Source organism: Streptomyces sp. NPDC096013, assembly GCF_044763565.1.
GTDB lineage: Bacteria > Actinomycetota > Actinomycetes > Streptomycetales > Streptomycetaceae > Streptomyces.
This window is the reverse complement of sequence record NZ_JBIWGK010000009.1, coordinates 1-437,134: the sequence shown is the minus strand read 5'-3', so window position 1 is coordinate 437,134 and position 437,134 is coordinate 1. Positions and strand designations below refer to the sequence as shown.

Genomic DNA, 437,134 nt, shown 5'->3' with positions numbered 1-437,134 from the left:
TACGGGGGCTTCCGGGCGGCACACCGAGCGCACGCACCGGACGCCGCGAGGCCCGCCCTCCGGGCGGACGACGGGACTTTGCGGACACGACCTAGTACCCGAATAGGCCGACAGCGAACGGCCCGCCGGAAGTGCAGCTTCCGGCGGGCCGTCCGTGTTTCCGTGACTCCATGACAGCCGAGAGCGTCGAATACATCCGGTACCGCGTCCCCGAGGAGCGGTCGGCGGAGTTCCTGGCCGCCTACACCCGTGCCGCCCGACAGCTGGCCGCCGCCCCGCAGTGCGTGGCGTACGAACTGGCCCGCTGCGAGGAGGCCGCCGAGCACTTCGTCCTGCGCATCACCTGGACGTCGACCGAGGCACACCTGGAGGGCTTCCGCGGATCGGAGCTGTTCCCGCCGTTCCTCGCCGAGATCGGCCCGTACGTCGAGCACATCGAGGAGATGCGCCACTACCGCCCGACACCGGTACGCGGCGACGGCTCGGCCGTCCCCACCCCGTACGACTGGGCGGGCGGCGCCGAGACCTTCTCCCGGCTGACCGAGGTCTTCTACGACAAGGTGCTCAAGGACGACCTCCTCGCCCCCCTCTTCGCAGATCTGGCCCCCGAGCACGCCGAGCACGTCGCCCTCTGGCTCGGCGAGGTCTTCGGCGGCCCGGCGACGTACTCCGAGACCCAGGGCGGCCACGGCCACATGGTCGCCAAACACTTCGGCAAGAACATCAGCGAGCGACAACGGCGCCGCTGGGTCGACCTCATCCAGGACGCGGCGGACGACGCGGGCCTGCCGACGGACGCGGAGTTCCGGTCGGCGTTCCTCGCGTACGTGGAGTGGGGGACGCGGCTGGCGGTGTACTTCTCCGGCCCGGACGCACAGCCGCCCGCCGACCAGCCGGTGCCGCGCTGGGGCTGGGGGTCGATGCCGCCCTACCAGGGGTGACATCGGCGTGCCGGGGTCCCATAGGGTCACCCCCATGACCGCCGCCGTCACCGCCATGATCACCGCCGTCGTCGGTGTGCTCGGCACCCTCTTCGCCCCCGTCCTCAGTCAGCGGCTCACCGCGCGGCAGCGTGCCGACGAGGCTCAACTCGCCGAGCGCAGGCGGCGGTTCGAGGAGCGGCGGGGGGCCTACACGGCGATGAACAGGGCCTCGCGGCAGTTCCACACGCTGCTCAAGGACGCCCTGCACCGGCTCCGCGACGGCGTCTACACCGAGCTGGAGCGCGACCAGCTGGAGGAGGCCCGCCGCGACTACCGGGACCGGTACGCCGAGGCGCAGATGGTCGTACCCGAGCGGATCCTCGACGCGTCCCGCGCGGTGAACCAGGTCCTCGCCGAGGCCGACGCCGCCGTGAAGCGGCTCGACCGGGGCCTGGCCCGCGATGGCGAGAGCGCCGGGGCGTCGCTGCTCCGACTCAAGGACGCAGAACCGCGGTTGGCGGCCATGCGGCAGCTGATGCGGGCGGACCTCGGCGTCACGGAGTGAGGTCGGGGCGCTGGGTCGACGCGCCCGCGCGGGTCGCGTCCGTGCCCCAACTGGCCAGCAGGCGCAGGGCGTCGGCCGACGGCGAGTCCGGCTCCGCGTGGTAGGTGATCAGGCTCGTCTCACAGCCGTCGTCCAGGCGGAACCCATGGAAGTGCAGCGTGAGATCGCCGACCAGCGGGTGGTGCAGGCGCTTGACGCCGTACGTCTTCTCCTTGACGTCATGGGTCGCCCACAGCCGCCTGAACTCCTCGCTCTTCACGGAGAGTTCGCCCACCAGACCGGACAGCCGGGGGTCGTCCGGATGGCAGCCCGCGTCCATGCGGAGCATGCTCACGATGTCCGAGGCCTTCTGCTCCCACTCCACGAACAGCTCGCGGTACTCGGGCCGCAGGAACACCAGCCGCGCCCAGTTCCGGTCCTGCGGCGCCAGCTCCGACCAGTCGCCGAAGACGGCCGCGGCCATCCGGTTCCACGCCAGGATGTCCGAGCGGCGGCCCGTGACATAAGCCGGGACCGACTCGAACGCGTCGAGCAGCTGCCGTAGCGGGGCCCGGACCTGCTGGGCGGGGGCCGACGGCTTCTTCTTGAGCTGCTTCGGCTTCGCGAGGTGGGTCAGATGCGAGGACTCCGCGTCGGACAGGCGCAGCGCGCGGGCGATCGCCTCCAGGACCTCCGCCGACACGTTCCGTCCGTTGCCCTGTTCCAGGCGGGTGTAGTACGCCACCGACACCCCGGCCAGCTGCGCCAGCTCCTCGCGGCGCAGCCCGGGCACCCTGCGGTGCCGCCCGAAGTCCGGCAGGCCCACGTCCTCGGGCTTCAGCCGGGCCCGCCGGGTACGCAGGAACTCGCTCAGCTCGGCCCGCCGGTCCAGCGGCGGACCGGCGTCGGCGGGCCCGGGGGCGGATTCGGGGTGTTCGTCCATACGGTCCAGTATTCCCGGTCGTACGACCGGGAGCCTGACCTCGCTGGTGGTAGGCACAGCGGACGTACGCAGAAGCGTGGCCTGGGTAGCCCAGGGACTTTCGGGCAGGCTTTTCATCGTGCCCGGTCAGAAGGCGGCCGGGCGCACAAACCCCCCGCTAGGAGAGTGTTCCGGCATGACCACAGTCGCCGCATACGCAGCCCCCGCCGCCAAGGCTCCCCTGGAGCGCACCACCATCGAGCGCCGGGCCGTACGTGAGTTCGACGTCCTGATCGACATCAAGTTCGCCGGTATCTGCCACTCGGACATCCACCAGGCCCGCGAGGGCTGGGGCGAGGCCATCTTCCCCATGGTCCCCGGCCACGAGATAGCCGGGATCGTCTCCGAGGTGGGCCCCGGGGTCACGAAGTTCCAGGTCGGAGACCGTGTGGGCGTCGGCTGCATGGTCGACTCCTGCCGTGAGTGCGACAACTGCAAGGCCGGTCTGGAGCAGTACTGCACCGGCGGCAACGTCGGCACGTACAACTCCGTCGGCAAGGACGGCGAGCCCACCTACGGCGGCTACTCCGAGAAGGTCGTCGTCGACGAGAACTTCGTCGTCGGCATCCCCGAGGGCATCTCCCTCGACGTGGCGGCGCCGCTGCTCTGCGCCGGCATCACCACGTACTCGCCGCTGAAGCACTGGAACGCCGGCCCCGGCAAGAAGGTCGCGATCATCGGCATGGGCGGCCTCGGCCACATGGGCGTCAAGATCGCGCACGCCCTGGGCGCGGAGGTCACCGTCCTCTCGCAGTCCCTGCGCAAGCAGGAGGACGGCCTGAAGCTGGGCGCCGACCACTACTACGCGACCAGCGACCCGAAGACCTTCGAGGAACTGCGCGGCACCCTCGACCTGATCATCTCCACCGTCTCGGCCCCGCTCGACCTCGGCGCGTACCTCTCGCTGCTGAAGACGGACGGCGCGCTGGTCAACGTGGGCGCCCCCGAGGAGCCCGTCTCCCTCAACCTGTTCTCCGTGATCGGCGGCCGCAAGACCCTGGCCGGTTCCGGCATCGGCGGCATCCGGGAGACCCAGGAGATGCTGGACTTCTGCGCCGAGCACGGCTTCGGCGCCGAGATCGAGGTCATCTCCGCGGACCAGATCAACGAGGCGTACGAGCGGGTGCTGGCGAGTGACGTCCGGTACCGGTTCGTGATCGACACGGCGACCATCTGACGCCGTCCCTTCACCCCGGGCCCCGGAGCCGCACTGCTCCGGGGCCCGGTGCGGGGGCGGGGCCCGGAGCGCGGTTGGGGTGCGGGTGCGTGGGCGGGGCCCGGAGCGCGCTAGGGATGCCGGTGCGTGGTCGAGTGCGGGTGCGTCGTGGTTGCTCGCGCAGTTCCCCGCGCCCCTGAAAAGCGCCTGGCGACTCCCCACCCAGGGGCGCGGGGAACTGCGCGACCGGCCCCCACGGGCCGGCAGCCGCCGACGAACGTCGGCTCCCCGCCGTTGAAGGCGCCCGGTGGGCTCACACCCAGGGGCGCGGGGAACTGCGCGACCGGCCCCCACCGGCCCGCGGCCGCAGACGAACCTCAGCTCCCCGCCCGGTTCCGCCCCAGCAGCCACAACAGGTACGGCCCCCCGACCAACGAGGTCAGCGCCCCCACCGGAACCTCCAGCGGAGGCAGCACCGTGCGAGCGGCGAGGTCGGCGGCCACCAGGATCACCGCCCCGGTCAACGCCGAGCACACCAACGGCAGTTGAGGCGTACGGGTGAGCCGCCTGGCCAACTGCGGCGCGGTCAGCGCCACGAACCCGATCGGCCCGGCCGCCCCCGTCGCCGTCGCGGCCAGCACCACCCCGAGCACGGTCACCGCCAGCCGCGTCCGGTCCACCCGCACGCCCAGCGAGGCCGCCGTGTCGGCATCCAGCCCGAGCGGCCGCACGGCCCGGCTCGCCCACACCAGCGCGGGCAGACACACCAGCAGGACGACGGCCAAGGGCGCCGCCTGCTCCCAGCCCCGCCCGTTGAGGGAACCGGTCAGCCACAGCTTGACCGTCTCGGCGGCCTCCAGCTCGCTGTCCGAGAGATACAGCTGTACGACGGCCGACAGCGCGACCCCGATCCCCACCCCGGTCAGCACGAACCGACTCGGCTGCATCCCGTGCCGCCACGCCAGCACGTAGACGAGCGCGGCGGCGGCGAGTCCGCCCACGACGGAGACGGCGGGCATCGCGCCCGGGGAGTTCACGACTCCGGCGGACAGCGCGAGCACGGTCGCTGCGGCGGCGCCGTGCCCGACACCGATCACGTCCGGACTGGCGAGCGGATTCCGGGTGACGGTCTGCACGAGCGCTCCGGCGAGGCCGAGGGCGACACCGACCAGCGCGCCGAGCACGATCCTGGGAACCCGCAACTCGTTGACGACCAGGTCGTATTGACCGGAACCGGTCCGCAGGGTGTGCCAGACCGCGCCGGGCGCGATGTAGGTCTGGCCGAGGCAGGCGGCGGCGAGCATCGCAACGGCCAGCAGCAGTACGAGAGTTGCGGCGACGGCGGCCGAACGCCGGTGCAGGAGGAGGGAGACGGAGGGGTGAGGGCGGAGGACGGTGACGCCGACGGGCCGGAAAGCGCCGGGAGCGGGAGCGGGAGGGGGAGCGGGAGCGGGAGGGGTCGCGGTCGCGGTCGCGGTCGCGGGCTCGGGCTCGGTGAGGCGGGAGGCGCTTTTCATACGGCCGTCGCCTTCCGCCGTACCAGTATCACCAGCACCGGCACTCCCACCAACGCCGTCATCACCCCGGCCGGCACCTCGGCGGGAGAGCGCACGACCCGCCCCGCCACATCCGCCCCGACCAGCAGCGCGGCACCGAGCAGTGCGGACAGCGGGAGCAGGCCGCGGTGGCCGCCGGAGGTGAGGCGCCGGGCGAGGTGCGGAACGGCGAGGCCGACGAACGCGATCGGACCGGCGGCGGCCACCGCGGACGCCACCAGCAGGGTCGCGCCGAGCGCCGCACACACCCGTACGACCCCCACCCGGTGCCCCAGCGCCCGCGCCGTCTCGTCCCCGAGGGCCAGCGCGTCCAGCCCCCGCGCACAGGCGAGCACCAGCACCGCCCCGGCCAGCAGGAACGGCAGCATCTCCACGACGGTGTCCGCGTCCCGGCCGCTCAGCGAGCCGACCTGCCAGAACCGGAACTGGTCCAGCGTCGCCGAACTCGACGTCAGGACGACGGTCGTACCACCGGCGGTCATCGCCGACAACGCCGTACCGGCGAGGGCGAGTTTGACCGGGGAGGCCCCGCCCCGGCCGCGCGCGGCGATGCCGTAGACGAGACAGGCGGCGAGGACGGCGCCGGCGAAGGCGTACCAGACGTAGCCGCTGAAACCGTTCGCGAGGCCGGTCGCGATGGCGAGGACGACACCGGCCGCCGCGCCCTGGCTGAGGCCGAGGATGCCGGGGTCGGCGAGCGGGTTGCGGGTGACGGCCTGGAGCGCGGCGCCCGCGACACCGAGCGCCGCGCCCGCCGTCAGCCCGATCTCGGTGCGGGGCAGCCGCAGCGACCGTACGACCAACGCGTCCGGTGAACTGCCGCCGTGCACAAGGGCGTCGAGGACGGCGGACGGGGGGACCTGGCGGGTGCCGACGGCGAGGCTGAGCAGCACGGCGGCGGCCACCGCGAGGACGGCCGCCGGCCAGGCGAGGCGCTTGACGCTCACTGCGTACTCTCTGCTGTCCTTTGTCCTTCGGGTCGCTCTACTTGCTGATGTGCTCGGCGAGTTGGAGGACGACCAGCCGGGCGGCGGTGGGGCCCGCGTTGAGGTACCAGGGGTCGTCGTCGACCTTCACGGCGTGCTGGGTCTTGACCGCGCTCATCGACTTCCAGAGCGGTCCGGCGAGCACGCTCGCGGCGTCGGTCTTGGAGGCGTCGCCCTGCACCGAGTAGAAGATCCAGTCACCGTCGGCCCGGTCGATGCTCTCGGCGCCTATGTCCTCCGAAATGGCCTTGAACTGCTGGGACTTGGGCCGGTCCAGGCCCATGTCGACGGCGATCGAACCGGTGAAGGAGGAGACGCCGAACATCCGGGTCCTGCCCGGTGTGAAGCGCAGCATCGACACGGAGGTCTTCGACAGCGCCTCGCCCTTCTCGCCCGCGTCCTCGACGATCCCGTCGAGCAGCTTCTGCGCCTGCCGACCCTTGCCGATCGCGTCGCCGACGAGGAGGAGGTCGCGCTTCCAGTTGATGCCGTTGCCCGCGGTGATGACGGTCGGCGCGATCTTCGACAGCTTGGGGTAGAGGTCGCCGAGCGAGTCGTTGGCGAGGATCAGGTCGGGCTTCGCGGCGGCGAGGGTCTCCAGGTTGGGCGCCTGGCGCGTGCCCGCGTCCGTCATCGCGGCGAGCTTCGACTTGTCGGCAGGGAAGGCGTTCGCGAGGTAGTCGGGGACGAGTCCGGCGTTGTCGGCGCGGGTGGTGGCCGTCGGGACCGTACCGAGGGAGAGCAGGTCGTCGAGCTGACCGGTGCTCAGCACGGCGATCCTCGTGGGCTGCGCCGCGATCGTGGTCCTGCCCTCGAAGTGCGTGACCGTACGGGGGAAGGTGCCGTCGGTGTCGGTGTCCGAGCCCATGCCGGTCTCCAGCGTGCTCGGCGCGGCGGACGGCCCCTCGGAGGCGCCGATCACCGTGTTCTGCCGGCTGTCAGCCGTGTTCTCGGCATCGTTGTCGGCGGACGACGAGCAACCGGCCAGCAACCCCCCGACGGCGGACACGGCGACCATCGCCGTGACAGCCTTCCTCTTGAACGCACGCACTGTCACTGTCTCTCCGATCAGACCGGTCAGGTAAGGCTTACCTTATCTTGCCGTCGGAGTAGCGTGGCATGAGGAGGCCCACACGATGACCGTGCAGCTGAACCACACCATCGTCGCCGCGCACGACAAACACACCTCGGCCCGATTCCTCGCCGACCTGCTGGGGCTCCAAGTGAGCCCGCAGTACGGCCCGTTCATCCCCGTCGCGATCCCGAACGGCGTGACCCTCGACTACATGGACCAACCCGGTTCAGGCTTCGCCGAGATCGCTCCGCAGCACTACGCGTTCCTGGTCTCGGAGGACGACTTCGACGCGATTTTCGGTCGCATCCAGGCGGCGGGGCTCACGTACTGGGCGGACCCGGCGCATCGCCGCGAGGGCGAGATCAACACGAACGACGGTGGCCGCGGGGTCTATTTCGACGACCCGAACGGACACGTCCTGGAGATCCTGACGCGGCCGTACGGAAGCGGGACCACCCGGTGAGGAACGACTCACCGGCCCCGTAGGACCGGACGACCACGAGCACCGGTACGGGGGTGCGGTCCCCGCACTCCTCAACGCCTCGTCGTAGCGGGCGAATTGACGCTCCCCGTCAGGTGGCCGCGCGGAGGAAGGGTTCGTAGACGCCGGGGCCGGTGGCCTGAAGTCCCTTGTACGGAACGGTATTTCGTGGCTTATCGGCGGGGTCGTTACGGTCGTTTCCATGGATGCTGAGAACTTCCCGACGGCCGAGCAACTCATGGCCGCGCTGCGCGCCGGTGACGTGTCCTCGGTGGAACTGACCGACGAGGCGATCACCCGTATCGAGCGGGACGACAAGGCCATCAACGCGATCTGCGTACCGGACTTCGACCGGGCCCGGACCGCCGCACGCGCCGCCGACGAGGCACGCGCCCGAGGCGAGGACCGGCCGCTGCTCGGGCTGCCGGTCACGGTCACGGAGTCGTACGACATCGCCGGGCTGCCCACCACCTGGGGCATCCCGGCGCACCGGGACCACGTCCCCGCCGAGGACGCGGTGCAGGTGGCGCGGCTCAAGGAAGCGGGCGCGGTGATCCTCGGCAAGACCAACGTGCCGCTCGCCCTCCAGGACGTGCAGAGCTTCAACGACATCTACGGCACCACCAACAACCCCTGGGACCACACCCGTACGTCGGGCGGTTCCTCCGGCGGATCGGCGGCTGCCCTGGCCGCCGGGTTCGGCGCGCTGTCCATCGGGTCGGACATCGCCGGTTCGCTGCGCACCCCCGCGCACTTCTGCGGCGTCTACGCCCACAAGCCGACCCTCGGCCTGGCCCCGAGCCGCGGCATGGTCCCGCCGACCGCACCGCCCTACCCGGCCGAGCCCGACCTCGCCGTCGTCGGCCCGATGGCACGCACCGCCCGCGACCTCACCCTCCTGCTCGACGTCATGGCAGGCCCGGACCCGCTCACCCTCGGCATGGCCTACGACCTGGCCCTGCCGCCCGCCCGCCACGAGCGGCTCGGCGACTTCCGCTTCCTCGTCCTCGACGACCACCCGCTCATCCCGACCGGTGCCGCCGTACGGGCGGGCGTGGACCGGGTCGCCGCCGCACTGGCCGACGCCGGCGCCCGCGTCGAACGGCACAGCCCGCTCCTGCCCGACCCGACCGAGGCGGCACTGCTCTACACCCAGCTGCTGTTCGCGGGCTTCTCCGCGCGCTTCCCTGTCGAGTTCTACGAGGAGTGGCGGACCCGCGCCGCCGCGCTGGGGTCGGACGCGCAGGGTCTCGACGCGGCGCGGGTGCGCGGCCTGGTGTTCAGCCACCGCGACTGGATCGAGGCGAACGGCCGCCGCGAGCGGCACCGGCAGGGCTGGCGGCGGCTCTTCGCGGAGTTCGACGCCGTGGTGTGCCCCGTCACGCCCACGCCCGCGTTCCCGCACGACCACCACCCCGACGGGGAGCAGCGCCGCCTCGACATCGACGGCGTCGAGTACCCGTACTTCGACCAGCTGGTCTGGGCGGGCGTCGCGACCATGCCGGGACTGCCCGCCACTGCGGTACCGGCGGGCCGCTCACCCGAGGGGCTGCCGGTGGGTGTACAGGTCATCGGGCCGATGTACGAGGACCGGACGCCGCTGCGGCTGGCGGAGCTGTTGGAGGAGCGGATCGGGGGGTTCGGGGTGGTGGGGTAGGGCGAAGTGGGGGCGGGGGAGTGGGGTGGTTTTGGGGAGCGGGTCGGTTGTGAGGGTGAGGCGGAGGCCGGGCCGTCGGGTGTGAGGCGGAAGGCCGGGCGGTCGTAGGGGCGGGGCGGTACGGTCGTGGGGCGGGGCGCGGCGCCCCCAGGCCCGGGGGACGCAGGCGCGCGGCGGCCATACGGGCGAGGCGGGTCGGTCGTGGAATCGCCGGAGGCCCTCGTGTGTTGAGCACACTGGGTAAAGGGCGCCGGTGAGGTATGTGCCGAGCAGCCCCTAGGACCGAGTGACGGAAATTGGAGGGTCGCAATGGCTGCGCAGACGCAGAGGGCCGTGCTGGCGGGCGGATGCTTCTGGGGGATGGAGGAGCTGGTCCGCCGGCTCCCGGGCGTGACGGCGACCCGGGTCGGTTACACCGGCGGGGACGTGCCGAACGCTACGTACCGTAACCACGGCACGCACGCGGAGGCCATCGAGATCCTCTTCGACCCGGAGCAGACCGACTACCGCGCGCTCCTGGAGTTCTTCTTCCAGATCCACGACCCGAGCACCAAGAACCGCCAGGGCAACGACATCGGCCTCAGCTACCGCTCGGCGATCTACTACGTCGACGACGAGCAGAAGCGCATCGCCGAGGACACGATCGCCGACGTCGACGCGTCTGGCCTCTGGCCGGGCAAGGTCGTCACCGAGGTGGAGCCGGTCGGCCCGTTCTGGGAGGCGGAGCCCGAGCACCAGGACTACCTCCAGCGGTACCCGGACGGGTACACCTGCCACTTCCCTCGTCCGGGCTGGCGGCTGCCGGCTCGTACGGAGGGCTGAGCGGGAGGGGTGGGTTCGGTCGGGTTCGGCCGTCGGGTTCGGCGGGGCTGAACGCTGACGGGGTCCGGCGGCCTGGCTCCTAGGGGCTGGGCCGCACGGCTTCTACGGGCTGGGCGGCCGGGCTTCGCCGGGGCGGGCGGTGAGGCTTTGCCGAGCCGATCCGGGCCGGGGCGTGGGCTCCGGTTGGGCTGGACCCTGAGTGCTGAGCGCTGGGCTTTGGTGGGTTCGGGCGTCGGGGCTGTCGTCATGGCCGGTTGGCGGTGTCCCCGGCGACCCACCGCCGATAGGCATCCGCATCGACATTGCTGCCGCACACGACGGTGACCACATGCCGGCCCGCGAAACGGTCCCGGTCCTCCAGGACCGCCGCGATGCCGAGCGCGGCCGACGGTTCGACGACGAGGCCCGCGTGGTCGTGGAGCATCCGCATACCGGCGACGATCGACGCCTCCCGGACGAGGACCGCATCGTCGGCGACCAGCAGAAGATCGTCCAGGACGGCCGGGATGGGGTACCGCCCGGCGACACCGTCGGCGATGGTGTCGGTCGAGTCCGTCGTGACGACACGGCGCGCGTGCCACGACCGCGTCATCGCCGGCGCGCCCGACGGCTGGACACAGATCACCTCGACACCGGGCGCCAGGGCCTTCATCACATGCCCCACGCCGGTGGCCAGCGCCCCACCGCCGAGCGCGACCAGCACGGTGTCGAACGGCCGCGCGGTGTCCGCCAGTTCAACGGGTTCCGTCCATTCCGCCCATTCCACCTGCCCCAGCGCCTCCACCAGTTCCAGACCGATGGTCGCCGCGCCCTCGCAGGTCTCAAGGTCGAGACTGTCCTCGACCAGCCGGACGCCCTCGTACCGCGCGACGGCCGCCGCCCGCTCGCGGGCCAACTCATGGTCCCCGTCCACCAGTTCCAGCCGAGCACCCAACGCGCGAATACGATCCAGCTTGGCCGCCGTCGCGAAACGGGACGCCACGACGGTCACATCGAGCCCCCGACCACGACCGGACCAGGCGAGGGCCTGCCCGAGATTGCCGGCACTGGCACACACCACGGCCCGCGGACCCCGCTCGGCGAGCAGACTCGCGACCACCTCGGTACCGCGCCCCTTGAAACTGCGCACCGGGTTGGCCGTCTCGAGTTTGACGCTCACCGCACACCCGAGACCTGGTTCCAGCGCCTCGCAGCGATACAGCGGAGTACCGAGAAACACCGGGTCGATCACCCGCCGGGCCGCCCGTATCCGATCGATGTCGAGACGTGTCTTCGTCACGACGTGGCAGCGTAGTGGTGCCGGTCCTGTTCCAGCCGGGCGGAGGTCTGGCGCTCGCAGCAAGTCATGTTCGGCATCCAGCAGTTGGCCTGTCAGAGGCCCGATGCCTGGCCGGACAGCCAGTCGGTGTGCCGTGCGCGGAGGTGGTCCCGTTCCGCGGGGGTGGTGAGGATGACGTCCGCCCCACCGTCGTAAGGATGGTGGATGCGCCGGAGGCCGGTGTCGGTGACGAACACGTCATGGAGTAGGTCGTCCGCTACGGCGCGCAGCAGCTCGTCGACGCAACCGTGTCGCCATGCGCGCCAGTCGGCGTAGAAGCGAGTGTGGGTGCGAAGCTCCGGGTCGTCCTCGTCCGACTCGGTCCACCAGTGGATGCCGTCGGGGTGCAGTGTCCGGCGCGGCCCCGACCAGGGGTTGGGCCTGGCGGATGGCCCCGACCAGTACCAGTCGACGGACACCACGAAGACCTCCGCGCCCGCGAACAACTCGTCGAGGACGGTGTTGTACCGGTGCAGCACGACGGCGTACTCGTCTTCGGACTCCGGATACCGCTTCGAACCAGGCAGACTGTGAAACCTCACCCAGCGATCCGTGTAGGTACTGCGGAACGCATGGGCGACGGGCGGGCCGGACGGCCACCGCTCCCGCCACAGTGCCGCGAGCAGTGTCGATACGTCGTCGTCCGTGCTCATCCGTCAACCCCGAAGGTGGGCAAGGAGTTTGTCGCCCGCGGGATACGGGCGCTCCCGAGGCAGCAATCGCGCCGCCGAGTCGAGGTCGCCGCCGTTCACGAGTGCGTGTATCTCGCGGGCCAGCGGCGTCACATCGCGGATGCCGACCGTCCACTCGTCCGCGTAACTCCGCACCGCCTCACCGGAGAGACCGAGTTGCAGCGAGCGATACGGCAGCGGCCGCAGGCGCAGATCCCGCTCCGGGTCCCACTGCACCCGGGCCGGCGCACTCCTCAACTCCCGTTTCCAGCCCGCGAGATCGGGGTGCACCCCACGGACGTAACTCGACAGACACGCATGCCGCAGCGCCCACTCGAAACCCTCGCGGGTGATGTCGACAGCGAGAACGGTCTCCTGGCCCGCCTTGGTGCCCCAGCCGCAGCGGTACATCATCCACAGGAACGACGGCTTGATCCACGCCATCCGGTCCCGCCTCCACGCCCCGCCGAACCGCCCGTCACGCGCGGCCGGCAGGCCGATCTCCGGGGGATACGCCTGGTACACGGTGATCGTGGACTCCGAGTGGACCGCTCGGATGCCGCGCTGCGGTTGTTCTTCCATGGCGTACAGGGTGGGGGCGCGGCGGATCACGAAGCCACCGGTTTTCGGTGGCTGCCGTCGCCTGTCACCTGTGGTGCCCCGCGGTTCCCGACCGCCCCTTCAGTTCTCCACCGTTCCCGCGGCCCGCTACCGCTCCCCGCTACGCGACCCGCCCTCACGCAAGCCGCCGCTCCCGGATCGCGGGCAACGCGTACTCCGTCACCGCACTGATGACCCCTCGGGCAACCGGCTCGGGGTCGGTCGTGGCCGAGATCGTCCACCAGGTGTCGCGGTTCGCGGGGAGGAGCCTGCCTATACGGCTGTGCCAGGCTGCCGCGCCGTACACCGTGTTCGGGCTGGGGCGGGCCGGCAGGTGTGGTTCGCGCCGGCGCGCCTGGGCCCAGCCGCGCTTGTCGGCCACGGTCACGTTGACCGTGAACTCGATGTGCTCCGCCGTACCGCGCGACGCCTTCTGGAAACCGATCAGCGCCCACGTCTCCAGATGGGGCAGCTCGTATGTCCACCCCGACCCCTTGAAGCCGAGCGCCCGCAGCCCCGGTGCGATCCGCGCCCGCATCAACGAGGCGAACGCCTGCTGCGCGGTCGGCGCGGAGCCCTCAGCCATCGGCCGGCGCCACACCTATCGGGCAGGACACCCCGGTCCCTACGAGGGTGTACCTATGTGACCCATGACGAACTCCACGGGTACGAAGGGCACTTCGGGTACGAGGCGAGCAGCGATCTACTGCCGGATCAGCCAGGACCGGGGTGGCGCCGGACTCGGGGTAGCGCGTCAGGAAGAGGACTGCCGGGCACTGTGCGACCGCGTGGGGTGGGACGTTGTGGCCGTCCACACGGACAACGACGTCAGCGCGTATTCGGGAGCGCCCCGGCCGGCGTGGCAGGAACTGTTGGCGGCGGTGAGTCGGGGTGAGGTCGAGGCGATAGCGGTATGGCACGTCGACAGGATGACCCGATCGCCGCGTGAATTGGAAGACGTCATCGATCTCGCGGACCGCCAAGGCGTTGAACTCGCCACCGTGAGCGGAGAGATCGATCTTGCAACACCGACTGGCCGGATGGTCGCTCGCATGCTGGGAGCCGCCGCCCGCCACGAGGCGGAGCACAAGGCCGAGCGCCAGACACGCCAGCGTCGCCAAGCCGCCGAAGCGGGGCGGGTGGCCGGGGGCGGGAAGCGTCCGTTCGGGTACGAGGACGACCGCGTGACCATCCACGAGAGCGAAGCGGAGATGCTTCGTGAGGGCGTTCGGCGTGTGCTTGCGAACGAGAGCCTGGCGAGCATCTGCCGTGACTGGCAGGCACGGGGGATCGTCAGTCCAGCGGGCAAGCCCTGGAAGCCGAGCGGACTGCGCCGATTACTCGCGTCGGCCCGGATCAGTGGACGTCGTGAGCACACCCCGCGCGGTTCGTGGGAGGGGACGCGCCCGCTGCTCGGGGAGATCGTTGCCGATGCTGTCTGGCCCGGAATCGTCAGCCACGAGGATTCGGACCGCGTACGAAGAATTCTCAGCGACCCGGCACGGCGACGCCGCGTGGAGGGCACGACAAGGCGTAGCTATCTGCTCTCCGGCGTCCTGCGCTGCGGGAAGCCGAGGGAGGACGGGAAAGCGTGCGGGTGGGGAATGAGCGGCCGTCCCCGGAGCGGTGTAGCCCGGTACGTCTGCCCCAACACCCCAGGCACGGACGCGTGCGCCGGTACGGCCACCAACGCCGAGCGGACCGACCAACACGTGCGGGACATGGTGTTGGCCGCACTGGAGTCGCCCGCCTTCATGAGGCGCCTGCGGGATCAGGACGACGCAGGGCAGGAGCTGTACGACGAGATCCGGGAAGACGAGGAGGACCTTGAAGCCCTCGCCCTAGACGTCGGGGAGCGAAGGATCAGCCGCAAGGAATGGATGATCGCCCGCCAGCCCATCGAGGACCGGTTGATCCAGAACCGGGCCAAACTCGCGAAGGTCTCGCGGATCGCGGTTCTCAGGGATTTCGTCGGCAGCTTCGAGGACATGCAGGCACGTTGGAAGAAGATGAACAACTCCCAGCGCCGGGCGATCGTCACGGCGTGCGTGCGGTCGATCGAGGTACGTCCGGCGAACCCGAGGAAGCGATGGGACGAAGATCGCTTTGTATTCGACTGGATTGCCTAGCCAGCGATCAACCGCTGTGCTCTATTGAAGCGTTGGGCGGTTGTACTACTCTGGAATTCAATGACCTGGGCGCCCAGAGGCGCAGCAGATCGGGGGATGCACATGAACAGCGTCCTACCACGTGTGTTCTGCCACGTGGTGGCTCCAGGGCGCCCCATGCGTCGCTTGGCAACGTTCTCGCTGCGTTGACATTGGCCGTCTGGATTCATGTGTGTTTCCCGTCGACATGTCCGGCTGCCGATGTCCGCATGGAACTCGGAAGGACCGTCGTGTCTGCTCCTTCTCAGGTGTGTAACCACCGGCTTTATGAAGTTCTGATCGCTCTTGAGGCGTCCGTAATCTTCGGGCTCCTGGCTGGCCTTCTCGTGGCTGTGCTCGGTGCATCGCCGCTAACAGCAGTGGGTGCAGGAGGCGCGACCATTGCAGGCTGCTTTGGTATCGCCATGGGTGCAGTCACCTACATCACGAAACAGGACAACTAGCGTTACGCGTGGGGCGGCTGTGCTCTCAGCCGCCCCAATAGCGCAGAGTCTCTGTCGGGAGGCCCGGATTCGGACGGATCCGGCTCGACGAGGCGGAAGGCGAGCGCAACGCGTTCGATCACTGCCAAGTCTTCGATGACCGGGGGGAGTCCTTGCCGGGCCCGAGACTCGGCAACCCGTCTCCGTAACTCATCCGGTACCAAGGGCGCCTCCGGACGTGGCGGAGACGGCGTCATGAGCCGCTTCCCGATTGGCCTTCAGATCTTCGGCGATTCCAGTGGCGATGAGTGCGGCGCCGGGGGTGTGGCCGGAGCCGACGTAGCGCCAGTGCCGATCGGTGACCGCGTCGGGGAGGTCGGTATGGCCTACGTGGTGGGCGCGTTCGGCGCGGAGGACTGCGTAAGTGGTGGAGTAGGCGCGGGACTTGGTGAGGATGTGCCCCCGGTAGCCGAGGGTGTGGGTCCAGGTGCGCAGGTTCAGAGGCTCGTACTCGGGCAGTGCGCCGAGGCGCCAGCAGGTGCGCATGAGGGTGCGGACGTGTTCGCTGACGGGTGCCATTTCGATGTCGTCCCGGGTGGTGACCCTGTGGTCGATGCCGGCGCCGGTTTCGCTGGCGCCTTTGGTGACGTACTTCGCGACGTACGCGGCCACGGCGTCATCGTCGGGCCCATCACTTTTGGAGTGCAGCGGACGGGCATCGAGCTGGCCGCCCCAGCGCAAGGCCAGTTCACCCACGGCCGGGCTGTAGGGGGTGTGGACCTGGACCCGCCGGGCGGAGGCGCGTACAGCATCGATCAGCCGCTCGGCCGTTCCCCACGCCGGGGGGTCGTCGTCGGGGCCGTTCGGGCCGTCGAGGCGGACGACGGCGTGGACGTGGACGGCTGCCCGTTTCTGGTACTCGGCGACGCGGGCGAAGGACAGCCGGGCATGGGCCGAGAAGTGGGACTGAACGATGCCGGCCGAGGACGCCAGGCGCCGACGAACGTCGATGACGAACCGGTCCCACAGCTTGGACGCGTGCGCGTGCCACAGCACGTGGCCCGGGTAGTGGTAGCAGTCAGGGCACAGGGGTTGACCGACAACGGGCGCGTCCGGGGCGTGGACAGTGCCGCAGCCGAGGGGGCGTCCGTGTTCGCAAGTTCCGCCGTCGCGGCGGGGGCGGCACCGGTCATCTCCGGCGCGGTGGACCGGGCCGAAGGACGGGGCGGTCAGGGTGATGAAGAGGCGGGGTCGGTTGCGGATGCTGGCGGGGATGTTCTTGCCGCCGAGGAGGCCCGCGCGGACGAGGTGGAAGGTGTCGCCTGCGTGGAGGCGGGAGCAGGGGGCGCAGACGGTGGCGCGTCGGTTGCGGCAGCGGACGAGGAGGCGTTCGCCGGGCTCGGTGCGGGTCTCGTAGTGGTGGAGGATCTCGCCGGTCGTGCCGTCCAGGGTGGTGGTGGAGCCGGAGAGGTGGACGGGGTGGGCGCAGCCGCCGGTTGCGGTGATCTGCTCCAGCCAGCGCGGGAATTGAGGGTCCTGGGCAATACGGAGTGCGTCGCGGTCTGCTTCGGGGAGCTGACGCAGGCGCGCCGCGCGGTCGAGGGCGGCGCGCCTGTCAGCCGGGGTGAACTCCGGGGTGATGGTGGGGACCTTCCGGGGTGGGCCGCCGAAGCGGCTCGGTGGGTGGGTGGTGGTGCGCCGTTGTCCATGGGGTGTCCTCTCGGTGGTGCGGGTTATGGGGTGTCGGTCAGCGGATGGTTCCGGTGCCCCGGCAGACGCGGCAGCGCCGCAGCCGTCCGGTCCAGGTCCTGCGGGCGCCGTCGCCCTTGCAGAACGGGCACCTCACGCGAGACATGGGCATGGTGGTGGATCCCTTCAGCTCAGGTGTGGGAGAAACCGCTGATGAACCAGATGACGAGGCCGTGGATGGTGAAGACCACGGGGGTCTGGCCGAGGTAGACCCCGAACAGGCCGACGCAGACCGCTTCCCAGGCCCGCACGTCACGGGATCGGACGAGGAGGACGGTGATGATCCCGAAGATCACCGCGAACGTGAACGCCGTACCCTCACTGATCACATCCGGGCTGTTCACTTGTCATCTCCTTCCAGCGCCGCAAGGGCACGGCCGATGGCGGGCAGTTCGGGGGTCATGCCGGAGTACTTGCGGGCCGTGGACATCGCCTCTTGCGTGGGGGTGAGGTGGGAGCGGGCGCGGCTCCATCCGCCGTCCGGGCCCGTGCACACGGCCACGCCCCGTTCCTCCGCAGTGATCGTCTGAGCGACGGCCACGGCGTCCTTGTTGAGGTCGCCGAGGGTCATTTCGGCGGTGGCGGGGTCGTTGACGCGGTGGCAGATCCGGCCGCCGAGTTGGGCGCGCAGGGCGGTGACGCCGGGGCCGAGGTCGGAGCCGACGCGTTGGCCGGCGACGACCAGGTGCAGGCCGAGCGCGGCCCCGAGCTGGCCCAGGCGCAGCAGCAGGGTCGAGCACTGCTCGGCTTCCGCCTTGCTGTCACGGGTGCCGTCGGACAGGTACAACTCCGCGATCTCGTCGACGATCACGACGACGGGTATCGGGCGGAGCTTGTCGGGCAGTTCCCAGATCGAGCGGACACCCGCCGTCCGGCAGGCACTCATGCGGTCCTGCATGTCGACCACGAGGGCGGACAGGATGGCGACCGCTTCGCGTCGGCAGGTCGCCAGCGCGCTCAACCGCGCGGTGAACAGGCCGAGTTCCATGCCGCCCTTGCAGTCGATGCCGACCAGGGCGACGGGTTGTGTGGCGAGTTGGGTGATGAGCCGGGCCAGCAGGGTTGACTTGCCGGAGCGGGTGGCCCCGGTGATGAGCCAGTGCGGCACGAGGCGCAGGTTCATGACCCAGGCGCCGCCGGACTCCAGCGCCCCGATGAGCGCGGACAGCAACTCGGCCGGAGCGGTGGCTAAGCCGGGCCGCTCCAGTGGATCGCTGGCCATCGCGGTCAGCAGCACCACACCGCGTTCGGGCGAGGTGACGCGTACCGCGTGGACTCTCCACGCATGCACGAGCGCTTCGGCCGCCTTCATGTACGTCATCGGGGTCTGGCCCGCGTGCAGCCGCACCGTCACGCTCAGCCCCATGCGGGTGGCGCGCGGGAACGAGGCCCGGGGTGCCACTGGCCGTACCGGATCGCCCTTGACGATCAGGTGCCCGACCAGCGTCCGTGCCGGGAGTTTGGACACGGACAGGTCGTTGAGCAGGGCGACCCGCCGCCAGGTGAACAGCACCCGCCACGCGGTGAGCGGATACCCGACGACGTACCAGTGCCAGGCCGGGCGGTGCCGGCGCACCAGGTCGCCGACGACCAGCAGCCACGCCAGTACGGCCAGGGCGAGGGCGAGCAGGACGGGTCCCATCACGCGTCACCGCCCTTGCCGTGCGCCGCCGGGGTGCCGTGCACGGGGGTGATGGCGTCGGCGCGGAAGCTGACGCCGTGCCGGTCGCCCATCGACCACATGAACGCGGTCAGCCCGGTGACGCGGACGACCTGTCCTTCCTGGATGCCCTTGGGTTCGCCGCTCACCGCGATCTCGATGACGGAGATACGGCGTCCGTCCTGCCGCACGGTGACGGCCACGGTCCAGACCGGGTTGCCGTCCCGGTCCTTCTTCACCTCCTGTGTCTCGAAGTTGCTGATCTTCGTTTCCGGGGCGATGGCGCACCGCAGTACGCCCAGTCGCGCCGTGTCCACGGGAATGGACTGCATTTCGTTGGCCTCCTAGGCCGGTCGGACGCCTGACATATTCAGACGTCACTTGTCCTTACGAGTTATGACTATGAGGCTCTGTACGGCGAGAGCGCAAGTACTTATGCTGACGAGTGATGTCGCACGTGCGACGTGACTACGACCTCAACCCGGAGATACCGCCATGTCGGAGATCCAGCGCCCCGGAGCCCTCTACCAGCAGGTCGCCGCCGCCATCCGCGAAGCGATCCTGTCCGGCGAGTTCGCCCCGGACTCGATGCTGCCGTCCGAGACCCAGCTCATGACCCGCTACGAGGTCTCGCGTCCCACCGTCCGCAACGCGATTGCCGCCCTGCGCGCGGAAGGCCTGATCGATGTCCGGCACGGCAAGGGCAGCTTCGTGCGGACGGACGGACAGCCCGCGCTCACCCTGGAGCGCCGCATCAGCCACAGCAGCGAGGGCAGGTTCGTGATGCCCAACGGGGACATCTGGCAGGAGGCTGAGGAGCCGAGCACCTACCGCACTCACACGACGAAGGACACCGGCCGACTCCTCCAACTCGACCAGGAGGAAGCCCTGTTCGGCTGTGACCGGCTGCTCACCGACCCCGCCACCGGAACGCGTGCCATCCACCGCACCCTGATCCCCTTCGAGGTCGCCGAAGCCGTCCCGCTGCTCGGCAAGGAACCGTGCAAGCCCCCGGCAGCGATCTACTGGGTCCTCACCCAGGCCGGACACAAACTCACCTGGACCGAGACCGTCCGCGCGCACATGCCGACGCCCGACGAACGCACCACGCTCCGCCTCCCGGACGCGACGCCGATCCTGCACGTGACCCGCACCGCGCACGGCAGCGACGACCGCCCGCTGTTGCTCGAAGAGCTGCGCGTGGGGGCGGACCGTGCCGAACTCGCCTACCGGATCACCGCCGACAAACAGCCCGCCCGACGCACCCGCACCTGAGCGGCAATGGGCATCGGTCGAAACAGTCTTCACTTCCTCAAGGGCGCGCCTGCGGCGCGCCGGGGCGCCCTGCCGCCCCGGCCGGGCGTGCGGCGTGGCCGCCGGTCCCGCCCGGTCGGCAAGCGCCCCGCACCACCACAGCGCGCCGGCGGAGGCGAAGCGTCGAACGGCCGTCGTAGGCAGGGGTGTTGGGGGCTGGGGGTCGCCGAGTGTCGAGACTTTAGGCAGCTCCCATGGGGCGAGCCTCGAAGAACAGGGGGCCGATCGGGCTGAACACGGGCAGGCTCCAAGAGACTGCCCGATCCGCCGGCGAGCGTAAGGCCCCCTGTTCACTCGCCCCATGGCAGCTACCGCCCAAAGTCTCGACACCCGGCGACGTGCCCACGTACCGCACTCACCAGCAAGACGACGCCTCACCGCGCACCGCCGTCGCCATCCGCGAGCGCCTCCAGGAGACCGGCGAGCCGGTTCACAGCACCCGGCCAGCCCGACACCCGCACGACCCCGCGCCCCTCCTCATTGGTCGAGGCGACCGCCCGCAGTTCGGACAGCTCGAACCCGACACCGAGGAACGCCCGGTTCAATCGGTCAGCGACTCCCCGAGCCTCACGCCACCCCTGCATATAGTCGACGCCGGACACCCACAGACCGGAGTCCATGCCGTCGACGCCCAGACCATCTCTCAGCCAGTCCTCACCCGCGCCAGTCACCGCGTCCACCTCAACCCTTCTTGGTTGACGGTTCGTCAACTCGCTTGATTTCAGGGCCAGAAGCGACGCAGCGCAGCGGCCCCGGTACCATCAGGCACCGGGGACCGCTGCGTCCCCTGCCGGGCCACCCTTCGCTTTCCACGGCTGACGGGGTGGCCCGGTTTCGGTCTTAAGTTGTGAAGCGCGGCCCCTCAATCGGGAGGGGAGCTCCCGGGGTTCCGAGGAGCCGCGCTCCGTGGCCGAAGGGGTCAGACTCCGGCCGGAGTCCGGGCCGCCACCCACTCCCGATCGCGAGGGAGTGAAACAAGAGGCGGTAGCCCGGCATCTTTCAGGCCGAGTTCTCAGCCCGCACCCGGTCGAGATCCAGACGGCACCAAACGGTCTTGCCGCCTCTGTCTTGCGGGGACCACCACACCGCGTCGGCCAGCCGCTGAACGATCAGCAGCCCGCGTCCCCGGTCCGGCAACAGGGCTTCGGAGAAGTCGCCTGCGAGATCCGGCGAGACGAACTCACCCGCCGCAAGCTCAGGAGGAGTTGAGTCCTCATCGGCGACGCCGATCACGAGCACCTCGGGCCACGTCATCAGCGAGACGTCGATTCGCCGTGCGGCACCAGGGATCGCCCTGGAGTCATCCGGCACCGCGTGATGTACGACGTTGCCGACCAGCTCCGACACGATGAGCTGGGAGTCCTCGACCGCGTGCCCCAACTCCCAGGTCCGGAGATAGGACCCCACCATGTCGCGGGCTGCTTTGCTGCAATCCGGCGATTCAGCGAAGAGCGTCAACGCCCGGAAATGTCCGGTGGTCGGGTCGTACGGCGAACGGCGTGGAGCGCCTGTCGTCGAGGCGTTCGCCGAGTCTTTGCTGTGCTGCACGTCCACCGCGTTCCCTCCCGAGCACTGAAGGGCCCCTTGGCCCTCCGATCTGTGCCGACCAGTGAACGACGCGGACCACGCCACCGGGAGCGTCCACAAGGGGGTTCACGTGAACACCGGCAAAGGCAAAGGGGGTTCGCCAATGAACCCCCCACGGAGTTACTCCTGTGACACGATGAACACTCGCCGTCATTCTCGGGTTGGCAGGGGAGCATGAACCGAGAACCAAACGCGCAGTTGATCGCGGTCATGGACGAAGCGAAGGTCTCGAACAAGGGCCTTGCGAAGCGCATGACAGACGAGGGCGCCCAGCGCGGCATGACCCTGGGAACGACGCACGTCGCCGTGAAACGCTGGCGAGAAGGCGCAGGCATCAGGCCGCAGACAGCCGCCCTCATGGCAGATGTTCTCTCGAACAAGCTCCGTCGCCGCATCACGCCGGGCGAACTCGGCTTCTTCGGCCACACCAAGTCGACGGCCCCCGAGCCTGTTGGCTACCCGAGCACCGTTCCCGACGTTCTGTCCATGCTCGACGGACTCACTCACGAGCACGCCGACGCCCCCGCTTCGGACACACTGACCGTCGCGGACGCCGACCTCAACTCCGCCGTCCTGTCATGGATGATCGCCCGTCCCGACGGCATCCAGGCCGACAGACCCGATCACCGACGCATCGGCATGCGCGACGTCCGCGCGATCAAAGAAGCCGCCGGCCTGTTTATGCAACTCGACTTCAAGTACGGCGGAGGCCACGGCCACAAGGCACTTCGCCACTACTTCCGCGAAGACGTCTTGCCGCTGCTGAACGCGAGCTACAGCGAGAAGGTCGGCATCTCGTTATTCGGCGCCGCGGCCGAGATCTCCCAGTTGCTCGCCTGGACCGCGTACGACGTCGGCAACCACCGACTTGCCCACCGCTATCTGACCTCAACGCTGCGCCTGTCCCAGGTCATCGACGACCGCATGTTCGGCGCCCGCATCCTCGGCAACCTCAGCCACCAGGCCAACTACCTGGGCAACCACACCCAAGCCATACAGCTTGCCCGCGCCGCAGTCGAGAGCGCCAAGGGCCGGGCCACCCCACGCGCCATGTCGAACTACTCGGCCATGGAAGCCCGCGCCCTGTCCAACGCGAACGACGGAATCGCGGCAGCCCGCGCGATGAAAGAGGCCGAGCGCCACTTCGAACGCGCCCACACAGCCGAAGACCCAACATGGCTCGGCTACTTCGACGAAGCAGAACTCATGGGCGAACTCTGCCACTGCTTCCGCGACCTCAAGATGCGCCGAGACTCCGTCACCCAAGCCCAACGCGCCGTGGACAGCACCGACCCCAAGTACGCCCGAACCCTTGGTTTCTGCCGCATGGTGCTCGCCCAAAGCCAGCTACTCAACGGAGAGTTGGAAGCCGCCGTAACCACCGCGAGCCTCGCAGTCGACGGCGGCGACTCCCTCCAATCCAACCGCTTCCAGCGCTACGTCACCGACTTCCAGAACGAAGTCAGCGTGCACGCGACGAACCCCACCGTGGCCGCCTTCAACGAGAAGGTACGTGACGCGCTCAACCGCCTGGACGAGGACGACGAGTAGCCGCTACCAGGGCCGCCAGTCGCGAGGCCCGTCGTCATCGCGCAGACCAGCAATACGCCGGCGGTACTCAGCCGCCGTCGCTTCGTCCTCCTGCACGTTCTGCATCAACCACGTCGTCATACCGAACTCTTGAATGCCCCGCAGCGTCTCGTACCCGTCCCAGTCGTGCAGGTCCCGCCCGTAGGCCGCCACGAACTCGGCGTACTGTTCGTCGGTCTGCCAACCAAGGCTGTGGTGCTCAACGGCCGTGACCATGAGATCCCACTCAGGGTGGTCGTAGCAGAACATTTCGAAGTCGATCAGGATGACGCTTCCCTGTTCGTCGACCATGAGGTTCTGTACGTGGGCGTCCCCGTGTACCGGTCCCTTGGGCGTCTCGAATCGCAACTCGGCGTACTTGTCGCGCAGTTCGCGCCAGCGTTTCCGCAAAAAGTGCTTGTCATCGTCCGGGATCACCGCCCGGTCGAGCCGCAGCGCCTGCTTGTCGAAGGGATCGTAGGACGGCAGCACGAGACCGTCAGGCACGCTGAGCGAGTGCAGATCCCGCAGGATCCCGCCCAGCTCTCCGTATGTTGCCTTACGGTCCCCCTCCACGATCAGATGCCAGACCGTCACCGGGTGACCATCGACCAAAAGAGGCTGTTCAAGGTCCTCAACGATCCGCGCCGACGCAAACCCTTCCTCAGCCAGCCACCGAGACACGTCCACTTCCGTCCGGGCTTTGGGTAGCCACTCCTCGCCCCGCGCCACACGCACAATCACCGGCACGGAAGTCAACCGAAACAGCGCGTTCTCCCCGAGGCGAATCAGTTCTGCGCCTCTATCGTCGAGCCCCGCAGCCCGGCACGCGGCGACCATCACCCGCGTAGCCCTCGCCGACGTGAACCCCTCTTCCGATCGAGCAGCGTCAACCGCCATGCCCGTACCAGCTCCCTAGTCGCGCGCGATCAACCAGCGCACGCCTGCGGGTGACCAACCCGACGTGCACCAGACACGAACATGACGGTACCCAGGAGGAGACCATCTCAGAGAGAACAAGGACTCTCGGCTTGAGAAGCTGCGGATATTTGTGCCTGGCTCAGTTGCTGGACCTGGGTGAACGGCCGATCCACGGCCTCGTCGTTCTGGCTGCTTTCACCGTGGTTCCGTGGTCCCCGCTCCACCTGGTGCCCTTGCGGGCCAGGTCCTGCGGACGCCCGCGATTCTTCAACCCTACAAGGATTCAAAACCGGCCGTTTGGCCAGAATGCGACTTCGACTCACCTATGCAAGGTGATCCATGATGGCCTTACAGCGGTTGTGCTGGGGCTTCCCCCAGTAGACTGTGTCGCCAGCATGGCTGCAGGTTGAGCGGATTGGGGGCGGTGCTGTGGCAAATCCAGGTCAGCGCATGTTGAGTACATTGAGTGAGGTAGAGGCGGCTTCGAGGGGCGGGGGTTCGGATGCTCCAGGAGCAATCCTCACCACAAGCGACCTAGATCTGTTGTCGTGTCTTGCGGCTGAGCCTTTCGATATTGAGACGGCTCTCGAAAGGCTGATGTCTGATGCAAATCAAGATTGAATCTGAGCGCCGTAGAGGCCTGCGCATCATAGATGAAATCCCAGATATAGCCCTTTGTAGAATTCAGGGGCATAACGGCATCGGCAAGACGAACGCAATCAAACTATTGTCCCTCTGTGCAGGAGGGACTCCCTTTCGGGGCGACGCGGCATCTTGGGCCTCGTTCAAAAGTCAACTGCTTTCCGCTCGCATTGAGGTTTCAGGTCTTCGAGACGGTGAAATCCTGGAATGGGATCTCGTACCGGCTCAGTGGCCCGACAATCCAGGAGAGCCACTAGGTGACCTCCTGGGTACAGTTCGCATCAACGGCCGTAATGCGAACATGGCTGACATCCATGAACTCTTTCGCGTCTATCACATCGTCGCCGCAGAGACGCCGCAGAATGTGCTCGCAAGCAGAGTACTCGAAGCTCAGAAAGATATTCAAGGCTGGGATGCTCAGCGACAGCTGAGAGTGAATGCACTAGATGAGCGGCTGGCGGATATTCGCGCCCTAATAACTCAGCTATCTCCTGAAAAGATTGCTACAGAAACCCTTGCGGCCAAGGAAACTCGGCAACGAGCCTTCGTCCTCACAGATAAGCGCGAAACTGCTAATGAGCGCATGACTCTTCTACAGAGGGCCAGGCAGGTATCCGATCACCTCATCGAGGTGCGAGGGCAAGGCCCAGAAATGGATGCCAAGCTGGAGGATCTAAAGAATCAGCTTGAGGTTATTGATCGCCAGAAAGAGGAGCTCAATACAAAAATCGCCGAGGCCAGCGCCAGGCAACATCAAGATGCTGAGGCTGAACGAAAATTTGTCAACGCCCAAAAGTATCTCGATCGGCACGATATTGCTGCGAGGAATGCAAGAACTGCGCTCGATATGCTCGCGGCCAGTGCCGAGGTCGACCCTCACCGCGATGTGATCGATGCTGCCATTCAAGAAGCCAGTGCAACACTGACGCGGCTGACTGAGCTCTTGCCGCAGGTTCATGCAGCTCCGCTAGTCCTGGAGGTGCTCGACGACCTAGTCCGCCGGCTCAGCGAGGCGGAGAATGAAAACCTGGCTGATGCCACGCTGCTGGAAGGCGACGGAGATTCAGCTGCATGGACAGTATCGAGCCTCCGAGAAGCGCTGTTCACCGAGCGAGAAATGCTTGGACAGCGAACTCCCTCCGCGGATGCGGCACGGCTGAGCGAGGAGATCGATCGAACTCGGAGCCGTCTTTACAGTCTTGCTCAAGCGAGAGAAACCCTGACCGAGTTTGAAGGAGCGGAAACTGCTCTACATAGAGCGCAGGAACGTCTGCGACAGGCAGCGGAAGGGCTACCTGAGCAGACGGCACGCACCCTCGATGACCTCATGGCAGCTCGAAATGAGTTGGATCAAGAAGCGGCAACGGTACAGACTCGGCATGCTCGGCTGACGCATACGAGGGAGCTGCTGGGCGGCGGCCTTGACGAGAAAACTCTGTCCGCGGAACTTGCTCAGTTGTGTAAACAGCTCGCAGTGAAGGTATCTCGAATCCACAGTCAAGCCGCGAACGAAGCAAACAAGTTCGAAGACATCGTGCGCGCCGAAACCCAGGCAGTCCAACAGGCTGAACGAGCTCAGCAGGCGTTGGAGAGGCGCGAAGCGGAGATTGAGCAAATAATTCTACAACTGCGGACTACAGAAGAGCTGCGGTGGGTGAGGGAGACAGCTGACATTGCCGAAGTTACCAGCATGGACTTGGAGCAAAAGGCTGCCATGCTCTGTAGGATTGTCGATCAGCTGGATAGGGCCCGCAATAAATTGCACCTAATCGATAAGGCCGTCAGCGGCACCGGCACTGCGCTGAGCAAGCTCCAGATCGGACTTCAGACCGCAACCGGGCAGGACGATGAAGAGCCGCCTTATGACCCAGCAGTCCGGCATTGGTTGGGCCGAGAGGTGCGCCGCTGGTTCGAGGATGATCTTGTTAGAAGAGCACTCTTCGATGGCGGCACTGACATCCGCCTCGACCCGCGTGACATGTCGGTCTGTTGGATCAGTAAAGATGGAGAGGAAGAGCGACGCCCGCTGACTGGATTTTCCAGTGGACAGCAGGTACTTGCTTACACGCAAGCTCAGATTGCGAAGATTGACGTAGAGGAGCTGCCTGCAGCCAACCGATTGATTGCACTGGACGAGTTCGGCTCTTTCCTGGACTGGAAGAACATGTCGAGTTTGGTGCATCTTCTCAAGATTCGCAAGCATGGTATCTCGAAAGACCAAGTTGTCGTCATCCTGCCACTCGAAGCAGACCGGCAAGATCAACGAGAGGGAAATCTGATCGTAGATGGACAGATGCGGAGCCTTGAAGCTCGTGGGTATTTCGCGGAGGAATTGAGCACGTGAGCCCGAGCGATAGTAATCGTGCAGCGTTTGGCGTCCCCCTAGTCCTCACCAAGACAGAGGCCCTCACCCTCCTGCGTGACCTGACCCGCATTTGGACTTTGTGCTACGGAAGGCCACCTGGCGACCTGGATGCCGATCTTGATTTGTGTCGGCACTTTTTCGACCCTCTGGCCAGGGGTAAAACCCTACGAGATCGACTTGCTCAACTGCCCGAAATGCCGAAGGACCTACTTCGCGCAGCATACGGTGAACCCCTCGTAACCGTTGTAGGCGACGGGGCTGTACTAGTTGGTGTGGAAGCCAGGGTTCTTCTGTCGTTGCTTAAGGAAAAGGATCTGGAAGAGGGGCACGTCTTTCTCTTGCCGTCGGAGGTCTCCGACATGGAGAGAAGGGCTCTTTCGAAATATCGAGCGTGGGCAACCGCGCGGTTGAACCAAGTCGTTGCGCTTAGATCCGGTAAGGCTATCGAGGTCATGCAAGCTGTGTCGGTAGGCTTGGTTATTGCCTTGCTAATAAACCGATCGGATGATCCGGACCGGGCCATTCCCAAGCTGTCCAAGGAGACTCCCGCAGGCAAGCAAGTCAATGAGGCCATCTATGCCGGCGCTGAACGCTTCGCGTCAACTCTCGTTCCCACACGCAGTGAGCGTTCAGCTGAAGAAAAGCGGCTCAAAGGAGGATACGGCCTTAGCGAAGCGGGTCGTCGTTTGGCGCATCGGCTTGTCACCATTAAGAGGCCTGGCGGTGAGGATCTGATTCACATTGCTCAAAGCAACAGAGACGAGGTAGTCAGGTTTTTGGGGTTTGATCTAGCCCGCAGGCCAGGACTGACTTCGAAGGTGCTGTCGGAGGCGTTTGACGAACTGGTCCTTGCTTTCCGCGCTGAGGCGGGGAAGCTGGCCCACCGGTCCATGGTGTTCGAGAGAGCTGCTGACACCCGCAATTTGAAAACAGATTTGGTAGCAGCTTTCGATGAGGCTCGGGCTAATGCGCTTCCGCCCAGTGGGTGATGTGAGGCGAGGTCGCGATTTGTGCGGAGCGTACCTAATGTACTTTCTTGAGTACAATCATCCTTTCTGACAGCTCCACGTCGTGGCGAGTAGCGTTGCTTGCCCAACGCTGCCCCCTGCGCCGAAGTACGACGTCTTTCTCAGATGAAAATCCCAAACCTTGAGCAAGTTCGCTTATGAGCCGAGGCGTATCGATGTAGACACCGTATGGTGCACTGTCACCCACCAGCCAAATAGCCGATGCTCCTGGTTGCATCGCCTTGGCTAGCTGACTCAGCACTTGAGCGATAGCTAGGAAATAATCAGGAACCACGCGGTCGTATTCTTTTCCCCTGCGACGAGAGACGCGCTCACCGGAGAGTTTCTCTACGACATCCTCTATTGCCTTATAGACGGATCCGTACCCACGCAGCTCCGATAGTGCGTTTTTCGCCGCTCCCACGCTGCTTTGCTGCGTTGTCGCAGTGATCATTTCCGCGCGGACTGTGTTACACATCTCCGACCAGCTAGAAACGTCCCCCCAGAAATACAGTTCTAGCCGCGTAGCGTCAGCATAGTCGAAGTTATTGAGATACGGAGGTGAAGACACGCATCCCTGAGCACTCGCCTCCGGAATATTTACCCAAGAAGAGGACGACCGTGAGTCGCCGTTGACTACCTCAAGACTTAGATCGGTGGCAAATGTCGCTGCCTGCTGAATGTCTTCTTCAATCCAACTGGCGCGTTGTAGGTACCGAGCCATCGAGTCGCCATATACAGGCTTACGCTCCGAACCAGGCCGCTGGTACGGCCAGCCAACGCGTACTGATGCGACATCGCGAAGAGTTGCTAGCAATGCCCATTTAGCGTGCAAGTGCCACTCCTCGGCTGCACCGCACTGGATGAGGTCACGGATTGAGCATAGGCGCGCCAACACAGGCTTGGTAAAACACCGCTTGACCAGATCGGATTCTCCGTCAAGACGATCCTCCGCAACAACTGCTTGCGACTCTGCTGCTGCGATAAGGTTCTTTACCACGTCCGTAAATGGTCGTGCGTGCGGTGGAGCGGCTCGCAGCTTTAGCTGCCCCAATTCTGCAATCACGGGATGGGCCTCCACCCCGAAGAAGGAATGCCCCGCTTGCCGGGCAGCCGTTCCGGTGACTGCTGAGCCGGCGAACGGATCGACCACCAGGCTGCCCGATGACAGCTCCAAATGAGCCAAGAGCGAAGTTACATAATCTGAGGCAAAACCAGCCGGGTAGCGGAACCATCGATCGAAGGGCTTGGTATTACTGGTTCCGTGCTTCCGACCGCGTCCCGATGCTGGGGTCGGGGGCATGCTTGAGGGTATTACGTCCGGGTGTGAGGGCAGGGACGTTGAACTGGCCTGGTGCGGTACGTCTGGAACGAGCATGGCGCTATTCCACCACGGTATCGGCTGCTGTCGCCACGGTGTCTGCACAAGACCCGCCTTAAGGACCGAGAAGCGCTGCTAGGCCGGCGCTCCTCGGCGTCCACGGGAAGGCTCGGTAGTAGGCCATAACGCTTGCGCCAGCACCCGTCAGGGCACGTGACAGGGCTCGCTCAGCGGTCCCGGTGAGTTCGTCCAACCACTCAGTTGTTCGACGTGTCTGGTCATGGTGCCCGCAGTGCGCGTCTGCCCTGAAGAACTCGGTTGCCAGGTCTTGAGCTAGACCGATTTGCCCGGTTTCCACCAATGCACGCAATGTCATGTGTATAAAGGCCAATGGCGTGCCTTTATACTTCTCGTCCCTGTCACCCCATGGTGTCTGGGTGAGCAAAAAAGCCATGGTCGTTGCAATTTCAGCGATGCGGTCTGGAGTGTTTTTCGCCGACTCGGTGAGGATCGGCGACGTGAGCATCGCGAGGCTATCTAGGTAAATATCTGCATTATTTGGATAGGCCTCTGCGAGTGTAAATAGAGCCTCTGTACTCGCATGTTCGCCTAGCAGGATCTGCTCAGTTAGGCGTTCGGCTGTATCTTCCACGGGCTCATTTCGGTGCTCAAGTACGTTTTGCAGCTTTTCGCGGAGTTCCGTCATGGAGCCTGTGCGCTGCTTTACCTCCTCTTTGGTGCATTCCACAATAAAGGGGCGCCAATGCATCAGGTTGTGGTCGTCTGGGAGGTGGCGTCTCCCCGCCTTAGGGTGTTTTCTCGTCAGAAACCAAGCCGCGACGCGTCCGAGGCTGTAAACATCAGCTGCCCGCGTAGCTGTTCGAGGGTCATCGCTCAATTCCGGGGCGGCATACCCATCGGTTCCGATCTCCTGGCCTGTCCGGGTTAAGGGGTTCTTCGTGGAACCGGGAGGGCGTCTCACCATCCCCCAGTCTGCGACTACCCAGCGCTTCGTTCGGGAGGTCAAACTTGGTAGCGCGAGAATATTGTTTGGTGAGATGTCACGGTGCACGAGGTCTTCCTGATGTGCAATATCTAGCGCATCCGCAATATTCAGAAGGATCGACATCAAGTCTTCTTCGTCGAGCCCTTCCCGCAACTTCTCAAGGGTGTTGATGGCGACTGGCATTGTATACCAGCTATACCCGGGGTCATGCTCGATGATGGGCATTATGTTTGGGTGATGTAGGCGCTTCTGCGCCTCAATCTCTACGCGAATGCGCTCAAGGGCCTGCGGCTTTTCGAGGGGGCGTTTAAGGGCAACCTCGTCACCTGTTCCGCGATGCCAAGCGCGCCGTACCTCTGCGTAACCACCCCGGCCTAGTGTCTTGCCGTCGAGACGATAGACCGTCTTCGGATCGATGCTGGTGTCGTCAACCCCCATAGGGTTGAGGGTACTTGGACAAGTAATCAGTTGACGACCCGTCGGCTGTGGGTTCTGATCGCAGCTCGGGATGTATCGGTGAGGGTGCTTCAGGTCGGCAATGCGGGTTCAGCCGGTGGCTGTCCGGTCTGGGGTCGAGCAGGAACAGCGGTCCGTACGCCAGTTGGCAACTCGGGCAGGCTTTGGACCTGGCCGCGATGAGTTGAGTGGCCACTGGTCTCGCTCAGCGCGGGACCGGAAGGAGTCCAGGACCACCAACGCCTGAGACCGAGTGACCTCCGCGACTGTCCCGCAGCAGAGCTCACCGACACGGATCGTTGCCAGGAAATGGCGACGGTCGAGGCAGTCGGCGCTTCCCCCGTGGCACTCAGGCAGTTACGAGAGCCTCCACCTCGGAATGGACGCCCTCACGGCTCCCAGGCCCCGACGGTGGCGTTCTCGGGGTGTCCTGGGCAACCCGCCGCGACTTCACGCTCCCGAGCGAGCCGAGCGCTGCGGCAACCTCATCCTCCGTGGCGTCAGCCACAGCCTCAGCGATCCGTCGCAGCGCCCCAATCATCTCAGTGCTCGTGCCCGCTGGTCAGAGCGTCCTTCTTCACTGTCAGCGGCAGCAACTTCTTCCGGCTGTCGCTCAGTTGTGGATGTATCGAGCTGCGGGCACACGCCGCAGTCGAGGTCAGATCAGGTGCCTGAAACGCGGCCGTCTGTCTAGTCCTCGCTCGGTGCCGGAGCGATGCCCGTCGGGCAGGACGCCCCCCAGTTCGTCTCGAACAGGGTACTTAGCTTGACCCCGGCCCCGCCGATCCCGCAGTACCCCGCCGGGTTCTTCTCGAGGTACTGCTGGTGGTATCCCTCCGCCGGATAGAACTCCCGCCCCTCGGCCGGGAGTATCTCCGTGCTGATCGTGCCGTAGCGCGAGCGCGTGAGGACCTGCTGATAGGCCGTGCGTGACGCCTCCGCCGCGGCTGCCTGGGCCGGGGTGTGGGTGTAGATCGCTGAACGGTACTGCGTGCCCACGTCGTTGCCCTGGCGGAAGCCCTGGGTCGGGTTGTGCGATTCCCAGAACGTCTTCAGGAGCCTGTCGTACGAGATCAGTTGCGGGTCGTAGACCACACGGACCACCTCCGTGTGACCGGTCAGGCCCGAACAGACCTCCTCGTACATGGGATTCTCGGTGTAACCGCCCTGGTAGCCGACCAGAGTCGTCCACACACCCACCGGGAGCTGCCAGAACTTCCGCTCCGCACCCCAGAAGCAGCCCATACCGAAATCGGCGACCTCCAGATGCCCGGGGTAGGGGCCGAGCAGTGGCGCCCCGAGGACGGCGTGCCGATCGGGGACCGTGAACACCCGCTGCGGACGGCCCTGCAAAGCCTGTTCGCGGGACGGCAGTTGGGGCGTACGACTGTGCAGGAACATACGGTCTCCAATCGGGCCTCACCACGGGTCCGTATGTCCTGAACGGGCGAGAGCCGCCGAGAATTCCGCCACGTTTGCGAAGTTACGACCGCCTCGGGTGCGGCCGCCGTGAGTGCCGCCGCTTCGGGTACGTCCCCTGACGGCAAGGCCGCCTCACCGCACGCCCCCTCACCGCACGACCCCCTCAGGGCAAGACCGCCTCGCCGCACGCCCCCTCGCCGCGCAGCCCCTCACCGCACGACCCCGTCGCGACGCCCCCGGCCGCCCGCCCCTGCCCCGCCCCCCGAACACGTCAGTGCGGCAGACTCGCCGGACTCCCCCCGTTCGCCTCGTACCCCGCCACCGCCAGTGCCCGGTACACCGCGAACTCCGCCGCCGGGTCAGGCGACAGGGTCCAGGGCAGGGCACCGACATGGCCGTCGATGTGTATGAGCTGGTTCATCGCCTCGGACCAGCGCTCCGCGCGGACCAGGAAGAAGACCAGGAGATGGCGGACGTGCGCCAGCATCGGGTCGTCCGGGCGGGCCGCGTGGACGGCGAAGAGCGCGCCGTGGATCGCCTTCTCGACGACCTCGCTCTGGTAGAAGCTGCTGACCAGGTTCACCTCGGGCAGGTGCTCGAAGACCGCGAACAGCGGCATCGCGGCGAGGAGGGAGCCCTGCGGGGCCCGCGCGGCGGCCGCCTCCGCGAACGAGTTCGCCAGCTCGCGCGAGCCGTGCCACTTCTCGCACCAGTAGTGCAGCGCCGCCAGATGCGCCCCCATGTGCGCCGGCGCGCGGTCCAGGATCTTCAGCCACAGCTGCTCGAACTCCGGCTGCGGATACGTCAATCCGCGCGCCACCGACAGCTCGACGATGTACGGCACCGGGTCACCGGGGGAGAGCAGCGCCGCCTGCCCGCAGGCGTCCCGCGCCTCCTCCATGATGATCCGGAACTCGTCCGTCCCCCGTGTCGCCGTACGCCACGCCTGCTGCACCAGGAATTCCGCGTGCACGGCCGCGCCGCCCGCGTCCTTCGGGTGCTCGAGCCGCCACACCCGCAGCCACTGCCCGCCCGGCGTCTCGCTGACCCCGCCGGGCCGCTGCTGCAGCTCCAGCGACGCGGCACCCGCGAAGGCCTGCACGCGCTGCCAGCGCAGCTCCCCGGTGGTCTCCGTGCCGGCCAGCAGTTGCATCGCGGCGCGGTAGTCCTGTGTGCGCTGCACCAGGTCCAGGACGTCCAGCAGGTCCTGGTCGGGGCCGGGCATGCGGATGTCCAGCTCCTCCTCGCGCACGAAGCCGTACGTCGCCGGGTCCGCGGCGTCCGGGTGGCCCGGCGCGACACGCTCGATCATGCCGCGCCCGCGCCGCATGAACGGGACCAGCACGAAGCCCAGCAAGACCAGCGCCATCAGGACCCAGAGAATCTCCATGCCTCAAGCGAACCAGACGCGTCCGACAATTGGCCAACCCGGTCCGCCGCCCTGTGGAAAACCGGCGCCGCGCCGCCTGCCGGCCCGGTGGAAACAGCCGTAGCCCTGCCGTCTCGTCCCAGTGGACCACCGCCCCGCCCTGTCTCCGCCGCCCTGTGGAAAACCTTCGGATCGTCGTGCACCCCGCGGGCGCACTACGCTCGGGGCTCATGAGCGACAGGCACATCAGTCAGCACTTCGAGACCCTCGCGATCCACGCGGGCAACACCGCCGATCCCCTGACCGGCGCGGTGGTCCCGCCGATCTACCAGGTCTCGACCTACAAGCAGGACGGCGTCGGCGGTCTGCGCGGTGGCTACGAGTACAGCCGCAGCGCCAACCCCACCAGGACCGCCCTGGAAGAGAACCTCGCCGCCCTGGAGGGCGGCCGCCGCGGCCTCGCGTTCGCGTCCGGACTGGCGGCCGAGGACTGCCTGTTGCGTACGCTGCTCAGCCCCGGCGACCACGTCGTCATCCCGAACGACGCGTACGGCGGCACCTTCCGTCTCTTCGCGAAGGTCGTCTCCCGGTGGGGCGTCGAGTGGTCGGTCGCCGACACCAGCGACCCGGCGGCGGTACGGGCCGCCCTCACCCCGAAGACGAAGGTCGTCTGGGTCGAGACCCCCTCGAATCCGCTGCTCGGCATCACCGACATCGCGGTCGTCGCGCAGATCGCCCGGGACGCGGGCGCGAAGCTCGTCGTCGACAACACCTTCGCGACGCCGTACCTCCAGCAGCCGCTGGCCCTCGGCGCGGACGTCGTCGTGCACTCCCTGACCAAGTACATGGGCGGTCACTCGGACGTGGTCGGCGGCGCGCTGGTCGTGGCCGACGAGGCGCTCGGCGACGAACTGGCCTACCACCAGAACGCGATGGGCGCGGTCGCCGGCCCCTTCGACTCCTGGCTGGTGCTGCGCGGCGCCAAGACGCTGTCGGTGCGCATGGACCGGCACAGCGAGAACGCCACGAAGATCGCAGACATGCTCACCCGGCACGCACGCGTGACGCGTGTTGTCTACCCGGGACTCCCGGACCACCCCGGTCACGAGGTCGCCGCCAAGCAGATGCGGGCCTTCGGCGGGATGGTCTCCTTCCAGGTCGAGGGCGGCGAGGAGGCGGCCGTCGAGGTCTGTAACCGCGCCAAGGTGTTCACGCTCGGCGAGTCCCTCGGCGGTGTCGAGTCGCTGATCGAGCACCCGGGACGCATGACGCACGCGTCGGTGGCCGGTTCGGCGCTGGAGGTCCCCGGCGACCTCGTGCGCCTCTCCGTGGGCATCGAGAACGTGCAGGACCTCCTGGAGGACCTTCAGCAGGCCCTGGGCTAGCCCGCGGCCGGTCTCACCAACCCGTCCGGGGTGGGGTCGTCTCCGACGGCGGCTCCACCCAGGGATGGACCATCGCCGCCCATACGGTGAACGCCACGACCGCCGTCCACAGCAGCAGCCACAGCAGCCGCCGTGCGGCCCGTCTGCGCCGCAGCATCCGGCCGCCGCGCCGCACGACGTCCGCGTACAGCTCCGGCGGCATCTGCGGCGGAGTCCGGTCCATGATCCGCCGTACGGCGGCTTCCCGTTCGGGCCTGTTCACGCGCGCGTACCCCCGTCCCACGGCTTCCCGGGCCTCATGACGGCACCACCTCGGCCCCGCCCACCTTCGGCGCAGGACCGCGCGGCGGATGCAGCAGCCGCGCCGTCGCCCGCTCGCAGATCGTCCGGACCCGCTCCGGGGGGAGCCCGAGCAGCGCGGCGGCCTGCTCCTCGGCGACTCCCTCGTACAGCCTGAGGACGACGATCAGGCGCTCCTGGGGTGCGAGCGCGCCCAGCGGACTGCCGGGGTGGGGACGGCCCTGGCCGAGGCCGCCGTACTGGTGCCAGGCGGCACGGGCGAACCGGGTCGCCAGATACTGCCGGGCACGGTCGTACGGGTCCTCGCCGCGCAGCCGGTCCCAGCTCGCGTACGTGTGTGCCAAGGACAGCGTCAACAGGCGCCGCGCGCGCGGGTTGTCGTCCGGAGCCTCCGCGGTCAGCAGCGTGGCGGCATGCAGCAGCCGCCCTGCCGCGCCCGCGACGAACGCCTCGAACTCCCGGGCCCGGCGGGCGCCTTGCAACGCCTGCCGTTCTCGCACCGCGCACCCTCCCCCCTGAAGGACCCGGTTTCATATGAGGCCAGGGTCGTCGCGAGGTCAAGAGTTCGGTACGAAAGGCGGGTGTCGGGCACCACGCGCGGGTGCCTGCCCGTCAGGAGGCGGACGGTGTGTCGGTGCCCGGGACGGCCATCCGAGCGGAGAGGGCGCTGTTGAAGCGTGTGAGGAGCGCGCAGAACGCCTCGCGCTCCTCCGGTGCCCAGTCGTGTGTCAGCTCTTCCATCAACTGACGCCGGGAGGACCGCACTTCCTCCAGCCGTGACTGTCCGCGCGGGGACAGTTGCAGCACCACCGCGCGGCCGTCCTCGGGGTGCGAGGTGCGCTTGACGAGCCCGGTGTCGACGAGCGGCGCCACCTGCCGGGTGACCGTCGAGGAGTCGATCCCCATGCTCGCGGCGAGCGCCTTGACGCCCATCGGACCTTCCTTGTCCAGGCGGTTGAGCAGCAGGTACGCGGCGCGGTCCATGGAGTTGCGCACCTGTCCGACGCCGCCGAGCCGGGTCTGTTCGGCACGGCGGGCGAACACCGCCACCTCGTGCTGCAGCGTGTCGAGGAGACCGGGTTCACCGACGGTCGTCATGTCCATCGACATTTCAGGTGTTGTGGGCATGGCCGGAGGCTCGCTTCATGAAGGGGGTGCTGGGTTGGGGGACAGGGTACGCGGCCGGAAGGCAGGCCGTACCGGCGCTGCGCAAACCAGTCTCGGAGGTTGGTCACAGCCGTGGCGCGCGCCTGTGAACTGCGATGCTTGAGTCATGAGCTACAGCACGGCTGACTCCTCGCGACCCGTCACCCTCGACGATGTGCGCGGCGCCCAGAAGATGCTCACGGGCGTGGCGCGGGTGACCGCGATGGAAGGCAGCAGGCATCTCACCCAGCTCGTCGGCTCGCCGGTGCACTTCAAGTGCGAGAACCTCCAGCGCACCGGCTCCTTCAAGCTCCGCGGCGCCTACGTCCGCATCGCCGGACTGCTCCCCGAGGAGCGCGCCGCCGGTGTCGTCGCCGCGAGCGCGGGGAACCACGCCCAGGGCGTCGCCCTCGCCTCCGCGCTCCTGGGCGTGCGCTCCACGGTGTTCATGCCCAAGGGCGCGCCCCTCCCGAAGATCAGCGCCACCAAGGAGTACGGCGCCGAGGTGCGCCTGGCCGGCCATGTCGTCGACGAGACGCTGCACGCCGCGCAGGACTACGCCCACGAGACGGGCGCGGTGTTCATCCACCCCTTCGACCATCCCGACATCATCGCGGGCCAGGGCACGGTCGGCCTGGAGATCCTGGACCAGTGCCCGGAGGTGCGCACGATCGTCGTCGGCATCGGCGGCGGCGGGCTCGCGGCCGGAGTCGCGGTCGCGGTGAAGGCGCTGCGGCCCGACGTGCGGATCGTGGGCGTCCAGGCGGCGGGCGCGGCCGCGTTCCCGCCCTCACTGGCCGCCGGGCGGCCGCTGCCCGTCCAGAACCTGGCGACGATGGCCGACGGCATCAAGGTCGGGCGCCCCGGCGACGTGCCGTTCGGGATCGTCGCCGAACTGGTCGACGAGGTCCGCACGGTCACCGAGGACGAGCTGTCCGCCGCCCTGCTGCTCTGCCTGGAGCGGGCCAAGCTGGTCGTCGAACCGGCCGGCGCCAGCCCTGTCGCGGCGCTGCTGAGCGACCCGCGGGGTTTCGAGGGACCGGTCGTCGCGCTGCTGTCCGGCGGGAACGTCGACCCGCTGCTGCTCAACCGCATCCTGCGCCACGGCATGTCCGCGCAGGGCCGCTACCTGGCCGTGACCCTGCGGCTGACGGACCGGCCCGGTGCCCTCGCGACGCTTCTCGGGGTGTTGTCAGTGGTCGACGCTAACGTCCTCGATGTGAGCCACGTCCGGACCGATCCACGGCTCGGGCTCACGGAGGCGGAGGTCGAGCTGCATCTGGAGACGAAGGGTCCCGTGCACTGCGCCGAGGTCGGGCACGCCTTGCGCGAGGCGGGCTACACCGTCATCGACTGAGGTCGGAGACCCTTCGCCACCCGTCCCGTCACTCGTTCGAGTAAATCCATTGAGCGACGCGATACATCGCGTTATGGTGTGTCTCGTGTCGCCGCAGACAGCAGCATGCCGCTCCCCTGGGCAGAACAAAAGACACAAACCTAGGCTTTCCAAAGAATCCCCGACGACGTGGAGACTGATATGCCAGGCGCCATCTATGCCGAAGGCCTGGTGAAGACCTTCGGCGATGTGAAAGCTCTGGACGGCGTCGACCTCGATGTCCCCGAGGGCACCGTGCTGGGCCTCCTCGGGCCCAACGGCGCGGGCAAGACGACCGCCGTCCGCTGCCTGACCACCCTGCTGCGCCCCGACAGCGGCAAGCTGATCGTGGCCGGCCTCGACGTGCTGAAGCAGCCCAACGAAGTGCGGCGCTCCATCGGCCTCTCCGGCCAGTTCGCCGCGGTCGACGAATACCTGACCGGCAGGGAGAACCTGCAGATGGTCGGCCAGCTCTACCAGATGAAGGCCAAGGCCGCGAAGGCCCGCGCCGACCAGCTGCTCGACCAGTTCAACCTCACGGACGCCGCCGACCGCACCGCCAAGACCTACTCCGGGGGCATGCGCCGCCGGCTCGACCTGGCCGCCGCGCTCGTCGTCTCCCCGCCCGTGATGTTCATGGACGAGCCCACCACCGGCCTCGACCCGCGCAACCGCCAGATGCTGTGGGAGGTCATCAAGCAGCTCGTCGCCGGCGGTACGACCCTCCTGCTCACCACCCAGTATCTGGAGGAGGCCGACCACCTCGCGCACGACATCGCAGTGGTCGACCACGGCCGGGTCATCGCCCGCGGCACCTCCGACCAGCTCAAGGCCCGCACCGGCGGCGAGCGCGTCGAGGTCGTCGTGCACGAGCGCGACCACATCCCGATCGCCTCCGACGTCCTGCTCGGCTTCGGCAAGGGCGACACCACCGTCGAGGAGCACACCCGCAAGCTCACCGTGCCCGTCACCGGCGGCGCGAAGCTCCTCGCCGAGGTGATCCGCGAGCTCGACTCCCGCGGCATCGAGATAGACGACATCGGCCTCCGCCGCCCCACCCTCGACGACGTCTTCCTCTCCCTCACGGGCCACCTGGCCGAGGAGAAGGACGAGGAGAACGGCACGGACGCCACCCAGGACCCCAAGGACCGCAAGCACAAGAAGGAGGCCGCGAAGTGAGCGCCGTCACCGATGCCACCCCGATCGCGGCGCCGAGCAGCGCGCTGGGCCAGTCCGTGCACGACTCGCTGGTCGTCGCCCGACGCAATCTCATCCGGATGTCCCGCATCCCGGAGATGGTCATCTTCGGACTGATCCAGCCGATCATGTTCGTGGTGCTGTTCACCTACGTCTTCGGCGGTTCCATGCAGATCGGCGGCAGCACCAGCGCCACCGACTACAAGAACTTCCTGATGGCCGGCATCTTCGCGCAGACCGTCACGTTCGCCACCGCCAGCTCCGGGGCGGGCATCGCGGACGACATGCACAAGGGCCTGATCGACCGGTTCCGTTCGCTGCCCATGGCGCGCGGTGCGGTGCTGACCGGGCGGACCCTCGCGGACCTCGTGCAGACCGCGCTGACCCTGCTGGTCCTCGCGATAGTCGCCCTGCTCGTCGGCTGGCGGGTCGGGTCGGACGGCAGCACCAACGCGGGCAAGGTCCTCGGCGCCTTCGGACTGCTGCTTCTGCTCGGGTACGCGTTCACCTGGATCGGCGCCCTGATCGGCCTCAGCGTCCGTACACCCGAGGCGGCCACCTCCGGCGGACTGATCTGGCTCTTCCCGGTGACGTTCATCTCGAACGCGTTCGTGGACACCAGCAACATGACCCCCTGGCTGCGCCACATCGCCGAATGGAACCCCTTCAGCGCCACCGTGCAGGCCTGCCGGGTGCTCTTCGCCAACCCGGGACAGTCGCCCTCGGACGCCTGGCCCATGGTGCACCCGGTGTGGGCCTCACTGATCTACTCGCTGCTGATCATCCTCGTGTTCCGGACCCTGGCGGTGCGGAAGTACCGCTCGGCGACGGCCTGAGGGCGCACGACGAAGCCCCCGGCGCGGCGAAGTCGCCGGGGGCTCGCCGAAGGGCGGTTCCGGAGGGTCAGCCGTTGTACGGCTCGGCCTTGAGGATCGTCACCGAGGCCTTCTTGCCGTTGGGCAGTTCGTACTGCGCGACCTCGCCCACCTTGTGGCCCAGCACGCCGGAGCCCAGCGGGGACTGCGGCGAGTAGGTCTCGATGTCGGCGCTCGCGTATTCGCGCGAGGCGAGCAGGAAGGTCGTCGTGTCGTCCTCGTCACCGTCGAAGGCGATCGTCACGACCATGCCGGGCGCGACCGCGCCGTCCGCCGATGCCGGGGCCTCGCCGACCTTGGCCTTCTCCAGGAGCTGGGTCAGCTGGCGGATGCGGAGCTCCTGCTTGCCCTGCTCCTCCTTGGCCGCGTGGTACCCGCCGTTCTCGCGCAGGTCGCCCTCCTCGCGAGCGGCCGCGATCTTCACGGTGATCTCGGCGCGCGCGGGACCAGACAGGTACTCCAGCTCGTCCTTGAGCTTGGTGTACGCCTCCTGCGTGAGCCAGGTGACGTCTTCGCTGGTCTGGGTCACAGGGTGCTCCTCGTAGGTACTGGGAATACAAAGCATCGCCCTACCCAGAAGAATGTTCCTTCATGGAAGGGCGAAACCACGAGCCTAACAATTCAATGGCGTCAGGGGGAGGACATAAGCCGTCAGAAATACGTCAACGCAGGTCAACGCCTACGTAACGAGGGTGACGTCAGTCGGCGTGGCACCCGAGCAGCTCGGCCGTGGTGCCCCTGGCCGTGGTGCGCAGGGTGACGACCCGGTCGATGCGGGTCGCGGAGCCGCCGAAGCGGAAGTCGGCGCGGCCCACCTCGGACTGGTCGGCGGCCTGGGAGCGCAGGGTGCAGTAGCCGGTGGTCCCGGAGTCCTTGTGGACCTCCAGATGCACCTTGACCTCGTTGTCCGAGGCCTGGAAGGTGATCACCTCGGCGCTGATCTTGGCCTCGACGACGTAGTGGTAGGCGAAGTACCCGACGAGGCCGAGCAGCAGCGCGGCGAGGACGGCGCCGGCGATCTTGAGCTTGTGGTCGGCGCGCTCGTCCGACGAGCGGCCGTAACGGCCCTCGGGCAGTCGCGCACTCGCCGTACTCATGATCGTCCTTTCGGCAGAGGGCCGTGGAAGCGGGCCCCCGGAATTATTCGCCCCCGGATTCGGTCACTATAGGAGGCCCCGCCCGCCGCCCGACCACCGCCCCTCACCGACGTCCCTGCGGGACGGCACCTTCTGAATTGCACCCCAGGACACCGGGGCGCCGACTTACTGAGGATTGAGTCTTGACTGACCAGCTGCGACTGATGGCCGTCCACGCCCACCCCGACGACGAGTCGAGCAAGGGCGCGGCCACCATGGCGAAGTACGTGTCCGAGGGGGTAGACGTGCTGGTCGTGACCTGCACGGGCGGGGAGCGCGGCTCCATCCTCAACCCGAAGCTCCAGGGCGACACGTACATCGAGGAGCACATCCACGAGGTGCGCAAGAAGGAGATGGACGAGGCCCGCGAGATCCTCGGCATCAAGCAGGAGTGGCTCGGCTTCGTCGACTCGGGGCTGCCCGAGGGCGACCCGCTGCCGCCGCTGCCCGAGGGCTGCTTCGCGCTGGAGGACGTCGACAAGGCGGCCGGCGAGCTGGTGAAGCAGATCCGTTCGTTCCGCCCGCAGGTGATCACCACCTACGACGAGAACGGCGGCTATCCGCACCCCGACCACATCATGACCCACAAGATCTCGATGGTGGCCTTCGAGGGCGCGGCGGACACCGAGAAGTACCCGGAGCCGCAGTACGGCCCGGCGTACCAGCCGCAGAAGCTGTACTACAACCAGGGCTTCAACCGGCAGCGCACCGAGGCCCTGCACAACGCGCTGCTGGCGCGCGGCCTGGAGTCGCCGTACGAGGACTGGCTGAAGCGGTGGAACGACGCCGAGCGGACGGAGCGGGTGCTGACCACGCACATCCCGTGCGCCGAGTTCTTCGAGATCCGCGACAAGGCGCTGCTCGCGCACGCCACGCAGATCGACCCCGACGGGGGCTGGTTCCGGGTGCCGATGGAGATCCAGAAGGAGGTCTGGCCGACCGAGGAGTACGAGCTGGCGAAGTCCCTCGTCGCCACGTCCCTCCCCGAGGACGACCTCTTTGCGGGCATCCGCGACAATGCCTGACATGAGCTCAAGCGCAGCCCTGGCAATGACGCACCTGGTCCCCCTCGCCGAGGTCGACGAGAACAAGGTCACCCCCGGCGTCCTCGGCTTCATCGTGTTCGCGGTGATGGCCCTGGCCGTCTGGGGCCTGATGAAGTCCATGAGCAAGCAGATGAACAAGGTCGACTTCAAGGAGACCTCGGATCCGCGGGCCGAGTCCGGGGACAAGGCCGAGGGCAAGGCCGGGTCCCGGGCCGGTTCCGAGACCGCCGCCACCCCGGCGGACCCCAAGGCCAAGCAGGGCTGACCCGGCGGCCTGCGCGAGCGGTGCCCAGGGGGTGCCGGACACCGGCACCTCCTTCCTCAGGGGGTGCCGGACACCGCCACCCCATCACCTCCCGCGTTCTTCAGGAGGTGCCGGACATGGCCACCCCCATCACCTCCCGCGCATGCCGGCTCGGCACCATGCCGAGCCGCCAGGCCTGCCAGCCCGCGTCCAGGTTCACGCCCCGCTCCAGCAGCAGCTGGTACGCCTCCACGTAGTCGTCGAGTTTCGCGTCGCGGTACGGATGCCGGGTGCGGGACAGCTGGGCCAGTTCCTCCTGGGCGACCGCCGTGCCGACCTCGACCCCGCCGGGGGCCGCGTACGGCAGCAGCGTGGAGCGCAGGAAGCGGGCCCAGTCCTCGCCCCGGTGGTCGCCGTACGAGGTGAACAGTCCTACGGCCTCGTCGCACAGCGCCAGTGCCTGTTGGGTCCGGGCGTTGCCCGCGTCGACGACCGCGAGCTCCAGGCAGGTCCACGCCTCGCCGTGGGCGACGCCGATGCGCTGGAAGTCGGCGCGGGCGTCGACGAGGAGCTGGCGGGCGAACCCGGAGTTGCGCAGCGAACCGGTCTGGGCCGCCCGCTGGTCGCGGGTCACGCGCGCCGAGTGGTGCCGGGCGCAGGCGAGGCCGTAGACGTCGCGCATGCGGGAGAACATCGTGCGGGAGCGTTCCAGCTCGCGGACCGCGAGATCCAGGTTGCCGGTCTCCTCCAGGGCCTGGCCGAGGTAGTAGACGGTCCAGGCCTCGCCGCGGGCGTCCTCGTTGTCGCGGTGCCGGGCGGCGGCCTGGCGCAGGCCGTCGATCGCGGGGGACGGGTCGCCGGCGACGAGACGGGCGCGGGCCAGCTGGGTCAGCGCCCAGGCCTCGCCGCGGGCGTCGCGGGTACGGCCGTAGAGGCCGAGGGCGGTGGTGAGTTCGGACTCGGCGCGCGGGATGTCGCCCATGCGCAGGCCGAGTTGGCCGAGCTGGAAGTGGGCCCAGGCCTCGCCGTGGACGGATTCGCCGGCGCGGTGCAGGACCAGGGACTCGGTCAACAGCCGCATGGCTTCCGGGAGTCGGGCGCGATCGCGTTCGACGGCGGCCAGGGCGTGCATGGTCCAGGCGCGGTCCGTGGCGAGTTGCGGCGGCGCTTGCAGGTCGAGGGCCTCGCGGAGTTTCGCCGCCGCCTCGGTGAGGTTGCCCTGGTGGTGGAGGGTGATGCCGAGCGAGCAGAGGGCGCGGGCGGCGCCCGCGTCGTGATGGGCCTCCATGTAGAGGTCGACGACGGAGGTCAGCGTGGTGCGCGCCTTGTCGAGTTCGCCGAGCTGCCGGGCCGCGATGCCGGTGCGCCACTGCACCGAGCGGACAAGCAGCCCCTGGTCGACGGCCTGCGCCAACTCGCTGATCTCACCGAGGCGGTAGAGGTCGCCGCGGAGCAGGCAGTAGTCGCAGAGCGCGCCCAGCAGATTGAGTACGGCGCCCTGGTCGACGCCCTCCGCGTGCCGCAGCGTCGAGGTGATGAAGCTCGACTCGTCGTCCAGCCAGCGCAGCGCCTCGTCGAGCGAGGTGAAGCCGTGCGGGCCGAAGCGGTCCGAGCGCGTCGACATGTTGCCGTCGACCAACCGCAGGACGGAGTCGGCGAGTTCGCCGTAGTTCACGATCAGCCGCTCCTGCGCGGCCGTACGCTCCGAGGGCTCCTCCTCGTCGAGGAGGCGGGCCAGGGCGAAGGCGCGGACCAGGTCGTGCAGGCGGTAGCGGGTGCCGCGGACGTGGTCGATGAGGCCCGCCCGGGACAGGGCCGTCAGCTGGCGGGTGGCCTCGGTCTCGTCGGCGCCCAGCAGGGCCGCCGCCGCTGCCGCGCCCAGCGAGGCCCGGCCGGCCAGCGCGAGCCGGCGCAGCAGCGTGCGGGCCGGTTCGGACTGGTCGGTGTAGCGCAGCCACAGGGCCCGCTCGACCGGCTCCACCGGGCCGTACGCGCCGAGATCCGTGGCGAGCCGGCCCGGTGAGCGCGGGCCGAGGGACGAGCCGGCGATGCGCAGTGCCAGGGGCAGTCCGCCGCACAACTCCCTGATCCGGTCGGCGGATTCGGCGTCGTACGGCTCAGAACCGTCCTGTGCCGCCGCGCCGAGCAGCTCCTCCGCGCCCGCCGCGTCCAGTGGCTCGACCGGCAACTGGTGGACCCAGGCAGCGAGTTCGGCGGGCAGGTCGAGGGGTTTGCGGGCGGTGACCACGACCAGGCTGTCCGAGCGCTCGGGCACCAGGGTGGCCACCTGCGCGACGTCGGAGGCGTCGTCCAGGACGATCGTCACCGGCAGGCCGGTGAGGTGCTGGTGGTACAACTCGCTCAGCCGCTTGACCTGTTGGTCGGGTGAGGAACGCTCACGGAACAGCAGCTGCTCGCGGGGCGCGCCGAGCCGGTTCAGCAGGTGCAGCAGGGCGTCACGGGTGGGCAGCGGCGGCTCGCCCGGGCTGTCGCCGCGCAGGTCCACCACGCAGGCCCCGCGGAACTGGTCCCGCAGCTCGTGGGCGGCCCGCACCGCGAGGGTCGTGCGTCCCGAGCCGGGCGCGCCGTGCAGCACGACCACGGTCGGCCGGGTCTCCGTACTCGCCCGCCCCGCCTGCACCAGCTGCCGGATTCGCGCCAGCTCGGCCCGACGCCCGGCGAACGGCCCCGTGGCATCCGGGAGTTGGCCGAAGGACTGCTCCAGCACGCTCCTTCTGCGCGCCGCCGCGCTCTTGTCCGCGCCGCGCAACTGCGGTCCCGGCTTCCGCGTCGGCCCGGTCGAGGCGGCCAGCACCCGCTGCTGGTCGAGGAACGGCCGGATGCCCCGCACCTCCAGCGCCGTCAGCCACTGCAACCGCAGCTGCTCGGGCCCGCCGGGCTGGCTCACGGCACCGGCGCGGTGATGCGCGGCGGGCAGATGCGAGGCGGTCACCTTCACGACGGTGGCCGCCGCACCCACGACGCCGACGGTCACCCCGGCACCCAGGGCCGTACCGGTCCCGGTACCGAGGGCGAGGTCGGCGACCAGTGCCGCGACCGCCGCGACGGCCGCCACCAGCAGAGGAGTTCCGCCGCCCTCCCGCGCATACCGCTGCCCGAAGGTGAGCTGGCCCGCCGACGCCTCGTCCAGCGCGGCCGTGTAGGCCGCGTACTCCTCGGCCGCCGTCTCCGCCATGGCGTCCAGAGCGGCCCGGGACCGCGTCAGCAGCACCTGCCCGTCCGTGCGTCCGCCGGAGCGCCGCACCTCCTCCTCCACGGCGCGAGCCAGCAGCCGCTCGGCATCGGTCCGATGGCCGTCCCGCATGTCACGTCCCCCTCCGGCGGCAACTCCCTTGCCTACGAGTGTCCTTCGGCGAGCGCGCCGGCGCGAGAGGGCGACGATCACTCGTTCGCCGTACGGAACCGGTAGCGGAACCACCATCGGGACCGGAGACGCAACCGGTGGCCGGTCCCGCGGGCCCCGGCTCCGGTCAGGCACGATGGGGGTATGCCGAACCGACTGGCCCACGAGACGTCCCCCTACCTCCTCCAGCACGCCGACAACCCCGTCGCCTGGTGGCCCTGGTCGGCCGAGGCCTTCGAGGAGGCGCGGAAGACGAACAGACCGGTGCTGCTCAGCGTCGGATACAGCAGCTGTCACTGGTGCCACGTCATGGCTCACGAGTCCTTCGAGGACCAGGCCACCGCCGACTACCTCAACGAGCACTTCGTCAGCGTCAAGGTCGACCGCGAGGAGCGCCCTGACGTCGACGCCGTCTACATGGAGGCCGTGCAGGCGGCCACCGGCCAGGGCGGCTGGCCCATGACCGTGTTCCTCACCCCCGACGCCGAGCCCTTCTACTTCGGCACGTACTTCCCGCCCGCGCCCCGCCACGGCATGCCCTCCTTCCGGCAGGTCCTCGAAGGCGTGCGCGGCGCCTGGACCGACCGGCGGGACGAGGTCGCCGAGGTCGCCGGGAAGATCACCCGGGACCTCTCCCAGCGCGAGATCGACTACGGCGGCACCGAGGCCCCCGGCGAGGAGGAGCTGTCCCGCGCCCTCCTCGGCCTCACCCGGGAGTACGACCCGCAGCGCGGCGGATTCGGCGGCGCGCCCAAGTTCCCGCCGTCCATGGCCCTGGAGTTCCTGCTCCGCCACCACGCCCGCACCGGCGCCGAGGGCGCCCTGGAGATGGCCCGGGACACCTGCGAACGCATGGCCCGCGGCGGCATCTACGACCAGCTCGCCGGCGGCTTCGCGCGCTACTCCGTCGACCGCGAGTGGACCGTCCCGCACTTCGAGAAGATGCTCTACGACAACGCCCTGCTCTGCCGGGTCTACGCCCACCTGTGGCGCAGCACCGGCTCGGCCCTCGCGCGCCGCGTCGCCGTGGAGACCGCCGACTTCATCGTGCGTGAACTGCGCACCGCCGAGGGCGGGTTCGCCTCCGCTCTCGACGCGGACAGCGACGACGGCACCGGCAAGCACGTCGAGGGCGCCTACTACGTCTGGACGCCCGCACAGCTCACCGAGGTACTGGGTGAAGAGGACGGCGCTCTCGCCGCCCAGTACTTCGGCGTGACCGAGGACGGGACCTTCGAGGAAGGGCAGTCCGTCCTTCAACTCCCGCAGGACGAGGGCGTGTTCGACGCCGACAGGATCGCCTCGGTCAAGAGCCGTCTCCTGGACGCCCGTTCGCGGCGCCCCGCCCCCGGCCGCGACGACAAGGTGGTCGCCGCCTGGAACGGCCTCGCGATCGCCGCGCTCGCCGAGACCGGCGCCTACTTCGACCGCCCCGACCTGGTCGAGGCCGCGGTCTCCGCCGCCGATCTCCTCGTACGCCTGCACCTGGACGAGCACGCCAAGCTGGCCCGCACCAGCAAGGACGGCCACGTCGGGGCGAACGCCGGGGTGCTGGAGGACTACGCCGATGTCGCGGAGGGCTTCCTCGCGCTGGCGTCGGTCACGGGGGAGGGGGTCTGGCTGGAGTTCGCCGGGTTCCTGCTCGACCATGTCCTCGCCGGGTTCGTCGACGAGTCCGGGGCGCTCTACGACACCGCCGCCGACGCCGAGCGGCTGATCCGCCGGCCGCAGGACCCGACCGACAACGCCACCCCGTCCGGCTGGACCGCCGCCGCCGGTGCCCTGCTGAGCTATGCCGCGCAGACCGGCGCCGAGCCCCATCGCACCGCCGCGGAAAGGGCGTTGGGGGTCGTGAAGACGCTCGGGCCGCGTGTGCCGCGGTTCATCGGGTGGGGCCTCGCGGTCGCCGAGGCGTATCTCGACGGGCCGCGCGAGGTCGCCGTCGTAGGACCGTCCCTCGATGACGAGGCCGCAAAAGCCTTGCACCGTACGGCACTTCTGGGGACCGCTCCCGGGGCCGTGGTCGCCTTCGGGGTGGCGGGGAGCGACGAACTGCCGCTGCTGGCGGACCGGCCGCTGGTGGACGGTGAACCAGCCGCGTATGTCTGCCGTAACTTCACATGTGACGCGCCGACGACCGACCCGGAGCGGCTGCGCACCGCGCTGAACAGGTGAAACGACACAGTCGTAACCACCCCAAACGCGACCTGTACGAGAAATGCTCACGTGCGCGTCTCATGGTGATGAAACACGCTCTTCACTGAAATCACCTGTCCACTTCACAGATCGCCCATAGTGTCTGCCCCGTGACGCGACGGCCGTAACTCACCGTCGCGCCAGGGGGTATTGGATCTGGGGGGATCTGTTGTGCTGACGTCTGTCTTCATCGCTGTCGTTTCGCTGGCGCTTTTCTGGATGGCCGCCTTCACCCTGTGGTGGCAGATGCACGCGTGGCGCACGCCCGAAGTGCTCGCCTCCACCCGATTCAGCAGCCCGGACGGGGACGAGCACGTCTCGTTCTCGCTGCTGCTGCCGGCCCGGCACGAACAGGCCGTGCTCGACCACACCATCCAGCGACTGCTGGAGTCCACACACACCGACTTCGAGATCATCGTGATCGTGGGGCACGACGACCCCGAGACCGCGGCGGTGGCCGACAGTGCCGCCGAGCGCGACCCGCGCGTCCGTGTCGTCGTCGACACGCACGAGAAGAAGAACAAACCGAAGGCCATGAACACGGCGCTGCCGCACTGCCGCGGCGATGTCGTCGGGGTCTTCGACGCCGAGGACCAGGTCCATCCGGAGCTGCTCGCCCACGTCGACCACGCGTTCCGGACGACGGGAGCGGACGTGGTCCAGGGGGGCGTCCAGCTGATCAACTTCCACTCCAGCTGGTACAGCCTGCGCAACTGCCTGGAGTACTTCTTCTGGTTCAGGTCCCGGCTGCATCTGCACGCGCAGAAGGGGTTCATCCCGCTGGGCGGCAACACCGTCTTCGTGCGCACCGACACCCTGCGCGAGGCCGACGGCTGGGACCCCGACTGCCTCGCCGAGGACTGCGATCTGGGCGTCCGGCTGTCCAGCGTCGGCAAGAAGGTCGTCGTCGCCTACGACTCCGACATGGTGACCCGGGAGGAGACCCCCGGCTCGCTGATGTCGTTGCTGAAGCAGCGAACCCGCTGGAACCAGGGCTTCCTTCAGGTCTACCGCAAGAAGGACTGGCAGCAACTCCCGGGATTCGGGCAGCGGTTGCTCGCCCGCTACACGCTGATGACCCCGTTCCTCCAGGCCTTCTCGGGTGTCATCATCCCGCTGAACGCGGCGGTCGCGCTCTTCCTCGACGTGCCGGTGGGCATCGCGTTCCTCACCTTCCTGCCGCTGGTCACCGCCGCCGTCACCTTCGTGTTCGAGGTCGTCGGCCTGCACGACTTCGGCAAGCAGTACGGACTCCGTGTCCGTGCCGTCCACTACCTGAAGCTCGTCGTGGGCGGCCCCTTCTACCAGGTGCTGCTCGCCGGAGCCGCCATCCGCGCCGTCTGGCGTGAGCAACGCGGCCGGAACGACTGGGAGTTGACCTCCCACGTCGGCGCGCACCTCACCGAAACCGCAGTGATCCGAGAGGACGTTCCTGCGTGACTTCCACCCTTCCCGCGGCGACCACCACGGTCCCCGCGCAGCGGCAGCCTGCGCCTGAAACCGGTTCGGCGGGCCGAACGACGCCACCGTCACGGCTGCGTTCCGCCCGCCCCGACCTCCTCCTCTGCGGCCTGCTCCTCACGGCGATCCTCGTCGTGCAGGGCTGGAACATCGCGGACTACCCGACGCTCAGCGACGACGAGGGCACCTACCTCGCCCAGGCCTGGGCCGTCCAGCAGGGCACCGGACTGGCCCACTACACGTACTGGTACGACCACCCGCCCCTCGGCTGGATCCAGATCGCCCTGCTCACCTGGCTCCCCGCGCACTTCAGCCCCGACTCGATGACCGTCGGCACCATGCGCCTCGCCATGCTGGTCATCAGCGCGATCAGCGCGGTCCTCGTCTACGTCCTCGGCCGCCGGCTCTCGCTCCCGCGCTGGGCGGCGGGCCTGGCCATGCTGCTCTTCGGGCTCTCCCCGCTGTCCGTGATCCTCCAGCGGGAGATCTTCCTCGACAACATCGCCGTGATGTGGATGCTGCTCGCGTTCTGCCTGGCCGCGTCCCCGAGTCGCCATCTCTGGCACCACTTCGGGGCAGGTCTCGCGGGCGCGGCCTCGGTCCTCACCAAGGAGACGATGCTCGTCGTCCTGCCCGCGCTGCTGGTCACCATGTGGCGCCACGGCCACCGCGACACCCGCAAGTTCGCGCTCACCGGCGCCATCACCGCCTGCGCCCTGATCGGCCTGTCGTACCCCCTCTTCGCCCTGCTCAAGGGCGAGTTGGTGCCGGGCAGCGGCCATGTCTCGCTGTGGGACGGTCTCAAGTACCAGATGACCAGACCGGGTTCGGGTTTCATCCTCGACCAGGCCTCCGGCTCCTACGGCGTCCTCCACTCCTGGCTGTACTACGACCGCGTCCTGCCGCTGGGCGGCCTCGCCGGGGCGGTGCTCCTGCTGGTCACCTGGCGCTGGTCGGTCACCGCCCGCTCGCTCGCGGGACCGGCGATGACCGTGGCGATCCTCGCCCTGGTCTCGCTGCGGCCCAACGGCTATCTGCCCGCGATGTACATCATCGGCGCGCTGCCGTTCCTCGCCCTCGTCCTGGCCGGGGGCACCGCCTCCGTCGCCCACGCGGTGCTGCGCAGATGGCGTGGCGAAGAGGAGAAACGGTACGTCACCGGGGTGCGGTACTCGCTCGCCGTGGTCCTGGCGATCGCGGCCGGCGTCTATGTCGTACCGAAGTGGTACGACGGCGACCGCACCGCGATGACCGCCGACGCGAACGCGCCCTACCGGGGTGCCTCGACGTGGCTGTCGACCGAGGTGAAGGACCCGAAGGACACCCGGGTCCTCGTCGACGACGCCCTCTGGCTCGACCTGGTGCACGCCGGGTACCGGCCCGGGCTCGGGGTCATCTGGTTCTACAAGGCCGACCTCGACCCCGCCGTCACGAAGACGCTGCCGCACGGCTGGAAGGACATCGACTACGTGGTGGCCTCCCCGACGGTACGGCGCGACGCGGTCGACCTGCCCAACGTCAAGGCGGCGATCGAGCACTCCACCCCGGTCGCCACCTTCGGCACCGGCGCGGACCGCATCGAGATCCGGCAGATCCAGCCCGAGACCGTGGGAGCCCAGCGATGAGCCAAGAGTCCATGGTCCCCGGCGAGTTGGGCGACCCGGCCGTACGGGGTGCCGAGATCGCCGAGCCCGGCGCCGTCACCATCGTCGTACCGACCTTCAACGAGTCAGCGAACGTAAGGGAGTTGCTGCACCGGATCACCGAATCGGTGCCCACCCGGCTGCCCTGCGAGGTCGTCTTCGTGGACGACTCCACCGACGACACCCCCGAGGTGATCTCCGAGGCGGCGCAGGACTGCCCGTTCCCGGTGACCGTGCTGCACCGGGAGGAGCCCGTCGGCGGGCTCGGGGGCGCGGTCGTCGAGGGCATCAAGGCGGCGACGTCCGACTGGATCGTCGTCATGGACGGCGACCTCCAGCATCCGCCGTCCCTGGTACCGGAGTTGGTCGGCACCGGCGAGCGCGCGCACGCCGGACTCGTCGTCGCCTCCCGGTACATCAAGGGCGGCAGCCGCGAAGGGCTCGCGGGCGGCTACCGCGTCGCCGTGTCCCGCGGGGCGACCTGGCTGACCAAGACGCTCTTCCCGCGAAAACTGCGGGGGATCAGCGACCCGATGAGCGGCTTCTTCGCGATCCGGCGCAGTGCGGTGACGGCGGAGGCGCTCAAACCGCTCGGCTACAAGATCCTGCTCGAACTCGCCGTCCGCAGCCGTCCGCGCACGGTCACCGAGGTGCCGTTCGTCTTCCAGGACCGGTTCGCCGGGGAGTCCAAGTCGACGGCGCGGGAGGGCTTTCGCTTCCTCCGTCACCTGCTCGGGCTGCGCACCGCGTCGCCAGTCGCGCGCATGGTGGTCTTCGGCCTGATCGGCGCCACCGGCTTCGTGCCGAACCTGGTCGGCCTGTGGGCGCTCACCCGGGCGGGCATGCACTACGTCCCCGCCGAGATCCTCGCCAACCAGCTCGGCGTGGCCTGGAACTTCCTGCTGATCGAGCATCTGCTCTTCCGCGACCGGCGCCGGCACCGCAGCTGGTGGGACCGGACGGGCCGGTTCGCGCTGCTCGCCAACGCCGATCTGGTGCTGCGGATTCCGCTGATCGCCCTGTTCGTCCACAAGTTCGGCATGGGCGCCGTGCCCGCGACCGCGCTCGCGCTGGTCATGACGTTCGTCCTGCGCTTCGTCGGAACCGAGGCGCTGGTCTACCTCCCGCGCCGCCCGGGCGGAGGGGCGCGTCGGTCTCCCGACACCGACTTGGGCGCCCCGGAGCCCGCGAAGAACAAAGGCGAGAGTCGTACAGCACCAGGGAGAGCCGTATGAACAAGTACCGAGAAGAACCGCGTTCCTCGGGGTGGGAACGCTGACCGCCGGACTGCTGCTCATCTCGCCGCAGTCCGCCGAGGCCGCGAACCTGGTCCTCAACCCGGGCTTCGAGACGGCGGGCGGCGGTGACGGGATGCCGTACTGCTGGGAGAAGTCCGGCTGGGGCGACAACGACTACGACTTCACGACGACTTCGGACGCGCACTCCGGTTCGAAGGCCATGAAGGTCACCGTGACGCGCCGGGTGGACGGCGACCGCAAGGCGCTGATCACCGAGTCGACGGGATGCGCGCCGGTGGTGACGGCGGGCAAGCAGTACGACCTCGGGCTCTGGTACAAGACGACGACGCCGGACGCGAACATCACGCTGTTCCGGCACGACGCGACGGCCGGGTGGCAGTACTGGACCGACCTCAAGACCCTGGAGATGCAGGGCAGTTGGACCCAGGCCACGGTCCGCACACCGGAGGTCCCGGCCGGTACCGACCGGATCACCTGGGGTGTCTCGGTCTACGGCACCGGGTCGGCGACCACCGACGACTACACGATGGACCAGGTCCCGGACACGCTCCCGCCCGCGACCTGCACGGCGACCGCCGAGGAGTGCGCGAACGGCCGTTGGGACGTGCTCCCGACCCAGAACCCGGTGCGCTCGATGCACTCCGTCGTCCTCAACAACGGCAAGGTGCTGCTGATCGCGGGCTCCGGGAACAGCCAGGAGCAGTTCGACGCGGGGACGTTCACGAGCGCGGTGTACGACCCGGTGGCCGGGACGTACAAGGTGATCCCGACGCCGAAGGACATGTTCTGCTCGGGGCACATCCAGCTCCAGGACGGCCGGGTGCTGGTGCTCAGCGGCAACAAGGCGTTCCCGGCGGCGGACGGCTCGCACGGGTACGAGGGGTACAAGGACTCGTACATCTTCGATCCGAAGACGGAGACGTACAGCAAGACGAACGACCTCAACGACGGCCACTGGTACCCGTCGGCGACCGAGCTCGGCAACGGTGACGTCATCTCCTTCGGCGGGCTCCGCGAGGACTCGACGGGGTCGGTGACCGCCGAGTACTGGTCGGACGCCCAGCAGAAGTGGCTGCCGTTGTCGCAGGTCAACCAGACCTGGTCGTACTGGGGGCTGTATCCGTCGATGGTCCTGATGCAGGACGGCCGGCTCTTCTACACGGGCAGCCATGTCTTCGGGAACAACATCCCGGGCACGGGCAGCGCGATCTACGACTACGGCGCGAACACGATCACCTCGGTCCCGGGACTCCAGAACAAGGACCAACGCGACCAGTCCGCAAGCGTGCTGCTGCCTCCCGCGCAGGACCAGAAGGTCCTCACCATCGGCGGCGGCAACATCGACACCAACCCGGACGCGAACCGGCTGACCGACATCATCGACCTCAAGGCAGCCAACCCGGCGTACACGGTCGGACCCCAAACCCCGCAGGGAACAGTGGACTTGGGGAACGGTCCGGTGGCCGAGACCGGCAGCCAGGGCAAGATGTACGTGTCCGCCGTGGTGCTGCCGGACGGCACGGTGCTGGAGACGGGCGGTGGGCTGCACAACCGCGCGAACCCCGTCCACGAGGCGTCCATCTTCGACCCGGCGACCACGACGTTCGATCCGGTGGCCGCCGATCCGCAGGCGCGCGGGTACCACTCGTCGTCGTTCCTGCTGCCGGACGGCCGGGTGATGTCCACCGGTGACAACCCGGGCAACGGCACCTGGAACCACAACGTGTCGATCTACACCCCGCCCTATCTCCTCAAGGGCACGCGCCCGACGATCACTTCGGTCATCGACACCGAGTGGGAGTACGGCGACACCCAGACCATCACCGTCGACCGGCCCATCGCCAAGGCGGAGTTGATCCGTCCGGCCGCGGTCACGCACTCCTCGGACCCGAACCAGCGGTTCGTGGACCTGCCGCTGTCGGTGAACGGCAACACCGTCGACCTGAACGTGACGAGCAACCCCAACCTGGCGCCGCCGGGCTGGTACATGCTCTTCGCGGTCGACGCCAACGGTGTCCCGTCGGTGGCCAAGTGGGTTCATCTGCAAGGCCCTTCGGCCCTCACCACGGACACCGCCTCGGCCCACGTCCACTCCTTCGCGGACTCCCTGGAGGGCAAGGTCACCAAGCCCGGCAAGAAGCGCGCCTCCCAGCCGGTCAGCCCGACCATCTCCGGCTGCGACCGCCACTACGGCACGATCAACGTCTGCGTCCCCACGGTCTTCCCGGCCGAGGTGAAGAAGACGACTGCCGCACGCTGCACCTGGCTCCGGCAGAACGACTACGGCCGTCTGAAGGTCAACGGCAAGGACGACCCGCTCGGCCTCGACCCGGACAAGGACGGGGTGGCGTGCGGGAAGGGTGACGTGAAGACCGTCAAGCCGGTCGGGAAGCAGGGCTGATCCAGCGGCGGTCGGAGCACGGGCTCAGTCGGTGAGCCCGTGCTCCAGCACGCCCATCGTCCGTTCCACCAGGTCCGCGAACTCCTCACGGTGGCCGTTCTCCGCCCAGTACAGGGACGTCTCCATCAGTCCGCCGACGAGGGACGTGGCGTAGACCCGTACCTCCAGGCTCTCCGGGTCCCGGCCCGTGCGTTCGCCGATGGCCTGGCAGAGCATGGAGCCGGTGACCGACATGCTCTCCATCATCCGTGAGCGCACGGCCGGGACCTGGACCATCAGATGGGTGCGGAGCCGGGTGGTCTCCGCGTCCTCGTTGTTGCCGTACTTGATGGCCTTCTGCACCACGTACCGGAGGGTGACCATCCAGGGTTCGTCGGCGGGGCGGGCCCGCAGCTCCTCCATGATGATCGGGTCGAACTCGTCCGTGATGACGATGTCTTCCTTGGTGGGGAAGTAGCGGAAGACCGTCGACGGCGACACCTCGGCGCGCTCGGCGATCTGCTCGATCGTCGTGGCGTCGTACCCCTGTTCCTTGACCAGTTCGTACGTCGCGGAGCGGATCGCCTCGCGGGTCTTGATCTTCTTTCGCTCGCGGAGGCCCAGCTGAGGGCGTTCGGCGGGGCTGAAGGGGGAGGGTGCGGCCGTCATGCCGCTCATTGTCCGCCATCCGCCAGAGCGACGGCCACGGCTGTGGCCGGGTCCTCGTCCGCCGCCTCCCGCTTGCCGGGCGCGGCCGGCGTGTTCGGCAGGAAGGCCGCCGACAGCAGGGCGGTGACGAGCGCCGCGATGCCGCAGACCAGCAGGACCAGGCCCATGCCGTGGACGTAGGCGCTGTTCGCGGAGGCCACGAGGTCGGCCGAGCCAGCCTTCTGGGCGACCATGTGTGCCGCTACGACGGACTCCCCGGCCGTGTCGGCCGCCTTCGCGGGCAGGCCGGTGACGTCCAGGCGGTCCCGGAAGGCGCTCGCGAGCAGGCTGCCGAGCAGGGCGATGCCGATCGCGGCGCCGACCTGGCGCAGGGTCATCAGGAGCCCGGCGCCGCTGCCCGCCCGGTCGCGGGGCAGTGCGCCCAGCGCGCCGTCCATCGCGGGGACGATCGAGAAGCCGAAGCCGAACCCGGTGACGGACAGCCACAGCGCGGTGAAGCCGTAGCCTGAGTCGACCGTCGTACGGCTGCCGAGCAGGGCGGCGAAGGCCAGGACCACCAGGCCCGCGCAGACCACCGCGCGGGAGCCGAACTTGTCGACCAGCGGCTGTGCGGCCCGGGCCGCCACGATCAGGCCGCCCATCATGGGCAGCAGCCGGACGCCGGTGCCGAGCGCGTCGTTGCCGAGCACCGCCTGGAGGTATTGCGGCAGCACGAACAGCAGACCGGAGAGCACGAACATCACGAGGGTCGCGGCGAGCGTGTTGAAGAGGAAGCCGCGATGGCCGAGCAGGGTCATGTCCAGCATGGGGCGTTCCATGCGCCGCTCGCGCAGCACCAGCGCGGCGATGAGGATCGCGGCTCCGATGAGCATGCCCACGATCAGCGGGTCGCCCCAGCCGCGGCTCGGCGCCTCGATGATCGCGTAGATGAGGGCGCCGAGGCCGGCCGCGGTGAACGCGGTGGACAGGGTGTCGACCTTCGGCGAGGCGGGGTCCTTGGTCTCGGGGAGCAGGAAGACGCAGGCCGCGATGCCGATCCCGGCCATCGGGATGTTGACCAGGAAGACCGAGCCCCACCAGAAGTGGTTGAGCAGCCAGCCGCCGATGATCGGGCCGAGCGGCAGCCCGAGCGAGGAGGCCGCGGAGATGATGCCGACGGCCTTGGTGCGCTCGTCCGGGCCGAACAGCGAGGGCAGCACGGACAGGGCGAGCGGGGTGACCAGGGCCGCGCCGACGCCCATCACCGTGCGGGCCACGATGACCCAGGTGACATCGCCGGCGAGGGCACCGGCCAGGGAACCGGCGAGGAAGATGCCGAGCCCTGTGATCAGCATGCGGCGGCGGCCGAAGCGGTCGCCGAGCAGTCCCGCCGGGAGCATCAGCGCCGCGAAGACGATCACGTACGCGTCGGCCATCCACTGCTGCTGGCCGGTGGTGGCGCCGAGGTCGCCGGCCATCGTGGGCAGGGCGACGTTGAGGATCGTGGTGTCGAAGCCGAGCGTGAGCATGCTCGCGACCAGGGCCGCGAGGGCCCACCAGCGGCGCACGTCGGGGGAGTTGGTGACAGTAGCCATGAAATGAGAGTAGCTGTCAAAAGATGGTGCGTGTCAACAGGGATCGACTTTCAGTACATGAAAAATGGCCACGGCTCGAAAGCCGTGGCCATGAACGAGAGGTGTCTCAGGTGCTACCCGTGCTGGTACGCCACCAGGGAGATCCCGACGTAGTGGACGAGGAAGGCCGCCACCGTCAGGGAGTGGAAGACCTCGTGGAAACCGAACCAGCGCGGTGACGGGTTCGGGCGCTTGAGGCCGTAGATCACGCCGCCCGCGCTGTAGAGCAGTCCGCCGACGATCACCAGGACCAGGACGGCGACGCCGCCCGTGCGCATGAAGTCGGGCAGGAAGAAGACGGCCGCCCAGCCCATCGCGATGTAGCAGGGGGTGTAGAGCCAGCGCGGCGCGCCGACCCAGAAGACGCGGAAGGCGATGCCGGCCAACGCCGCGCCCCAGATGCCCCACAGCAGCCACTCGCCCTTGGCGCCCGGCAGCAGCAGCATCGTCAGGGGCGTGTACGTGCCCGCGATGATCAGGAAGATGTTGGCGTGGTCGAGTCTGCGCAGGACGCCGTCCATGCGCGGGCTCCAGTTGCCCCGGTGGTACAGCGCGCTGACGCCGAAGAGCAGACATGCCGTCAGGGCGAAGATCCCGCAGGCGATGCGGCCCCGGGCCGAGTCGGCGAGAGCGGTGAGCACCAGGCCGGAGACGAGAACGGCCGGGAACATGCCGAGATGCAGCCAGCCGCGCAGCTTCGGCTTCACATGGTCGGGGAGGGAGAGCGCGGCAGGACCATGGCCGTCGGTCGGCTTGTCCGTGGGCGCGTAGGGGACGGACGCAGTCATGCGCGCAATCGTACCTACGGAACCGTAAGTTACGCGTCAGTGGGGCGAGATGAGGGTCCAGAAGTGGCCACTCTCTCATGCCGCCCATGCCTACCCGGCGTCCGGGTACCCGTGGTGAATCGATGGTGACGCACGGAAAACATCTCGATACGTGGCGATCCTCACGTCGCTCGTCTGTGAGGCCCTCTGGACATATGGGCGGACGCGTCGGATGATCAAATGAGTGCGGTCGGCACCGGATGAGCGCCAAGATCAACCATCGTGAAGCATCCGGGTCGCGGCCCCCACGGGGCAACCAGGACAAAATCCCTCATCATAGGAGCAATCGTGGCGCGCGACATCGCGGCTCCCCCCGTCATCCCCACCCAGCACAAGGAACTGATCTCGTGGGTCAACGAGATCGCAGAACTGACCCAGCCGGACAGCGTGGTCTGGTGTGACGGATCCGAAGCGGAGTACGAGCGGCTCAGCGAGGAGCTCGTCCAAAAGGGCACCTTCAAGAAGCTCGACCCGATCAAGCGCCCCAACTCGTACTACGCCGCCTCCGACCCGACCGATGTCGCCCGGGTCGAGGACAGGACGTTCATCTGCTCCGAGCAGGAGCAGGACGCGGGTCCCACCAACCACTGGAAGGCCCCCGCCGAGATGCGGGAGATCTTCGCGGGAGAACAGGGCATCTTCCGCGGCTCCATGAAGGGCCGGACGATGTACGTCGTCCCGTTCTGCATGGGCCCCCTCGGTTCGGACCTCTCCGCGATCGGCGTCGAGATCACCGACTCCGCCTACGTCGCCGTCTCCATGCGCACCATGACCCGCATGGGACAGCCCGTCCTCGACGAACTCGGTACCGACGGATTCTTCGTGCGTGCTGTGCACACGCTCGGAGCGCCGCTGGCCGAGGGCGAGGCGGACGTGCCGTGGCCGTGCAACTCCACCAAGTACATCTCGCACTTCCCCGAGTCCCGAGAGATCTGGTCCTACGGCTCCGGCTACGGCGGCAACGCGCTGCTCGGCAAGAAGTGCTACGCCCTGCGCATCGCCTCGGTGATGGCACGGGACGAGGGCTGGCTCGCCGAGCACATGCTGATCCTCAAACTGACGCCTCCGCAGGGCGAGTCGAAGTACGTGGCCGCCGCCTTCCCGAGCGCCTGCGGCAAGACGAACCTCGCGATGCTGGAGCCCACCATCTCCGGCTGGACCGTCGAGACCATCGGTGACGACATCGCCTGGATGCGGTTCGGCGAGGACGGCCGGCTCTACGCGATCAACCCCGAGGCCGGTTTCTTCGGCGTCGCGCCCGGCACCGGCGAGCACACCAACGCCAACGCGATGAAGACGCTGTGGGGCAACTCCGTCTTCACCAACGTGGCGTTGACCGACGACAACGACATCTGGTGGGAGGGCATGACGGAGGAGACTCCGGCCCACCTCACGGACTGGAAGGGCAACTCCTGGACGCCGGAGTCCGGTTCGCCCGCCGCGCATCCCAACGCCCGCTTCACGGTGCCCGCCTCCCAGTGCCCGATCATCGCGCCCGAGTGGGAGGACCCCAAGGGCGTGCCGATCTCGGCGATCCTCTTCGGCGGGCGGCGCGCCTCGGCCGTACCGCTGGTGACGGAGTCCTTCGACTGGAACCACGGTGTCTTCCTGGGCGCCAACGTGGCCTCCGAGAAGACCGCCGCCGCCGAGGGCAAGGTCGGCGAGCTGCGCCGCGACCCCTTCGCCATGCTGCCGTTCTGCGGCTACAACATGGGTGACTACATGGGCCACTGGGTCGATGTGGCCAAGGGCCGCGACCAGGAGACGCTGCCGAAGATCTACTACGTGAACTGGTTCCGCAAGAACGACGCGGGCACGTTCGTGTGGCCGGGATTCGGTGAGAACAGCCGGGTCCTGAAGTGGATCGTGGACCGTCTCGACGGCCGCGCCGAGGGCGTCGAGACCCCGATCGGCGTACTGCCGGCCAAGGGTGCCCTCGACACCAAGGGGCTGGACCTCTCCGAGTCCGACCTGGACTTCCTGCTCACCGTCGACAAGGACGTGTGGCGCGAGGAGGCCGCCCTGATCCCCGACCACCTCAACACCTTCGGCGACCACACCCCGAAGGAACTGTGGGACGAGTACCACGCGCTGGTGCAGCGCCTGGGCTAGAAACACACCGAGAACTCCGCGGCCGGCCGCCGATTGTGCCCTGACCAGCAATGTCGTCACAGGCCGGCCGCGGTGCGGCACCACGGGCAGGGCCCCGCACAACGGCGTGCGGGGCCCTGTCCGTTGCCCTTACCACCATCGCGGCCCCAGGGCGTAGTCCTGACCCCCATTTCACGCATCCGCCCTGCCCAAGACGGGATTTCGGGGGACACTCGGGACAACCTGCAACGAACCCCGAAGTGAGGTGAGCGGGGTGCGCACTCCGGTCAGCGATCCCCTGAGCGTGGGGCCGTACCGGATCGCCGGGCGGCTCGGGTCCGGCGGCATGGGCTGGGTGTATCTCGGCCGTTCACCGGCCGGCCGCGAGGTGGCGGTCAAGGTCGTCCGGCCCGAACTGGCCGCCGAGCGCGAGTTCCGCGAGCGGTTCGCCCGCGAGGTCGCCGCCGCCCGGCTGGTCAGCGGCGCCTACACCGCGGCCGTCGTCGACGCCGACACCGAGGCCGAACTCCCCTGGCTGGCCACGATGTACGTCCCCGGGCCCTCTCTCGCCGAGGCCGTCAGATCGGACGGCCCGCTGCCCGAGGCGCAGGTCCGCAGGCTCGGCGCGTTCCTCGTCGAGGCGCTCCAGGCGATCCACGCGGCCAACCTGGTCCACCGCGACCTCAAACCGGCCAACGTGCTCCTCGCCTCCGACGGCCCCCGTGTCATCGACTTCGGCATCTCCCGCGTCGAGGGCGCCCCGAGCCTCACCCAGGCCGGGATCGTGGTGGGCACCCCGCCCTTCATGTCACCGGAGCAGATGACGGCCGGTCAGATCGGCCCGCCCAGCGATGTGTTCTCCCTCGGCGGCGTCCTGGTCCACGCGCTGACCGGCCGCCCCCCGTTCGGCACGGGCGAGGCGGTGAGCCTGCGGGTCGTCCACCGCGAACCCGAACTGGACGGCGTACCCCCGGGGATACGGCCACTGCTCGCGCGGTGCCTGGCCAAGCGGCCCGAGGACCGGCCCCGACTGGCCGTGCTGCTCGACGAGTTGCTGGCGCAGCCGCGCCCCGCGACCTGGCCGCCGCCCGCCGTGGCCCGCACGATCGAGGTCCGCCGGAGTGAACTCGCGGCCCGGCGCGGGGGCGGCACGAGCCTGCCGGTGCCGTCCTGTCTGCTGCTGCACGCGCAGGCCCTGCTGGACGCGGGCCTCACCGACGAGATGATCAGCCAGGCGGTGGTCCGTGGCGACGCCTGAGGCCTCCATTCCGCCCGGCCGGGACTACGACATCGCCTCGTCCTGGCGGCAGTTGACCCATACCTGGGGGGCCCGGCGGAATTACCACGTCGAGAGCGATGCCGATTCCGTCTCCCTGCAATTCGATCTAGAGGCGTCGGGGCGCACCCTCACCGTGCGTTTCATGACCACGAAAAGACTCCTTGTCGCCTTTGTCACCGACGGTCATTCTCTGCGCAAGGATCAATTGGCGATCGCCGCCGCCGCGTCCAACGCGTGGAACACCGAACAGCTGAATCCCATGCTCTCCGTGTGGGACGTCCGCGGACCCCGGCCATGTCTCGCCGGAGTCTGCGACCTCCCGCTGACCTGCCGGATCTCCCAGGCCGATTTCGATGTTCTGGCCAGTGATTGGGTGGAACGGGCGCGACAGATGTTCACCCGTTGTCATCAGGTTTTCCAGCTGTAGAAGTGAATTGAGCATTCTCAGTCAACCCCTTTCGGCCACCCCCCTGTTGGCTCCACTATGGGCGCCAACGGGGGGTCGTCATGAGACGTACGTTCTTCACTGCCGTGCTGTTCGGCTTGTTGATCGCGGTGATTCCGGCCGGGTCGCCGGCCGCGGCCGGTCCGAACTGCGGCGCGAACTTTCCGACGAAACTGGGCTGTTGGGAGGATGCGCTGAACGACGGGGCCACCGTGACGGTCACGCTGGACAGACCGCTGGGCTTCGACGCCGGCCGCACGGTCGACCAGGCCGAGATCCGCCGGGAGACCAGGAACCTCCGGGTGCGGGTACCGGCCGGCGTCCACACCGGCCAGGGCGGCACCGCGCTGATCGTCCTGGCCGGCCATCCGCTCGTCGACCGGGACGCCAGGATCGACCGCCTCGACGCCACGGCACAGCGGCAACTCGGCCCCTGCACCACCGACTTGTGCAAGGCGCTCACCAAGTCCTCGCTCACCGGGGGCCAGCTGCTCGACAAGAAGCTGGGCGTCACCGAGATCGGCGGCCACACGTCCCCCGACCGCACCCGTCTGTTGCTCCTCGCCCTGACCGCCGTACTCCTGCTGCTGCTCCTGGCCCTCTTCCTGGCCGTCCGCCGCTCCCGCACCCCGGCCATGGAGGCCCACTCCGAGGAGCAGCCCGCCGAGACCACCGCCCGACTGCGCCCCGTACCCCCCGCACCGGCCCCGTCCTCCTACGGCCGCCGGGTCGGCCCCCGCACCGGACCGTCCCGAACAGCCGTGGTCCGTACGGCACTCCACCCGCAGGGCTATGTCGAACTCGACCACGTCCTGTACCGCGCGGTGTGGGCCGAACCCGACCGCACCCCGCCCGTGCCCGGCGCGTACGTCGAGGTCACCGACGCGCGCGAACCCGACTCCGACGTCCTGTACGCCTTCCCGCCCGCCGCCCGGCACCACGCGCGGGGTACCTCGTGAGCCCCGTACCGCCCGGCCGACCTGGAGACGCCATGCCCAGCGAATACCCGCCCACGATGCCGGCGGAGTACGCCGACATCGAGTTCGAGAACAACGCGCAACGGCTGCCCCTCGTCCTGTGTCTGGACACGTCGAGTTCCATGGCGGGCCAGCCGATCCAGACCCTGAACGACGCGCTGGCCGAGTGGACCAGGGAACTCCACGACGACGTCTCCCTCAGCTACAGCGTCGAGGTCGCCGTGATCACCTTCGGCGGCCGGGGCGTCGGCGCCTGGCGCGGACCCCAACTCCTCGACCCCCGCGCCCCGGTGAGCCCCTTCGTCCCCGCGCACGCCTTCCAGGCACCCCGGTTCACCGCCTCCGGGGTCACCCTGATGACGGAGGCGCTGGAGCTGGCCATGCATGTCGTCGCCGCCCGCAAGGCGGAGCTGCGCGCCTCCGGGCTCCAGTACTACCGCCCGCAGATCTGCCTGGTCACCGACGGCCTCCCCACCGACGCCACCGGCCATATGACCGACTCCTGGCACCGCCTGCTGCCCGTCCTCGCCGACGAGCAACAGGCCCGCCGCTTCCGGCTGTACGCGATCGGCGTCGGCGGCATCACCGACCGCGGCGAGCAGGTGCTCCAGGCCTTCGCGCCCACCTTCAACGCGCGCATCCAGGGCTTCCCGTTCCGCGAGCTGCTCCAGATGATGTCGGCCAGCGCGAACGCCGAGCAGAAGGGCGCGGGCGACGAGGTCTTCGAGAAGATCTTCAGCCAGTTCAAGACCCAGCGCCCGGCCTGGGAGAGCTGAGCGGTGGCCGACTCGCCCTGGCGCATCCACGGCCTCAGCGTCGAGGGCTACCGGCACCGCCGCACCGGCACGCCCTGCCAGGACGCCTGCACCTACACGACCTCGGCGTACGTGTCGGTCCTCGCGGTCGCCGACGGCGCGGGCAGCCGCCCGCACTCCGACCAAGGGTCCCTGCACGCCGTCGAGTTGGCGGCCGAGCACTTCCGCCGCCGGGCCGCCGCCGCGTCCGGCTGCCCGCCGGGCCAGGAGGTCCACGACCTGCTCGCGGACGCCTTCGACGACGTGTCCAAGATCTTCCTGGACACCTACGGCAGCACGGCCCCCGACTACGCCACCACCCTCACCGTCGTCGTCCTCACCCCCGGCTGGCTCGGGCATCTCAGCGTCGGCGACGGCTTCGTCGTGGTCCGCGCCGGGACGGAGGACGGGGAGCGGCAGTTCCACCTCCTCCCGCAGCCGCCCGCCGTCAGCGAGTACAGCAACGAGACCGTCTTCCTCACCTCGCCCGACGCATCCCGCCGGCTGCGCACCGACTGCGTGGCGGACCCGCGCGTCGACGGCGTCCTGCTGTCCACCGACGGCCTCGCGCAGGCCGCCCTGTCGCTCTCCGGCGGCGGCCCGCCGCAGCCCAACACCTCGTTCGTGGAAGCCGTGTTGAGCTCCCTGGACACCCCGGGACCGGTCACCGACAAAGCGCACGAGAGTCTCGCCGCCCTCCTCCGCTCGGACCGGCTGACCAGCCTCAACGCCGACGACAAGACCCTCCTGCGGGCCGTGCGCGCGGTGACCCCGTGAGCGGCCGCACGGTCTTCCTGGACGGCAAGCCCGTCACTCTCGCCGAACTCCCGCTCAAGGGCGGCGGACAGGCCGCCGTCTTCCCCGTCGAGGGCGACGACACGATCGTCGTCAAGCTCTACCGCGACCGCCCGGGCCCCGACCTGGAGCGCCGCCTCGCCCGCATGCTCACGATGTCCCCCCTGGCCGCCCGCCCCACCGACGCCAACCAGCCCCCCGAACTCGCCTGGCCCACCGCCATCGCCCGCGGCCCCGACGACACCTTCCTCGGCTACGCCATGCGCCGCTTCGGCGAGCCCCAACACGTTCAGCTGGTGGGGCTGTTCACCCGTGCCCAGCGCCTCCGCCTCTTCGGCGACCGCGCCGACTGGCGCTTCCTCCTCGGCGTCGCCTGGAACCTCGCCTTCATGACCGCCCGCATGCACTACGACCATCTGGTCATCGGCGACTTCTCCAGCAGCAACGTCGTAGTCGACGCCAACGGCTTCGTCACCTTCCTCGACTGCGACTCCATCGCCTTCACCGACCCGGTCACCGGCGAGCCCTTCCCCTGCCTGATGCACACCACCGACTACTCCTCACCGGAACGCCAGTCCGGCGCCGCCGCCACCGAGGAGAGCGACAACTTCGCGCTGGCGGTGCTCATCTACCAGCTCCTCACCGCGGGCAACCACCCCTTCGGCGGCGTCCCGCACGACAGCACCTCCGACTCCACCGTCAAGGACAACATCGCCGCGAGCGTCTCCTACGTCGTCCGCCCCGAGTCGGTCGTCATCCCCCGCGGCACCGTCGACCCGTCGGTCCTCCCGCCCGGCCTCCTGACCCTGGCCCACACGGCGTTCGGCGCGGGGGTCCACGCCCCGTCGGCCCGCCCCACCCCGGAAGTCTGGCTACGCGCCCTGGACCAGGAACGCTCCCGCGTCCAGAGCTGCCACCAGCGCCCCCTGCACTCCTACGGCTCCCACCTCCCGACCTGTCCGTGGTGCACACGGGCCGCGGTGACGGGCCATGACGTGTTCAACGTGCCGGTACGGCCGCCGGTGCCGGTGGTGCCTCCGGCGGCGGCACCGGAGCCCGAGCAGCGCATGGGCCCGCTGAAGGTGGCGGGCGTCGTACTGCTGGCACTCCTCCTGCTGATCGTCGTCCTGCACCTGCTGTGAAGCGCACGGCTGTTCCGCGCCCTCAGCCGTTCTGCGAACGCCCCCGGTCCTCCAGATACCGCGTGTGCGACTCCTGCCGCCGCGCCTCGACCTCACGCAGACCGGCCGCCAGCCCCCGCGCCTCCTCCTGAAGCACCGTCAACTGCCGCTCCAGGTGCCGTTCCGGGGGCTCGGTGCCCGGCGCGAGCCGCGTCCACCACCGGGTCCGTACGAACGTGTCCACCGCCTCCGGTACGTCCTGCCGGATCGCCCGCGACAGGATGTGCACGCCCTCCGGGTCCTGGGCGAGGTCGTCGGTGATCCGCGGATCGAGGAGTCCGGCGAGGAGCTGGTTCAGCTCGGTGAGCCGACCGGCGGCGGCAGGAGGCAGCTCGACGCCCGCCAGATAGCCGCCGAGCCTCTCGAAGTCGTCGCGGAGTTCCTCCAGTTGGGCGGAGGGGTCCGGGAAGTCGGGCAGCGGCGGCCGCTCCGGCGGGGCGATCAGCGCGCCCGCGCCGTACAGACCGGCGACCACGACCGGCCAGTACGGTCCGGCCACGCCCACGAACGTCAGCACCAGGCCGATCAGCCCGCAGGCGCTGCCGGTGAGGTTCTTGCGGGACTCCAGATAGCCGAGGAACTTACTGGTAGCCACGGATCTCCTCGAAGGCGCCGTCCAGCGAGCCCTGTTGGGCGTCGAAGAGCCGGCCGCCGGTCAGGTCGGCGATGTGCTGGAGCTCCGCCTTGTCCGAGTCGCCGAAGAGGATGGGGAAGACGGGGATGTCCCGCTGGGCGGCGGGGAGCCGGCCGTAGAAGCCGTCGAAGTCCCCGGCCTTGGCGCCGGTCGTGTTCTCCCCGTCGGTCATCAGCACGATCGAGGTGAACGTGTCGCCGCCGGAGCCGAGATGCTCGTACGCCTTCTCCAGCGAGGTGTAGATCGCGGTGTTCCCGTCGGCGCTGAGGGCCTTGGTGTCCTTGCGGATGGCGTCGAGCCCGGCCTGCGGGTCGCCCGGGCTCACCACATGCGTCCGCACGCTCTTCACGGCCGACCCGAACGGCATCAGCGTGACCTCCTCGCGCTGCCGGAAGTCCCCGGTCAGATCGGTGAGGGCCTTCTTCAGCCGGGACAGCCGGTCGCCGTCCATCGAACCGGAGGTGTCGAGCACGTACACCGTCCGCGAGGGCCGGCGCAGCTCGTTCTCGTACGAGTCGAGGAGCCCGTCGGCGACCGACTGGCTGCCGGGGAAGGGGAGTTCACGCCGTCGGCTGGTGTCGAGGCCGGACGCGGGCGGTACGGAGGCGACGACCGGGCGGCGGTGTGTGCGGGTGGTGATCAGCTTCTGAAGGGCGTCCGTGCGCAGGTCGGCCGTCACCCGCCGGACGTTCTCGCGGGTGGTGGCGTCCGTCGAGGCGAGGGAGGTCAGCGGGTAGTCGGCGGTGACGACCCCGTCGCTCGGGCGGATCACCGTCAGGCCCGGGATGCCCTTGAGGACGGACTCGTAGTTGAGCAACGCGTCGACGTTCCCGCGGCGTTGGTAGGCGGTGGCCAGCCAGCCCGACGAACCCGACGTCAGCTTCTGCCCCTTGAAGAACTCCTTCAGCCGGGGAGTCGCCTTCGTGACGTCCGCGTCGGTGAGCGCCGACTGGGCGCCGGAGAGCGCGGAGGCCACGGAGATGAGGGTCGAGAAGCCGGAGTTGGAGCGCGCCGGGTCCGTCATCCCGTAGGTCAGCCTGCCGTCCTGGACGGCCTGTTCGAGCTGCGACCAGGTGACCTTGTCCGCGGTCCAGCCCAGCTTCCGCACGGTGGCGTCCTTGACGCCGATCGCGACCGGGCTCGACATGACCGGGGTCTCGGAGACGACCTTCCTCGCCGCGTCGGGCCGTAGCCGCAGATAGTCGTTCGAGGACAGCCACAAGGCGTCGTACCGGCCGTCTACCTTGCCCTTCGCGAGGAGGTCCACCGCGTCCAGGGTGCCCATGTAGGTGGGGCGGATCGTGATGCCGGTGTCCTTGCGGACCTGATCGAACACCGGGGTCATGTCGCTGAGTTCGCTGGAGGCGAGGACGCGCAGTGTGCCGGGCCTGGGGGCGTCGTCGGGGCCGGTCTTCGTGTCGTGCGTCGATGTGCAGGCGGTCAGCAGCGCGGCCGTGCCGAGGGCGAGCGCGAGGAGACGTCTCATCCGAGACCGCCTTCCAGGGCGCTCTGCGACCGGCTCCGCTCCAAGTAGGAGCCGGCGTTCTGGAGTTCGGACGTCAGGGACTCGACGGTCGCCGCCATCACCTCGGTCGCCTGGACCTTGTAGGTGTCGATGGCGTCGAGGGTGCGGTAGATCTGCTGGAAGGCCGTGCGGAGGGTCTCCGCGCCCACCGCCGGGTCGGCGGCGATGCGCTGGATCTCGCCGCTCTGGGTGGAGAGCATCTCGGCGTTGCCCCGGATGAGGTCCTCGGTCGTGCCGCGCAGGGCGTTGACCTGGTCGACGACCTTGCGCTGGTTGTCGAGCGCGGAGGCGAGCATGACGGAGATGCGGAGGGCGGAGACGGTCGTGGTCGCCGCCCGGTCGACGCCCTTGATCAGCTCGTCGTTGTTGCGCCGTACGACGTCCATCGCCAAGTAGCCCTGCGCGCACACCGCGAGCTGGGTCAGCAGGTCCTGGTGCTTCTGCCGGACCGGGAAGAGGACGTCCGCGCGCAGGGTGTCGGCCTGGCCCGGGTCGGCCGACTCGACGCCGGTGATGTGCTGCTCGACGGCCATGTCGAGGGCCTGGGTGAGGACGACGTACTCCTGAAGCTTGCCCATGGTCTCCCAGAGCCGGACCCGCTCGGTCTGCAACGCCGCGTTGTCGCGCCGGAGTTCGTCCTGACCACCGCGCAGCGAGCCCACGATCTTGTTCAACGTGCCCTGCGCGGAGGCGTACTTGGCGACATGGTCGCGCAGCCTGTTGCCGCCCGGCAGCCGGGACAGGAACTTCCGCCCCTTCGACGCGGGCAGATCACGCGGGTCCAGGTCCTCGACCACCCGCCGGAGTTCGACGAGCGAACCGGCGACCTGCGACTGCGCGTCCCCGCCCTTCGACGGCAGACTCCGCACGGTCCGCTCCAGCATCCGGTTGGACTGCGCGGTGGCGGTACGCATCTCACCGGCACCGAGCGCGGTGATCTCCCCGACCTTGCCCGCGAACTCGGGCGAGCGGGCGTCCAGCGAGGCGAGCCCCTCGACATAGGCGGCGGCCTTCCGCGCCATGTCGGTACGGACGCTCTCGTCCACCGGCACAAGCCCGCCGGCCTTCTCCTTCGGCACCGGCGCGACGGCCTCCGGTGGGGTGAGGGTGAAGACGTCGTCCCCGCTCTGGGTGTCCTGGCTGGTGTTCTGGCTGGTGTTGAAACTGCTGCTCATGTGGTTCCCCCCGGTCAGCCGCGCGCCCGGCGCGCCATGTCGTGCAGCACCTTCGAGGTGGGCACGGGCGCCTGCCGGACACCGGTCAGCGTCTGGTTGAGATAGCTGGAGTGGGCGGCCGTGGCCGCGACGAACTCTGCGGTGTCACCCTGCGGCCGGAACCCGTGCCGTACGGCGAGCTTGCGCAACGTCGGGTCGCTGCTGAGGAGTTGACCGAGCTCGCGGCCCTCCGGGGTGAGCGGCACGACGGTGTGGTCGCTGTTGGCGGTGGTGTCCGGGTAGAGCACGACGAGATCGCCGACCGGCTGCTTGTCGAGGAGCAGTGAGGCCACCTGGGACTCGTAGACGAGGACCAGCGGATTGCCGGCGCCGCTGATGAAGTCCCTGAACGGCGCGTCGGAGCTGGACTGTTGGGCCCCCTGCACGCTGATCAGCTTGTGCATGAGCGGCGCGGTGCGATCCACGTCGGCGCTGCTCGCGGCCACCCGCCCGCCGTTGGCGACGTAGGAGGCCGCGGCGAGGTACAGAGCACCGGAGTTGGAGGCCTCGGGATCGGTGCTCGCGATGTAGAGGGTGCCTGTCAGCTCCCCGTGCTTGTCGGCGCCCTTGAGCTGCTGCCAGGTCAGGTCCCGCTTGGCCGCGTCGAGATAGGCGCCCATCTTCAGGGTGCCGCGGTCCCGGTCCTTGTCCAGCGTGGCGAGCCCGTTGTCCGCGAGGACCTGGGCGGCGCTGCGGTGGGCGACGACGACGAGCGGCGAGTAGAAGGGCCGCGGCAACGGCTGCCGCACCGTGTACTTGTCGGCCAGCGCGTCGGCCGGTGCCTGGCTGGAGGGGAAGGCGAAGTCGTACCCCTTGAGGTCGAGCCCTTCCATGGCCCAGGACCCGGAGGTCTCCGTCCTCACGGTGAAGCCCTTGGCGGCGAGGGCCTTCACCACATCGGGATCGGCGAAGAAGTCCGCCTTCTCCGAACCGATCACACCACGCACGGTCTTCGTTGCCGTGCCCTTGTCCCCGTTGTCCCGGCCCGCTACGACGGCTGCCACCACTCCGCCGATCAGCAACACCGCGAGGACGATTCCCGCGATACGTCTCACGAGGGGCAGCGTGCTCGCGGAACCCAACATTCCCCGGGGAAAGGGATGAACGGAAGGTGTCGGACGGGTCCCGGATCAACACGGGGTGCCCTCAATGCCCCTTCCCTCAGGGGTGCGAGGAACCGGAGACTCAGGCGACCGGGGTCACCGCATGCGCGTCCATCCGCTCGGCGGACAGGATCGCCGCCGCGGTATCGGCCCGGGACGCGGCAACCACCAGCGCCCGCCCGGCCAGAGCGTGTGCCCGCTGGTGCAGGGCATCGAGCCGGGACGTGGGAGCCGCGGCCGGAGCCGCCCCCGCCCGGCTCGGCGAAGCCCCCCGCAACCGCGTCAGCTGCCCGGCGAGCCGCTCCGCAGCCGCATCCAGCTCGGCCGACGGCTCCAGCGCCCGCAGCTCGTCGGTCACAGCGAGCAGCGCGGCGAGATGCCCCGCCAGCTGAATGTCCAGCTCCTCCTCGCGCGACCGGTGAGGAAAGTCGGCGGAGGGTGTGCGGGCCACCGTGCTGTGGACCGACTTCGTGCGGATCGGTTCGTACATGGCATGGTCTCCTGTGCTCAGACAGGAAACCATCCTAGCTTAGATCTCGTCTAAAGTTGTGCCGGCCAAAAATCTGGCCGAAAAAACCCCCGGAAAAAGGCCCCGCGAGGTTTAGGGCTGGCTGTACCCGTCCAGGAAGTTCCCGATCCGGGTCACCGCGTCCCGGAGATCCCCGACCGACGGCAGGGTCACGACCCGGAAGTGATCGGGCTCGGACCAGTTGAAGCCGGTGCCGTGGACGACCATGATCTTCTCCTGGCGGAGCAGGTCGAGGACCATCTGCCGGTCGTCCTTGACCTTGAAGACCTGCGGATCGAGCCGCGGGAACAGATACAGCGCACCCTTCGGCTTCACGCAGGTCACACCCGGGATCTGGGTCAGCAGCTCGTACGCGACATCCCGCTGCTCCTTCAGCCGGCCGCCCGGAAGCACCAGGTCGTTGATGGTCTGCCGCCCGCTGAGCGCGGCGACCACCCCGTGCTGCCCGGGCATGTTCGCGCAGAGCCGCATGTTGGCCAGGATCGTCAGACCCTCGATGTAGGAGTCGGCGTGCGCGCGCGGACCGGAGATCGACATCCAGCCGACGCGGTATCCGGCCACCCGGTACGCCTTCGACATCCCGTTGAAGGTGAGGGTCAGCAGGTCCGGGGCGACCTTCGCGGTCGGGGTGTGCGTGGCGCCGTCGTAGAGGATCTTGTCGTAGATCTCGTCGGAGCAGACGAGGAGGTTGTGGCGGCGGGCGATGTCGGTGAGGCCCTTGATCATCGCCTCGTCGTACACCGCGCCGGTCGGGTTGTTCGGGTTGATGATGACGAGCGCCTTGGTGCGGTCGCTGACCTTGCGCTCCACGTCGGCGAGGTCGGGCATCCAGTCGGACTGCTCGTCGCAGCGGTAGTGGACGGCGGTCCCGCCGGAGAGGGAGACGGCGGCGGTCCACAGGGGGTAGTCCGGCGACGGTACGAGGACCTCGTCGCCGTCGTCGAGCAGGCCCTGCATGGCCATGACGATCAGCTCGGAGACGCCGTTGCCGATGAAGACGTGCTCCACGTCCGTCTCGATGCCCAGGGTCTGGTTGTGCATGACGACCGCGCGGCGGGCGGCCAGCAGGCCCTTCGCGTCGCCGTACCCGTGCGCCGACGACACGTTCCTGAGGATATCCTCCAGGATCTCGGGCGGGCACTCGAACCCGAACGCCGCCGGGTTCCCGGTGTTCAGCTTGAGGATGCGGTGCCCTGCCGCTTCCAGACGCATCGCCTCCTCGAGAACCGGGCCCCGGATCTCGTAACAGACGTTGGAGAGCTTGGTCGACTGGATCACCTGCATGTCGGTGAGCTTACGGCGCGGTAACGCGACCTGCCTCGTGCTTTCCGCCACATGAGACACGCCGGGTCCGACTCGGTACGTTGACCCTGCCGAAGGGGGAGGCAGGGCATGAAGTTCTCGCTGCTGAGCGACGAGCCGGTGAGCGCGGCCGAGGGCGACCTGCTGGGCGCCGGCACGGCCGCCCGCCAACTGGCCGCGCTCATCAACGACTCAAGGGCCGCGACGCCCTTCACGCTCGCCGTCGACGCGGGCTGGGGCATGGGCAAGAGCAGCCTGATGTCCCTGGTCCGGGCGGAGTTGGAGCCGCGCGACGACGTCCGGACGGTGTGGTACAACGCCTGGTCCGCCACCGGCGCCGACGTGCTGGAAGGCCTCATCAAGACCGTTCTGATGACGTTCGACAAACGTCTGCTGCGCCGGGCCCTGCACCAGCTGTCCCAGCACGGCCCGCTGATCAGGGCGGTGCTGGCGACGCTCACCGTGGTCGCCTCCCCGTTCGGGCTGGCCGGGCTCGTCGACCGGCTCTGGCGTGAGCTGTCCGTCGACCCCAGGGCCCGCGCCACCATGCGGGACGAGCTGAAGAAGCTCGCGGAAGAGTGGGCGAAGGCCACCCCGGACCGGCCGGGCCGGCTGCTCGTCGTCTTCATCGACGACCTCGACCGGTGCGCCGAGGACACCGTGCTCGCGGTGTGCGAGGCGGTCAAGGCCTATCTCGACCTGCCGGGGCTCGCGTTCGTGATCGGCTGCGACCGCTCCGTGCTCGGCCCCTCGGGGCTGCTGCGGGACCTGGGCCCGGCCGGTTCGGCGTTCATGGAGAAGATCTTCCAGACCAGCTACCGGCTGCCCGTGGCGGGCGGCGAGGACCTGCGGGCCTACGTCCGGCGCTGCGCCGAGCGCTCGGGGGTGAGCGACCTGCTGGACGACGCGATGGTGAACCTGATCGCCGACCGCTCGGCCCGCAACCCCCGGCGGATCAAGCGGCTCATCAACGGCTTCGGCCTGGAGTGCTCCCTCAACCCGGTGTGGACGGGGATCGAGCCGGAGGCGGTCATCAGGACGCTGCTCCTGCAATACCTGTATCCGGAGTTCTACCGGATTCTCGTGGCGAGCGACGCCGGCGCCCCCACCGCCAACGCGGGGCGCGAGTTCCTGGAGTACGACACGGCCCGGCGGGTGCTGAGCCGCTGGGTCGAGCCCGGACCGGAGGCGTGGCGGGCCACGGTGTCGTCCGTGAGCGGGCACCGGCTCGCCCCGCCCGACCGCGAGCGGCCCGGTGACTGGGAGGCCGTCCTTGGCCGGCTGGAGGAGCAACTCCCCACCGTCTACCCGGGGTTGGCCCGGGACCGGGACTTCGTCCGCCTCGTGGAGGAGTGGCTGCTGCTGGCGCAGGCCGACGAGCTGGTGACCCGGCTCCAGCGGGGCGGCGCGACCCCGGTCGTCACGATCCGGGTGGACGCGGAGCCCCCGGCCGGCGGGGTGCGCAGGCCGGACGAGGGCCGCCCCGAGGACCGCCCCGAGGGCCGGGACGGCGTCCGGTACGACGACATCCGCATCCTCTGGGTGGACGACCATCCCGCCAACAACCGCGCCTACGTCCGGGAGCTGGAGGAGCTCGGCGCCGAGGTCGCGGAGGCCGAGGACGCGGTGAGCGCCGAGCGGATGTTCGCCCGCGGGCCGGTCGACCTCCTGCTGTCCGACTTCTCCCGCGGTATGGACTCCGACGCGGGCCTGGACGCGCTCGCGCGCTGGCGGGAGCGGGCCGCCTTCACGGGGCCCGCCGTGTTCTTCACGGGCCGTGTCACCCCGGCCCGTGAGCGGCGCTGCCTCGAACTGGGCGCCCGGATCGCCACCGACGGCAGGTCGCTGCGCCGGTACATCGACCGGGCATGCGCGGAAATCCGCCAGTCCCGGGCCTGAAACCGCTCCTTGCCGGTCCATCTCCCGCACATAACAATGTGCATGACAAAAAGACGACCGGAAGATCTCCGTTCGCCTCGTCATAAGAGGGGACCCCCACATGAACAAGCCTCTCCTTGCCGCGCTCTCCACCCTGGCCATCGCCGGGGCCGGCGTGGCACCCGCGGTCGCCGCGCCCCAGGTGACACCGAAGGCCGCCGCGGTCACCGTCGACTTCGCCGGCACCGTCTCGCTCAGCAACTGCTCCGGCTCGGTCATCCGCTTCCCCGGCTCGGCCGACACCGCCCCGGCGCTCGTGCTGACCAACGGGCACTGCCTGGAGACCGGGTTCCCGGAGCCCGGCGAGGTCATCACCGGCCAGTCCTCCAGCCGTACCTTCGGGCTGCTGAACTCCGCCGGCACCAAGGTCGCCACGCTCCGGGCCAACCAGGTCGTCTACTCGACGATGACCGACACGGACGTGACGATCTACCGCACGACCACGACGTACGCGGCGATCAAGAGCGCGTACAACATCAGCCCGCTCACCGTCAGCGCCACGCACCCGACCGCCGGCACCGCGATCAAGGTCGTCTCCGGGTACTGGAAGACGATCTACAGCTGCAACATCGACGGGTTCGTGTACCGGCTGAAGGAGGGCGACTGGACCTGGAAGGACTCGGTCCGTTACACCTCCGCGTGCAACACGATCGGGGGTACGTCGGGGTCTCCGGTGATCGACACCAGCACCGGGCAGGTTGTCGCGGTCAACAACACGGGGAACGAGGACGGGGAGACCTGCACGGTCGACAATCCGTGCGAGGTGGACGCGAACGGGACGGTGACGGTTCGGCAGGGCATCAACTACGCCGAGGAGACCTACAACATCCCGGCCTGCTTCACCTCGGCGAACGTGCTCAGCCTCAGCGCGTCCGGGTGCACCCTGCCCAAGCCGTAGTCCGTCGTTTTCCGGCCGCGGGTGCGTGGGGGCCGGTCGCGCCCGAGCGGCGGAGCCGCGCACCCGCGGCCCGGCGCCCCTCAGGCGCGCTCCGGCCGGGTGCGCCGGACGGCCCGGCCCGCCAACTCGTCCGTCCGGCGGCCGTCCTCGATCACGAAGCGGCCGTCGACCAGGACGTGGGGGATGCCCGTCGGCAGTCGGCGCGGCTCCTCGAAGGTCGAACCCGCCGCCACCGTCCGCGGGTCGAAGAGGACGAGGTCCGCCCGGTAGCCCTCCCTGATCAGACCCCGGTCCGGCAGGCGCAGGCGGGCTGCCGGGCGGGAGGTCAGGTGGGCCACGCACTCCTCCAGGGAGAGGACGCCCAACTCCCTTGTGTACCGGCCCAGATACTCGGGGAACGTGCCGTACGCCCGGGGGTGCGGCTTCGCGCCCTGGAGGATGCCGTCGGAGCCGCCGGTGTGGACGCGGTGGCGCATGATCCGGCGCACGTTCTCCTCGTGGCCCACGTGCTGGAGGATCGACGGGGCGAGCCGGTCGGCCAGGAGGAGGTGGCGGGCCGTGGTCCAGCTGTCGAGGCGGCGGCCCACGTACTCCGCCAGCGCGGGGTTCTCGACCCCCGCGATCTCGATCGTGTCCCACTCCATCGGCACCCCGTGGCAGCCGTCCGAGCCGATCACCTCCACGTGGTGGCGGATCCGCTCGGCCGTGTCGTCGTCCGCGAGGCGCTTCAGGATCTCCTCGGGGCCGCCCTCGCTCGCCCAACTCGGCAGCATCGCCACGAGAGTTGTGCAGCCAGGGGTGTAGGGGTAGGTGTCGAGGCTGATGTCGGCGCCGCTCGCCAAAGCCTCGTCCAGGAGGGTCAGCAGCTCCGGTGCGCGGCCCTCGTTCACGCCGAAGTTCATGGTGGCGTGGGCCAGATGGAGGGAGCAGCCCGCCTCCCGCGTCAGCTCCACCATCTCCCCGTACGCCTCCAGCGCGCCCGCCCCGTAGGAGCGGTGGTGGGGGCAGTAGTAGCCGCCGTACGACGCCACCACCCGGCAGAGTTCGGTGAGTTCGGAGTCCTTGGCGTACATGCCGGGGGTGTAGGTCAGCCCGGACGACATGCCGACCGCGCCCTGTTCCATCCCCTCGGCGACCAACTGCCGCATTCGGTCCAGCTCCCGGGGTGTCGCCTCCCGGTCCTCCCAGCCGACGGCGAGCATCCGGACCGTGCCCTGCGGGATCAGATAGGCCGCGTTGACCGCGATGCCGCGACCGTCGAAACCGTGGTCGAGGCGGTCCAGGTACTCGCCCACCGAACGCCAGTCGAAGTCGATGTCGTCGCCGTACCCGTTCCACCCGGCGATCGCCCGGCGCACCTCGGCCAGCGTGCGGTCGTCGACGGGGGCGTACGACAGCCCGTCCTGGCCGATGACTTCGAGGGTCACCCCCTGCGCGGCCTTGGCGCTGTGGTCCGGGTCGCGGAGCAGCGCCAGGTCGCTGTGCGCGTGCATGTCGATGAAGCCGGGGGAGAGGACCAGCCCCTCCGCGTCCAACTCCCGCCGCGCCTTCGGGCGTTGACAGCCCGCCGCCGCGGCCTCCTGCACGATCGAGACGATCCGCCCGCCGTCGATCACGACATCGGCGCGGTACGAGGGCGCGCCGGAGCCGTCCACGACGTCCGCGTCCCGGATCACCAGCTCTTCCATGCGATGCCTCCAACGGGGTCCGGCAGGGCTTCCACGGGGTCCGGCAGGGCGGCTAGAAGAACGTGCGGAGGTAGTCGACGACCGTGCCGTCGGCCTCCGCCACCGGAATCAGCTGCCACTTGTCGAAGGACGTGCACGGGTGGGACAGCCCCATCCCGATCCAGTCCCCGACCTCCACGTCCGCCCCGGGCGCCGTCCGCAGCCAGGCGTGCTGGTCGGACAGCCCGGTGACCTCGACGCCGGTCGCCGGGCGCTCGGTGCCGTCCCGGCGGATCACCTGGGCGAGCGGGAGGTCCAGGTCGTAGGCCGCGTCCCGCTTGCCCGCGTTGGCGAACGCCTGCTCGGGGGAGGGGCGGGAGACGATCTGCGCCCAGAGCCGGAACGCGGGCTCCAGCGTGCCCTCCTCGGGGACGCGGGTGAACGGGGTGATCTCGCGGTAGTGGCCGTCGTCGTGCGAGACATAGGCGCCGGAGCGCAGCAACTTCATTGCGGGCAGCGAGAGTTCGGGCAGTTCGGCGAAGACGTCGGCCACCGCGTCGAACCACGCGCTGCCGCCCGCGCTGACGACGATCTCGTCGACCCCCTTGAAACGCCCGTCCCCGTCGAAGTCCACGGCGAGTCCGGTCAGCCGGCGCAGCCACGCGTGCACCCGCTCCGGATCGGCCCGCGGCACCTCGCCCTCGTACCCGGCGACCCCCACCAGTCGCAGCGTCCCCACGGCGGCCACCGCGTCCGCGACCGCCGCGCACTCCGCCTCCGTGCGCACGCCGGTGCGGGCGCCCTCGCCCGCGGCCAGCTCGACGACGACGTCCAGCGGACGGGCGGCGCCGCGCAGGGCCGCGTCCATCAGCTCGACACCGCGCACGGAGTCGACGTAGCAGATGAAGCGGAAGTCGTCGTCGGCGTCCAGTTCGGAGGAGATCCACTTCAGGGCCGCCGGGTCGACCAGCTCGTTCGCGAGGAAGATCCGCGCGATCCCGAACTCCCGTGCCACGCGCACCTGGTGGGGGACCGCGAGGGTGATGCCCCAGGCGCCGTGGGCGAGTTGGCGGTGGAAGAGCTGGGGAGCCATGGAGGTCTTGCCGTGCGGGGCGAAGGCGAGGCCGTGGCGGGTCGCGTAGGTCTCCATGAGACGGAGGTTGTGGTCCAGGCGCTCGGCGGAGAGGGCGAGGACGGGGGTGGTGAAGCCGTCGGTGAAGAGGTTGCGGCGCTGGGCCGCCAGCTCGGTGACGGTGAGGCCGTCCGCGTCCGGGGGGAGGCCCTTGAAACGGTGGTCGACGCGTTCCCCGGCGAGCCGGGCGAGCGCTTCGGTACCGGTGTCGCGGACCATGGGGCCTCCCTGAGCTGGAGTGTTGCAATCCTTGCAACATTCATTGCGTATATCGCTTACCGCTGTCTAACATCTCGCCCAACACCGGGTCAACGGAGCCGCCGCCGGCCCGGTGCACCGACAGGGAGCCATCACCATCGTGACCGCCGACGGACAGAGCACCGCCGCCCGTGACGTCGTGGACGTCGTAGCGCTGGGCGAGTCCATGGTCACGTTCCTACCCGGCGGACCGGGCCGCCTCGCCGACGTGCCGTCCTTCGACCGTGCCATCGGCGGCGCCGAGTCCAATGTCGCCTGCGTACTGGCGGCGGCCGGACACACCGTCCGATGGGTCAGCCGGGTCGGGGCCGACGGCTTCGGCGATCACCTCGTCGAGACGATCGGCGGCTACGGCGTCGACGTGTCCGCCGTACGACGTGACCCCGCGCGCCCGACCGGCATCTACTTCCGCACCGCCGGCGACCGGGCCACCGACGCCCACGAGGTGGCCTACTACCGGGCCGGGTCCGCCGCCTCCGCGATGGCCCGGGGGAACGTCGACCTGGACGCCGTACGGGCCGGGCGGGTGCTGCACCTGTCCGGGATCACCCCGATGCTGTCCGACGACTGTCTCGGCCTGGTCCGTGAGCTGACCGCGATGCGCCCGGGCCGGCCGCTGATCTCCTTCGACGTCAACCACCGCCCCGCGCTGGGGCGTCGGGCCGACGGGCCGGGTGTGCTGCTGGAACTCGCGCGCGGCGCCGACCTCGTCTTCGTCGGCGAGGACGAGGCCGCCGAGGTCTGGGGGCTCGTCGGGGCCGATGCCGTACGGGCCGCGTTCCCCGGCCCCGAGACGCTCGTCGTCAAGCAGGGCGGACGCGGAGCCACCGTCTTCCACCGGGGCGACACCGCCTTCGTGCCCGCGCCGCACGTCGACGTCGTCGCCGCGGTCGGCGCCGGGGACGCCTTCGCCGCCGGGTTCCTCTCCGCGACCCTGCGGGGACTTCCCGTACGGGACCGGCTGCGGCACGGCCATCTCACGGCCGCCGCCGCCCTCACCGTGCCCGGCGACCTCGCCGCGCCCCCGGTCCGCGACCACGCCGACCGGCTGGTCGCCCTCGACGACCGGGCGTGGGGGAGACTTCGACTCGGCCCCGGCTGGACCGACGCCGCCGACCGGGCCGACGAGGAGGTACGTACGCCATGAGTCAGACCGTCGACCGCGCGCTCAGCATCCTGCCGCTGCTCGCCGAGGGCCCCGCCGACCTCGGCCAGGTCGCCGACCGTCTCGACGTCCACAAGTCGACGGCCCTGCGCCTCCTGCGCACCCTGCACGAACACGGCCTGGTCTACCGCCAGTCCGACCAGCGCTACCGCCTCGGCGCCCGCCTCATCGCCCTCGCCCAGGAGGCGATGGAGAACCTCGACATCCGCGAGATCGCCCACCCCCACCTCGCCCGCCTCAACGAGCAGTGCGGCCATACCGTCCACCTCGCGGTGTACGAGGAGAACGAGGTCCTCTACATCGACAAGGTGGAGAGCCGCTACCCGGTCCGCATGTACTCGCGCATCGGCAAGCCGGTCGCCATCACCGTCGCCGCCGTCGCGAAACTGCTCCTCGCCGACCTCCCGGAGGGCGAGCGCCGGATGCTCGCCGACAAGCTCGAATACCCCATGTACACCGCCCGCTCCACGCCCAACGCCCCCGCTTTCATCAGGGAGTTGGAGAAGGTGCGGGAACAGGGCTGGGCCACCGACCTCGGCGGCCACGAAGAGTCCATCAACTGCGTCGCCGCACCCATCAGGGGCGCCGACGGACGGGTGGCCGCCGCGATGTCGGTCTCCGCGCCCAACGTCGTCGTCACCGCCGACGAACTCCTCACCCTGCTCCCCCTGGTCCGCCGCACGGCGGACGCCATCAGCGGTGAGTACTCCGGCAGAACTACCACCAGGGACACCGAATGACCGACAAGACCGCCCTCACCCCCAAGACCCACACCGCCCCGCCCGCGAAGTTCTCGCACGGCGTCCGCAAGGGGAACATCCTCCAGGTCGCGGGACAGGTCGGCTTCCTCCCCGCCGAGGAGGGCAAGCCGCCCACCCCGGCCGGCCCGACCCTGCGCGAGCAGACCCTCCAGACCCTCGCCAACGTCGAGGCGATCCTGGAGGAGGGCGGCGCGAGCTGGGAGGACGCGGTGATGATCCGCGTCTACCTGACGGACGTCGACCACTTCGCCGAGATGAACGCGATCTACAACGAGTACTTCGAGGGCCGCGTCGAGGTCCCCGCCGCCCGCACCACGGTCTACGTCGGCCTGCCCGCGGGCCTGCTCATCGAGATCGACGCGCTCGCCGTCCTCGGCTGACCGGCCCCCTGAGCTGACGCCCCCTCAACTCCCGCACACCGCACAACGGTACGGCGCCCCTCGTGGTGCCGTACCGCGATCTCCCCTGCCCGGCCGTGCCCTCCGGGGGGCATCCCCCAGATCCCCCGGACCCATGCTCCTCCACCGATCCAGAGGACCCCCACATGTCGCTACCGCTCGCCGCAACCGCCCCCGCGACACCACCCCACACCGGAGGCCTGCTCCTCCTGCTCGACGGCACGGCAGGCCTGTTGACGGTCGCCGCCATCGGGATCGCGCTCCTCCTCTTCCTGATCATCAAGGTCAGACTCCAGCCCTTCGTGGCCCTCCTCGCCGTCTCCATAACCGTCGGCCTGCTGGCGGGCCTGTCCGTCACCGAACTCTTCGGCACGGTCCAGCGCTCCGACGCCGTCTCCACCATCGAGTCCGGCATGGGCGGCATCCTCGGCCATGTCGCGATCATCATCGGCCTGGGCACCATGCTCGGCGCGATCCTCGAAGTCAGCGGCGGCGCCGAGGTGTTGGCGTCCCGGCTGCTGAACCTCTTCGGCGAGAAGCGGGCGCCCCTCGCCATGGGCCTCACCGGCCTGATCTTCGGCATCCCGGTCTTCTTCGACGTCGGCATCTTCGTCCTCGCGCCGATCGTGTACGCCGCCGCCAAGCGTGGCGGCAAGTCGATCCTGCTCTACTGCCTGCCGCTGCTCGCCGGCCTGTCGATGACCCACGCGTTCCTGCCGCCGCACCCCGGCCCGGTGGCCGCGGCGGGGCTGCTGCACGTCCAACTCGGCTGGGTCATCCTCATGGGCATCGTCTGCGGCCTCCCCGCCGTGCTCGCCGCATGGGCCTACGCCGCCTGGATCGGCAAGCGGATCTTCGTCGCCGTACCGCAGGACATGGTCGAGGCGGCGGCCGAGGCGAAGCAGGCCGTCATCGACGAACAGCGGGAGTCCGGCGTCGTACCGCAGGAGAAGCCGGTGTCGCTCGGCACGGTCCTCGCGATCATCGGTACGCCCCTCGTCCTGATCCTCGCGGCCACGTTCTCGTCGATCGCCTTCGACCCGTCCACCGGCCGCTCGGTCGTGGAGTTCTTCGGCAGCCCGTTCGTCGCGCTGACCATCGCGCTCCTCCTCGCGTACTACCTCCTGGGGCTGCGCCGGGGCTGGTCCCGCAAGTCCCTGGAGACCGTCTCCACCGCGTCCCTCAAGCCGGTCGGCAACATCCTGCTGGTCGTCGGCGCGGGCGGGATCTTCGGCGCCGTCCTGAAGGCGAGCGGGGTCGCGCAGGCCCTCTCGGACACCTTCCACGACGTGGGCCTGCCGGTGCTGGTCCTGTCGTACCTGATCTCGCTGGTCCTGCGGGTCGCACAGGGGTCGGCGACGGTCGCGATCGTGACGACGGCGGGCATCGTGGCCCCGCTGCTCGCCGAGGGCGACCACTCGCAGGCGTTCGTCGCGCTGGTCATCATGGCCATCTCGGCGGGTTCGATCTTCGCCTCGCACGTCAACGACGGCGGTTTCTGGATGGTCGCGAAGTACTTCGGGATCACCGAGCGGGACACCCTGAAGACATGGACCGTGCTGGAGTCGGTGCTGTCGGTCGCGGGGTTCGCGGTCGCCGCGGTGCTCAGTCTGTTCGTCTAGTCCCATTTGACGCCGTGCCATGTAGGCGTCTGATAACGAAGTAGGGGCTGGCTGTGCCCGACACAGGATCGTCGACCATACTGCCCGCTGTGGAGCAGCGCATAGGTTCGAGCAGCCAGCCCCTGGAGGGCGCCGGATTCGACCCGGCCTTCGTCCCCGGGCTCACCGCACCCGCCGTGTCCTCCGACCAGCCGGAGGACGCGAAACCGCGGGACACGGAGCCGGAGGACGCGAAGGCCGAGTCGGCGGAGCCGGAGGAGTCGTCGGCCGACGAGTCGTCGGCCGGGAAGGCCGTTGCCGAGGACGGCGACGCCGGGACCGACGCCGACGCGGATGAGGCCGGCGAGGAGGCGTCCGAGGGCGACGGTCCGGTCTTCGAGGCCTCCGACCGCCGTGCGGAGATCGTCGCGGACGCGAAGGGCGTACGACTGCGCCTGGACGACCAGGCGTGCGAGTTCCGCTGGGACGAGATCGGCGCGATAGAGACCGAGTCCCCGCGCTTCGGCAAGCGGTTCACCATCACCGTCCACACCCCTGACCGCCGTTGGTACCCGATCGAGATCGAGGCGACGGCCAGGAGCAGGTTCGCCGAGTGGGAGTCGCGTCTCGACGCGGTGCTCGACGCGTACTTCGACGACGGCGCCGAGGCCGAGGACGACGAGTCCGCCGAGGTGGACGAGGCGGCGCTCGCCGAGGCGGAGGCCGAGGTCCGCAAGGACTAGGGGCTCTTCCCCGGGTCCTGGGGGTTCCCCCGGGTTCCGGGGCTCCGGGATCTCGGGGTCAGCGCCAGTTCGGGCTCAGGGCGATCTCCCGGAGCTGCTTCAGGCTCAGGGCCGGGGCCGTACGGGTCGCCGGGGTGTCCTGGGCGCCGGAGTTGAAGGCGCTGATCACCACCCGGGTGCCGTCGGTGCGGAGGGTGTCGACGGTCCACATCGCGACACCCGAGCCGCCCTTCTCGCCCGCGCCCTGGTGCACGGCGACCTTCGTGCCGTCGGACAGGACCTCCGCGCCGGAGCCGAACAGGTCGCCCTCGTCATCCGCCATGTCGGCCTGGACGTTGACCTGGACGAGGCTCTTGCCCTTGCCGTCGTCGACGACGACGTAACCGAACCCGGCGTCGTCGGCACCGGTCTCGGACACCTTGAGCCCCTTCGGCAGCAGGGTCCGCAGCGTGTCGGTGACGGACACGGAGACGCCCGTGTCGCCCGAACCCGGCTGTTCGGTCCCCGAGTTCGGGTCCTGCGGGATCGCGTCGATCGCCTTCCGCCACGCCGTCGCGGCGGCCAGCTTCGTCAACTGGGCCGGGGACAGCGGCGGTTGGCTCCTGCTGATCGGCGCGTCCTTCTCGGCGGCGGCGTTCCACTCGTTGACGCTCACGTACTGCCCCTGAGGGGTGACGAGTTCGGCGTTCCACCGCTTGGTGTCCACCCGCCGGTCCGGGTATTCGTACCCCCGCATCACCATCACCACCGACCCGTCCGCCATCCGGCTCGTGACGCACGAGTCGTAGTGCGCGAACGCCTTCCCCGGGCACTGGGTCGCCTGCCGCGCCTGGTCGCTCCCCGGCCGCAGCCGGTCCAGGCCGACGCTGACGGCCGACGCGCCGTTCCCGTCGTCGTAGACGAGTTGGACGTACGGCGACGGTTCCTCGTCCGTGCCGCGGGCCTCGGCCTTCGTGAACGTGCCGCCGGGGAGCAGCCTTTCGAGCGTACGGATCAACGCGTCGCCGGAGACGGGTGCGGGGGTGGCCGAGGAGGCGGCGGAGAGCGTGGAAGCGGCCGCGGAACCATGCCGGTCGGCCGGGTTCCCGCTCGGCACGAGCAGGGCGCCGCCGACGCCGACGAGGGCGATACCGGCCGCGCCGCCCATCACCGCGGCGTTGCGGCGTCGTAGCAGCCGGCGGCGGCCCTTGAGGGCGCCCGCGGTGGCGAGGGCGTCCCGGTCGGTCTCGAAGGCGTTGCCCGCCTCGTGCAGGCCGGCGGTGAGCCGCTCCTCGAACGGATCGAGGTGTTCGCTGTGCTGGACGTCGGGCATGGCGGACCACCGTTTCGCATGAGGGAGTCGAGGGAGTTGGGAGAGCCGAGCGGGCTGCGTACAAGGTGCGCGAGGGACAGGGGAGTTGGCGCGGGTGTCAGGGGCGGGCGTATTCGTCGAGGTTCTCGCCGAGCAGCTCCCGCAGCCGGCCGAGCGCGCGGACGCAGCGGGTGCGGACGGCGGCCGAGCTGACGTGCATCACGTCGGCGGTCTCCTCGACCGACCGGTCCTCCCAGTACCGCAGGACGACGACCGCGCGGTCCTTGGCGGGCAGCCGGGAGAGGGCCTGGAGGAGGGTCAGCCGCAGCGGGGTGTCGGCGCCGGAGACGCCGGGGTCGGGCAGGTCGGGCAGGACGTCGGTGGCGCGCTCGGTGCTGCTGCGGCGCCGTTGGTGGGCGAGGAACGTACGGGTGAGGACGGTCTGGGCGTACCCGGCGGGGTTGCCGACCCGGGACAGCCGCCCCCAGCCGACGTACAGCTTGCCGAGGGTCTCCTGGACGAGGTCCTCCGCGAGATGGGTGTCCCCGGCGGTCAGCAGACACGCGGACCGGTAGAGATGCCCGGCCCGCGCGGTCGCGAACTCCGCGTACTCGTCGGCACGTCCGTGACGTCTCATGCCTGATCCCCCTGCCCCCGCGGGCTGTTGTCCGCGCCGCCTTCACTTGTACTGATGCGGTGGGCCCGGGGAAATGTTTCAGACCGGGGCGGACCGGCGGGCGGGCGGGGTCCGTGTGCGTACGCGCGTCCGCGTCGAGGCGACCTTGCCCTCGGGTGCTCGCCGCGGGGACCATGTCCCTGACCGGGCACAACCGTTGCACCGAGGAGAACTGCCGTGTTCGACAACCTGCGGGACCTGGACAAGCTCAAGGACAAGGCGGAGGAGATCGCCGAGGAGCACGGCGACAAGATCGTCGGGGGCCTGGAGAAGGCCGGGGACCTCGTCGACGACAAGACGGACGGGAAGCACAGCGAGCAGATCGACACGGCGGTCGACAAGGCGCAGGCGCTGGTACGGAGGCTCGCCGAGGAGGCGGGCGAGGACCGCAAGGGCTGACCCGCGGGGCCGCCGTGGCACCGCACGGCGAGCCCCCGACCGCCCGAGCAGAGGGGCGAGGGGCGCGGCCCGAAAGCTGCCGCGCCCCTCGCCCCTCGCCGTTCAGCCGGTGCTACGGCAGCGCGTGCACATGCGCACCCACCGAGTTCGACCACGAACTGCCCGCGGACGCGTCCCAGTTGGTGGACCAGGTCATCGCGCCCCGCAGGTCGGGGTACGTCTTCGACGGCTTGAAGGTGCCGCAGTTGGTGCCCGCGGCGAGGCAGTCGAGGGCGTTGTTCACGATGGTGGGGGAGACGTAGCCGCTGCCGGCCGCGCTCGTCGAGGCCGGCAGGCCCAGGCCCACCTGGGACGGGGCGAGGCCGCCCTGGAGCTGGATGCAGGCGAGGGCCGTGAGGAAGTCGACCGAGCCCTGGCCGTAGACCTTGCCGTCGCAGCCGAGCATCGTGCCGCTGTTGTAGTACTGCATGTTGACGACCGTGAGGATGTCCTTGATGTTCAGGGCCGTCTGGAAGTACGCGTTCGACGTGGACTGCATGTCGATCGTCTGCGGGGCCATCGTGATGATGAGCGACGAGCCCGCCTTGGCGGAGAGGGCACGGAGCGCCTGTGTCATGTAGGTGGCGTTGATGCCGTTCTCCAGGTCGATGTCGACGCCGTCGAAGCCGTACGTCTGCATCAGGGAGTAGACGGAGTTGGCGAAGTTCGTCGCGGACGCCGAGTCGCTCACCGAGATCGTGCCGTTCTGGCCGCCGATCGAGATGATGACCTTCTTGCCGGCCGCGTGCTTGGCGGCGATGTCCGCCTTGAACTGGTCGACCGTGTAGCCGCCGAGGCCCGCCGAGTCGAGCGTGAAGGAGACCGCGCCCGGCGTCGTGGTCGCGTCCGCGAAGGCCACCGCGATGATGTCGTACTGGGAGGAGACGGCCGAGAGCTTCTGGACGGTCGCGCCGTTGTTGAAGTTCTGCCAGTAGCCGGTCACCGCGTGCTTCGGCAGGGAGCCGCCGCCGTTCCCGCCGGTCGCCGTCGTCGTGCCCGTCACCGTCGCCGACTTGGCCGACTCACCCGCCGAGTTGGTCGCCGTGACCTGGAAGGAGTACGACGTGGAGGCCGCGAGTCCGGTGACCGTGGCGGACGTTCCCGTCACCGCCGTGATCTTCGTGCCGTTGCGGTAGACGTTGTAGCCGGTCGCTCCCGACACCGTGCTCCACGCGAGGGAGACCGACGAGGACGTCGTCGAGGACACGCTCACGCCCGTGGGGGCCGCGGGGACCGTCGGGGCCGGGTCGCCGCCTCCGCCGCCGTCCGGGCCGAAGACCGAGATGTCGTCGGCGTAGTACGCGGCCTGGCCGTACCACCCGTGCGTGTACACCGAGACGGACGTCGTCGAGGCGCCCGTCGTGAACGTCGTCGACAGCTGCTTCCACGACGTGGTGTCGGGGGTCCAGGTCGAGACGTCCGTCGTGCCGGTGCCCGTCACGCCGAGGTAGGAGTAGCCGCCCTGCACCCACGCGCTCAGCGTGTAGGTCGAGTTGGGCTTGACCGCCACCGACTGGGTGCACTGGGCGTTGTCCTGGCCGGCCGGGGTGCCCTTCAGCGCGGAGCTGCCGCTGTGCACCGGGGAGGAGACGGTCGTGCCGCTGCCCGCCGTACAGGTCCAGTTGGTCAGACCCGATTCGAATCCGGCGTTCTTGGCGTTGTTGGTGTCGGCGGCGGACGCCTGGCCGGTGCCCGCGAAGGAGAGGGCGAGGGCGGCCATGGCGACCCCGGCCCACAGGCGTCTGTTCCTGAGGGCGGGCATGCCTGGTGCGCGGTCCACTGGTGCCTCCGGTGGGGGAGTTTGGAGGGGACTGTGTCGACGGTGGCCACCGCTGGAAGACCAGAGTTGGTCCAGACCAATCTGATGTCAAGAGGTCCAGACCAACTTCGGGGCCGCAGGTGAGGTCCCGAGCAGGTCCCTCCGGTCGGCCGAACGGGGCCGCGCGCACGGCCGGTTGTGCGACCTGCCCCGTTTTGGCGTGTTGTGTGCGATGACAGTTGCCGCACAGCTACAGAAACGCTGTTCTCCGGTCACAGGGGCGTGGTTACAGTGCTGAGGTAGTCACGCAGTGAAGTCAACTCGGCGTGCCGGAGTAATGCCGGCCGGCCGACAGGCGTGAGACGGGGAGCTGCGCGTGCCAACTGCCATTGCCGTGACCAGCGCCGACATGGCGCTGCCACCACAGGACGAACGGACCCTGCCCGCCGTCGTGCTGCGGGACCTCGACCAACGACCGCTGGACCAGGCGCTGTCGGAGATGCAGGCCCTGATCGACCAGTACGGGCATGTCGTCGTCGTGTCCTCGCAGGCCGTCTCCGAGGGCGTCGACCGGCGGCTGCACACCATCCGGTCCATCCTGGAGAGCGACCGGATCGCCCTGTTCCGACCCCAGTTGCCCCCGCTCGGACTCGCCGTCCTGGCCCGGCAGTTGAGGCAGCTGGCGTCCTGCGACCTCAGCCCCGGCGTCCTCGCCTCGGCCGGCCGGCTGCTCACCCACTACATCCACGCCGGCGCGGTCCTCGGCTCGGTCACCAAGCTGGACCGGGTCCCCGTGGGCCTCAAGCAGCACGCCAAGTCCTGGGTGCCCGGCAGCCAGTTCGCGGTGGTCGCGCACCCCGAGCCGCAGTTGGTCCGGGTCGGCCCCGGAGTCACCCTGGAGGGGCCGGAGTTCGGTACCTGGATGCTCGTCGCCAAGGGGCAGTTGCAGTCCGACTGGGTCGGCACCACCCTCGCCCCGGCGTGGAACGCGATGGGGCTGCGCGAGGCCACCCTGCCCGCCGAGTCGGTGACCTGGTGGGGCACGAACAAGCTGATCGAGTTCTGTACGTATCTGCCCGACCTGTCGGTGCTGTACCAACTGGTCACCTCTGTACGGCAGTCCGTGTGCCACTGGTGCGGGATCGACGTCATCGGCGACCGTTGTGTCTTCTGCTCCGCCACACCGCCCGTTCACGAGAACCAAACATCGACCGGATAAGTCCTCAACTCACAGGACACGCTTACAGCACACGATTCGCTCGATCCGGTTCGATCCCGCTCGATCCGCTCATTTCCGCTCGACCGATATCCCCAATGAGGTTGTACGGTTCATGAACTCCCGTCAGCGCCGCGGCGTGATACTCCTGCTCCTGTCGGTGATCTGCGCCCTCGGCGCGTTCGCCGGCGTCCTCTCCGTCATCAGTGACGTGAAGTCCAAGGTCGGCCCCGAGGTCACGGCCTACCAGGTCAAGGACAACGTGGCGCCCTACACGGCCCTCACCGCGGCCCAGTTCAAGAAGATCGAGATGCCCAAGCGGTGGCTGTCGGACACCGCCGTGACCGATCTCCGGCAGATCCAGGGCAAGATCGCGGTGACCACGCTGCGCGGGGGCTCCCTGTTGCAGACCGACATGATCGTGGACCAGCCCGCACTGCAACCCGGGCAGCAGGAGGTCGCCATCATGATCGACGCGGCGACCGGTGTCGCCGGCAAGATCACGCCGGGCTCCACGGTCAACGTGTACGCCACCTTCGCGGGCCAGAAGGAAGGCGACCCCGACCAGTCCAAGATCATCGTGACCAACGCGAAGGTCATCGACGTCGGCCACATCACCGCCCTCGACCCCGGCAGCAACAGCGACAAGAACCAGCAGCAGTCCACGAACGCCGTACCGATCACCTTCGCGCTCTCCGCGCTCGACGCCCAGCGGATCACCTACGCCGAGTCGTTCGCCGAGCGGGTGCGGCTCGCGCTGGTGGCACCCGGCAGCGATACGACCGTGCCCGACAAGGACCGGACGTACGAACTCGCGAAGGACAAGTGAGAGGCCCGCATGCCCACCAGGATTCTTCCGGCGGTCGGAGACGCGGACGCCATCCGCGCCATCACGACCCTGCTCAGCCAGCTCCCGGACGCCGACCCGGTGGCCCCGGTGGCCGACTCGACGCAGCTCATCGACACCCTCGCCCGGCTCGCCGCCGAGTCCGTCGACGAGCTGCCCGAGGTCGTGGTGGTGCATGAACGCATCGGTCCCGTACCGGCGTTGGAGCTGGTCCGCGAGGTCGCGCTGCGCTTCCCCGCGGTGGGCGTCATCCTCGTCACCACCGACGCCAGCCCCGGCCTCTTCCAGGCCGCCATGGACTCCGGCGCCCGCGGACTGATCGCCCTCCCGCTGAGCTACGAGGAGTTGGCCAACCGCGTCCAGGCCGTCGCCGCCTGGTCGGTGGGCGTACGGCGCCATCTCGGCCACGGCGGCGATGTGTTCACCGGTGTCGGCGGCACCGTCGTCACGGTCAGCGGCGCCAAGGGCGGCACCGGCGCGACCCTCGCCGCGATCCAACTCGCCCTCGCCGCCCAGGCGTCGGGCCGTAGCGCCGCGCTCGTCGACATGGATCTCCAGACCGGGGACATCGCCTCCTACCTGGACGTGCAGTTCCGCCGCTCCGTCGTCGACCTCGCCGGGATCACCGACATCTCGCCGCGCGTGCTGGCCGACGCCGTGTTCCGGCACGACACCGGGGTCGCGCTGTTGCTCGCCCCCGGCGAGGGGGAGCGCGGCGAGGAGGTCACCGACCGGGCCGCCCGGCAGATCGTCAGCGCGCTGCGCTCCCGCTACGAGGTCGTCGTCATCGACTGCGGGGCCCAGATGAGCGGCGCGAGCGCGGCGGCCGTCGAAATGGCCGACACCGCCCTGCTGTTCACCACCCCGGACGTCGTCGCCGTACGCGCCGCGAAGCGCACCGTCCGCATGTGGGACCGGCTACAGATCCGCAAGGCCGAGGAGACGACGATCGTCGTCAACCGGCACACGCGCGGCACCGAGATCCAGCCCGCGCTCATCCAGCGCATCACCGGCACGGCGGTCGCGGCCACCGCGATCCCCGCCAACTTCAAGGAACTCCAGGGCGCGGTGGACGCGGGGCGCCTGCACGAACTCGACAACAAGAGCGTGGTGAAACAGGCCCTCTGGGGTCTCGCGGGCGAACTCGGACTGGTCAAGGTGCCCGAAGTCGCCCAGAAGAGCGGGCGGTTGCGGGGCGGCGGCGACCGCGGCTCGGTGAGCTTCCGACGTCGTAGGGAGTGAGGGGGATGGACGTGCGCGCGACCGTACGGGAACGGGAACGGGAACGGGACCGGGGGCAGACCAGCATCGAGTTCCTCGGCATGGCCCCGCTGATCATTCTGACGCTGGTGCTGATGTGGCAGTTCGTGCTGGTGGGGTACACCTTCACGCTCGCGGGGAATGCTGCGGACGAGGCGGTGCGCGCGGGGACGGCCGCGACCCGGGGCGACCGGGAGGCCGCCTGCGAACAGGCCGGCCTCGACAAGCTGAGCGACGCGTGGAAGGGGGACGCCACGGTGACCTGCGGAGGCACGGGCTTCGTCACGGCCGACGTCACCCTCAAGGTGCCCGTCCTCTTCCCGGGCTCGATCGGCTTCCCCTTCACGGTGCGCGGTCACGCGGGCGCCGTAGAGGAGGAGAAGAACTGACATGTCCTACGGCCTCCGCGCGCGCGACCGCGGTCAAGTCGCCATCGAATACCTGGGGTTCATCCCGGTCCTGCTCCTCGTCGCCCTGGCGGCGGTGCAGCTCGGGCTGGTCGCCTACACCGCGCAGCAGGCGGGCACGGCGGCCAGGGCGGGCGCGCGCAGTGCCTCGCTGAGGCAGGGCGCGCAGCAGGCGTGCAGCGAGGCCGTCAGCGACTGGCTGTCGGTCAGCTGCCCGGAGTCGTTCGGCGGCGACACGGTCAGCGTCACCGCCACCATCCACATCCCGTCGGTCATCCCCGGCTACGACGGCTTCGGGAACGCCAGCAAGACCGCCACCATGCCCCTCGACCACTGAACGACGAGAACGACAAGAACGACGAGAACCACAGGCAACGGCAAAGAGCCACAGACAACGGCAGAGAACCACAGAGCTCGACTGAACAAGGAGCGAGGAGCACAGCACTCATGGGTCTGCGGGAACGCGTCAACCATCCCGAGGAGAACGGGCATCGGGGCGAGGACGGCCACATGGTCGCCTCGTACCGCGCCAAACTCCTGGAGGAGATCGACCTCGCGGAGATGAGCGCCCTGGCCGCGGCCGAGCGACGGGCCCGCCTGGAGCGGGTGCTCGGACACATCATCAGCCGTGAGGGGCCGGTCCTCTCGACCATCGAGCGCTCGCAGCTGATCCGCCGGGTCGTCGACGAGGCGCTCGGCCTCGGCATCCTCGAACCGCTCCTCGAAGACGCGTCGATCACCGAGATCATGGTCAACGGCCCGGACGCGATCTTCGTCGAACGCGGCGGCCGCGTCGAGCAGTTGCCGCTCCGCTTCCCCTCCCACGACCAGCTGATGCAGACCATCGAGCGGATCGTGTCGACGGTCAACCGCCGCGTGGACGAGTCGAATCCGATGGTCGACGCCCGTCTGCCGTCCGGCGAGCGCGTCAACGTCATCATCCCGCCGCTGTCGTTGACCGGTGCCACGCTCACGATCCGGCGCTTCCCGCGCTCCTTCACGCTCCAGGAGATGGTCGGCTTCGGCTCGCTGGACGAGCACATGCTGTACCTCCTCGCGGGGTTGGTGCACGCGAAGTTCAACATCATCGTGTCGGGCGCCACGGGCACCGGGAAGACCACCCTCCTCAACGCCCTCTCCGGCCTGATCCCGGAGACCGAACGCATCATCACCATCGAGGACTCGGCCGAACTCCAGCTCCAGCAGTCCCATGTGATCCGCCTGGAGGCCCGACCCCCGAACGTCGAGGGCAACGGCCAGGTCACCATCCGCGACCTGGTCCGCAACTCCCTGCGCATGCGCCCCGACCGGATCGTCGTGGGCGAGGTCCGCGGCGGCGAGTCCCTCGACATGCTCCAGGCGATGTCCACGGGCCACGACGGCTCCCTCGCGACCGTCCACGCCAACAGCGCCGAGGACGCGCTGATGCGGCTGAAGACCCTGGCGTCCATGTCCGAGGTGGAGATCCCCTTCGAGGCGCTGCACGACCAGATCAACAGCGCCGTCGACGTCATCATCCAGCTCACCCGCTTCGCCGACGGCGCCCGCCGCATCACCGAGATCGCCCTCCTCGACAGCCACGGCAGCGAGCCGTACCGGCTGGCGACGGTGGCCCGCTTCAGCCCGCAGCCCATCTCCTCCGACGGCCGGGTCTACGGCACCTTCGAGTACTTCCCGCTCTCCCGCCGCACCGCCGACCGGCTCTACATGGCCAGCCAGCCGCTGCCGCAGGCCTTCGGCGTCGCCCACACCGCGGAACAGCTAGCCCTCCGAGAAGCCAGTAGGTAGGGACCGACCCCATGGATCTCCAGACGATCGTCACGCTCACCACCGGCGTCACCCTGCTGACCTGCGTCCTGGGCGTCGCCGGACTGCACGCCTACGCCATGGGCAAGGCACAGCGCGCGGCCCTGGTCGACCGGCTCTCCTCGACCGGCCAGATCCAGATGGGCCGCGCCCGTCGCTTCCGCGGCCTGGACCGCAGGCTGCGCCGCACACGCCTCGGCAGGCAGCTCGAACTCCGGCTCGCGGCCACGGGGTTGGACATGACGCCGGGCGAGTTCTTCGTCTACATGCTGGCCACGGTGGTGGCCCTCTGGCTGATCGGCCAGGCGTCCCTGGCGCCCTTCTTCGGGCCGATAGCAGGGCTGTTGGGCATCGGGGTGGCGATCCAGTTCCTCAACTGGCAGCGCCAGAAGCGCATCGAGAAGTTCATCAACCAACTCCCCGAACTGGCCCGCATCATGGCCAACGCCACCCACGCCGGGCTCGCGCTGCGCACCGCGATCGGCATGGCGGCGGAGGAACTGGAGGCACCGGCGGGGGAGGAACTCGGCAAGGTGGCCAACCAGTTGGCGGTCGGCGCCTCCATGGACGACGCGCTGAGCGAGCTGGCGGACAGGCTCCCGTCCCGCGAACTCGTCGTCCTCGTCACGACGCTGGTGCTCTCCAACCGGGCGGGCGGCCAGGTCGTCAGCGCCCTGCGCAACCTCACGGAGACCCTGGAGGAACGCAAGGAGACCCGGCGCGAGGTCCGCACCCAGCTCTCCCAGGTCAACATGACGTCGTACGCCGTTCCGGTGATGGGCGTGGGCGCCCTCTTCCTGATGAACGGCGTCAAACCCGGTGCCCTGGACCGGATGACGGGCTCACCGATCGGCCAGGCATGCGTGATCATCGCCTTCGGGCTCTACGCGATCGGCTTCGTCCTCATCCGCCGCCTGTCCCGCATCGACGTCTGAGGAGGGTGACCCGATGACAGCACTCGCACTCGGACTGGTCATGGGCCTCAGCGTCTGGGGCATCTTCGCCGGCATCCGCATGTACCGCGCCGACGCGAAACTCCCCACCGACCTGGTCCTCGCCCTGGAGGTCGGCTCGACCCGCACCGGCGCGGTCGACTCCCTCGTCGACCGGCTGGGCATGCGCTACGCCCCGCTGGTCCTGCGCCTGATGGGCCCCAAGCTGGTCGCCAGGTACCGCCGCAAGATAGACCTCGCGGGCAACCCCGGCGGCCTCACCATCGACCGCTACGCGGCCCGCCGCGCGGTCTACGGCTTCCTCGGCGGCTTCGGCGGCCTGGTGTTCCTGGTGAAGGGGAACTACCTCCTCGCCGTCATCCTGTTCGCCTTCGGCGCGCTGTGGACCGAGGTCGGCATCTGGTCGGCGATCCGCATCCGCCGGGACGTCATCGAACGGACCCTGCCCGACTTCCTCGACGTGCTCGCCGTGGTGGTGAGCGCGGGCCTGGGCTTCCGCCAGGCCCTGGACCGCGTCGCCTCGAAGTACGAGGGCCCCTGGGCGGACGAACTCCGCATCACGCTACGGCAGATGGACCTCGGCATGAGCCGCCGCGCCGCCTTCACGGAGCTCCGGCGACGCAACGACAGCGAGCAAGTGGCCATGTTCGTGACGGCGTTGCAGCAGGGGGAGGAGCTGGGCGCGCCGATCGTCGACACGCTGGTCGCCCTGGCCAAGGACATGCGCCGCACGGACGCGCAGAACGCCCGCCGCAAGGCGGCCCGCGCGGTCCCCAAGGCCACCATGATGATCACCACGTTCATGGTCCCGGCCACGATGCTGCTCCTCGGCGCGGGCCTCCTCCTCGGCTCCGGCACGGACTTCAGCACGATCACGGGCAAGTAGGAACGGGGGCGAAGGGGACGATGGCGACGACGGGGGAACGCACAGGACGGCTGCGCCGCCGCCCCAGACCGACCGAGATCACCACACCGCCCGCGGGGACGGTACTGCCGGACCACGTCCGTTCGGGGGCCACCGACATCCCGGTGACGTCGGTGACGCCCGCGCTGCCGCCGGGATGGGTGCCGACGGGGCTGCCAGGGGTGCCGAGCCCGGCCCGGCAACCGGAGGCCGAACGGCTGGCCGCCGACGGCGGAGACGCCCCCCAGGGGCCACCCGCACCCGACGGCGACAGCGACACGGGTGGAGCGGCTGCCAGTCACACCCCTGCCGACGGCCGGGAAGTGGCCCTCCCCATCCAGATCAGCGCGCTGCAAGCGATGTGCAGGCAGGTCTTCGGTTTCCGCCTGGCGATGATCGCCCTGGCCGCCCCCTCCGCCCTGGTCAACGCCACCCCCGGACTGGCAACCCGCTTGGTGGGCGCGGCCGTGGTGGTCACCTTCATGGCCTCCTACGTCCTGTTCAGGGACTGGGAGCGCTTCGGCCCCCTCCTCCTGCGTCACCCCTCGCTCCTCGCCGTGGACACCCTCTTCGGCTCCCTGCTCCTGATCTCGGCAGGGCCGACCAGCACGCTCGCCTACGTCAGCGTCTGCACCCCCCTCCTCGCCGGCATCGTCTACGGCTGGCGAGGCGCCGGCTGCTTCGCCGGCCTCCAGGCGGTGATCCTGCTGCTGGCCCAGACCGCCGCCGCGGACCACCACAAGGTCGTGGCACAGGCTTTCCTGCTGCCCGGCCTGTGCGTGATCGCCGGCGCGGTGGGCGTGACCCTGCGCAACCTGATGCTCCGCTTCGGCGAGGCCACGACCGCGCTGACGACGGTCCAGGCCCGCCTCGCCGTGACGGAAGCGGTGGGAGCGGAACGGGCACGCCTGGCACGGGAGTTGCACGACTCGGTGGCGAAGACCCTGCACGGTGTCGCCCTCGCGGCGGACGGCCTGGCGGGCTCGGCGGGAGCGGACCACATGAACCCGACCCTGATCAGACAGCAGGCGGAACTGGTCGCCCGCTCGGCCCGCAGGGCTGCCGCGGAATCCCGCGAACTCCTGGCGGACCTGCGGCGCGAGTCCAACCCGGACGAGGGCACGGACGTACTCGTCGAACTGGCCGCCCGGACCAGGGACTTCAGCGCCAGGACCGGCCTCCCCACGACCTACCGCCCGACCGGCGAGCACGGCGTACCGCCGGTCCCGCCCGCCGTGGCCCGCCAACTCCTCACCATCGCGACGGAGGCGATGGAGAACGCCCACCGCCACGCGGCACCCACCAAGGTCGACGTCCAGGCCGGGGTGCACGAGAGCCTCCTCCGGATCAGCGTCTACGACGACGGCCGCGGCCTCCCCGAGGGCACCACCCTCGAACAGCTGCGCAGGGCAGGCCACTTCGGCCTGGTCGGCATGGTCGAGCGGGCGGCCTCGGTGGGTGCCCGTATCCGCATCGGCAGGGGCGGCCACGACACGGGCACGGAAGTCCGCCTGGAACTCCCGCTGGGCGCGCTGACGTCACCGAAGACGTAGCGGACGCGGAGGACGCGGAAGAAGTCGTAGAAGAAGTCGCGGCAGAAGACACAGACGAAGACACAGACGAAGACGCAGACGAAGACGCAGAAGTCGTAGAGGACGTAAGCGAGCCCCACCCGCAACGACCCGAGAGGAGGCAGCCATGCCGGACCAGACGACGCCCCACCCCGGCGCGCCCCAGCCGCCGCCGAACCCGTTCCCGAACTTCCCGCCGCCCGCGCCGACTTCGCCCCTCCGGGTCGTGGTGGCCGACGACAACCCGGTGGTCCGGGCCGGGCTGACGGCCCTGTTGTCGGGCCGCGCGGACATCACGGTCGTGGCGGAGGCGGCGGACGGCCGCGAGGCCTACGAGGCGGCCCACCTCCACCGCCCCGACGTGGTCCTGCTGGACGTCCGTATGCCGGGCGTGGACGGCATCTCGGCGCTGCCGTACCTGGTGCGGATCGCCCCGGTCGTGATGCTCACGTACAGCAGGGAGTCGGAGATCGTCCAGGAGGCGCTGCGCCGGGGAGCGGGCGGTTATCTGGTCCACGGCGAGTTCACGGCGGACGAACTGGTGGCCGCCGTACGGGACATCAGGCAGGGCAGGGCCCATTTCACGCCATCGGCCGCGGGTGCGCTGCTGGCCCAGCTGCGGCAGGAGCAGGCGGCGCGTTCGCCCCGGTCGCTGCCCGAGGGACTGGGCACGTACGACTCTCAACTAGGTGCAGCTGCAAATGGAACAATCCCTTCAATGACCCATCCTAGGTTGAATTCCGCGGAAGGGCTTTCGCAACTGCAACCTACTGTGAGACAGTCATCCTCGGACAGGTCACGGTTCCAACTCAGCGCGAGGGAGGCGGAGATCATGGACCACATCGCGTCCGGCATGACCAACCAGCAGATCGCCGCCACCTGCTTCATCTCCGAGAAGACGGTCAAGAACCACATCAACCGCATCTTCGCCAAGCTCCACAGCACCAGCCGCTCCGAGGCCGCCGCCAAGTGGCTTGGTACGGCGCCTGGTTCGGCCCGAGGGCTGGGCTGACCCATGACACCGCGACGGTGGACCCAACGGCCGGGCCTACGGCCCCGGTTCGGCGACGGGCGGGCCCAGTGCGACGACAAGGGCTGCAATTGGGCCCGATTTTGGGCCCTGGGGCCCTCTGGCGTACCTGTGGATCGGGCATACCGTTCTCATGTCGAAAGCGGCACCGGCGACGAGGAAGCCGGTAACGCGTCATTCGGAGGGGAACACCATGAGCGACCTGATGCTGAAGACCGCCGTTGCGACCAAGGCACGCGTCAACGGCTGGAAGAACACGACCGTCGAGGCCCTGCGGCGCCGTGCGGGCGACAAGGGGCAGACGGCGGTGGAGTACCTGGGGATCATCGCGGTCGTGGTGGCGATCGTGCTGGCGATCACGGGTACGTCCATCGGTCAGTCCATCTACGACGCGATCACGAGCAAGATCTCCGAAGTCACCGGCGGCTGATGCGGGCCGGTAGGTCCAGCGACGCAGGGCAGGCCTTCCCCATCTACATCACGGTGGTGGCGGGTCTGCTCTTTCTCGCGTTCGCCTACGTAGCGGTCGGCCAGGCCGCGGTGAACCGGAGCGGTGCCCAGACGGCCGCCGACGCGGCAGCGCTCGCGGCGGCCCAGGACACCCGGGACCAGCTCGCGGGCGAGTGGGTGAAGGACGTACTCGACCCGACGAAGTGGCAGGAGATCTTCGACGGCAACATCGCGGGGCTCGTCGATTCGTGCGGGCGGGCCGGTCAGCTCGCGGCGCAGAACAAGGCCCACGTGACCAGTTGCTCGCCGCCCACGGGGTTGCCCTCGCAGTACACGGTCGGTGTGGAGAGCGACAAGCCGGTGGGGGACTCGATCGTCCCCGGCACGGAGAGCACCTACTCGAAAGCCCATGCCACGGCGGAGATCGAGGCGCTCTGCACGTTCGAACCCCTCGGCGCGGGCGCCGGTGACAACGTGCTGCCGAAGCTCACCTGCAAGGACGGCAAGGACTGGGACCTGGACCCGCTCCACCTCACCGATCTCCCCGGACCCGAGGACCTCTTCGACGTCCACCTGGCCGACTGACAAGCGAACGACGAGTGATGAAGGAAGCAGAGTCATGAGGATTTGGTTCACTTCGACGGCCCGCAGGGGGACGGTCGCGTTGGCTGTCGCGGCCGGTCTTGCCCTCGGCGTGGCCGGCTGCGGGAGTGGCGGCGACGACAAGAAGCCGGACACGTCGGCGTCGGCCTCCAAGAGCAGCGGTGGATCCGGTCCGAGCGCTCAGGAGGGGCAGTCGGACGAGCCCCTGGCCGAGCTGAAGGGCTCCAACGGCCTGCTTCTGCAGCTCACTTCGGCCCAGCGCGACTCCGGCGGCTTCATCACGGTGAACGGCGATCTGAAGAACGACGGGGACAAGAGCCTGGTGATTCCGTCCGCGCTGAGCGGCAACGAGACCGAGATCATCAAGAACGGTCCGTCGCTGGGCGGCGCCACGCTGGTCGACTCGAAGAGCAAGAAGCGGTACTACGTGCTGCGGGACACGGACGGCCGTCCGCTGACGACCACGGGCTTCACGACGATCAAGGCGGGCGACAGCCTCGCCGTCTTCATGCAGTTCCCCGCACCCCCGTCGAGCACCACCGAGGTGTCCTTCGAGCTGCCGACATTCCCCGTCGGCACGATCAAGATCTCTGGGTGAGGCGGCCGTGACCACCACTCCCCGTCTCGCCCTGGTCGTGACCGCCGCCACGATCATGGTCGCCGCGAACATCGTCGGCGCGGTGGCGGCGCACGCCGACGACACCCCGGGTCCGAGCGTCCCGCCGGGTACCGAGGCCTCCGCCTCCGCCCCGGTGAAGGTCGACCCGAACGACCCGGACCTCAAGCTCCCCGAAGGCGCCACGCTCGCCGACCCCAAGGTCCTGGACATCAAGAGCGTCGTGGAGGACCAGGGCGGTGAGGAACGCCGTGAGGACACCAACTCGGACGTGACCTTCGCCCTCCAGGCCGAGGTCCTCTTCAGCAAGGACAGCGCGAAGCTGAGCGCGGAGGCGAAGGCCCGTATCGACGCGATCGCCGAGGAGATCAAGAAGCAGAACGCGTCGACGGTCCGCGTCTTCGGCTTCACTGACAACCTCGGCTCGTCGGCCCACGGCGACATCCTCTCCAAGCAGCGCGCCGACGCCGTACAGGCGGTCCTGGACTCGGACCTGAACAACCCGAACATCACCTTCGAGGTACGCGGCTACGGCGAGCAGTACCCGATCGCCGACAACTCCACGGAGGCCGGCCGCAAGAAGAACCGCAGGGTCGAGGTGACGTTCCCACGCACGGCGAGCTGAACGGCGGGCGATAGAGGGCCGATTCACCGGATCCGGGGCAGGCGACCGGGGCCGGTGCCGCCGTGTGCAGCCACACCGGCGCCGGAAGCGTCCCCGCCAGGGACGGCCTCGGGCCGGGCGGCCCCGGAGGGCTCACGGGCCGGAGCGGTCCACCACTCGCAATTCCGGGGGCAGTTGGGCACCGTACACAGCCCGCAACGGCCACGCCTCAACCCCGGCGCTCCGTCCTCACAAGCCCCGACCCGTTCCCACCCCACCGACTCCCCGGACCCACCCAGGACTTGGGCACTGATTTGGGTCCCCGGGCCCATCTCGGGCGGCTGTCCCGTCCCTAACCTCTGGAAGCTCGGGGGCGCTGTTCGTGGCGTCGTGAGTGATGGCGGGGGACGGGGAGACAGCATGGCCTCGATCGGAGGAGTGCCGGGCGGGCAGGGTGGGTCGGGCGGGCGCCGGGCGATGCCGGTGCCGCTGTCCGCCGCCCTGGTGCTCGTGCACGTGCTCTTCGCGGTCACCGTCGTCGGCGGGCTCGGCCTGCTGATGACGGCCGCGTCGTACGACGCCCTGGACGGCCGGGTCATCGCCCTCGTCGCCTACGCCGCCGCGCCGGGCGTCCTCGGCTGGTGGCTCGCCCGGCGGAGCTGGGAGGGCGGGGTCCGCGTCCGGCGTGGACTGGGCGCCGTACAGGGCTGGTTGATCCTCGGCGGTGTCGTCAACCTCGCCTCCGGCTCCTCCCGCGGGGGTCTGCAACTGCTCCTCCCGATCCTCATCCTGTTCCTCCTGACCCGCCCCGAAAGCCGTCAGTGGTACGCGCTCGCCGAACTGGACCGTGTGGAGCGCCGCCCCTTCTCCCTTGCCCGGCTGATCCGTTGGCGCCGGGACGAGGGGCAGACGTCGGTCGAGTACGCCGGGTTCATCGCGATCGTCGCCGCCATCATCACCGCACTGCTCGTCACCGGCCTCGGCACCCAGATCTTCACCGGCATCCAGTCGGAGGTCTGCAAGGTCACCGGCATGGCCTGCCCGGGCCCGACGGGCGGCGGCACGGACGTGACCGCCGACAACGGGAGCAACGGCGGCAACGGCGGTAACGGTGGCGGCACCGGCGGGACCACCAATGGCGGGACCACCAGCGGGGGAACCACCACCGGGGGAACCACCAGCGGCGGGACCACTGGCGGCAACGGCTCCACCGATCCGAGCACCACAACCACCACCGACGACAAGCAGGACAAGGGCACGGACAACGGCAAGGACAACAGCAAGGACAAAAAAGACGACGGCTGCTTCTCCGGCTTCGGTGCCTTCTTCGGCTGTGCCGGCGACCAGGTCAAACAGGTCGGCCAGGGTCTCGTCGTCGACGGCGTCTGGGGTGACCTCACCGGTATCTACGACATGGTCCGCCACCCGATCGACACGGTGAAGGGCATCGGCGACTACGGAAAGCAGCTCGGCCACGCCTGGTCGGAGAACTCCAAGGACGCCGGCAAGAAGTGGTCCGACGGCGACTACGGCGGCGCCCTCTGGGACTGGACCGGTGCCTCCGTGAAGACCGGCGGCACGGTGCTCTACGACGTGTTCATCGGCGACGACGTCGCCAAGGACTGGAACAACGGCGACAAGACGCGCGCCGTCTCCCACGTCCTCTGGAACGTCGGCTCCCTCTTCATCCCGGGCTACGACGGCGCCAAGGTCTTCGAGAAACTCGGCGACCTGGGCAAGGTCGGCAAGCTGGGGAAGCTCGGCAAGTTCGCGGAGGAAGCCACCAAGGCGGCCGAGGACGCCAAGAAGGCGGCCAAGGCGGGCGATGTCGAGGGCGCGGAGAAGGCGGCGAAGGAGGCCGACGACGCGGCGGACGAGGCCGAGAAGAAGGCCCGCGAGTCCGGCTGCACCATCGGCGCCCCGGCACGCCGGGTCCCGTACGGCGGCGGTGGTTCCGTCCTCGGCGGCACCGGAACCGGCACCACGGTCCTGGCCGCCGGCGCCTCCTCCCCGTACGTCCTGCTGGCCGAGGACGGCTGTGACGAGGACGCCAAGAAGGAGGCCGAGGAAGCCCGCAAGCAGGAGCGGGAGGCCTACCTCGCGAAGAAGCGGGCGGAGGAGCCGGGACGCGCGGCGAAGGCCGCGGCGGCCAAGAAGGAGTACCCCGAGCCCAAGCACGACGACACCTCGGACCCGCGCAACTACAACCCGCCGGACTGGGCCGCCGACCTGAAGGACCACACCCTCGGCTCCGCCGACGGCAGCGACGGCTACTGGGCGAGCCGGGACCGCAACCCCGCGCCCAACTGGAAGAACGAGTCCTGGCTCCGCTACCAGGAGCAGGTCACCGGTACGGTCCGCGGCGAGGAGTACGTGGTCCCGTACCCCAAGAAGGGCGTGCCCGACGTCGAGTTCGACGGCTGGGACGCGGGCCGGCAGACGTATCTGGAGGCCAAGAACGGCTACGAGGGCTACCTCTCCAAGTCCAGCGCGGGGGAGCTGACCCCGTCCGCGAAGGCGGAGTTCGCCGCCGAGGCGCGGCGGCAGGTGGCGGCGGCGGGCGGCAAGGCCGTCGAATGGCACTTCTCCAACCCCGACGTCGCCAAGGCGGCCAGGCGGGCGTTCCGCGACGAGGGCCTCGACATCAAGGTCGTCTACGAGAAGCAGAAGCCGGTCGGCGGAACGCGGAAGCCGGGGGCGTTCGGCTAGCTCGACTAGGGTGACGGCGCGCCGGGGCGCCGAGGGTGCGGCCGGACCTGTTGCGACACCCGCACACTCACCCGCACGCACCCGTGACCGAGGGACTACGACAGAGGCGGAGAAGGACAATGCGACGTCTGGTGAGGGGCTTCTGGGGCCCCAGGGAGGAATCGGTCGAGGAGCTGGCCGGCCGCTGGAAGGCGACGCTCGACCAGGTCACCCGGCTCCTTCCACAGGCCGCTCTGCCCGCGGAGTGGACCGTGGTCCGCGCGCCCGGCACCGCCTCCCCGGCCGCGCCGGTGCCGTCGGACGAGGGCGCCCTGCGTACCGCGCTCCAGGAGGCTCGGGCGGCGGACGACTGGTCGAAGGGGACCGGCACCGCTCTCCGGCTCACCGCCACGGGCGCGCAGGGCTGGACGGTCGAGGTGAGCGGACTGGCCGGCGGGGACTCCGAGTTCCTGCTCCAGTCACTGGTGATCGGCATCCGCTCACCCGAGGACACCGAGCTGCCCGGCACCCAACTCCTGTCCGCCGTGGCCGAGTTCTGGCACCCCGACTTCGGCGACGTGACCGACGACGACGTACTGGACGCGCTGGAGGACGAGGCGGAGTACGGCGTCGGCGACCCCTGCGTGGGCCGGGCCGGCTATCTCTCCCCGGCCCGCGCCGAGTTGGTGCCGGACGATCTGGCCGCGCCCCGAACAGCCGTCCCCGGCGCGGGCGTTGTGCTCGACATCGCGGCGGAGGGCGACGTGGACACCGTGGTGCACGCCTTCGAACGGCTGCGGGACGCCGGAGCGCTACGGCCTCTGCCGCGCCCCATGGACCGGGCCACGCTGTGACCGCACCCGGCCGGGAACTCCGGGGCCTCGACGCGCTGCTCACCGGACCCGTTCCGGCGACCGGACCGACCGTGAGCGAGGGCGACCCGGCGACGGGGGAGTGGACCCGAACCCGCGGCGACGGCTTCGTGATCGCCCCGCTGTGGGTGGGCAGGCCGCTCACCGGTGTCTACGCCCCCGAGCGCGACGCGGCGGAAGAGGCGGCGGAGGCCCACCTGTTCGACCTCGTGAGCGAGGTGGACGCCCGTTACGGACCGCACCGCCAAGTCGCCATGCACGTACCGCTCTTCCGCAAGATCGCGGGAGACCCGATGCCCGCACTCTTCCAAGCACTGTGCGACGAGGACCTGTTGGGCGACCTCTCGGTCTGGGGACCGGTACCGACCGGCCGCCCCGACACCCCCACCCGCCAACTGGCCGTCTCCCTCAGCCAGTCCGACGGCGACGCCCCCATGATCCTCTGCGCGGTCGTCTCGGACCGGCCGATCACCGAGCTCCCCGAAGCCGACTGAACCGCAGGTGCCGCAGCCCGACCGTGCCGTACGCGAGCCCGGTCACCGGGGCACGGACGACGACCGGGCGTCACTCCGACTCCACCTCCACCTGAGCCCCGACCCCCAACCCCCACCCGGCCATGACCCCCGCCTCCGCCTCCAGGACATGCCGGGACCGCAGCCGCGGCAGTCCCAGCCGCCCCGGTCTCATGGTGTGGACGGCGACGACCCGCAGGTCCCGGTCCAGGTAGGCCACGTCGATCGGGAACCGCATCCGGAACGTGTGCACACTGCTCGCCGGGGAGAGCAGCATCGCCCCGTCGATCCCGTCCCGGCCGAGCAGCCCCTTCGTGCGCGCCCGATAGGAGGTGGCCAGCTCCAGCGGGACGGCGACCACCTCCGCGGCCCCCCGCACGATCAGCCTGCCGCGCCCGTCGTTCCAGCGTCGTCCCATGTCAGGTCACCTTCCGCACTGCTCCGATACCGGCGCCAACCGACCGTATCCACCCGGGAGTAGGCCCCACATGGGCCCCTGGACCCATGTCCCGCCCACCGCTCCCCCGATATCGTCCCCGGGTGCGCCTGATTCTGATCGTCGTGGGTGCCCTGTGGGGCGCGTGGTCGGGCCTCACACTGCCCCGCGCCGCGTACCGCCTCTCCGTGGAGCCCGAGGACCCCTGGAAGGGCGAGTGCCCCGACAGCCACCCGATCACCGGCCCCTTCGACGGCTGGCTGGGCCGCGCCCGCTGCACCACCGGCACCACCGGCGCACGGGAAAGCCGGACGGCCACCACCGCCTGCGGCCCCTACGGCCCCCGCACCCCCGTCGTCTCCACCGTCACCGCCCTCGTCTGCGCGGCCCTCGCCGCCGCCACCGGCCCCCGCCCCGAACTCGTCGCCTGGCTGCTCGCCGCCCCCGTCGCCGTGCTCCTCGCGCTGGTCGACCTCCGGGTCCACCGGCTCCCCGACGTCCTCACCCTCCCGCTCGCCGCGGCCACCCTCGCCCTCCTCGGCATCGCGGCAGCGCTCCCCGCCGACGCCGGTTCCTGGCCCACGGCGCTGCTCGGCGCGCTCACCCTCGGGGCCGGCTACGGGGTGCTGTACCTCATCAACCCGGCCGGCATGGGCTTCGGCGACGTGAAACTCGCCCTCGGCCTCGGCGCGGCCCTCGGCTGGTACGGCTGGGCGGTGCTCATCACGGGCGCCTTCGCGGGCATCCTCTACGGCGCGGTCTACGGCCTCGGCATGGTCGCCCTGCGCCGGGCGGGCCGCAAGACGGCGATTCCGCTGGGGCCGTTCATGCTCGGGGGAGCGTTCACCGGTGTGGTGCTGGGGGCGTTCGCGGTGGCGTGAGACGGTGGTGGACCCGGCGTCCGGTGCCCGGCGGCCGACGACGAAGAGGTGGTGCAGCCATGCGGAAGATCAGCCTGATGATGTCCGTGTCCCTCGACGGGTACATGGAGGGTCCCGGCCACGACATCGAGTGGCACAGGGTCGACGAGGAACTCCACCAGCACATGAACGACACCCTCAAGAACATGGGCGGCTTCGTCGACGGCCGCGTCACACACGAGCTGATGGCCGCCTACTGGCCGCACGCCGACGCGGACCCCGAAGCCCCCGCCGTCATCGCCGAGTTCGCACGCATCTGGCGGGACATGCCGAAGGTCGTGTACTCGCGGACCCTGCCCACCGGCCCCGCCGAGTGGAACACGACCGTCGTGTCCGAGGTCGTCCCCGAGGAGGTGCTGGCCCTCAAGGAACAGCCCGGCGGAGACCTGGGCCTCGGCGGTGCCGACCTCGCCGCGACCTTTCTCCGGCTCGGCCTCGTCGACGAGATCAAGGTGTACATCCACCCGATCGTCCTCGGCCGGGGCACGCCCATGTTCCCCGTCTCCGACACCCGCACCCCGCTCCGCCTCACCGAGAGCCGCACCTTCGGCAACGGCGTCGTCCTCCTGCGCTACGAGCGCGACGACGCCAACACCGGCCAGGCGTAAAGCTGTTGTCCGTGCCGCTCTGACCAGGTAGGAAGAATCCATGACCGGACTCGGCGCTGTGTTCCGTCCCCAACTCCCTCCCGAGCGACTGCGGGAGGTGGTCCGCCTCGCCGACGCCTCGGGGCTCGAAGAGCTCTGGCTGTGGGAGGACTGCTTCCGCGAGGGCGGGATCTCCACGGCCGCCGCCGCGCTCGCCTGGAGCGAGCAAGTCCGGGTCGGGGTGGGCCTGTTGCCGGTTCCGCTGCGGAACGTCGCCATCACCGCGATGGAAGTCGCCACGCTGGACCGGCTCTTCCCGGGCCGCGCGATCGTCGGCGTCGGACACGGCGTACAGGACTGGATGGGACAGGTCGGCGCCCGCGTCGAGTCCCCGGTGACCCTGCTGCGCGAGCATCTCGACGCGCTGCGCGCCCTGTTGCGCGGTGAACGCCTCACGACCGAGGGGCGCTACGTCACGCTCGACGACGTCGCCCTCGACTGGCCGCCTGCCGGTCCCGTCGAGATCCTCGCCGGCGCCGGCGGCCCACGCACCCTCCGCCTCTCCGGCGCGGCGGCCGACGGCACGATCCTCACCGCGAGCACCCCACCCGACGGCGTCCGCCGGGCCCGCCAACTCATCGACGAGGGACGCGAGGCGGCCGGCCGCACCGACCCGCACAAGCTCGTCGTCTACCTCCTCACCGCCACCGGCCCCGACGCCACCGCCCGCCTCCGCGCCGAACTCACCGACGACGGCGTCGCATCGGTCCCCGACCTGGGAGTCGCCGGCGACGCGGCCACCGTGGCGAAGGCCGTCCAACGCCTCGCGGAAGCCGGCGCCGACACGGTCGTCCTCCAGCCCACCGGCGACGAACCCGACCCGGAGGCCTTCGTACACTTCACGGCGGAGGAGGTCAGGGCACTGGTCCCCTGACACCCACCCCCAGGGGTGGCACTGGTCCCCTGACACCCACGCCCAGGGGTGGCACTCGTCCCCAGACGTCCACTCCCTAGGGCGCACGGGGCCCCTGACGTCCACCCCCTGGGGGCGCGGGGAACTGCGCGACCAGCCCCCACCGGCCCGCAGCCTTATCGACCACGCCGAACCAACAACCACGCCGCCGCAGCCGCTACCCCGGCCGGTGATCCCCCGCCACCCCGTCGATCAGCTCCCGCACGATGTCCATGTGCCCGGCGTGCCGGGCCGTCTCCTCGATCAGCTGGACCAGTACCCACCGCAGCGACACGGAGTGCTTGCGCCACGGCGGCCGGCCGACCGCGTCCAGTGGAAGCTCCGCGATCGTGCGGTCGGCGGCGGCGCGCGCACGGCCGTAGAAGGCGACGATCCGCTCCGTCGTCTCGTCCGGCGCCGCCCGCATGTCCTCGCCCTGGTACGCGTCGAACCAGAGGGGCTCCACCTCACGGCCGTAACTCTCCACGAAATAGCCGTACTCCACCGACGCCAGGTGCTTCACCAGTCCGAGCAGGCTCGTGCCCGAGGGCGTCATCGGGCGTCTGGCCTGCTCCTCGTCCAGGCCGTCCAGCTTCCACAGCACCGCGTCCCGGACCCGGTCCAGGCTCGCGTGCAGCGTCGCCTTCTCGTCGCCGTGGTGGAGCGCGGCCGTATCTCCGTCGTCGGTCATGCTTCGGAAATTAGCAGCGCCCACCGACACCGCCCTGCGACCATCGCCCCATGGACAACAGCAGGAGCTTCGAGGACCTCGTGGCGGAAGGCGCCGCCGTCCCCACCGAGGGCTGGGACTTCTCGTGGTTCGAGGGCCGGGCCACCGAGGCGCGCCCCTCGTGGGGGTACGCGCGCTCCGCCGGGGACCGCCTCTCGCGCGCGACCACCGCCCTGGACGTGCAGACCGGGGGCGGGGAGGTCTTCGACTTCGCGCTGAGCCGGGCCGCCGCGCAGCCCCCGATGCTGGTCGCCGCGACCGAGGGCTGGCCGCCGAACGTCGCCAAGGCCACCGAACTGCTCCGCTCGCGCGGTGTCGTGGTGGTCGCCGCGGCCGAGGACGCCCCGCTGCCCTTCGCCGACGCCGCGTTCGACCTGGTCCTGAGCCGTCACCCGGTCAGCGCCCACTGGACGGAGATCGCCCGCGTGCTGCGGCCCGGCGGCACGTACTTCGCCCAGCACGTCGGCCCCCGCAGCGCCTTCGAACTGGTCGAGCACTTCGTCGGGCCGCAGCCGGAGGCCGTGAGCGGTGCCCGCGACCCGGAGCGCGAGCGGGCCGGCGCCGAGGCCGCGGGCCTGGAGATCGTCGGCCTGCGGGCCGAGCGGCTGCGCATGGAGTTCCACGACATCGCGGCCGTCGTCCATTTCCTCCGCAAGGTGATCTGGATGGTGCCGGACTTCACGGTCGAGGCCTACGAGCCCCAACTCCGCGCCCTGCACGAGCGGATCGAGGCCGAGGGCCCGTTCGTGGCGCACAGCACCCGCCACCTCTTCGACGCCCGGAAGCCGCTCGCCTGACCGCCCGCGGACCGCTCGCCCGACCACCCTCGGGCCGCCTGCCCGACCGCCCGGCGGGGCACCACGGCACGTCCCCGATACGTACACGGTTTTTCCACATCGTTATCGAGATCGACTCGCCTCAGGCCCGCCACTTCACGTAAGTTCAGACCAAGGTAATTCGCGTGAGCAAAGCTGCGCGGTCGGCACCGCGCGGTGGAGGGGGCCGCGCGGTGCCCTGCCCCGTCAAGCGGACGTTCGCTGACGGCGTCACCCCTGAGAGCGACACGCCGGGAGTCGACGGAAAACCTCCACGCTCTCCTTTGAATCCGCTGTGAACCGGCCATGATCAGGCCCGGAATCAGGGCTTCCCCACCCCCTGACGCGTTGTCGGACGGTTTCGGAGAGTAGTTGTGGCCCGCCGATGCACGCAGCATCACTTACGAAGGGTTATGGTGGAAACCCCCCCTCGGGCCGGTCCGTATCCCCCCCACGGACCGGCCCGATTTTTTGTGCCCCGCGGCGACGGCCCCCGCGCCCGCCGAGGACGAACCCGTGGAAGACCTGGAGGACGCACCGCGTCCCACTCGCCTCCCGCTCGGGTCCGACCTTCGTGCCGAACCGGGATGAGCCCAGACACCACTTGGGGATTCGGCCTCCCGGCGGGGGTAGGCTTCGCAGCCGGGGACTGCCATCCACGGAGGGGCTGACAACACGTGAACCTGCGCGACACCCTGCGCCGCCTGCTGGTCAGGTTCTACGCACGCAGGGTGGAAGGCCATCTCGATCACGAGCAGGTGCCCAAGCACGTCGGCGTCATCATGGACGGCAACCGGCGCTGGGCGAAGGCGGCCGGCTCGACCACCGTCATGGGACACCGGGCGGGCGCCGAGAAGATCGAGGAGTTCCTCGGCTGGTGCAGCGAGACGGACGTCGAGGTCGTCACCCTGTGGCTGCTGTCGACGGACAACTTCGACCGCCCCCAGGAAGAGCTCGGCCCGCTGCTCGGCATCATCGAGAACGTCGTCTCCTCCCTCGCCGCGGACGGCCGCTGGCGCGTCCACCACGTCGGCACCCTCGACCTGCTGCCGTCCGGGATGCAGTCCGTCCTCAAGGAGGCCCAGGAGTCCACGGCGCACGTCGACGGGATACTCGTCAACGTCGCCATCGGCTACGGCGGCCGCCAGGAGATCGCCGACGCGGTCCGCTCGATGATCCTGGACGCCGCCGACAAGGGCACCTCCATGGAGGAGCTCGCCGAGCACGTGGACGTCGACCTCATCGGCAAGCACCTCTACACGGGCGCCCAGCCCGACCCCGATCTGGTGATCCGGACCAGCGGAGAACAGCGGCTGTCCGGATTCATGCTGTGGCAGACGGCCCACTCCGAGTACTACTTCTGTGAGGTCTTCTGGCCGGCCTTCCGCAAGGTCGACTTCCTGCGCGCCATGCGCGACTACGCGGCACGCCACCGCCGCTACGGCGGATAACACCGGAACTTCACGGCCGGGAACGGCCCAGGACGGCCCGGGACGGCCGGGAGCGGTGACCGGGCGGAGCCGCCCGACCACCCCCGCTGGGGCGGAAGTAACAAGGAGTTCACCAGGGCGCCGTCGTACGCCGTGGCATGGCGGCGCATGTTCGAGGGCATAAGCCAAGCAGGTCGACGCCCGAACCACGGGTGTCGTATCTCAGCGGACGGCACGGGGCCGTCCGCCCGGGAGGCCCTTTGCACCAGCCCGACCGTGCGGTCAGTACGGACGAGACGGAGGGCCGGTCCTCGGCCCGCGCACTGCGGTCCGGACCGGTCCAGCTCCTCTCCGTCGCTCCCCGACCTCTTCCGAGGGGGTACGTCCTTCCGTGGTGACCAGCACAAAGCGCCGTATGCCTGACCGGCGCACCTATGTTCTCGACACCAGCGTTCTGCTGGCCGACCCGAACGCACTGAACCGCTTCGACGAGCACGAAGTCGTGCTGCCGATCGTCGTGGTCACAGAGCTGGAGGCCAAGCGGCACCATCCCGAACTCGGCTACTTCGCCCGCCAGGCCCTGCGCCTGCTGGACGAGTTCCGGGTCCGGCACGGTCGCCTCGACGCCCCCATCCCGATCGGGGAACTCGGCGGCACCGTCAGGGTCGAGCTCAACCACTCGGACCCCAGCGTGCTGCCCAGCGGGTACCGCCTGGGGGACAACGACTCCCGCATCCTCGCGGTCGCCCGCAACCTGCAGGCCGAGGGGTACGACGTCACCGTCGTGTCGAAGGACCTTCCGCTCAGGATCAAGGCGTCGTCCGTGGGACTCCTCGCCGAGGAGTACCGCGCGGAACTCGCCATCACGGGCTCCTCCGGCTGGACCGGAATGACCGAACTGACCCTGCCCGGCGAACAGGTGGACATCCTCTTCGAGGAAGGGCACGTCTTCGTCCCGGAGGCCGCCGACCTGCCCGTCCACACCGGTCTGACGATCCAGTCCGAGCGCGGCAAGGCGCTCGGCCGGGTCACCGCCGAGGGGAACGTCCGCCTCGTGCGCGGCGACCGGGAGGCGTTCGGCATCAAGGGCCGCAGCGCGGAGCAGCGCATCGCGCTGGATCTGCTGCTCGACCCGGACATCGGGATTCTGTCCATGGGCGGCCGGGCCGGCACCGGCAAGTCCGCGCTCGCGCTCTGCGCGGGTCTTGAGGCGGTCCTGGAGCGCCGCCAGCACAAGAAGGTGATGGTCTTCCGGCCGCTGTACGCGGTGGGCGGACAGGAGTTGGGCTATCTGCCCGGCTCCGAGGCCGACAAGATGGGCCCCTGGGCCCAGGCGGTCTTCGACACGCTGTCCGCGGTCACCAGCCGCGAGGTCATCGAGGAGGTCACCGCCCGCGGGATGCTCGAGGTCCTGCCGCTCACCCACATCCGCGGACGCTCGCTGCACGACGCGTTCGTGATCGTGGACGAGGCGCAGTCCCTGGAACGGAACGTCCTGCTGACCGTCCTGTCCCGGATCGGCGCCAACTCGCGGGTGGTCCTCACCCACGACGTGGCCCAGCGGGACAACCTGAGGGTCGGCCGCTACGACGGTGTCGTCGCCGTGGTGGAGAAGCTGAAGGGCCATCCGCTCTTCGCGCATGTGACCCTCACGAGGTCCGAGAGGTCCCAGATCGCGGCGCTTGTGACCGAAATGCTGGAGGACGGCCAAATCTGAGGTAGTCCAGGCCAGTTGGCGCCGCTCCGTAAAGCCGATGAGCTTAGCGGGGCGGCGCTTCGGCGTCCTGCTGTTTCTCGAAATCCCGTGGGGCAAACGGGATGTGAGCTTTCACACGCAACTCAGAATTGCCACCCGGCGTCCGGTTACGGCAGAGTCTCATTCCTGTCAGGCCCCGCATACGACACACGTGTACCCCCAGCGGTATGCACCACTTGAGCATCACAGCCAACTCCACAGCGACGTCGTATGCCGCCCGCTCTCCACGCGGCGCTCCCCGAGTGGGAGTTGCCCACCGGGCCCGTGCCTCCCGTGACCCCGTAGTTGGGAGGCCAGCGTTCAGGGGCACGATTGCGTCCGCCAGGGTCACCGAAGCGGACGATGCTGGAAGGACACCGTGTGAGCCGGATTTCGGTCCGGGGATTCGCAGTGGCTTCGGCCACCGCGGTCACCGCCGTCGGAAGCGTCGTAGGCGTTGCCTCGGGCAGCGTCGCACAGGCGCAGAACAATGACGCCGAGACGACGGCAGCCGACACCACGCTCCTGGCGGACATCCCCACGGGCCAGCAGGCCCAGGTACAGACCGCCTCCTTGACGCAGCAGGCCGACGCCCAGGCGATCCAGGCCGACGCCAGCGCCAAGAAGGACGCCGAGGAGTCGGCCCGCCTGGCCGCCGCCAAGACCGCCGTCGCCAAGAAGGCGGCTGCCGAGAAGGCGGAGAAGGAAGCCAAGGAGAAGGCCGCGGCGAAGGCCGCGTCCGCCAAGGCAAGCAGCTCCTCGTCGAGCTTCCCCGTGCAGAGCTCCTACACGGTCGCCCAGATCCAGTCGATGGCCGCCTCCATGGTGCCCAGCGGCCAGTTCCAGTGCTTCAGCAACATCGTGGACCACGAGTCCAGCTGGAACTACCGCGCGGTCAACGCCTCTTCCGGCGCCTACGGCCTCTTCCAGGCCCTGCCCGGTTCCAAGATGTCCTCGGTCGGTTCGGACTGGCAGACGAACCCGGCCACCCAGATCAAGTGGGGCCTCAACTACATGGACAGCCGCTACGGCAGCCCGTGCGAGGCCTGGTCCTTCTGGCAGGCGAACAGCTGGTACTAGGTCGGACGCCCGTTCCGGTCCGCTCAACCTCACGAGGCCCCTCCCCGTCATAGGGGGAGGGGCCTTCGCCCTGTACGGTCGGACTCGCAGCGACTCCAGGGGGGAGTAGTGGGGCAAGACGGGGGAAGAGGACGCATCATGTCGCGAGTGCCAGGATGGCTCGGCAAGGTCGGTGCCGGACTGAGCGAGATGGGGGAGCGGTTGGACGAGCGCCGCGCCGAAGTGGCGAAGGAAGACGCCGAGGCCGCGCCCGCACCGCCCGTCGAACACCCCGAGCCCCGGGAGCCCGTCCCGGTCACCATCGCCCGCGACCGCCCGGACCCCGCGCTCGCCGTGCCGTGGGGCGTGCGTGTCGCCGCCGAGGCCGGCTGGCGGCTGCTGATCCTGGCCGGCACGGTCTGGGTCCTGATGCGTGTCATCAGCGCCGTCCAACTGGTCGTCCTGGCCTTCGTGGCGGCCCTCCTCATCACGGCCCTGCTCCAGCCGACGGTCGCCCGCCTGATCCGCTACGGCTTCCCGCGCGGTGTCGCCACGGCGCTGACGGCGATCCTCGGCTTCGTCGTGATGGGGCTGATCGGCTGGTTCGTGACCTGGCAGGTCATGGCGAACATCGACAACCTCTCGAGCCAGATCCAGAACGGCGTCGACGACCTGCGCAACTGGCTGCTCAAGGGCCCGTTCCACGTCACCGAGAAGCAGATCAACCAGATCGCGAAGAACCTCCGCGAGGCCATCGGCGCCAACACCGACCAGATCACCTCGGCGGGCCTTGAGGGCGTCCAGGTCATCGTGGAAGGCCTGACCGGCATCCTCCTGACGGTCTTCTCGACCCTCTTCCTTCTCTACGACGGTCCGCGCATCTGGCAGTGGTCGCTGAAGCTGGTGCCCGCGGCGGCCCGGCCGGCGATGGCGGGAGCGGGCCCGCGCGCCTGGCGCACGCTCACGGCCTACGTCCGCGGCACGGTGATAGTCGCCCTCATCGACGCCATCTGCATCGGCATCGGCATCTACTTCCTCGGCGTCCCGATGGCCGTGCCGCTGGCCGTGTTCATCTTCCTGTTCTCGTTCATCCCGCTGGTCGGCGCGGTCGCCTCCGGCGCGCTGGCGGTGGTCGTCGCGCTGGTCACCCAGGGCGTGTTCACCGCGCTGATGACTCTGGCGGTGGTCCTCGCGGTGCAGCAGATCGAGGGCCACATCCTCCAGCCCTTCATCCTGGGCCGCGCGGTCCGGGTCCACCCGCTCGCGGTGGTCCTCTCGGTCGCCGCGGGTGGGATGGTCGCGGGGATCGGCGGAGCGGTGGTGGCGGTGCCGCTGGTGGCGGTACTGAACACGGTCGTCGGCTACCTCAAGTCGTACTCCCAGGAACCGGCGCCGATCCAGTCCGCGAAGCCGCGGGGGGCGACGGCGGTGTCATCGACGCCGGACGACGAGGCCCCGTAGAACCCCCTGGGGGCTCCGCCCCCAGACCCCCGGGCCCTTGCCCGCCCACCACCCGTTTACGGACGCTTTTAGGTTCACCTTCAAACGCCGGTAAACGGGTGGGTGGGTGGGAAATGGGGGTCTGGGGGCGGAGCCCCCAGCGAGACGGACGGTCAGCCGAAGTCACTCAGAGGCCAGAACCGCTTCCGCCTCCAGCGTCACCCCGACCGCCTCCACAACCGCCGCGATCTTGAACGCCTCCTGGATCACCTCGCGCTCGACACCCGCCTTGCGCAACACCTGTTCGTGCGAGTCGAGACACATCCCGCACCCGTTGATCGCGGACACGGCGAACGACCACAGCTCGAAGTCGACCTTGTCGACCCCGGGGTTGCCGATGACGTTCATGCGCAGACCCGCGCGCAGGGTGCCGTACTCGTGGTCGGACAGGAGATGACGCGTCCGGTAGAAGACGTTGTTCATCGCCATGATCGCGGCGGCGGACTTGGCCGCGCCGTACGCCTCGGGCGACAGATTGGCCTTGGCCTCGGGCGCCAACTCCCGCAGCACCAGAGGAGAACGCGAGGCGATCGCCGTGGCCAGGACCGTGCCCCACAGCTGCTGCGCCGGCAGGTCGGAGTTGCCGATGACCGAACCGAGGTTGAGCTTCAGGTCCTTGGCGTAGTCCGGTATGGCGGACTTCAGGGTGTCCAGTGACATCTCAGGTCACTCCCCGGCGAGCAGCGCGCCCGCGTCCAGGGTGTCGTCGCCCTTGGTCCAGTTGCACGGGCAGAGCTCGTCCGTCTGGAGCGCGTCGAGGACCCGGAGGACCTCCTTCGGGTTACGGCCGACGGAACCCGCGGTCACCATGGAGAACTGGATCTCGTTGTTCTGGTCCACGATGAACACCGCGCGCTTGGCGAAGCCGTCCTCGCCCTCGATGCCGAGCTCGCGCATCAGCTCGTGCTTGGAGTCGGCGAGCATCGGGAAGGGCAGGTCGCGCAGGTCGTCGTGGTCCTTGCGCCAGGCGTGGTGGACGAACTCGGAGTCGCCGGAGAAACCGAGCACCTGGGCGTCACGGTCGGCGAACTCGTCGTTCAGCTTCCCGAAGGCGGCGATCTCGGTGGGGCACACGAAGGTGAAGTCCTTGGGCCATGCGAAGACAATCTTCCACTTGCCCTCGTAGGTCTTGTGGTCGATCTGCTGGAACTCCTTGCCCTTCTCCAGCGAGACACAGGCGGTCAGATCGAACGACGGGAACTTGTCACCGACAGTGAGCACATGCACTCCTTGCAGCGGAGAAACACCCAAGCGGAATGAGTGCTTCTCGTGGTTTGGTCGGCCCCGATCCTGGCACAACGTGCATTGATTGCGGAAATAGCTACACTGTGTCGTGTTGATCGGAGGCGGTTATCAGTGACCGTTAGTAATACGAGCAAGAGGCGCCAGCCCAGCCTCGCGCAATTGCGCGCCTTCTCCGCGGTCGCCGAGCACCTCCACTTCCGGGACGCCGCCGCCGCGATCGGCATGAGCCAGCCGGCCCTCTCCGGTGCCGTCGCCGCGCTGGAGGAGACCCTCGGCGTCACCCTCCTGGAGCGCACCACCCGCAAGGTGCTGCTGTCGCCCGCCGGTGAGCGGCTCGCCGTGCGGGCGAAGGCGGTGCTGGAGGAGGTCGTGGCGCTGCTGGAGGAGGCGGAGGCGGTGCGGGCGCCGTTCACCGGGGCGCTGCGGCTCGGGGTCATCCCGACCGTCGCGCCGTATCTGCTGCCGACCGTGCTGCGGCTGGTGCACGACCGGTACCCGGACCTCGACCTCCAGGTGCACGAGGAGCAGACCGCGAACCTGCTGGAGGGGCTGACCACCGGACGGCTCGACCTGCTGCTGCTCGCCGTGCCGTTGCGGGTGCCGGGCGTGGTCGAACTCCCGCTGCTCGACGAGGACTTCGTGCTCGTCACGCCCCTCGGTCATCCCCTCGGCGGACGCTCCGGCATCCCGCGCGAGGCGCTGCGCGAGCTGAACCTGCTGCTGCTCGACGAGGGGCACTGCCTGCGCGACCAGGCGCTCGACATCTGCCGGGAGGCCGGGGTGGGAGGGCGGGAGGGCACGCCGGTGACCACGACCGCGGCCGGGCTGTCCACCCTGGTGCAGCTGGTGGCCGGCGGGCTCGGGGTCACCCTGCTGCCGCGCACCGCCGTACGCGTCGAGACCACCCGCAGCGACCGGCTCCTCACCGGCTACTTCAGCGAGCCCGCCCCGACCCGCCGGATCGCCCTCGCGATGCGCACCGGTGCGGCCCGCCGCGCCGAGTACCAGGAACTGGCCGCCGCCCTCCGCGAGGCGCTGCGGCCGTTGCCGGTACGGGTGTTGGGCGGAGACCGGCCCGCACCGGCCGTCCGCTGACCCGCCCCCGTTCGGTCAAATGAGCGTCGTACAAAGGAAGTCGAACGGCGGGAATTCTCAAGTTCCGTCACCCGCAGGCAGGTAGGAAGAACCCGACCTGAATATGCGCCCGGACTGATAAACCTTCACCCCTCAGCGCTACACGTCAGTTGCGTGTACGAAAAGCCTAGGGGAGTGATGTCGGGCATTCGGGATTCCCTCGGCCGGGTCGGTCACGACCTGCTCGCGCGGGCTCTCGCGGACTGCGGACGCGAGGAGTTCACCGGGGGACTGCGGGTGTCCGGGAGACCCGGCGGCACCTTCCATCTGCGCGGCGGGCTCGTCATCGCCGTGGAGAGTCCGGGCGCTCCCGGTCCGGAGGCGCTGCTGCTGCGCTCCGGGCGGATCGGCGGGGACCAGTGGGCCGAGCTGGTAAGGGAGTCGGGCGGCACGCGCTGGCCGCTGGAGGGGCTGATCGCCCACGGGTACGCGGGCGCCGCCCAGTTGCGGATCGTCTGCGTGCTCGCCCTGCACGACGCGGCCTTCGCGGTCGCCTCCGGAGACGTCGAGGACTGTCAACGCGCCCCGGACATCAGGCCGTTCGCCCCGGTCGTGCTCGGCGAGCCGCCGGTCAGGCTGCTCCAGGACGCGGCCCGCAAGCTCACCGCGCTCGCCGCACTGCCGTATCCCGTGCGCCCCGACCGGGAGCGCCCCCGGGCCCCGGCCCGGCCGCTCGACGAAGCCGGACTCGGGCCGCTGCAAAGGGAGTTGCTCGCCCACGTCGACGGCCGTCGCACTGCCCGCGATCTCGCGTTCCGTGCCGGGCGCGGGGTCTACCCGGTCACCGCCGAGGTGGCGCGGATGCTCGCCCAGGGACTGCTGGAGTGCGCCGACACCCCCGTGCCGATCCCGGTGCTGCTGCCGCCCGACGCGCCCGTCGTGCGCCGCCGGGAGCAACCGGCGCTGCCGCCCGCGCAGTTCACCGCGCCCGCCGAGCTGCCCCGCCGCGATCCGGGCGCCAGCGGTATCACCGAAACTCTCGTCCCCGAGAAGAGCGGGGCGGGTTGGAAAGGGTTCTTCCGGCTGCGGAACGGAACCTCCACATGATTCCGATGGACAAAAGCGATCAGTTTCAGGGGAGTTGAGTAAGTGGATCACAAAGCCCTGGCTTGGGAAATGCGCGAACTGCGGGAAAAGGTAACCGGTATCACCGACACCGCGCTCACGGCGGCCGACGGACTGCTCATCGCGGCCGACACCGCCGCCTCGATCGACCCGGAGGCCCTCGCCGCGCTGGCGGCGGCCGGCCTGGGTCTGGCCCGGCGGACCGCCGAGGCCACCGACCGCGGCACGCTGCGCCAGACCGTGACGTACGGCAGTCACGGCTGCGCCGTGACCTACGCCGTCGGCGACACCGCGCTGATGGTGGTGCTCGGCGACGAGGGGATGGACGTCGACCGGCTGCATCTCGCGGCCCGGCCGACGCTCGACCGCATCGAGTCGATCCTCGCCGAGAAGGCGTCAGAAGGAGTGTGAAGGGATGGCGACGAAACGTATGACCCCAGGATTCTCCGACCAGGTGATGGGCCTGGTCAAAACGCTCAGGACCGATGCCCCCGACTGTGTGGCCTCGGGCGTGGTCGACATGGCCACCGGCATGCTGCTGTCGTACGAGACCATCGACAACCACCCGCCAGAGGTCCTCGACCTGCTGGCGGGTGCGACCCTCGACCTGTTCCAGGGCCGGACGGTCGTGATGATCGAGGACGTCTTCAAGGAGCGTCGCGGGATCACCAGTGACCACCACTTCTTCCAGGAGATCCTCGTCAACAGCGAGAACCTCACCCACCTGTTCGTGCGGATGACCGAGCAACAGGACGTCGTCGCCGTGGTGGTCTGCCGCAAGTCCGTGAACGTGGGCATGCTCTTCGCCCAGGTCCGGCGCGTGGTGCGGGAGTACGGACTCTGAGGCGGGCGGGCGGCTGCGGACGGACTCCTACTCCGTGCGCAGCCCGTCCGGTCGCATCATCCGCAGCAGCGGCGGCAGGCTCAGCAGGGTCACCGCCAGGACGACGCCCGCCCCGATGCCGGACATCGCCAGCACGCTCGACCAGTCGATACGGACCGTCGCGGCGCTCATCTTCAGCAGCACCGCGCCCAGCGTCAGCCCCACCGCCGTGGCCAGCACCAGGCCCAGGGCGACCGGGATCGCCGTCTGCCACAGCACCGACAGGCTCAGCGTGCGCCGCCGGGTGCCGAAGGCGACCAGCGCCGACAGCAGCTTCTTGCGGTCGCGCAACTGCTCCAGCTGCGACACCAGCAGACTCGCCCCGATGAGCAGCAGCACACAGCCCGCGCCTACGAACAGCCCGGTACGGATCGAGCGGAACTGCCGGGACTGCTCACTGGCCCCCAGCGAGAACACGTTCGCCAGCGGGTCCATCCGCGCCACCGTGTTCCGTACGTACTCGGTCGCGTCCGGCACCGACGGGTCCAGCGAGACGTACGCCTTCTGGGTCAGCCCCTTCGCCGCCTGTGCGGGCAGCGCCCCCGAGGTGAACAGCAGTCCGTCGCGCGCGTACCCGGTCGGGTCCTTGCGGTGGGTCGCCGTCTTCACTCCGGCCGGCACCTTCCACGGGGTCGGTTCGGTCGGCGAGGTGGCGTACATCGGGTTGAGGTAGACCGTGTTGCCCGCCTTGGTCATGCGTCGCGCCTGGTCGTCGTACTCGCCGCCCTCGATCCGGAAGACATCGCCGTTCCGGCAGCTCGGCAGGCGGGCCACCTCGCGCAGTTCGGCGCAGCTGCCGACGGTCGTCTCCAGCTCGTCGTCCGGGTTCAGCGCCCGGTTCCCGACCGAGGTCGTCGAGATCGCCCACGCGCCGCGCACGCCCTTGGTGGCCGTGAGGCGGCGGTCGACCTCGGCCAGCGAGGTCGTGCCGGCCACGTAGGCCTCCATCTGGGCGCGGTTGAGATCGTTGGCGGTCGGCTTGGTGTAGTCGCCCTGGACGCCGGCGAACAGCATCTGAAGGGCGATCGCCCCGGCCACCGCGACCGCGATGCCGTTGACCATCCGGGCGGCCGAACCACTGCTCAACTGGAGCCTGCGGACGGCGAGTTGCCAGGACACCGAGCCGGAGTTCAGCCGGATCACGGCGGCCTCGACGACCCAGGGCAGCAGGGCGGTGACACCGACCAGCAGCAGCACCGTGCCGCCGATCACCAGCCACTGGTTGAAGTTGCCGTTCGTGTTGCCCTTGCCGGTCATCGGGTAGAGCATCGCCAGGCCGACCAGCGGCATCAGCAGCCGCCACCACAGCCGGCGGCGTGGCGGCTTCGCCTTGCGGACCACGCCGAGCGGTTCGATGACGACCCCGCGCAGCGCGAACAGCGTCACCAGGACGGCCGCGGCCGGTACGGCGACGGCCACCAGCAGGGCGAGCGCGGGCGACGGGTTGAGGTCGCTGGAGAACACGCTGATGTCCCGCACGTCCACCAGGGTCGCCAACTGCCGCCCCACCAGGAAGAACCCGGTGCCGAAGACGAGCCCGAGGAGCGCCCCCGCGAGCGCCTCGCCACCCGCGATCCGGCGCGCCATCCGCCCGTCCGCCCCGACCAGCCGCAGCGCCGCGAGCCGTCGGTCCCGGCGCTCGCCGCCGAAGCGCACCGCCGCGGCGATGAACACGGCGACCGGCAGCAGCAGGACGACGAAGACCATCACGATCAGCAGCAGCAGGATGGGGTCCAGCTTGTCCGGACTGGTGTTGGGGGAGGGCCCGAAGTAGTCGATGCGCTCGACCGTGCCGCCGGAGATGCGCTGCTCCAGCCCCGTCCCGCCCGCGTAGTAGGCGAGTTCGGCGGGTCCGATGAGCCCGGTGTGCGCGATCGTGCCGGTGACCCGGTAGGGCAGCCGTTCGCGCAGCAGTTTCCCTGAGTCGGACTTGAGGAGCTTGTCGAGCGCGGGGGAGACCACCATCTCGCCGGTCGCCGGGAACGCCCCGATGCCCGGCGGCAGCGGCGCCTTGGCGCCCTCCGGCTGGAGCACCCGGCCGCGGATGTCCTTGTCGCGGAAGGTGGTGTCCCGGTCGGCGACGATGAGGGTGTCGTCCGCCTTCGGCAGCAGCTTCCCGCTGTAGGTGAAGTCCTGCCGGGCGCTGCCGCGTTCGTCGCGGTTGGCCAGCGCGTTCGGCAGGGCCGTGGTGAGCAGCAGGAGCGCCACCCCGAGCCCGACGCCGACGGCCGTCAGGACGGCCCGTACCCAGCCCTCACGTCCGCCGCCGAAGGCGAACCGTACGCCCATGGCCAGATCGGCCCCCCACTGACGGGCGTTCATACGACGCGCTCCATGTCCCGGGACTTCCCGTCCCGTACGACGATCTCGCGGTCCGAGTAGGCGGCCACCCGCGCCTCGTGCGTGACCAGCACCACGGCCGCGTTGGTCGACCGGGCCGCCTCGGTCAGCAGCTCCATCACGCGCTCGCCGTTGAGGGAGTCGAGCGCGCCGGTCGGCTCGTCGGCGAACAGCACCCGGGGTCCGGTGACCAGCGAGCGGGCGACGGCGACGCGCTGCCCCTGTCCGCCGGAGACCTCGCCGGGCCGCTTCCTGGCGAGGTCGTCGACCTCAAGGCGCTCCATCCAGCCGAGCGCGGTCCGCTCGGCCTCCTTGCGGTGCGTGCCGTTCAGCCGCAGCGGCAGCGCGACGTTCTCGACGCAGGTCAGCTCCGGCACCAGCTGCCCGAACTGGAAGACGAACCCGAACTCCGAGCGGCGCAGCGCACTGCGCTGGGCGTCGCTCATGGTCGCCATCTCCTGCCCGTTGTACGTGATCGAGCCCGAGTCGGGCGGCACGATCCCGGCGAGACAGTGCAGCAGCGTCGACTTCCCCGACCCCGAGGGGCCCATCACGGCGACGACCTCGCCGGGGTGGATGGAGAACTCCGCGCCGTCGAGCGCGGTCGTCGGGCCGTAAGCCTTGCGCAGCTCCTGGGCCGCGAGCAGGGAACCGGCGGGATGTGTCGTCACTTGGCCACCACCTCGGCGAGCTTGTCGAGGCGCGCGGCGGTGAGCTCCAGCCACCGCAGGTCGGCCTCCAGATGGAAGAGGGCGTGGTCGCAGATCAGCTGGTCCGCGAGATCGCCCTTGCGCTTGCGGTCGGTCAGGATGCGCATGCTGCGCAGATGCTCGGAGCGCTGCACGTCGAGGATCTCCGCCGCGTTCCGGTGGGTCAGCAGCGCGAGGACGACCTTGGTGTACAGGGCCGACTGAAGGTACGGCTCGGGCTTCTCCGGCGTCGCGAGCCACTTCTGTACGTCGGTGATCCCGGCGTCGGTGATCGCGTACCGCTTGCGCTCGGGCCCGCCGCCCGCCTCGATGCCGTCGACCTCGACGAGGCCGTTCTTCAGCAGTCGGGACATCGTCGAGTAGACCTGGCCGTAGTGCAGCGGCCGGTCGTGACCGAACTTCTCGTCGAAGGCCCGCTTCAGGTCGTAACCGTGGCGCGGGCCGGACTCCAGGAGCCCCAGGAGGGTGTGACCGATGGACATGCCGAGCACTCTACACACGGGGTATACCTGGTGTGTATACGCACCGTGTGTAGATCATGGCGGCGGGTGGGAACGTGCAGGTGGAGGCCGATTGTCACGGTTCTGCCACACGCCGGTGGGCAGGGTCCGGCCCGTCCGGCGTCCGAGGCCGCCCCGCCTCCGCCGGCGCCTGGTACCCGCCTCCCGGTGGAGTCGAAGTGCTATCGCTTTGGCCGGCTGCGGCAACCCTCGACCCCTCTCGTACGTCGGTTCCATTGGTACGGGTGCTGATTGTCACGTCCGTAATGGACCGGATCGACAGCCCTTTGTCACAACTCCTGGTGTTAGCTTTCTGAGCTGACTTGACGGGCGAAGCTGTGTGACAACGGATCACAAGAGAGCGAAGCGGAGCGGAACGGACTCATGGGACGAGCGGAAGAGAGAAGAGCGCGCCAGCGCGGTGGCCACCGCGCCGCGCCCAAGACCCGCCGCTCGTCAGCGGCGGCTGCCGAGGGCGCCAAGGGTGCCAAGGACGGTAAGAGCTTCATACGCAGGCTTTTCACCTGGAAGAAGATCCTCGGCACGTTCCTCGGCGTCTGCCTGCTTGGCATCGGCGCGTTCATCGTGCTCTACATGATGATCAGCATCCCCGCGGGCAACGCCGACGCGAAGCTGCAGAGCAACGTCTACAAGTACAGCGACGGCTCGATCCTGACCCGCAAGGGCGATGTGAACCGCGAGAACGTCGACCTCTCGCAGGTCCCCAAGGCCGTCCAGGAGACCTTCGTCGCCGCCGAGAACAAGACGTTCTACAGCGACGCCGGCGTCGACCTCAAGGGCACCGCCCGCGGCCTGCTCAACACGCTGTCCGGCAAGGGCGCGCAGGGCGGCTCGACGATCACCCAGCAGTACGTCAAGAACTACTACCTGACGCAGGACCAGACCGTCACGCGCAAGCTGAAGGAAATGGTCATCTCGCTCAAGCTGGACCGCGAGAAGTCCAAGGACTACATCCTCGCCGGGTACATCAACACCAGCTACTACGGCCGCGGCGCCTACGGCATCCAGGCCGCCGCGCAGGCCTACTACCGGGTCGACGCCAAGGACCTCACCGTCCCGCAGGGCGCCTATCTCGCCGCGCTCCTCCAGGCGCCGAGCCAGTACGACTGGCAGGCGGCGACCGACACCGGCCGCAAGCTGGTGCAGGCGCGCTGGAACTACGTGCTGGACAACATGGTCAAGCAGGACTGGCTGACGACGGCCAAGCGCGAGGCCATGAAGTTCCCGGTCCCGAAGCCGCCCAAGACCGAGGCCGGCATGGCGGGCCAGACCGGCTACATGGTGACCGCCGCCAACGAGGCCCTGGAGAAGCAGCTCATCGCCTCGGGGCAGGCCGCCAACATCAAGGACGCCGAGACGCTGGTCAGCGCGGGCGGCTGGACGATCACGCTCAACATCGACAAGAAGAAGCAGGCCCAGCTGGAGAAGTCGGTCAAGTCCCAGCTGACCAGCAAGCTCGACGTCAAGAAGCGCAAGGTCGACGGCAACGTCCAGCCCGGCGCGGTCTCCGTGAACCCGAAGACGGGCGCGGTCGTGGCGATGTACGGCGGCACGGGCTACACCGAGCACTACGTGAACAACGCGACCCGCACCGACTACCAGCCCGCGTCGACGTTCAAGCCGGTGATCCTGGCCGCGGCCCTGGCCGACCAGGCCAAGACGCAGTCAGGCAAGACGATCACGGCGAACACGATCTACGACGGCACCAGCAGGCGCCCGGTGGTGGGCAGCGACATCGCGTTCGCGCCGCAGAACGAGGACGACGCCGACTACGGCAAGGTCACCGTCCAGAAGGCGATGAACCAGTCGATCAACTCCGTGTTCGCGCAGCTCGGTGTCGACGTCGGCATGGACAAGGTCATGAAGACCGCGGGCGAGCTGGGCATGGACACCGGCGACCTGAAGGCCGTACCGGCGCAGACCCTCGGCACCATGGGCGCGAGCCCGATGGAGATGGCCGGCGTCTACGCCACCTTCGACAACCACGGCAAGAAGGTCACCCCGTCGATCATCAAGTCGGTCGCGCACAACACGCGCACGGTCACCATGCCGGACCCGATCGGCTCCCAGGTGATCCCGGTCGAGGCCGCCGACACGGTGACCTCGGTGCTGACCGGTGTGGTCGACGACGGTACGGCGAAGAAGTCGGTGCAGAACAACCCCAAGCGCGACGGCCAGCAGGTCGCGGGCAAGACGGGCACCTCCGACAACAACAAGTCGGCCTGGTTCACCGGCTACACGCCCGACCTGGTCACCTCGGTGGGTCTGTTCGGTGAGGACGCCAAGTCCCACGCGCAGGTGCCGCTGACCGGCGCGACCGGTCTGATCGCCACCAGCGGAGGCCGCATCAACGGTGGTGGCTATCCGGCGGAGATCTGGGCGACGTACATGTTCGGGGTGACCAAGGCGAACAACAAGTTCGACCTGAACACCACCCAGGGCGCGGCCGTCGAGCCGACCTACTCCCCGACGCCGACCCCGACCCTGTCGCCGACCCCGTCCGAGACGCCGACGACCAAGTCGCCGTCGCCGACCCCGACGACGGAGTCCCCGACCCCGACTCCCACGCCGACGCCGACCCCGACGCCCACCCCGACGCCGACGACCAGTCCGCCGGCGACACCGACTGCCGGCGGCACGGACCAGCCGTTCGGCGGGCTCGGCCAGTAGGGGGTCGTCCCGTACGACGCGAGAGGGCGCCCGGCACATCGCCGGGCGCCCTCTCTCGTACCGTCGGGTGAACTCGCCTGCCGCTAGGCGAAGTTCGCGGCGATCCGGTCGCCGACTTCCTTGTCGATGTTGTGCCAGTACTGCAAGGCGCGGTCGAGGACCGCGCGGGAGACGTCGGCCTTCAGATGGCCGCTGACGTTGGCGACGAGGCGGTCGCGGGCCGCGTCGTCGAAGACCTCGCGGACCATCGTGCCCGCCTGGCCCCAGTCGTCGTCCTCGGCGTGCCGCCTCGTCGCCTCGCGGACCAGTTCACCCGCGGTCTGCCAGCTCGCCGGGTCGCCGAACCGCCCGAAGTCGGCCGCGGGGCCGCCGTAGGAGTTCGGGGCGTACGGGCGGGCGGCGCGCGACGGTTCGTAGCGCATCGGGCCGTCCTTGGCGTACGAGTTGACCGGGGAGTGCGGCCGGTTCGGGGGCAGCTGGGTGTAGTTGGGGCCGATCCGGTACCGGTGGGTGTCCGGGTACGAGAACAGCCGGCCCAGCAGCATCTTGTCCGGTGAGGGGCCGATGCCCGGCACCAGGTTCGAGGGCTCGAAGGCGGCCTGCTCGATGTGGACGAAGTAGTCCTCGGGGTTCCTGTTGAGGGTCATCCGGCCGACGTCGATCAGCGGGTAGTCCCCGTGCGGCCAGACCTTCGTCAGGTCGAAGGGGTTGAAGCGGTAGTCCGCCGCGTCCTCGAACGGCATGATCTGGACCTTCAGGGTCCAGCTCGGCGCGTTCCCGGCCTCGATCGACTCGAACAGGTCACGGCGGTGCTTGTCGGCGTCGGACCCGGCCAGCTCGTCGGCCTCGGCCTGCGTGAGGAATTCGATGCCCTGGTCGGTCTTGAAGTGGTACTTCACCCAGAACCGCTCACCGGCACCGTTGATCCACATGTAGGTGTGGGAGCTGTAGCCGTTCATGTGGCGGTACGTCTTCGGGATGCCCCGGTCGCCCATCAGCCAGGTCACCTGGTGCGCCGACTCGGGGGAGAGGGTCCAGAAGTCCCACTGCATGTCGTTGCTGCGCAGCCCGGTCACCGGGTGGCGCTTCTGCGAGCGGATGAAGTCCTGGAACTTGATCGTGTCACGGACGAAGAAGACCGGGGTGTTGTTGCCCACCATGTCGTAATTGCCGTGCTCGGTGTAGAACTTGAGCGCGAAGCCGCGGGGGTCGCGCCAGGTGTCGGGCGAGCCCTGCTCACCGGCGACGGTGGAGAACCGCGCCAGCATCTCGGTGCGCCTGCCCGGCTGGAAGAGGTCGGCCCGGGTGAACTGGCTGACGTCATTGGTCACTTCGAAGAAGCCGTACGCGCCGGAGCCCTTGGCGTGCACCACCCGCTCGGGGACCCGCTCCCGGTTGAACTGGGCCATCTTCTCGATGAGGTAGTGGTCCTGGAGCAGGATCGGGCCGTCGGGTCCGACGGTGAGCGAGTGTTCGTCGCTCTCCACCGGGATGCCGACGTTGTTCGTGGTGTACGGAGCCTGCTGGGGGGTCTGCGTCACGAGCGTCCTCCTGTTCAGGGAAATCAGGTCGCTTCGCCTTCGCGTACCCCAGCAGTCAACTCCGACGCCGGAATGTCGGCAACTTTTGGACCGGTTCTAATTCCGGTTCAGTTCGAACCAGACCACCTTTCCGGTGCTCAGCCGCGTGGCTCCCCACCGACGGGCCAGTCTGTTGACCAGATACAGCCCGCGTCCGCCCTCGTCCGTCGCCCGCGCCTGGCGCAGCCGCGGCAGCTGGGGCACGTCGTCGCCGACCTCGCAGCGCAGCACGTCCGTCCGCAGCAGCCGCAGCGTGACCGGCCGTGAGGCGTACCGCACGGCGTTCGTCACGACCTCGCTGACCAGCAGCTCCACGGAGTCGCTCATGTCCTCCATGCCCCAGCGGGCCAGCGCGCGCCGGGCCAGCCGACGGGCCTGGCCGGGCGCCGAGTCCTCCGGGTCGAGGAACCAGTACGCCACGTCGCTGGGCGCGATCCCGTCGAAGCGGGCGGCGAGCAGCGCGATGTCGTCGTCCCGGTCACCCGGGCCGAGCATGTCGAGCACCTCGTCGCACAGGGCTTCCAGGGGCGGCGGGTGATCGGGTCCGGTGAGCTGCGCGACCGCGGCGAGCTTCTCGCGCAGCTGCTCTATCCCGGTCCACACGTCCCGCAGCCGCGACTCGACCAGCCCGTCCGTGTAGAGGAGCAGCGTCGCACCCGCCGGGGCGTCCAGCTCCACGGCCTCGAAGTCGACCCCGCCGACACCGATCGGGGCGCCGGGCGGCACCCGCAGCACCTCGGCCCGGCCGCCCAGGTGCAGCAGCACGGGCGGCGGGTGGCCCGCGTTGGCGATGGTGATGCGGTGCGAGACCGGGTCGTAGACCGCGTAGAGGCAGGTCGCCATGCGGTCGGTGCCCAGCCGCTGGGCCTGTTCGTCGAGGTGGTGCAGGACCTCCTGCGGGGGCAGGTCGAGACCGGCCAGCGTCTGGGCGGTGGTGCGCAGCTGGCCCATGATCGCGGCCGAGGTCATGGAGTGGCCCATGACGTCGCCGACGACCAGGGCGACCCGGCTGCCGGGCAGCGGGATCGCGTCGTACCAGTCGCCGCCGACCCGCGCGGTCTCGGCGGCGGGCAGGTACCGGGACGCCAGCCGGACGCCGGTGGGGCGGGGCAGGGTCTCCGGGAGCATGGTGCGCTGGAGCTCGTCGGCGATGTACGCCTCACGGCCGTAGAGGACCGCCTTGTCGATGCCGAGGGCGCTGTGCGTGGCGAGTTGGGCGGCGACCAGGAGGTCGTCGGCCTCGAACGCCATGCGCTCGGGGCGGCGCAGGAAGAGCGCGGCGCCGATCACCCGGCGCCGGCCGCGCAGCGGCGCGAGGATCGCCCGCTGACCGGCCGGGACGATCAACTCGCCGCCCTCGCCGAGCAGTTCGGGCAGCGCGGCACGGGCAGCGGGGGAGTCGGCGAAGACGGGACGGACGCCCCGCAGTACCTCGTTCAGCGCGCCGCCGGGTCGGACCTCGCACAACTCCGCGGTGACCGCGGACAGTTCGGAGGGCTGCTCCGGCTGTATCGCGGGCATGAAGCCGTTCTCCGTGTCCCGCTCCTCCGGGATGCGGTCGGTGCGGCGCAGGCGCAGCACGACGGGACCCGTCGGCCGCTCGTCGCCCACCGGGAGCGGGTCGCGGAGATAGACCAGGATCGCGTCCGAGAACGTCGGCACGGTCGCCCGGCACAACCCCATGACGATCTCGTCGAGGTCGATGCCGCGGGCGATCCGCCGGGTCGCCGCGCCCACGAAGCGCAGCCGGTCCCCGTCCCGCCGCATCGGCATGGGGCCACCGGGCGGCAGCCCCTGTCCCGTACGGCGCTCCTTGCCGGAGGCGTCGGCGAGCCCGCCGCCGCCCGGCTGGGCCGGGATGCCGTCCGGCGAGGGGCGGGGGCGATGGGCGTCGGGTTCGGCCGCAGAGGGCTGGGAGTGCTCGGAACCGGCTGCGGCGGTATCGGGCTCGGGCTTCACAGGGGTACCTGCCGGGTCCTTCCCCTTGGCGCGGGACGTGCTCGTACCCGGCGCCGAGGGCGGCTCACCGGTGCGTGCCTGTGCCGGTAAGCCGGCACCACCGGACGGCCTGGACGGCGTCGAGGTGTGCAGGAGCGCCCCGCGGGGGTCTGCGGGGTCGGCGCCGCCGGGGCGCTCGAACGAGGTGGGGTGCTCCGTCACGCGTGTCGAATCCGTCCGTCCGGGTCCGCACGCCGAGCGCGCGGATCGTCCCGCCGAAATGCCGATACCCGGAATACGTGCCCCAGGAACGGAATTCCCGCGTGGTCAGAGGCTGTTCCTGTGCCACCGGCGGACCGGCGGCCCGAACCGGTGGTGTCCTGATACCCCTCGCTCACGTCCTGCCGCCCCTCGGTGACGTCTGGTCAGTCCCGGTGCCTACCCGGGGAGTTGTCGCTGTGTCCTTGCGGAGGACGATCCTACGGTTGTCGACCGGGGGCGCATCAAGGGTCTCATGTGGACAAGTGCGCGGGGGTGCGGTCCCAGTCCTCCGGAAGTGAAGGTACAGCCCAGGACGGATCCGGGCGCCAGTGCTGCCAGCCGTCCGCGAACGGAGACCCCCACGCGCGGATCACCTCGACCGCCGACCAGCCCGCTTCCCTTACCCGCTCGGCCAGTTGGGGAGGCATCAGACCGTCCCGCTGCGCCTGCGCGAACTCGTCCTCGTCGAGCCAGCGCCAACTGCGGTCCGGGTGCACGGAGATGTCCAGGAAGTGATCCACCGAGTCGACCCCGCCGGCCCAACGGAGCTGCGGTTCCTCAAGGTTCACGTACCAGTTCTTGAACCGCCATCCCGGCTCCCAGAAAAGCCACACCGACCAGGGCTCACCGGGCCGCGCCAGCTTCAGCACACCCGTGCCGAACCAGTGGTCGCGCCGGACCGTGCGCGGCTTCGTGTACCGGGTCTCCAGCGGCTCCCCGTGCACCGACGTGCCGTCCGCGAGCACCGGCCGCACACACTCGGTGCCGGGCGCCATCCAGACGGCGAGCAGCTCCTCGTCATCACGGACGACGGTGACGGGGCGGGCGATGTGGAAGCGCGGCCCGGCGTTCTCCCGGTAGCGCCACAGGATCTGATCCCCGGGCGCCCAGAAGGCCGTAGACGTACCCGCTTCCACCGCTCGCACCGCTCCACCGTCTGCCATGAACAGATATTAGGTGCCCCGGGCATACGACGCTGCGGTCCGCGTCACGGTTCACGCCGGGGCGCCCATTGGTTACGGACGTGTCATCCGCAGGACATCGAGAGCCGCGTCGAGCTGCGCCTCGGTCAGGTCGCCGCGCTCCACATAGCCGTTCTCGAGCACGACCTCACGGATCGTCTTCCGCTCCGCGAGCGCCTTCTTGGCGACCTTCGCGGCCTCCTCGTACCCGATGTACTTGTTGAGCGGGGTCACCACGGACGGCGACGACTCCGCGTACTCCCGCGCCCGCTCCCGGTGCGCGACGATCCCCTCCACGGTCCGGTCGGCGAGCAGCCGGGACACATTGGCCAGCAGCCGGATCGACTCCAGGACGTTCTTGGCGATCACCGGCAGCATCACGTTCAGCTCGAAGTTGCCCGCGGCGCCGGCGGTGGCGACGGTCGCGTCATTGCCGACGACCTGCGCGGCGACCATCAGCACGGCCTCCGGGATGACCGGGTTGACCTTGCCGGGCATGATCGAGGACCCCGGCTGAAGATCGGGCAGCGAGATCTCGGACAGCCCGGTGCGCGGGCCGGACGCCATCCACCGCAGATCGTTCGCGATCTTCGTCAGTCCCACGGCGATGGTCCGCAGCTGCCCGCTGGTCTCGACGATCCCGTCCCGCGCCCCCTGCGCCTCGAAGTGGTCCCGCGCCTCGGTCAGCGGCAGCCCGGTGACCAGCGCGACCTCGGCGATCACGGCGGCGGAGAACCCGGGCGGGGTGTTGATCCCAGTGCCCACCGCCGTACCGCCCAGGGGCAGTTCGGCGAGCCGGGGCAGCGAGGCCTCCAACCGCTCGACGCCGTACCGGACTTGGGCCGCGTACCCGCCGAACTCCTGGCCCAGCGTGACCGGTGTGGCGTCCATCAGGTGGGTGCGCCCGGACTTCACGACATCGGCGAACTCGACGGACTTGCGCGACAGCGCGCCCGAGAGATGCTCCAGCGCGGGGATCAGGTCATGGATGACGGCACCGGTGGCCGCGATGTGGATCGAGGAGGGGAAGACGTCGTTGGACGACTGCGAGGCGTTGACGTGGTCGTTCGGGTGCACATCGCGCCCGAGCCGCTCGGTCGCGAGGGTGGCGATCACCTCGTTGGTGTTCATGTTGGACGAGGTGCCGGACCCCGTCTGGAACACGTCGATCGGGAAGTGCTCGTCCCACTTCCCGCCGGCCACCTCACGAGCGGCCTCCTGGATCGCCTCCGCGATGTCCTTGTCCAGCACGCCCAGTTCGGCGTTCACCTTCGCGGCGGCACCCTTGATCCGGGCCAGCGCCTCGATGTGGGCGCGCTCGATGCGCTGCCCCGAGATCGGGAAGTTCTCCACCGCCCGCTGGGTCTGCGCCCGCCACTTCGCGTCGACCGGGACCCGCACCTCCCCCATCGAATCGTGCTCGACACGGAACGGACCCACTGTCTGACCGTCGGCCATCGCCGATCACCTCCTGTGGGGGACAGCATCGCGGACACCTCCCGTGTTCCCGGCGCGCCGGGCGTAAACGGAGTGTCCCGGCCGAGCGCTCAGTGGCCGGGGCCGGTGCACACCGGCCTGCCGCCCACCTCGGCGCACGCCTGGGCCCCGCGCGGGTCGGCGGCGGCCAGCATAGGGCTGCTGAAGCCGTCCGAGCGGTGACCGGGGTACTCGGCGGACAGCTCGTCCTGGCCCGCCCTGATGGAGATCTCCCGCGCCCCGGCGACCCGGGTGCGCACCTCGGACCAGACGGTCGCGCAGGACGGCGAGTAGCGCAGCAGCACGACCTGGGCGGCCCGGGCCGCCGACCGCTCCGTACGGGCGTCCCGGGCGCAGGTCTCCGAGGACGGCAGCGTCCCCTGGCAGCCCCCGCCCCGGCAGGAGGCGACCGTGGACCGCTCCGGGCCGGTGTCGTGGTCGAGGACGTCGGCGGCACCGGCGGTGACCGCGACCGTGGCGGCCATCGCGGCGAGGGCGACGAGGGCGCGGACCGGCGGCCGGAGCCGACGGGACCGTACGGCCGGCCCGGGGACAGGGGCTGGAACAGGGGCGGGGGCTGGAACCTGGGCAGGCGGCTGCGGCGGCGGAGGCGTGACCCTGCTGACCTGCTCCTGGGTCGCCGCGTCCCACAGGGAGAGCAGCGCGCCGGGGTCGGTGTGCGCGAGCCGGGCGAGGGCCTCGACGGCGGACCGGGGCGGGAGGTGGTCGCCGTTGAGATAGCGGTGCCACGTCGACTTGCTGAACGGGGTGACGGAGGCCAGCGCGGCCAGGCTCAGCCCGGTCCGCCGCTTGAGGAGACGGAGCCGTTCCGTCAGGAGCCGCCCTGCGTCGTCGTACGGGCCGGGCAGCGGCTGTCGCTCGACCGTCACGTGGCTTTCCATCCTGCTCCCTCGCCGTACCGGGGTGACCGCCGTGATCCGTTCCCGGGGCCGGTGCCGGGCCACACCCGGATTGCCCGAATATGAAGGGGTGTTGACCTGGCGTCCCCCGACGGGACGTACGGGACCGTCCCGTCGGGGGTGCCGTGGGTCAGGCGGGGGTCAGCACCAGCGGACGGCGCCGCGGTTGTGGACGTAGTGGGCGGAGACATAGCCCTCGTGGTGCGGGAGCTTGTACCAGCGGTGGTTGCCGAAGACGTTCGATCCGTACGTCTCGCAGACGATCGGCAGCATCCGACCGACCGGCCGGGAACCGACCACGCGGTAGCCGGTGCCCGGGCCGGAACGGATGTTCAGCCGCTTGTAGTGCCGGGTGGTGACCCGTCCCACCACGTGCCGCGCCGCGTGGTGGTGGGTGACGTGATGCGGGGCCGGGGCGGCGGTGGCGGCGACGGCTGTCACGGGGAAGACGGCGACAGCCGCGACCGCGGCCACGAGCCCGTTGCGCAGAAGGCGTCCGAACATGGGGGGTTCCTCCGAGTCGACCGTGGACCACGGGATGTGATCCAGTCGACCCGGAGCTTTTCCGGCAAAGCACCCGAAAATGCCGTCCCGGCTGTCCCTGGGACGAACCGGGACGGAGTACAGGACTTTCCGGCGTCCCACTCAGCCCGTCCGGCGTTTGAGGACGAGGCCCTTAGGGGCCGATAGGGGGTCCAGGGGGCAGAGCCCCCTGGCGGGGTGGAACGGGGCAGAACCCCTGAGGATGGGAAGGGTAGGGGCGGCGGGGGCGAAGACCCCTACGCCAGCCCCGGCCCCCGCACCGGAATATGCGTGAACGTGGGCTCCGGCGCCGGGTTCTGGAAGAAGTCGTTGCCCTTGTCGTCGACGACGACGAACGCCGGGAAGTCCTCGACCTCGATCTTCCAGACCGCCTCCATCCCCAGCTCCTCGTACTCGACGACCTCGACCTTCTTGATGCAGTCCTGCGCAAGCCGCGCCGCGGGCCCGCCGATCGACCCGAGATAGAACCCGCCGTGGGCGTCACACGCGGACGTGACCTGCTTGCTCCGGTTCCCCTTGGCCAGCATCACCTTGGACCCGCCCGCCGCCTGGAACTGCTCGACGTACGAGTCCATGCGCCCGGCGGTCGTAGGCCCGAAGGACCCCGAGGCGTACCCCTCGGGCGTCTTCGCGGGCCCCGCGTAGTACACCGGGTGGTCCTTCAGGTACTGCGGCATCTCCTCGCCCGCGTCCAGCCGCTCCTTGATCTTGGCGTGCGCGATGTCACGCGCCACGACGAGCGGCCCGGAGAGCGAAAGCCGGGTCTTGACCGGGTACTTGGTCAGCTCGGCGAGGATGTCGTCCATGGGCTGGTTCAGGTCGATCCGCACGACGTCTTCCTCGGCGGAGTCGAGATGCTCGTCGGTCGTCTCCGGCAGGAACCGCGCCGGGTCCGTCTCCAGCTGCTCCAGGAACACGCCCTCGGCGGTGATCTTCGCGACGGCCTGGCGGTCGGCCGAGCAGGACACGGCGATGGCGACCGGGCAGGACGCGCCGTGCCGGGGCAGCCGCACCACGCGCACGTCGTGGCAGAAGTACTTGCCGCCGAACTGCGCCCCGATCCCGATCTTCTGCGTCAGCTCGAAGACCTTCTCCTCCAGCTCCTTGTCCCGGAAGCCGTGCCCCAGCTCGGAACCCTCGGCCGGGATCTCGTCCAGGTAGTGCGCGGAGGCGTACTTCGCGGTCTTCAGCGCGTACTCGGCGCTCGTGCCGCCGACCACGATCGCCAGGTGGTACGGCGGGCAGGCGGCCGTCCCGAGCGAACGGATCTTCTCCTCCAGGAACTTCATCATGGAGCCCTCGTTGAGGACCGCCTTGGTCTCCTGGTAGAGGAACGACTTGTTGGCCGAGCCGCCGCCCTTGGCCATGAACAGGAACTTGTAGGCGCCGCCGTCGGTCGCGTACAGCTCGATCTGGGCCGGCAGGTTCGACCCGGTGTTCTTCTCGTCCCACATGGTGAGGGGCGCCATCTGCGAGTACCGCAGATTGAGGTTCAGATAGGCGTCGTAGATGCCGCGCGACAGGGCCGCCTCGTCGCCGCCCTCCGTGAGGACGTTCTGTCCGCGCTTGCCCATGACGATCGCCGTGCCGGTGTCCTGGCACATGGGGAGCACGCCGGCGGCGGCGATGTTCGCGTTCTTCAGGAGGTCCAGCGCCACGAACTTGTCGTTGTTCGACGCCTCGGGGTCGTCGATGATCCGGCGCAGCTGCGCGAGGTGGGCCGGGCGCAGATAGTGCTGGATGTCGTGGATGGCCTCGGCGGCCAGCTTGCGCAGCGCCTCCGGCTCGACCTTGAGGAACGTCCGCCCGTCGGCCTCGAAGGTGGAGACACCCTCGGAGGTCACCAGCCGGTACGGGGTGGTGTCCTCTCCCATGGGGAGCAGATCGGTGTACGCGAACTCAGGCATCGCAGCCCATTCCTCACTCGACAGACGGCCGCCCGCCGACACTGGCGGGCGCTCACCAGCGTAGAACCTGCCACTGACAGCGAGCTTGTGAGGTAAGGCTCAGTTCTCCCGGGCTCCTCTCCGGGGCCGCGCCGCGCCCACGTTGTCCACACCCCTAGTCGCGATCTATCGCGTTTGGGTACGCTGCTGCCGTGGACCTTCAGAAGCAGCCCGCGGCCCCGCAGTCCGCCGCCCAGCAGCCCGCCCCCGCCGCCTCGGCACTGCGCGCGTCGGACGCCGACCGCGACCGCATCGCCGACATCCTCCGCGAGGCCCTGGCCGAGGGCCGGCTGGACGCGGACGAGCACGCCGAGCGGGTCGAGGGGGTGCTGAGCGCCAAGACGGTCGGCGAGCTGGAGGTCTTCATCCAGGACCTGCCGGCCGCGCACGGCCACCGGCGGCGGACTCCGTCGTACAGCCCGGCCCCGAACCGCCCGACGGAAGGCGCGATCCCGGCCGAGGCCGATGAGCACGTGGTGGCGGTGTTCAGCGCCGCGATGCGCAAGGGCCGCTGGCGCGCGGGCCGCAGAATGCACGCGTACGCCGTGTTCGGCAGCGTCGAGATCGACCTCAGCGAGGCGATCTTCGAGTACCAGCAGGTCGTCATCAAGGCGGTCTCGGTCTTCGGCAGCGTCGAGATCCGCGTCCCGGAGAACGTGTCGCTGCGCGGCACCGGCGGCGGAGTCCTCGGCAACTTCGAGGTGGACACGCTGGATTCACCGGAGCCGGACGCGCCCGTGGTCTACGTCGACGGCTGGGCCGTCCTCGGAAACATCGAGGCGAAACCGAAGCGGGGCAAGCTCGTCGCGGACATTCTCGATCGGGTCCAGCGCAAGGTCGACAAGAGTTTGCGCAAGCACCTGGACCGTTGACGGTCGTGAATCGGGACACATGCGGAGCCGATCGGTCCACGCCCGCCGGGTCCTGACGGCGCACGGAAGCGCCCGGGAGCCGGCGGTTCGGAACTCAGTGCATAGGCGCGCGCACAGCGGGTAGGCCTTGCTGCATCGTCTCTCGCTCGCGAAGCCGTCGTCAGGAGTAGACCGTGCTGCAACCGCCGCATTCGTCCCTGCAGGTAGCTGCTGTTCCGGCCCAGCGGGTGCCTGCGCGAGACAGGGACCAAGACGCTCCCTGGCACACCGAAGCGGTGTGCCGGCGCGACGAGGCCGGCCTGTTCTTCGCACCGTCCAAGGAACCCACCGCCGCCCGACTCTCCCGCGAGGACGCCGCGAAGCGCGTCTGCGCCCGCTGTCCGGTCATGGTCGAGTGCCGAGAGCACGCCCTCCTGCAACCCGAGCCCTACGGCGTCTGGGGCGGCCTCACCGCCGCCGAACGCCGCGTGGTCCTGGCCAGGCGCCGCCGCCGCGACCTGGAACTCCAGAAGTCCCGAGCGGCCCGCATAGCAGCGGCAGGCTGACTGACGAAGACGAGGCGCCCCCACCGCACCGGGGGCGCCTCTTCATTGCCCGCCAGGGCGGCCGGCCAGGGGGTGCGGGGCCGTGACATCCGCGGCTCCGCCGCGCGGGCGCGACCGGCCACAGCACCCCGCGGCCGCCGACGCCCGGCGGAACACCCCTCTCAGGCGCGTTACTTGGCCCGGTCGAAGTCGATCGCGCTGTACGCCCGCAACTTGCTCAACCGGTGCTCCGAGTCGATGCGCCTGACCGTCCCGGACTTCGACCGCATCACGATCGAGTCGGTGGTCGCGGTCTCCGACCGGTAGCGAACCCCCCGCAGCAGCTCCCCGTCCGTGATCCCGGTGGCGACGAAGAACACGTTCTCCCCCGACACCAGGTCATCGGTGGTGAGCACCCGGTCCAGGTCGTGTCCCGCGTCCAGCGCCCGCTGCCGCTCGGCGTCGTCCTTGGGCCACAGCTTGCCCTGGATCACACCCCCGAGGCACTTCACGGCACACGCGGAGATGATGCCCTCGGGCGTACCGCCGATCCCGAGCAGCAGGTCCACGCCGGTGCCTTCCCGCAGCGCCAGGATCGACCCCGCGACATCCCCGTCGGAGATCAGCTTGATCCGCGCACCGGTCTCCCGGATCTCCTTGATGATCCCGTCGTGCCGAGGCCGGTCCAGCACGACGACGGTGACGTCCTCCGGCGTGACGCGCTTCGCCTTGGCGACCCGCCGCACGTTCACCGAGATCGGCGCCTCGATGTCGACGAACTCGGCCGCCTCGGGCCCGGCGACGAGCTTGTCCATGTAGAACACGGCGGACGGGTCGAACATCGACCCACGGTCCGCGGCGGCCAGCACCGCGATCGCGTTCGGCATGCCCTTCGCGTTGAGCGTGGTCCCGTCGATCGGGTCGACGGCGATGTCGCACTCGGGCCCGGTCCCGTCACCGACGCGCTCGCCGTTGAAGAGCATCGGCGCCTCGTCCTTCTCGCCCTCCCCGATGACGACGACGCCGTTCATCGAGACGGTGGAGACGAGGGTCCGCATGGCACGCACGGCGGCGCCGTCGGCGCCGTTCTTGTCACCGCGCCCGACCCAGCGGCCCGCGGCCATCGCGGCGGCTTCGGTCACCCGGACGAGTTCCAGGGCGAGGTTGCGGTCGGGGGCCTCGGAGGGGACCTCGAGTTCGGACGGCAGATGATGATGCTCGGTCATCGGAGCGCACCTTTCTGATACGACGACGGCCGGATGAGGGTATGGCCACGACTCTATCGCCAGGCAGACAAAATGAGCAGGGGGCCCCACGGATGAGCGGACCAGGGCACCTGCGACGATAGGGACGTGGCAGGTTCGAACGGCAAGCAGAAGACGGTCAGGGACATGATCCTCTCCCTGGGCCTGATCGGGATCGCGGCGGCGATCGTCTACATCTTCATCCCGCACAGCGACCACGCTCCGGACGTCAAGCGGGTCGACTACCGCGTGGAGCTGCTCACGGCGCGCCGCGCGGCGCCGTACCCGGTGGCGGCCCCGGAAGGCCTGGCCAAGAGCTGGAAGGCGACCTCGGTCAGCTACGACGGCGCCGCGTTCGACGCCTGGCACCTCGGGTTCAGTGCCCCTGGCGGTCAGTACGTGCAGATAGAGCAGTCGACTCAGAAGCCGGCCGACTTCATCGAGACCGCCAGCCAGGGCGCCGCCGCGACGAAGACCACCCAGAACATCGACGGCCGCACCTGGACCCGCTACACCGGCGGCCGCTACGACGCCCTCGTGCTCGCGGACAAGGGCTCGACGACGGTCGTCGCGGGCACCGGGTCCTTCGGTCAGCTGACCGAGATGGCGAAGGCGTTGAGGACGAAGTAGCCTCACGGCTCCGCGCGGCCCGACTGGGACGAGGTGGGCCGGCGATCACGACGAAGGCCCCCGGCACTGTGCGTGCCGGGGGCCTTGTGTGTGTCATGCGCCTCAGACGGTCGTGACGACCTCGTCGTAGGCCAGTCGCGGGGAGCGCGGGAACCAGGCGTCCTCGCCCGGCTTGCCGATGTTGACGACCATCAGCGGGGTGTGGTCGTCGTCCAGGAACTCCTTCTGGAGCCCGGCGAAGTCGAGACCGGTCATCGGGCCCGCGGCGAGGCCGGCGGCGCGGATGCCGATGATGAAGTACGCGGCCTGGAGGGCGGCGTTCAGCGCGGCGTTGCCCTCGCGGACCGAGCGCTCGCCGAAGACGGCGTCCTTGGCCTGCGGGAAGTGCGGGAACAGGTTGGGCAGTTCCTCGTGGAACTCGTTGTCCGCGGAGAGGATCGCGACCAGCGGGGCGGCGGCGGTCTTCTTCTGGTTGCCCTCGGCGAGGTGCCGCACGAGGCGCTCGCGGGCCTCGGGGGAGCGGACCAGGGTGATGCGCAGCGGCGACTGGTTCATCGAGGTCGGGCCGTACTTGACCAGGTCGTAGATCGCCTGCACCTGCTCGTCCGTCACCGGCTCGTCGGTGAACGTGTTCGCGGTGCGGGCCTCGCGGAACAGCAGGTCCTGGGCGGCGGGGTCAAGAACGAGAGACATGCGTGAACTTCCTCGGGGGCCGGGAACCGGATATCCGGACCGCGGTCCGGATAGGCTGACACGACAGACCGTACGCCAGGAAGGTTCAACATTCAATTAAAAGTGGGGCGAGGTGATCCGCTTCACAGGGGATCACCGCTGTCGGCGCGTACGGGGCGCCGTGACCTGTTGCTACCGGCTACGGGTTGTCGGCTGCGGGCTGCGGGCTGCGGGCTGCGGGCTGCGGCTCCGGGCTGTCGATTGCCGCTCGCGGCGACCGGCAGGAACCGCTGCCCGCCCTCGTCTACTCGCCCTCGTCCTCCGCGGCCTCTTCCTCCGCCAGCGCCGCGTCCAGCCGGGCCCGGGCGCCGTCCAGCCAGCGGCGGCACACCTTGGCCAGCTCCTCGCCGCGCTCCCAGAGCGCGAGCGACTCCTCCAGGGTGGTGCCCCCCGCCTCCAGCCGCCGGACGACCTCGATCAGCTCGTCGCGCGCCTGCTCGTAACCGAGCGCCTCTTCCGTCACCTTGCTGGTCATTCGCCCACCCTATGCATCCACTCGTACGGAGAACTCACCCTCGGCGACCCGCGCGCGCAGCACGTCCTCGGCGCTCACCTCGTCCGGGTCCCGGACGACATGCCCGTCGGCCCGCTGGAGCACGGCGTAGCCCCGCTTCAGGGTGGCGGCGGGGGAGAGGGCCACCACGCGCGCGTGCGTGTGGGTCAGCTCCGAGTCGGCGCGGTCCAGGAGGTGGCCGAGGGTGCGTCGGCCGCGGTCGAGGAGGGCGGCGACATGGTCTGCGCGCTCGTCGATCATCCGGTGCGGATCCTGTATCGACGGCCGCGACAGCGCCTGCGCCAGCCCGCGCTCCTCCCGGTCCACGAACGCCACCGCACACCGCCGCGCCCGGTCCCGCAGCTGCCGTACCCGCTCGTACTCCTCGCCGACGTCCGGTACGACCTTCTTCGCGGCGTCGGTGGGGGTGGACGCGCGCAGGTCGGCGACGTAGTCCAGGAGGGGGGTGTCGGGCTCGTGCCCGATCGCGGACACCACGGGTGTGCGACAGGCCGACACCGCGCGCACGAGCTGTTCGTCGGAGAACGGCAGCAGGTCCTCCACGCTGCCGCCGCCCCGCGCCACGATGATCACGTCCACGCCGTCCAGCGCGTCCAGTTCCTTGACCGCCTGCACGACCTGCGGCACGGCGTGCACGCCCTGCACGGGCACGTTGCGTACCTCGAAACGGACCGCGGGCCAGCGGTGCCGCGCGTTCTCCAGAACGTCCCGCTCGGCCGCCGAGGCCCGCCCGCAGACCAGCCCGATCAGCTGCGGCAGAAAGGGCAGCGGCTTCTTCCGGTCGGCCGCGAACAGCCCCTCCGCCGCCAGCGACTTCTTCAACTGCTCCAGCCGCGCGAGCAGTTCACCCACCCCGACCGGCTTGATCTCCGTGGCCCGCAACGACAGCTGCCCCCGCGGCGCGTACCACTCGGGCTTCGCCAGGACGACGACCCGCGCGCCCTCGGTGACCACATCGGCGACCTCGTCGAACACCTGCCGGAAACAGGTCACGCTCACCGAGATGTCGTACGACGGGTCACGCAGCGTCAGGAAGACGACTCCCGCGCCCGGGCGCCGCGACAGCTGGGTGATCTGCCCCTCGACCCACACCGCGCCGAGCCGGTCGATCCACCCGCCGATGAGCCGGGAGACCTCCCCGACGGGGATCGGCGCGTCCGGAGCAGTGTTGAGAGCCATGCGACCGAGCGTAACGGGCGGCTCTGACAACGGGGTCGAGGTGTGGGGTGGGGTGAGTTTGGGGCGTGGGGCTGCCGTTGACGTGTCGGCCGGCGTTCCTTCAATCAGGGCCGCGCATCTCAAGCCGGTTCGGCACCTCCCCACCCAGGCCGCACAGATTCAGCCCGTCCGGCGTTTGAGGACGAGGCCCCTTCAGGGCCGACGGGGGTCTGGGGGCGGAGCCCCCAGGAGACGCCCGCCCCGCCCACACGCCGGGTGACTACTCCCGAACCACCGCCCCGCGAGACTGCACCGCCAGCACCACGAGCCCGACCGCCAGCCAGATCGCCCCCACCACCTGCGCGGTCCCGGACGCCTCCACGATCACCGCGATCGTGATCGCCGCCCCCAGCACCGGCACCAGCACATGCCGCCACCACACCACAGGCCCACCCCGGCGACGTACCGCGAACCACCCCACCACGCTCGCGTGCAGCAACGTGAACGCGGTGAGCGCGCCGATGTCGACGACCGAGACGAGGTGGTCGAGACCGTCGTCACGCCGGGCCGCCCAGACCGCGGCGACCAGCGTGATGACGGCCGCCGAGAGCAGCGCGACCCGGGGCACTCCGTCGTCGGTCCGCGACAGGGCCCGCGGCAGACGCCGGTCCCGGGCCATCGCGAACACCAGGCGGCCCGCCGCGGCCTGCCCGGCCAGCGCGGCGAAGGCCGCGCCGATCGCCTTGCTGACGGCCACCAGGTTGTGCAGCCAGTTGCCCACCGACACGTCGACCGCGTCGTAGAACGCCGATCCCTGCTTGCCCGCGTCGGCGGTGAGCTGTGCGGACGTCGTCGGCTCCAGGAGGGCGACCAGGTACGTCTGGGCGATGAACAGCACACCGGCCAGGGCGAGGCAGAACAGCAGCGCCCTGGCGACCTTCTCGGAGCCGCCGGTGACCTCTTCCGCGAACGTGGCGACCGCGTCGAAGCCCAGGTAGGACAGGACGGCCACCGAGACCGCGCCGATCACCGCCGACAGCGCGAACGCCCCCTGCGTGCCGTCCCCGGAGAGCGGCGAGAGCCAGCCCCGTTCGGCGCCGTCGCGCGCGAGGACGACGATCGCCGACACGACGAAGATGACGAGGACGACGATCTCCATCGCGAGGACGAGGAAGCCGACACGGGCCGCCGCGCGCACCCCCCAGAGGTTGAGGCAGGTCGTGATGACGACCGCCAGCGCCGTCCACACCCACCGCGACACGTCCGGGACCAGCGCGTTCATGGCGATCCCGGAGAACAGATAGGCGACGGCGGGGATCAGGATGTAGTCCAGCATCGCCATCCAGCCGGCGATGAACCCGGCCTCCCTGCCGAGCCCCACGCGCGCGTAGGCGAACACCGAGCCCGCCTGGGGGACGACCCGCACCATCTGCGCGTAGCTGAACGCGGTGAACGCCATCGCGACCGTGGCCACGATGTAGACCAGCGCGACCGCGCCGTGCGACTTGGCGTCCAGGGTGCCGAACACGCCGACCGGCGCCATCGGGGCGATGAACAGCAGCCCGTAGACGACGAGATCCCGGAAACCGAGGCTGCGCCGCAGCCCGGGGCCCTCGCCGCCCGCGACCGTCGTGTCCGTGTCCGTCTCCGCCATCTCGCGTCTCCCGTACGTCGTGCCCGGCCCCACCCCTCCCCCTCCACGGCCAGTCTCCCCAAGGACGCGATCTTTGACCCGTCGAGCGCGGCCTTACGATGGGACGCATGACTGCTTCGTCTGGCCGCCGTGTCCTGCTCGCCGCCCCCCGGGGCTACTGCGCGGGCGTGGACCGCGCCGTGATCGCCGTCGAGAAAGCCCTTGAGCAGTACGGGGCTCCGATCTATGTCCGGCACGAGATCGTGCACAACAAGTACGTCGTCCAGACCCTGGAGAAGAAGGGCGCCGTCTTCGTCGAGCGGACCGAGGAGGTCCCCGAGGGGAACATCGTGATGTTCTCCGCGCACGGCGTCGCCCCCGTCGTCCACGACGAGGCCAAGCAGGGCCGCCTCGCCACCATCGACGCGACCTGCCCCCTGGTGACCAAGGTCCACAAGGAAGCCGTCCGGTTCGCGAACGAGGACTTCGACATCCTCCTCATCGGCCACGAGGGCCACGAGGAGGTCATCGGCACCTCCGGGGAGGCCCCCGAACACATCACCCTGGTCGACGGCCCCAAGGACGTCGCCAAGGTCGAGGTACGGGACCCGTCCCGGGTGGTGTGGCTCTCCCAGACGACCCTCTCCGTGGACGAGACCATGGAGACCGTCGACGCCCTCAAGGAGAAGTTCCCGCAGCTCATCTCCCCGCCGAGCGACGACATCTGCTACGCCACGCAGAATCGCCAGCTCGCCGTGAAGCAGATGGGCGAGGAGGCCGACCTGGTGATCGTGGTCGGCTCGAAGAACTCCTCCAACTCCGTACGGCTCGTCGAGGTCGCCAAGCTGGCCGGCGCTCGCGCCGCCCACCTGGTGGACTTCGCCGACGAGATCGACGAGGCCTGGCTGGAGGGCGTCACCACGGTCGGCGTGACCTCGGGCGCCTCCGTACCGGAGGTACTGGTCGAACAGGTCCTGGAGTGGCTGTCGACGCGCGGCTACGAGGACGTCGAACTGGTCAAGGCGGCCGAGGAGTCCATCATCTTCTCGCTGCCCAAGGAACTCCGCCGCGACCTGCGCGAAGAGGCCGCCGCGCTGGTCGCCGAGCGCACCGGTGCGGACCGTAAGGCACCCTCCGGGCAGTGACTGTCAGTCGTTCGTCGTAGCGTGGAGCCATGCAGATCTTCGGCGTGGACATCGGTGGATCCGGGATCAAGGGCGCCCCTGTGGACCTGGACAAGGGCGAATTGACAGAAGAGCGGTGCAAGGTGCTGACCCCGCACCCGGCGACACCGGACGGAGTGGCCGACGGCGTGAAGGAAGTCGTCGACCACTTCGGCTGGACGGGACCGGTCGGGCTCACGTTTCCAGGTGTGGTGACCGGCGGGTCCACGATCCGTACGGCGGCGAACGTCGACAAGAGCTGGATCGACAAGGACGCGGGCGCGCTCTTCGCCGACCGGCTGGGCGGCCTCCCGGTGACGGTCGTGAACGACGCGGACGCGGCGGGCGTCGCCGAGATGCACTTCGGCGCCGGCCAGGGCCGCAAGGGCACGGTGATCCTGCTGACGTTCGGCACGGGCATCGGCAGCGCCCTCTTCGTCAACGGCCTCCTGGTCCCGAACACGGAGCTGGGCCACCTTGAGCTGAACGGCCACGACGCCGAGAAGAAGGCGTCGAGCAAGGCCAAGGAGGACGGCGAGCTGACCTGGGAGCACTGGGCCCACCGGGTCCAGAAATACCTCGCCCACGTCGAGATGCTGTTCTCACCCGAGCTGTTCATCATCGGCGGCGGAGTCAGCCGCAAGGCCGACAAGTTCCTGCACTTCATCGAGGACATCAAGGCCGAGATCGTCCCGGCGCAGTTGCAGAACAACGCGGGGATCGTAGGGGCGGCGATGCACGCGGCGGGGGACGACTAGGGGGTGGGTTCCCTCCGGGGGCGCGGGTTCCCTCCGGGGGTGTGGGAGGGCGGGGTGGGGGTCACCCGTGCGTGCCTGGGCAGGGGGCGCGTGTGCCTGGGCCGGTCTCCCGTGCGTGTGGCCGTCGGCGGCACGGGGACTCCGCGTGACTGGGCGACTGAGTACGGGGTCCAGGCGTGCGGGGCTGAGCAGGGGGCATGCGCGCGTGGCTGCGGGTGGCGCGGGGACTCCGGGTCCCACGGGCGTACGGGGCGGGGGCCACGCGTGTGTGCCCGTGGACGTACGGATGTCACGGGTGTCGTACGGGAGCTGCGGGCCGCGCGAGCCGTACAGGGACCAGGGGTGGCGCCAGCTGTAGGGGAGCTGCGGGCCATGCGAGCCGTAGGGGGACCACGGGTCGCGTGAGCCGTACCGCCGCTGCGGGTCGTGCGAGCCCTGCCGGGACCACGGGCCACGCGAGCCCTACCCCGGGGATGCGGGTCGTGCGAGCCCTGCCGAGGCAGCGGGTGGCGCGGGGATCGCCGGTGTCACCCGCGGCGTCGGCGGTTCAGCAGGCGGATTCTTCGGACTGTGGCGATGAGGCCCGCGACGAGTGTTCCGCCGTACAGCCAGCCGGCCTGGGTGGCGAGGGCGGTGAAGACGCCGACCAGGCGGTTGGCGAGGCCGTTGCTGCCGTCGGCCACCGGGAAGAGGCCGACGGCGAAGGCGATCGGCACCACGACCGGCGCGGTCAGCAGATCGCCGCGCCGGATCCAGACGGCCGTGAGCACACTCACCGGCACGAACAGCACGCCGTAGACGGTCGGCGAGCCCCCGAACAGCAGCTGGTCGAGACAGCCGAGCACGAGCATCACGGCCGTGCAGAACAACCCGCCGCCGAGCCCGGTGAGCCGGGGGTTGGGCAGCTGCCGTACGGTCGCGGGCGCCGCGGGACCCGGCCGCCGTACCGCCGCCGGACGGCGTTGCGCGGTGCCGCGGGCCTGCGGGTTCGGCCTGGTCGTGCGGGCCGGGCCGCCGTTCGGGCCCCGGCCCGCCTGCGGGGGAAGGGGCGGGGCCCCGCGTTTCGTGCCGGGCTGTGGGGGTCGTGTCCTGTGTTGCTCCACTGCACCAACTTAGGTCGGTTTATGTGCCGAATGGGTCCTCAGACACGCCGATGGGAAGAGCTTGGCCACGTGTTCGACGCGGAGCCGGGAGGGCGCGGCGTACGCCGTAGACTGGTGGATCGGCCCCCGGCCCCGGTCCCCGCGCCCCCGGCCGGCCCCTCCACTGCTCTCACGCCACTCACGTACGGGAAGTCGCAACGTGTCGCTCACGATCGGAATCGTCGGTCTGCCGAATGTCGGCAAGTCGACCCTGTTCAACGCCCTGACCAAGAACGACGTGCTGGCGGCCAACTACCCGTTCGCCACGATCGAGCCGAACGTCGGCGTGGTCGGCGTCCCCGACCCGCGCCTGACGAAACTGGCCGAGATCTTCTCCTCGCAGAAGATCCTCCCGGCGACCGTCGACTTCGTCGACATCGCGGGCATCGTGAAGGGCGCGTCGGAGGGCGAGGGCCTGGGCAACAAGTTCCTCGCGAACATCCGTGAGTCCGACGCGATCTGCCAGGTCATCCGCGCCTTCAAGGACGAGAACGTCGTCCACGTCGACGGCAAGGTCTCGCCTAAGGACGACATCGAGACGATCAACACCGAGCTGATCCTCGCCGACCTCCAGACCATCGAGAAGGTCCTCCCGCGCCTACAGCGGGAGTCGCGCATCAAGAAGGACATCGGCCCGAAGGTCGCGGCGGTCGAGGCGGCGCAGGAGATCCTGGAGAAGGGCGACACCCTCTTCTCGCAGGGCATCGTCCAGGGCTCCGGCAACGAGGAACTCCTGCACGACCTGCACCTCTTGACGACCAAGCCCTTCCTCTACGTCTTCAACGTGGACGAGGACGAGCTGGTGGACGAGGACTTCAAGACCGAACAGCGCGCCCTGGTCGCCCCCGCCGAGGCGATCTTCCTCAACGCCAAGCTGGAGGCGGACCTCGCCGAGCTCGACGAGGAGGAAGCGATGGAGCTCCTGGAGTCGGTCGGCGTCGAGGAGCCCGGCATGACGACCCTGGCCCGCGTCGGCTTCGACACCCTCGGCCTCCAGACCTACCTCACGGCAGGCCCCAAGGAGTCCCGCGCCTGGACCATCAAGAAGGGCGCCACCGCCCCCGAGGCCGCAGGCGTCATCCACACCGACTTCCAGAAGGGCTTCATCAAGGCGGAGGTCATCTCCTTCGCCGACCTGGTAGAGACGGGATCGGTCGCGGAGGCGCGGGCCAAGGGCAAGGCGCGCATGGAGGGCAAGGACTATGTGATGCAGGACGGGGACGTGGTGGAGTTCAGGTTCAACGTCTGAGCGGATGAAATAACACCACGTCGATGACGTGGCAAATATGCAGGTCAGGAGGGGTCGACTCCTCCGGGGGGGGCGGCCCCTTCGTCCATCCCGTGCTGGATCGGTGCTGGATTTCCTGACGCTCAGTCATTCTCGCTCGACCCTACCGGTGGGATCAGTGTGACCTGATTGGTTGTCTGCTCTCCCGGCTTCCGGCGTTGCCAGCGGCGTGCTGCCCTACTGGCCGCAGCTGTCGAGGCGGCAGCGATCAGGGTTGCAGGTAGCTGAGTGAGCAGGCCCTCGATTAGCAGTCGCTGTAGAGCCATGTCGCGTCCTCTCGCTCGGTGTTGACTCATCGAGAGTGACCCGCTGTACGTGCGGTTTTGACAGTTCTGAACAGCGTTGGACAACATCCGACGTCACTGGACGGGATCAGACGCGTGTTACGCGGAGTGGGCGAGGTTCGCGCCGGAGGGGGAGACTGTGGCAAGGCTGAGGGCGCCGGAGCTGCCGGATGGGCCCATGCGACGGCTGAATGAAGAGCTACATACGCTGCATCGGAAGGCTGGGTTTCCGTCAACGCGTGAGTTGGCCCGCAGGACGAACGGGATCGGCAGTCACGGGCGCGTGCACGACCTGTTCTCAAAGCCGGTGCTCCCCGACTGGGGTTTCCTCGCGCTGATCGTTCTGATCCTTGCTCAGGATATTGCCGGCTTGGAAGCCGAGCCTGAAGTGGCTCGGTTCCACATGCTGTGGGATGAAGCGGTAATCGGAGAGCAGGAGGATGTGTCAAGCGATAGTGCTGAATTTGCTGGGGCGGCTGATGCCGCAGATGCAACGCCGGTTGACCGGGACGACGATGTAACTCGTGCGTTTGCAGATCATGAAGACGCTGTAAAGCAGGCAGCTTCGGCTCTCGCTACTCGGCCGATTAACTCTTCCAGGAGGCCGTGGGGGCCGCCTCATGCGGATTCCCTGGGTGCTAGAAGGAATCTAGGGCGCTGCCTGTACTTTCTGTATGTCGATGCTGGCACGCCAACGTTCGCCGAGGCCATCGTTGCCATGGGCCTCAAGCCGAACACGCGCGAGACGCTGCGCAAGAACTTTATGCAGCCTGAAAAGTTCTCTCTCGGTATGCTGCATAAATTTGTTAGAGCACTGTCGGAGATGGCCCCCTATCAGGATCCCGAGCACATGGTTCCTGTCGTTACGTCGCTTTGGAACAGCGCTCAGTGGGAACGGAGTAATGGGATGGAGTGATTCCCACATGTGCAGGAGGCTCCATGGAGAGGTCTGTCCGTGCCGGATCTCTGCTGGATGTTCAGGCGCTGGATCAGTCGGGATCAGGTGTCGTAAACGGTGGAGCGATGCCCGACGTGGACAACCCACACCACGAGCTCTCCGTTGTCGATCGTGTAGACGACCCGGTAGTCGCCGACTCGCAGGCGACGGCGTTCTGGCTGTGACACGAGCGCAGTGGTGTTAAAGCCGAGGGGGTCGCTCTCCAACTCGGTGAGTTTGGCCAGGATGCGCAGGGCCATGTCGCGAGGGACCTTCCGAAGCTCGGCCTGTGCCTCAGGGCGGAAGACGGTTCGGTACTCACTCACCGCGTGCCAGCGTCTCCCTCATGACGTCCTCGATCGGGATGCCGGTTGTCGGGTTGGCCATGCGCTCGTCGATGATCCGGTTGATCTCGCGTTCTTCCCACTCCTGGTACTTGCGCAGTACCTCGATGGAGACGACGGCGGCCACCTCCTTGCCCCGACGCGTGATCACTGTGGGTACGTCGTCACGATCGGCGCGCTCCACGACCTCGGCGAGATGGGCGCGCAAGTCGCGGATGGACTCTATGGGCAGCGGCTGGGTCATGCACTCAAGGGTACTGAGTGTACCGTGTGTACACAACGGGGCGCCATGGCGGGCGGACGAGTCTTCTCGCGGTCGTGCGTGCTGGATGTGCTGGACGAACTTGCACCGTGCTGGACCGGTGCTGGATCGCAGCCCCGAAAACCACATTTCCGCAGGTGAGAGCTCTAAACTGCAGGTTCAGGTTCAACGTGTAGAGCACCACTGCCTGACGAGGCCGGAGCCAGTACCTGGTTCCGGCCTCGTGGTTTTATCGTAAAAGTTATTAATTCTGTATTTGTTTTCCTGTGAGGGTTTCCGTCGCTTCCCCCGTAAACAAGGGTGAAGGGTGGAGGGCGCATGGATGCGAAAAACAGATTCGAGACGAGAGCCACCTTCCTGTTGCTGCGGATGGAATGGCTGGGTGGTCTGGTCGTCTGTGCCGTGCTGGCCGTTCGGCACTTTTCGGAGATTCGGTGGGGGGTGTTCTTCTCCCTCTTCGTCGTCATCGACGCGATCGGTTATCTCCCCGGTGCACTGGCTTTTCGGCGGAGTCCGGACGGGCGGATCTCGCGCTGGTACTTCGTGGCGTACAACACCATGCACAGCCTGGTGACGGCGGGTGTCGTCGCCGGGGTGTGGGCGGTGCTGGTGAAGCCGGAGTGGGCGTTGCTCGCTCTTCCCCTGCATCTGCTGGGTGACCGTGCGCTGTTCGGGAATTCACTCAAACCTTTCGGGGTGTTTTTCGAGCCGCATCGGCATCCGGCGTACGGTGAATTCGAGCGGGTGTATGCGAATTCGGCCCGGAGGAATTCCGGTGAGTCCAGGAGGGGTGCGGATGCCGTCCGTCTTTGAGACCCTGGTCCGGCACAGTGACAATCCGAGTTCTTTTCTTGCCCTTAATCAGGGCAATGAGTACTTCCGGGATCCACGGTTCGACGGCACCTGTGTCTATCGGCGGTCGGGGCGGCACCTGTTGCAGTTCGCGGGCCCCTTCGCCGCGGAGGAGCAGCGGGCGGGCCTGCTGGACGCCTTCGCGGCGCAGGCACGGCCGCGGCGGCTGGTGGCCGTCCAACTTCAGCGGGCGGACGCGGAGTTGTACGCGGCGCACGGGTTCACGGTGAATCAGCTCGGGGCGTCGTACGCGGTCGACCTGGGCCGGTTCACGTTGCGCGGGTCGGCGTTCGTACGGCTGCGGAACAAGATATCCAGGGCCCGACGCGCCGGTCTCGCGGTGGTCGAGGCACCCTCCGTGGCCGACGACGAGGTGCGGAACGAGTTGGATCTGATCGACCGGGCGTGGCTGCGGGGCAAGGGCGGTGCGAAGGAACTGCGGTTCCTGGTGGGCGAGCGGACCGGGCTGGCGCAGCGGCACCGGCGGTTGTTCGTGGGGCGGATCGGTGGGGTGGCCGTCGGGTACATCAGTTACTCGCCGGTGTTCGGCAGCCGGCCGGGCTGGCTGCATGACCTCAGCCGGCGTTCTACGGACGCTCCGCCCGGGGTGATGGAGGCGCTGAACGCGACCGCGATGGAACGGATGTCCGCCGACGGCGCGGGGTGGCTGCACTTCGGCTTCACGCCCTTCACCGGTCTCTCCGACGAGCACGAACTGCCGTGTGCGAGCCGTACTTTCACGCGTTGCGTGCGGTTGCTCGCCCAGCACGGGGAGCGGATCTATCCGGCTGCGACGCAACTTGAGTACAAGCGGAAGTGGGCGCCCCATGTGGTGTTGCCCGAGTACATCGCCTTTCAAGGGAGACCTGGGCTTGCGGCGGTGTGGCAGCTGCTGCGGGCTACGCGGGCGGTGTAGGGCCGGGTGTGGGTGTGGGTGTGGGTGTGGGTGCGGTCGCCGGTGCCGGTGCCGGTGCCGGTGCCGGTGCCGGTGCGGGGGTGGCCGGGCGGCCGGTTATGCCGGTTTCGCCAGTTCCGCCAGTTCCGCTGTCCGGTCAGGCCTGACGGCCGGGCGGTGCTGCCGGTTGGCGGTCCCGCGAGCTTCGTCAGTCCTGCCTGTCCGGTCAGTTCTGCCGGTCCCGACAGCCCGGCCAGTCCGAGCGGGCCCGCCATAGCGCTGGGCCGTCAGCCTCTCCGTCCGACGAGTCCCGCGTGTCCGATCGGTGCCGTCATCCCGCCAGTCCCGCGCCTCCCGCCTGTTCGATCCGTCCCGCTATCCCGCTGTCCCGTTGGTTCCGCGCGTCCGACCAGCGCCGCGCGTGCGGCCAGCCCCGCCCGTTCGGCTACTCCCGTCCATGCGCCAGTCCCACCCGTCCGGCTGTTCCGTCGTCCTGCTGGTCCGACAGGCCCTGCGCGTGCGACCAGTCCCGTCAACCAGTCAGTCCCGCCCGTCCGATTGGTCCCGCTGTCCTGTCGGTCCCGCCGTCCTGTCGGCCCCGCTTGTCCGAGAGATTCCACCCGTCCGACCAATCCCGTCGCCCCGCGCTTCCCGTCAACCCACCCGTCCCGTCAAACCCGCCTGTTCCGTGAACCCGCCCGTCCGACCGCCCGTCCCATCACACCCACCCGCCCCGCGAACCCACCCACCCCGTCAAACCCACCCATCCCGCCATTCCCGCCACCGTCATCCCGTCCGCCGGACGGGGTTCAGCGCGACCGGGTCGTCCCGGAGCAGGGGAGCACATGAGGTTTCTGGAGCGCGAACGCGCCGTACTGACGAAAATGCTGCCGGGGCTCGACGAGAGTCTGCGGGCGGTGCCGCTCATGGAGTTGGAGAGTCCACGCAGTCCGGGTATCGGGCTCTTCCGGGACAGCGGGGGGCCCGGGCTCCTGGTGCCGGTCTCCTGCAAGGGGAAGGGGGCCGGCGCGCTGGACGCCCTGCGGGTGCAGCGTGCGCTGGGCAGCAGGTCGCCGTCCCTGGCGGTGGCCACCACGATGCATCACTTCTCCATGGCCACCCTGGTCGGCCTGGTCACCGACGGCGAGGGACTGGAGTGGATGCTCGTCGAAGGGGTCGCCTCCGGGAACCGCCTGGTGGCCTCCGGGTTCGCCGAGGGGCGGCCGGGCGCCGGCATCCTCTCGCCGTCGATGACCGCGACGGTGGGACCCGACGGGGTCCGGATCAGCGGGGTGAAGCGGCCGTGCAGCCTCGCCCGGTCGATGGATCTGCTCACCGCCAGTGTGCTGGTACCCGGTGAGCGTGGGGGGCGCGACGAGTTGGCGGTGGCGTTGGTGCCCGCCGAGAGCGAGGGCGTGAGCGTCAGCGGGTTCTGGTCCAGTTCCTTCCTCTCGGGGGCGGAGAGCGACCAGGTCACGCTCACCGATGTGCTCGTGCCGCCGGAACTGCTGGTGCGCACCTCCGATCTGGATGGGGGCCTGGACGAACTACAGACCGCGGGCCTGGTCTGGTTCGAGCTGCTGATGACGGGGAGTTACCTTGGGGCCGCCTCCGCGCTGGTGGAACGGGTGCTGCGCAACGAGCGGGTGCCCGAGTCCGAGCGGGTGCGGCTGCTGGTGGAGGCCGAGGGGGCGATGGCCGCCGCGGAGGGCGTCGCCCGGCGGCTCGACGAGGGCTGCCCGGACGAGTCGACGCTCGCCGACTCGCTGTACGTGCGGTACTGCGTCCAGGACGCCCTGGCCCGGATCGTCCCCCGGGCCGTGGAACTCCTCGGCGGCCTCAACTTCATGAGCTCGGACGAGGTCGGCCACCTCGCAGCCTGCGCCAACGGGCTCTCCCTGCACCCGCCCGCACGATCCAGGATGACCGGCCCACTGGCGACCCACCTGGCCGACGGCCCACTCACGATCGCCTGACCTGACCCCCGATCCGGCCCCGCCCAGATCCCGGCGCCCGCCTCGATCCCGGCGCCCGCCTCGATCCCAGCCCCGCCTCGATCCCGGTCCCCGCCCCGATCCCGGCCCCGCCCCGGTCCCGGCTCCCGCCTCGATCCCGGCCCCCCGATCCCGGCCCCGATCCCGGCCCCGGCCCCGGTCCCGGCCCCGGTCCTCGTCCTCGACCCTGTGCACAACTCCGCCCGCCTCCCCCCAAACGACCGCCCCCCAACACCCCTCACCCGACGGGAGTTTCCGAACCATGCCGCCAGAACCCACCGCTGCCACAGATCCCACCGATCCCACCGACCTCACACACCCACACCCACATCCCACCGTCCCCACCGCCCCACCCCCCTCGCCCCGCCCCCACAACCCCCGCCCCACCCTCCTCCTCACCGGCGCCGCAGGCGTCCTCGGCCGGGCCCTCATCGATGAGCTCTGCGACGACTACGACCTGATCTGCCTACGCCACCGCGCACCGCTGGACGACCCCCGGGTACGGGAGGTGACGGCCGACCTGAGAGCACCCGGTCTGGGGCTGTCCGCAGCCCAGCGGCTGGACCTCGCCGCCGAGGTGGACGTGGTCGTGCATTCCGCCGCCGCCACCAACTGGCGTCTTGACCCGGCCGACATCTGGCGCACCAACCTGGACGGCACCCGCTCGATGCTCGATCTGGCGGCCCGTGCCGACGCCCCGTTCTTCTACATGAGCACCGCCTTCGTCGCGAACCCGCTCGCGCCCGAGGAGCAGGAGCGCTTTCCCGGTGCGGCGGCCTACCTCGCGTCCAAGACGGCCGCCGAGGACGCCGTACGGTCGGCCGAGGTGCCCGGGGTGATCCTGCGTCCGTCGTTGGTCATGGGGGACTCGTCCACGGGCCGGATCGCGCGGGTGCAGGGTCTGACCAGGGCGCTGGGAGGGATCGTCAAGGGTCAGGTCCCGGTGCTTCCGGGTTCGCCCGGGACACGGATCGACATGGTGCCGCAGGATGTCGTGGCCCGTGCGGTGGGCGACCTGGTCAGGTCCGGGGTCGCTCGGGGCGAGTACTGGCTCACCGCCGGGCGCGAGGCCATCCTGCAACGGGAAGTCGTCGACATCTGCCTGGAGTTCGCCGGCCGGCACGGCGAACGACCGCACCCGCCGCGGCTGATCCCGGTGGAAGCCGTGCACCGGCTGCTGCTGCCGCTCCTGGAGGGCCCGTCCTTCCCCGCCCTGGTACGACGCCGGCTCCAGGACTACGCCGAACTGCTCCTCGTCTTCCAGCGCGAACTGCCCTTCGCCTCCGACCTCGGCACACCACACTGCGGTACGGCCCCCACCCGCGCCGCGATCCGCTCGGCGCTGACCCGCAACGTGGAGTGCTGGGCCACCGGCCGAGGGGGCCTACGGCGAGCGCGGACGACCCGGACCCCTGCGGAGCTGGCGTCATGACCGCGATGGAGACGGCGGCTCACGTGCCCGAAGCGACGGACGCCTCCACACCGGCACCCGCCCCCGCACCGGCACCCGCCCCCGCACCGGCACCCGCCCCCGCACCGGTACCCCCTCCCAGCCCCACACCCCCCACAACCGCCGAGCTCTACCGCCGCCACCTCGGCACCGGCCGTGCCGTCCTGGGCACGGTGCTCGGCGGAATGGCGGAGGTCCGCTCCGAGGGGGCCTGGGTGCATACCGACGACGGGCGTCGGTTTCTGGACTTCGGGGGATACGGCGTCTTCATCCTGGGGCATCGGCATCCGGCCGTACTCGACGCGGTGCGGCGGCAGTTGGACGCGCATCCGTTGGCGACCCGGGTGTTCCTCGAACCCGTTGCCGCGCGGGCCGCCGCCGCGCTGGCCCGGCGTACGCCGGCGGGTCTCGACCACGTGCATTTCGTCAACTCCGGTGCCGAGGCGACCGAAGCGGGGCTGAAGCTGGCCCGCGCTCATGGGCGCGACGCGCTGGTGACCACCGTGTCCGGGTATCACGGGAAGACCCTGGGGGCGCTCAGCGTCACCGCCAACTCCCTTTACCAGCAGCCCTTCGAGCCGTTGCTGCCGGACACCGCGCAGGTCGCTCACGGGGACCTGGCCGAGCTCGACACGGCACTCCGGGCGCGTCGGGACCGGGCCTGCGTGATCCTCGAACCGGTGCAGGGCGAGGGCGGGGTGCGTATCCCGCCGGCCGGATACCTCGCGGAGGCGGCCGCGTTGTGCCGGGTGTACGGCGCCTTCCTGATCGTGGACGAGGTGCAGACCGGGCTCGGGCGGCTCGGTACCTGGTGGGGTGTGGACCCCGAGGGTGTGGTGCCCGATGTCCTCCTGGTGGGGAAGGGGCTGAGCGGCGGGGTCGTACCGGTCGCCGCGATGGTGGCCACCGAGGACGCCTACGGTCCGTTCTCCCGCGACCCCTACCTCCACACCTCCACCTTCGGCGCCTCACCGATCGCCTGTGCGGCGGCGCTGGCGGCGGTGGAGACGATCGACCGCGAGGACATCGTGGACCGGGCCGCCGCGCTCGGCCGGCGGTTGCTCGCGGGGGTCGAGGAGATCTGCGCCCCCTACCGTGACCGCCTGGTGCGCGAGGTCCGCGGCAGGGGGCTGCTGATCGGCATCGAGTTCACCCGGGCCCAGGCCGTCGGCGAGACGCTGCTGGAGCTGGTGAGCCGCGGCGTCCTGGTCAACCACTCCCTCAACTCCACGCGCGTACTCCGGCTGACGCCCCCGGCGATCGCCGACGCCGACGAGACCCGGCTCTTCCTCGCCACCCTCGCCGAAGCCCTGAGAGCCGTACACACCCGACTCGCCTGAGACCGGTCACGGCATGGGCACGGCACACACTCCACTTACCACGGCATCCGCACGGCAGCACCCCTCCCACATCGGTCACGACCGCACCCCCCGTCAGTAAGGACGAACCCATGCGCCATGTGACAGTCCGTATGACAGCCCACGGCATCGACCCCTCGCACGCCTACCGCAGGATCAGCGACTTCGGCCGGTACCCCGAACTCACCACGACCGTCCGCGCGGTGGAGGTGCAGCCGCCGCGGCCGGACGGTTCCGTGGTCTCCGCGTGGACGGTCGCCTTCCGCGACGGGCTGATGCGCTGGACGGAACGCGACACCTTCTCGCCGGCCACGCTGTCCATCGCGTTCGAGCAGCTCAGCGGTGACTTCGAGCGCTTCGAGGGGAGTTGGGCGTGCGAGCCGCACCGCGACGGTACGACCGTCACCTTCCGGGCCTCGTTCGACCTGGGGATCCCCACGCTGGCGGAGATCCTCGACCCGGTGGCCGAGTCGACGTTACGCGCCAACATCGAGAAGATCATGCAGGGTCTGCTCGGCACGGTGTCACCGGCCGGTCTCGCTCCCGCCGCGCATGGCTGACCTCGCCCCGGCCCGGACGCGGGACCCGGGCGAACAACTGCGGGACGAGCCGGGCCCGGACACCGAGCACTGTCTGCGCCTATACGCGAAACTCGCCTCCGGCGTCACCGTGGTCACCGCCCAGGGCGGGAACGGCCCCCTGGGGACGACCGTCTCCTCCCTCACCTCCCTGTCGGCCCGGCCGCCCCTCCTCCTCGCCTGCCTGCGCAACGGCTCCCCGACCCTCTCGGCGATCGGCGGCCAGGGCGTCTTCGCGGTCAACCTGCTCCGGGACAGCCAGCTTTCGCGGGCCACCCGCTTCGCGGACCCGGCCGCCCCGCCCGCCGAACGGTTCCGCGAGGTCCCCCTCCGTCCCGTCCTGGGCGCCCCCGTCTTCGGCGACGCCCTCGCCTGGTCGGTCTGCCTGGTCGAGGACATCCGCCGCTACGGCGACCACAGCGCCGTCGTCGGACGGGTGGCCGTCGTACAGGTGGCGTCGGGCCGGCCGCTGCTCTGGCACGACCGGAGGTTCGGGTCGCTCTCCGGGGCCGCGGAAGGAGTGCCCCGGTGACCCTGTTCGCGCCCGGCACGCCCTGCTGGGACCCCGGTGACCCGGCCGGCGCCGGCGCGGCGGACCCGCTCCCCGCGGTCCACGGCGGGATCGACGCCGATGTGGCGGTGGTGGGCGCGGGACTCGTAGGACTGTCCACGGCCTATCACCTGGCGGAACGTCAGCCCTCCCTGGACATCGTGGTGGTGGACGCGCGGCGGCCCGCCGCGGGTGCCAGCGGGCGGGGTACCGGGCTGCTGGGTCCGCGCGTGGGGCCGCCGGTCGACCGGGCGGTGCGCCGGCACGGGGCCGCCGTCGCCCGCCGGATGCACCGGGCGAGTGTCGAGGCGGTACGACGGGTCGTGGACCTGTGCGACCGGCTCGGCGTGCCCTGCGCGGACGGGGAGCAGATCGTCGCGGCCCGTTCCCGCACCGGGCTCGCGTCCCTGGCGCGACAGGCCGCCGCCTACCGCGCCCTGGACCTGGACGTGCCCGTCCTCTGCGCCGCCGACATCCGGCGCCGGGTCGACGTGCCGTACCACGCGGGTCTGCTCCACCGGCATACGGCCACGCTCGATCCGGCCGCGCTGACGGCGGCGCTGGCGAGTGCCTGCGTGGCGAAGGGCGTACGGCTCCACGGCGGGAGCCCACTGCTGGAGGTGCGCGCCGGGGACGGACAGCAGCCCCAACTGCTGTTCCCTCAGGGCACGGTGAGGGCGCCGAAGTCCGTGCTGGCGGTGAACGCTGGGGTGGCCGGGCTCGGGCTGCCGGTGGGCACGGTGCTCGGGCTCGAGGTGCACGCGGTGGCCACCGAACCCCTGGGCCACGAGGCGCGGGCGCTCCTCGGGCACGGTGGCCCGGCGGTGATCGACGCGGTGCCGCTCGCCCCGTACTTCCGGCTCACCGCCGACGGTCGACTGGTGGTGGGAGGCGGTACCGCTCTCCGTCCGGACGGCGTCGGGCCCCGCCGGAGAGCCGTGCTGCGGGTGTTCGCCTTCCAGCGGCTGGAGCAGTGGCTGCGGGCGCTGCATCCGGCGCTGGCCGGGGTGGAGGTCACGCACCGCTGGGCGGGCGGGATCGCGGTGACGGCCGACGGCCTGCCCGTGGTGGGGCCGGTCCGGGGGCGGCCCGGGGTCTGGTACGCGGGCGGCTGCAACGGGCACGGCCTCGCGATGTCCGTGGCGCACGGCTCCTACCTCGCCGCCTCGCTGCTGGGCGACGCCGACACACCCGAGCCGCTGCCCTGGCACCGCTCCCGGGCACCCCGGCTGCCGGTGTCGGGACCGGCTAGGCCGCTGCTGCGGGCCCACCTGGCGGCGCTGGACCGCACCGCCCGCCGTGCGGCGGGACCCGCACTCGGACCCCGGGGGTGAGGAGCCGCGGGCCACCCGGCCGATTCCCCCACCACCACACGGACGCAGGGCCCACAGGGAAAGGAACACCAATGATCGGCACACTGCTGGCAAGGCCGCTGGAGCTCATGGAGGACAACTTCCGCAGGCCGACCGGGCGAGCCGGACGGTTCTTCGGGAATTTGATGGCGATGCAGCACCGGAGTCTCACCGAGTGGACGATCGAGCACATGGACGTGCGCGGCCGTCACCGTGTGCTGGACGTCGGCTGCGGCGGGGGCATGGCCGTGAAGCTGCTGTCGCGGCGGGCCGCGCAGGGATTCACCGCCGGGGTGGACTACTCGATGGAGATGGTCGAGCAGGCGGCACGGCGCAATCTGCCGGCCATCGCGCGCGGCCGGGTCGAGGTCCGGCACGGGGACTGCTCCCGACTGCCGTACGAGGACTCGTCGTTCGACCAGGTCTGCGCGATCGAGACCTTCTACTTCTGGCCGGACCCGCTGGGCGGCCTCGCCGAGGCGTACCGGGTGCTGAAGCCGGGCGGGCAACTGGCGATCACGCTGGAGATGAGCCGGGAGGCCGCCGACGACCCGTCACCGGTCCAGAGGTTCTTCGGCCGGCGCTTCACGGAACGCTCCGAGCGCGCGGGGCTGCACATCCTCTCCGGCGACGACCTGGTGGACCGGCTCACCAAGGCCGGGTTCCAGGACGCCCGGTTCGTGTCGGAGCCGCGCCGTTCGCTGGGCTGGGTCTGCGCGCTGGCGCGGAAGTGAGGGCGGGGCGATGACCGACGTACCGCACACCGGCGCGGGGACGGACGCGCCCAGGGCGGCCGGACTGCCCTTGCTGGGCAGCGTGCTGGACTTCCGGCGCGACATCCTCCGGGCCATGCACCGGGGGCGCACCGCCCACGGCGACCTGGTCCGCTATCGGCTCGGCCCGGTGACCGTGCACGGCGTGACCAGCCCGGAGCTGGCCGCCGACGTGCTGACCGACAGCGACCGGTTCGGGAAGCTCGGGCCGGACAACCCGCTCCGCCTCGTCCTCGGCGAGGGCCTGCTGACCAGCGACGACCACAAGAGCTGGCTGCGCAACCGGCGGATGATGCAGCCGATCTACACCAAGCAGGCCCTCACGGGCATGTTCGCGACGATGGGCGTCTCGGCGGCCGAGCAGATCGCGCACATGGCCGACCGCTACCCGACGGGCGCGGTGGTGGACCTGCACACCGAGATGATGCGGGTCACCCTCGACATCGTCAGCCGCTGCATGTTCAGCACCGATGTCAGCCGCACCCTCGCCGGGCTCGGCCCTGACGCGGTGGACGTCGCCATCACCTACGCCTTCGACCGGCTCCAGAACCCGCTCAGCCCGCCCACGTCCTGGCCGACCCCGCGCAACCGCCGCTTCCACGAGGTCATGCGGGGACTCGACGACCTCATCCACCGGATCATCGCGGAACGCCGCCGGCCCGACGCCCCCACCGGCGGCGGAGACCTCCTCGACATGCTGCTGGCCGCCCGCGACGCCGACACCGGCCAGGGCATGACCGACCGGGAACTCCGGGACGAGGTGATCACCACCTTCGCCGCCGGCCACGAGACCACCGCGATCACCCTCACCTGGGCCTTCTACCTGCTCTCCCGGCACCGCGAGGTCCTGGAGCGGGTCCAGGGCGAGGTCGACGGCGTCCTCGGCGACGCCCTGCCCACCCCCGACGACCTGGCGGAGATGCCGTACACCCTGCGGGTCTTCGAGGAGGCGCTGCGGCTCTACCCGTCGGCGCCGATCCTGCCCCGGCTCGCGCGGCGCGACACCGAACTCGGCGGCTACCGGGTGCCCGCCGGGTCACGCGTCCTGGTGAATCTGTACGACATCCACCGCCACCCCCGGCACTGGCCGGACCCCGAGCGCTTCGACCCGGACCGCTTCCTGCCGGAGAACGGCAAGGGGCGCCACCGCTTCGCCTATCTGCCGTTCGGCGCCGGGCCGCACCTGTGCATCGGGAAGCACTTCGCGCTCATGGAGGCGCATCTGCTGCTGTGCGCCCTGGTACGCCGCTGGGAGTTCCGCCATGTTCCCTCTCACCGGGTGGTGAACCACGCCACCATCACCCTCCGGCCGCGGTACGGAATGCTGATGACGATGCATCAGCGGACGCCCTCGGCCGCCCGGCCCGCCCATGCCCCATAGACCGCCGCCGCACGCGACCCTCGCGCCGGAGCCGACCGCACCCGGGAGAACGGACCTCATGAACGCCGACGCCTCGCTCCTCGACCCCGAGCACCTCAACAGGACCCGCTACTGGCCGGGCCAACGGGCCGGTCACTACGAGAGCTTCTACCAGCGGGGCAACCACCCCACGGAACCCCGCGCGTTCTGGATCCGGTACACCGTGTTCAGCCCCGCGGACATGCCCGAGGCGGCCATCGGCGAACTCTGGGCGATCTGGTTCGACGGGGTCACCGGACAGCATGTGGTGGCCAAGGAGGAACACCCCATCGCCGACTGCCACTTCAGCACCGACTCGTTCGGCGCCCGGGTCGGCGACCGCGTGCTGGAACCGGGCCGCCTCAAGGGTGAGGCACGGGGACCGGACGGCCGCGTCGGCTGGGACCTGACGTACACCGGGGGCCAGCGGCCGCTGTTCCTGCTGCCGCCGAGGATGTACACGGGCGGCTTCCCCAAGGCCAAGAGCCTCGTCGGCACACCGCTCGCCCGGTACAGCGGCAGCCTCGCCGTCGACGGCGAGGAGATCGACATCGACGGTTGGACCGGCAGCCAGAACCACAACTGGGGCAGCCGGCACACCGACCACTACGCCTTCGGCCAGGTCGCCGGGTTCGACGGGGAGCCCGACAGCTTCCTGGAGGTCGTCACGGCCCGCGCCAAGCTCGGCCCCGTGCACATCCCGCAGGTCACCTTCCTCGTGCTGCGCCACGACGACCGCGAGTACTCGCTCGTGTCCCTGCGTCAGGCGCTCACCGCCAAGGCCGACTTCGGCTACTTCTACTGGGACTTCGCCACGTCCGACGGCACCGTCGACATCCGCGGCCGGATGACCGCCCCCAAGGAACGGTTCGTGGGCCTCAACTACTACAACCCGCCCGGCGGGATCAAACACTGCCTCAACACGAAGATCGGCTCCTGCACGGTCGAGATCGCCAACCGGGTCACCGGCAGGCGCACCGCGCTCAAGACCGACAGCCGCGCCCTGATGGAGATCCTCACGGACGACCGTGAGCACGGCATCACCATCCGCGCGTGAGGAGCACCCCGGCCCCGCTCGGCGAGCGCGTCACCGTCCGGGTGCCACCGGACATCGCCTATGCCGCCGTGGCGGACGTGACGCGCATGGGGCAGTGGAGTCCGGAGGTCCGGGGCGCCCGTGTGCTGGGCGGCCCGGGGCCCGTGCGCGTCGGCACCCGCTTCGTGGGGCTCAACCGCGCCTCCTGGCTGCCCTGGGCCACCCTCTGCACGGTGGTCTCCGCCCGGCCGGGAAGCTGCTTCGCCTTCGAGGTCGGCTTCCTGGGCGTCGCCCTGTCCCGGTGGACGTACCGCTTCCGGGAGGTACCCGGCGGATGCGAGATCACGGAGGAGTGGCTCGACCTGCGCTCACCGGTCGCCGGCCGGCTGCTCACCGCCGTCAGCCCGGCGGTCACCGGCGTGGTCCGGCGCCGCGAGCGCAACCGCACGACGATGCGGGCGACACTGGCCGCCCTCCGGACGGCACTGGAGGGCGGCCGAGGGTGAAGCGGAGGCGGCCGGGACGGGTTCCCGCCGGGCGGTTGAGGCGGGGTGCGCGCCCGGTCGCGTCAGCGGGACCTACGGCGGTGGTCCAGCAGCAGCGCCATCGCACCCAGGGCGATCAACCCCGCGTAGGAGGAGCCGCGTTCGCCGCCCAGGGCCGCCGGTGTCCTCGGGTGGTGGACCTGGAGGGCGAAGCGCCGGTTGGACGCGTCGGCCAGCAGTCCGCGCAGCTGCTCGGGGCTGGTGGTGGCCGTGACCATCAGGTCCATCGCCGTACGGCCCAGCTGCTCCAGCGAGATGTACTCGCCGAGCAGGGACATCACGATCCCGCGGACCTCGCCCTTGAAGATCTCCGCGAGCGACAGCTCGGGCGCCAGGCAGCGCACCGAGCCTTCGAGATTGGCGAAGGACTTGCCCAGCAAAGAGATCGAGGGCGCGGAGCCGATGCCCCGCTTGGTGGCCTTCTCCAGCACGGTGGTGAGCGAGACGCCGAAGTTGAGTTCGCCGAGCGAGGCGCTGGAGATCTTGGGGACCAGCGCCGCCATGTCGGAGGCGAACGCCGGCAGGTTCGCCCAGGCGGTCAGTTTCCCCATGTCGGCCCAGGCGCGGGCCAGTCCGTGGCCGTCGTTCTGCGCCAGCGCCATCAGCAGCGGCAGCAGCTGGAGGCTGGTCCGCTTGTCCAGGCGCCCCACCATGCCCCAGTCGATCAGCGTCGCGGGGCCGCCGGGCAGCGCGAAGACATTGCCCGCGTGCGGGTCCGCGTGGAAGGTCCGCTGCACGAAGTAGCCGCGGTACATGAACCGCAGCAGGTCCTTGCCGATGCCGGTGCGCTCGCTGTCGCTGAACGACCTGGGGTCCAGATGCCGTACGGACATGCCGGGAGCCATCGACTGCACCAGCACCCGGGGTGTCGCCAGGAGGACCTCGGGGACGGCCAGGGTGCTGAAGTCACGAGCGGCCTCCCGGCCCTCCTCCATGTTGCGGGCCTCGCCGGTGAAGTCCAGCTCGGGTTCCATGGCGTCGAAGATCGAGCCGAGCATCGCCTCGACGTCGATGACCTCGTTGAACCGGGGTGCCGCGCGGGCCACGATCCGGGACGCCCGGCGCAGCAGGGCCATGTCGGCGCGGACCGCCTCGCGGATCTCCGGCCGCTGGATCTTCACCACGGCCGGTCCGCCTCCGGGCAGGGTCACCCGGTAGACCTGGGCCAGCGAGGCCGCGCCCAGGGGCCTGGCGGTGTCGATGTCGTCGAACCTGAGCTTCCAGTCGGGGCCGAGGTCCTTCTCCAGGACCGGCTCGAACAGGGAGAACGGCTGCACGTCGACCTGGTCGTGCAGGTTCTGGAACTCGGCGATCATCGACGGCGGCACCATGTCGGGCCGGGTGGACAGGATCTGACCGAGCTTCACATAGAACGGGCCGAGGCTCTCCAGGGCTTTCCGTACGGCCCGGGCGCGCCGTTGGGCGTCCCCGGCGGCGGATTCCTCCTCCTCCGCCGGGGACCGGCCGCTCCCCTTGGATCTACCGCGTTCCCGCGCCGTATGACCGACCTCGTCGGCGATCAGACTGCCCAGCACCTTCACGACCAGCCGGAGCCGGTCGCCGATCAAGGTCCTCACGACGCGGGTTCCCTCCTAAGGGTTCTCAGGGTTCTGCGGAAGCCGGCCCGGCGCACCGGGCGCGGACCGCGGGTCAACGGCCCTGTGCCAGGACGGCGTCGGTCATCCCTTCTTGGCCGGCGGACGCACTCCGGCACTCGCCGCGACATCGCTGATCGTGTCCAGGGCGCCGACCAGCGAGGACAGCAGGTCGGTCAGTTTGGCGATCTGCTGGGGCAGGGTCGCCAGGGATTCGGCCAGGCCGCCGAGACCGCCCACGGCGGCGGGCAGTCCCGCGGCCGCGCCGGCGAGCTGGCCGAAGGCGGCGAGCGGATTGTTGTGGGAGGAGGAGGACTGGCCGGCCAGTCCGGCGAGGGCGGCCGCCGGGTTCGCGCCCGCCAGGACGGCGAGCGGGTTGGCGTTGGCGAGTGCGGCCAGGGGGTTCACCTGGGTGGAGCCCCGGTCGGAGGAGGCGCCCGCCAGGAGGGCGAGCGGGTTGGCGCCGGCCAGTGCGGCCACGGGGTTCAGCCCGCCACCGCCGAACGCGGCCATCGCCTGGAGTGCCCCGAGGGGCGTCCCGGCGAGGGCCGCCATGGGATTGGCGGCGCCGAACCAGTCCGGGAAGTCGGACTTCCGGGATTTGTTCGGCGGGTCGAGGAAATCGTTGAACGCCTTGTTGGAACTGTCGGCGATGTCGCCGAGTAAGTTCTTGATGGTGTCCTGTGTGCTCGGTTTGTCGGCCACTTTTCGGAGTGTCCTTCCCTAGAGGGGCATCATGGAATGGGCCAGGATGCCGAACCATTTTCCGTTCATCCGCAGGATTCGCCCAGAGACTGGGTGCACATGTGCCGGAGCCTTGCTCTGCCACGTGTGAAAGCACCCTCGGCGGCCTTTACGGAGATCTGGTTGATACGGGCGAACTCGGCGATGGAGATGCCGTCGGCCCGCGCGAGCATCACCTGCCGCTCCCGGCCCCGGAGCTGGCCGGCCTGCCGGAGCAGCCAGCGCCCGAATTCCTGGTCGCAGACGGCCTCCTCCAGCATTTCCGGCTCCCCGTCGGTGATGCGCAGCAGCAGCCGCTGCCAGCGCTCCCGCTCCCGGTAGCTGTCGATGCACAGCCGCATGGCGACCGTGGTCAGGAACGGTCCGAGCCGGTCGGGGTCCAGGTCGCGGTGGGTCGCCGCGCGCAGCATGGCCTCCTGGACGCAGTCCTCGGCGTCATGCAGGTTGGGCAGCCGACGGCGCACCAGACGCAGGAGGCGCTCGCGATGCTGAAGGACTTCGGTCCAGAAGGAATCGCAGCATAAGTGCATGCGTCTCACCAATGATCGAACGAAAGAAATACACCCCGGCGATTGGCTCCACGTATGCCCTCATGGCACGAAAATCCCCTCCACTCTTTCCACCCCCTCGCCCTTCCTTTTCTTTCTTTGCCGGAAACAACGGCTTTCTGCCCTGGGGGGAGGTGGTTAACCCGTCCATCACACCCTTCCTTCGTTTGAATGAGAAAATGAGAAGGGATAACAGTATCTTCGGTCCGGCTGGTTCGGGGTTCGGCGCTGTGTGGGGGTGCGTGCTTTCCGCGGGCCGAGAAGTTCATGACGCCCCGGCCGCGCGACCGGCTGTGCCTGTCCGGGACCGGACGATCGGGAAGGGCGCGGGGGATGAGTCGCTGCCGATCGCTCCTGGCGACGCGACGCGACGCGACGAGGGGCGGGGGCGATTGCTAACGTCTACGTTAGTAACGTTGTCGTTAGTATCAAGCGTGGAGGTCGGCCGACGTGGTGGATTTCGTGGGTCGGCGTCAGGAGCTGGCGACGCTGGACCGAGAGCTCCGGAAAGTGGCGGCAGCGGTCGGCGGGGAGCGCCCTGGGCGGTGCGTGATGTTGCGCGGACGGCGCCGGGTGGGCAAGTCACGGCTGGTCGAGCGGTTCGCGGAGCGTTCCGGCGCCCCGTTCCTGTTCTACGCGGCGACCGGCGCGTCCCTGCGAGGCGACCTCGCCCGGCTGGCCCGGGACGCCCAGACGTCCACCCTGCCGATGGCCCCGCTCGTGGCCGCCGCGCGCCCGGAGAACTGGGACGCCGCGTTCGACGTGCTGGCCGCGGCACTGCCCGCCGACCGGGCGAGCGTGCTGGTCATCGACGAGGTGCCGTATCTGATGGATGCCGAGGGCGCCTTCGAGGGGATGCTGCAACGGGCCTGGGACCGGGTGCTGGAGACCAAGCCGGTACTGCTGGTCCTCATCGGCTCCGATCTGTCGATGATGGAGGCGCTGAACGGCTACGGACGGCCCTTCCATCAGCGCGGCCGGGAGATGGTGCTGGGGCCGCTGAACCCTGCCGAGGTGGGGCGAATGCTCGGGCTGGAACCCGCGGAGGCCTTCGACGCCGCGCTGGTCACCGGCGGGCTGCCGCTGATCTGCGCGGAGTGGCCGCGCGGTGCGGGGCTGTGGGACTTCCTCGACGAGGCGCTGAGCGACCCGGTCTCCGCACTCCTGGTGTCGGCCGAGCGCTCGCTGGCCGCCGAGTTCCCTCCGCGGGCTCAGGCGCGGACGGTGCTGGCGGCCATCGGCAGCGGCGAGCGGACCTTCACCAACATCGCCCGTGCGGCCGGCGGAATCGGGGCCACGCCGCTGCAACGAGCGCTGGAACTGCTGACGGACAAGCGGATCGTCGCCGCGGAGCTGCCTGTGTCGCTACGTCCGTCGAAGGACCGGCGCTACCGGGTGACCGATCCCTATCTGCGGTTCTGGCTGCGCCTGCTCGGCCCGTCCATGGAGGAGATCGAGCGGGGGCGGGGCGATCTGACCCTGGCGCGCATCCGGGAGAACTGGACCAGTTGGCGAGGCCGGGCGGTCGAGCCCCTCGTCCGTGAAGCCCTGGCGCGGATACTGCCCGACGACCGCCTCCCCGTGGCCCCGGCGGTCGGCGGCTACTGGACCCGCACCAATGACGTCGAGATCGACATCGTGGGGGCCGACCGTGCCCCCGTCGCCAAAGAACTGCTCTTCGTGGGCTCCATCAAGTGGCTGGAACAGTCCCCCTTCGACCGGCACGACCTGGCCGCCCTGCACCGGCACGGCGCCGCTCTCACCGACGAACCCGTTCCGGTCGTGGCGGTCTCGCGCGGCGGAGTCGACTGTCCGGGGCTCGATGCCGTCTACGGCCCCGGAGACCTGCTGGCGGCCTGGCCGCTGTGAGCTACGGGCTTGCGGGGCGTAGCAGTTGGGCCTTCGTATGATCGGGGAATTCTTCGAAACATTCGGGCGAAAACATTCGAAGCTCGGATCTTGATTCCCTGCGACCTACTAAAGTTCGCCAACTGTGAATCGTTCAATTACGCGACTGAGCTGGGAAGTTACAAGCAAATCCCGGTGAATGCGGGCGGCGAATATTTCGTACTCGTTACCGAAACTATTGACAGTTGTCAGGGGCAGACCAACACTGACGCCGTCGTGACCGTGATGTGACGAGGACGAGGAGGAAGCATCCGCATGAACAACGCACCCGCACCCGCATCCGCGCGCACCCCCCAACCACCCCCGCGCTTCAGGCTGTTCGTCAGCAGTGCCTGCGCGCTGCTGCTGGCCCTCCTGGCGACGATGACGCTGCCGGGCACCGCCAGTGCCGACACGACCGTCACCACGAACCAGACCGGCACCAACAACGGCTACTACTACTCGTTCTGGACCGACTCGCCAGGGTCGGTCTCCATGAACCTCGGCTCCGGCGGCAACTACAGCACCACCTGGAGCAACACCGGCAACTTCGTCGCGGGCAAGGGCTGGACCACCGGCGGACGCCGCAGCGTGACGTACTCGGGGACCTTCAACCCGTCCGGCAACGGCTACCTGTCGCTCTACGGCTGGACGTCGAACCCGCTGGTCGAGTACTACATCGTCGACAACTGGGGCACCTACCGGCCGACGGGCACGTACATGGGCACCGTCAACAGTGACGGCGGCACGTACGACATCTACAAGACCACGCGGTACAACGCCCCTTCGGTGGAGGGCACGAAGACCTTCGACCAGTACTGGAGCGTCCGGCAGACCAAGCGGACCGGCGGCACCATCACCACCGGCAACCACTTCGACGCCTGGGCCCGCGCCGGCATGCCGCTCGGCAGCTTCAACTACTACATGATCCTCGCGACCGAGGGTTACCAGAGCAGCGGCAACTCCAACATCACGGTGGACGGCACCAGTTCGGGAGGTGGCGGCGGCGGAGGCGGTGGCGGCTCCAGCGGCTGCACCGCGACGCTGTCCGCCGGTACGCAGTGGAGCGACCGGTACAACCTCAACGTCGCGGTCACCGGCTCCAGCAACTGGACCGTGACGATGAACGTCCCGTCCCCGGCGAAGATCCTCTCCACCTGGAACATCGCGGCCACGTACCCGAGTTCGCAGGTGCTCACGGCGAAACCCAACGGCAGCGGCAACAGTTGGGGCGCCACCATCCAGGCGAACGGCAACTGGACCTGGCCCACGGTCTCCTGCACGGCGAGCTAGCCCGCCCCGACTCCCAAGGCTGGAGGTCCACTTCACATGAGATCCGCACCGCACTTCTCATTACGCTCCCTGGTCGCCAGGCTCGCCGTCATCGCCCTGGCCGCCGCGGGCACCCTCGCCGTCGGTACGGCGGCCCCGGCGCAGGCCGCCACCTGCGGCGGGTACGTCGGGCTCACCTTCGACGACGGCCCGTCCGGCAACACCCCCACCCTGCTCAACGCGCTGAAGCAGAACGGCCTCCGGGCCACGATGTTCAACGAGGGCCAGTACGCGGCCGCCTACCCCGCGCAGGTCAAGGCGCAGGTCGACGCCGGGATGTGGGTCGGCAACCACAGCTACACCCACCCGCACCTGACCCAGCAGACGCAGGCGACCGTCGACTCGGAGATCTCCCGGACCCAGCAGGCCATCGCGGCCGCGGGCGGCGGCACACCCAAGCTGTTCCGGCCGCCGTACGGCGAGACCAACGCGACCGTGAAGGCCGTGGAGGCCAAGTACGGTCTGACGGAGATCATTTGGGACGTCGACTCGCAGGACTGGAACGGCGCGAGCACCGACGCGATCGTCGCGGCGGCGGGCCGGCTCACCAACGGCCAGGTCATCCTCATGCACGACTGGCCCGCCAACACGGTCGCGGCGATCCCGCGCATCGCCCAGGGCCTGGCCGCCCGCAACCTCTGCGCCGGAATGATCTCCCCGACGACGGGCCGCGCCGTGGCCCCCGACGGCAGCGGCAACGGCGGTGGCGGCGGCAGCAGTTGTACGGCGACGCTGTCCGCCGGTACGCAGTGGAGCGACCGGTACAACCTCAACGTGGCGGTCACCGGCTCCAGCAACTGGACCGTGACGATGAACGTCCCGTCCCCGGCGAAGATCCTCTCCACCTGGAACATCGCGGCCACGTACCCGAGTTCGCAGGTGCTGACCGCGAAACCCAACGGCAGTGGCAACAGTTGGGGCGTGACCATCCAGGCGAACGGCAACTGGACCTGGCCCACGGTCTCCTGCACGGCGACCTAGCCCCGGCCGGACCGGACGCTCGTAGTAGTCCTCGAAGTGGGCCCGGACGGTCTCCGAGGAACTGTCGGTGAGGAGGTGGAAGAGGAAACCGGAGCCGTCCGGGCTTCCGTGGCCCGCGGGAACGTCGATGGCCGAGCCGGCGCACCACACGGTGTCGCCGGTCTCGCGCCACAGGCACACGGTGACCCGCGGGACGCCGAGGCCCTCGTCACGGAAAGCGGGGTCGTCCAGCAACGGCCGCAGGACGGCGGGCACTTCGTCGACGGTCGTCCTCGATCGTCGCGTCCAGGACGGCCAACGCCCGCCGCGGCAAGCGGAGTTCGGTGGGTTCGGGGAGGCGGGCGGCGGCCTCGTGTGCGGTGCTCATGGCCTCATGGAAGCAGCCGCCACCGACAACCGGCCCGCGCTCACGCACCGTCGAGCAGCGAGGCGAGCCCGATGTCGAGGGACGGTTCCACTGCCTCCCGGCCCGGTTCGGTCACCCGGTATGTGCGGCGCAGGAAGTGGTGCAGGGCGACGCTGTCGAAGCGGATCATCGCGATGCCCTCCGCCGAGTGGAACTCGACTGCCGTATGGGCGGGGCCATATGGCCTGATGTGCACGTTGCCCATCCCGGCCGGAGTCACGAGACCCTCCTCCAGCAGCGCCCGCGAGAAGGTCCACGTCACCTTCTTGCCGTCGAGCGATATCCAGGCGGGGAAGAGGAGTTGGACGGCGAAGGGGTCGCCGGAGGAGTAGCGAAGGGTGACCGTGACGGCCAGCTCCTGGTCGTCGTCGGCGATCAGGCGGGCGCCGGTGGGCTGTTCCAGGGTGAGGTGGCTCATGGGCGGTCTCCGAACTCGGGCGGGGCGGCGGCCTGTTGTGCCGGCACATCCTCTTGAGAGCGCGGAGGGGCAGTTGATTACGCCGGGACGGAAGAAGGTTGATGTGATCCGAGTCACCTTGCGTTGTCGCCGCAACTTTAGTTGAAAGTTTCGGCATCTAGGCTTACGCATCCTTCCCCGCCCCCGGCAACTGGAGCGTTGCTGCCATGAACGACGGCCCCACCGCCGCGTACGCCCGGATCTACGAGGAGCAGCAGCCGCGCCTCGTCGCCTACGCCCGCTCCCTCACCCGCAACTCCTGGGTCGCCGAAGACCTGGTGGCCGAGGCGCACTTCAGGGTGTGGCGCAGGCTGTCCGCCGGGCACGAGATCGACAACGTGCCGGCGTACCTCATGACCACGGTGAAGCACCTCGCCACCGCCGCGGGGACCGCCGCACGCGAGACCCCGCGCGATCCGCAGGCCGACGAACGGGTGGGCGCCGTCCCCGCGCACGTCCACGGGGGCGACCCGGCCGAGCAGGTGTCCTCGACCGACCTGCTGGTGCGGGTGCTTGAGCAGTTGCCCGAGCGCTGGGTGAAGGCACTGTGGCTCGCCGAGGCCGAGGGCCTGCCGCTGGCCGCGATCGGTCCTCAGCTAGGCACCCGGGAGGGCGCCACGGCCGTACTCCTGCACCGCGCCCGGGAGGGCATGCGGCAGGCGTTCCTGCGCGAGCAGACCGGCGCCCCGGACGACCCCGCGTGCCGGGTCCACTGGGCGCGCATGCCCGCCTACGTGCGCGGCGGCGCCACCGAGCGGCAGTCCGAACGCCTCCTCGGCCACGTCGACGCGTGCGACGACTGCCGGGCCCGGCTCGCGGCCCTGATGCGCGCCAACGACCGGCTGCCCGCGCTCGTGGCACCGGCCCTCCTCGTCTTCGTGCTCGGCGGCGCGGGCAAGTTCCTGCTCGCGTTCGGCGCGGGCTCCGCCGCAGCGGGATCGGCCGCGGCCGGCCACGGCGGCGGACTCCTGCACGGCGTACGGCACGCGGCGGTCGGTGCCTCCAAGGCGCAGTTGGCGGCCGCGGTCGGCACGGCCGTCGCGGGCGCCGTCGCGGTCTGCGTCCTCCTCGGCGGCACCGGCACCACCGAGGTCCCGGTCGCGAAGAGCCCGGCGACCGAAGTCCCCGTCGCCCAGGCACCGGTGGCCTCCGAGCCCCGGCCGACGAGCCCCTCGAAGACCCCGGGCGAACGCGATGCTTCTACGCCCCCTGCGGCCGACGGGTCCGTAAGTGCCGTGCCTCCGGCCGCACTTGAGGCCGACGCGGGCGAATCGACCGTGACACCGGCGGCAGGAGACGGCGTAACACCCGCTCCTACGGCGCCTGTCGATCCGACGCCCCGCCCGCCGGTGGAACCCACCCCGCCCCCCGAGCCGAAGCCGCTGCCGTCACCCCCGGTGGTCCCGGAACCCACCCCGCCTCCGAAGCCCACGGAGCCGACTCCCGCGCCTCCCAAGAGCGGCGACCCGAAGCCGAAGCCGGAGCCCACGCCGACGGACCCGGCGACCGGGGGAGACGGTGATGGTCACGAGGGTGGCGACGGCGGTGGCGACGGCGGAGGTCATGGTGACGGGTCGCCGCGCGGGCCCGTGAAGGAGTCGCCGAACCCCGTCGTCCCGGAGCCCGAACCGTCCACTCCTTCGCCCGACCAGCCCTGCGCCCAGGCGTCGGAGTCGGGTCGGCCGAGCGCGTAGCCGTGCGGCGGGCGAGTCCCGTTCAGCGTCCCGTCGCCAGGCGGCACGCCTCCGCGTACGCCCGGACCAGGGGGCGTGCACCGTCCTCGCGCCGCCACGCGAGGGCGTAACGGCTCGGCGAAATGCCGTGCACCGGGCGGGTGATGACCCCGCCGAGGGTGATCAGGTGGGCGTTGCCCGTGGCGACCAGGCAGACGCCCAGGCCGGCGGCCAGCGCCTCGTACGTCTCCTCCGTGCTCGCGATCTCCGCGCCGATCCGCGGTGGCCGTCCGCCGCGTTCGTCGAGGGCGAGCCAGTGGTCGCGCAGGCGGCCCGCGCTGGGCGGGAGGGCGAGGAACGGTTCGTCGAGGAGGTCCGTGAAGTCGATGTGGGGGCGGTCCGCGAGGGGATGGGTGTCCGCGAGCGCGACCAGGCGGGGTTCCTCGGCGACCACCGTCCAGTCGTAGCGATCCCCGCTTGCCGCCTCGGGCAGCGGCAGCCAGACGAAGGCCACGTCCGTGTCGCCGTCGGCGAGACCGGCGGTCGGGTCGTCCCAACTCACCTGGCGCAGCCGGACGGTGGCCTCCGGGCGTGCCGCCGTGAAGCGGGAGCGGATCGCGGGCAGCAGGCCGCCGCGGCCGGGGCTGGTGCTCATGCCGACCACCAGCGTGCCGCGTTCGGCCGCGCCGGCCTCCGCCAGCGCCGACGCACCCTCCGCCCAGACCGCCAACAGCCGCTCGGCGTACGGCAGGAGAGCCGCACCGGCGGACGTGAGCGCGACGCCCTGCCGGTCGCGCCGGAAGAGTTCCGCACCCAACTGCCGCTCCAGCGCCCGGATCTGCTTGCTCAGGGCGGGCTGCGACACGTACAACCGCTCGGCCGCCCGGGTGAAATGCAGGTCCTCGGCGACCGCCACGAAGTACCGCAGGTCCCGCACATGGACGTCCGTCGTCATAACCAACGGTTATCAGAACGGGTCTTGGACGGGCAACCGGTCGCGGCAGCAGGGTGGTCGACGACGGAAGCACGTGAACTCACCCGAATTCCTGGAGTCCTGATGAACAAGGTGTGGCTGGTGACCGGTGCGAGCAGCGGACTCGGGCGGGCGATCGTCGAGGCGGCGCTCGCGGCCGGTGACGTGGTCGTCGGCGCGGCCCGGCGGACCGAGGCGCTGGACGACCTCGTCGCCGCCCGGCCCGACCAGATGGAGACACTGCGCCTGGACGTCACCGACACGGGGGCGGCGGAGGCGGCCGTACGGGACGTGGTGGCGCGGCACGGGCGGATCGACGTACTCGTCAACAACGCGGGCCGTACGCACGTCGGCGCCTTCGAGGAGACCACCGAGCAGGAACTGCGTGACCTGTTCGACCTGCATGTCTTCGGGCCCGCCGCCCTCACGCGCGCGGTGCTGCCGCACATGCGGGAGCGGCGCTCCGGGGCGATCGTGCAGATGAGCAGCATGGGCGGCCAGATGTCCTTCGCGGGCTTCTCGGCGTACAGCGGAACGAAGTTCGCCCTGGAGGGTCTCTCCGAGGGGCTCGCGGACGAGGTCGCCGAGTACGGCATCAAGGTGCTGGTCGTGGAACCGGGCGCCTTCCGCACCGCCCTCTTCGACACCGCCCGCGCCGGGGTCAGCCCCGACAGCGGGGTCTACGCGCGCGTGAGCGAGACCCGCGCCTCCGTCGCCGCCAACGACGGCAGCCAGCCCGGCGACCCCGCCAAGGCGGCGGCCGTCGTCCTCGCCGCCCTCGACGCCGAGCACACCCCGCTGCGTCTGCCGCTGGGGGAGGACGCGATCGGTGCGGTGCTCGGGCATCTGGAGCAGGTGCGCGGCGATGTCGAGGCGTGGGAGAAGCGGGCGCGGGCAACCGGGTTCGAGGCCTGACACCGGGCCCGCGGGCGGCCCGGACCGCCGTCCCGGTCCCGTTGTCAGTGGCGCGTGCCACGATGGCTGCACACCGGGACGAATGGGGAGCGGGGGGTGACATGGAGGGCGAGTCTCCGCGGGTCGGGCGGCGGGCCAGGGAGCTGTGCGAGCGCGGCACGCGGCTGTACGACGTGGCGCGCACCCTGCGCGCCGACCACACGCGCGCGCTCGACGCCGTCCGCTCCGCCCTGGAGCCGCTGCGGGCCGAACTGGTCGCGCAGGAGCTGGAGTCCATCCCGGTCGCCCGTCTGAAGGACGTCACCGAGGGCCGGCTGCGACTCGGGGCCGTCGAGGCGGCGGGGCTGACCTCCGTGCGCGCGGTGCACCAGGCGAGCCGGTACGAACTGCGGCAACTGCCCGGCGTAGGACAGCAGACCGCCGACCGCGCGCTCGCCGCCGCCCGGCAGATTGCGCGCGCCGTCGCGGAGACCGTCTCCGTCCGCATCGACGTCGACCACCCCGAACCCCGCACCACCGCCCTGGTCATCGCGCTGCAACGGCTCGTGGAAGCGGGCCCGGAGCTGCGCCGCGCCCTGGACGCGGCCACCCGGCTCGACGAGCGGCTCGGCGCCCTGCTCCCCGTGGCCCGCCCCGCCAGCAGCAGACTCCTGATGGCACTCGCCGGCCGTGGGCGGAGGGACAGCGCGCTCGCCGCGGTCGCCGAGATCCGCGAACTGGTCGGCGACCCGGCCGCCAAGGACGTACGCCTGCTGATCGCCCAGGCCTCCACCGACCTGCTGCGCCCGCCGGTCTCCGAGATCGAGGCGTGGGTCGACTTCGAGCTGCGCTCCGCCGAGTACTACAGCCAGCTCGCCGAGGTCGACGGGCAGCAGCCGGACCTCGCGGCCAGCGAGGGCTTCCTCCCCGCGGAGCTGGCCGAGCGCGTGCACGCCCAGCCGCTGGACGACACCCACCGCCGGGTCTCCCTGCGCGGATACCAGTCGTTCGGGGCGCGCTTCGCCCTGGCCCAACGCCGGGTCGTCCTCGGGGACGAGATGGGGCTCGGCAAGACCGTCCAGGCCATCGCCGCCCTCGCCCACCTCGCGGCCGAGGGGCAGCACCACTTCCTGGTGGTCTGCCCGGCCAGCGTGCTGATCAACTGGACCCGCGAGATCCGCACCCGCAGTACCCTGCGCGCGCTGCCGGTGCACGGCCCGGACCGCCACGAGGCCTATGCGGAATGGGGCGAGCGCGGCGGGGTCGCGATCACCACGTTCGACACGCTGCACACCCTGCCCGCGCCGGCCGACCCGTCGGCCAAGGGCAGGAGGCCGAGCACCGACGCGCCCACGGCCCCCACCCCGGGCATGCTCGTCGTGGACGAGGCCCACTACGTGAAGAACCCCGACACCCGCCGTACGAAATCGGTCGCCCTGTGGACCGAGCGCTGCGACCGCGTCCTGTTCCTCACCGGCACCCCCATGGAGAACCGGGTCGAGGAGTTCCGCACCCTCGTCCGCCACCTCCGCCCCGACCTCCTGCCGGTCGTCCGCAACGGCACGGCGGCGGCCGGACCGCACGCCTTCCGCAAGTCCGTCGCCCCCGCCTACCTGCGCCGCAACCAGGAGGACGTGCTCACCGAACTGCCCGCCCTGGTCCAGGTCGACGAGTGGGTGGAACTGGGCGCCGCCGACCGCGAGGCGTACGAGCGCGCGGTCGGCGACGGCAACTTCATGGCGATGCGCCGCGCCGCCTACGCCGACCCCGAGAAGTCCGCGAAGCTCCAGCGCCTGCGCGAGCTGGTCGCCGAGGCCGCGGACAACGGCGTGAAGGTGGTCGTCTTCTCCTACTTCCGCGACGTCCTCGCCGCGGTCGAACAGGCTCTGGAGAAAGGCGTGTTCGGCCCCATCTCCGGAAGCGTCCCGGCGGCCCGCCGCCAGCGGCTCGTCGACGACTTCACCCAGGCGACCGGCCACGCCGTCCTGCTCTCCCAGATCGAGGCCGGCGGCGTCGGTCTCAACCTCCAGGCCGCCTCCCTCGTCATCCTCTGCGAACCCCAGGTCAAGCCGACGGTGGAGCACCAGGCCGTGGCCCGCGTCCACCGCATGGGCCAGATACGCACGGTCCAGGTGCACCGCATGCTCGCCGCCGACAGCGTGGACGACCGGCTCCTGACCATCCTCGAGAACAAGGACCGCCTCTTCGATGCGTTCGCCCGGCGCAGCGACCTGGCGGACGCGACTCCGGACGCGATCGACATCTCCGACGCGTCGCTGGCTCGCCGCATCGTGGAGGAGGAGCAGCGGAGGCTGGCGGGGGAGCCGACCGAGCGCGTTCCCAAGGATGCCGAGCGCGTTCCCAAGGATCTGAGGCGGTCATGAGCGCACGTCGAGTTCGGCGAGCGCGGCACCCGTCCCGCCGCGCACGCTGACGCGGACGTACCGGGCGGGTGTGCCGTTCGGGGCGTGCCAGGTGCGCCGGTCGGTCGAGACCTCGACGGTGGACGACGCCGGCCGCTTCGTCCAGCCGGGCCGCACCGTACTGACGCGCGCCGCGTGGCCCAGGTCGACGGTGAGGGAGGCCCGGTCGGCGTCCGGTGACCAGGAGGTCGCGGGGCTGCCGTCGACCGCCGCCTCCGGGTAGCGGCCGGAGACCGAGGAGGTCGCCGTCGCCGGGTGACACCGGGCCAGGTCGGTGGTGGGGGTGAGATCGGGGCGCCGGGTCTTCAGGGTGACCGTGCCGGAGAGGGTGCGCCGCCCCTCGGGGGTGTCCAGCACGAAGGGCGCGCCCGTCCGCAGCCGCACGGTCGTCGTCTTCGCCCCGATCGCGATGTCGTACGTACGCCCGCGCCAGCGCAGCCCCGACAGGCGTACGCCGGCCGCGAGTTGGGGCGGCAGGCTCGGGTCGAGGCGGAGGGTGCCGGGGCGCAGGCGCAGACCGGTGAGACCGTGGGTGAAGACCTGGAGGAAGCCACCCTTACCGGTGAGGAAGTCCTGCGCGGGCGAGCCCGCGAGGGGGTCGGACGCGCCCGCCTTGTCACCGCGCGACTCCGAGAACAGGGCGAACGGGCCGCGCGCGAAGGGCTGGTAGGCCCGCCGCAGGTAGGTGTACGCGGCACAGCCCGGCTCGTCGATCGCCGCCGCGTCGATCGCGTGGACGGCGTCGGTCATGGCGGGACCGTCGGGGTCGGTGCGGCCGGCGTAGTAGTCGAGGGTGGCGGCTGCGGCACCGGCGGGCATGGGCCACTCCAGCGGGTAGATCAGCAGCACGGTGTCGGCCTGCTTGATCTGCGAGCCGTTGTAGCCGTCGTACTGGAGGAAGATCCTGCGCTTCGGGTCGTAGGGGATGCGCAGATGGTCGGCGACGGTGAGCCAGTCGGCGGGGGCGGGGGTGCCGAGGACGCGGGCCGCGTCGGTCGCGGCGCGCAGGGCGGTGGCGGCGACGGCGTTGGTGTAGACGCCGTCGTCGACACCGTTGCTGTACTCGTCGGGTCCGGCGACCTCCTTGACGGAGTAGGAGCCGTCGGTGTTCTTCGTGGCCCGCGAAGTCCAGTACCGGGCAAGGCCGTTGAGGAGGGGCAGGCCCCGGGTGCGGAGCCAGGCGCGGTCGCCGGTGGCGAGGTAGTACTGCCAGGCGGCGAGGGCGATGTCGCCCTGGAGGTGGTTCTGGGTGAGGCAGTGCGGCGGCTGCCAGCTCTGGCACTCGTTCCACAGCCGGCCGTGACTCGCGCTCGTCCAGGGGAAGAACAGCCCCTTCACGGCGGTCTTCGCGGCGTTCTCGGCGGCGGCCGTCCGGGTGCGGTAGCGGTATTCGAGGACCGGGCGGGCGAGCTCGGGGTGGGTGGCCAGCAGCGAGGGGAACATCCACGTCTCGGCGTCCCAGAACACCATGCCCGCGTAGTTGTCGCTGGTCAGCCCGGCCGGCGCGATGCTGTCCCGGGCGCCGGGCCGCAGCGCGGACAGCAGCCCGTACTGGGCGGAACGCACCCAGAGCTGGAGATCCGGATGCCCCGGCACCTCGATGTCCGACGCCCACAACGCCCGCCACGCGGCGGTGTGCGAGGCGAGCAGCGCGCCCCACCCGCGGCGCGCGGCCCGGGCGGCGGCGTCCTGCGCGGCGGACCGGGGGTCGGGCGAGGTGAGCGAGGTGTCGACGCCGACGTATTTGGTGGCGGTGTAGGTACGCCCGGAGCGCACGGGGACGGCGCTCGCCTGACCGGCGCTCAACTCGCCCTGCCTACGGGCACGTTGGCCATGCCCCGGCGCATCCAGCACGGAGGTGACGGCCCCCTCGACTCCTGTCCCGTCCGTGCGGAAGGCCACGCCGATGGTGTGGTCGCCGAGGTGGCCGCCGTCGGTCCGCGTGATACGGCGGGCACCGCGCCCGTCGAGCCGGTCGGTGAGGGTGAGCCGGCCGTCCCAGTGCGGGGTCACGCGCAGCTGGACGGCGCCGGTGTGCGGGTCGTCGCGGGTGGCGAGGACGTCGTAGACGAGGTCGGTGCGGCGGCCGTCGGTGGTGGTCCAGGTGAGGGACGTACGGACGTAGCCGCAGCGGAGGTCGAGGGCCTGGCGGTAGTGCGAGATCCGGCCGCGCTCGCCGTAGGTCTCGGCACCGGCGGTGACATCGATCCCGGTCCAGTTCGGCAGCCCGGCGAGCGCCTCACGGCCGGCCGTGTTCGCGGGCCCGCGGGCGTAGAGACCGGACACGAACGCGCCGTCGTACCGCGGGGTGTAGAGCGGCCACCCGGTCTTCTCCCCGGACGCGGCATAGCCCGCACCGGCGGGCGGGACACGCGTGCCGAGGTAACCGTTGCCGACGTAGGGGTGGTAGGTGTCGGCCGGGTCGATCCGGGTGGCGGAAGGGGTCCAGCCGGAGCTGCCGCAGTCGTCGCGGGGGTGAGGGCCGGGCGCGGCGACCGCCGGGGAGAGGGGGAGAGGGAGGAACAGGGCGGCGGCGAGGAGGGGGAGCAGGAGGCGGGTGGGTTTGGGCACCGTTCGACGATGGGGTGCGGTGAGGGGTGGGGGTGGAGGGCGCGCGGAGGGTTACCACGGACGGGGGTGGGCGAGGGGTTCCTCCCTCGCGCCCGGAGGGGGAGGCCTATCGCGGGATCAGCGCGCGGGGTTCGGGCGGTTCCCGCACGGCGTCGGGTCGGTGACCCGGCCCACGGTCAGATCAGACCCCGCCACCGTCCGCGAGCAGCGCCGGCAACCCACGCACCCCGGACGCCGAGAACACCGTGCCCCCGTCGGCGCCCCGGCCACGGCGTGGCAAGCGCGTTCACCGTCCGCGCGGGCCCTCGCGTCACCCGCGTGCCGTCCCCACTCACCTCACGCTTACCATGCGCCAAGTCGTACGACAGTCCCGCATCTGAAGATCTCCAGCGCTCCTCCCGGAGATCCCCGCCTGAACCAGGAGCACGGTACCCGTGTCCATACCCCCGCCCCCGGAGCCCCAAGGGCCGCCCACCCAGGGCCCCGAGAGCCCCCAGGACCAGCCCCCGGCCCCGGGCCCGTCTCCCACCCCGCAGGCATCCACCCCGTACAACCCCTTCGCCCCACCGGAGCCGAAGCCGCAGGACTCGCAGGCATCCTCGACACAGCCCCACGACCCGTACGCCCCACCGCAGCCGTACCCGCAGCCCCAGGACCCGTACGCACCCCCGCAGTACCCCTACGGCGCGCAGCCCCAACTCCCGTACGGGACACCGCCGCAGAGCCCCTACGCCCCGTACCCCCAAGGTCCCCACACCCCTCCGGGTCCCCCGAGCCCCTACGGGCCGCAGCCCTACCAGACCTGGGGGCAGGGCTACACCCCGGACAACAACCCCGCGCCCCTGAACGGCATGTCCGTCGCCGCGCTCGTGCTCGGCATCCTGTGCTGCATACCGGGTGTCGGATTCGTCCTCGGGCTGATCGCGCTGAGGCAGATCAAGAAGCGGGGCGAGCGCGGACGGAGCATGGCGGCGGCCGGGATCGTGCTGTCGGCGTTCGGGCTGATGGTCTGGGTGCTCGGCGTGACCGGCGCCGCGACCGGCCTCTGGGACGACATGAAGGACAGCGCGCGGAACAACACCAGCGCCTCGCCCGCGAAGGGCGAGTGCTTCGACGCGCCCAGCGGTTCGCTGGAGGGCCGGGCGTACGAGTTCGACGTGGTGCCCTGCGCCGTCGAGCACGACGGCGAGGTGTTCGGCGTCGTGCGGATGGACGGCGGCGCCTACCCCGGGGACAAGGAGGTCACGGCCACCGCCGGCGACAAGTGCTACGCCCTCCAGGACACCTACGCCATGGACGGCTGGGCCGTACCCGACGACGTGGACATCTACTACGTCACCCCGACCTCGGAGAGCTGGAGCCTGGGCGACCGCGAGATCACCTGCGTGTTCGGCAACACGGACGAGGACGCGAGCCTGCCCGGCGGTTCGCTGCGCAACGACGCCACGACCCTCGACCAGGACCAGGTCGCGTATCTGAAGGCGGCTCACGTCCTGAACACCGCGCTGGACTCGGCGCCCGACGCGCAGTACGTCGAGGACGACCTGCCGGGGCACCGGGCCTGGGCGGGCCGGGTCTCGACCGCGCTGACCCGGCAGGCCGACCTGCTGGAGGGCCACGAGTGGCCGGCCGCGTCCAAGGAGCCGGTCGCGGCCCTGGTCAAGAACCTGCGGGCGGCGCAGAAGGAGTGGGCCCAGGCGGCCGGGGCCTCCGACGCCGACGCGTTCTACGCCCACTACGACAAGGGCGCCGACCTCATCGACCCGAAGAAGTCCGTCACCGCCCGCAAGGCTCTGGGGCTCGCCACGACCCCTCCGTCGTACGACGGGAACGACAGCGGCGGGAACAGCGGGGGAGACGCCGGCGGCATGGAGGTGTGACGGCTCCTATAGCGGGGAGAAAGCGCCTGGGTAAAGCCCACGCCGGGTATAAGTCATCACATCGAGTGATTCTCTGGCCTTTGCTTGCATGGCACAACCCACGGTTGCCAGGCTGTTGCTGTCTGTACAACCTGATGGGAGCGGCCAGTGACATTCGGTGAGCAGCCGGCGTATCTGCGCGTCGCGGGTGATCTCCGCAAGAAGATCGTCGACGGCCAGCTGCCCCCGCACACCCGGCTGCCCTCGCAGGCCAGGATCCGCGAGGAGTACGGGGTCTCCGACACGGTCGCGCTGGAGGCGCGCAAGGTGCTGATGGCCGAGGGGCTGGTCGAGGGCCGCTCCGGGTCGGGGACGTATGTGCGCGAGCGTCCCGTGCCGCGGCGCGTGTCCCGCTCAGGGTTCCGGCCGCCGGCCGGCGCGACGCCGTTCAGGCAGGAGCAGGCCGACGGGGAGGCGCGCGGCACCTGGGAATCCAGCAGCGAGCAGGCCGAGGCCAGCGGCACCATCGCCGAGCGGCTCGCGCTCCAGCCCGGCGAGCGCGTGATGTGCACGAAGTACGTGTTCCGGGACGCCGGCGAGACGATGATGCTCTCCACGTCCTGGGAGCCCCTCGCGGTGACCGGACGTACGCCCGTGATGCTGCCCGAGGAGGGGCCGCTCGGCGGGATGGGGGTCGTCGAGCGGATGCGCGCGATCGACGTCGTCGTGGACAACGTCACCGAGGAGGTCGGCGCCCGGCCGGGCCTCGCCGAGGAGTTGCTCGCCCTGGGGGGAGTTCCCGGGCATGTGGTCCTCGTCATCCAGCGCACCTACTACGCCTCGGGCCGCCCGGTGGAGACGGCCGACGTGGTGGTCCCGGCCGACCGGTACCGGATCGCCTACCACCTGCCGGTGAAGTAGCGCACCGGCACCGGTGGTGAAGGGGCGCACCGAGTGGTGCGGCGGGTCTGCGGTGTGGTGCGGTGTAGTGCGTCGCAGGTGAAGTAGCGCACGCTTCCCGGCAGTTGTCCCGCCCTGTCGACGGAACTGGTCAATCCGCGCTGCCCCGCGGGCCGTTGGATTCCGGTCTTTCTCGCAGGTCGTTCACGGCACCTGTAGCGTGCCTCTCACCGGAAGCATCGAGGTGCGCCAGCGGCGCGTTCACCGGTGTGCGCCCCCTGCGTCTTGGCTGGTTGCGTACCTCTTTGTGAAAAGCCGTATTCGCTGCGTGAAGGTTAGGCGTAGGCTCCGGCATATGCGGATTGCGGTTTCCTTATGGGGTGGGGCACGGCACGAACCGCGAGCTGGAAGCGGAGGGGCGCGATGAACGACAACACGATCACCCTGCCCTGGCTCGTGATACGGCAGGACGACAACGGCAATCGCTACCGCGTGGGCAGGTACGCCACCCGCGCCGAGGCGCAGAAGATCGCCGACAGCCTCGACGACCGAGGGCACAGGCAGCTCTACTGGGTCGAGCGGATCGGGCAGCACGGCGACGCGACCCGCAACTGACCGCACCCCGTAGGCTCCCGCGCATGACGACACGGATCGTGGTGGTCGGAGCCGCCCTGTTCGACGACGGCCGCCTCCTCGCCGCGCGCCGCAGCGCACCCCCCGAACTCGCCGGACGCTGGGAACTCCCCGGCGGCAAGGTCGAACCCGGCGAGCGCCCCGAGGCCGCGCTGGTACGCGAGTTGGGCGAGGAACTCGGCGTCGACGCGGAGACCGTCGAGCGCGTCCCCGGCGAATGGCCCCTGAAGCCGCCGTACACCCTCCAGGTCTGGACGGCCCGCCTGCTCCCCGGCTCGCCCCGGCCGCGGCCCCTCGAAGACCACGACGAACTCCGCTGGCTCGCCCCCGCCGACGTCTGGACCGTCGACTGGCTCGACCAGGACGTGCCTGCCGTACGGGAGACACTCGCGCTGCTCGACGCCCGGGCGCGCTGAGGTCGTCGTCCGCTCTTGGCGCTGCGGTGTGTTGAGTCCGTCGCCCGCTCTCGACGCCCCCCGGATGCCCCGAATGGCGTCACCCCTCTCGGCACCGGGGCGCGTCGGCGTCGCAGCCCGGCATGCCGGGGGAGCGTGGCCGGCTTGGCGTACGCCGTTCGTGCCACAGTGCGCCCTGGGGGACGGTACCCCGCCTTAGATATCGGGTATGTGCCCATTAACCCCATGAAATCGGACATGGGTGTGCTGGCTGGCCCGGGATGTGATCGGCTTGATCGACACCGAAGGCGACTGCGTCGAGTGGACGTTCCCCGCGGAGCCGGGGGCGGTCCGCACCGCACGCTCGGCGGTGCGCGGCCAGTTGCGCGACTGGGGGCTCGACGCGCTCGCCGACATCGCGGCGCTGCTCGTGAGCGAGCTGGTGACCAACGCGTTGCGGCACGCCACGGGCCCTATCGGTGTCCGGCTGGTCCGCCCGGTCGGCCCGGACGGCGTGCTCCTCGTCGAGGTCTCCGACCCGCTGCCCGACCCGCCCCGCGAGCGCGTCGCCCGCCCGGAGGACGAGAGCGGCCGGGGTCTCCAACTCGTCGCGGGCGCCTGCGTCCGCTGGGGTACCAGGCCGGGCGAAACGGGCAAGACGGTGTGGTTCGAGCTGGCCGTACCCGGGTGATCCGGCCTGTACGGACCGGACAAGCGTGTCCATCGACTGGTTCAGGCCTGTGACGGTTGTCGATCCGCGTGGTTCGACTGCGTGTCCGCTGGTTAGAAGACTGGGAGTGTTGTCGCAGGCAGGTCCGAAATGCATCGGGATTGTCCTGTGATCGTGAACACCGTGTTGTGCGGCGCCGTAGTGCTGGATACTGCGGGCAGCCGCCCCCGGTGACCGGTGCCGGACGCGGTGAGCTGGAGGGGACGGTTCGCGTGAGCGAGATACCAGCGAAGGCCACGGAGTCCGAGGACCCGTCGGATCGCGCGAGGGCTGAGGCCGCGGGCTACATCGACGTGCCCGCAGAGGACTCCCTGTCCGTCGGCGACGCCATGTGGCAGAGCAGTCCACCCGGCTCGATCTACGACTACATCAAGGTCGCGTCCTTCTCCATCGGCCCCGACGGGCTCGTCGACCAGTGGAGCCTGCGGGCCGAGCAGCTCTTCGGCATCTCCACCGAGCACGCGGTCGGCATGGACCCCATCGAGGCGTTCGTCGATCCCGAACTGCACGAGCACGGCCAGCGGAAGATGGCCGAGATCCTGGACGGCCGCGAGTGGACCGGCGTGGTGCCCTTCAAGGTGCCGGAGAGCGCCGAGGGCGAGCCGGGCAAGGAGGGGCTCGCCGAGGTCTATGTGATGCCGACCCGGACCGAGGAGGGCGAACGGGCCGCCGTCTGCATCGTCGTCGACGTCCGCATCCTGCGCCGCATAGAGACCGATCTTGCCGCGTCGCAGTCGATATTCGGTCAATCTCCGTTCGGGTTCCTGCTGATCGACCCCGACCTGCGGGTCCGCCGCGCCAACCAGCAGATCGCCAACACCTTCGGCGGCACCCCCGACGACCACCGCGGCCGGGGCGTCCACGACTATTTGCAGAGCCCCGAGGCCGAGCGGATCACCGCGACCCTGCGCCGCGTCCTGGAGACCGGCAACTCCATCACCGACATGCAGGTCACCGGTCTGGTGCCGGGCTCCGACGAGCGCCGCCACTGGTCCATCAACCTCTACCGCGTGCACAGCGGCAGCGGCCGGCCCATCGGCATCGCCTGGCTCGGCACCGATGTCACCGAGCGCCGCGCCGCCGCCCGCGAGGCCGCCTCCGCGCGGCGCAATCTCGCCCTTCTGAACGAGGCCGGCGCCCGCATCGGGAACTCCCTCGACCTGGAGACCACGGCCCGCGAACTCCTCGACGTCGTCGTCCCCGGCTTCTGCGACCTCGCGACCGTCGACCTCTACCAAGGCCTCCTGGCCGGCGACGAGACCCCGCCGGGACGCGCCGACGGCAGCGCCGAACTGCGCCGGGTGGCCTTCGCCAGCGCGGTCTCCGACGCCCCCTTCGTCGGCGGCGGCGCCCCCGTCTCCGTGGGCGCGGTCCACCACTACCCCTTCAACTCGCCCTGCGCGGACGCCCTGCGCACCGCCCGCCCGCAGTACGTCCCCGCCGAGGAGGGCGGCCTCGTCCAGTCCACGCTGGCCGTGCCGATGGTCGCCCACGACACCGTCGTAGGACTCGCGCAGTTCGCGCGGACGAAGGGCAGCGAGCTGTTCGGGGACCGGGACCGGGATCTCGCGGTGGAGCTGGCGGCGCGGGCCGCCGTCTGTATCGACAACGCGCGGCTGTACCGGCGCGAGCACGAACGGGCGTTGATACTGCAACGGTCCCTGCTCCCGCCCGGCGACCCGGAGGCGTCCGGCCTCGACATCGCGTGTCGTTACCTGCCCGGAAACGCGGCCACCGAGGTCGGCGGCGACTGGTTCGACGTCATCGAACTCCCCGGCCACCGCACCGCGTTGGTGGTCGGCGACGTGATGGGCCGCGGGCTGCGCGCCGCGGTGGCCATGGGCGAACTCCGCACCGCCGTCCGTACGTTGGCCCTCCTCGACCTCGAACCGGCCGAAGTGCTCTCCGCGTTGGACGAGATCGCCCGCGGCCTCGGCACCCCCGGCGGCGTCCAGCAGGCCACCCGGGCCGCCCGCCGCCCCCGCGAGGCCGACCTCTCCGAGGTGTACCTCGCGACCTGTATCTACGCCGTCTACGACTCGGTGACCAGGCGCTGCACCTTCGCCAACGCGGGCCATCTCCCGCCGGTCCTGGTCGAACCGGGCGAAGCGGCGCTGATGCTCGACGTCCCGCCCGGGATGCCCCTGGGGGTCGGCGGCGAGCCCTTCGAGGAGGTGGAGGTCGAACTCCCCGAAGGCGCGCTGCTGGCGCTCTACACGGATGGACTGGTCGAGTCCCGCGACCACCCCCTGGACGAGGGACTCCAGGCCTTCGTGGGCGCGCTGACGGACCCGGCGACCCGCGATCCGTCCGCCGACGACCGGCCGCACGCCAGGACGGCCCTGAACGCCGACACCCACCGCGACCTGGAGGACGTCTGCGACCACGTCCTCAGCACCCTCGACACCCACCACGGCGAGGACGACATCGCGCTCCTCATGGCCCGCGTCCAGGGCCTGCCCGAGGACTCGGTCGGCGACTGGACCCTCCCGCGCGAACCACGCAGCGTGGGCCGCGCCCGCGAGTACGCCCGCGCCCGCCTCCAGTCCTGGGACCTCGAACCCCTCGTCGACACCGCCGAGTTGCTCGTCAGCGAACTGGTCACGAACGCGCTGCGGTACGGCGAGGGCGAGATCAGGCTCCGGCTCCTGCTGGACCGCACCCTGGTGTGCGAGGTCTGGGACGCGGGCCTGGTCCAGCCGCGCCGCCGCCGCGCCCGGGACACGGACGAGGGCGGCCGGGGCTTGCAACTGGTCGGCCTCCTCTCGGCGGCCTGGGGCTCACGCCGGACACCGCGCGGCAAGACGGTGTGGTTCGAACTGCCGCTGCCCGACGGGGAGAACGGGATGGTGGACCCGGCGGAGGCCCTGCTCAGCCTCTTCTGACGGCTCGGGCTCCGACCTCCGCCGCGCTGTTCTACGCAGGCGGAAGGCCCCGCCGCTTCCGGGTGCCAGGCCCGCCGAAGCTGAGCGGCGGGCCGCCGTCGGGGTCCTCGCCCAGGAGGATTCCGCCGAGTACGGCGCCCCCGATCCCGCTCGTGTGCTCATCGGCGGCACCGGCGTACGGGTTCCCGTGCGTCCGGACGTCCTGCTCGGCCAACTCCCTTGCCTCCAGGGCGAGTACGTCGGCGGTGGCCGGGTCGGTGTCGAACAGTCGTCGCGCCTCGGCCAGGCGGGCGCGGGCATCGACGCCCACGGCACCGCGGTGCGTGGCCACGAAACCGTCGGCCGCGCCGATGCCGGTGCGGGCCACGAGCCGTGCGGCGAAACCGAGGACGCCGTCCTGGCCCGCGCCCAGCGGTAGCAGGGCCCGCACGATGCGGCGGAGGGCGTCGAGGGGGTCGTAGGCGGTGTACGGGTCGTCGGGCGTGCCGCTGGTGCCGCTGGTGAGTTCTTCGCGGACGGCGGCGAGGGTGGTGTGGGCGGAGGCGAGGTCGGACGGGGCTGTCACCCGCGCCCGTGCGAGTTCGGCCTCCGCGCCGGTGAGGGCGGCCGGTACCGACTGGGCGGCGGTGGCGAGGGAGTCGGCGAGCCGGTCGACGCAGGTGACGAAGGTGTCGGCCTGGCTGATGGCTCCCTCGGCGGCGCGAAGGTCGCGGATCGCTCTGCCGGTGTCCCTCAAGTCGGTCGCCTGGCGGGCCTGGTTGAGGTGCGTGGTGGCGAACACGAGCCGGTCCTTGGCCTGTTCGACGTAGCCGGTGACGGGGGCGGTGGCCGGGACGCCGGACGCGGGATGCCGCGCGTCCAGACCGGCGAGGGTGGCCTCCACGGCCCCGGTGCGGGCGGCGAGTTCCCGGAACCGTCCCTCCGCGACACCGAGGGCGTCGGCCATGTCCCGCTCCAGCGCCCTGAGTTGATCGAACCCGGGCGCTTCCGCGTCCAGTCGCCGCCCGGCCTCCGCGCACCGCCCGACGATCCCGGCGAGGGCCTGCCGCCGGACGGCCTCCTCCTCCGGCGCCGGGACACCGTGCTCGTACCGCACCCGTATCGCGAACGCGGCGGAGAGCTCCCGCTCGGCCTCCCGCAGGGCGCCCGCGAACGGCCCGACGGCATCGACCCCGAACCGGTCCTCGGCGAAGGCGAGTTCCTCCCGGCTGGTACGCAGACAGTCGTCGGCCTGGACGAGGGCGGTACCGGCCTGCCGTTCCAGCACGGGGAGCGGGGTCACGGGAGGCTGGGGCGACACCACCCCGGGAGTCGTACGGGTACGGGCCCTACGGGTACGGCGCAGGTACCCGTACCCGGCGAGGACGACGACTCCGCCCACGGCGACGAGGGGGAGGGCGAGGTCAGCGGGGGAGGTACTTCCGTCGGAGAGGTACCGAGAGTGGTACGGGGAGTGGTCCTCGGGGTCCTGCGCGGTGGACCGGCGGGCGGTTTCCTGCGCGGTGGCGTGGCGGGCGGTGTCCCGCGCGGAGGCTGTTCCGACGGGCTCGTCCCGGCCGGCCGCAACCGGAACCTCCGCCTTGATCGTCATCACCGGCAGCACCAGCCACACGGCCCCGGCCGCCCCGCCCACCACGGCATGCACCACCCGCACGGATATGTGGGAGGTCCCGCGCCGGGGTCGGCCCCGTATCAAGGATGACGTCACATTTCGGAGCGTATGAGCAGGATTGCGGGCGCGCGACCGGGGTGGGCTCCGGGTGGGACGAGGGGGAGTGGGGGCGGTGAGTGGGGTGAGAGATGTACGGCTAGGGGGAGGGGTGGCGTGGGGATGGGGCGGGACGCAGGAGGGTCGGGGACGGATTCGGGCTCGGGTACGGATTCCGGCTCGGGTACGGGGGAGGAGTCCGGGGCGCAGAGGGAGACCGGAGACGGTGGCTCTGGCGGAGCCGCTACTCCGCCTGGGGCCGTGGACCCGGGCCCAGCCACCCGTCCTTCCGGGGGTGGGAGAGCGCGGTGGGTTCGGCGGAGCGTGGTCGCGTTGGTGGTTGCCCTGGTGGTGCCCGTCCTCGGTGCGGAGGGTGCCCTGCGCCTCAATTACGCCGGTGATCCGGCCGACGGCACCTACACCCGGAGCAAGGACGCGATCTGGCTGGGGCACGCCTGGGTGGACGGCCGGAAGACCGACGCCGACCTGAAAACGCTGGCCGGTCGGCTCAAAAACACCGGTATCCGTGACCTGTACGTCCATTCAGGCCCCCTGGAGCACGACGGCACCCTCCCGGAGTCGGACTACCCCGAAGCCGCCTGGCTGATCGAGTCCGTGCACAGGGAACTCCCCGGCGTCCGCGTCCAGGCCTGGCTGGGGGACGAGCTCGCCACCGAGAGCCCGGACGGCCTGCGTCTTCAGGACCCCGCGACCCGTACCGCGATCGTCACGTCGACCCGACAGATCCTCGCCGCCGGCTTCGAGGGCGCCCACTTCGACCTGGAACCCCTCCACTCCGGCGACGCGCACTACCTCGACCTCCTCGACCGACTCCACGCGGTCACCCGGGCCCACGACGCCCAACTCTCCGTCGCCGCCCACCAGATCGACCCGCTCCCCGCGTTCCACGCCTTCTGGGGCACCGTCACCAACCACCCCAAGTGGTGGTCGCAGGCGTACTTCGGCCAGGTCGCCCGCCGAGTCGACCAGATCGCCGTGATGTCGTACGACACGATGCAGCCCCTCCAGAGCCTCTACGGCGGCTACGTCGCCCAGCAGACCTCGCTCGCCCTGGAGGTCACCCCCGCCTCCACCGACCTCCTGATGGGCCTGCCCTTCTTCCACGAGAACCGCTTCGGCCACCGAGCCTCCGCCGAGACCGTCCCCGCCGCCGTACGCGGCGTCCGCCTCGGCCTGTCCCGCACGGACGCGCACCGTACGAACTTCGGCGTCGCCCTGTACGTCGACTTCGCGGCGACGGAGGCGGACTGGACGGCGTACGAGAAGGGCTGGGTGCGCTGAGCGGGTCGTCAAGTGCCGTGAAAACACCGTGCTGTTCAGCGCCCGGGATGCGATGATCCGCGGAGTCCGAAGGAGGTGGGGCGATGCCCGGGACGGAACCGGCCACGGCGGCCGGACCCCGATGACCGCCACCCGCAAGACCCTCACCCCCGCCGACCTGGCCCCCTTCGCCCGCGTCCTCGGCCACACCCTGAACGGCGTGACCCGAATCCGGGGCGGTTCGAAGAAGGGTGTCTACCGGCTCGCCTTCCGGGACCGTTCGACGGCTGTGGCCTACGTCTGGTCCCCGGACGAGGACCTCTGGGACGCCGGGCCGGGCGACCCCCGGGACCCCTTCTCCCACGCCTCCGGCCTCACCCTCTTCACCGCCGCGGCGAACCGCCTCGCCGCGGCCGGCGTCCGCGCTCCCCGCCTCCTCCACGCCGACCCCACGCACACCCACCTCGCGGCGGACGTGGCGATCGTCGAGGACCTCCCGGGCGGCACCCTGGAGGACCTGCTGAACGGCGACAGCGGTGCCGTGGCGGAGACGGACGCACTGGAGCGGATGGCGGTCCTGCTCGACACCCTGCACGCGTGCACGGGCCCGCGCTTCGGGAAGGTCGCGCTCGTGGACAACGGCGGTTCCTCGTACGGCGGTTCGTGCGAGGCGGTCGTAGTGGAACGGGCCCTGAGCGACCTCGACGAGCTACCGGCACGCGACCCACGAGCAGCCGCCGCCCACCCGCGACTGGCCGATGCGATACGGAGGTTGGCCGCCCAGGTCCGACCCCGCGAGGAGCCCCCGACCCTCATCCACGGCGAACTCGGCCCCGACCACGTCCGCGTGACCCCCGACGGCGACCTCGCCCTCATCGACATCGAAGGCCTGATGTACTTCGACGCCGAGTGGGAACACGTCTTCCTCCACCAGCGTTTCGGGCGCCACTACGACACCCTGCGCACCGAAGGTCTGGACGAGGACCGCCTGCGTCTCTACCGCCTGGCCACGCACCTCTCCCTCGTGGCGGGTCCCCTCCGTCTGCTCGACGTCGGGGACTTCCACGACCCGGAGTTCATGCGCGGCATCGCCGAGCACCACCTCGGCGAGGCCCTCAGCTTTCTGAGGAACGCCTTCTGATCTTCGACCCCAGCCACACCAGCGGGTCGTACTTGCGGTCAACCGCCCGTTCCTTCAAGGGGATCAGCGCGTTGTCCGTGATGTGGATGCCCTCGGGGCAGACCTCGCTACAGCACTTGGTGATGTTGCAGTAGCCGAGGCCGTGTTCGTCCTGGGCGGTCTTCTTGCGGTCGAGGCCGCTCTGGGCCGCCGCGTCCAGCGGGTGCATGTCCAACTCCGCGACCCGCATGAGGAACCGGGGACCGGCGAACGCGGTCTTGTTCTCCTCGTGGTCGCGCACGACATGGCAGGTGTCCTGGCACAGGAAGCACTCGATGCACTTGCGGAACTCCTGCGAGCGGTCGACGTCCTCCTGCATCATCCGGTACTCGCCGGCCGCGACCCCCTCCGGCGGTACGAACGCCGGAACCTCCCTGGCCTTCTGGTAGTTGAAGCCGACGTCCGTGACGAGGTCGCGGACCACGGGGAAGGCACGCAGCGGGGTGACGGTGATCGTCTCCTCGCGGGTGAACACCGACATGCGGGTCATGCACATCAGCCGGGGGCGGCCGTTGATCTCCGCCGAGCACGAGCCGCACTTGCCCGCCTTGCAGTTCCAGCGCACGGCGAGGTCGGAGGCCTGGGTGGCCTGGATGCGGTGGATGATGTCGAGGATCACCTCGCCGTCGTTGACCTCGACCTTGAAGTCCTCCAGGTCGCCGCCCTCGACGTCCCCCCGCCACACCTTGAAGCGGGCCTCGTAGCTGCTCACTCGTAGAGCTCCTCTTCGGCGAGGTACTTGACCAGCTCTTCCTTCTCGAAGAGGGCGAGCAGGTCGGCGCGGATGGGGTCGGTCGTCTCGCGGGTCAGGCTGATCTGGCCGGCCACGGGGTCGGTCGCCGCCAATCCGTCCTCGGGGCGCGTCAGTTGGCAGATCAGGTTGATACGGCGCCAGTCGCGGTTCATGCCGGGGTGGTCCTCGCGGGTGTGTCCGCCGCGCGACTCGGTGCGCTCCAGCGCGGCCCGCGCCACGCACTCGCTGACCAGCAGCATGTTCCGCAGGTCCAGCGCGAGATGCCAGCCCGGGTTGAACTGCCGGTGGCCCTCCACTCCGGCCCGCTGTGCCCGTACCCGGAGGTCCGACAGTTTCTCCAGCGCCTGTTCCATCTCGCCCTCGCGGCGGATGATGCCGACGAGGTCGTTCATGGTCTGCTGGAGTTCCTGGTGAAGGGTGTACGGGTTCTCGGGCGTACGGGCAGCGGGAAGCTGGAGGCTGTCCCCCGATCGCGCACTGTCCTGGCCCGTTTCGGGTCCCTCCGCCGAGAACGGGCGCAGGGCCTCCGCCGCCGCCAGGTCGACCTCGGTGTCGTCCACCCGGGGCCGTTCCGCCGCCAGGGCCGCCGCGTGGTCCGCCGCGTGCCAGCCCGCCCGGCGGCCGAACACCAGCAGGTCGGACAGGGAGTTGCCGCCCAGCCGGTTGGAGCCGTGCATGCCGCCGGCCACCTCACCGGCCGCGAACAGCCCCGGCACCCCGCGCGCCGCCGCCGTGTCCGAGTCGACCGCGATGCCGCCCATCACGTAGTGACAGGTCGGGCCGACCTCCATCGCCTCGGCGGTGATGTCGACGTCGGCGAGTTCCTTGAACTGGTGGTACATGGACGGGAGTCGGCGCCGGATGACCTCCGCAGGCATCCGTGTCGACACATCCAGGAATACCCCGCCGTGCGGGGAGCCGCGGCCCGCCTTCACCTCGGAGTTGATGGCGCGGGCGACCTCGTCGCGGGGGAGCAGTTCGGGGGGACGCCGGTTGGTGTCCGGGTCCTCGTACCAGCGGTCGCCCTCCTCCTCCGACTCGGCGTACTTCTCCTTGAAGACGTCGGGGATGTAGTCGAACATGAACCGCTTGCCCTCGGAGTTGCGCAGCACCCCGCCGTCGCCGCGCACCGACTCGGTGACGAGGATGCCTTTCACGGACGGCGGCCAGACCATGCCGGTCGGGTGGAACTGCACGAACTCCATGTTGAGCAGCGGCGCGCCCGCCAGCAGTGCCAGCGCGTGGCCGTCGCCCGTGTACTCCCACGAGTTCGACGTCACCTTGAAGGACTTGCCGATCCCGCCCGTCGCGATCACCACGGAGGGGGCTTCGAGGACGAGGAAACGGCCCGTCTCACGCTCATAGGCGAAGACCCCGGAGACCTGGCTTCCGTCCTTCAACACCCTCGTGACCGTGCACTCCTGATAGACCTTCAGACGGGCCTCGTAGTCGCCGGTCTCCTTCTTGTCCTCCTGCTGGAGCGACACGATCTTCTGCTGGAGCGTGCGGATCAGCTCAAGTCCCGTACGGTCGCCGACGTGCGCGAGGCGCGGGTACTCGTGGCCGCCGAAGTTGCGCTGCGAGATCCGGCCGTCCTTCGTCCGGTCGAAGAGGGCGCCCCAGGTCTCCAGCTCCCAGACCCGGTCGGGGGCCTCCTTCGCGTGCAGTTCCGACATGCGCCACTGGTTGAGGAACTTGCCGCCGCGCAGGGTGTCGCGGAAGTGGACCTGCCAGTTGTCGTGCTCGTTGACGTTGGCCATCGCCGCCGCGATGCCGCCCTCGGCCATCACCGTGTGGGCCTTGCCGAACAGCGACTTGCAGATCACCGCCGTACGGGCACCGCGCTCGCGCGCCTCGATGGCGGCGCGCAGACCGGCGCCACCGGCACCGACCACGACGACGTCCCACTCCTGTCGCTCGACCACGGACATCAGAAGGCCCCATCCAATCTAGAAGAAGCGCGGATCATCGAAAGCTCCGGATGCGACCAGGTACACGTAGAAGTCGGCAGCCGCGACGCTGATCAACGACGCCCAGGCGAGCTGCATATGACGGTCGTTCAGCCTCCCCACGAACTTCCACGCCCGGTAACGCACGGGATGCCTGGAGAAGTGCTTGAGCTTGCCGCCGACGATGTGCCGGCAGGAGTGGCAGGAGAGGGTGTACGCCCAGATCAGCACGATGTTGACCAGGAAGACGAGGGTGCCCAGGCCCATGTGGCCCCAGTGGTAGTGCTCGTCGCGGAAGGTCAGCACGGTGTCGTAGGTCAGCGTGCCCGCCACCAGGATCGCCGCGTAGAAGAAGTACCGGTGGACGTTCTGAAGGATCAGCGGGAAGCGGGTCTCACCGCTGTACTTCTTGTGCGGCTCGGCCACCGCGCAGGCCGGGGGCGAGGCCCAGAAGCCGCGGTAGTAGGCCTTGCGGTAGTAGTAGCAGGTCAGCCGGAAGCCGAGCGGGAAGATCAGGATGATGATGGCGGGGGAGATGCCCCACCAGCTCCCGAAGAGATCCGCGTTCGGGCCCGCGTGCATGGTGCGGCAGCGGTCGGCCAGACAGGGCGAGTAGAACGGCGAGACATAGGGCGCCGTGTAGTAGTTCGAGTCCGCGAAGGCCCGCCATGTCGAGTAGACGACGAAGGCCAGCAGTCCGGCGGCGGTGACGGCCGGGGCCAGCCACCAGCGGTCGGTCCGCAGATGCGGGGCGTCGATCGCGGCGCGCGTACCGGTGTGCACGCCGCCGCTCTTCGGTTGGGGTTCCGTACCAGTGGCCAAGTCAGGACTCCGGTCGGTTCAGGGTGCGTGGCGGTCGTGGGCGCCGAGTCCCTCGTCGTCCGAGTCCGTCCACAGGGTGTTGTCGTAGGGGGTGTCGGGGATGGAGACGAGATCGGGGCGCCGGGGGCGTTCGATCCCTGGTGCGGCGTCACGCAGCAGCGCGACGCTCTCGCGCAGACGGTCGGCGTCGGCCTTGACCCTGCGCATCTCCAGGCCGCCGCTGCCGAATTGGTTCTCCAGCCGCCCCACCGACCTGAACAGGTCGTCGAGACAGCGCTGGACTGACGTCAGTTCGTCGTGCACGGACATGACGTGACCTCACTTCCGCGGGCGTCGGCCCTGGACGGCAACGTTCATGCGCCTGCGAGTGTTGCGCGTCACACCTGCCGGTGGGAAGCGGTGTGCACGGATTGGCCGGGGTGCGTTGGTGTGTACGGGGGCAGATTCGACCATTGCGCCGCACGGGTGGGCTTCCCGGCGCCCGTCGCCGTGTCGCCACCGAAGGCCGAACCGTTTCCTCTTCAGTGGCGGCATAGATCTGATCAGCTCCATATACCACCAAAAGTGATCAGAAGTCCCGCGGTCCACCGGAGGTAGCAGTGATGTCCCACGACGGCGTCAGACTGCGCGCGGTCATGCGCTCGGTCGCCTTCCTCACCGCGGGCGCGCTCGCGGTGCCCACCCTCGCGTCCTGCGGCTCCGACGACGAGTCGGGCAAACCGCTCGCCGCCCAGGACATCGCCCCCGCCGGGCGCGACCTCGTCGCCGACGGCGGCACCCTGCGCTGGGCCGTGGACGACGTACCGGAGACCCTCAACACGTTCCAGTCGGACGCCGACGACGCCACCACCCGCGTCGCCCAGGCCGTACTGCCCGCGATGTTCCGGCTCGACGCGCAAGGGCGCCCGCAGCGGGACGCCGACTACCTGGAGTCCGCGAAGGTCGTCGACACCGAGCCCAAGCAGGTCGTCCTCTACAAACTGGACCAGCGGGCCGTGTGGAGCGACGGCCGCGAGATCGGCGCCGCCGACTTCGCCGCCCAGTGGCGCGCCCTGTCCGGCAAGGACTCCGCGTACTGGACCGCCCGCAACGCCGGGTACGACCGCATCGAGAAGATCGAGCGCGGCGCCAACAACCTGGAGGTCAAGGTCACCTTCAGCAGGCCGTACGCCGACTGGAAGGCGCTGTTCTCACCGCTGTACCCCAAGGACGTCATGGGCACCCCGGACGCCTTCAACGACGGCGCGCGCCGCAAGCTGAAGGTGACCGCCGGGGCGTTCTCCGTGCAGAAGGTCGACCGCAAGGACAAGGAGATCGTCCTCGGCCGCAACCCGCACTGGTGGGGCCGCCCCGCGAAGCTCTCCCAGCTGGTGCTGACCGCCGTACCGCTGGACAAGCGGGCCGCCGCGCTCGCCGACGGCAATGTCGACCTGGCCGAGATCGACCCCGCCGACGCGAGCCGGATCACCCTCGCGGGCCGGGCGAAGGGGACGAGCACCCCGCTCCAGGGTGCGAGCCCCACGGGCAAGGACGAGAACAAGAACGAGAGCCGGCAGAAGAAGAAGCTCAGCAAGAAGGAGCGCAAGGCGCTCGCCGCGTATCTGCGCCGGCAGGACGCGCTGCGCGCCTTCACCGTCCGCCGCTCCCTGGAGCCCGCGTACACACAGCTCGCCCTCAACGGCTCCGCGGGCCCCCTCGCCGACGAGCGCGTCCGGCGTGCCGTGGCCCGCGCGCTCGACCGTACGGAACTGGCGAAGGTCGTCCTCAAGCCGCTCGGCCTGCCCGCCGTGCCGGTCGGCAGCCACCTCGCGCTCTCCGGGCAGGCCGCGTACGCCGACAACAGCGGCGCGCTCGGCGGCCAGGACACCACCGAGGCGCAGGCGCTGCTCGCCGACGCCGGCTGGGTGCCCGGCGGGCCGATCAAGGACAAGGGCGAGAAGGCCGCCGGTTCCGAGGGCAAGAAGACCAAGAAGACCGACGACGAGTCCGAGGGCGGCTCCGACGGGCAGTACATCGTCGGCGAGGACAACAAGGACCCGCAGGACCACACCGGGAAGCACGGGCACGGCGACGAGAGCTCCACGCACCTCGCCGACGGCAAGCAGTACGACGGTCGCAAGGTGAAGCAGGGCGGCGCCGCCGGCGCGTACGCCCCCAAGGGCACGGCCGCCCCCGCCGACGCGAAGACCGGCCTGCTCGCCAAGGACGGCAAGCCGCTCGCCCTGCGCTTCGTGCTGCCCTCCGGCACCGGCTCGGAGTCGCTGGGCGCGGTCGCCGACAGCATCTCCCGCATGCTGGAGAAGGTCGGCATCCGCACCGAGATCACCAAGGTCTCCGACGACAGCTACTTCAAGGACCACATCGCGTCCGGCCAGTACGACCTCGCCCTCTACTCCTGGCCCGCGTCCGCCTTCCCCGCCACCGACGCGCGTCCGATCTTCGCCAAGCCGGTCCCGGCCGCGGACGGCTCGCTGAACGTCGAGCAGAACTACACCCGCGTCGGCACCGACCAGGTCGACCAGCTCTTCGACCAGGCCGCCTCCACCCTCGACGAGGACGAGTCCGCCGCCCTGGTCCGCAAGGCCGACGCCCGCATCTGGGCGGCGGCCGGCTCGATCCCCCTCTACCAGCGCCCCCAGCTCACCGCGGCCCGCAAGACCCTCGTCAACGCCGGCTCCTTCGGCTTCCAGACCCCGCTCTACGAGGACATGGGCTTCCTGAAGAAGGGCGCGACCCCGTCCGCGAGCCCCACCAAGGACTGACCTCCCGCCCACCGGACGCCTACGGCAGCCGCCCCGCAGCGACGTGCGGGGCGGCTGCCGTCGTAGCGAGAGGAGAAGGGACGCGGCGGGCGCCGGTTTTCTCCTGGCCAGGGCCCGCGCGGCCCGGTCCGGCGCCGTCCGTAAGGCCCTGCGGAGGCCTCATCCCCATACGCCACGTACGATGGGGTAAGGCCGTGGCGTGTCCAGCCCGGCAGGGCCCGCGTAACACAGATGTACGCGCAGGCCTTCCTCACTCTCCGGGAGTTCGCCGCAATATGGCCACGCGCCACGACATCCGCAACGTCGCCATCGTCGCCCACGTCGACCACGGGAAGACGACCCTCGTCGACGCCATGCTGAAGCAGGCCGGTGCCTTCGCCGCGCACGCCGCCGAATCGCTCGACGACCGAATGATGGACTCGAACGATCTGGAGCGTGAGAAGGGCATCACGATCCTGGCCAAGAACACGGCCGTGAAGTACCACCCGAAGGATGGCGGCGACGTCATCACCATCAACATCATCGACACCCCGGGCCACGCCGACTTCGGTGGCGAGGTCGAGCGCGGTCTGTCGATGGTGGACGCGGTGGTGCTCCTCGTCGACGCCTCCGAGGGCCCGCTGCCCCAGACCCGCTTCGTGCTGCGCAAGGCGCTCCACCAGCGCCTGCCCGTCATCCTGTGCATCAACAAGACGGACCGCCCCGACTCCCGGATCGACGAGGTCGTCAACGAGACGTACGACCTCTTCCTCGACCTGGACGCGGACGAGGAGCAGATCGAGTTCCCCATCGTCTACGCGTGCGCGCGGGACGGCGTGGCCTCGCTGACCAAGCCGGAGAACGGCACGGTCCCGCAGGACAGCGACAGCCTGGAGCCCTTCTTCTCCACGATCCTGGCGCACGTCCCGGCCCCCGAGTACGACGAGGAGGCCCCGCTCCAGGCGCACGTCACCAACCTGGACGCCGACAACTTCCTCGGCCGTATCGCGCTGCTCCGCGTCGAGCAGGGCGAGCTGCGCAAGGGCCAGACCGTCACGTGGATCAAGCGCGACGGCACGATGTCCAACGTGCGCATCACCGAGCTGCTGATGACCGAGGCGCTCACCCGCAAGCCGGCCGAGATGGCGGGCCCCGGTGACATCTGTGCCGTGGCCGGTATCCCGGACATCATGATCGGTGAGACCCTCGCCGACCCCGCGAACCCGATCGCGCTGCCGCTCATCACGGTCGACGAGCCGGCGATCTCCATGACCATCGGTACGAACACCTCGCCGCTGGTCGGCCGCGGCGGCACCGGCAAGGGCGCCTCCGCGAAGTCCGCCGTCAAGGACCGCAAGGTGACCGCCCGCCAGGTCAAGGATCGCCTGGACCGCGAGCTGATCGGTAACGTCTCGCTGCGTGTCCTCGACACCGAGCGCCCCGACGCCTGGGAGGTGCAGGGCCGCGGTGAGCTGGCGCTGGCCATCCTGGTCGAGCAGATGCGCCGCGAGGGCTTCGAGCTGACCATCGGCAAGCCGCAGGTCGTCACGCAGATCATCGACGGCAAGGTGCACGAGCCGGTCGAGCGCATGACGATCGACGTGCCCGAGGAGCACATGGGCGCGGTCACGCAGCTCATGGGCGTCCGCAAGGGCCGGATGGACAACATGTCCAACCACGGCTCCGGCTGGGTCCGCCTGGAGTTCGTCGTCCCCTCCCGCGGCCTCATCGGCTTCCGTACCGAGTTCCTGACCGGTACGCGCGGCACGGGCATCGCCCACTCCATCCACGAGGGCCACGAGCCGTGGTTCGGCGTGCTGACGACCCGTAACAACGGCTCGCTGGTCGCCGACCGCGCCGGTGCCGTCACCGCGTTCGCGATGACGAATCTCCAGGAGCGCGGCGTGCTGTTCACCGACCCCGGCACCGAGGTGTACGAGGGCATGATCGTCGGCGAGAACTCGCGTGCCGACGACATGGACGTGAACATCACCAAGGAGAAGAAGCTCACCAACATGCGCTCGGCCGCCGCCGACTCGTTCGAGGCGATCGTCCCGCCGCGCAAGCTCTCCCTGGAGCAGTCCCTGGAGTTCTGCCGCGACGACGAGTGCGTCGAGGTGACTCCGGAGGCCATTCGCATCCGCAAGGTCGTCCTGGACCAGAAGGAGCGCGGCCGCTCCGCGAGCCGCGCCAAGCACGCCTGACGCATACGATCGCAGGCGCGCCGAGGCGCTGATACCGGCCAACTGAGCCCGGGTGTCCCCATCGTGGGGGCGCCCGGGCTTTTTGCAACTGGTTTTGGTCCTCTTCCCCGGGGCGGTGTGTCCGTAATGCGGAGATCCTCGCCCGATACCCATGTAACAAGTCCGTTTCGTGGCCTTCTCGAGGCGAACAGTTTGTCCATGTTTTGGAAGATGTACGCGCCAGCTGTGACTGAATTGAGATTTAAAGACAGTGGTCGGCACCTGGCACATGGCAGATAGTTAGCCGCGTAGCGCTCGGGTCAATGGGTCACCGCGCCGTGGGGACGGCGCCGACTCGCGAGCACCAGGGGGTGTCTGACCCTCCGTCAGGGGTGACGGAGGAAAGACGTGAACCCCCTCCTGTTGGTGAACACGTGGAGTCATGAGGAGGAGCCCCATGCGTGGTGTCACGAACGCCAGGTGGGACACGCCGTCCGTCAGTAGCAACGTCGCCCGCCCATACGGAGATTGGCTCTGAGGAGTCGGTCGGCGGCGTAGTGCCGCCGCTCAACTACGCGCGTCCGGCTGCGGGGTTACCGCCGCACCGGGACGCTCCTGACCTCTCTCCATGATCCGACCGGTGACCGCGCACACCCTGCGCCGGCCGCCCGCTCGGCACACCCACACCTGTGAAATGGGCGAACAGTGACCAGTCCTATCGACATTGAGGACGGCGGAACCTCGGTCGTCGTCGACGGCGAACCGGGGCCGCAGACCGAACCCGAGGCCAAGAAGCTGGAGGGACGCTCTCCCGGCCAGCTGATGTGGGTCCGCTTCAAGCGCGACCGCACCGGCGTCATCTCGGCGTACGTCGTGGCGTTCTTCTTCCTCGTCGGACTCCTCGCTCCGCTGATCTCCAAGCTGTACGGCAAGGACCCGTACACCGTGTACGCGGACGAACGCCCCGAACTCTTCGACAGCGCGGGCGTCCCGCTTCAGCCCAACGGCGGCATCAGCAGCCAGTTCTGGTTCGGCCTCGAACCCGGCAACGGCTACGACGTGTTCACCAAGCTCCTCTACGGCATCCGCACCTCGCTGATGATCTCCGTCTGCGTGACGATCGCGACCGTCCTCACCGGCATCCTGCTCGGCGTCGCGGCCGGCTACCTCGGCGGCAGGTCCGACTACTTCATCAGCCGGGTCATCGACTTCCTGCTCGCCTTCCCCGCCCAGCTGTTCTTCATCGCCAGCATGCCGGTCGTGGTCTCCCTCTTCGTGAGCCCGACCGACGAGACACCGACGTACGTCCGTGTCGTGGCCCTCATCGCCGTGCAGTGGTTCCTCGGCTGGATGAGCCTGGCCCGCATCCTGCGCGGCACCAGCCTGGCGCTGCGGGAACGCGAGTTCATCGAGGCGGCGCGGGTCAGCGGGGCCTCCCCCTGGCGGATCATCAGCAAGGAGATCCTGCCGAACGTGGTCACGCCGATCCTCGTGCAGTCCACGTACATGCTTCCCGGCTTCGTGACCGCCGAGGCCGGACTGTCCTACCTGGGTGTAGGCATCGTCGAACCGACGCCGGACTGGGGACAGATGTTCTCCAAGGCGTCGACGGAACTGGTGATGCAGAACGACATCACCTACATGTTCTTCCCGGGCGTCTCGATGATCATCTTCATCGTGGCCTTCAACCTGCTCGGGGACTCGGTCAGGGACGCCTTCGATCCCAAGACGGCGCGCTGACCGTCCGTTGGTGGGCGTCCGCGCCCGACTACCGCACGGATCTCGCACGGCACTTGCCATGTGCACTGGTGACACACAGATAGGTGGAAACTGAGTGATGAGTAGGGGCGGACGCCACGCATACGCCGCGCTCTCCGTGCTCGCGGCCGGGGCTCTTGTGCTCACCGGTTGCAGCAAGGGCGGCAGCGACGCGAGCGACAACAACAAGCAGGACAAGGAGAACGCGGCAAGACAGCAGAAGTCGATCAAATTCGGCGACGCCGCCGACTCCACCGGACCGGCCGCGGCCGTACCCGGCGCCAAGCCGGGCGGCTCGATCGAGGTGCTCCAGCGTGACAGCTACGCCCACCTCGACCCGGCGCAGATCTACGTCTCGGACGAGGGCTCGCTCGCGACCCTGATCCACCGCGGTCTCACCGGCTACAAGACGACGACCAGCGACGGCAAGGGTCACGAGGTCGTCGGCGACCTCGCCACCGACTCCGGTACCACCACGGACGGCGGCAAGACCTGGAAGTACACGCTCAAGGACGGCATCAAGTTCGCCGACGGGACGCCGATCACGTCGAAGGACATACGCCAGACCGTCGAGCGGCTCTTCGCGCCCTTCATCAACCAGGGCCCGTCCTACCTCCAGCAGTGGCTGGCCGGCACCACCGGCGCCGACTACCGCAAGCTGCTGCCGGACGGCCCGTACAAGGGCAAGCACCTGCCGGACAGCGTGCTGGAGACGCCGGACGCCAAGACCATCGTCTTCCACTTCAAGACCCCGCACGCCGACCTGCCGTACGCCCTCGCCATGGCGGGCTACGCCGTCGTCTCCGCCAAGGGCGACACCCAGGCCAAGTACGACAAGTCGCCGGTGACGAGCGGCCCGTACAAGATCCAGTCGTTCAAGTCGGGCAAGTCGATGGTGCTCGTGAAGAACACCAACTGGGACCCCAAGACGGACCCGATCCGTCACCAGTACGTGGACCAGTTCAACTTCACGTTCAACCAGCAGTTCGAGACGTCGACGAAGGCCCTCCTCGCGGACAGCGGCGCGGACCAGACCGGCATCAGCTTCAACAACCAGGTCGACGCGGGCAACCTGTCCAACGTCCTCAAGGACCCGAAGCTGAAGTCCCGCACGATCTCCGGCTACCAGCCGTACGTCGGCCAGATGAACATCAACATGAGCCACGCGGCCATGAAGGACAAGACGGTTCGTGAGGCCATCGCCTACGCGCTGCCCATCACCCCGTTCGTCCGTGCCTTCGGCGGCACCGACGCGATGGAGGTCGCCGGCGGTCTGATCAGCCCGACCGTCTCCGGCTACGACGCCGCGTTCGACCCGTTCGGCAAGAAGAAGAAGCCCGCCGGTGACCCGGCCAAGGCCAAGGAGCTGCTGAAGAAGGCCGGCAAGCTCAACATGAAGCTGACCTTCGGCTACACCAACACCCCCGAGGGCCAGCAGTACTCCACCGCCATGGCGGCAGGCCTGAAGAAGGCCGGCTTCAACGTCCAGCGCCAGGAGATCCCGGCCGAGACCTACTACGACCAGGTCTCCAAGCTGGACAACAACTACGACATCTTCCACACCGCGTGGGGCGCGGACTGGCCGTCCGCCTCGACCGTCATCCCGCCGCTCTACGACGGCCGCGGCATCGCCGACGGTGCCCAGAACTACTCCCAGGTCAACGACCCCAAGGTGAACGCCGACATCGACGCGGCGAACAAGATCACCGACCCGGTCAAGGCCGCGGCCGCCTGGGAGAAGATCGACCAGTACCTCGTGAAGGACGTCGTCAACGTCGTCCCGACCGCGTACTACAAGCAGACCCAGATCGCCGGCTCCAAGGTCGGCGGCCTCGTCTACGACGACGTCATCGGCGGCGTCGACCCGCGACGCCTGTTCGTCAAGTAACCGCCGTCCGTCCGGCACCCGGTGCCCCCACCCCACTCCGGGGCGGCGCACCGGGTGCCGGGCGGCCCGCCGACGTCAGAGAGCTGCCCCTGTCATGCTGCGCTTCCTCGTCCGCCGGTTCCTCGGCGCCGTCGTCATCCTGTTCCTGCTGAGCATCGTCACGTTCCTGCTGTTCTTCGGGATGCCACGCGACCCGGGCCTGTTGATGTGCGGCAAGACGTGCAATCCGACCAGCCTCGCGAACATCCACCACGTGCTCGGCCTCGACAAGCCGATCAGCACCCAGTACGGGATCTTCCTGAAGAACCTCGTCATGGGCAGCAACGGCTTCGCCCAAGGCCCGTGCCCCGCCCCGTGCTTCGGGTACTCGTACCACACCAACGACCAGGTCTGGGCCACGCTCATCGACCGGCTGCCCACCACGGTCTCGCTCACCCTGGGCGGCGCCTTCTTCTTCCTGCTCATCGGCCTCGGCACCGGCCTGCTCGCCGCCTGGAAGCGGGGCACGATCATCGACAAGACGGCCACCGCCGGGGCGATGGTGCTCAGTTCGATGCAGATCTACTTCCTGGGACCACTCGCCCTGGCGCTGCTCGTCTACCAGACCCACATCTTCGACAAGCCGGCGTACAACAACTTCACCGCGAACCCGATCAGCTGGTTCGCGGGGCTGATCATCCCCTGGGTGGTGCTGTCCACGATCTTCGCCGCGCAGTACACCCGTATGGCGCGCTCGGCGATGATCGAACAGCTCCAGGAGGAACACGTCCGTACGGCCAAGGCGAAGGGGATGTCCCGCAGATACGTCTTCTTCCGCTACGCCTGGCGCGGCTCGCTGATCCCCATCGTCACCATCTTCGGCATCGACCTGGGCTCACTGCTCGGCGGCGCCATCATCACCGAGTACACCTTCAGCCTGCCGGGCCTCGGCAACCTCGCCGTCCAGGCGGTGTTCTACAGCGACCTGCCGCTGCTGCTGGGCGTGATGATCTTCTCCGCCACCATGATCCTTCTCTTCAACATCATCGTCGACGCCTGCTACGCCTTCATCGACCCGCGCGTGCGGCTGGCCTAGGAGCACTCGTGACCACATTGACCAAGGAAGCCGGTGCTCCCTCGCCGGCCGACGCGGGTGCCTTTCTCTCGGTGCGGGACCTGCACGTCAGCTTCAAGACCGAGGACGGCATCGTGCGCGCCGTCGACGGCCTCTCCTTCGACGTCGAACGCGGCAAGACCCTCGGCATCGTGGGGGAGTCCGGCTCGGGCAAGTCCGTCACCAACCTGACGATCCTCGGCCTGCACAACCCGATGTTCACCACCGTCGAGGGCGAAATCCTCCTGGACGGCCAGGAGTTGACCACGGCACGCGAGCCCGAACTGGAGAAGCTGCGCGGCAACAAGGTCGCCATGATCTTCCAGGACCCGCTGACCGCGCTCTCCCCGTACTACACGGTGGGCCGTCAGATCGCCGAGCCGTACATGAAGCACATGGGCGCCTCAAAGAAGGCCGGCTGGGACCGCGCGGTCGAGATGCTCGGCAAGGTCGGCATCCCCAACCCGAAGGAACGGGCCAAGGACTACCCGCACCAGTTCTCCGGCGGTATGCGCCAGCGCGCGATGATCGCCATGGCGCTGGTCTGCGACCCCGACCTGCTGATCGCGGACGAGCCCACGACGGCGTTGGACGTGACCGTCCAGGCCCAGATCCTCGACCTCCTCAAGGACCTCCAGCAGGAGTTCGGCTCCGGGATCGTCTTCATCACGCACGACCTCGGTGTCATCGCCGACATGGCCGACGACATCATGGTCATGTACGCGGGCAACGCGGTGGAACGCGGCACGACCAACGACGTCCTCCGCTCACCCCAACACCCCTACACCTGGGGCCTGTTGAACTCCATGCCCCGCCTGGACTCGGACCTGAGCGCTCCGCTGGCCCCCATCCCCGGCGCCCCGCCCTCCCTCCTGAACCCGCCGTCGGGCTGCCGTTTCCACCCCCGCTGCACCTTCCAGGACCGGGTCGGCGGCACCCGCTGCGTCACCGAACGCCCGCTGCTCGCCCCCGACCGCGCCTCGGCATGCCACCTCACGGCGGACCAGAAGCGGACCATCTTCATCGAAGAGATCAAGCCCCGACTGGGCTAGGAGGAGACGTCATGACAGAGGACCTCGTCCTGCCCGCCCCGCGCGACGCGGTACCGGAGGACTCAGGCGACCCGCTGCTCGTGGTGGAGGGCCTGACCAAGCACTTCCCGGTGAAGGGCGGTTTCCCGATCCGCCGTACGGTCGGCGCCGTCCAGGCCGTCGACGGCATCGACCTGACCGTGCACGTGGGGGAGAGCTTCGGCCTCGTCGGCGAGTCCGGCTGCGGCAAGTCGACGACGGGCCGCCTGATCACGCGCCTGCTGGAGCCGAGTGCGGGCAGCATCACCTACCGCGGCCAGGACATCTCGCACGCGAGCCGCAATGAGTTGGCGCCGATCCGCTCCGAGATCCAGATGATCTTCCAGGACCCGTACTCGTCGCTGAACCCGCGGCAGACGGTCGGGAAGATCATCTCGGGGCCGATGGAGATCAACGGCATCCAGCCGGAGGGCGGCCGGGAGAAACGCGTCCGCGAACTCCTGGAGATCGTCGGCCTCAACCCCGAGCACTACAACCGCTTCCCGCACGAGTTCTCCGGCGGCCAGCGCCAACGCATCGGTGTGGCAAGGGCGTTGGCGCTCGACCCCAAGCTGATCGTGGCCGACGAACCGGTCTCCGCCCTGGACGTCTCCATCCAGGCCCAGGTCGTCAACCTCCTCCAGGAGGTCCAGCGAGAACTCGGCATCGCCTTCCTCTTCATCGCCCACGACCTCGCAGTCGTACGACACTTCTCGCACCGCGTGGCCGTCATGTACCTCGGCAAGATCATCGAGGTGGGCGACCGGGACTCCATCTACACCCGCCCCCGGCACCCCTACACCCACGCCCTGCTCTCGGCGGTACCCGAGGTCAACCTGGGCGACGACCAGACAGCCGGCCGCGAACGCATCCGCCTGGCCGGCGACGTCCCCTCCCCGATCTCACCTCCCTCCGGCTGCCGCTTCCGCACCCGCTGCTGGAAGGCGCAGGACAAGTGCGCGACCGAGGAGCCGCCCCTCATCCAGATCGAGGGCAACCGGGCCGCTCACCTCACGGCCTGCCACTTCCCGGAGGAGCCGACGATCGAGGCGCGGGACGAGGACATCATCTTGGACCCGGCGTTGACGGCGCTGGAGGAGTAGGGGCAGGCGGGGTTGGCGGGGTGGGGTCGGTTGGCTGGACGATGTGAACTGGTGAAGGTTGGGCCACTCGCTTCTTGGCCAGTGTCGGGCTTCCACGGCCCGAGTAAAGGGCGCTCCGCTGCGCTGCGCGTCGGCTGCGCCGATGGCCCTGCGGGCCACCCTTGACTAGGGCCGCTCCAGCCCGTTTCAGAAGCGAGCGAGCGGCCCGGAAGGATGGGTGGCCAGGCAGAAAGGCCCATACCTGTACTGGGCTGCTGGCCGGTGTGCAGGATGCGCGCTCGCGTCTCGCCTGCACGCCGGGCGGGCTCGGCGGCTACCGCCCGGTGGGGGCTTCCCCAACAGACAAGGGCGAGAGAAAAGGGGGAGTGGGCAAAGGTCGGTCGGTGATGTCGCTGCTGGGGGTCGCTGGAAGCTGGGGGTAAATCTAACCACTGTCATGTGCGATGACCGGTTAGAAAAGACCCCAGCCTCCGGAGGGTAGCGGGGGTCGGGCCCCTGACGGAGCTAGCAATCCGACAGTTCGCCTAGCCCATACCGCCCATTGCCTCTCACCGATCATCCGGCACGCGTCGCGCACTAGTCTCGCCGCGCCCTCCGCCCTCCGCCCTCCGCCCTCCGCCCTCCGCCCTCCGCCCTCCGCCCTCCGCCCTCCGCCCTCCGCCCTCCGTCTTCTGTCTTCTGTCTTCTGTAGGCTGGGGTCTTTTCTAACCGGTCATCGCAACCGACAACGGTTAGATTTACCCACAGCCTCCAGTACCCACCCACCGACCGCTGCCCACTCAGGGCTGGCCGCTGAGCCGAGGTGGCGTGCTTGCGAGATGCGATTGCGCCCCCACCCACCGGGCGATAGCCGCTAAGCCGACCCGGCGTGCTGGCGAGGCGCGAGCGCGCATCCTGCACACCGCCCCACATCCCAGTACAGGCAAGGGCGTAGACACCTGGCCACCCATCCTTCCGGGCCGCTCGCTCGCTTCTGAAACGGGCTGGAGCGGACCTAGTCAAGGGTGGAGCGCAGCGGAATCGGCGTAGCCGACGCGCAGCGCAGCGGAGCGCCCTTTACTCGGGCCGTGGAAGCCCGACACTGGCCAAGAAGCGAGTGGCCCAACGTTCACGTATCCACGTCGTCCAGTCGGCCAACCCCGCCCCAACCCTCCTCATGACGAAGGCCCGCGCCTGGGTGGGCGCGGGCCTTCGTCCCCTGGAACCGGACGTTCATGGGCTCGGGTCAATGGGCCGGTGAAAGTCCGTTCCTGAAGGGGGCGGCTGACTAAAGGGGTGTGTCAGGCCGCCGCCTCGGGGTCCTTGGAGAGGCGGGGTGCCGGAACGGTGTCCGACGTCTCGGGGTAGTGGCACGCGGTGAGGTGGCCCGGCTTGTTGCCCTCGACCTGTACCAGCGGCGGAGCCTCCGTCGCGCACTTCTCGGTCGCCTTCCAGCAACGGGTCCGGAAACGGCAGCCCGTGGGCGGGTTGATCGGCGACGGTACGTCACCGACCAGCCGGATGCGCTCCCGGGCGGGCGTCTCGTCCACCGTGGCCTCGGGCACGGCGGACAACAGGGCCCGTGTATAGGGGTGGCGCGGGTTGCCGTACAGGTCGTCGCGGTCGGCGATCTCCACGATCTTGCCGAGGTACATTACCGCGACTCGCTGTGAGAAGTGCCGGACGATCGCCAGGTCGTGGGCGATGAAGACGAACGCGATGCCGAGTTCCCGCTGGACCTTCTGGAGCAGGTTCACCACCTGCGCCTGGATGGATACGTCCAGGGCGGAGACCGGCTCGTCGGCGACGATCAGCTTCGGTTCGAGAGCCAACGCGCGGGCGACACCGATGCGTTGGCGCTGGCCGCCGGAGAACTCGTGCGGGAAGCGGTTGTAGTGCTCGGGGTTGAGACCGACGATCTCCAGCAGCTCGCGGACGCGCGCCTCGCGGCCGCCGGCCGGGTTGATGTCGTTGATCTCCATCGGGCCGGACACGATCTTGCCGACCGTCTGCCGCGGGTTCAGCGAGGCGTACGGGTCCTGGAAGATCATCTGGATCTCGGACCGGATCGGCGCCAGCTGCTTGCGGTTGGCGTGGGTGATGTCCTGGCCGCGGTACTGGATCGTGCCGCCCGTCGGCTCCAGGAGCCGGGTGATCAGACGGCCCGTCGTCGACTTGCCGCAGCCGGACTCGCCGACCAGGCCCAGGCTCTCGCCCTCGCCGACCTGGAAGTCCAGCCCGTCGACGGCCTGGACGGCACCGATGGTGCGCCGGATCGGGAAGCCGCCCTTGATCGGGAAGTGTTTGGTCAGCCCGCTGACGTCCAGGAGGGGGTTCGCGTTGCTCATGATGGTGAAGTCCCGTTTCTAGTACGTCAGTTGTGCTGGGCTACGGCGAGAAGGTCGGCGAAGAGTTCCTGGCGCTGCGCCGTGGTGAGATGGCAGGCGGAACCCCGGCCGTCGACCACCTCCAGCACGGGCCGTTCGCTCGAGCACCGTCCGCCCTCGACCTTCTCCGCGAAGGTGCACCGCGGGTGGAAGCGGCAGCCGGTCGGCGGGTTGAGCAGGGAGGGCGGCGAGCCGGGGATCGGCGACAGCGGTACGTCGACCGGTCCTTCGAGGCTCGGCATGGAGCTGAGCAGTCCGAGCGTGTACGGGTGCTGCGGGTCCGTCAGGACTTCCTTCTTGGTGCCGCGCTCCACGCACCGGCCGCCGTACATCACGAGGACGTCGTCGGCGATGTCGGCGATGACGCCGAGGTCGTGCGTGATGAACACGATGGCCGTGCCGAACTCCTGCTGGAGGTCCTTCAACAGGTCCATGATCTGGGCCTGGACCGTCACGTCGAGGGCCGTCGTCGGCTCGTCGGCGATCAGCAGCTCGGGGTCGCAGACCAGCGCCATGGCGATCATCGCGCGCTGGCGCATACCGCCGGAGAAGAGGTGCGGGTAGTCGTCCACCCGGACCTCGGGCTGGGGGATCCCGACGCGCTTCAGCATCTCGATCGCGCGCTCTCGGGACTCCTTCTTGGAGGCGCCGGTGTGTTTGCGGTACACCTCGCCGATCTGCTTGCCGACCGTGTGGTACGGCGACAGGGAGGCCAGCGCGTCCTGGAAGATCATGGACATCTTGTTGCCGCGCAGCCGCTCCAGCTCCCGCTCGGTGGCGCTGAGCAGTTCCTTGCCGTCGAGCAGGATCTCGCCGTCGATCGCCGTACGGTCGCGGTCGTGGAGGCCCAGGATCGCCAGGTTGGTGACGGACTTGCCGGAGCCCGACTCACCGACGATGCCGAGCGTCTTGCCCTTGACGAGGTCGAAGGACAGCCCGTCGACGGCCTTGACGATGCCGTCCTCGGTGGAGAAATGGACCTTCAGATCCCTGACGGAGAGGAAGGGCTGCTGATCGGTGCTCGTCACGGGGACGCTCCTGGGGGGTGATGCGGGGGGTAGGGGGCAACGGGCGGAGGTCAGGCGAGCCGGATCCGCGGGTCGATGAAGGCGTAGGCGGCGTCGACGATGATGTTGAAGAACACGATCGCGGCGGCCGCCAGGACGGTGACCCCGAGCAGCATCGGCAGGTCGCTCTGGTTGACGGAGGTCACCGCGAGCCGGCCGATGCCCTGGAGGCTGAAGACCTGCTCGGTGATGATCGCGCCGCCGATCAGGGTGCCGAGGTCGATGCCGAACACCGTGACGATCGGGCCCATGGCGCCGCGCCAGGCGAAGCGGAGGAACACGTTCGCACGCGAGAGGCCCTTGGCTCGGGCGGTGCGGACGTAGTCCTCGCTGAGCTGCTCGACGAGCTGGGAGCGGGCCATGCGGGTGTAGTTGGCGGTGAAGATGATCGACAGCACGATCCACGGCAGGAGCAGGCCGGAGAACCACGAGACGGGGTTCTCGGTCAGCGGCGTGTAGGACGGCTGGTCGAGGATGCCGGCCTTGAAGACCAGGAAGTACAGCGCCAGGTAGCCGATGAAGTAGATCTGGAGCGAGGAGCCGAGCAGCGACGCCGAGGTCGCGAACTTGTCCAGGAACTTGCCCTGCTTCAGCGCGGCGATCATGCCGGTGCCGACGCCGAAGGTCAGGAAGATGACGGCCGAGCCGAAGGCCAGCGACAGGGTCAGCGGCAGCCGGTCCATGATCGTGGCGAAGACGGGCTCGTTGTTGGCGAAGGAGTAGCCGAGGCAGGGAGCGTTGCAGTGCCCGAAGCCGCTGTAGTCACGCCCGACGAAGATGGCCTTCAGCCAGTCCCAGTACTGGACCGGGATCGGGTGGTCGATGCCCAGGTTGTGCCGGATCTGCGCGAGCGAGGCCGGCGTGCAGTTCTTGCCGCAGGACATCATGGCCGGGTCACGCGGGACGGCGTAGAAGAGCCAGAAAGTGATGGCGCTGATGATCAGCAGAATGACCAGCGCGCCGATCGTACGGCGGACAAGGAAGCGGAACATGGGGTCAGGACTCTCCGGGCGAGGCGCCGTTGCCGGGGCGTGAGGGGTGTGGGGCCGGTGGGGGCGGCCCCGTGACGGGGCCGCCCCTGGTGCCGGGGGGCGCCTACGCCTTGGCGTAGAGCTTCGTGAGCGCGATGCAGGTGTTGGCGGCGTCGTAGACCACGTTGCCGACCTTGGTGCCGTGCATCCAGTTGCGGATGGAGTGGTAGTCGGGGACGCAGGCGGCGAGCTCCATGACCTGCTTGTCGATGGCGCCCCAGGCCTTGTTGGCGGCGTCCCCGTCGGTGATGAGGGACGCGGCCGCGATGGCCTTGTCGACGCTCGCGTTCTTCAGCTGCGAGTAGTTGCTGCGGCCGTCGCCGATGTTCTTGCCGTCCCAGCAGGGGTAGAACACCGAGTAGCCGCCCGGCCAGTCGGGGCTCCAGCCGGCCGCGAACAGGTCGTACTGGTTGTCGATCTTGCCGATCTGGGTGTAGAAGGTCGACTTGTCGATCTGCTTGTTGACGACCGTGAAGCCGGCGGCCTCCAGCGCGTTCTTGATCGCGACGGCCTGCTTCACCGCGTTGTCCGACGTCTGGTAGGCGATGACCAGCTTCTGGCCGAGCTTGCCGGCCTCCTTCAGGAGGGCCTTGGCCTTGACCGGGTCGCCACCGGGCTTCTTGGTCTTGCCGTACAGGTCGAACTCCGTGTAGCCGGGCGTCACCGGGCTGAAGATCGTGGTCGCGATCTCGCTGGTGGAGGCACCGCCGCGGATGGTCTGGAGCTGCTGGAGCGGCCAGGCGTAGTTGATGGCCTGGCGGACCTTGACGTCCGTGATCCGGGTGGTGTTGATCGGCCAGTAGTAGGTCACCGCGTCGACCGCGGTGAGGACCTGGGCCTTGAGCTTCGCGTTGGTGAGGACCTGCTGGGTCCGCTCGGCGGCGACCTCGTTGAAGATCGACATCGTGTACTGGTCGTTGCCCTTGTCCGCGATGTAGCGGTCGGTCGACGTCAGCGTCTCGAAGCCGAACTGGAAGACGAACTTGTCCGGGTAGGCGTTGCGGATCGGGTCCGTCGCCGGGTCCCAGTGCGTGTTGCGCGAGTACGTCAGGGACTTGCCTATGCTGCGGGCCTCGATCTTGTACGGGCCACAGGAGAACGGCTTCTTGTCGTACTTCTCCTTGGTGTCCTTCGACTTCTTCACCAGGGAGTAACCACGCATGGCGAGCGTGAAGTTGAAGTCACCGCGGGCCTCGTTGAGGCGGAAGGTGACGGTCTTGCCGCTGATCTCGATGGAGTCGAGGTTCTTGCCCTCGTAGGGGCCCGTGTACTTGTCGCCGCCGGCCAGGAACTGCTGGACGTAGCGGGGGCCCTCGGTGATGAAGGAGGCGAAGAGACGCTCGAAGGTGTGGCGGACGTCGTCCATGGAGAGGTCGGAGCCGTCCTCCCACTTGATGCCGTCCTTGATGGTGAACGACCAGGTCTTGCCGCCGTCCTTCATGGTGCCGGCGTCCGTGGCGATGTCGCCGACGAGGGTCTGGGCCCCCTTCGCGTCCATCTTGTAGCCGGTCAGGCCACGCATGATCGGGACGGTGATGGCGCCCTCGGTGGAGACGTAGATCTGCGCCGGGTCCAGGTGGTCCATGTCGAACTGGTCGAGCCCGTAGATGGTCCCGCCCTTGACCGCGCCGGGGACCTCCGGGGCGGGGCCGGTCGAGTCGGCCTTGGTGCCGACCTCGATCTTGGCGGCCTTGGCCTTGCTGACCGAGGGGACCTTGTTGTTCGAGGACGAGCTGCCGCCGCCACAGGCGGTCAGCACGGAGCTCGACGCGGCCACCACGCCGGTCGCGATCATGAAGTTTCTACGGGAAAAAGACACAGTAGCCCTGCCTTACGGGTGGGACGGACCAGCCGGACGACGTTGACCGGACCGGAGATGAGAGAGGTGTCAGCGCTTGGACTTCGGGTCGAGCGCGTCGCGCGCCGAGTCGCCGAGCAGGTTGAACGCCAGGACGAAGATCACCATGGAGAGGCCCGGGAAGAGCATGAAGGTGAAGTCCTGGGTGTAGAACTGGGCGCCCCGCTGGATCATGACGCCCCAGTCGGGGGTCGGGTCGATCATGCCGACACCGAGAAAGGCGAAGCCCGCCTCAGCGGTCACATAGGCCGGGAGCATGAGCGTGGACTGGATGAGGATCGGGGTCCACAGGTTCGGCAGCAGTTCCTTGAAGACGATGCGCGCCGGTGACGCCCCGGTCACCTTGGCGGCCTCGACGAACTCCCGCTCGCGCAGGCCGAGTACCTGGCCGCGCAGCAGTCGGGCGATGGACGCCCAGCCGAAGAACGAGAGCATGATGATCAGCGCGGTGGCCCGCAGCCAGGTCGGGATGTTGTCGTCGGCGGCGACGAACAGGCCGAACACCACCGGCATGAAGGCGATGATGAACAGCGTCGAGGGGATCGACAGCACGATGTCGACGATCCGGCCGACGATGTAGTCCGTCTTGCCGCCGAGGTAGCCCGCGGTCACGCCGATCACGACGCCGACGGCGGTGGTGATCAGGGTGGCGGCCAGGGCGATGCCGAGCGAGGTCCGGATGCCGTAGATCAGGAACGTGAAGACGTCGCGCCCCAGCTGCGGTTCGATGCCGAACCAGAACTGTGAGCTCATGCCGCCGTTCGCGCCCGCCGGGTACGAGAAGGCGTCGAGCAGGCTCGGGTCCTGGCTCGCGTACGTCGTGTACGGATCCTTGCCGTACAGCTTCGATATCAGCGGTGCGGCGATCGCGACCACGAAGAAGAAGATCACGATGATCGCCGATATGACGCCCGTACGGTCCCGTTTGAAACGGCGCCACGCGAGCTGACCCGGGGACCGGCTCTCGTTGGCCTTCGAGGCGGGAGAAGTGATCGACTTCTCGAGGCTCTCGTCGGTCACTTCGAGCGGGACCGCGGATGAGGTTGGGGGGATCATGCTGCTCCTGGCCCAAGGGGGTCTGAATGAGACTCCGCAGGGCACTCCCCTACGGGCTACGCCGGACTTTTTCAACGCAATTCATGCAAGGTCAATAAAATCTGGGCCGACTTGGGTTTCTCTTTACCTTCTTTGCCTAATCATGACCAGTCCGTAGCTACGCGGGTAGCGTGCCGTGATCGATCCGTGCTTTATATCGGGCCAACTACGCCAATCGGGCAATGAGTTCGTTATGCGGACGCCTCTGTATCGGAATGCGTACACCGGGGCGTCACAATCCAACGGTTCCGCATCGCTTCGCGGTGATCCATTGTGCTCCTCCCGGGAGATCGACTGAACGGGCCCCCCGGGTAGCTCGAACGGGTGGGCCCGCAGGCGATATGTGCCTGATGAGCCGATATTTGCCGGTAATGGATCGGCATGGTTCGGCTTTCCTGAGGAGGCACTCGATGCGTGGAGCCACGCACGCCAAATGGGCCGCTTGCGCGGCGGCGGTAGCCCTTGCGGCGACCGCCTGTGGGGGCGGCGGGAGCAGCGGCGGCGGCGGTGGCGGCGGCAGCGCGGTGCTCAGCGCCTCCTGGGGAGACCCGCAGAACCCGCTGGAGCCGGCCAACACCAACGAGGTGCAGGGCGGCAAGGTCCTCGACATGGTCTTCCGCGGTCTGAAGCGGTACGACCCGAAGAGCGGCAAGGCCGAGGACATGCTGGCCGACAAGATCGAGACCACGGACTCGCAGAACTTCACGGTCACCGTGAAGAGCGGCTGGAAGTTCAGCAACGGCGAGGCGGTCACCGCGAAGTCGTTCGTCGACGCCTGGAACTACGGCGCCAGCCTGAAGAACAACCAGAAGAACGCGTACTTCTTCGGGTACATCGAGGGCTACGACAAGGTCCACCCCGACAGCGGCTCGCAGTCCGCCGACACGCTCTCCGGGCTGAAGGTGACCGGCACGAACACCTTCACCATCAAGCTCACCCAGAAGTTCTCGACCTTCCCGGACACCCTGGGCTACGCGGCCTACTCGCCGCTGCCGTCGACGTTCTTCTCGGACCATGCGGGCTGGCTGAAGAAGCCGGTCGGCAACGGGCCGTACACCATCTCGTCGTACACCAAGGGCTCGCAGATGCAGCTCAAGAAGTGGGACGGGTACACCGGTTCGGACAAGGCGCAGAACGGTGGGGTGACCCTCAAGGTCTACACCGACAACAACACCGCCTACACCGACCTGATGGCCGGCAACCTCGACCTCGTCGACGACATCCCGGCCTCGCAGCTCAAGAACGTCAAGAGCGACCTCGGCGGCCGGTACATCAACACACCCGCCGGGATCATCCAGACGCTCGCGTTCCCGTACTACGACAAGAACTGGAACAAGAGCGGCTCGGACAAGGTCCGCCAGGGGCTGTCCATGGCGATCAACCGGGACCAGATCACCAACACGATCTTCCAGAAGACCCGCACCCCGGCCACCGACTGGACCTCACCGGTGCTCGGCACCGCGGGCGGCTTCCAGGACGGGCTGTGCGGGGACGCCTGCAAGTACAACCCGACCGAGGCGAAGAAGCTGGTCCAGGAGGGCGGCGGGATTCCCGGCGGCCAGGTCAAGATCACGTACAACGCGGACACGGGCTCGCACAAGGAGTGGGTGGACGCCGTGTGCAACTCCATCAACAACGCGCTCGGCAACGACAAGGCGTGCGTCGGCAACCCCGTCGGCACCTTCGCGGACTTCCGCAACCAGATCGGCCAGCACAAGATGACCGGGCCGTTCCGGGCCGGCTGGCAGATGGACTACCCGCTCATCCAGAACTTCCTCCAGCCGCTGTACTACACCAACGCTTCCTCCAACGACGGCCAGTGGTCCAACAAGGACTTCGACAAGCTCGTCAACCAGGCCAACGCGGAGGCGGACACCGGCAAGGCGATCAAGCTCTTCCAGCAGGCCGAGGGCGTCGTCCGGGACAACATGGCGGCCATCCCGCTCTGGTACCAGAACGGCAGCGCGGGCTACTCCGACCGGCTCTCCAATGTGGCGCTCAACCCGTTCAGCGTCCCCGTCTACAACGAGATCAAGGTCAGCTGAGCCGACGACAGGGGCGGTCTCGCACGAGGCCGCCCCACGATCCCCGGAGCCCCCATGGGACGGTACGTAATCCGGCGTCTGCTGCAGATGATCCCGGTCTTCATCGGCGCCACACTGTTGATCTTCCTGATGGTGAACGTGATGGGCGACCCCATCGCGGGCCTGTGCGGCGAGCGGCAGTGCGACCCTGCGACCGCCGCCCAGCTCAAGCGGGATTTCGGCCTCGACAAGCCCGTGTGGCAGCAGTACCTGACCTACATGGGGAACGTCTTCACCGGTGACTTCGGTACGGCGTTCAACGGCCAGAAGGTCACCGAGCTGATGGCGACCGCGTTCCCGGTCACCATCCGGCTGACCCTCGTGGCGATCGCCATCGAGATCGTCGTCGGCATCGCGCTCGGTGTGGTCACCGGCCTCAAGCGCGGCCGCCCGATCGACACCACCGTGCTCCTGCTCACCCTGGTCGTCATCTCCATCCCGACCTTCGTCACCGGTCTGCTGCTGCAACTGCTGCTCGGCGTCGAATGGGGCTGGATCAAACCGTCCGTCTCCCCGGAGGCGACCTTCGGCGAACTGATCGTCCCCGGGCTGGTGCTGGCCTCGGTCTCGCTCGCCTACGTGACCCGGCTGACCCGGACGTCCATCGCGGAGAACAGACGCTCCGACTACGTCCGTACGGCCGTCGCCAAGGGCCTGCCCCGGCGCCGGGTGATCGTCCGGCACCTGCTGCGCAACTCCCTCATCCCGGTGGTCACCTTCATCGGCACCGACATCGGCGCCCTGATGGGCGGCGCGATCGTCACCGAGCGGATCTTCAACATCCACGGGGTCGGCTACCAGCTCTACCAGGGGATCGTGCGGCAGAACACCCAGACCGTGGTCGGCTTCGTGACCGTCCTCGTCCTGGTGTTCCTGGTCGCCAACCTTCTCGTCGACCTCCTCTACGCCGTACTCGACCCGAGGATCCGCTATGCCTGAGCAGCCGTTCGAACCGGAGCGCGCCATCGCCGGCACCGGCATGGGCGGACCGATGGACCTCGCGACGAGCGAGGCGGAGACCCTCGAGAAGACACCCGGAGGCCCCGAAGGCACGGGCCCGGCGGGCAAACCCCGCTCCCTCTGGTCGGACGCCTGGCGCGACCTGCGCCGCAACCCCGTCTTCATCATCTCCGCGCTCGTCATCCTCTTCCTGGTCGTCATCTCCCTCTGGCCCTCGCTGATCGCCTCGGGCAACCCCCTCAAGTGCGACCTCGCCAAGGCCCAGGAGGGCTCCCAGCCGGGCCACCCCTTCGGCTACGACGGCCAGGGCTGCGACGTCTACACGCGCACGGTCTACGGCACCCGTACGTCCGTCACGGTCGGCGTCCTCGCCACGCTGGGGGTGGCGGTCTTCGGGTCCGTGCTCGGCGGGCTCGCCGGGTTCTTCGGCGGGGTGTGGGACTCGATCCTGTCCCGGGTCACCGACATCTTCTTCGCGATCCCCGTCGTCCTCGGCGGTCTGGTGCTGCTGTCCGTGGTGACCAGCAACACGGTCTGGCCGGTCATCGGGTTCATGGTGCTGCTCGGCTGGCCGCAGATCTCCCGCATCGCCCGCGGCTCGGTCATCACCGCCAAGCAGAACGACTACGTCCAGGCCGCGCGGGCGCTCGGCGCCTCCAACTCCCGCCTGCTGCTGCGGCACATCACCCCGAACGCGATCGCCCCGGTGATCGTCGTCGCCACCATCGCGCTCGGCACCTACATCTCGCTGGAGGCGACCCTGTCGTACCTCGGCGTGGGCCTGAAGCCGCCCACGGTCAGCTGGGGCATCGACATCTCGGCCGCCTCCCAGTACATCCGCAACGCCCCGCACATGCTGCTCTGGCCCGCCGGAGCCCTGGCGATCACGGTCCTCGCGTTCATCATGCTCGGCGACGCGGTGCGCGACGCCCTCGACCCGAAGCTGAGGTGACCGGCGTCATGCTGCTCGAAGTGCGGGACCTGCACGTGGAGTTCAGGACCAGGGACGGGGTCGCCAAGGCCGTCAACGGTGTCAACTACAGCGTGGACGAGGGGGAGACCCTCGCCGTGCTGGGGGAGTCGGGGTCCGGGAAGTCCGTGACCGCACAGGCCGTCATGGGAATCCTCGACACCCCGCCGGGGAAGATCACCGGCGGGGAGATCCTCTTCCGGGGCAAGGACCTGCTGAAGTTCAAGGAGGAGGAACGGCGCAAGGTCCGCGGTGCCGAGATGGCGATGATCTTCCAGGACGCGCTGTCCTCGCTCAACCCCGTGCTCTCCGTGGGCGACCAGCTCGGCGAGATGTTCATCGTGCACCGGGGGATGTCCCGGAAGGACGCGCGGACCAAGGCCGTCGAGCTGATGGACCGGGTGCGCATCCCGGGTGCCGCGCAGCGCGTCCGGGACTATCCGCACCAGTTCTCCGGCGGTATGCGCCAGCGCATCATGATCGCCATGGCGCTCGCCCTGGAGCCGGCGCTCATCATCGCCGACGAACCCACCACCGCCCTCGACGTCACCGTGCAGGCCCAGGTCATGGACCTGCTGGCCGAGTTGCAGCGCGAGCTGCACATGGGGCTCATCCTCATCACCCACGACCTCGGGGTCGTCGCCGACGTCGCCGACAAGATCGCCGTGATGTACGCGGGCCGGATCGTCGAGTCGGCCCCCGTCCACGACATCTACAAGGCGCCCGCCCACCCGTACACCAAGGGCCTGCTGGACTCGATCCCGCGCCTGGACCAGAAGGGCCAGGAGCTCTACGCGATCAAGGGCCTGCCGCCGAACCTGATGCACATCCCGCCCGGCTGCGCCTTCAACCCGCGCTGCCCGATGGCCCAGGACGTGTGCCGGACCGACGAACCCGAGCTGTACGAGGTGGATCAACACCGGGGCAGCGCCTGCCACTTCTGGAGGGAGTGCCTCAATGGCTGAGCCGATCCTGGAGGTCGAGGGGCTCGTCAAGCACTACCCCCTGACCCAGGGCATCCTCTTCAAGAAGCAGGTCGGTGCCGTCAAGGCCGTCGACGGCGTGGACTTCACGCTCGGCAGGGGCGAGACCCTCGGCATCGTCGGGGAGTCCGGCTGCGGCAAGTCGACCGTCGCCAAGATGCTGGTCAACCTCGAACGGCCGACCGAGGGGTCGATCAAGTTCAAGGGCGAGGACATCAGCCGGATGTCGGGCAAGGCACTGAAGACCGCGCGCCGCAACATCCAGATGGTGTTCCAGGACCCGTACACCTCCCTGAACCCCCGCATGACGGTGGGCGACATCATCGGGGAGCCGTACGAGATCCACCCGGAGGTGGCCCCAAAGGGCGACCGGCGCAAGAGAGTTCAGGATCTGCTGGACGTGGTCGGGCTCAACCCCGAGTACATCAACCGGTATCCGCACCAGTTCTCCGGCGGCCAGCGCCAACGCATCGGCATCGCCCGGGGGCTGGCGCTGCGCCCCGAGGTCATCGTCGCCGACGAACCCGTCTCCGCGCTCGACGTCTCCGTCCAGGCGCAGGTGATCAACCTCCTCGACCGCCTCCAGGACGAGTTCGATCTCTCCTACATCTTCATCGCGCACGACCTGTCGATCGTCCGGCACATCTCGGACCGGGTCGGGGTCATGTACCTCGGCCGGATCGTGGAGATCGGCAGGGACGCCGAGATCTACGACCACCCGACCCACCCGTACACCCAGGCGCTGCTGTCCGCCGTGCCCGTGCCCGACCCGGACGCGCGGGAGCACCGGGAGCGGATCATCCTGTCGGGTGACGTGCCGTCGCCGACGAAGATCCCCTCCGGATGCCGGTTCCGGACCCGGTGCTGGAAGGCTCAGGAGCGCTGCTCGCTGGAGGTGCCGCTGCTCGCGGTGCCGGCCGAGTTCCGGCTCGTGAGCGGGCCCGCGGCGCACGACTCGGCCTGTCACTTCGCGGAGGAGAAGACGGTCGTACCGCAGGACGTGCCGCCCGCGGAAGCCGCGGACGATCTTGATCAGGGGGCGGAATAACCGCACAAACAGGCATCAACCGCGTTAACACGCAGGCAACTCGGCCGACCCGGTCTCGATATACGGACGAGTCAATCTGAATGACGTACGGCCGTGCGGGTGCCGTAAACGGACCGGGGCGCGCCATGTCGCCCCGGTCCGTTGCCGTGCCTAGACCAGGCCCAACGACCGCTTCAGGAAGTCCACTTGGAGCAGCAGCAGGTTCTCCGCGACCTGTTCCTGCGGGGTCATGTGGGTCACCCCGGACAGCGGGAGCACCTCGTGCGGGCGGCCGGCGGCCAGCAGCGCGGAGGACAGCCGCAGGGTGTGCGCGACCACCACGTTGTCGTCCGCGAGGCCGTGCACGACCATCAGGGGCCGCTGCGGGTCCGCGGGCGAGGACAGACCGCCGTCCGTCACCAGGCTGCTCCTCGCGTACGACTCCGGGTCCTTCGCCGGGTCGCCGAGGTACCGCTCCGTGTAGTGAGTGTCGTAGAGCCGCCAGTCGGTGACCGGGGCGCCCGCGATGCCCGCGTGGAAGACGTCCGGGCGGCGCAGCACGGCGAGTCCGGCGAGCCAACCCCCGTACGACCAGCCGCGGATGGCCACCCGGGAGAGGTCGAGCGGGTGGGACTTCGCGAGGTCCTGGAGGGCGTCGATCTGGTCGTCGAGGGAGACCGTGAAGTCGCGGTGGACGGCCTTCTCCCAGGCCGGTGAGCGGCCGGGGGTGCCGCGGCCGTCGGCGACGAGGACCGCGAAACCCTGGTCGGCGAACCACTGCGAAGTGAGGTGAGCGTTGTGCGCGGCGACCACCCGGGGGCCGTGCGGACCGCCGTAGGGGTCCAGCAGAACCGGAAGCGGGCCGCTGCCGTCGTAGTCCTGTGGCATAAGCAGGGCGCACGGGACGCGCCGTGCGCCCCCCTCGGTGAACGTGATGCGCGGGGAGAGACCGGGATCTTCGGCGTACGACGCGACCGGCACCGTCTTCTTGCCCTCGCGCAGCACCTGGACCCGCGTGCCCGGGCGGTCCGGCACCGCCGAGAGCAGCACGGTCACGCCCCCGGCGCGGACCGCCGTGTGCACACCGGGCTCCTGCGAGAGGCGCTCCAGGCCGAGTTCGCTGACGCGGTAGACGTGCACCTCGCCGGTCTCCGGATCGGGCGAGTCCTCGCCCGCCGACGCGGCGATCAGCACGTCGTCGTCGGACACGTCCAGCACCGCGCGGACGTGCAACTGCGGCCCTGTGAGCAGGCGTTCACCCACCGAGAGCACCCGGGCGCCGCCCTCGTCGGCGATCCGCACGAGCCGTCCCGAGGGGCTCCAGCACGGCACTCCAGGGAAAAGATCCAGCCAAACTGGATCTTCGTCGGCATGCACCATCCGGGTCGCCCCCGAGCCGGGCTCGACGGCGAGGAACAGCTGGCTGCGCTGGTCCCGGGCCTGCACGAGCAGCAGCGGCGCACCCGCCGCTGACCAGTGCACTCGCGCCAGATACGGGTACCGCGCCCGGTCCCAGGCGACCTCCGTGCGCGACCCGTCCAGGCCGATCACGTACAGCCGTACGTCCGCGTTGGCCGTGCCCGCCGCCGGGTACGCGACCTGCTGCGGCTCGCGCTCCGGGTGGGCCGGGTCGGCGATCCACCAGCGGCCCACCGGCGTGTCGTCGGCGCGTGCGACCAGCAGCCGGTCCGAGTCCGGAGACCACCAGAAGCCGCGCGTCCGGCTCATCTCCTCGGCCGCGATGAACTCGGCCAGCCCATAGGTGACCTGTTCCGACTCCGGTTCGGCGAGCGCCCGGTCGCCCTCGCCGTCGGCCCCCACGACCCGCAGGGCGCCGTCGGTGACGTAGGCGATGTGCCGTCCGTCGGGGGCCGGACGAGGGTCGATCACCGGTCCGGGGACCGGGAGTTCGCGTGCCGCGCCGGACTTCAGGTCCGTGCTGAAAAGCCGCCCTGACAAGGCGAAAGACGCCAGCTCGGCCTCGCTGTCGGTGGCGTAGCCGACGATCCCCGCACCGCCCTCGCGGGTGCGTTCGCGGCGGGCCCGCTCCTCGGGGGAGAGGTGCTCCGAGGCACCGCCCAGGAGGGCGCGCGGGTCGGCCGCCACGCGCTCCTCGCCGTCCGCCGGGGTGAGCACCCACAGGGCGTTCGCCCGGTCCGTGCCGGAGGGCGAGCGCAGGAACACGACCCGGGAACCGTCAGGTGACACGGTGAACGAGCGCGGCGCGCCGAGCGTGAACCGCTGGGTACGGGCGTGCCGTCGGGGGAAGGAGTCAGCCTCGGTCGTCATGCCCCGACCATATTGGCCATGCGCCCCCTTGTGCGGCTGTGCGCCGAGCGATGCGCGAGCGCGGATAGTTATGATCACTAGCGCTGCGTGGGTATGAACCTGCTGGCTCCTGTATGGATTTGCCGTACCGATTTGCTCCAGGGATCCACCCCATGGATCCGCTGCCCCCATAGTCCGACCCCCCTAGTCCCTGGGATCATTGGAGGTGAGCCGCCGTGGCACTCTCGATTTCGGCGGTGGTGCTGCTGGCGATCGTCGTCTTCCTTCTGGTCAAGAAATCAGGGCTGAAGGGCGGGCACGCGGTCGTCTGTGTCCTCCTCGGGTTCTATCTGGCCTCCTCGACCATCGCGCCCACGATCAGCGATCTGACGACGAACATCGCGAGCATGATCGGCAGCATCAAGTTCTGACGGCTCACCTTTAGGGTGGGCTCATGACGGAACTGCCCTCCCCCACCCGCCGGGCGGGGGGACCCCCATCGCGCGACGCTCGTCGTCTGCTGCTGGTGCACGCGCACCCGGACGACGAGTCGATCAACAACGGCGCGACGATGGCCAAGTACGCGGCCGAGGGTGCCCACGTGACGCTGGTCACGTGCACCCTCGGAGAGCGCGGCGAGGTCATCCCGCCCGCACTGCGGCATCTGTCGGGCACCGCGCTGGCCGAGGAGCGGGAGCGCGAGCTGACCGCCGCCATGAAGGCGCTCGGCGTCTCCGACCACCGCCTCCTGGGCGGCCCCGGCAGCTACCGCGACTCCGGGATGATGGGCACCCCGGACAACGACGACCCCGACTGCTTCTGGCAGGCCGACCTCGACGAGGCCGCCGGACACCTCGTCGAGGTGATCCGCGAGACCCGCCCGCAGGTCCTGATCACCTACGACCCCGACGGCGGCTACGGCCACCCGGACCACATCCAGGCCCACCGCGTCGCCATGCGGGCCGCCGAACTCGCCGCGGACGCCGGGCAGTCGATCGCCAAGGTCTACTGGAACCGCGTCCCCCGCACCGTCGTGGAGGCGGGCTTCGCGCGGCTGCGGGACGTGCTGCCGGAGCTGCCCTTCGCCGAAACGGCCGCCGTGGACGACGTGCCGGGAGTCGTGGACGACGGGCGGATCACCGCCGTGATCGACGGCACCGCGTACGCCGACGCCAAGACCGCGGCCATGCGCGCGCACGCCACGCAGATCGAAGTCGCCCCGGACGCACCGTACTTCGCGCTGTCGAACGACCTCGCGCAGCCGATCTTCCCCACCGAGTACTACGAGTTGGTCCGCGGGGAACCCGGTGGGTCGGCACCCGAGACCGATCTCTTCGAAGGGCTGGAGCTGTGATGAGCGCCCACAACGGCGGGAGCCTGCTCGCCCAGCCGCTGCAACGGCCGTCCGGGCTACGGGTGTTGGCCTACGCCGGGCTCTTCGTCCTCGGCGCGGTGGTCGGGGCGGCCGGGGCGCTGGTGCAGGCCGCGTGGTTCCCCGGCGGGCTGCTGCTCGCGCTCGGGGGAGCGGCCGGACTGTTCCTCGGCGGGGCGAGAGCGGCCGGGAGCAGAGGCGGTGCCGTGGCGCCCGCCGCCGGCTGGATGGTCGCCGTCATCCTGCTCACCGCGAGCCGTCCCGAGGGCGACTTCCTGTTCGGCGCGGGTGTCGGTTCCTATCTGTTCCTGCTCGGCGGGATGGTCGTAGCTGTGATGTGCGCCACGTTGGGTTTGGGGCGGCAACCAAGCAGCCCTGACGTCCGACTTGGCAAGTGACGTACCACTTCGCGGTGACGCGCGCGTGCGAGTCCGGTGTGGGTTTCCCCAGCGGCCGTGGGATACCGCCAAGAAGTGGCCAGTATGGTGGTGCGCGCCGCCGAGTCGCCCGTGGGTGTCGGGCGGCGGAGCCAACCGGGAGAACCTGCCTTGAGTCGTGAAACTGACACTCCGTCCTCCGGGCCCGACGGGCGCGGCGGAGCCGCCTACCCCTCGGGGACCCCGCCGTACGGGACGCCGGCGGCTTCCGACGACCGTACGGACGCGGGGCGTTCGGCCGCGCAGCCGGAGGAACGCAAGACCGAGACGACGCTGACGACCCGGATCCGGATCAACATCCCCGGTTCGCGGCCCATTCCGCCGGTCGTCGTGCGCACGCCCGTCGCGGACACCGAGTCCGGCGACGGCTCCACGACCGCCGAGGTGCAGCTGCCGAGTTCCGCGCTGCCCCAGCGCCCGGTCGAGCCGGGCGCCGAACTCGCCCTGCCCGCCGCCGAGGAGAAGACCAGCGACTGGTTCGCACCCCGCAAGTCCGGCCCCGCGAAGGGCGGCCAGGGCGGTGGCGGCACCAACGGCGCCGGGATTCCGGGCGGTTCGGCCGCGGGCAACCCGGGAGCACCGGCCGCCGGTGCGCCCGGCGTTCCGGGTGCGGGCCGGCCGAGCGCCGGTCGTCCCGGTGGTGTGGTCGGCGGCATGAACGTGACGGGCGCCGCCCGCCAGGCCGCCGCCAACGGCGGTACGAACGGCTCCGGCATCGGCGGTGCCACCGGGGCCGGACCCGTCGCCCCCGGGCACGGCGGCGGCACCGGGTCCTTCGACGTGACCGAGGCGTTGGCGGCGGGACCCCGCGCGAACGGCGGCCCGAACGGCGGCGGTCCCGGTGAACCCCGGCGCGACGACCTGCCGTACTTCTCCGACAACGGACAGCAGGCCGGTTTCCCCGGGCCCAACGGCCAGGGCGGTCAAGGGGGTTACCCCGAGCCGAACGGCCAGGGCGAGCTGGGCGGTTTCCCCGGGGGCAACGGTCCCGGCGGGCGGGCCGAGCAGTTCCCCGGCCCGAACGGACAGGGCATGGGCCCCGGCGGACCGGGCGCTCCCGGTGGCCCCGGTGGACCCAACGGTTTCAACGGCCCGAACGGGCGCGGCGGTCACGGCGGCCCCGAGGGCCCCGCGGGACCCACCGGCGGTCCGGTCACCGGCGACGGCCTCATGCTGCCGCCCGGCCCCACAGGCGGGGCACAGGGCGCGCCCGGCGCGCTGAGCGGCTACGCGGACGGGCCGGGGTCACCGGGCGGCATGAACGGCGCCGGCGGCCCCGGCGGACCGGGTGCCTCCACCGGCCGCCACGGCGGTCGCGGCAGGGGCCCGAACGGTCCCGACGGCGCCGCCAGTCAGACCACGCCCCCCGGCATCGGCCAGGGCGCCCCCGGCGGCGCGAGCCTCCCCGGCGGGATGATCCCCGGTGGCGGTCTCAGCGACGACACCGCGATCCTCACCCCGCAGAAACCGGCCCCCGAACCCGGTGGCCCCGGCTACGGCGCCCCCGCCGGCCAGGTCTCCGGACACACCGTCACCAGCGGTATGCCGGTCGTCCCCGGCAGCGGCACCTCGCCGTTCGCCCCGGGCACCCACCCGGACGGACCGCTGCCGCACACGCCCCCGAAGTCCGCCGAGCCCGGCGCGGCGCAGAGCGCGCCCGCCGGGAAGAACGCGGGCAAGAGCGCGAAGAAAAAGAAGAAGGGCCGCAGCAAGCTGGTCCTGCTCTGCGTCGGCGTGTTCGTCATCGCGGGCGGCGCCTACGGTGCCGGTCTGCTGATGAACCACACCGACGTGCCCAAGGGCACCACCGTGCTCGGCCTCGACATCGGTGGCGGCACACGGGACGACGCGGTCAAGAAGCTCGACGACGCGTTCGGCGACCGCGTGAACAAGCCGCTGAAGCTGTCGGTCGGCGGCAAGACGGTCTCGCTCAAGCCGGACCAGGCGGGCCTCCAGTTCGACACCACGGCGACGGTCAGCGCGGCCGCGACCAGCGACTACAACCCGGTCTCCGTGATCGGCTCGCTCTTCGGCCAGCACCGGGTCGTCGCCCCCGTCATGCCGGTCGACGAGGAGAAGCTCGCCGCCGCGCTCGGCGACCTCGGCGGCGGCTCCGGCTCCGGCGCGGTCACCGAGGGCACGATCCAGTTCACGTCAGGCAAGGCCGTCGCCGTCTACGGCAAGGCGGGCAAGGCCATCGACGCGGCCGCGTCCACGCAGGCCGTCGAGGAGGCGTACCGCAACGAGGTGGAGACCGGCACGGCCACCCCGGTGACCGTCCCGACGACCACCAAGCAGCCGACGGTCTCGAACGCCGAGGTCGACCGCGAGATGAAGGCGTTCGCGGAGCCCGCGATGTCCGCTTTCGTCACCGTCAAGACGGACACCGGGGTCTCCCTGCAGCTGAGCCCGAAGAACTCCCTGTGGAAGTTCCTCAAGGTGAAGGCGGTCAACGGCAAGCTGACCGACAGCCCCGACCTGAACGCCCTCCAGTCGCTCTACGGCAGCCTCTTCGACGGCGTGAAGATCACCCGGGCCACCGGCCAGAAGACGGCCGTCACCCCGCAGGACGTCTACGGCGCCCTGCGTCAGGCCCTGATCAGCAAGACGAACCGGGTCGGGACCATCGTCACGAACCCCAGCTAGCGCACGGCCACCGCACGAAGGGGCACCCGGCACAGCGCCGGGTGCCCCTTCGTCGTAGGCAAGCCGTCGGCGTACATGACATCTGTCATGCGGCACACCGGACCGCCGACACTGCCGGGCGGTGGCCCCTGGACGACACGATGGGTGGCATGACGACAACAGCGGGGGCCGCGACCACAGCGGTGGTCGGGTTCGATCAGGTGAGCAAGAGCTACGGCAAGGTCCGGGCCGTCGACGGGCTGTCGCTCGTGCTGCACCCGGGGGAGACGGTGGCCCTGCTCGGCCCGAACGGGGCCGGGAAGTCGACCACCCTGGATCTGCTGCTCGGCCTCAAGCAGGCCGACACCGGCAAGGTCGAGGTCTTCGGGACCAGCCCGCGGGAGGCCATCGTCGCCGGGCGGGTGGGCGCGATGCTGCAGAGCGGCGGGCTGATGGACGAGGTCACCGTCGGTGAACTGGTCAGGCTGGCCTGCGACTTGCACCCGAAGCCGTACAGGGTCGGCGATGTGATCGCCCGTGCGGGCATCGCGCAGATCGCCGACCGCAAGGTCAACAAGCTCTCCGGCGGCCAGGCCCAGCGGGTCCGCTTCGCCCTCGCGACGGCGGGCGACAGCGACCTGATCGTCCTCGACGAGCCGACCACCGGCATGGACGTCACCGCCCGCCAGGCCTTCTGGGCCACCATGCGCGAACAGGCCGACCAGGGCCGTACGGTCCTCTTCGCCACCCACTACCTCGAAGAGGCCGACGCGATCGCGGACCGCGTGCTGGTCCTGCACCGCGGCCGGCTCCTCGCGGACGGCACTGCCGCCGAGATCAAGGCGAAGGCGGGCGCGCGCAAGGTCGCCTTCGACCTGGAGGGCGAGATCGACGAGGCCCCGCTGCGGTCCCTCCCGTTCCTCACCGGCATCGACATAAGCGGCTCCACGATCCGCATCCAGTCCACCGACGCGGACGCGACCGTCCACGCGCTCTACGGCCTGGGCCTCTACCCCCGCAACCTCGAAGTCGCCGGGCTCGGCCTGGAGCAGGCCTTCGTCGCCATCACCGCCGCCGAGGAGGCCAAGCAGTCATGAACAGCCTGATCAGACTGGAACTCACCCGCGCCCTGCGGAACCGCAAGTTCCTCTTCTTCTCGGTGATCTACCCCTCGGCCCTGTTCCTGCTGATCGCGGGCAGCGCGGGCAGCACGGAGAAGATCGACGGCACGGGTCTGACGGTCGCCACCTACATGATGGTCTCGATGGCCTCCTTCGGCGCCCTGACCGCCGTCCTGATGGGCAACAGCGAGCGCATCGCGAAGGAGCGGGAGAGCGGCTGGGTACGGCAGTTGAGGCTCACCCCGCTGCCCGGGCGCGGCTATGTGATCGCGAAGACGGCCAGCGCCGCCGTGGTCAGCCTGCCCTCCATCGTCGTCGTGTTCATCGTCGCCGCGACCGTGAAGGACGTACGGCTGGACGCCTGGCAGTGGCTCGCGCTCACCGGCGCGATCTGGGCCGGCAGCCTGGTCTTCGCCGCGCTCGGGGTGGCCATCGGGTACATGGCGAGCGGTGACGCGGTCCGGCCGATCACGATGATCACCTACTTCGGTCTGTCGATGCTGGGCGGCCTGTGGATGCCCGCCACGACGTTCCCCGACTGGTTGCAGTCCATCGCCAAGTGGCTGCCCACGCACGCGTACGCTGCGCTGGGGCAGGCGATCGAGCAGAGCCGGTCGCCCCACGCCAAGGACATCACCCTCCTCCTCGTCTACTTCGCCCTCTTCGCGGGCGGGGCGGCCTGGCTGTACCGGAAGGACACGCTGAAGGCGTGAGCGCGATGACGGACGACGGCCCGGACGGGGCCGAGGTGCACCGGGCGATGCGCCTGGGGGAGCCCCCGCGGAACCTGGGGGAGGCCGTGCGCAAGCTGGTGTGGATCCTGCCCTGGCTGGTCTTCTTCAGCTCCCCGATCGACGACCTCCTCTCCGGCCACCACGGCTCCACGGCCACGGTGTTCGGCTGGATCGGCTTCGGCGCCTTCGTCGGCACGTACCTGGCCCTGGTCTTCCGGAACATGGGCCGGGCGTTCTCCGGCCCGGTGGTCGGTGTCCTGGTGGCAGGACTCGGGGCACTGGCCGTCGCCCTCTCCCTCACCCTCGGCCCGAACTGGCTCGGCCTCTTCGTCTACGTCTCCGTCGCCTGCGGTGTCACGCTCCCGATGCGGGCCGCGTACGTCACGATCCCGGCGACCACGGTCACGATGCTCCTGGTCGGTCTGCACGGCGGCGAGGACGACGCCTGGGGCCTGGTCCTGCTGGTGCTGCTGATCGGCTTCTCGATGACCGGCGTACGGGAACTGGTGCGCACGACGATCGAGTTGCGCAAGGCACGCGCCACGGTGGCCCAACTCGCGGCGAACGAGGAGCGGTTGCGCCTGGCCCGTGACCTGCACGACCTGCTGGGCCACTCCCTCTCCCTGATCACCCTGAAGAGCGAACTGGCCGGCCGGATGCTCCCCGACCACCCCGACAAGGCGGCCCAGCAGGTCGCCGACATCGAACAGGTCAGCCGCCAGGCCCTGGTGGACGTCCGCGAGGCCGTCACCGGCTACCGCCGCCCCCGCCTGGCCGGCGAACTGGCCGGAGCGCAGGTCGCGTTGACGGCGGCGGGAGTCGTCGCGGACCTCCCCGCCGAACCCGACCTGACGACGGTGCCCGAGGAGAGCGAATCGGCCCTCGCCTGGGCTTTGCGCGAGGCGATCACCAACGTCGTACGGCACAGCGGCGCCCAGCGCTGCGTGGTCGAACTGGTCCGCCGCCAGACCCTGGACGGCCCGATGCTGGAACTCTCCGTCGAGGACAACGGCTCGGGCGGCTCCGGCAAGGGGCCCGGCAACGGACTCACCGGCCTCACCGAGCGCCTGGAGAAGGCCGGCGGCAGCCTGGAGGCGACCCGTCTCAAACACGGCTTCCGGCTGGTGGCACGGGTGCCCGCGGGCGTACCGCTCGGCGCGACGGACGTAGGATCGCCCGCATGAGCCGTACGATCAAGGTCCTCCTCGCCGAGGACCAGTCGATGGTCCGCGAGGCACTGGCCGCCCTGCTCGGCCTGGAGGACGACATCGAGGTCGTCGCCCAAGTCGCCCGCGGCGACGAGGTGTTGGCAGCGGCACGGCAGCACACCGTGGACGTCGCCCTCCTCGACATCGAAATGCCCGGCTGCACCGGCATCGAGGCGGCGGCCCAGGTCCACAAGGCCCTCCCCGGGGTGAAGCTCGTCGTCCTGACGACCTTCGGCCGCCCCGGCTACCTCCGCAGCGCGATGGAGGCGGGAGCGGACGCCTTCCTGGTGAAGGACGCCCCGGCGGCCCAACTGGCGGCAGCGGTACGGAAGGTGCTCGCGGGGGAGCGGGTCATCGATCCCACCTTGGCCGCGGCGGCGCTGGCGGAGGGCGCCAACCCGTTGACCGACCGCGAGCGGGAGGTGCTGCGCGCGGCGGCGGACGGTTCCACGAATGCGGAGCTGGCGAAGGCCCTCCATCTGTCCCAGGGCACGGTCCGCAACTACCTGTCGACTGCGATCCAGAAGCTGGCGGTACGGAACAGGGCAGAGGCGGTAAGGATCGCAAGGGAAAAAGGCTGGCTGTAAAACACAGCCCAGCGGCATCCCCCTCAAGGGGCGCGGGGAACTGCGCGACCAGCCACAACGCGCCCGCGGACGCAAAACAACCAAAGCCCCAACGGCGAACGGGCGAAGGTCAGTTCAGCATTGCCCGAGCCGAAGAAGCCTGCCCCCGCACCCGGTCCGCCGCAGGTTCGTCCACGGCGGCCACCAGCTCGGCGTAGGCGTCCAGCTCGGCCGCCCCGGTGAGGAAATCCCCGCGCTGGACCAGCAGTTGAGCCCGCTCGTAGCGCAGCCGCGCCGGATGCGAAGGCAACAGCAACGCCAACTCCACGGCCCACAGGGCGACGTGAGACTGCTCGGGCCGGGCCGCCGCCCACGCCCGGATGTTGTTGAGTACCCGCACGACCACATCGAGGGGATCGGCGGGCTCCAGCATGGAGCGCCGCAGCGGAGCCCCCACCAGCGACTCCGCATCGCCCCCCGACAACACCCGCCCTCCGTCGAACGGATCGGCCAGCACCCGTTCGTCCCCCGCCCCGAACCCCACCACGAAATGCCCGGGCAACCCGACCCCGTACACCGGCGCTCCCGCCCGCCGCGCCACCTCCATCCACACCACGGACAACAGGATCGGCAACCCGCGCCGCCGCCGCAGCACCGCGTGCAGCAGCGACGACTCCAGCCGCTGATAGTCGCCCGGCGAGCCCCGGAACTCGAAGCGCACGCCCAGCAGCTGACGCACCGCGTCCGCCCAGGCCGAGGGTGCCCCCGGCCGGAACGGCACCTGCCCGGCGAGCCGGTCCAGCTCCACCTGCGCCGAGTCGATGCCCGCGTCGTCCAGCCCCCCGTCCGCCGCGGCCCCCACCAACAGACACAGCGTCGCGAGATCGGGCCGCTCGGACCGGGCCTCCTCGGCGAACAGCCGCCGTACCTCAGCAGCCCGTTCAGCCGAAGGAGGGCGGGGCGACGACGCGGCGAACTCGAAGCCGAACCCGTTCACGACGAGCCCTCGCGGTAGTGGTGGTAGGCGTGATGCGCGGAGAACCCCATCCCGGAGTACAGCGCCCGCGCCCCCGCGTTCTCCACCTCGACCTGCAACCACGCCGCCGAAGCCCCCTCCTCCAGCGCCCGCGAGGCCAGCGCGGCCATGACGACCGAGGCGAGCCCCCGCCGCCGTAGCGCCGGATCGACCTCGACGGCGGCGAAGCCGGCCCACCGGCCGTCGACGACACACCGCCCGATGGCCGCGGGTGCGTCACCCTCGCCGGGCACGGTCGCGAACCACACCGAGGGCCCGCTGCCCAGCACCTTCAGGGCCACCTCGCCGACGCCCTTGCGCTGGTACCGGGCGAGCCACGCCTCGTCGGCGGTCCGGGACAGGACGACCCCGGAGGCGTCGGCGCGGTCGGCGACGGGGGCCAGCGCCCCGGTCCACAGCTCGGCGGTGACCTCACGCGTCCAGCCACGCCGTTCGAGCTCGGCGCAGAGCAGCTCCTGCGTGCCTTCCGCCCCCGTCGCGGTCTGGACGTACGCGGGCAGCCCCCGTTCGGCGTACCACCGTCGTACGGCGGTCAGGGCCTCGTCGAGGGGCATGCCGGGATCACCGAGCGGGAGGGCGGAGTTGGCGCGCCGGGTGAAGCCGGCGGCGGCGCGCAGCTCCCACTCGCCGAGCCGTTCACTCTCCACCGGGCGCCACGCGCGCGAGGAGACATGGGCGAGTTCGGCGTAGGACGCGGAGGGTCCCCGGCGGCGCGCCGGGGCCGCCGGGACGACCTTGCCCGCCACCAGCGTGGATTCCGGAATGCGGACGGACTCACCCCCCTTACGTGTGATCGTCACCACACCGCTGTCCCATGATGTGAGAACACCCACCGTGTCGGTGAACTTCTCCGTCGTGTCTTCAGCGGCTGTCAAGCACCTGACGGACACCCGTTTGCCCACGTCAGCAGCAGTGATACGGACCTCAAGACGTCCGGCCGCAGAGATTTCCACAGGTCAGTTCACCCCTCCTGTATGGATCACGCCCCGGAACGGAGATACTAGGTGCGGGCATGGACGACGCCGCGCTCCAGCGCGCCTGGCGGCGGAGCCTACGGAGGCCCGCCAGCGCCCTATCGAGGAGGAACGACAGCGTGACCTACGTCATCGCGCAGCCTTGTGTCGACGTCAAGGACAAGGCGTGCATCGAGGAGTGCCCGGTCGACTGCATCTACGAGGGCTCACGGTCCTTGTACATCCACCCGGACGAATGCGTCGACTGTGGAGCCTGTGAGCCGGTCTGCCCGGTCGAGGCGATCTTCTACGAGGACGACACTCCCGAGGAGTGGAAGGACTACTACAAGGCGAACGTCGAGTTCTTCGACGAGCTCGGCTCCCCCGGCGGCGCCAGCAAGCTGGGACTGATCGAGCGCGACCACCCCTTCGTCGCCGCGCTGCCGCCGCAGAACCAGTAGAAGCGGCCCGCACAGACGCGCGCCGCCTCGGTCCCGTACGGCCTGATCACGTCCGATCAGCGCCCTACGGGGCCGAGGCGTTTGCCGTACCGCGGTCCGGCGACGGCTGTGCGGCGCGCACGTGCGGGGCGCACGCACCAGAAAGCGAGTCAGAGATCGTGTCCGCAGTCACCGACCGCCTGCCCACCTTCCCCTGGGACAAGCTGGAGCCGTACAAGAATACGGCCGCAGCGCACCCGGACGGCATCGTCGACCTGTCGGTCGGCACCCCGGTGGACCCGGTTCCCGAGCTGATCCAGAAAGCGCTGATCGCCGCGGCCGACTCGCCCGGCTATCCGACGGTCTGGGGCACACCGGCACTGCGTGACGCGATCACGGGCTGGGTGGAGCGCCGCCTCGGCGCCCGCGAGGTGACCCACCGCCACGTCCTCCCGATCGTCGGCTCCAAGGAACTCGTCGCCTGGCTCCCGACCCAGCTGGGCCTGGGCCCCGGCGACCGCGTGGCCTACCCGCGCCTCGCGTACCCGACGTACGAGGTCGGCGCCCGGCTGGCCCGCGCCGAGTACGAGACCTACGACGACCCCACGATCCTCGATCCCGAGGGCCTGAAGCTCCTCTGGCTGAACTCCCCGTCGAACCCGACCGGCAAGGTCCTCCCCAAGGAGGAGCTGACCCGGATCGTCGCCTGGGCCCGCGAGCACGGCATCCTGATCTTCTCCGACGAGTGCTACCTCGAACTGGGCTGGGAGGCCGACCCGGTCTCGGTCCTCCACCCGGACGTCAACGGCGGTTCCTACGACGGGATCGTCGCCGTCCACTCGCTCTCCAAGCGCTCGAACCTCGCCGGTTACCGCGCGGCCTTCCTCGCCGGTGACCCCGCGGTCCTCGCCCCGCTCCTGGAGATCCGCAAGCACGGCGGCATGATGACCTCGGCCCCCACCCAGGCGGCCGTGGTGGCGGCCCTCGGCGACGACTCCCACGTCCGGGAACAGCGCGAGCGCTATCTGACCCGCCGCACCGCCCTCCGCGAGGCCCTCGTCAAGCACGGCTTCCGCATCGAGCACAGCGAGGCGAGCCTGTACCTCTGGGCGACGAGGGACGAGTCCTGCTGGAAGACGGTCGCCCACCTGGCCGACCTGGGCATCCTCGTGGCCCCTGGCGACTTCTACGGAGAGGCCGGGGAGAACTTCGTCAGGGTGGCCCTGACGGCTACGGATGAGCGAGTCAGGGCGGCTGTCAACAGGCTGAGCTGAGGTGGAACCGAAAAAGGGGGTCCGGGGAATTCCCTGGACCCCCTCGACGCGGCCGGACTAGCCGAGCGGCAGCCCCTTCAGCGGCAGCTCCTGCGCGGTGGGCAGTCCACCCTTGGTCACCGCGTCGGTCGGCAACCCGCCACCCGCGGTCGCCGTCTTGGCCGTCTCACCGAGCAGACCCCCGGCCTGCCCGGCCGTGTCCCCGGCGACGTGCTGCGCAGCCGGCGCCACGGTCTTGGCAACCTTCCCGCCGGTCTTCCCCGCGGCCGGCACCGCCTTCTCCAGCGTCTGGCCACCGGACTTGCCGGCGACCCCCGTGACGTTCTGGCTCGCGCCGTCGACCGCGTTGCCGACGCTCGCCCCGTCCAGAGCGGTGAGCCCGCTCAGGTTCGGGGTGGCCGGCAGGGAGGGGGCCGCACTGGCGGAGCCGGCCACACCGACCCCGGCTGCCGCTCCCGCTGCGACGAGCAGCGCGGCACGGGCGATCCGGCGGGTCAGGGGGAGGGACATGATGCTCCTTGTGTTGATCTCCGGGCTCGGACGCAGTGACTACCGCTCGAAGCCCGCGAAGGTTGCGGAGCGGCAACGTAAAGAGTTGGCAATGCGTCGCATTATCAGCTACGGATAAAAACGGACAAAGAGCGCCCGGTGTGAAAGCCCGTCATCTGCTCACAGCCCTTTGTTTCCAAGGGCTTCGGCGCACGCCAGGGTGACCGCACGAAAACCTGAGCACACCCGGCCCCGGATCGACCGCGCATAACCCCTACGGGTGAGGACCCGTACGACTGCCCGGTCATCGCCGCGCGGCTACTTCCGCCCGGTCTGCCGCTCGGTCACTATCCGCACCCCGCCGGAGGCCTTCGTGGCGGTCGAGTGCCACGGGTCGTCCGCGCTGCCGGCGGCCCACTCGCGGCCCGCGTACGACACGCGCTCGATGTGCAGCACCGAGGAGTTGGCGACCGCCCAGTGCGCGAGCTGCCACCCGGTCCGCGTGCTGCCGGACCGCACGGGCAGCGTCACGGTGCTGCTCCCGCCGCCGGCGCTCGCGCCAGGGGACGGCGTGGACTCGGCCTTCGCCGCCGAGCCGTCCCCGGTCACCTCGGCGCCGGTCTCCTTGAGCACCGTGCGCCCGAAGTCCCGTACCAGCGCGGCCCGCACGGCGTCCGGGCCGGTGTTCGCCCGGGTGCTGTCCGGCAGGCCCTGGCAGGTCAGCGTGGCGGCCGCCTGACCGGTGAGCGCGGCGGACAGCAGCGTGGCCTCGGGCTCGTGCTTGGCGTACGCCTCCGGGTAGCCGCTGCGCTGCACGCGCTGGGCGGCGACGGTGAGGGGGAGCTGCTGGTAGTCGTTCACCTTGGCCAGGTGCTCGTAGAAGACGCCCGCCGCGTACGTCGGGTCCAGGATCTCCTTCTTCGTGCCCCAGCCCTGGGAGGGCCGCTGCTGGAACAGGCCGAGCGAATCCAGGTCGCCGTGCTCGATGTTGACGAGCTGCGACTCCTGGAGAGCCGTCGCGAGCGCGATCGTCACCGCCCGCTCGGGCATCCCGCGGCCGGTGCCGACGGCGGCGATCGTCGCCGCGTTCATCGTCTGCTCCTGCGAGAACTCGTACGCCTGGCCGTCGTCCTTGCCGGAGACCACCTTGCAGCCGGGCCCGCCCCGGCCGCCGGTGACGTACTGGACGAGCAGATAGCCCGCGACCGCGAGCAGCACCACGAACGCCGAGGAGAGCCGGAGGAGACGGCCGCGTCGACGCTTCTTGGGGGTGGGGGACTGCAGCATCCCCACAAGGTACTGGAGGCTCCTGTTACCGCTGCGCCGGGTGTGGACAACTTGTGCGCAGGCCGATCGCGTTAGGGTCGACGCCATGGCCGACACCGCACTTGACCTCACGCTGGACGCCGCACGGCTCACCGCGCAGCTCGTCGACTTCCCCTCGGAGAGCGGCAGCGAGAAGCCCCTCGCGGACGCGATCGAGACCGCCCTGCGCGCCCTGCCGCACCTGACGGTCGACCGGTACGGCAACAACGTCGTCGCCCGCACCGACCTCGGCCGTACCGAACGCGTCGTCCTGGCCGGTCACATCGACACCGTCCCGATCGCCGACAACGTCCCCTCACGCCTCGACGAGAACGGCGTCCTGTGGGGCTGCGGCACCTGCGACATGAAGTCCGGGGTGGCGGTCCAGCTCCGCATCGCCGCGACGGTCCCGGCCCCCAACCGCGACCTGACGTTCGTCTTCTACGACAACGAAGAGGTCGCCGCCCACCTCAACGGCCTCAAGCACGTCTCCGAGGCCCACCCCGACTGGCTGGAGGGCGACTTCGCGGTCCTCCTGGAGCCGACGGACGGTCAGGTCGAGGGCGGCTGCCAGGGCACGCTCCGGGTGTTCCTGAAGTTCAAGGGTGAACGAGCGCACTCCGCGCGCGCGTGGATGGGCTCCAACGCGATCCACGCGGCCTCCCGGGCACTGGCCAAGCTCGCCGCGTACGAGCCGCGCACGCCCGTGGTGGACGGCCTCCAGTTCCACGAGGGCCTCAACGCGGTGCGCGTCGAAGGGGGAGTGGCCACCAACGTCATCCCGGACGCGTGCACCCTGGTCGTCAACTTCCGCTACGCGCCCGACCGCAGCGAGGAGGAGGCGGAGGCATTCGTACGGGACTACTTCGCGGACTGCGGGGTGGACGAGTTCGTCGTGGACGACCACACCGGCGGCGCCCGTCCCGGCCTGACCCACCCGGCCGCCGCCGCCTTCATGGCTGCCGTCGGCGGCGAGGCCCGCCCCAAGTTCGGCTGGACCGACGTGGCCCGCTTCAGCGCGCTCGGCGTGCCCGCGGTGAACTACGGACCCGGCGCCCAGCTCCTCGCCCACAAGGTCGACGAGCGCGTCGAGGCGGCCCTGATCCCCGAGACGGAGCGACGGCTGCGGGACTGGCTCACCGCCTGACATCCGTATGTCCCCCCTCCGTAACCCGCGTAGACCTACGCTGAGGTACGAAACACCTGCAAGTGGAGGGAGCGCACATGGCTACAGGCAACCCCGAGGGCAAGCAGCAGCCACCGGAGGAGCAGCGCCTGGGACCGGTCCTCCGGCGGCGCGACCAGGTGACCGCGAGCACGACCGACCAGCGTCTCCTGGACGCGGGCGGCCCCTCGGACTGGGTCCACACGGACCCGTGGCGCGTCCTGCGGATCCAGTCGGAGTTCATCGAGGGCTTCGGCACCCTGGCCGAACTGCCGCCCGCGATCAGCGTGTTCGGCTCGGCCCGCACCAAGCCGGACTCACCGGAGTACGAAGCGGGCGTACGCCTCGGACGCGGCCTCGTGGAGGCCGGGTGGGCCGTGATCACCGGCGGCGGCCCCGGCGCCATGGAGGCGGCCAACAAGGGCGCCCTGGAGGCCAAGGGCATCTCCGTCGGCCTCGGCATCGAGCTGCCCTTCGAACAGGGGCTCAACGCGTACGTCGACATCGGGCTGAACTTCCGTTACTTCTTCGTCCGCAAGATGATGTTCGTCAAGTACGCCCAGGGCTTCGTGGTCCTCCCCGGCGGCCTCGGCACCCTCGACGAACTCTTCGAGGCACTCACCCTGGTGCAGACCCAGAAGGTCACCCGCTTCCCGATCGTCCTCTTCGGGAGCGAGTACTGGGGCGGCCTCGTCGACTGGCTGAAGAACACGCTGATCGCCCAGGGCAAGGCGTCGGAGAAGGACCTGCTTCTGTTCCACGTCACGGACGACGTGGAAGAGGCGGTGGCGCTGGTGTCGAAGGAAGCCGGCCGCTGACTCCGGTTTTCTGAATCCGGGCCCGCTTCCCCCAGCTCGTGGGAGGGGCCGGGGCGGCGGGGGCGAGGAACGCCTACGCCAGCCCCCGCCTCCCCACCGCCGGAGGCCGATGCCCGGCGATCGACGCCACCATGTCCAGCACCTGCCGAGTCTCCGCGACCTCGTGCACCCGGTACACCTGGGCCCCCAGCCACGCCGAGACCGCCGTGGTCGCGAGCGTCCCGACCACCCGCTCCTTGACCGGCTTGTCGAGCGTCTCGCCCACGAAGTCCTTGTTGGACAGCGAGACGAGCACGGGCCACCCCGTGCCGACCATCTCGCCGAGCCGCCGCGTCGCCTCCAGGCTGTGCCGCGTGTTCTTCCCGAAGTCATGCCCAGGGTCGATCAGAACGGACTCCCTGGGGACCCCGAGTTCCACGGCCCGCTCGGCGAGACCCAGGGTCACGCGCAGGATGTCGGCCATGACGTCGTCGTAGGCCACCCGGTGCGGCCGGGTACGGGGCTCCGCGCCCCCCGCGTGCGTGCACACCAGCCCCGCCCCGTACCGCGCGGCGACCTCCGCGAGCCGCGGGTCCACGCCGCCCCACGCGTCGTTCAGGAGATCCGCGCCGGCCTCGCAGACCGCCTCGCCGACCTCGTGCCGCCAGGTGTCGACGCTGATGATCACCTCAGGGAAGCGCCGCCGCACCTCGGCCACGAAACCGACCGTGCGCCGCGCCTCCTCCTCGGCGGTGACCTCCTCGCCGGGCCCGGCCTTCACCCCGCCGATGTCGATGATCGCGGCGCCCTCGGCCACCGCCTGCTCCACGCGCGCGAGGGCGGGCTCGTCGCGGAACGTGGCCCCCTGGTCGTAGAAGGAGTCCGGGGTCCGGTTCACGATCGCCATGATCACCGGCTCGTGCGTGTCGAATTCACGCCTGCCCAGCCTGAGCATCCCCTGTGACCTCTCCTAGTCCGTACCGGTCTTCAGCCGCCTGAGACCCTAACTGTCAGCGTCGCATGGCACGATCGGACCCTGACACATTCGGCTTCGGCACGTCCGACATCGACGCCCGTGGAGACCCCAGCGATGTTCATGTTCCTGTTCCTGGTCGTCGCGCTCGCCGTCGTGGTCGGCGCCGTGACGCTCTCGGTGATCGGCGGCGGCGACAGCGCCCCGCTGCCCGACGCCGCGCCCGAGCGCCTCGACGACGCGCTGCCCCCGGACCGGCCGGTGAACCACGCCGACATCGAGACCCTCCGCTTCCCGCTCGCCGCGCGCGGCTACCGCATGGCCGACGTCGACGACGCGCTGGGCCGCGTCGCCGCCGAACTTGCCGAGCGCGACGCCCGGATCGCCGACCTGGAGTCCGCCCTCGCGGGCGCCCAGGCCAGCGCCCACGTCTCCATGCGGAAGCCGGCGGAAGGCGGCCAGCAGTGAGCGACGGCGGGGCCGTGGCCGGTCCGGACGGCGCCCTGCGCTGCCCCTGGGCGCTGTCCACGGAGGACTACGTCGCGTACCACGACGAGGAGTGGGGCCGCCCGGTCCACGGCGACGACGCCCTCTACGAACGCCTCAGCCTGGAGGCCTTCCAGTCGGGCCTCTCCTGGATCACGATCCTGCGCCGCCGCGAGGGCTTCCGGGCGGCGTTCGCGGGCTTCAAGATCGCCGAGGTGGCGACCTTCACCGACACCGACCGCGAGCGCCTCCTCGCCGACGTGGGCATCATCCGCAACCGCCTCAAGATCGACGCGACGATCGCCAACGCGCGCGTACTGGCGGACTGGGCCCCGGGCGAGCTGGACGAGTTCATCTGGTCCCACGCCCCGAAGCCGGGCCCGGCCCCGAAAACGCTCGGGGACGTCCCGGCGGTGACGCCCGAGTCGACAGCCCTGTCGAAGGCCCTGAAGAAGCGGGGCCTGAAGTTCGTAGGGCCCACGACGGCGTACGCCCTGATGCAGGCGTGCGGGCTGGTCGACGACCACTTGCAGTCATGCGTGGCCAGGAGCGCCCTGTAGGGCGCGGGGCTGTCTCACTGTGCGGCTCCGCCGCGCGGGCGCGACCAGCCACGACGGACCCCCGGCCCTCGACGGCGCTACCGGCCCAGATACTTCGGCTTCTCCTTGTTGACGAAGGCCTGCACGGCGATCGCGTGGTCCTCCGACGCGCCCGCCCGGGACTGAAGTTCGTCCTCTTTCTGGAGCGTCTCCTCAAGGGTGTGCGTCAGCCCGTAGGCCACCGCTTCCTTGAGGGCCGCGTAGGCCACCGTCGGCCCGTCCGCCAGCTGCCGGGCGACTTTCTCCGCCTCGGCGTGCAACTCGCCCACCGGGACGAGCCGGTTGGCGATCCCGAGGTCGTACGCCTCCTGCGCCTTGACCGTGCGGGGGAACAGCAACAGGTCGGAGGCACGCCCGGGTCCGACGACCCGGGGCAGCGTCCACGAGATGCCGGAGTCCGCGGTCAGGGCGACCCCCGCGAAGGACGTGTTGAAGCCCGCCGTGTCCGCCACGACCCGGTAGTCCGCGGCCAGGGCGAGCCCGAAACCGGCGCCCGCGGCGACCCCGTTGACCCCGGCGACCACCGGCTTCGCCATCCCGGCCAGCGCCCGCACGATGGGGTTGTAGTGCTCCCTGACCGTGGTCATCGTGGCCCCGGTCCCGGCCTCCCGGTCCGATGCGAGCAGCGTGATGTGCTCCTTGAGGTCCTGGCCCACGCAGAACGCCCGCTCCCCGGCCGCGGTCAGCAGCACGGCCCGTACGGCACTGTCGTCCGCCGCGGCCTGGACCGCCTCCCGGAGGGCGACTTTGGTCGCGATGTTCAGCGCGTTCATCGCCTCGGGGCGGTTCAGCGTGATCGTCGCGAGTCCGTCGCTCACCTCGTAGAGCACGGTGTCGGCCATGGTGTGTCCCCTCCGGTGTCGAGGCTGGGCCCTACCGGTCGGTAGGCCCGGGTACCTAGGACAGCATGGCGGAGATCACGGTCCACGACCCTGACCGGACGTGTGACCTGCGTCAAAGAATTCCGGCCCGGATCGGGTCGGCGGAGGTCCGGGCGGCGGCGAAGTATCGCAGTCACATCGGCGAATTGAGTGGTTTTGCTCGCGCGCGTTGCCCAAGCGATGCCGACTGATGTTGGTCATCGGGTCCTGAGATGCGGGATAATGGCTTGGAAGCAATGTGTTCGATGCCGGTGACGCGTGTCTCATTAGGGGCCGCGCGTGCCCTCCATGGGGCCGTCGGCGACGATGAGCTGGTTTCAGGAAGGGGAACGAGCATGGCGGCCATGAAGCCGCGGACGGGCGATGGCCCGCTCGAGGTGACCAAGGAGGGGCGGGGCATCGTCATGCGCGTTCCGCTCGAAGGCGGCGGGCGGCTCGTCGTCGAGCTGACCCCTGACGAGGCCGACGCGCTGGGCGACGCCCTCAAGAAGGTCGTCGGCTGACGCGGCGGAACGCGACCATACCCCTTCAGCTGCCCCGGCACCCGAGACGGTGCCGGGGTCGCTGCTTTCTCCGGAGCCGTACGGGTCCGACCACGGTTGCATGGCTTTTCCGCGGCCTTGTCGCCGACCGCGTTCCCAGGGGTGGGCCTCGGCCTTAGGGCCTGTCCACCGTTCGCTTCACGGCGCACAGCAGGCCGTCACCCACCGGCAGCAGGGACGGCAACAGCTCGGGGCTCTCGCGCACGGCGCGCAGCAGTTCGCGCAGCCGGAGGACTTCGGTGGGCTGGGGACCCGAGTCGACGGTGCGGCCGTTGGCGAAGACGCCCTCGAAGACCACCAGGCCACCCGGACGCAGCAGGCGCAACGATTCAGCGAGATAGTCCAGGAACTCCAGCCGGTCACCGTCGCAGAACACGAGGTCGTAGCCGGCGTCCGCGAGCCGGGGCAGCACGTCCAGGGCGCGGCCCGGGATGAAGCGGGCCCGGTTGCTGGCGAAACCGCAGGCGCGGAAGGCCTGGCGGGCGAACTGCTGGTGGTCGGGTTCCGGGTCGACGGTGGTCAGTACCCCGTCCGGCCGCATGCCGTACAGAAGATGCATCCCGGAGACACCGGTCCCGGTGCCGATCTCCGCCACAGCCTTCGCGTCCACGGTGGCGGCGAGCATCCGCAGCGCGGCGCCCGTGCCGGGCGACACCGAGCGCAGCCCTGCCTCGCGGGCCCGGTCACGGGCCCAGCGCAGTGCTTCGTCCTCGGCGACATAGGCGTCGGCGAACGCCCAGCTGGTCTGCCGGTTGCCGGTAATGACCCTCTCCTGTCCCCGTGGTTGCCTGGGCGTGACTGTATCCGTTGGTGCCGGGAACCTGCTGATGGGACCGGGCGTTTAGAAGGGGGAGGAAAGCACCGGGGGACGCGGCCGGAGAGAAGAGCGGGGGATGACGATGGATCAGTACACGGGACAACGGCCCGAGCAAGATCACGAGCGTCGGCTCACACCACCGGCAGGTCGGTATGAGCGTGTATCAAATTCTCGTAAAACCGCTTATCCGGAGCTAACGGGCGAGGTGGCTATGGTAGGGGCTCCACTGGACACCACCAGAGCCGACAGGGGAGGTGCGGCTGTACCTGTGGATCGGGGAGGAGTGCTCCGGCGCTTTCTCGGATCGGCGGGCAGGCCGAAATCCGTGAACGACACCGCTGCTGACCACAGCCACGCCGCTGACCATGCCCAGACCGCGACCTTCTCCACCGACGCGGACGGGCAGGCGTGGACTCCGCCCACCTGGGAGGAGATCGTCAGCACCCACAGCGGCCGTGTGTACCGGCTCGCGTACCGCCTGACGGGGAACCAGCACGACGCGGAGGACCTGACGCAAGAGGTCTTCGTCCGGGTCTTCCGTTCCCTGTCGACGTACACGCCCGGCACCTTCGAGGGCTGGCTGCACCGCATCACCACCAACCTCTTCCTGGACATGGTCCGCCGCAAGCAGCGCATCCGTTTCGACGCGCTGGGGGAGGACGCGGCCGAGCGACTGCCCAGCCGCGAGCCGTCTCCCCAGCAGGTCTTCAACGACGCGCACTTCGACGCGGACGTCCAGCAGGCCCTGGACACCCTCGCCCCGGAGTTCCGGGCCGCGGTCGTCCTGTGCGACATCGAGGGTCTCTCGTACGAGGAGATCGCCGCGACCCTGGGCGTCAAGCTCGGCACGGTCCGTTCCCGGATCCACCGCGGCCGCTCCCAGCTCCGTAAGGCCCTCGCGCACCGCTCGCCGGAAGCACGGGCCGAGCGCCGTTCCTTCGTGGCGCGTGTGCCCGCGCTGGGGGGAGGGGGCGCGACCGCGTGAGTGGATCACGTCCTACGCCTGCGGAGCAGCACCTGGGAGACCGACTTTCCGCCCTCGTGGACGGCGAGCTCGGTCATGAGTCGCGCGAGCGCGTACTGGCGCACCTGGCCACCTGTACGAAGTGCAAGGCCGAGGCCGACGCGCAGCGCCGACTGAAGAACGTGTTCGCGGAAATGGCCCCTCCGCCTCCCTCCGAGAGCTTCCTGGCCCGATTGCAGGGACTCCCCGGAGGAGGTGACCCGGACGGCGACGAGCCGCCCGGCGGTGGCCTGTTCGCCGGTGGCATCGGCGTCTTCGGCGTCAAAAGAGACGGCCCGCTGGACGCGTTCGAGTTCGGCTATGTCGCCGCGGGCCCGCACGCCGCGGCGGCCCTGAGGCCTTCCTCACCGGCTGCCCGCGAAGGCTTCCGCATCCATGACGTCAGCCGGCACGACACCGACCGCTCCGCCTCGCGCGGCATGCGGTTCGCGTTCGTCGCCGCCGGCGCGGTCTCGCTCGCCGCGATCGCGCTGGGCGGGGTGGCCACGGTCACGCCCGGCGACACCGCCGCGGAGGCGCGGGGCGGTGCGGGGGTGACTCCGGCGCGTACACAGGGCGCGGGTGCGGTGACTCCCGACACGGGGCGGCGCCGCGGGACCGCACCTCTGCTCGCACAGGGCGCGAGCCAGCGGTCGATGCTCGGCGACACGGCGACGGCACCGACGTCGGTCTCCGCGCCCCTGCTGCCGGGAGTCCCCTCTCCGGCGACCGTCCAGGGCGACGACCAGGTCATGCACACGTTGACGGCGCCGGTGATGGCCGGGGCGGCGGTCATGTCCCCCCTGATACGCCCCCTCAACGCGACCCCGCCGATCGCGCTCACATCCTGGTCCACGGCCCCCGAGGCCATGACCCCCGGCCTCCTGCGCACCCCGTCCCCTGACACCACCTCATCCCCCACACCGACCTCCTCCCACCCCCTCCACTGACCGACCCCTGCGCAATGACCGCCTGACCTGGTTGAATCCGGAGAGTTCGGGGTGGCACGGCCAGGCACGGGGGGACCATGAGCGAGCGGCCCGAGAGGACGTCGGAAAAGTGGGCGCGGGGGGCGGCGCCGGTGAATGCGACGCCGGGCGCGGCTGAGGTCGAGGGCGCGGGTGGCAGTGCCGGTGGGAATGCCGGTGGCGATGAGGCCGGGTCCTTGGGACCTGCCCAGCCGACAGACGGGGACTTCGAGGTGCGGGTGCCTGGTGAGGGGCTGAGCGGTGAAGTGCCCTCTGGCGGGGGTGACTTCGAGTTGGGGCGACCCGGGTTGGTCGCTCCGGGCGGGGGCGAGGTCGTAGACGGCAACGGTGTCTCCGAGCTGGCTCACCCTGTGTCGGTCGCTCCGGTCGCCGCCGACGTCGTAGTCACGGGTGCGGGTGCGGGTGCGGGTGCTGGTGCTGGTGCTGGAGCGGAATCTCCCGCGCCGGAACCCCCGTCGCCCCCCGGCGTGAGCCTTCCGGTTGCCGGTCGACCCCAGCCTCTCCATGACCCCGACCCCTACAGCACCCCGCCGTACGGTGCCCCGGGCCCCTGGGCGCCCGCGCCGCCTGTTCAGCACCCGGGGGGTACCTCTGCGTCCCGCGCGGTCACAGAGGCCCGTACAGCAGTTCCAGGCACTCACGTCCCGCCGGTCCCGGGCAGCGCGCCCGTGCCTTCCGGCACCCCTGCTTCACCTGGCGCCGACACTGACTCCGCGCCCTTCGTCCCGCCCCCGGCGTCATTCACTGCCGCCGCATCACGCCCCACCGATACCGCGTCTCCCAGCAGCGCTGCACCCCCGGCACCCGCACCCGTGCCTCGCGCTGACGCCTCGGCCCCCGACGCCTCCACACCCCTCGTCACGCCCGCTGTACCCATTGCTCCGCACCCGTCCGGCAACTCGGCGTCGGCTGCCCTCACTTCACCGGGTCTCCCCGACACCCCCCTCGTGAGCCCGGACCCGGCACCCACCTCCGTCGGGAACCCGCACCCGGCACCCGACCCGCACCCGCACCCCACTCCGGACCCGCACCCGGCACCCGACCCAAACCCTGCACCCACCCCCACCCCCGCCCCCACCCCCCTCAACCCCTGGCACCGCTACGACCCCTGGGCACCCCGAACCCCCGCCCCCCTCCACCAAACCGGTGCTTCGACCTCCAGCTCCAACCGCCCCCGCCCCCGCACCCTCCTCACCTCCGCCCTGGTCCTCGTCCTCCTCGCCGGAGGTGTCGGTGGGGTCATAGGGGCCTATATCGAGCGGGGCGGTCCCGGCGGGGACATCGTGTTGCCGCAAGCCGCGAAGGAGGACACCGGTCGCGCCGGCGACACCGTCGCCGGGATCGCGGCTCGGGCGTTGCCCAGTGTGGTGACCTTGCGGGTGGCCGGGGACGAGGAGTCGGGGACCGGGACCGGGATCGTGTTGGACGATCGGGGGGACATCCTCACCAACAACCATGTCGTGCGGCCCGGTGGCGGTGGCGGGGCGATATCCGTTCGGTTCAGCGGGGGGCAGACCGTCAAGGGCGACGTGGTCGGGCGGGACGTCGGGTACGACCTCGCCGTCGTGCGGGTGCACGGGGTGCGAGGGCTCCGGCCGATGCCGCTCGGGAATTCCGACAACGTGCGGGTCGGTGACCCCGTCGTCGCGATCGGGGCGCCGTTCGGGCTCGACAACACCGTGACCGCCGGGATCGTCAGCGCCAGGGAACGGCCCATCACGACCGGCGGCGACGCGTCGGACGGGAGTGACGTGTCGTACGTCGACGCTCTCCAGACCGACGCGCCGATCAATCCAGGGAACTCCGGTGGACCGTTGCTCGACGCGCGGGGGCTGCTGGTCGGGGTCAACTCGGCCATCCGGACCGCCGACGAGCAGGACGGGAACGGTGACGGGGGTGGGGACGGTAGTTCCCAGAGCGGGTCGGTCGGGCTCGGGTTCGCCATTCCCGTCAATCAGGCCAAGCGTGTCGCCGAGGAGCTGATCAATGACGGGAAGGCGACCCATCCCGTCATCGGTGTCACCCTCGACCTGGACTACGCCGGCGACGGAGCCCGGGTCGCCAAGCAGGGCACCGGCCCCGGGGCCGCGGCCGGGCTCAGGGCGGGGGACGTCATCACCCAGGTCGACGGTGTGCCGGTGCACTCCGGTGACGAGCTCGTCGTCAGGACGCGTGCGCACCGGCCCGGCGACCACCTGCGGCTGACGCTGCGCCGGGGCGGCAAGGACATGACCGTGTCGCTCGCGCTCGGCTCCGCGACGGGTGATTGACAGAAACGTCACAGGTGGGAGCCCCGCGCCGGGTCCCACTAGGCAAACAACCCGGAAAACCGGTCCCGTACATCCACTCGTAGCCCACGGGACAGTACCGGTCGGGTGGGATCGCCGGGTACCGTGGACCCGGCCCGGACCACGGAAGACCCGCACAGACCACCGAGGGCCGAGGACCGAGGACATCGCAAGGAGCTTCAGGTGTTCAATGACATAGGACCGCTCGAGCTGGTGACGATCATTGTGCTCGCCGTGCTCGTCTTCGGTCCGGACAAGCTCCCGAAGGTCATCCAGGACGTCATGCGGACGATCCGGAAGATCCGAGAGTTCTCGGAGAGCGCCAAGGCGGACATCCGCGAGGAGCTGGGCCCGGAGTTCAAGGACTTCGACTTCGAGGACCTCAACCCCAAGACGTTCCTGCGCAAGCAGCTGGACAACGACGAACTGGGGCTCAAGGAGATCCGCAACGGCTTCGACCTGAAGAAGGAGATGGCCGAGGTCACGGAGGCCGTGCAGAGCGCGGACACCCCCTCCTCCTCACCGTCCTCGTCCTCCGGCGGCGGTCGCCTCGACATGACCAAGAAGCCCGAGGGCCCGGAGAAGGACGAGCGCCCGCCCTTCGACGCCGACGCCACCTGAGAGTCGTAGGCGCGTCCGCCACCTGAGAGTCGTGGGCACCGTCGGTCCACCGCGTCGTACGTGACGCGTTTCATACGTCCCCACCCCCTCTGACGCCCCCAAACGGCCTCCGTACGGCCCGAACAAGGCCCCCGTGCGCCTCACGCGCCGGGCGCTTTCCGGGCTGCCCCGCATGAGGTGGCTATGCTGCCGAGTTGTTGTGCGGACCGGGCGAGTCGCCCGACGGGGGGCGGGCCGCCCCGGTCCGACGAGAGCGAGGAGGCGTCCGGAGCATGGAGACGACGAGTCGGGTAGGCGCGCAGGCGCCGGCCGCGGAGGGCGGACAGCAGGTCCCCTCCGCCCGGCGCACGGTCGACGGCTACCTGCTGGCGCCCTTCCCCTGGTACGGCCTCGACGAGGCCTTCACCGGGCCGCGCTGGCTGATGCAGGTGGGCATGGCGGCGGACGGAGCCGTGGAGCACGGTTCGATCGGGCACGGTGAGGAGCCCTCCGTACGCAACGAAGGCACGGAGGACAAGGAGAAGTTCGCGGTGGTCGTCACCGTCGCGGGCAACCCCGCCCGGCGCACCGCCGACGGCACGGGTCTGCTGGAGGCCACCTCGGTCTCCTCGGCGGCCTGGCTCGCCGGGGTGGGGCTGCTGTCGTTCACCTGGCCGGGCCAGATGGACCACACCCTGCGCGACGACTGGCTGGAGCAGCAGACGGAGACGGCCTGGGTCCTGGCCGACGACCTCGCGGGCGACGACTGGTCGACCCTGTCCCTGCCGGTGGACGGCGTGCCGACGCCGTTCCACTACCGGGAGTCCGAGTTCGGCTGGGTCCTTGCCGGGTCGACCCAGGAGGGCGTGCACGTGGGGGCGTACGGCCGGGGCATGAGCGCGTACGGGCTCGGCTTCGCCATGATCAAGGACATCGCGACCTACGCCGCGGAGTAGCGGCTACGACGATGGGGGCGCCGTCCGGTGGGACGGCGCCCCCATCGTCGTGAAGGCGTCTTCGCGGGACCTCGTGAGGCAGTCTCCGCGAGACCTCGTCGGAAGATCCCTAGAACTTGTTCCTCGGGGTGATCCCCAGTGACATGCCCGAGAGGCCGCGCTGGCGGCCGCCCAGCTTGCCCGCGATCGCGCGCAGGGCCGCGCCCGCCGGGGATTCCGGGTCGGTCAGGACGACCGGCTTGCCGTCGTCGCCGCCCTCGCGGAGGCGGACGTCGATCGGGATGGAGCCGAGGACCGGGACCGAGGCGCCGGTCGTACGGGTCAGGCCGTCCGCGACGGACTGGCCGCCGCCCGTGCCGAAGACGTCGACCATCTCGCCGCAGTGCGGGCACGGCAGGCCCGCCATGTTCTCGACGACGCCGACGATCTTCTGGTGGGTCTGTACGGCGATGGAGCCCGCGCGCTCGGCGACCTCGGCCGCCGCCTGCTGAGGGGTCGTCACGACGAGGATCTCGGCGTTCGGGACGAGCTGGGCGACGGAGATCGCGATGTCGCCGGTGCCCGGCGGGAGGTCGAGCAGCAGGACGTCCAGATCGCCCCAGTACACGTCCGCCAGGAACTGCTGGAGCGCGCGGTGCAGCATCGGGCCGCGCCACACCACCGGTGCGTTGCCCGGCGTGAACATGCCGATGGAGATGACCTTCACGCCGTTCGCCGACGGCGGCATGATCATGTTCTCGACCTGGGTGGGACGGCCGTCGGCGCCGAGCATGCGCGGGACGCTGTGGCCGTAGATGTCGGCGTCGACGACACCGACCTTCAGGCCGTCCGCGGCCATCGCGGCGGCGAGGTTCACCGTCACCGAGGACTTGCCGACGCCGCCCTTGCCGGAGGCGACCGCGTAGACGCGGGTGAGGGAGCCGGGCTTGGCGAAGGGGACCTCGCGCTCGGTCTGGCCACCGCGCAGGGCGGTCGCGAGTTCCTTGCGCTGTTCGTCGCTCATCACGTCGAGGGTCACCTCGACACCGGTGACGCCCTCCACGCCCAGGACCGCGTCCGTCACGCGCTGCGTGATGGTCTCGCGCATGGGGCAGCCGGAGACCGTCAGGTACACGGTGACCGCGACCGCTCCGTCCGCACCGATCTCCACCGACTTGACCATCCCCAGCTCGGTGATGGGTCGGTTGATCTCGGGGTCGTTCACCGTCGACAGCGCTTCGCGCACCGCGTCTTCCGTAGCCATAGGGTCGATGGTACGGCGCCGCGCGGGGCCCCAGGTAAGCCCGTCACCGGTCGTCTACGTCACGTCCGTGCGACCGTTCCGCCGGGAATACGACGTGTTTGTGGTGGCCGTCCTCCCGTTCCTCCAGCTCTTTCACCAGGTCCTGGAGTTCGGAGCGGATCCAGTCGCGGGTCGCGACCTCGCCCAGACCGATGCGCAGGGCGGCGATCTCGCGGGTCAGGTACTCGGTGTCGGCGATCGACCGCTCGTTCTGCTTGCGGTCCTGTTCGAGGTTGACCCGGTCGCGGTCGTCCTGCCGGTTCTGCGCGAGCAGGATCAGCGGGGCCGCGTAGGAGGCCTGGAGCGACAGCATCAGCGTGAGGAAGATGAACGGGTAGTTGTCGAAGCGGACATCGCGGGGCGCGAAGATGTTCCACAGCACCCAGACGATGATGACGACCGTCATCCAGACGATGAACCGCCCGGTGCCCAGGAACCGCGCGATCCGCTCCGACAGCCGCCCGAACGCCTCCGGGTCGTACTCGGGCAGGAACCGGCGCCGGGGCGGGCGCGGCTGGTCGAGCCGGGCCCGGGGCCGGGTGGTGGCGGTCGCGCCCGCCGGTGTCCGTTCACGCGTGGACTCGCGCTCAGGAGTCATGAGCCGCCACCCCCTCCGCCTCTGTCTCGTTCCCGCGCTCGTCGAGGTGGAACTCGGTCTCCCGCCAGTCCTGCGGCAGCATGTGGTCCAGCACGTCGTCCACGGTCACCGCCCCGAGCAGCGACCCGGTCTCGTCGACCACGGGCGCCGCGACCATGTCGTACGTCGCGAAGAACCCGGCGATCAGCTGTAGCGTCGCGTCCGGGTCGAGCGGCTGAAGGTCGTCGTCGATGATCGCGCTGACCAGGGTGTACGGCGGGTCGCGCAGCAGCCGCTGGAAGTGGACCGTGCCGAGGTACTTGCCGGTCGGGGTGTCGTCCGGCGGGCGGCACACGTAGACCTGGGCGGCGAGGGCCGGGGAGAGGTCGGCGCTGCGGACGCGGGCGAGCGCGTCGGCGACGGTCGCGTCGGGCCGTAGGACGATCGGCTCGGTCGTCATCAGGCCGCCCGCCGTGTGCTCCTCGTACGACATCAGGCGGCGGACGTCGGCCGCCTCGGAGGGCTGCATCAGGTTGAGGAGGCGTTCCTTGTCGTCCTCGGGGAGTTCGGAGAGGAGGTCGGCCGCGTCGTCCGGGTCCATGGCCTCCAGGACGTCGGCCGCGCGCTCCTCCTTCAACTTGCCGAGGATCTCGATCTGGTCGTCCTCGGGGAGCTCTTCGAGGACGTCGGCGAGGCGGTCGTCGTCGAGGGCGGCGGCGACCTCGGCCCGGCGCTTGGGGGAGAGGTGGTGCAGGACGTTGGCGAGGTCGGCGGGGCGCAGCTGCTCGAAGGTGGCCAGGAGGCTCTCCGCGCCCTGTCCCTGCTCCTCGAGGGAGAAACCGGTGATGCTGGACCAGTCCACGGTCAGCGTCTCTCCCTTGGCCCTTCTGAAGGCTCCGCCGGTCCTGCCCTTGCGGACGAAGACGCGGTCGATCTCCCAGTCCCGGCGGGCCGGGAGGTGCTGCACGGACAGGTCGAGGACGGTGACCTCCTCGCCGGTCTCGACGAGGGTGACGCGCCGGTCCAGGAGTTCGCCGAACACCAGCCGCTCGGTGGGCCGTTGCTCGAAGCGGCGGACGTTCAGCACGCCGGTGGTGATGACCTGTCCCGACTCGATGCCGGTGACGCGGGTCATCGGGAGGAAGATGCGGCGCCGGGTGGAGAGTTCGACGACGAGGCCGAGCAGCCGCGGGGGGCGCCGGCCGACGCGGAGCATGGCGACGAGGTCGCGGACGCGGCCCACCTGGTCGCCGTTCGGGTCGAAGACGGCGACACCGGCGAGGTGCGACACGAAGACTCGGGGAGCGCCCGATGCCATGGCCGCACCTCCATTCTTTCCTGTGATTGCCGGGGCACCCACTGCTTCCGGATGTTCCGAATTGCCTGCTCGGATGGGCTTCAGGCTAGCCCGTCCGCATGTGATCCGCGCTGGTGGGCGGTCCGGACGGACTGGCTCCGCCGGTGCCTCGCGGCCCCGGTACGCTGCCGTACGCCATCGACCCCCGCACGGAAGGCATCCCACCTGTGACCGCTATCGCCCAGGTCCGAAACCGTCGTGCGGCGCTGCTCTCCGCGGTGTGTGTCGTGGCCCTCGCGGGGTGCGGCGGCGGGGACCCGGACGCGGGGACCAACGGGGTCGGCAAGCTGGCCGCCGACAAGATCCAGTCGAAGTCGGTGACGGCCGCGAGCGCCGCTGATGCCGTACGGCTGTCGGGCACGGTCGTCACCAGCGGGCGGACGTACACGCTCGACATGCGGCTGAAGTCCGACGGCGGCAGCGGTTCGGTCACCTCGAAGGGGTCGACCTTCGGGCTGCTGCGGATCGGCGAGCAGCTGTACCTGAAGGCCGACGCGGGCTTCTGGAACAGCAACGGGGACTCGGGCGCCGGCGACACGCTCCACGGCAAGTACGTGAAGGTGCCGCAGGGCGACCCCTCGTACAAGAAGTTCAGTGGTTTCACGGACAAGGACGTCCTCCTCTCCAGCTTGCTGACCCTGCACGGCTCACTCGCCAGGGACGGGCACCACGCGCAGAACGGTGTCCGGACGATCCGCATCACCGGCGACAAGGGCTCCGGCGGCACCCTCGACGTCTCCCTGGAGGGCAAGCCGTATCCGCTGCGCCTGGTCCGCGCGGGCGGCGCGGGCACGCTGACCTTCTCGGACTGGGGCAAGAGCTTCACGGTGACACAGCCGAAGGACGACGACACTGTCGACTACGGCAAGCAACTTCCGTCTTCCTAGCGGCGGTTACCGGCGTTTGCGTTTCTTCAGGAGCAGGCGCGGCAGGCCGGCCGGGACCGGCTGACGGGTCGTCGCCGGGGTCGGCAGCGGGGCTTCGGCCAGCGAGCCGTCGGGCAGGCCGGCCGTCGCTCCCGTCGGCTCCAGGCGCAGCACCCGGCACTCACGCGCCCAGCGGGCCGTCATCGCCTCGCCGTCGGGGGCGTTCAGGCGCTTGCCCTTCAGCTCGGCGACGGCCGCCGTCCAGGCCTCGGAGTCCGGCGCCAGCTCCACGACCTTCGCGGTCCAGGAGACCAGCCGGCCGCCCTTGTCCTTGCTGCGGACGGTGACCTCGGCGGGGCCGCCGTCGACCAGTCCCGGCAGCGGCTGCTCGCCCGGCCCGTCGCCGATCAGGCAGGCCGCGCCCTCGTGCCAGACGTGCCACAGGGCGCGGGCCGGGACGCCGGGACCGTGGACCCAGACGAGGCCGGACTTCTTCGTGGCCTCCTCGACGAGGGCCTGGTCGAGCAGCTCGCTGCTAGTCATGGGCGTCAGCCTATCCAGCCGCTCACAGCCAGCCGTTGCGCTTCAGCGTGCGGTGGATCGCCAGACAGACCGTCACGGTGAAGGCGAGCACCGTCGGATACCCGTACCGCGCGTGCAGTTCCGGCATGTGCTCGAAGTTCATGCCGTAGACGCCCGTCACCATCGTCGGTACGGCGATGATCGCGGCCCACGCGGTGATCTTCCGCATGTCCTCGTTCTGGGCGACGGACGCCTGCGCGAGGTTGGCCTGGAGGATCGAGTTCAGCAGCTCGTCGAAGCCGATGACCTGCTCCTGGACGCGGGCGAGGTGGTCGGCGACATCGCGGAAGTACTTCTGGATGTCCGGGTCGATCAGCCGCATCGGCCGCTCGCTCAGCAGCTGCATGGGCCGCAGCAGCGGCGACACCGCGCGCTTGAACTCCAGTACCTCACGCTTGAGTTGGTAGATCCGCGCCGAGTCGACACCGCGCGAGACCCCGCCCCTGCGGCCCGGGGTGAACACCTCGGTCTCGACCTCGTCGATGTCGTCCTGCACCGCGTCGGCGACCGCGACATAGCCGTCGACGACGTGGTCGGCGATCGAGTGCAGCACCGCCGAGGGGCCGCGGGCGAGCAGCTCGGGGTCGTCCTGAAGCCGGTGCCGCAGCGCCCGCAGGGAGCCCTGGCCGCCGTGCCGGACGGTGATGAAGAAGTCCCGCCCGGTGAAGCACATGACCTCGCCGGTCTCGACGACCTCGCTGTTGGCGGTGAGCTGGTCGTGCTCGACGTAGTGGATGGTCTTGAAGACGGTGAACAGGGAGTCGTCGTAGCGCTCCAGCTTGGGGCGCTGGTGGGCCTGCACGGCGTCCTCGACGGCGAGCGGGTGGAGCCCGAACTCCCCGGCGATACCGGCGAATTCGGCCTCGGTGGGCTCGTGCAGGCCGATCCACACGAAGCCGCCGTCCCGGCGGACCAGGCGCATCGCCTCGTGCGGGGTGAGCGGCTTGCCGGTGTCGACGCGGGCACCGTCGCGGTAGACGGCGCAGTCGACGACGGCCGAGGGGGTACCGGGGTCGCGGGTCGTGTCGTACGCGCCGCCGTCCTTGCGCAGGGAGGGACGGGACGGGCGGACCACGGCACGCAGGTCGCGGATCATCGACATGGCGGGCTCCTTCGCGACGAGCAACGAAAGGCGCCAACGACGGTTGGAACTGCCCGGAATGGGGACGTCCTGAGGTGCGGATGTTTGGCACGTCCACAAAGCGGGGAGCACCGCTCCGTCGCGGTGGCGAGCTTCGCTACTGATACAGGCACTGACTTCGGAACAGACAGATCGGTCAGATCAGATCGGTCAGATCGGATACACCCGACAGATCAGGCAGATCAGGAAAAGGAAACGAAGTGCTCTTCCGCGACAGTGAAGAAGTGCGAGAGGCGGCAGCCGTCTGGGGAGGCTAGAGCCAGAGCGACGACATCAGCGGCCGGAAGAGCGGGTGGTACTGCCAGGCCGACTTCGGTCCATTGCAGCCCCACCTCCTCCGGCCGGTCCCCCGTGGGGGAGTCTCAAAGGCGTCGGGACTTGATCGCGACTCCCCAGTGCTTTCAGAGCCTGGGAGTTACATCTATCAGCGTGCTGCCCCGAACGACCGGCCAAGACTATCAGCCGACTGAACTGTCAAGGCGCTGCTTTGCCCGGTACTGACGAGTTCTATGCTCGCCGCATGGTTGATGTTCTTGCTCTGGTCGAGGCACGGTTGCGCACCGCGCTGGGCGAACCGGACGCGCGCGCCGCCGTCACGTTCCTGGGCACGGACCGCGTGGAGGTACTGCGTTTCCAGGACGACAGCCAGGACGGGACCGTCGTCCGCTACGCCACCCTCGGCATGTCCGCCCAGCCCATGAGCGACCCCACGGCGATGCTCGCCGACCCGGTCGCCGGCCCGCGCGCCGAGCTGGTCCTCTCCGTCCGCGGCGGCCTCGCCGACACCGACAAGGTGCTCCGGCCGCTGGCCGTGCTCGCCGCGTCCCCGCAGGTCGAGGGCGTGGTCGTGGCCCCCGGCGCCTCGCTCGACGTGGGCGAACCGCTGTGGCCCGGCGCTCCGTTCACCTCGGTGCTGGTCGCCGAGCCGGGCGGCCTGGTCGAGGACCTGGAACTCGACGCGCCCCTCGACCCGGTGCGCTTCCTGCCGCTGCTCCCCATGACCCCGAACGAGGCCGCCTGGAAACGCGTCCACGGCGCCCAGGCCCTCCAGGAACGCTGGCTCACGAACGGGACGGACCTCCGGGATCCCTCCCGGAGGTCCGTCCCGCTGGACTGAGACCCGAGTGAGCAAGCTCACCAACGTCAGCCAGGAATCGGCTAGTTGGCGAACACCGCCACGCTGTCCTCGATCGCGTGCCGCGGCTCCAGCTCCTCGGCCTCGTGGGTGAGCGCGTTCCGTCGTACGAGGACCACCAGCGCGCCCAGCGCCGCGGTGACGGCCGCGACCACGAACGGGATGTGGATGTTGCTCCACCCCTCGATCTTCGGCGCGAAGAACGGGGCGGCAGCGGCGGCGAACCAGCGGACGAAGTTGTAGCCCGCGCTCGCCACCGGGCGCGGCGCGTCCGACACGCCCAGGGCCAGTTCGGTGTAGACGGTGTTGTTCACGCCGATGAACGCACCGGACAGGATGGTGCAGACGATGGCGGTGGTGTGGCTGCCGTAGCCGAGGACGAGCACGTCGGCGGCGAGCAGGACCAGCGAACCGCCGAGCACCTTCAGGGAGCCGAAGCGGGCCTGGAGACGCGGGGCGACGAAGACCGAGAAGACGGCGAGCAGGACGCCCCAGGCGAAGAACACGGCACCGGACTTGTACGGGGTCATGTTCAGCACGAACGGGGTGAAGGCCAGCACGGTGAAGAACGTGTAGTTGTAGAAGAACGACGACACGGCCGCCGAGGCGAGTCCGCCGTGGCCGAGGGCCTTCAGCGGGTCGAGCAGGGATGTCTTCCGCGCGGGCTTGGGCTGCTCCTTCAGGAACACCGTGATGCACAGGAAGCCGATCGCCATCAGGAACGCGGTGCCGAAGAAGGGGTAGCGCCAGCTCTGGTTGCCCAGCAGGGCGCCGAGCAGCGGGCCGCAGGCCATGCCCAGGCCGAGGGCGGACTCGTAGAGCAGGATCGCCGCGGCGCTGCCGCCGGCCGCCGCGCCGACGATCACGGCGAGGGCGGTCGACACGAACAGCGCGTTGCCGAGGCCCCAGCCCGCCCGGAAGCCGACGAGTTCGCCGACCGAGCCGGAGGTGCCGGCGAGTCCGGCGAAGACCACGACGAGGGCGAGGCCGAGCAGCAGGGTCTTCTTGCCGCCGATGCGACTGGAGACGAAGCCGGTCACCAGCATCGCGATGGCGGTGATCAGGAAGTACGAGGTGAAGAGCAGGGACACCTGGCCGGCCGTGGCGTCCAGGCCCTTGGCGATCGAGGGCAGGATCGGGTCGACGAGTCCGATGCCCATGAAGGCGACGACCGAGGCGCCCGCGGTGGCCCAGACCGCTTTGGGCTGTCGCAGGATGCTGCCCGAGCCGGCGTCGGCTCCCTTGTCGAAGGGGTCGTCCATGCTTCCTCCCAAGTAGTTGGTATATGCACATAGTAAGTTAGGCAAGGTAATGAATGCAAGCTACATCTAGTTTCGTTCCGTGAGTGGCCCGGCCGGACGGGTGATCGTCCTTGACGTGCGCGGGTGAGGGTAGGACCGTGGGGCCCTATGAGGGGCGAACCCAGTTGCCCGAAGTGCGGTGGCCGGGTCAGGGCTCCCGGACTCTTCGCCGATTCCTGGCAGTGCGATCTCCACGGGACGGTGCATCCGCTTCAGCCCGTGATCCCGCCCAGCGTCGAGGCGCTCAGTGTCGTCGTGCACCGGACGCAGGTGCCGGTGTGGATGCCGTGGCCGCTGCCGGTCGGATGGCTCTTCACCGGTGTGGCCTGTGCGGGGGACGACCGCAGTGGGGGCCGGGCCACGGCGGTGGCCTGTTCCGGGCCGGGCCCACTGGGCGGGATAGGGGAGTTGATCCTTGTCGCCGAGGAGCTGGGGGTCGGGCTCGGGGCGCGGTACGCGGGGATCGACGGGCCGGACCCCGGTCCCTACATGAACGTCGAGAAGCCTCCCCAGGCGAAGTTGCTCGCCGCGGGGCGGCCCACGCCGTTGTGGCATGTGGCCACGGCGCCGGACGATCGGGCCGTGTTCGCGGGGGAGGCGTTGGGGTTGTGGCTGTGGGCCGTGGTGTGGCCTGAGCAGTCGGGGCTGTTGATGTACGACGAGCTGGTGCTGACGGATCTGCGGGACGCAGGGGCCGAGGTTGACCTCGTGCCGTGCGGGGCGTTGTCGCCGCGCCTGCTGGAGCCGTAGCGGGTCGGTCCGGTCCCTGGGCAGGTGCGGGTGAGGGTGCGGGTGGTCCGGGTGCGGGGCCGGGGGGTCGCTGTGGCTGGTCGCGCGGTTCCTCGCGCGCCTTGGAGGGTGCCGGGGCTCAGTGTGTTCGAAGGGGCCCTTGGGATGCCGTTACCCTTGACTCGTCCCTTGTCGAGTCGTCGCCGTCTGGAGCCTGCGCGTGCGTATTGACCTGCACACCCACTCCACGGCCTCCGACGGTACGGACACCCCCGGTGAGCTGGTGCGGAATGCCGCCGCCGCCGGACTGGACGTTGTCGCGCTGACCGACCACGACACCAGTCGTGGGTACGGCGAGGCGATCGACGCGCTGCCCTCCGGGCTCACGCTCGTGACCGGGGCCGAGATGTCCTGTCGGATCGACGGGGTGTCCATGCACATGCTGGCCTACCTGTTCGATCCGGAGGAGCCCGCGCTGCTCGCCGAGCGTGAGCTGGTGCGGGACGACCGGGTGCCCCGGGCCCGCGCCATGGTGGCGCGGCTCCAGGAACTGGGCGTGCCGGTCACCTGGGAGCAGGTGGCGCGGATCGCCGGGGACGGGTCCGTCGGGCGGCCTCATGTGGCCACCGCGCTGGTCGAGTCGGGGGTCGTGCCCACGGTCGACGACGCGTTCACCCCTGACTGGCTCGCCGACGGGGGGCGCGCTCATGTGGCCAAGCACGAGACCGATCCCTTCGAGGCGATCCGGCTGGTGAAGGCCGCGGGGGGCGTGACCGTCTTCGCCCACCCGGGTGCCAGCAAGCGGGGGCACACCGTGCCCGAGGCCGCGATCGCCGAGATGGCCGCCGCCGGCCTCGACGGGATCGAGGTCGAGCACATGGACCACGACGCGGAGACACGGGTACGGCTGCGGGGGCTCGCCAAGGAACTGGGGCTGCTCGTCACCGGGTCCAGCGACTACCACGGGAGCCGCAAGACCGTACAGCTCGGTGAGTACACGACCGACCCCGAGGTCTACGGCGAGATCACGCGGCGCGCGACCGGGGCCTTCCCGGTGCCGGGGGCCGGCGGAGCCTGACGCCCGCACCGCTCTCGTAGATCCCTATCTCGTGGATCTCTCTCGTAGGTCCCTCTCTCGTACATCCCTGCCTCCCCGCTCGTCTCTCTTCTGCAAGGCTCGTGGCTCACCCATGTTCGACGTCGCCGTCTTCGGCTCTCTCTTCCTGACCCTTTTTGTCATCATGGATCCCCCTGGGATCACCCCGATCTTCCTCGCGCTGACCGCCGGACGACCGTCCAAGGTGCAGAAGCGGATGGCGTTCCAGGCCGTGTGCGTCGCGGGTGGTGTGATCACCGTCTTCGGGCTGCTCGGGCACCAGATCCTCGACTACCTGCATGTCTCCGTGCCCGCGCTGATGATCGCGGGCGGGCTGCTGCTTCTGCTGATCGCGCTCGACCTGCTCACCGGCAAGACCGACGAGCCCAAGCAGACCAAGGACGTCAACGTCGCCCTCGTACCGCTGGGCATGCCGCTGCTCGCCGGGCCAGGTGCGATCGTGTCCGTCATCCTCGCCGTGCAGAAGGCCGGCAGTGTGGCCACGCAGGTGTCGGTGTGGACGGCGATCCTCGCCATCCATGTCGTGCTGTGGCTGGTGATGCGGTACTCGCTGCTGATCATCCGGGTCATCAAGGACGGGGGCGTGGTGCTGGTGACGCGGCTCGCGGGGATGATGCTCTCCGCCATCGCCGTGCAGCAGATCATCAACGGGATCACCCAGGTGGTCCGCGCGGGCTGAGTCCCGTGGTGCCCTGGCCTCTGGTGCCTGGTGCAACGCAGAACCCCCGCACGGCAACAGTGCCGTACGGGGGTTCTGAAGTGTGGTCGCGATCCGCGTCGGGGTCGCGGGTGAGTGTCGTATTCAGTACGTCGTCAGTGGGGCGGTACGTCGTCGGTCGTCACGTCGTCGGTCGTACGTCGTCGGTGGTGCGCGGCCGTGAGTGTCACGAGGCCTTGGTCTCGGCGGGGCGGATCCACAGGCGCTGTCCTATGGCGGCAGCCTGTTGCACGATCCGATTGACGGAGGCGGCGTCCACGACGGTGCTGTCCACGGTGGTGCCGTCGACCTCGTCGAGACGCATGATTTCGAAGCGCATGGCTTCTCCCTTCGTCTGGTCATCCTCCTGAGGAGAACTACTTGGTTACTGATGTAGTCAACGGGGTGCGTGTTACAAACATTCCCTACGCTAAGGAAATTTTTCGAACGCCTAACTACTGACCGGTAAGAGATCGACGCGAGACTGACCGGGACCGGTTGTGTTCGCAGCGTGACCGCCGGGACAATGGAAGCGATGAACGACGACCTCGCGGCCCTCAGCGCCCGCATCGACCGCACGAACGAGCTGCTGCACCGCATGCTCGCCGAAGTGGCGAAGACGCCCTCGACGCATGCGATCTTCGTCGACGCGGGATATTTGTATGCAGCCGCGGGCCGGCTCGTCTCCGGGACCGAGGACCGGCGCTCGTTCGACGTCGACACCGAGGGACTGATCGAGGCACTCATCGACAAGGCCCGCACGATCTTCGCGGACAGCCGACTGCTGCGCGTCTACTGGTACGACGGCGCCCGCCGCCGCATCCACACCGCCGAGCAGCAGTCCATCGCGGAACTCCCGGACGTCAAGGTGCGGTTGGGCAACCTCAACGCCAACAACCAGCAGAAGGGCGTCGATTCACTCATCCGCTCCGACCTGGAGTCCCTCGCCCGGCACCGCGCCATCAGCGACGCGGCGCTTATCGGCGGCGACGAGGACCTCGTCTCGGCGGTCGAGGCGGCCCAAGGGTACGGCGCCCGCGTCCACTTGTGGGGCATCGAGGCGCCCGAGGGCCGCAACCAGGCGGAGCCGCTCCTCTGGGAGGTCGACAGCCAGCGCACCTTCGACCTCGACTTCTTCAAGCCGTACGTCTCCCGCCGCGCGTCCGCCGTCTACGAGGCCGCCGCCACCCGGCCCACCCGTGACGACGTCCGCTTCGTGGGCGCGCAGATCGCCGCGAAGTGGCTCGCGGCGCGGGGGAGGGAGGCGCTGGTCGAGCTGCTGCCCGGGCATCCGTATCTGCCGGGCTCGGTCGACCAGGACCTGCTGGTCGAGGCGGAGGGGCTGCTCCAGTACTCCCTGCGCGGGCAGGCCGACCTCCGCCGGGCCCTGCGGGACGGCTTCTGGGAACATCTGCGGACGCAGTACTAGCGGCTCTTACGGGCCTACGGGCCTACGGTGTCCCAGAAATCGGCGATCGCCTTGGCCGTCTCGGCCGGCTGATCCGTGTTCGGCGAGTGCTCGGCCCGCGCGATGACCGTCCGCCGCGCCTTCAGCCGTACGGCCATGTCGTCCAGGAGCGGCACCGGCCAGGTGTCGTCGCGGGAGCCCGAGAGGACGTGGAAGGGGAGGGGGACCGCGGCCAGCTCGGCGACCCGGTCCGGCTCGCCGCACAACTGCCGTCCCGCCGCGAGGAGTTGAGCCGGCTTGGTGCGCAGCCAGCGGCGGCGCAGATCGGCCCGGTCGTCGAGACCCTCGTCCAGCGCGCCGCCGGTCTCGGTCTCCTCCGGTGCCTCCATCGCCTGGATCGCGTCCCACACCTCGGCCATCGACATCACGGCGAGCGCGTCCCGCAGCAGCTTCACCCGCTCCTGCTGCGACGGCGAGATCTGCGCGGGACCCGACGACATCAGCGTCAGCGACACGAACGGCGTGCGATCGAGCAGCACGGCCGCGCGCGCCACCTGGCCCCCGAAGGAATGCCCGAGCAGATGAACCGGCGCGCCCAGGGCCTCGGCCAGCGCGAGCACGTCCCGCGCCAACTCGTCCTGGGCGTAAGGGGATTCGTCCTCGACCGGTCCGTCCGACTCGTACTGCCCCCGCCCGTCCACGGCCACGGACCGATACCCGCGCGCCCCGAACGCCTCGTGCAACGGGTTGAAGTCCTCCTTGCTCCCGGTGAACCCCGGCAGCAGAAGCGCGAGCCCCTTCGCCTCGACACCGTCGCCCACGGGCGAGTCCACGACGGCGAAATCACCACGAGCGGTCCGCAGGGGGTACGCGCGAGCGCCGGGGGGCGGGGTGAAGGAGGGGGGCTTGCTCATGGGGTGAGGTTATCCGGAGGGGTTGGGCGTGAGGGGGACGGGAGGGTGTAACGGGGGTTAACGGGGTGGGCCGCCGGGTGCGGGGGCGTGGGGGTGGGGGCGGCTGGCGAACTGGTGGTGGGGCCGGGGTGCGCGGAGGTGGGCGTCGGGGGGAGCCGGGTCGGCGACGGGAGGCGCAGTGGAGGGCGGGCGACCGGCGACGGCCGTGGTGGGCCCGGGGTGCGCGCGGCGGCGGGCGTCAGGGGGAGCCGGATGGGCTGCAGGGGAGGGGCCCGGTGACAGGCGGCAGGGGACACGCGGTGGTGAATACCGGTGGACGTGGAGGCGGGTGCGGGCGGTCGCGGGAGGGAGCGCGGAGTGGGTGGCCGGGGAACACACGTGGGCGCCCGGGGTGACTGGGGTGGGGCGCAGCGGCGGACGGGCGGCGAAAGCCGTGGCCCTGGGCGCGCGTGACGGTATGCGGCCGGGCGGGAAGCAGGGGGCCGCCGGTCAGGATGAGCACAGCAGCGAGCGCCAGGGCTGTCCGGTGACTGGGGTGGGGCGCGGTGGGGGAGGGCGACCGGCGAAAGCGGTGGTGGTCCCCCGGGCGCGCGTGACGGTATGCGGCCCGGACCCGGAGGGCACGGGTGGCCGCCAGCCAGGGCGAGCACCGCGGCGAGCGCCAGGAAGGCATCGCCCAGGAGACGGGGAACGCCGACGGCCGCAGCTGAGGGGAACTGCTGGCGCCCGCAGCGGGCGTAGAACGCCGACGGCCGCAGCTGACGGGGACCGCCGACGCCCGCAGCGGACCTAAAACGCCGACGGCCCGGCCCATGTCGTATGGGTCGGGCCGTCGGCGTTGTGTCTGTGCTGAGTGCCGGGGGCGGATCAGCTCTCCGTTGCCTCCGCCGTGGCCGTCGCCGCGGTCTTGCGCGGGCGGCGGACCCTCGGCTTGGCCTCGGTGGTCTCCGGCGTCTCCACGACGACCGGGGCCTCGGCGGTCTTGCGGGTCGTACGACGACGCGGCTTGACGTCCGCCTCCTCGGTGACCTGTGCCGGGATCTCGGCGGTGGCGGCCGTCTTGCGGGTCCGGCGCGGCTTGGTCTCGACGGCCTCGGCCGTGTCGACCGCGGCTTCGGCGGCGACCGCGGTCTTGCGGGTGCGGCGGGGCTTCGGCTCGGCGACGACCTCGGCCGGTGCCTCTGCCGCAACGGCTGCCTTGCGCGTCCGGCGCGGCTTGGCCTCGACGGCCTCGGCCGTGTCGACCGCGGCCTCGGCGGCAGCCGCGGTCTTGCGGGTGCGACGGGGCTTCGGCTCGGCGACGACCTCGGCGGGTGCCTCCACGGCCACGGCTGCCTTGCGCGTCCGGCGCGGCTTCGCTTCCACGGCCTCCGCGGTGTCCACGGCGACGACCTCGGCCGGAGCCGCGGTCTTCCGGGTCCGCTTCGGCTTGGTCTCCGCCACGACCGGCGCTTCGACGGCCTCCACGACCGGCTCGGCGACCTTGCGGGTACGGCGCCGGGGCTTGTCCTGCTCCTCGACGACCTGCGCGGGGATGTCGGCGACGGCCTTGCGGGTCGCCGTACGACGACGCGGCTTGGTCTCCTCGACGGCCTCCACCGTTTCCACGACCTCGGCCGCCTCGACCGGCGCCGTGGTCTTCCGCGCCCTGGTCCGGCGCGGCTTGGTCTCGACGGCCTCGGCCGTGTCGACAGCGACCACCGCGGCGGCCTCGGTCTCGGCCACGACGGGCTCGGCAGCCTTACGGGTCCGGCGGCGCGGCTTCGTCTCCTCGGCCACCGGCGCTTCGGTCACCGGGGTCTCGGCCACCGGCGTCACCACCGCGGCCTCGGCCACCGGCTCCGCCGACTTCCGCGTCCGGCGGCGACGCGAAGTCGCCGTAGAGGCGTCCGCGGCCGGAGATTCGCCACTCTCCACGGCGCTTTCGGCGATCTCGGCCACGGGTGCGACCGCCGTGGCCGGCAGCTGCTCTCCCGTCGCTCCGTTACGCGTGCGGCGACGGCGGCGCGGGGTGCGTCCCGCCGTCTCCTCGGAGGGGGCCAGCGCGGTCTCCTCCGGCGTGGGCGTCACGGCCGTAGCCGCTGAAGTCGCTTCCATCGGGGTGCCGTTGCGGGTACGACGGCGGCGGCGCGGGGTGCGCGCGGCGCGCTCGGTGTCGTCGGAGCGGGACTCGTCGCGGGTGTGGCCACGGCCGTTGTCACGACCGCCCCTGCCACCGTCACGCCCGCCGCCGTCACGGCCACCACGACCGCCCCGGCCGCGCGGACCGCCACGGCCGCCGGTCTCGCCGAGGTCCTCGACCTCCTCCGCCGCCAGCCCGGCGCGCGTGCGCTCCGAGCGGGGCAGGACACCCTTGGTGCCGGCCGGGATGTTCATCTCCTCGAAGAAGTGCGGGGAGGTGGAGTACGTCTCCGGCGGGTCGTTGAACTTGAGGTCCAGTGCCTTGTTGATGAGCTGCCAGCGCGGGATGTCGTCCCAGTCGACGAGCGTGACCGCGATGCCCTTGGCGCCCGCGCGGCCGGTGCGGCCGATGCGGTGCAGGTAGGTCTTCTCGTCCTCGGGGGACTGGTAGTTGATGACGTGCGTGACGCCCTCGACGTCGATACCGCGCGCGGCGACGTCGGTGCAGACGAGCACGTCCACCTTGCCGTTGCGGAACGCGCGCAGCGCCTGCTCGCGGGCGCCCTGGCCGAGGTCGCCGTGGACCGCGCCGGAGGCGAAACCGCGCTGCTGGAGCTGGTCGGCGAGGTCGGCCGCCGTGCGCTTCGTACGGCAGAAGACCATGACCAGGCCCCGGCCCTCCGCCTGAAGGATGCGGGCGACCAGCTCGGGCTTGTCCATGTTGTGCGCGCGGTAGACGAACTGCTTGGTGTTCGCGACCGTCGTGCCCTCGTCGTCCGGCGACGTGGCGCGGATGTGCGTGGGCTGCGTCATGTAGCGGCGCGCGAGACCGATGACCGCGCCCGGCATGGTCGCCGAGAACAGCATCGTCTGACGGCGGGCCGGCAGGAAGTTGATGATCTTCTCGACGTCGGGCAGGAAGCCCAGGTCGAGCATCTCGTCGGCCTCGTCCAGGACGAGCGACCTGATGTGCTTGAGGTCGAGCTTCTTCTGGCCGGCGAGGTCGAGCAGACGGCCCGGGGTGCCGACGACGACGTCGACGCCCTTGCGGAGCGCCTCGACCTGCGGCTCGTAGGCCCGGCCGCCGTAGATGGCGAGGACGCGGACGTTACGCACCTTGCCCGCGGTCAGCAGGTCGTTCGTGACCTGCGTGCACAGCTCGCGGGTGGGCACGACGACGAGCGCCTGCGGGGCGTCGGTCAGCTGCTCGGGCTTGGCGCGGCCGGCCTCGACGTCGGCGGGGACGGTCACGCGCTCGAGGAGCGGGAGGCCGAAGCCGAGCGTCTTGCCGGTGCCGGTCTTGGCCTGGCCGATGACGTCCGTGCCGGAAAGGGCGACGGGGAGCGTCATCTCCTGGATCGGGAAGGGGGAGACGATACCGACGGCCTCAAGGGCCTCAGCGGTCTCGGGAAGGATTCCGAGCTCTCGGAAAGTAGTCAGGGTGCTGCCTCTTCTGTGTGCGCGGTGCGAGGCGAGCGCGGGGGTCGTGTCAGGACCGTGCCGGGACGTCGGCTGCCTTACGGACAACCCGTGAGGGCAAGCCGTACTGCACGGGACCACCGCCGACGCTCTAGCGCTCGAACCGCTGAGGGTCCCCCTCCGACCTCCGTACGCGGCGTGCCGTACGGGTGAGGAGGGCTGTCGGGTCGGAGCCGATCGGGCCACCGACCGGGCATCCTCATTCGTGCGGCCCGGCGAATACTCGGCGGGCGCATTACCACCATACCCCGGAATCACGCACATGCGTTGGCCGATTTGGTCACGTAGTCGTCGTCACACTGATTGACCAGGGACTTCCGCCGTGCTGTGAGCGGGCTATTGTGCGCTTCATGACGACCGCTGACAACGCCTCCGAAGCGCCCGCCGAACCCACCGGAGTCGCCGCCCAGGACTGGGCCACGGCCTCCGCCGACCCGCAGTACCGCAACGCGGTCGTGGACCTGCTCGGCGCGCTCGCGTACGGCGAGCTGGCGGCGTTCGAGCGGCTCGCGGAGGACGCGAAGCTTGCGCCGACGCTCGCCGACAAGGCGGAGCTGGCGAAGATGGCCTCGGCCGAGTTCCACCACTTCGAGCAGCTCAGGGACCGGCTCACGGAGATCGGCGCGGAGCCGACCGACGCGATGCAGCCGTTCGTCGCCGCGCTCGACGGCTTCCACCGGCAGACGGCGCCCTCGGACTGGCTGGAGGGGCTCGTCAAGGCGTACGTCGGCGACTCGATCGCCAGTGACTTCTACCGCGAGGTCGCCGCCCGCCTCGACAAGGACTCCCGGCTGCTCGTGCTCGGCGTCCTCGACGACACGGGGCACGCCAGCTTCGCCGTGGAAAAGGTACGCGCGGCGATCGACGCCGACCCGCGTGTGGGGGGCCGACTCGCCCTGTGGGCACGGCGGTTGATGGGTGAGGCGCTGTCGCAGTCGCAGCGGGTGGTGGCCGACCGGGACGCGCTGTCCACGATGCTCGTCGGGGGCGTGGCGGACGGGTTCGACCTCGCGGAGGTGGGCCGGATGTTCTCCCGGATCACCGAGGCGCACACCAAGCGGATGGCCGCTCTGGGGCTCGCCGCGTAAGCGTGGTCACGCGGGGGCGGACCGCCCCCGGAGTCGTCGCGCCGGGCGCAGCAGCAGGGAGAGCGAGGCCGCCGAGACGACCGCCGCGCCCAGCAGGCTCGGCAGTCCGCTGCCCGGGCCCAGCGCGCTGTGGGTGACGAAGTCACCGAAGAGGGCTCCCGCGACACCCGTCGAGAACACCAGGGGGCGGGTCGGCAGACGCTGTGCGAGCCGGTGAGTGGCGGCCCAGGCGAGCAGCACACCCAGCACAGCGGAGCCGAGCGCTTCCAGGATCATCACGGGGGTCCCTCCCACGGTCGGCCTGCGTAACGCGTTCGTAGCCCGTCATACCCGTGACCTGCGGAATGCAATCCTCCCCTGTGGGGGACTTGTGCTCCATCTGTGGCGAAAAGGCCGATGGGCACACAGGTGGAAAACCGATGGGCGCAGCGGTGGAAACACGAGGGGCCCGGTGACCTTGACGGTCACCGGGCCCCTCGTCCGTTCGCGACTACAGCGCGCCGAAGCCCACCTTGCGCGGGGCCGCCTCGCCGAGCTCGACATAGGCGAGCCGGTCGGCGGGGACGAGGACCTTGCGTCCGTGCTCGTCCACCAGGCTCAGCAGCGGAGACTTCCCGGTCAGCGCCTCGGCCACGGCCTGCTCGACCTCTTCGGCGCTCTGACCGGTCTCCAGAACGATCTCGCGAGGCGTGTGCAGCACGCCGATCTTGACCTCCACGGCTATGTCCCTCCGGTCAGCAAAGTGCGCGATCATCCGCGCCGTACGCAGCACACACTAGCCCGGCGAGGGGACGTCCATGTTCCGCGCGAGAACGCCAGGAGCGAACAGTCCCCGGGAACAAATCCGGGCCTACGGCGGTCAGTGGTGCTGTTCGCTGCCGTGCAGCGGGAAACCGGCGATGCCGCGCCACGCCAGCGAGGCCAGCAGCTGGACCGCCTGGTCGCGCGGGACGCTGCGGTCGCTGTGCAGCCAGGAACGGGCGACGACCTGGGCGAGACCGCCGAGACCCGAGGCCAGCAGCATCGACTCGGCGCGCGACAGACCGGTGTCCTCGGCGATGACGTCGCAGATCGCCTCGGCGCACTCGTTGGTCACCTTGTCGACGCGAGCGCGCACGGCGGGCTCGTTCGTCAGGTCCGACTCGAAGACCAGCCGGAAGGCGCCGCCGTCGTCCTCGACGTAGGCGAAGTACGCGTCCATGGTCGCGCGGACGCGCTGCTTGTTGTCCGACGTCGACGCGAGCGCGGTCTGCACCGCCTGGATCAGCGACTCGCAGTGCTGGTCGAGAAGGGCGAGGTAGAGGTCGAGCTTGCCCGGGAAGTGCTGGTAGAGCACGGGCTTGCTGACGCCGGCGCGCTCGGCGATGTCGTCCATCGCGGCCGCGTGGTACCCCTGTGCGACGAAAACCTCCTGGGCGGCGCCCAGCAGCTGGTTCCGTCGGGCACGGCGCGGCAGGCGCGTGCCCCGCGGGCGCGCCGCCTCTGTCTGCTCGATGGCTGTCACGCCGCCTCCCAAAGTCGTCCTCATGCGGTGAGCGCCGCGCGGCCATCGTACTTTTCGGTAACCGTGGTGTGCGCGGTGCGAGCGCAGAATTTCACGGACCGGACGGCGGGGAAAGCGGCGCAAAGTGTTTCGAAGGTGGATGGAGCGGGCAGAGGTGCGCGGTTCACCGCCCGTTTTCGGCCCTCCATAAGGGCGGTGACCGCGGTGACGACCAGGACCGTCAGCGATAGTCGTCCTCATCCTGGGAGACGACCCGCGCCTGTTCGATGACATCGGCTACGTCGGCCTCGCCCACGGAGTCCGGGTCCACAGCGGTGAGTGGATCGCCGCCGTCCGGTGTCACGTCGGCCGACTGCTCGGCGGCGTCGTCCTCGGGGGCCTCGACATCGAGCTCGGGGGTGGCGTTCTCGTCCGCGAAGGTCTCGGGATCTGTGGGGTCGACGGCCATGGCGGGCTCCCTTCCTGGACCGGATACGTCGTTACGTCTCTGTACGGGTGCCCTGTTACGAGCGTAGGAGACACCTGATCCGTACGCCATGCCATGCGGGGCCCGGACGGGGTGACGAGGGGGCGTGACCTGGCCTGTGATGGCGAACACATGAGCCACTGCGTGATCGTCTCGTAACATTGGCGCATGTCTTCGACAGAGCTGCCTACCGCGTCGGCCGCCAGCGTGCTCCCCAAGGTGGCGCCCGTCAGGGTCGGCGAGGGGGAGCGGCTCAGGTCGGTCGGGCTGCCGGGGATCACACTGACCGTGCGGTCCAGGCCACCGGCGCGCGAAGGCCTCCCGCCCGCGCTCTACGTCCACGGACTCGGCGGTTCCTCGCAGAACTGGTCGCAGCTCATGGCCGAGCTGGACGGCCAGGTCGACAGCGAGGCCCTCGATCTGCCGGGCTTCGGCGACTCCCCGCCCCCGGACGACGGCGACTACTCCGTCACCGGGCACGCGCGCGCGGTCATCCGTTACCTCGACGCGGCCGGGCGCGGCCCGGTGCACCTCTTCGGCAACTCGCTCGGCGGCGCGATCAGCACGCGCGTGGCCGCGGTCCGCCCGGACCTGGTCCGCACGCTCACGCTGATCTCCCCGGCCCTCCCGGAGATCCGCGTCCAGCGCTCGGCCCTGCCCACGGCACTGCTCGGCGTCCCCGGCATCGCGGCCCTCTTCACCCGCATCAGCAGGGAGTGGACCGCCGAACAACGCGTCCGCGGCGTCCTCGGCCTCTGCTACGGCGATCCCGGCCAGGTCACCCCGGAGGCGTTCCGTTACGCGGTCGAGGAGTTGGAGCGACGCCTCCAACTCCCGTACTTCTGGGACGTGATGGCCCGCTCTTCCCGGGGCATCGTGAACGCGTACACCCTGGGCGGCCAACACGGGCTCTGGCGCCAGGCCGAACGCGTCCTCGCCCCCACCCTCCTCGTCTACGGCGGCCGCGACCAACTCGTCGGCTACCGCATGGCCCAGCGCGCGGCCCGAGCGTTCCGGGACTCCCGCCTGCTGTCCCTGCCGGACGCGGGGCATGTCGCGATGATGGAGTATCCCGAGACGGTGGCCACGGCGTTCCGTGAACTGCTCGCGGACACGGGGGAGTTGGATGAGCGGGAGGAGTCGGTGGGCTCTTCCGGGCGGGCGGGTGCGGATTCCGGGGCGAGTGTGGGTGCGGATTCCCCGAGGGGGCGTCGTTCGGCTGAGGGGGACGGTTTCGGCCGAGGTGGCGGGGGTGGGGCGCGAGGGTCCCGGGGTGGCGGTTCGGTGAGTACGGTGAGGGGTGCCGGCGGCGCGGGAGCGGGAGCGGGCGCGGGAACTGGTTCCGGTGCCGGCACCGGGGGCGATGGCAAGGCTGACGATACGAACGCGGGGAGTTGAGGGGCGACGTGGGACGCCATAGTCGCCGTAGGTCCCCTGCGAAGGGTGACTCCGCGGGCGAGGGGATGGGGACAGGGTCGGGGGATGGCGCGGGGGATGCGCGGGATTCCGCTCGGCGGGACGGTCGGGGTGAGCGGGAGGTAGCTCGGGGTTCCCGGCAGGACGGTCAGGGGTCCCGGGAGAGCGTTCGGGGTTCTCGACAGGGCGCTCAGGGGCCTGGTGAGGGGCTGACTTCTCGGGAGGGGCAGGTTTCTCGGGAGGGTCAGGGGGCGGCGCTGTCTGGTCAGCGAGGGGCTCGGCCTTCGGGTAGGGCGCCTGGTCAGCCAGGGCCGCGTCTTCCGGATGACGCGTCTGGTCAGCGGCGGCCTCGGCTTTCGGGCGAGGTGCCTGGTCAGCAGGGGGCTCGACTTTCCGACGGAACGCCTGCCCGTGGCGTGCCTGGTTTTCAGGGTGGGACTCCGGCGCGGGGTGTACCGCGTGTCCAGGAGGCGGTGCCCGCGCGGGGTGGGATGGGTTCCGGGGATGGGACTCCCGCTCACGGTGTGCCGCGCTTCCAAGGGACGCCGCCCGCGCAGGGTGGGTCGCGTTCTGGGGATGGGACTCCGGCCCGCGGTGTTCCGCGTTTCCCGGGGCAGCCGCCCGTTCAAGGGGGCCCGCGACTTCCCGATGGCACCCCCGCTCACGGCGTGCCGCGCTTCCAGGGGACGCCGCGTGTTCAAGGGGAGCAGGGTTTTCCGGACGTGACGCCGGTTCATGGGTCGCCGCGGTTCTTTGGTGGTGGGCCTGACGCCGGAGGGGTGCGTCTTCCTGATGGCACTCCCGCGCGCGGGGGCCCGCGTTCGCCTGACGGCATGCCCGTGCAGGGTGCGTCGGGTCTCCGGGACGGGACTCCCGCGCATGGTTTTCCCCGGCTTCCGGACGGGACCCCGGCCCACGGGTTTCCGAGGCTGCCCGACGGGACTCCGGCTCGCGGTGTTCCGCGTGTGCCCGACGGCACCCCGGCGCACGGCACACCCCGTTTCTCCGACGGCACCCCGGCGCATGGCTTTCCGCGGCTGCCGGACGGTTTCCCCGCGCGGGATATGCCCCGTTCAGCTGACGGGACCCCGGCCCACGGCACGCCTCGTTTTTCAGACGGAACCCCGGCCCACGGCACGCCTCGTTTCTCCGACGGCACCCCGGCCCATGGAACCCCTCGCTTCTCCGAGGGGACCCCGGCCCACGGCACCCCGAGGCCGCACGACGGCACCCCCCGCACCCCCGCCGGTCACCCCGAGCAGCCCGAATCCGGGGGAGCCTGGGGTGAGTTGAGAGGGCGTACCGGTGTTGGAGCCGGCGGTCCGCGCGGCGGCTCTCCGGGGGCCGGTGCGTCCCAAGTCCCGGGCGCCGGTACGGCCTCCGGCCCGGCGGGAACCGGGGTGCCCATACCCCGTCAGCGCCAGGCCCCTGAAGCCGCACCCCAGCGACGCCGTCACGGCGGTCGGGGTCCCCGGCAGGAGTACGTCGACGCGTTCGAGGCGGAGGATGACGTCTTCGCGCCCCGGAGCGCGGTCGCGACGAACGCCTCCGACCCGTACGGCTCCGTCACCGAGTGGACGCCCGAGACCGACGCCGACGGCGCGCCCCCTGCCGAGCAGGACTCCGCGCCCGCGCCCGCGAAGGGCCGTAAGGGACGGACGTACACCGGTATCGCGGCCGCCGCCGTCACCACCGTGCTGGCCGTCGTCGTGGCCGGGCAGGTGGCCAAGGACGGCAACGGGGACGGGGTGCAGTCGCGGGCGGCGACCGATCAGGCGCGGGACGCGCGCGAGAGCGCCTCGGCGCAGGCCGACCCGTCGAGCTCGCCACGGCTGGTGGCGCTGACGTACGCCGAGAAGATGGCCAAGAAGTACCCGCTCGGCGCGAAGCTCAAGGGGCCGGACAAGTTCGATGCGGTGCCGGGTGTCGACAAGGCGCCCGGCAAGGGGCGCAAGTACACGTACCGAGTGGATGTGGAGAAGGGGCTCGGGCTCGACGGGACGCTCTTCGCGGAGGCCGTGCAGAAGACGCTGAACGACAAGCGGAGTTGGGCCCACAACGGCGCCCGTACCTTCGAGCGGATCTACACGGGCAAACCGGACTTCGTCATCACCTTGGCCAGCCCTGGTACTACCGCCACGTGGTGCGCCAAGTCGGGACTCGACACCACCGAGGACAATGTGTCGTGTGACTCAGCCGCCACCGAACGCGTGATGATCAACGCGTATCGATGGGCTCAGGGGTCGACGACATATGGGGACAAGATGTACGCGTACCGACAGATGTTGATCAATCACGAGGTTGGTCACCGTCTCGGCTACGGGCACGTCACCTGCGACAAGGACGGCGAGTTGGCCCCGGTCATGCAGCAGCAGACCAAGTTCCTCGATCATGACGGCATCCACTGCCTCGCCAACCCCTGGCCGTACCCGGGCAGTTGACAGGCGACGCTTATGTCACATTGACACGAGCCGCAACTTCCTTCATATTTTTGGGCATGTGGTCTAGTCATGTCCCGAGCCGCGCCGCCATCGAGCTGGCGCTCATCGGCGTGACCCCGCTCTGCGTGGCCGACATTCTCTGTCGCTGAACACCGCCCCCTGGCGTTCGTGTCGCGACCCGCACCACCATGCCCTTGCCGGATGAACCAGGCAGGGATTTCTCGACGACCTGACGCCGGGGCAGACGGCTGTTCACTCCCGTCTCACTCCTCGTCCATCAGTCTCACCATTCGAGAAGTCTCCTGGAAACCCCCGCGAGACCCTCGAAAGTCACCCGAGAGGTCGTCATTCCGATGCGTCAACCGTCCGTCATAGCCCGGCGCGTGGCCGTGGCATCCGTCAGCCTGGCCGTGGCAGCGGGTGCCGCCGCCTGCGGGCCGAAGGACAACGATGCCAAGGGCTCCGGTGGAGACTCCACGCCGCACAAGGGCGGCACGCTCACGGTGCTGAACTCGCAGCCCCAGGAGGACTTCGACCCCGCCCGCCTGTATACGTCAGGCGGCGGCAACGTCCCCTCCCTCGTCTTCCGCACCCTCACCACCCGCAACCGCGAGAACGGCGCGGCCGGCGCCAAGGTCGTCCCGGACCTCGCCACCGACACCGGGCGCCCCAACAAGGACGCGACCGAGTGGACGTACACCCTGAAGAAGGGCCTCAAGTACGAGGACGGTACGGCGATCACCTCGGCCGACATCAAGTACGGCATCGAGCGCTCCTTCGCCCCCGAACTCTCCGGCGGCGCACCCTACTTGCGGGACTGGCTGGTCGGCGCGGCCGACTACCAGGGGCCCTACAAGGACAAGAAGGGGCTCAGCGCGATCGAGACCCCGGACAGCCGGACCATCGTCTTCCATCTGAACAAGCCCGAGGGCGAGTTCCCCTACCTCGCCACGCAGACGCAGTTCACGCCCGTCCCGAAGGCGAAGGACACGGGGACGAAGTACGAGCAGCACCCGATCTCCTCGGGGCCGTACAAGGTCGTCAGCAACCAGAACGACGGTGAGACGATCGTCCTGGAGCGCAACACGTACTGGTCCACCGCGACGGACGCCGAACGCAAGGCCTACCCGGACAAGATCGACGTCAAGTCCGGGCTCGACTCGTCCGTGATCAACCAGCGGCTCTCCGCGTCCCAGGGTGCGGACGCCGCCGCCGTCACGACGGACACGAACCTCGGTCCCGCGGAGCTGGCCAAGGTGACCGGCGACAAGGCGCTGGCGGCACGCGTCGGCACCGGGCACTTCGGTTACACGAACTACATCGCGTTCAACCCCAAGGTCGCGCCGTTCAACAACGTCAAGGTGCGCCAGGCGATCTCGTACGCCATCGACCGGTCGTCCGTGGTGAACGCGGCGGGCGGTTCGTCCCTGGCCGAGGCCGCGACCACCTTCCTGCCGAACCAGAAGTCCTTCGGCTACGACCCCTACGACCTGTTCCCGGCGGGCGCGTCCGGCAACGCGGCGAAGGCCAAGGAACTGCTGAAGGAGGCCGGTTACCCGAAGGGGGTCACCGTCACCCTGACGCACTCCAACGACAAGGACTTCGAGACCAGCCCGGAGATCGCGACCGCGATCCAGGACGCGCTCAAGAAGGCCGGCATCACCGTCAAGCTCCAGGGCCTGGAGAGCAACGACTACAAGGACAAGATCCACAGCGTCAAGACCGAGCCGGGCTTCTTCCTCGCCCACTGGGGTGCCGACTGGCCCTCCGGCGGTCCCTTCCTCGCCCCGATCTTCGACGGCCGTCAGATCGTCAAGGACGGCGCCAACTTCAACACCGGCCTGCTCAACGACAAGTCCGTCAATGACGAGATTGACTCGATCAACAAGTTGACGAATCTTGACGAGGCCGCCAAGCGGTGGGGCGCACTGGACAAGAAGATCGGCGAGCAGGCCCTGACCGTGCCGCTGTTCCACCCCGTCTACAAGCGACTGGTCGGCAAGGACATCAAGAACGTCGTCATCAGCGACTGGACCGGCGTCCTGGACATCTCCCAGGTCGCGGTCAAGTAACCCCATGAGCGAGGCACTTGTCGCCTCCCAGACCGCCGGGACGGACATCTCCGTCCCGGCGGTCTCGGGGGCCCGTCAGTTCTGGCGGCGGCTGCGAGCGCAGCGCGCCGCCCTCGTCGCGGCGGCCGTCGTCGCCCTGCTCGTCCTGGTCGCGCTCGCCGCGCCGCTGCTCACCGCCATCGAGGGCCAGGACCCGTTCACCTACCACCCCTCGCTCATCGACTCCGCGCGCGGCGGTGTGCCGACCGGCTCCTTCGGGGGCATCACCGGCGACCACTGGCTCGGCATCGAACCGCAGACCGGGCGCGACCTGTTCGCCCGGCTCGCCTACGGCGCCCGGGTCTCCCTGGGCGTCGCGCTGGGGGCGACCGTCGTCCAGGTCTTCGTCGGTGTCGTGATCGGCGTCGCCGCCGGGCTCGGGAGCCGATGGGTTGATCAACTGTTGAGCCGGGTCACCGACATCATCGTGGCGATGCCGTTGATGATCATGTCGTTGGCGCTGCTCGCGATCGTCCCCGACAGCTTTCCGCGCCCCCTGCTGGTCGCCCTGGTCATCGGCCTGATCGCCTGGGGCAACGTCGCGAAGATCGTGCGCGCCCAGACCCTGACCCTCAAGGAACTCGACTACGTCGCCGCCGCCCGGCTCAGCGGCTGGGGCACCTGGCGCATCGCCCGCCGCGAACTGCTGCCCGGCCTGGCCGCGCCCGTCATCACGTACTCCGCGCTCCTCTTCCCGATGAACATCAGCGCCGAGGCGGCCCTGTCCTTCCTCGGCGTCGGCGTGAAGCCGCCGACGCCCTCCTGGGGACAGATGCTCACCGCCGCCGACGTCTGGTACCAGGCCGCGCCGCAGTACCTGCTGCTGCCCGCCGGCGCCCTGTTCGTCACCGTGCTCTCCCTGACCGTCCTCGGCGACGGCGTCCGCACCGCCCTCGACCCCCGCGCGGCATCCCGCCTGCGCGTCGGCACCGGGCGCAAGCGCGAGGCGAAGGCGGACGCGAAGTCCGGTCGATCAACGGTTGACCCGAGCGTCAAGGCCGTCAAGACATCCGACGCGGGCGTCAATGACGTCAAGTCGGCCGACGTGGGAGTCAACACGATCAAGTCGACCGACACGAGCGTCAACAACGTCACGTCGACCGAGGCGAGCATCAACAACATCACGTCGACCGAGGCGCGCGGCAAGAAGGAGGACCCGGCATGAGCGGCTTCGGAGGCTTCGTCCTGCGCCGGGCCATCGGCACCGTGATCACCCTGCTCGCCATCTCGGTGATCATCTACGTGGTCTTTTACGCCACTCCCGGCAACGTCGCCCAGATCACCTGCGGTCCGCGCTGCTCCCCGGAGCAAGTGCACCAGGTCGCCCAGCAGTTGAGGCTCGACGACCCGCTGTACCTCCGCTACTGGCACTTCCTCCAGGGCATCCTCGTCGGCACGGACTACTCGACGGGCACCTCGGTCGAGCACTGCGCGGCGCCCTGCCTCGGCCAGTCGTACCAGGGCGACCGGCAGGTCACCCAGCTGATCCTGTCGAAGCTGCCGGTCAGCCTGTCCCTGGTGTTCGGCGCGATGGTCCTGTGGCTGATCCTCGGCGTCGGCACGGGCATCCTGTCCGCCTGGCGGCGCGGCCGGTTCACCGAGCGCCTGCTGACCGGCATCACCCTCGCGGGCGTCGCCACCCCGGTGTTCGTGATCGGCCTCGTCCTGATGATCGTCGTCTGCGGACAGCTGGAACTGCTGCCCTTCCCGCAGTACGTCAGCCTCACCGACGACCCCGAACAGTGGGCCTGGAACCTGCTCCTGCCCTGGCTGTCGCTGGCCCTCATCGAGGCCGCCACGTTCGCCCGGCTCACCCGGGCGTCGATGCTGGAGACCCTCGCCGAGGACCACATCCGCACCTTCCGCGCGTACGGCGTCGGCGAGCGGTCCATCATCGGGCGGCACGCGCTGCGCGGGGCGCTCGCGCCGGTCATCGCGCTCAACGCCAACAACGTCGGTTCGGCGGTCGGCGGCGCGGTCCTCACCGAGACGCTCTTCGGACTGCCCGGCATCGGACAGGAACTCGTCCACGCCGTCAATGTCGTCGATCTGCCGGTGGTCGTCGGCATGGTCCTGGTCATCGGCTTCTTCGTGGTCATCGCCAACGCCGTCGCGGACGTGCTGTACGCGGTGGCCGACCGACGGGTGGTGCTCGCATGAGTTCGCTGGACGGCTCGACCAACGCCTCGGCGGATGCCCTGGTGCACGTCACCGACCTGACGGTCGCGTTCGGCTCCCTGCGGGCCGTCGACGGCCTCTCCTTCACGCTGGAGAAGGGCGCCGCCCTCGGCCTGGTCGGCGAGTCGGGCTCGGGCAAGTCCACGGTCGCCTCGGCCCTGTTGGGGCTGCACCGCGGCACGGGCGCCGACGTCGGAGGCTCGGTCCGCTTGGCCGGCACCGACGTACAGGAGGCGTCCGACGCGGAGCTGCGGCGGCTGCGCGGCGGCAAGGCCGCGATGGTCTTCCAGGACCCGCTGTCGTCCCTGGACCCGTACTACGCGATCGGCGACCAGATAGCCGAGGTCTACCGCGTCCACACGCGCGTGTCCCGTCGGGCCGCACGCGCGCGTGCCGTCGACGTCCTGGAACGCGTCGGAATTCCGGACGCGGTACGGCGGTCCCGTTCGCGTCCGCACGAGTTCAGCGGCGGCATGCGGCAGCGCGCCCTCATCGCGATGGCGCTCGCCTGCGAACCGGACCTCCTGATCGCCGACGAGCCCACGACGGCACTGGACGTGACCGTCCAGGCGCAGATCCTCGACCTGCTGCACACGCTGCGCGAGGAGACCGGCCTCGGGCTGCTGCTCGTCACGCACGACGTGGGTGTCGCCGCCGAGAGCGTCGACGAGATCCTCGTCATGCGGCACGGGCGCGCCGTCGAACACGGGCCGGTGGACACCGTGCTCGGGGCGCCGGCCGAGGCGTACACCCGAGACCTGCTCGGCGCGGTCCCGCGCGTGGACGCCCCGCGCGCCCGCTCGGCGGCGCCCTCGGCGCCCGAGGAGGTCGTCCTGGAGGCAACGGGCCTGCGGCGTGAATTCGGTCGCGGGAAGCGGGCGTTCGCCGCTGTGGACGACGTGTCGCTGACCATCCACCGGGGCGAGACCCTCGGCATCGTCGGCGAGAGCGGCAGCGGCAAGACGACACTGGGCCGGATGCTGGTCGGGCTCCTGGAGCCGACGGCCGGCGAGATCAAGCCAGGCGGAGGGGTCCGCCCCGACGTCCAGATGGTCTTCCAGGACCCCGTCTCCTCCCTCAACCCCCGCCGCAGCGTGGGCGAGTCGATCGCCGACCCGCTTCGCGCGCGGGGCGAACTCGACGAGGAGAGCATCCGGGGGCGCGTACGCGAACTCCTGGAGCGCGTGGGGCTCGAAGCGGCGCACTACGACCGCTACCCGCACGAGTTCAGCGGGGGCCAGCGCCAGCGCGTGGGCATCGCACGGGCGCTCGCGGCCGACCCGCGCGTGATCGTGTGCGACGAGCCGGTCTCCGCGCTCGACGTCACCACACAGGCCCAGGTCGTCGCCCTGCTCGGCGAACTCCAGCGCGAACTGGGCCTCGCGCTCGTGTTCGTCGCCCACGACCTCGCCGTCGTCCGCCAGGTCAGCGACCGGGTCGCGGTGATGCGCCGCGGGAGGATCGTTGAACAAGGCCCCGCAGACGAGGTCTACGACGCGCCCAAGGACCCGTACACGAAGCAGCTCCTGGCCGCCGTACCGGCCCTCGATCCCCAGGTCGCGGCGCGACGCAGAGCGGCCAGGCGGGAGTTGGCGACGACGTGACGGTCGCGTGGCGACGACGGGACGGTGCCGTCCTCACGACGGTACGGTCCCCTCGCGACGACGTGACCGACACGTCGCTACGGCGCCGTAGCGACGGCACGTCAACGGCCTGACGTTCCGTGCGCGACTGATCTCTTAGCGCGACCGAACGCGACCCGCACGGGAAAGTTACGCCTGTTCACCCCTTTTGGTGGCGCGATGGACAACCGTCCGTCGCGCCACCGCCTTGTCCGCATACGTTCGTCCCGCTGCGAGCCGCCGGGTCGACGGCGGCTCCCCATATGGGAGATCGGGGGTGTACCCGTGCGCATAGGACTCCTTACGGAGGGTGGCTATCCGTATGTGAGCGGTGACGCCAGGCTCTGGTGCGACCGGCTCGTACGCGGGCTCGGGCAGCACCAGTTCGACATCTACGCGCTCAGCCGCAGCGAGCGCCAGGAGCGCGAGGGCTGGCTCGAACTGCCGCCCCAGGTCAGCCGGGTGCGCACCGCGCCGCTGTGGAGCGCCGAGGACGACGGGGTGACCCTCGGGCGCCGCGCACGCCGGCGGTTCGCCGAGTGCTACGAGGAGTTGGCGGCCGTGCTGTGCGCGGGCGACGGCCGGGTCGCGGAGCCTTCGGAAGGGGCGCAGGGCGAGCAGGGGGCGCCCTCCGCCGATGTGGCGGACCGTTTCGCCAACGCGCTCTACGGGCTCGCGGAACTCGCCCGCGACGAGGGCGGACTCGTCGGCGCGCTGCGCTCCGAGAGCGCCGTACGCACGCTCGAACGCGCCTGTCGCGCGCCCGGCGCACTCCGCACCGCCCGCGAGGCGCGCGTACCCGAACTCCTCACCGTCGCCGCCCACTTGGAACGAGCCCTGCGCCCGCTCTCCCTCGACTGGTACGAGGACGACGCCCTCGGCTCCGTGGACCTCTGCCACGCGACGGCCGGCGGCACCGCGGCCCTGCCCGGGCTGCTCGCCCGCCACTTCGCGGGCGTACCGCTGCTGGTGACCGAGTACGGCGTGCAGCTGCGCACGCACTACCTGGCCTCCGCCGACGCCCCGCCCGCCGTACGGGCGCTGCTCGCCGCCTTCCACGGCAGGCTGGCCGCCGAGATCTACCGGCAGGCCGAGTTGATCACCCCGGGCAACGGCCACACCCGGCGCTGGCAGGAACGCTGCGGCGCCGACCGCACGAAACTGCGCACGGTCCACCCCGGCATGGAGGCGACCCGCTTCGCGGAGGTGGGCGAGGCGCCCGACGGCGCGGACCCGGACACGCTGGTGTGGGTCGGCCGGATCGAACCCGCCAAGGACCTGATCTCCCTGCTGCACGCCTTCGCGGAGATCCGCAAGGAGGAGCCGAAGGCGCGGCTGCGGATCGTCGGCGCTCCCTCCGGCGCCGAGGGCCAGGCGTACCTCGGCCACTGCCGGGCGCTGGCCGCCCAGCTCTTCCCCGACGAGGCCGAGGGCGTGCACGCGGTCGGCGACAACCCGGTGTCCTTCGAGGAGATCGGCGGCCCGGAGGCCCCGACGCTCGCCGAGGCGTACGCGGCCGGCACGGTGATCGTCCTGTCGAGCGTCGTCGAGGGCTTCCCGGTCGGCCTGGTCGAGGCCATGTTCTGCGGCCGGGCGACCGTGTCCACGGACGTCGGCGCGGTCGTCGAGGTCATCGGCGGCACGGGACTCGTCGTACCCCCGCGCAATCCGCGGGCGCTCGCGGAGGCGTGCGTGAGCCTGTTGCGCGATCCGGAGCGCCGCGAGCGGCTGGGTGCCGCCGCACGCGCCCGCGCGCTCGAACTGTTCACCGTCGAGCAGAACATCGCGGCATTTCACGGCATTTACCTGGAGATCGTCTCGCACTCACCGGTCCGCCGGGTCGTCCTCGACGAGGCGGGCGAACCCCTCCCCTTCGCGGCCCCCGCCGAGGGCCACGTGCCCGGCCGCTGGACCGGCCCCATGGCCCGCGTCGTGGCCCGCGGCGGCCCCACCTGGGCGACAGGAGCACCGGTACGCGCCACACCTCCCCTCCCCGCCACGGAGGCAGCCCGATGAGCGGCCTCGGCGAACTCGACCGCCCCGGGACGCCCGGCAGCGCCGACGCGTGGGATGCGCGGTCGGAGCAGTGGCTCGAAGGGAATCGAGAGGCGCAGGCGGAGACGGAGACGGGCACGGAGGCGGCGGCGCCGGGCGAGCCGTCGGCAGCGGGGCAGCACGGCAGCGATGACGTGCGTGGTGCCGTCGCCCGTGCTGAAGCTCGGCCGGTTGGTGGGCCGGGCGCCGGGCCGAACGCCGGTGATGTGCCTGTTGCCGTGGACCTTGCCGAGGCCTTGTCGACCGCTGGCCAAGACGCCGGTGATGCCCGTGCCGCCGTGGATCTCGCCGAAGCCCTGCCGGACGCCGGGCCGGATGCCGGTTATGTGCGCACGGCCCTGGACCTCGGCGAAGCCCTGCCGAACGTCGGGCCGGATGCCGATGCCGTCCGTCCCGCCGTCGGCCTTGCCGAGGCCTCGTCGGCTGCCGGGCCGGATGCCGGTGATGTGCGTACGGCCGTGGATCTCGCCAAAGCTCCGTCAGTCGTCGGCCAGGGCATCAACGCCGACGCCCTGACCACCCCCGCCCCACGCGCCCCCCGCCCCTCGGCCGACCCGGGGCAACCACACCCCGGCACGGCGCACGCACCCGCTCCCCGCGCGGTCGACCGCAAGCCCGCCACCCCCGCCCGGCGTGGTGCCGCCGACCCCGTGAAGGCGCTGATGCACCGTCACCGTGAGCTGTGCGAACGGGCCGTCGACCCCCTGGAGATCGCGGCGGGCCTTGAGGCGCACGGTGTCACCGATCGGACCGCCGCGCGCTTCCGGCACCGGGACGTGTTCTCGCTCGCCGAGGAGATGTACGCCCGCGTGCCCCGCGACGACGCGGCGCCCGCGCACGCCGGCCCCGTCACCGAACCGGCGCCCCGAGCGACCTGGGCCTTACTCGCCCTGCTGCCCGGAGTCCTCTGCGCGGCGACCGTCACCGGTGTACGGCTCACGGACGGTCGGCTGCGGCTGACGGTGGCCGTCGTCGGCGTGCTCGCGGTGGCCCTCGGTGTGCGCGTCGCCCTCAGCCGCGGCCCCTTGAGCAACCCGCCCGGCACGCACGCGTGGCGCACACCCCCCGGCACCCGCCTGTGGACGTACTGGCTCCTCGCCTACGCCCTCCTCGGCGACGGACTGCTCCGCGGCACCGACGACGGTGGCCCCGACGGGCTGCCGACCGGCCTCGCGGGCGGCCTCTGGCCCACGGCCACCGCGCCGGTCCTCGCCCTCACCCTGGCCTGCGCCCCCGCGGCCTGGTGCGCGCACCACTTCGCCGTGCGCGCCCGCCGCAAACTCGCGACCAGCCGTGGGCTCGAGGACTTCGCCGACTCCGCGCAGCCGCTGCTGCTCGGCACGTTCGCCTTGTTCGTGTGTGCCCTGACCGCCCTCCTCGCGCTCTGCGGCGCGGCCCTGGACGAGCCCGCCGCGTACGCCCAAGGGATCACCCTGGGTGCCCTGTTGCTCCTCGCCCGCCTCCTCACCGTCCACGGTTTCACCCACGCCCCGACCGTCGCCCTCGGCGCGGCGGCCGTGACGGAGGGAACCGCCCTGGCCGTCGATCTCATCGGACGGCTCCCCGGCTGCGGCTTCCTGGCCACCCCGGTCGAAACCGTCCTGGACTCCCTGGGCCCCGGCGGCATCCCCGCCCTGGCCTGCGGAGGAGCCGCCCTGATCCTCCTGTTCCACACCACCCGCACGCTGACCAGAGCCTCCGCGCACGCGCCGACGAACGAGCCGCGGTGACCGGCCGTGCCCCGCACCGGGCAGAGCCGTCGCCCCGTCGCAGGCGCCCGGCCCCACCGCCGGAGGCAACCGCATCACCCTGTGAAGGAGAACACCAGATGATCACCTCCCGATCCGGAGAGTCGGCCCGGGGAGCCGTCCGATGAGGGTCCTGCTGATCGGAGCCAACGGCTACCTCGGCCGCTTCGTCGCCGACCGCCTGCTCGCCGACCCGGCCGTCCAGCTCACCGCGCTCGGCCGCGGCGACGACGCCGACGTCCGCTTCGACCTCGCGACCGGCAGCCCCGGAGCGCTCACCCGCTTCCTGGACGCCGTCCACCCCGGAGTCGTCATCAACTGCGCCGGTGCCACCAGAGGCGGCGCCCGCGAACTCACCCGCCACAACACCGTCGCCGTCGCCACCGTCTGCGAGGCCCTGCGCCGCAGCGGCTGCGGGGCCCGGCTGGTGCAGATCGGGTGCGGCGCGGAGTACGGCCCGAGCCAGCCCGGTTCCTCCACGGCCGAGGACGCCGTACCCCGCCCCGGCGGCCCGTACGGCGTCAGCAAACTCGCCGCCACCGAACTGGTCCTGGGCTCCGGTCTCGACGCCGTGGTGCTGCGCGTCTTCTCACCCGCGGGGCCGGGCACCCCCGCGGGCTCCCCGCTCGGCCGGCTCGCCGAGGCCATGCGCCGGGCCATGCAGTCCGGCGACGGCGAACTCAAGCTTGGCGGCCTCGGCGCACAGCGCGACTTCGTCGACGTACGGGACGTGGCCCGCGCCGTGCACGCCGCCTCGCTCTCCGCCGCGCAGGGCGTCATCAACATCGGCTCCGGCCGCGCGGTCCGGCTGCGCGACGCCGCCGCGGTCCTCGCCCGGGTCGCCGGATACGGCGGCGCGCTGCACGAACTCGACGGCCCTCCCGGCCCGTTGCGCGCAGCCATCGGCCACCCCCGCACCGACCCCGACCACGCGGCCCCGGTCGCGTACCCGTACCCGGACGGCTGCGGGAGCTGGCAGCAGGCCGATGTGCGCACCGCGCGCGACCGGCTCGGCTGGCGGCCCCGGATCAACCTGGAGGAGTCCCTCGCCGACATCTGGATGGAGGCGGCATGCCGCATCTGACCAGTACGACCCCGGGCACCACGAGCACCGGTGTCCGCACCGGCTTCGGCGTCCCCGGCTACGCGCACCCCCTCGTCGCCCCGGCCGAATGGGGCGAACTCACCCGCCCCGGGACCCCCTTGCACTGGGTCGTCCTCAACGTCTCCTCCGGCCCGGGGGACCGCCCCGACCCGCACTGCCTGGAGGCGGCCGGGCGGCTGAGCAACGCGGGCGTCCGGGTCCTCGGCCACCTCGACGTAGCCCACGGCGCCCGTGCCTTCGGCGATCTGGTCTCCGAGGCGCACCGCTACCGCGACTGGTACCGCGTCGACGGCTTCCTCCTGGAGCGCTGCCCCACCGAACGCGCCCAACTCCCGGAGACCCGCCGCACGGTCACCGCGCTCCGCGAGCTCCGGGACGGCGCCCACATCGTCCTGGGGCACGGAACTCATCCGTACCCCGGATACGCCGAGTGCGCCGACCAGTTGGTGACCTTCTCCGGGCCCTGGAGCGACTACCGCTGGTCGCAGGTGGCCGAGTGGACCGCCGACTACCCGCCCGAGCGGTTCTGCCACTTCGTGCACGGCGTCCCGCGCGGCCATCTCGACGAGGCGCTGCGCATAGCCCGCTGGCAGGGCGCCTCGACCATCTACTTCACCGACCGCACCGATCACGGCGGCCGCACCGACCCCTGGGAGACCATGCCCGGCTACTGGGACGAGATCGTCTCGCGGATCGGAACGGGTGTCTCGGAATGAAGAAGGGCATGGCAGTGTTACGGGGAGAACAACTGTAGTGATTGACCGACCAACGGAGTCCCCGTGTCGCTGCCACCCCTGGTCGAGCCGGCTGCCGAGCTCACCGTAGACGAGGTCCGCAGGTACTCCCGCCACCTGATCATTCCCGACGTGGGCATGGACGGGCAGAAGCGGCTGAAGAACGCCAAGGTGCTCTGTGTGGGCGCCGGCGGTCTGGGCTCGCCGGCGCTGATGTACCTGGCCGCGGCGGGCGTGGGCACGCTCGGCATCGTGGAGTTCGACGAGGTCGACGAGTCGAACCTCCAGCGCCAGATCATCCACAGCCAGGCCGACATCGGCCGCTCCAAGGCCGAGTCGGCGCGCGACTCCGTGCTGGGCATCAACCCGTACGTGAACGTGGTCCTGCACGAGGAGCGGCTCGAGGCCGAGAACGTGCTGGACATCTTCCGCGAGTACGACCTGATCGTCGACGGCACGGACAACTTCGCGACCCGCTACCTGGTCAACGACGCGGCCGTCCTGCTGAACAAGCCGTACGTGTGGGGTTCGATCTACCGCTTCGACGGCCAGGCCTCCGTCTTCTGGTCCGAGCACGGCCCCTGCTACCGCTGCCTCTACCCGGAGCCCCCGCCCCCCGGCATGGTCCCCTCCTGCGCCGAGGGCGGCGTCCTGGGCGTGCTGTGCGCGTCCATCGGCTCCATCCAGGTCACCGAGGCGATCAAGGTCCTCACCGGCGTCGGCGACCCGCTCGTCGGCCGCCTGATGATCTACGACGCCCTGGAGATGCAGTACCGCCAGGTCAAGGTCCGCAAGGACCCCAACTGCGCGGTCTGCGGGGAGAACCCGACCGTCACCGAGCTCATCGACTACGAGGCCTTCTGCGGAGTCGTCTCCGAGGAGGCACAGGAGGCGGCCGCCGGTTCGACGATCACTCCCAAGCAGCTCAAGGAATGGATCGACGACGGCGAGAACATCGAGATCATCGATGTCCGCGAGGTCAACGAGTACGAGATCGTCTCGATCCCCGGCGCCAAGCTGATCCCCAAGAACGAGTTCCTCATGGGCACCGCCCTGGAGACCCTCCCGCAGGACAAGAAGATCGTCCTGCACTGCAAGACGGGTGTCCGCAGTGCGGAGGTCCTCGCGGTCCTCAAGTCCGCCGGCTTCGCGGACGCGGTCCACGTCGGCGGCGGTGTGATCGGCTGGGTCAACCAGATCGAGCCGGACAAGCCCGTCTACTAGACGCACGCTTTCCCGGGAGGGGCTCGGCACCACACGTGCCGGGCCCCTTTCCGCTGCCTCCGCCGTCCCTGTCGCCCCCGTAGTCTCTGTCGCTCCGGTCGCTCCGGTCGCTCCGGTTACGAGGCGCAGACCTTCCCGTCCTTGGGCACCGTCCCCTTCAGCAGATAGGCGTCCACCGTCGAGTCGACACAGTCGCTCCCACTCCCGTACGCCCCGTGTCCCTCACCCTTCCAGGTGAGCTCCACACCGACGCCCTGGCCCAGCTCGGCGGCCATCTTGCGGGCACCCTCGTACGGAGTCGCCGGGTCCCCGGTGTTGCCGACCACCAGGACCGGCGCCGCACCGGGCGCGCTGACCTCCGGGGTGTCGTACTGCCCGGCCACCGGCCAGTCGTGACACCACCCGGCCGTGTCCCAGCCCAGGAAGTCGCCGAACACGGGGGAGATCTTCTCGAACTCCGGCAGCAGCTCCTCCGTCTGCGCGGGCGTCGGCCGCTGCTTGTCGTCCAAGCACGATATGACCCGTTGGGAATGGGTTGTCGTGCCGTAGTGCCCCGCGCTGTCCCGGTCGTTGTAGCCGTCGGCGAGCGCCAGCAGCTCCGAACCGTCGCCCCCCTCCGCGGAGTTCAGGGCGCTGGTGAGGGTGGGCCAGCTCTCCTTGCTGTACAGCGGGAGGACGATGCCGGTGAGCGCGAGCGTCTCGGTCAGCTTCCGCCCGCTCGAGGTCTCCAGCGGCTTGGCGTCCATCCGCTTCAGCAGGGCCGCGATCTTCTTCGAGCCCTGCGCCGGGTCCTGGTCAGTCGACTTGAGGTAGTCGTCCAGCGCGCGCTGGAAGCCCCGCGTCTGGTTCAACGCATGGCCCACCGAGTCGGCGCTCGGGTCGACCACCGCGTCCAGGATCAGCCGCCCCACGTTCTTCGGGAACAAGTGGGCGTAGACACCGCCGAGTTCGGTGCCGTACGAGATGCCGAAGTAGTGCATCTTCGTGTCGCCCAGCACCTGGCGCATCAGGTCCATGTCGCGGGCCGTGTCGGTCGTCGACACGTGTTCCAGCAGCTTCCCGGCGGCTTTCTCGCAGCCCTTGCCGAAGGCGGCGGCGTCCTGGAAGTACGCCTTCTCCTCGGCCGGGGTGTCCGGCGTGGCGTCGATGTCCTCGGTGGCCTGGATCGCCTTGTCGCTGCGACAGCGGACGCCTTCGCTGGCGGCGACCCCGCGCGGGTCCCAGCTCACCAGGTCGTAGTGCTCGTGCAGCGCGGACACCGTGGTGGCGTACGCCGGCATGTAGTCCACGCCCGAGCCGCCGGGGCCGCCGAAGTTGAACAGCAGCGAGCCGATGCGGTCGCCGCCCGTCGACTTGGAACGGATCAGCGCGAGCCCGATCGTCGAACCGTCCGGCTTCGCCCAGTCCAGCGGCACCTTGAGCGTCGCGCACTGCCAGTCACTGCTCGGCGCGGCCGAGTCGGCGGTGGCCTTGCAGCGTCCCCAGCCCAGCTTCTGTCCGGTCAGCGACGCGGGCAGCGCGGCCGTGGTGGACGAGGACGAACCAGCAGCGGACGGCTTGGCGTCCCCCGCGCCCGCGCCGTCCTTGCCGTCGCCCGACGAGCCGCCGCTACAGCCCGCCGTCAGCAGTGCGGCGGCGGCCATCAGGGCCGTCCACCGTACGAATCGCGCCATTGTGCATTCCCCCCTCGCAGGCCGTCCGCGTCACGCCGCGGAAGGCGGTCAGGCCATAGTAGGCGGCGCGAGCCGAGCCCGTGACTGCCTGTGGATAACCTGCTGACCTGCGATTTTGCTCGGATTTCGGGGTGAGGTCAGGAGCAGACGGTGCCGGCCGCCGGGACTTTCCCGTTCAGCAGATAGCCGTTCACCGCGCTCTGCACGCACTTGTTCTTGCTGTCGTACGCGCCGTGTCCCTGGCCCTTGTACGTCAGCTCGACCGCGACGCCCCTGCCCAGCGCGTCCACCATCTTCCGCGCCCCTTCGTACGGCGTGGCCGGGTCACCGGTGTTGCCCACGACGAGGATCGGCGCCGACCCGTTCGCGCTCACGTCGGGATGGTCGGCGGCGCCCGGCACCGCCCAGTCGGTGCAGCTGACCATGCCCCAGGCGAGGAAGTCGCCGAAGAGGGGAGAGGCGGCCCGGAACTCCGGCAGCTTCCCCTCCACGTCTGCGGCGGTGTATCTCGCCTTGTCGTCCGCGCAGTTGATGGCGATGTTCGCCGCGGTGATGTTGCTGTACTCGCCGTTCTCGCTGCGCCCGTTCATCGAGTCGGACAACGCCATGAGGACCTTGCCGTCACCGCTGTAGGCCTGTTCGAGGCCCTCGGTGAGGTACTCCCAGAAGTCCTTCGAGTACAGCGCCTGCGCGATGCCGTTCGTGGCGGCCGTCTGCGTCAGCTGACGCGGGAAGATACCCGGGATCGGCTTGCTGTCGAGGCTCTTGAGCAGCTTCGCGATCCGGTCCTTGACGTCCTGCGCGGTGTCGCCGATCGGACAGTCCGTGGTCTTCGACGTGCAGTCGTCGGCGAAGTTGTCGAGCGCGAGCTGGAAGCCCTTGGCCTGTCCCAGGGAGCCCTGTTCGGAGTTCTGGGTGGGGTCGACGACCGCGTCGAAGACCGCGCGGCCCACGTGCTTGGGGAACAAGTGGGCGTAGACGCCGCCGAGTTCGGTGCCGTAGGAGATGCCGAAGTAGTGCAGGGTGTCGTCGCCGAGGACCTGACGCATCAGGTCCATGTCGCGGGCCGCGTCGGTGGTGCGCACCTGGGGGAGCATCTTCTTGGAGTTCTTCTCGCAGGCCGCGTTGAACTGCTTGGTGTTGGCCAGGAGCTTGGTGCGCTCGGCCGCGGTGTCCGGGGTCGCGTCCTGCTGGAAGTACTGGTCGAGCTGGGAGTCGCTCTCGCACTCGACGCCGGCGCTGCGGCCCACTCCGCGCGGGTCGAAGCTCACCAGGTCGTAGCGGGTGCGCAGGGCCGCGTAGTCGTTGCCGAACGAGGGCAGCGTTGTGACGCCCGAGCCGCCGGGGCCGCCGAAGTTGAAGACGAGTGAACCGATCCGCTTGCTCTTGTCGCCGCTTGCCTTCGCGCGCACCAGGGCGATGCCGATCGTGTCGCCCTTGGGCTTGTTCCAGTCGAGCGGTGCCTTCATGGTGGCGCACTGCCACTTGGTGCCGTTCGGCAGCGGCGACGGAGCGGCACCGCCGCCCTCCGACTCGGACGGGGCCGGGCAGTCCTTCCAGCTCAGCTTCTGGGCCGTCGGATCCTCGTGCTTGGAGTCGCCACCGCAGCCCGCCAGCGTGGCGGACAGCAGGATGACGGTGGCGGTCAGGGCAACGGCACGCAGCCGGGAGGGGTTCGGCATGGTCCCATCCTGGGGTCGTACACGGTGGTGCGCTCGGGGCACGGGCCGTACGAGGTACGCACGCGTGCGTGCACACCGTGCGGACCCGAACGTGCTCTACAGGGCGCCCTTGCGGGACAGGTGGTTGAAGAACAGCCAGCCCGGCAGCACCGGAATCCACAGCGTCAGCAGGCGGTACAGCAGCACCGCCGGAGCGGCCACCTCCTTGGGGAGGCCCACGGCGATCAGACCCAGTGTCAGGCTCGCCTCGACCGCGCCCACACCGCCCGGCGTCGGGGCCGCGGAACCGAGCGCGTTGCCGGCGAGGAAGACGACCGCGACGCTGGCCAGGCTGAGTGACGTCGAGTCGTCGCCGAACGCCCGGATCGAGGCGTCCAGGCACATCACGAAGCAGGCCGTCAGCAGGAGCATGCCGCCGATGCCGGTGACCAGCTTCTGCGGCCGCTGCAGCACGTCCAGCATGCGCGGGATGACACCCGCGAAAAGCGACCGCACGCGCGTGACGAGGAACTTCCGCAGGAACGGCACCGAGGTCACCACGAGCACGAGCACAGCCACCGTCAGCAGACCGGCGATGACCGTCCTGGACGGCGACAGCGAGGGCGTCTTCTCGGTGCCCGTCAGATAGCCGAACGACAGCAGCATCAGGATGTGGCAGCCGAGACCGAACAACTGCGACGCGCCGACACTCGCCACCGCGAGCCCGGGCCGCACCCCGGCCCGCTGAAGGAAGCGCGTGTTCAGGGCGACACCGCCGACCGCGGCCGGCGCCACGATCTTCACGAACGACCCGGCGACCTGCGCCGCCACGGCCCGCAGGAACGGCACCCGCTCCGGCACGAACCCCAGGAGGGCCATCGCCGCCGCGAAGTAGCTCAGCGCCGAGAACAGCACGGCCGCGGCCACCCAGCCCCACTGGGCGTTGGCGACGAGCGGACCGAACTCGATGTGCGTGAGCTGAGTCAGCAGGAAGTAGGCGCCGATCGCGCCCGCGATGACACTGATCAGCGTGCGCGGCCGCACCCGCTCCAGGCGGGCGGGTTCGACATGCGCCTGCGGCCTGATCAGCAGCACCTGGTGGCGGATCTGGGTGAGCAGATCCTCCTCGCGGGCCTCGTCCAGCGCCTCGTCGATGGCCCGCTTCTCGGCCCGCTGCTCCGCTCGCACGGCCTTCTTGTCGGGCTTGTCCAGTACGGGCGTGGAGCCCTCCGAGGCCTCCTCCGCGCGGGCCAGCCTGGTCTGCTGGGACGCCTCCAGGATCGCGTCGCGCTCCCGCTGGGCGCGCTCCCTGGAGAGGCGGCGCAGCGTCGCGCGCGTGGAGCGCGTCAACGCGATCGGCTGGAGCATCGGCAGACAGTCGGCCACGGCGTCGGGCCCGAGGACACCAACCGCCGAGGCGACCGCGCGCTCGGCGCCCACCCGTAGGCCGATGGTCGTCACCAGCTGGGCGACGTCCATGCGCAGCAGCAGTTCACCGGCGGCGATCTCGCCGCCGCGCAGGTCCGTGAGGATCACCGTGCCGGAACGATCCACCAGGATCGCGTCACCGGCGAGCCTGCGGTGGGCGATGCGCCGCGACTGGAGTGCCTGCACCTGGTGCCAGGTCAGGCGCAGCAGATCGTCGGTGATCTCCTCGTCCGCGAGCGAGTCCAGCGTGCGCCCGCCGGTGTGCTCGTAGACGAGCATCACGGCGTCCGGGCCGAGTTCCGAGGTCGCGATCAGCTTGGGGGCGTTGGCCCCGGCCGCGATCGCCGCGTACGCGAGCAGGGCTTCCTGCTCCAGCGCCTGGCGCAGCGACTGGAGGCTGCTGCGGGTCGCGAAGCCGCGCAGGGTCAGATTGCGCCACGCGCGGTAGAAGAAGCCCTGGGCCTGCTGTTCCCGGTCGACCACGGTGACGTCCAGCGGGGGACCGTCCTCCAGGGTCACGAAGTAGCGTCGGCCGCGGTCGCCGTTCTCCGTGTCGACGGCCTCCTCGCGGGCCGCGCCCACGGGGTGGAAGCCGACCGTCCGCAGGCCCGCCATCAGCGTCCGCCCGGTGGGCCGCACGTTAGGGGAGCCCACCGCGTACAGCGTCCCGTAGGCGACGGTCCAGCCGATGAGCACGGTCAGGATGATCGAGAACGGTGTGGTGTACCCGGTGACCAGCATCGAGAAGGCGTCCAGCATCAGCACGATCCACAGCACGGAGCGCCAGCGCGGCCTCCGGGACATGCCTACGGCCGTCATGTACGCGATGACGGGCGCCAGATAGCCGTGCACCGGGTCGGTGAGGGCGTGGATGTCCCCGGGGGAGGGCTGGGTGAGCGCCTCCTGGATGGAGCCCGGAGCGGCCTTGGCGACCCACAGGTCCGTGGCGAGTGTCACTCCGTGGGCGAGGACCGCCGCGAGGACGCCGTCGGCGATGCGCAGCCCGTCCCGCTTGATCAGCCGCTCGATCGCGAACGCGACCGGCACCAGCAGGATCGCGATGCTGGACGCGAGACCCGCGATCTTGATCAGCAGGTCGGGCGCCTGCCCGGTGCCCTTGTTGATGTCCTGTTCGAGCCCCGAGGTCGTGCCGTGCGCGAACGCGGCGATCGCGAGCAGTACGACGATCGCGAGAACGCCCACCAGGAGGCGCATGAGGTCGGAAGGGCGGTGCACGCGCGCGGGGAGCAGCGGTTCGTCGCCCTCGACCTCCTCGACGTGCGGGTCGTCGCAGTCGTCGAGGCCGGGCCCGGGGCCGGGCGCGGGCGTCTCGGCGGGACCCTCCGAAGGGTCATGCTCGTGGGCGTCGGCGGTGTCAGGGCGCGACGCAGCGTCAGAGGTGCCCTCCGCGTCTTCGGGATGCACACCCTGCTGCTTCATCGACTCTTCTTGATCTCGTATCACCGGTCACCGCCCGCACGATGGTGGCATGCCCCACCGACACACGGGGGCATCAGGGTGCAAATGCGGGGGCGCACAGTCTGCCCCACGCGCCGCTTCGGGGCGAGGGATACGCACAGTCGCCAGCGCGTCGCATTGTCGGTGGGGTGCGGCAGGATGGGGCGGATGAGCGAGGAGAGCCTTCCGGACGACACCGGCGCGGAGTACGGAGACGTCCCTCCGGGGTACGACGACGGCCCCGAGCGTGACAATGCCCACGCGCTGCCCGCCTACGCGGAGCGCGTCCTGGACGTCGCCGAACGGATCCCGCCCGGGCACGTCATGACGTACGGGGACGTCGCCGAATGGCTGGAGGAGGGCGGGCCGCGCCAGGTCGGCCGCGTGATGGCCCTCTACGGAGGAGCCGTTCCCTGGTGGCGGGTCGTCCGCGCGGACGGCACGCTGCTCCCCGGCCACGAACTGCGGGCGCTCGACCGGTACCGCGCGGAAGGCACCCCTCTGAAGGAGGCGAGCAGGGCCGCCGAGGGCCACCTGCCGCGCCTCGACATGAAACGGGCGCGATGGGACGGCGGCGAGCGCGCGGACGGTCACACCTGACAGCTTCCGCCATCGGACGCGGCCCGGGGAGACCTGTGGCCCGTACGGGGGACACCAGGCACGTCCGTGGCATGCCGTACGTTCGAGGGGCGAGGGACACCCGGGACGGGCGAGCTGTGAGGGAACGCCCGGAAGTCCTGCTTCCCGGCGACCCGTCGGCGTAGCGTCGGCTGCACCTGTCCCCCTCACCTCGCGGTCACCGCTCTCCACGCGCGGTGGTCAGGCAACCAGTACACCCACCAGGACCGGCGAACCACGTGAGCTCCTCTTCCTCCACCAGGCGCCTGTCGCACCCCCAGGTGCGACAGGGGAACCGTGGCGCTTACCGACTGGTGCGTACCCCGCCGACCCGGCCGGCTCCCCCTCGTCTGGACGCGCCACAGCGCTCGGTGGTTGACCACGGGACCGGCCCGCTGCTGGTCCTCGCAGGTCCGGGCACCGGCAAGACGACCACCCTGGTGGAGTCCGTCGCCGCACGGATCGCCCGGGGAGGTGACCCCGCGCGGATCCTCGTGCTGACGTTCAGCCGCAAGGCCGCCGTCGAACTCCGCGACCGCATGGCCCTGCGCATCGGCGCCGCCCGCGCGCCCCGGGCCACCACCTTCCACTCGTTCTGCTACGCCCTGGTCCGCGCCCACCAGGACAGCGACCTGTTCGTCGAGCCGCTACGGCTGCTCTCCGGCCCCGAACAGGACGTCGCCGTACGCGAACTGCTCGCGGGCCAGCCCGACCTGGAGCGGCTCGGCCTCGCCCACGTGCGCTGGCCCGACGAACTGCGCGCCTGTCTCACCACCCGGGGCTTCGCCGACGAGGTCCGCGCGGTCCTCGCCCGCAGCCGCGAACTGGGCCTGGGCCCCGGCTCCCTGGACGCCTTCGCCCGCCGTATCGGCCGCCCCGACTGGCGCGCAGCCGCCGCCTTCCTCGCCGAGTACCTCGACGTACTCGACCTCCAAGGAGTGCTCGACTACGCCGAACTCGTCCACCGCGCGGTGCTCCTCGCGCACCGCCCCGAGGTCGCCGAGAAGCTCGCCGCGCAGTACGACGCCGTGTTCGTCGACGAGTACCAGGACACCGACCCCGCCCAGGTACGGCTGTTGCACGCCCTCGCCGGGGGCGGCCGCACCCTCGTCGCCTTCGGCGACCCCGACCAGTCGATCTACACGTTCCGGGGCGCCGATGTGAACGGCATCCTGGAGTTCCCGGACGCTTTCCCGCGCGCGGACGGGCAACCGGCGCCCGTGGAGGTGCTCGGGACCTCCCGCCGCTCCGGCGCCGCCCTGCTGAACGCCACCCGTCTGCTCACGCAGCGCATGCCCCTGACCCGCCTCCCGGCCCAGAAGGTGCGCGCCCACCGCGAGTTGTCCCCGGTACGGGACGGCGGGCGCGTCGAGGTGTACACGTACCCGACGTCCGGCACGGAGCTGGACAACATCGCCGACATCCTCCGCAGGGCACACCTGGAGGACGGCGTCCCCTGGAACGACATGGCCGTCCTGGTGCGCGCCGGCTCCCGGACCATCCCCACGATCCGCCGCGCCCTCACTGCGGCCGGCGTCCCCCTGGACATCGACGGCGACGACCTGCCCCTGCGCCACGAACCGGCGGTGGCACCCCTGCTGACGGCGTTGCGTGCGGTGGCGGCGGCGGAGGCTTCGGAGGTGCCCGAGGCCGACACCGAGGCCGTGGTAGCCGCCGGGGCGGAAGGCGACGACGAACAGGGCACTGCGGAAGCCGATGGCGAACAGGCCGTACCGGAACCCGGTGACGTCGGGGCCGCAGCCGAAGCCGACGACCAGCAGGCCACCCCGGAAGCCGCCTCCGAGGAACCCGTCGCCCCCACCTGGCTCGACACCGAGACCGCCCTCACCCTGCTCGCCTCCCCCCTCGCCGCCATGGACGCCGCCGATCTACGGCGCCTGGGCCGGGCGCTGCGCGAGGAGGAGCGGGCCGGTGGCAACCCCGTGCCGCCGCCCTCGGACGTACTGCTCACGCGGGCGCTCGCCGAGCCGGAGCGGCTGGTCGCGCACGACCCGACGTACGCGCGGGGAGCCCAGCGCCTGGGCGCGCTGCTGCGCAAGGCACGCGAGCGGCTGGCGGGCGGCGGTACGGCCGAGGAGGCACTGTGGGACCTCTGGCAGGGCACCCCGTGGCCCGGGCGCCTGGAGCGGGCCGCACTGCGCGGCGGGGCGGCCGGGCGCAACGCGGACCGCGACCTGGACGCCGTCTGCGCGCTGTTCGCGACCGCCGCCCGCGCGGAGGAGCGCACCGGATGCCGGGGCGCCCTCAACTTCCTGGAGGAGATCGACGCCGAGGACATCGCCGCCGACACACTCACCCGGCGGGCCGTACGCCCCGACGCCGTACGCCTGATGACCGCGCACCGCTCCAAAGGCCTGGAGTGGCGCCTGGTCGTCGTGGCCGGCGTCCAGGAGGGCCTGTGGCCGGACCTGCGCCGCCGCGGCTCCCTCCTGGAGGCCGACCGCATCGGCCGCGACGGACTCGCCGAACCGCTCACCCCGGGTGCCCTGCTCGCCGAGGAACGCCGCCTGTTCTACGTCGCCGCGACCCGCGCGCGTGAACGCCTCGTCGTCACCGCCGTGAAGGCCCCCGCGGACGACGGCGACCAGCCGTCCCGCTTCCTCACCGAACTCGGCGTCGAGCCCAAGGACGTCACCGGCCGTCCCCGCCGCCCGCTGTCGGTCGCCGCGCTGGTCGCCGAGTTGCGCGCCACGACCGTCGACCCGCGCGTGTCGGAGACGCTCAGGGAGGCCGCCGCGCGCCGGCTGGCCCGGCTGGCCGCGCTCGCCGACGAGGAGGGCCGCCCGCTGGTCCCCTCGGCGCACCCGTACCGCTGGTGGGGCATGTACGACCCGACCGAGAGCAAGGTGCCGCTGCGCGACCGCGACCAGCCCGTCGTGCTCTCCGGGAGTGCCCTCGACCAGCTCGCCAACACCTGTTCCCTGCAATGGTTCCTGGGCCGGGAGGTCAAGGCCGACGCGCCCGCGACCGCCGCTCAGGGCTTCGGGAACGTGGTGCACGTCCTGGCCGACGAGGTCGCCTCCGGACGCACGCCCGCCGATCTCGCCGTCCTCATGGAGCGCCTCGACACCGTGTGGAACGCGCTCGCCTTCGACGCGCCCTGGAAGTCGGCGCAGGAGAAGGACAACGCGCGCGTGGCGCTCGAACGCTTCCTGAAGTGGCACGTCGACTCCAACGGCGTCCGCACCGGCCGTACGCCGGTCGCCAGTGAGCACGACTTCGACGTCACCCTCGGAGCGGGCGACTACGAGGTGCGCATCCGCGGCTCCATGGACCGCGTCGAGGCGGACGGCGAAGGACGCGCCTACGTGGTCGACTTCAAGACCGGCAAGCAGACCCCGACCGCCCGCGAGGTGGAGCGCCACCCCCAACTCGCCGTCTACCAGCTCGCGGTCCGCGAGGGCGCCGTGGACGAGGCCTTCGACGGAGTACGCCCCGAACCGGGCGGCGCCGAACTCGTCCAGCTGCGCCAGGGCGCCCCCCTGCGGGACGGCGGCGAGACGCTGCCCAAGGTGCAGGCCCAGGAGCCCCTGGAGGGGGAGTGGGCCGGTGAACTGCTGGCCACGGCCGCGGGCAAGGTCCTCGACGAACGGTTCACGCCCACGGCCGGACAGCACTGCGCGCACTGCGCGTTCCGGGCCTCGTGCAGCGCGCGGCCCGAGGGGCGACACGTCGTCGAGTAACTCGCGTGACGTATCGCACCACATGTGTTGACCTGCGCTTCTTCTGCCCCTGAGGGCGATTGGTCCTCGACTGTCAGTGGCCGCCGCTAGCCTTCCCGACATGCCCGCCCGTATCACCGATCCCGACCAGCTCAAGGAGCTCCTCGGCATCCCCTTCACCCCGGAGCAGACGGCCTGCATCGTCGCGCCGCCCGCGCCGCAGGTGATCGTGGCCGGAGCCGGGTCGGGCAAGACGACGGTGATGGCGGCCCGCGTGGTGTGGCTGGTCGGCACCGGCCAGGTCGCCCCCGAGCAGGTCCTGGGCCTGACCTTCACCAACAAGGCCGCCGGTGAACTCGCCGAGCGCGTCCGCAAGGCGCTCATCAAGGCGGGCGTCACCGACCCCGACGTGATCGACCCGGACAACCCCCCGGGCGAGCCCGTGATCTCGACCTACCACGCCTTCGCGGGCCGCCTCCTGACCGACCACGGCCTGCGCATCGGACTCGAACCGACGGCCCGTCTGCTCGCCGACGCCACCCGCTTCCAGCTCGCCGCGCGCGTGCTGCGCGAGGCCCCCGGCCCCTACCCGGCCCTCACCCGCTCCTTCCCGGACCTCGTCAGCGACCTCCTGACCCTCGACGGCGAGCTGTCCGAACACCTCGTACGCCCCGAGGAGTTGCGCGCCTACGACGCTGGTCTGCTGCGCGACCTGGAGGGCCGCAAGCTCAGCAACGCCGAGCTGCGCAAGGTCCCCGAGGCGGCCGCCGCCCGGCGTGAACTCACCGAGCTGGTGAGCCGTTACCGGACCGCCAAGCGCGAGCGCGACCTGCTCGACTTCGGTGACCAGATCGCCCTCTCCGCGACCCTGGCCCGCACCCGCCCCGAGGTCGGCGACATCCTGCGCGACGAGTTCCGGGTGGTGCTCCTCGACGAGTACCAGGACACCTCGGTGGCCCAACGCATCCTCCTGGCAGGCTTGTTCGGCGCCGGCACGGGCCACCCGGTGACCGCAGTCGGCGACCCCTGCCAGGCGATCTACGGCTGGCGCGGCGCGTCCGTCGCCAACCTCGACGACTTCCCGGAGCACTTCGCGCACGCCGACGGCCGCCTCGCCGCCCGCCAGTCGCTCAGCGAGAACCGCCGCAGCGGCGGCCGCCTCCTCGACCTCGCCAACAACCTCGCGGAACCCCTGCGCGCCATGCACGCGGGCGTGGAGGCCCTCCGCCCGGCCCCCGGCGCCGAGCGCGACGGCACGGTGCGCTGCGCGCTGCTGCCCACCCACGCCGAGGAGACCGACTGGCTCGCCGACTCCATCGCCCACCTCGTACGGACCGGGCAGGCGCCCGGCGAGATCGCCGTCCTGTGCCGCACGGCCACCGACTTCGCCGAGATCCAGGGCGCCCTGGTGGCCCGTGACATCCCTGTCGAGGTCGTCGGCCTCTCCGGGCTGCTGCACCTCCCCGAGGTCGCCGACCTCGTCGCCGTCTGCGAAGTCCTCCAGGACCCCGGTGCCAACGCCTCCCTGGTCCGGCTGCTGACCGGTCCCCGCTGGCGCATCGGCCCGCGCGACCTCGCCCTCCTGGGCCGCCGCGCCCGCCTCCTGGTCGCGCACACGCGCGTGGGGGACGACGAGGACCCCGACCGCCGCCTCGCCGAAGCCGTCGAGGGGGTCGACCCCTCCGAAGTGATATCGCTCGCCGACGCCCTCGACACGTTCCTGGAGACACCGCTCTACGGCGCCGACCGCGCCGGGGACGACGACGGGCTGCCCTTCTCGCCGGACGCGCGCGTGCGCTTCGCCCACCTGGCCACCGAACTGCGCGATCTGCGCCGCTCCCTGTCCGACCCCCTGATGGACGTCCTGCACCGCGTCCTCGCCGTCACCGGCCTGGAGGTCGAACTCGCGGCCTCCCCGCACGCGCTGGCCGCCCGCCGCCGCGAGACCCTGTCGAACTTCCTGGATGTCGCCGCCTCCTTCGCCGCGGGCGACGGCGAGGCGACCCTGCTTGCCTTCCTCGGCTTCCTGCGCACCGCCGCCCAGTACGAGAAAGGCCTCGACAACGCCCTGCCCGGCGGCGAGAACACCGTCAAGGTTCTCACCGCGCACAAGTCCAAGGGCCTGGAGTGGGACGTCGTCGCGGTCCCCGGTCTGGTCACCGGGACCTTCCCCAGCAGCCAGGGCCGCGAGAAATGGACCGCCCAGGGCAAGGTCCTGCCGCACGCGCTGCGCGGCGACACCGCCACCCTGCCCGACGTCCCGTCCTGGGACTCCCGCGGCCTAAAGGCCTTCCACGAGGACATGAAGGACCACCAGCACACCGAGGAACTCCGCCTCGGCTACGTCACCTTCACCCGCCCCCGCTCCCTCCTCCTCGGCTCCGGCCACTGGTGGGGCCCCACCCAGAAGAAGCCCCGCGGCCCCTCCGACTTCCTGACGGCCCTGTACGACCACTGCGCGGCCGGGTACGGCGAGATCGAGGCCTGGGCGGACGAACCCGAGGAGGGCGAGGAGAACCCCGCCCTGCACACGGCCACCGCCGACCAGGCCTGGCCGCTGCCCCTGGACGACACCGCGCTGGCCCACCGCCGTTCGGCGGCCCGGATGGTCTTGGACCACCTGGAGCACCTCGCCGCCCACGACGGGGACCACCCCGCGGCCACCCACGACCCGAACACGGTGCCCGACGACCCGGACTGGCCCCCGCCCCCCGAGGACGACGAACCTCCTTATGAGGAGCCCCCTTTCGGGGATCCGCCCTACGAGGAGTCCCTCCCCGAGACGGCAGCCGAAGAGGCACTCCCGGAGGACGACCCCGCCGACTGGGACACCTGGACCACGGACCGCACGACCGTCCCGCACCAGGCGACGGCCCCGCACGCCGCCGACCGCTCCAGTCCGCCGGGGGGCGCACGCCCGCACCCCGCCGATCCGCCCGGCACGCCCCTCACCCCCGAGGAGGCCCGCGCCATCGCCTCCTGGGACCGCGACCTCGACGCCCTCACCGGCGAACTCCTGCGCGCCCGCCGAGGCGTCACCGACGTACCCCTGCCGGCCTCCCTCACGGCCACCCAGCTACTGCTCCTGGCCGCCGATCCGGACGCGCTCGCGCAGGAACTCGCGCGCCCCCTGCCACGCCCGCCGCAGCCCGCCGCACGCCGGGGCACCCGCTTCCACGCCTGGGTGGAATCACGCTTCGAAGAGCTGACCCTGCCCATGCTGGAGCCGGACGAACTCCCCGGCAGCGAGGCCGAGATCGCCGACGAACGCGACCTCGAGGAACTCAAGGACGCCTTCGAACGCACCGAGTACGCCCGGCGCACGCCCTACCGCGTGGAGACCCCCTTCCAGCTCGCGATCGCCGGCCGCGTCGTACGGGGCCGTATCGACGCCGTCTACAAAGAAGGCGACGGCGACGAGGCGACGTACGAGATCCTCGACTGGAAGACCAGCCGCACCCGCGCCGCCGACCCGCTCCAGCTCGCGATCTACCGCCTGGCCTGGGCAGAGCGGCAGGGCGTGCCCCTGGAGGCGGTCACGGCCGCGTTCCTGTACGTGCGCGGCGGCGAGGTCGTACGCCCGGAGAACCTCCCGGACCGGGCCGCGCTGGAGCGGCTGCTGCTGGAGGAGCCGGGCGCACAAGCAAACTGTGAGGAACCGCCCACCGAGGATGTCAGTGCGGGCCGATAGGCTCGTGACCATGAGCCACACCGTTGACAGTGCCGTCAGCGCGGTCCGCACGTACATCGAGCAGCACCGCGCGGTCTTCCTCGACGACCTCGCCGAGTGGCTGCGCATCCCGTCCGTGTCGGCGCAGCCCGACCACGCGCCCGACGTCCGGCGCAGCGCGGACTGGCTCGCCGCCACACTCCGGAGGACCGGCTTCCCGACCGTCGAGGTCTGGCCGACGCCGGGCGCCCCCGCCGTCTTCGCCGAGTGGCCCTCCGACGACCCCGAGGCACCCACGGTCCTCGTCTACGGCCATCACGACGTCCAGCCCGCCGCCCGCGAGGACGGCTGGGACAGCGAGCCCTTCGAGCCGGTCGTCCGCGAGAACCGCCTCTACGCGCGCGGGGCGGCCGACGACAAGGGCCAGGTGTTCTTCCACACACTCGGCGTCCGCGCCCACCTCGCCGCCACCGGCCGCACCGCCCCCGCCGTGCACCTGAAACTGCTCGTCGAGGGCGAGGAGGAGTCCGGCTCCCCGCACTTCCGGGCACTCGTCGAGGAGCACGCCGACCGGCTCGCCGCCGACGCCGTGATCGTCTCCGACACCGGCATGTGGTCCGAGAACACCCCCACCGTGTGCACCGGCATGCGCGGCCTCGCCGAGTGCGAGATCCGGCTGTACGGCCCTGACCAGGACATCCACTCCGGCTCCTTCGGCGGCGCCGTGCCCAACCCGGCGACCGCCGCCGCCCGTCTGGTGGCCGCCCTGCACGACGAGCACGCACGCGTGGCCGTCCCCGGCTTCTACGACGGCATCGTCGAACTCACCGACCGGGAGCGCGAGCTCTTCGCCGAACTGCCCTTCGACGAGAAGGAATGGCTGCGCACCGCCAAGTCGCACGCCACCCACGGAGAGGCCGGACACACCACCCTGGAGCGCATCTGGGCCCGCCCCACCGCCGAGGTAAACGGCATCGGCGGGGGCTACCAAGGCCCCGGCAGCAAGACGATCATCCCGTCCCAGGCCATGGTGAAGCTCTCCTTCCGGCTGGTCGCGGGACAGGACCCCGATCACATCGAGCGGGTCGTCCGAGCCTGGGCCGCCCAGCAGGTGCCCGACGGGATCCGCCAGGAGATCACCTTCAGCCCCGCCACGCGCCCGTGCCTGACGCCCCTGGATCACCCCGCCCTGCAATCCGTCGCCCGTGCCATGGGCCGCGCCTTCGAGAAACCGGTCCTCTTCACCAGGGAGGGCGGCTCCGGGCCGGCCGCCGACCTCCAGGAAGTCCTCGGAGCACCCGTCCTCTTCCTGGGCATCTCCGTCCCCTCCGACGGCTGGCACGCCCCGAACGAGAAGGTCGAACTCGACCTCCTCCTGAAAGGCGTCGAAACCACCGCCCACCTGTGGGGGGATCTCGCCGAAACCTGGTGCCACGCGCCCTGACGACCCACGCGATCCCGAACGGCCCCGCGCGCGGGGCACACTGGAAGAACCGCCCCGCGCACCCCGTCCCCGCCGGACCCAGTCGCCTCCTGCCGTACGTCCCGCTGAACCGCCCGCCGAAACAATCCGCATTGCCGGGGGAGTTGGAAGCACCCGTGACCACCTGGACCGACCACACAGCAGATCGACCCATCTCGCTCACCGCCCCGAGCGGCATCGACCGAGCCGCCCACCACCGGCTCGACGAGGCCTGGCTCGCCGCGGCGTGGAGCCACCCCACCACCCGTTGCTTCGTGGTCTCCGGCGGCCAGGCCCTCATCGACGAGACGCCCGACGGCAGCACCGAACTCGTCATGACCCCGTCCTTCGAGGCCCCCCTCACGGAGGCCCACCGCTACTTCCTGGGCACCGACGACGACGCCGTCAGCTACTTCGCCCTCCAGAAGGACGCGCTCCCCGGCCGTATCGACCAGTCGGCGCGGCCCGCGGGCCTGCGCGAGGCCGGCCTGCTGCTGTCGCCCCGGGACGCGGGCCTGATGGTGCACGCGGTCGCGCTGGAGAACTGGCAGCGTCTGCACCGCTTCTGCTCCCGCTGCGGCGAGCGCACGGTGATCGCCGCGGCCGGCCACATCCGCCGCTGCCCCGCCTGCGGCGCCGAGCACTACCCGCGGACCGATCCCGCCGTGATCATGGCCGTCACCGACGAGGAGGACCGCATCCTGCTCGGCCGCCAGGTCCACTGGCCCGAGGGCCGCTTCTCGACGCTCGCCGGCTTCGTGGAGCCCGGCGAGTCCATCGAGCAGTCGGTGCGCCGCGAGGTCTTCGAGGAGGCAGGCATCACCGTCGGCCACGTCGAGTACGTCGCCAGCCAGCCCTGGCCCTTCCCGTCCAGCCTGATGCTGGGCTTCATGGCCCGCGCCACCTCGACCGACATCAACGTCGACGGCGACGAGATCCACGAGGCCCGCTGGTTCTCCCGCGAGGAACTCCGCGCCGCCTTCGAGTCCGAAGAGGTGCTCCCGCCCTACGGCATCTCGATCGCGGCCCGCCTGATCGAGCTCTGGTACGGCAAGCCGCTGCCCACGCGGACCTTCGTCTGAGGCGACCGGGGCGCCGATGACCGACCCCTACTGGAACCACAACGTCCACTACCACCCCGTGGTGGTGGGCGCCGTGCCAGAGGGCTGCCGTACCGCCCTGGACGTCGGCTGCGGCGACGGCCTGCTCGTCCGCAAGCTGGCGGACAGGGCCGGGTCCGTGACGGGCGTGGACCGTTCGCCCGAGATGATCCGGCTCGCCCGCGCGAACGTGCCGGAGAACGTCACCTTCGTAGAGGCCGACTACCTCGACGGCACCTCACTCGACGACGGCGGGTACGACTTCGTCAGCGCGGTCGCCGTCGTCCACCACACGGAGTTCGAGAACGCCGTGGCACGGCTGGTGAGCCTGCTGGCTCCCGGGGGACGGCTCGTGATCGTCGGCCTGGCGTACAACAAGACGTTCCTGGAGTGGACGATCAGCGGCTGCGGGCTGCCCGTGAGCCGGTTCCTGGCGCGACGGCACGGTGGGAAGCTCGGACCCGTCGGCATGCCCATGGAGGACACGCTCATGAGCTGGGGAGAGGCCCGCGGGAACGTCCGGCGCCTGCTGCCCGGGGCCCGCTTCCGGCGACGGCTCCTGTGGCGCTACATCGCCGTGTGGGACAAGCCGGTCGCGTCGCAGGAACGACAAGAGGGTGGCCCCTGACCTCAGGGCCACCCTCTTCGGAGTCGCGCGCGCCGACCGTCGTTCAGACGCCGATCTTCTGCTTGACCTGGGCCAGCGAAGGGTTCGTCAGCGTCGAACCGTCCTCGAAAAGTACGGTCGGGACCGTCTGGTTCCCGCCATTCGCCTTCTCGACGAACGCCGCCGAAGCCGGGTCCTGCTCGATGTTGATCTCGGTGTACGCGATTCCCTCGCGGTCCATCTGGCCCTTCAGCCGACGGCAGTAACCGCACCACGTGGTGCTGTACATCGTCACAGTGCCCGACATTCTCTCGCGCTCCTCAACAGCTCGGGGATGGTTCCTCGCAGTGGAGGGAACGTACGGGACACGGCCGCCATTCCCGCCGGGGGTATGCCGCGGCACTGACGCCTGCCGCATTAGTACGACTGCGGGGGCCTCCCTGTGGACAACCGACTCACCTGTCTCCGGCGACCTGGCAGCATGGCTGTGTGACAGCAGCAACGCACTCCTCCCTCTTCCCGCAGGTACCGGACTCGGCCGACGCGGTGCTCGAAGGGCTCGACCCCGAGCAGCGCGAGGTGGCCACCGCCCTGCGCGGTCCGGTGTGTGTGCTGGCGGGCGCCGGCACGGGCAAGACACGGGCGATCACCCACCGCATCGCCTACGGAGTGCGCGCCGGGGTCCTGCAAGCCTCCAGCGTGCTGGCCGTCACCTTCACCAACCGCGCCGCCGGCGAGATGCGCGGCCGGCTCCGCCAGCTCGGCGCCACCGGAGTCCAGGCGCGCACGTTCCACTCGGCCGCGCTGCGCCAGCTTCAGTACTTCTGGCCGAAAGCGATCGGCGGCAGCATGCCCCGGCTCGTCGACCGCAAGATCCAGCTCGTCGCCGACGCGGCCGCCGCCTGCCGCATCCGCCTCGACCGCGGCGAACTGCGGGACGTCACCGCGGAGATCGAGTGGTCCAAGGTCACCCAGACCGTGCCCTCGGACTACGCGGCGGCGGCGGCCAAGGCGGGCCGTGACGTCCCCCGCGCCCCCGCCGAGATCGCCCAGCTCTACGCCACCTACGAAGACGTCAAGCGCGACCGCGCGGTCATCGACTTCGAGGACGTCCTGCTGCTCACCGTCGCCGTCCTCCAGGACCGGCACGACATCGCCGAACAGGTCCGCTCGCAGTACCAGCACTTCGTGGTCGACGAGTACCAGGACGTCAGCCCCCTCCAGCAGCGCCTCCTGGAGCTGTGGCTGGGCGAGCGGGACAGCCTGTGCGTCGTCGGCGACGCCAGCCAGACGATCTACTCCTTCACCGGAGCCACCCCGGACCACCTGCTCGACTTCCGCACCCGCCACCCCGGCGCCACCGTCGTCAAGCTGGTCCGCGACTACCGCTCCACACCCCAGGTCGTCCACCTCGCCAACGGCCTGCTCTCCCAGGCCCGCGGCCGTGCCGCCGACCATCGCCTGGAGCTGATCTCCCAGCGCGCCGCGGGACCCGAGCCGGTCTACGCCGAGTACACCGACGAGCCCGCCGAGGCCGAGGGCGCCGCCCGCCGCATCCGCGAACTCATGGACGCGGGCGTCCCGGCCAGCGAGATCGCGATCCTCTTCCGGACGAACTCCCAGTCCGAGACCTACGAACAGGCCCTCGCCGACGCCGGGGTCCCCTACCAACTGCGCGGTGCGGAGCGGTTCTTCGACCGCCCCGAGGTGCGCAAGGCCGGCATCGCCCTGCGCGGAGCGGCCCGCTTCGGGGGTAATGACTCCCTCCTGGACGACGTCATCGACCTGCCCTCCCAGGTCCGTGCCGTCCTCTCCGGCGAGGGCTGGACCACCGAGCCCCCGGCCGGCTCCGGCGCCGTCAGAGAGCGTTGGGAGTCGCTGGCCGCGTTGGTCAACCTCGCCCAGGACTTCGCCGCCGCCAAACCCGGAGCCACCCTGGCCGACCTGGTCGCCGAACTCGACGAGCGGGCCAACGCCCAGCACGCCCCGACCGTCCAGGGCGTCACCCTCGCCTCCCTGCACTCCGCCAAGGGCCTGGAGTGGGACGTCGTCTTCCTGGTCGGCGTCGCCGAGGGGATGATGCCGATCACCTACGCGAAGACCGACGAACAGATCGAGGAGGAGCGCCGCCTCCTCTACGTCGGCGTCACCCGCGCCAGAGAGCGGCTCCATGTCTCTTGGGCCCTGTCCCGCTCACCGGGCGGCCGCCCCAGCCGCCGCCCCAGCCGTTTCCTGAACGGCCTGCGCCCCGGCTCCACCGGCGGTGCGGCCAGACCCGGCACGGTCGCCCCCGGAGGCATCGAGCGCGGCTTCACGGGCAGCGGTCCCAAAGCCGTGCCGCGGCGGACGCAGCGCACCGTGGCCCGTTGCCGGGTCTGCGGCCGCACGCTCACCGAGGCCGGTGAGATGAAGCTGATGCGCTGCGAGGACTGCCCCTCCGACATGGACGAGGGTCTCTACGAGCGGTTGCGCGAGTGGCGGGAGGTCCAGGCGCAGCGCAGCGGTCAGCCGGCGTTCTGCGTCTTCACCGACAAGACGCTGATGGCGATCGCCGAGACGGTCCCCGACGAGGAGGGCGAACTCGCGAGGATCCCCGGCGTCGGCGTGCGCAAGCTCAACCGCTACGGGGCCGATGTCCTGGCCATCTGCGGCGGTCAGGAGCCTGCGGAGGGTGTCGCGGAGGACTGATTCAAACTCGTCGAAAAAATAGTTTGCGCATGCCCCAGCAATCCCCATAGGTTCTTAGACACGGGAACAGGGGGCCTTCTCGAAGGCCCTGATCCCGTGTTGTACTTGCATATCCGAAGGGCCGGGCTCACCCCCGGTCCCCCGAGACGCCGAGAGGAGGCGATTCCAGTGATCAGCATCAACACCAGCTCCAGCAGCACCGTGAAAATGACCGATCCCTCGGTCGTCTCCCTGTGCATGCTCGGCGTTTCGAACCTGGGCACCGGTCTGTCCGGCATTTCCGCCGTTCGTCCGGCGTCCGCACTGTCTCTCGCGGTCCTTCCCGTCCGTGAGCGCAATGAGCGACCGACCAAGGCACTGGAAGCAGTAGCGGCACAGGCGCAGGCCTATGCCTTTGCGGCCGGTGCCGGAGGCCGGAAGCAGACGACGCAGCACCACCAGATGTGGGCCTTCCGTGGGCCAGAACCCTGGAGTGATCCAGCCTGATCGATCAGGCCGGCGCCTTCAGGGCCGCGGAACCCCATCCGGGATCCGCGGCCCTTTTGTTTTCCCCGAACGGGGACGACGGAGCGAAGGGGCCTCGGGACAAGAAAAGAACCCGGTACCAAGCCGACACCTAGCCCAACAGGGCCGGACCGACCAGACGAGGAAGAACAACCGTGCAACTCGAAGCGCACGCCCCGTCCGTACCGCCTTCCGAAACGATCACCCCGCCCGGCCTCACGGAGGACTCCACCTTGACTCCGCTCACTGCGCTCACCGCGCTCGACGACGCCATCGAGAACCTCGGCGTACCCGTCCCCTGCCGTTCCTACGACCCGGAGGTCTTCTTCGCCGAGTCGCCGGCCGATGTCGAGTACGCCAAGTCCCTCTGCCGCACCTGCCCGCTGATCGAGGCCTGCCTCGCCGGCGCCAAGGAGCGGCGTGAGCCCTGGGGCGTCTGGGGTGGCGAGCTGTTCGTCCAGGGTGTCGTCGTGGCCCGCAAGCGGCCGCGTGGCCGTCCGCGCAAGAACCCGGTCACGGCATGAACATCTTCGGAACGATCGACCGCCCCCTCACGCACGACCCCAAGAAGCAGGCCCCGATGAAGCCGTCCACTCCCAGCGAGCCCGCGGGCTCCGCGATCCCAGACTTCACCACCCCGGGTGCGACCGAGTCGCGCCAGAACAGGACCCGAGAGATGCAACTCATTCCAGAAGCCCTGGCTCGTGCGCATATGCACGAGCGCCTGCGGGACGCCGAGCGGGAACGCCGGGCCGTGCGCCTGGCGACCGCTCGCCGGATGCAGCGCAGGGCCGAGCGTGCCTCGATGCGCGCCCGCCGTGCGCTCGCCATGGCCGTCATGCAGTAATCGCTCACACCTGAAGCGGTGGCCCCCCGACCCCGGGAGGCGAAAGCTCCCCGCGGGGCCGGTCCGTCCGAACGGACCGGCCCCGCGGTGCGTTCAGCCCGCCGATTCCCGGTCACGGCGATATCGTCGCCGGGTGACCAGTCGTCCCGGAGACAGTGACCCCAGCGACTCCACAGCGGAGCCCCAGCCCCTCGTGTGCGCCCGCTGCGGCACCCGGTCCGAGGAGCCGCAGCCCACCTGGACCTGCTCCATGGAGCACGGAACCCGGCACTACCTCTGCGACGCCTGCGCCAGGGAGAACCTCAGGGCGATCGAAGGACGGCTCGACCCGGCCTGGTGGTAGCGCCGCGCGCCACCTGACGGCCCACCACCCGGCCGCATGCGGCCAGGCTGCATGCGATCAGGCCGCATGCCACCCGGCCGGGCGCCACTGGGCCGCGCCCTGTCCGGCCGCCCACCACCGGCCCCCGCTCACGCTTCCGCCGCGGGGTTCTCCTCGTCCAGGAACTCCTCGTACTCGTCCTCCGGTACGAATCCCGGCAGCCACTCCTCCAGCTCCTCGCGCAGCCGCACCGTCGCACCCAGCTGGCACAGCACGCCGATTGTGCTCAATGTCACCCGGTGTATCAGGAGGTACGCCGGCGGCAGGTTCAGCTGCTTGCCCAACTGGTGGGCGGGGGAGCGGGGATCGGCGATGCGTGCGGCCTGGCTGCGCATCCAGCTGCGGGTGAAGGTGAACTCGTCGACCTGGGCCGGCTCGATGATCGGCACGAGGTAGTCGAGGACGGCGTCGGGGTCCAGCTCTATCGACTCCCTGACGAAGCCCTCCGTGCGCAGCAGTTCGTAGACCGCCTCGGCGTCGCCGTCGAGCGTCATGCGCAGGGAGTCGCCGATGGTCGTAGGCAGGCCGCCCGGGAGGCGGTCGACCGTGCCGAAGTCCAGGACGCCCAGCCGCCAGTCGCCCTTGCCGTCCGGGTCGGCGGGCAGCAGCCGGAAGTTGCCCGGGTGCGGGTCCGCGTGGAGGAGGCCGGTGCGGGCCGGCCCGGAGAAGAGGAAACGGGCCAGGAGCTGGCCCGCCCGGTCGCGCTGCTCCTGGGTGCCGTCGGCGATCACCTCCGACAGCGGGATTCCCTCGATCCACTCTGTGACCAGGACCTGGTCGCACTGGTGGACCACGGCGGGCACCACGACATCCGGGTCCCCCTCGAACTCCTGCGCGTGCACCTGCTGAGCCTGCGCCTCCAAGGCGTAGTCCAGCTCCTCGGAGACCCGGTCGCGGAGCTCGGCGATGAGGGGTTTGATGTCCATCCCCGGGATGAGCGGGCCCAACAGGCGGGCGAAACGGCTCAGTTGGGTCAGGTCGGACAGAAGAGCCTCGCCGGCGCCCGGGTACTGCACCTTGACCGCGACCTCGCGGCCGTCGTGCCACACCGCCCGGTGCACCTGGCCGATCGACGCGGCGGCCGAGGGTTTCTCCTCGAACTCCTGGAACAACTCGCGCCAGTCCGCGCCGAGCCGCTCCTCCAGCACACCGTGCACGGTGCGTGTCGGCATCGGTGGCGCGGCCTCCTGGAGCTTGGTCAGCGCGGCGCGATAGGGGCCGGCGACCTCCTCGGGCAGCGCCGACTCGAAGACGGACAGCGCCTGCCCGAACTTCATCGCACCGCCCTTGAGCTCGCCGAGCACCTTGAACAGCTGCTCCGCCGTGCGCTGCTGAAGCTCGCGACCGACGATGTCCGCGGACTCGCCCACGATCCGTTTGCCGAGCCCCCACGTCGCTCTCCCGGCGAAGCCGAGCGGGAGCGCGGCGAGCTTGGCGGTGCGGGTGACCGCCTTGCGGGGAAGATCAGACATGCGCCCTCCAAGTCCCGGCCGGCCGGGCCGAGTCTGCCCTACGGCGCACATCCCTCGACGGCCGGTCCCCTCCCATTGTCGCGTGTCGATCCCCGTCCGTAGAGGTGTGTCCTTCCTTACCTTTCTCCGCGCTCTTCTCCGAGGCTCCGCAGGGGCATCCGGAATGCGCCCAGACCGGTCGCGCGTGCCAGTGCAGAGCGGGTAGGGAGAGTTCCCAGCGCGCGCCCGTGCTCGACGGCGACTGGCCGTCCAGGAAGGCGAGCGCGTGTGCGGCCGCGAGCCCGGCGACGGTCGTGGCCAGCGTCAGATCGCAGGGCCGGACCTGGGGCTGCCTGCCGGAGCGCCACTGTGCGACCAGCCGGGGCCAGGTCGGATCGCGGTCGGTGCGCGCGTGGTGCAGGCAGCCCGCGCAGGACGTCTCGCCGGGCAGGACCAGCGGGCCCACGACGCCGGTGCCTTCCACGACACCCGCGTACAGATGAGGAGTACCCGAGGCGATCAGGTCGGTGGCGGCGGCCGGGTCCGGCGCATACACGGCGACATCGTCACGCGGGGCGAGGATCACCAGGGAGAAACCGGGGTCGCCCTCCTCCGACGCGGCCCGCGAGGTCTGGCGCGGCGGGCGGTCCGGTGCCGCCCGGCGCACCGCGCGGCGCGCCGCCTCGTCCCTGCGCTCGCCTACCGCCTCGGCGGGCAGCCCGCCCGGAGCGACGTCCCAGGGCTCGGTGACACCGCCGTCACGTACAGCGATCTCGCCGACCCCCGCGCCCGACAGCAACGCGGCGACCACCGCGCCCACCCGGCCCGCGCCCCGCACCTGCACCCGCAGCGCGCGGCGCGCCGCCAGACGGCCCAGCGCCGCGCCCGGCTCGCCGGTGGTCAGGGAGAGCGACGCGAGGTCGGGGCGCAGCCGGTCGAGGACGTCCTTCTTCGCGCGGAGGGCGTCGGCCGCGGGGCCGCCGCCGGTCGCGTCGTCGAGCAGGCCCGCCTGTGTCAGCCCCTCCACCAGCCGGTCGACATGGCCCTCGGGCAGATCCATCCGGTGCCCCTCCTCGCGCAGAAGGGGCAGTCCGCGGGTGCCGTTGAGCAGGTCCAGGAAGCTGCCCGTGGCCGTGTCCATCGGGCCCAGTGTCATCGCGTGCGCCGGTGTCATCCCGAACTGCACGGTGTTGAGATCGCGCCAGCCGCGCCGCAGCGCGGGCTTCACCATCGGATGCATGACAGGCCCCCGTAGCCCTAGGAAGTACGTCCCGTGTGCCGGTGGAACGGGTCGGTGCTCCGCCGGTCATGCCAGCGTGCCCGGTCCTGCCGACGGGCGCCGAAAGTTGTCCACAGGCTGTGGGGATTCGTCGTACGAATCAAACGCTTGGTGGGGTATCGACACCGAACCGTCCCGGGGGCGGGACTTCCCGCGTGTGCAGAGGGTAACGTCGTGCCGTGCCCGCCGACCCACTGCACAGCGCCGGAAAACCACAGCGCAGTACGACGAGCCTGCCGCCAGGCGGCCCGGGGGCGAGCGCGATCGAGGTCCGCAGGAGCGCGCGCAGGCGCAGAACCGTCTCCGCGTACCGCGAGGGCGATCGCACCGTCGTGCTCATCCCCGCCCGCATGTCCGAGGCGGAGGAGAAGCGCTGGGTCACCGTCATGCTCGACAAGCTGGCCGCCCAGGAAAGCAAACGCGTGCTCGGTGACGCGGAGCTGGCCGAGCGCGCCGAGCGGCTGTCCGCCCAGTACTTCGACGGCCGCGCCCGGCCCACCTCGGTGCGCTGGGTCACCAACCAGAACACGCGCTGGGGTTCGTGCACGCCCTCCGAGGGCAGCATCCGCCTCTCGCACCGGTTGCAGGGCATGCCCGAATACGTCGTCGACTACGTACTGCTGCACGAGCTGGCGCATCTCCTGGTGCCCGGCCACGGGCCGCGGTTCTGGCGGCTCCTTGAGGCGTATCCGCGCACCGAGCGGGCCAAGGGCTATCTGGAGGGCGTGGTCGCGGCCGAGCGGCTGCCCCATTCGCCGGGTGCCCGGGACGAATGACATCCCCTTGTGGGGGATTGTGTACCGGGTCTGTACCGACATCCTCGGGTGTCCGGGATTGCCGTTAGCCTGACGCGACGCACTCGCATTCGGGATGGGGGACGGTCGTTACGCATGGCCAGGGAATTCCAACGCGGCCACAAGGCCAAGATCAGTGACCTCACCGCGGGCACCGATCTGTACGTAGGTGTGCAGATCACCGGCCCCGGACTGACGTTCGACATCAGCTGCTTCGGCCTCGACGCCGAGGAACGGCTCTCGGACGACCGGTACTTCGTGTTCTTCAACCAGCCGAAGTCCCCCGAGGAGTCCATCCAGCTCCTGGGTGCCCAGGCGGGCGACTCGGAGTCCTTCCGCGTCACGCTCGACAAGATCCCGCCGCAGATCCACAAGCTGGCCTTCACGGCGACGCTCGACGGCGCCGGGCAGATGTCGCAGATCGCCCCCGGGTACATCCGGATCGTCGCGGGCGGCGAGGAGGTGGCCCGCTACTCGTTCAACGGTTCGGAGTTCACCACCGAGCGCGCCGTGATGCTGGGCGACTTCTACCTGAAGGACGTCTGGCGGTTCGCGGCCGTCGGTCAGGGCTTCGACGGCGGCCTCGAAGCGCTGCTGAAGAACTTCGGCGGCGAGGTCATGGAGGAGGAGGCGCCCGCCGCGCAGCAGCCGCAGTCCGGCGCCGCCCCGGGCTTCGCCCCGCCGCCGCAGGGCTCGGCGCCACCCGCGTTCGGCGCCCCGTCCGCCCCGGCACCCGCACCCGCACCGCGGCCCGCGGCGCAGGGCTTCATGCCACCGCCGGCCCCGGCGCCCGCACCCTCCGTGCACGGCGCACCGACGATCATCGCGCCGATGACCCCGCCCGGCGGCGCCCCCGTCCCGCCCCCGGCTCCCGCTCCCGCGCCCTACGGCCAGCCTCCGCAGCCGTTCGGCCAGCAGGCCCCGGGCCAGACCGCGCCCCTGCCTCCCGGCTACGGACAGGCACCGCCGCCTCCGCCCGGCTACGGCCAGCCGCCCGCGCCCCCCGGCTACGGGCAGCAACAGCCTCCCTTCGGGCAGGTCCCCGGCCAGGCCGCCGGCTACGGAGTTCCCCAGGGCTCTCCCCAGGGCGCCGGTGTGTCGGCCGCGCTGGAGAAGTTCAAGGAGACGCCCACTGGGCAGCGCTGGACGCAGCAGAACAAGAAGCTGATCCGCGTCGACCTCGGCATCGGCGGCCAGCCCGTGCTGGCACGCCAGGGCAGCATGGTGCTCTACCAGGGCAAGGTCGACTTCGGCTACAAGGGCGCCGGGTTCGCCGGACGGCTCGTCGGCAACGCGACCGGCCAGGAGATGCAGCTGATGCGCTGCACCGGCCAGGGCCAGGTGTTCCTCGCCGAGAACTCCACCCACCTGCACCCCGTCGAGCTCCAGGGGGACGCGATCTGCGTCTCCGCGGAGAACGTCCTCGCCTTCGACGAGAGCCTCCAGTACGAGGTCAGACGCATCGAGGGACACGGCATCCCCGGGGGTGCGCTGTTCACCATGCAGTTCCAGGGGACGGGCACCATCGTCGTCAAGACGCACGGCTCGCCCGTGGTGCTGCCCGTCACGCCGACCACGTTCGCCGACTGCAACGCGGTCGTCGCCTGGTCCGCTGCCGCCCAGGTGATCGTCTCCAGCCAGGTCCGGATGCGCCGCAACGCCTATCCGGGCGACACCGGGGAGAGCGTCAACCTTCAGTTCCGGGCCGCCCCCGGCAACTTCATCGTCGTCCAGCCGTACGAGGTCTGAGGGAGCCCGTCATGAACCAGCCGCTTGCGGGCTACGCCCCCGCACCCGTCTCCGCCCGCATGGAGAACCACGGCAACAACATGCTGAAGGTCGCCATGCAGACCGGAAGCGACCTCTTCGCGCGCGTGGGCTCGATGATCGCCTACGAGGGCTTCATCCAGTACGAGCCCAACCCGCCGGCCGTGCGCCAGATCGCGCGCGACTGGATGACCGGGGAGGGCGCCCCCCTGATGAAGTGCTCCGGGGACGGACTCCTCTACCTCGCCGACTACGGCGCCGACGTCGTCGTGATCAACCTCAACGGCGACGGGATCTCCGTCAACGCCACCAACCTGCTCGCCTTCGACGCCCACCTCACCTGGGGCGTGGAGCGGGTCAAGGGGCTCGCGAAGTTCGCGGGCCAGGGACTGTGGAACACGAAGATCAGCGGCCAGGGGTGGGTCGCGCTGACCTCCCGCGGCAAGCCGATCGTCGTCGACTGCGGCGGTGGCGAGGACGAGACGTACGTCGACCCGGACGCGCTCGTCGCCTGGTCCCCGAACCTCAAGGTGAAGGGCAAGCGCAGCTTCAAGGCGCAGTCGCTGATCGGCCGCGGCAGCGGCGAGGCCTACCAGATGGCCTTCTCCGGGACGGGCATCGTCGTCGTCCAGCCCAGCGAGGACAGCACCGACCGCCTCCGGTTCCGGGGCTGAGGGGGAACACGACACCATGCAGAGCCCGCTTTTCGCGTTCAACGACTCGCAGTCCCAGGACCGCTACAGCCTCCAGAACAAGCAGATGCTCCGCGTCGTCCTGGAGGGCCACGACGACATCCTCGCCCGCAAGGGCACGATGGTCGCCTACCAGGGGCTCGTCGAGTTCGACGCCGAGTACCAGAACACCCAGCAGGCCTACGCCCGCGCCGCCACCGGCGAGGGCCTCAGCCTCATGCGCTGCCACGGGCAGGGCACGGTCTTCCTCGCCAACCTCGCGCAGCACATCCACGTGGTGGACGTGGAACAGGACGGCCTGACCGTCGACAGCAGCTACGTCCTCGCCATGGACTCCTCGCTGCACCATGAGGTCATCGCCGTGGACAGCCAGTACGGCATCTCCGGCTCAGGGAAGTACCAGCTCAACATCACCGGCCACGGCAAGGTCGCCCTGATGACCTCGGGCGCGCCCCTGATGATGCAGGTCACGCCCGACAAGTACGTCAACTGCGACGCCGACGCGATCGTCGCCTGGTCCACAGGACTGCGGGTCCAGATGCAGGCCCAGACGCACTCCTCCGGGGTGTGGCGGCGCCGGGGCAACACCGGTGAGGGCTGGGAGCTGAGCTTCATGGGCAGCGGTTACGCGCTCGTCCAGCCCAGCGAGCTGCTGCCGCCGCAGAACGCCGCGATCGGCCAGGGCGTCGCCGCCCAGTTCGGCATGGGCCAGCACGGCGCCCACGCGCAGAACCAGGGCAACGCCTGGAGCTGAGCGTCCGGAAAACAAACGTAAGGGGCGCCCGCCGAAGCGGGCGCCCCTTACACGTTCAGCGCTTGCCACACCCCGCTCAGAGCCTGGCGCGCGTCGCCTCCAGCAGCCGTACGACCGACTCGTCCGCCACCGACGCCACCTCGTCATAGGGGAACCAGCGCAGGTCGAGGGACTCGTCGCTGATCTCCTGGACGGCGCCGGACGGTGCCAGCACCGCGTACTGGACGTCGTAGTGGACGTGGCACGGTGCGGGGATCGCGTGGCGGTCCAGGCGGACTGGGCCGCCCGGCAGGAGAGTCAGCCCGGTGATGCCGGACTCCTCCGTGGCCTCGCGCAGCGCCGCCGCCTCCAGGGAGGTGTCCTCCGGCTCGCAGTGACCGCCCATCTGGAGCCACATCCGCAGCTTCTTGTGCAGGGTCAGCAGGACCCTGCCGTGCTCCGGATCGATCACCAGGGCGCTCGCCGTGACATGCCCGGAGTGACACGACTTCCACATGCCGTCCGGGTGGGCGGCCAGGTGGTCCAGGTAGGCCTGGCGCAGCTCTTCCTGGTCCTCGTAGCTCTTGAGCACGAGGACCGCGTCGTCATACAGGCTCACTCGGTGTCGTCGTCCTTGGAGTCCGCGTCCTTCGTCAGGTTCGGCTTCTCCGCGGTGCCGCTCGCGGCCTCGCCGAGCATCTTGTCCAGCTCGGAGAAGTCCAGCTGCTCGCGGTGCACGAAGCCGTCCGGGTCGTCCAGGTCGGAGGCCGTCGGCAGCATGTCCGGGTGGGCCCACAGGCCGTCCCGGCCGTCGACACCGCGCGCGTCCGTGAGCGAGGCCCACAGGCGGGAGGCGTCGCGCAGCCGGCGGGGGCGCAGCTCCAGGCCGATCAGCGTGGCGAACGTCTGCTCGGCGGGACCGCCCGTCGCGCGACGGCGCCGCAGGGTCTCGCGGAGCGCGTCGGCGGACGTCAGACGCGGCTTCGCGGCCGCGTGGACCACCGCGTCGACCCAGCCCTCGACGAGCGCCAGAGCCGTCTCCAGACGGGCCAGGGCGGCCTTCTGCTCCGGAGTGTCCTCCGGCTGGAACATGCCCTGCTGGAGGGCGTCCTGCAGCTGCTCCGGATTGGCCGGGTCGAACTGGCCGACCACGTCCTCCAGCTTCGCGGTGTCGACCTTGATCCCGCGCGCGTACCCGTCGACCGCGCCGTACAGGTGCGAGCGCAGCCACGGCACGTGCGCGAACAGGCGCTGGTGGGCCGCCTCGCGCAGGGCGAGGTAGAGCCGCACCTCCTCCTGGGGGACGCCCAGGTCCTTGCCGAACGCCGTGATGTTCAGCGGCAGCAGCGCGGCCTTGCCGACCGGGCCGAGCGGCAGGCCGATGTCGGTCGAGCCGACGACCTCGCCCGCGAGCACGCCGACGGCCTGCCCGATCTGCGTGCCGAACATGGCGCCGCCCATCGAGCGCATCATGCCGATCAGCGGGCCCGCCATGGCCTGCATCTCCTCCGGCAGGACGTCACCCATGGCCGCGCCGACACGCTCGGCGACCGGGTCCACGAGTTCCTTCCAGGCAGGCAGGGTCGCCTCGACCCACTCCGCGCGGGACCACGCCACGGCGCTCCCGGCACCGGACGGAAGCGAGGTCGCGTCGTCCAGCCACAGGTCGGCCAGGCGCACCGCCTCCTCGACCGCGCTGCGGTCGGCGGGACCGATGCTCGCGTCCTTGACGCCGTCCTGCGTGCCCTGGGAGACCGTCTGGCGGGCGATCTGCTTGGCCATGTCCCAGTTCACCGGGCCGCCCTCGTACGAGAGCATCTGGCCCAGCTGCTGGAACGCGGCGCCCAGGTCATTGGGGTTCAGCGAGCCGAACATGGCTGCGAGCGGATTGTCCGCGCCGGGGCCGCCCAGGCCACCGGCACCCGGCAGGCCGCCGAAACCGAACGGGTTGGCCGGTCCCTGACCACCACCGCTCTCCTGGTCCTTCTTCTTGCCCTCGTCGCCGTCGTCCGGCTCCTCCGGCGGAAGGCCGAATCCGAATGGGGTGTCACTCACGGGATTCCTCGGCTGTTAAGGCCGCCGGTTCTCTCCGACGGCGCGACTGCCCTTCAACACCACCCAGCGTAGACACCGCGGGCCGATCGGGCCTCGGTGCTTCGCCGAGACCCGGCCTGCGGCAGGATGGATGCCACCTGGTCCGGACGCGTCACGCGCATCCGTACTGAAGACAACCGCTGGAGACGCCCGGTGAGTTCCCCAGATCCGCAGGTTCGCGCAGCGCGAAACCACTCAACCAGTCCCGCCGTGCGCGGGCCCGTCGTCGCGGTCACCGGCGCCGCGTCCGGGGTCGGGGCGCTGCTGACCGAGCGGCTCGCCGCCTCCGAGGAGATCAAGCAGGTCATCGCCATCGACGAGCGGCGCGGCGAGTGCGCCGCGGCGCAGTGGCACATCCTCGACGTACGGGATCCGGCCATCGCGGAGAAGCTGCGCGGCGCGGACGTCGTCGTCCATCTGGCGCTGGACCTCGATCTGGAGACTGATCCCGCCGCCCGTTCGGCTTACAACGTCCGGGGGACGCAGACCGTGCTGACCGCCGCCGCGGCGGCCGGCGTCCACCGGGTCGTGCTGTGCACCTCGGCGATGGTCTACGGAGCGCTGCCAGACAACGAACTGCCCCTCTCGGAGGACGCCGAACTGCGCGCCACGGCGGAGGCCACCGGCGTCGGCGACCTCCTGGAGGTCGAGCGCCTCGCCCGCCGCGCACCCCGGGCGCACCCCGGTCTGAACGTCACCGTCGTCCGTCCCGGAGTCCTCGTCGGCGGCACCGACACCGCGCTGACCAGGTACTTCGAGTCGCCCCGGCTGCTGGTGGTGGCCGGGTCGCGGCCCGCCTGGCAGTTCTGCCACGTCGAGGACCTGTGCAGCGCCCTGGAGTACGCCGTCCTGGAGAAGGTCGAGGGGGAACTGGCCGTCGGCTGCGACGGATGGCTGGAGCAGGAGGAGGTCGAGGAGCTCAGCGGGATCCGCCGCATGGAGCTGCCGTCCGCGGTCGCGCTCGGCGCGGCGGCCCGGCTGCACCGCATCGGGCTCACCCCGTCCCCGGCCGGCGACCTCGCCTACACGATGTACCCCTGGGTGGTCAGCGGGAGCCGGCTGCACGACGCGGGCTGGCGGCCGCAGTGGACCAACGAGGAAGTGCTCGCGGAGCTGCTGGAGGAGGTCTCCGGGCGGCACACGGTCGTCGGACGCCGCCTCGGCCGCAAGGACGCGACGGCGGCGGGCGCCGCGGGCGCGACGGTCGCCCTGCTGGGCGCGGCGGCGGTCGTACGACGGGCACGGAAGGCCCGGCGGCGGATCTGACGGGCGAGCACATCCGGGACGCCCTGGCTCCGCTGCCGTAAAGCGGGCCCCGGCCCGCGGTTCCGGGACACGCTGACCTGCCCGCGTAAAGACCGCTTGCGGGACGCCCGGACCCCGCTCCCGTCGAGCGCGCCCCGGGCCTCAGGCCCACACCGACCCCGACCTCGCCCCCGACCCGTAAAGCCCACCCCTGTAGGACACTCCAAACCCGCACACGCGCGTGCCTGGTGAAAGTGCTATTCCGTGTTGTCCGCGAGGTGCGGCACGATGGAGGCATGGCACCCACGATCGACCACCCCGGTGAGCTGGCCGCGCAGGACCCCATCAAGTTGATCGGGATCCGGGAGACGCCGCTCTCCGTGGACGAGGTCTTCCGGGCCGTGGGGGACGACGCGGCCGGCGGGATGGCCCTCTTCGTGGGGACCGTGCGCAACCACGACGGCGGGGCCGACGTCGAGGAGCTGGGGTATTCGGCCCACCCCAGTGCCGAGGACGAGATGCGGCGGATCGCCGAGAAGGTCGTCGCCGAGTATCCGGTACGGGCGCTCGCCGCCGTCCACCGTGTGGGGGATCTCGGCATCGGGGACCTGGCGGTCGTCGTCGGCGTGTCGTGTCCGCACCGGGGCGAGGCCTTCGAGGCGTGCAGGAAGCTGATCGACGACCTCAAGCACGAGGTGCCGATCTGGAAGCACCAGAGGTTCTCCGACGGCACAGAGGAGTGGGTCGGCGCCTGTTGACGCACGATCACACCTCCGTCGACACGATCACGCCTCGGTCGACCGCCCTCCGCTTGCGTAACCGTCCCCCGGGCATGAGCGTTGTCAGTGGGGCTGGCTAATCTGGTGATCAGTCAGTTGGGTTCACTCGTTCGGGGTTGGGAGGTCGGCATGGCGGCACTCGCCTGGTTGTTGATTCCGCTGGCGGCTGCGATAGGTGCCGGCGTGTGGGGAAGCTGGGCCAACCGGACCCGCAAGGCGCGCAGCGACGGTCCGGAGCTTGACGGGTACACGCGCTTCCGCGAGGCGATGGAGAAGTCCCATTCCGGCACCTGATCGGAAGACGGCCCTGACGGTGCGCTGACAGAAGCGTCCCGTACTGTCGTGCCATGCCACGCCGCACCGCGACGATGCTCGCCTCCACCCTGATGCTGATCGCGCTCCTGTGCGCGGGAGTCCTCATCAACGTCCCGTATTCGGAGATGTCGCCGGGACCGACGGTGAACACGCTCGGGGACCACGACGGCGAGCCGGTACTTCAGATCAACGGTCGCAAGACCTACGCGACGACCGGTCACCTGAACATGACGACGGTCCGCGTCACCAGCGCCGACTACAACATGAACCTCATCGAGGCCGTGTACGGCTGGCTCGCCCACGACGACAAGATCGTCCCGCACGACACGCTGTACCCGGACGGCAAGACGGAGCAGCAGTCGACCCAGGAGAACGCCGAGGAGTTCAGCCAGTCCCAGGAGAGCGCCAAGGTCGCCGCCCTGGACCAGCTGGGCGTCCCGGTGAAGTCCTGGGTGATCGTCTCCACGGTCGTCAAGGGCACCCCGGCCGAGGGCAAGCTGCACGCCGGTGACGTGATCAAGGCGGTCGACGGTACGACGGTGAAGCAGCCCGACGACGTCGCGAAGCTGGTCACCAAGCACAAGCCCGGCGAGAACGTCGTGTTCACGATCGTGCCCGCCAAGGAGCAGGCCGCCGCGGTGAAGGCGAACAAGACGGCGACGGCGACGAAGGACATCAGGATCACCACCGCGACCTCCGACGACACCGGCGCCAAGCGCGCCATCGTCGGCATCTCGGCTGGGACCGATCACACGTTCCCGTTCACCATCGACATCAAGCTCGCGGACGTCGGCGGTCCGAGCGCCGGCCTGATGTTCGCGCTCGGCATCTACGACAAGCTCACCCCGGGCGACCTCACCGGCGGCAAGTTCGTCGCGGGCACCGGCACGATCGACGACGAGGGCAAGGTCGGCCCGATCGGCGGCATCTCGATGAAGACGGTCGGCGCGCGCAGCAAGGGCGCCCAGTACTTCCTGACCCCCGCCGACAACTGCGCGGAGGCCGCCAAGGACACCCCGGGCGGCCTGAAGCTGGTCAAGGTCAACACCATCAAGGACGCGATCAGCTCCCTGAAGCTGATCAGCAGCGGCAGGACCGCCGACCTCCCGAAGTGCAGCACCAAGAGCTGAACAAGGCGTGTTCTCAAGAAGACCTCGCTACGACTCCGGGGGCGCCCTCACACAGAGGGCGCCCCCGGAGTCGTAGCCGAGAATCGCAGTCGTAGCGGACGGCGTCAGTCCTCGAAGGTGGCCGACAGGGCCTCCGCGAGGCCGGGGACCAGGGCGCCGCCGGTGAGGACCTCCGTGGGGGAGTCCTTCTCGCGCAGGCGGAGGGCCGAGTCGCGGGTGCCGTCGCGCAGGACCGCGACCGTCATGCGGACCTCCTGGCGGTCCGGGTGCTGGGCGACCCACTGGGTGAGCTTCTGCTCGCTCAGGCCCTCCGGGACCGACGCCTCGGCGGACGGCGGCAGCATCAGGCGCTCGACGGTGAGCGCGCAGCCGGCCACCGCGTCGGGCCAGGCGATCGTGCCGAGGAACTCGTCCAGCGGCTTTCCGGCCGGGATCTCCTCCTGCTCGATCGGGGTGAGACCGGTGGTCTCGGGCTCGTCCCGCAGGCCGAGTTGGGCCGCGAGGCCGGGTTCCTGGGCCCGCAGCTGCGCGGTGTCGACGAGGGCGAAGAGGCGGGCGGGCTGGTCCCAGCCGAGGCCGGAGGCGTACTCGTCGATCTCGAGCACGGCCCGGGTGAGGGGGTTCGCCGCCATGGGGGTGTTGGACATGGTCACAATCCTGCCTCGTTCATGGCCGGAATCGGGAACCGAGTAAACGGTGAGTAAGTTGCATAGGTGTGGGCCCGCGATCACGTGGGGCTACGGAGGGCCCCCGACACCGGGGACCTGACGCAACGACAGCGACCAACAGCGAACTTCGAGGTGCGCACCTTGGCTTTCCAGATGCCGGACCGCGGCGGAGGCCCGACAGGGCCGCGGATCAGAGTGGGCCGCCCGTCCCGGCGCGTCCGGACTTTGCTCATGACACTGGGCGTCCTTGCCGTACTCGGCATGGCGTTCACGATGTTCGCGGGCTTCTGGACGGACTGGCTCTGGTACCGCTCGGTGCATTACTCGTCCGTGTTCACGACCACCCTGACGACGAAGATCGGGCTCTTCTTCGTCTTCGGGCTGCTGATGGCGGCCGCGGTGGGTGTGAACATCTGGCTGGCGCACCGTCTGCGGCCGCCGCTCAGCGCCATGTCGATGGAGCAGCAGAGCCTCGACCGCTATCGCATGGGCATCGCGCCCTACAAGAAGTGGCTGCTGCTGGCCATCACGGCTCTCGTCGGGCTGATCGCGGGCGCCTCCGCGTCCAGCCAGTGGCGGGTCTGGCTGATGTGGGTCAATGGCGTGCCCTTCCACCAGACGGACCCGCAGTTCCATCTCGACGTGTCCTTCTACGCGTTCGACCTGCCCTGGTACCGCTTCCTGCTCGGCTTCGGCTTCGCCGCCGCGATCCTCTCGCTGCTGGCCGCCGCGCTGACGCACTACCTGTACGGCGGCCTGCGCGTCACCAGCCCGGGAGCGCGCGCCACGGCCGCGGCCACCGGGCATCTGTCGGTGCTGCTCGGCATCTTCGTCGCCCTCAAGGCGGTGGCCTACTGGCTCGACCGGTACGGACTCGCCGTGAAGTCCAGCGACTTCAAGGCGACGGGCGACTGGACGGGCCTGAGGTACGTCGACGCGAACGCGTATCTGCCGGCCAAGACGATCCTGTTCTGCATCGCCGTCATCTGCGCGCTGCTGTTCTTCGCCACCCTGTGGCGGCGCACCTGGCAGCTGCCCGTCATCGGCTTCGGCCTGATGGTGCTCTCCGCGATCCTCATCGGCGGCCTGTACCCGGCGATCGTCCAGAAGTTCACGGTCCAGCCGAACGAACAGGCCAAGGAAGCCCCGTACGTCCAGAAGAACCTCAAGGCGACGCGCGAGGCCTACGGCATCGACGACACCAAGGTCACGGAGTACTCGGGGACGAGCACCACCAAGGACAAGGGCAAGCTGCGCTCCGACGTGGACTCCACGGCGAGTATCCGGATCGTGGACCCGAACGTCGTGTCGCCCACGTTCCAGCAGCTCCAGCAGATCAGGAACTACTACGCGTTCCCGACCAACCTGGACGTCGACCGCTACAGCGAGGACGGCAAGGACCAGGACACGGTCATCGGTCTGCGTGAGCTGAACCTCAACGGCATCCCGAAGAACAACTGGATCAACGACCACTTCCGCTACACGCACGGCTACGGAGTGGTCGCCGCCAAGGGCACTGAGGTCGACTCCGAGGGCCGCCCGGTCTTCACCGAGTCCGATCTGCCGTCCAGGGGTGACCTCGGGACGTACGAGCAGCAGATCTACTACGGCGAGAAGACCACCACGTACTCGATCGTCGGCGGTCCCCAGAAGGAGATCGACTACTCCGACGACAGCGGTGAGAAGACCACCAGTTACACGGGCAAGAGCGGGGTCAACCTCTCCAACCCGATCAACCGGGCCGCGTACGCGGTGGCGTTCAACGAACCGCAGATCCTCTACTCGGGTGCGATCGGCGAGGGTTCGCGGATCCTGTACAACCGCACGCCCAAGGAGCGCGTCGAGGCGGTGGCGCCCTGGCTGACCATCGACGGTGACGCCTATCCGGCGGTCGTCGACGGCCGTATCCAGTGGATCGTCGACGCGTACACGACGAGCAACGGCTATCCGTACGCCTCGCGCACGACCCTCGGGGACACCACGGCCGACTCGCTGACGGCGTCGAACAACAACCGCGCGGTGGTGGCCCAGCAGAACCAGGTCAACTACATCCGCAACTCGGTGAAGGCGACCGTCGACGCGTACACCGGTCAGGTCAAGCTGTACCAGTGGGACACCAAGGACCCGGTCCTGAAGACGTGGATGAAGGCGTTCCCGGGCACGGTCAAGCCCAAGGCCGACATCTCGTCCGCGCTGATGGCCCATCTCCGGTACCCGCAGGACCTGTTCAAGGTGCAGCGCGAGCTGCTCACCCGCTACCACGTGACGGACGCGCAGACGTTCCTCAGCGGCAGCGAGGTGTGGCAGGTGCCGGACGACCCGACCAACAAGTCGGGCAGCGCGGTCCCGCCGTACTACCTGAGCATGAAGATGCCGGACCAGTCCGCGCAGGCCTTCTCGTTGACGACGACGTTCACACCGAACGGCAGAGACAACCTCAGCGCCTTCATGGCCGTCGACTCCGAGGCCGGCACCCCGGACTACGGCAAGATCAGAATCCTGAAGCTGCCGACCAGTACGACCGTCGGCGGACCCAAACAGGTGCAGAGCGCCTTCAACTCCCAACAGGACATCGCCGAATCCATCAAGCTGCTCAAGGGCGGCGACTCCGACATCGAGTACGGCAACCTGCTGACGGTGCCGCTCGACGGGGGACTGCTCTACGTGGAGCCCGTCTACGTACGCGGTGGTGGACTCAAGTACCCGCTCCTGCGCAAGGTGCTGGTGGCCTACGGGAACAAGACCGCGTTCGAGGACACCCTCGACGAGGGGCTGAACAAGGTCTTCGGCGCGGAGACGAGTACGACCCCGCCACCGGACACGAGCACCAGTCCGCCGACATCCAGCGACCCCACGGTCCAGGCGGCGTTGAGCGACGCCCAGAAGGCCTTCGACGCCGGGCAACAGGCGTTGAAGAAGGGCGACTGGGAGGCGTACGGCCAGGCGCAGAAGGATCTCCAGTCCGCGCTGAAGCGGGCCGAGGACGCGCAGGCCGCGGCGGACAAGAGCAAGAGCGGCGGTGGCAAGAACAGTGACAAGAGCAGTCCGAGTGCCAGTCCGAGTGCCAGTCCCAGTGCCAGTCCCAGTGCCGGCGGAAGTCCGAGCAGCGCGAGCGGTTAGCGCAGCTCAGACGGCAGTTGATCACTAGGTCAGAGGCCCACTCCGCGCCGTGGTACGGTTGCAACACAACGGCGCGGGGTGGAGCAGCTCGGTAGCTCGCTGGGCTCATAACCCAGAGGTCGCAGGTTCAAATCCTGTCCCCGCTACTGCACGCGAAGGCCCGGATCCTTTAAGGATCCGGGCCTTCGCGCTGTGCGAACGCATGTGCCGACGAGGGTGACGGCCGTGCCACCGGGGGGACTTGGTGAAACCGTGTTTGGCTTGTCTCTCTGTGGGCATGTCGACAAAACGCTGTAGAGACCTCACGGGCTGCGGTATACCAGGTGTACCCAGGTTGCAGGTGGTGCGACGATGGACTTTATGGGGGACAAGGCAACTCTGTTGGATACAGGGCGTTTTGTGCAGCCTTCCGACCGGGACGAAACCGGTGACGGGGAGGCTGTCGACGAGGCACGGACACGGCTCGCCGCGCAGGCCGGCGACGTCGAGGCGATGAGTGTCCTCGGAGCGATGCTGCTGCGCCGCGGTGATCTCGACGGAGCCGAGCCCCTGTTGCGTGCCGCCACCGCCGAGGGCGACCGGGCCGCGGCCAACAACCTGGGCGTCCTCCTACATCAGCGCGGCTACACCGACGAGGCCGCCGGCTGGTGGCGGATCGCCGCCGTGGCCGGTTCCGCCGCCGCCGCGCACGCGCTCGGGCGCTACCACCGCGAGCGCGGTGACGAGCCCGCCGCCGAGTACTGGCTGCGCCAGTCCGCCGAACAGGGCCACGCGCTGGGCGCGTACGCGCTCGCCGATCTGCTGGAGCACCGCGGGGACACCGCGGCCGGGCAGTGGATGCGGTCCGCCGCCGAGCGCGGGCACCGCGAGGCCGCGTACCGGCTGGCCCGCGCGCTCGACCGGCAGACGCAGCACGAGGACGAGCACGGGGCCGACAACGGTGTCGACGCGCCCCCCGCGGGCGGCGAGGCCGAGCAGTGGTACCGGCAGGCCGCCGCGCGCGGACACCGGCGCGCCGCGCTGCAACTCGGGGCGATCCTGGAGCGGCGGGGCGAGCTGAAGGAGGCCGGGCGCTGGTATCTGACGTCCGCCAAGGACGGGGAGGCGCGGGCCGCCTGCGCGCTCGGGTTCCTGCTGCGCGACGCCGGCGACACCGAGAGCGCCGCCGTGTGGTGGCTGCGGGCCGCACAGGACGGCGACGGCAACGCGGCGAACGCGCTGGGCGCGCTGCACGCCGAGCGCGGCGAGACGCAGACCGCCGAGCGGTGGTACCGGGCCGCGATGGACGCCGGGGACGTGAACGGCGCGTACAACCTCGGGCTGCTCTGCGCCGAGCAGACGCGTACCGCGCAGGCCGAGCAGTGGTACCGCCGGGCTGCCTACGCCGGGCACCGGGAGGCCGCCAACGCACTGGCCGTACTGCTGCTCCAGGGCGGCGACGCCACCGGGGCCGAGCCGTGGTTCTCCAAGGCCGCGGAGGCCGGGAGCGTGGACGCCGCGTTCAACCTCGGGATTCTCTTCGCCGGGCGGGGCGAGGAGGACGTGGCGCTGCCCTGGTACGAGCGGGCCGCTGCCGCCGGGCACACGGAGGCGGCGTTGCAGGTCGGGATCGCTCGGCTCCGGGACGGCGACGAGCTGGAGGCCGAGCGGCATCTGCGGTGTGCGGCCGGTGGGGGGAGCGCAGAGGCGGCGTACCGGCTGGCCTCGGTGCTCGATGCCCGGCGGCCGCCTGCGCCCGCGCACGAGCTGGGTGAGCAGGTGCATGAGAAGACCGAGTGCGAGGAGTGGTACGAGCGGGCGGCGTCTCAGGGGCATCGGCGGGCGCAGGTCCGGGTGGGGATGCTGGCCGCTGCGCGGGGCGATGTCGTGGAGGCGGCCCGCTGGTACCGGTCGGCCGCGGAGGCCGGGTCGCGTAACGGGGCTTTCAATCTCGGGCTGTTGCTGGCTCGGGAGGGGAGTGAGCCGGAGGCCGCGGTGTGGTGGGCTCGGGCGGCCGACGCGGGGCATGGGCGGGCGGCGTTGCGGTTGGCTCTGGTGTACGCGCGGCGGGGGGAGCTGGCTGAGGGGCAGCGGTGGGCGGATCGGGCGGTGAGGTTGGGGCCGGGCGAGGTGTCCGAGCGGGCCGCGCGGCTTCGGGACGCGTTGCGGCAGGAGCTGACCGCGTAGGGGTTCGCCCCTGCCGCCCTTGCCCGTCCCCTCCTGGGGGCTGCCGCCCCCAGACCCCCTGGCGATGGCTGACCTGGGTCGATAAGCGATTTGCTTCTGTCCGCCGGTCTGACGTAACGTTGCATTTACCGACGCGGGGTGGAGCAGCTCGGTAGCTCGCTGGGCTCATAACCCAGAGGTCGCAGGTTCAAATCCTGTCCCCGCTACTGAAGACCGAGGGCCGGAATCCGAAAGGGTTCCGGCCCTCGGTGTTTCTGCGGCTGCCTTCGGTGTTTCTACGGCTGGTGGTGCACCGGCTCTTCGTACAGGGACGGGTCCACCGTGCCGCAATCGGCTTACGCGCTCGCGCAGTTCGGGCACAGGCCGCGGTACGTCACCTCGACGTCCGAGACCGTGAAGCCGAAGCGCTCCGAGTCGGGGAGGTCGGCGAGGGGGCTGCCGCCCGGGTGGACGTCACGGATCTGGCCGCAGTTGGCGCAGACCAGGTGGTGGTGCGGGCTGTGCGCGTTCGGGTCGTAGCGCTTGGCTCGCTTGTCCGTGGAGACTTCGAGGACCTCGCCGAGGGAGACCAGCTCGCCCAGCGTGTTGTAGACCGTCGCCCGGGAGATCTCGGGGAGCTTGGCCACGGCGCGGGAGTGGACCTCGTCGGCCGTCAGGTGGACGTGGTCGCCGTCGAGTACTTCGGCCACGACGCGGCGCTGTGCGGTCATCCGCCATCCGCGTCCGCGCAGCCGCTCCAGTAGGTCACTCATGGCGGTCAGCTTAACAGCTGGGTGACCAGTTCCCGAATGGGTGTGACTTTGGAGAGCTGCTGGATTTGGACTCAGTCCAACCGACTCGGTCAACCGCGCCGTGGCCCGGTTTCAGGCCGGAACCTGCTGACGGGCGGGTGCCCAGCAGCGGATGATGTCGCGGACCGAGACGATGCCGGCGGGCTCGCCGCGGTCGAGGACGATGAGGTGGCGGAAGCCGCCGTGGGCCATCGCGCTCGCCGCGTCCTCCAGGGTCCAGGCCGGGGTGGCGAAGACGACGTCGGTGGTGGTGTGGGCGTGGGCGCGCTCGGTGTCCGGGTTCTGGCCCCGGCCGAGTGAGTTGAGGATGTCTCGCTCGGTGAGGATGCCGATGCCGCCGGCGTCCGGATCGAGGACCACGGCCGCGCCGACATGGCGCGAGGACATCAGGGCTGCTGCCTGGCGGAGGGTGTGGGCGGGGCCGATGGTGAGGACCACCGTGCTCATGGCGTCGCGGACCAGCGTTGATTGCGGCGTGGGGTGCGGCATGGGATGAGGCCACCTCCTAGGGAATCCGGGGTCGTTCGCGGGCCCGTGGGATCTCTCGCGGGATCTGTGGTCGGTTCCGATCCCCTGTGGGATCTTCGGGTCCGCTAGTTACCGGATTCACAAGTTCACAAGTGGGGGGACTCTCAGAGTCGCAGGTAAAGCACGGGTCAACAAGAGGGCGCGCGCGGCCGGTTGGGGGCGTGCGCAGACGTCACGGGGTGCTCAGTAGCGCATGTTCAGATACCCCAGGAACTCGTCGTGCAGGATGCCGTTCGACGCTGCCGCGTTGCCGCTGTGGGGGCCCGGGCGGCCGTCGAGGCCGGTGAAGGTGCCGCCCGCCTCGGTGACGATGATCGCGGTGGCCGCCATGTCCCAGAGGTTCAGTTCGGGCTCGGCGCAGATGTCGACCGCGCCCTCGGCGACCATCATGTAGGGCCAGAAGTCGCCGTACGCGCGCGTGCGCCACACCTCGCGGGTCAGGTCGAGGAAGCCGCCCAGGCGGCCCTGGTCCTCCCAGCCGGTGAGGGAGGAGTACGCGAAGGACGCGTCCGTCAGTTTCGAGACCTGGGAGACGCGCAGCCGGGACGCGGAGGAGAGGCTGCGGCCCGTGTACGCGCCGTGGCCCTTCGCGGCCCACCAGCGGCGGCCGAGCGCGGGCGCGGAGACCAGGCCGACGACCGGCTGGAAACCGCCCTCCGCCGCCTCCATCAGGGAGATCAGCGTGGCCCAGACCGGGACGCCGCGTACGTAGTTCTTCGTGCCGTCGATCGGGTCGATCACCCAGCGGCGCGGGCCGGTGCCCTCGATGCCGTACTCCTCGCCGAGGACCGCGTCGCGCGGGCGTGCGCGCTGAAGATGGCCCCGGATCAGTTCCTCGGCCGCCTTGTCCGCCTCGGTGACCGGAGTCATGTCCGGCTTGGTCTCTACCTTGAGATCGAGCGCCTTGAAGCGCGCGGTCGTCGCGGCGTCGGCGGCGTCCGCGAGGACGTGGGCGAGGCGCAGGTCATCGTGATAGTCGGCCATGCGTGAACCGTATCTTCAGGGGTCGCGCCGGGGCTACAGGGTCCGGTGGGCGAAACGGGAGGTGGGAGACCTCCGTGGAAGACCTCCGGAGGACCCCCGGGGAAGGTCTCCGGAGGACTCCGGTGGAAGACCTGCGGAGGACCCCCGGGGACCTCCTGAAGGGCGCCGCATGATCGCCGTGGCGGCACCGCCCCCTCAACTCCCGCGCGCGATGGCCGAAGTGCGCCCCCCGGCACCGTCACGAACCCTTGACACTGCTCCCGTGCGCGTCAAATCTGGGCGCAGAGCCGCTCGCCCCGGGAGGCGAATGATGCCTGCAGCGCGGGAATCCCTGCTGGACGCCGCCTACGCGGCGCTGGCGCGACGGTCGTGGTCCACCGTACGGATGGTGGACGTGGCCGCCGCCGCCGGAGTGTCCCGGCAGACGCTGTACAACGAGTTCGGCAGCAAGGAGGGGCTCGCGCGGGCGCTGGTCCGACGGGAGGCCGACGGCTATCTCGTCGGCGTCGAGCGGGCGCTCGGCAGCCACAGCGACGCCCGCGAGCGGCTGACCGCGACCGCCGAGTGGACCGCGTCGGCGGCCCGGGAGAACGCGTTGGTACGGGCGATGCTCACCGGCTGCTGGAGCGAACGGCTGCCCTCGCCGACCCTGTCCGCGGTGCCGTCCTCCTCCGCCGTACCGGCGCAGCGCCGGGCCGACGGGCCGCTGCCCTCGCCCGGTGACTTCGTGGCCGTGGTCCGCGACCGTGCCGTCGCCGCGCTGACCGGACCCGGGGCCGCCAAGCCGGACACCCCCGACCTGGCCCGCTCCTGCGAACTTGTCGTACGGCTGGCGCTGTCCTGTGTGGCGGCACCGCCGGGGGAGGGCGGGGTCGGCGAACTCGTCCGCAGCGCGCTGGGTCCGGCCACATAGGTCCGGGCCACATAGATCCCGGCCACATAGGTCCCGGCCATGTAGCTCAGTGCGCGGAACCGGACAGCTGGAGCCCGATGACCCCGATGATGACGAAGCTGATCGACACGATCTTCAGGGTCGACACCAGGTCGCCGAGGAAGACCATGCCGTAGATCGCGGTGCCGGCCGCGCCGATGCCGGTCCACACGGCGTAGGCGGGGCCCACGTCGAGTTTCTTCAGGGAGAGGGTGAGCAGGCCGAAGCTGCCCAGGGCGAAGGAGCAGAAGGCGACCGTCGGCCACAGGCGCGTGAAGCCGTGGGACAGCTTCAGGCACACGGCGAATCCGGTCTCCAGAATTCCGGCCACGACAACCAGCAGCCACGCCATTGTGCTGTCCTCCCGTTTGTCCGGCTCGGTGCGATTATGCACTTACCGAACTTGAGTCCCCACAAACACGCGGTGGTCGGCCGGTGATCAGTCGCCTTCGGTTCGCTCACGGGTGGCCAGCAGCCGCCGTAGCGAATAGAGCCGTTGCGGGTCCGCGTGGCCGTCGGCCACCCACTGGTCCAGGGCGCAGTCCGGCTCGTCGTGGCTGCACGCGCGCGGGCAGTCGGCCGTGCCGGGCTCCAGGTCGGGGAAGGCCTTGATGACCCGGGACGGGTCCACGTGGTGCAGGCCGAAGGAACGGACGCCCGGGGTGTCGACGACCCAGCCCGAGTCGTCGGGCAGCGGGATCATGCGCGCCGAGGTGGTGGTGTGCCGGCCGCGGCCGGTGACGGCGTTGACGATGCCGGTGCTGCGCCGCCGCTCCAGCGAGACCAGCGCGTTCACGAGGGTCGTCTTGCCGACGCCGGAGTGGCCGACGAACGCGGTGATCTTGCCGTCGAGCTGCTTGCGGACCCGCTCCACGGCGGTGCCGTTCTCCAGCTCCTCGCGGCTCGTGACGACATATGGGACGCCCAACGCGCCGTACATCTCCAGGAGTTCGTCCGGCGGGGCGAGGTCCGACTTGGTCAGGACGAGCAGCGGGTCGAGGCCGCCGTCGTAGGCCGCGACCAGGCAGCGGTCGATGAGGCGGGGGCGCGGCTCGGGGTCCGCCAGGGCCGTGACGATGGCCAGTTGGTCGGCGTTGGCGACGACGACGCGCTCGTACGGGTCGTCGTCGTCGGCCGTGCGGCGCAGCACCGAGGTGCGCGGCTCGATGCGGATGACGCGGGCGAGGGTGTCCTTGTCACCGGAGAGGTCGCCGATGATGCCGACGCGGTCACCGACCACCGCCGCCTTCCGGCCCAGTTCGCGGGCCTTGACCGCGATCACGACCCGGTCCTCGACCAGGCATGTCAGCCGGCCCCGGTCGACGGTGACGACCATGCCCTCGACCGCCTCCTCGTGCTTGGGGCGGATGTTGGTGCGCGGCCGGTTGCCCTTGCGGTTCGGGCGCTGGCGGATGTCGTCCTCGTCGGTGTTCTTGCCGTAGCGACGCATGGCGTGTGGTCCCCTACGCCCCGTCGCTCCCGAGCATCCCGGTCCACAGGTCGGGGAAGTCCGGGAGGGTCTTCGCGGTCGTCGCCACGTTCTCGATCTGCACGCCCTCGACCGCGAGGCCGATGATCGCGCCCGCGGTGGCCATGCGGTGGTCCTCGTAGGTGTGGAAGATCCCGCCGTGCAGGCGGCGCGGGCGGATGTGCAGCCCGTCGGCGGTCTCCGTCACATCGCCGCCCAGTTCGTTGATCTCCTTGGTGAGCGCGGCGAGCCGGTCGGTCTCGTGCAGCCGCAGGTGCGAGACGCCCCGCAGGGTCGACGGGGAGTCCGCGAGGGCGGCGACGGCCGCGATGCCGGGGGTCAGTTCGCCGACCTCGCCGAGGTCCACGTCGATGCCGTGGATCGCACCCGAACCGGTGAACTCCAGTCCGTACTCGGTGAGTTCGCAGGAACCACCCATCTCGGTGAAGATCTCCCGCAGCCGGTCACCCGGCTGGGTGGTCCGGGCCGGCCAGTCCGGTACGACGACCTTGCCGCCGGCGACCAGCGCCGCCGCGAGGAACGGCTGCGCGTTCGACAGATCCGGCTCGATGGTCAGGTCCCGGCCGAGCAGCGCGCCCGGCGTCACCCGCCAGACGTTGGGCTCGCCGCCCGACTCCGGGGTGTCCACCTGGGCGCCGACCGCGCGCAGCATGTCGACCGTCATCCGGATGTGCGGCATCGAGGGCAGTGAGGAGCCGGTGTGGCGGACCTCGACGCCCATGTTGAAGCGCGGGCCGGAGAGCAGCAGGGCGCTCACGAACTGGGACGAGGAGGAGGCGTCGATCTCCACGGGCCCGCCGTCCAGCGCCCCGCCGCCGTGCACGGTCAGGGGCAGGGCGCCCCGGCCGTCGTCGTCGATGCGGGCGCCGAGGACTCGGAGGGCGTCGATCACGCCGTGCAGGGGGCGTTCGTAGGACCGCGGGTCGCCGTCGAAGCGGATGGGGCCGTCGGCCAGGGCGGCGACGGGGGGCAGGAAGCGCATCACCGTGCCCGCGTTGCCCACGTCCACCGTGGCCGGGCCGTGCAGACCCGAGGGGATGACCCGCCAGAACTCCCCGGAGCCCTTCTCCGTGCCTACGCCCTCCTCGATGCCCACGCCCATCGCGCGCAGGGCGCCGGCCATGAGGAGGGTGTCCCGGGAGCGGAGGGGGCGGCGCAGCCAGCCCGGTTCGCTGGCCAGCGCCGCGAGGACGAGGGCGCGGTTGGTGACGGACTTGGACCCCGGGACGTGGACCGTCGCGTCGACGGCTCCGGCGGCGGTGGGGGCGGGCCAGAGGGCGGTTTGTGAGTCGTTCGGGGCCATGGCCCCACTGTATAAGCAGGCCGTCTTCCGGGTGCCGCGCCGTTGGGGCCGGTCGCGCCCACGCGGCGGAGCCGCACAGCGGCACAGTCCCGCCCTCCGGAGCTCACCCCTCCGGGCGCTTCACAGTTCCAGCAGCCATCTGCCGCCGCCGATCAGCGAGCAGAGGGAGACCAGGTGGAAGAGGAGGAACCACAGGACTGCCGGTACGTGGGTCAGTCGCGCCAGTTGGTCCGCGTCCGAGTCGCCCGCGCCGCCCCTCGCCCGCTTCGCCTGGAGCTCGAACGCGGGGCGGACTCCGCCCAGCAGCAGGAACCACACCACCGCGTACGCGAAGGCCGCCTGGACCTGAGGGCCCGTCAGCCAGGAGACGAGGAGGAAGGCCGCTCCGCTGAGGATGACCGTGAGGGCGCCGTAGGCGTTGCGGATCATCACCAGCATGGCGATCAGGAGGACGGTCGACAGCCACAGGAGGAGGGTGATGTGGCCCGCGCCCAGGAGGGCCGCGCCGCCCAGGCCCAGGAGCGGGGGAGCCGTGTAGCCAGCCGCCGCCGTGAGGATCATGCCCAGGCCGTGCGGCTTGCCCCGGCTGACCGTGAGGCCGCTGGTGTCGGAGTGGAGGCGGATGCCGGTGAGGGTGCGGCCGGTGAGGAGGGCCACCAGGCCGTGGCCGCCCTCGTGGGCGATGGTGATGGCGTTGCGGGAGAGGCGCCACAGACGGTGCGGGACGACCACGGCCAGCGCGGCGACCATGGTGGCGATGACCACCCACAGATCCGGCTCGGGCTGACTGCCGAAAACCTCGTCCCAGAGGGTGGGTATCGAGGCGATTGCGGTGCTGTCCATTGGCGGCGGAGGCTCCCGTAGGTCTGGACGAGGAGGGACTGGGGCGTAGCGCGGTCGTTGAGGGGTGGTGGTCGGGTGACGGGCGGGCCTGGCAGTCTGGCATGTATGTGCGGACGGTATGCAGCGAGTCGTGGGCCCGAGGATCTCGCAGGAGTCTTTGAGATCGAGAAGTGGGAGCCCGAAGAGGTGCTGGCCCCCGACTACAACGTGGCCCCGACCAAAGAGGTCTATGCAGTCCTCGACCGTCCACTTAAAGACGCGGACAGCCCGAAGCCGGTTCGGCAGCTGCGCAAGCTCAAGTGGGGGCTCGTGCCGAGCTGGTCGAAGACGCCCGAGGGCGGGGCGCGGATGATCAACGCGCGGGCCGAGACCGTGCACGAGAAGCCGTCGTACCGGCGCGCCTTCTCCACCCGGCGCTGCATCATCCCCGCCGACGGCTACTACGAGTGGGTCACCGCCAAGGACGAGCGGGAGCTGGAGGTCGAGGGCAGGAAGAAGCGGCAGCGCAAGCAGCCGTACTTCGTGCTGCCCGCCGACGGCTCGGTGTTCGCGATGGCCGGGCTGTACGAGTTCTGGCGGGACCGGACCCTGCCCGACGACCATCCGCTGGCCTGGTGGGTCACCTGCTCGGTGATCACCACCGAGGCGGAGACCACCCCGCTGGCGGTGTCCCCGGCCGAGGGGCCGCACACGCTGGCCGAGATCCACCCCCGGATGCCCCTGATGCTCACCCCGGACCGCTGGGACTCCTGGCTCGACCCGGCCCGCACAGACCCGGACGAGCTGCGCGAGCTGCTCGCCCCGCCGCCCGCCGGGCTGATGCGCGCGTACCCGGTGTCCACCGCCGTCAGCAATGTCCGCAACAACGGGCCGGAGCTGCTGAAGGAACTGGAAGGCCCCGAAGAAGGCACACTCTTCTGATGTGACGGATGCAACAGGCGTGACCACAGAGACCCTTGAGACCGACGCGGGAACCGCTCGCATCACCTGGCACCCGGCCGAGCGGGCGCGGCTCGTCCTCGCCGTCGGCCATGGCGCCGGGGGTGGCATCGAGGCCCGGGATCTCCAGGCCCTCGCGGCCGTGCTCCCTGAACACCGTGTCACCGTCGCGCTGGTGGAGCAGCCCTGGCGGGTCGCCGGGAAGAAGGTGGCGACCGCGCCCAAGACGCTCGACGTGGGGTGGCGGGGGATCTGGGCGGCCGTCGCGAAGCCCGGCCTGCCGGTGGTCTCCGGGGGCCGCAGCGCCGGAGCCCGCGTGGCCTGTCGTACGGCTGCGGAGCTGGGGGCCGCCGCCGTGCTCGCCCTGAGTTTTCCGCTGCATCCGCCGGGCAGGCCCGAGAAGTCCCGGGCCGGCGAGCTGCTCGGGGCCGGGGTGCCCACGCTCGTCGTGCAGGGCGGGAACGACCCGTTCGGGAAGCCGGCGGAATTCCCCGAGGGCGATTTCGAACTGGTCGAGGTGCCCTACGGCGACCACGGGTTCGCCGTGCCGAAGAGGGCGGCGATCGGGCAGGACGAGGCCCTGGAGATCATCACGGGGCGCGTGGTGGAGTGGACTCGAACACTGGGGTGAGGGGTGGGAATGCCGAGCCCCTTACCGCTGTTGTGGCGAACAGACGTGCTGGCGAAAAGACAACGCCGCCGTCGTGGATTCGTCGAAGAGAGGAAGTCCGCCGCATGGGTTCGACCTTCTGCCCGAGCCGCAGCAGCCGCACTGACCTGGACTGGACTGTGCTGCGTGCGGCCAAGGCCACCCCGATTGGGGCGGCGGGCGGACCGGATCGTCGTCTATCCTCCGATTCTGGTGGCATCGGCTTCGGTGCCACCCGGAATCTTGAGGAGGTGGGTCCGGTTCCCGGTACCGACGCAGGGACCGAACACGGCCAGGCGGAGCAGCCCGAGGGCCAGGGCACGAGCGAGGTCACGCCGGAATCGACCTCGGAGCGCAGCGCGCGCTTCGAGCGGGACGCGCTCGAATTCCTCGACCAGATGTATTCGGCCGCGCTGCGCATGACGCGGAACCCGGCCGACGCCGAGGACCTGGTGCAGGAGACGTACGCGAAGGCGTACGCGTCCTTCCACCAGTTCCGCGAGGGCACCAACCTCAAGGCGTGGCTGTACCGGATTCTCACGAACACGTTCATCAACTCGTACCGCAAGAAGCAGCGCGAACCCCAGCGCTCCGCGGCCGAGGAGATCGAGGACTGGCAGCTCGCGCGTGCCGAGTCGCACATGTCGACCGGTCTGCGCTCCGCGGAGTCGCAGGCGCTCGACCACCTGCCCGACTCGGACGTGAAGGAAGCACTCCAGGCGATCCCCGAGGAATTCCGCATCGCCGTCTATCTCGCGGACGTCGAGGGCTTTGCGTACAAGGAGATCGCGGACATCATGGGGACACCCATCGGCACAGTGATGTCCCGGCTGCACCGGGGCCGTCGTCAACTGCGCGGCATGCTCGAGGACTACGCGCGTGACCGCGGACTGGTCCCGGCCGGTGCCGGAGACTCGGACGAAGCGAAAGGCTCGGGCTCATGAGCTGCGGTGACGAGCACGAAACGGACTGCAGTGAGGTCCTCGACCATCTCTACGAGTTTCTCGACAGCGAGATGCCGGACGTCGACCGCGCCAAGTTCAAGCAGCACTTCACGGAGTGCTCGCCGTGCCTGGAGAAGTACGGCCTCGAAGAGGCCGTGAAGAAGCTGGTCAAGCGGTGCTGCGGGCAGGACGACGTGCCGACCGACCTGCGCGCCAAGGTCCTGGGACGGCTCGATCTGATCCGTTCCGGGCAGACCGTGCCCGAGCACGACCTCACGGCCACCCCCCAGGAGTCCTGACCCCGGTCCCGACCTCCTGAGGTTTCCTGAACGGGCGAGCGTCACCCGAACGTGCTAATCCCCGGGTGATACGCCCGCGGCCCGCCCCCGACCGCCCTAGGCTCCTCGGCCTGGACAGGCATGGTCGGGGGGAGGGCGTCAGCCATGGAGGCGACACCGGCACGGACACGCGCGTACGTCCTCTGTGTCGTCCTCGCCGCCCTGTGCTGCCTGCTCCCGCTGCCGACCGTCCACACACCCTGGTGGGCGGTCGCCCTGCTGGCCGCGCTCTACGCCGGCTGCGAGCAGGTCGCCCGCCGCCGCTTCGCCGGCACCTTCTACCCGGTGCTGCTCGCCGCGGCCTTCCTCCTGCCGCCCCCCGCCGCCGCGCTCGTACCGCTGCCGGGCGCGCTGTTCTCCCATGTCGAGCAGGGCTCGCCCTGGCTGCGGCGCGGCTGGCGGGCCGCACAGCTCGCGCTCGGCGTGTGGGCGGCGGCCCGGGTGCACTGGGCGCTGGGCGGGCGCGACGCCGTCGTCGCCTCCGACTTCCCGTACGCCCTGGTGCCCGCCCTGGCCGCCGTCCTCGCCTTCTGCCTGGTCCTGACCGCGCTCGACGGCGGCATCCTCGCGCTGGGCGTGGCGGCACCTCCCACGCCTTTCGGACAGTGGGGGGGGATGCCGGTTCGGCGGGCCTGGCGCGGTCTGTTCCTGCGGTCCCTGGCGCCCATCGGCGTGCACGGGCTCGCCGGGCTGATGATGGCCGTCCTGTGGCGCAGCCCCTACGGTCCCGTCGCCGCGCTGCTCGTGCTGCTGCCGATGGGGGTGTCCTGGTGGGTGTTCGCCCAGTACCACCGGGAGCGCGCCGCCCATCAGGCCACCATCCGCGCCCTCGTCCAGGCCGTCGACATCAAGGACGGGTACACCCGCGGGCACAGTGAGCGGGTCGGGCAGGCGTCGATGATGATCGCGCGCGAACTGGGCATGGACGACGCACGGGTCGAGGTGCTGCGCTTCGCCGGGATCCTGCACGACGTCGGCAAGCTCGGCGTCCCCACACGCCTGCTGCGCAAGGACGGCCCGCTGACTCCCGAGGAGCGGCGGGTGATCGAGCTGCACCCGGAGTACGGCCACGAGATGGTGCGCGGCATCGGTTTCCTGGGGGAGGCCCGCGCGGCTGTGCTGCACCACCATGAACGCCTGGACGGGAGCGGGTATCCCTACGGGCTGCTGGGGAGTCAGATCCCGGAGTCCGCGCGGGTCGTCGCGGTGGCCGATGCCTTCGACGCGATGACGTCCACCCGGTCCTACCGCCGCGCCCGCCCGGTCTCCGCCGCGCTGGAGGAACTCTCGCGCTGCGCCGGCACGCAGTTCGACCCCTTGATGGTGCGGGCGCTGGTGCGGGCCCTCGGGCGGTGTGGCTGGCACCCGGCGGTGACCGCCGACGAGGTCCGGTCATCCGTCGTCTTCCCGCCCACCCCGCCGGTTTCCACCGTGCTGAGGGGCTGACGGCATGCCCTCACCCCGCCCCCCTCTCGCCCTCACCCTCATCCACGCCTCCGCCGTCCTCCTCGCCCTCACCTCCCTCGCCCTCACCCTCGGCACCGGCTTGGAAGAACCCCCCGTCGCTCTCGCCTTCGGCATCCTGGTGGCCGTAGGAGAACTGAGCCGCTGGAGCGGCACCACGGGCCTCAGGGAGACCGCCCCGCTGGGCGCGGCCGGCGCCCTCTCCTACGCCCTGCTCGGCGCCGACGCCGGCCGCCCCACGCACCACGGCCTCTTCCAGGTCGTCGCGGTCGTCGTCGCCGCGACCCTCGTCGGCTGCGTCCCGCACATCGCCCGCGGCCACAGCCGCACCCCCGACCACATGGCACGCCGCGTCCTGACCGTCGGCTTCGCGGCGGTCTGCTTCCAACCCCTCTACAACCAGGGGGTGTTCAGGCACTGGGGCGGCCCCGCCTACGCCCTGCTCCTGCTCGCGCTGCTCTCCCTCACCGCGCTCTGCGACGCCGTGCTCGCCGCCGCGCTCGCGCACGCGCGGACCGGGTGGCCATTCGGGCCGCTGCTGCGGGACGAGCTGCGCGGGACGCTCGGCATCGGGTCCGCCGTGTGCGCGACCGGCGCGGTGATGGCGCTCGCGGTCGCCGTCGTGGGGCTGTGGGCGCTGCCCGTGTTCTCGCTGCCGCTGCTGCTGACCCAGCTGTCCTTCCGGCGGTACGCGGCCGTACGGGACACCTACCGCCAGACCATCGCCTCCCTCGCCCGGTCCACCGAGATAGCCGGATACACGCCTGCCGGGCACGCCCGCCGGGTCGCCGCGCTGTGCCAGGCGGTCGGCCGGGACCTGGGGCTGTCCGAACCCGACCTCACCGTCCTGGAGTACGCCGCCCTGATGCACGACATCGGCCAGCTCAGCCTCGTCGACCCGGTACCGGCCGGCGCCACCGCCGCGCTCCCCGCGGAGGAGCAGCGGCGGATAGCCCTGCTCGGCGGGGCCGTCGTACGGCAGACCGGGGTGAGTCCCCAGGTGGCGGCCGTGGTGGAGCGGCAGGCCGACCCGTGCCGGGAGCAGCCGCTGTCCGCACGGATCGTCCGGGCCGTGAACGCGTACGAGGAGAAAACCCGGGCAGGCGGCCCCGGCGGGCCTCTTCAGGCGCTGGAGGAGCTGCGCCTCGGGACCGCCGGGGACTACGCTCCCGAGGTCGTGGAAGCGCTGGCCCGGGTGCTGTGGAGTCAAGGAGGCGGCGCGAAGCGCCTCGGGCAGGGCGGTGGCGGGTGACGGTGCGGGACTGTCTGACCTTGTCCTCGGCTGGGTAACCCATGGGTAATGAGCGCCCTTCCAGCCGTACGTGGTTGGATGCGAAGAAGAGGGTGTCCGGGGGCATGGCCAGCCCACTGAACGGAACTGGCAGGCGGGAATCGTGAGGATCTTCGGCAAGGGACGGCACCGGCCCTCCGCCTCCTGGCGGCAGGCCACAGACCGCGCGTTCACGCTGATCGGCGACGGTCGGTACGAGGACGCGGGCGCACTGCTGACACGTGCCGCCGATCTTGAACCCTGGTTGTCCGAGTCCTGGTTCAACCTCGCCCTGCTCCACAAGTTCCGGCACGACTGGGAGCAGGCGCGGGCGGCCGGGCTGCGCGCCGTCGCGCTGCTCGACCGGGAGGCCGGGGCACCTGACTGGTGGAACGTGGGCATCGCGGCCACCGCCCTTCAGGACTGGCCGCTGGCGCGGCGGGCCTGGCAGGCGTACGGGCTGCGGGTGCCGGGCGGGGTCACCGGTGCGGGTGAGCCGGCCGGGATGGATCTCGGCAGCGCCGCCGTACGGCTCTCTCCCGAGGGGGAGGCCGAGGTGGTGTGGGGGCGGCGGCTGGACCCCGCGCGGATCGAGGTGCTGTCGATTCCGCTGCCGTCGTCGGGGCGGCGGTGGGGTGAGGTCGTGCTCCATGACGGGGTGCCGCACGGGGAGCGGACGACCGCTGCCGGGCACTCGTACCCCGTGTTCGACGAGATCGAGCTGTGGGCGCCCTCTCCTGTACCTACCTGGGTGGTGCTGCTCGAGGCTGCCACCGAGGCCGATCGGGACGCGCTGGAGCAGTTGGCCGCGGATGCGGGGTTCGCGGCGGAGGACTGGTCGTCCTCCGTGCGGTTGCTGTGCCGGATGTGTTCCGAGTCGCGGATGCCGTCCGACGAGGGCGACGGGGAGCATCTCGATCCGCATGACCACAGTGAGCCCGGACATCCCGGTCCGCTGGGGCATCGGACGGACGGGCAGCTGTGGATGCCGGAGCGGGAGTGCGGGTTGGCCGCGCCGGCTTCGCTGGTACGGGGGTTGCTGGATGGCTGGGTCGCGGACAGCCCCGACTCGCGGGACTGGCGGGATCTGGAAGAGGTCTGCTGAGGTCGTTGGTCGGGTGCCGCACCGTCGTGGCCGGTCGCGCAGTTCCCCGCGCCCCTTAAAGACAAGACGATGGCCGTACCCTGTATCAGCAACTTCTCCCCCTTGGCTTCAGGAAGGCATTCGTCGGCATGGCGCAGCAGGACACCGATCAGCAGCACGTGGGCGTGCTCCCCGTGGATGACGAGGGGTTCGTCATCGACACCGAGGAGACCGAGGAGCGTGAGGCGGTCTGGCGTGAGCGGGGGACTTCGCGGGCGATCACGGTCGTCGGGAATCCGGTGCTGCACAAGGAGTGCAAGGACGTCACCGAGTTCGGTGCGGAGCTGGAGACGCTGGTCGCGGACATGTTCGCCTCGCAGCGCACCGCCGAGGGCGTCGGCCTCGCCGCCAACCAGATCGGCGTCGACCTGAAGGTCTTCGTCTACGACTGCCAGGACGACGAGGGCAAACGGCATGTCGGTGTCGTCTGCAATCCCAAGCTCGTCGACCTGCCCGCCGACAAGCGGCACCTGGACGAGAGCAACGAGGGGTGCCTGTCCGTGCCGACCGCGTACGCGCCGCTCGCCCGGCCCGACTACGCCGAGGTGACCGGCCAGGACGAGAAGGGCAACCCCATCAAGGTCCGCGGCACCGGCTACTTCGCACGGTGTTTGCAGCACGAGACCGACCACCTCTACGGCTATCTGTACATCGACCGGCTCTCCAAGCGTGACCGCAAGGACGCGCTGCGGCAGATGGCCGAGAACGAGCCCCGCTACCCCGTGGTCGCCAACGACTGACTCGGCCGACCCCAGCGGTCGCCCCGTCTCCCTTCCGCACGGCGTCTGTTCAGGAGCACCTCCCTGACCAGGCGCCGTTCGCATGTCCCTCGTACATTCGATCGTTTGTGCTCGGTAGTGATCCAGAATCGGTCACACAAGGGGGGATTCTCGGCACTTGGGGGTAGTGAAGGAAGCAAATCCGTTCCCAGAACGGTCAGTTGTGGTGCTGAATAGGAAGTGCGGGGATACGCAACGGCGCACGCCCGGCACAGCGGGAGGGGCGTGCGCAACTGGCGGCTGAGAGGGGTTTGTTCGTGCCTGCTTTCTCACACAGCACCACAACGACAACGGCAACGACAGCGATCGCGGTTCCACCGTCGCTCTCTCTCCCGGTGATCGAGGCGGCGTTTCCCCGGCAACTGCATCCGTATTGGCCGAGGCTCCAGGAGAAGACACGTGTCTGGCTGCTGGAAAAACGTCTCATGCCGGCGGAGAAGGTGCGGGAATATGCCGACGGTCTTTGCTACACGGACCTGATGGCCGGGTACTACGAGGGTGCCCCGGACGAGGTGCTCCAGGCGATAGCGGACTACAGCGCGTGGTTCTTCGTCTGGGACGACCGCCACGACCGGGACATCGTGCACGAACGGCCCGACGCCTGGCGGCGGTTGAGGTTCCGGTTGCATGCTGCACTCGATTCACCACGGCACCACCTGTTCCACCCGGATCCGCTGGTCGCCGGGTTCGCCGACAGCATGACGCGGATCTACTCGTTCCTCCCCGACACCTGGAACGCGCGGTTCGCCCGCCACTTCCACGCCGTCATCGAGGCCTACGACCGTGAATTCCGCAATCGCATCGAGGGAATCGTCCCCACGGTCGACGAATACCTCGCACTGCGCCGGCTCACCTTCGCCCACTGGATCTGGACGGATCTGCTGGAGGCGAGCGCGGGTTGTGAACTCCCGGACAGTGTGCGGAAAAGCTCGGGATATCGCCGCGCGGCCCTGCTCAGTCAGGAATTCGCCGCCTGGTACAACGACCTCTGCTCACTGCCCAAGGAACTCGCGGGCGACGAGGTCCACAATCTCGGCATCAGTCTCATCAAACACGAGGGACTGACCCTGGAGCAAGCGGTCGCCGAACTGAGGCGCCGTATCGAGGAATGCATAGCAGAATTCCTGGAGGCGGAACGCGAGACATTACGGCTCGCCGACCGCCTCGACGACGGAACGGCACGGGGAACGGAACTGAGCGCGGCCGTACGGGCCAACCTCAAAAACATGCGGAACTGGTTCAGTTCCGTCTACTGGTTCCACCACGAGTCCGGCCGTTACATGGTCGACAGCTGGGACGACCGGTCCACACCCCCGTACGTCAACAACGAAGCGGCAGGTGAGAAATGACCGTCGAGTCTGTGAAGCCCGCGGCACCCGAGGTGCCGGAGCTGATTGAGCCGCCCGTCGCGGGCGGCAGGGTCCCGCTTCTCGGCCACGGCTGGAAGCTGGTCCGCGACCCCCTGGCCTTCATGGCCCAACTCCGCGACCACGGCGACGTCGTGAGGCTCCGCCTCGGACCCAAGACCGTCTACGCCGTCACCGCGCCGGCCCTCACCGGAGCGCTCGCGCTGAACCCGGACTTCATCATCGCGGGCCCGCTCTGGGAGTCCCTGGAGGGACTGCTCGGCAAGGAGGGCGTGGCCACCGCCAACGGGCCCACCCACCGGCGCCAACGGCGCATCATCCAGCCCGCGTTCAAGCTCGACGCGATCCCCGCCTACGGGCCGATCATGGAGGAGGAGGCGCACGCCCTCACCGAGCGCTGGGCGAAGGGCGAGACGATCGACTGCACCTCCGAGTCCTTCCGGGTCGCCGTGCGGATCGCGGCCCGCTGTCTGCTGCGCGGCGACTTCATGGACGAGCGCGCCGAGCGGCTGTGCGTCGCGCTCGCCACCGTCTTCCGGGGTATGTACCGGCGGATGGTGGTACCGGCGGGACCGCTCTACCGGCTGCCTCTTCCGGCCAACCGCGAATTCAACCGGGCGCTGGCCGATTTGCATCTCCTGGTCGACGAGATCGTCGCCGAACGGCGGGCATCTGGTCAAAAGCCGGACGATTTGCTGACGGCATTGCTGGAGGCGACGGACGACAATGGCGAGCCCATCGGGGAACAGGAGATCCACGACCAGGTCGTCGCGATCCTCACCCCCGGAAGCGAAACAATCGCGTCCACGATCATGTGGCTGCTCCAGGTCCTCACCGAACACCCGGAACACGCCGACAAGATACGCGAAGAGGTCGAATCCGTGACGGGTGGCCGCCCGGTGGCATTCGACGACGTCCGGAAGCTGGCCCACACGAACAATGTCGTCGTCGAGGCGATGCGCTTGCGTCCCGCCGTATGGATATTGACGCGGCGGGCGCTCGCGGACACCGATCTGGGTGGCTATCGGATTCCGGCCGGGGCCGACATCATCTACAGTCCGTACGCGATCCAGCGCGACGCGCGTTCGTATGACCACAACGACGAGTTCGATCCCGACCGCTGGCTTCCGGAACGGTCCAAGGACGTACCGAAGTTCGCCATGAGCCCGTTCAGCAACGGCAACCGGAAGTGTCCCAGCGACCACTTCTCGATGGCCCAGCTGAGCCTGATCACGGCGGCGGTGGCGGCGAAGTACCGCTTCGAGCAGGTGCCAGGCTCGGACGACACCACCCGCGTGGGCATCACCCTGCGGCCCAACAAGCTGCTGCTCAGGCCCGTGCTGAGGTGACGTCGGCAGGCGCGCGTTCAGGCGGCTTCCGGGCCCCTGAACGTGCGCCGGTAGGCGTTCGGGGTGGTGCCGAGCGCCCGGACGAACTGGTGGCGCAGGGCGGGTGCGGTGCCGAAGCCGGTCCGCCAGGCGATCGTGTCCATCGTCTCGTCCGTCGCCTCCAGCAACTGCTGGGCCAGCAGCACCCGTTGACGCAGGATCCAGCGGTACGGCGTGGTCCCGGTCTCCTGCTGGAAGCGGCGGGCGAACGTGCGCGGTGACATCAGGGCACGGGCGGCGAGCTGTTCGACGGTGACCTCCTGGTCGAGGTGTTCCGCCATCCACACCAGCACCTTGCCCACCGTGTCGCACCGCGTGCGCGGCAGCGGCCGCTCGATGTACTGGGCCTGGCCGCCGTCGCGGTGCGGCGGCACGACCATCCGCCGGGCGATCGCGTTGGCGACCTCCGGGCCCTGCTCCTTGCGCACGAGATGCAGACAGGCGTCGATGCCGGCGGCGGTGCCCGCCGAGGTGATCACCGGGTCCGCGTCGACGTACAGCACGTCAGGTTCCACGACGACCTTCGGATACCGCCGGGCGAGCAGCTCCGCGTGGTGCCAGTGCACCGCGCAGCGCCGCCCGTCCAGCAGTCCGGCGGCGGCCAGCACGAAGACGCCCGAGCAGACGCTGAGTACCCGGGCGCCCCGGTCGACGGCCCGGCGCAGGGCGTCGAGGAGGTCCTCCGGGTACTCCCGGGCCGCGTAGGTCGCACCCGCCGGTACGGCGATGAGGTCCGCGGTCTCCAGGCGTTCCAGGCCGTGTTCGACGGCCAGGGAGAAGCCCGCGTGGGTGGAGAGCTTCGGGCCCTCGGCCGAGGCGACCGCGAAGTCGTAGACCGGCAGGCCCTCGTCGCTGCGGTCGAGGCCGAACACCTCGCAGACCACGCCGAGTTCGAAGGGGTGCACTCCGTCGAGCAGGACCACGGCCACGTTCGTCAGCATGCCGCCAGTGTGCGCCTCGGATGGCAGTAAATCGAGGGTGTACGGCAGTCCTGCCACTCACGGTAAGGAGTCAACAGGACGAGACTCATGTCCATGAACGCAGCCATGGACAACCTCATCGCCCTTCTCACCGTCGTCGGCATCCTCGTGGCCGTGACCTTCCCCTCGCTGCTCGGCATCGCGCACGACCGGCGCGTCGACCGTCAGATCCGGACCGCGCACCGGCTCATGGCTTCGACACCACGACGGTGACCGACCACTCCTGGATTCCCTTGCACGAGATCTTGTGCGGCGCGGTGGCACACAGCGGCCGGGACGACGTGAGCTTCACGGTCCCGGCCGAGACCGCCTCGTAGGCGTTGCTCGCGTCGCCGGGCCGGATCAGGATTCCGCTGTTGGTGGCCTTCAGGCCGGTGCCGACGGTCTTCACCGGGGCCCAGGGCCGGGTCGTCGTCCCGTCCAGCAGGATGCGGACGGTGTTTCCGGTCGTCAGACAGAACGTGCCGTTCGTGTCGGTCGCGGCGAGGGTCTCCTTCGCCGTACAGGCCGCCCTGCTCTTGCTCGGTGTGGGGGAGGACGACGGCGACACCGTGCTGCTGCCGGTGTCGGACTTCGTGCCGCAGCCCGTGAGGGCGAGCGCCAGGGTGGCGACGGCGAGGGACGGACCAAGAATCGATCGGCGCATGGGGAGCCTCCTTTGCCCCTTTGACGTGTCACGGACGCATCCGGATCCCTTGTGAGCAGCGCAATATTCGTGGACATGACAGAGCCCCGGCCGCTGCGAGACGACCGGGGCCCAGCTCATGAGGAGGTCAGCTGGTCGTCACGGCGGTGTCGTCGAGGACGAAGCTGGTCTGGAGGGAGGAGTCCTCGACGCCGCTGAACTTCAGCGTGACGGTGGAGCCGGCGAAGGAGGACAGGTCGAAGCTCTTCTGCGCGTACCCGGTGGCCTTGTTCAGGTTCGAGTACGTCGCGAGCGTGGTCGAACCGGCGGTGACCGTCAGCTTGTCGTACGCCGTGCTGGTGCTGGTCTCCGCGGTGTCGACGTGCAGGTAGAAGGTGAAGGTGGCCTTGCAGCCGGACGGGACGGTCACCGACTGGGACAGCGTGTCGGTGTGGGTGGAGCCGTAGCCGTCGAGCCACGCGTAGTACGAGCCCGCGTGCGCGCTCTCGCCGGTGTCGTTGGTGATGACACCGCTGCTCGCGGTCCAGGTGGTGTTGCCGGACTCGAAGCCCGCGTTGCCCAGCAGCTGGGTGGAGGTGCAGGTGCCGCCGCCGGAGGTGCTGACCGTCCAGGTGAAGGAGGCCGAGCCGGAGGCGCCGGTGGAGTCGGTCGCGGTCACCGTCACGGCGTAGGTGCCCGCGGTGGACGCGGTGCCGGAGATCAGTCCGGTCGAGCTGCTGATCGACAGGCCGGTCGGCAGTCCGCTCGCGCTGTAGGTGAGGGTCGCGCCCGCGCTGTCCGAGGCCGAGATCTGGAGGCTCGCAGCGCTGCCGGTCACGGTGGACTGGCTGCCCGGGTTGGTGACGGTCACCGTGTTGCCCGTGGTGGTGCCGGAGGTGAAGGCGGCGGTGCCGTCCGGGGTGCCCCAGCCGGTCGGGCCGTCGTAGCCGGTGCCCGCGGTGCAGAAGTAACTCGGCGAGCAGGAGCCGTTGTTGCCGCTGGTGACGTCGTACAGGTTGCTGGTGTGGGAGTAGGGGTACTTCGCCGGGTAGTCGCTGGAACCGGGGGTGCCGGCCAGCGCGTAGACGCCCGCGATGATCGGGGACGAGGCGCTGGTGCCGCCGTAGACCGCCCAGCCGGAGCCGCCGTAGGTGTCGTAGACGGCCACGCCGGTGGCGGGGTCGGCGACGGCGGAGACGTCGGCCTCCATGCGCTTGGTGCAGCCCGTGTCGGTCTGCCAGGTCGGCTTCGGGTCGTAGGCGGAGCAGCCGGAGCCGGTGCCCTCGGTGCTGCTGGTCTTCCAGACGGACTCGGTCCAGCCGCGGGAGTTGGAGGAGGTCGACAGTGCGGTGCCGCCGACCGCGGTCACGTACTGGGACGTCGCCGGGTACTCCGCGCCGTAGGCGCTGTCACCGGAGGAGACGGTGATCGCGACGCCCGGGTGCTTGAAGTACGAGGTGTCCTCGCTGGTCTGCGAGGAGGACTCGGAGCCGCCCCAGCTGTTGGAGACGAACTTCGCGCCCAGGGCGACGGCCTCGTTCTCGGCGGTGCCGAGGTTGGCGTCGGTGGCCGAAGTGGCCTCCACCAGAATGATGTTGCAGTTCGGGCAGACCGCGCTGACCATGTCGATGTCGAGCGCTTCCTCGCCCGCCCAGCCGCTGTCGTTGGTCGGCAGCGAGGTGGTCGAGCCGGTCTGACTGACCTGCTTGAAGCAGCCGTTGGCCTTGGTGCAGGCGGACAGGCCGAAGTTCGAGCGGTAGGTGGCGAGGTCCGACTCGGCGTTCGGGTCGTTGTACGCGTCGACCACCGCGACCGTCAGGCCGGAGCCGCCGGTCGAGGGCAGCGCGTACGCGCTGTGCAGGTTGGCCGGGCTCAGCCCGGAGACCGCGGCTGCGGCGTCCGAGTGCACGGCGGCGGCCAGTTGCTGCTTGATGTCGGTGCGCCGCTGGGCGAAACAGGACGCCGAGCCGGGGGCCGCGGTCGCGCAGAGGCGCTCGGTCGGCACCTTCTGCCCGGCCTTGCCGGTCGCGTGGACGGCCTGGGCCGCGGGGGCGGTCAGGGCCTTCGCGTTCTGGGTGACCTTGGAGACCTGGGCGGACTGGGTGGTGGCGTGGGGGGCCGTCTGCGCTCCGGCGGGCGTCGCGGCCATGAGGCCGAAGACGCTCAGGGTGAGGGCGGGGATGGCGGCGGTCAGTAGTCTTCGCAGACTCCGTCTGGGCTTTTCACGCATGGGGGTGCTGCCTCCGTCGTTGGAGTGGGGTTCCTCGGCGCTGGTGGCAGGCCTGTGACGCGCGTAGCGGCGGCGGTGAACGTCGTCATGGGCATGACACTTTGAACGTTCTGTGGCGCTGTTGTGCGTGACATGACACAACGGCCAGAAGCTATCCGGGGCCGACGAGCCCCGAACAGGCACGCCTCAAGAACTTTGCCCCTCCATAGGAGGTCCATGGACGGCCCATGGAAGCTCCATGGGCCGTCCCAGCACTAAGGGCTAGAAGTCCTCGTCCAGGTCGACCGTGCCCTCCACGGCCACCTGGTACGCCGACGGGCGGCGCTCGAAGAAGTTCGTCAGCTCCTGCACACCCTGCAACTCCATGAAGGAGAACGGGTTCTCCGAGCCGTACACCGGGGCGAACCCGAGCCGCTGGAGACGCTGGTCCGCGACGCACTCCAGGTACTGGCGCATCGAGTCGGTGTTCATGCCCGGCAGACCCTCACCGCACAGGTCGCGCCCGAACTGGAGCTCCGCCTCGACGGCCTCCTTCAGCATGTCCGTGACCTGCTGCTGGAGCTGGTCGTCGAACAGCTCCGGCTCCTCCTTGCGGACGGTGTCGACCACCTCGAAGGCGAAGCTCATGTGCATCGTCTCGTCGCGGAACACCCAGTTGGTGCCGGTGGCGAGACCGTGCAGGAGACCCCGGCTGCGGAACCAGTAGACGTACGCGAACGCGCCGTAGAAGAACAGCCCCTCGATGCACGCGGCGAAGCAGATCAGGTTGAGGAGGAAGCGGCGGCGGTCGGCCTGGGTCTCCAGGCGTTCCAGCTTCTCGACCTCGTTGATCCACTTGAAGCAGAACTCGGCCTTCTCGCGGATGGAGGGGATGTTCTCCACCGCGTCGAACGCGGCGGCCCTGTCCTCCGGGTCGGGGAGGTAGGTGTCGAGCAGCGTCAGATAGAACTGGACGTGCACGGCCTCCTCGAACAGCTGACGGCTCAGGTACAGCCGCGCCTCGGGGGAGTTGATGTGCTTGTACAGCGTCAGCACGAGGTTGTTCGCCACGATCGAGTCACCCGTCGCGAAGAACGCGACCAGCCGGCCGATCATGTGCTGCTCACCCGGCGACAGCTTCGCGAGGTCGGCGACGTCCGAGTGGAGGTCGACCTCCTCGACGGTCCAGGTGTTCTTGATCGCGTCCCGGTAGCGCTCGTAGAAGTCCGGGTAGCGCATGGGGCGGAGGGTCAGCTCGAAGCCCGGGTCGAGAAGGTTCTTGGCTTCGCTGGTCATTGGCAGGCCTCGCAGGACTCGGGGTTTTCCAGGGAGCAGGCGACCGCTTCTTCGTCGGGGGTCACCTGCTGGACGGGGATGGGGGCTTGGGCCTGGGCGGCGCGGGCGATGCGGGTCGCCGGGCGGGAGCGCAGGTAGTACGTCGTCTTCAGGCCCTGCTTCCAGGCGTACGCGTACATCGAGGAGAGCTTGCCGATCGTCGGCGTCTCCAGGAACAGGTTCAGGGACTGGGACTGGTCCAGGAACGGGGTACGGGCGGCGGCCATGTCGATCAGGCCGCGCTGGGGGATCTCCCACGCCGTGCGGTACAGGGCGCGCACGTCGGCCGGAATCCAGCTGAACGCCTGCACCGAGCCGTTGGCCTCGCGCAGCGCCTCGCGGGTGCGGGCGTCCCACACGCCGAGCTGCTTCAGCTCGTCCACCAGGTACGAGTTGACCTGGAGGAACTCGCCGGAGAGGGTCTCGCGCTTGAACAGGTTGGAGACCTGCGGCTCGATGCACTCGTAGACGCCCGCGATCGAGGCGATGGTGGCCGTCGGCGCGATCGCCAGCAGGAGCGAGTTGCGCATGCCGGTCCGGGCGATACGTTCCCGCAGGGCCGACCAGCGCTCGGGCCAGGTCAGCTCGACGCCGTAGTGGTCGGGGTGCAGGACACCGCGGGCGGTACGGGTCTTCTCCCAGGCGGGCAACGGGCCGTTGCGCTCGGCGAGTTCGGCGGACGCCTCGTACGCGGCGAGCATGATGCGCTCGGCGATCCGGGTCGACAGCGCCTGCGCCTGCGGGGAGTCGAAGGGGACGCGCAGTTTGAAGAAGACGTCCTGGAGGCCCATCGCGCCGAGGCCCACCGGGCGCCAGCGGGCGTTGGAACGGCCCGCCTGCTCGGTCGGGTAGAAGTTGATGTCGACCACGCGGTCCAGGAACGTGACGGCGGTGCGGACCGTCTCGTCCAGCCGCTCCCAGTCGATGTCGCCGTCGACGACGAACGCGCCCAGGTTGACCGAACCGAGGTTGCAGACCGCCGTCTCGCCGTCGTCCGTGACCTCCAGGATCTCCGTGCAGAGGTTCGAGGAGTGGACCGTGTGACCCGGCTCGGCCGTCTGGTTGGCGGTGCGGTTGGCCGCGTCCTTGAACGTCATCCAGCCGTTGCCGGTCTGCGCGAGGGTGCGCATCATGCGGCCGTAGAGGTCACGGGCCGGGATGGTCTTCTTCGCCAGGCCCCGCGCCTCGGCCTCGCGGTACGCGGCGTCGAACTCGTCGCCCCACAGGTCGACCAGCTCGGGCACGTCGGCGGGGGAGAACAGCGACCACTCGCCGTCCTCGTTGACCCGGCGCATGAACTCGTCCGGGATCCAGTGCGCGAGGTTCAGGTTGTGCGTACGGCGGGCGTCCTCACCGGTGTTGTCCCGCAGCTCCAGGAACTCCTCGATGTCGGAGTGCCAGGTCTCCAGGTACACCGCCGCGGCACCCTTGCGCCGGCCGCCCTGGTTCACCGCGGCGACCGAGGCGTCCAGCGTCTTCAGGAACGGGACGATGCCGTTCGAGTGGCCGTTGGTGCCACGGATCAGCGAACCCCGGCTGCGGATACGGGAGTACGACAACCCGATGCCACCGGCGTGCTTCGAGAGGCGGGCCACCTGGTGGTAGCGGTCGTAGATGGAGTCCAGCTCGTCCAGCGGGGAGTCGAGGAGGTAGCAGGACGACATCTGGGGGTGCCGCGTACCGGAGTTGAAGAGCGTGGGGGAGGACGGGAGGTAGTCCAGGCGGCTCATCAGGCGGTACAGCGCGGCGACCTCCTCCAGGGCGCGGGTGCTGTCGTCCTCGGCGAGGCCGGCCGCGACCCGGAGCATGAAGTGCTGGGGGGTCTCGATGACCTTGCGGGTGATCGGGTGCCGGAGGAGGTAGCGGCTGTACAGGGTGCGCAGGCCGAAGTAGCCGAAGCGGTCGTCGGCCCCGGTGTCGATCAGCGCGTCCAGGCGGGCCGCGTGCAGCGTCGCGAACTCGGCGGTGCGGTCCGCGATCAGGCCCTCGCGGTGGCCCACGGCGACCGACTCGGTGAAGCTCGTGACGCCCTGGGAGGCGGCCTCGGCGGCGATGCTGATCGTCAGCAGCCGGGCGGCGAGCCGGGAGTAGACGGGGTCCTCGGAGATGAGGCCGGCGGCCGCCTCCGTGGCCAGCTCGCGCAGTTCCGTCACGTCCGCCCGCGCGGACCGGCCGCGCAACGTGGCGGCGGCGACCCGGCCCGGGTCGGCGTCGGGGAGGTCGGCGGTCAGCTCGGTCAGGGTCCGCAGGATCGCGGTACCGGGACCGTCGGCTCCGGGAACGGCCGTTCCGGGAACGTCGGTTCCGGGGACGATCGTGTCGGTTGCCCGGTTCGCTGATGCCGGCTCTGCTGGCGCGATGGTCACGGTGGGGCTCTCCCTCGCTCGGCACGGGGCCTCGCCGAGGGCAGGCCGGCAGCACACGAGCGCACGGGGCGTCGCGTCCACCGGCCCACTCCACGAGGCCCGGACGTCATGCGTCCGGCCAGGTGGCCGGACGCGCGCCGTCGGCAGGTCCTCGGACTGACCATGTGCGGGTATGCGCACAAGTACACCGTTGCGGGACAGTTCCGGATTCGCACCGGATTCCCCTGCGGCGACAGCGAGCATGAGCATACATCTTGTGTTCGCCCGTCACATCACCACCAGATGTTGTGTCGCGGTGGTTTCAGAGCGTCAGCTCATAGGTGAGCAGAGTGAGATTGTCGAGGTGTGGCACGGGATTCCAGTCGCGGTCGGGGGTGCGGGTGAAGCCCAGGCGTTCGTAGATGCGGTGGGCCGCGTGCATGGAGGGCTGGGTCGACAGGACCACGGCCGTGCAGCCCTCCGTGGCTCGGGCGCGGTCGATGCAGGCGCGGACCAGGGCCTCGCCCGCGCCTCTGCCTCGGGCGGTGCGGGCGATGGCGAGGGCGCGGATCTCTGTCTCGCCGGGGCGGGCTATGTCGGCGACGGGGCCGGGGCCGGGGACGAAGGTGACGCCGCCGAGGAGGTGGTCGCCGTCCACCGCGACGAGGACCTCTGCGGTGGCTGCGCGGGTTGCCACGTCCTTCAGTACGTCCAGGTAGGGGTCGGTGTCGCCGTAGTCGAGGAGGCCGTCCTGTAGGTAGGCCTGCGCCGTGATGTTGCCGAGGTCCTCGTATTCGGTGGGGACTGCTCGGCGGATGAGGATGTCCATGGGGGTGAGTGTGTACGACAGCGGGCCGCCGAGGCGTGCTCTCGGCGGCCCGCTGCGGGTCGTGTGTCGCTGGTCGCGCCCCCGCGGGGAGCCGCACATCGATACGGTCCCGCGCCCCCAGGGTGGCTCAGTGGCCGGAGATCACCGGGAGTTCTTCCTTCACGCCCGGGTCGCCCGCGTCGGCCGTGTAGTCGCCGGGGTTGGTCTCGTCCACGCCCTCCGGCGCCTTGAACGCCTTCAGCGCGAACGTCAGGACCACCGTCACCACGACGTTCATCACGAACGCCGTCAGGCCGATGTAGCCGATCTCGCCGATGCCCGGGATCTCCTTGGACGAGCCGCCGAAGTGGTCCTGGGTCGGGGAGGCCACGCCGTAGGCCGCGAGGGTGCCGTAGACCATGCCGACCGCCCAGCCGGCGAGGAGGGCCCAGCGGTGGAACCAGCGGGTGAAGAGGCCGCCGACCAGGGCCGGGAAGGTCTGGAGGATCCAGATGCCGCCCAGGAGCTGGAAGTTGATCGCCACCGTCTTGTCCATCGTCAGGACGAAGGCCAGGGCGCCCACCTTCACCAGGAGCGAGACGATCTTGGAGACCTTGGTCTCCTGGGCCGGGGTCGCGTCCGGCTTGATGAAGTCCTTGTAGATGTTGCGGGTGAAGAGGTTCGCCGCCGCGATGGACATGATCGCCGCGGGCACCAGCGCCCCGATGCCGATCGCCGCGAACGCCACGCCCGCGAACCAGTCCGGGAACATGTTCTCGAACAGCTGCGGGATCGCCAACTGGCCGTTGGTGACCTTGACTCCGGCCGCGATCGCCATGAAACCGAGCAGCGCGAGCAGGCCCAGCATCAGTGAGTACAGCGGCAGGATCGTGGTGTTGCGGCGGATCACGTTGCGGCTCTTCGAGGAGAGGGTCGCGGTGATCGAGTGCGGGTACATGAACAGGGCCAGTGCCGAGCCCAACGCCAGTGTGGCGTACGTCCATTGGCCCGCCGGCGCGGGGACGAGCCCGCCCGCTCCCGCGGCCTTGAACTTGGCGCCCGCCGCGCTGAAGATGTCGTCGAAGCCGCCGAGCTTGATCGGGATGTAGATGATCGCCACCGCGATCACGAGGTAGATCAGGCCGTCCTTCACGAACGCGATCAGCGCGGGTGCGCGGAGCCCGGACGAGTAGGTGTACGCGGCCAGCACGGCGAACGCGATCAGCAGCGGCAGGTCCTTCACGAACCAGTTGGAGTTCGCGCTGCCGCCGACTCCCATGACGTCCAGCACGGCCTGGATGCCGACGAGTTGGAGCGCGATGTACGGCATCGTCGCGAGGATGCCGGTGATCGCCACCGCCAGCGACAGGCTCTTCGAGCCGAAGCGCCCGCGCACGAAGTCCGAGGTCGTCACGTACCCGTGCTTGTGCGACACCGACCAGAGGCGGGGGAGGAAGGTGAAGATCAGCGGGTAGACGAGGATCGTGTACGGCACCGCGAAGAAGCCGGCCGCGCCCGCCGCGTAGACCGCCGCCGGGACCGCCACGAACGTATACGCCGTGTAGAGGTCGCCGCCGAGCAGGAACCAGGTGACCCAGGTGCCGAACGACCGTCCGCCCAGGCCCCATTCGTCGAGGCTGTGCTCGTTGTCGGCCCGGCGCCAGCGCGCGGCCAGGAAGCCCAGGACCGTGACGGCCAGGAAGAAGAAGATGAAGACGCCGAGGGCGACGCCGTTCACGCCGTCGTTCACCGGTTACCTCCATGGCGGGTCCGCTGGTCGCGCTGCCACAGCTTGTAGGCCGTCATCGTCAGCACGGTCGAGATCAGCACCCAGAGCATCTGGTACCAGTAGAAGAACGGCACGCCGATGAAGGTGGGGTCGATCTTCGTGTAGGAGCCGACCCAGAGCAGCGCCACGAACGGCGCGACGAGACACACGGCGATGACGACACGGGCCGGCGTCACCACCGGCAGCCCCGTTTCGGGCGGAACTTCGGGCACATCTGACATTTCTCGGCTCCGTCCCCACGCTGATCACCTGTGTAATGCGCAGGCAATCTAGGTCACCGCGTCACCGCCGCGAAAGACCCCGTCCGCATATCGTCATGTCGATTCGGTGAAGGCCCGACATCGGTGTCGACAGCAACGGAATCCCTGGCGCGGACCGGCCTCTCGGCGGGCGCTCCGCGGGCGTTCGACGTCGTGGGGGCCGGGGACCTCAGCCTCGGGGCGGCCCCGGCGGACACGCGCGACATACCGGCCGTACACCGACTCGTCCGTCAACTCCCGGACGTAACAGCGCACTCCGCGGATCGTCCGGCCGGCCGCCCGCGTCGGCGCCGACCGCCTCGCGGGCCGCCTCCTCCTCACCCTCGCGGGTCGGGACCGGCCCGGCCGGTGCCGTGATGTTCGACCCGGCGTACGGCGTCCCGACCGGGACGGAGAGTGCGGGGCGGCGGACGGGGCGGACACGGACCCGGAGCGCATCCGCGATCTCGGCCACGACGAGCACCGCGAGAATGGCCGAAAGTACCCCGTCCGCGAACCGGGGTCGCCCCTAAGTCCCCTAGTCCTGCGGGCGCTTCAGTCGCGCCACGAACTTGTAGCGGTCGCCCCGGTACACCGACCGCACCCACTCCACCGGCTTGCCCTCCTGGTCGAGGGAGTGGCGGGAGAGCATCAGCATGGGCAGGCCGACGTCGGTGCTGAGCAGGCCCGCCTCGCGCGGGGTGGCCAGCGAGGTCTCGATGGTCTCCTCGGCCTCGGCGAGATGGACGTCGTAGACCTCGGCCAACGCCGTATAGAGGGACGTGTACTTGACGAGGGACCTGCGCAGGGCGGGGAAGCGCTTCGCGCTGAGGTGGGTCGTCTCGATGGCCATCGGCTCGGCGTTGGCCATGCGGAGGCGCTCGATGCGCAGGACCCGGCCGCCGGCGGTGATGTCGAGCAGGTCGGCGAGGGTGTCGTCGGCGGTGATGTAGCCGATGTCCAGGAGCTGCGAGGTGGGTTCGAGGCCCTGGGCGCGCATGTCCTCGGTGTACGAGGTGAGTTGGAGGGCCTGCGAGACCTTCGGCTTGGCGACGAACGTGCCCTTGCCCTGGATGCGCTCCAGGCGGCCCTCGACGACCAGTTCCTGAAGGGCCTGGCGCACGGTGGTGCGCGAGGTGTCGAACTCCGCGGCCAGGGTGCGCTCGGGCGGGACCGGTGTGCCGGGCGGCAACGTCTCCGTCATGTCCAGCAGGTGCTTCTTCAGGCGGTAGTACTTGGGCACACGCGCGGTGCGGACGGTGGCCCCACCCTCGTTCTCCGCACTGCTGACGTCGGTGCTCATGCTCCGCCTTCCCGGCTCCGGACAAGGGTCACTTGGTGATCCCCTCTGTATACCGTCGCCGTCTCTTTTGGTCTAGTCCACAGCGCCAAGTGGTCTAGCGGAAGAGAGTACTCCGGCGCCCCTGTTTTCGCTGCCTTCTTACTTAAAGGTTCCTGCATATGTAGGTCCCATAACGGCTGGTCAGGGCCGTTTCGGGGACCCTTGACAGGCCCTCTGGTCTGGTCCAAGCTCCCGGTACTGGTCTACACCATTGGTTCAGGTCCCGGCCCATGGGCGGGAGGTGTGGCAGGCATCCCTGAGGAGGGTGGCGTGAAGCGCAAGCTCATAGCCGCGATCGGTATCGCGGGCATGATGGTCTCCATCGCGGCGTGCGGGGGCAACGACGACAAGGGCTCTTCGAACAGCGGCGCCGACGCCAAGGAGCTGACCGTCTGGCTCACCGTCGACGCGCAGAACAACTGGCCCCAGCTGGTCAAGGCCGCGGACGCGGCCGTGCAGAAGGCGCACCCCGGCGTCAAGATCAAGCACGAGTACTACGGCTGGCCGGACAAGAACACCAAACTCGACGCGGTCCTCGCCACCGACAAGGCGCCCGACGTGGTCGAGATGGGCAACACCGAGATGCTCGGCTACATGGTCAAGGGCGCCTTCGCACCCGTCGACACCGCCAAGTTCACCAACTCCTCCGCCTGGCTCGACGGCCTCAAGGCCTCCGTCACCTACGACGGCAAGACCTACGGCGTCCCCTACTACGCCGGTGGCCGCGTCGCCAACTGGCGCAAGGACATCGCCGCTTCGGTCGGCGTCAAGACCCCGCCGACGACGTACACCGAGCTGACCTCCGACCTGGACAAGATCCAGAAGAAGGAGGGCGGCAAGTTCAGCGCCTGGTACCAGCCCACCCGTGACTGGTACGCGGCCATGTCCTTCGTCTACGACGCCGGCGGCGCCATCGCCACCCAGTCCGGTGGCCAGTGGAAGGCCAGCCTCTCCTCGCCCGAGTCCGTCAAGGGACTCACCGAGTGGAAGTCGGTCATCGACAAGTACATGCACGGCGACAAGACCAAGGACGAGTCCGACCGTTACATCGTCTACGGCCAGGGCAAGGCGTCCATGATCTTCGCCGCCGCGTGGGAGGGCGCGACCGCCGCCGACCCGAAGAACGACAAGACCGGCGGCAAGCTGAAGACCGATCTCCTCAACTTCGTGATGCCCGGCCCGTCGGGCAAGAACATGCCCGTGTTCCTGGGCGGTTCGGACCTGGCCATCCCGGTCAAGTCCAAGGCACAGGCGCTCGCCGCCGAGTGGATCAACGCCTTCACCGGCCCGTCCGGCCAGAAGGGCCTGATGGCCAAGGGCAACCTGCCGAACAACAAGACCGACCTCGCGACCCTGAAGAACGACCCCGCGACGGCAGTCCCGGCCACCGCGGCCGAGTCCAACTGGTTCGTCCCGATGGCGCCGGGCTGGGGACAGGTCGAGAAGGCCCAGGTCCTCCAGACGATGCTCCAGAACATCGGCACCGGCAAGCAGTCGGTGGCGGACGCCGCGAAGGCCGCGGACACCGCGATCGACAAGGTCATCAACACCAAGTGACCCATGGCAGGACCCGGCACGGGGCCCTGTCGGACACCGAGACGTCCGGTCGGACATCTCGGTGTCCTCGGGGCGGGGCCCCGTCTCGTGCACGAAAATCCGCTGTGCAGCACGGCCGTACGACCTGAGGGATCGCTGAGGAGCCCGCGATGAGTGCCGACACGACCACCCCCGCCAAGGTGCCGCCGCCGCGGCACGCGCCGCCACCGGGCGTCCCCAGCGCTTCCCGCAGACAGCGGACGTCGAGAGGGGCCGGGGTCCCCTGGCTGCTGCTCGCCCCCTGCCTGCTGATCCTCGCCCTGGTCATGGGCTATCCGCTGGTCCGCCTGGTCACCCTGTCCTTCCAGTCCTTCGGCCAGTCCCAGCTGTGGGGCTTCAAGTCCGCCGAGTGGATCGGCTTCGACAACTTCACCGGGATTCTCGGCGACTCCGAGTTCTGGGGCGTCGTCGTCCGCACGATCGTCTTCGCGGCCGGCTCGGTCATCTTCACGATGGTCATCGGCATGGCCCTCGCGCTGCTCCAGCAGAAGGTCTCCGGCTGGGTGAAGACCCTCATCAACATCGTCCTGGTGGCCAGTTGGGGCATGCCGGTCATCGTCGCGACCACCGTCTTCAAGTGGCTCTTCGACTCGGACTACGGCGTCTTCAACGCCCTGCTCAGCAAGTTGCCCGGCGTCGACATGGTCGGCCACAACTGGTTCGCCAGCGGCCCCCAGGGACTCCTCGTCATCATGCTGCTGGTGGTCTGGGGCGCGGTGCCCTTCGTGGTCATCACCCTCAGCGCCGGACTCACCCAGGTCCCCCAGGAGCTGGAGGAGGCCGCCCGCCTCGACGGCGCCGGCGCCTGGGGCGTCTTCCGCTACGTCACGCTGCCCATCCTGAAGCCGATCATCGTGATGCTCACGACCCTGTCGGTGATCTGGGACATGGGCGTCTTCCCCCAGGTGTTCGTGATGCGCGGCGGTCACCCCGAGGCCGACTTCCAACTGCTCAGCACCTATTCGTACGACCGTGCCTTCGTCGTCAACGACTACGGACAGGGTTCTGCGATAGCCCTGGTGACAGTGGTGCTGCTGCTCGGTGTCGTCGCCGTCTACATGCGTCAGATGCTTCAGATCGGAGAGGTCGAATGAGCGCGCTCACGACCGACGCGCCCCGCAAGCCGACCGGCGGGCGCAAGAAGTCGAAGCTGGGCTGGAACCTCGTCGGCCTGCTCGTCTTCGTCGTCGTCGGCTTCCCCCTCTACTGGATGCTCGACACGGCGTTCAAGCCGGCCAAGGACGCCATCGACCCGAACCCGAGCCTGCTGCCCACCGGCGTCACGCTCGACAACTTCCGCCGGGCGCTGGACATCGCCGACTTCTGGGGCCCGGTCGGCCGCAGCCTCATCGTGTCCCTCTCGGTCGTGGTGATCGGCGTCGTCGTCGGCCTGCTGGCCGCGCTCGCCATCTCCCGCTTCGCCTTCCGCGGCCGCAAGATCGTGATCGTCGGCATCCTCGCGGTCCAGATGGTCCCGCTGGTCTCGATGATCATCCCGGTCTTCCTGCTGCTGAACGACCTCGACCAGTACGACAAGCTCTCGGGCCTGATCATCACGTACCTGACCTTCATCCTCCCGTTCACGGTGTGGACCCTGCGCGGCTTCATCGTCAACATCCCGAAGGAGCTGGAGGAGGCGGCCATGGTCGACGGCTGCACCCGCACCGGCGCCTTCATCCGGGTCGTCTTCCCGCTGCTCGCCCCGGGCATGGTCGCCACCTCGGTCTACGGCTTCATCCAGGCCTGGAACGAGTACCTGTACGCCCTGATGCTGCTCAGCCAGGAACACCAGACGGCGACCGTCTGGCTCGGCAACTTCACCACCAAGCACGGCACCGAGTACGCCCCGATGATGGCCGGCGCCACGATGATGGCCGTGCCGATCGTCGTCCTGTTCCTCATCGTCCAGCGCAAGATGGCCGCGGGGCTGACCGCGGGCGCTGTGAAGGGATAACGCCACCGATGACGACTCTCGCCAGCGGTACCACTGCGTCTGATTCCCACAAGGACGGCCTGACGCGCGACGCCCTCACCGTCCTCCAGCCCGGTTTCCCCGGCACCACGGCCCCCGACTGGCTGCTCCGGCGCCTCGGCGAAGGCCTCGCCTCGGTGGGCCTGTTCGGCCGCAACATCGCGTCACCCGAGCAACTCTCCGCGCTGACCGCCCAGTTGCGGTCCGAACGGGACGACGTCCTGGTCGCGATCGACGAGGAGGGCGGCGACGTCACCCGCCTGGAGGCCCGCACCGGCTCCTCCTTCCCCGGCAACCACGCCCTGGGCGCGGTGGACGACGTCGACCTGACCCAGGCGGTCGCCCACGAGCTGGGCCGCCGCCTCGCCGAGTGCGGGGTGAACCTCAACTGGGCCCCCTCCGCCGACGTCAACTCCAATCCCTCCAACCCGGTCATCGGCGTCCGCTCCTTCGGCGCCGACCCCGAGCTGGTCGCCCGGCACACGGCGGCCTACGTCACCGGCCTCCAGGCCGCGGGCGTGGCCGCCTGCACGAAGCACTTCCCGGGCCACGGCGACACGGCGGTCGACTCCCACCACGCGCTGCCGCGCATCGACGCCGACCTCTCGGTCCTGGAACAGCGGGAGTTGCTCCCGTTCCGCGCCGCCATCGCCGCCGGCAGCCGCGCGGTGATGAGCGCCCACATCCTGGTCCCCACCCTGGACCCCGACCGCCCGGCCACCCTCTCCCTCCGCATCCTCACCGACCTCCTCCGCGGCCGCCTCGGCTACGACGGCCTCATCGTCACCGACGGCATGGAGATGCAGGCCATCGCGGCGACGTACGGCATCGAACGCGGCAGCGTCCTCGCGATCGCCGCCGGCGCGGACGCGATCTGCGTCGGCGGAGGCCTCGCGGACGACGAGACGGTACGACGGTTGCGGGACGCGCTGGTGGGAGCGGTGCGGTCGGGGGAGCTGCCGGAGGAGAGGCTCGCCGAAGCGGCGGAACGGGTACGGGGGCTGGCCCGGTGGGCGGCCTCGGCGTCGGCGTCCGAGGCCGAGGCCGGGACGACGTCAGGGGCGGAGGCGGACTCCGGGTCGGCATCCGCGCCGACCCGGACGCCCGCGGCGCACCCGGCCCCCACCGCGACCGCCGCCGTGACGCGCGTCAACGTCGGTCTCGTCGCCGCCCGCCGTGCCCTCACGGTCACCGGCGCCGAGGACTTCACACCGCTCACCGCACCGCCCTACGTCGCCCACCTCACCCCGGTCGCCAACATCGCCGTGGGGAACGAGACCCCCTGGGGTGTCGCCGCGGAGCTGGAACGGCGGCTGCCGGGTACGGAGACGGCCGGGTTCGCCGGTGCGGACGCGGGGCGGGAGATCCTGGCCGCGGCCGGGGCGCGACGCGTCGTCGTCGTGGTCCGGGACGAACACCGGCACCCCTGGATGGCGTCGGCCCTCGACACCCTGCTCGCCGCCCGCCCCGACACCGTCGTGGTCGAGATGGGCGTACCGCAGGCCCCGGCCCGAGGCGCCCTCCACATCGCGACGCACGGCGCGGCCCGTGTCTGTGGCCACGCGGCGGCGGAGGTCATCGCGGGCAGGTGACCGTGCGCCGGGGGAGCGACCCCGACCAGGGGAGACACCTCCGAACGCGCCGGTGCCGGGCCCTCCACGAGGGGGCCCGGCACCGGTGCTCACGTATGCGAAGGTGTGTCAGATCCCTTGCCAGTCCGGCTTGTTGGCGAACGTGTGCCGGAAGTAGTCGGCGAGCTTCAGCTTGGACGCGGCACCCTCGTCGACCACGACCGTCGCATGCCGGTGCAGTTGCAGCGCCGAGGCCGGGCACACCGCGGCGACCGGACCCTCCACGGTCGCGGCGACCGCGTCCGCCTTGCCCTCGCCGGTCGCGAGCAGCACCAGGTGCCGGGCCTCCAGGATCGTGCCGATGCCCTGCGTGATGACGTGGTGCGGCACCTGCTCGATGTCGCCGTCGAAGAACCGCGCGTTGTCCACCCGCGTCTGCTCGGTCAGCGTCTTGATCCGGGTCCGCGAGGCGAGCGAGGAGCACGGCTCGTTGAACCCGATGTGCCCGTCGGTGCCGATCCCCAGCACCTGGAGGTCGACCCCGCCGGCCTCGCCCAGCGCCCGGTCGTACGCCTCGCACGCCGCGAGCACGTCCTCGGCGGTGCCGTCCGGCCCGAAGAAGGCGTCCATCCCGATCCCGAGCGGCTCCAGCACCTCGCGCCGCAGGACCGAGCGGTACGACTCCGGGTGCTCGGCGGGCAGTCCCACGTACTCGTCGAGCTGCGCGATCCGGGCCCGCGAGGTGTCCACGTCCCCGGCGCGCACCTTCGCGGCCAGTGCCTCGTAGATGGGCAGCGGCGTCGACCCGGTGGCCACGCCGAGAAGGGCGTCCGGCGTGCGCCGGAGGAGCTGTGCCATGGCCTCGGCGATCAGCTCGCCGCCCGCCTTGGCGTCCGGAACGATGACAACTTCCACGCTGGCCTGCCGTTCTGCAGAGGGGACTTCGAGGAGCCCGGAGGTGCTGTGTGGTTTAGACCAATCCGCGCACCAATCTAACAGAGGAGGGCCTTGCCTCCCATAGTTCGCCGCCCGTCCGAAAACCGGTAACCCCCCACCACAGGCGCACCTCCGGCGCAGGGGGTGAAATGGACACCGCAGCACCGCCCCGACCGACCTCCGGAGGACCCGCATGACCGCCACGACCCCGGCCCCCGACAGCGACCTCCCCGGCCGGATCATGGCCCGCGAGATGGCCGAACAGCCCGCCGTCCTGCGCCGCATCCTGGACGAGGGCGCCCCGCGCATCCGCCAGGTCGCCCAGGAAGTCGCCGCCCGCAAGCCGCGCTTCGTGCTGCTCACCGCCCGCGGCACCTCCGACAACGCGGCCCTCTACGCCAAGTACCTCCTGGAGATCCGCCTCGGCCTGCCCTGCGGCCTCACCTCGATGTCCACCACTACGGCCTACGGCGCTCACCCCGACCTGACCGACGTCCTCGTCGTCACCGTCAGCCAGTCAGGCGGCTCACCCGACCTGGTCGCCTCGACCCGGGCCGCCCGCGAGGCCGGCGCGATCACGGTCGCGGTGACCAACAACCCGGACTCGCCGCTGGCCGCCGTGTCGGAGTACCACGTCGACATCATGGCGGGCCCGGAGAAGGCGCTCCCGGCGACCAAGACGTACACGGCGTCCCTGCTCGCGCTCTACCTCTTCGTCGAGGGCCTGCGCGGCGGTGACGGCGCCGCCGCCAAGGCACTGCCCGACCTCGCCGAGCAGCTCCTCGCCCGCCAGGACGAGGTCCGCACCCTCGCCTCCCGCTACCGCTTCGCCGAACGCATGGTCATCACCTCGCGCGGCTACGGCTACCCCACCGCCAAGGAAGCCGCCCTCAAGCTGATGGAGACCAGCTATATCCCGGCGCTCGCCTACTCCGGCGCCGACCTCCTGCACGGCCCCCTCGCCATGGTCGACAACGTCTCCCCGGTCATCGCGGTGGTGACCGACGGCAAGGGCGGCGCCGCCCTCCAGCCCGTCCTGGACCGGCTGCGCGGCCGGGGCGCCGACCTGGTCGTCATCGGCCCGGCAGGCCAGGTCGAGCAGGCCTCGGCCGGCTTCGTGCTGCCCGTCGAGGGCGTCCCCGAGGAACTCCAGCCGATCCTGGAGATCCTCCCGCTCCAGCTCCTCGCCTACGAGGTCACCATCGCCCGCGGCCAGGACCCGGACGCGCCCCGCGCCCTGGCCAAGGTGACGGAGACCCGCTGACTCCGTGGGCCGGCCACCGAAATTGTCACGACCAACCAGTCCCGCACAGGACCCGACACCGTTAGGCTTCCAACATCCTTCAAAGCATGGACACGGTTAGTGGTCTAGTCCACAATGTGTTAAAGGCGTAAGCCTCCGTCCTCCCCGCACAGGAGGACGGACCGAGGAACCGAGGCTCTCTGCCCTGACTGCCCCGGCTCCTCATCCATCGGCCGTCCGGGACCGCACACCCCGTGGCCGTTGCTGCTCCGGGCTGCGGTGCCGGGAGGGTTGAGGGTCCCTCCCAGGCGCCGCGGCCCGCGGGTGTTTTTAGGACAGGTACAGACCGGCGGGTACGCTCGCAGACGTGCCCTCCATGAACGAACTCGTACGCCAGCACACCGCACTCGACGACTCCGATCTCGAGTGGCTCCACCTGCTGGTCTCGGAGTGGCAGTTGCTCTCCGACCTCTCCTTCGCCGACCTGGTCCTGTGGGTCCCCACCCGCGACGGCACCCGCTATGTCTCCGTCGCCCAGATGCGGCCGAACACCGGCCCCACCTCGTACCAGGACGACATGGTCGGCCACCTCGTCCCGCGCGGGCGACGCCCCATGCTGGACGCGGCCCTGGACGAGGGCCGCATCGTCCGCGAGGGCGACCCGGAGTGGCGCGAAGAGGTCCCCGTCCGGGTCGAGTCGATTCCGGTACGACGGGACGGGCGCGTCCTGGGGGTCATCGCCCGCAACACCAACCTGCTGACCGTGCGCACCCCGAGCCGCCTCGAACTCACCTATCTCCAGAGCGCCTCGGACCTCGCGCAGATGATCGCGGCCGGTTCCTTCCCGTTCCCGAACCAGCAGGTCGACATGGACGCCTCGCCGCGCGTCGGCGACGGACTGATCCGCCTCGACGGCGACGGCATCGTGCAGTACGCCTCGCCCAACGCGCTCTCCGCGTACCACCGCATGGGCCTCGCCACCGACCTCGTCGGCCAGCCGCTGGGCGTGACCACCGCCGAACTCGCCCCGACCAGGGGGCCGGTGGACGAGGCACTCGCCAAGCTGGCCAGCGGCTGGGCACCGCGCGAGTTCGAGATCGAGGCCCGGGACGGGGTGATCCAGTTCCGGGCGATCCCCCTCAAGCCCAAGGGCACCCGCATCGGTTCCCTGGTGCTGCTCCGGGACGTCACCGAACTGCGGCGACGCGAGCGGGAGTTGATCACCAAGGACGCGACCATCCGGGAGATCCATCACCGGGTGAAGAACAACCTCCAGACGGTCGCCGCCCTGTTGCGGCTCCAGGCCCGCCGGATCGAGTCCGAGCGCGGCCGGGAGGCGCTGGAGGAGGCCGTACGCCGGGTCGGCTCGATCGCGATCGTGCACGAGACGCTGTCCCAGAACCTGGACGAGCGCGTGGAGTTCGACGAGATCGCCGACCGGGTGCTCGCGATGGTCGCCGAGATCTCCCCGGGCAAGGTCACGGGCCGGCGCAGCGGCCGCTTCGGGATACTGGACGCCGAGGTCGCGACCCCGCTCTCCATGGTCCTCACCGAGATCCTCCAGAACGCCCTCGAACACGGCTTCCGCGAGGGCGAGACGGGCACGGTCGAGGTCTCCGCGGTCCGCGGCGGCACCGCGAAGGAGGCCCGCCTCCTGGTCACCGTGCAGGACGACGGCGTGGGCCTCCCCGAGGGATTCGACCCGCACCGCTCGGGCAACCTCGGCCTCCAGATCGTACGGACGCTGGTGGAGGGCGAGTTGGGCGGCACCTTCGACATGGTGGCGGCGCCGGAGCGGGGGACCCGGGTGATCCTGGACGTGCCGGTGCAGGCCCACAAGTGACGTACGTGCACACGACCCTCACACGCACGTGCGTCAACGGCCGTACGCGAACGTGCACTTGAACGGCGCTACGCGCGCGGACCCGGATGGCCGTACCGCGGACCCGGACGGCCGTACACGGGCGGATCTGAACAGCAAAGAGCCCCGGACCAGTTGATGGTCCGGGGCCAGTCGCTCGTTGCGATGGGGCCCCCGGCTTCGAGCGAAGTCGAGAAGTGGGGGGGGCATCGGGGGTACTGCGCGCTGCGGCTCGGGGGCGGGAGATGCGTACTCGCTGTACGCGCCGCCAAGCTCAGGCTGTTAGCAGGGTGGGCGTCAGGCGGAGGCCTGACGGGCACGGTTGCGAGCGGCGCGGCGCTTCATGGCGCGGCGCTCGTCCTCGCTGAGACCACCCCAGACGCCGGAGTCCTGGCCGGACTCGAGCGCCCACTGCAGACACTGGTCCATAACAGGACAGCGACGGCAGACGGCCTTGGCTTCCTCGATCTGCAGCAGCGCAGGACCGGTGTTGCCGATGGGGAAGAAGAGCTCGGGGTCTTCCTCGCGGCAAACGGCGTTGTGACGCCAGTCCATGGCTGCTACCTCTCCTTGGTATTACGTGCGGGTTGCTTGTGAATGTGAACGCTTTCACGAATCCCTCAACAAGTGAAGGGCCGAACGCCAGACTCACTGGCGGGGTCCTGTGGATTGAAGAGGGGTTCCGGTGATCCGTGGAGGCCGGTGTTGCGGGCCGTCTCGATCGCCACGTAGAGACTCGCAAACCTCAGCGGCGGATACAACCCCTTCTGGAAAGTTTTTTTTGATTCCTCGGTGTCGACTAGGTCACAGCCGTACTTCCATGGGGTGGATCCTGGTCTAAACGTTCGAGTGAAAGGACTTCAGCCCTTTCTGCTCACACAATCACACGCAGTGCACGGCGTACGCCTGTGAACGTCACGCTGGTACGCAGTCCGAGGTGGTCGCCGTCCATCTGGAGAGGCAGGGGGACCTTCGATTGCAAGGTGAAGTCACTCAGGTCGTGCAGGGCCGCAGCGTGCTTGCCGTGGGGTCCACGCTCGGGGGACGAAGTGAGCAACTGGGTGCCATACCGGGCAACCGCGGCGCTGGACAGCCGCCTGAGCCCGAGTACGTCGAGGCCTTTATCGAACGACGCCTTAGGTGACGTGTACATCGGGCGATTGCCGAGATACGTCCAGGGCGAGGTGTTCGAGACTATGGCCACCACCAGATCGGTCACCGGATCCTCACCGGGCTGCTCCAACGTGATCGTCCCGTGCCGGCGGTGCTGCTCGCCGAGGAACTGCCGGACCACCTGGCGCACATAGAGAGCGTGGGTGGATTTCTTGCCCTGCTCCCGCTGCTGTTCGACCCGTCCGACCACCCCGGCGTCGAACCCGAGCCCGGCGTTGAAGGTGAACCAGCGCGAGGGCACCGCCTCGTCCTCGGTGCCGGGCGTCCCGGCGGTCAGCCCGAGGCCGACCGTGCGCTCGCGGCCCTCGCGCAGGGCGTCCAGGATGGCGCCGGTCGCCTCCACGGCGTCGTTGGGCAGGCCCAGGGCACGGGCGAAGACATTGGTGGAGCCGCCGGGGACCACGGCGAGACCGGGCAGGTCCGGGTTCGGGCCGGTGTGCAGCAGGCCGTTGACCACCTCGTTGACCGTGCCGTCGCCGCCGAGGGCCACCACCAGGTCGACGTTGCCGCTCTCCGCGGCCTGCCGGCCGAGGTCGCGCGCGTGCCCTCTGTACTCGGTGGTGACCGCTTCCAGCTTCATCTCGCTCGCGAGCGCGTGGAGCAGAACGTCGCGCGTACGTGCGCTTGTGGTGGTTGCCGCCGGATTGACCACGAGAAGTGCACGCATGAGTTGCAGCGTACCTACTGGGGGGTACTCGTCCCATACCGAGGTAGGTGTTCGGTAAGAGGAGACGGCGTGAGCCTGAACACCTGGGGCCGCACCCCGAGGGCTACCCTTCTGGGGTGAGTGCTGAGCAGACCCCCGCCCCGGAGACCGACGGCCCCGGCGGACCCCGCCCGCGCCGGCTGACCTACGCGGCGGTCCTCGTCGCCGTCGAGGGGCTCGCGCTGGCCGTCGCCGGAGTGTGGATGCTCGTCCTCGGGCTCACCGGCGAACCGGACGACCGCCAGCAGGCCGTGACCGGTGGCGTGACCCTGGTGGTGCTCGCGCTGCTGCCGCTGCTGGCCGCCCGCGGACTGCTCCTGCTGCGCGGCTGGAGCCGGGGCCCGGCCGTCATCACCCAGGTCATGGCGCTGCCCGTGGCCTACAACCTGCTCCGGGCCGACAGCGTCGCCATCCCGGCCGGGATCGTGCTCGCGGTGCTCGCGATCGGCGCGCTGGTGCTGCTGGTGAATCCGGCTACGACACAGGCCCTCGGAATCCGAGGGCCTGGTCGGGGAACCGAAGAGCCGAAGAGCTAGTCCCGGTCGGGGGCTACTCCTCGACGAGGAGCTTCTCCCGCAGCTGGGCCAGCGTCCGGGCGAGCAGCCGGGACACGTGCATCTGCGAGATGCCGACCTCCTGCGCGATCTGCGACTGCGTCATGTTGCCGAAGAACCGGAGCAGCAGGATGCGCTTCTCCCGGGGCGGCAGATCCTCCAGCAGCGGCTTGAGCGACTCGCGGTACTCGACGCCCTCCAGGGCCTCGTCGTACGCGCCGAGCGTGTCCGCGACCGCCGGGGACTCGTCGTCCGTGTCCGGGACGTCCAGGGACAGCGTGGAGTAGGCGTTGGCCGACTCCAGGCCCTCCAGGACCTCCTCCTCGGAGATGCCCAGCTTCTCGGCCAGTTCATGGACCGTGGGGGAGCGGCCGTGCCGCTGGGAGAGCTCCGCCGTCGCCGTGGTCAGCGACAGCCGCAGCTCCTGGAGCCGGCGCGGGACGCGCACCGCCCAGCCCTTGTCACGGAAGTGCCGCTTGATCTCGCCGACGACCGTCGGGGTCGCGTACGTCGAGAACTCGACGCCGCGCTCCGGGTCGAAGCGGTCGACCGACTTGATCAGGCCGATGGTGGCGACCTGGGTCAGGTCGTCCAGCGGCTCACCGCGGTTGCGGAAGCGGCGCGCGAGGTGCTCGACGAGCGGCAGGTGCATGCGGACCAGCCGGTTGCGCAGCTCCGCGTACTCGACGCTGCCGTCCTTGAGGGTGCGCAGCTCGATGAAGAGTGCGCGCGCTCCGCTGCGGTCCTGGGGGTCGTGCCGTGTGACCTGCACGCTCTGCGTGCCCGCCACGTCGTCCCGCTCGTGCTCGCTCATCGCCTGGTCCGTCGCCCCTTCCCGAGCTTTCGCCTCCTCCCCCGCGCTCGACTCAGTCGGAGCGGGGGGACCCCCGGCAACGGGGGAGACCCCACCAATACGCACAGCACCGTCCTGCTCGCGTTGACCGTCGTCCATCACACCGGCCTCCGAGGGTTCGTCCTCCGGGTGCGGCCGGGCCTGCTCGGGGATTCCGCCGCGCGGCACCAGGGCGCTGCCGTCCGCCGTGCGGCGGGATCCGCCTGAGCCGCCCTCGGCAGGCAGCTCCCGTGTGCCGCGCTCTTCGTCCCGCACCGGCCCGTCCCCGTTCCTCACGCCGGCCCGGGTCCCGCGCCGCGCTGTTTGTAGAGGCTGATCGAAACGGTCTTGTCCTCGTCGACTGCCGATGAGACCTTGCCCGCGAGGGCCGAGAGCACGGTCCAGGCGAAGGTGTCGCGCGAGGGCGCGTGACCGTCCGTCGTCGGGGCGGAGACGGTGACTTCCAGCGAGTCGTCCACGAGGCGGAAGACACAGCTGAGCACCGAGCCCGGCACGGCCTGCTGGAGCAGGATCGCGCAGGCCTCGTCCACCGCGATGCGAAGGTCCTCGATCTCGTCGAGGGTGAAGTCCAAACGGGCCGCGAGGCCGGCTGTCGCCGTACGCAGCACCGACAGGTAGGCACCCGCAGCCGGGAGCCGGACTTCCACGAAGTCCTGGGTCGCGGGCTCGCCTGCGATCTGGGACACCCTCACCTCCAAGGTGGTACAAGCTCTTTCGGGGGCCCAGGGGTCGCCCCCCGGGGGTAACGCGATACTTGGTTCAGCGGTGACGCTACCGCGCTCCGAACTTTTCTGTCCCCGGGACCCCAACCCCATGCTGTCACTCATAGTAAACCTACGGATACGCTCCGTGGCTAGGGGTCCTGCGGGCCCAATTGGGAAGAGCGCGCGCCGGGTTGACGTACCCAGACGTCAGACGGTCGAACCGTCGAAACCGGCGGTCGGATTACGGGGTCACAGGAGTACGTGGTCGACGAAGCACCAGCGCCAGCTCTCCCCGGGCTCGAACGTCCGCATCACCGGATGTCCGGAGTCCTTGTGATGTGCTGTGGCGTGCCGGGCGGGCGAGGAGTCGCAGCAGGCGACATGGCCGCAGAAGAGGCACAGTCTCAGCTGCACCGGGTGGGTGCCGGCCGCCAGACACTCCAGACAGGTCTCGCTCTGGGGCCCCGGTTCAGGGAGCGGCAGCGCGTCGGCGTGCGTGCACTGTTTCATGATTGCCAGATTACGACGGGTGTGCGGTTGGCCGCGCGGAAAAACGAGGGTGGGCGAGGTCGATGGACGTGATGCCACTGCTGATGCTGGTGGCGGGGAGTGCCGTGGTGGCCGCCGCGGCCAGACGCACCCCGGTGCCGGCTCCGCTGCTGCTGGTCGCGGCCGGGCTGGTCGTCTCGTACGTCCCGGGGGTGCCCGACTACACCCTCGACCCCGAGGTCGTGCTGCCGCTGCTGCTGCCCCCGCTGCTGTACACCTCGGCCACCGACAGCTCGTACCTCGACCTGCGGGCCCAGGTACGGCCCGTGGCGCTGCTGTCGGTCGGCTACGTGCTCTTCGCCACGTTCGTCGTCGGCTGGGCCGCGTACGTGATCGTGCCGGGGCTGCCGCTGACCGCGGCCCTGGTGCTGGGCGCTGTGGTGGCGCCGCCGGACGCGGTCGCGGCGACGGCCGTGGCCCGCCGGGTCGGCCTGCCGTCCCGGATCACGACGATCCTCCAGGGCGAGTCCCTGCTGAACGACGCGACCGCGATCACCGCCTACAAGGTGGCTCTCGCGGCCGCGATCGGCGAGGGCGCCACCTGGGCGGGCGGGATCGGGGAGTTCCTGCTCGCGGCCGTCGGCGGGGTCGGGATCGGGCTCCTCCTGATGGTGCCGATCCACTGGCTGCGCACGCACCTCAAGGAGGCGCTGCTCCAGAACACGCTCTCCCTGCTGATCCCGTTCGTCGCCTACGCGGTCGCCGAGCAGGTGCACGCGTCCGGGGTGCTCGCCGTGGTCGTGGTGGCGCTCTATCTGGGTCACCGCGCGTGGGAGGTCGATTTCGCGACCCGTCTCCAGGAGGAGGCCGTGTGGAAGATGGTCGCCTTCGTCCTGGAGTCGGCGGTGTTCGCCCTGATCGGGCTGCAACTGCCGGTGGTTCTCAAGGGCCTTGGGGAGTACCGGGGCCTGGACGCCGCCTGGTACGCGATCGCCGTCTTCCTGGTCGTCGTCGCGACCCGGTTCGTGTGGGTGTATCCGGCGACCTTCCTGCCCCGGATGTTCTCGGCGCGGATCAGGGACCGCGAGGAGAACCCCACCTGGAAGGGGGCGTTGACCACCGGGTGGGCCGGCATGAGAGGCGTGGTCTCGCTCGCGATCGCCTTCTCGATCCCGCTCACGGTGCACGGCGGCGGCCCGTTCCCGCAGCGCAACCTCATCCTGTTCCTGACCTTCACGACGGTGATCGGCACGCTGGTCGTGCAGGGTCTGAGCCTGCCCCCGATCATCCGCCTGCTGAAATTCCCCGGCCGCGACCAGCAGGCCGAGACGCTCGCCGAGGCCAACGCCCAGGCGCAGGCGTCCCGGGTCGCCGAAAAGCGCCTGGAGGCCCTTCTGGAGGACGAACGCAACGCCCTGCCGCCTCCCCTCGCCGACCGCCTCCGCGAGGTCCTGGAGCGCCGCCGCAACGCCGTCTGGGAACGCCTGGGCGCCACCAACCCCGTCACCGGCGAGACCGTCGACGACACCTACCGCCGCCTCTCCCGCGAGATGATCAGCGCCGAACGCTCGATGTTCGTCCGCCTCCGGGACGGCCGTTACATCGACGACGAGATGCTCCGCACGCTGCTGCGCAGACTGGACCTGGAGGAGGCGGCGGCCTACCGGGAGGCGGCCTAGCGATCCCTGCGGCACCTGGACCGCCCGACGGCTTCCACGGCACCTGGAGCACCAAGCGGCTTCCACGGCACCGGAAGCGGCCCTACGGGAACGGTCGCCCGGTGATCACCGCGGCGACCGTGCTCCCGCGCGGGAACGCTCCTTCGTCGGCCAGGGCGACCAGTCCGTAGAGCAACTTGGCGACATAGAGACGCTCCACGGGCAGCCCGTGCCGCTGCTCGAAGTCCCCGGCGAAGGCGTCGAGTTCGGCGGGCACGCGCGCGTAGCCCCCGAAGTGGAACCGGTCGTCGAGCGACCAGGTGCCCCGCCGGCCGCCGAAGGCGCGCTCCTGCAACTCCTCCGTGTCGGCGCTCAGGAAGCCGCCCTTGAGGACCGGTATCCCCAAGGCGCGCTGGTCAGGGCCGAGTCCGGCGGCCAGCCCGGCCAGCGTGCCGCCGGTCCCGCAGGCGAGCGCGACGACATCGACGTCGGCACGCGCGCGGAGTTCCGCACCCAGGGCCCGGCAGCCGCGTACGGCAAGGGAGTTGCTGCCGCCCTCCGGGACGACGTACGCGTCCTCCGCGCCGGCCGCACGCAGGACCGCGGCCAGCGTCTCCGGTCCGGTCTTGCGCCGGTACGTCGATCTGTCGACGAAGTGGAGGCGCATCCCGTCGGCCGCGCACCGGGCCAGGGAGGGATTGAGCGGGCGGCCGGACAGCTCCTGCCCGCGGACCACGCCCACCGTGTGCAGCCCCAGGAGCCGGCCCGCGGCGGCGGTGGCGCGCAGGTGGTTGGAGTAGGCGCCGCCGAACGTGACGACCGTCCGTCCGGCCGCCGCCGTGAGGTTCGGCGCGAGCTTGCGCCACTTGTTGCCGATCAGGTCCGGGTGGATCAGATCGTCCCGCTTGAGCAGCAGCCGGATGCCGTGCCGCCCGAAGCGCCCGTCCGCGACCTCTTCCACCGGCGAGGGGATCCGGGGCCGCAGGGCGGCGGGGTCGGGGCTGGTCACGGCACCATTGTCACCCGGAACGGCCGGATCGCCCGGCGGTCACTTCAGGCGGTCGTGGACCCGGTCGCGCAGCCAGTTCATCGTGAACCCGCGCGGGTCCACCTTCCCGGGCTGCCACTCCAGATGCCCGATCACCGACCGCTCCGACCAGCCGTGGTGGCGGCAGATCGCCGCGCAGACCTTCTCGATCGTCTCCAACTGGGCGTCGGGCCACGGGTCGTGGCCGTCGCCGAGGTTCTCGCACTCGAAGCCGTAGAAATGGCGGTTGCCGTCCGTGTTGGCCTCGTTGTCGTGCGGGAGCGCCTTCTCGGCGATCACCGCGCGCAGGACGTCGTCGTCGCCGAGGCCCGCGTGGTTGGCGCGGCCGTAGCCGACGAGGTGGAGGCGGCCGTCCTTGGTGATGACGCCGTGGCAGAGCGGGCCGGGGAGGTCGGGGCGGCCCTCGCGGCACAGCTCGACCGTGGCCGCGCTGCCCTTGGTGACCGTGTGGTGGATCATCACGCCGTGGATGGGCCCCCACGGGCCCTTGTGGTTGCGGTTGTGGGTCTGCCAGTCGCCGACTTCGAGGACCGGGACGCCCTCCGCCTTCAGGCAGGACAGGAATCCGCCCGCGGACATGGGTGAGGCCATGATCGCCTCCTTCGTGCTGTGCGACGGCCGCCGTTCGCGGTCGCCTGTTGTCAGTGCTTGTACTGACAACAGGCCACTTGGACCTACTTGTTCGTACGGCGTGCGAGCCGATCCGGACACCCCCGGCACCAGTGGCCACTCGAACGACATTCGACGTGAACGGCCTCCGTGCCCACCCCATGAAGATCCATTCCCGCTCTTTCGGGTAATACCATCAGCACGCTCCGTGAGGAAGGCTGGTGCGCGAGCACGATGCCGGGCGCACAGGCGCCGGGCATGAATGGGGAGGGCATTTCTCTATGTCGGTAGGCGAAGAGGTCCGCGCGGAGCAGAACAAGCCGCAGCAGAGTCTCGGTACGGCGGCGGCGCGGAACCTGGCCACGACCACGAAGTCCGCACCGCAGATGCAGGAGATCAGCTCACGCTGGCTGCTGCGCGCACTGCCGTGGGTGAACGTGCAGGGTGGCACATACCGGGTGAACCGACGGCTGAGCTATTCCGTGGGCGACGGCCGGGTGACATTCGTGAAGACCGGCGACCGCGTCGAGGTCATCCCCGCGGAACTGGGCGAACTGCCCGCACTGCGGGACTACGAGGACGAGGAGGTGCTCTCGGAGCTGGCCACCCGCTGCCGGCAGCGCGAGTACGCCCCGGGAGAGGCGATCGCGTCGTTCGGCAGCCAGGCCGACGAGGTGTACCTGCTGGCGCACGGCAGGGTGGAGAAGATCGGCACCGGCCCGTACGGCGACGACACGGTCCTCGGAGTCCTCGCCGACGGCGCCTACTTCGGCGACCAGGCACTCCTCGACCCGGAGGCCATCTGGGAGTACACGGCCCGCGCCGACACCGCGTGCACGGTGCTGATCCTGGCCCGCGGGGACGTCGAGCAGGTCGCGGAGCGCTCCGAGACCCTGCGCGACCACCTCACACAGCTGCGGACGATCCCCGAGCAGCGCACCAACAAGTACGGCGAGAAGGCCATCGACCTCGCCGCGGGCCACTCCGGCGAGCCGGACATCCCGCACACCTTCGTCGACTACGACGCCAGGCCGCGCGAGTACGAACTGAGCGTCGCCCAGACCGTCCTGCGCATCCACTCGCGCGTGGCCGACCTCTACAACCAGCCGATGAACCAGACGGAGCAGCAACTCCGGCTCACCGTCGAGGCGTTGAAGGAGCGCCAGGAGCACGAGCTGATCAACAACCGCGAGTTCGGCCTGCTCAACAACTGCGAGTACGACCAGCGCCTCCAGCCCCACGACGGCGTGCCCAGCCCGGACGACATGGACGAGCTGCTCAGCAGGCGCCGCGGCACCAAGCTGTTCCTCGCCCACCCGCGCGCGATCTCCGCGTTCGGCCGCGAGCTGAACAAGCGCGGACTGGTCCCCGAGTCCATCGACGTCGGCGGCAACCGCATCCCGACCTGGCGCGGTGTGCCGATCTACCCGTGCAACAAGATCCCGGTCAGCGACCGCAGGACCACCTCGATCATCGCCATGCGTACCGGCGAGAACGACCAGGGCGTCATCGGCCTCCAGCAGGCCGGCATCCCGGACGAGATCGAGCCGAGCCTGTCGGTGCGCTTCATGGGCATCAACGAACAGGCGGTCATCAACTACCTCGTGACGGCCTACTACTCGGCGGCCGTCCTCGTGCCGGACGCCCTCGGCGTCCTGGAGAACGTCGAGATCGGCCGCTGGCGGTGACGTTTCAGCAGGTGGACGCGGTGTCCCCGCCCGGCAGGGCGGGTACATCCCGGTCGTACGCGGCCGGTCGCGGCGCGGCCGTCACCGTGCGCGGACTCTCCGAGGGGGACCCGATGGCCGAGCTGAGGGGGGACCCCGCGGCCGAGCCCGGGACGGAGCCGAGACAGCGGGCCGCCGGCGCGCAGCCGCCCGACGGGCACGAGGCGGCGGTGATCCTGGAGGGGGCCAGGAAATCCGTCGACCCCGCACTGCGCGCGGCGATCGACTCGCTGCCCGGGTCGATGCGCCGGATCGCGCTCTACCACCTCGGGTGGGAGCACGCGGACGGCACCCCGGCGGCGGGCAACGCGGGCAAGGCGATCCGCCCCGCCCTCGTCCTGGCCGCCGCCACCGCGCTCGGCGGCGAGCGGGCCCGGGCGGGCGCGCTCAGGGCCGCCGCGGCGGTCGAACTGGTCCACAACTTCACGTTGCTGCACGACGACGTGATGGACCGGGACACCACCCGCAGACACCGGCCCACCACATGGAGCGTGTTCGGCGACGCCGACGCGATCCTCGCCGGGGACGCCCTCCAGGCGCTGGCCCTGCGGCTGCTCGCCATGGACCCGCACCCGGCGGCCCAGGCCGCCGCGGCCCGGCTCGCGGACTGTGTCGTCGACCTGTGCGAGGGCCAGCACGCGGACACCGCCATGGAGAAGCGGGCTCCCGCCGAGGTCACCCTCGACGAGGTGCTCGTCATGGCCGAGGCGAAGACCGGAGCGCTCCTCGGCTGCGCCTGCGCGGTGGGCGCGCTGTACGCGGGGGCGTCCGCCGAGGACGTCGAGGCGCTCGACGCGTTCGGCCGCCAGGCCGGGCTCGCCTTCCAGCTGATCGACGACGTCATCGGGATATGGGGCGACCCCGGCCGCACCGGGAAACCGGCCGGCGCCGACCTCGCCGTACGCAAGAAGTCCCTGCCCGTGGTCGCCGCCCTCACCTCGGGCACCCCGGAGGCCGCGGAACTGGCTGAGCTGTACGGACTGCCGTACGAGGAGGGGGAGTTGGAGCGCACCGCGCTCGCCGTCGAGCGGGCGGGCGGCCGGGACTGGGCGCAAGCCCAGGCGGCCGACCGGATGGCGCGGGCCGTGCAGGAGCTGGCCCGGGCGATCCCGGACCCGCAGGACGCGGGCGGTCTGCTCGCGCTGGCCGAGTTCGTGACCCGGCGCAGCAGTTGATGACTCCGGAGCCTGCCGGAACCGCGCGGACCTGACCCCGCACGGACCCCGAAGGCCCCGGACCAGCGGGTCCCGCGCATCCCCACGGTGCGCGGGGCCCGCCCCTCTTTTTGGAGGCTCGGTTCGCCTCCGGGGCGCCGGAGTCGGTGTCGGGGGACCGACCGTGCTCGACCCTTCGGGCCTCCGCGCGCTCGGTCCCCCGACACCGACGCGCCCCTTCGGCTCACTCGCCCCGTAGGGCACCGTTAGGCTCAACAGCCGTCCGGGTGGCGGTGGTTGAGAAGTGAGGGGTGGGGCATGGGTGTCGCGATACGGGTGGCGGGCCAGGGGGACCGGGAGCTGGTCGTCCGGCTGCTGGACGAGGCCTTCCAGGACGATCCGGTCAGCGGCTGGGTCTTTCCCGACGCCGAGTACCGCCGTACGACCCACCACCGGCTGATGGCCGCCTTCGCCGACGCGGTGTTCGCCGACGGCCGGATCGACCTCACCGAGGACGGCGCGGCCTGCGCGCTGTGGCTGTCGGTACCGGGTGAGGCGCATCCGGCGGACGGCACCGACGAGGCCGTGGAGCTGAGGGAGTCGGTCGATCCCGACAACGCGCGGGTCGAGACGATCGCCCGGCTCATGGCGGAGTCCCATCCCGCCGGGCGGGCCCACGAGTACCTGTGGATGATCGCCGTCGCCCCCGGCCGGCAGGGCGAGGGACTCGGCGCCGCGCTCGTCCGGCACGTCCTGGACCGCTGCGACCGCGAGAGCCTGCCCGCGTACCTGGAGGCGAGCAGCGAACGCAGCGCCACGCTGTACGAGCGCCTCGGCTTCACCTTCGCCGACCGCACCCTCGACCTCCCGGACGGCCCGCGCATGTACCCGATGTGGCGCGAGCCGAGGCCGTAACGTGGGCGTATGCCCGAACACGAACCCAGCGCCCCCGTCCTGCACATCACCGAGCGCGCCCTCTGGGACGCGGCCCGCGAGCGCGGGAGCTACACGTGGTCGACGCGCGGCCGCACCCTCCAGGAGGAGGGCTTCATCCACTGCTCGACCCGTGACCAACTCCCGCGCGTGGCAGCCTTTTTGTACGGTTCCTATGACGGCCCGGACGAATTGGTGGTCTTGGTCGTGGACCCGGCACGGCTCGACGCACCGCTGAAGTACGAGGCACCGGAGCCGGGCGGGGAGGAGTTCCCGCATGTGTACGGGGCGATTCCGGTGGGTGCGGTGGTGGACGTGGAGGTGTGGACGGGCTGAGCCCGTTGATTCAGGACCGGTCGGGGAGCCCGCCGGTCTCCGGGTCGCGGCCGGTCAGGCAGTAGGTGCCGCCCGCCGGGTCCCGCATCACGGTCCAGTGCCTGCCGTGGGAGACGACGGTCGCGCCGAGGCGCTCGTGCACGACGGCGGCGGTGTCGATGTCCGCGCAGGCCAGGTCGAGATGGGCGGAGGCGGGGCGGTCCTCGCCGAGACGCTGGAGCAGGATACGGATCGGCAGGCCGGTCGGGGGCCTGAGGACGTGGAACTCGGGGAGCGAGCCCGACAGCGAGGCCCAGTCGGGCAACAGGGCGGCCCAGAAGGCGAGTTCGGCGTCCCAGGAGCCGGGTCCGATGTCGAGGGAGACCTGGTCGAGGCGGGTGCCGGCCACGACGGGCGGCCGTAGGGACTCGCCGTGCCAGGGGACCGCGCAGAACAACTGCCCCGCGGGGGACCGGAGTACGGCCCAGCCGTCGTGTTCGGCGACCGTGTCCGCGCCCAGTCGCAGCGCGGACTCCACGAACGCCGGCACGTCCTCGACGGAGAAGTCGAGATGAGCGCCGCCCGGTCCGTCCTCGACGCCCTGCATTTTCACGCAGGCGTCGGCGCCGCGGGCCAGCAGGGTGACGAACTCGCCCTGGTCACCCCGGCGTTCGGACAGCTCGGTGTCCGTGACCGCCGTCCAGAAGTCGTGGGCGGGGCCGAGGCGGCCGAGCGGGCGGTCGACGAAGGCGTGGGTCCAGCGGACGGTCGTAGCGCTCATGGCGTGATCGTAGGCGCCGGACGGGGAGCCGCCCGGGGGATTTTCGACCCCGCCCTCAGTCCTCGCTCCGCTGCATGAACCGCAGCATGTTCCCGGCCGGGTCGCGGAAGGCGCAGTCGCGGACGCCGTAGGGCTGGTCCGTCGGTTCCTGGACGACCTCGGCGCCGGACTCCTGGACGCGGGCGTAGAGGGCGTCGCAGTCGGTGGTGGTGAAGTTGACCCCGCGCAGGGTGCCCTTGGCGAGGAGTTCGGCCATGGCCTGCTTGTCGGCGGGGGAGGCGTCCGGGTTCGCGGCCGGCGGCTCCAGGACGATCTCCACGTCCGGCTGGAGCGGCGACCCCACGGTCACCCACCGCATGCCCTCGAAACCGACGTCGTTACGGATTTCCAGCTCCAGGACGTCGCAGTAGAAGGCGAGCGCCTTGTCGTGGTCGTCGACGGCGATGAAGCACTGGCGGAGTTTGAGATCCATGCAGCACAGGCTAGGGCTGGAGGGGCGGTCCCGCCCGGTTCGGCCGGGTAAAAGTGCGGGCCACACAGGACGGGATCACCGCGCCCGCCTCGTGCGAACGGGCGCGGTAGGCGCTGGGCGTCTCACCCACCAGCTCGGTGAACCGCGAGCTGAACGACCCGAGGGACGTACAGCCGACGGCCATGCACACCTCGGTCACACTGAGGTCCCCGCGCCGCAGCAGCGCCTTCGCCCGCTCTATCCGCCGGGTCATGAGATAGCTGTACGGCGTCTCCCCGTACGCGGCGCGGAAACTGCGCTGGAAGTGGCCCGGCGACATCAGCGCGGTGCGGGCGATCGAGGCCATGTCGAGCGGCTCCGCGTACTCGCGGTTCATCCGGTCCCGGGCCTGGCGCAGCCGTACGAGGTCGTCGCGGTTCACGTCGTCCAGAATGGCACGGGGGCCGGTCGTGCCGGGGCGGCAACGGGGAAGGGGCCCCGCCGGCGAACCGGCGGGGCCCCTTCCCCAGACCCGCTGACCGTCGATGGTGCACCGATCGCCGGTCGGACGGACTGGGCCGACTGGGTGTCAGGCCTTCTTGGTCTCCCAGAAGATCTTGTCGATCTGGGCGATGTAGTCGAGCGCCTTCTGGCCCGTCGCCGGGTCGGTGGACGCCTTGGCGGCCGAGAGGGCCTTCAGGGTGTCGTTGACCAGCTGGTGCAGCTCCGGGTACTTCTCGAAGTGCGGGGGCTTGAAGTAGTCGCTCCAGAGCACCGAGACGTGGTGCTTCGCGAGCTCGGCGCGCTGCTCCTTGATGACGATGGCGCGCGCCTGGAAGTGCGGGTCGTCGTTGGCGGCCATCTTGTCCTGCACGGCCTTCACCGACTCCGCCTCGATGCGGGCCTGGGCCGGGTCGTACACACCGCAGGGCAGGTCGCAGTGCGCGCTGACCTTCACCTTGGGGGCAAACAGGCGGGAAAGCATGGAGCGTTCCTTCCTCGTGATCGTCTTCTCAGGTGGGACATTACTCCCTGGAGAAGCTCTTTTCGCGAGTGCCCCCATGGGCTTAGGACAAAAGTCCAGGGTCAGACTCAGACTGGTGGAGGATAGGACCGGGGAGGTGCCGGGGATGCCGGAGCTGTCGCAGGAGACCGAGCGCGGAAGGGCCGTACTGCCCTTCGGGACGGCCGAGGTGACCGGCCCGTCCATGGTGCCGACGCTGTGTCACGGGGATCTGCTCGTGGTGCAGTACGGGGCGCGGATCAGGCCCGGCGACATCGTCGTGCTGCGGCATCCGTTCCAGCAGGACCTGCTGGTCGTCAAGCGTGCCGCGGAGCGGCGCGAGGGCGGGTGGTGGGTGCTCGGGGACAACGCGTTCGCGGGCGGGGACAGCACGGACTACGGCACCGTGCCCGAGGACCTGGTGCTGGGGAAGGTGCGGTTCCGGTACCGGCCGCCGAAGGCCGGTCAGCGTTCGCCGGTCGCGATGGTCCGCTGGGCGCTCTCCGCCGCGAGGCCCGTCTTCTCCGACCGGTCGGCCTCCAGGCGCTTCCGGGCGCGGTAGGCGGCGACGTTGGCGCGGGTCGCGCAGCGGTCCGAGCAGTAGCGCCGGGAGCGGTTCGTCGAGGTGTCCAGGTAGGCGTTGCGGCACGGCGCGGCCTCGCACAGGCCGAGGCGGTCGACGCCGTACTCGGTGAGGTGGAAGGCCAGGCCCATCGCCGCGATCGCCGCGTAGCCGGCCGTGGCGTTCGACGGGTGGTCCGCGAGGTGCATGTGCCACAGCGGGCGGCCGTCGTCGTCGCGGAAGTTGTGCCCGGAGATCTGCGGGCTGACCGGGAACTCCAGCAGCAGCGAGTTCAGCAGGTTCACGGAGAGGGTCTCGTCGCCGCCGTCGGCCGCCTCGAAGACCGCCCGCAGCCGCCCGCGCACCGAACGGAAGCGGGTCACGTCGGCCTCGGTGGCACGGCGGGCCGCCTCCTGGTTGGTGCCGAACAGATCCCGTACCGCCTCGACCGAGGTCAGGACGTCCTTGCCCCGGACCGGTTCCTCGGTGTTGACGAGGCGCACGGCGTAGTCCGAGTAATAGGCCAGTTCCACTTGTAATCCTTACGGAGGCGCTCTATGGTCGGGGACGCGGTCGGGTAACAGCTGATCGTGCTTCCAGGGTATTACGACAGCGAGTGGACAGGGGGTCCTCATGACGACCGGTGTCGGAACCGACTGGCAGGCCTGGCAGGAGAGCTGGGACCGGCAGCAGGAGTGGTACATGCCCGACCGGGAGGACCGCTTCCGGATCATGCTCGACATGGTCGAGGCCCTCACCGGCCCCGCACCGCGCGTCCTCGACCTCGCCTGCGGCACCGGCAGCATCACCGCCCGGCTGCTCGCCCGCTTCCCGGACGCCACCAGCACCGGGGTCGACCTCGACCCGGCCCTCCTCGCCATCGCCGAGGGCACCTTCGCGGACGACGACCGGGTCACCTTCGTCACGGCCGACCTCAAGGACCCGGAGTGGACGACACGGCTGCCGTACGACACGTACGACGCCGTGCTGACCGCCACGGCCCTCCACTGGCTGCACAGCGAACCCCTCGCGGCCCTCTACGGTCAGGTCGCGGGGCTCGTCCGCGACGGCGGTGTCTTCATGAACGCGGACCACATGATCGACGAGTCGACGCCCAGGATCAACGCGGCGGAGCGGGCACGCCGGCACGCCCAGATGGATCAGGCCAAGCGGGACGGCGCCGTCGACTGGGCCGACTGGTGGCAACTCGCCGCCCAGGACCCGGTCCTCGCCGGACCCACGGCCCGCCGCTTCGAGATCTACGGCGAGCACGCGGACGGCGACACGCCGTCCCCGGAGTGGCACGCGCGCGTCCTGCGCGAGAAGGGGTTCGGGGAGGCCCGGGCGGTGTGGTGCTCGCCGTCGGACACGGTGTTGCTCGCCCTGAAGTAGGAGTTGGGATCTCGGCACAACCGAAATACCCATCCGTGCCCCGCAGTTACTCCGGCGAATTGCTCGCTTCTTCGTTTGGGTGATGATCGGATGCCCGTTCCAAGTCCACGGGGGGCTCGGAACGGGGGGAAACGTCCCACAGCGCGGCGAGCAGGACATGCGCGGCGGACCAGGGGCACCAGGTGTGTGTGCCTGCCCAGGGCTGGACGACGTACCCGCACTGAACAATGTGCGGATGAAAAGGGCCGGCGAGGAAGGGAATCCCCTCCTCGCCGGCCCTTTTCCGTACGGCGATTCAGAGCACCTTGGACAGGAACGACCTGGTCCGCTCGTGCTGCGGGTTCGTCAGGACCTCGCGCGGATGGCCGGCCTCGACCACCACGCCGTCGTCCATGAAGACCAGCGAGTCGCCCACCTCGCGCGCGAACCCCATCTCGTGGGTGACGACGATCATCGTCATGCCGTCCGCCGCCAGGTCCCGCATGACGTCGAGCACCTCACCGACCAACTCCGGGTCGAGCGCCGAGGTCGGCTCGTCGAAGAGCATCAGCTTGGGCTGCATCGCCAGCGCCCGGGCGATCGCCACCCGCTGCTGCTGGCCGCCGGACAGCTGAGCCGGGTACGCGTTCCCCTTCTCGGCGAGGCCGACGCGGTCCAGCAGCTGCCGTGCCCGGTCCCGTGCCACGGCCTTGCTCTCGCGCTTGACCTGGACCGGCGCCTCCATGACGTTCTCCAGCGCCGTCATGTGCGGGAAGAGGTTGAAGCGCTGGAACACCATGCCGATGTCCCGTCGCTGCGCCGCGACCTCCCTCTCCTTGAGCTCGTACAGCTTGTCGCCGCTCTGCCGGTAGCCGACCAGCCGCCCGTCGACGTACAGCCGACCGGCGCTGATCTTCTCCAGGTGGTTGATGCAGCGCAGGAAGGTGGACTTGCCGGAACCGGACGGGCCGATCAGGCAGAACACCTCACGGGGGTTCACCTCAAGGTCGATGCCCTTGAGGATGTGCGCGAGCCCGAACGACTTGTGCACACCCTCGGCCCTGACCATCGGCCGGCCGTCGGTGGCCTGGGCGATGTCCTTGGACAGCTTGGTCATCGGGCCACCTCCGGGCGGCGGAACGAGCCGAACATGCGGAGGTATTTCCTCATCCGTTGCAGCGGGGTCGGCGGCAGGTTGCGCGACGAGCCGCGGGCGTAACGGCGCTCGATGTAGTACTGGACGATGCTGAAGACCGTGGTCAGGAACAGGTACCAGATGCAGGCCACGAAGTACATCTCGACCACCGCCAGCGAGGTGCTGGAGATGTCGGTGGCCTTCTTGATCAGCTCTGGGAGCTGGACGGCGTAGGCCAGCGACGAGGTCTTGAGCATGTTGATGAACTCGTTGCCGGTCGGCGGGATGATGACCCGCATCGCCTGCGGGAGGACCACTCGGCGCAGCGTCCTGCCCTGGGTCATGCCCAGGGCGTGGGACGCCTCCGTCTGGCCCTCGTCGACCGACTGGATACCGGCCCGGACGATCTCCGACATGTACGCGGCCTCGTTCAGGCCGAGTCCGAGCAGCGCCGTCAGGACCGGCGTCATCACCTGGTTCATCTCGTTCTTGTAGAACCCCAGGTTCAGGATGGGGAACACGAGGGAGATGTTGTACCAGAGCAGTAGCTGCACCAGGACCGGGGTGCCGCGGAAGAACCAGATGTAGACCCAGGCCACGGTGCTGGTGACCGGGTTCGACGACAGTCGCATCACGGCGAGGATCACGCCGAGTACGACACCCAGGATCATCGCGAGCACGGAGATGTACAGCGTGGTCCAGGCCCCGGCCACGATGCCCGGGTCGAAGAGATAGTCGGGGATCACGCCGTAGTTGATCTTCGCGTTGGAGAACGCGATCCCGATCAGCACCAGCAGGCCGATGACCACGAGCCCGGCCACCCAGCGGCCGTAGTGGCGGACCGGGATGGCCTTGATCTGCTCCGGCGGCACGGAGGGTGCCGGCGGTGGAGCCTGGTCGACAGTGTCAGTCACGGTGACTGCCTTTCAGCGTCTCGCGCGATCACGAGCCGCCGTTGATCTTGGCCTCGGTCACCGCGCCGTCCGTGACGTTCCACTTCTGAAGGATCTTGGAGTACTCGCCGTTCTTCATGATCGCGGAGAGGGCGGCCTGGAGGGCGTCGCGCAGCTGGGTGTTCTGCTTGCCGACGGCGATACCGTACGGACCCGCCTCGATCTGGTCGCCTACGACCTCGAAGTCCTTGCCGCCGCTGGAGGTCTTCGCGTTGTACGCCGCCACCGGGAAGTCGTTCAGGTCGGCGACGGAGGCACCCTGCTTCAGCCGGAGCAGCGCCTCGGGGTCGGTGTCGAAGGTCTGGAGATTGATGGCCTTCTTGCCGTCGGTCGTACATTTCTTGCTCTGCGCCTTGGCGATGCCCTCGGACGTGGTGCCCTTCTGTAGGGCCACCACCTTGCCGCACAGGTCGTCGAGCGACTTGATGCCCTTCGGGTTGCCCTTCTGGACCAGGATCGACGTGCCGGCGGTGAAGTAGTCGACGAAGTCGACGCCGTCGCCGACCTTCTTGCCGGTGTCCGAGTCCACGCCCTGCTGGCGGGCCTTGGTGTCGTTCATGGCCGACATGAGCACCTGGAAGCGCTTGGCCTGGAGCCCCACGATCAAGTTGTCGAACTTGCCGTTCTGGAACTGGAACTTCACGCCGAGCTGCTTGCCGAGGGCGTCCGCGATGTCCGGGTCGATGCCGACGGCCTTGCCGCTCTGCATGTACTCGACCGGCGGGTACGCGATGTCGGAGCCCACCTCGATGACGCCCGCCTTGCGGATGTCGGCGGGAAGCTTGGAGGCGAGCGGTGCCGAGGACGTGGAGGTGCTCGAGTCGCTGCTGCTGCTGTTGTCCGTGTGGTCACCGCAGCCGGTGAGCACCAGGGCGCCGGCGACCGCGATCGCACCGACCGCGGCCAGCCGGGTGTGCGGGGCGGTCGTACGACGGGTGAATCTTGCGGTCATGGTGAGTTCCTCCGGCAGGTGGACGGCAATGCCGACGGGTCGACGTAAACACACACCTTCGAGTGTCGCGACCTCGTGTGATTAGGGCATCTTGCCATTCGGACTGAACCATTCAGGGGACTCTCCATGTCAAAATCGGATAACGGGTGACCCCCGAATCCCACCAGGTCGGTACATCAGGACGGCCCCCGCACGGACCATCTACGGGAATCACGCCTTCCGGCCGCAAGACCTTCGGTATGTCTCACGATGTGATCGATCATCGTTCCGCCCTCGGCGTACGGGATGTGACCTTGCGCCTATTGGACTCGTCCTCGGCGGTGTCCGTCCGGTAAGAAGGGTCTTTACACCCCTCATCCGGGGCTCAGGGCGCGTGTGCGGCGCGCCCGTCGCGCAGGTGCTCGTACGCATCAATTCCTGAGCCCTGCGCGGTGCCCGCCCACCCCTCACCAGGGAGTGGCCACCCTCAAATCAATGAAGACTTAAGGGGTAAGACAAAGTGGCAGCGGAGATCGTCAATCCTCGCAGCGACAGCAGTACGGATCAGGACGGCGGGGCCGAGCCCCTCGATTCCTTCGATCCGGCGTTCGCGCTGCACCGCGGCGGCAAGATGGCCGTGCAGGCCACCGTGCCGATCCGCGACAAGGACGACCTGTCCCTCGCGTACACACCCGGCGTCGCGCGCGTGTGCACCGCGATCGCGGAGCAGCCGGAACTCGTCCACGACTACACCTGGAAGTCGTCCGTGGTCGCCGTCGTGACGGACGGTACGGCCGTGCTCGGACTCGGTGACATCGGTCCCGAGGCCTCCCTCCCGGTCATGGAGGGCAAGGCCATCCTGTTCAAGCAGTTCGGCGGCGTGGACGCGGTGCCGATCGCGCTGGACTGCACCGGCGTCGACGAGATCATCGAGACCGTCGTGCGGCTCGCCCCCTCCTTCGGAGGCGTCAACCTGGAGGACATCTCGGCGCCGCGCTGCTTCGAGATCGAGCGTCGGCTCCAGGAGCGGCTGGACATTCCGGTCTTCCACGACGACCAGCACGGTACGGCGATCGTGACGCTGGCGGCCCTGCGGAACGCCGCGCGGCTGACCGGGCGGGGGCTGGGCGACCTTCGGGCCGTCATCTCCGGTGCGGGCGCGGCCGGCGTGGCCATCGCCAAGTTCCTGCTGGAGGCGGGGCTCGGTGACGTCGCCGTCGCCGACCGCAAGGGAATCGTCTCGCGGGACCGGGACGACCTCACGCCCGTCAAGCGCGAACTCGCCGAACTCACCAACAAGGCGGGGATCTCGGGGTCGTTGGAGGCGGCGCTGGAAGGTGCCGACGTCTTCATCGGGGTTTCCGGCGGTACGGTGCCGGAGCCTGCCGTGGCCTCCATGGCCGAGGGGGCGTTCGTCTTCGCGATGGCCAATCCCCATCCCGAGGTGCACCCGGATGTGGCGCACAAGTACGCGGCGGTTGTCGCCACCGGGCGGTCCGATTTCCCGAACCAGATCAACAACGTGCTGGCGTTCCCGGGGATCTTCGCGGGGGCGTTGCAGGTGCGGGCGTCCCGGATCACGGAGGGGATGAAGATCGCGGCGGCCGAGGCGTTGGCCGGGGTGGTCGGGGATGACCTTGCCGCCGACTACGTGATTCCGTCGCCGTTCGACGAGCGGGTGGCGCCTGCGGTGACGGCGGCGGTGGCTGCTGCGGCGCGGGCGGAAGGGGTTGCTCGCCGGTAGGTTGGAGGGTCCCGTCCGTTTGGGCGGGGCCCTTTTTCCCACCCGCCCGCCCGTGCGGGGCGTTGGGGGGTGGGCGTTTGCCGTGTGTGGTTCGGGTGTGTCGGCGTCTGCGGGCCAAAACCTTTCCCACCCGCCCGCCCGTGCGGGGCGTTGAGGGGTGGATGTTGCCCGTGGGACGCGGGGTCGGTCGGCGGCTGCGGGTTGTCGGCTCGAACTCCCCACAACCGATGGCAAGAGGGCATCTGTCACACCGTGCGGTAGTTCCCTGGCCAACCGGCGGAGCCTATCGTCAAGGTCATGTTCGCTGTCTACGCCGCCCGAATCGACCGCGACCACCCGCTTTCCGGCCTTGAGTTGGGGGAGCGTCCCGCCCCCGAGGCCCGGCCGGGCTGGAGTGTCGTCGACGTCAGGGCCGCTTCCCTCAACCACCATGACCTGTGGTCCCTGCGCGGCGTGGGCCTCGCGGAGGACAAGCTGCCGATGATCCTCGGCTGCGACGCCGCCGGGATCGATGAGGACGGCAACGAGGTCGTCCTGCACTCCGTCATCGGCCAGACCGGGCACGGCGTCGGCCCCAAGGAACGGCGTTCCATGCTCACCGAGCACTACCAGGGCGCCTTCGCCGAGCAGGTCGCCGTGCCGACCTGGAACATCCTGCCGAAGCCCAAGGAACTGTCCTTCGCCGAAGCCGCCTGTCTGCCCACCGCCTGGCTGACCGCGTACCGCATGCTCTTCACCAACTCCGGTGTACGGCCCGGGGATTCGGTCCTCGTGCAGGGTGCCGGCGGGGGTGTCGCCACCGCCGCGATCGTCCTTGCCAAGGCGGCGGGACTGCGCGTCTTCGCGACCAGCCGGGACGAGGCCAAGCGGAAGCGGGCGCTGGAGCTGGGCGCCGTGGAGGTGGTGGAGCCGGGGGCGCGGCTGCCGCAGCGCGTGGATGCCGTCATCGAGACCGTCGGCGCGGCCACCTGGTCCCACTCGGTCAAGTCCCTCAAGCCCGGGGGGACGATCGTCATCTCCGGGGCCACGAGTGGTGACCGGCCCTCGCATGCCGAGCTGACCCGTATTTTCTTCCTCGAACTCAAGGTCGTCGGGTCGACCATGGGCACCAAGGACGAGCTGGAGGACCTGCTCGCCTTCTGCGCCACGACCGGTGTCCGTCCCGTCATCGACGAGGTGCTTCCGATGGACCGGGCCCGCGAGGGCTTCGAACGGCTCGACGCCGGTGGGCAGTTCGGCAAGATCGTGCTCACGAACGGCTAGAGCCCCCCTCGCGATTCCTTCTCCGTACCTGACTTCTCCTGCACGTGTCTTCTCCTGTACGTGACTTCTCCCCGCACGTGACTTCTCTCTGTGCGTGGCCTCGCGCGGCCGGTCCGGTTCTCCGGGCCGGCCGTTGGCGTGTACCGACACCTGTCGTCAACTTTGGTTGACATGCGAGGCGTGTCAACGTAGGTTGACATCATGACCGAAGCAACGGATCTCGCCGAGCGCGCGGGTGACCGTGATCCACGGATCGGCCTCCGTGCCGTCTCCGCGCTGCGCAGGCTGGTGGAGCAGTTGGAGGCGGTGCAGGTGCGCAGTGCGCGCAACCAGGGCTGGTCGTGGCAGGAGATCGCCGCGGAACTCGGTGTCAGCAGGCAGGCCGTGCACAAGAAGTACGGGAGGCAGTGATGTTCGAACGGTTCACGAAGGACGCCCGCGCCGTGGTGCAGGGCGCGGTGGAGCACCGTGAGCGGTCAGGGGCCCGCTCCGTCGACCCCGACCATCTGCTCCTGGCACTCCTCGACCGCCAGGGCAGCCGGGCCTCCTTCGCCCTGACCGCCCTCGGCCTCGCTCCCGAGGAACGCAAGGAGTCCGTACGGCAGGCTCTCGTCGACGCCCGCCGACGCGCCGGGCTCTCGCAGGCCGAGGCCGACGCTCTCGCGGGGCTCGGTATCGACGTCTCGGAGATCGTCGCCCGGGTCGAGGAGGTGCACGGCGTCGGGGCGATGTCCGGTGATCGCAAGGACAAGGAGCCGTGGTCGGGCCGCCGCACCTTCAGCCGCGGCGCCAAGAACGTCCTGGAGAAGTCCCTGCGCATCGCCGTGGCCCACCACGACCGCCATATCGGCGACGAACACCTCCTCCTCGCCCTGACCATCCTCCCCGGAGTGCCGGGTGAGGTGCTCGCCGATCACGGGGTGACCCATGAGACGGCGACACGGGTTCTGTACGGGGGAGGGGAGGAGCGGGCCGCAGGGTGAGGGAAGGGTGGGGGAGAGCGCGACGAGTCGGTGTGCCCGGGCCTGGCTCCCGAGCACACCCGTCACCCACCCCGCTCGCGATGCCCCCCTCTCGATCCACCCCCTGCTCAGCTCTTCCGCTCACGGCCCCGCAGCACCGCCCCGATGTGCGCCGCCGCCGCGGACAAGTGACGTCGCGTGTCCCGGAGTTGGTCCTCCGTGACACCCCGGTCGCGGGCCGCGTCGCGGATGTCGTCCCGGAAGCGGTCCAGGAGCCGGTCCAGGTCGCGGGCCGGGTCGCCGGTGGAGTCCTCGTGGGCCCACGCCGGTTCGTACTCGGCGGGGAAGTCCTCCGGGGTCTGGCCGTACTCGGGTGTCGGCCCGGCCGACGGTGTCCCCGGAGCCGAACCCGACTTGCCGGCGCCTGCCCCCGCACCTGTCCCCGCGCCTGCCCCCGGTCGCCCGAACCCGAAGTCCTTGCCGAACTCCTTGCCGAAGTCGCCGAACTCCTTGGCCAGTTCGCTCAGACTCTCGCGGACCCCCGTGGGCCAGTCGCCCCGGGCGAAGTGGTCCTGGGCGTGCTCCTGGACCTGGCGGCCGATGCGCTGCATCTCCTCCTGGGCCTGTGCCCACGCCCGCGTCTGCGCCTCCTTGGCCTGACGGCGGGCCTGCTGGGCCTCCTCGCGGGCCCGGCGGCTCTCGTCCTTGGCGCGGCGCGCCTGTTCCTTCCACTCCTGCTTGGCGCGGCGCATCTCCTCCTTGGCGGCGCGCCACGACTCCTTGTCACCGAAGTCCGTGAAGTCACCGGCGGGTGAGTCGTGTTCGCCCGTCCGGCCGCGCCCGGTCCTGGCACCCTGTCGGGCCTCGGAGGCCGCCGCGCGCATCTCGCGGCGCAGGTCGCCCGCCGCTCCCCGGACGTCGGCCCGGATCTCGGCGGCCAGTTCGGCGACCGACTCGCGGATCTCCAGCTCCAGGTCGGCCAACTCGCCGCTGCGGTCGGCCAGTTCGGCGCGGCCTGCGTCCGTGATGGAGTACACCTTGCGGCCGCCCTCGGTGGTGTGGGTGACCAGGCCCTCGGCCTCCAGCTTGGCCAGGCGCGGGTAGACCGTGCCCGCCGACGGTGCGTACAGCCCCTGGAAACGCTCCTCCAGGAGGCGGATGACCTCGTAGCCGTGGCGGGGGGCCTCGTCCAGCAGCTTCAGCAGGTACAGGCGGAGGCGGCCGTGGGCGAAGACGGGAGGCATGTCAGAGCACCTTCTTGTCGGTCGTGCCGTCGGCCGTGTCGGTGCCGGAAGCACCGCCCGAGCCGGAAACGGAATTGTCCCCCGAGTCGCCCTGAACCCCGTCCACAGGGGCGTGTGCGGTGTCGTCCGCGGCATCCGGAGCCGGTGTCGGCGCGGGTGCCGGTGCGGGTGCGCCGGGCGGGTCCTCCGACGTGTCCGGCGCCTTGGTCATGTCGGGACGCGGCGTCCTGTCGGCCGGCGTCGCCGTGGCGGCGGCCCTCACGTCACCGTCCCCAGCCCTGCCCCATGCTCCGTCACCCTCGTCCTCCGTCGCCGGTCGCCGCAGCAGGGCGATCGAGCCGGAGACCGTCGTGGCGCGGAGCTTTCCGGTGCCCGCGCCCAGGCGGCCGGTGATCTTGTGGGCGCCCCACTGGCCGTGCACCCGCAGCCCTTCGAAGGCGTTGGAGATCGAACCGCTCGCCGTGTTGGCCTCGACGTCCGCGTCCGCCGGGTGCGGCAGGCGGATGGCGATCTCGCCCGAGACGTTCGTGAGCCGGACGTCGGTCGGGCCGTCCGGGTCGAGGTCCACGATCATCGAGCCGCTCACGGACTCGGCGCGCACGGAGGACCCCGAGCCCTCGACGACGGTGAGGTCGCCGGATACGGAGTTGAAGCGGAGGTCGCCGGTGACCGCCTGGGCCTCCAGGTTTCCGGAGACCGTGTCGGCGCGGACCGGGCCGGAGAGGCTGACGAGGGTCGTGTCGCCGGTGACCCCGCGCACCACCGAGGGCCCGCTGATCCCGGAGACCACGGCAGCCGCGCCGACCACCCCGACCTCGACCCGGGTGCTCGCGGGCACGGCCAGGGAGACCACCGCGCTGCGCCGCCAGCCCTTGCGGTCGAGCCACTTGAGGAAGCCCTTCCAGGGCAGGTCCTCGTACGCCACCGTCAGCGTGCCGTCCGACTGGGTCACGATGAGGGGCGGCCCGTCGATCTCGGAGATTTCGAGACGGGCGGAACCCTCGTCGGTCCCCACGACGTTCACCGTTCCGTTGACGATGCGCACGTGGAGATCGCTCACGGGCTCGTCGAACGTGAGCTTCTTGGGCTCTGCGACGGACCACTCGGACATGATGCAGACCTCCTCGGCCGAACCGGACAGAAGGTGACGCGCCATATCGCGTCTCCTGAGAAACACGATATATCGTGGATGTCGAAAGTCAAGACACCCGTTCCGGTGATCGGCGGGCGGTCGGTGATTGGTCACCCAAAGATCAATAGGCGGCAACAGTGGACGAATTGACCTAGCGTGTGAGCATGTCGACGGAGAATTCCCAGGCCAGGCCGCAGGCCGGTGCCGCGCCGGGCGCGCTGCTGCTCTGCCGCGCCGACCCCGAATCCGTCGCGCAGGCGGCCCATCCGCTCCGCGAACGCATGCTGCTGACCCGTGCGGGCGACGACTGGAGCGTGCTCGTCCCCGAGGGCAAGCCCTGGCTGCACGGCGGGGAACCGGTCGACCGCGTGCTCACCGGCTGGGCCACCGCGCTCGCCGTCGGCGCCCCCTGGCCCGTCCTCGCCCTGTGGTGGGACGCAGACCGCGCGGGCTACACCCTGGCCTCGGGCTTCCGCCGCCCGGTCGGCTACATCTGGCTCACCGACGGCACCCCGGCCGGCGAGGACGAGGCGATGCGCACCTTCGCCGCCCGCCTCGGCCTGGACCCCGTCCTGGACGTGCAGTCCCTGGACCAGCTGACGAAACCGGACCCGGAGGCCGACTCCCGCGCCCGCCTCCGGGGCCTCCTCGCGGTCCTTACGCGCGCGGGAGTGGCCCTCCCCGCCGGGCTTTCCCCGGGCGAGCCCGCCGACCGCCTCCGGGAGACCGCCCTTGACCGGCCCGACGCCCGGCAGGTCGAGTGGGCGGGCTGGCGGGAAGCGGTCCGCGCGGAACTCGACGCCGTCGACAGCAGCCGCCTCGGCCCCTGGATGCCCTGGTCCGGCACCCCCAGGGCGCGCGCCGTCGCCCTGACCCAGATCGCGGCGGGCCTCCCGCTGACGGCCTGGGGCCTACGACGCCGTAGCGGAGGCTGGTCCGTCGCGGGGGCGCTGCTTCTGGTCCATGGGGCGCTCGGCCTCGCCTACGACCTCGCCCGCCCGCGCGACTGACGCGGGCGGGCGGCAGCGCCGTGGCGACTACTCGTCGTCGTCCTCGTCGTCCAGCCGGGCCAGCCAGGTCGCCAGGCGTTCCACCGGGACCTCGAAGTCCGGGTTCAGGTCGACGAAGGTGCGCAGCTGCTCGGCGAGCCACTCGAAGGTGACCTCCTCCTCGCCGCGCCGCTTTTCGAGCTCTTCGATGCCTCGGTCGGTGAAGTACACGGGGGATTCTCCTGGGGGCGTGGGTCTGACCCCTCCAGGTTATGCGGGGGGCAAAGGTTCCGATCCCGCACCTCACGCGCGCGTGCCTGGGCACAATGACCACAGGCGCACGAGATCGTCGTACGGGGGCGTGGTGGAACGGAAGATCCAGGAGATCGAGCTGCCCGGGGGAGAGCGGGTGCTGGCGCGGGTCAGTGTGCTCTCGGCCGAGGAAGTGCCCGGCGGGGCCGACGAGTTCGCGTACGAGGACGTCGGCGCCCTCGATCACATGGCCGCGCGGATCGACCAGCTCAACGAACTGGTCAGCGGTGTCGGCGGTGCCGTACTGGCTGCGGCGCGTGCCGTGCGGCCCGACGAGGTCAGCGCCACCTTCGGGGTCGAACTCGCGATGAAACCGGGCAGGGCCGTGGCGCTGCTCGCCGACGGTGAGGCCAAGGCCGCCCTGTCGATCACGCTCACCTGGCGCGGGGACAGCACCCAGAGCGCGGGGGACGCCTCCGGCACGGCTCTCCAGGACGGCCGGAACGCCGCGGCCACATGACCGGCCGGCTGGAACAGCTGGCGATCCGGGCGACCGTACGGATCGGTCCTGACGCGGCGCCCGGCACCCTCTGGGGGAGCGGTTTCCTCGTCGCGCCCGGCTGGGTGCTGACCTGCGCGCACGTCCTGCCCCTGACGAAGGGCGCCGAGAACGTCGGCACGCTCCGCGTACAAGGCCATCAACTCGACACCCAGGCCCGGCTCGCGTACTGGCTCGGCGGCGGCACCGACCCCGAACAGGACCTCGCTCTCGTACGACTTGAGGATGACGCGGCGCACGGCCACGCGTGCGTGCGGCTGACCGACCGCTACGACCCGCCGCACCAGGTCACCGCCTTCGGCTGGCGCACCCCGTCCGGCGGTGCGCCCCAGCGCTGGAACGGCCACAGCGAATGCAACGGCAGGGACGGCTCCTACGGCTACACCCTCGCGCCCCTGATGGAGATCCCGCACGGTGCCTCCGGCGGGCCCCTCCTGGACCGTGACCACGGAGTCGTCGCGGGCGTCGTCAAGGCCCGCCGCGCCGGCAAGGACGGCGGCCTGGCCGTCGCCGCGACGGCACTGCGCGGCTTCCGCGAGGCGCGCGCCCTGGACGGCGAGGACAGCCTCGGCCCCGACCCGTACGCCGCGCTCATCCGCGCCCACGACCGGTGGCACCACCGTGCGACAGTCGGCCCGAACTGGGTCCGGTTGCAGGACGAACCGCGCGCGGGCGGCTGGGGAGCACGGGACAGCGCCGAGGCGTCCGCGCTGCTCGCCGAACTGCCCCGGCCCGTCTCGTCGGCCGAACTGCAGCGGATGATCAGTCGCGTCCTCGGCTACGAACCGCTCTGGGAGGACGAGTTGGCCCCGGTCGACTGGCGCGACGGACAGGGCTGGGCGCACGACCAGCCGGACGGCGCCGAGACCGTGGCCCTGCACTATCTGCTCGCCGTGGCCCAGTCCTGCCGACGGCGGGCACCGGACGCCGTCGCCGAACTGGAACGCTGGGTGAAGGCGCGCATCGAGCAGCTCCCCGACTACCTCGCCGCCCTGCTGCGCGAACGAGCGCGCGGCGAAGGGGAGTTGGCTGTCGGTGACGCCGGAGGACGCGCCGACGGTCACGACCGGCACGCGGACGGCCCCGCCCTCCCGGTCGACGGGCAGCCCCTCATCCCCACCACCGAACAACCCGTCGTAGCAGTTGAGTTGGAGCCCGATCCATACGGGCCGGGAGACCGTTTCCACTGGCGGGTCTGGTCCTGGTCCGACGGGCCGGACACCGCGCGGATGCTCGACGAGGACACCGAGGACGAGGGTGCTCCGCTCGCCGATCTGCAAGGGGTGCTGCACCAGCCGTTGCGGCGGGCGTTCGGGAAACTGGACGCGGAACACAGCCGCGCGCGCCTCGAACTCGCCCTGCCCGTCGAGCACTTCGGACTGGACGCACACCAGTGGCCGCGCACCGCCGAGCCGTCCATGGGCGCCCAGCGCCAGGTCGTGCTGCGCTCCCTGAACCGGCGCGGCGAGCCCGCCCCGCTGTGGCGGGAGCGCTGGGACGGGGTCGCCGGAAAAGCTCTCAAGGCGTTGCCCGTGCACTCGCCCGAGTACGCGAAGGAGGCGCTGGAGGCGGCGGCCCACGACGCGGTGCCGGTCCTGTGCCGCCCGCCGCAGCAGAACCCCGGCTCGCTCACCGACGCGGTTGACGCCGGGTACGGCGTCGCCGTGTGGAGCCTCCGGGGCGAGCACGCGCGCGCGTGCGGCGTGGAATGCGGTGAACTGTACGGCCGTACGGCCCAGTTGCTCGGTTCGGTCGACGGCGTGGAAGCCCTCCCCGAGCTGCTGCGCACCCTGCGGGAACAGGCCGGCGAGGAGGGTGGCGAGGACGCGGCCTGGACAGCACAGGTCGCGCTGCTCTACGACGACCCGAGCCGCCCCCTCCCGCTCTGCGACGACCCGCTGGACTCCCCGTGACCCGCCGCCACACCGCCGCCCATCCAACCGCTCCCCTCCGAAGGAGACTTCCGTGACCACCCCCGACTGGTTCGTCTTCCGCGGTACCGGTGAGCCGCACGACGGCGTCGGGCGGCTGCCCCCGCCCCCGCCGTGGCGCGACTTCGACGGCGGTCCGGTCGTCGACACGCTTCCGCCGCTCGGCACCGAGTCGACGCGCCGCCTCGGCACCCGGGGCGCGCGCGGCCTCACCTGGCGCCCACAGGAACTCGAACTCATCAACGCGGCCCTCTACTTGAGGCGCCCGCTGCTGGTCACCGGTGACCCGGGCTCCGGCAAGTCGACGCTCGCCCACGCCCTCGCGCACGAACTCGGCCTCGGCCGCGTCCTGCACTGGCCCATCGTCAGCCGCACGACCTTGCGCGACGGCCTCTACACGTACGACGCGATCGCCCGCCTCCAGGACATGCAGATGGCGAAGGAACTGGGCCAGCCCTACACGGAGGACATCGGCGAATACCTGCGCCTGGGCCCGCTCGGTACCGCCCTGCTGCCCCGCGCCAAGCCCCGGGTCCTCCTCGTCGACGAACTCGACAAGAGCGACATCGATCTGCCCAACGACCTCCTGAACGCCCTGGAGGAAGGCGAGTTCGGCATCGCCGAGTTGCAGCGGATCGCCCGCCGGCAGTCCGAGGCCGAGGTCCTGACCGACGACGGTGACCGCGCCCCCGTCGAGAAGGGCAAGGTGCGCTGCCGGGCCTTCCCGGTCGTCGTGATGACCAGCAACGGTGAACGCGACTTCCCCGCGCCGCTGTTGCGCCGCTGCCTCCACCTCGACCTGCCCTCGCCCCGCAACGACGAGTGGGGCACCGCCCGCCTCGACGCCATGGTCCGCGCCCACTTCGGCGACACGGACACGTCGGGCAACGAGGAGCTGATCCGCGCGTTCCTGGAGTCCAGCCCCGGCTCCCTGCGCGCCGCCGACCAACTCCTCAACGCCATCTACCTCACCCAGGAAGCCGTACGCGACAGCGAACCCGACCGTCAGCGGCTCGCCGAGCTGCTGATGCGACCGCTCGACCAGGGCGAGCACGGGACGCGCTGATGACCGCACCCCCGACGCCTCCCGCCTCCGAAGCCCCGCTCGGTGCACTCACCGAGCGGTTGCGCGCCCGGCTGGGCGTCGAGCCCGGCGCACGTGAACTCGCGGAGGCGCTGTGGCTCGCGGCACATGTGTCGCCTGCGGAAGTAGCGCCGCCGGAAGCGGATTTCGTGCCGGACGCGCTGGACGGTCCCACCCACCTCCCCACCCCACACGAGCAGACCCCCCGCCCCGACCTCACGACTCCGACCCCCGCCCCCGCCTCATCCGACGACCGCACCCACCTCTACGCCGACCACCCACGCCCCGCACCCCGCGAGGGTGCAGAACAACCCGCCCCCGAACCGGATTTCCTCCCCGTCCGCATCCCCCTCGCGACCGCCCTCCCGAACTCCCTCGCCCTCCAGCGCGCCTTGCGCCCGCTCCAGCGCTACCACCCGCCCGTCCGCACCACCGCCCACCGCCTCGACGAACAGGCCACCGCCGAACGGGCCGCAGAGACCGGCCTGTTCACCCCGGTCCTGCGTCCCGGCGTGCGCGGCGAGGCCCGGATGCGGCTGCTCATGGACGCGTCGACCTCAACCTCCGTCTGGGACAGCACCCTTGAGGAACTCCGCCAGATCTGCGCGGGCCTCGGCGCCTTCCGCGAGGTGCAGGTGCACTACGTCCACCAGGGCACCGACGGCCAGTTGGCGATCGGCACGTCACGGGAGCCGGGACGCGGTCTGCGCGCCGCTGAGCAGCTGCGCGACCCCACCGGACGCCAACTCACCCTCGTCCTCAGCGACTGCGCGGGCCCCCTGTGGCGCTCGGGTCAGCTGCAACGGCTGCTGCACCACTGGGCGCAAGCCGCGCCCGTGGCCCTGGTCCAGCCCCTGCCGCAGCGGTTGTGGCGGCGTACACACCTTCCCGCCCTCCCGGGCACCCTGCGCCGCCGCGAAGGACTGGGCGCCAGGCTGGAGTTCAGGCCGGCCGAGGGACACGTGCCGTCCGGCGCGCTGCCGGTGCCGGTGCTCGGGCCTACCCGGGCCGCGCTGGGCACGTGGGCCCGCTTGCTCTCCGGCGGCACCGGTCTCTCCCTGTCCGCGGCGGCCGCCTGGGTCCACGCAGCCCACCCCGCCGCCCCACCCCGGCGTGAACGCCCGCCCGCCGACCCCGGCCCGCTCGTCACCGCCTTCCGCGGCTCGGCCTCCCGCCAGGCCGTGTCCCTCGCGGTCGCCTTCTCGGCCGTACCGCTGAGCCTGCCGGTGATGCAGCTCGTCCAGCGGGCCGTACAGCCCCGGAGCGGGCCGACCGTACTTGCCGAGGTGCTGCTCAGCGGGCTGCTCAGGCGCGGGGAGGCGGAGGGGTGGTACGAGTTCGTGCCCGGGGTGCGGGAGGAGTTGCTGCGGCTGCTGCCCCGCGGGGACGCGCTGCTCGTGCTCAAGCACTGCGGGGCCTATGTGGAGCGGCACTTCGGGCGTGGGGCGCGGAACTTCCCGGCACTGGCGTTGGCTCGGCTGACCGGGGACGGGGGTGCGCTGCCTACGGGGGAGGAGGGCGTTCCTGAGGCGTTCGCCGAGGTGTCCCGGGTGGTGTTGGGGCGGTTCGAGGCGCCTGTGCGGGCGGTCGCCGAGGCGCGGCGGGAGTCCTACTCGGTGGTGTACACGCTGGTGGACGAACCCTGGGCGAGGTGGCTGGCCTCGGTGTTGGGGGACACAGGGCACCGCGTGGAACTGAAGGTGTGGCAGACGGACGACCAGTTGGAGGAGGCGCTTACGACGCCGGACGCCCAGCCGCACCGGGTGCTTGTGCTTCTCGGCGACAGCTACGAACCGTACGAGACCGCCCTGGAAGACGTCGTGGCGCGCTCCGAGGCGCGGGTGGTCGCTGTCGATGTCAGTAGCGTCCGGCCGCCAATCGCCTGGGCCATCGACCTGGAACCGGAGCTTTCCCTGTTCCGGGTGAGTGAGGGCCTGGCCAGATGGCGGTTGCTGGACTGCCTCGGCATCGAGCATCAGGGCGCGAACGCTTCGGACACGGAGTTTCCAGGACTCTCGCACCTGGTGCGGGGCGGGGTCCCTGCGGTCTCACCGGGTTATGTCCTGCGCGAGGATCTGCTTGGTCGACTGCGCGGAAAGCTGGCCGACTCTCCGAGCGATTCGGCTGCCTGCGCCCTGATCGGGCCGCCGTCGTCGGGCAAGACAGCGCTCGCCGCGGAATACGTGCGCCGGTTCGGCGACGAGTACGACTTCGTGTGGTGGGTCAGGTGCGAAGACCGTGCCACGCGAATCGGCGATGTCCGGCGGTTCGGCTCCGACCTCGACTCCCACATCGACCGCCTCCACACGGTCGGACGAATCCATGAGACGTTCCGGCACCTGCGCGAGGCAAACCTCCGCTGGCTGATCGTCTACGACGGCTGGGACGACCTTCAGGACGCCAACGACCTGCTGATCAGCGGCGGCCACACGCTGATCACCACCAAGGACGGCGCCTGGGGAGAGGTGGTCGACTCCCTGCTGGTGTCCGCCACCGAGGAAGGCCCGGCCGGACCGGCGACCGAGCGGGACGAACTCGTCCGCCGCGCCCTGGTCCGCGTCCACGCCCCGGCCCCCGCACGGGGTGTCGTAGCGGCCAGCGGTTTCTTCCTGGCACCCAGCTGGGTGGTCACCGCAGCTCACGTGGTCGAGGGCAGTGACGATCGGTCGGGTGTCGGCATCACCACGATGGACGGCCGTCGCCACCAGGTCGAACAGGTCCGCACCGTGGGCGAGTTGGCGTTGCTGCACGTGCCCGACGTGGACGGGGTCGACTGCCTGTGGCTCACCGACCGTCCGGTCGCCCACGAGGCGGCGGCGACGCTCTACGGCGCCGACGGCCCCCTGGAGACGCCTCGGGTGTCCGCCACGACGGCCACGGTCTCCGGACAGCTCGGCCAGAACACCGTCCTGCTGACCGGCGCGCTGATCCCCCTCGGAAGCGCCGGCGGTCCCCTCGTGAGCGAACACGACGGCTCCGTCATCGGTGTCACCAAGTCCCGGCGGGCAGACGGCAGCGGCAAGGGCGAGGCCGTCCGCATCGAGGCGTTGCGGGCACTGTGCGAACAGGACTTGACGGGCGCCGAGTTGTGGCACGGGCTCGTACGGGCGCATGACCGGCACCACGCCGAGCGGTTCGCCGCACGGGGGCGCCACATGACGTGGACCGGGGTCCAGCTGGGGCTGACCGACCCCCAGGCGCTGTCTCTCCCGCCGGACCTGCGGACCGAACTCTACGGATTCCTCGCGGAGTTGGAGCCGCCCATCGAGCCCAAGACGGTGCGGGAACTGCTCGGGCCATCGCCCGGGACGGATGTTCCCCCACGTCACTGGCGCGACGGCGCCGGACTCCTGAACCACCTCGCCACCGACGGCCGCCTGCTCCTGTACGCCGCACGCGTCTGGGCCCACCAGGCCACCCGGAGCGGTCCGGGCCAGGTTCCCGCGCTCGCCGCGCTGCGTGACTGGACCGAAAGTGTCACGGCCACCGGCAGCCCCGACGTCGGCGCCGCCTTCAACCGCGTGGATTCGGATTTCGCCCGGATCGGACCCGCTCTGCGCGTGACGATCCAGCCCACCGTCCTCGACGGTTACGACTGGCGCATCGAGTTGGCGGAGACCAGCGGTGAAGTGATCCTGGTGGAGCACGGGGCGGGCCTTCCGGCAGGGGAACTCGAGGAGCGGCTCTGTCACCATCTCCGGAACGCGCTGCCGCTCGCGGAGTCGCCCGGCATCACGGCCTCCGTCCAGTTCTTGCTGGGGGGTGAGCTGCTCTGGGATCTCCCCGTGGAGAACTGGCGTCTACCGCGGGAGCACGTCCTTGGACGGGAGCGGAACGTCTTCGTGCGCGCCCATGACGACCGGAGTCGTCCGCTTCAAGCGTGGCGGCAGCGTTGGGCCGTGGTGAACAGCGGCCCGCTTCAGGGTCTTCGGCTGCATGGGGCCGGCGCCGTCGACTGGTCGCGGACTGCCCTCAACGCGGTACCGCTCCTGTGCCGGCACGCCGACCAGCCCACACCGACCGCCGCCCTCTTCCAGGCCAAGAGCCTGGGCTTCCCCCTCATGCTCTGGAGCCGGGCGGCGACCCACACCGACTGCGCCGACTTCTACGAGCGAGCCGAGGCCCTGCTGCGGCAGAGCCGTACCGCCCGTGAACTCGTCGCCCAGGTCTGCTACCTGAGGGCCCGCGGCGCCACCCGGCGTGCGCCCGAAGCCGCATGGGCCCGCCACCTCGCCGTGTTCTGCGATCCGCCCCCCGACACGCCGATGGGCCCGCCCCCGAGTCGAAAGAACTCGGAGCCGGGCCCACCGTAGAACAGGCCGAGACCTACGCCTCGAACACCTCGCGCACCAGTTGCTCCTGCTCAGCCTGGTGCCGCTTCGCCGAACCCACCGCCGGGGACGACGAGTGCGGACGCGAGATCCGCCGCAGCCGCTCGCCGTGAGGAACGTCCGCGCCGACCGCGAGGTCGAGGTGGTCGATCAGGTTGAGGGCGATGAACGGCCAGGCACCCTGGTTCGCCGGCTCCTCCTGGGCCCACAGGTACTTCTCGACGTTCGGGTACTTGTTGACCTCCGCCTGGAGCTCCGCACCCGGCAGCGGGTACAGCCGCTCGACGCGGATGATCGCCACGTCCGTGGTGCCGCGCTTCGTGCGCTCGGCCTCCAGGTCGTAGTACAGCTTGCCCGCCACGAAGACGACCTTCTTGACGGCGGCCGGGTCGACCGTCGCGTCGCCGATGACCGGGCGGAACTGGCCCGTCGTGAACTCCTCCGTCTTCGACGCGGCGGCCTTGAGGCGCAGCATCGACTTCGGGGTGAAGACCACCAGCGGCTTGTGGTGCGGGTTGTGCACCTGCCACCGCAGGAGGTGGAAGTAGTTCGACGGCAGGGTCGGCATCGCGACCGTCATGTTGTTCTGCGCGCAGAGCTGGAGGAAGCGCTCGACGCGGGCCGAGGAGTGGTCCGGGCCCTGGCCCTCGTAGCCGTGCGGGAGGAGCAGGGTGACGCCGGACGTCTGGCCCCACTTCTGCTCCGCCGCCGAGATGTACTCGTCGACCACGGACTGGGCGCCGTTGACGAAGTCGCCGAACTGCGCCTCCCACATCACGAGCGCGTCGGGGCGGGCCAGCGAGTAGCCGTACTCGAAGCCCATGACCGCGTACTCGGAGAGGAGCGAGTCGTAGACGTTGTAGCGGGCCTGGTCCTCGGAGAGGTACTGGAGCGGGGTGTAGTCCTCGCCCGTCTGCCGGTCGATGAGGACCGCGTGGCGCTGGCCGAACGTGCCGCGGCGGGAGTCCTGGCCGGAGAGGCGCACCGGGGTGCCCTCCAGGAGGAGCGAACCGATCGCGAGCGTCTCGCCCATGCCCCAGTCGATCGTCCCGTCCTCGACCATCGTCGCCCGGCGCTGCAACTGGGGCAGCAGACGCGGGTGGACGTGGAAGTTGTCCGGGATGTTGACCTGGGACTCGGCGATGCGCTTGACGACCTCGGAGGAGATCGCCGTGTTGACCGCGACCGGGAACTCGGCCTGCGGGTCCGACATGGGCGCCGCACCCGGCTGGGACGTCGCCTCGCGGACCTCCGTGAAGACCTTCTCCAGCTGGCCCTGGTAGTCCTGGAGGGCCTGCTCGGCCTCTTCCAGGGTGATGTCGCCGCGACCGATGAGGGACTCGGTGTAGAGCTTGCGCACCGAGCGCTTCTTGTCGATCAGGTCGTACATCAGGGGCTGGGTGAAGGCCGGGTTGTCCGACTCGTTGTGACCGCGGCGGCGGTAGCAGATGAGGTCGATCACCACGTCCTTGTTGAACGCCTGACGGAACTCGAAGGCCAGGCGCGCGACGCGGACCACGGCCTCCGGGTCGTCGCCGTTCACGTGGAAGATCGGGGCCTCGATCATCCTCGCCACGTCCGTCGCGTACATGGAGGAGCGCGAGGACTCCGGGGCGGCGGTGAAGCCGACCTGGTTGTTGATGACGATGTGGATCGTGCCGCCGGTGCGGTAGCCGCGCAGCTGGGACATGTTGAGCGTCTCGGCCACGACGCCCTGGCCCGCGAAGGCCGCGTCACCGTGCAGGGCGAGGGGCAGGACCGTGAAGTCCGTGCCGCCCTTGTTGATGATGTCCTGGCGGGCGCGGACGATGCCCTCGATGATCGGGTCGACCGTCTCCAGGTGGGACGGGTTCGCCGCGAGGGTGACCTTGATCTGCTCGCCGTCCAGGCCGGTGAAGGTGCCCTGGGCGCCCAGGTGGTACTTCACGTCGCCGGAGCCGTGCATCGACTTCGGGTCGAGGTTGCCCTCGAACTCGCGGAAGATCTGGGCGTACGACTTGCCGACGATGTTCGCGAGCACGTTCAGGCGGCCGCGGTGGGCCATGCCGATGACGACCTCGTCGAGGCGCGACTCGGCCGCGCTGTCGATGACCGCGTCGAGCAGCGGGATGACCGACTCGCCGCCTTCGAGGGAGAAGCGCTTCTGGCCGACGTACTTCGTCTGGAGGAAGGTCTCGAAGGCCTCCGCCGCGTTCAGCCGGCGCAGGATGCGCAGCTGCTCCTCGCGCTCCGGCTTGGAGTGCGAGCGCTCGATGCGGTCCTGGATCCACTTGCGCTGCTTCGGGTCCTGGATGTGCATGAACTCGATGCCGGTGGTGCGGCAGTACGAGTCGCGCAGCACGCCGAGGATGTCGCGCAGCTTCATCAGCGACTTGCCGGCGAAGCCGCCGACCGCGAACTCCCGCTCCAGGTCCCACAGGGTGAGGCCGTGCTCGGTGATGTCCAGGTCGGGGTGCTTGCGCTGGCGGTACTCCAGCGGGTCGGTGTCGGCCATGACGTGGCCGCGGACCCGGTAGGAGTGGATCAGCTCGAACACGCGGGCGGCCTTCGTCACGTCGTTGTCGTGCGACGCGTCGATGTCCTTGAGCCAGCGGACCGGCTCGTACGGGATGCGCAGCGCCTCGAAGATCTCGTCGTAGAAGCCGCTCTCGCCGAGCAGGAGGTTGGCGACGATCCGCAGGAACTCGCCGGAGGCGGCGCCCTGGATGACCCGGTGGTCGTAGGTCGACGTGAGCGTCATGACCTTCGAGATGCCGAGCTTGTTCAGGGTGTCCTGGGAGGTGCCCTGGAACTCCGCCGGGTAGTCCATCGAGCCGACGCCCATGATGACCGACTGTCCGGGCATCAGGCGGGGGACCGAGTGGACGGTGCCGAGGCCGCCGGGGTTGGTCAGGGAGACCGTGACACCGGTGAAGTCGTCCATCGTCAGCTTGCCGTCGCGGGCGCGGCGGACGATGTCCTCGTAGGCCTGCCAGAACTCGAAGAAGTTCAGCGTCTCGGCCTTCTTGATGCCGGCGACGACGAGCTGGCGGTCGCCGTTCGGCTTCACCAGGTCGATGGCGAGACCGAAGTTGACGTGCTCCGGCTTGACCAGGGTGGGCTTGCCGTCCTTCTCCTGGAAGGAGTAGTTCATCGACGGCATGGCCTTGATGGCCTGCACCATCGCGTAGCCGATGAGGTGGGTGAAGGAGATCTTCCCGCCCCGGGCGCGCTTCAGGTGGTTGTTGATGACGATGCGGTTGTCGAAGAGCAGCTTGACCGGGACCGCGCGCACCGACGTGGCGGTGGGGACCTCGATCGAGGCGTTCATGTTCTTCGCGACCGCGGCGGCCGGGCCGCGCAGCGTGATGAACTCCGGGCCACCGGTGGCCTCGGCCGCGGGCTCCGCCTTCGGCTTCGCGGCGGCGGGAGCGGCGGCGGCCGGCTTGGCGGCGGGCGCCGGAGCGGGGGCCTTGACCGGGGCAGGCGCAGGAGCCGCGGCTGCGGGCGCCGGCGCGGGGACCGCCGGAGCGGCGGGCGCGGCAGGAGCGGCCGGAGCCTGGGCGGCGGGTGCCGCCGGGGCCGGGGTGGTTCCTACGGCCCCCGCGGCCGCAGTACCCGCCGAAGTCGAGGTCGGGGCGGCAGCCGCGCCCGGCTTGTAGTCGGCGAAGAAGTCCCACCAGGCTCGGTCAACCGAGTTCGGATCCTGGAGGTACTGCTGATAGATCTCGTCGACGAGCCACTCGTTGGGCCCGAACGCCGCCGCGGGATTCTTTCCCGCGGGTTGGTCGGACTCGGTCGAGATGGTCGAGTTACTGGGGGACTGTGACGACACGGCGGCAACCGCCCTCTTCCGCTTCACAAGGTGATGGACAGCGGGAATTAAGGCTACGCCCCCATGACGGCCAAGGTCAGGTCGGGTTGGTCCATCGTCGCGTAAGTCACATCGGAAAGTGTGTTTCGAGCGCTGAAATGGCGGGAAACAAGCGTGGTTCCGCTACGGAAGGGGCGTGGCGACGCCGGCCGGACGCGCCGATGGCGCGGGCCTGTGCCTGATCACACGTGTCCGTCAGCGCGGACCGTCGTGGATCTTGGGGCTCCGGTTCGAACTTTACGTCAACTTGGCACGGATGACAGTCCCGGGAGGGTGACGATGATCCGGCAGCCACGGTCGGATTCGGCCACACCGATCCGGCCGCCGTGCAGATCCACCGCCCAGCGGGCGATCGCCAGGCCGAGGCCCGTACCGCCGTCGCTGCCGGGTCCGTGGGGCGCGCTCACCGCTCCCCGGTTGAACCGCTCGAAGATGTGCGCCCACTCCGCCTTCGGGATGCCGGGCCCCTCGTCCAGGACCTCCAGCTCCAGCGACTCCGGCAGCGAACCGCGCCGCGCCTTGACCGTCACCCGGCCGTGCGCGGGGCTGTGCTTGACCGCGTTGTCGATCAGGTTGGCGACGACCTGGTGAATCCGCTCCGGGTCCGCGAGCGCCGTCAGCTCCGGCGGGGACACGTCCAGGTGCAGATGGACGTCCGTGCGCGTGTGACTCCCCGAGCCCGACGCGATGCCCGCACGCGCCGAGGCGACCATGTTGGCCTCCTTGAGCACGCCCGAGAGATACGGCCACACCTCGAACCGGCGGGTCTTCAGCGGTACGACGCCGTTGTCCAGCCGGGAGAGGTCGAGCAGCGTCTCCACCAGCCGCCCGAGCCGCTCCGTCTGCTTCAGTGCCGTCCGCATGGTCTCCGGATCGGCGGCCGAGACGCCGTCGACGACGTTCTCCAGGACGGCGCGCAGGCCCGCGATGGGGGTGCGCAGCTCGTGCGAGACGTTCGCGACGAGCTCCTTGCGCTGGCGCTCCTGCGCCTCCAGCTCGTCGGCCATGACGTTGATCGTCCCGGCCAGGTCGCCCAGTTCGTCGCGGCGGTTCTCCCGCACCCGGCGGGTGTAGTCACCGCGCGAGATGGACCGGGCCACCGTGTTCATCTCGTCCAGCGGCGCGGTGAGGGAATGGGCCACGAACTGCGTTATCAGCAGTGTGGCGATCATCGAGAAGACCGTGATGAAGCGCAGCTCCGTCGCCGTGCGCATGGCGATCATCATCAGACCGGTGGTGATGAGCACCGAGATGACGACCAGAGCGCCCAGCTTGGTCTTGATCGAGAACGGGCGTACGCCGCCCCAGGGCTCCCCGGGGCTCCTCCGTGACGTCGGCCCTTCGCTCATGGCGTCGGTGTCTCCAGTGCGTAGCCCACGCCGTGCACCGTGCGGATGCGCTCGGCACCGATCTTCCGGCGCAGCGCCTTGATGTGGCTGTCGACCGTGCGGGTGCCGGAGGCGTCCGCCCAGTCCCACACCTCGGCGAGCAGCTGCTCGCGCGAGAGCACGGCGCGCGGGGTGTTCGCCAGGCAGACCAGCAGGTCGAACTCGGTGGGCGTGAGATGCACGTCCTCGCTGCGCACCCTCACCCGGCGCTGCGCGTGGTCGATCTCCAGCTCGCCGAGGCGCAGGATGCCCGAGCGCGGGGTGGAGGCGGCCACCACGGCACGCTCCACGCGGCGCAGCAGGACATGCACCCGCGCGGCCAGTTCCCGCATCGAGAACGGCTTGGTCATGTAGTCGTCGGCGCCGACCCCGAGCCCGACCAGCATGTCGGTCTCGTCGTCGCGCGCGGTGAGCATCAGCACCGGCACCGGACGGGCGGCCTGCACACGGCGGCAGACCTCCAGTCCGTCGAAGCCGGGCAGCATGATGTCGAGGATCAGCAGATCGGGCTGCCAGGCCTCGGCGGTGTCGACGGCCGAGGGCCCGTCGCCCGCGGTCTGCACGAGGAATCCCTCGGCGCGCAGACGGGCCGCGATGGCGTCGACGATCGTCGGGTCGTCCTCGACCACGAGCACCCGGCGCTGCGCGCCCGGCGTGGCCGTGGCCGTGCCGTTGTGGGAGGTGTGTGTCTGCTCCATCGCCCGCCCCTGAAGTGTGCTTTCCGGAACCAGTGGGGTGATCCCATGACTGCGCTTGACGCTTGAATGATCGGCGTCAGGGAAGCAGAGTACGGGGAGTCACCGCGCCTTTGCTATCCAGGTCGGACGGCGAGGTGCACGACGTCGGGAACTCCTCGGGCAACGGGGATCTCTTCGGTACGCACCTGTTGGAACCCGGCATTCCATAAGGTTCGCTCAAATTCCGGAGAGGGCTGCGCCGACCATACGGCGAGGACCCCGCCCGGTCTCAACACCCTTGCGCAGCTTGCCAGTCCGGCCGGTGAGTAGAGGCTGTCGTTGCCCTCGGTGACGGTCCAGTCGGGTCCGTTGTCGATGTCGAGGCAGAGCGCGTCGAAAGTGGCGCAAGTCTCATTGACGAAAGCGACAAGATCCGTTTCCACAATTGCCGTGCGCGGATCGGCGAGAGCGGACGCGGAGAGCGCGGACAGCGGTCCTGAGCGGTGCCATTCGACGATCGCCGGCTCCCGCTCCACGACGGTGATCCGGCCCCAGCGGGGGTCGGCGGCGGCGTGCGCGAGCGAGAATCCGACGCCGAGGCCGCCGATCAGTACATGAGGTGCGGGGCGGGAGTCGAGGGCGTCGCGGGCCGCATCGATCAGCAGCCGCTCCGAGCGGCCGTCCGAAGTGTCCATCAGGAAGCAGCCGTTGGCGATGATCTGGAGCAACTCCCCGTGCCGGCGCAGCACCACTTCGCCGTAGGGGCCCTCGCGCCGGTCCAGGACGACGGGGGAGTCGGACCCGGGAGCGCTGTCGTACGCGGTCGTCATGCGAACCATCCTGGCAGTTTCACCGGATTGGGCAGCCGAATTAACCCGAGGCGGGCTCGTCCGTGTGCAAGGTGATGGGGGACGCGTCAGAAGGCTTTCAGGTTGCTGTGAATCGGCCCTCGCGTGGCGTCGGTCATAGACAGCGACAGGTGGGACGACGAAGGGTGGGCGTTGAACCGGAAGGAGCGCCCCACCGTGGAACGGATCGCGACGGCCGACACCCAGGCCTCCGCCACGCCTCCGGGCGGGCCCCTGGCCGCTGAATCCGGGTCGGCCTCGCCCCTGGACCCCGGGTTGCTGGACGGGCTGCCGAGACAGCGGGAAGTGCCGGACGGCGTAGGGGAGTTGGGCTTCGTGACTCCGGCCGTGGCGACGGCGCTCGCCGCGGGCCCGGTGGCGGTGTCGGCCTCCGCGTCGACCCCGGCCGTCCCCGCCGAGTACGCGTCACGGATCTTCCCCGCCCTCACCGCGCTGCGCGGCGTCCGCCCCTGGCGACTCCTGCCGACGCCCACCGGGACGCCGTTCACCTTCTGCTACGGCGTGCTGCTCGTCGTCTCCTCCCTGGTCGCGCAGTACGCGGGACCCGCGCTCGTGGGCCGGTTGCACCAGGCGTCCAGCACGGACGTCACCCACCTCCTCCGCGATCCGTTCCTCGTGCTGGTCGCGAGCGCGCTGTGGATCGTGGGCGGGATGGTGTCGCCGTACGCCTTCCTCTTCCTGCTGGTGCTGACCGCGCTGGAACGGCGGATCGGCGGGGTGCGGACCGCCGGGGTGTTCCTCTTCGGCCACATCGTCGCCACCCTCGCGACCGAGGGGACCGTGGGCATCGCGGTGTGGGCGGGTCACCTGCCCGCCAGCTCCCTGCACCGCCTCGACTACGGCATCAGCTTCGGCGTCGCCACGAGCATAGGAGCCCTCGCCGGCCTCCTCCGGCCCTGGCTCGGCCTCCCGATGATCGCCCTCTTCGGCTGGACCCTGATCCAGGACCTCCTCGCCTTCACCGACCCCATGACGGACTGGGGCCACCTGATCTCCCTGACGATAGGCATCGCGACCTGGCCGCTGATGCGCCGCTGGGCCCGGGCGGCACAGCTGACACGGGCGGCAAGGACGGCTGGGGCGGGGCGGGTTGAGGTCGCGCGGGTCTGACCACCCGCCGAGTCGGGCACGTTCAGCCTCTTCCTTGTCCCGGGCTGCCAAGTCGCCGCCCCCGCCGGGCGGTTGATCCGGTGACCGCGTACGCCTGAGGTGCACGTACGCCTGAGGTGTCGGCGACGCGGTCGCGTCGTCGAGGGCGCCGCTCCGGTCCGCCGCGGTGCCGTTGCCGAAGGGACCGGCATCCAAGGTGCCCCTGCGCCTCCCGTGATCGTGATCGTGATCGTGATCGTGGTGGCGTCACGTCCGGGCCCCCGGCCGTCCCCTCAGCGCACTCCGTTCCCCGGGAAGCCCCCGCCCCCTTTCCGTGTTGACCAGCACGGAGTCCGGGGCGCGTCGCCTGATCGCTCACGGCGAACAACCGGTGGGGAACAATCGAGGACGCCCGAGCATTGAGTCGGCATAGCTCAACTTGACTGCCTAAGGGGAGATCATGGCTTCGACGTCCACACCGCTCACCCTGCCCGTGCTGCCGCTCGACGACGAGGTCGTGCTGCCCGGAATGGTGGTTCCGCTGGACCTGAACGACACCGATGTACGCGCCGCCGTGGAGGCCGCCCAGGCCGCCGCGCGGTCCGAGCCCGGAAAGCCCAAGGTCCTGCTGGTGCCACGCATCGACGGGACATACGCCGGCACCGGCGTGCTCGGCACCATCGAGCAGGTCGGCCGACTGGCCGACGGCGACCCGGGTGCGCTGATCCGCGGCCGTAGCCGCGTGAAGATCGGGGCCGGGACCACCGGTCCTGGTGCCGCGCTCTGGGTCGAGGGCACCGCGCTCGACGAGAGCCTGCCCGAACCCGTGCCCGGCTCCGTTTCCGAGCTGGTGAAGGAGTACAAGGCGCTGGCCACCGCGTGGCTGCGCAAGCGTGGGGCCTGGCAGGTCGTCGACCGGGTGCAGGCCATTGATGACGTGTCCACACTTGCCGACAATTCCGGTTACTCGCCCTTCCTGACCACCGAGCAGAAGATCGAGCTGCTGGAGACCGCCGACCCGGTGGCCCGGCTCAAGCTCGCCACCCAGCACCTCCGCGACCACCTCGCCGAGCAGGACGTCGCCGAGACCATCGCCAAGGACGTGCAGGAAGGCGTCGACAAGCAGCAGCGGGAGTTCCTGCTCCGCCGCCAGCTCGAAGCCGTCCGCAAGGAACTCCGTGAGCTGAACGGCGACACGAGCGACGGCGAGGAGTCCGACGACTACCGTGCCCGCGTCGAGGCCGCCGACCTGCCCGAGAAGGTCCGCGAGGCCGCGCTCAAGGAGGTCGAGAAGCTGGAGCGCTCCTCCGACCAGTCGCCCGAGGGCTCGTGGATCAGGACCTGGCTGGACACCGTCCTCGAACTGCCGTGGAACGAGCGCACCCAGGACGAGTACGACATCCAGGGCGCCAAGGCGATCCTCGACGCCGAGCACGCGGGCTTGGAGGACGTGAAGGAGCGCATCACCGAGTACCTGGCCGTGCGCAAGCGCCGCGCCGAGCGGGGCCTGGGTGTCGTCGGCGGCCGGCGCGGCGGTGCCGTGCTCGCCCTCGTCGGTCCGCCCGGCGTCGGCAAGACCTCCCTCGGCGAGTCCGTCGCGCACGCGATGGGCCGCAAGTTCGTCCGCGTCGCCCTCGGCGGTGTCCGGGACGAGGCCGAGATCCGCGGTCACCGGCGTACGTACGTCGGCGCCCTCCCGGGTCGTGTCGTCCGCGCGATCAAAGAGGCCGGGTCCATGAACCCGGTGGTCCTGCTCGACGAGATCGACAAGGTGGGGTCCGACTACCGGGGCGACCCGGCGGCGGCTCTGCTCGAAGTGCTCGACCCCGCGCAGAACCACACCTTCCGCGACCACTACCTGGAGGTCGAACTCGACCTGAGCGATGTGGTGTTCCTGGCGACGGCCAACGTGCTCGAAGCCATCCCGGAGGCGCTGCTCGACCGGATGGAGCTGGTCCGGCTCGACGGCTACACCGAGGACGAGAAGGTCGTCATCGCCCGTGACCACCTGCTCCCGCGCCAGCTGGAGCGGGCGGGCCTCAAGGACGACGAGGTCGTCATCGACGAGGGCGCGCTGCGCAAGCTCGCCGGTGAGTACACCCGCGAGGCGGGCGTCCGCACCCTGGAGCGCTCGATCGCCCGGCTGCTCCGCAAGATCGCGGCGCAGCACGAACTGGGCGAGCGGAAGCTGCCGTTCACGGTGACCGACGCCGACCTGCGCGGCCTCATCGGACGGCCGCACCACGTGCCCGAGTCCGCCCAGGACCCGGCCGAGCGCCGCACCGCGGTGCCCGGTGTCGCCACCGGCCTCGCGGTCACCGGCGCGGGCGGTGACGTCCTCTACGTCGAGGCGTCGCTGGCCGACCCGGAGACGGGCGCGGCGGGGCTGACCCTGACCGGTCAGCTGGGTGACGTGATGAAGGAGAGCGCGCAGATCGCCCTGTCCTTCCTCCGCTCGCACGGCGCCGAACTGGAGCTGCCCGTGGGCGACCTGAAGGACCGGGGCGTGCACATCCACTTCCCGGCGGGTTCGGTGCCGAAGGACGGCCCGAGCGCGGGTGTCACGATGACGACCGCCCTGGCGTCGCTGCTCAGCGGCCGACTGGTCCGTACGGACGTGGCGATGACGGGTGAGGTCTCCCTGACCGGTCGGGTCCTCCCGATCGGCGGCGTGAAGCAGAAGCTGCTCGCCGCGCACCAGGCCGGGGTCACCACCGTGATCATCCCGAAGCGCAACGAGCCCGACCTGGACGACGTCCCGGCCGAGGTCCTGGACAAGCTCGACGTCCACGCGGTGACGGACGTCCGCCAGGTCCTGGAGCTGGCGCTGTCGCCGGCCACGAACGGCGCGACGCCGGAGGTTCCGGTGGCGGCGTGACGGACGCCCACCGGTAGGTGAAGGCCCGGGTCCCTTCAAGGGGGGCCCGGGCCTTCGCCGTACGTCAGCCGTTGGCGAGCGCGACCACCCGGTCCAGCGCGCCGTTGAACTTGTCGTGGTCCCCGACCGTCGGCCCGGACGACGTGTACTGCCACATCGTGTAGAAGCCCCATCCGGCCGGCAGCGTCCCCGGGTCCGAGGCGTACCGGGCGATCCACAGCGGATGGGCCGAGGCGAACGCGCTGGAGTTGCCGGTGCAGTCGCTCCACCAGCTCGTCGCCGTGTAGATCACCGCGTCACGGCCGGTGCGGGACCTGTACGTGGAGAGGAAGTCGGAGATCCAGCCCACCATCGAAGCCGCCGACTTGCCGTAGCAGGACGCGCCGTACGGGTTCCACTCGATGTCGAGGACTCCGGGGAGGGTGCGGCCGTCCTTGGACCAGCCGCCGCCGTGGTCGACGAAGTAGTTGGCCTGGGTGGCGCCGCTCGTCGTGTCCGGGGTCGCGAAGTGGTACGCCCCGCGGATCATGCCGACGCCGTAGGAGCCGTTGTACTGCTGGGCGAAGTACGGGTTCGTGTAGTACGTCCCCTCGGTCGCCTTCGTGTAGGCCCACTTGACCCCGCTGCTCCACAGGGTCGACCAGGTGGCGTTGCCCTGGTAGGCGCTGACGTCGACGCCCTCCGTCTGGGTGGCGTCACCGCCGGTCGGGGTGCCGTCCTGGCCGTCGTGCGCCAGGACGCCGATGCCGAGGTAGGCGGAGCCGCGGGCGGGGACGGTGGCGGCGCCGGCCGGGTGGGCGAGGGCCGCGAGCAGGATTCCGGAGAGGGCGAGGGCGAGGGTGAGGTGGCGCGGGCGTGGCGTTCGGGGTCTGTGCACGGGCATGGCGTGCCTCCGAGGGCGCGGTGGGGGGAGTGCGGAGAGGGAGCCTTGAATGTGGCGTGGCCATGCCATGAACTACCTGGTAAGGAAGCTACGCACCGAGAAGACCGCGTGGGAAGGGGGTCCGGACGCTGCCGTTGGTCTAGCCCTGCGAAATACTGGCGGAGCTGCGGCGATGACGGTGTTTGGCGGAAACTTTCACAAGCGGGAAAGCGGACCAATGGGTGCTGACGTGCACAGGGGCGAGAACAGGAACGGCGACCGGCCCTCCGGAGGCGGTGACCGGCCGGCCGGGGACGGCGAGGCGGTGGCCGCGGACGCCGGCGAGCCCGTCGCGGACCACGAATACCTCTCCCTGGAACGCGAGTTGACGTTCCTCCTGCGCCGGGCACGGGCCAACCAGGGAGAGATGGCCCGCGAGGTCCACCCCGACCTGGAGTCCGCCGCGTACGGCCTGCTGGTCCGGCTGGAGGAGTACGGCCGGCAGCGGGCCACCGAGCTGGCCGCCTACATCGGCGTCGGCAAGGCCACCATGTCCCGCCAGCTGCGCGCCCTGGAGGACCTCGGCCTGATCGCCCGCGAGCCCGACCCGGCGGACGGCCGCGCCTGGCTGGTCGACCTCACGGACGAGGGCCGCCGCCGGGTCACCCACGTCCGCGAGGCCCGGCGCGCCCGCTACGTCACCCAGCTCTCCCACTGGGACCGCCAGGAGGTCGCCGAACTGGCCCGCCTGCTGCACCAGTTGAACGGCGTCATCGGCAAGTAGCGGGGCCGGGGCCGGCGTTCACCACTCGACGTACACGACCGTCGCGTCGTCGTGCGTCTTGCTCCGCCGCAGATACGCCCGCTCCTGCGCGTCGGCCCGCTCCAGCGCCCGCACCCGGCCGACCAGCTCCGCCGCCCCGTCCTTCCGTACGAGCGCGAGGCAGTCCGCCCAGTCGCCCTCGCCGAACTTCTCCACCCACCGCGTCGCCCCGTCCGTCAGGGCGGCGAGGGCGCGGACCTCGGCGCGGGGGAGCGACCCCGTCACCGCGCGGTCCGCGACCGACGGATCGGCGGCGGCGGTGAAGAAGCCGCCCTCCTTGTTGCGGAGCGTGGTGTCGATCACGGCGTCCGTCGCGAGAGCGGAGCGCGGGAGGCGGGACAGCCGGTCGTCGAGTACGGCGGTCACCTCACCGGACGGGGTTTCGGCCAGCAGCGCCGAGTCCGAGAGGACCAGGTATTCGATCTCCGCCGGCGACCAGCGGGCCAGCACCACGGTTGCCTGTGGGGTGCGCGGGTGAGAAAGGTCACAGGTGGTGGCATGGGCCTCAGCTGTTCGGACGATCGCCCGGGAGAGAATCTCCGCCAGGGTCAGATCCCGGCAGGAAACGGTCAGTTCGGTCAGCGCGCCCCCCAGGCGGGCGGTGTACCAGGGGACCGAATGCAGACAGCCCGTCTCGCCTCTCGGCGGGGTGACTCCGTCCAGGACGATCAGCGAACCGCCCTGTCCCGAGGCTGGCAGACCGACGCTCGCGAAGTCCTCGTTGGGGCGGCCCGGGTCGCCGGGTTCCGACACAAGTTCCGTACGCATTCGGCCAGTCTGCACGACCTCTTCACAGGCTTCGCAAAAAGTTGGCACGCACGGTCGAATGGGTGCACTCGTGCAGGTCAGGCGCCTGCTTTGGGAGGGAATGGATCACTCCGGGAATGCGTGGCGGCGAATCCTGCCAAAGCCCGCCGCTCACGTCCAACCGGCCCGGCGCGCGGGCCTCTTGGACGGCCCGCCGGAACTTGCCCGCCAACTCCCGTCCGGGGTTCACTCCTTCGGGTGGCGGCCCGGACGATGCGCGACCGCTGCCTACCGGCACTGGGAGGGTCGCCGTACCGGAGTGACGGAGCGTCACCCGGGCCCATGGGTATCACGAGTCAGGAATGCGAGCACCGGTGCAGAAAAAGCGGCCGCGGCGAACAGGCGAGCAGACGGCCCCCCTGGGGGGCGCCACCGGTGCCGCCGTGCCCGACCCCGCGGGCAAGGGACGCCGTACCCACGTCCGCAACCGGCTCATCATCGCGGTGGCCGTCGTGGCCGCCGCCATCGCGGCGGCCGGTGTCCCCTCCCTGATCACCGCCTCGGGCCGGCTGAGCGACTCCCAGGACCTGGTGACGCTCGCCGGGCAGACCCAGGACGCGCTGTCGCTGGCCCACTCCCTCGCCGACGAGCGGGACGAGGTCACCTCGTACATCGCCGCCGGGCGTCCCAAGTCCCAGGCCCCCGCCGAGGACCGCAGCGCCCGCGTCGACCGCCAGGTCGAGGAACTCCGCGCCGACACCGACATCCCGGCCGCGCTCCGCTCGGACCTCGACGACGTCGCCGCCGTACGGCGGGCCGCGCTCACCGGCAAGAGCAGCGCGCTGGAGGCGCACGACGCGTACTCCGGTGCCATCACCGAACTGCACCGGCTGGCCGAGCAGTTGGCCGAGAAGATGCCGCCGCGGGCCGGCTCCGGCGCCTACGCGCTCGCCGAACTCGACGCCGCCGTCCAACAGGCCGCCGCCACCCGCGGGTTGCTCCTCGCCGCCCTGAACGTGCCGTCGACCACCGAGACGGTCATCAGCCCGATCTCCGGCCTGCCGGTCACCCAGGCCACCTCCACGAAGGCCCAGACCAAGGAGCGCGACGCCCTCAGCGCCGCCGCCCAGCAGGCCCGGGTGCGCTCCGACGCCGCCCTCGCCGACTTCCGCGAGACCGCCACGAAGGACGCCGTCGCGGGCTACGACTCCACCGTCACCGGGTCCGAGGTCAACTCCGCCGAGAAGTACCTCACCTCCCTCACCGCCCAACCCACGCTGTCCGACGACCAGTTGGACACCAGCACCAAGAAGCTCGACGCGGCGCTCTCCGCCCGGGTCGACCTGATGCGCGGCGAGGAGTCCGCGCTCTACGTCGACCGCGCCAAGGACCTCGCCCAGCTCCGCGACGACGACGTCAAGGCGCTGGAACTGCGCATCGCGATCCTCGGCGCCCTCATGCTGCTCGCCGTGGGCATCGCCACCGCCATGGCCCGCACCCTCACCCGTCCGCTCTCGGTCCTGCGCCGGGGCTCGACGCGGCTGGCCGAGGCCGAGGACCCGGCGGCCGAGGAGCCCATCAAGTTCACCGGCCGCAACGACGAGTTCGCCCAGGTCGTCCGCTCGGTCAACGCCCTGCACGCGCACGCCGCCGCCCTCCACGAGCGCATCGCGACCCTGGAGGCCGACCGCAAGCACCTCGTCGGCCAGCGCCAGAAGATGGCCGACGCCCGCGAGGAACTCCGCGCCGAAGTCACCGACTCCGCGCAACAGTTGGAGCGGCTGCGCACCAGCATCGGCGGCACCTTCGTCAACCTCGCGCTGCGCACGCTGGGCCTCGTCGAGCGCCAGCTCGCCGTCATCGAGGGCCTGGAGGAGCGCGAGCAGGACCCCGACCGCCTCTCCACCCTCTTCAAGCTCGACCACTTCGCCACGGTGATGCGCCGCCACAGCGAGAACCTCCTCGTCCTCGCCGGCACCGAGCACGTCCAACAGCACGCGGGTCCGGTCCCGTTGGTGGACGTGGTCCGCGCGGCGGTCAGCGAGATCGAGCGCTACGAACGCGTCCGCATCTCGGCACTGCCCCCGCACGCGCACGTGGCGGGCTACGCGGCCGACGACATCAGCCACCTCCTCGCGGAGCTGATGGAGAACGCCACCTCGTTCTCCCCGCCGGACGCCCCCGTCGAGATCGCCGGCTGGCTCCTGGAGAACGGCGAGGTCATGCTCTCCGTCCAGGACGAGGGCATCGGCATGACCGCCACCCGCATGACCAGCCTCAACGCCCGCCTCACCGAGTTCGACCCGGACTCCCCCTACGACCAGGAGGGCGAGGAGGGCCTCGGTCTCGGCCTGTACGTGGTGGCCCGGCTGGCCCACCGCCACGGCGTCCGCGTCCAGCTCCGCGACCAGAAGCAGGGCGGCATCGCGGCGGTGGTGGTCCTCCCCAGCCCGCTCCTCCCCGCGGCCCCCACGTCAGCGGTCCCCTCCGCCACCCCGCTCTCCACCGGCGACACCCACTCCTACTCCCTCCCGGGTGCCACCGCGGAGTCCAACTCCAACGTCCTGCACGGCCGTTCGGACCACCAGGACCCGCTGGTCGCCCTGGCGGAGCAGGCGGTGCGGGAGACGCCGCCGGAGACCCCGTCGGAAATGACGATGGAACTCCTGCTGCCCCTGGCGGCGGAGGAGCCGAAAGCCGCCGAGGGCGCGAAGTCCCCCCAGGGACCACCCGCACCCGACGACGAAAGCCGCACGGGTGGCACGGTCGGGAACGAATCCACGTCCGACGGCGAAGCCGAGGCCGAGCACACCCGAGCCGAGGAGGACCCTGTCACCGACAAGGGCCTCCCCAAACGCACCCCCAAGCTCACCCAGCCCGCCCAGGCCCCACGCCAGCGGACCGGCACGGTCGACGCCGACGCCCTCCGCCGCAGACTGGGCGGCTTCCGCGCGGGAGCCTCCGCGGGCTACCGCGACGTAGAGGCGGAGATCGCCGAGCAGACCGGCCAGAATCCGGTCCCGGCGCCGCGCAGCGCGACCGAACGATCCGAGGAACCAACGGGGGGCACCGTCGAGGAGGCAAGCAGTTGACCGCGCCCAGTACCTTCGGACTGAGCAGTGAAGCCCGCAACCTGCACTGGCTGCTGAGCAACCTCGTCGAGGAGGTGCCCGGCATCCAGTCGGTCGCGGTCGTCTCCTCCGACGGGCTGCTGCTCCTGTCCTCCGATCCGGGTAGGAACACGGAGGCCAGGGAGGCCGTGGAGACCAAGCGCTCGGGCCCGCGAGGCTCGGCCGCCGACCTCGCCACCATCGTCTCCGGCATCGGCAGCCTCACCATCGGCGCCGCGAAGCTGATGGACTCCGGCCCGGTGAAGCACACCATGGTCGCGATGGAGGAGGGCAGCCTCTTCGTGATGTCGATCAGCGACGGTTCGCTGCTCGGCGTGCACGGCTCCGCGGACTGCGACATGAGCGTCGTGGCGTACCACATGGCGCTCTTCGTCGGCCGCGCCGGCCATGTCCTGACGCCCGAACTCCGCAGTGAGCTACGGAAATCCCTTGAGGACGCGACCACCGGGAGTGCGCGATGAGCCGTACGCCCAACAAACTCCCGGTGCGCGGCGGCGAGCGCAAACCCGCCCGGGTACGCCCCTACTCGCTCACCGGCGGCCGTACCCGATTCGGCCATGTCCTCCTCGTGGAGACCTTCGTGGCGGCGCTCGAAGCCCCGGAGGAGCGCAAGGAGTTGACGAACGGTTCCCTCAACACCCGGGTCATGCCGGAGATGCGGGCCATCGTCGAACTCTGCCGCCGTATGCGCACGGTGGCCGAGATCGCCGCGCTGCTGAAGATGCCGCTCGGTGTGGTCCGCGTGCTCCTGAGCGATCTCGCCGACCAGGGAAAGATCCGTGTGTACGGAACCGGAACCGCTCACGGTACGGGCCGTCCTGACCGCGCTCTGCTGGAAAAGGTGCTGAGTGGACTCCGTCGTCTCTGACGCCGCCGCCTACGGCGTCTCCCCGCTCCTCGACGAAGAGGAGCAGCTGCGGCCCTGGCAGCAGGACCGTACGCGCGCGCCCGTCGCCACGAAGATCGTGGTGGCCGGCGGCTTCGGCGTCGGCAAGACCACCATGGTCGGCGCCGTCTCCGAGATCCAGCCCCTCCAGACGGAGGCGCTGATGACCGAGGCCAGCGAGGAGACCGACGACCTCACGGGCACCCCGGACAAGGTGACCACCACGGTCGCCATGGACTACGGCCGTCTCACGCTCGACGACGACCTGGTGCTCTATCTCTTCGGTACGCCGGGGCAGCAGCGGTTCTGGTTCATGTGGGACGACCTGGTGCGCGGTGCGATCGGCGCCGTCGTGCTGGCCGACACCCGCCGCCTCAAGGACTGTTTCCCCGCGCTGGACTACTTCGAGAGCTGCGGGCTGCCGTACGTCGTCGCGGTCAACCACTTCGCGGGCAGCGAGCGGTTCGACCCGGAGGACGTGCGGGAGGCCCTGACGATCCCCGCGCACGTACCTGTCATGATCATGGATGCGCGGCAGCGGATTTCGGCCATCGAGACCCTGTTGGCGCTCGTCGCCCACGCGCTGGACGTCACCCCTGAGTAGTCGCGACCAAGGAGCCACCACCCGTATGCGGAAGATACTCGTCGTCGGAGCCGGTCAGTCCGGGCTCCAACTCGCCCTCGGACTCCAGTCGCACGGGTACGAGGTCACCCTGATGTCCAACCGGACGGCGGACGAGATCCGCTCCGGGCGGGTCATGTCGACGCAGTGCATGTTCACCACGGCGCTTCAGCACGAGCGCGATCTCCAGCTGAACTTCTGGGAGTCCCAGGCCCCGAAGATCGCGGGACTCGGCGTCTCGGTCGCCGCCCCCGGTTCGCACGACCCGGGTCCGACGCAGCGCGCGATCGACTGGGTGGGCACGCTCGACGGGTACGCGCAGTCGGTCGACCAGCGGGTGAAGATGGCCGGCTGGATGGAGACGTTCGCCCAGCGCGGCGGCCAACTGGTCATCCACGGCGCGGCAGTCGGCGACCTCGACTACTTCTCCCGTACGTACGACCTCGTGCTGGTGTCGGCGGGCAAGGGCGAGCTGGTCTCGATGTTCGCCCGCGACCCCGAGCGGTCCCCGTACACCGAGCCGCAGCGGGCGCTGGCGGTCTCCTACGTCCACGGTCTGGGCCCGCGCCCGGAGCACCCCGAGTTCGAGGCGGTCCGCTGCAACCTGGTGCCCGGCGTCGGCGAGTTGTTCGTCATGCCGACGCTCACCACGTCGGGCCGCGCGGACATCCTGTTCTGGGAGGGCATACCCGGCGGACCGGTGGACGCCTTCCACGGCATCAAGGACCCGGCGCAGCACCTCTCCCTGACCCTGGAACTCATGGAGAAGTTCACGCCGTGGGAGTACGAGCGGGCGCGGGGCGTCGAACTCACCGATGCGGGCGGGACGCTGGCGGGGCGGTACGCGCCCACCGTCCGCAACCCCGTGGGACAACTCCCGGGTGGCGGGCTGGTGCTGGGCGTCGCGGACGTCGTCGTCGCCAATGACCCGATCACCGGGCAGGGGTCCAACTCCGCGTCCAAGTGCGCCGCTTCCTATCTCGCCTCGATCCTTGAGCACGGGGAGAAGGAGTTCGACGGGGACTGGATGACGGCCACGTTCGAGCGGTACTGGCAGACCGCGCAGCACGTCACCAAGTGGACCAACGCGATGCTGTCCCCGCCGCCGGAGCACATTCTCAACCTCATCGGGGCGGCCGGGCAGTTGCAGCCGGTGGCGGACCGGTTCGCCAATGGGTTCGACAATCCCGCCGACTTCGAGAACTTCTTCTATGAGCCGGAGAAGACCGGGGCGTACCTGGCTTCTGTCGCCGGGTCCTAGTCGCCGCCGGGGGTGCGGGGAAGGGGCGGTCAACGGTTCGGCGTGGCCTGTCGTGCCCACGCGGCGGAGCCGCACAATGTCTCAGCCCCGCGCCCCCTTGGGGCGCTCGTCCGGACGTACGGCTCCCAGGATCGGGTAGGTCGCGATCGGGGAGACCTGGATCTTCTCGCCTGTTCTGGGGGCCTGCACCACTTTCCCGTCTCCCAGGTACAGGGCCACATGGGTCGCCTTGGGGAAGTAGACGACCAGGTCGCCCGGACGCAGGTGCTTCAGGGGGACTTTGGGCAGGGTGGCCCACTGTTCCTGGCTCGTCCTGGGGATGGGGGTGCCCGCGTGGGCCCAGGCCTGGGAGGTCAGGCCGGAGCAGTCGTAGGTCTTCGGGCCCTCCGCGCCCCACTCGTACGGTTTGCCGATCTGCTGGACGGCGTAGCGCAGGGCGCGGTCCCCGGCTCGGGAGGGCTCGCGGTTGTCGTCGCCCAGGGCGCCTGAAGTGACCAGTTTCCGCTGGGCCTTGTCGACACCGGTCTTCTCGAAGTCGGCGAGGGCGGTGAGTTGGTCGGGGGTGAGGGCGGTGAGGAGTCTCTCGACGTCGGCCAGGCGCTGCCGGACCTCGTCGCGCTCCTTCATCTGCCGGGCGGCCAGGGTGAGTTGACCGTCCAGGGCCTTGCGGGCCGCGCGGGCCAGGCCGTCGCTCTTCTTCTCGGTGCCGGCCAGCCGGCCGATCGTCTCGGCCCGTTCGCGCGCCAACTGCCCGATGACATGGCCCTCGTCGAGCGCGTGCTGCGGATCGCGGGCGAGCAGCAGGCGGACGTAGGGGGAGATGGCGGTGCTGTTCTGGTACTGCTCCCGGGCCAGCCGGCCCGCGGCGCCCCGGCTGTCCTGGAGGGAGAGGCGGGCGCGGGTCAGCGCGGAGTCGAGCCGGTCCACCTCGGCGCGCTGCTTCTTCAGCTTCTCCTCGGTGGCGTTGTACGTCTCCGTGGCCTGTTCGACATCCTGGTAGAGGGACTGAAGGTCCGTCAGGAGTTCGGCGACAGGGCGCTGTCCGGGCGCCGGGGGTTCGGGCACGGCAGCGGCGGGCAGCGGCGCGAGAACGGTGCAGGCCGCCACCGTTGCCGTGCAGACCAGACGCAGAAGCCTTCCTGACACGTCATCACCTCCGGTGCGCGGCGGGCCTTCCGCCCCGCACCGTGAGCATCAGCCGGGGTCGGCGGGTCCGCGCGCCGGGTGTGCGCGGTTCGGCGTAACCCGGTCACTCGTGGGTGTCGTCCGGATTGCCGCCCGGCGTGGCGTCTGGCTTGCTCCAGGGCCACCTGAGTCCGCTGCCGCGCTTGCCCTGGGGGTCGTAGGCGTACTTCCAGCCCTTGGGCAGGCCGAGCCGTCTGCTGTGGGCGCGGGGGACCCGGCGGTAGACGAGGACCGTGGGCGGGCCGCCGGCGTCGTCGGGGACCGGGATGCGGTACGTCTTCGGCGGGGTGCCGGTCGGGCCGAGCAGCACGGGCAGGGAGCGCCCGTCCATCGGGCCGCCCTCGAACGGGGTCTCTTCGCTCTTCACGGCACCAGTCTCAGTCATCCACCGCGAGACCCTGGACCAGCTCGGCGGTCTGCGGGTCCCGCCGGGCGGTCACCGACAGCACCGCCACGAACTGCTCCACCAGCCAGTCCCGCAACTCGTCGAGCGGCGGCTCCTTGTCCTCGTCGAGCCAGATCAGCGACGCGGCTTCCACGGCCGTGATCCACATTCGTACGGTCATGCGCAGCCGGGGGCCGGGGTCGGCGACCCCGAGATGGCTGAGGATGTGCACCGCCGCCGCCCTGCGGACGCCGTCCACGATCGCCGTCGTACGGGACGTCTCCACGACGCTGCCGCCCTGGAGCAGGGCGCTGAAACCGGCGTCGTGCTGGTCGACGAAGCCGAGGTAGCGGTCCAGGGCGCGGGCGAGGCGGCCGACGAGGGGGCCCTCGCGGGGTTCGTCGAAACACTGCTGGAGTTCGTCGGCGGCGGACCTGAGCGCGGCCTCGTACAGCTGTTGCTTGCCGCCCGGGAAATACCGGTACACCAGGGGCCGCGAGACCCCGGCCGCCTCCGCCACGTCGTCGAGGGAGACCTCCTCGGGGGCACGGTGCGCGAAGAGGGTGAGCGAGGCGTCCAGGAGCTGGCTGCGCCGCTCCTCGACACCCAGCCGACGGTATGCGGGCGCGGCGGGGGTCATGGGTGCAGGGTAGTCGGGCGGGTGCGGGTCGCGTTGTGGCTGGTCGCGCAGTTCCCCGCGCCCCTTAAAGACAGGCTGGGTGCGACGGCCCATCTTTCTAGGGGCGCGGGGAACTGCGCGACCAGCCCCCACGCACCCGCACTCTGAACTCAGGCCAACAGCCCCGACGCCTTCCACAGCCGTCGCCCGACACCCCGCAGCACACCGATGTCGTCCAGGAACTCCGTCAGCTTCCTCGACCCGTTCTGCATGACCTCCCGCCGATGCCCGCTCGCCCGCACCTGCGCCACCGCCTCGTCCCGGTCGAGGCCCACGTTCGTGTAGACCTCGGGATTGACGAAGGCGATGGAGAAGATCCGCGCGAACTCCCCGGACGTGACCCGGGTGAACTCCTGGGACCACCGAGGCGCGGTCATCATCTGCCGCCGCAACTCCTCGCGCGCGTACCGGACATGACGAGCCTCCTCGACGACATGGATACGGGTCACGCCCCGCACCAACGGCTGCACCCGCTCGTCCGGGAACGTCAGCCGCTGCATCCAGTCGAGGACTTCCTCACCGAGCAACGTCGCCGTGAACGAACCGGGCGTCGTGGAGATGGTCTTGAACAGCCGCCCCAGGTTCTGATGGGCCCGGCTCACCGGATACCAGGGAGTCTCACCCCGCGATATCAGCCGCGCGAACATCTTCGAGTGCCGGCACTCGTCCTCGATCTCGGTGAGCGCGTACCGCACATGCGCGCTGGTCGCCGCCTTGTCGTAGATGTGCCGGACGAGCAGCTGCATCAGGATCAGCTCGAACCAGATGCCGAGGGACGCGAGCGCCGCGGCCTCGTGCTGGGAGAGCAGGATGCGCTGCTCCTCGCCCATCCGCTTCCAGAGCGGGGTGTCGTACAGGGACACCAGCTCCGGCGGCCAGAACCACTTGCCGTCCTCGAAGGGCGCGTCCCAGTCGAGTTCCTTGTCGGGGTCGAAGGAGTGCCTGGCGGAGGAGGCGAGCAGCCGCTCGGCCACCTGCTCACGGTCCTTGAGCAGGCCGAGCGCGTCGCGCAGCCCGTCGACCGCGTCGGCTTCGGTCAGCGTCGTCATGGTTCTCCCACCTCACGGCTCGCGTGTTACCCGGGGTCACACCCCCAGTCTCTTATGAGACTGCTTGTCAGCAAGCTCGTCAATCCCCTGGGCGGGACTTCTTGGCCCGGTACCCCGTCTCAGGACCCGAGCACCGCCTCCATCACCGCCTTCGCGATCGGTGCCGCGTCCCCGCCGCCACTGATGTCCGAGCGGTGCGCCGACGCGTCCTCCACCACCACCGCGACCGCCACCTTCGGCTCGATGTCCCGCTCGCCCTGCGCCCAGGACACGAACCAGGCATACGGCGTACCCGCGTTGCCGATGCCGTGCTGCGCGGTGCCGGTCTTGCCGCCGACCGTCGCGCCGGGGATCGCCGCGTTCGTGCCGGTGCCCTCGGTGACCACGTCCTCCATGAGTTCCCTCATCTGTACGGCGGTCGCGGGGCGCATCACCTGGCGGACCGGACGGGAGCCGTACGTCGACACCGTCTCGCCGCCCCGCCGGGTCGTCCGCTCCACCAGATACGGCTCCCGCAGCTGCCCGCCGTTCGCGACCGCCGCCGCGACCATCGCCATCTGCACCGGAGTGGCCCGGGTGTTGTACTGCCCGATCGACGACAGCGCCAACTGGGCCTTGTCCAGGGAGGTGTCGAAGGTGCTGGGGGCGACCGAGAAGGGGATGCGCACCCCGGTGTCGTTGAACCCGAACGCCTCCGCCGTGGCGCTCATGTCCCGTACGCCGACATCCACGCCCAGCTTCGCGAACACCGTGTTGCAGGACCACTCGAAGGCGGACCGGAGCGGCGCGTCCGCACAGCCGTCGCCCTCGTTCGTGAGGGTCGTCGTCGTGCCGGGAAGCCGGTACGGGTCGGGGGACCTGGTCGCCGCGTCCAGGTCCGTCACCACCCCCGCGTCCAGCGCCGCCGCCGCGGTGACCACCTTAAACGTCGAACCCGGCGGATAGGTCTGCCGGACCGCCCGGTTGAGCATCGGCCTGTTCGGGTCGACATTCAGCCGGGCCCAACTGCGTTTCGCCGAGCGGCCGTTGCCCGACAGGGTGCCGGGGTCGTAGGACGGGGTCGAGACGAGAGCCAGGACCCGGCCGGTCGACGGCTCGATCGCGGCGACCGCGCCGGTGCGGGTGCCCAGTCCGTCGTAAGCCGCCTTCTGCGCGGCCGGGTTGAGGGTGGTGACGACGTTGCCGCCGGGGTTCTGGCCGCGCGTGAGGTCGTTCCACAGCGGGAACGGCGAGAGCATCGGGTCGCTGCCGGAGAGGATGCCGTCCTCGGAATGCTCCAGGAAGGTCGTGCCGTACTCCTGCGAGGCGAAGCCGGTGACCGGGGCGTACAACGGGCCGTCCCTGTACGTCCGTTCGTAGCGGAGCTGCTCGCCCGAGTCACGGGAGCCGGTGACCGGCTCGCCGCCGACGAGGATGCGGCCCCTCGGCTGGTCGTAACGGGCGATGGTGTGGCGGCGGTTGGCGATGTTGTCGTCGTAGGAGCGGGACTGGACGATCTGGACGCGGGTGGCGTTCACCAGCAGGGCCAGCAGGAGCAGGGCGCAGAAGCCCGCCGCGAGGCGGATGTGGCGGGTCATGGCGTCGGTCACGCGGCCACCTCGATGTCGTACTGACGGCGGGACGAGTCGCTCAGCCGGATCAGCAGGGCCACGATCGCCCAGTTGGTGACGACCGAGGAGCCGCCCTGGGCGAGGAACGGCATCGCCATGCCGGTCAGCGGGATCAGCCCGGTCACCCCGCCCGCGATCACGAACACCTGGAGCGCGACGATCGACGCGAGCCCGACCGCGAGCAGCCGCCCGAAGGGGTCGCGCAGCGCCAGGCCCGCCCGGTAGCCGCGCTCGACGAGCAGGCCGTAGAGGATGAAGATCGCGGAGAGGCCGGCCAGGCCCAGTTCCTCGCCCGCCGTGGCCAGGATGAAGTCCGACTTCGCGGCGAAGCCGATGAGGATGGAGTGGCCGCGGCCCAGGCCCGTGCCGAGCATGCCGCCGGCCGCGAACGCGAAGAGGGACTGGGCGAGTTGGTTGGGCCCGTGGCCCGCGTCGATCGACGCGAAGGGGTGCAGCCAGTCCTGTACGCGGCTGTGCACATGCGGTTCGAACCGGCCGACGGCGACCGCGCCGAGGGCCGCGAGCAGCAGGCCGACCGCGATCCAGCCGGTGCGGCCGGTGGCGACGTAGAGGAGGGTCACGAACAGGCCGAAGAAGAGGAGCGAGGTGCCCAGGTCGCGTTCCATGACCAGGACGCCCACGCTCAGCAGCCAGATGGCGACGATCGGGCCCAGCACGCGCCCGGTGGGGAGCTGGAGGCGCCAGACACGGCGGCCGGCGTAGGCCAGCGCATTGCGGTTGGCCGCGAGGTACGCGGCGAAGAAGACCGCCAGCAGCACCTTCGCGAACTCGCCCGGCTGGATGGAGAATCCGGCGATCCGGATCCAGATCCGGGCCCCGTTCACCGCCGGGAAGAAGACCGGGAGGGTGAGCAGGGCGAGCGCGCCGGCCACGCAGACGTACGCGTAGCGCTGGAGGACGCGGTGGTCGCGCAGGGCGAGCACCACGACGATGAAGAGGGTCACGCCCAGCGTCGACCACACGAGTTGGGTGGGGGCCGCCCGGTCGCCCGGGGTCTCCAGGTCGAGCCGGTAGATGAGGACGAGCCCCAGGCCGTTGAGCAGGACCCCGATCGGCAGCAGGAGCGGGTCGGCGTACGGCGCCCGCAGGCGCACCGCGATGTGCGCGACGAGGGCGAGCACGCCGAGCCCGGCGCCGTAGCCGGCGGCGCCGGGCGGGACCGTGCCGTTCTTGGCGAGACCGACAGCGCAGTAGCCGTACACAGAGAGGAGTACGGCCACGACGATGAGGGTGAGTTCGATGCCACGGCGCCGGGGGAGGCGTACAGCGGGTGTGGGAAGGTCCGCTGTGACGGTGGTTCCGGCGTTGGTCATGTCCGGAACTTACCCAAATGGTGCGGGTTGTGTGCCTTGGGTGGTGCGTGTGTTGCGACCGTCAGCACCAGCGGGGAGCGGGGCCGATGTTGTCGATGTACCGCGCCGCACCCCAGGCCCAGGTGCCGTCCGTGAGGAGGTACCAGAGCGGGTTGCCCTGGACGTTCGAGCCGCCCGTCTTGCAGAAGATCGAGACGCGCTCACCGCGGTGGGCGTACCGGATGATCCTGCTGCCGCGGTCCGGACGGGAGCGCAGGGCGAGGCGGTCGGCGGTGACGACACCCCGGTACAGCCGCTGGTTGTCGTGGTCGCCCTGGTGGTCGTAGTCCCCGCGGCCGTCGGAGTCTTCGTCACCGCGCTGGTTCCACCCGCCGTCGTCCTGACGGCTGACACCCGGGTCGTCGTCACCCCAGTCGCCGTCGGCCACGGCGGGAGTGATGGCCGCGGCGCTGACCAGCGCACCGGCGGCGACCGCTATCCCGAGACGACGCAGGGAGAGGCTGAGGGACATGGGGGTACCTCCAGAAGTGGGTCGAACCTGACTATTCGCCACATTAGGAGGGGAAAGCGGGAATCCGCTCGTCACACTGGTCCACACGAGCACGCCCGACGCGCGCGGCGCGATGGAACACGGCCCGCACAGGCGCGCCCGGCAGAAGCGCGGGGAACCGCGCGACCCGCCCCACGCGACCGCGGGCCGACACCGCACGCGCACCCCGAGCTCTCCGCTAGCCCCCCGCGGAAGGCAACGTCACAGTCGCCACCGCCCCTCCGTCAGCCGCGTTCGAGAACTCCAGCCGCGCCCCCAACACCTCCGCCTGCCCCAGCGCGATGGTCAACCCCAGCCCGTGCCCCGTGGCCCCACCCTCCGTACGGAACCGCTGAGGCCCGTGCTCCACGAGGTACTCCGGATACCCGTCCCCGTGATCCCGCACCGTCACCACCGCCCCCTCCACGGTCACCACGACAGGCCCCCGCCCGTGCCGATGCGCGTTGGCGACGAGATTCCCCAGCACCCGTTCCAGCCGGCGCCGATCCGTCTCCACCCACTCGTCCCGCACGACGACGACCTCACCGCCACCCCCAGCGCCCCGCACCACCCGCTCGGCCACCGCCCCCAACCGCTCGGTGTCCAGCTCCACCTTCTCCCGCCGCGTATCGAGCCGGGAGATCTCCAGCAGGTCCTCCGTCAGCGTCCGCAACGCGGCCACCCGATCCCGCACCAACTCGGTGGGCCGCCCCGGAGGCAACAGCTCGGCCGCCGCGTGCAACCCCGTCAGCGGCGTACGCAACTCGTGCGCCACATCCGCCGTGAACCGCTGCTCGGTCAGCAGCTTGCCCTGCAACGACGACGCCATCGTGTCCAGCGCGGCGGCCACCGCGGCCACCTCGTCCTGCGGCAGGTTCGCGTCCTTCGTACGGGGATCGTCCACCCGCGCGTCCAGATCCCCCGCGCTGATCCGCCGGGCCACCCGCGCCGTCCCGTGCAGCCGCCGCGTCACCCGGGTCACCGCGAACGCGCCGACCAGCAGCGTCGCCCCGATCGCCAGACCGGACGACCAGAAGATCGCCCGGTCGAGCCCCGCGATGGTGCCGGCGCCCTGCGAGTAGTCGACGGCCACGGCCAGCACCCGGTCGTCGTCGGCGGGACCCGCCGCCCACATCGTGGGCCGCCCACGGTGCCTGCCGACCATCGTGCCGCGCTCCCCGCCGGCCGCCAACCGCCGCAAGGCCACCGGCAGATCCGCGGAGTCGACCCCGGCGCCGTGCACGAGCGAGTCCCCGGCCTCGTACTGGGTCGTCGCCGTCCGCAGCCGCGACAACGCGAGGTCACGGGCCTGGCCGACGGTCTGGTCGGTCACCGAGACATGCACGAGGACACCGAGCAGCGCGGCCAGCGCGCAGCACATCACGGTGATGAACACGCCGGCCTTGAAGGCGAGGGTCCCGGCCCACCGGGGCAGCACGAGCCGGATCACGGCGTGGCCGAGGGGGAGGCGGAGGAGCCGGGCGCACCGGGTGAGCCGGGCGCGGTCGGGGTCGCCCGGCGCACCCCGTGCTTACGGCTGCCGGTCCGCAGGAACTCGTCGTGGGTCAGCAGCATCGCCTTCTGATCCGCGTCCCAGGTCCACTGCACGCGGTACTCGTACCCCGCCAGCTCCGAGGGCGAGCGGATGATCACCGAATGCCCGGCCAGTTCGACCCCGCTGACGGCGTCGTCGTTGGCCATGACCTGCACGAGCCGGTGCTTCTCGACGGTGTAGACCCGCACGGCCGTCATCTTCGTCGGCAGCAGCGGGAACCCGAGCGTCAGATCGTCGCGTCCGTCGCCGGTCAGGTCGCGGTAGTAGGGCTTGAGGACGGGACAGGCCCCGCGGTCCCCGCCCTTCCCGCAGTCGGCGACGCGGTCGCCGGTTACGCGGTACGGCGCCTTCGCGCCCTTGTAGTCGCTGGGATGCGCGGCGATCTCCGCGCGTACGACGGCGACCGGGTCGACCCGGTGGATGTCGTCGCCGGGGACGGTGACGCCCTTCACGGTCTCCGTGTCCGCCTCGTCGAAGTCGTAGGCGGGCGAGGCGGCGGGCGACAGATTCGGCCAGAGTCTGGCGGGGCTCGTCGCCGTCGGGGTCGCCCCCGCGCCCCGCAGCGCGCCGGTGTCACCGCAGGCCACGGCGGTCGCGAGCAGCAGGGCGACGGCGGCGGTGGTGCGGGCGGTGCGCACGGGGCGGCCGGGGCGGCCGGAGCGGCGGGGGCGACTGGGGGGCACTGCTCTCCTGCGGGGCGCGAGTGGGTGACCCATACACCCTATTCGTAGGGAAGTCCCTTTTGTTCATGCGCTCCGGTGGAGCGGGGAAACGCGGGCGAAACGATTACTCGGCCAGTTCCTCCAGCAGCCGGGCCGTGGACAGTCCCGTCCGCAGGTACTCGACGAAGAGTTCGTTGTGGAGTGCCCACGGCGACCGGCGGGCGCGGATCAGCCGTATCGCCTCCTCGGTGGAGTGCCCGCGGCGGACCAGCGCGTGCGCGACGACCAGGCCCGACCGGTTGTAGCCGTGATAGCAGCGGACGAGCACCTTCCGCCCCGCGTCCAGCGCGTCGCACGCGGCGACCGCCAGCCGCATCACACCGGCCAGCTGCGTCCCGTCCAGCGGGCCGTCCGGAATCGGCCAGACATGGTGCTCGACGCCCGGATCGGGCCCGTGCCCCGGCAGCCGCAGCAGAGTCTGTACGAGATCGAACTCGTCCCGCACCACCGCGAACTCCCGCTGTCCCGAACGCCCCCGGAACTCGTGCCCGCCCATCCACAGACCGGGCGTGATCTCGCTCCACGGAGTGTCCGGAGCGGGTACGTCGGGTTGCTTCCTGCGCGTCCGCAACGGCGCCTCCCCAAGCCCCAGCGACTGACCCAAAGGTAACCGGGTTCTTGCCCCTTGAGCACCCCGCCTGTTCCCATGGTCGGGGGGTGATGGTGCATGAGCGGACTCCGCGTGATACCGACCTGGCGCCATGGTCAGGAACGGCTGTACGTCTGTCACACCGACGGAAGGAACGTCGCCTGGTACGACAGGGAGGCGGCCCGGATCAACCTGCTGAGCGAGGACCGCAGAGAGGACGTCCTGCACGCCCTCGGTCCCTTCCTCACCGGCCCGGTCACGGTGGGCCCGCCACCGGTGCCGACCCCCGCGGAACTGGCCCGCCTGACCCTCCACCCCGACGACGACCTGGCCCCCAACCGCCCCGGCGAGGCCCTCCACGTGGCCCTCGACCGCGACCCGGGCCCCCAGCACCGGCTCCGCCCCGACCCCCGCCGCCGCGCCCTCACCGCGGAACAGGCGGTGGGCGAAGCCCTCGACGCCCTCGACGGCGCGGGCTGGCACGCCCTCCACTCCATCCCCCTCCCCGGCGGCGACCGCCTCCACCACCTGCTGATCGGCCCCGGCGGCCTCTACGCCCTGCACACCCTGTACGCCCGCAAACAACGCGTCCAGGTGGCCGACCCCATGGTCACCCTGGGCCGCCGCGACCCCCTCCCCCTCCTCCGCCGGACCCGCTCCGACGCGGCCCGCGCCTCCTACGCCCTGACAGCCGAGGTCCACCCGGTCCTCGCCCTCCTCGGCCCGGCCGACATCACCACCACGACCCCGCTCCGCGAAGTCCGCGTACTCCAGGACACGGAGCTGTCCGGACTGGCGAGAACGGGCGGGGTGTTGAAGCCGGCGGATGTGGAGGCGCTGCATGCGATGGCTCGGGATCGGCATACGTGGGGGAGGGTGTGAGGGGGCGGGGGGTGAGAGCGCGGAGGGAGTGAGGGGTGCCGGGGTGTGAGAGCGCGGAGGGCGTGAGGGCGGGGAGGGCCTGAGGGGGCCGCCGAGTTCGCCGCTCGCCACTCGCCACTCGCCACTCGCGACTTGGCCACTCGCCACTCGCCGGGCATCGGGTGCGGCGGTGGTCACGGCACGGACCCCGCCCGGTTGCCGTCGCCATCGCCATCGAGCAGCGGTGCCAGCAGATCCCCGTGCTCCTCCAGTCGTCCCCCCATGTCCGGTGCGAGGAAGGTGAGTTGGCGTACGGACCGGCACGCCTCGATCTCCTCCCAGGTCACCGGGGCCGACACACCCGGGGCCGGGCCCACCCGTAGCGTGTACGCCGTGGCCGTGGTCTTGCGCGCGGCGTTCTGGCTCCAGTCGACGAACACCTTTCCCGGCCGCAGGCTCCGTGTCATGCGGTGGACGACGAGCCGGGGGAGTGCCGCCTCCGCCTCCACGGCCAGTTCCTTCGCGTACGACACCGCCCGCTCCGAGGGCACCGGCGTGACCCCCGCCAGCAGATGCAGGCCCTTCGACCCGGACGTCTTGGCGTACGCCTCGATCCCGTCCGCCGCCAGCCGCTCACGCAGCCACAGCGCGACCGCGCAGCACTCGACGACGGTCGCCGGAGCCCCGGGATCGAGATCGAAGACGAGGCGGTCGGCGAGGTTCGGCTCCCCGATGACCCACTGCGGTGTGTGGAACTCGGTGACGAGGTTCGCCGCCCACATCAGGGACGCCAGATCCTGCACCAGCACCATGCGCGCCGGCCCCTCCGAGCGCGGCACCTCGGCGGTGGTGACCCAGTCGGGTGTACCGGGCGGCACGTTCTTGGTGAAGAAGACCTGGCCGTCGGGGCCGTCCGGGTAGCGCAGGAAGGACACCGGCCGGTCCCGCAACTGGGGCAGCAGGACCCCGGCTGTCGTGGCGTAGTAGTGCAGGACCTCGCCCTTGGTGAAGCCGGTCGCCGGGTACAGCACCTTGTCCAGGTTGCTGAGCGCGAGCCGTCGCCCCTCCACCTCTGTGATCGGCGTCATACGATGAGAATCCCACGAAAACGTGACGAACCGGACGTGAGTCGGGGCGTCGTAGGCCGGAGAGCTGTGAGCCGGAAACGGAAGGCAGGTGCGGCAGGTGCGATCCATATGGAACGGCGCCATATCCTTCGGCCTGGTCAGCATCCCGATCAAGCTGGTGAACGCGACGGAGAGCCACTCCATCTCCTTCCGCCAGATCCACACCGAGGACGGCGGACGCATCCGTTACCGCAAGGTCTGCGAACTGGAGGACCGCGAGGTCACCCAGGCCGAGATCGGCAAGGCGTACGAGGACGCGGACGGGACGATGATCCCGATCACGGACGACGACCTGGCCCAGCTGCCGATCCCGACGGCGCGGACGATCGAGATCGTGGCGTTCGTCCCGGCCGACCGGATCGACCCGCTCCAGATGGACGCGGCGTACTACCTCTCCGCGAACGGCGTGCCCGCGGCCAAGCCGTACACCCTGCTCCGCGAGGCGTTGAAGCGCAGCCAGAAGGTGGCCATCGCGAAGTACGCGCTGCGCGGGCGGGAACGGCTCGGCATGCTCCGCGTGGTCGACGACGTCATCGCCATGCACGGGCTGCTCTGGCCGGACGAGATCCGCGTCCCCGAGGGCGTCGCCCCCGACACGAGCGTCACCGTCCGCGACAAGGAACTCGACCTCGCGGACGCCCTGATGGACACCCTCGGCGAGGTCGACCTCGCGGACCTCCACGACGACTACCGCGAGGCGGTCGAGGAGATGATCACCGCGAAGGCCTCCGGCGAACGGCCCGCCGAGTCCTCGGCCCCGGCCCCCAGCGGCAAGGTCCTCGACCTCATGGCGGCCCTGGAGAAGAGCGTCCGCGAGGCGAAGGAGTCGCGCGGCGAGGACACGGCCGCGGACACGGGGAAGAAGGCCGAGGTCAGACCCATCTCGTCCCGGTCCGCGCGCGCAACCCCCAAACAGACCACCGGCAAGAAGTCGACCTCATCGGCGACGAAGAAGGCGGCGGCGAAGAAGTCCACAGCCTCGACGTCGACCTCGGCGAAGAAGTCGACGGGCGCCACCAAGAAGACCACCACCGCCAAGAAGACCCCGGCAAAGAGCACAACGAAAACCCCGACAAAGAAAGCAACACCACGCAAGCGCACGGCGTGAGCCCAACTCGCTTGGCGGATGGACGGCTTGGGGCGCGGCGCCCTCTTGGTGGATGCGTGTTATGGGCGTGACTCGCGTCCGGCAGGTGCCCGGCTTGAGCCCCAACTCGTGTGGCGCATAGACGGCTTGGGCTGCAACTCCCTCTCCCGGACGGGCGGTATGGGCGCGGCAGGCGTCCGGCCTGGGCGTCGACCCGTCCGGGGTGAGCACGGCTTTGGCTGGAGCTGCCTCTCCGTAGGCGCCCGATTGCGCTTCACCCCTGCTCGCAAGCGCCCCGCGTAGGCAGTACTTCGGCCGCAACCCCTCCTCCCGGACGGGCAGTCCGGGAGTTGCTCCCGTCCGGGAGGCCCACGGCCTGCGCCCCAACCCTCCCCGCACGTAAGCCGTTCGAGTCCTCGCCCGCCCGGGGTCTACCTCACCCGCCGAAGCGCCAACACCGCGTTGTGCCCCCCGAACCCGAAGGAGTTGCTCAGCGCCAGATCCCCGTCCCCGGGTACCTCCCGCGCCGCCCCCGTCACCACATCCAGCCCGATCGCGTCGTCCACTTCCGCATCCCCCACCCCCACAGTCGGCGGCACCACCCCGTGGTGGAGGGTCAGCACCGTCGCCACCGCCTCCACCCCACCCGCGGCCCCCTGAAGATGCCCGAGATGCCCCTTGATCGCGGTGACCGGAACGTTCCTGCTGCCGAATACCGCGCGGAGCGCACCCGCCTCCGCGAGATCCCCCTCCACCGTCGCGGTCGCATGCGCGTTCACATGGACGACGTCCACGACATGCCCGCCCGCGTCCCGCACCGCCCGCCGCACGGCGAGTGCGACCCCGGCGCCCGACGGGTCCGGCGCCGCCATGTGGTGCGCGTCGGCGGACAGACCCCACCCCGCGGCCTCGCAGTAGATCCGCGCTCCCCGCGCGCGTGCGTGCTCCTCGGCCTCCAGGACGAGCACCCCCGCACCCTCGCCGTTCACGAACCCGTCCCGGCCCTTGCCGAACGGCCGCGACGGCGACGACCCGTCCGTCACGCCCCGCGTGGACAGCGCCCGCATCGCCGCGAACGACGCCATGATCGCCGGCGTGACGACCGCCTCGGCCCCGCCGGCGAGGGCGACGTCGATCCGGCCGTACCGTATGCGGTCGATCGCCGACCCGATCGCCTCCGTGCCGGAGGCGCACGCCGCGGTGACCGTGCGGGCCTCGCCGGTGATGTGCAGGTCGATGGAGACCTGGGACGAGGCCTGCGACGGCACGGTCATGGGGGTGGTGAGCGGGGAGACCGCGCGCGGGCCCTTCTCGCGCAGCTTGCGGTCGCCGCCGACGAGAATCGACGCGTCCCCGAGGATCGTCCCGAGACTGACCCCGACCCGCTCCGGATCGAGCCCGCTCTCGCGCGTGCCGCCCGCCACGAACCCGGCGTCGCCCCACGCCTCCCGCGCGGCCAGCACCGCGAACTGCGCCGCCCGGTTCATCCGCCGCGCCGCGGCCCGCGGCAGCAGCTCCGCCGGATCGACGGGCACGGTCCCGGCCACCCGTACGGGCAGCTCCGCGAACTCCTCGCCGTCCAACTCCCGTATCCCGTGCCGCCCTTCGAGCAGCCCCCGCCACAGCTCGCCGACCCCGGCCCCGAACGGCGTGACGGCCCCCAGCCCGGTCACCACCACCCGCCGCGGCCCACCGACCGCCGCCGTCTCCCGCTCCGGCCGCGGCAGATGTCGTACGACATGTTCCGCGTCCGCCCAGTCCCGTACCTCGGCGTCGGAAGCGACCTCGTCCGTGTTCCCGTCGAGGTCGCGGTGCCAGACACCCCAACGCCGTACGTACGACACCTCGTCCGCGCCAGGGTCGACCACCCGCAGCGAGGTCACCCGGTCGCCCTCACGGAACTCGGTGCCGGTGAGGTCGTCGGAGACGAGGTGCGGGATCGCGCCGGCGTTCAGCCGGCGGCACGCGCTGATGACGCGGCGGTCGCGGCCGAGCACCTCGTCGTGGTCGGTGCCGCCGCGCGGGGGCCGCAGCGTGACCCGGATCGTCTCGGGGGTCTCGGGGAGGGTGTGCGTCACGACGTACCAGCAGGAGCGTCCGGCGTCGTCCGGGGTCAGCGCGATCAGATCGCCCGGGATGACCTCGGCGGCGGACACCGGGTGGGGCGCGAAGGGAACGTCCGACGAGTCCGATGAGCCCGATGAGCCCGATGACTTCGACGAGCCCGACGACTTCGACAACGTCGACGAGTCCGACGACTTCGATGTGTTCGATGAATCCGATGAACCCCGCACATAGGGCGAATTGGACATATCTCTACACACTCCCTGGATCAGAATGGACTTATGGTGCGATACAAACCATCCCGAGTGAACTGGACGAAACCGGAAAAGGCCACGGTTGAAAGGTGAACCGATTACGGTCCGGGAGCTCCCAAGGTCCGCTGAAATGGGGTGAGTTGTCCAATTGATCACGGGGTTTATGTGTGGAACGTCACTTTCGTGGTCGTCCCAGCCGTCCCCGCACTCACTTGTTCCCTGGATTTAACGCACGGCCCTCTGGCAACTCCCTTTCTACGCGCGTAACTTGAGCCGACTCCCCACAGGCACCCCGGTATCGGCAGCCAGACGAAGCACGAGGAGACCGCCAGCGTGTCCAGACCTGAAGGGCGCAGACCCCGCGCCCGCCGCACCGCCCAAGCGATCGTCGCGGTGGGCGCGGCGGGAGCGTTCGCCTTCACCGCCCTGCCCAGCGCGTCCGCAACTCCCTCCGCGTCAGCGGTGATTGCCGAGGTGTACGGCGGCGGGGGCAACTCGGGAGCCACCCTGACCCGGGACTTCGTGGAGCTCGGCAACGCCGGTTCCGCGGCCTACGACCTGTCGGGCTACAGCGTCCAGTACCTGCCCGGTACGCCGTCCGCGGCCTCCGCCTGGCAGGTCACCGCCCTCACCGGCGCGATCGCCCCCGGCGCCCGCTACCTGGTCGGCGAGGGCACCGGCAGCGGCGGTACGACCGCGCTGCCCACCACCGACGCCACCGGCTCGATCGCGATGAGCGCCACCTCCGGCACGATTGCCCTGGTCTCCGGCACCGCCGCGCTGACCTGCAAGACCGCCGCGGACTGCGCGGCCGACCCGCGCATCGTCGACCTCACGGGCTACGGCACCGCGGTCGTCCGCGAGGGCAGCGGCCCGGCCACCGGCGCCTCCAACACGGCCGCGGTGGCCCGCGCCGACTCGCTCGCCGACACCGACGACAACGCGGCCGACTTCACCGGCGGCACCCCGACACCGGTCAACTCGGCTGGCCAGACGCCCGGTTCGGGCGACGGCGGCGGTGACGGCGGTGGCGACGGCGGTTCGCCCACCGACCCCGGCACGGTCCGCGTCCACGACATCCAGGGCACGACCCGCCTCTCCCCGTACGCGGGCCAGACGGTCACCCGCGTCCCCGGCATCGTCACCGGCGTCCGCGGCAGCGGCTCCCTCGGCTACTGGATCCAGGACCCGGCCCCCGACACCGACCCGCGCACCAGCGAGGCCGTGTTCGTCTACACCGGCTCCGCCAAACCCACCGTGGCGGTGGGCGATTCGGTCCTGGTCACCGGCAAGGTCACCGAGTACTACCCGAGCAGCACCAGCCAGTCGAACACCGAGATCGGCGGCCCGACCACCACGGTCCTCTCCAGCGGCAACGCGCTCCCCGACGCCGTCGCGCTGAACGCGACCTCGGTCCCCGACGCCTACATCCCGACCGCGTCCGGCGGCAGCATCGAGTCCCTCGCGCTCCAACCGACCGTCTACGCCCAGGACTTCTACGAGTCCCTGGAGGGCATGCGGGTCACCTTCGCCGACGCCCGGGTGGTCGGCGCGAGCGACGCGTACGGCGAGCTGTGGGTCACGGTGAAGCCGCAGGAGAACGCCACGGCGCGCGGCGGCACCCTGTACTCCTCGTACGACCAGCCCAACACCGGCCGTATCGAGGTGATGTCGCTCGACACGACCTCGGCCTTCCCTGCCGCCAACGTCGGTGACGAACTGTCAGGTGTCACGACCGGTCCCCTCGACTACTCCACCTACGGCGGCTACAACGTCCAGGCCACGCAGCTCGGCACCCTCGTCGACAAGGGCCTGAAGCAGGAGGTGACCCGCCGTCAGAAGAAGGACGAGCTCGCGGTCGCCACGTACAACGTCGAGAACCTGGACGCGCTCGACACCCAGGAGAAGTTCGACCGGCTCGCCGAGGGCGTCGCGGTCAACCTCAACTCGCCCGACATCGTGGCCCTGGAGGAGATCCAGGACGACAACGGCGCGACGAACGACGGCACGGTGACCGCCGAGGCCACCCTGAAGCGCTTCACGGACGCGGTCCGCGCGGCCGGCGGCCCGGCGTACGCGTGGCGTTACCTCTCGCCGACGAACAACGCGGACGGCGGCGAGCCCGGCGGCAACATCCGCCAGGTCTTCCTCTTCAACCCCAAGCGGGTCTCCTTCACCGACCACAAGGGCGGCGACGCGACCACCGCCACGAGCGTGGTGAAGACCCGCAAGGGCGTCCAACTCACCTACTCCCCGGGCCGGATCGACCCGACCAGCGCGGCCTGGGAGGACAGCCGCAAGCCCCTGGTGGGTGAGTTCACGTTCCAGGGCGAGCAGGTCTTCGTGATCGCCAACCACTTCATCTCCAAGGGCGGCGACCAGCCCGTCCACGGCCGCTACCAGCCCCCGGCCCGCAGCTCGGAGACCCAGCGCGCGGCCCAGGCGGCGGAGGTCAACACCTTCGTCAAGTCCCTGCTGGTGGCGGACAAGAACGCCAAGACGGTCGTCCTCGGCGACCTCAACGACTACGAGTTCTCCCAGACGGTGACCACCCTGACGGCCGACAAGGTCCTCAAGCCCCTGATCACCACCCTCCCCGCCGCCGAGCGCTACACCTACGTCTACGACGGCAACTCCCAGACCCTGGACCACATCCTGACCAGCCCCGCGGTGACGTCCTTCGACTACGACGTCGTCCACATCAACGCGGAGTTCGCGGACCAGGCGAGCGACCACGACCCACAGATCGTCCGGATCGACCTGTCGAAGTGCCGTAGGCACTAGGCACGTTGGAGGCCAACGGGGGCGGATCGGCGCAAGCCGTCCCGCCCCCCGGTCGGCTTTCCGACGCCGGACAGGGCAACCCCCCAAGGGGCGCGGGGAACCGCGCGACCAGCCACAACGCACCCGCACCCGAAAGACAACACAAGCTACACAGAAGTAAGACGCAAACCCCGGCCCACCGGACTCCGCCCCGTCGCCATGACCAGACCGACCCCCACCAGCAGCCCCACCGCGGGCAGCACCGGGAACCGCCCGTCATAGGCGAACCCGTGCCCGGCGAACCAGATCAGCGCACTCACGCTCGACGCCAGCCCGAGCCACAACGCCCAAGGCCGCCGCGGGAGATCACCGGGACGCGTCCGCTCGTACACCACTGAGAGCGCCCGCTCCAACGGCCCGAGCGCCGCTACGACCCCCACCAGCACCACCCCGAGAACAGCCAGCCACGGCACCCGCAGCGCCCACCAACTCCCTGACCCGTAGGCCGGTTCGGGAGCGAGCCCGGTGAGGTAGATGGCGGCGGCGACGATCAGCACCGGCAGCATGTGCCACAGGTAGAGCGTCATGCTGGCGCCACCCAACGGCCGTACCAGGCGCCAGAGTTGCTCCCGTTCCAGCAGCCGTCGCAGCACCGGCGCGAGCAGTAGCGCCAGTCCGACCTGGCCGACCGCCCAGGCCAGCATCGCGGCGGACGGGGGATTGGTGTTGCCGGGGTTCTGCCCGGTCACCAGGATCAGGCTCACCGGGAAGGGCCCGAACGTGACCAGTGCGGCGAAGGCGAGCATGCCGCCCGCGGCCATGCCGACGGGGAGGGCGGAGCGTTCGCCGAGGAGCATGTCCCGCCAGCAGAAGCCCAGTTGGTAGGCGACGCCCCACACGAGAACGTAGTTGAGGAGCCCCACGAGCGGGGCGTGCACGGTGACCACCAGCGCGTCGGCGGCCAGGGCGACCGCGCCCATCACCACCGGCACCCGCAGTCCCCATCGCCGATGTGCCGCGTACAGCACGGGAGTTGCCGCGCTGAGCAGCAGATACACCGGCAGGAACCAGAACTGCATGGCCATGGCCCACCCGACGAGCGCGAGGATGCCGGGGTCCACGCCGACCGCCGAGCAGACCGCGACGGCGAGCAGCACCAGGCCGCTGTACACCCCGGCGGGCAGCAGCAGCCGTAGCGCCCGCTGTCCCACCCAACCGGCCGCCGTACGGCCCTCGTCGCGGGCCCGCGCCCAGGAGCCGCCGGCCGCGTGACCGCCGGCCAGGAAGAACAGCGGCATGATCTGGAACCCCAGGGTCAGCCACTGGGTCCAGGGCACGGTGGCGAGCAACTCCGGTGCGCTGATGGTCCCGTCGGGGTCCCGCACCAGCCCGGTGATCAGCCAGTGCCCGAGCACCACCAGCACGATCGCCCACGCGCGCAGGAAGTCGACGTAGCGATCCCGGCCCCCGCTCAAGCTCCCCATGAGTCGTCATGGTGCCTTCGGGGGGCGGGAGTTGAGGGCATGCGGCGCCGTCCTGCAACCAATCCGTGCCCGTCGCGACACCCGGCAGCCTTCGGCCATCACCAGTCGATCGTCCTGGACCTGGCGACGGGCGGAACGGCGCCCGCGTCAACGCCGAAGTACTGTTACTGTCAGTAACAACATGCAGGTGGGAGGTCCGTCGTTACCCACTTTCGGGTGACGCTCCCGACGGTCCCGGGGTGGCGCACCGTGGCGATCGCGGAACACGGCCCAGTGCCCGCAAGGCCCCTCCGCTCGCCGGGGCGTCAACCTGGTGCATCACGTACATAAATGGACGGTACAGGCGACAGTCACGGAAACACGACCGACTCGTAACACGATTCACGTATCGCTCATATCCCGACCGTCCGGTGGAGAAGGTGTGGGTGTGCGGCCAACAGGCCGCCACCCGCACACCGCACAGCCCGGGGTCCGGCCGTAGCCGTATCCAGGGAGGTGCCCGCACCATGCTGGGGGAACCCGTGACCTCTTCACCTTCCGCGTCCGTCCGCCGTCTGGCCGCCGCCGCGCTCGCGGCCGGCGCCCTCGTCGGCGCGGCGGCCCTGCCGGCGACCGCTGCCGACCACGCGGTCCGGTCGAGCGTGGAGATCAGCCGCGTGCAGTACGACTCTCCGGGACCGGAGGACCGCTCCAACCGCTCCCTGAACAACGAGTGGGTGGAGCTCACCAACCACACCCGCACCGCCGTGAACCTCGACGGCTGGAAGCTGTCGAACAAGGACGGCGAGACCTACACCTTCCACCACTACCGCCTGGGCGGCCACGCCACCGTCCGCATCCACACCGGCGTGGGCCGCGACACCGACAGCGACCTCTACCAGGACCGCCGCCACTACGTCTGGGACAACCGCGCCGACACCGCCACCCTCCGCAACGACCACCACCGCCTCGTGGACGACGCGTCCTGGGGCAGCCACCGGGGCGGGCACGGGGGCGGCGGTCACTGGGGTGGCGGTCACGAAGGGGGTGGCCACGAGGGTGGCGGCCACAACGGGGGCGGTCACGGGGGTGGCGGCCACCGCTGATTACCCGCAGTACGACGTCATGACGCCTCGGCGGTGACGTAGTGACGGGCGGCGCGCTCCCTGTCCATAGGGGGCGCGCCGCTCGCGTCTGCACCGGACGACCGGTCGGCAACTGCCCCACCGTCCGCACCGAGGAAAGCTGTGGATAGCCTCGTCCCGACCACATGGCAGGGGCGGGGGAGTTCACTCGATGGCGAAGAAGCCGGTGCGCGCGGCAGTGGGAGACATCTGGCTCAAGTGCCTTGTCTGCCAAGGAGATCTGTTCCGAGACCGGGGTGTCCTGCTCAACAGCACCGGCATGGAATTCATGAAACTGGCCTGGGCCGACGAGAACGCCACCGGCCTGATCTGCTGGCGCTGCGGCTACGTCCACCTCTTCGTGAACAGGGACATCAAGCTGTACCGGGCGGACCGGTAACGGAGGCCGCCTCACCTGGTCGGCTCCTCGCGCTGCCTCTCATCCCTGGATCCCGTTCCGTCCACGCCTCGTCCACGGACCCCGACACGGAGCCGCTTCGGGCCGCATACGCCTGCGCATACGCGGAGACCCCGTTCGCGTGGCTGACCGGGGCGGATGGATAACCGGAACGCGAGTATCTAGGGTCAGCACGTGGCTTTCATCATGGTGTGCGAAGACGACGCGGCGGTCCGCGGCATCCTCAAGCGCGCCCTGGAGCACGACGGACACACCGTCTCCGTAGCCGCCACGGCCGACAGCCTGCTGCGGCAGCTCTCACCGGTGCCCCAGCTGGTCGTCCTGGATCTCGGATTGCCGGACGCCGACGGCCGCGATGTCTGCCTGGCCCTGCGGGCTCGCGGTGTCGACGTGCCGGTGCTGATGCTCACCGCCTTGGACGGCCTGCATCACAAGGTGGGCGGCTTCGAGGCCGGCGCCGACGACTACATGACCAAACCCTTCGACATCCCGGAACTGCTGGTCCGTGTCCGGGCCCTGCTGCGCCGGGCCACCGTGGCGTCCGCACCGCACGAGGTCGTCCTCGATCCGGCCAAGCACGTGGTGACCTACGCTGCGGTGAGCATGAGCCTGACCCCGACCGAGTTCCGGCTGCTGGGCCGCCTGATCGCCTCGCGGGGCGACGCGGTACGCCGCCACGCCCTCGTCGCCGCCGGCTGGCCGCACGGGGCCCAGGTCAGCGACAACACCCTCGACTCCTACGTGCGCCGGCTGCGGACCAAACTCGGTCCGCTGGGTGTGGCCGAGCGGCTGGCGACCGTCCGCGGCGTGGGCTACCGATGGCAGTGACGGGATTCCGCCGAAGCGTCGTCGCGCTCACCGTGCTGATCGCCACCGCGGTGGTCGCGATCCTGGTGGTGGTCTCGCATGTGCTGCTGAGCAGGGTGACGGATGCCGACGCGCACGATCTGGCCCGTACGCGCGCCGAGGCGGTCGCGGCGAACGTCAGCGTCAAGGGCGGCCGTGTCGTGCTCACGGAGAACAGCAGCGAGGCGCTGGACGAGGTCGCCTGGGTGTACGCCGATGGCCGTCTCATCGACGGGGACGTGCCGCCGAGCGTGGTCGGGCGCGTCGAGGAGCTGGCGGACTCGGGGCGATCGCAGACCGCGACCGTCGGCGACTACCTCCTGTACGCGCGGCCGGTTCCGACCGTCGGCCACCACGTCATGGTGATCGTCCGGGTGGACCTCACGCCCTACGAGACATCCGAGCAGCGCAGCCTGACCCTGTCGCTGATTCTGGGCGGCCTCACGATCCTCCTCGCCGGCGGTGTCGCGCACCTCGTGGTGCACCGCGCGCTGCGCGTCGTGCACGAGATGGCCGCCCTCGCCGACGACTGGGGCCATCACGAGCCCGGGCGCCGTTTCAACCTCGGAGTCCCCCGCGACGAGTTCGGGGAACTGGGGCAGACCCTGGATCGCCTCCTGGAGCGGGTGGACAACGCGCTGGCGGACGAGCGCCGGCTCACCGACGAGATCGCCCACGAACTGCGGACACCGCTCACGGTCCTGCGAGGCGAGGCGCAGCTGGCGCAGCTGTCCGGCGAGCCGGTGGTGCCGGAGGTGGTGCTGAGCGAGGTCGACCGCCTCAACGCGGCGATCACGACGATCTTGCGCGCGGCGCGCGCACGGACGGAGGAGGGGACCCGGTGTGATCTGCGCTCCGCCGCGCGGCAGGCGATCGGAGGCCGCGCGGTCGAGGTCGCCTTCCCGGCGAAGGTCGAGGTGGCTTTGGCGCCCGACGTCGTCGTATCGCTGCTGTCACCTCTGCTGGAGAACAGCCTGCGGCATGCGAAGTCCCGTGTGTGGATCACCGCGCGCGGCCAGGACGAGGCCATCGTGGTGGATGTCCTGGACGACGGCCCGGGGTTCGATCCCGCTGAGGTCGACCGGGTCTTCGAAGCGGGCGTGACCGGCGGCGGCGGGTACGGGCTGGGGCTGCCGGTGGTCCGGCGTATCGCTGCCTCGGCCGGTGTGGAGGTCCGGGCGATCGCGGACGGCCGCGGTCACGTCCAGGTGACGCTCCCGGCCGCGAAGGCGACGACGTAGTCAGGTTGCTTGCAGGTTCTCTCCGTAAACCTCCCTGCATGACGACGACAACGGAAGCACGCCCACGCAGCGGGCGCCTCATGCTCAACAAGGTCCCCGAGGTCACCATCTGGTTCTGGGTGATCAAGATCCTGTGCACCACCGTCGGGGAGAGCTTCGCCGACTGGATCAACATGAAGCTGGGCGTCGGCCTGGTGAATACGGCCTGGATCTTCACCGCAGTGTTCGTCGTGGTCCTGGCCGTCCAGATGCGGCTCAAGCGGTACGTCCCGTTCCCGTACTGGCTGACCGTGGTCGTTGTCAGTGTCACGGGCACCCTGTACACCGACATCCTCACCGACCAGCTCAATGTGCCGCTGTGGATCAGCTCCGCCGTGTTCTCGGTTCTGCTTGCCGTGGTCTTCGGCGTGTGGTGGGTGCGCGAGCGCACCCTCTCGATCCACTCGGTCACGACCCTTCCGCGTGAGTCGTTCTACTGGCTCGCGGTTCTCGTCACCTTCGCCCTCGGCACCGCGACCGGTGACTGGACCCTGGAGCTCACCGGCTGGAGCCCGGGCGCCTCGGTGATGCTGCCGCTCGGCCTCATCGCGGCGATCACGCTGCTGTGGAAGTTCGGCGCGAACCCGGTGCTGTCCTTCTGGCTCGCCTACATCCTGACCCGCCCGCTGGGCGCGAACATCGGCGACTGGCTCGCCTCCCCGAAGGTCGCTCCGCCGGGCGAGCCGACCGGCCTCGCGCTGGGCACCTTCACCACCAGCCTGATCTTCCTCGGCCTGATCCTGGCCACAGTGGTCTACCTGACGGTGACACGCTCCGACGTGACCGAGACTTACGAGGCCGCCCACGCCACCCACGTCACCGGCGACCTGCGAAAGGAGCGCGTCGGTCTGGCCGGCTTCGGACTGCTCGCCGTCGCCACCACGGGCCTGCTGATCTGGGCCCACGGCCAGCCGCACACCGGCCCGGCGCCGGAGGCCGACAACACCTCCGCCGTCCAGATGGCCCCCGGCCAGGCGGTGAAGAAGTTCCCGCCCGCCAAGGTCGCCGCGCTGAAGAACCTCGCCTCCACCTCGCTCAAGGACGCAAGCTCGGGGAATGCGAAGGCAGCGCACACGGCCGCCCAGTCGCTGCGTGACCTGTGGGACGCCGACCAGGCATCGCTCCAGCCGCTGGACGACACCGGCTGGACCTCCATCGACGCCCAGATGGACAAGGTGCTCAAGACCTTCGGCATCGACCACTCGAACCCGCCGATGGCACCCGCACAACAGGAGAAGGAACTGAACGCCCTCCTGACAGACATGGGCTGACAGACCCCTGCGCCCGGCGCCGGGTCGAGTGGGCGGGGCCGCGCCGAGACCCGCGCCGCCTCGGCCCTGCGCCCGGCGACGGGTCGAGTGCGTGGGGCCGACCCGAGAACCGCGCCGCCTCGGCACACGCCGACGACCTGTGGCCGGTGCGGGCGGCCGTCTGGGTCAGCCCGGGCATCTCCGCGGACTCACGCGGGCGGCCGAAGCCGGCGTCTCAACGGCTTCGGCCGCCCGCTGTTCCTGTGTTCCTCCAAGCTGATCGAGGACAGGGCGCTTCATGAAAGGCGACGCCTGATCCCGCGCGCGGTGCCGATGGTCAGCGCGCTGCCGGCCTCAGGCAGCCTCCGCCGCAGCCGGGTCAGGGACTGGCCCGGTGTGTTGTCACTGACCCGGGCACCCTTGGGCCAGCCCACCGCGACCAGTTCGCTGCGTCGAACGACGGTCCCGCCCGCCTGCGGCCACGAGTGTGGGGAGCGGCCGGAACTCCGTGGGGGAGAGGGCGACGGCCGTGCCGCGACGAACCGGAGCCCCGGGCGGCCGGCGGATTCTTGGGGTCCTCGCAACACCTGATGGCTTACGCGGCTGTCAGTAGATCACGCAGGCGCTCGGCTGGGGTTTTCCAGCCGAGTGTTTT

387 protein-coding genes, 2 tRNA genes, 1 pseudogene and 1 riboswitch are annotated in these 437,134 nt (G+C 70.2%); of the genes and pseudogenes, 226 read left to right on the top strand and 164 right to left on the bottom strand.

The window, feature by feature from the left end; translation table 11 throughout:
* The first annotated feature begins 170 nt into the window (after nucleotides 1–170).
* Together ACIRB1_RS29755 and ACIRB1_RS29750 are read left to right on the top strand one after the other, a co-directional pair.
* A complete protein-coding gene (locus ACIRB1_RS29755) occupies nucleotides 171–941 on the top strand; it encodes an antibiotic biosynthesis monooxygenase (RefSeq protein WP_352180935.1) in 771 nt (256 codons plus the stop codon).
* A 34-nt stretch (nucleotides 942–975) separates the two neighbouring features.
* Nucleotides 976–1,488 (top strand): hypothetical protein, encoded by a 513-nt coding sequence (locus ACIRB1_RS29750; protein ID WP_352180934.1) that lies wholly within the window; start codon nucleotides 976–978, stop codon nucleotides 1,486–1,488.
* Here the strand turns inward: ACIRB1_RS29750 and ACIRB1_RS29745 are convergent.
* The gene (locus ACIRB1_RS29745; protein ID WP_352180933.1) at nucleotides 1,478–2,410 is read right to left on the bottom strand and encodes a helix-turn-helix transcriptional regulator; all 933 of its coding nucleotides are present in this window, start codon (nucleotides 2,408–2,410) and stop codon (nucleotides 1,478–1,480) included. The two genes, ACIRB1_RS29750 and ACIRB1_RS29745, sit on opposite strands and share 11 nt — an antisense overlap.
* 175 nt (nucleotides 2,411–2,585) lie before the next feature.
* On the opposite strand from ACIRB1_RS29745, the gene ACIRB1_RS29740 reads away from it, so the two are divergent.
* Nucleotides 2,586–3,626: an NAD(P)-dependent alcohol dehydrogenase gene (locus tag ACIRB1_RS29740; RefSeq protein ID WP_328829439.1), complete on the top strand. Its 1,041-nt coding sequence runs from the start codon at nucleotides 2,586–2,588 to the stop codon at nucleotides 3,624–3,626.
* Nucleotides 3,627–3,982: 356 nt separating this feature from the next.
* On the opposite strand, the gene ACIRB1_RS29735 is transcribed toward ACIRB1_RS29740, so the two are convergent.
* Genes ACIRB1_RS29735 through ACIRB1_RS29725 form a run of 3 tightly spaced genes read right to left on the bottom strand, consistent with a single transcriptional unit; the run spans nucleotide 3,983 to nucleotide 7,165 of the window.
* A complete protein-coding gene (locus tag ACIRB1_RS29735) occupies nucleotides 3,983–5,122 on the bottom strand; it encodes a FecCD family ABC transporter permease (RefSeq protein WP_403467582.1) in 1,140 nt (379 codons plus the stop codon).
* Nucleotides 5,119–6,108, bottom strand: a complete 990-nt coding sequence (locus ACIRB1_RS29730; protein WP_403467581.1) for a FecCD family ABC transporter permease — start codon at nucleotides 6,106–6,108, stop codon at nucleotides 5,119–5,121. The genes ACIRB1_RS29735 and ACIRB1_RS29730 overlap by 4 nt, the downstream gene beginning before the upstream one ends.
* 37 nt (nucleotides 6,109–6,145) lie before the next feature.
* Entirely contained in the window at nucleotides 6,146–7,165 is a 1,020-nt protein-coding gene (locus ACIRB1_RS29725; protein WP_403467597.1) for an iron-siderophore ABC transporter substrate-binding protein, read from the bottom strand.
* A 118-nt stretch (nucleotides 7,166–7,283) separates the two neighbouring features.
* Between ACIRB1_RS29725 and ACIRB1_RS29720 the strand changes: the two genes are divergently transcribed.
* The 3 genes from ACIRB1_RS29720 (at nucleotide 7,284) to msrA (ACIRB1_RS29710) (ending at nucleotide 10,182) form a co-directional block, all read left to right on the top strand.
* A complete protein-coding gene (locus ACIRB1_RS29720; RefSeq protein ID WP_352180930.1) occupies nucleotides 7,284–7,685 on the top strand; it encodes a VOC family protein in 402 nt (133 codons plus the stop codon).
* A 220-nt stretch (nucleotides 7,686–7,905) separates the two neighbouring features.
* A complete protein-coding gene (locus ACIRB1_RS29715) occupies nucleotides 7,906–9,360 on the top strand; it encodes an amidase (RefSeq protein ID WP_403467580.1) in 1,455 nt (484 codons plus the stop codon).
* A gap of 309 nt (nucleotides 9,361–9,669) precedes the next feature.
* Nucleotides 9,670–10,182, top strand: coding sequence for a peptide-methionine (S)-S-oxide reductase MsrA (gene msrA / locus ACIRB1_RS29710; protein ID WP_266771903.1), 513 nt, complete (start codon nucleotides 9,670–9,672; stop codon nucleotides 10,180–10,182).
* A 244-nt stretch (nucleotides 10,183–10,426) separates the two neighbouring features.
* On the opposite strand, the gene ACIRB1_RS29705 is transcribed toward msrA (ACIRB1_RS29710), so the two are convergent.
* From ACIRB1_RS29705 to ACIRB1_RS29690, 4 genes are all read right to left on the bottom strand, one after another.
* On the bottom strand, nucleotides 10,427–11,461 hold the full coding sequence (locus ACIRB1_RS29705) for a threonine/serine dehydratase (protein WP_403467579.1): 1,035 nt from the start codon (nucleotides 11,459–11,461) through the stop codon (nucleotides 10,427–10,429).
* Between the two features lie 92 nt (nucleotides 11,462–11,553).
* Nucleotides 11,554–12,153, bottom strand: a complete 600-nt coding sequence (locus ACIRB1_RS29700) for a hypothetical protein (protein WP_403467578.1) — start codon at nucleotides 12,151–12,153, stop codon at nucleotides 11,554–11,556.
* Between the two features lie 3 nt (nucleotides 12,154–12,156).
* Nucleotides 12,157–12,753, bottom strand: a complete 597-nt coding sequence (locus tag ACIRB1_RS29695) for a DUF4291 domain-containing protein (protein WP_403467577.1) — start codon at nucleotides 12,751–12,753, stop codon at nucleotides 12,157–12,159.
* Between the two features lie 154 nt (nucleotides 12,754–12,907).
* On the bottom strand, nucleotides 12,908–13,357 hold the full coding sequence (locus tag ACIRB1_RS29690) for a DUF4304 domain-containing protein (protein WP_352180920.1): 450 nt from the start codon (nucleotides 13,355–13,357) through the stop codon (nucleotides 12,908–12,910).
* Nucleotides 13,358–13,421: 64 nt separating this feature from the next.
* Between ACIRB1_RS29690 and ACIRB1_RS29685 the strand changes: the two genes are divergently transcribed.
* Nucleotides 13,422–14,900 (top strand): recombinase family protein, encoded by a 1,479-nt coding sequence (locus tag ACIRB1_RS29685; protein WP_403467576.1) that lies wholly within the window; start codon nucleotides 13,422–13,424, stop codon nucleotides 14,898–14,900.
* Between the two features lie 671 nt (nucleotides 14,901–15,571).
* On the opposite strand, the gene ACIRB1_RS29680 is transcribed toward ACIRB1_RS29685, so the two are convergent.
* From ACIRB1_RS29680 to ACIRB1_RS29665, 4 genes are all read right to left on the bottom strand, one after another.
* On the bottom strand, nucleotides 15,572–16,945 hold the full coding sequence (locus tag ACIRB1_RS29680; protein WP_403467596.1) for a replication initiator: 1,374 nt from the start codon (nucleotides 16,943–16,945) through the stop codon (nucleotides 15,572–15,574).
* 296 nt (nucleotides 16,946–17,241) lie between these two features.
* Nucleotides 17,242–17,439 carry a hypothetical protein gene (locus ACIRB1_RS29675; protein WP_352180100.1) on the bottom strand — a complete coding sequence of 66 codons (198 nt, stop codon included), beginning with the start codon at nucleotides 17,437–17,439 and terminating at the stop codon, nucleotides 17,242–17,244.
* Between the two features lie 11 nt (nucleotides 17,440–17,450).
* Nucleotides 17,451–18,752, bottom strand: a complete 1,302-nt coding sequence (locus tag ACIRB1_RS29670) for an FtsK/SpoIIIE domain-containing protein (protein WP_403467595.1) — start codon at nucleotides 18,750–18,752, stop codon at nucleotides 17,451–17,453.
* Nucleotides 18,752–19,102 (bottom strand): hypothetical protein, encoded by a 351-nt coding sequence (locus ACIRB1_RS29665; protein WP_403467575.1) that lies wholly within the window; start codon nucleotides 19,100–19,102, stop codon nucleotides 18,752–18,754. Before ACIRB1_RS29665 ends, ACIRB1_RS29670 begins: the two co-directional genes overlap by 1 nt.
* 163 nt (nucleotides 19,103–19,265) lie before the next feature.
* On the opposite strand from ACIRB1_RS29665, the gene ACIRB1_RS29660 reads away from it, so the two are divergent.
* Nucleotides 19,266–20,045 (top strand): GntR family transcriptional regulator, encoded by a 780-nt coding sequence (locus ACIRB1_RS29660; protein WP_403467574.1) that lies wholly within the window; start codon nucleotides 19,266–19,268, stop codon nucleotides 20,043–20,045.
* Between the two features lie 413 nt (nucleotides 20,046–20,458).
* Here the strand turns inward: ACIRB1_RS29660 and ACIRB1_RS29655 are convergent, their stop codons facing one another.
* A complete protein-coding gene (locus tag ACIRB1_RS29655; protein ID WP_403467594.1) occupies nucleotides 20,459–20,755 on the bottom strand; it encodes a hypothetical protein in 297 nt (98 codons plus the stop codon).
* Between the two features lie 328 nt (nucleotides 20,756–21,083).
* Complete coding sequence (locus ACIRB1_RS29650; protein ID WP_403467573.1) at nucleotides 21,084–21,638, bottom strand: ATP-binding protein; 555 nt, start codon at nucleotides 21,636–21,638, stop codon at nucleotides 21,084–21,086.
* A gap of 207 nt (nucleotides 21,639–21,845) precedes the next feature.
* Here ACIRB1_RS29650 and ACIRB1_RS29645 point away from each other — a divergent pair, with 207 nt between their 5' ends.
* Nucleotides 21,846–23,222 (top strand): sporulation protein, encoded by a 1,377-nt coding sequence (locus ACIRB1_RS29645; protein WP_403467572.1) that lies wholly within the window; start codon nucleotides 21,846–21,848, stop codon nucleotides 23,220–23,222.
* Nucleotides 23,223–23,225: 3 nt separating this feature from the next.
* Here the strand turns inward: ACIRB1_RS29645 and ACIRB1_RS29640 are convergent, their stop codons facing one another.
* Nucleotides 23,226–24,140 (bottom strand): phosphotransferase enzyme family protein, encoded by a 915-nt coding sequence (locus ACIRB1_RS29640; protein WP_403467571.1) that lies wholly within the window; start codon nucleotides 24,138–24,140, stop codon nucleotides 23,226–23,228.
* 625 nt (nucleotides 24,141–24,765) lie between these two features.
* Here ACIRB1_RS29640 and ACIRB1_RS29635 point away from each other — a divergent pair.
* Both ACIRB1_RS29635 and ACIRB1_RS29630 read left to right on the top strand, forming a co-directional pair.
* Nucleotides 24,766–27,147, top strand: a complete 2,382-nt coding sequence (locus ACIRB1_RS29635; RefSeq protein WP_403467570.1) for a hypothetical protein — start codon at nucleotides 24,766–24,768, stop codon at nucleotides 27,145–27,147.
* A gap of 293 nt (nucleotides 27,148–27,440) precedes the next feature.
* Nucleotides 27,441–28,157, top strand: a complete 717-nt coding sequence (locus ACIRB1_RS29630) for a hypothetical protein (RefSeq protein ID WP_403467569.1) — start codon at nucleotides 27,441–27,443, stop codon at nucleotides 28,155–28,157.
* 34 nt (nucleotides 28,158–28,191) lie between these two features.
* Here ACIRB1_RS29630 and ACIRB1_RS29625 read toward each other — a convergent pair whose 3' ends face one another.
* From ACIRB1_RS29625 to ACIRB1_RS29610, 4 genes are all read right to left on the bottom strand, one after another.
* Complete coding sequence (locus tag ACIRB1_RS29625; protein ID WP_403467568.1) at nucleotides 28,192–29,478, bottom strand: hypothetical protein; 1,287 nt, start codon at nucleotides 29,476–29,478, stop codon at nucleotides 28,192–28,194.
* Nucleotides 29,479–29,611: 133 nt separating this feature from the next.
* Complete coding sequence (locus ACIRB1_RS29620) at nucleotides 29,612–30,940, bottom strand: serine/threonine protein kinase (protein ID WP_403467567.1); 1,329 nt, start codon at nucleotides 30,938–30,940, stop codon at nucleotides 29,612–29,614.
* A 708-nt stretch (nucleotides 30,941–31,648) separates the two neighbouring features.
* Complete coding sequence (msrA, locus tag ACIRB1_RS29615; RefSeq protein ID WP_403467566.1) at nucleotides 31,649–32,359, bottom strand: peptide-methionine (S)-S-oxide reductase MsrA; 711 nt, start codon at nucleotides 32,357–32,359, stop codon at nucleotides 31,649–31,651.
* Between the two features lie 292 nt (nucleotides 32,360–32,651).
* A complete protein-coding gene (locus ACIRB1_RS29610) occupies nucleotides 32,652–33,770 on the bottom strand; it encodes a hypothetical protein (RefSeq protein ID WP_403467565.1) in 1,119 nt (372 codons plus the stop codon).
* Nucleotides 33,771–33,979: 209 nt separating this feature from the next.
* Here ACIRB1_RS29610 and ACIRB1_RS29605 point away from each other — a divergent pair, with 209 nt between their 5' ends.
* Nucleotides 33,980–35,134, top strand: coding sequence for a cystathionine gamma-synthase (locus tag ACIRB1_RS29605; RefSeq protein ID WP_403467564.1), 1,155 nt, complete (start codon nucleotides 33,980–33,982; stop codon nucleotides 35,132–35,134).
* Nucleotides 35,135–35,147: 13 nt separating this feature from the next.
* Here the strand turns inward: ACIRB1_RS29605 and ACIRB1_RS29600 are convergent, their stop codons facing one another.
* The 3 genes from ACIRB1_RS29600 to ACIRB1_RS29590 form a co-directional block, all read right to left on the bottom strand.
* Nucleotides 35,148–35,396: a hypothetical protein gene (locus ACIRB1_RS29600; protein ID WP_403467563.1), complete on the bottom strand. Its 249-nt coding sequence runs from the start codon at nucleotides 35,394–35,396 to the stop codon at nucleotides 35,148–35,150.
* Nucleotides 35,397–35,430: 34 nt separating this feature from the next.
* Nucleotides 35,431–35,934: a sigma factor-like helix-turn-helix DNA-binding protein gene (locus ACIRB1_RS29595; RefSeq protein WP_403467562.1), complete on the bottom strand. Its 504-nt coding sequence runs from the start codon at nucleotides 35,932–35,934 to the stop codon at nucleotides 35,431–35,433.
* A gap of 112 nt (nucleotides 35,935–36,046) precedes the next feature.
* The gene (locus tag ACIRB1_RS29590) at nucleotides 36,047–36,544 is read right to left on the bottom strand and encodes a MarR family winged helix-turn-helix transcriptional regulator (RefSeq protein ID WP_266776710.1); all 498 of its coding nucleotides are present in this window, start codon (nucleotides 36,542–36,544) and stop codon (nucleotides 36,047–36,049) included.
* Between the two features lie 163 nt (nucleotides 36,545–36,707).
* Between ACIRB1_RS29590 and ilvA the strand changes: the two genes are divergently transcribed.
* The 3 genes from ilvA (at nucleotide 36,708) to ACIRB1_RS29575 (ending at nucleotide 39,988) form a co-directional block, all read left to right on the top strand.
* Nucleotides 36,708–37,937: a threonine ammonia-lyase gene (gene ilvA, locus ACIRB1_RS29585; protein WP_403467561.1), complete on the top strand. Its 1,230-nt coding sequence runs from the start codon at nucleotides 36,708–36,710 to the stop codon at nucleotides 37,935–37,937.
* A 180-nt stretch (nucleotides 37,938–38,117) separates the two neighbouring features.
* Nucleotides 38,118–39,134, top strand: a complete 1,017-nt coding sequence (locus tag ACIRB1_RS29580) for an ATP-binding cassette domain-containing protein (RefSeq protein ID WP_403467560.1) — start codon at nucleotides 38,118–38,120, stop codon at nucleotides 39,132–39,134.
* A complete protein-coding gene (locus ACIRB1_RS29575; protein ID WP_403467559.1) occupies nucleotides 39,131–39,988 on the top strand; it encodes an ABC transporter permease in 858 nt (285 codons plus the stop codon). The genes ACIRB1_RS29580 and ACIRB1_RS29575 overlap by 4 nt, the downstream gene beginning before the upstream one ends.
* Nucleotides 39,989–40,055: 67 nt before the next feature.
* Here ACIRB1_RS29575 and greA read toward each other — a convergent pair whose 3' ends face one another.
* Together greA and ACIRB1_RS29565 are read right to left on the bottom strand one after the other, a co-directional pair.
* Nucleotides 40,056–40,556 (bottom strand): transcription elongation factor GreA, encoded by a 501-nt coding sequence (greA, locus tag ACIRB1_RS29570; RefSeq protein ID WP_352180911.1) that lies wholly within the window; start codon nucleotides 40,554–40,556, stop codon nucleotides 40,056–40,058.
* Nucleotides 40,557–40,725: 169 nt separating this feature from the next.
* Nucleotides 40,726–41,124 carry a DUF4307 domain-containing protein gene (locus ACIRB1_RS29565; protein ID WP_352180910.1) on the bottom strand — a complete coding sequence of 133 codons (399 nt, stop codon included), beginning with the start codon at nucleotides 41,122–41,124 and terminating at the stop codon, nucleotides 40,726–40,728.
* Nucleotides 41,125–41,327: 203 nt separating this feature from the next.
* Here ACIRB1_RS29565 and mca point away from each other — a divergent pair, with 203 nt between their 5' ends.
* Together mca and ACIRB1_RS29555 are read left to right on the top strand one after the other, a co-directional pair.
* Nucleotides 41,328–42,188, top strand: coding sequence for a mycothiol conjugate amidase Mca (mca, locus tag ACIRB1_RS29560; protein ID WP_352180954.1), 861 nt, complete (start codon nucleotides 41,328–41,330; stop codon nucleotides 42,186–42,188).
* Nucleotides 42,181–42,474 carry a hypothetical protein gene (locus ACIRB1_RS29555; RefSeq protein WP_352180909.1) on the top strand — a complete coding sequence of 98 codons (294 nt, stop codon included), beginning with the start codon at nucleotides 42,181–42,183 and terminating at the stop codon, nucleotides 42,472–42,474. The genes mca and ACIRB1_RS29555 overlap by 8 nt, the downstream gene beginning before the upstream one ends.
* A 100-nt stretch (nucleotides 42,475–42,574) precedes the next feature.
* Here the strand turns inward: ACIRB1_RS29555 and ACIRB1_RS29550 are convergent, their stop codons facing one another.
* Entirely contained in the window at nucleotides 42,575–45,778 is a 3,204-nt protein-coding gene (locus tag ACIRB1_RS29550; RefSeq protein WP_403467558.1) for a tetratricopeptide repeat protein, read from the bottom strand.
* Nucleotides 45,779–45,961: 183 nt separating this feature from the next.
* On the opposite strand from ACIRB1_RS29550, the gene ACIRB1_RS29545 reads away from it, so the two are divergent.
* The 5 genes from ACIRB1_RS29545 (at nucleotide 45,962) to ACIRB1_RS29525 (ending at nucleotide 54,777) form a co-directional block, all read left to right on the top strand.
* A complete protein-coding gene (locus ACIRB1_RS29545) occupies nucleotides 45,962–47,992 on the top strand; it encodes a thioredoxin domain-containing protein (protein WP_403467557.1) in 2,031 nt (676 codons plus the stop codon).
* Between the two features lie 192 nt (nucleotides 47,993–48,184).
* The gene (locus ACIRB1_RS29540; RefSeq protein WP_352180906.1) at nucleotides 48,185–49,453 is read left to right on the top strand and encodes a glycosyltransferase; all 1,269 of its coding nucleotides are present in this window, start codon (nucleotides 48,185–48,187) and stop codon (nucleotides 49,451–49,453) included.
* Nucleotides 49,450–51,099, top strand: coding sequence for an ArnT family glycosyltransferase (locus ACIRB1_RS29535; RefSeq protein WP_403467556.1), 1,650 nt, complete (start codon nucleotides 49,450–49,452; stop codon nucleotides 51,097–51,099). Before ACIRB1_RS29540 ends, ACIRB1_RS29535 begins: the two co-directional genes overlap by 4 nt.
* Nucleotides 51,096–52,352 carry a glycosyltransferase family 2 protein gene (locus tag ACIRB1_RS29530; protein ID WP_352180904.1) on the top strand — a complete coding sequence of 419 codons (1,257 nt, stop codon included), beginning with the start codon at nucleotides 51,096–51,098 and terminating at the stop codon, nucleotides 52,350–52,352. The genes ACIRB1_RS29535 and ACIRB1_RS29530 overlap by 4 nt, the downstream gene beginning before the upstream one ends.
* 31 nt (nucleotides 52,353–52,383) lie before the next feature.
* Nucleotides 52,384–54,777: a galactose oxidase-like domain-containing protein gene (locus ACIRB1_RS29525; RefSeq protein ID WP_403467555.1), complete on the top strand. Its 2,394-nt coding sequence runs from the start codon at nucleotides 52,384–52,386 to the stop codon at nucleotides 54,775–54,777.
* A gap of 24 nt (nucleotides 54,778–54,801) precedes the next feature.
* Here ACIRB1_RS29525 and ACIRB1_RS29520 read toward each other — a convergent pair whose 3' ends face one another.
* The 3 genes from ACIRB1_RS29520 to ACIRB1_RS29510 form a co-directional block, all read right to left on the bottom strand.
* Entirely contained in the window at nucleotides 54,802–55,434 is a 633-nt protein-coding gene (locus ACIRB1_RS29520) for a TetR/AcrR family transcriptional regulator (RefSeq protein WP_403467554.1), read from the bottom strand.
* Nucleotides 55,431–56,999: a DHA2 family efflux MFS transporter permease subunit gene (locus tag ACIRB1_RS29515; protein WP_403467553.1), complete on the bottom strand. Its 1,569-nt coding sequence runs from the start codon at nucleotides 56,997–56,999 to the stop codon at nucleotides 55,431–55,433. The genes ACIRB1_RS29520 and ACIRB1_RS29515 overlap by 4 nt, the downstream gene beginning before the upstream one ends.
* Before the next feature lie 113 nt (nucleotides 57,000–57,112).
* Nucleotides 57,113–57,826, bottom strand: a complete 714-nt coding sequence (locus ACIRB1_RS29510) for a hemolysin III family protein (protein ID WP_352180900.1) — start codon at nucleotides 57,824–57,826, stop codon at nucleotides 57,113–57,115.
* A 327-nt stretch (nucleotides 57,827–58,153) separates the two neighbouring features.
* Between ACIRB1_RS29510 and ACIRB1_RS29505 the strand changes: the two genes are divergently transcribed.
* The 7 genes from ACIRB1_RS29505 (at nucleotide 58,154) to ACIRB1_RS29475 (ending at nucleotide 65,388) form a co-directional block, all read left to right on the top strand.
* Nucleotides 58,154–59,977 carry a phosphoenolpyruvate carboxykinase (GTP) gene (locus tag ACIRB1_RS29505; protein ID WP_403467552.1) on the top strand — a complete coding sequence of 608 codons (1,824 nt, stop codon included), beginning with the start codon at nucleotides 58,154–58,156 and terminating at the stop codon, nucleotides 59,975–59,977.
* Between the two features lie 253 nt (nucleotides 59,978–60,230).
* A complete protein-coding gene (locus tag ACIRB1_RS29500) occupies nucleotides 60,231–61,214 on the top strand; it encodes a serine/threonine-protein kinase (protein WP_403467551.1) in 984 nt (327 codons plus the stop codon).
* Nucleotides 61,201–61,662, top strand: coding sequence for a hypothetical protein (locus ACIRB1_RS29495; RefSeq protein WP_266771961.1), 462 nt, complete (start codon nucleotides 61,201–61,203; stop codon nucleotides 61,660–61,662). Before ACIRB1_RS29500 ends, ACIRB1_RS29495 begins: the two co-directional genes overlap by 14 nt.
* Before the next feature lie 80 nt (nucleotides 61,663–61,742).
* Complete coding sequence (locus ACIRB1_RS29490; protein ID WP_403467550.1) at nucleotides 61,743–62,639, top strand: hypothetical protein; 897 nt, start codon at nucleotides 61,743–61,745, stop codon at nucleotides 62,637–62,639.
* A 32-nt stretch (nucleotides 62,640–62,671) separates the two neighbouring features.
* Nucleotides 62,672–63,433 carry a VWA domain-containing protein gene (locus ACIRB1_RS29485; RefSeq protein ID WP_352180896.1) on the top strand — a complete coding sequence of 254 codons (762 nt, stop codon included), beginning with the start codon at nucleotides 62,672–62,674 and terminating at the stop codon, nucleotides 63,431–63,433.
* A gap of 3 nt (nucleotides 63,434–63,436) precedes the next feature.
* The gene (locus tag ACIRB1_RS29480; protein ID WP_403467549.1) at nucleotides 63,437–64,228 is read left to right on the top strand and encodes a PP2C family serine/threonine-protein phosphatase; all 792 of its coding nucleotides are present in this window, start codon (nucleotides 63,437–63,439) and stop codon (nucleotides 64,226–64,228) included.
* Nucleotides 64,225–65,388: a hypothetical protein gene (locus tag ACIRB1_RS29475; RefSeq protein ID WP_403467548.1), complete on the top strand. Its 1,164-nt coding sequence runs from the start codon at nucleotides 64,225–64,227 to the stop codon at nucleotides 65,386–65,388. The genes ACIRB1_RS29480 and ACIRB1_RS29475 overlap by 4 nt, the downstream gene beginning before the upstream one ends.
* Before the next feature lie 22 nt (nucleotides 65,389–65,410).
* On the opposite strand, the gene ACIRB1_RS29470 is transcribed toward ACIRB1_RS29475, so the two are convergent.
* The 6 genes from ACIRB1_RS29470 to ACIRB1_RS29445 all read right to left on the bottom strand — a co-directional run bounded on the left by ACIRB1_RS29470 (nucleotide 65,411) and on the right by ACIRB1_RS29445 (nucleotide 71,716).
* Complete coding sequence (locus ACIRB1_RS29470) at nucleotides 65,411–66,022, bottom strand: hypothetical protein (RefSeq protein WP_352180893.1); 612 nt, start codon at nucleotides 66,020–66,022, stop codon at nucleotides 65,411–65,413.
* Nucleotides 66,009–67,547 (bottom strand): substrate-binding domain-containing protein, encoded by a 1,539-nt coding sequence (locus ACIRB1_RS29465; protein ID WP_403467547.1) that lies wholly within the window; start codon nucleotides 67,545–67,547, stop codon nucleotides 66,009–66,011. The genes ACIRB1_RS29470 and ACIRB1_RS29465 overlap by 14 nt, the downstream gene beginning before the upstream one ends.
* Nucleotides 67,544–68,761, bottom strand: a complete 1,218-nt coding sequence (locus tag ACIRB1_RS29460) for a toxic anion resistance protein (RefSeq protein ID WP_403467546.1) — start codon at nucleotides 68,759–68,761, stop codon at nucleotides 67,544–67,546. The genes ACIRB1_RS29465 and ACIRB1_RS29460 overlap by 4 nt, the downstream gene beginning before the upstream one ends.
* Before the next feature lie 14 nt (nucleotides 68,762–68,775).
* Nucleotides 68,776–69,855, bottom strand: a complete 1,080-nt coding sequence (locus tag ACIRB1_RS29455; protein ID WP_403467545.1) for a hypothetical protein — start codon at nucleotides 69,853–69,855, stop codon at nucleotides 68,776–68,778.
* A 130-nt stretch (nucleotides 69,856–69,985) separates the two neighbouring features.
* Nucleotides 69,986–70,393, bottom strand: a complete 408-nt coding sequence (locus ACIRB1_RS29450) for a hypothetical protein (protein ID WP_352180889.1) — start codon at nucleotides 70,391–70,393, stop codon at nucleotides 69,986–69,988.
* A gap of 111 nt (nucleotides 70,394–70,504) precedes the next feature.
* Nucleotides 70,505–71,716 (bottom strand): pyridoxal phosphate-dependent aminotransferase, encoded by a 1,212-nt coding sequence (locus ACIRB1_RS29445; protein ID WP_403467544.1) that lies wholly within the window; start codon nucleotides 71,714–71,716, stop codon nucleotides 70,505–70,507.
* 108 nt (nucleotides 71,717–71,824) lie between these two features.
* Here ACIRB1_RS29445 and ACIRB1_RS29440 point away from each other — a divergent pair, with 108 nt between their 5' ends.
* A complete protein-coding gene (locus ACIRB1_RS29440) occupies nucleotides 71,825–73,633 on the top strand; it encodes a P-loop NTPase fold protein (protein WP_403467543.1) in 1,809 nt (602 codons plus the stop codon).
* 100 nt (nucleotides 73,634–73,733) lie between these two features.
* Nucleotides 73,734–74,570: a serine protease gene (locus ACIRB1_RS29435; RefSeq protein WP_352180887.1), complete on the top strand. Its 837-nt coding sequence runs from the start codon at nucleotides 73,734–73,736 to the stop codon at nucleotides 74,568–74,570.
* Nucleotides 74,571–74,650: 80 nt separating this feature from the next.
* Here ACIRB1_RS29435 and ACIRB1_RS29430 read toward each other — a convergent pair whose 3' ends face one another.
* Nucleotides 74,651–76,258, bottom strand: coding sequence for an amidohydrolase family protein (locus tag ACIRB1_RS29430; protein ID WP_403467542.1), 1,608 nt, complete (start codon nucleotides 76,256–76,258; stop codon nucleotides 74,651–74,653).
* Between the two features lie 52 nt (nucleotides 76,259–76,310).
* Nucleotides 76,311–77,588 (bottom strand): amino acid deaminase, encoded by a 1,278-nt coding sequence (locus ACIRB1_RS29425; protein WP_403467541.1) that lies wholly within the window; start codon nucleotides 77,586–77,588, stop codon nucleotides 76,311–76,313.
* Between the two features lie 139 nt (nucleotides 77,589–77,727).
* Between ACIRB1_RS29425 and ACIRB1_RS29420 the strand changes: the two genes are divergently transcribed.
* The 5 genes from ACIRB1_RS29420 to ACIRB1_RS29400 all read left to right on the top strand — a co-directional run bounded on the left by ACIRB1_RS29420 (nucleotide 77,728) and on the right by ACIRB1_RS29400 (nucleotide 82,295).
* Complete coding sequence (locus ACIRB1_RS29420) at nucleotides 77,728–78,774, top strand: sugar kinase (protein ID WP_403467540.1); 1,047 nt, start codon at nucleotides 77,728–77,730, stop codon at nucleotides 78,772–78,774.
* The gene (locus tag ACIRB1_RS29415) at nucleotides 78,771–79,532 is read left to right on the top strand and encodes an IclR family transcriptional regulator (RefSeq protein WP_352180883.1); all 762 of its coding nucleotides are present in this window, start codon (nucleotides 78,771–78,773) and stop codon (nucleotides 79,530–79,532) included. Before ACIRB1_RS29420 ends, ACIRB1_RS29415 begins: the two co-directional genes overlap by 4 nt.
* Nucleotides 79,529–79,933: a RidA family protein gene (locus ACIRB1_RS29410; RefSeq protein WP_352180882.1), complete on the top strand. Its 405-nt coding sequence runs from the start codon at nucleotides 79,529–79,531 to the stop codon at nucleotides 79,931–79,933. Before ACIRB1_RS29415 ends, ACIRB1_RS29410 begins: the two co-directional genes overlap by 4 nt.
* A gap of 164 nt (nucleotides 79,934–80,097) precedes the next feature.
* Nucleotides 80,098–81,573, top strand: a complete 1,476-nt coding sequence (locus tag ACIRB1_RS29405) for a gluconate:H+ symporter (RefSeq protein ID WP_352180881.1) — start codon at nucleotides 80,098–80,100, stop codon at nucleotides 81,571–81,573.
* A gap of 89 nt (nucleotides 81,574–81,662) precedes the next feature.
* Nucleotides 81,663–82,295 (top strand): hypothetical protein, encoded by a 633-nt coding sequence (locus ACIRB1_RS29400; protein WP_352180880.1) that lies wholly within the window; start codon nucleotides 81,663–81,665, stop codon nucleotides 82,293–82,295.
* Between the two features lie 58 nt (nucleotides 82,296–82,353).
* Here the strand turns inward: ACIRB1_RS29400 and ACIRB1_RS29395 are convergent, their stop codons facing one another.
* Together ACIRB1_RS29395 and ACIRB1_RS29390 are read right to left on the bottom strand one after the other, a co-directional pair.
* Nucleotides 82,354–83,607, bottom strand: a complete 1,254-nt coding sequence (locus ACIRB1_RS29395; protein WP_403467539.1) for a hypothetical protein — start codon at nucleotides 83,605–83,607, stop codon at nucleotides 82,354–82,356.
* Between the two features lie 97 nt (nucleotides 83,608–83,704).
* Nucleotides 83,705–84,223 carry a SigE family RNA polymerase sigma factor gene (locus tag ACIRB1_RS29390; RefSeq protein WP_352180878.1) on the bottom strand — a complete coding sequence of 173 codons (519 nt, stop codon included), beginning with the start codon at nucleotides 84,221–84,223 and terminating at the stop codon, nucleotides 83,705–83,707.
* 216 nt (nucleotides 84,224–84,439) lie between these two features.
* Here ACIRB1_RS29390 and ACIRB1_RS29385 point away from each other — a divergent pair, with 216 nt between their 5' ends.
* Nucleotides 84,440–84,661 (top strand): antitoxin, encoded by a 222-nt coding sequence (locus ACIRB1_RS29385; protein WP_352180877.1) that lies wholly within the window; start codon nucleotides 84,440–84,442, stop codon nucleotides 84,659–84,661.
* Between the two features lie 112 nt (nucleotides 84,662–84,773).
* Here the strand turns inward: ACIRB1_RS29385 and ACIRB1_RS29380 are convergent, their stop codons facing one another.
* The gene (locus ACIRB1_RS29380; protein ID WP_403467593.1) at nucleotides 84,774–86,462 is read right to left on the bottom strand and encodes a chitinase; all 1,689 of its coding nucleotides are present in this window, start codon (nucleotides 86,460–86,462) and stop codon (nucleotides 84,774–84,776) included.
* A gap of 406 nt (nucleotides 86,463–86,868) precedes the next feature.
* Between ACIRB1_RS29380 and ACIRB1_RS29375 the strand changes: the two genes are divergently transcribed.
* The 17 genes from ACIRB1_RS29375 (at nucleotide 86,869) to ACIRB1_RS29295 (ending at nucleotide 102,780) form a co-directional block, all read left to right on the top strand.
* Complete coding sequence (locus ACIRB1_RS29375) at nucleotides 86,869–87,678, top strand: hypothetical protein (RefSeq protein ID WP_403467592.1); 810 nt, start codon at nucleotides 86,869–86,871, stop codon at nucleotides 87,676–87,678.
* Nucleotides 87,679–87,790: 112 nt separating this feature from the next.
* Nucleotides 87,791–88,504: a Flp pilus assembly protein CpaB gene (cpaB, locus tag ACIRB1_RS29370; protein WP_266771999.1), complete on the top strand. Its 714-nt coding sequence runs from the start codon at nucleotides 87,791–87,793 to the stop codon at nucleotides 88,502–88,504.
* Between the two features lie 9 nt (nucleotides 88,505–88,513).
* Nucleotides 88,514–89,764, top strand: coding sequence for an AAA family ATPase (locus tag ACIRB1_RS29365; protein ID WP_352180875.1), 1,251 nt, complete (start codon nucleotides 88,514–88,516; stop codon nucleotides 89,762–89,764).
* Nucleotides 89,765–89,769: 5 nt separating this feature from the next.
* On the top strand, nucleotides 89,770–90,171 hold the full coding sequence (locus ACIRB1_RS29360) for a TadE family protein (protein ID WP_403467538.1): 402 nt from the start codon (nucleotides 89,770–89,772) through the stop codon (nucleotides 90,169–90,171).
* A gap of 1 nt (nucleotide 90,172) precedes the next feature.
* The gene (locus tag ACIRB1_RS29355; RefSeq protein WP_352180873.1) at nucleotides 90,173–90,526 is read left to right on the top strand and encodes a TadE/TadG family type IV pilus assembly protein; all 354 of its coding nucleotides are present in this window, start codon (nucleotides 90,173–90,175) and stop codon (nucleotides 90,524–90,526) included.
* A 110-nt stretch (nucleotides 90,527–90,636) separates the two neighbouring features.
* Complete coding sequence (locus ACIRB1_RS29350; protein WP_352180872.1) at nucleotides 90,637–91,977, top strand: CpaF family protein; 1,341 nt, start codon at nucleotides 90,637–90,639, stop codon at nucleotides 91,975–91,977.
* Between the two features lie 11 nt (nucleotides 91,978–91,988).
* Nucleotides 91,989–92,930: a type II secretion system F family protein gene (locus ACIRB1_RS29345; RefSeq protein WP_352180871.1), complete on the top strand. Its 942-nt coding sequence runs from the start codon at nucleotides 91,989–91,991 to the stop codon at nucleotides 92,928–92,930.
* A 13-nt stretch (nucleotides 92,931–92,943) separates the two neighbouring features.
* Complete coding sequence (locus ACIRB1_RS29340) at nucleotides 92,944–93,834, top strand: DUF5936 domain-containing protein (RefSeq protein WP_352180870.1); 891 nt, start codon at nucleotides 92,944–92,946, stop codon at nucleotides 93,832–93,834.
* A gap of 20 nt (nucleotides 93,835–93,854) precedes the next feature.
* Nucleotides 93,855–95,405, top strand: a complete 1,551-nt coding sequence (locus ACIRB1_RS29335) for a sensor histidine kinase (RefSeq protein WP_403467537.1) — start codon at nucleotides 93,855–93,857, stop codon at nucleotides 95,403–95,405.
* 145 nt (nucleotides 95,406–95,550) lie between these two features.
* A complete protein-coding gene (locus ACIRB1_RS29330; RefSeq protein WP_403467536.1) occupies nucleotides 95,551–96,435 on the top strand; it encodes a response regulator in 885 nt (294 codons plus the stop codon).
* A 211-nt stretch (nucleotides 96,436–96,646) separates the two neighbouring features.
* Complete coding sequence (locus ACIRB1_RS29325; protein ID WP_352180867.1) at nucleotides 96,647–96,883, top strand: hypothetical protein; 237 nt, start codon at nucleotides 96,647–96,649, stop codon at nucleotides 96,881–96,883.
* A complete protein-coding gene (locus ACIRB1_RS29320; protein WP_352180866.1) occupies nucleotides 96,883–97,488 on the top strand; it encodes a pilus assembly protein TadG-related protein in 606 nt (201 codons plus the stop codon). Before ACIRB1_RS29325 ends, ACIRB1_RS29320 begins: the two co-directional genes overlap by 1 nt.
* A 34-nt stretch (nucleotides 97,489–97,522) precedes the next feature.
* Nucleotides 97,523–98,104: a hypothetical protein gene (locus ACIRB1_RS29315; protein WP_352180865.1), complete on the top strand. Its 582-nt coding sequence runs from the start codon at nucleotides 97,523–97,525 to the stop codon at nucleotides 98,102–98,104.
* A 55-nt stretch (nucleotides 98,105–98,159) separates the two neighbouring features.
* Nucleotides 98,160–98,747 (top strand): OmpA family protein, encoded by a 588-nt coding sequence (locus tag ACIRB1_RS29310; RefSeq protein WP_403467591.1) that lies wholly within the window; start codon nucleotides 98,160–98,162, stop codon nucleotides 98,745–98,747.
* Nucleotides 98,748–99,146: 399 nt separating this feature from the next.
* Entirely contained in the window at nucleotides 99,147–101,435 is a 2,289-nt protein-coding gene (locus tag ACIRB1_RS29305; protein ID WP_403467535.1) for a Tox-REase-5 domain-containing protein, read from the top strand.
* A gap of 119 nt (nucleotides 101,436–101,554) precedes the next feature.
* Nucleotides 101,555–102,268, top strand: a complete 714-nt coding sequence (locus ACIRB1_RS29300) for a hypothetical protein (protein WP_403467534.1) — start codon at nucleotides 101,555–101,557, stop codon at nucleotides 102,266–102,268.
* Nucleotides 102,265–102,780 (top strand): hypothetical protein, encoded by a 516-nt coding sequence (locus tag ACIRB1_RS29295; RefSeq protein WP_403467533.1) that lies wholly within the window; start codon nucleotides 102,265–102,267, stop codon nucleotides 102,778–102,780. Before ACIRB1_RS29300 ends, ACIRB1_RS29295 begins: the two co-directional genes overlap by 4 nt.
* 70 nt (nucleotides 102,781–102,850) lie before the next feature.
* Here the strand turns inward: ACIRB1_RS29295 and ACIRB1_RS29290 are convergent, their stop codons facing one another.
* Nucleotides 102,851–103,216, bottom strand: coding sequence for a DUF192 domain-containing protein (locus ACIRB1_RS29290; protein ID WP_403467532.1), 366 nt, complete (start codon nucleotides 103,214–103,216; stop codon nucleotides 102,851–102,853).
* A 122-nt stretch (nucleotides 103,217–103,338) separates the two neighbouring features.
* On the opposite strand from ACIRB1_RS29290, the gene ACIRB1_RS29285 reads away from it, so the two are divergent.
* Genes ACIRB1_RS29285 through ACIRB1_RS29275 form a run of 3 tightly spaced genes read left to right on the top strand, consistent with a single transcriptional unit; the run spans nucleotide 103,339 to nucleotide 105,675 of the window.
* Nucleotides 103,339–104,115 carry a prepilin peptidase gene (locus ACIRB1_RS29285; RefSeq protein WP_403467531.1) on the top strand — a complete coding sequence of 259 codons (777 nt, stop codon included), beginning with the start codon at nucleotides 103,339–103,341 and terminating at the stop codon, nucleotides 104,113–104,115.
* 59 nt (nucleotides 104,116–104,174) lie between these two features.
* Nucleotides 104,175–104,762: a dihydrofolate reductase family protein gene (locus ACIRB1_RS29280; RefSeq protein WP_352180858.1), complete on the top strand. Its 588-nt coding sequence runs from the start codon at nucleotides 104,175–104,177 to the stop codon at nucleotides 104,760–104,762.
* Between the two features lie 40 nt (nucleotides 104,763–104,802).
* The gene (locus tag ACIRB1_RS29275; RefSeq protein WP_403467530.1) at nucleotides 104,803–105,675 is read left to right on the top strand and encodes an LLM class flavin-dependent oxidoreductase; all 873 of its coding nucleotides are present in this window, start codon (nucleotides 104,803–104,805) and stop codon (nucleotides 105,673–105,675) included.
* A 196-nt stretch (nucleotides 105,676–105,871) separates the two neighbouring features.
* Here ACIRB1_RS29275 and ACIRB1_RS29270 read toward each other — a convergent pair whose 3' ends face one another.
* Nucleotides 105,872–106,384: a DinB family protein gene (locus ACIRB1_RS29270; protein ID WP_403467529.1), complete on the bottom strand. Its 513-nt coding sequence runs from the start codon at nucleotides 106,382–106,384 to the stop codon at nucleotides 105,872–105,874.
* A gap of 50 nt (nucleotides 106,385–106,434) precedes the next feature.
* Here ACIRB1_RS29270 and ACIRB1_RS29265 point away from each other — a divergent pair, with 50 nt between their 5' ends.
* The 5 genes from ACIRB1_RS29265 (at nucleotide 106,435) to ACIRB1_RS29245 (ending at nucleotide 112,923) form a co-directional block, all read left to right on the top strand.
* Entirely contained in the window at nucleotides 106,435–107,220 is a 786-nt protein-coding gene (locus ACIRB1_RS29265) for a methyltransferase domain-containing protein (protein ID WP_352180855.1), read from the top strand.
* Between the two features lie 695 nt (nucleotides 107,221–107,915).
* Complete coding sequence (locus tag ACIRB1_RS29260) at nucleotides 107,916–108,689, top strand: isoprenyl transferase (RefSeq protein WP_328829365.1); 774 nt, start codon at nucleotides 107,916–107,918, stop codon at nucleotides 108,687–108,689.
* Nucleotides 108,690–109,059: 370 nt separating this feature from the next.
* Nucleotides 109,060–110,385: a PhoH family protein gene (locus ACIRB1_RS29255; protein WP_352180854.1), complete on the top strand. Its 1,326-nt coding sequence runs from the start codon at nucleotides 109,060–109,062 to the stop codon at nucleotides 110,383–110,385.
* A gap of 381 nt (nucleotides 110,386–110,766) precedes the next feature.
* Nucleotides 110,767–111,483 carry a lytic transglycosylase domain-containing protein gene (locus ACIRB1_RS29250; protein WP_403467528.1) on the top strand — a complete coding sequence of 239 codons (717 nt, stop codon included), beginning with the start codon at nucleotides 110,767–110,769 and terminating at the stop codon, nucleotides 111,481–111,483.
* A 138-nt stretch (nucleotides 111,484–111,621) separates the two neighbouring features.
* Nucleotides 111,622–112,923, top strand: coding sequence for an AI-2E family transporter (locus tag ACIRB1_RS29245; protein WP_403467527.1), 1,302 nt, complete (start codon nucleotides 111,622–111,624; stop codon nucleotides 112,921–112,923).
* Between the two features lie 162 nt (nucleotides 112,924–113,085).
* Here ACIRB1_RS29245 and ACIRB1_RS29240 read toward each other — a convergent pair whose 3' ends face one another.
* On the bottom strand, nucleotides 113,086–113,622 hold the full coding sequence (locus ACIRB1_RS29240) for an alkyl hydroperoxide reductase (protein WP_403467526.1): 537 nt from the start codon (nucleotides 113,620–113,622) through the stop codon (nucleotides 113,086–113,088).
* Between the two features lie 6 nt (nucleotides 113,623–113,628).
* Entirely contained in the window at nucleotides 113,629–114,183 is a 555-nt protein-coding gene (locus tag ACIRB1_RS29235; protein ID WP_266772041.1) for a peroxiredoxin, read from the bottom strand.
* 135 nt (nucleotides 114,184–114,318) lie between these two features.
* Between ACIRB1_RS29235 and ACIRB1_RS29230 the strand changes: the two genes are divergently transcribed.
* The 4 genes from ACIRB1_RS29230 to ACIRB1_RS29215 all read left to right on the top strand — a co-directional run bounded on the left by ACIRB1_RS29230 (nucleotide 114,319) and on the right by ACIRB1_RS29215 (nucleotide 117,250).
* Nucleotides 114,319–115,302 (top strand): LysR substrate-binding domain-containing protein, encoded by a 984-nt coding sequence (locus ACIRB1_RS29230; protein WP_403467525.1) that lies wholly within the window; start codon nucleotides 114,319–114,321, stop codon nucleotides 115,300–115,302.
* A 177-nt stretch (nucleotides 115,303–115,479) separates the two neighbouring features.
* Complete coding sequence (locus tag ACIRB1_RS29225) at nucleotides 115,480–116,388, top strand: MarR family transcriptional regulator (RefSeq protein WP_403467524.1); 909 nt, start codon at nucleotides 115,480–115,482, stop codon at nucleotides 116,386–116,388.
* A gap of 69 nt (nucleotides 116,389–116,457) precedes the next feature.
* Entirely contained in the window at nucleotides 116,458–116,817 is a 360-nt protein-coding gene (locus ACIRB1_RS29220) for a roadblock/LC7 domain-containing protein (protein ID WP_352180952.1), read from the top strand.
* Nucleotides 116,818–116,821: 4 nt separating this feature from the next.
* Nucleotides 116,822–117,250 (top strand): hypothetical protein, encoded by a 429-nt coding sequence (locus tag ACIRB1_RS29215; protein WP_317887102.1) that lies wholly within the window; start codon nucleotides 116,822–116,824, stop codon nucleotides 117,248–117,250.
* A gap of 27 nt (nucleotides 117,251–117,277) precedes the next feature.
* Here ACIRB1_RS29215 and ACIRB1_RS29210 read toward each other — a convergent pair whose 3' ends face one another.
* Genes ACIRB1_RS29210 through ACIRB1_RS29200 form a run of 3 tightly spaced genes read right to left on the bottom strand, consistent with a single transcriptional unit; the run spans nucleotide 117,278 to nucleotide 120,821 of the window.
* Nucleotides 117,278–119,611, bottom strand: a complete 2,334-nt coding sequence (locus ACIRB1_RS29210; protein WP_403467523.1) for an ABC transporter permease — start codon at nucleotides 119,609–119,611, stop codon at nucleotides 117,278–117,280.
* A complete protein-coding gene (locus ACIRB1_RS29205; RefSeq protein WP_352180847.1) occupies nucleotides 119,608–120,300 on the bottom strand; it encodes an ABC transporter ATP-binding protein in 693 nt (230 codons plus the stop codon). Before ACIRB1_RS29205 ends, ACIRB1_RS29210 begins: the two co-directional genes overlap by 4 nt.
* Complete coding sequence (locus ACIRB1_RS29200) at nucleotides 120,297–120,821, bottom strand: PadR family transcriptional regulator (RefSeq protein WP_033286588.1); 525 nt, start codon at nucleotides 120,819–120,821, stop codon at nucleotides 120,297–120,299. The genes ACIRB1_RS29205 and ACIRB1_RS29200 overlap by 4 nt, the downstream gene beginning before the upstream one ends.
* Nucleotides 120,822–121,223: 402 nt before the next feature.
* Here ACIRB1_RS29200 and ACIRB1_RS29195 point away from each other — a divergent pair, with 402 nt between their 5' ends.
* Entirely contained in the window at nucleotides 121,224–123,530 is a 2,307-nt protein-coding gene (locus ACIRB1_RS29195; RefSeq protein ID WP_403467522.1) for a transglycosylase domain-containing protein, read from the top strand.
* Between the two features lie 83 nt (nucleotides 123,531–123,613).
* On the opposite strand, the gene ACIRB1_RS29190 is transcribed toward ACIRB1_RS29195, so the two are convergent.
* The 7 genes from ACIRB1_RS29190 to ACIRB1_RS29160 all read right to left on the bottom strand — a co-directional run bounded on the left by ACIRB1_RS29190 (nucleotide 123,614) and on the right by ACIRB1_RS29160 (nucleotide 133,117).
* Nucleotides 123,614–125,071, bottom strand: a complete 1,458-nt coding sequence (locus ACIRB1_RS29190) for a catalase (protein ID WP_352180845.1) — start codon at nucleotides 125,069–125,071, stop codon at nucleotides 123,614–123,616.
* A 96-nt stretch (nucleotides 125,072–125,167) separates the two neighbouring features.
* Nucleotides 125,168–127,270 carry a SpoIIE family protein phosphatase gene (locus tag ACIRB1_RS29185; RefSeq protein WP_329553116.1) on the bottom strand — a complete coding sequence of 701 codons (2,103 nt, stop codon included), beginning with the start codon at nucleotides 127,268–127,270 and terminating at the stop codon, nucleotides 125,168–125,170.
* Between the two features lie 290 nt (nucleotides 127,271–127,560).
* Nucleotides 127,561–128,253 carry a DUF402 domain-containing protein gene (locus ACIRB1_RS29180; RefSeq protein WP_352180844.1) on the bottom strand — a complete coding sequence of 231 codons (693 nt, stop codon included), beginning with the start codon at nucleotides 128,251–128,253 and terminating at the stop codon, nucleotides 127,561–127,563.
* A gap of 72 nt (nucleotides 128,254–128,325) precedes the next feature.
* Nucleotides 128,326–129,729 carry a class II fumarate hydratase gene (locus tag ACIRB1_RS29175; RefSeq protein ID WP_403467521.1) on the bottom strand — a complete coding sequence of 468 codons (1,404 nt, stop codon included), beginning with the start codon at nucleotides 129,727–129,729 and terminating at the stop codon, nucleotides 128,326–128,328.
* Between the two features lie 89 nt (nucleotides 129,730–129,818).
* Nucleotides 129,819–130,649 carry a DUF2690 domain-containing protein gene (locus tag ACIRB1_RS29170; RefSeq protein ID WP_403467520.1) on the bottom strand — a complete coding sequence of 277 codons (831 nt, stop codon included), beginning with the start codon at nucleotides 130,647–130,649 and terminating at the stop codon, nucleotides 129,819–129,821.
* 159 nt (nucleotides 130,650–130,808) lie between these two features.
* Entirely contained in the window at nucleotides 130,809–131,171 is a 363-nt protein-coding gene (locus tag ACIRB1_RS29165; RefSeq protein WP_403467519.1) for an SH3 domain-containing protein, read from the bottom strand.
* A 275-nt stretch (nucleotides 131,172–131,446) separates the two neighbouring features.
* Nucleotides 131,447–133,117: a fumarate hydratase gene (locus ACIRB1_RS29160; protein WP_352180840.1), complete on the bottom strand. Its 1,671-nt coding sequence runs from the start codon at nucleotides 133,115–133,117 to the stop codon at nucleotides 131,447–131,449.
* A 191-nt stretch (nucleotides 133,118–133,308) separates the two neighbouring features.
* Between ACIRB1_RS29160 and ACIRB1_RS29155 the strand changes: the two genes are divergently transcribed.
* Together ACIRB1_RS29155 and ACIRB1_RS29150 are read left to right on the top strand one after the other, a co-directional pair.
* On the top strand, nucleotides 133,309–134,028 hold the full coding sequence (locus tag ACIRB1_RS29155) for a DUF1707 domain-containing protein (protein ID WP_352180839.1): 720 nt from the start codon (nucleotides 133,309–133,311) through the stop codon (nucleotides 134,026–134,028).
* 173 nt (nucleotides 134,029–134,201) lie between these two features.
* The gene (locus ACIRB1_RS29150; RefSeq protein WP_352180838.1) at nucleotides 134,202–134,573 is read left to right on the top strand and encodes a WhiB family transcriptional regulator; all 372 of its coding nucleotides are present in this window, start codon (nucleotides 134,202–134,204) and stop codon (nucleotides 134,571–134,573) included.
* Between the two features lie 170 nt (nucleotides 134,574–134,743).
* On the opposite strand, the gene glpX is transcribed toward ACIRB1_RS29150, so the two are convergent.
* Nucleotides 134,744–135,778 (bottom strand): class II fructose-bisphosphatase, encoded by a 1,035-nt coding sequence (glpX, locus tag ACIRB1_RS29145; RefSeq protein WP_352180837.1) that lies wholly within the window; start codon nucleotides 135,776–135,778, stop codon nucleotides 134,744–134,746.
* A gap of 126 nt (nucleotides 135,779–135,904) precedes the next feature.
* On the opposite strand from glpX, the gene ACIRB1_RS29140 reads away from it, so the two are divergent.
* On the top strand, nucleotides 135,905–136,426 hold the full coding sequence (locus ACIRB1_RS29140) for a DUF4245 domain-containing protein (RefSeq protein ID WP_403467518.1): 522 nt from the start codon (nucleotides 135,905–135,907) through the stop codon (nucleotides 136,424–136,426).
* Between the two features lie 102 nt (nucleotides 136,427–136,528).
* On the opposite strand, the gene ACIRB1_RS29135 is transcribed toward ACIRB1_RS29140, so the two are convergent.
* The 4 genes from ACIRB1_RS29135 to ACIRB1_RS29120 all read right to left on the bottom strand — a co-directional run bounded on the left by ACIRB1_RS29135 (nucleotide 136,529) and on the right by ACIRB1_RS29120 (nucleotide 140,484).
* Nucleotides 136,529–137,119: a malonic semialdehyde reductase gene (locus tag ACIRB1_RS29135; protein WP_352180835.1), complete on the bottom strand. Its 591-nt coding sequence runs from the start codon at nucleotides 137,117–137,119 to the stop codon at nucleotides 136,529–136,531.
* Between the two features lie 283 nt (nucleotides 137,120–137,402).
* Nucleotides 137,403–137,633 carry an exodeoxyribonuclease VII small subunit gene (locus tag ACIRB1_RS29130; RefSeq protein WP_352180834.1) on the bottom strand — a complete coding sequence of 77 codons (231 nt, stop codon included), beginning with the start codon at nucleotides 137,631–137,633 and terminating at the stop codon, nucleotides 137,403–137,405.
* A 9-nt stretch (nucleotides 137,634–137,642) separates the two neighbouring features.
* The gene (gene xseA, locus ACIRB1_RS29125) at nucleotides 137,643–138,851 is read right to left on the bottom strand and encodes an exodeoxyribonuclease VII large subunit (RefSeq protein WP_352180833.1); all 1,209 of its coding nucleotides are present in this window, start codon (nucleotides 138,849–138,851) and stop codon (nucleotides 137,643–137,645) included.
* Between the two features lie 259 nt (nucleotides 138,852–139,110).
* The gene (locus ACIRB1_RS29120) at nucleotides 139,111–140,484 is read right to left on the bottom strand and encodes an APC family permease (RefSeq protein WP_352180832.1); all 1,374 of its coding nucleotides are present in this window, start codon (nucleotides 140,482–140,484) and stop codon (nucleotides 139,111–139,113) included.
* 98 nt (nucleotides 140,485–140,582) lie between these two features.
* Between ACIRB1_RS29120 and ACIRB1_RS29115 the strand changes: the two genes are divergently transcribed.
* Nucleotides 140,583–141,608 carry a 4-hydroxy-3-methylbut-2-enyl diphosphate reductase gene (locus ACIRB1_RS29115; protein WP_403467517.1) on the top strand — a complete coding sequence of 342 codons (1,026 nt, stop codon included), beginning with the start codon at nucleotides 140,583–140,585 and terminating at the stop codon, nucleotides 141,606–141,608.
* Nucleotides 141,609–141,637: 29 nt separating this feature from the next.
* A complete protein-coding gene (ppgK, locus tag ACIRB1_RS29110) occupies nucleotides 141,638–142,384 on the top strand; it encodes a polyphosphate--glucose phosphotransferase (protein ID WP_352180830.1) in 747 nt (248 codons plus the stop codon).
* A 527-nt stretch (nucleotides 142,385–142,911) separates the two neighbouring features.
* On the opposite strand, the gene ACIRB1_RS29105 is transcribed toward ppgK, so the two are convergent.
* Nucleotides 142,912–143,487, bottom strand: a complete 576-nt coding sequence (locus ACIRB1_RS29105; protein WP_403467516.1) for a DUF6542 domain-containing protein — start codon at nucleotides 143,485–143,487, stop codon at nucleotides 142,912–142,914.
* A gap of 199 nt (nucleotides 143,488–143,686) precedes the next feature.
* Here ACIRB1_RS29105 and ychF point away from each other — a divergent pair, with 199 nt between their 5' ends.
* Complete coding sequence (gene ychF, locus ACIRB1_RS29100) at nucleotides 143,687–144,775, top strand: redox-regulated ATPase YchF (RefSeq protein ID WP_352180828.1); 1,089 nt, start codon at nucleotides 143,687–143,689, stop codon at nucleotides 144,773–144,775.
* A 606-nt stretch (nucleotides 144,776–145,381) separates the two neighbouring features.
* Entirely contained in the window at nucleotides 145,382–146,014 is a 633-nt protein-coding gene (locus ACIRB1_RS29095) for a hypothetical protein (RefSeq protein ID WP_403467515.1), read from the top strand.
* Nucleotides 146,015–146,097: 83 nt separating this feature from the next.
* On the opposite strand, the gene ACIRB1_RS29090 is transcribed toward ACIRB1_RS29095, so the two are convergent.
* Together ACIRB1_RS29090 and ACIRB1_RS29085 are read right to left on the bottom strand one after the other, a co-directional pair.
* A complete protein-coding gene (locus ACIRB1_RS29090) occupies nucleotides 146,098–146,361 on the bottom strand; it encodes a type II toxin-antitoxin system RelE/ParE family toxin (protein WP_403467514.1) in 264 nt (87 codons plus the stop codon).
* Nucleotides 146,354–146,623 (bottom strand): type II toxin-antitoxin system Phd/YefM family antitoxin, encoded by a 270-nt coding sequence (locus ACIRB1_RS29085; protein WP_352180825.1) that lies wholly within the window; start codon nucleotides 146,621–146,623, stop codon nucleotides 146,354–146,356. The genes ACIRB1_RS29090 and ACIRB1_RS29085 overlap by 8 nt, the downstream gene beginning before the upstream one ends.
* A gap of 336 nt (nucleotides 146,624–146,959) precedes the next feature.
* On the opposite strand from ACIRB1_RS29085, the gene ACIRB1_RS29080 reads away from it, so the two are divergent.
* From ACIRB1_RS29080 to ACIRB1_RS29025, 12 genes are all read left to right on the top strand, one after another.
* On the top strand, nucleotides 146,960–147,454 hold the full coding sequence (locus ACIRB1_RS29080) for a hypothetical protein (RefSeq protein WP_403467513.1): 495 nt from the start codon (nucleotides 146,960–146,962) through the stop codon (nucleotides 147,452–147,454).
* A complete protein-coding gene (locus ACIRB1_RS29075) occupies nucleotides 147,438–148,409 on the top strand; it encodes a bifunctional lysylphosphatidylglycerol flippase/synthetase MprF (protein ID WP_403467512.1) in 972 nt (323 codons plus the stop codon). The genes ACIRB1_RS29080 and ACIRB1_RS29075 overlap by 17 nt, the downstream gene beginning before the upstream one ends.
* 824 nt (nucleotides 148,410–149,233) lie before the next feature.
* On the top strand, nucleotides 149,234–150,364 hold the full coding sequence (locus tag ACIRB1_RS29070; protein WP_403467511.1) for an acyl-CoA dehydrogenase: 1,131 nt from the start codon (nucleotides 149,234–149,236) through the stop codon (nucleotides 150,362–150,364).
* 280 nt (nucleotides 150,365–150,644) lie between these two features.
* Complete coding sequence (locus tag ACIRB1_RS29065; protein WP_352180821.1) at nucleotides 150,645–151,814, top strand: SDR family oxidoreductase; 1,170 nt, start codon at nucleotides 150,645–150,647, stop codon at nucleotides 151,812–151,814.
* Nucleotides 151,811–153,172, top strand: coding sequence for an aspartate aminotransferase family protein (locus ACIRB1_RS29060; RefSeq protein ID WP_403467510.1), 1,362 nt, complete (start codon nucleotides 151,811–151,813; stop codon nucleotides 153,170–153,172). The genes ACIRB1_RS29065 and ACIRB1_RS29060 overlap by 4 nt, the downstream gene beginning before the upstream one ends.
* Before the next feature lie 110 nt (nucleotides 153,173–153,282).
* Nucleotides 153,283–153,750: a type II toxin-antitoxin system RatA family toxin gene (locus ACIRB1_RS29055; protein ID WP_403467509.1), complete on the top strand. Its 468-nt coding sequence runs from the start codon at nucleotides 153,283–153,285 to the stop codon at nucleotides 153,748–153,750.
* The gene (locus ACIRB1_RS29050) at nucleotides 153,743–154,300 is read left to right on the top strand and encodes a flavin reductase family protein (RefSeq protein WP_403467508.1); all 558 of its coding nucleotides are present in this window, start codon (nucleotides 153,743–153,745) and stop codon (nucleotides 154,298–154,300) included. The genes ACIRB1_RS29055 and ACIRB1_RS29050 overlap by 8 nt, the downstream gene beginning before the upstream one ends.
* Nucleotides 154,297–155,652 (top strand): FAD-binding oxidoreductase, encoded by a 1,356-nt coding sequence (locus ACIRB1_RS29045; protein ID WP_352180817.1) that lies wholly within the window; start codon nucleotides 154,297–154,299, stop codon nucleotides 155,650–155,652. Before ACIRB1_RS29050 ends, ACIRB1_RS29045 begins: the two co-directional genes overlap by 4 nt.
* A 71-nt stretch (nucleotides 155,653–155,723) precedes the next feature.
* Nucleotides 155,724–156,404 carry a methyltransferase domain-containing protein gene (locus ACIRB1_RS29040; RefSeq protein WP_352180816.1) on the top strand — a complete coding sequence of 227 codons (681 nt, stop codon included), beginning with the start codon at nucleotides 155,724–155,726 and terminating at the stop codon, nucleotides 156,402–156,404.
* A 10-nt stretch (nucleotides 156,405–156,414) separates the two neighbouring features.
* Nucleotides 156,415–157,824 carry a cytochrome P450 gene (locus ACIRB1_RS29035; RefSeq protein ID WP_403467507.1) on the top strand — a complete coding sequence of 470 codons (1,410 nt, stop codon included), beginning with the start codon at nucleotides 156,415–156,417 and terminating at the stop codon, nucleotides 157,822–157,824.
* Nucleotides 157,825–157,882: 58 nt separating this feature from the next.
* A complete protein-coding gene (locus ACIRB1_RS29030) occupies nucleotides 157,883–158,899 on the top strand; it encodes a hypothetical protein (RefSeq protein ID WP_403467506.1) in 1,017 nt (338 codons plus the stop codon).
* Entirely contained in the window at nucleotides 158,896–159,384 is a 489-nt protein-coding gene (locus ACIRB1_RS29025; protein ID WP_403467505.1) for an SRPBCC family protein, read from the top strand. The genes ACIRB1_RS29030 and ACIRB1_RS29025 overlap by 4 nt, the downstream gene beginning before the upstream one ends.
* Before the next feature lie 62 nt (nucleotides 159,385–159,446).
* On the opposite strand, the gene ACIRB1_RS29020 is transcribed toward ACIRB1_RS29025, so the two are convergent.
* The 3 genes from ACIRB1_RS29020 to ACIRB1_RS29010 form a co-directional block, all read right to left on the bottom strand.
* The gene (locus ACIRB1_RS29020; RefSeq protein ID WP_403467504.1) at nucleotides 159,447–161,000 is read right to left on the bottom strand and encodes an ABC1 kinase family protein; all 1,554 of its coding nucleotides are present in this window, start codon (nucleotides 160,998–161,000) and stop codon (nucleotides 159,447–159,449) included.
* A 102-nt stretch (nucleotides 161,001–161,102) separates the two neighbouring features.
* Nucleotides 161,103–161,723: a hypothetical protein gene (locus ACIRB1_RS29015; RefSeq protein ID WP_403467503.1), complete on the bottom strand. Its 621-nt coding sequence runs from the start codon at nucleotides 161,721–161,723 to the stop codon at nucleotides 161,103–161,105.
* A 65-nt stretch (nucleotides 161,724–161,788) separates the two neighbouring features.
* Nucleotides 161,789–162,292: a sigma-70 family RNA polymerase sigma factor gene (locus ACIRB1_RS29010; protein WP_352180810.1), complete on the bottom strand. Its 504-nt coding sequence runs from the start codon at nucleotides 162,290–162,292 to the stop codon at nucleotides 161,789–161,791.
* A 468-nt stretch (nucleotides 162,293–162,760) separates the two neighbouring features.
* On the opposite strand from ACIRB1_RS29010, the gene ACIRB1_RS29005 reads away from it, so the two are divergent.
* From ACIRB1_RS29005 to ACIRB1_RS28995, 3 genes are all read left to right on the top strand, one after another.
* The gene (locus ACIRB1_RS29005; RefSeq protein WP_403467502.1) at nucleotides 162,761–164,179 is read left to right on the top strand and encodes an ATP-binding protein; all 1,419 of its coding nucleotides are present in this window, start codon (nucleotides 162,761–162,763) and stop codon (nucleotides 164,177–164,179) included.
* Nucleotides 164,180–164,473: 294 nt separating this feature from the next.
* A complete protein-coding gene (locus ACIRB1_RS29000) occupies nucleotides 164,474–165,490 on the top strand; it encodes a glycoside hydrolase family 11 protein (RefSeq protein WP_403467501.1) in 1,017 nt (338 codons plus the stop codon).
* A gap of 36 nt (nucleotides 165,491–165,526) precedes the next feature.
* On the top strand, nucleotides 165,527–166,510 hold the full coding sequence (locus tag ACIRB1_RS28995) for a polysaccharide deacetylase family protein (protein WP_352180807.1): 984 nt from the start codon (nucleotides 165,527–165,529) through the stop codon (nucleotides 166,508–166,510).
* A gap of 208 nt (nucleotides 166,511–166,718) precedes the next feature.
* On the opposite strand, the gene ACIRB1_RS28990 is transcribed toward ACIRB1_RS28995, so the two are convergent.
* Nucleotides 166,719–166,877: a hypothetical protein gene (locus ACIRB1_RS28990; RefSeq protein ID WP_352180806.1), complete on the bottom strand. Its 159-nt coding sequence runs from the start codon at nucleotides 166,875–166,877 to the stop codon at nucleotides 166,719–166,721.
* A 40-nt stretch (nucleotides 166,878–166,917) separates the two neighbouring features.
* Nucleotides 166,918–167,334 (bottom strand): SsgA family sporulation/cell division regulator, encoded by a 417-nt coding sequence (locus tag ACIRB1_RS28985; protein ID WP_352180805.1) that lies wholly within the window; start codon nucleotides 167,332–167,334, stop codon nucleotides 166,918–166,920.
* Nucleotides 167,335–167,540: 206 nt separating this feature from the next.
* On the opposite strand from ACIRB1_RS28985, the gene ACIRB1_RS28980 reads away from it, so the two are divergent.
* Complete coding sequence (locus tag ACIRB1_RS28980) at nucleotides 167,541–169,067, top strand: sigma-70 family RNA polymerase sigma factor (protein WP_403467500.1); 1,527 nt, start codon at nucleotides 167,541–167,543, stop codon at nucleotides 169,065–169,067.
* Nucleotides 169,068–169,089: 22 nt separating this feature from the next.
* On the opposite strand, the gene ACIRB1_RS28975 is transcribed toward ACIRB1_RS28980, so the two are convergent.
* Complete coding sequence (locus ACIRB1_RS28975) at nucleotides 169,090–170,001, bottom strand: LysR family transcriptional regulator (RefSeq protein WP_352180803.1); 912 nt, start codon at nucleotides 169,999–170,001, stop codon at nucleotides 169,090–169,092.
* 102 nt (nucleotides 170,002–170,103) lie between these two features.
* On the opposite strand from ACIRB1_RS28975, the gene ACIRB1_RS28970 reads away from it, so the two are divergent.
* A complete protein-coding gene (locus ACIRB1_RS28970) occupies nucleotides 170,104–170,934 on the top strand; it encodes an SDR family NAD(P)-dependent oxidoreductase (RefSeq protein ID WP_352180802.1) in 831 nt (276 codons plus the stop codon).
* A 101-nt stretch (nucleotides 170,935–171,035) separates the two neighbouring features.
* Entirely contained in the window at nucleotides 171,036–173,297 is a 2,262-nt protein-coding gene (locus tag ACIRB1_RS28965; protein WP_403467499.1) for a DEAD/DEAH box helicase, read from the top strand.
* Here ACIRB1_RS28965 and ACIRB1_RS28960 read toward each other — a convergent pair.
* Nucleotides 173,292–175,907: a discoidin domain-containing protein gene (locus tag ACIRB1_RS28960; protein WP_403467498.1), complete on the bottom strand. Its 2,616-nt coding sequence runs from the start codon at nucleotides 175,905–175,907 to the stop codon at nucleotides 173,292–173,294. The genes ACIRB1_RS28965 and ACIRB1_RS28960 overlap by 6 nt on opposite strands.
* A 434-nt stretch (nucleotides 175,908–176,341) precedes the next feature.
* Here ACIRB1_RS28960 and ACIRB1_RS28955 point away from each other — a divergent pair, with 434 nt between their 5' ends.
* From ACIRB1_RS28955 to ACIRB1_RS28930, 6 genes are all read left to right on the top strand, one after another.
* On the top strand, nucleotides 176,342–177,787 hold the full coding sequence (locus ACIRB1_RS28955) for a DUF4190 domain-containing protein (RefSeq protein WP_403467497.1): 1,446 nt from the start codon (nucleotides 176,342–176,344) through the stop codon (nucleotides 177,785–177,787).
* A gap of 147 nt (nucleotides 177,788–177,934) precedes the next feature.
* Nucleotides 177,935–178,687 carry a GntR family transcriptional regulator gene (locus tag ACIRB1_RS28950; RefSeq protein WP_352180798.1) on the top strand — a complete coding sequence of 251 codons (753 nt, stop codon included), beginning with the start codon at nucleotides 177,935–177,937 and terminating at the stop codon, nucleotides 178,685–178,687.
* Nucleotides 178,688–179,089: 402 nt separating this feature from the next.
* Nucleotides 179,090–179,281 (top strand): SPOR domain-containing protein, encoded by a 192-nt coding sequence (locus tag ACIRB1_RS28945; protein WP_366323668.1) that lies wholly within the window; start codon nucleotides 179,090–179,092, stop codon nucleotides 179,279–179,281.
* 23 nt (nucleotides 179,282–179,304) lie between these two features.
* Nucleotides 179,305–179,715 (top strand): (deoxy)nucleoside triphosphate pyrophosphohydrolase, encoded by a 411-nt coding sequence (locus ACIRB1_RS28940; RefSeq protein ID WP_403467496.1) that lies wholly within the window; start codon nucleotides 179,305–179,307, stop codon nucleotides 179,713–179,715.
* A 262-nt stretch (nucleotides 179,716–179,977) separates the two neighbouring features.
* Complete coding sequence (locus tag ACIRB1_RS28935; RefSeq protein WP_403467495.1) at nucleotides 179,978–180,385, top strand: ATP-binding protein; 408 nt, start codon at nucleotides 179,978–179,980, stop codon at nucleotides 180,383–180,385.
* A 251-nt stretch (nucleotides 180,386–180,636) separates the two neighbouring features.
* Nucleotides 180,637–183,309: a SpoIIE family protein phosphatase gene (locus tag ACIRB1_RS28930; protein WP_403467494.1), complete on the top strand. Its 2,673-nt coding sequence runs from the start codon at nucleotides 180,637–180,639 to the stop codon at nucleotides 183,307–183,309.
* Between the two features lie 31 nt (nucleotides 183,310–183,340).
* On the opposite strand, the gene ACIRB1_RS28925 is transcribed toward ACIRB1_RS28930, so the two are convergent.
* On the bottom strand, nucleotides 183,341–184,945 hold the full coding sequence (locus tag ACIRB1_RS28925) for a hypothetical protein (RefSeq protein WP_403467590.1): 1,605 nt from the start codon (nucleotides 184,943–184,945) through the stop codon (nucleotides 183,341–183,343).
* A 195-nt stretch (nucleotides 184,946–185,140) separates the two neighbouring features.
* Between ACIRB1_RS28925 and ACIRB1_RS28920 the strand changes: the two genes are divergently transcribed.
* Both ACIRB1_RS28920 and ACIRB1_RS28915 read left to right on the top strand, forming a co-directional pair.
* Complete coding sequence (locus ACIRB1_RS28920; protein WP_352180793.1) at nucleotides 185,141–186,319, top strand: hypothetical protein; 1,179 nt, start codon at nucleotides 185,141–185,143, stop codon at nucleotides 186,317–186,319.
* A gap of 121 nt (nucleotides 186,320–186,440) precedes the next feature.
* A complete protein-coding gene (locus tag ACIRB1_RS28915; RefSeq protein ID WP_403467493.1) occupies nucleotides 186,441–187,439 on the top strand; it encodes a phosphotransferase family protein in 999 nt (332 codons plus the stop codon).
* Here the strand turns inward: ACIRB1_RS28915 and ACIRB1_RS28910 are convergent.
* The 4 genes from ACIRB1_RS28910 to ACIRB1_RS28895 are packed head-to-tail and all read right to left on the bottom strand — an operon-like array spanning nucleotide 187,414 to nucleotide 191,312.
* On the bottom strand, nucleotides 187,414–188,190 hold the full coding sequence (locus ACIRB1_RS28910) for a succinate dehydrogenase/fumarate reductase iron-sulfur subunit (protein WP_352180791.1): 777 nt from the start codon (nucleotides 188,188–188,190) through the stop codon (nucleotides 187,414–187,416). The two genes, ACIRB1_RS28915 and ACIRB1_RS28910, sit on opposite strands and share 26 nt — an antisense overlap.
* The gene (locus ACIRB1_RS28905) at nucleotides 188,187–190,163 is read right to left on the bottom strand and encodes a fumarate reductase/succinate dehydrogenase flavoprotein subunit (RefSeq protein WP_403467492.1); all 1,977 of its coding nucleotides are present in this window, start codon (nucleotides 190,161–190,163) and stop codon (nucleotides 188,187–188,189) included. Before ACIRB1_RS28905 ends, ACIRB1_RS28910 begins: the two co-directional genes overlap by 4 nt.
* Before the next feature lie 18 nt (nucleotides 190,164–190,181).
* A complete protein-coding gene (locus ACIRB1_RS28900) occupies nucleotides 190,182–191,003 on the bottom strand; it encodes a hypothetical protein (protein WP_352180789.1) in 822 nt (273 codons plus the stop codon).
* Nucleotides 191,004–191,021: 18 nt separating this feature from the next.
* The gene (locus tag ACIRB1_RS28895; protein WP_019058435.1) at nucleotides 191,022–191,312 is read right to left on the bottom strand and encodes a hypothetical protein; all 291 of its coding nucleotides are present in this window, start codon (nucleotides 191,310–191,312) and stop codon (nucleotides 191,022–191,024) included.
* Nucleotides 191,313–191,605: 293 nt separating this feature from the next.
* Here ACIRB1_RS28895 and ACIRB1_RS28890 point away from each other — a divergent pair, with 293 nt between their 5' ends.
* The 7 genes from ACIRB1_RS28890 to ACIRB1_RS28860 all read left to right on the top strand — a co-directional run bounded on the left by ACIRB1_RS28890 (nucleotide 191,606) and on the right by ACIRB1_RS28860 (nucleotide 202,839).
* Nucleotides 191,606–193,765 carry an ABC transporter family substrate-binding protein gene (locus tag ACIRB1_RS28890; protein WP_403467491.1) on the top strand — a complete coding sequence of 720 codons (2,160 nt, stop codon included), beginning with the start codon at nucleotides 191,606–191,608 and terminating at the stop codon, nucleotides 193,763–193,765.
* A gap of 275 nt (nucleotides 193,766–194,040) precedes the next feature.
* Nucleotides 194,041–195,948 carry a translational GTPase TypA gene (gene typA / locus ACIRB1_RS28885; RefSeq protein ID WP_352180787.1) on the top strand — a complete coding sequence of 636 codons (1,908 nt, stop codon included), beginning with the start codon at nucleotides 194,041–194,043 and terminating at the stop codon, nucleotides 195,946–195,948.
* A 684-nt stretch (nucleotides 195,949–196,632) separates the two neighbouring features.
* Nucleotides 196,633–197,667 carry an ABC transporter permease gene (locus ACIRB1_RS28880; protein ID WP_352180786.1) on the top strand — a complete coding sequence of 345 codons (1,035 nt, stop codon included), beginning with the start codon at nucleotides 196,633–196,635 and terminating at the stop codon, nucleotides 197,665–197,667.
* Nucleotides 197,668–197,764: 97 nt separating this feature from the next.
* Nucleotides 197,765–199,573, top strand: coding sequence for an ABC transporter substrate-binding protein (locus tag ACIRB1_RS28875; protein ID WP_352180785.1), 1,809 nt, complete (start codon nucleotides 197,765–197,767; stop codon nucleotides 199,571–199,573).
* Nucleotides 199,574–199,667: 94 nt separating this feature from the next.
* Complete coding sequence (locus ACIRB1_RS28870; RefSeq protein WP_328829296.1) at nucleotides 199,668–200,648, top strand: ABC transporter permease; 981 nt, start codon at nucleotides 199,668–199,670, stop codon at nucleotides 200,646–200,648.
* Between the two features lie 8 nt (nucleotides 200,649–200,656).
* Nucleotides 200,657–201,718 (top strand): ABC transporter ATP-binding protein, encoded by a 1,062-nt coding sequence (locus ACIRB1_RS28865; RefSeq protein WP_352180784.1) that lies wholly within the window; start codon nucleotides 200,657–200,659, stop codon nucleotides 201,716–201,718.
* Nucleotides 201,719–201,729: 11 nt separating this feature from the next.
* Entirely contained in the window at nucleotides 201,730–202,839 is a 1,110-nt protein-coding gene (locus tag ACIRB1_RS28860; protein ID WP_403467490.1) for an ABC transporter ATP-binding protein, read from the top strand.
* 1,280 nt (nucleotides 202,840–204,119) lie between these two features.
* Here the strand turns inward: ACIRB1_RS28860 and ACIRB1_RS28855 are convergent.
* From ACIRB1_RS28855 to ACIRB1_RS28835, 5 genes are all read right to left on the bottom strand, one after another.
* Complete coding sequence (locus tag ACIRB1_RS28855; RefSeq protein ID WP_403467489.1) at nucleotides 204,120–205,166, bottom strand: ABC transporter ATP-binding protein; 1,047 nt, start codon at nucleotides 205,164–205,166, stop codon at nucleotides 204,120–204,122.
* A 26-nt stretch (nucleotides 205,167–205,192) separates the two neighbouring features.
* Nucleotides 205,193–206,233, bottom strand: coding sequence for an ABC transporter ATP-binding protein (locus tag ACIRB1_RS28850; RefSeq protein ID WP_352180781.1), 1,041 nt, complete (start codon nucleotides 206,231–206,233; stop codon nucleotides 205,193–205,195).
* Between the two features lie 50 nt (nucleotides 206,234–206,283).
* On the bottom strand, nucleotides 206,284–207,264 hold the full coding sequence (locus tag ACIRB1_RS28845) for an ABC transporter permease subunit (protein WP_390919468.1): 981 nt from the start codon (nucleotides 207,262–207,264) through the stop codon (nucleotides 206,284–206,286).
* Between the two features lie 103 nt (nucleotides 207,265–207,367).
* On the bottom strand, nucleotides 207,368–209,098 hold the full coding sequence (locus ACIRB1_RS28840; protein ID WP_352180779.1) for an ABC transporter substrate-binding protein: 1,731 nt from the start codon (nucleotides 209,096–209,098) through the stop codon (nucleotides 207,368–207,370).
* Nucleotides 209,099–209,191: 93 nt separating this feature from the next.
* Nucleotides 209,192–210,217: an ABC transporter permease gene (locus tag ACIRB1_RS28835; RefSeq protein WP_328829289.1), complete on the bottom strand. Its 1,026-nt coding sequence runs from the start codon at nucleotides 210,215–210,217 to the stop codon at nucleotides 209,192–209,194.
* Between the two features lie 449 nt (nucleotides 210,218–210,666).
* Between ACIRB1_RS28835 and ACIRB1_RS28830 the strand changes: the two genes are divergently transcribed.
* The 5 genes from ACIRB1_RS28830 to ACIRB1_RS28810 are packed head-to-tail and all read left to right on the top strand — an operon-like array spanning nucleotide 210,667 to nucleotide 216,301.
* On the top strand, nucleotides 210,667–212,301 hold the full coding sequence (locus tag ACIRB1_RS28830; RefSeq protein ID WP_352180778.1) for an ABC transporter substrate-binding protein: 1,635 nt from the start codon (nucleotides 210,667–210,669) through the stop codon (nucleotides 212,299–212,301).
* A 54-nt stretch (nucleotides 212,302–212,355) separates the two neighbouring features.
* A complete protein-coding gene (locus tag ACIRB1_RS28825) occupies nucleotides 212,356–213,279 on the top strand; it encodes an ABC transporter permease (RefSeq protein WP_352180777.1) in 924 nt (307 codons plus the stop codon).
* Nucleotides 213,272–214,252 carry an ABC transporter permease gene (locus ACIRB1_RS28820; RefSeq protein WP_352180776.1) on the top strand — a complete coding sequence of 327 codons (981 nt, stop codon included), beginning with the start codon at nucleotides 213,272–213,274 and terminating at the stop codon, nucleotides 214,250–214,252. Before ACIRB1_RS28825 ends, ACIRB1_RS28820 begins: the two co-directional genes overlap by 8 nt.
* Before the next feature lie 8 nt (nucleotides 214,253–214,260).
* Nucleotides 214,261–215,235 (top strand): ABC transporter ATP-binding protein, encoded by a 975-nt coding sequence (locus ACIRB1_RS28815; RefSeq protein WP_266772177.1) that lies wholly within the window; start codon nucleotides 214,261–214,263, stop codon nucleotides 215,233–215,235.
* On the top strand, nucleotides 215,228–216,301 hold the full coding sequence (locus ACIRB1_RS28810) for a dipeptide ABC transporter ATP-binding protein (protein WP_352180775.1): 1,074 nt from the start codon (nucleotides 215,228–215,230) through the stop codon (nucleotides 216,299–216,301). Before ACIRB1_RS28815 ends, ACIRB1_RS28810 begins: the two co-directional genes overlap by 8 nt.
* 150 nt (nucleotides 216,302–216,451) lie before the next feature.
* Here ACIRB1_RS28810 and ACIRB1_RS28805 read toward each other — a convergent pair whose 3' ends face one another.
* Nucleotides 216,452–218,569 carry a prolyl oligopeptidase family serine peptidase gene (locus tag ACIRB1_RS28805; protein WP_352180774.1) on the bottom strand — a complete coding sequence of 706 codons (2,118 nt, stop codon included), beginning with the start codon at nucleotides 218,567–218,569 and terminating at the stop codon, nucleotides 216,452–216,454.
* 215 nt (nucleotides 218,570–218,784) lie between these two features.
* Between ACIRB1_RS28805 and ACIRB1_RS28800 the strand changes: the two genes are divergently transcribed.
* From ACIRB1_RS28800 to ACIRB1_RS28765, 8 genes are all read left to right on the top strand, one after another.
* Nucleotides 218,785–218,979 (top strand): hypothetical protein, encoded by a 195-nt coding sequence (locus ACIRB1_RS28800; RefSeq protein ID WP_019058412.1) that lies wholly within the window; start codon nucleotides 218,785–218,787, stop codon nucleotides 218,977–218,979.
* Between the two features lie 23 nt (nucleotides 218,980–219,002).
* Nucleotides 219,003–219,902, top strand: coding sequence for an N-acetyl-1-D-myo-inositol-2-amino-2-deoxy-alpha-D-glucopyranoside deacetylase (gene mshB, locus ACIRB1_RS28795; RefSeq protein WP_352180773.1), 900 nt, complete (start codon nucleotides 219,003–219,005; stop codon nucleotides 219,900–219,902).
* Nucleotides 219,902–220,318 carry a DUF6113 family protein gene (locus ACIRB1_RS28790; RefSeq protein ID WP_352180772.1) on the top strand — a complete coding sequence of 139 codons (417 nt, stop codon included), beginning with the start codon at nucleotides 219,902–219,904 and terminating at the stop codon, nucleotides 220,316–220,318. The genes mshB and ACIRB1_RS28790 overlap by 1 nt, the downstream gene beginning before the upstream one ends.
* A gap of 150 nt (nucleotides 220,319–220,468) precedes the next feature.
* On the top strand, nucleotides 220,469–223,003 hold the full coding sequence (locus tag ACIRB1_RS28785) for a hypothetical protein (RefSeq protein WP_403467488.1): 2,535 nt from the start codon (nucleotides 220,469–220,471) through the stop codon (nucleotides 223,001–223,003).
* A 149-nt stretch (nucleotides 223,004–223,152) separates the two neighbouring features.
* A complete protein-coding gene (locus ACIRB1_RS28780) occupies nucleotides 223,153–224,079 on the top strand; it encodes an ABC transporter ATP-binding protein (RefSeq protein ID WP_352180770.1) in 927 nt (308 codons plus the stop codon).
* A complete protein-coding gene (locus ACIRB1_RS28775) occupies nucleotides 224,076–224,816 on the top strand; it encodes an ABC transporter permease (protein WP_352180769.1) in 741 nt (246 codons plus the stop codon). Before ACIRB1_RS28780 ends, ACIRB1_RS28775 begins: the two co-directional genes overlap by 4 nt.
* Before the next feature lie 5 nt (nucleotides 224,817–224,821).
* Complete coding sequence (locus tag ACIRB1_RS28770) at nucleotides 224,822–226,021, top strand: histidine kinase (protein ID WP_352180950.1); 1,200 nt, start codon at nucleotides 224,822–224,824, stop codon at nucleotides 226,019–226,021.
* Nucleotides 226,018–226,632, top strand: coding sequence for a response regulator transcription factor (locus tag ACIRB1_RS28765; RefSeq protein WP_352180768.1), 615 nt, complete (start codon nucleotides 226,018–226,020; stop codon nucleotides 226,630–226,632). The genes ACIRB1_RS28770 and ACIRB1_RS28765 overlap by 4 nt, the downstream gene beginning before the upstream one ends.
* Nucleotides 226,633–226,741: 109 nt before the next feature.
* On the opposite strand, the gene ACIRB1_RS28760 is transcribed toward ACIRB1_RS28765, so the two are convergent.
* Both ACIRB1_RS28760 and ACIRB1_RS28755 read right to left on the bottom strand, forming a co-directional pair.
* On the bottom strand, nucleotides 226,742–227,608 hold the full coding sequence (locus ACIRB1_RS28760) for a tetratricopeptide repeat protein (protein WP_403467487.1): 867 nt from the start codon (nucleotides 227,606–227,608) through the stop codon (nucleotides 226,742–226,744).
* Nucleotides 227,605–228,600, bottom strand: coding sequence for a GNAT family N-acetyltransferase (locus ACIRB1_RS28755; protein WP_403467486.1), 996 nt, complete (start codon nucleotides 228,598–228,600; stop codon nucleotides 227,605–227,607). The genes ACIRB1_RS28760 and ACIRB1_RS28755 overlap by 4 nt, the downstream gene beginning before the upstream one ends.
* Before the next feature lie 140 nt (nucleotides 228,601–228,740).
* Between ACIRB1_RS28755 and fdxA the strand changes: the two genes are divergently transcribed.
* Together fdxA and ACIRB1_RS28745 are read left to right on the top strand one after the other, a co-directional pair.
* The gene (gene fdxA / locus ACIRB1_RS28750; protein WP_019058397.1) at nucleotides 228,741–229,061 is read left to right on the top strand and encodes a ferredoxin; all 321 of its coding nucleotides are present in this window, start codon (nucleotides 228,741–228,743) and stop codon (nucleotides 229,059–229,061) included.
* A 158-nt stretch (nucleotides 229,062–229,219) separates the two neighbouring features.
* On the top strand, nucleotides 229,220–230,314 hold the full coding sequence (locus tag ACIRB1_RS28745; RefSeq protein WP_403467485.1) for a bifunctional succinyldiaminopimelate transaminase/glutamate-prephenate aminotransferase: 1,095 nt from the start codon (nucleotides 229,220–229,222) through the stop codon (nucleotides 230,312–230,314).
* Between the two features lie 57 nt (nucleotides 230,315–230,371).
* On the opposite strand, the gene ACIRB1_RS28740 is transcribed toward ACIRB1_RS28745, so the two are convergent.
* Nucleotides 230,372–230,824: an ATP-binding protein gene (locus ACIRB1_RS28740; protein ID WP_266772198.1), complete on the bottom strand. Its 453-nt coding sequence runs from the start codon at nucleotides 230,822–230,824 to the stop codon at nucleotides 230,372–230,374.
* A 297-nt stretch (nucleotides 230,825–231,121) separates the two neighbouring features.
* Nucleotides 231,122–232,090, bottom strand: a complete 969-nt coding sequence (locus tag ACIRB1_RS28735) for a heavy metal transporter (RefSeq protein ID WP_403467484.1) — start codon at nucleotides 232,088–232,090, stop codon at nucleotides 231,122–231,124.
* An 85-nt stretch (nucleotides 232,091–232,175) separates the two neighbouring features.
* On the opposite strand from ACIRB1_RS28735, the gene dapE reads away from it, so the two are divergent.
* Nucleotides 232,176–233,255 (top strand): succinyl-diaminopimelate desuccinylase, encoded by a 1,080-nt coding sequence (gene dapE, locus ACIRB1_RS28730; protein WP_403467483.1) that lies wholly within the window; start codon nucleotides 232,176–232,178, stop codon nucleotides 233,253–233,255.
* Between the two features lie 77 nt (nucleotides 233,256–233,332).
* On the top strand, nucleotides 233,333–234,091 hold the full coding sequence (locus ACIRB1_RS28725; RefSeq protein WP_352180762.1) for a TIGR00730 family Rossman fold protein: 759 nt from the start codon (nucleotides 233,333–233,335) through the stop codon (nucleotides 234,089–234,091).
* Nucleotides 234,092–234,164: 73 nt separating this feature from the next.
* On the opposite strand, the gene folP is transcribed toward ACIRB1_RS28725, so the two are convergent.
* Complete coding sequence (folP, locus tag ACIRB1_RS28720; protein WP_403467482.1) at nucleotides 234,165–235,025, bottom strand: dihydropteroate synthase; 861 nt, start codon at nucleotides 235,023–235,025, stop codon at nucleotides 234,165–234,167.
* Nucleotides 235,026–235,160: 135 nt separating this feature from the next.
* Here folP and ACIRB1_RS28715 point away from each other — a divergent pair, with 135 nt between their 5' ends.
* Nucleotides 235,161–235,511, top strand: coding sequence for a DivIVA domain-containing protein (locus ACIRB1_RS28715; protein ID WP_352180760.1), 351 nt, complete (start codon nucleotides 235,161–235,163; stop codon nucleotides 235,509–235,511).
* Nucleotides 235,508–236,089, top strand: coding sequence for a DNA-3-methyladenine glycosylase I (locus ACIRB1_RS28710; RefSeq protein WP_403467481.1), 582 nt, complete (start codon nucleotides 235,508–235,510; stop codon nucleotides 236,087–236,089). Before ACIRB1_RS28715 ends, ACIRB1_RS28710 begins: the two co-directional genes overlap by 4 nt.
* Before the next feature lie 77 nt (nucleotides 236,090–236,166).
* Here the strand turns inward: ACIRB1_RS28710 and ACIRB1_RS28705 are convergent, their stop codons facing one another.
* Nucleotides 236,167–236,970: an enoyl-CoA hydratase-related protein gene (locus ACIRB1_RS28705; RefSeq protein WP_352180758.1), complete on the bottom strand. Its 804-nt coding sequence runs from the start codon at nucleotides 236,968–236,970 to the stop codon at nucleotides 236,167–236,169.
* Between the two features lie 374 nt (nucleotides 236,971–237,344).
* Here ACIRB1_RS28705 and ACIRB1_RS28700 point away from each other — a divergent pair, with 374 nt between their 5' ends.
* Nucleotides 237,345–237,512 carry a DUF3117 domain-containing protein gene (locus ACIRB1_RS28700; RefSeq protein ID WP_003966491.1) on the top strand — a complete coding sequence of 56 codons (168 nt, stop codon included), beginning with the start codon at nucleotides 237,345–237,347 and terminating at the stop codon, nucleotides 237,510–237,512.
* Between the two features lie 154 nt (nucleotides 237,513–237,666).
* Here ACIRB1_RS28700 and ACIRB1_RS28695 read toward each other — a convergent pair whose 3' ends face one another.
* Entirely contained in the window at nucleotides 237,667–238,380 is a 714-nt protein-coding gene (locus ACIRB1_RS28695) for an O-methyltransferase (RefSeq protein ID WP_352180949.1), read from the bottom strand.
* Between the two features lie 271 nt (nucleotides 238,381–238,651).
* On the opposite strand from ACIRB1_RS28695, the gene sigE reads away from it, so the two are divergent.
* The 5 genes from sigE (at nucleotide 238,652) to ACIRB1_RS28670 (ending at nucleotide 244,204) form a co-directional block, all read left to right on the top strand.
* Nucleotides 238,652–239,353, top strand: a complete 702-nt coding sequence (gene sigE / locus ACIRB1_RS28690; protein ID WP_019072074.1) for an RNA polymerase sigma factor SigE — start codon at nucleotides 238,652–238,654, stop codon at nucleotides 239,351–239,353.
* Complete coding sequence (locus ACIRB1_RS28685; protein WP_403467480.1) at nucleotides 239,350–240,321, top strand: anti-sigma factor family protein; 972 nt, start codon at nucleotides 239,350–239,352, stop codon at nucleotides 240,319–240,321. Before sigE ends, ACIRB1_RS28685 begins: the two co-directional genes overlap by 4 nt.
* A gap of 506 nt (nucleotides 240,322–240,827) precedes the next feature.
* On the top strand, nucleotides 240,828–242,630 hold the full coding sequence (locus tag ACIRB1_RS28680) for a trypsin-like peptidase domain-containing protein (protein ID WP_403467479.1): 1,803 nt from the start codon (nucleotides 240,828–240,830) through the stop codon (nucleotides 242,628–242,630).
* 201 nt (nucleotides 242,631–242,831) lie between these two features.
* On the top strand, nucleotides 242,832–243,269 hold the full coding sequence (locus ACIRB1_RS28675; RefSeq protein ID WP_352180756.1) for a sec-independent translocase: 438 nt from the start codon (nucleotides 242,832–242,834) through the stop codon (nucleotides 243,267–243,269).
* A 272-nt stretch (nucleotides 243,270–243,541) separates the two neighbouring features.
* Nucleotides 243,542–244,204: a hypothetical protein gene (locus ACIRB1_RS28670; protein WP_352180755.1), complete on the top strand. Its 663-nt coding sequence runs from the start codon at nucleotides 243,542–243,544 to the stop codon at nucleotides 244,202–244,204.
* Between the two features lie 109 nt (nucleotides 244,205–244,313).
* Here ACIRB1_RS28670 and ACIRB1_RS28665 read toward each other — a convergent pair whose 3' ends face one another.
* The 3 genes from ACIRB1_RS28665 to ACIRB1_RS28655 are packed head-to-tail and all read right to left on the bottom strand — an operon-like array spanning nucleotide 244,314 to nucleotide 247,381.
* Nucleotides 244,314–245,447, bottom strand: coding sequence for an Mrp/NBP35 family ATP-binding protein (locus tag ACIRB1_RS28665; RefSeq protein WP_403467478.1), 1,134 nt, complete (start codon nucleotides 245,445–245,447; stop codon nucleotides 244,314–244,316).
* A 43-nt stretch (nucleotides 245,448–245,490) separates the two neighbouring features.
* Nucleotides 245,491–246,084, bottom strand: coding sequence for a DUF1003 domain-containing protein (locus tag ACIRB1_RS28660; RefSeq protein WP_352180753.1), 594 nt, complete (start codon nucleotides 246,082–246,084; stop codon nucleotides 245,491–245,493).
* The gene (locus ACIRB1_RS28655) at nucleotides 246,074–247,381 is read right to left on the bottom strand and encodes a magnesium transporter MgtE N-terminal domain-containing protein (RefSeq protein WP_403467477.1); all 1,308 of its coding nucleotides are present in this window, start codon (nucleotides 247,379–247,381) and stop codon (nucleotides 246,074–246,076) included. Before ACIRB1_RS28655 ends, ACIRB1_RS28660 begins: the two co-directional genes overlap by 11 nt.
* Before the next feature lie 206 nt (nucleotides 247,382–247,587).
* Between ACIRB1_RS28655 and ACIRB1_RS28650 the strand changes: the two genes are divergently transcribed.
* A complete protein-coding gene (locus ACIRB1_RS28650) occupies nucleotides 247,588–248,307 on the top strand; it encodes a hypothetical protein (protein ID WP_403467476.1) in 720 nt (239 codons plus the stop codon).
* A gap of 6 nt (nucleotides 248,308–248,313) precedes the next feature.
* Here the strand turns inward: ACIRB1_RS28650 and ACIRB1_RS28645 are convergent, their stop codons facing one another.
* Both ACIRB1_RS28645 and ACIRB1_RS28640 read right to left on the bottom strand, forming a co-directional pair.
* Nucleotides 248,314–248,829, bottom strand: coding sequence for a hypothetical protein (locus tag ACIRB1_RS28645; RefSeq protein WP_352180750.1), 516 nt, complete (start codon nucleotides 248,827–248,829; stop codon nucleotides 248,314–248,316).
* A gap of 22 nt (nucleotides 248,830–248,851) precedes the next feature.
* Nucleotides 248,852–249,970 carry a magnesium and cobalt transport protein CorA gene (locus ACIRB1_RS28640; RefSeq protein ID WP_352180749.1) on the bottom strand — a complete coding sequence of 373 codons (1,119 nt, stop codon included), beginning with the start codon at nucleotides 249,968–249,970 and terminating at the stop codon, nucleotides 248,852–248,854.
* A 559-nt stretch (nucleotides 249,971–250,529) separates the two neighbouring features.
* Between ACIRB1_RS28640 and ACIRB1_RS28635 the strand changes: the two genes are divergently transcribed.
* Complete coding sequence (locus tag ACIRB1_RS28635) at nucleotides 250,530–251,126, top strand: suppressor of fused domain protein (RefSeq protein ID WP_328932658.1); 597 nt, start codon at nucleotides 250,530–250,532, stop codon at nucleotides 251,124–251,126.
* Between the two features lie 41 nt (nucleotides 251,127–251,167).
* On the opposite strand, the gene ACIRB1_RS28630 is transcribed toward ACIRB1_RS28635, so the two are convergent.
* Nucleotides 251,168–252,406 (bottom strand): MFS transporter, encoded by a 1,239-nt coding sequence (locus ACIRB1_RS28630; RefSeq protein WP_352180747.1) that lies wholly within the window; start codon nucleotides 252,404–252,406, stop codon nucleotides 251,168–251,170.
* A 147-nt stretch (nucleotides 252,407–252,553) separates the two neighbouring features.
* On the opposite strand from ACIRB1_RS28630, the gene ACIRB1_RS28625 reads away from it, so the two are divergent.
* The 3 genes from ACIRB1_RS28625 (at nucleotide 252,554) to ACIRB1_RS28615 (ending at nucleotide 254,970) form a co-directional block, all read left to right on the top strand.
* Entirely contained in the window at nucleotides 252,554–253,195 is a 642-nt protein-coding gene (locus tag ACIRB1_RS28625) for a DUF6758 family protein (protein ID WP_352180746.1), read from the top strand.
* A gap of 199 nt (nucleotides 253,196–253,394) precedes the next feature.
* Nucleotides 253,395–254,252, top strand: a complete 858-nt coding sequence (locus tag ACIRB1_RS28620) for a PHP domain-containing protein (protein WP_352180745.1) — start codon at nucleotides 253,395–253,397, stop codon at nucleotides 254,250–254,252.
* A gap of 112 nt (nucleotides 254,253–254,364) precedes the next feature.
* Complete coding sequence (locus ACIRB1_RS28615; protein ID WP_352180744.1) at nucleotides 254,365–254,970, top strand: MarC family protein; 606 nt, start codon at nucleotides 254,365–254,367, stop codon at nucleotides 254,968–254,970.
* A 205-nt stretch (nucleotides 254,971–255,175) separates the two neighbouring features.
* Here ACIRB1_RS28615 and ACIRB1_RS28610 read toward each other — a convergent pair whose 3' ends face one another.
* Nucleotides 255,176–255,328 carry a hypothetical protein gene (locus tag ACIRB1_RS28610; protein ID WP_019058373.1) on the bottom strand — a complete coding sequence of 51 codons (153 nt, stop codon included), beginning with the start codon at nucleotides 255,326–255,328 and terminating at the stop codon, nucleotides 255,176–255,178.
* 195 nt (nucleotides 255,329–255,523) lie between these two features.
* Here ACIRB1_RS28610 and ACIRB1_RS28605 point away from each other — a divergent pair, with 195 nt between their 5' ends.
* Entirely contained in the window at nucleotides 255,524–256,417 is an 894-nt protein-coding gene (locus tag ACIRB1_RS28605; RefSeq protein ID WP_352180743.1) for an NYN domain-containing protein, read from the top strand.
* 14 nt (nucleotides 256,418–256,431) lie between these two features.
* Here ACIRB1_RS28605 and ACIRB1_RS28600 read toward each other — a convergent pair whose 3' ends face one another.
* Together ACIRB1_RS28600 and ACIRB1_RS28595 are read right to left on the bottom strand one after the other, a co-directional pair.
* A complete protein-coding gene (locus ACIRB1_RS28600; protein WP_403467475.1) occupies nucleotides 256,432–257,310 on the bottom strand; it encodes an alpha/beta fold hydrolase in 879 nt (292 codons plus the stop codon).
* Nucleotides 257,311–258,177: 867 nt separating this feature from the next.
* A complete protein-coding gene (locus tag ACIRB1_RS28595) occupies nucleotides 258,178–260,781 on the bottom strand; it encodes a DEAD/DEAH box helicase (RefSeq protein ID WP_403467474.1) in 2,604 nt (867 codons plus the stop codon).
* Nucleotides 260,782–261,260: 479 nt separating this feature from the next.
* Between ACIRB1_RS28595 and ACIRB1_RS28590 the strand changes: the two genes are divergently transcribed.
* Nucleotides 261,261–261,998: a ferritin-like fold-containing protein gene (locus tag ACIRB1_RS28590; RefSeq protein ID WP_266772237.1), complete on the top strand. Its 738-nt coding sequence runs from the start codon at nucleotides 261,261–261,263 to the stop codon at nucleotides 261,996–261,998.
* A gap of 6 nt (nucleotides 261,999–262,004) precedes the next feature.
* Here ACIRB1_RS28590 and ACIRB1_RS28585 read toward each other — a convergent pair whose 3' ends face one another.
* The 4 genes from ACIRB1_RS28585 to ACIRB1_RS28570 all read right to left on the bottom strand — a co-directional run bounded on the left by ACIRB1_RS28585 (nucleotide 262,005) and on the right by ACIRB1_RS28570 (nucleotide 263,950).
* The gene (locus ACIRB1_RS28585) at nucleotides 262,005–262,274 is read right to left on the bottom strand and encodes a hypothetical protein (protein WP_352180740.1); all 270 of its coding nucleotides are present in this window, start codon (nucleotides 262,272–262,274) and stop codon (nucleotides 262,005–262,007) included.
* A 214-nt stretch (nucleotides 262,275–262,488) separates the two neighbouring features.
* Nucleotides 262,489–262,716: a DUF3107 domain-containing protein gene (locus ACIRB1_RS28580; protein ID WP_352180739.1), complete on the bottom strand. Its 228-nt coding sequence runs from the start codon at nucleotides 262,714–262,716 to the stop codon at nucleotides 262,489–262,491.
* A 141-nt stretch (nucleotides 262,717–262,857) separates the two neighbouring features.
* Nucleotides 262,858–263,502, bottom strand: a complete 645-nt coding sequence (locus ACIRB1_RS28575; protein ID WP_328932655.1) for a TetR/AcrR family transcriptional regulator — start codon at nucleotides 263,500–263,502, stop codon at nucleotides 262,858–262,860.
* A 220-nt stretch (nucleotides 263,503–263,722) separates the two neighbouring features.
* The gene (locus ACIRB1_RS28570; protein WP_352180738.1) at nucleotides 263,723–263,950 is read right to left on the bottom strand and encodes a hypothetical protein; all 228 of its coding nucleotides are present in this window, start codon (nucleotides 263,948–263,950) and stop codon (nucleotides 263,723–263,725) included.
* A gap of 186 nt (nucleotides 263,951–264,136) precedes the next feature.
* On the opposite strand from ACIRB1_RS28570, the gene ACIRB1_RS28565 reads away from it, so the two are divergent.
* The 12 genes from ACIRB1_RS28565 to moeZ all read left to right on the top strand — a co-directional run bounded on the left by ACIRB1_RS28565 (nucleotide 264,137) and on the right by moeZ (nucleotide 280,602).
* Nucleotides 264,137–265,366 (top strand): alpha/beta hydrolase, encoded by a 1,230-nt coding sequence (locus ACIRB1_RS28565; RefSeq protein WP_352180737.1) that lies wholly within the window; start codon nucleotides 264,137–264,139, stop codon nucleotides 265,364–265,366.
* 851 nt (nucleotides 265,367–266,217) lie between these two features.
* Nucleotides 266,218–267,825 carry a DUF3152 domain-containing protein gene (locus ACIRB1_RS28560; RefSeq protein ID WP_403467473.1) on the top strand — a complete coding sequence of 536 codons (1,608 nt, stop codon included), beginning with the start codon at nucleotides 266,218–266,220 and terminating at the stop codon, nucleotides 267,823–267,825.
* 56 nt (nucleotides 267,826–267,881) lie between these two features.
* The gene (locus tag ACIRB1_RS28555) at nucleotides 267,882–267,974 is read left to right on the top strand and encodes an Ms4533A family Cys-rich leader peptide (RefSeq protein ID WP_352180735.1); all 93 of its coding nucleotides are present in this window, start codon (nucleotides 267,882–267,884) and stop codon (nucleotides 267,972–267,974) included.
* A 204-nt stretch (nucleotides 267,975–268,178) separates the two neighbouring features.
* The gene (locus ACIRB1_RS28550; RefSeq protein WP_403467472.1) at nucleotides 268,179–269,897 is read left to right on the top strand and encodes an ABC transporter substrate-binding protein; all 1,719 of its coding nucleotides are present in this window, start codon (nucleotides 268,179–268,181) and stop codon (nucleotides 269,895–269,897) included.
* Nucleotides 269,898–269,901: 4 nt separating this feature from the next.
* Nucleotides 269,902–271,101, top strand: a complete 1,200-nt coding sequence (locus ACIRB1_RS28545; protein ID WP_403467471.1) for an ABC transporter permease — start codon at nucleotides 269,902–269,904, stop codon at nucleotides 271,099–271,101.
* The gene (locus ACIRB1_RS28540) at nucleotides 271,098–272,096 is read left to right on the top strand and encodes an ABC transporter permease (RefSeq protein ID WP_352180732.1); all 999 of its coding nucleotides are present in this window, start codon (nucleotides 271,098–271,100) and stop codon (nucleotides 272,094–272,096) included. The genes ACIRB1_RS28545 and ACIRB1_RS28540 overlap by 4 nt, the downstream gene beginning before the upstream one ends.
* Nucleotides 272,093–273,718: a dipeptide ABC transporter ATP-binding protein gene (locus ACIRB1_RS28535; RefSeq protein ID WP_403467470.1), complete on the top strand. Its 1,626-nt coding sequence runs from the start codon at nucleotides 272,093–272,095 to the stop codon at nucleotides 273,716–273,718. Before ACIRB1_RS28540 ends, ACIRB1_RS28535 begins: the two co-directional genes overlap by 4 nt.
* Nucleotides 273,719–274,021: 303 nt before the next feature.
* Nucleotides 274,022–275,752 (top strand): DUF3492 domain-containing protein, encoded by a 1,731-nt coding sequence (locus ACIRB1_RS28530; protein ID WP_352180730.1) that lies wholly within the window; start codon nucleotides 274,022–274,024, stop codon nucleotides 275,750–275,752.
* 536 nt (nucleotides 275,753–276,288) lie between these two features.
* Nucleotides 276,289–277,521: a hypothetical protein gene (locus ACIRB1_RS28525; RefSeq protein ID WP_403467589.1), complete on the top strand. Its 1,233-nt coding sequence runs from the start codon at nucleotides 276,289–276,291 to the stop codon at nucleotides 277,519–277,521.
* Between the two features lie 142 nt (nucleotides 277,522–277,663).
* The gene (locus ACIRB1_RS28520) at nucleotides 277,664–278,623 is read left to right on the top strand and encodes an NAD(P)-dependent oxidoreductase (RefSeq protein ID WP_033282020.1); all 960 of its coding nucleotides are present in this window, start codon (nucleotides 277,664–277,666) and stop codon (nucleotides 278,621–278,623) included.
* Nucleotides 278,611–279,360, top strand: coding sequence for a spherulation-specific family 4 protein (locus ACIRB1_RS28515; protein WP_403467469.1), 750 nt, complete (start codon nucleotides 278,611–278,613; stop codon nucleotides 279,358–279,360). Before ACIRB1_RS28520 ends, ACIRB1_RS28515 begins: the two co-directional genes overlap by 13 nt.
* Nucleotides 279,361–279,423: 63 nt before the next feature.
* On the top strand, nucleotides 279,424–280,602 hold the full coding sequence (gene moeZ / locus ACIRB1_RS28510; RefSeq protein WP_266772254.1) for an adenylyltransferase/sulfurtransferase MoeZ: 1,179 nt from the start codon (nucleotides 279,424–279,426) through the stop codon (nucleotides 280,600–280,602).
* 116 nt (nucleotides 280,603–280,718) lie between these two features.
* Here moeZ and ACIRB1_RS28505 read toward each other — a convergent pair whose 3' ends face one another.
* The 3 genes from ACIRB1_RS28505 to ACIRB1_RS28495 all read right to left on the bottom strand — a co-directional run bounded on the left by ACIRB1_RS28505 (nucleotide 280,719) and on the right by ACIRB1_RS28495 (nucleotide 286,804).
* Nucleotides 280,719–282,275 (bottom strand): alpha/beta hydrolase, encoded by a 1,557-nt coding sequence (locus tag ACIRB1_RS28505; protein WP_403467468.1) that lies wholly within the window; start codon nucleotides 282,273–282,275, stop codon nucleotides 280,719–280,721.
* A gap of 137 nt (nucleotides 282,276–282,412) precedes the next feature.
* Nucleotides 282,413–283,957, bottom strand: a complete 1,545-nt coding sequence (locus ACIRB1_RS28500) for an alpha/beta hydrolase (RefSeq protein ID WP_403467467.1) — start codon at nucleotides 283,955–283,957, stop codon at nucleotides 282,413–282,415.
* Between the two features lie 96 nt (nucleotides 283,958–284,053).
* Nucleotides 284,054–286,804, bottom strand: coding sequence for a lysylphosphatidylglycerol synthase transmembrane domain-containing protein (locus ACIRB1_RS28495; RefSeq protein WP_352180725.1), 2,751 nt, complete (start codon nucleotides 286,802–286,804; stop codon nucleotides 284,054–284,056).
* A 186-nt stretch (nucleotides 286,805–286,990) separates the two neighbouring features.
* Here ACIRB1_RS28495 and ACIRB1_RS28490 point away from each other — a divergent pair, with 186 nt between their 5' ends.
* The 6 genes from ACIRB1_RS28490 (at nucleotide 286,991) to ACIRB1_RS28465 (ending at nucleotide 297,983) form a co-directional block, all read left to right on the top strand.
* Complete coding sequence (locus ACIRB1_RS28490) at nucleotides 286,991–287,422, top strand: MGMT family protein (protein ID WP_403467466.1); 432 nt, start codon at nucleotides 286,991–286,993, stop codon at nucleotides 287,420–287,422.
* A 257-nt stretch (nucleotides 287,423–287,679) separates the two neighbouring features.
* Nucleotides 287,680–291,144 carry an ATP-dependent helicase gene (locus ACIRB1_RS28485; RefSeq protein WP_403467465.1) on the top strand — a complete coding sequence of 1,155 codons (3,465 nt, stop codon included), beginning with the start codon at nucleotides 287,680–287,682 and terminating at the stop codon, nucleotides 291,142–291,144.
* 100 nt (nucleotides 291,145–291,244) lie between these two features.
* Nucleotides 291,245–294,814, top strand: coding sequence for a UvrD-helicase domain-containing protein (locus ACIRB1_RS28480; protein ID WP_403467464.1), 3,570 nt, complete (start codon nucleotides 291,245–291,247; stop codon nucleotides 294,812–294,814).
* 10 nt (nucleotides 294,815–294,824) lie between these two features.
* Nucleotides 294,825–296,237, top strand: coding sequence for a dipeptidase (locus ACIRB1_RS28475; protein WP_403467463.1), 1,413 nt, complete (start codon nucleotides 294,825–294,827; stop codon nucleotides 296,235–296,237).
* 155 nt (nucleotides 296,238–296,392) lie between these two features.
* Nucleotides 296,393–297,337: an NAD(+) diphosphatase gene (gene nudC, locus ACIRB1_RS28470; protein WP_403467462.1), complete on the top strand. Its 945-nt coding sequence runs from the start codon at nucleotides 296,393–296,395 to the stop codon at nucleotides 297,335–297,337.
* A gap of 16 nt (nucleotides 297,338–297,353) precedes the next feature.
* A complete protein-coding gene (locus ACIRB1_RS28465; protein ID WP_403467461.1) occupies nucleotides 297,354–297,983 on the top strand; it encodes a class I SAM-dependent methyltransferase in 630 nt (209 codons plus the stop codon).
* A 43-nt stretch (nucleotides 297,984–298,026) separates the two neighbouring features.
* Here the strand turns inward: ACIRB1_RS28465 and ACIRB1_RS28460 are convergent, their stop codons facing one another.
* Nucleotides 298,027–298,269 (bottom strand): mycoredoxin, encoded by a 243-nt coding sequence (locus ACIRB1_RS28460; protein WP_403467460.1) that lies wholly within the window; start codon nucleotides 298,267–298,269, stop codon nucleotides 298,027–298,029.
* Between the two features lie 182 nt (nucleotides 298,270–298,451).
* On the opposite strand from ACIRB1_RS28460, the gene ACIRB1_RS28455 reads away from it, so the two are divergent.
* The 5 genes from ACIRB1_RS28455 to ACIRB1_RS28435 all read left to right on the top strand — a co-directional run bounded on the left by ACIRB1_RS28455 (nucleotide 298,452) and on the right by ACIRB1_RS28435 (nucleotide 302,344).
* A complete protein-coding gene (locus tag ACIRB1_RS28455; RefSeq protein WP_352180718.1) occupies nucleotides 298,452–300,650 on the top strand; it encodes an ATP-dependent DNA helicase UvrD2 in 2,199 nt (732 codons plus the stop codon).
* Between the two features lie 168 nt (nucleotides 300,651–300,818).
* Nucleotides 300,819–301,136: a hypothetical protein gene (locus ACIRB1_RS28450; RefSeq protein WP_328932612.1), complete on the top strand. Its 318-nt coding sequence runs from the start codon at nucleotides 300,819–300,821 to the stop codon at nucleotides 301,134–301,136.
* A gap of 173 nt (nucleotides 301,137–301,309) precedes the next feature.
* On the top strand, nucleotides 301,310–301,678 hold the full coding sequence (locus ACIRB1_RS28445) for a WhiB family transcriptional regulator (protein ID WP_266772327.1): 369 nt from the start codon (nucleotides 301,310–301,312) through the stop codon (nucleotides 301,676–301,678).
* Entirely contained in the window at nucleotides 301,675–302,001 is a 327-nt protein-coding gene (locus ACIRB1_RS28440; RefSeq protein WP_369190071.1) for a hypothetical protein, read from the top strand. The genes ACIRB1_RS28445 and ACIRB1_RS28440 overlap by 4 nt, the downstream gene beginning before the upstream one ends.
* Nucleotides 302,002–302,134: 133 nt before the next feature.
* Complete coding sequence (locus ACIRB1_RS28435) at nucleotides 302,135–302,344, top strand: hypothetical protein (protein WP_403467459.1); 210 nt, start codon at nucleotides 302,135–302,137, stop codon at nucleotides 302,342–302,344.
* A 128-nt stretch (nucleotides 302,345–302,472) separates the two neighbouring features.
* Here ACIRB1_RS28435 and ACIRB1_RS28430 read toward each other — a convergent pair whose 3' ends face one another.
* Together ACIRB1_RS28430 and ACIRB1_RS28425 are read right to left on the bottom strand one after the other, a co-directional pair.
* Nucleotides 302,473–303,855: an AarF/ABC1/UbiB kinase family protein gene (locus ACIRB1_RS28430; RefSeq protein ID WP_352180716.1), complete on the bottom strand. Its 1,383-nt coding sequence runs from the start codon at nucleotides 303,853–303,855 to the stop codon at nucleotides 302,473–302,475.
* Complete coding sequence (locus ACIRB1_RS28425; RefSeq protein WP_403467458.1) at nucleotides 303,848–305,074, bottom strand: TOMM precursor leader peptide-binding protein; 1,227 nt, start codon at nucleotides 305,072–305,074, stop codon at nucleotides 303,848–303,850. The genes ACIRB1_RS28430 and ACIRB1_RS28425 overlap by 8 nt, the downstream gene beginning before the upstream one ends.
* 218 nt (nucleotides 305,075–305,292) lie before the next feature.
* On the opposite strand from ACIRB1_RS28425, the gene ACIRB1_RS28420 reads away from it, so the two are divergent.
* The 4 genes from ACIRB1_RS28420 (at nucleotide 305,293) to ACIRB1_RS28405 (ending at nucleotide 309,120) form a co-directional block, all read left to right on the top strand.
* Complete coding sequence (locus ACIRB1_RS28420) at nucleotides 305,293–305,889, top strand: M48 family metallopeptidase (protein ID WP_352180714.1); 597 nt, start codon at nucleotides 305,293–305,295, stop codon at nucleotides 305,887–305,889.
* A 114-nt stretch (nucleotides 305,890–306,003) separates the two neighbouring features.
* Entirely contained in the window at nucleotides 306,004–307,656 is a 1,653-nt protein-coding gene (locus ACIRB1_RS28415) for a TerD family protein (RefSeq protein ID WP_403467457.1), read from the top strand.
* A gap of 11 nt (nucleotides 307,657–307,667) precedes the next feature.
* Entirely contained in the window at nucleotides 307,668–308,348 is a 681-nt protein-coding gene (locus ACIRB1_RS28410) for an AIM24 family protein (RefSeq protein WP_328829219.1), read from the top strand.
* 16 nt (nucleotides 308,349–308,364) lie between these two features.
* Nucleotides 308,365–309,120: an AIM24 family protein gene (locus ACIRB1_RS28405; protein WP_403467456.1), complete on the top strand. Its 756-nt coding sequence runs from the start codon at nucleotides 308,365–308,367 to the stop codon at nucleotides 309,118–309,120.
* Nucleotides 309,121–309,196: 76 nt separating this feature from the next.
* On the opposite strand, the gene ACIRB1_RS28400 is transcribed toward ACIRB1_RS28405, so the two are convergent.
* Entirely contained in the window at nucleotides 309,197–309,718 is a 522-nt protein-coding gene (locus tag ACIRB1_RS28400) for an NUDIX hydrolase (RefSeq protein ID WP_352180711.1), read from the bottom strand.
* Nucleotides 309,715–311,154: a zinc-dependent metalloprotease gene (locus ACIRB1_RS28395; protein ID WP_352180710.1), complete on the bottom strand. Its 1,440-nt coding sequence runs from the start codon at nucleotides 311,152–311,154 to the stop codon at nucleotides 309,715–309,717. Before ACIRB1_RS28395 ends, ACIRB1_RS28400 begins: the two co-directional genes overlap by 4 nt.
* 192 nt (nucleotides 311,155–311,346) lie before the next feature.
* Here ACIRB1_RS28395 and ACIRB1_RS28390 point away from each other — a divergent pair, with 192 nt between their 5' ends.
* From ACIRB1_RS28390 to ACIRB1_RS28375, 4 genes are all read left to right on the top strand, one after another.
* The gene (locus tag ACIRB1_RS28390; protein WP_033282043.1) at nucleotides 311,347–312,459 is read left to right on the top strand and encodes an SDR family oxidoreductase; all 1,113 of its coding nucleotides are present in this window, start codon (nucleotides 311,347–311,349) and stop codon (nucleotides 312,457–312,459) included.
* A 275-nt stretch (nucleotides 312,460–312,734) separates the two neighbouring features.
* Nucleotides 312,735–313,196: a molybdenum cofactor biosynthesis protein MoaE gene (locus ACIRB1_RS28385; RefSeq protein WP_352180708.1), complete on the top strand. Its 462-nt coding sequence runs from the start codon at nucleotides 312,735–312,737 to the stop codon at nucleotides 313,194–313,196.
* Between the two features lie 150 nt (nucleotides 313,197–313,346).
* Entirely contained in the window at nucleotides 313,347–313,511 is a 165-nt protein-coding gene (locus ACIRB1_RS28380) for a hypothetical protein (RefSeq protein WP_266772351.1), read from the top strand.
* A 53-nt stretch (nucleotides 313,512–313,564) separates the two neighbouring features.
* A complete protein-coding gene (locus ACIRB1_RS28375; protein WP_403467455.1) occupies nucleotides 313,565–314,662 on the top strand; it encodes a PDZ domain-containing protein in 1,098 nt (365 codons plus the stop codon).
* A 104-nt stretch (nucleotides 314,663–314,766) separates the two neighbouring features.
* On the opposite strand, the gene ACIRB1_RS28370 is transcribed toward ACIRB1_RS28375, so the two are convergent.
* Nucleotides 314,767–315,309, bottom strand: a complete 543-nt coding sequence (locus ACIRB1_RS28370; RefSeq protein ID WP_352180706.1) for a PPA1309 family protein — start codon at nucleotides 315,307–315,309, stop codon at nucleotides 314,767–314,769.
* 174 nt (nucleotides 315,310–315,483) lie between these two features.
* On the opposite strand from ACIRB1_RS28370, the gene ACIRB1_RS28365 reads away from it, so the two are divergent.
* The 4 genes from ACIRB1_RS28365 (at nucleotide 315,484) to ACIRB1_RS28350 (ending at nucleotide 320,822) form a co-directional block, all read left to right on the top strand.
* Nucleotides 315,484–318,450 (top strand): UPF0182 family protein, encoded by a 2,967-nt coding sequence (locus ACIRB1_RS28365; protein ID WP_403467588.1) that lies wholly within the window; start codon nucleotides 315,484–315,486, stop codon nucleotides 318,448–318,450.
* 72 nt (nucleotides 318,451–318,522) lie between these two features.
* Nucleotides 318,523–318,596: transfer RNA gene (locus ACIRB1_RS28360), tRNA-Met, on the top strand.
* Nucleotides 318,597–318,801: 205 nt separating this feature from the next.
* Nucleotides 318,802–320,616, top strand: coding sequence for a tetratricopeptide repeat protein (locus ACIRB1_RS28355; protein ID WP_403467454.1), 1,815 nt, complete (start codon nucleotides 318,802–318,804; stop codon nucleotides 320,614–320,616).
* 132 nt (nucleotides 320,617–320,748) lie between these two features.
* A tRNA-Met gene (locus ACIRB1_RS28350) sits at nucleotides 320,749–320,822 on the top strand.
* A gap of 129 nt (nucleotides 320,823–320,951) precedes the next feature.
* On the opposite strand, the gene ACIRB1_RS28345 is transcribed toward ACIRB1_RS28350, so the two are convergent.
* The 3 genes from ACIRB1_RS28345 to hisN form a co-directional block, all read right to left on the bottom strand.
* A complete protein-coding gene (locus tag ACIRB1_RS28345) occupies nucleotides 320,952–321,368 on the bottom strand; it encodes a Fur family transcriptional regulator (protein ID WP_403467453.1) in 417 nt (138 codons plus the stop codon).
* 111 nt (nucleotides 321,369–321,479) lie between these two features.
* Nucleotides 321,480–321,896, bottom strand: a complete 417-nt coding sequence (locus ACIRB1_RS28340; RefSeq protein ID WP_403467452.1) for a cyclic nucleotide-binding/CBS domain-containing protein — start codon at nucleotides 321,894–321,896, stop codon at nucleotides 321,480–321,482.
* A gap of 222 nt (nucleotides 321,897–322,118) precedes the next feature.
* Nucleotides 322,119–322,919, bottom strand: a complete 801-nt coding sequence (gene hisN, locus ACIRB1_RS28335) for a histidinol-phosphatase (RefSeq protein ID WP_352180703.1) — start codon at nucleotides 322,917–322,919, stop codon at nucleotides 322,119–322,121.
* 307 nt (nucleotides 322,920–323,226) lie between these two features.
* Between hisN and ACIRB1_RS28330 the strand changes: the two genes are divergently transcribed.
* Nucleotides 323,227–323,832, top strand: coding sequence for a TetR/AcrR family transcriptional regulator (locus tag ACIRB1_RS28330; protein WP_403467451.1), 606 nt, complete (start codon nucleotides 323,227–323,229; stop codon nucleotides 323,830–323,832).
* Nucleotides 323,833–323,878: 46 nt separating this feature from the next.
* On the opposite strand, the gene ACIRB1_RS28325 is transcribed toward ACIRB1_RS28330, so the two are convergent.
* The 4 genes from ACIRB1_RS28325 to ACIRB1_RS28310 all read right to left on the bottom strand — a co-directional run bounded on the left by ACIRB1_RS28325 (nucleotide 323,879) and on the right by ACIRB1_RS28310 (nucleotide 327,485).
* Nucleotides 323,879–324,202, bottom strand: a complete 324-nt coding sequence (locus ACIRB1_RS28325; RefSeq protein WP_033282057.1) for a multidrug efflux SMR transporter — start codon at nucleotides 324,200–324,202, stop codon at nucleotides 323,879–323,881.
* An 87-nt stretch (nucleotides 324,203–324,289) separates the two neighbouring features.
* Complete coding sequence (rsgA, locus tag ACIRB1_RS28320) at nucleotides 324,290–325,300, bottom strand: ribosome small subunit-dependent GTPase A (RefSeq protein ID WP_352180701.1); 1,011 nt, start codon at nucleotides 325,298–325,300, stop codon at nucleotides 324,290–324,292.
* A gap of 13 nt (nucleotides 325,301–325,313) precedes the next feature.
* Nucleotides 325,314–326,642 carry a 3-phosphoshikimate 1-carboxyvinyltransferase gene (gene aroA / locus ACIRB1_RS28315; RefSeq protein WP_352180700.1) on the bottom strand — a complete coding sequence of 443 codons (1,329 nt, stop codon included), beginning with the start codon at nucleotides 326,640–326,642 and terminating at the stop codon, nucleotides 325,314–325,316.
* Between the two features lie 120 nt (nucleotides 326,643–326,762).
* Nucleotides 326,763–327,485 carry a M50 family metallopeptidase gene (locus ACIRB1_RS28310; protein WP_352180699.1) on the bottom strand — a complete coding sequence of 241 codons (723 nt, stop codon included), beginning with the start codon at nucleotides 327,483–327,485 and terminating at the stop codon, nucleotides 326,763–326,765.
* 105 nt (nucleotides 327,486–327,590) lie between these two features.
* Between ACIRB1_RS28310 and ACIRB1_RS28305 the strand changes: the two genes are divergently transcribed.
* The 10 genes from ACIRB1_RS28305 (at nucleotide 327,591) to ACIRB1_RS28260 (ending at nucleotide 337,728) form a co-directional block, all read left to right on the top strand.
* A complete protein-coding gene (locus ACIRB1_RS28305; protein WP_403467450.1) occupies nucleotides 327,591–328,406 on the top strand; it encodes an SOS response-associated peptidase in 816 nt (271 codons plus the stop codon).
* A 19-nt stretch (nucleotides 328,407–328,425) separates the two neighbouring features.
* Complete coding sequence (locus tag ACIRB1_RS28300) at nucleotides 328,426–329,055, top strand: alpha/beta family hydrolase (RefSeq protein WP_403467449.1); 630 nt, start codon at nucleotides 328,426–328,428, stop codon at nucleotides 329,053–329,055.
* A gap of 269 nt (nucleotides 329,056–329,324) precedes the next feature.
* Nucleotides 329,325–330,017: an RNA polymerase sigma factor SigR gene (sigR, locus tag ACIRB1_RS28295; RefSeq protein ID WP_266772389.1), complete on the top strand. Its 693-nt coding sequence runs from the start codon at nucleotides 329,325–329,327 to the stop codon at nucleotides 330,015–330,017.
* The gene (gene rsrA / locus ACIRB1_RS28290) at nucleotides 330,014–330,316 is read left to right on the top strand and encodes a mycothiol system anti-sigma-R factor (protein ID WP_352180696.1); all 303 of its coding nucleotides are present in this window, start codon (nucleotides 330,014–330,016) and stop codon (nucleotides 330,314–330,316) included. Before sigR ends, rsrA begins: the two co-directional genes overlap by 4 nt.
* 144 nt (nucleotides 330,317–330,460) lie before the next feature.
* On the top strand, nucleotides 330,461–331,801 hold the full coding sequence (locus ACIRB1_RS28285; RefSeq protein ID WP_403467448.1) for an HD-GYP domain-containing protein: 1,341 nt from the start codon (nucleotides 330,461–330,463) through the stop codon (nucleotides 331,799–331,801).
* A 4-nt stretch (nucleotides 331,802–331,805) separates the two neighbouring features.
* The gene (locus ACIRB1_RS28280) at nucleotides 331,806–333,071 is read left to right on the top strand and encodes an HD domain-containing protein (RefSeq protein WP_352180694.1); all 1,266 of its coding nucleotides are present in this window, start codon (nucleotides 331,806–331,808) and stop codon (nucleotides 333,069–333,071) included.
* A 142-nt stretch (nucleotides 333,072–333,213) separates the two neighbouring features.
* Nucleotides 333,214–334,194: a hypothetical protein gene (locus ACIRB1_RS28275; RefSeq protein WP_352180693.1), complete on the top strand. Its 981-nt coding sequence runs from the start codon at nucleotides 333,214–333,216 to the stop codon at nucleotides 334,192–334,194.
* Between the two features lie 128 nt (nucleotides 334,195–334,322).
* Nucleotides 334,323–334,973, top strand: coding sequence for a peptide deformylase (gene def, locus ACIRB1_RS28270; RefSeq protein ID WP_403467447.1), 651 nt, complete (start codon nucleotides 334,323–334,325; stop codon nucleotides 334,971–334,973).
* A 296-nt stretch (nucleotides 334,974–335,269) separates the two neighbouring features.
* Nucleotides 335,270–336,361 (top strand): epi-isozizaene synthase, encoded by a 1,092-nt coding sequence (gene cyc1, locus ACIRB1_RS28265; RefSeq protein WP_403467446.1) that lies wholly within the window; start codon nucleotides 335,270–335,272, stop codon nucleotides 336,359–336,361.
* Nucleotides 336,358–337,728 carry a cytochrome P450 gene (locus ACIRB1_RS28260; RefSeq protein WP_352180690.1) on the top strand — a complete coding sequence of 457 codons (1,371 nt, stop codon included), beginning with the start codon at nucleotides 336,358–336,360 and terminating at the stop codon, nucleotides 337,726–337,728. Before cyc1 ends, ACIRB1_RS28260 begins: the two co-directional genes overlap by 4 nt.
* Before the next feature lie 17 nt (nucleotides 337,729–337,745).
* On the opposite strand, the gene ACIRB1_RS28255 is transcribed toward ACIRB1_RS28260, so the two are convergent.
* Nucleotides 337,746–338,708, bottom strand: a complete 963-nt coding sequence (locus ACIRB1_RS28255; RefSeq protein WP_403467445.1) for a GlxA family transcriptional regulator — start codon at nucleotides 338,706–338,708, stop codon at nucleotides 337,746–337,748.
* Between the two features lie 93 nt (nucleotides 338,709–338,801).
* Between ACIRB1_RS28255 and ACIRB1_RS28250 the strand changes: the two genes are divergently transcribed.
* Entirely contained in the window at nucleotides 338,802–338,960 is a 159-nt protein-coding gene (locus tag ACIRB1_RS28250) for a hypothetical protein (RefSeq protein WP_403467444.1), read from the top strand.
* Here ACIRB1_RS28250 and ACIRB1_RS28245 read toward each other — a convergent pair.
* The 9 genes from ACIRB1_RS28245 to ACIRB1_RS28205 form a co-directional block, all read right to left on the bottom strand.
* On the bottom strand, nucleotides 338,935–339,393 hold the full coding sequence (locus ACIRB1_RS28245; protein WP_352180687.1) for a hypothetical protein: 459 nt from the start codon (nucleotides 339,391–339,393) through the stop codon (nucleotides 338,935–338,937). The genes ACIRB1_RS28250 and ACIRB1_RS28245 overlap by 26 nt on opposite strands.
* A gap of 127 nt (nucleotides 339,394–339,520) precedes the next feature.
* On the bottom strand, nucleotides 339,521–341,602 hold the full coding sequence (locus ACIRB1_RS28240; protein WP_403467443.1) for a putative Ig domain-containing protein: 2,082 nt from the start codon (nucleotides 341,600–341,602) through the stop codon (nucleotides 339,521–339,523).
* Between the two features lie 261 nt (nucleotides 341,603–341,863).
* Nucleotides 341,864–342,877, bottom strand: coding sequence for a ribonucleotide-diphosphate reductase subunit beta (locus ACIRB1_RS28235; RefSeq protein ID WP_403467442.1), 1,014 nt, complete (start codon nucleotides 342,875–342,877; stop codon nucleotides 341,864–341,866).
* Nucleotides 342,874–345,282, bottom strand: a complete 2,409-nt coding sequence (locus tag ACIRB1_RS28230; protein WP_403467441.1) for a ribonucleoside-diphosphate reductase subunit alpha — start codon at nucleotides 345,280–345,282, stop codon at nucleotides 342,874–342,876. The genes ACIRB1_RS28235 and ACIRB1_RS28230 overlap by 4 nt, the downstream gene beginning before the upstream one ends.
* 124 nt (nucleotides 345,283–345,406) lie before the next feature.
* Nucleotides 345,407–345,538: riboswitch (cobalamin riboswitch) on the bottom strand.
* Between the two features lie 45 nt (nucleotides 345,539–345,583).
* Nucleotides 345,584–346,090 carry a GNAT family N-acetyltransferase gene (locus tag ACIRB1_RS28225; protein ID WP_403467440.1) on the bottom strand — a complete coding sequence of 169 codons (507 nt, stop codon included), beginning with the start codon at nucleotides 346,088–346,090 and terminating at the stop codon, nucleotides 345,584–345,586.
* A gap of 127 nt (nucleotides 346,091–346,217) precedes the next feature.
* Nucleotides 346,218–347,819, bottom strand: a complete 1,602-nt coding sequence (gene mctP / locus ACIRB1_RS28220) for a monocarboxylate uptake permease MctP (protein WP_403467439.1) — start codon at nucleotides 347,817–347,819, stop codon at nucleotides 346,218–346,220.
* A complete protein-coding gene (locus ACIRB1_RS28215; protein WP_403467438.1) occupies nucleotides 347,816–348,079 on the bottom strand; it encodes a DUF3311 domain-containing protein in 264 nt (87 codons plus the stop codon). Before ACIRB1_RS28215 ends, mctP begins: the two co-directional genes overlap by 4 nt.
* Before the next feature lie 93 nt (nucleotides 348,080–348,172).
* Nucleotides 348,173–348,556 carry a CstA-like transporter-associated (seleno)protein gene (locus ACIRB1_RS28210; protein WP_403467437.1) on the bottom strand — a complete coding sequence of 128 codons (384 nt, stop codon included), beginning with the start codon at nucleotides 348,554–348,556 and terminating at the stop codon, nucleotides 348,173–348,175.
* Nucleotides 348,557–348,635: 79 nt separating this feature from the next.
* Nucleotides 348,636–349,400: a GntR family transcriptional regulator gene (locus tag ACIRB1_RS28205; protein ID WP_352180680.1), complete on the bottom strand. Its 765-nt coding sequence runs from the start codon at nucleotides 349,398–349,400 to the stop codon at nucleotides 348,636–348,638.
* A 309-nt stretch (nucleotides 349,401–349,709) separates the two neighbouring features.
* Here ACIRB1_RS28205 and ACIRB1_RS28200 point away from each other — a divergent pair, with 309 nt between their 5' ends.
* The 4 genes from ACIRB1_RS28200 (at nucleotide 349,710) to ACIRB1_RS28185 (ending at nucleotide 354,599) form a co-directional block, all read left to right on the top strand.
* On the top strand, nucleotides 349,710–350,996 hold the full coding sequence (locus ACIRB1_RS28200) for an extracellular solute-binding protein (protein ID WP_403467436.1): 1,287 nt from the start codon (nucleotides 349,710–349,712) through the stop codon (nucleotides 350,994–350,996).
* A 149-nt stretch (nucleotides 350,997–351,145) separates the two neighbouring features.
* The gene (locus ACIRB1_RS28195) at nucleotides 351,146–352,129 is read left to right on the top strand and encodes a carbohydrate ABC transporter permease (protein ID WP_403467435.1); all 984 of its coding nucleotides are present in this window, start codon (nucleotides 351,146–351,148) and stop codon (nucleotides 352,127–352,129) included.
* The gene (locus tag ACIRB1_RS28190) at nucleotides 352,126–352,989 is read left to right on the top strand and encodes a carbohydrate ABC transporter permease (protein ID WP_352180677.1); all 864 of its coding nucleotides are present in this window, start codon (nucleotides 352,126–352,128) and stop codon (nucleotides 352,987–352,989) included. Before ACIRB1_RS28195 ends, ACIRB1_RS28190 begins: the two co-directional genes overlap by 4 nt.
* A gap of 8 nt (nucleotides 352,990–352,997) precedes the next feature.
* A complete protein-coding gene (locus ACIRB1_RS28185) occupies nucleotides 352,998–354,599 on the top strand; it encodes a glycoside hydrolase family 3 protein (protein WP_403467434.1) in 1,602 nt (533 codons plus the stop codon).
* Nucleotides 354,600–354,707: 108 nt separating this feature from the next.
* Here the strand turns inward: ACIRB1_RS28185 and nagB are convergent, their stop codons facing one another.
* A complete protein-coding gene (gene nagB, locus ACIRB1_RS28180) occupies nucleotides 354,708–355,493 on the bottom strand; it encodes a glucosamine-6-phosphate deaminase (protein ID WP_352180675.1) in 786 nt (261 codons plus the stop codon).
* A gap of 214 nt (nucleotides 355,494–355,707) precedes the next feature.
* Between nagB and ACIRB1_RS28175 the strand changes: the two genes are divergently transcribed.
* Together ACIRB1_RS28175 and ACIRB1_RS28170 are read left to right on the top strand one after the other, a co-directional pair.
* Complete coding sequence (locus ACIRB1_RS28175) at nucleotides 355,708–356,778, top strand: SIS domain-containing protein (RefSeq protein WP_403467433.1); 1,071 nt, start codon at nucleotides 355,708–355,710, stop codon at nucleotides 356,776–356,778.
* 355 nt (nucleotides 356,779–357,133) lie between these two features.
* Complete coding sequence (locus tag ACIRB1_RS28170) at nucleotides 357,134–358,600, top strand: PAS domain-containing sensor histidine kinase (RefSeq protein WP_352180944.1); 1,467 nt, start codon at nucleotides 357,134–357,136, stop codon at nucleotides 358,598–358,600.
* Nucleotides 358,601–358,915: 315 nt separating this feature from the next.
* Here the strand turns inward: ACIRB1_RS28170 and ACIRB1_RS28165 are convergent, their stop codons facing one another.
* Both ACIRB1_RS28165 and ACIRB1_RS28160 read right to left on the bottom strand, forming a co-directional pair.
* Complete coding sequence (locus ACIRB1_RS28165) at nucleotides 358,916–359,173, bottom strand: WhiB family transcriptional regulator (protein ID WP_006142322.1); 258 nt, start codon at nucleotides 359,171–359,173, stop codon at nucleotides 358,916–358,918.
* A 319-nt stretch (nucleotides 359,174–359,492) separates the two neighbouring features.
* Nucleotides 359,493–360,458, bottom strand: a complete 966-nt coding sequence (locus tag ACIRB1_RS28160) for a diacylglycerol/lipid kinase family protein (RefSeq protein ID WP_403467432.1) — start codon at nucleotides 360,456–360,458, stop codon at nucleotides 359,493–359,495.
* 116 nt (nucleotides 360,459–360,574) lie between these two features.
* On the opposite strand from ACIRB1_RS28160, the gene ACIRB1_RS28155 reads away from it, so the two are divergent.
* Entirely contained in the window at nucleotides 360,575–361,033 is a 459-nt protein-coding gene (locus ACIRB1_RS28155) for a hypothetical protein (protein ID WP_352180672.1), read from the top strand.
* A gap of 13 nt (nucleotides 361,034–361,046) precedes the next feature.
* On the opposite strand, the gene ACIRB1_RS28150 is transcribed toward ACIRB1_RS28155, so the two are convergent.
* The 3 genes from ACIRB1_RS28150 to ACIRB1_RS28140 all read right to left on the bottom strand — a co-directional run bounded on the left by ACIRB1_RS28150 (nucleotide 361,047) and on the right by ACIRB1_RS28140 (nucleotide 363,118).
* Nucleotides 361,047–362,159 carry an RNA polymerase sigma factor SigF gene (locus tag ACIRB1_RS28150; protein WP_352180671.1) on the bottom strand — a complete coding sequence of 371 codons (1,113 nt, stop codon included), beginning with the start codon at nucleotides 362,157–362,159 and terminating at the stop codon, nucleotides 361,047–361,049.
* A 17-nt stretch (nucleotides 362,160–362,176) separates the two neighbouring features.
* Nucleotides 362,177–362,590 (bottom strand): anti-sigma regulatory factor, encoded by a 414-nt coding sequence (locus tag ACIRB1_RS28145; protein ID WP_004925829.1) that lies wholly within the window; start codon nucleotides 362,588–362,590, stop codon nucleotides 362,177–362,179.
* 267 nt (nucleotides 362,591–362,857) lie between these two features.
* Nucleotides 362,858–363,118 carry a UBP-type zinc finger domain-containing protein gene (locus tag ACIRB1_RS28140; RefSeq protein WP_266772430.1) on the bottom strand — a complete coding sequence of 87 codons (261 nt, stop codon included), beginning with the start codon at nucleotides 363,116–363,118 and terminating at the stop codon, nucleotides 362,858–362,860.
* Nucleotides 363,119–363,180: 62 nt separating this feature from the next.
* Here ACIRB1_RS28140 and ACIRB1_RS28135 point away from each other — a divergent pair, with 62 nt between their 5' ends.
* Nucleotides 363,181–364,776, top strand: a complete 1,596-nt coding sequence (locus ACIRB1_RS28135; RefSeq protein ID WP_352180670.1) for a Na+/H+ antiporter — start codon at nucleotides 363,181–363,183, stop codon at nucleotides 364,774–364,776.
* Between the two features lie 82 nt (nucleotides 364,777–364,858).
* On the opposite strand, the gene ACIRB1_RS28130 is transcribed toward ACIRB1_RS28135, so the two are convergent.
* Both ACIRB1_RS28130 and ACIRB1_RS28125 read right to left on the bottom strand, forming a co-directional pair.
* A complete protein-coding gene (locus ACIRB1_RS28130) occupies nucleotides 364,859–365,764 on the bottom strand; it encodes a pyridoxal-phosphate dependent enzyme (protein WP_352180669.1) in 906 nt (301 codons plus the stop codon).
* A 39-nt stretch (nucleotides 365,765–365,803) separates the two neighbouring features.
* The gene (locus tag ACIRB1_RS28125; protein ID WP_403467431.1) at nucleotides 365,804–366,394 is read right to left on the bottom strand and encodes an N-acetylmuramoyl-L-alanine amidase; all 591 of its coding nucleotides are present in this window, start codon (nucleotides 366,392–366,394) and stop codon (nucleotides 365,804–365,806) included.
* A 299-nt stretch (nucleotides 366,395–366,693) separates the two neighbouring features.
* On the opposite strand from ACIRB1_RS28125, the gene ACIRB1_RS28120 reads away from it, so the two are divergent.
* The 4 genes from ACIRB1_RS28120 to ACIRB1_RS28105 all read left to right on the top strand — a co-directional run bounded on the left by ACIRB1_RS28120 (nucleotide 366,694) and on the right by ACIRB1_RS28105 (nucleotide 370,562).
* On the top strand, nucleotides 366,694–368,100 hold the full coding sequence (locus ACIRB1_RS28120; protein WP_352180667.1) for a family 2B encapsulin nanocompartment shell protein: 1,407 nt from the start codon (nucleotides 366,694–366,696) through the stop codon (nucleotides 368,098–368,100).
* Between the two features lie 113 nt (nucleotides 368,101–368,213).
* On the top strand, nucleotides 368,214–369,314 hold the full coding sequence (locus tag ACIRB1_RS28115) for a family 2 encapsulin nanocompartment cargo protein polyprenyl transferase (RefSeq protein WP_403467587.1): 1,101 nt from the start codon (nucleotides 368,214–368,216) through the stop codon (nucleotides 369,312–369,314).
* Between the two features lie 297 nt (nucleotides 369,315–369,611).
* Nucleotides 369,612–370,208 carry a GNAT family N-acetyltransferase gene (locus tag ACIRB1_RS28110; protein WP_403467430.1) on the top strand — a complete coding sequence of 199 codons (597 nt, stop codon included), beginning with the start codon at nucleotides 369,612–369,614 and terminating at the stop codon, nucleotides 370,206–370,208.
* A 9-nt stretch (nucleotides 370,209–370,217) separates the two neighbouring features.
* Nucleotides 370,218–370,562, top strand: coding sequence for a DUF952 domain-containing protein (locus tag ACIRB1_RS28105; protein WP_403467429.1), 345 nt, complete (start codon nucleotides 370,218–370,220; stop codon nucleotides 370,560–370,562).
* 10 nt (nucleotides 370,563–370,572) lie between these two features.
* On the opposite strand, the gene ACIRB1_RS28100 is transcribed toward ACIRB1_RS28105, so the two are convergent.
* The 4 genes from ACIRB1_RS28100 to sodN all read right to left on the bottom strand — a co-directional run bounded on the left by ACIRB1_RS28100 (nucleotide 370,573) and on the right by sodN (nucleotide 372,758).
* The gene (locus ACIRB1_RS28100) at nucleotides 370,573–371,322 is read right to left on the bottom strand and encodes a VOC family protein (protein ID WP_403467428.1); all 750 of its coding nucleotides are present in this window, start codon (nucleotides 371,320–371,322) and stop codon (nucleotides 370,573–370,575) included.
* Between the two features lie 55 nt (nucleotides 371,323–371,377).
* Entirely contained in the window at nucleotides 371,378–371,794 is a 417-nt protein-coding gene (locus tag ACIRB1_RS28095; RefSeq protein ID WP_352180662.1) for a VOC family protein, read from the bottom strand.
* Nucleotides 371,795–371,804: 10 nt separating this feature from the next.
* Nucleotides 371,805–372,215, bottom strand: coding sequence for a helix-turn-helix transcriptional regulator (locus ACIRB1_RS28090; protein WP_033282098.1), 411 nt, complete (start codon nucleotides 372,213–372,215; stop codon nucleotides 371,805–371,807).
* Between the two features lie 147 nt (nucleotides 372,216–372,362).
* On the bottom strand, nucleotides 372,363–372,758 hold the full coding sequence (gene sodN / locus ACIRB1_RS28085) for a superoxide dismutase, Ni (protein ID WP_019058247.1): 396 nt from the start codon (nucleotides 372,756–372,758) through the stop codon (nucleotides 372,363–372,365).
* A 145-nt stretch (nucleotides 372,759–372,903) separates the two neighbouring features.
* On the opposite strand from sodN, the gene sodX reads away from it, so the two are divergent.
* Nucleotides 372,904–373,338: a nickel-type superoxide dismutase maturation protease gene (sodX, locus tag ACIRB1_RS28080; RefSeq protein WP_352180943.1), complete on the top strand. Its 435-nt coding sequence runs from the start codon at nucleotides 372,904–372,906 to the stop codon at nucleotides 373,336–373,338.
* Here sodX and ACIRB1_RS28075 read toward each other — a convergent pair.
* A complete protein-coding gene (locus ACIRB1_RS28075; protein WP_352180661.1) occupies nucleotides 373,242–373,871 on the bottom strand; it encodes a CGNR zinc finger domain-containing protein in 630 nt (209 codons plus the stop codon). The genes sodX and ACIRB1_RS28075 overlap by 97 nt on opposite strands.
* 100 nt (nucleotides 373,872–373,971) lie before the next feature.
* Between ACIRB1_RS28075 and ACIRB1_RS28070 the strand changes: the two genes are divergently transcribed.
* The gene (locus ACIRB1_RS28070; protein ID WP_403467427.1) at nucleotides 373,972–374,730 is read left to right on the top strand and encodes a class I SAM-dependent methyltransferase; all 759 of its coding nucleotides are present in this window, start codon (nucleotides 373,972–373,974) and stop codon (nucleotides 374,728–374,730) included.
* Between the two features lie 295 nt (nucleotides 374,731–375,025).
* On the opposite strand, the gene ACIRB1_RS28065 is transcribed toward ACIRB1_RS28070, so the two are convergent.
* From ACIRB1_RS28065 to ACIRB1_RS28055, 3 genes are read right to left on the bottom strand one after another with little or no spacing between them, the layout of a single operon-like run.
* The gene (locus ACIRB1_RS28065; protein ID WP_403467426.1) at nucleotides 375,026–375,826 is read right to left on the bottom strand and encodes an amino acid ABC transporter ATP-binding protein; all 801 of its coding nucleotides are present in this window, start codon (nucleotides 375,824–375,826) and stop codon (nucleotides 375,026–375,028) included.
* On the bottom strand, nucleotides 375,823–376,758 hold the full coding sequence (locus ACIRB1_RS28060; RefSeq protein ID WP_352180658.1) for an amino acid ABC transporter permease: 936 nt from the start codon (nucleotides 376,756–376,758) through the stop codon (nucleotides 375,823–375,825). The genes ACIRB1_RS28065 and ACIRB1_RS28060 overlap by 4 nt, the downstream gene beginning before the upstream one ends.
* Nucleotides 376,759–376,786: 28 nt before the next feature.
* Nucleotides 376,787–377,749 (bottom strand): ABC transporter substrate-binding protein, encoded by a 963-nt coding sequence (locus ACIRB1_RS28055; protein WP_403467425.1) that lies wholly within the window; start codon nucleotides 377,747–377,749, stop codon nucleotides 376,787–376,789.
* A 499-nt stretch (nucleotides 377,750–378,248) separates the two neighbouring features.
* Between ACIRB1_RS28055 and ACIRB1_RS28050 the strand changes: the two genes are divergently transcribed.
* The 4 genes from ACIRB1_RS28050 to ACIRB1_RS28035 all read left to right on the top strand — a co-directional run bounded on the left by ACIRB1_RS28050 (nucleotide 378,249) and on the right by ACIRB1_RS28035 (nucleotide 381,718).
* Nucleotides 378,249–379,472 (top strand): NADP-dependent malic enzyme, encoded by a 1,224-nt coding sequence (locus ACIRB1_RS28050; protein ID WP_352180656.1) that lies wholly within the window; start codon nucleotides 378,249–378,251, stop codon nucleotides 379,470–379,472.
* 297 nt (nucleotides 379,473–379,769) lie between these two features.
* Nucleotides 379,770–380,735, top strand: a complete 966-nt coding sequence (locus ACIRB1_RS28045; protein WP_352180655.1) for a zinc-binding dehydrogenase — start codon at nucleotides 379,770–379,772, stop codon at nucleotides 380,733–380,735.
* A 201-nt stretch (nucleotides 380,736–380,936) separates the two neighbouring features.
* Complete coding sequence (locus ACIRB1_RS28040; protein ID WP_033282107.1) at nucleotides 380,937–381,146, top strand: helix-turn-helix domain-containing protein; 210 nt, start codon at nucleotides 380,937–380,939, stop codon at nucleotides 381,144–381,146.
* Nucleotides 381,146–381,718, top strand: coding sequence for a Clp protease N-terminal domain-containing protein (locus ACIRB1_RS28035; RefSeq protein WP_352180654.1), 573 nt, complete (start codon nucleotides 381,146–381,148; stop codon nucleotides 381,716–381,718). Before ACIRB1_RS28040 ends, ACIRB1_RS28035 begins: the two co-directional genes overlap by 1 nt.
* Before the next feature lie 107 nt (nucleotides 381,719–381,825).
* On the opposite strand, the gene ACIRB1_RS28030 is transcribed toward ACIRB1_RS28035, so the two are convergent.
* Both ACIRB1_RS28030 and ACIRB1_RS28025 read right to left on the bottom strand, forming a co-directional pair.
* Entirely contained in the window at nucleotides 381,826–382,941 is a 1,116-nt protein-coding gene (locus tag ACIRB1_RS28030; RefSeq protein WP_403467424.1) for a helix-turn-helix transcriptional regulator, read from the bottom strand.
* Between the two features lies 1 nt (nucleotide 382,942).
* Nucleotides 382,943–384,052, bottom strand: a complete 1,110-nt coding sequence (locus ACIRB1_RS28025; RefSeq protein ID WP_403467586.1) for a DUF4097 family beta strand repeat-containing protein — start codon at nucleotides 384,050–384,052, stop codon at nucleotides 382,943–382,945.
* A 185-nt stretch (nucleotides 384,053–384,237) separates the two neighbouring features.
* On the opposite strand from ACIRB1_RS28025, the gene ACIRB1_RS28020 reads away from it, so the two are divergent.
* Nucleotides 384,238–385,083: a hypothetical protein gene (locus ACIRB1_RS28020; RefSeq protein WP_403467423.1), complete on the top strand. Its 846-nt coding sequence runs from the start codon at nucleotides 384,238–384,240 to the stop codon at nucleotides 385,081–385,083.
* 27 nt (nucleotides 385,084–385,110) lie between these two features.
* Here ACIRB1_RS28020 and ACIRB1_RS28015 read toward each other — a convergent pair whose 3' ends face one another.
* Nucleotides 385,111–385,293: a DUF6104 family protein gene (locus ACIRB1_RS28015; protein ID WP_019075209.1), complete on the bottom strand. Its 183-nt coding sequence runs from the start codon at nucleotides 385,291–385,293 to the stop codon at nucleotides 385,111–385,113.
* A gap of 133 nt (nucleotides 385,294–385,426) precedes the next feature.
* Here ACIRB1_RS28015 and ACIRB1_RS28010 point away from each other — a divergent pair, with 133 nt between their 5' ends.
* From ACIRB1_RS28010 to ACIRB1_RS27995, 4 genes are read left to right on the top strand one after another with little or no spacing between them, the layout of a single operon-like run.
* Nucleotides 385,427–385,834, top strand: coding sequence for a CU044_2847 family protein (locus ACIRB1_RS28010; RefSeq protein ID WP_403467422.1), 408 nt, complete (start codon nucleotides 385,427–385,429; stop codon nucleotides 385,832–385,834).
* Nucleotides 385,831–387,786 (top strand): trypsin-like peptidase domain-containing protein, encoded by a 1,956-nt coding sequence (locus ACIRB1_RS28005; RefSeq protein WP_403467421.1) that lies wholly within the window; start codon nucleotides 385,831–385,833, stop codon nucleotides 387,784–387,786. The genes ACIRB1_RS28010 and ACIRB1_RS28005 overlap by 4 nt, the downstream gene beginning before the upstream one ends.
* A gap of 52 nt (nucleotides 387,787–387,838) precedes the next feature.
* The gene (locus ACIRB1_RS28000) at nucleotides 387,839–388,870 is read left to right on the top strand and encodes an AAA family ATPase (RefSeq protein ID WP_403467420.1); all 1,032 of its coding nucleotides are present in this window, start codon (nucleotides 387,839–387,841) and stop codon (nucleotides 388,868–388,870) included.
* A complete protein-coding gene (locus ACIRB1_RS27995; RefSeq protein ID WP_403467419.1) occupies nucleotides 388,870–393,201 on the top strand; it encodes an SAV_2336 N-terminal domain-related protein in 4,332 nt (1,443 codons plus the stop codon). Before ACIRB1_RS28000 ends, ACIRB1_RS27995 begins: the two co-directional genes overlap by 1 nt.
* 13 nt (nucleotides 393,202–393,214) lie before the next feature.
* Here ACIRB1_RS27995 and ACIRB1_RS27990 read toward each other — a convergent pair whose 3' ends face one another.
* The 4 genes from ACIRB1_RS27990 to ACIRB1_RS27975 form a co-directional block, all read right to left on the bottom strand.
* A complete protein-coding gene (locus ACIRB1_RS27990; RefSeq protein WP_403467418.1) occupies nucleotides 393,215–397,033 on the bottom strand; it encodes a multifunctional oxoglutarate decarboxylase/oxoglutarate dehydrogenase thiamine pyrophosphate-binding subunit/dihydrolipoyllysine-residue succinyltransferase subunit in 3,819 nt (1,272 codons plus the stop codon).
* A gap of 281 nt (nucleotides 397,034–397,314) precedes the next feature.
* Nucleotides 397,315–398,421 carry a cell wall metabolism sensor histidine kinase WalK gene (locus tag ACIRB1_RS27985; protein WP_352180649.1) on the bottom strand — a complete coding sequence of 369 codons (1,107 nt, stop codon included), beginning with the start codon at nucleotides 398,419–398,421 and terminating at the stop codon, nucleotides 397,315–397,317.
* Nucleotides 398,418–399,158: a response regulator transcription factor gene (locus tag ACIRB1_RS27980; protein WP_033282112.1), complete on the bottom strand. Its 741-nt coding sequence runs from the start codon at nucleotides 399,156–399,158 to the stop codon at nucleotides 398,418–398,420. The genes ACIRB1_RS27985 and ACIRB1_RS27980 overlap by 4 nt, the downstream gene beginning before the upstream one ends.
* A 113-nt stretch (nucleotides 399,159–399,271) precedes the next feature.
* Nucleotides 399,272–399,967, bottom strand: coding sequence for a spermidine synthase (locus ACIRB1_RS27975; protein WP_352180648.1), 696 nt, complete (start codon nucleotides 399,965–399,967; stop codon nucleotides 399,272–399,274).
* Between the two features lie 195 nt (nucleotides 399,968–400,162).
* Here ACIRB1_RS27975 and ACIRB1_RS27970 point away from each other — a divergent pair, with 195 nt between their 5' ends.
* On the top strand, nucleotides 400,163–401,116 hold the full coding sequence (locus ACIRB1_RS27970) for a rhomboid-like protein (protein WP_403467417.1): 954 nt from the start codon (nucleotides 400,163–400,165) through the stop codon (nucleotides 401,114–401,116).
* Nucleotides 401,117–401,555: 439 nt separating this feature from the next.
* Nucleotides 401,556–403,973 (top strand): endopeptidase La, encoded by a 2,418-nt coding sequence (lon, locus tag ACIRB1_RS27965; protein ID WP_352180646.1) that lies wholly within the window; start codon nucleotides 401,556–401,558, stop codon nucleotides 403,971–403,973.
* Nucleotides 403,974–404,037: 64 nt separating this feature from the next.
* Here lon and ACIRB1_RS27960 read toward each other — a convergent pair whose 3' ends face one another.
* Nucleotides 404,038–404,856: a lysozyme gene (locus tag ACIRB1_RS27960; protein WP_403467416.1), complete on the bottom strand. Its 819-nt coding sequence runs from the start codon at nucleotides 404,854–404,856 to the stop codon at nucleotides 404,038–404,040.
* Between the two features lie 217 nt (nucleotides 404,857–405,073).
* Between ACIRB1_RS27960 and ACIRB1_RS27955 the strand changes: the two genes are divergently transcribed.
* On the top strand, nucleotides 405,074–405,619 hold the full coding sequence (locus ACIRB1_RS27955) for a MarR family winged helix-turn-helix transcriptional regulator (protein ID WP_403467415.1): 546 nt from the start codon (nucleotides 405,074–405,076) through the stop codon (nucleotides 405,617–405,619).
* Between the two features lie 18 nt (nucleotides 405,620–405,637).
* Here the strand turns inward: ACIRB1_RS27955 and ACIRB1_RS27950 are convergent, their stop codons facing one another.
* Complete coding sequence (locus ACIRB1_RS27950; RefSeq protein WP_403467414.1) at nucleotides 405,638–406,426, bottom strand: protein phosphatase 2C domain-containing protein; 789 nt, start codon at nucleotides 406,424–406,426, stop codon at nucleotides 405,638–405,640.
* 341 nt (nucleotides 406,427–406,767) lie between these two features.
* Here ACIRB1_RS27950 and ACIRB1_RS27945 point away from each other — a divergent pair, with 341 nt between their 5' ends.
* The 5 genes from ACIRB1_RS27945 to ACIRB1_RS27925 are packed head-to-tail and all read left to right on the top strand — an operon-like array spanning nucleotide 406,768 to nucleotide 412,305.
* A complete protein-coding gene (locus ACIRB1_RS27945) occupies nucleotides 406,768–409,497 on the top strand; it encodes a nitrate- and nitrite sensing domain-containing protein (RefSeq protein ID WP_403467413.1) in 2,730 nt (909 codons plus the stop codon).
* On the top strand, nucleotides 409,494–409,997 hold the full coding sequence (locus ACIRB1_RS27940) for a roadblock/LC7 domain-containing protein (protein WP_352180641.1): 504 nt from the start codon (nucleotides 409,494–409,496) through the stop codon (nucleotides 409,995–409,997). The genes ACIRB1_RS27945 and ACIRB1_RS27940 overlap by 4 nt, the downstream gene beginning before the upstream one ends.
* The gene (locus ACIRB1_RS27935; RefSeq protein ID WP_019058213.1) at nucleotides 409,994–410,404 is read left to right on the top strand and encodes a DUF742 domain-containing protein; all 411 of its coding nucleotides are present in this window, start codon (nucleotides 409,994–409,996) and stop codon (nucleotides 410,402–410,404) included. Before ACIRB1_RS27940 ends, ACIRB1_RS27935 begins: the two co-directional genes overlap by 4 nt.
* Nucleotides 410,385–411,026, top strand: coding sequence for a GTP-binding protein (locus ACIRB1_RS27930; RefSeq protein ID WP_403467412.1), 642 nt, complete (start codon nucleotides 410,385–410,387; stop codon nucleotides 411,024–411,026). The genes ACIRB1_RS27935 and ACIRB1_RS27930 overlap by 20 nt, the downstream gene beginning before the upstream one ends.
* Before the next feature lie 25 nt (nucleotides 411,027–411,051).
* Nucleotides 411,052–412,305: a styrene monooxygenase/indole monooxygenase family protein gene (locus tag ACIRB1_RS27925; RefSeq protein WP_352180639.1), complete on the top strand. Its 1,254-nt coding sequence runs from the start codon at nucleotides 411,052–411,054 to the stop codon at nucleotides 412,303–412,305.
* A gap of 81 nt (nucleotides 412,306–412,386) precedes the next feature.
* Here ACIRB1_RS27925 and ACIRB1_RS27920 read toward each other — a convergent pair whose 3' ends face one another.
* The 10 genes from ACIRB1_RS27920 to ACIRB1_RS27875 form a co-directional block, all read right to left on the bottom strand.
* A complete protein-coding gene (locus ACIRB1_RS27920) occupies nucleotides 412,387–413,451 on the bottom strand; it encodes an NlpC/P60 family protein (protein ID WP_352180638.1) in 1,065 nt (354 codons plus the stop codon).
* A 103-nt stretch (nucleotides 413,452–413,554) separates the two neighbouring features.
* On the bottom strand, nucleotides 413,555–413,857 hold the full coding sequence (locus ACIRB1_RS27915; protein ID WP_352180637.1) for a hypothetical protein: 303 nt from the start codon (nucleotides 413,855–413,857) through the stop codon (nucleotides 413,555–413,557).
* A gap of 10 nt (nucleotides 413,858–413,867) precedes the next feature.
* Nucleotides 413,868–414,515 carry a helix-turn-helix domain-containing protein gene (locus ACIRB1_RS27910; RefSeq protein WP_352180636.1) on the bottom strand — a complete coding sequence of 216 codons (648 nt, stop codon included), beginning with the start codon at nucleotides 414,513–414,515 and terminating at the stop codon, nucleotides 413,868–413,870.
* 149 nt (nucleotides 414,516–414,664) lie between these two features.
* Nucleotides 414,665–415,603, bottom strand: a complete 939-nt coding sequence (locus ACIRB1_RS27905; RefSeq protein ID WP_352180635.1) for a diiron oxygenase — start codon at nucleotides 415,601–415,603, stop codon at nucleotides 414,665–414,667.
* A 119-nt stretch (nucleotides 415,604–415,722) separates the two neighbouring features.
* On the bottom strand, nucleotides 415,723–417,180 hold the full coding sequence (locus ACIRB1_RS27900; RefSeq protein WP_403467585.1) for a penicillin-binding transpeptidase domain-containing protein: 1,458 nt from the start codon (nucleotides 417,178–417,180) through the stop codon (nucleotides 415,723–415,725).
* Between the two features lie 8 nt (nucleotides 417,181–417,188).
* Nucleotides 417,189–418,547, bottom strand: a complete 1,359-nt coding sequence (locus ACIRB1_RS27895) for an FtsW/RodA/SpoVE family cell cycle protein (protein WP_352180634.1) — start codon at nucleotides 418,545–418,547, stop codon at nucleotides 417,189–417,191.
* A gap of 61 nt (nucleotides 418,548–418,608) precedes the next feature.
* Nucleotides 418,609–419,058 (bottom strand): SH3 domain-containing protein, encoded by a 450-nt coding sequence (locus ACIRB1_RS27890; RefSeq protein ID WP_352180633.1) that lies wholly within the window; start codon nucleotides 419,056–419,058, stop codon nucleotides 418,609–418,611.
* 217 nt (nucleotides 419,059–419,275) lie between these two features.
* Entirely contained in the window at nucleotides 419,276–420,523 is a 1,248-nt protein-coding gene (locus ACIRB1_RS27885; RefSeq protein WP_403467584.1) for an ATP-binding protein, read from the bottom strand.
* Nucleotides 420,523–421,314 (bottom strand): hypothetical protein, encoded by a 792-nt coding sequence (locus tag ACIRB1_RS27880; protein WP_403467411.1) that lies wholly within the window; start codon nucleotides 421,312–421,314, stop codon nucleotides 420,523–420,525. The genes ACIRB1_RS27885 and ACIRB1_RS27880 overlap by 1 nt, the downstream gene beginning before the upstream one ends.
* A 103-nt stretch (nucleotides 421,315–421,417) precedes the next feature.
* The gene (locus tag ACIRB1_RS27875; RefSeq protein WP_403467410.1) at nucleotides 421,418–421,924 is read right to left on the bottom strand and encodes a dual specificity protein phosphatase family protein; all 507 of its coding nucleotides are present in this window, start codon (nucleotides 421,922–421,924) and stop codon (nucleotides 421,418–421,420) included.
* A gap of 96 nt (nucleotides 421,925–422,020) precedes the next feature.
* Here ACIRB1_RS27875 and ACIRB1_RS27870 point away from each other — a divergent pair, with 96 nt between their 5' ends.
* Nucleotides 422,021–422,824: a nuclease-related domain-containing protein gene (locus ACIRB1_RS27870; protein WP_352180629.1), complete on the top strand. Its 804-nt coding sequence runs from the start codon at nucleotides 422,021–422,023 to the stop codon at nucleotides 422,822–422,824.
* A gap of 173 nt (nucleotides 422,825–422,997) precedes the next feature.
* On the opposite strand, the gene ligD is transcribed toward ACIRB1_RS27870, so the two are convergent.
* On the bottom strand, nucleotides 422,998–423,891 hold the full coding sequence (gene ligD / locus ACIRB1_RS27865) for a non-homologous end-joining DNA ligase (protein ID WP_403467409.1): 894 nt from the start codon (nucleotides 423,889–423,891) through the stop codon (nucleotides 422,998–423,000).
* Between the two features lie 88 nt (nucleotides 423,892–423,979).
* Here ligD and ACIRB1_RS27860 point away from each other — a divergent pair, with 88 nt between their 5' ends.
* Nucleotides 423,980–425,038: a Ku protein gene (locus tag ACIRB1_RS27860; RefSeq protein WP_403467408.1), complete on the top strand. Its 1,059-nt coding sequence runs from the start codon at nucleotides 423,980–423,982 to the stop codon at nucleotides 425,036–425,038.
* A 410-nt stretch (nucleotides 425,039–425,448) separates the two neighbouring features.
* Here ACIRB1_RS27860 and ACIRB1_RS27855 read toward each other — a convergent pair whose 3' ends face one another.
* On the bottom strand, nucleotides 425,449–427,173 hold the full coding sequence (locus ACIRB1_RS27855) for a beta-ketoacyl-[acyl-carrier-protein] synthase family protein (RefSeq protein WP_403467407.1): 1,725 nt from the start codon (nucleotides 427,171–427,173) through the stop codon (nucleotides 425,449–425,451).
* Between ACIRB1_RS27855 and ACIRB1_RS27850 the strand changes: the two genes are divergently transcribed.
* Together ACIRB1_RS27850 and ACIRB1_RS27845 are read left to right on the top strand one after the other, a co-directional pair.
* Nucleotides 427,154–427,315 (top strand): hypothetical protein, encoded by a 162-nt coding sequence (locus ACIRB1_RS27850; protein WP_403467406.1) that lies wholly within the window; start codon nucleotides 427,154–427,156, stop codon nucleotides 427,313–427,315. The genes ACIRB1_RS27855 and ACIRB1_RS27850 overlap by 20 nt on opposite strands.
* A gap of 413 nt (nucleotides 427,316–427,728) precedes the next feature.
* Nucleotides 427,729–430,119, top strand: a complete 2,391-nt coding sequence (locus ACIRB1_RS27845; RefSeq protein ID WP_403467583.1) for an endonuclease/exonuclease/phosphatase family protein — start codon at nucleotides 427,729–427,731, stop codon at nucleotides 430,117–430,119.
* A 146-nt stretch (nucleotides 430,120–430,265) separates the two neighbouring features.
* Here ACIRB1_RS27845 and ACIRB1_RS27840 read toward each other — a convergent pair whose 3' ends face one another.
* Nucleotides 430,266–431,582, bottom strand: a complete 1,317-nt coding sequence (locus ACIRB1_RS27840; RefSeq protein ID WP_403467405.1) for an acyltransferase — start codon at nucleotides 431,580–431,582, stop codon at nucleotides 430,266–430,268.
* Nucleotides 431,583–432,088: 506 nt separating this feature from the next.
* Between ACIRB1_RS27840 and ACIRB1_RS27835 the strand changes: the two genes are divergently transcribed.
* The 5 genes from ACIRB1_RS27835 (at nucleotide 432,089) to ACIRB1_RS27815 (ending at nucleotide 436,500) form a co-directional block, all read left to right on the top strand.
* Entirely contained in the window at nucleotides 432,089–432,667 is a 579-nt protein-coding gene (locus ACIRB1_RS27835) for a lamin tail domain-containing protein (RefSeq protein WP_403467404.1), read from the top strand.
* Nucleotides 432,668–432,857: 190 nt separating this feature from the next.
* Nucleotides 432,858–433,085, top strand: a complete 228-nt coding sequence (locus tag ACIRB1_RS27830) for a hypothetical protein (protein ID WP_403467403.1) — start codon at nucleotides 432,858–432,860, stop codon at nucleotides 433,083–433,085.
* Between the two features lie 192 nt (nucleotides 433,086–433,277).
* The gene (locus ACIRB1_RS27825; protein WP_403467402.1) at nucleotides 433,278–433,931 is read left to right on the top strand and encodes a response regulator transcription factor; all 654 of its coding nucleotides are present in this window, start codon (nucleotides 433,278–433,280) and stop codon (nucleotides 433,929–433,931) included.
* Nucleotides 433,922–435,190, top strand: a complete 1,269-nt coding sequence (locus ACIRB1_RS27820) for a sensor histidine kinase (protein ID WP_403467401.1) — start codon at nucleotides 433,922–433,924, stop codon at nucleotides 435,188–435,190. Before ACIRB1_RS27825 ends, ACIRB1_RS27820 begins: the two co-directional genes overlap by 10 nt.
* A gap of 38 nt (nucleotides 435,191–435,228) precedes the next feature.
* Nucleotides 435,229–436,500 carry a hypothetical protein gene (locus ACIRB1_RS27815; protein ID WP_403467400.1) on the top strand — a complete coding sequence of 424 codons (1,272 nt, stop codon included), beginning with the start codon at nucleotides 435,229–435,231 and terminating at the stop codon, nucleotides 436,498–436,500.
* Nucleotides 436,501–436,775: 275 nt separating this feature from the next.
* Here the strand turns inward: ACIRB1_RS27815 and ACIRB1_RS27810 are convergent.
* A pseudogene (locus tag ACIRB1_RS27810) lies at nucleotides 436,776–437,013 on the bottom strand (helix-turn-helix domain-containing protein); the annotation flags it as partial.
* Between the last annotated feature and the right edge of the window lie 121 nt (nucleotides 437,014–437,134).

Excerpts from the sequence above, each read along its gene's own strand:
- ACIRB1_RS29245 (WP_403467527.1), top strand. The coding sequence starts at position 111,622 with ATGTCGCGAGTGCCAGGATGGCTCGGCAAGGTCGGTGCCGGACTGAGC.
- ACIRB1_RS28965 (WP_403467499.1), top strand. The coding sequence starts at position 171,036 with ATGGAGGGCGAGTCTCCGCGGGTCGGGCGGCGGGCCAGGGAGCTGTGC.
- ACIRB1_RS29310 (WP_403467591.1), top strand. The coding sequence starts at position 98,160 with ATGGTCGCCGCGAACATCGTCGGCGCGGTGGCGGCGCACGCCGACGAC.
- ACIRB1_RS29380 (WP_403467593.1), bottom strand. The coding sequence starts at position 86,462 with ATGCCCGCCCTCAGGAACAGACGCCTGTGGGCCGGGGTCGCCATGGCC.
- ACIRB1_RS29195 (WP_403467522.1), top strand. The coding sequence starts at position 121,224 with ATGGGACGAGCGGAAGAGAGAAGAGCGCGCCAGCGCGGTGGCCACCGC.
- ACIRB1_RS29220 (WP_352180952.1), top strand. The coding sequence starts at position 116,458 with ATGCGCGAACTGCGGGAAAAGGTAACCGGTATCACCGACACCGCGCTC.
- ACIRB1_RS28210 (WP_403467437.1), bottom strand. The coding sequence starts at position 348,556 with ATGCGCTCCGGGTCCGTGTCCGCCCCGTCCGCCGCCCCGCACTCTCCG.
- ACIRB1_RS29080 (WP_403467513.1), top strand. The coding sequence starts at position 146,960 with ATGGATGCGAAAAACAGATTCGAGACGAGAGCCACCTTCCTGTTGCTG.
- ACIRB1_RS28560 (WP_403467473.1), top strand. The coding sequence starts at position 266,218 with ATGCCCGTGCAGGGTGCGTCGGGTCTCCGGGACGGGACTCCCGCGCAT.
- ACIRB1_RS29365 (WP_352180875.1), top strand. The coding sequence starts at position 88,514 with ATGCCCACCAGGATTCTTCCGGCGGTCGGAGACGCGGACGCCATCCGC.
- ACIRB1_RS29425 (WP_403467541.1), bottom strand. The coding sequence starts at position 77,588 with ATGGTCCGCGACACCGGTACCGAAGCGCTCGCCCGGCTCGCCGGGGAA.
- ACIRB1_RS28860 (WP_403467490.1), top strand. The coding sequence starts at position 201,730 with ATGACAGAGGACCTCGTCCTGCCCGCCCCGCGCGACGCGGTACCGGAG.
- ACIRB1_RS29130 (WP_352180834.1), bottom strand. The coding sequence starts at position 137,633 with ATGACCAGCAAGGTGACGGAAGAGGCGCTCGGTTACGAGCAGGCGCGC.
- folP (WP_403467482.1), bottom strand. The coding sequence starts at position 235,025 with ATGCTCAGGCTGGGCAGGCGTGAATTCGACACGCACGAGCCGGTGATC.
- ACIRB1_RS28160 (WP_403467432.1), bottom strand. The coding sequence starts at position 360,458 with ATGCGTGCACTTCTCGTGGTCAATCCGGCGGCAACCACCACAAGCGCA.
- ACIRB1_RS29690 (WP_352180920.1), bottom strand. The coding sequence starts at position 13,357 with ATGGCTGAGGGCTCCGCGCCGACCGCGCAGCAGGCGTTCGCCTCGTTG.
- ACIRB1_RS29325 (WP_352180867.1), top strand. The coding sequence starts at position 96,647 with ATGAGCGACCTGATGCTGAAGACCGCCGTTGCGACCAAGGCACGCGTC.
- ACIRB1_RS29610 (WP_403467565.1), bottom strand. The coding sequence starts at position 33,770 with ATGGAGATTCTCTGGGTCCTGATGGCGCTGGTCTTGCTGGGCTTCGTG.
- ACIRB1_RS29485 (WP_352180896.1), top strand. The coding sequence starts at position 62,672 with ATGCCCAGCGAATACCCGCCCACGATGCCGGCGGAGTACGCCGACATC.
- ACIRB1_RS29085 (WP_352180825.1), bottom strand. The coding sequence starts at position 146,623 with ATGACCCAGCCGCTGCCCATAGAGTCCATCCGCGACTTGCGCGCCCAT.
- ACIRB1_RS28655 (WP_403467477.1), bottom strand. The coding sequence starts at position 247,381 with ATGGCATCGGGCGCTCCCCGAGTCTTCGTGTCGCACCTCGCCGGTGTC.
- ACIRB1_RS27820 (WP_403467401.1), top strand. The coding sequence starts at position 433,922 with ATGGCAGTGACGGGATTCCGCCGAAGCGTCGTCGCGCTCACCGTGCTG.
- ACIRB1_RS29120 (WP_352180832.1), bottom strand. The coding sequence starts at position 140,484 with ATGGCGGAGACGGACACGGACACGACGGTCGCGGGCGGCGAGGGCCCC.
- ACIRB1_RS28340 (WP_403467452.1), bottom strand. The coding sequence starts at position 321,896 with ATGCCGCACCCCACGCCGCAATCAACGCTGGTCCGCGACGCCATGAGC.
- ACIRB1_RS28120 (WP_352180667.1), top strand. The coding sequence starts at position 366,694 with ATGTCGGTAGGCGAAGAGGTCCGCGCGGAGCAGAACAAGCCGCAGCAG.
- ACIRB1_RS29445 (WP_403467544.1), bottom strand. The coding sequence starts at position 71,716 with ATGCAGGTGATCCAGTCGACCAAGCTCTCCAACGTCTGTTACGAGATC.
- ACIRB1_RS28285 (WP_403467448.1), top strand. The coding sequence starts at position 330,461 with ATGGAGGCGACACCGGCACGGACACGCGCGTACGTCCTCTGTGTCGTC.
- ACIRB1_RS28065 (WP_403467426.1), bottom strand. The coding sequence starts at position 375,826 with ATGACCAAGCTGTCCAAGGACATCGCCCAGGCCACCGACGGCCGGCCG.
- ACIRB1_RS28855 (WP_403467489.1), bottom strand. The coding sequence starts at position 205,166 with ATGAGCAACGCGAACCCCCTCCTGGACGTCAGCGGGCTGACCAAACAC.
- xseA (WP_352180833.1), bottom strand. The coding sequence starts at position 138,851 with ATGGCTCTCAACACTGCTCCGGACGCGCCGATCCCCGTCGGGGAGGTC.
- ACIRB1_RS28990 (WP_352180806.1), bottom strand. The coding sequence starts at position 166,877 with ATGAGCACCGCACACGAGGCCGCCGCCCGCCTCCCCGAACCCACCGAA.
- ACIRB1_RS27900 (WP_403467585.1), bottom strand. The coding sequence starts at position 417,180 with ATGACCCGCCACATCCGCCTCGCGGCGGGCTTCTGCGCCCTGCTCCTG.
- ACIRB1_RS29215 (WP_317887102.1), top strand. The coding sequence starts at position 116,822 with ATGGCGACGAAACGTATGACCCCAGGATTCTCCGACCAGGTGATGGGC.
- ACIRB1_RS28600 (WP_403467475.1), bottom strand. The coding sequence starts at position 257,310 with ATGAGCAAGCCCCCCTCCTTCACCCCGCCCCCCGGCGCTCGCGCGTAC.
- ACIRB1_RS28715 (WP_352180760.1), top strand. The coding sequence starts at position 235,161 with ATGTTCATGTTCCTGTTCCTGGTCGTCGCGCTCGCCGTCGTGGTCGGC.
- ACIRB1_RS29550 (WP_403467558.1), bottom strand. The coding sequence starts at position 45,778 with ATGCGGGACGGCCATCGGACCGATGCCGAGCGGCTGCTGGCTCGCGCC.
- ACIRB1_RS28170 (WP_352180944.1), top strand. The coding sequence starts at position 357,134 with ATGAACGAACTCGTACGCCAGCACACCGCACTCGACGACTCCGATCTC.
- ACIRB1_RS27850 (WP_403467406.1), top strand. The coding sequence starts at position 427,154 with ATGACCTCGGCGGCGGACACCGGGTGGGGCGCGAAGGGAACGTCCGAC.
- ACIRB1_RS27960 (WP_403467416.1), bottom strand. The coding sequence starts at position 404,856 with ATGCCCGTGCACAGACCCCGAACGCCACGCCCGCGCCACCTCACCCTC.
- cpaB (WP_266771999.1), top strand. The coding sequence starts at position 87,791 with ATGAACTCCCGTCAGCGCCGCGGCGTGATACTCCTGCTCCTGTCGGTG.
- ACIRB1_RS29225 (WP_403467524.1), top strand. The coding sequence starts at position 115,480 with ATGTCGGGCATTCGGGATTCCCTCGGCCGGGTCGGTCACGACCTGCTC.
- ACIRB1_RS28515 (WP_403467469.1), top strand. The coding sequence starts at position 278,611 with ATGCCGCATCTGACCAGTACGACCCCGGGCACCACGAGCACCGGTGTC.
- rsgA (WP_352180701.1), bottom strand. The coding sequence starts at position 325,300 with ATGCGTCGCTACGGCAAGAACACCGACGAGGACGACATCCGCCAGCGC.
- ACIRB1_RS28645 (WP_352180750.1), bottom strand. The coding sequence starts at position 248,829 with ATGACTAGCAGCGAGCTGCTCGACCAGGCCCTCGTCGAGGAGGCCACG.
- ppgK (WP_352180830.1), top strand. The coding sequence starts at position 141,638 with ATGCAGATCTTCGGCGTGGACATCGGTGGATCCGGGATCAAGGGCGCC.
- ACIRB1_RS27895 (WP_352180634.1), bottom strand. The coding sequence starts at position 418,547 with ATGACCAACGCCGGAACCACCGTCACAGCGGACCTTCCCACACCCGCT.
- ACIRB1_RS28045 (WP_352180655.1), top strand. The coding sequence starts at position 379,770 with ATGTTCGCTGTCTACGCCGCCCGAATCGACCGCGACCACCCGCTTTCC.
- ACIRB1_RS28810 (WP_352180775.1), top strand. The coding sequence starts at position 215,228 with ATGGCTGAGCCGATCCTGGAGGTCGAGGGGCTCGTCAAGCACTACCCC.
- ACIRB1_RS28440 (WP_369190071.1), top strand. The coding sequence starts at position 301,675 with ATGAACATCTTCGGAACGATCGACCGCCCCCTCACGCACGACCCCAAG.
- ACIRB1_RS28250 (WP_403467444.1), top strand. The coding sequence starts at position 338,802 with ATGAACGCAGCCATGGACAACCTCATCGCCCTTCTCACCGTCGTCGGC.
- ACIRB1_RS28775 (WP_352180769.1), top strand. The coding sequence starts at position 224,076 with ATGAACAGCCTGATCAGACTGGAACTCACCCGCGCCCTGCGGAACCGC.
- ACIRB1_RS29330 (WP_403467536.1), top strand. The coding sequence starts at position 95,551 with ATGCCGGACCAGACGACGCCCCACCCCGGCGCGCCCCAGCCGCCGCCG.
- sodX (WP_352180943.1), top strand. The coding sequence starts at position 372,904 with ATGCCGGAGCTGTCGCAGGAGACCGAGCGCGGAAGGGCCGTACTGCCC.
- ACIRB1_RS29510 (WP_352180900.1), bottom strand. The coding sequence starts at position 57,826 with ATGACTGCGTCCGTCCCCTACGCGCCCACGGACAAGCCGACCGACGGC.
- ACIRB1_RS29725 (WP_403467597.1), bottom strand. The coding sequence starts at position 7,165 with ATGGTCGCCGTGTCCGCCGTCGGGGGGTTGCTGGCCGGTTGCTCGTCG.
- ACIRB1_RS28820 (WP_352180776.1), top strand. The coding sequence starts at position 213,272 with ATGCCTGAGCAGCCGTTCGAACCGGAGCGCGCCATCGCCGGCACCGGC.
- ACIRB1_RS28830 (WP_352180778.1), top strand. The coding sequence starts at position 210,667 with ATGCGTGGAGCCACGCACGCCAAATGGGCCGCTTGCGCGGCGGCGGTA.
- ACIRB1_RS29735 (WP_403467582.1), bottom strand. The coding sequence starts at position 5,122 with ATGAAAAGCGCCTCCCGCCTCACCGAGCCCGAGCCCGCGACCGCGACC.
- ACIRB1_RS29740 (WP_328829439.1), top strand. The coding sequence starts at position 2,586 with ATGACCACAGTCGCCGCATACGCAGCCCCCGCCGCCAAGGCTCCCCTG.
- ACIRB1_RS28740 (WP_266772198.1), bottom strand. The coding sequence starts at position 230,824 with ATGTCCCTCCCCCTGACCCGCCGGATCGCCCGTGCCGCGCTGCTCGTC.
- ACIRB1_RS29415 (WP_352180883.1), top strand. The coding sequence starts at position 78,771 with ATGAGTCAGACCGTCGACCGCGCGCTCAGCATCCTGCCGCTGCTCGCC.
- ACIRB1_RS28890 (WP_403467491.1), top strand. The coding sequence starts at position 191,606 with ATGTCCCACGACGGCGTCAGACTGCGCGCGGTCATGCGCTCGGTCGCC.
- ACIRB1_RS29135 (WP_352180835.1), bottom strand. The coding sequence starts at position 137,119 with ATGTCTCTCGTTCTTGACCCCGCCGCCCAGGACCTGCTGTTCCGCGAG.
- ACIRB1_RS28640 (WP_352180749.1), bottom strand. The coding sequence starts at position 249,970 with ATGTCGATGATCCGCGACCTGCGTGCCGTGGTCCGCCCGTCCCGTCCC.
- sodN (WP_019058247.1), bottom strand. The coding sequence starts at position 372,758 with ATGCTTTCCCGCCTGTTTGCCCCCAAGGTGAAGGTCAGCGCGCACTGC.
- ACIRB1_RS28310 (WP_352180699.1), bottom strand. The coding sequence starts at position 327,485 with ATGGACAGCACCGCAATCGCCTCGATACCCACCCTCTGGGACGAGGTT.
- ACIRB1_RS29335 (WP_403467537.1), top strand. The coding sequence starts at position 93,855 with ATGGCGACGACGGGGGAACGCACAGGACGGCTGCGCCGCCGCCCCAGA.
- msrA (WP_266771903.1), top strand. The coding sequence starts at position 9,670 with ATGGCTGCGCAGACGCAGAGGGCCGTGCTGGCGGGCGGATGCTTCTGG.
- ACIRB1_RS28115 (WP_403467587.1), top strand. The coding sequence starts at position 368,214 with ATGGCCGAGCTGAGGGGGGACCCCGCGGCCGAGCCCGGGACGGAGCCG.
- lon (WP_352180646.1), top strand. The coding sequence starts at position 401,556 with ATGGCTTCGACGTCCACACCGCTCACCCTGCCCGTGCTGCCGCTCGAC.
- ACIRB1_RS28025 (WP_403467586.1), bottom strand. The coding sequence starts at position 384,052 with ATGTCCGAGTGGTCCGTCGCAGAGCCCAAGAAGCTCACGTTCGACGAG.
- ACIRB1_RS29000 (WP_403467501.1), top strand. The coding sequence starts at position 164,474 with ATGAACAACGCACCCGCACCCGCATCCGCGCGCACCCCCCAACCACCC.
- ACIRB1_RS28370 (WP_352180706.1), bottom strand. The coding sequence starts at position 315,309 with ATGTCCAACACCCCCATGGCGGCGAACCCCCTCACCCGGGCCGTGCTC.
- ACIRB1_RS29030 (WP_403467506.1), top strand. The coding sequence starts at position 157,883 with ATGAACGCCGACGCCTCGCTCCTCGACCCCGAGCACCTCAACAGGACC.
- ACIRB1_RS29465 (WP_403467547.1), bottom strand. The coding sequence starts at position 67,547 with ATGAGACGTCTCCTCGCGCTCGCCCTCGGCACGGCCGCGCTGCTGACC.
- ACIRB1_RS29700 (WP_403467578.1), bottom strand. The coding sequence starts at position 12,153 with ATGAGCACGGACGACGACGTATCGACACTGCTCGCGGCACTGTGGCGG.
- ACIRB1_RS29165 (WP_403467519.1), bottom strand. The coding sequence starts at position 131,171 with ATGTTCGGACGCCTTCTGCGCAACGGGCTCGTGGCCGCGGTCGCGGCT.
- ACIRB1_RS27905 (WP_352180635.1), bottom strand. The coding sequence starts at position 415,603 with ATGACGACGCTGACCGAAGCCGACGCGGTCGACGGGCTGCGCGACGCG.
- ACIRB1_RS28105 (WP_403467429.1), top strand. The coding sequence starts at position 370,218 with ATGCCCGAACACGAACCCAGCGCCCCCGTCCTGCACATCACCGAGCGC.
- ACIRB1_RS29180 (WP_352180844.1), bottom strand. The coding sequence starts at position 128,253 with ATGGCAGACGGTGGAGCGGTGCGAGCGGTGGAAGCGGGTACGTCTACG.
- ACIRB1_RS28725 (WP_352180762.1), top strand. The coding sequence starts at position 233,333 with ATGGCTACAGGCAACCCCGAGGGCAAGCAGCAGCCACCGGAGGAGCAG.
- ACIRB1_RS27870 (WP_352180629.1), top strand. The coding sequence starts at position 422,021 with ATGAGCGGACTCCGCGTGATACCGACCTGGCGCCATGGTCAGGAACGG.
- ACIRB1_RS29590 (WP_266776710.1), bottom strand. The coding sequence starts at position 36,544 with ATGTCGATGGACATGACGACCGTCGGTGAACCCGGTCTCCTCGACACG.
- ligD (WP_403467409.1), bottom strand. The coding sequence starts at position 423,891 with ATGACGCCGATCACAGAGGTGGAGGGGCGACGGCTCGCGCTCAGCAAC.
- aroA (WP_352180700.1), bottom strand. The coding sequence starts at position 326,642 with ATGGCCCCGAACGACTCACAAACCGCCCTCTGGCCCGCCCCCACCGCC.
- ACIRB1_RS28235 (WP_403467442.1), bottom strand. The coding sequence starts at position 342,877 with ATGACCAGCGAAGCCAAGAACCTTCTCGACCCGGGCTTCGAGCTGACC.
- ACIRB1_RS28770 (WP_352180950.1), top strand. The coding sequence starts at position 224,822 with ATGACGGACGACGGCCCGGACGGGGCCGAGGTGCACCGGGCGATGCGC.
- ACIRB1_RS29635 (WP_403467570.1), top strand. The coding sequence starts at position 24,766 with ATGCAAATCAAGATTGAATCTGAGCGCCGTAGAGGCCTGCGCATCATA.
- ACIRB1_RS28415 (WP_403467457.1), top strand. The coding sequence starts at position 306,004 with ATGGCCAGGGAATTCCAACGCGGCCACAAGGCCAAGATCAGTGACCTC.
- ACIRB1_RS29390 (WP_352180878.1), bottom strand. The coding sequence starts at position 84,223 with ATGAGACGTCACGGACGTGCCGACGAGTACGCGGAGTTCGCGACCGCG.
- ACIRB1_RS28700 (WP_003966491.1), top strand. The coding sequence starts at position 237,345 with ATGGCGGCCATGAAGCCGCGGACGGGCGATGGCCCGCTCGAGGTGACC.
- ACIRB1_RS28945 (WP_366323668.1), top strand. The coding sequence starts at position 179,090 with ATGAACGACAACACGATCACCCTGCCCTGGCTCGTGATACGGCAGGAC.
- ACIRB1_RS29065 (WP_352180821.1), top strand. The coding sequence starts at position 150,645 with ATGCCGCCAGAACCCACCGCTGCCACAGATCCCACCGATCCCACCGAC.
- ACIRB1_RS29250 (WP_403467528.1), top strand. The coding sequence starts at position 110,767 with ATGCTGGAAGGACACCGTGTGAGCCGGATTTCGGTCCGGGGATTCGCA.
- ACIRB1_RS29265 (WP_352180855.1), top strand. The coding sequence starts at position 106,435 with ATGGACAACAGCAGGAGCTTCGAGGACCTCGTGGCGGAAGGCGCCGCC.
- ACIRB1_RS29625 (WP_403467568.1), bottom strand. The coding sequence starts at position 29,478 with ATGCCCCCGACCCCAGCATCGGGACGCGGTCGGAAGCACGGAACCAGT.
- ACIRB1_RS29240 (WP_403467526.1), bottom strand. The coding sequence starts at position 113,622 with ATGTCACTGGACACCCTGAAGTCCGCCATACCGGACTACGCCAAGGAC.
- hisN (WP_352180703.1), bottom strand. The coding sequence starts at position 322,919 with ATGGCCGACTATCACGATGACCTGCGCCTCGCCCACGTCCTCGCGGAC.
- ACIRB1_RS29460 (WP_403467546.1), bottom strand. The coding sequence starts at position 68,761 with ATGAGCAGCAGTTTCAACACCAGCCAGAACACCAGCCAGGACACCCAG.
- ACIRB1_RS28585 (WP_352180740.1), bottom strand. The coding sequence starts at position 262,274 with ATGATCCTGGAAGCGCTCGGCTCCGCTGTGCTGGGTGTGCTGCTCGCC.
- ACIRB1_RS28970 (WP_352180802.1), top strand. The coding sequence starts at position 170,104 with ATGAACAAGGTGTGGCTGGTGACCGGTGCGAGCAGCGGACTCGGGCGG.
- ACIRB1_RS29620 (WP_403467567.1), bottom strand. The coding sequence starts at position 30,940 with ATGGGGGTTGACGACACCAGCATCGATCCGAAGACGGTCTATCGTCTC.
- ACIRB1_RS28805 (WP_352180774.1), bottom strand. The coding sequence starts at position 218,569 with ATGACGACCGAGGCTGACTCCTTCCCCCGACGGCACGCCCGTACCCAG.
- ACIRB1_RS29665 (WP_403467575.1), bottom strand. The coding sequence starts at position 19,102 with ATGCAGTCCATTCCCGTGGACACGGCGCGACTGGGCGTACTGCGGTGC.
- ACIRB1_RS28070 (WP_403467427.1), top strand. The coding sequence starts at position 373,972 with ATGACGACCGGTGTCGGAACCGACTGGCAGGCCTGGCAGGAGAGCTGG.
- ACIRB1_RS28825 (WP_352180777.1), top strand. The coding sequence starts at position 212,356 with ATGGGACGGTACGTAATCCGGCGTCTGCTGCAGATGATCCCGGTCTTC.
- ACIRB1_RS28405 (WP_403467456.1), top strand. The coding sequence starts at position 308,365 with ATGCAGAGCCCGCTTTTCGCGTTCAACGACTCGCAGTCCCAGGACCGC.
- ACIRB1_RS28385 (WP_352180708.1), top strand. The coding sequence starts at position 312,735 with ATGGCACCCACGATCGACCACCCCGGTGAGCTGGCCGCGCAGGACCCC.
- ACIRB1_RS28615 (WP_352180744.1), top strand. The coding sequence starts at position 254,365 with ATGTTCGACGTCGCCGTCTTCGGCTCTCTCTTCCTGACCCTTTTTGTC.
- ACIRB1_RS28905 (WP_403467492.1), bottom strand. The coding sequence starts at position 190,163 with ATGTCCGTGGTCGAGCGACAGGAGTGGGACGTCGTCGTGGTCGGTGCC.
- ACIRB1_RS28245 (WP_352180687.1), bottom strand. The coding sequence starts at position 339,393 with ATGCGCCGATCGATTCTTGGTCCGTCCCTCGCCGTCGCCACCCTGGCG.
- ACIRB1_RS28260 (WP_352180690.1), top strand. The coding sequence starts at position 336,358 with ATGACCGTCGAGTCTGTGAAGCCCGCGGCACCCGAGGTGCCGGAGCTG.
- ACIRB1_RS28175 (WP_403467433.1), top strand. The coding sequence starts at position 355,708 with ATGACCGCCACGACCCCGGCCCCCGACAGCGACCTCCCCGGCCGGATC.
- ACIRB1_RS28280 (WP_352180694.1), top strand. The coding sequence starts at position 331,806 with ATGCCCTCACCCCGCCCCCCTCTCGCCCTCACCCTCATCCACGCCTCC.
- ACIRB1_RS29170 (WP_403467520.1), bottom strand. The coding sequence starts at position 130,649 with ATGGAAAGCCACGTGACGGTCGAGCGACAGCCGCTGCCCGGCCCGTAC.
- ACIRB1_RS28635 (WP_328932658.1), top strand. The coding sequence starts at position 250,530 with ATGGTTGATGTTCTTGCTCTGGTCGAGGCACGGTTGCGCACCGCGCTG.
- ACIRB1_RS29060 (WP_403467510.1), top strand. The coding sequence starts at position 151,811 with ATGACCGCGATGGAGACGGCGGCTCACGTGCCCGAAGCGACGGACGCC.
- ACIRB1_RS28040 (WP_033282107.1), top strand. The coding sequence starts at position 380,937 with ATGACCGAAGCAACGGATCTCGCCGAGCGCGCGGGTGACCGTGATCCA.
- ACIRB1_RS28055 (WP_403467425.1), bottom strand. The coding sequence starts at position 377,749 with ATGACCGCAAGATTCACCCGTCGTACGACCGCCCCGCACACCCGGCTG.
- ACIRB1_RS29515 (WP_403467553.1), bottom strand. The coding sequence starts at position 56,999 with ATGGCTACTGTCACCAACTCCCCCGACGTGCGCCGCTGGTGGGCCCTC.
- ACIRB1_RS29160 (WP_352180840.1), bottom strand. The coding sequence starts at position 133,117 with ATGCCTGAGTTCGCGTACACCGATCTGCTCCCCATGGGAGAGGACACC.
- ACIRB1_RS28915 (WP_403467493.1), top strand. The coding sequence starts at position 186,441 with ATGACCGCCACCCGCAAGACCCTCACCCCCGCCGACCTGGCCCCCTTC.
- ACIRB1_RS28790 (WP_352180772.1), top strand. The coding sequence starts at position 219,902 with ATGAGCGCCCACAACGGCGGGAGCCTGCTCGCCCAGCCGCTGCAACGG.
- ACIRB1_RS28410 (WP_328829219.1), top strand. The coding sequence starts at position 307,668 with ATGAACCAGCCGCTTGCGGGCTACGCCCCCGCACCCGTCTCCGCCCGC.
- ACIRB1_RS28125 (WP_403467431.1), bottom strand. The coding sequence starts at position 366,394 with ATGGCCTCACCCATGTCCGCGGGCGGATTCCTGTCCTGCCTGAAGGCG.
- ACIRB1_RS28845 (WP_390919468.1), bottom strand. The coding sequence starts at position 207,264 with ATGTTCCGCTTCCTTGTCCGCCGTACGATCGGCGCGCTGGTCATTCTG.
- ACIRB1_RS29035 (WP_403467507.1), top strand. The coding sequence starts at position 156,415 with ATGACCGACGTACCGCACACCGGCGCGGGGACGGACGCGCCCAGGGCG.
- ACIRB1_RS29290 (WP_403467532.1), bottom strand. The coding sequence starts at position 103,216 with ATGGGACGACGCTGGAACGACGGGCGCGGCAGGCTGATCGTGCGGGGG.
- ACIRB1_RS28375 (WP_403467455.1), top strand. The coding sequence starts at position 313,565 with ATGCCACGCCGCACCGCGACGATGCTCGCCTCCACCCTGATGCTGATC.
- ACIRB1_RS27925 (WP_352180639.1), top strand. The coding sequence starts at position 411,052 with ATGCGGAAGATACTCGTCGTCGGAGCCGGTCAGTCCGGGCTCCAACTC.
- rsrA (WP_352180696.1), top strand. The coding sequence starts at position 330,014 with ATGAGCTGCGGTGACGAGCACGAAACGGACTGCAGTGAGGTCCTCGAC.
- ACIRB1_RS29300 (WP_403467534.1), top strand. The coding sequence starts at position 101,555 with ATGCGACGTCTGGTGAGGGGCTTCTGGGGCCCCAGGGAGGAATCGGTC.
- ACIRB1_RS29345 (WP_352180871.1), top strand. The coding sequence starts at position 91,989 with ATGGATCTCCAGACGATCGTCACGCTCACCACCGGCGTCACCCTGCTG.
- ACIRB1_RS29545 (WP_403467557.1), top strand. The coding sequence starts at position 45,962 with ATGCCGAACCGACTGGCCCACGAGACGTCCCCCTACCTCCTCCAGCAC.
- ACIRB1_RS28425 (WP_403467458.1), bottom strand. The coding sequence starts at position 305,074 with ATGCATCCGATGGTGAAGCCCGCGCTGCGGCGCGGCTGGCGCGATCTC.
- ACIRB1_RS29040 (WP_352180816.1), top strand. The coding sequence starts at position 155,724 with ATGATCGGCACACTGCTGGCAAGGCCGCTGGAGCTCATGGAGGACAAC.
- ACIRB1_RS28780 (WP_352180770.1), top strand. The coding sequence starts at position 223,153 with ATGACGACAACAGCGGGGGCCGCGACCACAGCGGTGGTCGGGTTCGAT.
- ACIRB1_RS29280 (WP_352180858.1), top strand. The coding sequence starts at position 104,175 with ATGCGGAAGATCAGCCTGATGATGTCCGTGTCCCTCGACGGGTACATG.
- ACIRB1_RS29755 (WP_352180935.1), top strand. The coding sequence starts at position 171 with ATGACAGCCGAGAGCGTCGAATACATCCGGTACCGCGTCCCCGAGGAG.
- ACIRB1_RS28195 (WP_403467435.1), top strand. The coding sequence starts at position 351,146 with ATGAGTGCCGACACGACCACCCCCGCCAAGGTGCCGCCGCCGCGGCAC.
- ACIRB1_RS27955 (WP_403467415.1), top strand. The coding sequence starts at position 405,074 with ATGGGTGCTGACGTGCACAGGGGCGAGAACAGGAACGGCGACCGGCCC.
- ACIRB1_RS29340 (WP_352180870.1), top strand. The coding sequence starts at position 92,944 with ATGACAGCACTCGCACTCGGACTGGTCATGGGCCTCAGCGTCTGGGGC.
- ACIRB1_RS28975 (WP_352180803.1), bottom strand. The coding sequence starts at position 170,001 with ATGACGACGGACGTCCATGTGCGGGACCTGCGGTACTTCGTGGCGGTC.
- ACIRB1_RS27840 (WP_403467405.1), bottom strand. The coding sequence starts at position 431,582 with ATGGGGAGCTTGAGCGGGGGCCGGGATCGCTACGTCGACTTCCTGCGC.
- ACIRB1_RS28490 (WP_403467466.1), top strand. The coding sequence starts at position 286,991 with ATGAGCGAGGAGAGCCTTCCGGACGACACCGGCGCGGAGTACGGAGAC.
- ACIRB1_RS29640 (WP_403467571.1), bottom strand. The coding sequence starts at position 24,140 with ATGGCGGTTGACGCTGCTCGATCGGAAGAGGGGTTCACGTCGGCGAGG.
- ACIRB1_RS28325 (WP_033282057.1), bottom strand. The coding sequence starts at position 324,202 with ATGGCGTGGCTGCTGGTTGTCGTGGCCGGAATTCTGGAGACCGGATTC.
- ACIRB1_RS28100 (WP_403467428.1), bottom strand. The coding sequence starts at position 371,322 with ATGAGCGCTACGACCGTCCGCTGGACCCACGCCTTCGTCGACCGCCCG.
- ACIRB1_RS28020 (WP_403467423.1), top strand. The coding sequence starts at position 384,238 with ATGTCGACGGAGAATTCCCAGGCCAGGCCGCAGGCCGGTGCCGCGCCG.
- ACIRB1_RS29115 (WP_403467517.1), top strand. The coding sequence starts at position 140,583 with ATGGGACGCATGACTGCTTCGTCTGGCCGCCGTGTCCTGCTCGCCGCC.
- ACIRB1_RS29375 (WP_403467592.1), top strand. The coding sequence starts at position 86,869 with ATGGCGCTGCCACCACAGGACGAACGGACCCTGCCCGCCGTCGTGCTG.
- def (WP_403467447.1), top strand. The coding sequence starts at position 334,323 with ATGGCGCAGCAGGACACCGATCAGCAGCACGTGGGCGTGCTCCCCGTG.
- ACIRB1_RS28605 (WP_352180743.1), top strand. The coding sequence starts at position 255,524 with ATGAACGACGACCTCGCGGCCCTCAGCGCCCGCATCGACCGCACGAAC.
- ACIRB1_RS29660 (WP_403467574.1), top strand. The coding sequence starts at position 19,266 with ATGTCGGAGATCCAGCGCCCCGGAGCCCTCTACCAGCAGGTCGCCGCC.
- ACIRB1_RS27910 (WP_352180636.1), bottom strand. The coding sequence starts at position 414,515 with ATGACCCCCGCCGCGCCCGCATACCGTCGGCTGGGTGTCGAGGAGCGG.
- ACIRB1_RS28920 (WP_352180793.1), top strand. The coding sequence starts at position 185,141 with ATGGGGCGGGACGCAGGAGGGTCGGGGACGGATTCGGGCTCGGGTACG.
- ACIRB1_RS28165 (WP_006142322.1), bottom strand. The coding sequence starts at position 359,173 with ATGGACTGGCGTCACAACGCCGTTTGCCGCGAGGAAGACCCCGAGCTC.
- ACIRB1_RS29405 (WP_352180881.1), top strand. The coding sequence starts at position 80,098 with ATGTCGCTACCGCTCGCCGCAACCGCCCCCGCGACACCACCCCACACC.
- ACIRB1_RS28545 (WP_403467471.1), top strand. The coding sequence starts at position 269,902 with ATGAGCGAGGCACTTGTCGCCTCCCAGACCGCCGGGACGGACATCTCC.
- ACIRB1_RS28465 (WP_403467461.1), top strand. The coding sequence starts at position 297,354 with ATGACCGACCCCTACTGGAACCACAACGTCCACTACCACCCCGTGGTG.
- ACIRB1_RS29360 (WP_403467538.1), top strand. The coding sequence starts at position 89,770 with ATGGACGTGCGCGCGACCGTACGGGAACGGGAACGGGAACGGGACCGG.
- ACIRB1_RS28590 (WP_266772237.1), top strand. The coding sequence starts at position 261,261 with ATGACGACCGCTGACAACGCCTCCGAAGCGCCCGCCGAACCCACCGGA.
- ACIRB1_RS29720 (WP_352180930.1), top strand. The coding sequence starts at position 7,284 with ATGACCGTGCAGCTGAACCACACCATCGTCGCCGCGCACGACAAACAC.
- ACIRB1_RS29305 (WP_403467535.1), top strand. The coding sequence starts at position 99,147 with ATGGCCTCGATCGGAGGAGTGCCGGGCGGGCAGGGTGGGTCGGGCGGG.
- ACIRB1_RS29695 (WP_403467577.1), bottom strand. The coding sequence starts at position 12,753 with ATGGAAGAACAACCGCAGCGCGGCATCCGAGCGGTCCACTCGGAGTCC.
- ACIRB1_RS28035 (WP_352180654.1), top strand. The coding sequence starts at position 381,146 with ATGTTCGAACGGTTCACGAAGGACGCCCGCGCCGTGGTGCAGGGCGCG.
- ACIRB1_RS27835 (WP_403467404.1), top strand. The coding sequence starts at position 432,089 with ATGCTGGGGGAACCCGTGACCTCTTCACCTTCCGCGTCCGTCCGCCGT.
- ACIRB1_RS28595 (WP_403467474.1), bottom strand. The coding sequence starts at position 260,781 with ATGACGCTCCCCGTCGCCCTTTCCGGCACGGACGTCATCGGCCAGGCC.
- ACIRB1_RS29315 (WP_352180865.1), top strand. The coding sequence starts at position 97,523 with ATGAGGATTTGGTTCACTTCGACGGCCCGCAGGGGGACGGTCGCGTTG.
- ACIRB1_RS29350 (WP_352180872.1), top strand. The coding sequence starts at position 90,637 with ATGGGTCTGCGGGAACGCGTCAACCATCCCGAGGAGAACGGGCATCGG.
- ACIRB1_RS27995 (WP_403467419.1), top strand. The coding sequence starts at position 388,870 with ATGACCGCACCCCCGACGCCTCCCGCCTCCGAAGCCCCGCTCGGTGCA.
- ACIRB1_RS28550 (WP_403467472.1), top strand. The coding sequence starts at position 268,179 with ATGCGTCAACCGTCCGTCATAGCCCGGCGCGTGGCCGTGGCATCCGTC.
- ACIRB1_RS28430 (WP_352180716.1), bottom strand. The coding sequence starts at position 303,855 with ATGTCTGATCTTCCCCGCAAGGCGGTCACCCGCACCGCCAAGCTCGCC.
- ACIRB1_RS28240 (WP_403467443.1), bottom strand. The coding sequence starts at position 341,602 with ATGCGTGAAAAGCCCAGACGGAGTCTGCGAAGACTACTGACCGCCGCC.
- ACIRB1_RS28815 (WP_266772177.1), top strand. The coding sequence starts at position 214,261 with ATGCTGCTCGAAGTGCGGGACCTGCACGTGGAGTTCAGGACCAGGGAC.
- ACIRB1_RS29055 (WP_403467509.1), top strand. The coding sequence starts at position 153,283 with ATGCGCCATGTGACAGTCCGTATGACAGCCCACGGCATCGACCCCTCG.
- ilvA (WP_403467561.1), top strand. The coding sequence starts at position 36,708 with ATGAGCTACAGCACGGCTGACTCCTCGCGACCCGTCACCCTCGACGAT.
- ACIRB1_RS28475 (WP_403467463.1), top strand. The coding sequence starts at position 294,825 with ATGAGCCACACCGTTGACAGTGCCGTCAGCGCGGTCCGCACGTACATC.
- ACIRB1_RS28520 (WP_033282020.1), top strand. The coding sequence starts at position 277,664 with ATGAGGGTCCTGCTGATCGGAGCCAACGGCTACCTCGGCCGCTTCGTC.
- ACIRB1_RS28185 (WP_403467434.1), top strand. The coding sequence starts at position 352,998 with ATGACGACTCTCGCCAGCGGTACCACTGCGTCTGATTCCCACAAGGAC.
- ACIRB1_RS29050 (WP_403467508.1), top strand. The coding sequence starts at position 153,743 with ATGGCTGACCTCGCCCCGGCCCGGACGCGGGACCCGGGCGAACAACTG.
- ACIRB1_RS29410 (WP_352180882.1), top strand. The coding sequence starts at position 79,529 with ATGACCGACAAGACCGCCCTCACCCCCAAGACCCACACCGCCCCGCCC.
- ACIRB1_RS29395 (WP_403467539.1), bottom strand. The coding sequence starts at position 83,607 with ATGCCCGACGTCCAGCACAGCGAACACCTCGATCCGTTCGAGGAGCGG.
- ACIRB1_RS28095 (WP_352180662.1), bottom strand. The coding sequence starts at position 371,794 with ATGGATCTCAAACTCCGCCAGTGCTTCATCGCCGTCGACGACCACGAC.
- ACIRB1_RS28735 (WP_403467484.1), bottom strand. The coding sequence starts at position 232,090 with ATGCTGCAGTCCCCCACCCCCAAGAAGCGTCGACGCGGCCGTCTCCTC.
- ACIRB1_RS28940 (WP_403467496.1), top strand. The coding sequence starts at position 179,305 with ATGACGACACGGATCGTGGTGGTCGGAGCCGCCCTGTTCGACGACGGC.
- ACIRB1_RS29530 (WP_352180904.1), top strand. The coding sequence starts at position 51,096 with ATGAGCCAAGAGTCCATGGTCCCCGGCGAGTTGGGCGACCCGGCCGTA.
- ACIRB1_RS29605 (WP_403467564.1), top strand. The coding sequence starts at position 33,980 with ATGAGCGACAGGCACATCAGTCAGCACTTCGAGACCCTCGCGATCCAC.
- ACIRB1_RS28670 (WP_352180755.1), top strand. The coding sequence starts at position 243,542 with ATGGAGACGACGAGTCGGGTAGGCGCGCAGGCGCCGGCCGCGGAGGGC.
- ACIRB1_RS27935 (WP_019058213.1), top strand. The coding sequence starts at position 409,994 with ATGAGCCGTACGCCCAACAAACTCCCGGTGCGCGGCGGCGAGCGCAAA.
- ACIRB1_RS29715 (WP_403467580.1), top strand. The coding sequence starts at position 7,906 with ATGGATGCTGAGAACTTCCCGACGGCCGAGCAACTCATGGCCGCGCTG.
- msrA (WP_403467566.1), bottom strand. The coding sequence starts at position 32,359 with ATGTTCCTGCACAGTCGTACGCCCCAACTGCCGTCCCGCGAACAGGCT.
- typA (WP_352180787.1), top strand. The coding sequence starts at position 194,041 with ATGGCCACGCGCCACGACATCCGCAACGTCGCCATCGTCGCCCACGTC.
- ACIRB1_RS27980 (WP_033282112.1), bottom strand. The coding sequence starts at position 399,158 with ATGGAGCAGACACACACCTCCCACAACGGCACGGCCACGGCCACGCCG.
- ACIRB1_RS29435 (WP_352180887.1), top strand. The coding sequence starts at position 73,734 with ATGAACAAGCCTCTCCTTGCCGCGCTCTCCACCCTGGCCATCGCCGGG.
- ACIRB1_RS28190 (WP_352180677.1), top strand. The coding sequence starts at position 352,126 with ATGAGCGCGCTCACGACCGACGCGCCCCGCAAGCCGACCGGCGGGCGC.
- ACIRB1_RS29670 (WP_403467595.1), bottom strand. The coding sequence starts at position 18,752 with ATGGGACCCGTCCTGCTCGCCCTCGCCCTGGCCGTACTGGCGTGGCTG.
- ACIRB1_RS28870 (WP_328829296.1), top strand. The coding sequence starts at position 199,668 with ATGCTGCGCTTCCTCGTCCGCCGGTTCCTCGGCGCCGTCGTCATCCTG.
- ACIRB1_RS29450 (WP_352180889.1), bottom strand. The coding sequence starts at position 70,393 with ATGTACGAACCGATCCGCACGAAGTCGGTCCACAGCACGGTGGCCCGC.
- ACIRB1_RS29210 (WP_403467523.1), bottom strand. The coding sequence starts at position 119,611 with ATGAACGCCCGTCAGTGGGGGGCCGATCTGGCCATGGGCGTACGGTTC.
- ACIRB1_RS27890 (WP_352180633.1), bottom strand. The coding sequence starts at position 419,058 with ATGTCCCTCAGCCTCTCCCTGCGTCGTCTCGGGATAGCGGTCGCCGCC.
- ACIRB1_RS27985 (WP_352180649.1), bottom strand. The coding sequence starts at position 398,421 with ATGAGCGAAGGGCCGACGTCACGGAGGAGCCCCGGGGAGCCCTGGGGC.
- ACIRB1_RS28535 (WP_403467470.1), top strand. The coding sequence starts at position 272,093 with ATGAGTTCGCTGGACGGCTCGACCAACGCCTCGGCGGATGCCCTGGTG.
- ACIRB1_RS27815 (WP_403467400.1), top strand. The coding sequence starts at position 435,229 with ATGACGACGACAACGGAAGCACGCCCACGCAGCGGGCGCCTCATGCTC.
- ACIRB1_RS28705 (WP_352180758.1), bottom strand. The coding sequence starts at position 236,970 with ATGGCCGACACCGTGCTCTACGAGGTGAGCGACGGACTCGCGACGATC.
- ACIRB1_RS28355 (WP_403467454.1), top strand. The coding sequence starts at position 318,802 with ATGGACTTTATGGGGGACAAGGCAACTCTGTTGGATACAGGGCGTTTT.
- ACIRB1_RS29685 (WP_403467576.1), top strand. The coding sequence starts at position 13,422 with ATGACGAACTCCACGGGTACGAAGGGCACTTCGGGTACGAGGCGAGCA.
- ACIRB1_RS28305 (WP_403467450.1), top strand. The coding sequence starts at position 327,591 with ATGTGCGGACGGTATGCAGCGAGTCGTGGGCCCGAGGATCTCGCAGGA.
- ACIRB1_RS28480 (WP_403467464.1), top strand. The coding sequence starts at position 291,245 with ATGCCCGCCCGTATCACCGATCCCGACCAGCTCAAGGAGCTCCTCGGC.
- mca (WP_352180954.1), top strand. The coding sequence starts at position 41,328 with ATGGCCGTCCACGCCCACCCCGACGACGAGTCGAGCAAGGGCGCGGCC.
- ACIRB1_RS29490 (WP_403467550.1), top strand. The coding sequence starts at position 61,743 with ATGAGACGTACGTTCTTCACTGCCGTGCTGTTCGGCTTGTTGATCGCG.
- ACIRB1_RS28840 (WP_352180779.1), bottom strand. The coding sequence starts at position 209,098 with ATGATCGCGACCGGCGTGGTGGCCGCGTCGAGCTCCGTGCTGACCGCC.
- ACIRB1_RS28540 (WP_352180732.1), top strand. The coding sequence starts at position 271,098 with ATGAGCGGCTTCGGAGGCTTCGTCCTGCGCCGGGCCATCGGCACCGTG.
- ACIRB1_RS29270 (WP_403467529.1), bottom strand. The coding sequence starts at position 106,384 with ATGACCGACGACGGAGATACGGCCGCGCTCCACCACGGCGACGAGAAG.
- ACIRB1_RS28665 (WP_403467478.1), bottom strand. The coding sequence starts at position 245,447 with ATGGCTACGGAAGACGCGGTGCGCGAAGCGCTGTCGACGGTGAACGAC.
- ACIRB1_RS27975 (WP_352180648.1), bottom strand. The coding sequence starts at position 399,967 with ATGACGACCGCGTACGACAGCGCTCCCGGGTCCGACTCCCCCGTCGTC.
- ACIRB1_RS29355 (WP_352180873.1), top strand. The coding sequence starts at position 90,173 with ATGTCCTACGGCCTCCGCGCGCGCGACCGCGGTCAAGTCGCCATCGAA.
- ACIRB1_RS28110 (WP_403467430.1), top strand. The coding sequence starts at position 369,612 with ATGGGTGTCGCGATACGGGTGGCGGGCCAGGGGGACCGGGAGCTGGTC.
- ACIRB1_RS28215 (WP_403467438.1), bottom strand. The coding sequence starts at position 348,079 with ATGTCAGATGTGCCCGAAGTTCCGCCCGAAACGGGGCTGCCGGTGGTG.
- ACIRB1_RS28330 (WP_403467451.1), top strand. The coding sequence starts at position 323,227 with ATGATGCCTGCAGCGCGGGAATCCCTGCTGGACGCCGCCTACGCGGCG.
- ACIRB1_RS29430 (WP_403467542.1), bottom strand. The coding sequence starts at position 76,258 with ATGGAAGAGCTGGTGATCCGGGACGCGGACGTCGTGGACGGCTCCGGC.
- ACIRB1_RS28980 (WP_403467500.1), top strand. The coding sequence starts at position 167,541 with ATGAACGACGGCCCCACCGCCGCGTACGCCCGGATCTACGAGGAGCAG.
- ACIRB1_RS29645 (WP_403467572.1), top strand. The coding sequence starts at position 21,846 with ATGAACCGAGAACCAAACGCGCAGTTGATCGCGGTCATGGACGAAGCG.
- ACIRB1_RS28345 (WP_403467453.1), bottom strand. The coding sequence starts at position 321,368 with ATGAGTGACCTACTGGAGCGGCTGCGCGGACGCGGATGGCGGATGACC.
- ACIRB1_RS28570 (WP_352180738.1), bottom strand. The coding sequence starts at position 263,950 with ATGGCCGTCGACCCCACAGATCCCGAGACCTTCGCGGACGAGAACGCC.
- mshB (WP_352180773.1), top strand. The coding sequence starts at position 219,003 with ATGACGGAACTGCCCTCCCCCACCCGCCGGGCGGGGGGACCCCCATCG.
- ACIRB1_RS28985 (WP_352180805.1), bottom strand. The coding sequence starts at position 167,334 with ATGAGCCACCTCACCCTGGAACAGCCCACCGGCGCCCGCCTGATCGCC.
- ACIRB1_RS29200 (WP_033286588.1), bottom strand. The coding sequence starts at position 120,821 with ATGTCCATCGGTCACACCCTCCTGGGGCTCCTGGAGTCCGGCCCGCGC.
- ACIRB1_RS28205 (WP_352180680.1), bottom strand. The coding sequence starts at position 349,400 with ATGAGCACCGACGTCAGCAGTGCGGAGAACGAGGGTGGGGCCACCGTC.
- ACIRB1_RS29320 (WP_352180866.1), top strand. The coding sequence starts at position 96,883 with ATGCGGGCCGGTAGGTCCAGCGACGCAGGGCAGGCCTTCCCCATCTAC.
- ACIRB1_RS28505 (WP_403467468.1), bottom strand. The coding sequence starts at position 282,275 with ATGGCGCGATTCGTACGGTGGACGGCCCTGATGGCCGCCGCCGCACTG.
- ACIRB1_RS28555 (WP_352180735.1), top strand. The coding sequence starts at position 267,882 with ATGTGGTCTAGTCATGTCCCGAGCCGCGCCGCCATCGAGCTGGCGCTC.
- ACIRB1_RS29010 (WP_352180810.1), bottom strand. The coding sequence starts at position 162,292 with ATGCACTTATGCTGCGATTCCTTCTGGACCGAAGTCCTTCAGCATCGC.
- ACIRB1_RS29745 (WP_352180933.1), bottom strand. The coding sequence starts at position 2,410 with ATGGACGAACACCCCGAATCCGCCCCCGGGCCCGCCGACGCCGGTCCG.
- ACIRB1_RS29275 (WP_403467530.1), top strand. The coding sequence starts at position 104,803 with ATGACCGGACTCGGCGCTGTGTTCCGTCCCCAACTCCCTCCCGAGCGA.
- dapE (WP_403467483.1), top strand. The coding sequence starts at position 232,176 with ATGGCCGACACCGCACTTGACCTCACGCTGGACGCCGCACGGCTCACC.
- ACIRB1_RS28625 (WP_352180746.1), top strand. The coding sequence starts at position 252,554 with ATGAGGGGCGAACCCAGTTGCCCGAAGTGCGGTGGCCGGGTCAGGGCT.
- ACIRB1_RS29565 (WP_352180910.1), bottom strand. The coding sequence starts at position 41,124 with ATGAGTACGGCGAGTGCGCGACTGCCCGAGGGCCGTTACGGCCGCTCG.
- ACIRB1_RS28460 (WP_403467460.1), bottom strand. The coding sequence starts at position 298,269 with ATGTCGGGCACTGTGACGATGTACAGCACCACGTGGTGCGGTTACTGC.
- ACIRB1_RS28895 (WP_019058435.1), bottom strand. The coding sequence starts at position 191,312 with ATGTCCGTGCACGACGAACTGACGTCAGTCCAGCGCTGTCTCGACGAC.
- ACIRB1_RS28995 (WP_352180807.1), top strand. The coding sequence starts at position 165,527 with ATGAGATCCGCACCGCACTTCTCATTACGCTCCCTGGTCGCCAGGCTC.
- ACIRB1_RS28660 (WP_352180753.1), bottom strand. The coding sequence starts at position 246,084 with ATGACTCCTGAGCGCGAGTCCACGCGTGAACGGACACCGGCGGGCGCG.
- ACIRB1_RS28135 (WP_352180670.1), top strand. The coding sequence starts at position 363,181 with ATGGACGTGATGCCACTGCTGATGCTGGTGGCGGGGAGTGCCGTGGTG.
- ACIRB1_RS29440 (WP_403467543.1), top strand. The coding sequence starts at position 71,825 with ATGAAGTTCTCGCTGCTGAGCGACGAGCCGGTGAGCGCGGCCGAGGGC.
- ACIRB1_RS28835 (WP_328829289.1), bottom strand. The coding sequence starts at position 210,217 with ATGATCCCCCCAACCTCATCCGCGGTCCCGCTCGAAGTGACCGACGAG.
- ACIRB1_RS28565 (WP_352180737.1), top strand. The coding sequence starts at position 264,137 with ATGTCTTCGACAGAGCTGCCTACCGCGTCGGCCGCCAGCGTGCTCCCC.
- ACIRB1_RS29520 (WP_403467554.1), bottom strand. The coding sequence starts at position 55,434 with ATGAGCGGCATGACGGCCGCACCCTCCCCCTTCAGCCCCGCCGAACGC.
- ACIRB1_RS28500 (WP_403467467.1), bottom strand. The coding sequence starts at position 283,957 with ATGCCGAACCCCTCCCGGCTGCGTGCCGTTGCCCTGACCGCCACCGTC.
- ACIRB1_RS29750 (WP_352180934.1), top strand. The coding sequence starts at position 976 with ATGACCGCCGCCGTCACCGCCATGATCACCGCCGTCGTCGGTGTGCTC.
- ACIRB1_RS29580 (WP_403467560.1), top strand. The coding sequence starts at position 38,118 with ATGCCAGGCGCCATCTATGCCGAAGGCCTGGTGAAGACCTTCGGCGAT.
- ACIRB1_RS29070 (WP_403467511.1), top strand. The coding sequence starts at position 149,234 with ATGAGGTTTCTGGAGCGCGAACGCGCCGTACTGACGAAAATGCTGCCG.
- ACIRB1_RS28765 (WP_352180768.1), top strand. The coding sequence starts at position 226,018 with ATGAGCCGTACGATCAAGGTCCTCCTCGCCGAGGACCAGTCGATGGTC.
- ACIRB1_RS27830 (WP_403467403.1), top strand. The coding sequence starts at position 432,858 with ATGGCGAAGAAGCCGGTGCGCGCGGCAGTGGGAGACATCTGGCTCAAG.
- glpX (WP_352180837.1), bottom strand. The coding sequence starts at position 135,778 with ATGACCGAGCATCATCATCTGCCGTCCGAACTCGAGGTCCCCTCCGAG.
- ACIRB1_RS29555 (WP_352180909.1), top strand. The coding sequence starts at position 42,181 with ATGCCTGACATGAGCTCAAGCGCAGCCCTGGCAATGACGCACCTGGTC.
- ACIRB1_RS28875 (WP_352180785.1), top strand. The coding sequence starts at position 197,765 with ATGAGTAGGGGCGGACGCCACGCATACGCCGCGCTCTCCGTGCTCGCG.
- ACIRB1_RS28630 (WP_352180747.1), bottom strand. The coding sequence starts at position 252,406 with ATGGACGACCCCTTCGACAAGGGAGCCGACGCCGGCTCGGGCAGCATC.
- ACIRB1_RS28140 (WP_266772430.1), bottom strand. The coding sequence starts at position 363,118 with ATGAAACAGTGCACGCACGCCGACGCGCTGCCGCTCCCTGAACCGGGG.
- ACIRB1_RS28225 (WP_403467440.1), bottom strand. The coding sequence starts at position 346,090 with ATGGACATCCTCATCCGCCGAGCAGTCCCCACCGAATACGAGGACCTC.
- ACIRB1_RS28255 (WP_403467445.1), bottom strand. The coding sequence starts at position 338,708 with ATGCTGACGAACGTGGCCGTGGTCCTGCTCGACGGAGTGCACCCCTTC.
- ACIRB1_RS28610 (WP_019058373.1), bottom strand. The coding sequence starts at position 255,328 with ATGCGCTTCGAAATCATGCGTCTCGACGAGGTCGACGGCACCACCGTG.
- ACIRB1_RS28365 (WP_403467588.1), top strand. The coding sequence starts at position 315,484 with ATGCCGGACCGCGGCGGAGGCCCGACAGGGCCGCGGATCAGAGTGGGC.
- ACIRB1_RS28495 (WP_352180725.1), bottom strand. The coding sequence starts at position 286,804 with ATGAAGCAGCAGGGTGTGCATCCCGAAGACGCGGAGGGCACCTCTGAC.
- ACIRB1_RS27950 (WP_403467414.1), bottom strand. The coding sequence starts at position 406,426 with ATGCGTACGGAACTTGTGTCGGAACCCGGCGACCCGGGCCGCCCCAAC.
- ACIRB1_RS28005 (WP_403467421.1), top strand. The coding sequence starts at position 385,831 with ATGACCGGCCGGCTGGAACAGCTGGCGATCCGGGCGACCGTACGGATC.
- ACIRB1_RS29075 (WP_403467512.1), top strand. The coding sequence starts at position 147,438 with ATGCCGTCCGTCTTTGAGACCCTGGTCCGGCACAGTGACAATCCGAGT.
- ACIRB1_RS29175 (WP_403467521.1), bottom strand. The coding sequence starts at position 129,729 with ATGGCCGACGGTCAGACAGTGGGTCCGTTCCGTGTCGAGCACGATTCG.
- ACIRB1_RS27945 (WP_403467413.1), top strand. The coding sequence starts at position 406,768 with ATGCGAGCACCGGTGCAGAAAAAGCGGCCGCGGCGAACAGGCGAGCAG.
- ACIRB1_RS28380 (WP_266772351.1), top strand. The coding sequence starts at position 313,347 with ATGGCGGCACTCGCCTGGTTGTTGATTCCGCTGGCGGCTGCGATAGGT.
- ACIRB1_RS28030 (WP_403467424.1), bottom strand. The coding sequence starts at position 382,941 with ATGCCTCCCGTCTTCGCCCACGGCCGCCTCCGCCTGTACCTGCTGAAG.